Raw genomic sequence first — 461,373 nt, forward strand, 5'->3', positions numbered from 1 at the left:
GATCGTGCGCAACACCGGCTCGACGCCGCTGCCGCCGCCGGTGGTCACGCTGTCGCTGCCGGACGACGTCCGGGTGGTGGGCGCGGGCAACGGCCTGGTCGGCAGGCGGCTGGTCGCCCTGGACGGCGCCGACGGCCAGGTGCAGGTCCCCTGCCCCGCGGGCCGCGGCACCGTGACGTGCGAGGCCGAGGCCGGGCTGGCGCCCGGCGAGTCGGTGACGTTCCTCTTCCGGGTGCTGGCCGGGCCCAAGGCCACCGGCGGCGAGATCACCGGTTCGGTGTCGGCGGGCGCGGCGCCCGGGATGCCGGTGCGGGTGCCGGTGACCATCACGCCGAAGAAGTGACCTCGCGGGCAAGGACCGGGGACGCGGGCGCTGTTTGGTTCAACGACCCCGCGCCCCCGGCACCCGGTCCACCCGGAGGGCGCACCTATCCGTGCAGGGCACGCGCGCACGGGTGATGCTCTGTTACCCCGTGCGGCGACGGGTAAACGGTTCGGCCGAAGCGTCCCGCGCACTCCCCGAAGACGGGTCGCCGGAGGCCGCCTCGATGACCTCGTCGAGCACGTCGCGGGAGGTGGCCAGCTCGGTGATCATGCGGTCCAGGCGCGCCCGCTCCGCGGTCAGGTCGGCCACCAGCCGGGGCGTGGCGACCTCCGACGGTCCGCCGTCGGCGTCGCGCATGCACGGCAGCAGCCGCGCGATGGTCCGGCTGGTCAGCCCGGCGGCGAACAGCTCCTGGATGCGCACCACCCGGTCGACCGCCTGCTCCGGGTACTCGCGCAGGCCGCCGGGCGTGCGGGTGGCGCCCAGCAGGCCCTGCTGCTCGTAGTAGCGCAGCGAGCGCTCGCTCACCCCGGTGCGCCTGGCCAGTTCACCGATCCGCACGTCGCCCCCCGGACTTGCACCTGACACCGGTGTCAACTCCTACCTTGCGGCCATGGCGAACACAACCGGCACCCTCCCCTACGACTACCGCCCGATCACCGAACGCCCCCGCATCACCTGGCCCGGCGGCGCCCGGGTGGCCGTCTACGTGGGGCTCAACGTCGAGCACTTCCTCGTCGGCCGCCCGTCCACCAGCATCTGGCCGGGCACCGCGGACCTGGTCCCGGACGCGCTGAACCACGGCTGGCGCGACTACGGCACGCGGGTCGGCATCTGGCGCGTCGCGGAGAGCCTGGACCGGCACGGCCTCCGGGCGAGCGTGCTGCTGAACTCCGACGTGGTCCACCACTACCCCCAGGTCATCCGGGCCGGCGTGGCGCGGGACTGGGCGTGGCTCGCGCACGGGCGGACCAACTCCGTCCTGCACACCGGACTGGAGCCGGACGAGGAGCGGCGCGTGCTGGCCGACGTGGTCGACACCATCGCCGCGGCCACCGGGAAGCGCCCGCGCGGCTGGATGGGCCCCGGGCTGACCGAGACGTTCAACACCCCGGCGCTGCTGGCCGAGCTGGGCCTGGAGTACGTGCTGGACTGGACCAACGACGACCAGCCGTACCCGCTGACCGTGCCCGGGGTGCTCAGCGTGCCGTACACGGTGGAGCTGAACGACCTGCTGCTGTTCGGCCGGGGCACCACCGGGCCGGAGTTCCTGCGGATCGTGCAGGACCAGTACGAGCAGCTGCACGCCGACGCCACCGCCGGCGACAGCGGGCGCGTGCTGGCGCTGGCGCTGCACCCGTTCGTGATCGGCCAGCCGTTCCGGCACAAGTACCTCGACCTGGCGCTGGCCCACCTCGCCGCGCAGCCCGACGTGTGGCTGACCACCAGCGACGACATCGCCTCGCACTACCGCGGCACCGTGCCCGCCCAGGACCCCGTCAGTCCACAGTAGACGGCTGACGGTCCCGGCGCCCGCCCGTCCGGGCCCGGCGGGCCGCGCCGCGCAGCAGGGCCGAGCGCCCCCGGTTGGGCACCGTCCACAGGTCGTGCCCGCGCACGCCCCAGCGCGCCAGCAGCGTGTTCGCGGCGAGGAAACCCGTGGTGGCGGCGCGTTCCATGAGCGCGACCGGCAGGTCGACCCGGGTCAGGTCGCCGGCCAGCACCAGCGCCGGGTCGGGCGTGGTCACCGCCGGGCGGCCGGGGAAGGACCCCGGTGCGAACAGCGGGCAGTCGGCCGCCCGCACGTGCTCCGCCTGCACCACCCGCGCCCCGGTCAGCTCGGGGTAGACCGCCTCGGCCTCCTCGACCAGCCGGGCCACCACCGCCTCCTGGTCGGCGTCCTCCGGCAGGGCGTAGGCGTGCAGCTCGACCACGGACCCGCCGGTGCGCTCGCGGTAGGCGCGCGCCTCGTCCTCGAACAGGTCCAGCACGCTGATGTTGTCCAGGTACCCGAACCCGCTGGTGCCCAGGAACGGCGGCCGGTCGCGGCGGGCGGGCCGGTCCAGCCACAGCCTGCTGACCAGGAACGGCGGCGTGGTGCGCAGCCCGTCGACCCGGGCGCGCCACGCCGGGGTGCCCAGGTCCGAGCCGGCCACGACGGAGCGCAGGCCGCGGACGTCGGTCGCCAGCACGACCGCGTCCACGTCGTCCCCCAGCACGCGGAAACCGCCGGGGCGGCGCAGCACCCGGTCGACGGTGCTGCCGGTGCGCACCTCCACGCCCAGTGACTCCAGGTGGCGGTGCAGCGGCCGCCAGATCGTCGCCGGGTACGGGTCGCGCGGCACGTCGAACAGCAGGCCCTCGCTGGAGCCCAGGAAGTAGATGTGGAACATGGTCGCCAGCTCCGCGGCCGACAGCGCCGACGGGTGGGCGAAGAAGCTGCGGGAGAACACCTCGAACGCCAGGTGCCGCGCGGTGTCGGGGAAGCGGATGCCGCGCAGGAACGCATCGGCGTCCAGGCCGTCCAGCTCGGCGTAGGTGCGCGGCAGCGACACGTCGAACAGGGCCGTGGCCGCGCGGGTGTCCATCCGGGTCAGGTCGCGCAGGGTGAAGGTGTCGCTGCGCAGCACGAAGCCCGCCACGTTCCACGGGGGCGTCAGCGGGAGGCCGGCGAAGCTCTCCCGCGTGCCCGCCGCGTGGACCAGCGGGTAGTCGGGCACCGGGCGGAGCATGGCGAGGTCGGGGTCGACGCGGCGCAGCAGGGCGCGCAGGTTGTAGTACTGGCGGAAGAACGCGTGGAAGCCGCGCGTCATCGTCTCGCCGGTGGCGGTGGTCCAGCCCCGGACCCGCCCGCCGAGCTGGTCCTCGCGCTCGTGCAGCACCACGCGCACCCCGCGCTCGGCCAACCCGACCGCCGCCGCCACCCCCGCGATGCCGCCACCCACGACCGCCGCGCGCGGGGGTTCGCCGCCGGCGTCGGGGCTGCCCGGGGGTGCGGGCAGCAGGCGGGCGTGCCGGTCGCGCCCGGGCGCGGTGCGACCGGACCCGGTCGGCGGGGGGGTGGTGGCCATGGCAGCGATCCTGGCAGCGCGGTCGCGACTCCGCCCGATGAGTGGCCGGGCGCCGGAACGACGGGCTCGGCCGACCTCCGGCCACGAAGGCACGCGGCACGGCCCTGCCCACCCGCTCATCGGGCAGCACCGCCCGATCGCCGTTAGGTTCGTCGACATGTCGACCGGTGTGGCCTCCCGCGTGCCAGTGCGCGCCCTCCCGGCCGCCGCCTGGGCCTGCGGGGCGGGCGTGGTCCTCACCCAGATCGTCTACTCGGTGACCGCACCCGCCGACCGCCTGCCGACCACCGTCCTGTCGGTCGTCCTGTTCTGCGCCGCCTCCACCCTGGACGCCGCCGCGCGCGCCGGCCTGCGGGCCGCGGTCCTGCTGCTCGCGGTGGCGGGCGGCGGCGGGCTGGTGGCCGAGGCGGTGGGCGTGCGCACCGGCTTCCCGTTCGGCGGGTACGCCTACACCGGCACGCTCGGCGCCGAGGTCCTGTCCGTCCCCGTCCTGGTGCCGATGGCCTGGGTCATGATGGCGTGGCCCGCCCTGCTGGTGGGCCGCGCCCTCGGCACCGGCTGGGCGGTCGTGCCGCTCGCGGGCTGGGCGCTGGCCTCGTGGGACGTGTTCCTCGACCCGCAGATGGTCGACGCGGGCCACTGGGCGTGGACCCACCCGACCCCGGGCCTGCCCGGCGTGGACGGCATCCCGCTGACCAACTTCGCCGGCTGGCTGCTGGTCGCGACCCTGATCACCGGCGCCCTGCACGCCCGGGTCGGCGCCGGCAGCACCGACCTCCGCCTCGGCCCGGCCCCCGTGCTGTACCTCTGGACCTACGGGTCCTCGGTGTGGGCGCACGCGGCGTTCTTCGGCAGGCCGTGGGTCTCCCTGGTCGGCGGCGTGCTCATGGGCGCGGTCGCCGTGCCGTTCGCGGTCGCGCTGTGGCGGGCCCACCGGTGAGGCGCCTGCTGCGGGGCCTGGTCACCGCCGGGTCGGCGGTCGCCGCCCTGGGCACCCTCCACGCGGCGGTCAACGCGCGCCTGGTGCGCGCGCCGCGAGCCGACCCGCCGCCGTGCCGGGAACCGGTGTCCCTGCTGGTGCCCGCGCGCGACGAGGCCCACCGCATCGCCCCGGCGCTGCGGTCGTTCCTGGCCCAGCGGGACGTGCCGGACCTGGAGGTGCTGGTCCTGGACGACGGGTCCACCGACGGCACCGCCGACGTGGTGCGCGCGATCGCCGGCGACCGGGTCCGGGTGATCCCCGGCGACCCGCCGCCGCCCGGCCTGCCCGGCAAGCCGCACGCGTGCGCCCGGCTCGCCGCCGAGGCGCGGGGCCGGGTGCTGGTGTTCGTCGACGCGGACGTGGTGCTGGCACCGCACGCCGTGGCCGCCGCCGTGCACCTGCTGCGGTCGGCGGGCCTGGACGCGGTGTCCCCGTTCCCCCGGCAGCTCGCCGACGACGCCGCCACCCGCCTGGTGCAGCCGCTGCTGCAGTGGTCCTGGCTGGTCTTCCTGCCGCTGCGGCTGGCCGAGCGGTCGCGGCGCGAGTCGCTGTCCGCGGCCAACGGCCAGTTCTTCGTGGTCGACGCGACGGCCCTGCGCCGCTGCGGCGGGTTCGAGGGCGTCGCGGACGCCGTGCTGGACGACATCGCCCTGATGCGGGCGGTCAAGCGCGCGGGCGGGCGCGGCGCCGTGGCCGACGGCAGCGGGATCGCCGAGTGCCGGATGTACCGGGGCTGGGCGGAGGTCGCGGCCGGCTACGAGAAGTCCCTCTGGGCGGCCACCGGCAGCCCGGCAGCCGCCATCGCGCTCGCCACCGGCCTGGCGTCCGCGTTCGTGCTCCCCCCGCTGGCCGCCCTGACGGGATCACGCGCGGGCCTGGTCGGCTACGCGGCGGCCGTGGCCGGACGGGTGGTCACCGCCCGCCGCACCGGTGGGCGGCCGTGGCCGGACGCCCTGGCGCACCCGGTGTCGGTCGGCACGCTGCTCACCCTGCTGGCCCGCTCCTGGCGGGCACGCCGCGCGGGCACCCTCACCTGGAAGCACCGACCGCTGCACGGGAGCCGCTGATGGCACGGGTCGTCGTGGTGGGCGCGGGCATGGGCGGCCTGGCCGCCGCCGCACGGCTGGCTTCCGGAGGACACCAGGTCACCGTCCTCGAACAGGCGAACACGCACGGCGGCAAGCTGGGCGAGCTGCGCCGCGACGGCTTCGCCTTCGACACCGGCCCGTCCCTGCTGACCCTGCCCCACGTCTACCGCGACCTGTTCACCGACACCGGAGGCAGGCTCGACGACGCGGTCGACCTGGTCCCGGTGGACCCCACCTGCCACTACCGCTTCGCCGACGGCTCCGAAGTGGACCTGCCCCACGACGCCACCGCCGTGCCGTCGGCCCTGGACGCGTGGAGCCCGGGCACGGGCGAGCAGTGGGCGGCCCTCATGGCCGACGCGGCGAGGCTGTGGGACCTGGTGGGCGAGGCGGTGCTGCAAAGCCCGCTGGGCGGCGCCCGCGACCTGCTGCGGCGCTCGACGAGCGTCCGCGACCTGCTGGCACTGGCACCGTGGCGCACGCTGCGGACCGTGGGCAGGCAGCGCTTGTCCGACCCACGGGCCCGGGTGCTGCTGGACCGCTACGCCACCTACAGCGGCTCCGACCCACGCCGACTGCCGGGCCTGATGACCGTCGTCCCCTACATCGAACAACACCACGGCGGCTGGTACGTGCGCGGCGGCCTGCGGCGGCTGGGGGATGCCCTGTTCGACCACTGCGGCAAGCTGGGCGTGCGCTTCGAGTTCGACGCGCGCGTGACCGAGGTGGAGACGTCGGGCGACGGCGTGTCCGGCGTGCGCGTGGCAGGTCGGGAGGTGCCCGCCGACGTCGTGGTGTCCAACGCGGACGCCAGAGCCCTCTACGACGACCTGCTGACCGATCGGCGGTCCCAAGCCCCGCGCCGGGCGCTGACCCGCGCGGTGCCGTCACTGTCGGGTTTCGTGCTCCTGCTGGCCCTGCGCGGCCGTTCCGCCAGGCCCTACCACCACCGCGTGCTGTTCCCCGAGGACTACGACGCCGAGTTCGACGCCCTGTTCGGCCGAACCCCGCACCCGGTGGGGGACCCGGCGGTGTACGTGTGCTCCCCCGACGACCCGGCCGTGCGCCCGGACGGCCACGAGTCGTGGTTCGTGCTGGTCAACGCCCCCCGCCAGGGCCAGGTCGACTGGACTGCGCCAGGTCTGGCGAACCGCTACGCCGACCACGTGCTCGACGTCCTGGCCACCCGAGGCCACGACGTGCGCGACCGGGTGCTGTGGCGCGAGATCCGAACCCCCGCCGACTGGGAACGCGACACAGGAGCGGTAGGCGGCGCCCTGTACGGCTCGTCGTCCAACGGTCCCCGCGCGGCCCTGCTGCGCCCCGCCAACCGCGCCCCCGTACCCGGCCTGTACCTGGTAGGTGGGTCGGCACACCCGGGCGGCGGCCTGCCCCTGGTCGCCATGTCCGCACGCATCACCGCCGACCTCATCGGCCCGGCGTGAGGACTCTCCGGATCGCCGCGACGAGCTGAACCCCACCCACTGCGGCGAGCACCGCCCACAGCACAAGGCAGGTGGTCCCCCACTCCCAACCCAGCCACGGCGCGCCCGCAGGCCAGGTGCCGGCACTCAGGCACGCCACCGCGGCGACCACCACCCGGGTAGGCCGCTCCGCAACGGTCACCGCCCCCGCACCGGTCATCCCGACCCCTTGCGCACGGGCCCGCGCGTACTCGTGCAGGAAGACCGCCGCACCCACTGCAGCACCCAGCCACCCCGGACCGTCCAGCAGGACCAGGAGGGCCACCAGGCACACGTCACCAAGCCGATCGGCAACCGCGTCCACCACGGCCCCCAGCGGACGCGCCCGACCGGTGCGCAGGGCCACCGCCCCGTCCAGCCCGTCGAGCACCCCGGACACGACGACCAGCAGCGCGGCCACGAGAACCCAGCGCCCTCCCAGGACCGCCGCACCTACCGCGCTTGCCGCCGCGACCACACCGCAGGCCGACAGCACATCGGGGTTCGCCCCGGGAAGGCGCCGGGCGAGCAGGTGCACGAACCGGATCCACCCCACCGCCAACCGGCTGCCGGACACGTCCTCCCCGTGCAACCGCGACCAGCCCTCGACCGCGCCCCGTCCGTCCAGGTTGTCCACCGGGTCACGGTACGTGGGGAGCGAGGTGGGCACACGGTGACTCACCTGGGCGAGTTCAGGTGGTGGAAGCATCTGCTTCGAGGAGTTCGGTGAATACCTGGCAGGTTCAGACTGTCGCAGCATCTGATCGTGCTGTTCGGCGGGGAAGGATCGCTCACCGTGCGTTGAGTGCTGACATTGGCCGATCGGGAGGAGATCTCCCGAGGACTGGCCGAGTCGTCGAAGTACGGGAAGATCGCGGTTCGAATCGGTCGTGACGCCTCGGTGGTCTCCCGTGAGGTGGGCCGTCACGGCGGTCGCGAGGTTTATCGGGCCATAGTGGCCGAGCAGGCCGCGGGCGTGGCTCGGTCGAGGCCGTTGGCGGTGGACCGGGACCCGGCTGTTCGGGCACGGGTGGTCGGACTGTTGCGCGGGGCTGGTCGCCGGCGTCGATCACGAGCCGGTCGGCACGGGGCGAGGACGGCGAGGACACTGTGCGGGTGAGCCACGAGACCGTCTACCAGAGTGGGTCTACACCTAACCTGTCGCCACGCTGAACCGGGAGTTGATCGCGCTGCGCACCGGCCACATGGGCAGGTGCAGGCCACGTCCGGCGCAGGCACCGCGTATTCGTGAGCCCCGTTACCTCGGCGAACGTCCAGTCGAGGCCGACGACCGGGCCGTGCCCGGCCATGGGGAAGGCACCTCGTGATCGGCAAGGGCGGTCGCAGCGCAGTGGCCACGCTGGTCGAGCGCACCAACCGCTTCCCGGTCTTGGTCCCGCTGCGCGGGCACGACTCGCTGACGGTCACCGACGCGGCCATCGCCGCCGTCGGCGGCCTGCCGGCTTCGATCACACGCTCCCTGACCTGGGACTGCGGCTCGGGGATGACCCTGCACGAGCAGGTGACCGCCACCGAACTGCCGGTCTTCTTCGCCCGCCCACACTCACCGTGGGAACGCGGCGGCAACGAGAAGCTCAACCTGATCGTGCGCGAACTCCTGCCCAAGGGCGTCGACATCCCCTCCGACCCGAGCTACCTCGCGGAGATCAACGACCGACCTCGTAAGATCCACGACTGGAGAAAACCCAGCGAGGTGTTCGCCGAATTCCTCGAAGCGGATTCTTCCACCATCTGAATCTGTCGGGTTCACGCACGATGCTGCGCATCCACTGAACGACCGCAGAGCCTACGAATATCGGGCCGAATCGTCACCTCGAACATCGACCGGAAGAACCGGATGAATTCCTGGATTCCAAATCGAAGCGATGAATCTACATTCTTCAAGACTGCTCCGCAGTGGCGGAACAGTCAGGGAAGGCCATACGCACGAATCATCTACGACTTTCAAGGAGGGCACGGCGACACGAAGCGCCGCCAGAAGTTCTTCCTCGCCTCCCGAAGGAGGGAAACCCGCCCGATTCGCGCCATACCGCGAGCCCTTGCACTCAAGTGCACGCGTTGCACCAACGACGATCAATCGAAATTTACTCACAAAAGAAGAACCATCCAAGAGCAAGAATTTCACGTATGCTCGCCGAACCTGGCATGTGGCGTCATCCAAGACATCGCCCCAAGGGCCACCCCTCCGTCTCCCACCTGGGCCCAGCCAGCCGACAGTTCGACACTGCACCACGCGCCCGACTCATGGACCTCATGCACTGGATCATCGATGCCTGCTCACCCATCAAGGCCAAGAACACCCAGCACGGCCACGGCAACCGGATCCCCTACACCACCCCCTGGAAGTCCGGACGTAACCGAGGGGACTGGCCAGCGACCCGAAGCACTTCCACCCCAGCACCGATTTGATTTCACCCACAACATCGACCGATGCCGGAGGGGGAGCCGAAAGCGGTGGTCACCGAGTTGCAACTCGTGCGAACCGTTGATTTTGCACTCCCCCTCCGAAGGATTCATCCTGCGGAAATATCCAGGCAAGACCCCCCAGAGCGTCGCCCCCGATTCGAACAATCGCCACACTTGAAACACCTACACACTGCCGCCCAGTAGGACAACAATTTCGGACGACTCGCGCAAATTATCTCCATAAACTTTTACGGAGAATTCGGCTTCATCGATGGGGATGACAAGCGAGAACGACTCCCCGGGATCGTACACGTGAATGGAGAGCGAAGGAGACGTGAAAGATCCTTCATGCAGAAGGAATGCCTCCGAAGAGATTTCAGCACGGTCCGCCACGATTACCAGGACTGCACCGCCGGCCGCGTCACGCACACCGACGTACAACGAGTCCGGGCCGGCGTGCACAACCTCCGTCGCCGGATTCCAGTCATCGTGGGCGTCCGCACTGTCACGATCCGAGACAACCAGAAGACCGTAGGTGCACTTTCCGATTACGGCTCCCATGACAGATTCAAAGACGCCGATCCTACTCGTTATCGAATCTGTCATAAAATCCCCGGTTGACGCCATTTACCATACCTCCCTGCCGACGCGCACAAGCCATGCAATGCGGATAAATCGTCCACGGACCCTCGGGTGCCAACTTGTTCGGCGGGATATGATCGCCAGTCCAGTGGCCGTCAGCGTAGCCGGATTCACGAGCCGGACAACTCCAACACCCATGGGTATCACCGAATTCGTTGATCAACACTTGCTCGTGCGGCAGCACTCTATCACCACGTTCAGCCGCCACTCCTTGCACCTGTTGTTCCCGGTCAGGCCCCAAGGTCAAGTGGCAAACTTCAGCAGAGTTAGCGTTGTGACTGAGCAGTCCAACGCCTTCGGTTACCACGTAGAAAGTGTGGATGTCGTCGATGGTCAGGTTGTGGACTCGGGCGACTTCGAACCACCGCTCAACCGAGACAACCTCCGTCCAGGAGCCGTCAGGAGATTGCAGAAGGCTTCCGACTCGCAGTTCGTCTGCGTTCCGCCATCGCTTCTCGTCCGCCAACCAGAAGGGATGACCGCCGGTAGCGACTACAACTCCGGTCGCATCGCCTTCCGGTCCGTCGATATCGAGCGCAATCCGCACCAAGTGCTTGACACCTTCGCCGACCACTGTGCCCACGACCTGCCGACCGCCGGAAACGCCACTATCGGGGTCATACGCCATGACCTGGTCATCAAGTGACAACTCCTCGATGGGCTTGGTCGAGCCATCAGCCATCAGGACCAAAGTGCCTGGCGCAAAGCTATTGCAACCGCCACCTCGGGAGAGGAGCTTCTGGAACTGCTCGGTAGCGGCCTCGGTCACCTGCTCGGTGATGGCCTGGACTCGGCGCAGTACCCCCTGAGCTTTGCTGATGATCGAAGTCAGGCGGTCGACGGCTTTGATGGCGTTCCAGCCGGCTTCGAGGATCTTGCCGACCTTGCCCCAGGGCACCAGGCCCGCGACGAGTCCGGCGCAGCCCCAGATGTCGCCCTTGGTGAAGCAGTCGACGATGTCGTTCCAGCCCGAGATCTCCTTCAGGACGTCCCAGGCGACCTCCTTGATCACATCCCACTTGGTCTTGTGCGCGTCGGCCAGGGCCTTCTGGTAGTCCTCCCAGCTGATGCCCTGCTCGGACATCGCCTGCTCGGTCCTGGCCTTGACCTCCGCGGTGTACTGCTGAACCGCCCGCCGGTACGCCTGGACAGACCGCCTCTCCGACTCGTACTGAGCCCGCTGCTCCTTGTTGTCGCCGTTGAACATGCGCTTGTCGAAGCCGCACATCACGCCGTCGGGGCCGCAGTCGCGGATCAGGCCGGTGGGGTCGCTGTAGGTGACCGGGCTGTTGTTGGCGTAGGCGTAGCCGTTGAGCTGCTGCGGGTCGTTGTTGTCGATGATTGGGTCGGCGGAGAGGAAGCGGCCCGAAGCGTTGTCGTACAGGCGTGCGCCGACCTGGGTCAGGCCCGACTCGTCGTTGCGGCCACCGACGAAGCCCAGGCGATCGGGCCACGAACCGGGCGCTGGACCTCGTTGTGCGCCGTATGGGGTCTGGCGGCGTTGGGTGACGGTCAGGCTGGTGGTCTTGGCGACGCTGATCTGGCTGGTGCCCTGGTGGTCCGGGATCATCCACTTCACGCCTGTGACGCTGTTGCGCACCGCCACGGTCTGACCGCCGAAGGAGTACCAGCGGGTCCAGGACGGGGTGGTGGTGCCCTTCTCCAGGCGGATCTCCTGGCCGAACACGTACAGGGTGGTGGCCGAGGGCTCGCGGCTGATCAGACGTCGGCCGTCGGCGTCGTAGAGGTAGGTCGACTCCTTGCCGTCGGCGTTGACGATCTTTGAGACGTGGCCTTCGGCGTCGTACTCCAGGGTTTGGGTGTCGCCGCCGATGCGGCGGGTGGTGGTGCGGCCGGAGCTGTCGTAGTCGAAGGTGTCCAGCGACGTGCCGTTGGGGCCGGTGGTGGTCACCGACCGCGCCGTGTGGGGCTGGGCTGCTCCGGCTGCCGGGTAGGTGGTGGTGCGGGTGGTGTCGCCAGCCGCGGCGTGCTGGGTTTCGGTCAGGCGGTTGCCGGTCTTGTCGAAGGTCCAGGAGTGCCAGTACGGGGCCGGGCCGCCCAGGGCGGTGGCCGACCGGGTGGCGGTGCAGTCGCTTGACGCCGGGGTCCACGCCTCGGTCATGCGCTGCAGGTGGTCGTAGGTGAAGCACTGGGTGTCCGCCGCCCGGCCTTCGGGGGTGTCGGCGACCTTGGTGATGTTGCCGGCCGGGTCGTAGGTGTACTTGCGGTCGGCCAGGCGGTTGTCGGTCGTGGTCTCGCGGCTGACCAGACTGCGCTCCAGGCGACGGGTGCCGACTTCGTAGAAGTTGGTCACCTCGACGTTCTTGGCCGCGTTCGCTTCCGCGCTGTCGTACGTGAGCTGGAGGATCTCGCCGAAGCTGGAGTAGGTGGTGTCACCGACGTAGACGTCGAAGCCGATGAGCTTGTGGGGTGTGCCGTTGGGGCGGTACGTGGTGGCCACCCCGTCGGTGGGGTAGATCTGTCGGCCCGCCGAGCTGGCGCCCACGTAGAAGATCGTGTCGATCTTGCCGGTGTAGGTGTAGTACTGGTCCAGCTCGTAGCTGGTGCCGAGCACGCCCTCGACCGCGGGGATCGTCACCTTCTCGCCGGTGGGTCGACCTGCTTCGTCGTAGCCGCGGATGGAGCGCTCGTAGGCGTGACCGTCGACCAGGCGACGGGAGGAGGCCGGCATGCCGAGACCACCGTCGAGCGTGTCGTAGGTCCAGTCGGCCAGTTTGGTGCCGGTGAGGGAGTCCTTGTGCTTGGCGGTCAGGCGGCCGAGCTTGTCGTAGGCGTTGGCGATCGTGCGGCCCTGGGCGTCGGTGCTGGACAGCACCTGGCCGGCGGCGTCGTAGGTGACGGTGCTGTGGCCGGTGTCCGGGTCGTCGGTGGCCACGACGCGGCCGCGCAGGTCGTAGGTGTAGCGCCACTGGTTGCCCGCCGGGTCCGTCAGAGCTTTGAGGAGGCCGGCGGCGTTGTAGGTATAGGTGGTGGTGTCGTAGGGGCTGTCGACGCCCGCGGTGTGCTGGCGCTTCTCGACCGTGCGGCCCTGGGCGTCGTTGATCAGCGTGGTGGCGGTGCCGCCCTGGGGCGGGGTGGTCTTGACCCGGTCACCGCCGTAGGAGGTGGTGGTGCGCCACTGCTCGACGGCGAACTTGCGCTGGATCGCGGCGGTGGGACGGCCCATGCCGTCGTACTCGGTGATGGTCTGGGCCGGGACCTCGTTGTCGTAGACACCGGCCAGGGTGCCGCTGGGCTCCTGGGCGTTCCACCAGACGCCGTTGGTCTTGTAGGGCAGGCCGCGGGAGTCGTAGAAGGTATCGGTGACCAGTCGGCCGCCGCTGGCGCCAGGTGAGGGGGCCTGGGTCTGGCGTTCGCGCAGCAGGCCGTCGTAGAGCGTGTACGCGGTCAGGTAACGGTTGTTGTCCTGGAGCTGCTTGGTGACGACGACGCTGGGCTTGTCGTTGTTGTACTGGTACTCGAACGCCGCGTCGGCGGGCCTGGTCGCCTTGTTGTGGCCGGGGGTCCAGGCGGCGACGAGACGACCCAGTGGGTCGTAGGTCAGGTCGGCTCGGCGGTTGTTGGCGTCCACGGAGGCGGTCGACAGGCCCCATGCCGGGTCGAGGTATTCGCGGGTGACGTGGCCGAGCGGGTTGGTGCTGGAGATCTCGGTCAGTGGGCCGGTGTCGGGGGTGTAGTCGGTGGTGGTCTTCTCACCCCGCGCGTCCCACACGTCGAGAGGACGGCCGATCGCGTCGTAGGTGGCGCGGGAGGCGGTCACCCAGGTCTGGCCGGAGGCGTCCCACTTGTCGAGCACCTCTGCCTTGGTGATCAACCCTCGGGTGGGTGCGGCGCCGTGTACTTGGTCGTCGTAGTAGGAGCGGGCCAGGGACTGGATCGTGGTCGGCGACGCCGTCACCGCGCACGTGCCCACCACCGTCTCCACCTGCGAGGCCAACGTCAGCAGCCACGCCGTCTCGTTGCGGGCGAAGGTGGAGCGGGTGCAGGTCTCGTCCCCGGTCACGGCCAGGTCGCCGTGGTCCTCGGTGCGCCGGGCCACGCCCTCGGGCGTGAAGTCGCCCTTGTCCACCCGCGTGCGCCGCCACGCACCGCTCTCCAGCAACGTCCGGCCGCGCACCGAGGCGTTGCCGGTCACGTACGCCTTGTTACCCGCCGTATCGGTCGCGGTGGGGGTGTCGGGCAGGTACGGGTCGTTGACCGACGCCGACACCAACCGGCCGCCGTCGTACTGGCGGGTCTCGCGGACGAACCCGCGCAGCCGCTGCACGTCCCGGACCGGCTCACCCTCGGACGTGGTGATCCACGCCTCACGCGTGCCGGACGGGAGCCGGTCGCCGTCCATGCCGCGGCCGTAGACAGTCTCGGTGACCGACTGCGGACCGGACGGGTCGCCCTTGGTCGTGCGCACCGTGGCGTACCCGCGCCACTGGGACCAGGTACGACGGTCGGGCTCGGCGAACTCGGCCTCGTCGAAATGCCACGCCGGGTCGCCCAGATAGGTGTAGTTGGTCTTGACCAGGCTGGAGGCGCCGGTGCGGTCGTCGTCGACCACAGTCGTGACCACGTACTTGTGGAACCAGTGCAGCTCGGGCTCCCGACCACCGTCCGGAGTCCACCACGATGGATAGCACCGCAGCGTGTTCGACTCGGCCGCCGCGGGCATCCGCGAACCCGGCACGCAGTCCGCGCCGCTGTACTCGACCTGCGTGTGAGAACCCGCCTCACCGGTGATCCCCACGATGCGGTACCGGGTGATCGGCGGCCGGTTGTCGCTGCCGGTGTCCACCCGGTTGGGCAACGCCTTGTGCGAGAACACCGTCGCCGGCAACGCCACGCTGCCGCCGACCAGGCCGGTGTGCCGGACCGAGGTCAGGTTCATCGCCGGTGCCAACCCGTCGCCGGTGCCCAGGAACTGGTGCTCCAACGCCCATGAGTCCACGTCCCGGAACCCGCTGCCGCCGTCCGAGACCCGCGTGACCACCTTGGTCAGCTTCTTGCGGGTGAAGAACGACGGGGTCAGCCGGTTGGTGCACGACTCACCCGTGCCACAGATCTGGTCGAACGGCACGTCCGGCCACGACGCCGCCGTCGAAGCGTTGAGCTGCGACGGATCACACGTCACCGCACCGGAGGGCAGGCAGCGTTCGGCGGTCTCGAAACTGATTCGGGCACCGGGGTGGCCGAAGACGTTGTCACTGCGCAGGCCGTAGTCGATCCGGTCCAGCCACCCGCCGCGCACGTAGTCGGTGCCCTTGGCCGGGTCGGCGTTGCGGCCGTACCGGTTGAACTCCCGCTGGTAGTAGTAGGTCGTCACGTTGCCGTGCGGATCGACCGAGTAGTCCAGGTTCCACCGGTACGCCTGCTGGCACCACGACGCGTCGAACGCGGCCTGGTGGCACTCCTCACCGGCGTGGTTGCCGTACACCGGCACCGTCCACGTCGACTGCGTCTCTGGCCTGCCCTCCGACCACCCCGGCAACCGGTTCATGCCCAGGAAGTACTGCGTACCGTCCGGCGTGGTGACCTTCCAGTGCTCACCGTTGTTGTCACCGTTGGCGGCGTTGAACAACCGCTCGATCCGGGCACCGTCATCGGACTCGGTCCGCCACTGGTTGCTCGTACCGACGCGCACCAACTTGCCCGACACACCGACCAGGCTGATCGTCGCGTTGTCCGTCGCCCAACACTGGTCACCGGTCTTCGTCTGACCGTTGTTCCCGCCCAGGTCCAACGAACACGGCTTGTACTGCCGCTCGATAAACCCAGCCGGAGACAAATCCCAACCATCACCCGCCCACGACGCCTGATTGTTCGTCGACGACGTCCGCCCGTCCAAACTCTGCGCCGAATACCCCAACGACACCGACGGCGCCCCACCACCCACAGCAGGCGGCACCCGCATCGGATACCCGTAAGTGAAGTCACCCGACGAACCACCCGCGTTCCACGAGCCAGCCGGGGCCAGCGACGTCGCCGCGTAACTACCCGCCGGACCCGACGCCGCCGCCACCGCGGCAAACACCGCCGGCTCCGACCCCACCGTCACCGGAGCCGACAGCACACCCGAGGCCGTGTCGTTCTTCGCGCCCTCCACCGGAGTGGCGGCCTGGCACTCCGCCTTCTCCGGCGAGGACACCGCACACGACGGCAACCGCACCAACCTCAGCCGGGAGGCGTAGTCACCACCGAACGCCGACCCGAACGACGAGTAGTCGAACGTCAGATCCAACGGCTTGTCCTTGACACCCCCGGCGTCGGACACGCTGAACACCACCGCGTCGGACTTCCGCTCGTGCACCTGGACGCGCGCCTTGCCCGACTTCGCCTGGCCCTTCACCCCCACCGCAACGGGAGTCCCGGCAGCCCGCACCGGACGACCCGTCGCACGCGCCGCCGCCTGCGCGGGCGTACCACCGGTCGCCGCGAAGTCCACCTCCGCAGCCACCGCCCGAGGCCACACCACACCCGCCGCCGGTGCGGTGACCACGGCACCACTCGCCGGGTCCGCGGGCAGGGGTCTGGTCTCGCCGGGACGGGTCGGAACCGACTGCTCCTGTTGGAGTTCGGTGACGTTCCAGGCCGATGTACCGCCCGGAGCCGCGACGGCCTGACCGGTCGACGCGGTCAACACCACCACCACGCCGAACGCGATGGCCTTCCGGGCCAGTTCACGCGGGGATGCACGCATGGCAGACAGACACCTCTCGTGAAGCGGTCGGCAGGGATCAGCGGTGTGAGGTGGTCAAGTACAATTGCCTGATCGCATCGGCAGGCAGGATTCCCGTGCGGATCTGGACGTCGTCCAGATCCCCCAGCCAGGGCGCGGACGCCGAGGCCGCCGTGGTCGAGCGCCCCAACCACAGGTTTCCGCTCGTGGCACGTCCTGCGACACCGCTACCGTCCGGTGTGCCGGAGAACGCGCTCTGCTTCGTGCCGTTGACGTACAACGCGATGTGCCCGGTGGTCGCGTCGAAGGTCGCCACCAGGTGGACCCAGCGACCCGCCACCGGCTCGTCATCCGACAACGCGGACACCACGGTCTGGTCGGTAGCCGACCTGGATACCGAGAACTCCCAACGCGAACCGTTGTAGCCCAAGGTGAACGGCGAGTTCTGGCTGTCGTGCCCGCTCACCGCGACGCGACGCGTACCGGCTCCACCCGTGTGCCGCACCCACGCACTCACGATGAACGAACGGTCAGTGCGGAAGTTCGCCGGGCGCGGCACCGCGACCTGCCCGGTGCCGGCCGAGGTGAAGTTGAGCCACTTGTCCTCGCTCGCCGCCGACGCGTCGGGTTGACCACCCCACACGACCCCACCGGTCAGCGTCGCGCTCGCCCCGGAGTCCTGGTCGACTGTGGTGGTGCCGGACCGCTCGTCGAGCGCGTACCGGGCGCGTCGCACCGCCAGGTTGGCCTGCGCCGCGACCTCCTCGGCCGCCAGCACCCGGTCCCAGACCAGGGTGTGGTCGACCGCGCCGGGGAACCGGTTGACCCGAGCCCCGTCCCACTTCGCCGCGCCCACGACGAACGCACCCGTCGCGTTCCATGTCGCGACCGTGGTAGTGCTTTGGTACCTGCCGTCGACGTAGAGCTTCAGGCTGTCGCTGTCCGGGTCGTAGGTGCCCACCAGGTTGGTCCACACCCCCGTCTGCGGCGCACCCGTCGACGACGCCCGAGCGGTCCCGGCGGTGTTCGAGTCGGCCCCTGGCGCGGCCATGGTCCAGCGGTTGACGTCCTGGCTGTACCCCAGGAAGAACGAGCTGGCGCTGCCACCGTCCTGACTCACCGCAGTGAAGTAACCGTCCGCGCGGTCCAACTTCACCCACGTCGACACCGAGAACGCCCGAGAAGTGTCCACCACAGGGCCGGACGAGACCGCCGCGCCGTTGGTGAACAACAAGCTGTTACCCGAGTACCCCGCAGTGAACGAGCCGCCCGTCACCGTCAAGGGGCGGTTGCCCGCGCTGTCCTCCGCAACGGTGCCCCCCGTCTCGTCGAACAGCCACCCGGCCTTCAAGTCGGCCGGCTCGGCAACCTCGAACACGTACACCGCGTTGGCCGCAGGTCGGTTGCCCGCCCGGTCGAACGCCGTCACGTACAACACGTTCGTCCCGGTCTTCGTCGGCGTGATCGGCACCGTCACCGTGCCATCGGCCGACTGCACCGTCGCCGAATGGGTGATGGCCGTGTCGTCGTTGAGTGACCAGCCGTAACGACGCATGTCCATCGTCCCGCCCAACCCCGTCAGCACACCGGGGTTGAACGTGAAGTTCCCTGTCCGCCCCACACTGCCGTGCGGACCATCAACAGCCGGATAGTCGGTGGAGGACACCACCGGCGTGCCCGGCGCGACGCTGTCCACCTCGAACTCGCAATCCACCGTGCCGGTGAACAACCCGTGATCACTACCCCACACCCGCCACGTGAACAACCCGTCACGGGTGATCCGGCCCGACGGCACCGTCACCTCGGCGAACGAACCCGCCGGAATCCCGTTGGTGTAGTGGTCGGTGTAGCCGGCCGACAGGTTCGGCGCCACCCCGTCGAACACCCGGAACATCGCATCCATGATCCCACCGTCCGGATCGTTCATCCGCGCCCGCAACCGCGGCGTCCGCGTGAACACCGCCGACCGACCCACACCCGTCACACACGGCAGAGCATCCGACCCACCCGGACCCCACCCCTCCATGCCCAACGCCGTCGGCATGAACGGCCAACTGTTGTAGCCGACCTGCAGGTACGGGTTCAGGTCGAACAGCCGCCACGAGGTGTCCAACTCCCCCTCGTTCTTGGCCTGCAACAAAAACGTCGTCCAGTTCCAGCCCTCGTTCGACGCCTGCCGCACCGCCGCCGTCGCGTCGAAGTCCGCCTGGCTCGCACCGGGGCAGAACCGCGCGTTGTTGGCCACGTTGGTCTCGGACAGCTTGTAGAACCAGCCCGGCTGGTTGGACCACGTCGTGTTCGCGTCCACATACGGACTCACGTACAGCTCCGTCGCCGACGGCTTGCACGAGTACGTGTGCACCACGTTCGTCTTCAACGTCGCCCACGCGATGTACTTGCCCACGACCGGCGCCGTGTGCATCTGCAGGTACGACCGCGACCGACCGGCCCGACCGGCACCCAGCGACGTCGCGTTGAGGTACCCCGCCTTCAGATTGCCCAAATCACCGGAGGTCTTGTCGAAGTTGCGCTCGTCCGGCCACGGGTCCTGCACCACCACGTGGTGCACCTTCCAGCACTTCTCGCAGTAGTACTCCGGGTCGATCACCACCGGGTACGTCGTACCGGGATCGGCCAGGAACTCCCGGTCCGGTAGCACGGCTACGGTGTCCGCGCCGACCTCGACCCCCATCTCCGCCCGACGGTCCCCCTCCGCAGGCCCCTCGGTGTGGTTGTCCGCACTCCCGCCCGAGGAATCCCACATCGACGAGGCGTCACCGGAGAACACCCGCACACCCGCCTCGTCCCGCACCACCAGGTCACCACCCGGAGCCGGACCCTCCTGCACCCGCACCCCCCGCGCGTGCGTGCGGAACGCGATCCGCTCCAACCCCGCACCCTCCACGGCCCGCGCGGTCTTGACCACCAACACCTCGTTGAACCCGTTGATCGTCGCCTCGACCTTCAGGTCCACCCCCGGCAACACCTCCGGATACGTCAACGACGCCCCGTCCCCCACCCCCGGCGGCAGATCACGCCCCCAACCCAACCCGACCTCGTCGCCATCCCGCGCCAACCGCGCCACGACGTCATCGGCCGACCCCTCACCACCCGGCGAGAACACCACGTCCACCGGAGCCGCCTTCGGACCGAACGTCCCGTCCGCCCGACGCTCCAACTCCAGGTCCACCGGCACCCAGCCACCGTCACGCCGCACCCGCACCGGCAGGAGGTGCTGCGTGAACGTGAACGAACCGTCCGGATTGGCCTTCAGCTCATCGGTCTCCGTGGTCGCCGACTCCACCACCACCGACTCACCACGCGCCGCCGCATACCGCGACGCCGTCGCCTCGTCCGGCGCCGAATCGGGCACCGCCCGCGCGACCGCCGACTGCGGCGTCACCACCCCCGACGCCACGACAACGGCCAGTCCCGTCATGAAAGCGCGCAGGGGCCAACCCCGCGCATGCACGCGCGAACGCATGAACCGACTTCCCCCCGTACCGCGCCCCACCGCGCGGGTTGCCACAAGTCCCCCGACCCGCAGAAGATCATGGACGTTTCAACGACCCCGGCACAGCAGCCGAACGGGCGAAACATCCTCACAATCAGTGATCGCCGACGAACCGCCGCGCACGCCTGTCGCCCAAGTCGTCCGTCGAACCGCGGTACGCGGACCGCTGCGTGGGTATGTAGCGGCCATGTCCCTCATCCGCGCGGTGCTGCGTCACGCGTTGGGCGCGCTGCGCGGGCGCGACCTGGCGCTGTGGGCGGCGGGTGTCACGTTCTTCGCCGGGCTCGCGGTGGTGCCCGTGCTGTTGTTGGCGCTGCGCGGTGCGGCGGAGTTGTTCGGTGCGGACCTCGTGGTCGACGGGGCTCGGTTGCTCGCCGGCTCGCTGCCGGGCGCCCAGCGGGTCGGGCCGGCGGTGGAGGGGCTCGCTTCCGCCGCCGTGGGGGCGTCGTGGTGGGTCTTGCTCTCCGCGTTGCTGCCGGCCAGTTTGTACGGCGAGGGGTTGCGGCGGGGGATGGCGCAACTGGCCAACGAACCGGTCGGTGCCGGGACGGGCTGGTTGGGGCGGCTGGGGTTCGTGCCGGTGATCGTGGTGGCGCCGTTGTTGGTGGCGGCGCCTCTGGCCACTGCGCCTTGGGTGGCTCCTCGGTATTCGGGGGGCGGGTGGTCGGCGGCGCTGGGGGTGGTCGTGTCCTTCCACGTCGACTGGGTGGCGTTGTCGGTGGCCCTCGGCTTGATCTTCCTGGCCACCGGGCCCTCCGTGCTCTCCCGCCGGCAGGCGGTGGTGGGCGGGTTCGCGGTGGGCGCCGTGGTCACCGGGTTCCTGCACGGGTTCCTCCTGTTCCTGGCGATCCCGGTGGACTGGGCGTTCCCGTTCGCCGGGTTGCGGGGGGCCGGGGTGGTGGGTGCGCTGGGGCTGTGGACGTACCTGCTGCACGTGGTCCTGCTGTTCGGCTATCGGGTGTTGCTGAGCTTCCGCGCTGTACGGCACCGGGGTGACGTGGTCTCCTGATGGCGTGCCTGGTGACGAGTCGACCGCGGGAGCGCACAACGAGGTCACCGGCTCCGCCGACGCGATCGTCCAGGCCGGGAGCATCCGCGGTGGCGTCCACCTGACGGCTCGGGGGCCGCTGGTGCGGTCCGCCTACCTGGAGCAGGTGGCGCGCATCGCGCCGGAGGAGTTGCGGGACCGCGGTGCGGAGCTGGCCGAACTGGCTTCCTGGTGCTCCGGGGACGGGGAGCCGTACCGGTGGTTGCGGGCGCCGGCGTGGGCCGGGAAGTCGGCGCTGATGTCGTGGTTCGCGCTGCACCCGCCGGAGGGGGTGCGGGTGGTGTCGTTCTTCGTCACCGCGCGCCTGTCCGGGCAGAGCGACAAGACCGCGTTCGCCGAGGTCGTCATCGAGCAGTTGGCCGAGTTGCTGCGCGAGCCGCTGCCCCCGCTGCTCACCGACGCCACCCGGGACGCCCACCTGCTCGGCCTGCTGGGCCGGGCCGCGGCCGCGTGCCGGGAGCGGGGTGAGCGGCTGGTGCTCCTGGTCGACGGGCTGGACGAGGATCGGCGGCCGGGTGGGCACAGCATCGCCGCGCTGCTGCCGCGGGTCCCGGTCGCCGGGTCGCGGGTGCTCGTGTCCGGGCGGCCGGACCCGCCGGTGCCCGCCGACGTGCCCGCCCGCCACCCGTTGCGCGACCCGGGCGTGGTGCGGGAGCTGTCGCGGTCGACCCACGCGGCGGTGGCGCGGGCGGACGCCGAGCGGGAGCTGGCCCACCTGCTGCGCGGCGACGAGACCGGGCAGGAGCTGCTGGGGCTGGTCGCCGCGGCGGGCGGCGGGGTGACGGCGGCGGACCTGGCCGAGCTGTCCGGGCGGCCGGTGTGGGAGGTGGAGGAGCAGCTCGGGGCGGTGACCGGGCGGACGTTCAGCCGGCGCGGGCGGGTGTACCTGATGGCGCACGAGCAGTTGCAGCAGGACGCCGTGCGGATGCTCGGTGGCGCGCGGCTGGCCGGGTTCCGGCGGCGGCTGCACGAGTGGGCCGACGCCCACCGCGACCGCGGGTGGCCCGCGGGCACGCCCGAGTACCTGCTGGTGGGGTACTTCCGGCTGCTGCGCGAGACCGGCGAGGTGGCCCGGCTGACCCGGTGCGCGCTCGACCGGGCCCGGCACGCGCGGCTGGCCGACCTGACCGGCGGTGACAGCGCCGCGCTGACCGAGGTGGCCGCGGCGCAGGAGGTCCTGCACGGGCAGGCCGACCCGGACCTGCTCGCGGTGGTGCGGCTGGGCATCCACCGCGACGAGCTGGTCAACCGGAACGTCCTGGTGCCCGCCGGGCTGCCCGAGGCATGGGTGCGGCTCGGGCAGGTCGCGCGGGCGGAGGCGCTGGCCTGGTCGCTGCCCGACCCGGCGCAGCGGGCGCGGGCCCTGCTCGCGGTGTCGCGGGCGGTCGCCGCGACCGGGGACGCGGCACGGGCCGAGGCGATCGGACGGGTGGCCCACCCCTGGGAGAGGTCCGTCCGGCGGGTGTCGGAGGAGCCGTCGCCGGGTGGCAGGCGGACGTACAGCGGCGCCCGCCGCACGTCCCGGAGCCGCGTCGACGAGGTGCTGGAGGCACTGAAGCGGGGTGACGTCGAACTCGGGGCGCGCTTGGCGATGACCCTGCCGCGCGGTCGTCGGGAGTCGGTGGTCTGGGTGGCGCTGGTGCGGGCGTTGGCCCGGAAGGGTCGGCTCTCCCGGGCCGAGGTCGTGGCCCGGGGCATCAAGCGGTCGGTCTCGCGGGCCGAGGCGCTGACCGCGCTGGTGGTGCCGCTCGCCGACGCGGGCGACACCGCTCGGGCCGAGGCGCTGGCCACCGAGGCGGAGCGCGTGGTGCGCCTGGCCGACGTGCTCCCGGAGCCCGAGGTGGTGACCGGGGTGCTCGTCGCGGCGGCCTCGGCCGGGGACGTGGGCACCGCCGAGGCGCTGGCGCGGTCGCTCGCCGACTCGCGGCAGCGGGATCGCGCGTTGGCCGGGCTGGTCGGCGTGGTGGCGCGCGGTGGGGACGTCGGGCGGGCCGACGCGGTGGCGGCGACGGTGGAAGACCCGCACCTGCGCGCGTTGGCGGTGCTCGCGGTGGGGCGGGCGCGGGGTGACGTGGGGCGGTGCTCGGACGAGGTGCGCGCGTTGGTGGGTGCGGTGCGGCACGCGTACGAGCGCGACGAGGTTCGGGCCGCGCTGTCGGCCGCGCTGGCCGATGGCGGGGACTTCGACGGGGCGGAGCGGGTGGCGCGGGCGGTCGGCAACCCGGAGTGGCGGGGGCGTGCGCTGGTGCACCTGGCCGGTGCGGTCGCCGCGACGGGGGACCTGGACCGGGCCGACGCGGTGGCGACCGGCGATCAGGCGCTGGCGGTGGTCGCGCGGGTGGTCGGGGACCCGGTGCGGGCGCGGGCCGTGCCCGATCCGCGGTGGCGGGTGCACGCGTTGGCCGGGCTGGTCGGCGCGGTGTCCGTCGACGAGCTGGTCGCGGCCCTCGGGGAGGTCGGGTACACGGCGCAGCGGGTGCAGGCGTCGCGCGAGGTGGCGGTGGCGATCGCGGCCCGTGGCGAGGTCGAGCGGGCGGAGCGGTTCGCGCGGTCGATCGCCGTGCCGTCGTGGCGGGCGCGGGCGCTGGCCGACCTGGTGCCGGTGGTCGCCCGCACCGGGCTGGACCGGGCGCGGGCGCTGGCCGGGGCCATCGACGACCCGGGGGTGCGGGCGCGGGCCCTGGCGTCGCTCGTGCCGCTGTGCGCGGGGGTCGAGGCCGAGCGGCTGGTGGTGGCCGTGGTCGCGGAGCACGAGTGGCGGGCGGTGTTGCCGGTGCTGCCGGGGGTGCGGCCCGACATCGCGTCGGCGGTGGCCCGGGACCTCCTCGCCGTACTGCGCGAACGGGCGGTGTGAGCGAGGGCACAGCGTTTCCTGGACAGGGACTGGAACAACAAAGTTGAGCCGGTCGTTGTCAAGTTCGGAAGGCGGGGATGACCGCCAAGAGCGAGTTCCAGGAGGCGAGCGCCATGTTGATGCGCACTGACCCCTTCCGGCAGTGGGAGCGGCTGACCCAGCAGGTGTTCGGCCCCGAGGGCACGTCGTTCCGCCCTGCCGCCATGCCGATGGACGCCTACCGCGACGGTGACGAGTTCGTCGTCCGGTTCGACGTGCCGGGCGTGCGGGCCGAGGACATCGACCTCAAGGTGGAGCGCGACGTGCTCACCGTGCGGGCCGAGCGCGCGGTCGAGACCGGCGAGGGCGTCCAGTGGCAGGTCACCGAGCGGCCCCGGGGTGCGTTCTCCCGGCAGGTGTTCCTCGGTGACGCGGTGGACAGCGAGCGGATCGAGGCGGACTACGAGGCCGGCGTGCTGACGGTTCGCATCCCGGTCGCCCGGAAGGCCCAGCCCCGGAAGATCAGCGTCGCGGTGGGCCGGCGCGAGGTGGCGGAGCCGGTCGAGGCACCGCGCGAGGCGGTCGGGGCCTGAGCGGCGTGCGGGCGAGGCGGGGGCCGGACGGTCGTCGCCTCGCCGGCAGGACGAGGTCTGAGGGATAACCAGGTGTGCCCCGGTCGTGTGCGCGGCCGGGGCATCGCCGTGGGGACGGCCGGGTGTGCCCGCGCGCGAAACCCGGGTCGTCGCCGGGTGCGCCCGGTCAACCGGCCGGCCGCAGGTACGGCTCCGGGGTGCAGCTCAACCACGGACCACCCGGGTGTTGGCCGTACGTGGCCTGGAAACCGAGCGTCACCGACGCGCCGGGCGCCAGGCGGCGGTTCCACGGCTGGGCGCTCAACGCGGCCGCCGTGGCGTACTGGCCCCACGTGCTCTGCCACGAACCGGTGACGCGCTCGTCCCCGGCGAACCGCGCCACCACCGTCCAGTCGGTGATCTCCGACCGCCCGGTGTTGGTCACCGTCGCGGTGGTGACCAGACCTCCCGGCCACGCCTCGGTGCGCTGGGTGACCCGGCAGTCCTGGTTGACGTCGACGGGCAGCGGCAACGTGCTGGCGTAGGCGTGGATGACACCCGTCGTGACGTCGGGACCGGACACGGTGAAGTCCGCGGAGCCGAAGTTGGCGACCGAGATCAACCGCACCGGGCGGGGCACGTCCCAGTCGGCCGGGGTGAAGGTCAGGGTGTGCCGGTTGCTGACGAACACCACGCCGGGTGCCCGGTCCCCCAGCTCGACCACGGCGGTCACCTCCCGCGCCGGGGGCGCCGACAGGGCCACGGTCACCACCGCGCTGCCCGAGCCGGGCATGATCGTCCTCGCCGCTCCCCCACCGTGGTCGACCACCACCGCCGGCGGCTCGGCCGCCGCGGCGACCGCGGGTACTCCGGCCACCAGCCCGACCACCACCGGCACGATCCAACCCAGCACCACGCCTCCCGCGGTTCGCCGCCCCCACGGAGGATGCCCCGGTCACCGCCGGAAGACGACCGCCACCCGGAGTCACCGCCCGAGCCGGGCGGGGGCGTCCGCGTCGGTCACGAACGAGCGGGTCCCCCAGGGGGCACCCACCCGGTCGTCCCCGGCCCCGAGGGGAGGACAACCGGGTGGGTGACCGGCCGAGCGCGCCTGCCTCGGGGTGGGCAGTGCCCATGCAACCAGCGCCACCACCGCCCCCCCCCGATCCGGACGGTGCTGGACGAAGCCGGACGCCTCAGGCCGGCGCCTCGGCCACCCGCCCCTGGTCGGCCAGGCTCTCGCCGAGGTCGTTCAGCACCTCCGCCTGCAACCCGGTCTCGCCCCCAGGGGCCTCCTCGGCCTCCCCCAGCCGGCGGACCGCGTTGCCGAGGTTGTTGAGCGCGTGCGCCTCCCCGCCCCGGTCGCAGAACTCGCGGAACACCCGCCGCGCGTGCTCGTAGTTGGTCCTCGACCGCGCGAGGTCGCCGACGTCGTCCAGAGGGACTGCCGCACCACCCCGAGCCCGGTCCACACCGCGGCCAGGCCCCGCCGGTCGCCCAGCTCGGCGTCCAGCCACGCCCGCGCCGCGTCGCCGTCGGGCAGGGGCGGGGTGGCCGGGACCCCGGCGCGGGTGGTCACGACCACCCGGTTCCCCGGTGTGATCGACCACTTCCCCCTCCCGGTCGTGCGTGGACCGGGCCCCCGTTGTCCTCCCGTCGGGCGATCGACAGGGCCCGGTAGGGGTATGCCCCTGAAACGGACGCATCACCCCTATGGGGGGTGACAGGTCGCTACGATCTCCAGTCTGATGGTGTGTCCCCTAGCCGCACACGGGTGGAACACGGCCGCATGAGCACCACGATCAGCGCGTACTTCCGCCGTGCCCTGCTCGCGACGGGGCACGGGCTGCTGTTGATCGGCTTGGCCGCGCTGTCGCTGGCCTCCTTCATCCTGACCGTGCTCTCGATGGCCTTCCTGCCGCTGGGCGTCGGCTTCGTGCTGCTGCCGATCGCCATCGCGTTGCTGCGGTGGACGGCGAACCAGGGCCGCCGGCTGGCCGGCCAGGCCGATGTCGAGATCCCCGAGCCCTACCTGCCCCGGCACCAGCCGGCGAGCGGGCTGGTGCTGAAGGTGGCGCAGCGCACGCAGTGGATCCTCACCGACGCGGCCACCTGGCGCGACCTGCTGTGGGCGCTGGCGAACACGCTCGTCGGCTTCCTCGCGGGCCTGCTGCCGGTGACCATGGCGGGCTACGCCGTTCAAGGTGTGGTCGTGGAACCCCTGCTGGCGATCACGGGCTACGACACGTGGCTCTGGTTCGGCGGCTGGGAGGGGATGTCGCGCGGCGGCGAGACCGCGCTGGCCGTGCTGGCCGGCGTGGTCGTGGGCGCGGCGTGGTTGTGGGTCGCCTCCCTCCCCGTCTACGGGCACGCGGTGTTCAGCCGCCCGCTGTTGTCGCCCACCAAGCGCTCGCAGCTGAAGCACCGGGTGCAGGAGCTGGCCGACCTGCGCGCCGACGCCATCGACACCCAGCAGGCCGAGCTGCTGCGCATCGAGCGCGACCTGCACGACGGCGCCCAGGCCCGCCTGGTGGCCATCGGCATGAAGCTCGGCGCGGTCGACCGCTACCTGGAGACCGACGTCGACAGCGCCCGCACGCTGCTCACCGAGGCGCGGGAGGCGTCGGTGAAGGCGTTGGACGAGCTGCGGAACCTGGTGCGCGGCATCTACCCGCCCGTGCTCGCCGAACGCGGCCTCGGCCCGGCCATCGAGGCGCTGGCCGTGGACAGCCCGCTGGAGGTGGAGCTGCGCACGGAACTGCCGCGCCGCATCCAGGCGGCCCTGGAGTCCGCCGCCTACTTCGCGGTGAACGAGCTGCTGACCAACGCCGCCAAGCACGCCAACGCGCAGCACGTCAGCGTGGTGGCCACGCTGAAGAACGACCTGCTGCGCGTCACCGTGACCGACGACGGCCGCGGCGGCGCGGACCTCGACCACGGCACCGGGCTGCGGGGCATCGCGCGGAGGTGCGCGGTCTTCGACGGTAAGCTCAGGGTGCACAGTCCGGTCGGGGGACCGACTGCCATCACCCTGGAGCTGCCGTGCGCGTCGTCCTCGCCGAGGACCTCTACCTCCTGAGGCAAGGCTTGGTCCAGCTGCTGGAGTCACACGGCTTCGAGATCGTGGCCGCCGTGGACAACGGGCCCGAGCTGCTGTCGGTGCTGCTGAGCGAGCGCCCGGACGTGGCCGTGGTGGACGTGCGGCTGCCGCCGACGTTCACCGACGAGGGCATCCAGGCGGCCCTGGAGGCGCGGCGCCAGGTCAAGGGCCTGCCGGTGCTGGTGCTGTCCCAGCACGTGGAGAGCCTGTACGCGCGGGAGCTGCTGGCCGACGGCGCGGGCGGGATCGGCTACCTGCTCAAGGACCGGGTGTTCAACAGCGACCAGTTCGTCGACGCGGTCCGCCGGGTCGCCGACGGCGGCACGTCGATGGACCCGCAGGTGATCTCCCGGCTGCTGGCGGGCAACGCGCGGCGCGAGCCGCTGGCGACGCTGACCCAGCGGGAGCGGGAGGTGCTGGCGCTGATGGCGGAGGGCTGCTCCAACGCCGCGGTGGCGCAGCGCCTGGTGATCAGCCAGGGCGCGGTCGCGAAGTACACCACGAACATCTTCACCAAGCTGGACATCAACCAGTCCGACGACCACAACCGGCGGGTGCTGGCGGTGCTGGCCTACCTGAACGCGCCGTCCGGTCGCACCGCGGGCTGACCGCGCGGGCCGGAACCGCGCCCACCCGGACGGGCACGGGCCGCACCACCCGGACGAGCCGAAGCCGCGTCACCCCGGGCAAAAAGGGGCCGCGGTGCCGGGACGAGCCCGGCACCGCGGCGGGAAACCCCCCGCAAGGGTTGGGCCCCGGAGCCAGGGGGGGGAGGGACTCCGGGGCCCTTTCGGGGGGTTGGCCTGCGGTTACTCGACCGCCCGGGCGGCTTCCGCCGAGGGCAGCCTGAGGATCTTGCGGGCCGGCAGCAGGGTCGCCGCCAGGGTCAGCGCGAACGCGCCCGCCACCACCGCGAGGAAGATCCACACGGGTCCGGACGGCAGCGGCCGGTCCAGCACCACCAGGCTGAACGGCATCAGCGTGGCGATCGAGGCGAAGGTCCCGAGCACGACGCCGATCCCGGCGATCACCACCGCCTCCAGCGCGAGCATCTGCATCACCTGCCTCGGCGTGGAGCCGATCAGCCGCTGCATGCCCAGCTCCCGCTTGCGCGCCGCGGTCGCCATGATCAGCGTGTTGGCCACCGAGATGAGCGTGTAGCCGGTGATCACGCCGACCAGCAGGTAGTTGACCCAGGTCTGCGTCTTGGTGCCCTCGGCGAAGGTGATGATGGCCGACCGGTCGCCGACCACCGCGCCCGGCACCCCGGACACCTTCTCCCGCACCGCCGCCGTCAGCGCCTCCGCCGACGTGCCGGCCTCGGCCTTGACCAGGACCTGCCGCGCGAGCCCGGTGGTGCTGTGCTCGGCCAGCAGCCCGGCGGGCGCGAGGATCGTCTCGTAGCCCTCCTTGGCCTCGTAGGTCGCCACCAGCGTCACCTCGACCGGTTCCCGGTCGCCGAGCCGCAGCGTGACCTTGTCGCCGATGTCCACGCCCATCTCCGCGGCGGTCTCGACGGGCAGGCCGGCCGTGGAACCGGTCAGGTCGCCGAGGTCGCCCTTGACCGGGGTGATGCCGGTGATCAGCTTCGCGCTCTCGCCGTCGACGCCCTGCATCGGCCACGGGCTCTCCACGTGCGAGCCGTCGTAGGGCTTGTCGATCCAGCCCGCGCTCGTCACGTACCGGCTGGCGCCCTCGACGCCGTCGACCGACCGCAGGTCGCGCACCACGTCCTCGGTGAAGCCGCCGGTGGTCGAGGTGACCACCGCGTCGGCCTGGAGGTCGTCGGCGAACCAGCGGAACGCCGCGGCCTCCTGGGTGGTGGAGGTGTAGAAGTTCGCCAGCGCGATGCCGACCGCGAGCATGATCGGCGTGACCGCCGCGGCCATCCGCACCGCGCGCAGCCGCATGTTGTTGTTGGCCAGGTAGCCGACCACGCCGCCGGTGGCGCGCACCGGCACCGCGAACAGCCTGCCCAGCACCTTGGTCAGGCCGGGGCTGAGCAGCGCCAGCGAGATCGCCCACGCCATCACCGCCGGACCGGCCGTGGCCGAGGCCACCGGGCCGGACAGCGCCACGCCGGTGACGATGAACAGGCCGATGCCGATCAGGAAGAACAGCACCGCGAACAGCACCCGCGGGAAGGTCACCCAGTGGCGCTGCACCGACGCCTCGGCCAGCGCCTCGACCGGGCTGACCCGCGCCGCGCGGGAGCTGGTGATGCGGGCGGCGAGCAGCGTGGTCAGCAGCGCCACCGCCGGGCCGATCAGGTAGGCGATGAAGCTCTGGTGGTACTCCACGACCGGCGAGATGACCCCGGCGTCGGAGATGACCTCGAACAGCAGCGGCCCGGCCACGATCCCCGGTATGCAGCCCAGCAGCGCCGCCACGGCGGCCACGAAGAACGCCTCGCCGATGACCATCCGCCGCACCTGGCTGGGCGTGGCGCCGATGGCGCGCAGCGACGCGATCTCCTTCTGCCGCTGCTGGATCGACAGGCCCAGCGTGCTGGAGACGACGAACATCGAGATGAACACCGCCATGCCGCCGAACACCGCGGCGAGCGGGATCAGCTGCGCCCGGCCGCCGACGGCCTCCGGGTGCTCGGCCAGCCCGCGGTCGTCACCGGTCAGCACCGAGTACGGCTGCCCGGCGAGCTTGTCCTCCAACTCCTCCTGGAGGGTGTCGACGTCCACACCGGACCGGACGAACAGGCCGAACGCGGCGACCCGGTCACCGTGCTCGCCGAGGTCAGCGATCGCGGAGTCGGCGAAGAACAGCAGCGACTGCGGGTCCCGCTGCGGCGCCCGCACCAGGCCGGTGACGCGGAACGAGTCGGGCTCGCCGCGGGTCACCACGTCGACCTGGTCACCGACCCGCACACCGGCCAGGCCCGCGGTCGCCTCGTCGAGCACGACGTCCCGGTCACCGGTCGGCTCGGCGCCGTCGACCAGCTTCTCGTACGAGCCGAGCTGCGCCGAGGACCAGCCGTGGCCCAGCGACTGCGGCCCGGCCTGCACCGGCTGGCCGTCGCGCACCACGGTGGCGGCCACGCTGGTCTCGCCGACCACGCGCTCCACGCCGTCGACCGAGGCCAGCTCGTCGGCCAGCGCCGGGTCGAGCCACTGGCGCTCGGCCAGCGCCACGGTCTTCATGTCCTTGGTGTCGTTGGGGTCCTCCTTGGGCACCAGGTACGCCTGCTGCCCGCTGACCACGACCGGCACCGCGGCGAACCGCTCCGGCGGCACCGCGATCCGGATGCCCGTCTCCATGAGGCCCGCGCACGCGATCACCAGGCCGGAACCCAGCAGGACGCCGATGAACGTCGCGATGAACCCGGTCTTGCGGTAGCGCAGGGTGCGCAGGGCGAGGTTCCACATCAGTAGTCACTCCCCCGACCACGTCGGCCCGGGCCGCCGCCCTGGCCCTGGCTCAGGCTGAACGAGCGCTGCGGGCGCTCCACCATCGCGGTCAGGTGGGTCATCCGCTCGGCGACGGCCTCGGCGGTCGGGTGCTGGAGCTGCCCGATGATCTGGCCGTCGATGAGGAAGATGACGCTGTCCGCGTGCGAGGCCGCCACCGGGTCGTGCGTGACCATCACGATGGTCTGGCCGCTGACCAGGACGGACTCGCGCATCAGGTCCAGCACCTCCAGCGCGGTGCGGGTGTCCAGGGCGCCGGTCGGCTCGTCGGCGAAGACCACGGCCGGTTCGGACACCAGGGCGCGGGCGATCGCCACGCGCTGCTGCTGGCCACCCGACAGCTCGCCGGGCAGGTGCGTGCGGCGCTGCTCCAGGCCCACGCGGCCGATGACGTCGGCGACGCGGTTGCGGTCGATCCGGCGACCGGCCAGCTTCATGGGCAGCGTGACGTTCTGCTCCACGGTCAGCGCGGGGAGCAGGTTGAAGCTCTGGAAGATGAAGCCGACCCGCTCGCGGCGCAGCTCGGTCAGCTGGACCTCGCTCATGCCGGTCAGGTCGACGCCGTCGAGGATGACCGCGCCGGACGACGGCTGGTCCAGGCCCGCCGCGCACTGGAGGAACGTGCTCTTGCCCGAGCCGGACGGACCCATCACCGCGGTGAAGCTGCCGTAGTCGAGCGCGATGTCGACGCCGCGCAGCGCCTCCACGGCGCTGTCGCCCTTGCCGTAGGTCTTGCGGACCGAGTCCAGGCGCACGGCCGCGGGGGCGTTGTTGCCGCCCCGCCCGTGCTGGTCCCTCCGCCTACCGCCAAACATCGCCACTCACCCGCATTTCCTGTCGTACCGGTGTCTGTGCTTGCCGTTAACGCTATGGGGTGCGCGCCTGGCGCTCCATGGACCTAGGAACACACATGAGGTGGGTCCAAGCCCACCCCTGATCCCGGGTCGGGGTGCGGACCCGCCCGACGGGCGGAACCCCTACCCGGGAGCCCCTACCCGGGAGCCGCCGGCCCCCGCACGAGCCCTCGCACCACTGCCGCCGCACGAGTACTCGGGTGAGCACCCGTGCGGCGGCTTCGCACCGTAGCGCCGCACAGCAGTCCTCACGCACGAACGCGCCGACCGCCGGTCCGGGTTCACCCCGGTGCCGGCGGTCGGCGCGGTGGTCGTGCTCGGTGGGTCGTGCTCGGTGTTCGGGCTCAGCGCCGCACGGCACCGCCGGTGGCGGGGCGGGCGGCCTGGCGCGGGTCGCGCACCGGGCGGTGGACCGGTGCGTGGCCGGGTGTGGGCCCCGGTGTCGTGGTCGCCGGCGCCGGGAACGTCGGCGCCTCCGCCACCCACATGTCCAGCGCGCCCATCGGGAGCCCGGTCGGCAGGTCGGTGCGCCTGCGCACCTTCAGCTTCCGGTAGACCCGGGTCAGGTGCTGCTCCACCGTGCTGACCGTGATGTAGAGCTTGCGGCTGATCTCCCGGTTGGTGTGCCCCAGCGCGGCCAGCGCCGCGACCCGCCGCTCGGCGGTGCTCAGCGTGGCCAGGTCGTCGGGCTCGTGCGCGGTCGCGGCGGCGGTACCGCTGTCGACCTCCGGTTCCTCCTCGCCGTCGACCTCGTCCAGGACCAGGCCGCGCGGCAGGAACTGGCGGCACAGCGACTCGGCGAAGCACGCCTCGGCCATCCGCACCGCCCGCTTGGCCACCACCTTGGCCGCGCCGAACTCGCCCAGCGCGTGGTGCGCGCTGCTGAGCACGGCCAGCGCCACCGACAGCTCCACCTGGTCGCCGCAGCCCTGGAACAGCGCCGCGGCCTCGCGCAGCATGGGCAGCCGCTGCTTGAGCTCGATGGACGACGACAGCACCCGCAGCGACACGCCGCGCACCCGCGGGGTGTCCGCGGTGGGCCGCTCCAGCTGCGCCAGCACCAGCTCACCCGCCCGGTCGACCCGGTTCAGCCGCAGGTACGCCTGCGCCAGGTCGGAGCGCCACGGCAGCAGCGCCGGCAGGTCCAGCTCCCAGTGCACGGCCAGCTCGCCGCACGCCTCGAAGTCGGCCAGGGCGGCGTGCGGCCGGTTCGCGGCCAGGTGCGCGTGGCCCCGGGCCCGCAGGTACACCGCCCAGTGCCAGGTGTTCTGCGCGGCCACCGGCACGCTGCGCTTGAGCTGCGCCTCGACCTCGTCGTGGCGGCCCATCGCCGAGGTGGCCAGCACCAGCGCCGCGAGCGGCGAGGCGATGGCCGGGCCCCAGTTGTGGGACGACAGCGTGGTGAGCGCGAGGCGGGCCTGGCGCTCGGCGGTGCCCAGGTCGCCCTCCAGCAGCGCGATGTGCGCCCGGACGTCGGCCAGCACCGCCTTCCAGGTGGCCACGCCGCCGGTGCCCATGTCCTCGCGCAGGGTGTCGCACCAGCGCTTGGCCCGCCCCACCTCGCCGCAGACCGCGAGGGTCAGCAGCGCGTACGCGGCGGCCTCGGGCGCGCTGTCGGGCGCCCAGCAGTTGCGGAGCACGCGCTCGGCGGCGGCCACCAGGTCCTCCTGGTGGTCCCGGGCCAGGGCCGCGCGCCGGTCGCCGGTCGCGGACGGCACGGCCGCGGCCACGGTCGGGTGCAGCCAGCGCGCCCAGTCCCGCAGCGCCCGGTGCTCGGTGGCGGACGGCGAGTTGGGGCTCTCCGCCGCGGCCTCCTCCAACCGCCGCAGCGTCTCCCTGGCCTCGCCGGTCCGGCCGAACCACAGCTGGTAGCGCAGCAGCGCCCGGCTCTCCCGCACGCCCAGCAGGCCGCGCTCGGACGCGTCCCGCAGTTCGGGCAGGTGCCGCGACACCACCGAGGGGGTGGCCCGCCACTGCACGGCGGCGAGCGCCGCGACGAGCGCGGCGCGCCCGGCCGCGTCGTCCTCGGGGCACGCGGTGCGCGCCAGCTTCAGGTACTCCACCGCCCGCTCCGGCCGGTGCTCGGCCAGCGCGGTGTCGGCGGCGTCGCGCAGCACGCCCACCGCCCACGGCGCGGCGGCGGCGCCCGCCGCGCTGAGGTGACCGGCGATGTCGGCGCTGGGCAGGCCCTCGGCGTAGAGCAGCCCGGCGGCGCGCTGGTGGGTGGTCGCCAGGTCGTCGGCGCCCACGTCGCCCAGCACCGCCGCCCGCACGGCCGGGTGGCGGAACCGGCCGTCGTCGAGCAGGCCGGTGTGGTTGAGGGCGGTCAGCACCTCGACCACCGAGGACGTCTTGCGGCCCAGCAGACGGCCCAGCAGCTCGGGCGTGGCGTTCTCGCCGAGCACGGCCACGGCGCGCACCACGTCGAGCATGCCGGGTTCCCAGCGGTGCAGGCAGGCCAGCACGGACTGGCGGAACGCCTCGCCGGTGACCACGCCGTCGGCGCGGTGGTCGGCCTCGATGAACGCGGCCGCCCGGTGGTCCTGCACCAGCGCCTTGACCAGCAGCGGGTTCCCGCCGGTCATCGCGTGGTAGGCCGGCGCCAGCGCGGTGGCGGTGCGCTGGTCCAGCTCCTCGGCGACGACGGCGGCCACGCCGCGCGGCGACAGCGGCGCCAGCCGCACGCCGGTGAACCACGGCATGCGGGTCAGCTCCGCCCGGAACAGGGTGTTGAGGTGCCGCGAGTGGTCGGACTCGGTCAGCACCACCATGATCCGGGTGCCGCTGAGCCTGCGCTGCAGGTAGAGCAGCGCCTGGAGGGTGCAGGCGTCGGCGTACTCCACGTCGTCGGCCACCAGCACCACGGGCTGCTCCCGGGCGATGTCGAACAGCGCCTCGCACGCCTCTCGGATGGCGTGCGGTTGCTGTCGGGCCGCCTGGTGCGGGTCCGCGTCGTCCTCCAGGCGCTCGGCGTCGAGCAGCCGGCCGAGCCGGGCGGTGGCCTCGGCGGAGAGCCCTGCCGCGAACTGGGCCAGCACACCTCCGCCCACGCCGCGCTCCGCCCGCGAGCACGCCGCGGTCAGCAGGAGGGCCCCGCCGGACGTCACGCGCTCGCCGAAGGCCCGCACCAGCGCGGTCTTGCCGCTCGCGCCGGGACCGCCGATGTGCACGACGTGGCCATTGCCCCCGGCTGTCCGGGTCAAAACGGTTGTTAATTGGTCGAGCACATGTTCGCGTTCGACGAGACTCATTGTTGGTTCCCCCAGGTTCAGCTGTTGCGCAGGCAGGACAGACACAACGCTGTGCAGTCGAATGGCGACCGGATGCGACCCTAACTCTAGATATACAACTGTACAAGACGCATGTGTACCACATTCGGGCACATTAAACGAAAGTTCATCATGTTTGCCCGAACGGTCGTTAACGCGCCAGTAGATACCGCCCCCCGGGGGCCTAATGAGACGGTCTGCGCCCGCATGCTTTCCCTTCCGGTCACCTCCACGCAACAGAGAGGAGCCGGCTGGTCACCTGCCTGATACGACGACGTCGCCCCGGTCAACCGTCAACTTCGGTTTACCGGGGCGACGTGGGTTTCGGACCCGAAACGGTCAGTCGGACGCCTCCAACTCCTCGTCGAGCAGGTCGAACAGCTCGTCGGCGGTCACCGACTCCAACGCGCCGGCGTCCTCGGCGACCTCCGCGGCACCCGCCAGGCGGGCCACCAGGGCCCGCAGCCGGGCCTCGACCCGGGCGCGCTCCTCCTCGCCGGGCGCCGCCGAGTCGAACAAGAATTCGAGCCTGTTCAGTTCCATTTCCAGGGACGGTGTGACTTCCGGCTCACCACCCAGCTCCGCGTGGAGCAGGTCGGCCACCGCGGCCGGCGTCGGGTGGTCGTAGACCAGCGTCGCCGACAACCGCACGTCCGCCACCTCGCCGAGCCGGTTGCGCAGCTCGACCGCGGCCAGCGAGTCGAAGCCCAGCTCCAGGAAGCCCTTGTCCGGGTCCACCGCGTGCGGCCCGTCGTGCCCGAGCACCCCGGCCACCAGCCCGCGCACCACGTCCAGCAGGTGCTTGCGCCGCTCGGCCGCGGGCAGCGCCGCGAGCCGGTCGGTCAGCGACTCGGTCGGCACCGCCGCGCCCACCTGCGCGGCCCGCCGGGTCGCGCCGCGGACCAGGGCCCGGAACACCGGCGGCACGACCTCCGCCGACGACCGCACCGCGGCCAGGTCCAGCCGCGCGGGCACCAGGTCCGCCCGGCCCGCGGCCACCGCCGCGTCGAACAGCGCCAGCCCGTCCGCCGGGTCGAGCGCCACCACGCCGGAGGCGGCCATGCGCTTGAGGTCGCGCTCGTCGAGCGCACCGGTCATGGCGCTGCCCACGCCGGTCCACAGGCCCCAGGCCAGCGACGTGCCCGGCAGCCCGAGCGCCCGGCGGTGCCGGACCAGGGCGTCGAGGAAGCCGTTGGCCGCGGCGTAGGCCGACTGCCCCGCGCCGCCGGTGACCGAGGCCAGCGAGGAGAACAGCACGAACGCGGTCAGGTCGGCGTCGCGGGTCAGCTCGTGCAGGTGCCACGCGGCCACGGCCTTGGGCCGCCACACCGCGTCCACCTGCTCGCGGGTCAGGTTGGCCAGCAGCGCGTCGTCGACCGCGCCCGCCGCGTGCACCACGGCGGACAGCGCGACGCCGTCGAGCAGCCGCTCCAGCGCCCGGCGGTCGGCCACGTCGCACGCTGCCACGTCCACCGACGCGCCGAGCGCGGTCAGCTCGGCCACCAGCTCCGCCACGCCCGGCGCGGCCGGACCGCGCCTGCCGGCCAGCAGCAGCCGCCGCACGCCGTGGCCGGTCACCAGGTGCCGGGCCACCGCCGCGCCGATGCCGCTCGTGCCGCCGGTCACCAGGACCGTGCCCCGGTCGGTGAACGCCGGCGCGCCCGTCGACGCGCCCGCCCGCACCAGCCTCGGCACGAACGCCCGCCCGCCGCGCACGGCCAGCTGCGGCTCGCCCGCGGTGAGCACCGCCGCCAGCGCCAGGTCCGACGCCGGGTCGCCGTCGGTGTCCACGATCGTCACCAGGCCCGGGTGCTCCACCTGCGCGGAGCGCAGCAGGCCCCACAGCGGGGACTGCGCCAGGCCCGGCACCGCGTCGTCGACGTCCACCGCGACCGCGCCGGTGGTCACGACCACCAGCCTGGTCCGGCCCAGCCGCTCGTCCAGGGTCCAGTGCCGCACCACCGACAGCAGCCGGTCGATCACCTCGCGGCCCGCGCCGACCGGGTCGCCGGCCGGCGTCTCCACCGGCAGCAGCACCGCGTCGGGCGCCTGCGCCCCGAGCGCGGCGGTCAGCGCGGCCAGGTCCGGGTAGGTCGGGTGGCCGGCGAACCGCGCCGTCGGGGCCACCGCCCCGAGCACGGCCAGCCGCGCCGGGGTGTCCGCCGCGCCGAGCACCGGCGTCCAGTCGAGCTGGAACAGCGCGTCGCGCGGCCCGGCGGCGGCGGGCCGCCCGGTCGGCAGCGGCCGCACGGTCAGCGCGCCCACCTCGGCCACCGGCCCGCCGACGGCGTCGGCCAGCGCGAAGGCGTAGGTGTCCGGCGCGGTGCGGGTCAGCCGGACGCGCAGCACGGACGCGCCGGTCGCGTGCAGCGCCACGTCCCGCCACGCGAACGGCACGCTCGTCCCGCCGTCGCCGTCGTCGACCAGGTCCACGGTGTGCAGCGCCGCGTCCAGCAGCGCCGGGTGCAGGCCGAACCGGCCCGCGTCCGCGCCCGCCTCCTCGGGCAGCACGACCTCGGCGAACACCTCGTCCCCGCGCCGCCAGGCCGCGCGCAGGCCCCGGAACACCGGGCCGTAGCCGTAGCCCTGGTCGGCCAGGGACTCGTAGCGGCCCTCCAGGTCCACCTCGACCGCGTCCGCGGGCGGCCACTCCGCCCGGTCGGCCGCGGCCGGCGGCGCGCCCGCGGCGAGCACGCCGGTGGCGTGCCGGGTCCACGGCGCGTCCTCGGCCTCGGCCCGCGAGTGCACGCTCAGGCTGCGCCTGCCGCGGTCGTCGGCGTTGCCCACGACCACCTGGAGCACCACGCCGCCGCGCTCGGGCAGCGGCAGCGGCGCCTCCAGGGTCAGCTCCCGCACCAGGTCGCAGCCGACCTGGTCGCCGGCGCGCACGGCCAGCTCCACGAACGCCGTGCCGGGCAGGATGACCTGGCCGGAGACGGCGTGGTCGGTCAGCCACGGGTGGGTGTGCAGCGACAGCCGGCCGGTGAGCACCGCGCCGTCGCCGTCGGCCAGCCCGACCACCGCGCCCAGCAGCGGGTGCCCGGCGCCGACCTGGCCCAGGCCCGTGACGTCGCCCGAGCCGACCACCGCGTCGAGCCAGAAGCGGCGGCGCTGGAACGGGTAGGTGGGCAGGTCGACCCGACGCGCGCCGGTGCCCGCGAACACCGCGTCCCAGTCGGGGGACGCGCCGCGGACGAACAGCGCGCCCAGCGCGGCGGCCACCGACCCGGTCTCCGGGCGGTCGGCGCGCAGCGCCGGCACCAGCAGCGCCTCGGCCGGGGCCAGCAGGCAGTCCCGGCCCATCGCGGTCAGCACCGCGTCCGGGCCCACCTCCAGGAACGTGGTGGCGCCGCGCGCCTCCAGCTCCCGGACGCCGTCGTGGAAGCGCACCGCGCCGCGCACGTGCCGCACCCAGTAGCCGGGGTCGGTCAGCTCGCCCGGCTCGGCGACCCGGCCGGTCACGTTGGACACCACCGGCGTGGTCGGCTCGGCGTACGCGACGGTCGCGGCGACCGCGCGGAACTCGTCGAGCACCGCCTCGGTGTGCGGCGAGTGGAACGCGTGCGACACGCGCAGCCTCCTGGTCTTGCGACCCTCGGCCTGCCAGCGGGCGACCAGCTCGTCGAGCACGGCCGCGTCACCGGAGACGACCACCGACGACGGGCCGTTGACCGCGGCCACGTCCACCCGGTCCTCGCGGCCGGCCAGCCACCGGCGCACCTGGTCCTCGGTGGCGATCACCGACACCATCGCGCCGTCCGGGCGCATCGACTGCATGAGCCGGCCGCGGGCGGCGACCAGCCGGCAGGCGTCGGCCAGGGGGAACACGCCGGCCACGTGCGCGGCGGCCAGCTCGCCGATGGAGTGCCCGGCCACGAAGTCCGGCCGGACGCCCCACGAGGCCAGCAGCCGGAACAGCGCCACCTCGAAGGCGAACAGGGCGGGCTGGCTGAACCTGGTCTGGTCCAGCAGCTCCTGGTCCCCGCCGAAGACCACGTCGGCCAGGGACGTGCCCAGCTCGGCGTCCATCAGCGCGCAGACCTCGTCGAACGCCTCGCGGAACACCGGCGAGGTCTCCCGCAGTTCGCGGCCCATGCCGACGCGCTGCGCGCCCTGGCCGGTGAACGTCACGGCGAGCTTGCCGGTGGTCTGCCGACCCCGGACCACGCCGGGGCCGTCGCCGTCGCGGGCCAGCGCGTCCAGCGCCGCCAGCACGGCCTCCCGGTCGCCGGGCACCACGGCCGCGCGGTGCTCCAGCGCCGCCCGGGTGGTGGCCGCCGACCACACCACGCCGGCCAGGTCGGCGGAGCCGGCGAGCACGTCGCGCAGCGCGGCCGCCCGGTCCCGCAGGGCCGACTCGGCGCGGGCCGAGAGCACCAGCGGGACCAGCGGCGACGCCTCGGCGGGCGCGGGTTCCGCCGCGACCTCGGGCGCCTGCTCGACGATGACGTGCGCGTTGGTGCCGCTGATGCCGAACGACGACACGCCGGCCCGGCGCGGGCGGTCCGCCGCGGGCCACTCGCGGGACTCGGTCAGCAGCTCCACGTTGCCCTCGGACCAGTCGACCTGCGGGGTCGGCTCGCCCACGTGCAGCGTCGCGGGCAGCACGCCGTTGCGCATCGCCATGACCATCTTGATCACGCCGGCGACACCCGCGGCGGCCTGCGCGTGACCGATGTTGGACTTGATCGAGCCCAGCCACAGCGGCTCGTCCCGGTCCTGGCCGTAGGTCGCCAGGACCGCCTGCGCCTCGATCGGGTCGCCCAGGCGGGTGCCCGTGCCGTGCGCCTCGACCGCGTCCACGTCGGACGGGCGGAGGCCCGCGTTGGCCAGGGCCTGCCGGATCACCCGCTGCTGGGACGGCCCGTTCGGCGCGGTCAGGCCGTTGGACGCGCCGTCCTGGTTGACCGCCGAGCCCTTGACCAGCGCCAGCACCGGGTGCCCGTGGCGCTGCGCGTCGGACAGCCGCTCCAGCACCAGGATGCCCACGCCCTCGGCCATGCCGGTGCCGTCGGCGTCCGCGGAGAACGACTTGGACCGGCCGTCGAGCGCGAGGCCGCGCTGGAGGCTGAAGTCCAGGAAGGTCTCCGGGGTGGCCATCACGCTCACGCCGCCCGCCAGGGCCAGCGTGCACTCGCCGCTGCGCAGCGCCTGCGCCGCGAGGTGCAGGGCGACCAGCGACGACGAGCAGGCCGTGTCGACCGACACCGCCGGGCCTTCGAGCCCCAGCACGTAGGACACGCGGCCGGACGCCACGCTGCCCATGCTGCCGTTGCCGACGTAGCCGGCCAGCTCGTCGGGCACCGAGGTCAGGCGGGTCGCGTAGTCATTGTACATCACGCCCGCGAACACGCCGGTGCGGCTGCCGCGCAGCGAGGTCGGGTCGATGCCCGCCCGCTCCAGCGCCTCCCAGGAGGTCTCCAGCAGCAGGCGCTGCTGCGGGTCCATCGCCACGGCCTCGCGCGGGCTGATGCCGAAGAACTCCGCGTCGAAGTCGGCGGCGTCGTGCAGGAAGCCGCCCTCCAGCGAGCAGGTCTTGCCGACCTTGCCCGGCTCCGGGTCGTACAGGGCGTCGAGGTCCCAGCCGCGGTCGGTCGGGAACGAGGTGATCCCGTCACCGCCCTCGGCCAGCAGCCGCCACAGCTGCTCGGGGGTGCGGACCTCGCCGGGGTAGCGGCAGCTCATCGCGACGATCGCGATCGGGTCGCCCGCCACGGCCGCGGTGGTCGTGGCGGTGACGGCCGGCGCGTCGTCGCCCAGCAGCTCCGACTTCAGCAGCGCGGCCAGCACCACCGGGTTCGGGTGGTCGAACACCAGCGTCGCGGGCAGCCGCAGGCCGGTGGCCGCGTTGAGCCGGTTGCGCAGCTCGACCGAGGCCAGCGAGTCGAAGCCCAGGTCGCGGAACGCCCGCTTCGGCTCGACCCGCTCGCCGCTGTCGTGGCCGAGCACCGCGGCCACGTGCGAGCGCACCAGGTCCAGCAGCACGCGGTCGCGGTCGCCGTCGGCCAGCGCCGCCAGCTCGCGCGCCAAGCCGGACCCGCCGGCGTCGTCGACCGGGCCGGACACCCGGCGGGCCGGGGGCCGGACCAGGCCGCGGAACAGCGCCGGGACCTCGCCCCGCGCCCGCAGCGCGGCCGCGTCCAGGTGCATCGGCACCAGCAGCGGTTCGTCCGAGGCCAGTGCGGCGTCGAACAGCGCCAGCCCTTCCTCGCTGGTCAGGCCCTTGACGCCGGACCGCGCCATGCGGGCGATGTCGACGTCCGACAGGTGCTGCGTCATGCCGCTGCGCTGCTGCCACAGGCCCCACGCCAGCGACACGCCCGGCAGGCCCTCGGCCCGCCGCGCCTGCACCAGGGCGTCCACGTAGACGTTGGCCGCCGCGTAGTTGCCCTGACCGCCGCCGTCGACCACGCCGGCCGCCGACGAGAAGACCACGAACGCCTTGAGGTCGCCGGTCAGCTCGTGCAGGTGCCGCGCGCCGTCGGCCTTGGGCCGCCACGCGGTGTCCACGCGCTCCGGGGTCAGGCCGGACACCACGCCGTCGTCCAGCGCGGCGGCGGTGTGCACCACGGCGGTGAGGCCGTCGACGCCCGCCAGCAGCGCCTCGACCGCGTCGCGGTCGGCCACGTCGCAGGCCACCACGTCCGCCGAGGCGCCCAGCCCGACCAGCTCGTCGCGCAGCTCGACCGCGCCCGGCGCGCCCAGGCCGCGGCGGCTGGTCAGCACCAGCCTCCGCACGCCCCGGGCCACCAGGTGCCGGGCCAGCAGCGCGCCCAGGCCGCCGGTGCCGCCGGTGACCAGCACGGTGTCGTCGGCGTCCCAGGTGAACGCCGCGCCGGCGGCGGCCCGCTCCAGCCGCGGCGCGAACACCTCCTCGCCGCGCACCGCGACCTCCGGCTCACCCGAGCCGAGCGCGACCAGCAGTTCCTCCCACGACACCGGCCACGAGTCGGTGTCCACCAGCACGAACCGGTCGGGGTTCTCCGACGCGGCGGCGCGCACCAGGCCGTGGACCGCGGCCACCGCCGGGTCGACCACCACGTCGCCGACGGGCGCGCCCTTGCGGGTGAGCACCACCAGGCGCGAGGCGGCGAACCGCTCGTCGGCCAGCCACTCCTTGACCACCGCCAGCACCTCGTCGACCGCCGCGCGCGGCGTCTTCGAGGACTTCACCGGCAGCACGACCCACTCCGGCACCTCGTCCAGCGAGGCCAGGTCGTCGACCTTCGGCACGTACTTGCCCAGGGCGTTGCCCAGCACGACCACGCGCCCGGTCGTCGGTTCCGCGGTCAGCGCGGTCCAGTCGAGGCGGAACAGCGCGTCGGGCAGGCCCGCGCCGGTCACCACGACCTCGCGGGACAGCAGGTTGTCCACCGCCGCCACGGGCGTGCCCGCCGCGTCGGCGACCCGGATCACCAGGCCGTCCGCGCCGACCGGGGTCAGCTTGACCCGCAGCGCGGCGGCGCCGGTGGCGAACAGCGAGACCCCGGTCCAGGAGAACGGCAGCTGCGGCGGCCGGTCGCCGTCGGCCTCCTGCTCCAGCACCAGCACCGGGTGCAGCGCGGCGTCGAGCAGCGCGGGGTGCAGGCCGTAGTCGGCCGCGTCCGCGCGCAGGTCCTCGGGCAGGACCACGTCGGCGTACAGGTCGCCGCCCAGGCGCCAGGCCGCCCGCAGGCCCCGGAACGCCGGGCCGTACTCGTAGCCGCGCCCGGCCAGCGCCTCGTACGCGCCGGCGAGGTCGACCGGCTGCGCGCCGGCCGGCGGCCACGCGGCCAGGCTGAAGTCGGGCGCGGCCGCACCGGCGGTCAGGAAGCCGGTGGCGTGCCGGGTCCACGGCGCGTCGTCGGCCGCGTCCTCCGGGCGGGAGTGCACGGTGACCGGGCGGCGGCCCGAGCCGTCGGGCGCCTCCACGCGCAGCTGCACGCGGACACCGCCCCGCTCGGGCAGCAGCAGCGGCGCCTCCAGGGTCAGCTCCTCCACCCGGTCGCAGCCGACCTGGTCACCGGCGCGCACGGCCAGCTCCACGAACGCGGTGCCGGGCAGCAGCGGCGTGCCGGACAGCGCGTGGTGGGCCAGCCACGGGTGGGTGTCCAGGGCGAGGCGGCCGGTCAGCAGCACCTCGTCCGCGCCCGCCACGGCGATGGCCGCGCCGAGCAGCGGGTGGTCGGCCGAACCCAGGCCGGCCGAGGACACGTCGCCGGCGGGACCGGTGGCGTCGAGCCAGTAGCGGCGGCGCTGGAACGCGTAGGTCGGCAGCGGGACCCGCCTCGGCGCGGCGGGCGCGAGCAGGCCGGTCCAGTCGACCGGCACGCCGCGCACCCACGCCTCGCCCAGCGAGAGCAGCACCCGCGCCAGGTCGCCGTCGTCGCGGCGCAGCGAGCCCACGGCCGCCACGTCGTGCCCGGACTCCTCGGCGGTCTCCTGGATGCCCATGGTCAGCACCGGGTGCGGGCTGCACTCGACGAACACCGTGTGACCGGTGTCGAGCAGCCTGCGCGTGGCACCGGCGAAGTCGACCGTCTCGCGCAGGTTGGTGTACCAGTACCCGGCGTCGAGACCGGCCGTGTCCAGGACGTCGCCGGTCACCGTGGAGCAGAACGGCACCGCCGAGGTGCGCGGCTCGATGCCAGCCAGCACCTCCAGCAAACGCTCGCGGATCGACTCCACGTGCGCGGAGTGCGAGGCGTAGTCCACCGCGATCCGCTTGACCCGCACGCCCTCCGCGGCCAGCTCGGCACCGAGCGCGTCCAACGCGCCCGGGTCGCCGGAGACCACGACCGAGCGGGTGCCGTTGACGGTGGCCAGGGACACGCCCTCGCCCAGCCGCCCGCGCACCTCGTCGGCGGGCAGCAGGACCGACATCATGCCGCCCTTGCCCGCCAGGTCCTCCGCGATCGCCAGGCTGCGCAACGCCACCACGGCCGCACCGTCCTGCACGGACAACGCGCCCGCCACGACCGCCGCCGCGATCTCGCCCTGCGAGTGGCCGATCACCGCGTCCGGCCGCACGCCGGCGGCCCGCCACACCTCGGCCAGCGACACCATGACGGCCCACAGCACCGGCTGCACCACGTCGACCCGGTCCAGCGACGGCGCACCGTCGACACCCCGGACCACGTCCAGCAGCTTCCAGTCCACGTAGGACTCAAGGGCCGCCGCGCACTCGGTCATGCGCTCGGCGAAGACCGGCGAGGACTCCAACAGCTCCACCGCCATGCCCGCCCACTGCGAGCCCTGACCGGGGAAGACGAACACCACCCGCGACTCGCCCAGGGCCACGCCCTCGACCGCGTTGGCCGGGGTCTCGCCGGCGGCCAGCGCCGCCGCGCCGGCCCGCAGCCGGTCCGCGTCCCCGATGACGATCGCGCGGTGCTCCAGCGCGGCGCGCGTGGTGGCCAGGGAGTGCGCCACGTCCACCGGCCGCAGGCCGGGGTGCGCGTCCAGGTGCGCCACGAGGTGGCCCGCCTGCTCGCGCACGGCGTCGCGGCCCCGGCCGGACAGCGGCCACGGCACCACCACGGGCTCCACCCCGGTCTCCACGGCTCCGGGTTCCACGCCCTCGGGCTCCGCGGGAGGGGCCTGCTCCAGCACGACGTGCGCGTTGGTGCCGCTGATGCCGAACGAGGACACGCCGGCCCGGCGCGGGCGGCCGGTCTCCGGCCACTCGCGGGCGTCGGCCAGCAGCTCCACGCTGCCCTCGGTCCAGTCGACCTGCGGGGTCGGCTCGCCCAGGTGCAGGGTCTTGGGCACCTGCCCGGCGCGCATCGCCATGACCATCTTGATCACGCCCGCGACACCGGCCGCGGCCTGCGTGTGGCCGATGTTCGACTTGATCGAGCCCAGCAGCAGCGGGGTCTCGCGGTCCTGGCCGTAGGTGGCCAGCAGGGCCTGCGCCTCGATCGGGTCGCCCAGCGGGGTGCCCGTGCCGTGCGCCTCGACCACGTCCACGTCGGCGGGCGAGAGGCCGCCCGCGGCCAGCGCCTGGCGGATCACCCGCTGCTGTGACGGGCCGTTCGGCGCGGTCAGGCCGTTGGACGCGCCGTCCTGGTTCACCGCGGAGCCGCGCACCAGCGCCAGCACCTCGTGGCCGTTGCGGCGCGCGTCGGACAGCCGCTCCAGCAGCACCAGGCCGATGCCCTCGCCCCAGCTCGCGCCGTCGGCGTCCGCGGAGAACGACTTCGACCGGCCGTCGGGCGCCAGGCCGCGCTGGAGGCTGAAGTCGGTGAACGTGTCGGGCTGCGCCATCACCGTGACACCGCCCGCCAGGGCCAGCGTGCACTCGCCCGACCGCAACGCCTGCGCGGCCAGGTGGATCGACACCAGCGACGAGGAGCACGCGGTGTCCACCGACATCGCCGGGCCCTCCAGGCCCAGCACGTAGGACACGCGGCCGGACAGGACGCTGGCGATGCTGCCGTTGCTCAGGTACCCGGCCAGGTCCTCCGGGACCTCCTTCAGCCGGCTGGCGTAGTCGTGGTACATCACGCCCGCGAACACGCCGGTCGGGCTGCCCTTGAGCGAGGTCGGGTCGATGCCCGCCCGCTCCAGGACCTCCCAGGAGGTCTCCAGCAGCAGGCGCTGCTGCGGGTCCATCGCCACGGCCTCGCGCGGGCTGATGCCGAAGAACTCCGCGTCGAAGTCCAGCGCGTCGTAGAGGAAGCCGCCCTCCACCGCGTAGGTCTTGCCCGGCTTGCCCGGCTCCGGGTCGTAGATCGTGCCCACGTCCCAGCCGCGGTCGGCCGGGAACTCGCCGATGGCGTCCACGCCGTCGGCCACCAGCCGCCACAGCTGCTCCGGCGTCGCCGCGCCGCCGGGGAAGCGGCAGGCCATCGCGACGATCGCGATCGGGTCGTCGTCGTCCACCCGGGCCACCGGCGCGGTGGTCACGGTCGCCGCCGAACCGGTCAGCGTGGTGGCGATGTGGCCGACCAGGGCGAGCGGGGTCGGGTAGTCGAACACCAGCGTGGCGGGCAGCCGCAGGCCGGTCGCGGCGTTGAGCCGGTTGCGCAGCTCCACCGCGGCCAGCGAGTCGAAGCCCAGTTCGCTGAACGCGCGCTTCGGCTCGACCTCGTTGCCGCTCTCGTGCCCGAGCACCGCGGCCACGTGCGAGCGCACCACGTCCAGCAGCACGCGGTCGCGCTCGGCCTCGGCGAGCCCGGCCAGCCTGCGCTGCAACGCCGACTGGTCCGCGGGCGCGGCCGCGGCACCGGCGGTCCGGCGGGCGGGCCGGACCAGGCCGCGGAACAGCGCGGGCAGCTCGTCGCCGCGCGAGCGCAGCGCGGCCAGGTCGAGCTTCATCGGCACGAGCAGCGGCTCGTCCAGGGCCAGGGCGGCGTCGAACAGCGCCAGGCCCTCGGCGCTGGGCAGGCCGACGATGCCGGAGCGCGCCATGCGCGCGATGTCCACTTCGGACAGGTGACCGGTCATGCCGCTGCGCTGGTCCCAGAAGCCCCACGCCAGCGACACGCCCGGCAGGCCCTCGGCGCGCCGCGCCTGGACCAGGGCGTCCACGTAGACGTTGGCCGCCGCGTAGTTGCCCTGGCCGGTGCCGTCGACCACGCCGGCCGCCGAGGAGAACACCACGAACGCCTTGAGGTCGCGGGTCAGCTCGTGCAGGTGCCGGGCGCCGTCGGCCTTGGGCCGCCACACCGCGTCCACCTGGTCGGTGGTCAGCGAGGACACCAGGCCGTCGTCGAGCAGGCCGGCGGTGTGGACCACGGCGCCGAGGTGCGGGATGCCGCCCAGCACCTCGGCGACCGCGTCGCGGTCGGCCACGTCGCAGGCCACCACGTCCACCGACGCGCCCAGCCCGGTCAGCTCGTCGCGCAGCTCGACCGCGCCCGGCGCGCCCAGGCCCCGGCGGGAGGTCAGCACGAGGTCGCGCACCCCGTGCGCGGTCACCAGGTGCCGGGCCAGCAGCGCGCCCAGGCCGCCCGTGCCGCCGGTGACGAGGACGGTGCCCTCCCAGGTGACCGGGTCGCCCTGCGCGGTCACCCGGGCGAGCCTGGGCACCAGCAGCGCACCGCCGCGCACCGCGACCTCGGGCTCGCCGAGGCCGAGCGCGGGCCGCACGTCGGCCGCCGGGTCGTCGAGGTCGAGCAGCACGAACCGGTCGGGGTTCTCCGCCTGCGCGGCCCGCACCAGGCCCCACACCGGGGCCACGGCCGAGTCGACCGCGGCGTCGCCGGCGGGCACCGCGCCCGTGGTGGTGAGCACCAGGCGGGCGGCGGCGAACCGCTCGTCGGCCAGCCAGTCCCGCACCACGGCCAGCACCGCGTCCACCGCGGACCGGGCGTCGTCGCCCGCCCCCACCGGCAGCACGACCCACTCCGGGACCTCGGCCAGCGAGGCCAGGCCACCGGCATCGAGCACGGTCACGCCGCCGGTCGCGGCGCCCGCCGCGGCGGGCACCCAGTCCACCCGGTAGAGCGAGTCGGGACCGGTGCCGCCGGCCAGGGCCTTGGCCGAGATGGGGCGGGTGACCAGCGCGTCGACCGTGGCGACCGGCGCACCGGTCGGGTCGGCCAGCACGAGGGAGACCGCGTCGCCGCCGGCCGGGGCCAGCTTGACGCGGACCGCGGTCGCGCCGGCCGCGTGCAGCGTCACGCCCGTCCAGGCGAACGGCAGGTCGATCAGGCCCTCGTCGGCGCCGCCCTCGCGGGTGCCGGAGGCGTGCAGCGCGGCGTCCAGCAGCGCCGGGTGCAGGCCGAAGCCCTCGGCGTCGGTGCCCTCGGGCAGCGCCACCTCGGCGAAGACCTCCTCGCCCGAGCGCCACGCGGCGCGCACGCCGCGGAACACCGGCCCGTAGGCGTAGCCGCCCGCGGCCAGCTCGTCGTACAGCGCGTCCACGTCGACCGGGGTGGCGCCGGCGGGCGGCCACTCGGCCAGGCCGGAAACCTCGGCCCGGGGCGCCCGGTCGAGGAAGCCGGTGGCGTGCCGCGTCCACGGCACGTCGGCGTCCTCGGGCCGGGAGTACACGCTCACCGGGCGCCGCCCGGCGTCGTCCGGCGCGCCGACCGCGACCTGGAGCACGACGGCCGCGCGGTCGGCCAGCACCAGCGGCGCCTCCAGGGTCAGCTCCTCGACCCGGTCGCAGCCGACCTGGTCGCCGGCCCGGATCGCCAGCTCCACGAACGCGGTGCCGGGCAGCAGGGTGGTGCCGGACGCGGCGTGGTCGGCCAGCCAGCGGTGGGTGTCCAGCGCGAGGCGGCCGGTGAACAGCACGCCGTCCGCCTCGGCCGTGGTCAGGGCCGCGCCCAGCAGCGGGTGCCCGGCCGCGCCGAGACCGGCCGCGGTGACGTCGCCGGGGCCCGCGGTGGTGGCGTCGAGCCAGAAGCGGCGGCGCTGGAACGCGTAGGTGGGCAGGTCGACCCGGCGCGGCGCGGCCGGGGCCAGCAGCCCCGCCCAGTCGACCGGGACGCCGCGCGCCCACGCCTCGCCCAGCGACAGCAGGACCCGGGTGGGGCCGCCGTCGTCGCGGCGCAGCGACCCGATGGCCACCGCGTCGCGGCCGGCCTCCTCGGCGGTCTCCTGGATGCCCATGTTGAGCACCGGGTGCGGGCTGCACTCGACGAACACCGAGTGCCCGCCGGCCAGCAGCGCGCGGGTCGCGCCCGCGAAGTCCACGGTCTCGCGCAGGTTGGTGTACCAGTACTCGGCGTCCAGGCCCGCGGTGTCGAGCACACCGCCGGTGACGGTGGAGAAGAACGGCACGGCCGAGGTGCGCGGGCTGATGCCCGACAGCACCTCAAGCAGGCGCTCGCGGATCGACTCCACGTGCGCGGAGTGCGAGGCGTAGTCCACCGCGATCCGCTTGACCCGCACGCCCTCGGCCGACAGCTCCGCGCCCAGCGCGTCGAGCCCCTCCGGGTCGCCGGAGACGACGACCGAGCGGGTGCCGTTGATCGTGGCGATCGACACGCCGTCGACCAGCCTGCCGCGCACCTCGTCGGCGGGCAGCAGGACCGACATCATGCCGCCCTTGCCCGCCAGGTCCTCGGCAATGGCGAGACTGCGCAGCGCCACCACGGCCGCGCCGTCCTGGACCGACAGCGCACCGGCGACGACCGCCGCCGCGATCTCGCCCTGCGAGTGACCGATCACCGCGTCCGGGCGGACGCCGTGCGCCTGCCAGAGCGCGGCGAGCGAGACCATGACGGCCCACAGCACCGGCTGCACCACGTCGACGCGCTCCAGCGACGGCGCGCCCTCCGCACCGCGCACCACGTCCAGCAGCTTCCAGTCCACGTAGGACTCAAGGGCCGCCGCGCACTCGGTCATGCGCTCGGCGAAGACCGGCGAGGACTCCAACAGCTCCACCGCCATGCCCGCCCACTGCGAACCCTGACCGGGGAACACAAAGACGGTGCGCGCTGCCCCGCCGGCGGCGCCCAGCACCGCAGTGGCCGGGGTCTCGCCGGCGGCCAGCGCCTCCAGGGCGGCCCGCAGCCGGTCGCGGTCGTCGCCCACCACGACCGCGCGGTGCTCCAGCACGGCGCGGGTGGTGACCAGCGAGTGCGCCACGTCCACCGGGCGCAGGTCCGGTTCGGCGGCCAGCCGCGCGGCGAGCTGCCCGGCCTGGTCGCGGACGGCCCGCTCGGTGCGGCCGGACAGCGCGAACGGCACCACCGCGGGCACCTCGCCCCCGGCGGCCACCGGCTCCGCGGCTGGTCCCTGCTCGACGATCACGTGCGCGTTGGTGCCCGAGATGCCGAAGGAGGAGACGCCGGCGCGGCGGGGGCGGCCGTGGTCGGGCCAGACCACCTCGCCGGTCAGCAGCTCGACGTTGCCCTCGGACCAGTCGACCTGCGGGGTGCGCTCGGTGACGTGCAGCGTCCTGGGCAGCACGCCGTTGCGCATGGCCATGACCATCTTGATCACGCCCGCGACACCGGCGGCGGCCTGGGTGTGGCCGATGTTGGACTTGATCGAGCCGAGCCAGAGCGGTTCGTCGCGGTCCTGGCCGTAGGTGGCCAGCAGGGCCTGGGCCTCGATCGGGTCGCCGAGGCGGGTGCCGGTGCCGTGCGCCTCGACCGCGTCGACCTCGGTGTGCGACAGGCCGGCCATGGACAGCGCCTGCCGGATCACCCGCTGCTGCGACGGGCCGTTGGGCGCGGTCAGGCCGTTGGACGCGCCGTCCTGGTTGATCGCGGAGCCGCGGACCACGGCGAGCACGTGGTGGCCGTTGCGCTGCGCGTCGGACAGCCGCTCCAGCACCAGGATGCCGATGCCCTCCGACCACGCGGTGCCGTCGGCGTTCGCGGAGAAGGACTTCGAGCGGCCGTCGAGCGCGAGGCCGCGCTGGAGGCTGAAGTCCAGGAACGTGTCGGGGGTGGCCATGACGGTCACGCCGCCGGCCAGGGCCAGCGAGCACTCCCCCGTGCGCAGCGCCTGCGCCGCGAGGTGGATCGACACCAGCGACGACGAGCACGCCGTGTCGACCGACACCGCCGGGCCCTCCAGCCCGAGCACGTAGGACACGCGGCCCGACGCCACCGACGCCAGCGACCCGTTGCCCAGGTACCCGGCCAGGTCCTCGGGGATCGAGCTGAGCCGCAGCGCGTAGTCGTGGTACATCACGCCCGCGAACACGCCGGTCGGGCTGCCCTTGAGCGAGGTCGGGTCGATGCCCGCCCGCTCCAGCGCCTCCCACGACACCTCCAGCAGCAGGCGCTGCTGCGGGTCCATCGCCTGCGCCTCGCGCGGGCTGATGCCGAAGAACTCCGCGTCGAAGTCCAACGCGTCGTGCAGGAAGCCGCCCTCGACCGAGTAGGTCTTGCCCGGCTTGCCCGGCTCCGGGTCGAACAGCCCGGCCACGTCCCAACCCCGGTCCTCGGGGAACCGCGTGATGCCGTCCACGCCCTCCGCGACCAGCCGCCACAGCTCCTCGGGCGTGGTCACCCCGCCCGGGTAGCGGCAGGCCATGCCGACGATCGCGATCGGCTCGTGGTCGGCCACGGCGACCGGGGCCCGGCGGGCGGGCGCGGCGGCGGCGGGCGCGGCGCCCAGCGCCTTCTCCCGGACGTGCCCGACCAGCGCGGCCGGGGTCGGGTAGTCGAACACCAGCGTGGCGGGCAGCCGCAGGCCGGTCGCGGCGTTGAGCCGGTTGCGCAGCTCCACCGCGGCCAGCGAGTCGAACCCGATCTCGCTGAACGCCCGCTTCGGCTCGATCGCCTCCGGGCTGTCGTGGCCCAGCACCGCGGCCACGTGCGTGCGGACCAGGTCCAGCAGCAGCGCGTCGCGGTCGGCCTCGGACAGGTCGGCCAGCCGCGAGGCCAGGGTGGCGCCGCCGGACGCGGCGTTGGCCGTGCCCGCGGTGCGCCTGCCCGCGACCGGGACCAGGCCGCGCAGCAGCGCGGGCACGCCGTCCACGCGGGCGCGCAGCGCGCCCAGGTCGACCCGCACCGGGGCCACCACGGGCTCGTCGGTGGTCAGGGCGCCGTCGAACAGCGCCAGGTTCTCCCCGGGCGTGAGGCCCGGCATGCCGGAGCGCTCGATGCGCTGGAGCGCGGCGGCGTCGAGGACCGAGCCCATGCCGCCGTCCCCGAGCCACAGGCCCCAGGTCAGCGCGGTCGCGGGCAGGCCCTCGGCACGCCGGCGCTCGGCCAGCGCGTTGAGGAACAGGTTGGCCGCGGCGTAGTTGCCCTGGCCGGGGTTGTCCAGCAGCGCGGCCAGCGACGAGTACAGCACGAAGGCGGTCAGCTCGCGGTCCCGCGTCAGCTCGTGCAGGTGCCACGCGGCATCGGTCTTGGGCTTGAGCACCGCGTCCAGGTGCTCCTCGGTCAACGTGCCCACCGTGCCGTCCGCGACCACACCGGCGGTGTGCACCACACCGGTCAGGTCCTCGATGCCGTCCAGCAGCGCCGCCACCGCGTCGCGGTCGGCCACGTCGCAGGCCACCACCTCGACGGCGGCACCCAGCCCGGTCAGCTCGTCGCGCAGCTCCGCCGCGCCCGGCGCGCCCAGGCCCCGGCGGGAGGTCAGCACCAGGCCGCGCACCCCGTGCGCGGTCACCAGGTGCCGCGCCACCAGCGCGCCCAGCCCGCCCGTGCCACCGGTGACCAGGACCGTGCCCGCGCCGTCCCACGGCGACGCGGCGCCCTCGGTGACCGGGATGCGCGCCAGCCTCGGCACGCTCACCTGCCCGCCGCGCACGGCCAGCTCCGGCTCCCCGGTGGCCACCGCGTCCAGCAGCCGCGCCGCGGACTCGGGCGCGCCGTCCAGGTCGACCAGGGTGAACCGGTCGGGGTTCTCCGCCTGCGCGGCCCGCACCAGGCCCCACACCGGGGTCTGCGCCAGGTCCGCGGCGACCGCGCCCCGGGTCACCACGGCCAGCCGCGAGGAGGCGAACCGCTCGTCGGCCAGCCAGGCGCGCACCCGCGCCAGCACCGAGCCCAGCACCGCGCGCACCGCAGCGGGCACGTCGTCGCCGGTCGCGCCGGGCACGGAGAAGATCACGACGTCGGGCACGGTCGCGCCACCGGCCAGCGACGCGCCCAACGCGTCCAGGTCGGCGAACGCGGCCACGCCCGGCAGGGCCGGGTCCGCGTCGCCGAGCACCGCGGCGCGGCCGATCCGGGCCGGTGCCACCGACCGCGAGGTCCACTCCAGCCGGAACAGCGACTCGTGGTGCTCGCGCCGGGCGGCCTCCAGCTGCTCGGCGGTCACCGCGCGGGAGACGAACGACCCGACCGCGGCGACGGGCGCGCCCAGCGGGTCGGTGATGGTCAGCGACACCGCGTCGGCGCCGGCCGGGGCGATCCGGACCCGCACCGCCGACGCGCCCGAGGCGTGCAGCACCACGTCGTTCCAGGCGAACGGGATGCGCACCTCGCCGTCCGGTCCGGGCGCGGTGCCCGCGGCGTCGATGGCGTGCAGCGAGGCGTCCAGGATCGCCGGGTGCAGGCCGAAGGACGCGGCGGCGGACGCGGCGCCCTCGGGCAGCGCGACCTCGGCGTAGACCTCGGCCGACGGGCCGGTGCCGCGCCGCCACACCTTGCGCAGGCCCTGGAACACCGGGCCGTAGCCGTAGCCCTGGGCGTTCAGCTCCTCGTAGACGTTGGTGACGTCGACGGGGGTGGTGCCGGCCGGCGGCCACTCCTCCAGGGAGTCGCCGGCCGGTGCGGGCGCGGCGGACAGCACGCCGCCCGCGTGCCGGGTCCACACCGCGTCACCCGCGGCGTTCTCCGGGCGGGAGTAGATCGCGACGGTGCGGCGCTGCCCGTCGTCCGGCGCGTCGACGACGACCTGGAGCACCACGCCGCCGCGCTCGGGCAGCACCAGCGGCGCCTCCAGCGCCAGCTCCTCCAGCAGGCCGCAGCCGACCTGGTCGCCGGCGCGCACGGCCAGTTCGACGAACGCGGTGCCGGGCAGCAGGACCGTGCCGGAGATGGTGTGGTCGGCCAGCCACGGGTGGGTGCGCAGCGACACCCGGCCGGTGAGCACGACACCCTCACCGCCCGCCAGGCCCACTACCGCGCCGACCAGCGGGTGGTCGGCGGCGAGCTGGCCGAGGTCGGCGGCGTCGGCGTGCCCGGCGTCGCCGGCCAGCCAGTAGCGCTTGCGCTGGAACGCGTACGGCGGCAGGTCCACCCGCTTGCCGCTGCCGGCGGGCAGCAGCGAGGTCCACCGGGCCGTCCCGCCGCGCACGTGCGCCAGGGCCAGCGCCGAGCGCACCTCGGCCACCTCGTCGCGGTCGCGGCGCAGCAGGGCGGCGAACGCGAAGTCGCCCTCCTCCAGGCAGTCCTGGGCCATGGCGGTCAGCACCGCGTCCGGGCCCAGCTCCAGGAACGTGGTGACGCCGCGCGCGGCCAGCTCGCGCACGCCGTCGCGGAACCGCACGGCCTCGCGGACGTGCCGCACCCAGTACTCCGGGGAGCACAGCTGCTCGGTGGTGGCGGGCAGGCCGGTCACGTTCGAGATCACCGGCACCCGCGGCGGCGAGTAGGTCATCACCTCGGCGACCCGGCGGAACTCGGCCAGCATCGGCTCCATCAGCACCGAGTGGAACGCGTGCGACACGCGCAGCCGCTTGGTCTTGAAACCCTTGGCCGCCAACGCCTCGGCGACCTCCAGCACGGCGTCCTCGACGCCCGAGATCACCACGGCGGACGGCCCGTTGACCGCCGCGAGGCCGACCTCGGCCTCCCGGCCGGCCAGCAGCGGCAGCACGTCGTCCTCGCCCGCGCGCACGGACACCATCGCGCCGCCGGTCGGCAGCGCCTGCATCAGCCGGCCCCGGGCGCCGACCAGCAGGGCCGCGTCCTCCAGGGTCAGCACGCCCGCGACGTGCGCGGCGGTCAGCTCGCCCAGCGAGTGGCCGGCCAGGTGGTCGGGGCGCAGGCCCCAGGACTCCACCAGCCGGAACAGGGCGGTCTCCACGGCGAACAGCGCGCTCTGCGCGTAGGCGGTCTGGTCGAGCAGCGCGGCGAGCTCCGAACCGGGCTCGGCGAACAGCACGTCGCCGAGCGGGTGCGGCAGTTGCAGGTCCAGGTAGCCGCACGCGGCGTCGAGCGCCCGCGCGAACACCGGGTACGCCTCGTACAGCTCGCGGCCCATGGCCAGTCGCTGGCTGCCCTGGCCGGTGAAGAGGAACGCCAGCTCGCCCGAACCGGCGGCGCCGCGCACCAGGTTGGCCGCCTCGCCGCCCTCGGCCAGCGCGGCCAGGCCGCGCAGCGCCGCGTCGCGGTCCTCGGCGAACACCACCGCGCGGTGCTCCAGCGCGGCCCGGCGGCCGGCGAGCTCGTGCGCGGTGTCGACCAGGTCGGCGTCACCGGCCAGGAACTCCGCCAGGCGGGCGGCCTGCTCGCGCAGCGCGGCCTCGCTGCGGCCGGACACCACCAGCGGCAGCGCGCCCGGCACGGGCACCTCGTCCACGCCACCGCCGACCAGCGACGGCGCGGGCTCCTCGATGATCACGTGCGCGTTGGTGCCGCTCACGCCGAACGACGACACCGCGCCGCGGCGCGGGCGGTCGAACGCCTCCCACGGCCGGGCCTCGGTCAGCAGCTCGACCCGGCCCGAGGACCAGTTGACGTGCGGGGTGGGCGCGTCCACGTGCAGGGTGCGCGGCAGCACGCGGTCGCGCATGGCGTACATGAGCTTGATGACGCCCGCGACGCCCGCGGCGGCCTGGCTGTGGCCGATGTTGGACTTGATCGAGCCCAGCCACAGCGGCCGGTCCCCGGGGCGGTCCTGCCCGTAGGTGGCGAGGATGGCCTGGGCCTCGATCGGGTCGCCCAGGCGGGTGCCGGTGCCGTGCGCCTCGACCGTGTCGACCTCGTGCGGCTCCAGCCCGGCGTTGGCCAGGGCCTGCCGGATCACCCGCTGCTGCGAGGGGCCGCTGGGCGCGGTCAGGCCGTTGGAGGCGCCGTCCTGGTTGATCGCGGTGCCCTTGACCACGCCGAGCACCCGGTGACCCTGGCGGATCGCGTCGGAGAGCCGCTCCACCACCAGCACGCCGACGCCCTCGGCCCAGCCGGTGCCGTCGGCGGCGGCCGCGAACGGCTTGCACACGCCGTCCGGCGCCAGGCCGCGCTGGGTGCTGAACGCGGTGAACGCGCCCGGGTGCACCATCACCGCCACACCACCGGCCAGCGCCATCGAGCACTCGCCGTCGCGCAGCGCCTGCACCGCCAGGTGCAGCGCCACCAGCGAACCCGAGCACGCCGTGTCCACCGAGACCGTGGGGCCCTCGAACCCGAACGAGTAGGCCAGCCGGCCCGACACCACGCTGGGCGCGTTGCCGGTCAGCAGGTAGCCGTCCAGCCCCTCGGGCGCCTGGTGCAGCCGGGGGCCGTACTCCTGCGGCTCGACACCGATGTAGACACCGGTCTGGCTGCCGCGCAGCGCCAGCGGGTCCACGCCCGCGTGCTCCAGCGCCTCCCAGGCGGTCTCCAGCACCAGCCGCTGCTGCGGGTCCATCGCCAGCGCCTCGCGCGGGCTGATGCCGAAGAAGTCCGCGTCGAACTGGGCGGCCTCGGTGAGGAAGCCGCCCTTGCGGACGTAGGACTTGCCGGGCTTGCCCGGGTCCGGGTCGAACAGCGCGTCCAGGTCCCAGCCGCGGTCGGTCGGGAAGTCGGAGATGACGTGACGGCCCTCCGCCACGACGCCCCACAGCCGCTCGGCGGTGTCGCTGCCGCCGGGGTAGCGGCAGCCGACGCCGACGATCGCGATCGGCTCGTCGTACCGGCCGCCCGCGGGCTTGGCCACCGCGACGGCCCTGGTGGCGCGCTCGCCCAGCAGCTCGCCGCGCGCGAACCGCGCCACGGCCAGCGGCGTGGGGTGGTCGAACACCAGCGTCACCGGCAGGTCCAGCCCCGTGACCAGGGTCAGCCTGCGGTGCAGCTCGACCGCCGCCAGCGAGTCGAAGCCGACCTCGCGGAAGGGCCTGCCCGGCTCCACCCGGTCGGGCGCGTCGGGCAGGGCCGCCTTCAGCACGGCGACGACCTGCTCGTGCACGAGGCCGAGCAGCACGCGTTCCTGCTCGGCCACCGGCAGGTCGAGCAGCCGCGCGCGCAGCGCGCTCGGGTCGGCGGGCTGGGGCGTGACGTTCTCGGGCTCGCTCATCCGCGCTCCACTGGTCGGGCTGGTCGATCGCTGGTCGAACTTCGGACACGGCACGTCCCGCGACCGGCGCGGTCGCGGGACGGCAGGGGGGTCACTCCGGACGGGAGATGACGGGGGTCACCCCCGGCGGAAGACGGCCGGGGCCCGCGCCGACCGGGGAACGGCCGGGGCTCACGCCGTGCCGGGGGCCGGTCGGGACTGCCCCCGACCGGCTCACCCCGGCCGGTTCACTACTCCTCGGGTGCGAGCACGCGCCCGGTCGCCACGTCCGTGACGGTGATGGCGGCCATGGGGCACATCTCGGCGGCGTCGAGCAGGGCGTCGCTCGGGCCGACCTCCGGGCGCAGGGCGGCCGCCTTGCCGTCCCGGATCTCGATCTGCTCGGGCGCGGAGCCCGCACACACACCGGTGCCGATGCACGCCTGCCGGTCGACGGCGACCCGCCAGGTGGCCTCGGCGGTGCTCACCAGGTCACCTTCAGCAGCTTCGGGCCGCGCACCAGCAGGCCCTTCTTCCACTCCACGCCCGCGTCGCCCTCGGCCAGGTCCAGGTCCGGGAACCGCGACACGATCAGCTCCAGCGCGACCTGCAGCTCCATCCGGGCCAGCTGCGCGCCCAGGCAGTGGTGCGGGCCGTGGCCGAACGCCACGTGCGGGTTGTTCTCCCGCCGGAAGTCGATCTTCTCCGCCTCGGGGAAGATCTCCGGGTCGCGGTTGGCGCCGGGCAACGACACCAGCACCGGCTCGCCCGCCTTGATCACGACGTTGCTCAACTGCACGTCTTCAGTGGCGTAGCGGGGGAACATCGCCGCCGGGTTGAGCGGGATCAGCCGCAGGAACTCCTCCACCGCGTTCGGGATCAGCTCCGGCTGCGCCTTGAGCAGCTCGAAGTGCTCGCGGCTCTTGAGCAGCGCGTAGACGAAGTTCGGGATGTGCGTCGACACCGTCTCCGAACCGGTCAGCAGCAGGCCGACACCGGCGATCGACAGCAGCTCCTGCTCGGTGAGCACGTCGTCGTTGTCGCGGGCCTTGACCAGCGCGCCGAGCAGGTCGTCGGTGGGCTCCGCGCGGCGCTGCGCCACCAGGGCGCCCATGTAGCCGAACAGCTCCTCGGCCAGCGACATCAGCGGCTGGGCGGTGCTGGTCAGGCCCTCGGTCCAGACCCGGAACTTGGTGCGGTCCTCGAACGGCACGCCCAGCAGCTCGCAGATCACCGTGATCGGGAAGGGCAGCGCGAAGTGCTCGACCAGGTCGGCGGGCGAGCCCTTGGCGACCATGTCGTCCAGGAACTCGTTGGCGATGCGGACCGCGCCCTCGCGCATCTCGTTGACCCGGCGGGCGGTCAGCGCCTTGCCGGCCAGCTTGCGCAGCCGGGTGTGCTCCGGCGGGTCCAGCCCGATGATGCCCTCGTAGGTCATCTCCTCACGCGTGCGGGGCTGGTCCTTGCCCTGCGCCGCCGCCCGGCTGAACCGCGGGTCCGTCAGGACGGTCTTGACGTCCTCGTACCGGGTCGCCAGCCAGGCCAGTTCACCGTAGGGGAGCTGGACCCGGCTGACCGGCTCGTCCCGCCGCAGCGCACCGTAGAGCGGATCGATGTCGATCCCCGGCTCCTCGCTGAACGGGTAGGTGCGCACCTGCTGGGTTGCTGTCATTCGTTCTTCTCCTCCGGGTGCACCGGTCGGGTGGACCGGCGCGCTCCACGCCCATTGAGGTCTGCCCGGAAGCGGGTTCACGACCGCTCGGCTGAATGGTCGCGGGAAAAAGCCTGCCCCGGCACGATCGGGTGAAGCCTAATCACGCGCACCGAACCGACCACACCCCCGGAACGCCCCTACGTTCCCCCTATCGGGGGTCGGGGGCCCCACCTCGGTCACGAGGGGCGCCGATCGGCGTTCCGGCTCGTCGGGGGCCCCGGCCCCGGTCCTCCGGGCCGGTGGTCCGGGTGTGGTGAGGGGTGGCGCAGGGGCCCGACTAGGGGTTCGCCGGCGCTCTTCCGGACTAGGGTCGCACAGCAGGGCCACCGCTGACCTTCCCCAGCCATTCGACGCGTTCTCCCGGGCACCGCGGCCGACCCGGCGGCGGTGGCGGTCGAGTGCGCATTCCCGGCCTGCGAATCGAAACCAATCCCTGGGATGTCCGGAACGGAAGGTGTTTGCGCATGTCCCTGTCCGCACTGTCGTCCACCCCGCTGTCCGCCGCGGAGGCGCCCCGCTTCCGCTCGTTCGGCCCCCACCACGTGGACGAGGTCGCCGCCCGCTACGCGCTGCCGGCGCACCTGCTGGACAGCGTGCGGGTCATCGCCCAGGTGCTGCCGTTCCGCGTCAACGAGTACGTGCTCTCCCACCTGGTCGACTGGGGCCGCATCCCGGACGACCCGATCTTCCAGCTGGTGTTCCCGCAGCGCGGCATGCTCAGCGACGACGACGAGCGCGAGCTGTCCGGGCTGCTGCGCGACGGCCGGAAGAAGGAGCTGCGCGAGGCCGTCGGCCGCATCCGCGCCGGGCTCAACCCGCACCCGTCCGGGCAGATGCAGCTCAACGTGCCGAGCCTGGAGGGCACGCAACTGCCGGGCATGCAGCACAAGTACCGCGAGACGGTGCTGTACTTCCCGCAGCAGGGGCAGACGTGCCACGCCTACTGCACCTACTGCTTCCGCTGGGCGCAGTTCGTCGGGGACGCGGACCTGCGGTTCGCCGCGCCCGGCCCGGAGCAGCTCGTGCGCTACCTGCGCAACCACCCGGCCGTGACCGACGTGCTGGTCACCGGCGGCGACCCGATGATCATGAGCACCGAGCGGCTGCGCTCGCACCTGGAGCCCATCCTGTCGGTGGACACCGTGCGCACCATCCGCATCGGCACCAAGTCGGTGGCCTACTGGCCCTACCGGTTCACCACCGACACCGACGCCGACGACGTGCTGCGGCTGTTCGAGCAGGTGGTGGCGTCCGGGCGGGCGCTGGCGGTGATGGCGCACTTCAGCCACCCGCGCGAGCTGGAGACCGCGCAGGCGCGGCTGGCGCTCTCGCGCATCCGCTCGACCGGCGCGATCGTGTACTGCCAGGCGCCGCTGATCAAGCACGTCAACGACGACCCCAAGGTGTGGGCCGAGATGTGGCGCGGCCAGCTGGCCGCCGGCCTGGTGCCGTACTACATGTTCGTCGAGCGCGACACCGGCCCCCGCGAGTACTTCAAGGTGCCGCTGGCCCGCGCGGCGGAGATCTTCCAGGCGGCCTACCGCACGCTGCCCGGCCTGGCCCGGACCGTGCGCGGCCCGTCCATGTCGGCCACGCCCGGCAAGGTCCTGGTCGACGGCGTGGAGGAGGACCTGGACGGCCGGTGGTTCCGGCTGCGCATGGCCCAGGCCCGCAACCCCGAGCTGGTCGGCCGCCCGTTCCGCGCCCGGTTCTCGGCGGAGGCGTCCTGGCTCGACGAGCTGGAGATCGACCCCGCGACGCCCGCGGACATCCTGGCCGCGGTCACCGGCACCGCGCCGAAGACCCCGGTCCGGGGCTGACGAAAGGTTCGCGCTGTGGTCATCCGGAAGATCTCGCCCAACCTGGCGCTGGACCACCAGGTCTCGCTGCGCCAGGCCGCGGGCGAGCGGATCGTGCACCTCGGGTTCGGCGAGGCCCGCCTGCCCGTGTTCCCCGGCCTGGTGGAGCGGCTGGTCGCCGGTGCGTCCCGCAACTCCTACGGCCCCGTACCCGGCCACCCCGGCGTGCTGCGCGCGGTCGCGGGCTACTTCGGCCGCCGCGCCCTGCCCACCGACCCGGAGCAGGTGATCGTGGCGCCGGGCAGCAAGGCGCTGCTGATGGCGTTGCAGTTCGTGGTGCCCGGTGACGTCCTGCTGCCCGCGCCGTGCTGGGTCACCTACGCACCGCAGGCCCTGGAGGCGGGCAAGGAGGTGATCCCGGTCCCGATCCCGGCCGAGTGCGGCGGCGTGCCCGACCCCGACGCGCTGCGCGAGGCCGTCCGCGCGGCCCGCGCCCGCGGCGCGAACCCGAGGATCGTCATCCTGACGGCCCCGGACAACCCCACCGGCACCACGGCGACCCCCGACCTGGTCCGGCGCATCTGCGCGGTGGCCGAGGAGGAGGACCTGCTGCTGGTCTCCGACGAGATCTACCGCGACCTCGTCCACGACCCGGGCTTCGAGTACCTGAGCCCGGCCGAGGTCGCCCCGTCCCGCACGGTCGTGGTCACCGGCCTGAGCAAGAGCCTGGCCCTGGGCGGCTGGCGCATCGGCGCGGCGCGCTTCCCGGCGGTGCCGATGCGCCAGGACGTGGCGTCGGTGGCCAGCGAGGTGTGGTCCACCCTCGCCGGTCCCCTGCAGGAGGTCGCGGAGTACGCCTTCGACGAGCCCGCCGAGCTGGTGGCCCGCCGCGACGCCGACGCCCGGCTGCACGGCGCGCTGGCCCGGGCCGTGCAGGACATCGTGGTCAAGTCCGGTGCCCTGTCCCGCCCGCCCACCGGCGGCTTCTACGTCTACCCGGACTTCGAGCCGCTGCGCGCGCAACTGGCCCGCCACGGCGTCGTGGACGGCGCGTCCCTCCAGGACCACCTGCTGACCCGCGGCGTGGCCGTGCTGGCGGGCGAGCACTTCGGCGACGACCCGGGGGCGCTGCGCTTCCGCGCCGCCACCAGCGTCCTGTACGGCAACACCGCCGAGCTCCAGCAGGAGGCCATGGCGGCGGCCGACCCGACCACCGTGCCGCACGTGGCCGACGCGCTGGCCGTCATCGAGCGGGCGTTCACCGAACCCGGGAGCGGGCGATGAGCACCGCCGTCGCGTTCCCCGGCATGGGTCCCACGCGCTTCGCGGACGTGGCCAAGTTCATGCTGGTCAACCCGTTCGCCCGGGAGCTGCTGGCCACCGCCGACGACGTCCTGGGCTACGACCTGTTCGCCGCGCTGCGCGGCAGCTCCTCCGACTACGCCGAGGCCGCGCAGGTCGCGTTCCTGGTCAACAGCCTGGCGCTGGCCCGCTGGGCGGAGCACGAGTTCGACCTGGAACCGCGGTACTGCACGGGCGCGAGCTTCGGCGGCAAGGCCGCGGCCGTCCACTCCGGCGCGCTGAGCGCCGAGGACGGCATCCGGCTGACCGCCGACCTGGTCCGGGTGGAGACGGAGTACTTCGCGTCGCGGCACAGCGACGTGGTCACCCTGTCGTTCGCCCGCACCCCGGCCGCCGAGCTGTCGGCCGTGCTGGACGAGCTGGCCGACTGGCACGAGGTCTCCTGCTACGTCGACGAGGACTTCTACATGGTCTCGCTCAAGCGGGACAGGCTGGAGTGGATGCAGAAGCGCCTGAAGGCGGCGGGCGGCCTGCCGCTGTACGAGATGGACCCGCCCATGCACGTCAGCGCCTTCGCCGACCTGCGCGACCGGATCGAGCGGGAGCTGTTCGCCGGGCTGGCCTTCCGCGACCCCGTCACCCCGGTGGTCGCCGACCAGGACGGCACGGTCCGCACCACCGCGGCCGGCGTCCGGGCGATCCTGCTCGACGGCGTGGTCCGGCCCGTCCGCTGGCCGGAGGTCGTGCGCTCCCTGCGCGCCAACGGCGTCACCCGCCTGTGCGTGGCCGGCCAGGACGCCCTGTTCGGCCGGGTGCCGTGCACCACGAACAACTTCAAGGTCGTCGCGGCGACCCCGCGGCTGGCGATGCAGCCCTACAAGCGCCCCGCCCTCCGGAGAGCGTCATGACCTTCGACGAACCCGTCCTGCACTCCCGCTTCCTGCGCGGCCTGGCCCAGGCGCCCGGCGGCACCGCGCTGCACCTGGAGGACGGCCGCACCGTCGGCTACGAGGAGCTGCACGAGCTGGCCCTGGCCTGGGCGGGCACGCTGCTGACCGCCTCGGACGCGCCGCCCGGGGCGATCGGCGTGCTGGCGGACAAGACCCTGGAGTCCTACGCGGGCCTGCTCGCCGTGCTCTACACCGGCGCCACGGCCGTGCCGCTGCACCCCGAGTTCCCGGCCCAGCGCACCCGGCGGATGCTGGAGGCGTCCGGTGTGTCGGCGGTGCTGGCCGACGCCGCGGGCGTGGCCGCGCTGGCGCAGGTCGGCGTGGACGTGCCGGTGCTGGCCCCGTTGGCCGGTGAGCTCTTGACCGGTCGGCGCCTGACCGGTGGCAGGCCGTTGGACGCGCCGCTCCCGGTGTCGCCCAAGGACCTGGCCTACGTCCTGTTCACGTCGGGCTCGACGGGCAGGCCGAAGGGCGTGCCCATCACCCACGCCAACGCCGACCACTACTTCTCGATCCTGGAGCAGCGCTACGACTTCACCGGCGACGACCGCTTCTCCCAGTCGTTCGACCTGAACTTCGACTGCGCCATGTTCGACCTGTTCTGCGCCTGGGGCGCGGGCGCGCAGGCCCACCCGGTGCCGGGCGCGGCCTACCGCGACCTGCCCGCGTTCGTCGCGGACCGGGGCCTGACGGTGTGGTTCTCCACCCCGTCGGCGATCACCCTGGTCCGCCGCATGGGCGGCCTGTCGGCGAACTCGATGCCGGGCCTGAGGTGGAGCTTCTTCGCCGGCGAGGCCCTGCGCGCCGCCGACGCGCAGGACTGGCTGGCCGCCGCCCCGGCGTCCACCCTGGAGAACATCTACGGCCCGACCGAGCTGACCGTCACGATCACCGGCCACCGCTGGACCGAGGCGACCCCGTCGCTGTGCCTCAACGGCCTGGTCCCGATCGGGGAGGTCCACGAGGGCCACGACTACGTCCTGGTGGCCGAGGACGGCAGCCACGTGGACACCGAGGGCGAGCTGTGCATCACCGGCCCGCAGATGACCGCCGGCTACCTGGACCGGTCGGACGACGAGGGCAGGTTCCTGCTCTTCGACGACCGCCGCTGGTACCGGACGGGCGACCGGGTCCGCAAGCACCCCGACGGCACCCTGGTCTACCTGGGGCGGCTGGACTCCCAGGTCCAGCTGGCGGGGTGGCGGGTGGAGCTGGCCGAGGTCGAGCACGCGCTGCGCAACTGCGAGGAGGTGCGGGACGCGGTGGCCGTGACCCGGCCCACCGACACCGGCCTGGAGCTGGTCGTCTACTACACGGGCACCCCGACCCCGTCCCGGCTGCTGTCGAAGGAGCTGCGGGACGTGCTGCCCAAGGGCATGCTCCCCCGCGAGTACCGCCACGTCGACGACTTCCCGCTCAACTCGAACCGGAAGGTGGACCGGGGCGCGCTGACCCGGATGGCCGCCGAGCCGGCCTGAGTCCGCCGCGTTCGACATATTCGACGCGTTCGACGGGGGGAGCCCAACCGGGCTCCCCCCGTTTAGCGTTTGGCGGCAATTCACATTTATCCCGTCCCATGATCGAGCGAGCACATCTTCACCCCCGCACGTGTGCTACCTCACTCGTCCCACTGTTCGGAGCGCACAACCGACGAAGGTCGTCGAATCGGTGCATGTGACCGATTGCTCACGATCACTCCTGGGATCATCCTTCACATGGACCCCACCAGCGCTGATCAGAGTATCTGAACCGATGCAGCGAGGTGGGCCCACTCTGGTCTGGACCACCTTCCCGGCACGTGGAAGCCGACCGCAATAATCGGTACGACTTCGGTCGACCGCCTCCCCACCATCGGCCGGTTCTGGGCACCACCGCGACGCGACAGGCTCGAAGCACGGTGAACCCACCGAATTCCTCTCGCCGAAGGTGATTGAATGCGAATTCCACGCGCCCTGTCCCTGCTCGTCGGTGCCGCCGCGCTGTTCTCGACGGCAGCCCTGGCCACCCCGGCGTCCGCGGCGCCCGTCGCACCGCCCCCGGTCGGGACCGACATCATCGACGGCGGCCCGGCGTCGTACGCGCCGTTCGCCGTGCGCCTGTTCAACAACGGCACGCCGTGGTGCTCGGCGACCATCATCGCCCCGACCTGGGTGCTGACCGCGCAGCACTGCGTGTCCGACACCGCCGCCACCTACACCTTCCGGATCGGCAGCCTCCAGCAGAACTCCGGCGGCACCCTGGTGACCGGCGTCGAGGTCGTCACCCACCCGGCCGCCGACATCGCCCTGGTCCGCATCGACCAGGCCCAGCCGACCTGGTGGGAGTACGCGAGACTCGGCACGCCCTCGGCCGTGGCGGCGAACCAGCCCGTGCAGATCTGGGGTTGGGGCGCCACCTGCCTCGGCGACGAGGGCGCTTGCCAGTCCCCCGTGCTGAAGCTGGCCACCACCCTGGTCGAGTCGGTCTCCTCGTTCGACTGGCTGGGCGGCGTGGCGATCTCCTCCACCCGCGTCGACGGCATCTCGGCCGGCGGCGACTCGGGCGGCCCGATGATGGCCACCAGCCCGGTCGACGGCCGGTACTACCAGGTGGGCGTGTCCTCCACGAGCAACCGCTTCGACTGGTGCGCCTACACCAACATCACCGTCTACCGCGACTGGATCTTCTCCGTCGCGGGCGTCTGATCCCTGACGAAGGCCCCACCTCCCGAGGTGGGGCCTTCCCCATTATTCCCTATCGTTCTCTGTCGTGGGGTCGTATGGTGCGTTTATGACACCAAGCGCCATCTACCGCACGGAGGCCGGCGAGGCCGAGATCAAGCGCCGCTACCTCGACCTGCTCGACCGGTGGCCCGTCCCGCACGAGCGGGTGCGGGTGGCGACCGGGCAGGGTGAGACGTTCGTCGTGGTGTCCGGGCCGCCGGACGCGCCGCCCGTGGTGCTGCTGCACGGGTCGGGCGCCAACACGACCATGTGGATGGGCGATGTCACCGCGTGGTCGCGGCACTTCCGGGTCTGTGCGGTGGACCTGATCGGCGAACCGGGCCTGAGCGCCCCGTCCCGCCCGCCCCTGGGCACCGACGCGCACGCGCGCTGGCTGGACGAGGTGCTGGACGCGCTGGGCGTCGACCGGGCGGCCGTCGTCGGTGCCTCGCTGGGCGGCCTGCTCGCCGCGGACTACGCGACCAGGCGCCCCGAGCGCGTCGACCGACTGGTGCTGCTGTGCCCCGGCGGCATCGGCAGGCAGAAGGTGGGGGTGCTGGTCAAGGCCGTCCTGCTGCGCCCGTTCGGCGACCGGGGGTTGCGGCGGGGCGTGCGTTCGATCGCGGGCATCGGCGCCGACGCACCCTTCCTGGACCAGGTGGTGCTGCACTTCACCCACTTCCGCCCCCGACTGGAACGGCTGCCCCTGCTCACCGACGAGGTCCTGCGCCGGCTGGCGATGCCCACCCTGGTGATCGTCGGCGAGCGGGACGCCATGCTGGACTCGGCCGGCACCGCGCGGCGGGTGCGCCGGGCCGTGCCGCACGCCACCGTGGTGGTGCTGCCCGGGGTCGGGCACAGCATCACCGGGCAGACCGAGGAGGTGCTCGGTTTTCTGCGGGCGTGACGGAACCCCGCCCCGGGTGTGGGGGCGGGGTTCGTCCACAGTGGTTTCAGACCACGGCCGCCCTGGCCGGCGGGGTAGGCCGGACGTGGTCCGGCGACGCAGTCACTCATCCACAACAGGAATTCGGTAGGTCAGCCCGTAGCGGTCGCCCGGAACGACGATGTCGCACGTCTCGACCGGTAGGTCATCCGCGAGGAACGTCCGCTCGATGGTGAACACGTGCACGCCCGGCGGGATGTCCAGCGCCTCGACCTCCCGGGGCAGTGGGGCGCGGGTGGTGACCGACTCCACGACCTCGGTTACGCGGATGCCGATGCGATCCATGCGGTTGATGACCCCGCGACCGGCCAGCGGGCCTTCTTCGGGACGCTCCACGTCGGTGCCCTCTGTCAGCGCAAGCGGTTCGTACGACGTGGAGACCTGGACGGGGCGGCCGTTGGCGAGGAAGCGATACCCGGTCCTCATCACTGGGGCGTTCGGAGCGATCTTGAGTCGGGTTGCGATGTCGTAGGGGGCAGCGGCACGCGCGGAGCCGGCCTCGATGTCGGTCGTCGCGCCTGCGCGCCGCGCGTCGTCGGCGAACTCGCCCGTGGACTTGTGCCTTCGGTAGCGGTTGCGGGCCATCCGCTCGACCCGCTGTCGAGGGCGCACGAAACTGCCCTTGCCGCTGTGGCTGTCGACCAAGCCTTCGTTGCGCAAGACACCGATCGCTTGACGTGCGACGACCCGGGAGACGCCGTACCGGCTCATCAACTCGGACTCGGACGGCAGCTTGGCCCCGGCGGGCAACGTGCCGTCGATGATCTTCGTGCGGTAGTCGTTCGCGATCTGGGCGTAGGCAGGAGTTCCGGTCCAGCGGGTCACCTGGTCGGTCTCCTCTCAGCCGCAGCCTGTCATACCTATCAGGTTAGCTTCACCCGATCTGCTTACTGATCACCACAGCTGTCCTACCTATTATAATAGGTGGCTAGCGGCATGAAGCCGCTGGTGAAACGGCTTGGCAGGGACGACTACACACCGCGTGTACCGCGCGTAGTGCTTCGCACACAGTCGTCACGTAGATCCAAGCCTTGGGAGGACTGGACGTGCTCGACTTCGACAGCGCGGATGGCGACAGGGCGGAGCTAGTCGTCCCCTACGTGGCCATGTGGAGCGAGGAGGCGGTAGGGGAACCGCAACTGGTGGAGCGTCCGAGCGGGACAGGGGTCGCGTATGCGGACGAAACCCTCGGTGATCGGGACAGTCTGGGCGTCCTCTGGGACCGAGCGGCGGTTGCGCCTGGACGCGGCAAGCCGCAGTTCGCCAGGATCCACGTCTACCGCCAGCGCCGCGCCATGCGGAAGCTGCTGTGCCAGGGGTCGAGGGCTTCCGGTACCGCGCAGGACCACAGCGGCGGCCGGTTCCCGTTGAGCGCGAACTCGTCTCCTTCACCGATCCCGCCATCCTCTGGACCCTGGCCTCCAAGCCGGCGCGCGAACTCCTCGACTGCACGGTCCTGGAGGTCGAAGCGGGCAGGTCGCCGGGTAACGCGGGACAGGGCCTTCCCGCGCGCGAAGCCGACCCCCCGCCACCACGAGGTGACAGGGGGTCGGTCTCATGAACGCCTCAGACCCGGGCGGCCTTGGCCAGCAGGGCGGCCCGGTCCACCTTGCCGTTCGGGGTGGTCGGCAGCTCGTCCAGCACGCGGACCTCCTGCGGCACCATGTAGTCCGGCAGGGCCTCCATGCAGAACGCCTTCAGCTCCAGCTCGTCGAGCCCCTCGACGCCGGCGGCCAGCACCACGAACGCGGCCAGCGCCGGGTCGCGGTCGGGCACCGGCACCAGCAGCGCCGTGGCGGCCGCGACGCCGGGGAAGTCGGCCACCCGCCGCTCGACCTCGCCCAGCTCGACGCGGTTGCCGCGGATCTTGACCAGCGAGTCGGCCCGGCCGCTGAAGTACAGCTCGCCGCCCTCGCCCCGGCACGCCAGGTCGCCGGTGCGGAACACCACCTGGCCGGCCCGCGGGTTCAGCGGGTCGAGGACCAGGGCGCGCCCGGTGGCCTCCGGGTCGTCCCAGTAGCACGTGAACAGGGCGGCGCTGCGCAGGTGGATCTGGCCCACGCCGCCGACCTCGTCGACCGGCTGCCCGTCCTCGTCGATCAGCACCATCTCGGCGCCGGGGTGGGCGAAGCCGATCGACAGCTCCTCCACGTCCTCCGGCAGCGGGTTCGGCACGTCGGTGAACGACGACGCCACGGACTCCGTGCTGCCGAAGCAGTTCACGATCCGCACGCCCGGCAGCAGGTTCTGCAGCGCGCGCAGCTCGGGCATCGGGAACTTCTCGCCGGAGTACAGCACGCCCCGGATCGAGCCGCCCAGCTCGCCCAGCATCTCCGACTCGTGCCGCAGCACCGGCCGCCAGATCGACGGCACGCCGTTGACCTGGGTGACCTGCGCGTCGTGCAGGAACCGCACCAGCTTGCGCGGCCACCGCAGCAGGTCGCGCGGCACGGGCACCACGGCCGCGCCGCTGCCCAGCGCCAGGCCGATGTCCAGCAGGGAGAAGTCGAACTGGAGCGGCGAGGTGGTCGCCACCCGGTCCTCGGCGGAGACGATGCCGTGCGCGAGCATGCCGCGGAAGAACGCCAGGATCGCGCGGTGGCTCATCACCACGCCCTTGGGGCGGCCGGTGGTGCCCGAGGTGAAGATCATGTAGGCGGCGTCGGTCGGGGTGACCTCGCGCCGGTGGCGCACGCGCGGTGCGGGTGCCCGCTCGACCACCAGGCCGTCCGGCCCGAAGCGCGCCAGGCCGACGTTCTCGGCGACGCCCTCACGCCGACCGTTCGCCGCCTGCAGGTGCAGCGCCGGCTCGACGGCCTCGACGATGGCCTGCAACCGCTGCGCGGGGGTTTCGGGGCTGACCGGGATGTAGGTCAGGCCCAGCGACGAGCACGCCAGGAACGCGGTGATCGACCACGAGGTGGTGTCGGACTCCAGCACCACCCGGTCGCCGATGTCCAGGCCCAGCTCGTCCAGCTGCGCCGCCAGCGCCGCCACCCGGCGCTCCAGCTGCCGGAAGGAAATGGTGCCGAACTCGCCCTCGGCGTATTCGACGACCGCCGCCTTCTCCGGCGTCAGCCGCGCGCCGACGAGCAGGAATTCGTGCAGTGTCGCGACCTGGTCGTGCGCGCGCGCGAATACTTCTCGACCCATGCTCTCGTGCACCTCACTGGTTGACGCCGGACCGAACGCACGGACCCCGAAAGACTAGCAGCGCAGCTCAGAGGGCCAACCCGGCAAGCACCCCTAGCCCACCCCTAATCTCCTGAATTCACCCCTGCACGTTTTGCCGGCGATCCCCGTGGCTATTTTGCCACAGTTTTTCCGTGCTACCGTGACGACATCTCAGCGGCGAATTGTGGTCCGGGAAGGGGCACGGTCATCATGTGGGAAGAGCGGTTCGAGGAGACCCTGCGCAAGCACCTGCCGTTCCTCGACGCGGGCGAGGAGCTGACCGCAGACGTCGAACTGCGCGACGTCGGCCTGGACTCGCTGGCCATGGTCGACCTGCTCGCCGAGCTGGAGAAGGGCTACGGGGTGCGCTTCCGCGACGACGCGCTCAACGCCGAGACGTTCCGCACGCCCGAGACGCTGTGGAACACGCTGTCCGGGATGCTCGAACCGACCGCCTGAGGCGTGCGGCGGCGCAAGCGAAGCCATACAGGTACAGCACGAGAAGAGGGGGAAGGGCCTAGGAGCCCTTCCCCCTCTTTGTCGTCCGACCGCAATGTCAACATTCGACATTGCTGGCGGAAGTCCGAAAGCTTCCCGGAGGGTCTCGCAGGACCCGGAAGTCTTTCCGCAGGAGGGTCAGGGGGAGCCAAGGGGCAGGGAGAGCCAAGGGTCCGGAAGGGCCGGGGCGCCGGAAGGACCGAGGCCGGGGCTGAGGGCTGAAGCCGGAACTGGGACTGGGCCTGGGGGCTGGGACTGGGGGCTAGGGGCTAGGGGCCGGGGCTGAAGGCTGAGGCCGGGACTGAGGCCGGGACTGAGGGCTGGGGGCTGGGGCCGGGACTGAGGCCGGAGCGGACGGGGCCGGGGCTGAGGCCAAGGCTAGAGGTCGCGAATCCTCCGGAAAGGACCTACAAGGACCCGAAAGGTCTCTGCGCCAACCCTTCCGGGACCTCCAGTCGCCTTGCCGAGCCACCCCGCCGGGCCGAGCCGCCGAGCCGGGCCGGGCCAAGCCGAGCCAGGCCGAGCCGGGCCGGGCTGAGCCGAGCCGGGCCAAGGCGAGCCGAGCCGGGCCAGGCGAGGCCAGGCCAAGGCAAGCCGGGCTGAGCCGGACCGGGCCGAGCCGGACCGAGCCAGGCCGTCGAGTTGGGGGCTTTCGAGCACCCCGCCCCTCGCGGCCCACGCCGACGTGAAGTCTTCTGCAATGTCAACATTCGACATCGCCTGTGTGGCTCCTGACGAGTCCTGCACCGATGGTGATGTCGAATGTTGACATTGGGTGGAAAGGGGGTCTTACGCCAGGCCCTTCAGGAACTCCACCAGCACTGCGTCGAACCGGTCCGGGTTCTCCAGGTGCGGCAGGTGGCTGGCATCCGGCACTACCTCCAGCCGCGCGCCCGGGATCAGCTCGTGGAACGGCGCGGCCGCCGCCGGGGTGATCTCGTCGTGCTCGCCCCGCACCACCAGCGTCGGCACCCGCACCGACGCCAGCTCGTCAACCAGCGAGTAGTCCTTGAGCGTCCCCACCACGTGGAACTCGTTGGGGCCGTTCATCGCCCGGTACACCGTCGGATCCGTCGACAGCTCCATGAACGTCGCCGTCAAATCCCTCGGCAACGGCTGCACCCGGCACACGTGCCGCTGGTAGAACACCCCACTGGCCTCCAGGTACTCCCGGCTGTCCGTGGTCCCCGCCGCCTCGTGCCGACGCAGCAGCTCGTCCACCCCCGGCGGCAACGTCTTCCGCAGCTCCGCCAGCTCCTCGATCCACAACGGGTAGGACGCCGGCGAGTCGGCCACCACCAACCCCACCAACCCCTCCGGCTGCCGAACCGCGTGGGCGGCCGCCAGGACCCCACCCCACGAGTGCCCGAACAGCACGTACTCGTCGGCGACGTCCAACGCCTCCAGCAGGTTCTCCAGCTCGTCGAGGAACAGCTCCGGCGTCCAGAAGTCCGCCCCCCGGTCACGCAGGTGCGTCGACCCGCCGTTGCCCAGCTGGTCGTAGTGCACGACCGGCCACCCGTCCTCCGCCAGCTCCGCCAGCCTCAGCAGGTAGTCGTGCGTGCTGCCGGGACCGCCGTGCACGACCACCACCGGCGGGCGGCCCTCCCCCAGCTCCCCGGTGACCCGGTACCACGTCTTGTACGGCCCGAAGGGGACCGTCCCCTTGGCGGTCGGCGTCGGAGCCATCCGCACCACTTCCCATCCTCGAAAGAAGCGGGACCGGCACCACACCGGCCCCGCGATCGCCTACAGGCCGCGCAGCCACTCGCGCACGACCACCGAAGTGCTGTCGGCCATCGACTCCATCATCGTGAAGTGGTCGCCGGGCACCTCCACCAACCGGTGCGCGGTCTGCCACACCGCGCGCCACGAGCCGTCGCCCTCTTCGCCCTCGATCGACTCCTCCGGCCGCACGAACAGCACCGGGGCCGCCAACTGCTCGACCGGGCACTCGGTGAGCAGCTTGGAGTACCGGCCCATGGCCGCCAGGCGGGCACTGCTGAACTCCCCGAACGACGACTCGCGGGCCAGCAGCGCGTCGAGCATGTGGGTGAAGAACCGCGTCGTGGTCGCGCCCGTGGTCGGGTAGGTGTCCAGCAGCACGACACCGGCGGGCGCCAGGCCCCGGCTCTCCAGCAGCCCGGCCGCGGCGTGCGCGAACAGGCCGCCGGACGAGTAGCCGGCCACCGCGTACGGGCCCTGCTCGGCGATCGGGCGGATCGCCTCGGCGAAGTAGTCCACCGCGGCCGCCGCCGTGGCGGGCAGCAGCTCTCCGCCGTTGAAGCCGGGCGTGGGCAGCACGACCACGTCCAGCTCGTCGCGGAACCGGGCCGCGAAGCGGGCGTACTGCTGCGGCCCGCCCAGCGCCATCGGCGAGGCGAAGCACACCAGCGTCGGCGCGCCGGGCCCGCGGGTCAGCGCGGTCGGCGCGGGGATCTCCCCGGCACCGGCGGCGTCGTCGAACGCGTCCTGCACGTCCGCCGCCGCCGTGATCAGGGCCAGCGCCTGCGCCGGCCGCCCGGCGACCACGGCCTGGCGGAACAGCCCGCCGAGCGTGTCCACCGGCGACGCCTCGACGCGCGGCGCGCCCTCGGCGGGCACCGCGGCCAGCTCGGCGCGCAGGTGCGCGGCCAGCCGCTCCGACGTGTCGTGGTCGAACACCGCGGTGGTGGCCAGCCGCAGCCCGGTCGCCGCGGCCAGCGCGTTGCGCAGCTCCACCGCGGTCAGCGAGTCCAGCCCCAGCTCCAGGAACGCCCGGTCCGCCTCCACGGCCTCCGGCCCGTCGTAGCCGAGCACGGACGCGGCCGAGGTGCGCACCAGCAGCCGCAGCGCCTCGTCCTGGCCCGCGTCGTCCAGGCCGGCCAACCTGCGGCGCAGCGCGGCCGGGTCCTGGGCGGCACCCGCGCCGGCGACCCGCCTCGCGGCGGGCACCAGGCCGTTGAGCACCGGCGGCACCTGGCCGACGACCGCGCCCTTGAGGTCGAGCGCGACCGGGGCCACCACGGCGTCCGGCAGCGCGCACGCCGCGTCGAACAGGGCCAGGCCCTCGGCCTCGGCCAGCGGCCGCACGCCGCCGCGCGCCATGCGGCCCCGACCGGTCTCGCCGAGCCCGCCGGTCATCGCGCTGTCCGCGGCCCACAGGCCCCAGGCCAGCGACTGCGCGGGCAGGCCCGCCGCCCGGCGGTGCGCCGCGAGGGCGTCGAGGAACGCGTTGGCCGCCGCGTAGTTCGCCTGGCCCGCGCCGCCCAGCAGGCCGGCCGCGGAGGAGAACACCACGAACGCGGTCAGCTCCGACGTCAGCTCGTGCAGGTTGAGCACCGCGTCGACCTTGGGCCGCAGCACGGCGTCCACCCGCTCGGGCGTCAGCGAGGCCAGCACGCCGTCGTCCAGGACGCCCGCGGTGTGCACGACCGCGGTCACCGGGTGGGCGGCCAGCAGCGCGGCCACCGCGTCCCGGTCGGCCACGTCGCACGCGGCCACCTCGGCACGCGCGCCCAGCCCGGTCAGCTCGGCCACCAGCTCCGCCGCGCCGTCGGCCGCCGCGCCGCGCCTGCTGACCAGCAGCAGGTCGCGCACGCCGTGCCCGGTGACGAGGTGGCGGGCCACCAGGGTGCCGAGCGCGCCGGTGGCGCCGGTGACCAGCACCCGGCCGTCGGGGCCGAACGCGCTGCCCGGCCGCGCGCCGTCGACCGCGCCCACCCGGGCCAGCCGCGCCGCGCGCACCCGGCCCTCCCGCACGACCACCTGCGGTTCGCCGCTCGCCAGCACCGCCGCGAGCGCCTGCGCCGACTCGTCGTGCCCGTCCAGGTCCACCAGCACGACCCGGTCCGGGTTCTCCGACTGCGCCGACCGCACCAGGCCCCAGGCGACCGCCGAGGCCGGGTCGTCGCCGTCCTGCGCGCCGCGGGTCAGCACGACCAGCTTGGCCGTGCCGTAACGCTCCTCGGCCAGCCAGGTCCGCACCACGCCCAGCACCCGGTGCGCGATCGCGTGCACGGTGGCCGCGTCGAGCACCCCGGTGGGCGCGACCTGGACCAGCGCGACCTCCGGGGCCCCGTCGACCAGGGTCTGCCCGAGCGCGGTGAGGTCGGCGTGCGCCTCGACCGCGTACCCGGCGGTCTTGAGCACCGCGCCGATCCGCAGGTCGTCCGCGCCGACCAGGGCCCAGCGGCCGGTGACCGGCGCGGCGGGCGCGGCGACCGGCACCCACTCCGGGGTGTAGAGCGAGTCCGCGCGCCGCGAGGGCTGACCGGCGAACGGCCGCAGCGACAGCGACCGCACGGTCGCCACCGGCAGGCCGTTGAGGTCGGCCAGGTCGAGCGACGCCTCGTCGCGGCCGTCGCGCACCACCCGGACCCGCAGCCCGGGCGCGCCCGCGGCGTGCAGGGCGACCCCGCTCCAGGTGAACGGCACGGCCGGCGGCTCGTCGGCGCCCCGGTCCAGGCCGATGGCCTGCACGGCGGCGTCGAGCGCGGCCGGGTGCACCCCGAACCGGCGGGCGTCGGCCGCCGCGTCCTCGGGCAGCACGACCTCGGCGAACAGCTCGCCGTCGCGCCGCCAGGCCCGGCGCAGGCCCTGGAACACCGGCCCGTAGTGCAGGCCCGCGTCCGCCATCTGCTCGTACAGGTCGTCGAACTCCAGCTCCACCGCGCCGGCGGGCGGCCACTCGGTCAGCTCCACGCCGGCCGCCCCGTCACCCCGGGCGAGCACGCCCGCAGCGTGCCTGGTCCACGGCGCGTCGTCGTCGGCGTCCCGCTCCCGGCCGTAGACCGCGACCGCCCGGTTGCCCGCGCCGTCCGGCGCGGACACCGAGACCTGCACGCTCACGTCGTCGTCCTCGGGCAGCAGCAGCGGCGCGTGGATGGTCAGCTCCTCCAGCACGCCGCACCCGGCGCGCTCGCCGGCCCGCAGGGCCAGTTCCACCAGGCCGGAGCCGGGGAACACCACCACGCCGCCCAGGTCGTGGTCGAGCAGCCACGGGTGGGTGTGCCGGGACAGCGAACCGGTGAGCAGCAGGCCGTCGGTGTCGGGCAGCGTGGTCGCGGCGACCAGCAGCGGGTGCCCGTCCGCGCGCAGGCCCGCCGAGGACACGTCGCCCGCCTCGGTCGAGGCGTCCATCCAGTACCGCCGCCGCTGGAACGCGTAGGTCGGCAGGTCCACCCGCCCGGCGCCGCGGCCGGCGAAGAACGCGGCCCAGTCCACGGCCGCGCCGGCCACGTGCAGCTGCGCCACCGCGAGCACCGCGGTCGGCGCCTCGTCGCGGCCCTTGCGCTGCGCGGCCACCAGCGTGCCGTCCACCTGCGCCATGCCGGTGAGCACGCCGTCGGGGCCGACCTCCAGGAACCGCGTGGCACCGCGCCCGGCCAGCTCGCGCACGCCGTCGTGGAACCGCACCGCCTGCCGCACGTGCCGCACCCAGTAGTCCGCGGTCACCAGGTCCCCGCCCTCGGCGAGCACACCGGTCACCGTCGACACGACCGGCAGCCGCGGCACCCGGTACTCGATGCCCGCGGCGACCGCGCGGAACTCGTCGAGCATCGGCTCCATCAGCGGCGAGTGGAACGCGTGCGAGACCTGCAACCGCTTGGTGCGACGGCCTGCCAGCTTCGCCGCCACCTCGTCCACCGCGTCCGCCGCACCCGACACGACCACGGCCGTGGGCCCGTTCACCGCCGCCAGACCGACCCGGTCGTCCAGGAACGGCAGCACCTCGTCCTCGGTCGCCTCCACCGCGAGCATCGCGCCACCAGCCGGCAGCGCCTGCATCAACCGACCACGCGCGGCCACCAGCTTGCAACCGTCCTCCAACGAGAACACGCCCGCCACGTGAGCCGCCGCGATCTCACCAATCGAGTGACCCGCCAGGAAGTCCGGCTTCACACCCCAGGACTCCAGCAACCGGAACAACGCCACCTCGAAGGCGAACAACGCCGGCTGGCTGAACCCCGTCTGGTTCAACAACTCCTGGTCATCACCAAAAACGACCTCGCGCAACGGCAGGTCGAAGTACGAGCACGCCTCGTCGAACGCCTCCCGGAACACCGGGAACGCCGCCCGCAGCTCGCGGCCCATGCCGACCCGCTGCGAACCCTGCCCGGTGAACAGGAACGCCAGCTTGCCCGGCGTCGCCCTGCCCCGCACCGCGCCGTTGCGCACCACGTCGTCGGCGAGGTCGCGCAGCCCGGCCAGCAGCTCCTCGCGGGAGGACCCGACCACCGCCGCCCGGTGCTCCAGCGCGGACCGCCCGGTCGCGGCGACCCGCGCCACGCCCGCCGGGTCGTGCTCACCGGCGGCCAGGAACCCGGCCACCCGCGCGGCCTGCGCCCGCAGGCCGTCGGCGGACCGCGCGGACACCACCAGGGCCACCGGCCCGTCCGAGGACCCCGGGGGCACCGGGGCCGCCGGCGCGTCGGGCGCCTGCTCGATGATCGTGTGCGCGTTGGTGCCGCTGATGCCGAACGACGACACACCGGCCCGCCGGGGACGCCCGGTCTCCGGCCACGGCACCGACTCGGTCAGCAGCGAGACCCGCCCCGCGCTCCAGTCCACGTGCCGCGACGGCTCGTCCACGTGCAGCGTCCTGGGCAGGACGCCGTTGCGCATCGCCATGACCATCTTGATCACACCGGCGACACCGGCCGCGGCCTGCGTGTGGCCCATGTTGGACTTGATCGACCCGAGCCACAGCGGCTCGTCGCGGTCCTGCCCGTAGGTGGCCAGCAGCGCCTGCGCCTCGATCGGGTCGCCCAGCGTCGTGCCGGTGCCGTGCGCCTCGACCGCGTCCACGTCGGACGGGCGCAGGCCCGCGTTCGCCAGCGCCTGCCGGATCACCCGCTGCTGCGACGGGCCGTTCGGCGCGGTCAAACCGTTCGACGCGCCGTCCTGGTTCACCGCCGAGCCCCGCACCACGGCCAGCACCTCGTGCCCGTTGCGGCGCGCGTCGGACAGCCGCTCCAGCACCAGCACGCCCACGCCCTCGCCCCAGCCGGTGCCGTCGGCGCCCTCGGAGAACGACTTGCAGCGCCCGTCGGGCGACAGCCCGCCCTGGCGGCTGAACTCCACGAACGTCTCGGGCGTCGCCATCACCGTGACACCGCCGACCAGCGCCAGGCCGCACTCGCCGGAGCGCAGCGCCTGCGCCGCCAGGTGCAGCGCCACCAGCGACGACGAGCACGCCGTGTCGACGGTGACCGCCGGTCCCTCCAGGCCGAAGGTGTAGGCGACCCGGCCGGACACCACGCTGCCCGCGTTGTGGCTGGTGATGTAGTCGTGGTACATCGTGCCGGCGAACACGCCGGTCGAGCTGCCGCGCAGCGAGGCCGGGTCGATGCCCGCCCGCTCGAACGCCTCCCACACCGTCTCCAGCAGCACCCGCTGCTGCGGGTCGAGCAGCACCGCCTCGCGCGGCGAGACGCCGAAGAACTCCGCGTCGAACTCGGCCGCGTCGGGCAGGAAGCCGCCCCGGTCCACGTAGGTGGTGTCGGGCCGGGTGCGGGTGGGGTCGTAGAGGCGCCGGACGTCCCAGCCGCGGTCGGTCGGGAACCCGCCGATCGCGTCGCCGCCCTCGGCCACCAGCCGCCACAGGTCCTCCGGCGACCGCACGTCACCGGGGTAGCGGCAGGCCATGCCGACGATGACCACCGGGTCGTCGTCCACCGGGGCACCGGTCTTCGCGGCCACCACGACGTCGTCGCGGGAGCCGGTCAGCTCGCGGTGCACGTGCTCGGCCAGCGCCAGCGGCGTCGGGTGGTCGAACACCAGGGTCGCGGGCAGCCGCAGGCCGGTGGCGGTGCCCAGGGCGTTGCGGAACTCGACCGCGGTCAGCGAGTCGAAACCCAGGTCGGAGAACGCGCGGTTCGGGTCGACCGCGGCGGACGTGGCGTGGCCCAGCACGGCCGCGATGTGGCCGGTGACCAGCTCCAGCGCCGCCTCGCGCGCCTCGGCGTCGGGCAGCGCGGCCAGCCGGTCGCCGAGCCCGCCCGCGGCCACGGCCCTCGCCGCGGACCGGCGCACCGGGCCGACCAGCCCGCGCAGCAGCGGCGCCAGGGCGTCGCCCTGCTCGCGCAGCCCCGCCGGGTCGAGCCTGGCGGGCACGACCAGCGCCCGGTCCGCGGCCAGCGCCGCGTCGAACAGCGCCAGGCCGTCCCGCTCGGTCAGCGGCAGCACGCCGCCGCGCGACAGGCGGGCCAGGTCGTCCGCGCCCAGCGCGGCGGTCATCGCGCTGTCGTCCAGGCCCCACAGGCCCCACGCCATCGAGGTGGCGGGCAGGCCGGCGGCCCGGCGGTGCGCGGCGAGCGCGTCCAGGTAGGCGTTGGCGGCGGCGTAGTTGCCCTGGCCGGGCGCGCCCAGCACGCCGGACAGGGACGAGAACACCACGAACGCCGTCAGGTCGGACGTGAGCCGGTGCAGGTTCCACGCGGCGTCGACCTTGGGCCGCAGCACGGCGTCCACCCGCTCGGGGGTGAGCGCGGTGACCACGCCGTCGTCCAGCACGCCGGCCACGTGCACGACCGCGGACACGTCCACGCCCGCCAGCACCGCGGCCAACGCGTCGCGGTCGGCGGTGTCACACGCCACCAGCGACACCCGCGCCCCGGCCGACTCCAGCTCGGCCACCAGCTCGACAGCACCCTCGGCCGCCGGACCACGACGGCTGAGCAGCAGCAGGTCCCGCACACCCCGCTCCACCACCAGGTGCCGCGACACGACCCGGCCCAGCGCACCGGTCGCGCCGGTCACCACCACGGCGCCGTCGCCGAAGCCGGGGTCGACCGCGCCACCGCCGGCCATCCGCGCGGCGCGGGCCGCGTGCGCGACCCCGCCGCGGAAGGCCACCTGGGGCTCACCGGAGGCCAGCGCGCCCGCCAGCACCCGGTCCAGCTCGTCGTCGGGACCCAGGTCGACCAGCAGGAACAGGTCGGGGTTCTCGGCCTGCGCGGACCGCACCAGGCCCCACACGGCCGCGCCGACCAGGTCGGGCACGCCCTCGTCGCCCACCGGCACCGCGCCGCGGGTCACCACGACCAGGTGCGAGGCGGCGAAGCGGTCCTCGGCCAGCCAGGTCTGGAGCACGGCCAGCACCCGGTGCAGCTCGCCGTGCACCGCGGCCGGGTCCGTGCCCGCCTCCACCGGCAGCACGACCACCGCGGGCGCGTCGCCGTCGGCGAGCGAGTCCCAGTCCGCCCAGGCGACCGGGTCGGCCGCCGGGACCTCCAGCGCGGTCCAGTCCACCCGGTACAGCGGGTCGCGGCGCACCGCCGGCTGCCCGGTGCCCACCGGCCGCAGCACCAGCGACCCGGCGGTCAGCACCGGGGCACCGGCCGGGTCGGCCAGGTCCACCCGCACGCCACCGCCGGCGGGCGCGATCCGCACCCGCACCGCCGAGGCGCCCGTGGCGTGCACGCGCACCCCGCCCCACGCGAACGGCAGCGCGGCCTCCCGGCCGGCGCCGTCGCCCAGCGCGATGGCGTGCAGGGCCGCGTCGACCAGGGCCGGGTGCACCTCGAACCCGTCGACCTCCACCTCCTCGGGCAGCGCGACCTCGGCGAACACCTCGTCGCCGCGCCGCCAGGCCGCCTGGAGGCCCTGGAACGCCGGGCCGTAGCCCAGGCCCGCGCCGGCGAAGCCGTCGTAGACGCCGTCGAGGGCGATCGGCTCCGCCCCGGCGGGCGGCCACTCGGTGAGCGCCGCGCCCGCGACCGCGCCCGGCACCAGCACGCCGGTGGCGTGGCCGGTCCACGGCTCGCCGCCGGCCGCGTCGTCGCGCGAGTGCACCGCCACGGCCCGCCGGCCGCTCGCGTCCGGCGCGGCGACGGTCACCTGCACCTGCACCGCGCCCTGCTCCGGGAGCACCAGCGGCGCCGCCAGGGTCAGCTCCTCCACCACGTCGCAGCCGAGGTCCGCGCCGACCCGGGCGGCCAGCTCCACGAAGCCGGTGCCGGGGAACAGCACCGCGCCGCCGACGCGGTGGTCGGCCAGCCACGGGTGGGTGCGCAGCGACACCCGGCCGGTGAACACCGCGGCCTCGGAGTCGGCCGGCTTGAGCACCGCGCCCAGCAGCGGGTGGTCGGTGGCGTCCATGCCCGCGCCGACCGGCTCCCCGACCACGGCCGGGTCGTCCATCCAGAAGCGCTCGTGCTGGAACGCGTAGGTCGGCAGCTCCACCCGCCGCGCCCCGCGCCCGGCGAAGAACGCGGCCGGGTCGAGCGGGAGGCCGTGGGCGAACACCCGGCCGACCGCGGTGGCCAGCGCGGCGGTCTCGGTGCGGTCGCGGCGCTGCGCGGCGACGAGCACGGCCGAGTCGACCGACTCCTGCGCCATGCCGGTCAGCACGCCGTCCGGCCCGACCTCGACGAACCGCGACACCCCGCGCCCGGCCAGCTCGCGCACGGCGTCGGCGAACCGCACGGCCTGCCGCACGTGCCGCACCCAGTAGTCCGCGGTCACCAGGTCGCCGCCCTCGGCGAGCACGCCCGTGACGGTGGAGACGACCGACGCGGCCGGCACCCGGTACTCGATCTCCGCCGCGACCGCGCGGAACTCGTCGAGCATCGGCTCCATCAGCGGCGAGTGGAACGCGTGCGACACGCGCAAACGCTTGGTACGACGGCCTTCCAGCTTCGCCGCCACCTCGTCGACGGCCTCCGCGTCACCGGACAGCACCACGGACGTCGGCCCGTTGACCGCCGCGAGCCCGACCCGGTCGTTCAGGAAAGGCAGAACCTCTTCTTCCGTCGCCTGCACGGCCAGCATCGCGCCACCACTCGGCAGCGCCTGCATCAGCCGACCACGCGCCGCGACCAGCTTGCAGCCGTCCTCCAACGAGAACACGCCCGCCACGTGCGCGGCGGCGATCTCACCGATGGAGTGCCCGGCCAGGAAGTCCGGCTTGATCCCCCACGACTCCAGCAACCGGAACAACGCCACCTCAAAGGCGAACAGCGCCGGCTGGCTGAACCCGGTCTGGTTCAACAACTCCTGGTCGTCACCGAACACGACCTCGCGCAGCGGCCGGTCCAGCAGGGCGTCGAAGTGCGCGCACACCTCGTCGAACGCCGCCCGGAACACCGGGTAGGCGGCCGACAGCTCCCGCCCCATGCCGACCCGCTGCGAACCCTGACCGGTGAACAGGAACGCGACCTTGCCCTGCCCGGCCACCCCGCGCACCACCGCCGGCGAGGCGACCCCGTCGGCCAGCGCCCGCAGCCCGGCCACCAGCTCGTCGCGGGTGTCCCCGACCACGGCCGCGCGGTGCTCCAGCCCGGACCGCTGGGTCGCCAGCGACCAGGCCAGGTCACCCGCGTCCACCCCGCTCTCCACCAGCGGCAGCAGCTTGCGCGCCTGCGCCGGGAGGGCGCCCTCGGTGCGGGCGGAGAGCACCCACGGCGCGGTGGCGGTCACGGTGACCGGCTCGGCCCGCTCGACCCGCTCGGGCGCCTGCTCCAGCACCACGTGCGAGTTGGTGCCACTGATGCCGAACGAGGACACGCCCGCCCGCCGGGGACGCCCGGTGCCCGGCCACTCGCGGGCCTCGGTGGCCAGCTCGACGTGCCCGGCCTCCCAGTCCACGTGCGAGGAGGGCGCGTCGACGTGCAGCGTCCTGGGGATGACGCCGTGCCGCATCGCCATGACGACCTTGATCACGCCCGCGACGCCCGCGGCGGCCTGCGTGTGGCCCAGGTTCGACTTGATCGAGCCCAGCCACAGCGGCTCCTCGCGGTCCTGCCCGTAGGTGGCCAGCAGCGCCTGCGCCTCGATCGGGTCGCCCAGGCGGGTGCCCGTGCCGTGCGCCTCCACCAGGTCCACGTCGGACGGGCGCAGGCCCGCGTTGGCCAGGGCCTGCCGGATCACCCGCTGCTGCGACGGGCCGTTCGGCGCCGTCAAACCGTTCGACGCGCCGTCCTGGTTGACCGCCGAACCGCGCACCAGCGCCAGCACCGGGTGCCCGTTGCGGCGCGCGTCGGACAGGCGCTCCAGCACCAGCACGCCCACGCCCTCGCCCCAGCCGGTGCCGTCGGCGGCGTCCGCGAACGGCTTGCAGCGGCCGTCCGGGGCCAGCCCGCGCTGGCGGGAGAACTCCACGAACGTCTCGGGCGTGGCCATCACGGTCACGCCGCCGGCCAGCGCCAGCGAGCACTCCCCCGAGCGCAGCGCCTGCGCGGCCAGGTGGATCGCCACCAGGGAGGAGGAGCACGCGGTGTCCACCGACACCGCCGGGCCCTCGAAGCCGAACGTGTAGGACACCCGGCCGGACACCACGCCGCCGGAGCTGTGGCCGGTCACGTAGTCGTGGTACATCACGCCCGCGAACACGCCGGTCGGGCTGCCCTTCAGCGCGGCCGGGTCGATGCCGCCGCGCTCGAACGCCTCCCAGGACGCCTCCAGCAGCAGCCGCTGCTGCGGGTCCATGATCACCGCCTCGCGCGGCGAGATGCCGAAGAAACCGGGGTCGAACAGCGCGGCGTCGTCGAGGAAACCGCCCTCGGCCACGTAGGTGGTGTCGGGGCGCAGCGACTCGGGGTCGTGCAGCCTCGCCACGTTCCAGCCGCGGTCGACCGGGAACGCGCCGATGGCGTCGCCGCCGTCGGCCAGCAGCCGCCACAGGTCCTCCGGCGACCGCACCCCGCCGGGGTAGCGGCAGGCCATGGCCACGATCGCGATCGGGTCGTCGTCGGCGCGCTTGGCCGCCACGACCGCTTCGACCACGTCCGCGGCACCGGACAGCTCGGTCACCAGGTGCTCGACCAGCACCAGCGGTGTCGGGTAGTCGAACACCAGCGTCGCGGGCAGCCGCAGGCCGGTCGCGGCGTTGAGGCCGTTGCGCAGCTCCACCGCGGTCAGCGAGTCGAAGCCCAGGTCGGAGAACGCGCGGGCCGGGTCGACCGCGTCCGGCGAGCCGTGCCCGAGCACGGCCGCGACCCTGGCGCGCACCAGGGTGAGCACCTCGGCGTGCCGCTCCTCGGCGGACAGCCCGGCCAGCCGCCGGGCCAGCTCGGAGGTGTCGGCCACGGCCGCACCCGCCGCGGCGGCGCGCCTGGCCGGGCGGCGGACCAGGCCGTCGAACGCCAGGGGCGCGTGGTCGCCCAGCGCCCGCAGCGCGCGCAGGTCCAGCCGGGCCGCGACCACGGCGGGCGCGTCGGCGGACACCGCCGCGTCGAACAGGGCCATGCCCTCCTCGACCGACAGCGGCAGCACGCCGTTGCGGGACATGCGGGCCTTGTCGCCGGCGTCGAGCGTGCCGGTCATGGCGCTCTCGACGTCCCACAGGCCCCAGGCGACCGAGGTCGCGGGGAGCCCGGCGGCCCGGCGGTGCGCGGCCAGGGCGTCCAGGTAGGCGTTGGCGGCGGCGTAGTTGCCCTGGCCGGGCGCGCCCAGCACGCCGGACATCGAGGAGAACAGGACGAACGCCGACAAGTCCGAGGTCAGCTCGTGCAGGTTCCAGGCGGCGTCGACCTTGGGTCGCAGCACGGCGTCGACGCGGGCCGGGTCCAGCGCGGTGACCACGCCGTCGTCCACGACGCCCGCCACGTGCACCACCGCGGACACGTCCACGTCGTTGAGCACCGCGGCCAACGCGTCGCGGTCGGCCGCGTCGCACGCCACCAGCGACACCCGCGCCCCGGCCGACTCCAGCTCGGCCACCAGCTCCGCCGCACCCTCGGCCGCCGGACCACGACGGCTGAGCAGCAGCAGGTCCCGCACACCCCGCTCCACCACCAGGTGCCGCGACACGACCCGGCCCAGCGCACCGGTCGCGCCGGTCACCAGCACCGCGCCGTCGCCGAAGCCCACCGGCTCCGCGCCGTCGGCGGCGGTGGCCAGCCGGGCGGCGGTGACCGAGTCGCCGCGGCAGACCAGCTGCGGCTCGCCGGAGGCCAGCGCGACCGCCAGCGCCCGGGTCAGGTCGGTGCCCTCGACGTCGAGCAGGGTGACCAGGTCGGGGTTCTCGGCCTGCGCGGACCGCACCAGGCCCCAGACGGCCGCGCCCGCGAGGTCGCCGCCGCCGACCGCTCCCCCGGTGACCACGACCAGGCGCGAGGCCGCGAACCGCGACTCGGCCAGCCAGGTCTGGAGCACGCCCAGCACCCGGTGCACCTGCGCGCGCACCGACGCCGGGTCCTCGCCGCCCTCCACGGGCAGCACCACGACCGCGGGCACGTCGCCGTCGCCCAGGGAGTCCCACTCGGTCCAGGACACGTCGACCAGGTCGAGCGCCGCCACGTCGACCGGCTTCCAGCCGAGCACGCGCAGCGGGCTGCGGCCGGCGGTCGGGCGCTGGTCGGCGGTGGCCCGCAGGACCAGCGACGCCACCGTCGCCACCGGGGCGCCGGTCGGGTCGGCCACCTCGACCGCCACCCCGCCCGCGCCGGCCGGGGACAGCCGCACGCGCAGCGCGCCCGCGCCCGCCGCGTGCACGGTCACGCCGGTCCAGGCGAACGGCAGGCCGCGGTGCTCCTCCAGGCCGCTCAGGCCCAGCGCGTGCAGCGCGGCGTCCAGGGCGGCCGGGTGCAGGCCGAAGCGCTCGGCGTCGGCCGCGTCGGGCAGCGCCACCTCGGCGAACAGCTCGTCGCCCCGCCGCCACGCGGCGCGCAGGCCGCGGAAGGAGGGGCCGTAGTCCAGGCCGCCCTCGGCGAGCCGGTCGTACAACCCGTCCAGCTCCAGCGCCTCGGCGCCCGCGGGCGGCCACTGCGCCAGGTCGAACCCGGCGCGCGGGCGGCCGGCGGCGAGCCGGCCGGTGGCGTGCGGGGTCCACGGCGCGTCGGCGCCGCCGTCCTCCTCGCGGGAGTACACCTCGAACGGGCGCGTGCCCGTCGCGTCGGGCGTGCCGACCACCACCTGGAGCTGCACCGCGCCCTGCTCGGGCAGCACCAGCGGGGTGGCCAGGGTCAGCTCGTCGACCGAGCCGCAGCCGACGTCCTCACCGACCCGGGCGGCCAGCTCCACGAAGCCGGTGCCGGGGAAGAACACCGCGCCGCCGACCCGGTGGTCGCCCAGCCACGGGTGCGACCGCAGCGACAGCCGCCCGGTGAACACCGCGCCCTCGGAGTTCGCCAGGGTCATCGCCGCGCCCAGCAGCGGGTGGTCGGTGGCGTCCAGGCCGGCCGAGGACACGTCGCCGACCGCCGAGGTCGACTCGATCCAGAACCGCTCGCGCTGGAACGCGTAGGTCGGCAGCTCCACGCGGTCGGTGGCGCGGCCGGCGAACACCGCGGCCCAGTCCACCGGCACGCCCGCGACGTGCGCCCGCGCCAGCCCGGTGACCAGCGCGGCCACGTCGTCGCGGTCGCGGCGCTGGGTGGCCACGAGCACCGCGGACTCGACCGAGCCCTGCGCCATGCCGGTGAGCACGCCGTCCGGCCCGACCTCGACGAACCGCGTGACGCCCTGGGAGGCCAGGAACACCACGCCGTCGTGGAACCGCACGGCCTGCCGGACGTGCCGCACCCAGTAGTCGGCCGAGCCCAGCTCCGCGGCGGTCGCCAGGGCGCCGGTCACGGTGGACACCACGGCCAGCTCGGGCGCGGAGAAGGTGATCCCGGCGACGACCGCGCGGAACTCGTCGAGCATCGGCTCCATCAGCGGCGAGTGGAACGCGTGCGAGACCGCCAACCGCTTGGTGCGACGGCCCTCCAGCTTTGCCGCGATCTCGTCCACCGCGTCGGCGGCACCCGAGACCACCACGGACGTCGGCCCGTTGACCGCGGCGAGCCCGACCCGGTCGTTCAGGAACGGCAGGACCTCGTCCTCGGTCGCCTGCACGGCCAGCATCGCGCCACCGCTGGGCAGCGCCTGCATCAGCCGCCCACGCGCGGCCACCAGCTTGCAGCCGTCCTCCAGCGAGAACACCCCGGCCACGTGCGCGGCGGCGATCTCACCGATCGAGTGACCGGCCAGGAAGTCCGGCTTGACGCCCCACGACTCCAGCAGGCGGTAGAGCGAGACCTCGAACGCGAACAGCGCGGGCTGGCTGTACGCGGTCTGGTTCAGCAGCTCCTGGTCCTCGCCGAACACGATTCCCGCGAGCGACCGGCCCAGCAGCGCGTCGAAGTGCCCGCAGATCCCGTCGAACGCCTCCCGGAACACCGGGAACTCCGCGTGCAGCCGGCGGCCCATGCCGACCCGCTGCGAGCCCTGCCCGGTGAACAGGAACGCGGACCGGCCGCCGGCCGCCACGCCGCGCACCACGGCCGCGCCGTCCCCGCGCAGCTGCGCCAGCGCGTCGGCGGTGTCGGTGGCCAGCACGACGGCCCGGTGCTCCAGCGACGCCCGGGTGGTCGCCAGCGCGGCGGCCACGTCGACCGCCGACGCGCCCGCGTCGACCGCCGCGGCCAGCCGCTCCTCCTGGGCCGCCAGGCCCGCCGCGGTGCGGCCGGACACCAGCCACGGCACGGGCGCGCCCTCGGGCCAGCCGGTGCCTCCGGCGGGCGCGTCGGCGGGCGCGGCCTGCTCCAGGATGATGTGCCCGTTGGTGCCGCTCACGCCGAACGACGAGACCGCGGCGCGCCGGGGCCGGTCCAGCTCGGGCCACGGGCGGCCCTCGGTCAGCAGCTCGATGTGCCCGGCCGACCAGTCCACGTGCGACGAGGGCGTGCCCACGTGCAGCGACTTGGGCAGCACGCCGTGCCGGATCGCCATGACGGCCTTGATCACGCCGCTGACCGCCGCGGCGGCCTGGGCGTGGCCGATGTTGGACTTGATCGAGCCCAGCCACAGCGGGTGGTCGGCCGAGCGCTCGCGGCCGTAGGTGGCCAGCAGCGCCTGCGCCTCGATCGGGTCGCCCAGGGTGGTGCCGGTGCCGTGCGCCTCGACCAGGTCGACCTCGGTGGAGGCCAGCCCGGCGTTGGCCAGCGCCTGGAGGATCACCCGCTGCTGGGACGGGCCGTTGGGCGCGGTCAGGCCGTTGGACGCGCCGTCCTGGTTGAGCGCCGAGCCGCGCACCACGGCCAGCACCTCGTGCCCGTTGCGGCGGGCGTCGGACAGCCGCTCCAGCATGATCAGGCCGACGCCCTCGCCCCAGCCGGTGCCGTCGGCGTCGTCGGAGAACGGCTTGCAGCGGCCGTCCGGGGCCAGGCCCCGCTGCCGGGAGAACGCGACGAACGCGCCCGGCGTGGACATGACCGTGACGCCGCCAGCGATGGCCAGCGAGCACTCCCGCTTGCGCAGCGCCTGGGCGGCCAGGTGGATCGCCACCAGGGCCGAGGAGCACGCGGTGTTGACCGTGAGCGCGGGTCCCTCCAGGCCCAGGCTGTAGGACACCCGGCCGGAGATCACCGCCGCGGTGCTGCCGGTGCTCATGTACGCCTCGACGGCCTCGGGCAGGTCGGTCAGCCGGTCCCAGTAGTCCTGGCCACCGCAGCCGACGTAGACGCCGACGGGCTTGCCGCGCAGCGCGTCCGGGTTGATGCCCGCGCGCTCCACGGCCTCCCACGCGGTCTCCAGCACGATCCGCTGCTGCGGGTCCATGGCCAGCGCCTCGCGCGGGCTGATGCCGAAGAACGCGGCGTCGAAGTCGGCCACGTCGTGCACGAAGCCGCCCTGGTGCACGTAGCTCGACCCGGAGCGGTCCGGGTCGGGGTCGAACAGCGCGTCGGTGTCCCAGCCGCGGTCGGTCGGGAAGTCGCCGATCGCGTCACCGCCCTCCGCGACCAGCCGCCACAGGTCCTCGGGCGAGCGCACCCCGCCGGGGTAGCGGCACGCCATCGAGACGATCGCGATCGGCTCCTGCTCGCCGGACTCGGCCTCGCGCAGGCGCTGCCGCGTCTGGTGGAGGTCGGCCGTCACCTTCTTGAGGTAATCCAGGAGCTTCTCTTCGTTCGCCATTTCAGTGCCTCACCAAGTCTGCTGTGCCGAAAAGCCTGGCCGGGAAAAGCCGGTAGGGAGTGACGCGCCTGGCGAAGCTCAGGCCATGCCCAGTTCGCGGTCGATGAAGTCGAAGACGTCGTCGGCCGACGCGCTCTCCAGCTTCTCGGCCACGGCGACGGGCGCGTCACCCGTCACGGTCTGGTTGAGCCGGCTCAGCAGGTTCTGCAGCCGGGTGGTGATGTGGCTCGCCTCGATCTCCGCGGCACCCAGGTTCGCCGCGGCGACCTCCAGCCGGTCCAGCTCGGCCAGCAGGGAACCGCCGCCCGCGGGCGCGCCGCCGTCCCCGACCAGCTCGCCGTGCAGCAGGTCGACCAGGGCGGCCGGCGTCGGGTGGTCGAAGACCAGGGTCGCGGGCAGCCGCGCGCCGGTCGCGCCGGCCAGCGCGTTGCGCAGCTCCACCGCGGTCACCGAGTCGAAGCCCAGGTCCTTGAACGCCCGCCCCGGCTCGACCGCGGTCGCGTCGGCGTAGCCCAGCACGGAGGCCACGTGCGTGCGCACGATGTCGAGCAGCAGCGCGCGGCGCTCGCCGTCGGGCAGGCCCGCCAGCTTCGCGGCCAGCTCGTCCTGCCCGGCCCCGTCGTCCTCGGCGGCGGCGGGCTCCAGCGCGGCCCGCGCCTCGGGGATGGCGTCGATCAGCGGGCGGCGGCGCGACAGCGCGTAGGTGGGCGCGAACCGCGCCCAGTCCAGGTCCGCGACGACCACGTGGGCCTCGCCGCGGTCCAGCACGCCCTGGAGCGCCGACACGGCCAGCCGCGGCTCCATCACGCCCACGCCGAGCCGGGCCAGGTGCTCGCCCGCCTCGCCGGAGGCCATGCCGCCGCCACCCCAGGAGCCCCAGGCCACCGAGGTGCCGGCCAGGCCGCGGGCCCGGCGGGTCCGCACCACGCCGTCGACCGCGGCGTTGGCCGCCGCGTAGCCGGTCTGCCCGCCCGAGCCCCACACGGCCGCGCCGGAGGAGAACACCACGAACGCGTCCAGCTCGCGGGCGCCCAGCAGCTCGTCCAGGTTCAGCGCGCCGGCGACCTTGGCGTGCCCGACCTCGGCGAAGTCCGCGACGGACACGCCGTCCAAACCGGACTCGCGGTGCATGGTGCCCGCCGCGTGGAACACCGAGGTGAGGTCCGGCAGGGTTGCCAGCAGGTCGCGCAGGGCCTCGCGGTCGGTCACGTCGCACGCGACGACCTCGGCCCGGCCGCCCAGCTCGGCCACCAGCTCCGCCGCGCCCGGCGCGTCCGCGCCGCGCCGCGAGGTCAGCACCACGCGGTCGGCGCCACCGGCCACCAGCCAGCGGGCCAGGTGCGCGCCCACGCCACCGGTACCGCCGGTCACCAGCACGGTGCCGCGCGGCTGCCAGCGGCCCTCGGCCACGCCGGCGGGCGCGCGGACCAGGCGCCGCGCCAGCACCCCGGCGGGCCGCAGCGCGACCTGGTCCTCCTCCCCCGCGTCCAGCACGCCGACCAGGCGCTCCACCACCAGGTCGTCCACGTCGACCGGCAGGTCGACCAGGCCGCCCCAGGTGTTCGGCCGGTCCAGGCCCAGCACCGTGCCGATGCCCCACAGCGCGCCCTGGTACGGGTCCGCGACCTCCTCGAAGTCGTCCACCGCCACGCCCGCCGAGGTGCCGAACCACAGCGGCGCGGTCACGCCCGCGTCGGCCAGGCCCTGCACCAGCACCACCGAGGCCGCGACGCCGCGCGACAGCGACGGGAACAGCGGGTGCGGCCGGGCGTCCAGGCCCACCAGGGACAGCACGCCGTCCGGAGCGGTGTCGCCCAGGGTGGCGCGCACCCGCTCCGCGATCGCCGCGCGGTCCGGCTCCTCCACCTCGACCCGCAGCACGTCCGCGCCGCGCGCGGCGAAGCCGTCGGCGACGGCGGTCACCCGCTTGTCGTCGCGCATCGACTCGGGCACCACCAGCAGCCAGGAACCGGCGAACAGCACCGGCACGTCCGGCTCGACCGGCCGCCACTCGACCCGGTAGCGCCACGAGTCCACGACGGACTCCTCGCGCAGCCGCGCCCGCCACGTGGTCAGCGCGGGCAGCACCTGCCGCAACGCCTGCTCGTCCACTGCCAGGTCGCCGGCCAGCGACTCCAGGCCGCCGTTCTCCACCGCGGCCCAGAACGCCGCGTCGGCCGGGTCGGCGGCCGCCGCGGGCGGCTGCTCGACCAGCCAGAAGTGCTGGTGGCGGAACGCGTAGGTGGGCAGCGGCACCACCGCGCCGCCGGGCAGCAGCGCGGTGAGGTCGGCGGCACCGCCGCGCACGTGCAGCTCGGCCAGCGAGCGGGTGAAGCGGGCCAGGCCGCCCTCGTCGCGGCGCAGCGTGCCGACCACGGCCGTGGGCTGCTCGCGGTCGTCCAGCGTCTCCTGCACGCTCATGGTCAGCACCGGGTGCGGGCTGACCTCGACGAACGCCGCGTGCCCGCGCTCGGCCAGGGTGCGGATCGCCGGGTCGAACGCCACCGTGGTGCGCAGGTTGGTGTACCAGTAGCGGGCGTCCAGCGCGGCGTCGGCGACCCACTCGCCGGTCACCGTCGACAGCATCGGCACCGCGCCCGCGCGCGGCCCGACCGGCGCGAGGTCGTCGAGCAGCCGCTGCTCGATCGCGCCGACCTGCGCGGAGTGCGAGGCGTAGTCCACGTTCACCCGCTTGGCGCGCACGCCGCGCGCGACCAGGTCCGCCACCAGCCCGTCCAGCGCCCCCGGCTCGCCGGAGACCACGACGGAGGCGGCGCCGTTGACCGCGGCGACCGAGATGCGCTCGCCCCACGGCTCCAGGTGCGGCCGCACCGCGTCGGCGGACAGGCCGACCGACACCATGCCGCCGTGCCCGGCCAGGTGCTCGCGGATGGCGCGGCTGCGCAGCGCCACCACCCGGGCGCCGTCGAGCAGCGACAGGTGGCCGCCCACCACGGCCGCGGCGATCTCGCCCTGCGAGTGGCCCACGACCGCGTCCGGCACCACGCCGTGGTGGCGCCACAGCTCGGTCAGCGACACCATGACCGCCCACAGCACCGGCTGCACCACGTCGACCCGGTCCAGCGACGGCGCGCCCCCGGCGCCCCGCGCCACCTCGACCAGGTCCCAGTCCACGAACGCGGACAGCGCCTCGGCGCACTCGGCCATGCGCGCGGCGAACACCGGCGAGGTGTCCAGCAGCTCGGCGGCCATGCCCACCCACTGCGCGCCCTGGCCGGGGTAGACGAACACGGTCTTGCCCGCCACGTCGGCCACGCCGGTGACCAGCGCGCCCGACGGGTCGCCGGCGGCCAGCGCGGCCACCCCGGCGGCCAGCGCGTCGCGGTCGGCGCCCAGCGCCACGGCCCGGTGCTCGAAGCCCGCCCGGGTGGTGGCCAGCGACCAGCCCAGGTCGCGCGCGGAGTACCCGGGGTTGGCGGCGAGGTGGTCGACCAGCCGCGCGGCCTGCGCCCGCAGCGCGTCGGCGGTGCGGCCGGACAGCACCCACGGCACCACGCCGGCGGGCTCGGGCACCCGCTCCACGGGTTCCGCGGCCGGTGCCTGCTCCAGCACCACGTGCGCGTTGGTGCCGCTGATGCCGAACGACGACACGCCCGCGCGCCGCGGCCGGTCGGACTCGGGCCAGGGCACCTCGTCGGTCAGCAGCGCCACCTCGCCGCGGGCCCAGTCGACCTCGGGGGTCGGCGCGTCCACGTGCAGGGTGCGCGGCAGCACGCCGTGGCGCAGCGCCAGCACCATCTTGATCACGCCCGCGACGCCGGCGGCGGCCTGCGAGTGGCCGATGTTGGACTTGAGCGAGCCCAGCCACAGCGGCTGCTCGCGGTCCTGCCCGTAGGTGGCCAGCACGGCCTGCGCCTCGATCGGGTCGCCCAGCCGGGTGCCGGTGCCGTGCGCCTCGACCGCGTCCACGTCGGCGGGCCGCAGGCCGGCGTCGGTCAGCGCGGCGCGGATGACCCGGCGCTGCGACGGCCCGTTGGGCGCGGTGATGCCGTTGGACGCGCCGTCCTGGTTGACCGCCGAGCCGCGCACCACGGCCAGCACCTCGTGGCCGTTGCGCAGCGCGTCGGACAGCCGCTCCAGCACCACCACGCCGGCGCCCTCGGACCAGCCCGCGCCGTCTGCGGCGGCGGCGAAGGACTTGCACCGGCCGTCGGCGGCCAGCGCCCGCTGCCGGGAGAACTCCAGGAACGTGGCCGGCGTGGAGATCACCGTGGCGCCGCCCGCCAGGGCCAGCGACACCTGGCCCGAGCGCAGCGCCTGCGCGGCCAGGTGGATCGCCACCAGCGACGACGAGCAGCCGGTGTCGACGGTCAGCGCGGGGCCCTCCAGGCCCAGGTGGTAGGCCACCCGGCCGGACACCAGGCTGCCGGCGCCGAAGCTGTTGGGGTAGTCGTGGTAGACCACGCCCGCGTACACGCCGGTCTGGGTGCCCTTGAGGCCCTGCGGGTCGATGCCGGCGTGCTCCAGCGCCTCCCACGCGGTCTCCAGCAGCACCCGCTGCTGCGGGTCCATCTCGGCCGCCTCGCGCGGGCTGATGCCGAAGAACCCGGGGTCGAACAGCGGCGCGTCGTGCAGGAAGCCGCCGCGCCGCACGTAGGTGGTGCCGGGGTGCTCCGGGTCGGGGTGGTAGAGCGCGTCCACGTCCCAGCCGCGGTCGGTCGGCATGTCCGAGATCGCGTCGGTGCCGGAGCGCAGCAGCTCCCACAGGTCGTCCGGCGAGGCGACCCCGCCGGGGTAGCGGCAGCCCATGCCGACCACGGCGATGGGCTCGGCCGCCCGCTCCTGCACCTCGCGCAGCTTCCGGCTGGTCTCGTGCAGGTCGGCGGTCACCCGGCGCAGGTAGTCGCGGAGCTTGGCTTCGTTGGACATCGGATCCCCGTTCACGCGTTGCCGAGCCTGTCATCGATGAACCGGAAGAGGTCGTCGTCGCTGCCGCCCTCCAGCAGGTCGGCGACGCTGACCTCGCCGTCCTGGCGCGGACCGCCGTCGGCGGCCTGCGCCAGGAGGGCCTTGAGCCGGTCGGCCACCTCGGCGCGCACGTCCTCGTCGAGGCCGCCGGCGAGCGCCGCCTCCAGCCGGTCGAGGTCGTCGAGCACCGGCGAGCCGTCGGCGGGCGCGAGCTCCAGCCGCAGCTGCTCGGCCAGCACGACCGGGGTGGGGTGGTCGAAGACCAGGGTCGCGGGCAGCCGCAGCCCGGTCTCCGCGGCCAGCGCGTTGCGCAGCTCCACGGCCGTGAGCGAGTCGAAGCCGGACTCGTTGAACGCCCGCTCCGGGTCGACCGCGTCGGCACCGGCGTGCCCGAGCACGATCGCGACCTGCGTGCGCACCAGCTCCAGCAGCAGGGCGAGCTGGTCGGCCTCGTCCAGGCCCACCAGCCGCGCGGCCAGGCCGGTCGGGTCGGCGGTCTCGGCCGGCCCGGTGTCCTCGGTCAGCGCGGCCCGCGCCTCGGGCACGGTGTTGAGCAGCGGGCGCGGCCGGGCCAGGGCGTAGGCCGGGGCGAACTTCGCCCAGTCCACGTCCGCGACGACCGCGTGGGCCTCGCCCCGGTCGAGCACGCCCTGGAGCGCGGCGATCGCCAGCCTGGGGTCCATCAGGCCCAGGCCGAGGCGGGCGAGCTGGCCGGTGGCGTCGCCCGCGGCCATGCCGCCGCCGCCCCACGAGCCCCAGGCCACCGAGGTGCCCTCCAGGTCGCGGGCCCGGCGGTGCCGCACCAGCGCGTCGACCACCGTGTTCGCCCCGGCGTAGCCGAGCTGGCCGCCCGAGCCCCACACGGCCGCGCCGGAGGAGAACACCACGAACGCGTCCAGCTCCCGCTCGCCCAGCAGCTCGTCCAGGTACAGCGCGCCGGCGACCTTGGCGTGCCCGACCTCGGCGAAGTCCGCCAGCGACACGTCGTCGATCCCGGACTCGCGGTGCATGACACCGGCCGCGTGGAACACCGACCGCAGGTCGGGCAGCGAGCCCAGCAGCTCCGCGAGCGCGTCCCGGTCGGCCACGTCGCAGGCCACGACCTCGGCCCGGCCGCCCAGCTCGGCCACCAGCTCCGCCGCGCCCGGCGCGTCCGGGCCCCGCCGCGAGGTCAGCACCACGCGGTCGGCACCGCCCGCCACCAGCCAGCGGGCCAGGTGCGCGCCCACGCCACCGGTGCCACCGGTCACCAGCACGGTGCCGCGCGGCTGCCAGCCGGCGCCGGTCGGCGCCCCCGGCGCCCGCACCAGCCGGCGGCCGAAGACGCCGGACAGCCGGACCGCGAGCTGGTCCTCGTCACCGCCGCGCAGCACGCCGGCCAGCCGGTCGAGCACCCGCTCGTCGGCCATCAGGCCGGGCTGGTCGGGCAGGGTGGGCTCGGCGGGCAGGTCGACCACGCCGCCCCAGGTGTTCGGCCGGTCCAGGCCCAGCACCGTGCCGATGCCCCACAGCGCGGTCTGCCGCAGGTCGCCGGGCCGGTCGAACCGGTCCACGGCCACCGCGCCCACCGTGGCGAACCACAGCGGCGCGGTCACGCCCGCGTCGTCCAGGCCCTGCACCAGCGCGATGGAGGCGGCCACCCCGGTGGACATCGCCACCGACAGCGGGTGCGGCCGCTCGTCCAGGGCCAGCAGGGACAGCACCCCGTCCGGGGTGGTGCCGGCCAGCGCGTCGCGCACGGCACCGGCGACCGCGGCCCGGTCGGGCTCGGTGACCACCACGCGCACCACGTCCGCGCCGCGCGCGGCCAGGCCGGCGACGACCGGTTCGGCGCGGTCGTCCGCGGGCACCGCCACGAGCCAGGTGCCGGACAGCAGGCCGGGCGTCTCGGGCACCGACCGCCACTCGACGCGGTAGCGCCAGGAGTCCACGGTGGACTCCTCGTTCAGCCGGTTGCGCCACGACGACAGGGCGGGCAGCACCTCGCCCAGCGCGCCGGCGTCCACCGACAGGTCCTCGGCCAGCTCCTCCAGGCCGCCCTGCTCCACCGCGGCCCAGAACGCGGCGTCCGCGCCACTCGGGCCGGTCGCCGCGACCGCGGCCGGCTCCGGCAGGTCGATCCAGTAGCGCTCGTGCTGGAAGGCGTAGGTGGGCAGGTCGACCCGCCGCGCGCCGCGGCCGGCGAAGAACGCCGCCCAGTCCACCTCGACGCCGTGCGCGAACGCCCGCGCCACGGCCGTGGTCAGCGCCGTGACCTCGTCGCGGTCGCGCCGCTGGGTGGCCACCCGCACACCGTCCACGTCCGCCATGCCGGTGAGCACGCCGTCCGGGCCGACCTCCAGGAACCGGGTCACGCCCTGCCGCGCCAACGCCGTCACGCCGTCGTGGAACCGCACCGCCTGCCGCACGTGCCGCACCCAGTAGTCGGCGGCGGTCAGCTCGGTGGTGACCAGCCCGCCGGTCACGTTCGACACGACCGGGAGGGCGGGCGCGGAGAACGCCACCCCCTCGGCGACGCGGCGGAACTCGTCGAGCATCGGCTCCATCAGCGGCGAGTGGAACGCGTGCGACACGCGCAAACGCTTGGTACGACGGCCTTCCAGCTTCGCCGCCACCTCGTCGACCGCGTCCGCGTCACCGGAGACGACCACGGCCTTCGGCCCGTTGACCGCCGCGATGCCGACCCGGTCGTTCAGGAACGGCAGGACTTCTTCCTCGGTGGCCTCCACGGCGAGCATCGCGCCACCGGCCGGCAGCGCCTGCATCAACCGGCCCCGGGCCTCCACCAAACGGCACGCATCCGCCAGCGAGAACACCGCGGCCACGTGCGCCGCCGCGATCTCACCGATCGAGTGACCCGCCAGGAAGTCCGGCCGGACACCCCACGACTCCAGCAACCGGAACAACGCCACCTCGAACGCGAACAACGCCGGCTGACTGTTACCCGTCTGGTTCAACAACTCCTGGTCATCACCGAACACCACGTCCGCCAACGGCAGCTCGAAGTGCCCGCACACCTCGTCGAACACCTCGCGGAACACCGGGAACGCCACCCGCAACTCGCGCCCCATGCCCACCCGCTGCGAACCCTGACCGGTGAACAGGAACGCGGTCAGGCCACCGCCCGCGACCCCGGTCACCACGCCGGGCGCGGCCGTGCCCGCGGCGACCGCGCGCACGCCGGCCAGCAGCTCCTCGCGCGAGGACCCGACGACCACGGCCCGGTGCTCCAGCGCGGCCCGCGTGGTGCCCAGCGAGAGGCCCACGTCGACCGGCTCCGCGTCGGCGGCCCGCCCGACCAGGCGCGCGGCCTGCTCGCGCAGCGCCGCCGCGCCCCGCGCGGACACCGGCCACGCCACCACGTCGGTGGCCACCGCCACCGGTTCGACGTGCGGGGGTTCGTCGGCGGGCGCCTCCTCGATGATCGTGTGCGCGTTGGTGCCGCTCACGCCGAACGACGACACGCCGATGCGGCGGGGCGTCTCGCGCGCCGGCCACGGCCGCGCCTCGGTCAGCAGCTCGACCCGGCCCTCCGCCCAGTCCACGTGCGAGGAGGGCTCGGTGACGTGCAGCGTCCTGGGCAGCAGCCCGTGCCGCAGCGCGAGCACCGACTTGATCACGCCCGCGACGCCGGCGGCGGCCTGGGCGTGGCCGATGTTGGACTTGATCGAGCCCAGCAGCAGCGGGGTCTCGCGGTCCTGGCCGTAGGTCTTCAGCACCGCCTGCGCCTCGATCGGGTCGCCCAGCGAGGTGCCGGTGCCGTGCCCCTCGACCGCGTCCACGTCGGCGGGCCGCAGGCCCGCGCCGGCCAGCGCGGCGCGGATGACCCGCTGCTGCGACGGCCCGTTGGGCGCGGTCAGGCCGTTGGAGGCGCCGTCCTGGTTGACCGCGGTGCCCTTGACCACCGCGAGCACCGGGTGGCCGTGGCGGCGGGCGTCGGACAGCCGCTCCAGCAGCAGCACGCCCGCGCCCTCGGCCCAGCCGGTGCCGTCGGCGCTGTCGGAGAACGGCTTGCACCGGCCGTCGGGCGCCAGGCCGCGCTGCCGGGAGAAGGCGATGAACGGCGTCGGCGTGGCCATCACCAGCACGCCGCCGGCCAGCGCGAGCGAGCACTCGCCGCTGCGCAGCGCCTGCGCCGCCAGGTGCAGCGCGACCAGCGACGACGAGCAGGCCGTGTCCACCGACACCGCCGGGCCCTCGAAGCCGAAGGTGTAGGACACCCGGCCGGACAGCACCGCCGCGGACGTGGCCGTGGCCAGGTACGCCTCGACCTCCTCGGGCGCGTGGTCGAGCAGGTCCGCGTAGTCCTGCCCGCCGGTGCCCAGGAACACGCCGACCCGCTTGCCCTGCAACGCCTTCGGGTCGACGCCCGCGCGCTCCACGGCCTCCCAGGACAGCTCCAGCGCCAGCCGCTGCTGCGGGTCCATCGCGGTGGCCTCGCGCGGGCTGATGCCGAAGAACGCCGCGTCGAACGCGCCCGCGTCGTGGACGAAGCCGCCCTCGTGCACGTAGCTGGTGCCGGGCCGGTCGGGGTCGGCGTCGTAGAGCGCCGCGCCGTCCCAGCCGCGGTCGGTCGGGAAGTCGGAGATCGCGTCCACGCCGTTCGCGACCAGCTCCCACAGGTCCTCCGGGGAGCGCACGCCGCCCGGGTAGCGGCACGACATGGCCACGATCACGATCGGGTCGTCGTCCACCGGGGCGGCAACGACCTCGACCTCGGCGGGGGCCGCGGAGCCGATCAGCTCCTCGCGCAGGAACCTGGCCAGCGCCACCGGCGTCGGGTGGTCGAACACCAGGGTCGCGGGCAGCCGCACCCCGGTGGCCTCGCCGAGCCGGTTGCGCAGCTCCACGGCGGTCAGCGAGTCGAACCCGAGGTCCTTGAACGCGCGACCCGGTTCGACCCCGGCGGCGTCGGCGTAGGCGAGCACGGCGGCCACGTGGGTCCGGACGATGTCCAGCAGTGCGCGGTGCTGCTCGCTCTCGGGCAGCGTGGCCAGCCGGTCGGCCAGCGCCGACTCCGCCGGGGTCGGGCTCGCGGCCCCGCGGTCGAGGTCGAGCACGTCGCGGACCTCGGGCAGGGCGTGCAGCAGCGGCCGGGGCCGCGCCGCGGAGTAGGTGGGCGCGAACCGCGCCCAGTCGATGTCGGCCACCACCAGGTGGGACTCGTCGTGGTCCAGCGCCTGCTGGAGCGCGCCCACGGCCAGCTCCGGCGCCATGGGCGGGATGCCGTGCCGGCGCAGCTGCTCGCCGACCTCCTCCTCGTCGACCATGCCGCCGCCGCCCCAGGTGCCCCAGGCCACCGAGGTGACCGGGGCGCCGCGGTGCCTGCGCCGGTGGGCCAGGGCGTCGAGGTGGGCGTTGGCCGCGCCGTAGCCGGCCTGCCCGGCCGAGCCCCACACCGCCGCGCCGGAGGAGAACAGCACGAACGCGTCGACCTCGCGGTCGCCCAGCAGCTCGTCCAGGTGCTCCGCGCCCGCGACCTTGGCCCGGCCGGTCTCCACGAAGTCGGCCAGCGCGATGTCGCCCAGGTGCGCCTCGTCGGGCAGCACGCCCGCGGCGTGCACCACGGTCAGCGGCCCGTCGGGCAGCGACGCCAGCAGCGCGGCCACCGAGTCGCGGTCGGCCACGTCGCACGCGGCCAGCGTCACCTCGGTGCCGGCGGCCTCCAGCTCGGCCTTGAGGTCGGCCGCGCCGGGCGCGTCCGGGCCCCGCCGAGAGGTCAGCACGACGTGCCGGGCGCCCCGCTCGGCCAGCCAGCGCGCCACGTGCGCGCCGACGCCGCCGGTGCCGCCGGTGACCAGCGCGGTGCCGCGCGGCGCCCAGTCGCGGCGGGCGGCGCCGGTCAGCGGCGCGTGCACCAGCCGCCGGCCCAGCACGCCGGTCGGGCGCACCGCGACCTGGTCCTCCGCGCCGTCGGCGAGCACGTCGCACAGCCGCTCCAGCAGCGCGCCGTCCCAGTCCGCGGGCAGGTCGACCGCGCCGCCCCAGGTGAGCGGGTGGTCCAGGGCCAGCACGCCGGCCAGGCCCCACACCGACGCCTGGGCGGCGGACGCGGGCACCTCGAACGGGTCGACGGCCACCGCGCCGGCGGTGACCACCCAGGTGGGCGCGGACACGCCGGCGTCGCCGAGCGCCTGCACGAGGGTGACGGTGGCCGCCACGCCCGCGGTGGTGGTCGGGTGCAGCGGGTGCGGGCGCTCGTCCAGCGCGGTCAGCGCCAGCACGCCGGCCAGGTCCGGCACGGCCCGCTCGCGCAGCAGCGCGGCCAGCGCCTCGCGGCCGGACCCGGCGGGGTCGAGGGTGGTCACGGTGGCACCGCGGGCGGTCAGCCGCTCGGCGACCGCGGCGGCGCGCTCGTCGGCGGCGCCCACCAGCAGCCAGGTGCCGGTCAGCAGCGCCCCGGTGGGCCTGCCGGTCGGCCGCCACACCACGCGGTAGCGCCAGGCGTCCAGGGTGGCCCGCTCGCGGCCCCGGGCCCGCCACGACGCCAGCGCGGGCAGCACCCGGGCCACGTCCTCGCGGTCGACGCCGAGCAGGTCGGCCAGGTCCGCGTTCTCCACGGCGCGCCAGAACTCGGCGTCCTCGCCCTCGGCGGCGGGCGCGGCCGGGACGGACTCCAGCCAGTACCGCTGCTTGCGGAACGCGTGGGTGGGCAGCTCGACGCGCGTGCCGCCGGGGTGGACGGCCGCCCAGTCGGGCGCCAGGCCGTGCGCGTGCAGCCGGGCCACCGCGCAGGCGAACGCGGTGACCTCGTCGCGGTCCTTGCGGCGGGTGGCGGCCAGCACGGTGGTGTCGGGGTCGAGGAAGCCCTGGGCCATGCCGGTCAGCACGCCCTCGGGCCCGACCTCCAGGAACCGGGTCACGCCGCGCGACTGGAGGAACCGCACGCCGTCGTGGAACCGCACGGCCTGCCGCACGTGCCGCACCCAGTAGTCGGGCGAGCCGAGGTCGTCGGCGGTCTCGCCGGTCACGTTGGACACCACGGGGGTGTGCGGGGCGTGGTAGGCGATCCCGGCGGCGACCGCGTGGAACTCCGCCAGCATCGGCTCCATCAGCGGCGAGTGGAACGCGTGCGAGACCTGCAACCGCTTGGTACGACGGCCTTCCAGCTTCGCCGCCACCTCGTCCACGGCCGCCGCGTCACCGGACACGACCACCGACGTGGGCCCGTTCACCGCCGCGAGCCCGACCCGGTCGTTCAGGAACGGCAGCACTTCCTCTTCGGTCGCCTCCACCGCGAGCATCGCACCACCAGCGGGCAGCGCCTGCATCAACCGACCACGCGCGGCCACCAGCTTGCAACCGTCCTCCAACGAGAACACCCCGGCCACGTGAGCCGCCGCGATCTCACCGATCGAGTGACCGGCGACGAAGTCCGGCTTCACACCCCACGACTCCAGCAGCCGGAACAACGCCACCTCGAAGGCGAACAACGCCGGCTGGCTGAACCCCGTCTGGTTCAACAACTCCTGGTCATCACCGAAAACGACCTCGCGCAACGGCAGGTCGAAGTACGAGCACGCCTCGTCGAACGCCTCCCGGAACACCGGGAACGCCGCCCGCAGGTCGCGGCCCATGCCGACCCGCTGCGAACCCTGCCCGGTGAACAGGAACGCGGTCAGGCCGCTGCCCTCGACGCCGGTCTCCACGTTCGGCGCCGGCGTGCCCGCGGCGATCGCGCGCAGCCCGGCGACCAGGTCGTCCCCGGTGGCGCCGACGACCACGGCCCGGTGCTCCAGCGCGGCCCGCGTGGTGCCCAGCGAGTAGGCCAGGTCCAGGTCGCGGGCCGACGAGCCGGCCGCGAACGCCGCCAGCCGGGCCGCCTGCGCGGCCAGGTCGTCCGCGCCGCGCCCGGACACCGGCCACAGCCGAACCGGGAACTCCGCGACCGGCTCGGCGGCCTCAGCGGGCTCCTCGGCGGGTGCCTGCTCGATGATGGTGTGGACGTTGGTGCCGCTGATGCCGAACGACGACACACCGGCCCGCCGGGGACGCCCGGTCTCCGGCCACGGCACCGACTCGGTCAGCAGCGAGACCCGCCCGGCGTCCCAGTCGACCTGGTCGCTGGGCTCCTCGGCGTGCAGGGTCCGCGGCAGCACGCCGTTGCGCATGGCCATGACGACCTTGATCACGCCGGCCACGCCCGCGGCGGCCTGCGGGTGGCCGATGTTGGACTTGATGGAACCCAGCAGCAGCGGGGTCTCCCGGTCCTGGCCGTAGGTGGCCAGCAGCGCCTGCGCCTCGATCGGGTCGCCGAGCACGGTGCCGGTGCCGTGCGCCTCGACCGCGTCCACCTGCGCCGGGGACAGCCGCGCGTTGGCCAGCGCCTGCTGGATGACCCGCCGCTGCGACGGGCCGTTGGGCGCGGTCAGGCCGTTGGACGCGCCGTCCTGGTTCATGGCCGAGCCGCGCACGACCGCGAGCACCGGGTGCCCGTTGCGGCGGGCGTCGGACAGCCGCTCCAGCACCAGCACGCCGGCGCCCTCGGACCACGCGGCGCCGTTGGCGCCCTGCCCGAACGAGCGGCAGCGGCCGTCGGGCGACAGCGCGCGCTGCTTGCTGAACTCGACGAACAGCTGCGGGGTCGCCATCACGGCCACGCCGCCGGCCAGCGCCAGCGAGCACTCGCCGTTGCGCAGCGCCTGCGCGGCCAGGTGCAGCGCGACCGACGAGGACGAGCAGGCCGTGTCGACGGTGACCGCCGGGCCCTCCAGGCCGAAGGTGTAGGCGACCCGGCCGGACGCGATGCTGCCGGAGGTGGTGCTGTCGGCGTAGTCGTGGTGCATCACGCCGGTGAACACGCCGGTGGCCGTGCCCTTGAGCGCGGCGGGCGGGATGCCGGCGCGCTCGAATGCCTCCCAGGTGACCTCCAGCAGCAGCCGCTGCTGCGGGTCGGTCTCCAGCGCCTCGCGGGGGCTCATGCCGAAGAACACCGGGTCGAACTCGGCCACGTCGTGCAGGAAGCCGCCCTCGCGGGTGTAGCTCTTGCCCGGCTTGCCCGGCTCGGGGTCGTAGACGCCCTCCACGTCCCAGCCGCGGTCGACCGGGAAGCCGGAGATCGCGTCCACGCCGTTCGCGACCAGCTCCCACAGGTCCTCCGGCGAGCGCACCCCGCCGGGGTAGCGGCAGGCCATCGACACGATCGCGATGGGCTCGGACTCCCTGGCCTCCAGCTCGCGCACGCGCCGCTTGGCCTGCTGGAGGTCGGCGGTGGCCCGCCGGAGGTAGTCGCGGAGCTTGTCGTCGTTCGACATCGGTGTTCCACCCATTCTTCAGGGCCGTCCTCGGGGGCAGTCGGGACCGGTGACCCCGGTCAGATGCCGAGTTCGTTGTCGAGGACTTCGAAGAGTTCCTCGTCGGTGGCCGCGCCCAGGTCGCGGTCGTCGTCGTCATCGCGGCCGTGCACGTCGTGCCAGGTGCGCAGCAGCGCTTCCAGCCGCGCGGTGACCCGGGCGACGTCGTCGCCCGCCACGGTCTCCAGCGCCGCCTCCAGCCGGTCGACCTCGGCGAGCACGGCGCGCGCCTGGTCCTCCTCGCCCACCAGCTCCGCCAGCAGCGCCTTGGCCAGCACGTCCGGCGACGGGTGGTCGAACACGAGCGTGGCGGGCAGCCGCAGGCCGGTCGCGGTGCCGAGCAGGTTGCGCAGCTCCACGGCGGCCAGCGAGTCGAACCCGAGGTCCTTGAACGCCTTGGTGGGCGTGACCTCGTCCACGCCGCCGTGGCCGAGCACGGCCGCGGCGTGCGTGCGCACCAGGTCCAGCACGAGCTGTTCGCGCTCCACGGCGGGCAGCCCGGCGAGCCGGTCGGCCAGGGGCCGCGCGTCGGCGCCGGTCGCGGCCGCGGCGGCGCGCCGGGACGGGACCCGGACCAGGCCGCGCAGCACCGGGGGCAGCGCGTCGGTGCGGGCGCGCAGGGCCGCGGTGTCCACCCGCACGGGCACCAGCGCGGCCTCGTCGAGGGTGAGCGCGGCGTCGAACAGCGCCAGGCCCTCGGCGGGGCTCATCGCGGGCATCCCGAGCCGGTCCATCCGGCGCAGGTCGGCCTCGTCCAGGTGGCCGGCCATGCCGCTGCTCTCCGCCCACAGCCCGTAGGCCAGGGAGGTGGCGGGCAGGCCCGCGGCGCGCCGGTGCTCGGCGAGCGCGTCCAGGAAGGCGTTGGCGGTGGCGTAGTTCGCCTGCCCGGCCCCGGCGACCACGGCCGCCGAGGAGGAGAACAGCACGAACGCGGCCAGGTCGCCGGTGAGCCGGTGCAGGTGCCAGGCGGCGTCGACCTTGGCCCGCAGCACGGTGTCGACCTGCTCCGGGGTGAGGTCGGCCAGCAGGGCGTTGTCCGCCACGCCCGCGGCGTGCACCACGGCGGTCAGCGGGTGCGCGGCGGGCACGCCGGCCAGCAGCTTCTCCACCGCCTCGCCGTCGGCGGTGTCGCAGGCGACCACGGCCACGTCGGCGCCCGCGGCCTCCAGCTCGGCGGCCAGTTCGGCGGCGCCGGGCGCGTCCGGGCCGCGGCGGCTGGTGAGCAGCAGGTGCCGGACGCCGTGCGCGGTGACCAGGTGCCGGGCGAGCAGCCCGCCCAGGCCGCCGGTGCCGCCGGTGATCAGCACGGTGCCGTCGGGGCGCCACGGGGCGCCCTGGCCCTCGGCCACCACCACGCGGTGCAGCCGGGGCACGAGCACCCCGCCGCCGCGCAGGGCGACCTCGGGTTCGCCGGAGGCGATGGCGGCGGGCAGCAGGTCCTCGTTGCCCGGCTCGACGTCGACGACGGTGAACCGGTCGGGGTTCTCGGCCTGCGCGGCCCGCAGCAGGCCCCACAGGGGCGCGCGGGTCAGGTCGTGGCCGGCCCCGTCACCGGTGGGCACCGCGCCCCGGGTGACCAGGACCAGGCGGGAACCCGCCAGCCGCTCGTCGGCGAGCCAGCCGGTCAGCAGGCGCAGCGCGGCGTGCGTGGCCGACCGGACCTCGGCGGGCACGTCGACCGCGCCCGCGGTGACCGCGGCGGGGTCGTTGGGCGTGACCGGCGCCAGCACCACCCCGGGCGCGGCGACGCCCGCGTCCAGGGCCGCGCGCAGCGCCGCCAGGTCCGGGTACGGCGTCGCGGCGACCACGGCGTCCGGCCCGAGCACCGCCCAGCCGTCGCCGGTGGGCACCGGCGCGGCACCGGTCGCCGCGGGCGTCCAGCGCAGCCGGAACAGGGACTCGTGGTGGCCGCGGTTGGCCGCGCCGAGCTGCTCGGCGGTCACCGAGCGGGCGACCAGCTCGTCGATGGTGGCCACGGGCTCGCCGCGGCCGTCGGCGACCGCCACGGTGAGCTTGTCCTGGCCGGTGGGCCGGATGTGGATGCGCAGCTCGGTCGCGCCCGTCGCGTGCAGCCGCACGCCGTTCCAGGCGAAGGGCAGCGGGGTGCGCTCGGCCGAGCCGTCGGCCAGGTTGGCGTGCAGGGCGGCGTCGAGCAGCGCGGGGTGCAGGCCGAAGCGGGCCGCGTCGGCGTGCGCGGCCTCGGGCAGCGCGGCCGAGGCGAACAGCTCGCCCTCGCCGCGCTTCCACAGCGACCGCAGGCCGCGGAACACCTCGCCGTAGCCGTAGCCGGCGTCGGCCAGCCGCTCGTAGAACCCGTCGAGGTCCACGGCCTCCGCGCCCTCGGGCGGCCACGCGGCCAGGCGCTCGGGCTCGCCGTCGCCGGCCGTGCCGAGCAGGCCCGACGCGTGGCGGGTCCACTCCTCGTCGGGGTGCGCGCCCTCGGGGCGCGAGTGGATGGCCAGCGCGCGCCGCCCGGAGGCGTCCGGCCCCTCGGCGGTCACCCGCAGCGCCAGGGCGCCCTGCTCGGGCAGCAGCAGCGGCGCCTCCAGGGTCAGCTCCTCCAGCAGGTCGCAGCCGACCTGGTCGCCCGCGCGCACGGCCAGCTCCACCAGGCCGGTGCCGGGCACCAGCACGGTGCCGTGCACGGCGTGGTCGGCCAGCCAGCCGTGGGTGTTGTGCGCGAGCCGCCCGGTCAGCACGACGCCGCCGGTGGTCGGCGTCTCCACCACGGCGGACAGCATCGGGTGCCCACCCGGCAGCAGGCCGAACGACCCGGCGTCGCCCGCCGGGCCCGCGGACTCCAGCCAGTAGCGCCGGTGCTGGAAGGCGTAGGTGGGCAGGTCGACCCGCCGCGCGCCGCGGCCGGCGAAGAACGCGGCCCAGTCCACGGCCACGCCGTGCGCGAACGCCTGCGCGACCGCGGTCGTCAGCGTCACGACCTCGTCGCGGTCACGCCGCTGGGTGGCCACCCGCACACCGTCCACATCGGCCATGCCGGTGAGCACGCCGTCCGGGCCGACCTCCAGGAACCGGGTCACGCCCTGCTGCGCCAACGCCGTCACGCCGTCGTGGAACCGCACCGCCTGCCGCACGTGCCGCACCCAGTAGTCGGCGGCGGCGATCTCCTCGCCCGCGGGCCGACCGGTCACAGTGGACACCAGGGCCGTCTGCGGGGCCTGGAAGGCGATTCCCGAGACGACCGCCCGGAAGTCCTCCAGCATCGGCTCCATCAGCGGCGAGTGGAACGCGTGCGACACGCGCAAACGCTTGGTGCGCCGCCCCTCGAACTTCACCGCGATCTCGTCCACCGCGGCCGCGTCACCGGAGACCACCACGGCATTCGGGCCATTGACCGCCGCGAGCCCGACCCGGGCGTCCAGCAGCGGCAGGACTTCTTCCTCGGTGGCCTCCACCGCGAGCATCGCACCACCGGCCGGCAGCGCCTGCATCAACCGACCCCGGGCCTCCACCAAGCGGCACGCATCCGCCAGCGAGAACACCCCGGCCACGTGCGCCGCCGCGATCTCACCGATCGAGTGACCCGCGACGAAGTCCGGCTTGATCCCCCAGGACTCCAGCAGCCGGAACAACGCCACCTCGAACGCGAACAACGCCGGCTGACTGTTACCCGTCTGGTTCAACAACTCCTGGTCATCACCGAACACCACGTCCGCCAGCGGCAGCTCGAAGTGCCCGCACACCTCGTCGAACACCTCCCGGAACACCGGGAACGCCGCCCGCAACTCGCGGCCCATGCCCACCCGCTGCGAACCCTGACCGGTGAACAGGAACGCCGTGGCACCCGCCTTCACCTCGCCGCGCACCACGCCCGGCGCGCCGTCGGCCAGCCCGGCGGCCAGCTCGTCGGCGGTCCGGCCGACGACCGCGAGCCGGTGCTCGAAGTGGGCGCGGGAGGTCGCCAGCGAGTAGGCGACGTCGAGCGCGTTCTCCCCGGCCACCGCGCGCAGGCGCCGCACCTGGGCGGCCAGCGCCTCCGGGGTCTTGCCGGTGACCAGCCACGGCACCACGTCGGTCTCGACGACCGGCGCGGTCTCCCCGGTGGGCTCCCCGGCCTCCTCGGGCTCCTCCGCCGGCGCCTGCTCCAGCACCACGTGCGAGTTGGTGCCGCTGATGCCGAACGACGACACCGCCGCGCGGCGCGGGCGGCCGGTCTCCGGCCACGGCACGGCCTCGGTGGGCAGCACGACTGCGCCCGCGCTCCAGTCCACGTGCGAGGTGGGCGCGTCCACGTGCAGGGTCTTGGGCACGACCCCGTGCCGCATGGCCATGATCGCCTTGATCACGCCCGCGACGCCGGCCGCGGCCTGGGTGTGGCCGAAGTTGGACTTGATCGACCCCAGCAGCAGCGGGTGCTCCCGGTCCTGGCCGTAGGTGGCGATGACGGCCTGCGCCTCGATCGGGTCACCCAGCCGGGTGCCGGTGCCGTGCGCCTCGACCACGTCGACGTGCTCGGTGGACAGGCCCGCGTTGGCCAGCGCGGCGCGGATGACCCGCTGCTGCGACGGCCCGTTCGGGGCGGTCATGCCGCTGGAGGCGCCGTCCTGGTTGACCGCGGTGCCCTTGACCACGGCCAGCACGCGGTGGCCGTTGCGGCGCGCGTCGGACAGCCGCTCGACCACGATCACCGCGGCGCCCTCGGACCAGCCGGTGCCGTCGGCGGCCTCGGCGAACGGCTTGCAGCGGCCGTCCGGGGACAGGCCGCGCTGCCGGGAGAAGTCCACGAACGTCTCGGGCGAGGACATCACGGTCACGCCGCCGGCCAGCGCCAGCGAGCACTCGCCGCGGCGCAGCGCCTGCACGGCCAGGTGCAGGGCGACCAGCGACGAGGAGCAGGCGGTGTCGACGGTGACCGCCGGGCCCTCCAGCCCGAAGGCGTAGGCGACGCGGCCGGAGAACACGCTGCCCGCGTTGCCGTTGCCGATGAAGCCCTCCAGCTCCTCGGGCACGACGGGCACGCGCGACGAGTACTCGTGGTACATCAGGCCGGCGTAGACGCCCGTGCGGCTGCCCTTGAGCGAGGTGGGGTCGATGCCCGCGTGCTCGAACGCCTCCCAGGACACCTCCAGCAGCAGCCGCTGCTGCGGGTCCATGGCCACGGCCTCGCGCGGGCTGATGCCGAAGAACGCGGCGTCGAACTCGGCCGCGTCGTGCAGGAACCCGCCCTCGCGGGTGTAGCTGTGGCCGCGCCGGTCGGGGTCGGGGTCGTAGAGGGCGTCGAGGTCCCAGTCGCGGTCGGTGGGGAACGGCGTCACCGCGTCCACGCCACCGGCCACCAGCTCCCACAGCCCGTCGGGGTCGGTGACCCCGCCGGGGAAGCGGCAGCCGATGCCGACGACCGCGATCGGGTCGTTGTCCCGGCGCTCGGCCTCGCGCAACCTGCGGCGTGCTTCACGCAGGTCCGCGGTCGCCCGCTTCAGGTAAGCCAGGAGCTTTTCCTCGTTTCCCACGCACGCCTCCCGGGGCCGTTCCACTTCGCGGTCAAACCGATCAGGTGCCTGTGCCCGACCGGCGGGGCCACGCCCGCCGCGTCGTCCTCGACGATGGGGTTTGCGCACGTCCTGGGCTCGCGCGGGAACACCGGGGGCTCTTTTCCACCGGAATTCCCGCATCACCGCGGAAGCGCGCAACACCTCAGTCGGGAATTCCCGACCCGTTTTTCCCAGGATGACGCTACGGAGATCCGGACACCGCGGCCAACCCCTAGGGGGCCCTTACCCGGCCCCTAGCGGACGGGGTGCCCCGGGTTGCCCCGGAACACCCTCCGACCACGGAAAACCCCACCCGCCCCCTCTTTTCCCGCGAACGCCGGAGCCCGGCCGCACAGGGGTGTGCGACCGGGCTCCGGGTGGGGTTCGCGCGGGTGGCGTCAGGCCGTGCTCCCGGCCTTCTGCTGACCGCTGTTCTCCTCGCTGCGGACGGGGTCGGGGTCGGCCGCGTCGGCCGCCTCGTCCGGCGCGCCCTGCGGCGGCGGGGTCGGGCGGGGCACCCGGCGCAGCAGCGCGACCGCCACCACCGCGGTGAGCAGCAGCACGCCGGACACCGTGTACGCCGCCACGTGCAGCTCGTCGGTGAACGCGGTCTTCGCGGCCAGTCGCAGGGCGTTCCCGGCGCCCTCGGACAGCCCCTTGGCGGCCTCGATGGCCGCGCCGAGCGTCTCCCGCGCGGTGTCCAGCGCGGCGGCGGGCACCCCGGCGGGCGGGGTGTCGGTCAGCTGCGAGCGGTACACGAACGCGCCGACGCTGCCCAGCACGGCCACGCCCAGGGCGCTGCCGAACTGGCTGCCGGTCTCGGACAGGCCCGCGGCGGCGCCCGCCCGCTCCTGCGGCGCGGTGGTGACGACGAGCTCGGCGGTCAGCGTGAGCGCCATCGCCATGCCCATGGTGGCCAGCATCTGGCCCGCCACGACCTGGAACAGGCCGTTCTCGACGCCCACCTGCGACATCAGCAGGAAGCCGCAGGTGCCGATGACCAGGCCGACGGCGATCGCGCCGCCGTGGCGCAGCTTCGGGGTGAGCACCGGGGCCAGCACCGCCGCGCCGATCGCCGCGGTGAACGCCTGCGGCAGCGACCACAGGCCCGCCACGAACGGGTCGAGCCCCAGCACCAGCTGGAGGTACTGGGCGGTGAAGAACATGAAGCCGACCAGCGCGAAGTTCGCCAGCACGTTGGTGAACAGGGCGGCGGAGAACGCGGCCTTGCCGAACAGCCGCACGTCCACCATCGGGTCGTCCAGGCCGCGCTGGCGCACGATGAACAGCGGCAGGAACAGCAGCCCCACCACGACCGCGGCCAGCGGCTGCCAGCCGAAGCCCTGCTCGGCGAACTCCTTGATGCCCCACACCGCGGGCAGCACGCTCGCGAACAGCAGGATGGAGCTGACGATGTCGAACCTGCCCGCCTGCGGGTTGCGGTACTCCGGCAGCAGCAGCGGCGACGCCACCACCAGCACCAGCATGATCGGCACGTTGATCAGGAACACCACGCCCCAGTTGAACGTCTGGAGCAGCACGCCGCCGAGCAGCAGGCCGATGGCGCCACCCGCGGAGAAGCCGGCCGACCACAGGCCGATCGCGGCCCGCCGCTGCTGCTCGTCCTGGAACATGGTGCGGATCAACGACATGGTCGACGGCATCAGCGTCGCACCCGCCGCGCCCATGAGCGCGCGCGAGGCGATCAGCATCTCGGCGCTGCCGGCGTAGGCGCTGACGGCCGAGGCGATGCCGAAGGCCGCCGCACCGATGATCAGCAGCTTGCGGCGGCCGATGCGGTCCCCGAGCGTGCCCATCGGGATCAGCAGACCCGCGAGCACGAACGCGTAGATGTCGGTGATCCACAGCAGTTGGCTGCTGGACGGCTGCAGCGTTTCGCTGATGCGCGGCAGCGCGTAGGACAGCACGGTCATGTCCATGCTGATGATGAGCGTGACGAGGACGAGGACGGCCAGCCCCCACCACTCCCGCTTCCCGGCACGTTGGGCTGGAGTCATGTGCACGACGCTACACCCGATCTATACGCTTGTATATGACGACTGTATGAAAACACTGTCCCGATCCGGTAGGGTCACGACGTGGGCCATCGAGAACAGCTCCTCGCCGGAGCCAGGAAATGCCTGTACGAACGCGGGTACTCGAACACGACGGCGCGGGACATCGTCGCCGCGTCGAACACCAACCTGGCCTCGATCGGCTACCACTTCGGGTCCAAGGAGGCGCTGCTCAGCGCGGCGCTGCTGGAGGCGTTCCAGGAGTGGGGCGCCGAGCTGGACCGGGTCATGACCGCCGCGGGCGCCGACCAGACCGCGGCCGGGCGCCTGGAGACCATGTGGAGCGGGGTGCTGGAGTCCTTCAGCAGCCACCGGCCGCTGTGGGTGGCGGGCATCGAGGCGTTCTCCCTGGCCGAGCGCATGCCCGACCTGCGGGAGAAGCTGGCGACCGCCTACCAGCACGCGCGCCCGTCGCTGGGCGCGCTGGCCCTGCCCGACGAGGCGCCCGACCACCCGACGCGCCTGGCGGCGGGCTCGTTCCTGCTGGCCGTGATGACCGGCCTGACCGTGCAGAACCTGCTCGACCCCGACGCCGCGCCCACCGCGGGCGACCTGCTGTCGGCCGTGCGGGCGATCGCCGAGCGGGTCGGGCCGACGCCCGAGGACGGCACCCCGAGCGGGGACGGCACCCCGGCCGGGAACGGCGCCGCACCACGCGTGAACGGCGTCGCGACCACCGAGCCCGACCCCGAGCCCGACCCGGAGGCCGGCGCCGGGGCGCACCCCTGAGCCGGTAGTCGGTGGAGCGGTCGGTCCCGCGGGCACCGCACCCTCCTCCTGCTCGCTCCCGGTCCGGCGGGAATTCCCGCCGGGTGAACCCTCGTGCCCGCGCGCACGTCCCGTCCACCCCCTGCGGGGGTGGGCAGGGGGGCAACCGAGGAATGCCCAGGGGGGCACTAGGGGTTGTCGAGCGGTGCTCGGCACCGGCACTTTCGGTACACCGTCCCGCTCGCACAGCCGAGGAGAGCGCATGTCCGTCCTGGCCGCCGACGCGTCGGTCGAGTCGCCCGAACCGCTCGACCCGCGTGACCCGATGGTCCGGCTGGGGAACCTGCTCGACCCAGCGTCCCTGGTGCCCCTGCACGAGCAGGACGGCAGCGGGGTCCGCGCGGTGCGCGGTCGCGTCAACGGTTCTCCCGTGCTGGCCTACTGCACCGACGCCACCATGATGGGCGGCGCCATGGGCTGGTCCGGCGCCCAGCGCGTCGTGGAGGCCATCGAAGCCGCCGTGCGCGACCGGGTGCCGGTCGTCGGCCTGTGGCACTCCGGCGGCGCGAAGCTCGCCGACGGCGTGGAGTCCATGGACGGCGTCGGCCGGATGTTCGCCGCGATGACCCGCGCCTCCGGCCGGGTGCCGCAGATCTCGGTGATCCTCGGCCCGGCCGCGGGCGCCGCCGCGTACGGCCCCGCGCTGACCGACATCGTCGTGATGGCCGAGGGCGGCCGGGTATTCGTCACCGGTCCCGAGGTCGTCCGCAGCGTCACCGGCGAGCAGATCGACATGGAGGGCCTGGGCGGCATCGAGGCGCACGGCCGCAAGTCCGGCGTGGTGCACGTGACCACGGCGTCCGAGGACGAGGCGCTGCGCAAGGCCCGCAACCTGGTGGACTTCTTCACCCGCCCCGGCCTGCTCGACCTCGCGGCCGCCGACGACGACCGCGACCCGAGCAGCTGGCTGCCCCCGTCACCGCGGCGCGCCTACGACGTCAAGCCGCTCGTGCAGGACGTGCTCGACCCGGGCACGTTCGAGGAGCTGCAGGCCAAGTGGGCGCCCAACGTCGTGGTCGGCTTCGGCCGACTGGCCAGGCGCACGGTCGGCGTCATCGCGAACAACCCGCTGCGCAAGGGCGGCTGCCTGGACTCGCTGTCGGCGGAGAAGGCATCGCGGTTCGTGCGCATGTGCGACGCCTTCGGCGTGCCGCTGGTGGTGCTGGTGGACGTGCCCGGCTACCTGCCCGGCGTGGGCCAGGAGTGGGGCGGCGTGGTGCGGCGCGGCGCGAAGCTGCTGCACGCCTTCGCCGAGGCGGTCGTCCCGCGCGTCACCCTGATCACCCGCAAGTCCTACGGCGGCGCCTACATCGCGATGAACTCCCGGTCCCTCGGCGCCAGCGCGGTGTTCGCCTGGCCGGACGCCGAGGTGGCCGTGATGGGCGCCGAGGCCGCGGTGAAGATCCTGCACCGCAAGAAGCTCGCCGCCGTGCCCGAGGAGGAGCGGGCGGCGCTGCTGGCCGACCTGACCGCCGAGCAGCAGCGGATCGCGGGCGGCGTGGACCGGGCGATGGCGCTCGGTGTCGTGGACGAGGTCGTGGCGCCGCGCGGCACCCGCCGCCGGCTGGCCGAGGCGCTGGCCGCCGCGCAGCCGGGCCGCGGCCACCACGGGAACATCCCGCTGTGACCGCCCCGACCACCACCGGTCCCTGGCTGCGCCGGTTCCAGCCCACCGCGCAGGCCCCGGTCCGCCTGGTGTGCTTCCCGCACGCGGGCGGCTCGGCGTCCTACTTCGTGCCGCTGGCGAAGGCGCACGCGCCGGGGGTCGACGTGCTGGCCGTGCAGTACCCGGGGCGGCAGGACCGCCGCGGCGACCCGGCCGTGCCCTCGATCACGGAACTGGCCGAGCACCTGGTGCCGGAGCTGCTGCCGTGGACCGACCGGCCGTTCGCGTTCTTCGGGCACAGCATGGGCGCGACCCTGGCGTTCGAGGTCACCCGCAGGCTGGAGGCGCGGGGCGTGGCCCCGGTCCGGCTGTTCGCCTCGGCGCGGCGCGGGCCGACGACCTTCCGGGGCGACCGGCTGCACCTGCTGGGCGACCAGGCGCTGCTGGCGGAGCTGCAGGCGTTGGGCGGTACGGACTTCCGGTTGGTGGACCAGGACATCCTGAGCATGGTGCTGCCCGCGCTGCGGGCGGACTACCAGGCCGTCGAGACGTACGAGTTCGCGCCCGGTCCCCGGTTGCGGACGCCGATCACGGTGCTGATCGGGGACGCGGACCCCAAGGTGTCCCTGGAGGAGGCGCGGACCTGGGAGCAGCACACCGAGGGCGGGTTCGAGCTGGAGGTGTTCCCCGGCGGGCACTTCTACCTGACCGAGCACGCGGCGGCGGTGAACGCGCTGATCGCCGACCGCCTGTCCGGGGCTCGCTGACCCGGGGCTCACCGACCCGGGGTTTCGACCCCGGGACCCCTGCCCCGGACCGCGGGCCGGGTCGGCGCTGTGGTGGCCGACCCGCCCCGCGGTCCCGTCACCGCGCCTCCGACAGCCTTCCCGACGACCGCCTTCCCGACGACCGCCGTCCCAGCGACAGCCGTCCCAACGACCGCCGTCCCAACGACCGCCGTCCCAACGACCGCCTTCCCAACGACAGCCGTCCCAGCGATCGTCCCTTTCCGACGGCCGCCCTTCCCGACGGCCGCCCCTTGTGCGGCGGCCCCCAGCGGGAACCTCAGTCGAGGTGCGCGAGCCCGATGGCGCATAAGTGGGACACCCACCGCCCCAGGTCCTCGCGCACCGCGCTCAGCTCGACGTCCCACCGCCGCGCCAGCGCCCGCGAAGCCTCGTCCAGCCGCCCGCCGTGCCGCCGCAGCGCGATCCACATCCCGGTGTGCTCGGCCTCGAACCGGAACGACGCGCCGGTGCCCGGCACGATCAGCATCAGCCTGCCCTCGGCGTCCACCTCGGCGGTCAACGGCTGTTCGAGTCGGACGCGCACGGAAGCTCCCGGAAGGGCTCGACGACGCGATCGCACCACGAGGCGACCCTTTCGGACGACCGAACAGCGCACAGCACCCCACCCCCGGTAGCGGCGAATTCCCTCAACACCGCGCGGACGACCCCGAACGCCCACGCGTCGATCCCGGCGAACGGGTCGTCCAGCACCAGCACCCGCGGCTCGCCCACCAGCACCGCGCCCAGCCGCAGCAGGACGCGCTGACCGGCCGTGCACTCCCACACGGGCACGTCCGCCACGTCCACCAGCTCGCACACCGACAGCAGCGTCGTGGCGCGGCGCTCGGCGACCGACCGCGGCAGCCCGTGCCGCATCCCCGCGCACACCAGGACGTCCCGGCACGAGCGCCGGTCCGCCACGGGCTCCTCGTCGGGCACCAGGGCGACCCCGGCGCGCGCGAACCCGGGACCGTCCCACAGGTCCTCGCCGAACAGCCGCAGGACACCGTCGTCGGGCGGCAGCAGCCCGGCGGCGATCGCCATCAGCGTGGTCTTGCCCGTGCCGGGTCCCCCGACCACGCCGACCAGCTCACCGCCCGGCACCTCCAGGTCGACCCGGTCGAGCACGACCTCGTCCCCGAACTGCTTGCGCACGCCTTCCAGCCGGAGCAGCGGAGCCCCCGTGCACCCGACCTCGGGCAGCCGCCGCTCCCCCGAAACCCTTGACCGCATGAACCCCTCCTATGAGCTGACATCAACGCTAGGGAAGGGAACCGGCGCGGGGCATGGCACCAACCCCACAACCGAGGTGGTGCTACACCAACCCCCGATCGGGAAGTCAGGTCCCGTGCACGTGACGATGGGTCACGAACCCTGCCTCCGGGCACACCGCCGCGACCGGTCCGACGACGGGAATTCCACGTGACCCGATCTGCGCAACCCGCAGAAATCGGGTCAGCCCGGAATACCGCGGCCCGTCCGCGGAGGCGCCGAGGAGCTTCCCCTGAACGGGTGGGTGACGCCGGGCGAGCACCCCGCAGAACGCTTAAAAAATTCACAAAAACAGCGTTGTGACTTACCCCACCAAAGCCGCGCCCGCGCCCTCCCCGGCAACGAAACGTTGACCGGCCCACTACGTTCCGGCAACATTCCGTTCACGTGTGCGCCATCTGTTCATGCTCGTGAACAGTCAGCAGGGGCACCCGGGACGGGTACGTGTGGAGCCACCGGCGACAAGGTGTTCCCCGCGGGCGGTCGAGCGGACCCGGCGCGGCAGGTGGCCGTGAGGAGCAGATCGCCGGGAACCCCCTGCTCGCCGACCGACCTGTTGCGGGACGCGCCCCAACCCCGGCCGACGCGATCACCACCCCCTACCGCGGCAGGGGCGGCAGCGCGACCGGCGGGCAGTGGGTCGGGGCGGTGAACGTGCGGAGCAGTGAACGGGCAGCGGGCGCCTGGCCTAGCGGGTCACCCCGGTGCCCGCCGCAGGCCCCGCCCCGCCCGCAGGCCGCACCCGCTCCCCCGCCGTGCGCTCCAGCACCACCGCCGCCTTCTCCGGCGACAGGAAGCGCAACCCCATGAAGTTGTCGCCCGCGTTGAACCCGGGCAGCGCCCAGATCTCCTCGTACGGGATGTGGGTGAACCAGCACTCGCGCAGGCTGTAGACGTTGCTCCACAGGCACCTCCCCGGGTCCGGGCGCCACAGCCGGCGGGCGAAGGCGGGGTTGCGCAGGGCGTGCCCCACCTCGCCGATCGCCAGCACGTGCTTGCGCCCGGTGAGCAGCACGACGTCACCGGTGCTGACGGTGTCCATCCGCCGGTCGTGCTTGGCCGTGGCTCCCCAGAACCTGGCCCGCCCCGACGGGTGCAGCCCGGTCAACCGCTCCAGGTCGGCGGGGTCGAGCAGGTCGGCGTACCCGGCCTCCCGGAACGGCGCGGTGCGCTCCAGGGTCTCGGCCCAGTACCGCCGCACCCACGGGGGGCCGTAGGACGGTTGGATGAACACCTGGGGCACGGTCGGCCAGGCTACCCGGCGGGGTGACCGGACCGGGCCCGGCCACCCCGCCGCCGCCTCACAGGGTCCGCTGCAGGTGCTCGGCGAGCAGCCGGGAGAAGCGGGCCGGGTCGGCCAGCTCGCCGCCCTCGGCGAGCAGCGCGGTGCCGTGCAGCAGCTCCACCGTGCCGGCCAGCTCCGAGCGGTCCTCGCGCTCGGCGAACGCCTTGTGCAGGCCCTCGACCAGCGGGTGCGTGGGGTTCAGCTCCAGGATGCGCTTGACCGGCGGCAGCTCCTGCCCCATCGCCCGGTACATCTTCTCCAGGGTCGGGGTCAGGTCGTGGGCGTCGCCGACCACGCACGCGGGCGAGGTGGTCAGGCGGGTGGACAGCCGCACCTCCTTGACCTTCTCCGACAGCGCCTCGGTCATCCAGGCCAGCAGGTCGGCGAAGTCCTGGCGCCGCTGCTCGACCTCGGCCTTCTCCTCGTCGGTGCCGAGGTCGACCTGGCCCTTGGCGATCGACTGGAACTGCTTGCCCTCGAACCCGGGCACGGACTCGACCCACATCTCGTCGATCGGGTCGGTCAGCACCAGCACCTCGAAGCCCTTGGCGCGCAGCGCCTCCAGGTGCGGCGAGTTCTCCACGGTGGCCCGCGAGTCGCCGGTCATGTAGTAGATGTGCTCCTGGTCCTCCTTCATCCGCTCCACGTACTGCGCGAGCGTGGTCTTGCGCTCCGCGTCGTGGGTGGAGTCGAAGGAGGCGATGCCGAGGATGGCGTCCCGGTTCTCGAAGTCGCCGACCAGGCCCTCCTTGACCGCGGCGCCGAACTCCCGCCAGAACGTCTCGTAGTCCTCCGGCTTCTCGGTCATCATGGTCTTGACCGTCGACAGGACCTTCTTGACCAGGCGGCGGCGCATCAGCTGGATCTGGCGGTCCTGCTGGAGGATTTCCCGGGAGACGTTGAGCGAGAGGTCCTGCGCGTCCACCACGCCCTTGACGAACCGCAGGTACTCCGGCATCAGCTCTTCGCAGTCGTCCATGATGAAGACGCGCTTGACGTAGAGCTGCACGCCGCGCTTGCGCTCGCGCATGAACAGGTCCAGCGGCGCCTGCGACGGGATGAACAGCAGCGCCTGGTACTCGAACGTGCCCTCCGCCTGCATGCGGATGGTTTCCAGCGGCTTGTTCCAGTCGTGGCTGACGTGCCGGTAGAACTCGGCGTACTCGTCCTCGGTGACCTCGCTCGCCGGGCGCGCCCACAGCGCCTTGCGCGAGTTGACCACCTGGGGCTCGCCCTCGTCGCCCTCGGCCATCCGGATGGGCCAGGTGATGAAGTCCGCGTAGCGCTTGACGATCTCCCGCAGCTTCGCGGTCGAGGTGTAGTCCGGCAGGTGGTCCTCGGCGTCGGCGGGCTTGAGGTGCAGGGTGACCGCCGTGCCCTGCGGCGCGTCGGCGACGTCCTCGATCGTGTAGGTGCCCTCGCCGGTGGACTCCCACCGCACGCCCTCGGTCGAGCGCGGGTGCCTCGTCACCAGCGTGACCTTGTCGGCGACCATGAACGTCGAGTAGAAGCCGATGCCGAACTGGCCGATCAGGTCCTGCGAGGCGGCCGCGTCCTGGGTCTGCTTGAGCCGGTCCAGGAACTCGGCCGTGCCGGACTTGGCGATCGTGCCGATCAGGTTGACCACGTCGTCGTGGGTCATGCCGATGCCGTTGTCGCGGACGGTCAGCGTCCGCTGGTCGGCGTCCACCTCGATGGCGATGTGCAGGTCGGAGGTGTCCGCGACCAGGTCCTTGTCGCGGAACGTCTCCAGGCGCAGCTTGTCCAGCGCGTCCGAGGCGTTGGAGACCAGCTCGCGCAGGAACGTGTCCTTGTTCGAGTAGATCGAGTGGATCATCAGCTGGAGGAGCTGACGCGCCTCTGACTGGAACTCGCGCGTTTCCACGTCCATCCTCTCTATCGGGCCCTCGTCGACCCCACATCGTATCGAGACCGCGGCACCGGGCGTGCCACCTCGGGAGGGGCGCGCCCGCGGGTCGACGCCCGCCGTTCACCCACCTGGGCTACGGCCACCCGCACCAACTCCCGCGTCCCCCGTCGAGGCCATGCCCCGCCCCCGTCCAGGCGGGAGAATGGCCCATGGCCAACATCGGCTGGCGCACCCTCCGACTGCTCTCCCTCCTGCAGACCCACCGCTTCTGGCCGGGTTCGGAACTGGCCGCCGAGCTGGGCGTCAGCAGGCGGACGCTCCGGCGCGACGTCGAGCGGATCCGCGAGATGGGCTACGAGGTGACCGCGCACCCCGGCGTGGCGGGCGGCTACCAGCTGCGCGCGGGCGACCGCCTGCCCACCCTGCTCGTGCTCGACGACGACGAGGCGGTGGCGGTCGTCGCCGGCCTGCTCGCCGCGGCCAACGGCACCGTCCCCGGCGCGGAGGCGACCGCCCTGCGGGCGCTGGCCAAGCTGGTGCCGGTCATGCCGCCGCGCGTGCGCGACCGCGCCGGCGCGCTGTCCTCGGCCGGCGACACCCCCGTGGACGTCGGCACCCTCGCCACCACCGCCCTGGCCTGCCGCAACGGCGAGCGGCTGCGCTTCGACTACGTCGCGGGGAGCGGCGAGCACAGCTCCCGCCTGGTCGAACCGCTGCGCCTGCTGTCCCTGGACCACCGCTGGTACCTGCTGGCCTGGGACGTCCAGCGCGACGCCTGGCGCCAGTTCCGCCTCGACCGGATGACCGAACCCGCCCTGACCGGGCAACCCGCGACCCCGCGCGAGGTGCCGGGCGAGGACGTGCACGCGTTCGTCCGCACGCTGACCGAGCACTGACTCCCTCAACCCCGGTACAGCGCGCTCCAGGCGGCCAGGTCCCGCGCCGCCCGCCGCCGCACGTGCCCCGGCACGGCCTCGTCCCGCGCCACCGCCCGCACCGCCACCGCGGCGCCCTCGCGCAGGTCGTGCCCCGTGCGGACCACCGCTTCGGCACACCGCACCCGGACCACCGCGCCCAGCTCCGGGTCACGCGCCATCCGGAGCAGTCCGAGCCCGTCACCCAGGGCGCTCAGCACCTCGGCACGCCGCAGCGGGTCCCCCACCCTGAGCAACCCGCGCAACACCTTCACCACCGGACCACGACGGGCCGGCGCGACCTCCAGCAGGACCCGCCCCGCCGCCGTCCGGGCACCGACCGGCAACCCCTCGTCCACGGCCATCGCCCACAGCAGCTCCTCGGCCCGGTCACGACCCGGAACCCCCAGCTCGGCCAGGTCCCGCGCGGCCCGCCACCGCAACGCCGGCCGCACCCCCGGGTCAGCGGCAATGGAACCCAGCAACCGCGCCGCCGCCGCGCGGTCCTCCACGCCGTGGCTGACCAGCTTGACCGCCGCACGCCACCGGGTCGCCTGCGCCTCGCGCTCGTCGTCGCGGATCGCCCGCAAGGGGTCCAGTCCGTCGACGTGCCGCAGCCAGTACCGGGCGTCCACCCGGTCCCGATCGGAGGACGCCAGGTCGTGCAGGCACGCCACCACGTCCGCCGGCGGGTCGAACGCGACCTCCAGCACGACCCCGGCCGCCCGCAGGCGCACCCGCGCCGGTCGCGTTGGATCGAGCACGAGTTCCCGAGCCCGGGTCAGCACCTCCTCGCGGTACCGGGGCCCCAATCGCGCCAACGCCTTCGCCGCCGCCACGCTGCCCGGCCGCTCGTCCCAGGCCCGGCGCAACACCTCGGCCGCCTCTTCCACCAGCTCCAACGACAGGCCGGCCAGCTCCGACGCCGCGTTGATCCGTTCCCGCCAACGCGTGCCGGGCGCGGTGAGCACATGGCGCACCGCCTCCTCCGCCTCGGCGAACAGCGGCAGGTCGTCCCAGATGTCCCGGCGGGGCACCCGCTGCCCGATCGGGAGCGCGTGGTCGAGGAGCAGGGCGCGTTCTGCCTCGGTGCGCTCCTCCCGGGGCAGCCAGGCGACCACCCGGCGTCGCACGTTCGGCCACGTCGCGGGGTGCCGGGCCACCGACTCGAACAACTTCAGGTCCTCCCGCTCACCCGAAGGGCTGCTCCACGCCAGGTAGTACGCCGCAAGCCCTCTCTCCGCCGCGGTGGAGTAACGGCTCCGGGCGAACCGCCGGAGCAACCCGAGTGCCGTCTGACGGGAGGCCCGGTCGAAGTTGAAGAGCAGCGCCGCCGCCGCGCTCCGGCTGCCGACGTCCTGGCACTCGTCCTCCAGCACCGCGCGGTGGTAGGCGATGGCCGCATCCGCCGTGCCCGGATCGGTCTTCACCTGCTCCAGCAGGGCCGAACTGCGCGGTGTGACGCCCAAGTAGGGGTCGTGCGCCCGGAGTGGCACCTCGGTCTTGTCCAGCCGCCGCACCACGGCGGCAGCCTCCGAGGCGTGCTCCGGGGCGATCCGCGCCAACATCACCGCCGCTTGCCGGCGGTCCTCCGGCTTGACCGCGGTGTCGACGACGACGGTGCACAACGCGGCCACCACCTCGGGACCGGTGCCGAACCCGAGGCGGTCGAGCGCGCTCGAAACCCGCCACAGCCGGAACGCCGTCGCACGCGGGTCGGCCAGCAGCCCGCGCAGCGCCCCGGCCACCTCCCATCGGAGACCTGGGCCCACGTCGTCGAGGAACAGGGCGAGGTAGGGGAAGTCGAAATCCGGTGCGGCAACGGACCGGATGAGAACGACCACCTCGTCCACCGCGGCACGCCGGCCCCCGCTCCTGAAGTCGAGCAGGCCCCGGAGGGCCGACAACCTCGTCCGGAAGTTCCGACCGGTGTCCCCCAGCACGCGCAGCAGCGCCTGGGCCACCCGGAAGTGCTCTTCGTCGGACAACGCGAAAGCATGCGCGGCGCCGAACAGGTTGCCTTCCGCCCCCTGGTCCGCACGCGTCGCGTCGAGCAGGGCCGCCAACGCCTCGGCCCGGTGCTCCGACGCCAGTCCCAGCAGACCCGCCCAGGCGCGCAGCGCGACCTCGACGTCCGGTTCCCCGGCGGCGATTTCCAGGAAGCACGCGTGCGCCTCGGCGCACCACTGCGGGCCCGACCGGACCAGCCACTCGGCCCCGTCGCACCGGTCGGCGGGCGGCGCCGCGCGGTCGTTCACCCGTTCCTGCAACAGCCCGGCGGCCCGGGTCCGGTGGGGTTCGCCCAGTTTCAGCAGGTTACCGAGCACCATCGTCCGCAGCGGGCGGTCGCCGGGCACGTCGGACAGCAGCCGCCACAGTGCCCGCGCGGCCTCGCCGAAGAAGTCCGGCCCGAGGTTCGCCAGACTCCTGGCCGCCGTCAGGACGCTGTACCGCCCGGCCCCGCGATCGGCTTCCACCGAGCGCAGGTGCCCGATCGCAATCTCCCTCATCCTCGGCCCCAGGTCGGCCAACCTGGCCGCGCACTGGTGCCGTTCCTGGGTGGTGAGCCCTGGCTCGGCCATCACCCCCAGCAGCAACTCCCCCGCCGCGACGCGGTGCTGCGGCCCCAGCTCACCCAGTACCTGAGCAGCTTGTGCACGGTCGTCCCGGTCCCGTCCTCGATCCGCGACGAGCGCGGTGAGTGCGTCAACCGCCTCGGCCGTCCCCTCGGGCCCCAGGGAGGCCAGCCCCAGCGCCGCGTTCCGCCGCCCGGTCATGCTCTTGACCGGGTCGCGCAGGACGGCGCGGAACACGGACGCGGCCGTGGCGTGGAACTCGGCCCCGATCTCGATCAACCCGGTGGCCACCTCGACCAGGTCGTGCGCCGGGATCTCCTCGCTGCCCACCAGGCGTAACAGCACCTCGACGGCGAACTCCCGGGCACCGTCCCCGAATGCGGCGAGCAGCACGGCCGCGGTGCGGCAGCCGTCCCCGCACGCCAGCGGGTTGGCCAGCACCGCGCGCAACCCGCGTTCGGCCGGCTCCCGCGCGGCCTCCCCGCAGTCGGCCAACGCCTCGGCCGCCGCCAGCCGGTCGCCGACCGGGGTGCCGGGGTCGTCCACCAGGCCGGTCAGGAACGCGACCGCCTCCGCCGCGTGCCCGCCCCGGATGCGACCGGCCAGCGCCGCGGCGGCCTCGGTCCGCGACGACAGCGGTGCCGCGTCGGCGCGCATCAGATCGACCAGCCACCCCACCAGCCCCGGGTGGTGCGCGGCCCGGCTCGCCTGCGCCAGGATGTCGCCGCCGGGGTACTGGGTCGTCATCGCCCACCCGCGCACCGTGGTCAGGAACGCGTCCACGACCTCCTCCCCCGCCGGCACGCGCCTGGCCAGCAGCCGGGCGGCCAGCAGGTGGTGTTCCGGGTCGCCGGCGTGCAGGGCGCGCACCAGCGGGTCGGCCTCCGCCGGGCGCAGGCGGGTGTAGTGCAGCACCACGGCCCTGGCGTACCCGCCCCGCTCCTTCGGGCGGGCGGCGTGCAGCAGGCGCGCGAACTCCTCGTGCCCCGCGTCGAAGCGCTCGGGCAGCTCGCGGGCCCGCGCCGTGGCGGCCAGGTGCTCGGCGAAGCTGTGGTGCAGGAACCGCAGGTCGTCGCCGCGCATGACCAACGGGCCGACGGAGACCAGGAACGCGGTCAGGTCGGCCTGCCAGTCGACGCCCGGCGCGGCGGGCGGCACGTGCGCGCGCACCCAGTCGCGGGCCGCCGCCACCAGGGGCGTGTCGGTCTCCAGCCGGGTGCGGCCCAGGTGCTCCAGCAGCGGGCCGCGGTGGTCCTCGAAGCGGCCGGTCGACGTGCGGGCCGAGCGCAGCAGCTCCAGGTACTTCTCGTACAGCTCGTACTGGTTGTCCGGCAGCGGGCGGTCGTGGCGCTGCCCGAAGATGATCGCCGCGATGGTGGCCAGCAGCGGCACGCGGACCAGCTCGTCCAGGTGGGCCTCGCGGACCTGGCGGACGAACCGGTCGGCCGCGTCCGGGCCGTCCTCGGCGAACCAGTTCTCGGCGAAGCAGCGCACCGCCCGCTCGTCGAACGGCTGCAACTCGTACCGCGCCGCGCCCGCGCGCCGCAGCGGGGCCAGGGCCGCGCCCTCCACGGGCCGGGTGGTGACCACGACGCGGTAGGCGGGTTCCTCCGCCAGGGCGGCGAGGACCTGCACCAGCCGGTCGCGGTCGGCGCCGTCGGCGACCTCGTCGAGCGCGTCGACGAGCAGCAGCCAGCGGCAGCCGGCAACCCGGTCGGCGGCCAGGTCCGGGCCCAGCGGGGTGGTCAGCAGCGCGCCGTACTCGTCCCGGGCGCTGTCCGCGAGTGCCTGGGACGCGGGGAAGTTCAGCCGTTTGGCCAGCTCGCGGGCCGTGAGCCGGAGGGGGACGACGGGTTCGGCGATCGGTTCGCCGGCGCGTTCACCGCACCAGTGGGCCGCGATGTCCGCGGCCAGGCGCAGCGACAGCGTCGACTTGCCCTGACCCGCGCCGCCGGTGATCACCAGGTGCTCGTCGCCGTCCAGCACCTCCCGCAGGCCGCGGACCGGCGGTCGCACGGCCGCGCGCGGCGCGGGTGGGCGGGGCGCTTCGACCAGTTGGCCGTGGCCGTCCAGGATCGGGGTGGGCTGCGGCGCCTCCGGGCGCGGCTCGTCGGTGCCGGTGCTCAGGTCCTGGCGGACGTGCACGGCGGCCAGCGACGGGCGGCGCGCGCCGGGCAGCCGGTAGGGCAGCTCCCGGGCCGCCCGCACCTGGGCGCGCATCAGCGAGCGGACCTCCGCCGGGAGCCGTGCCTCCCAGCTCCCGCGCCCAGCCCGGTCACCCCGGCTCGCGGGGGCGGCTTGATCGTCCCGGCTCCCGCGCCCAGCCCGGTCATCCCGGCTCGCGGGGGCGAGGTGGAGGTGCACGCCGCCCTGGATCACCCCCGCCTGGACGCTCGGGCCGAAGACGTCACCGCCGACGTGGTTGGGCACCGCAGCGCGACCGTCCTGTTCCACCGCACCCCCTCGCGGACCTGGTCACCGCATGGTCCCACGCGGCAACAGGTCCGTTCAGGCGTCGGCGGACCGGGCGGCCACGACGAACTCGCGCATCAGCCCGTGGTCCTTGACCCCGCGGCTCGCCTCGATCCCGCTGGACACGTCGACCCCCCACGGCCGCGCGCGGGTGACGGCCTCGGCCACGTTGTGCACGCCCAGCCCGCCGGCCAGCAGCCAGCGGCCCTCCGGGCGGGCCGCGTCGAGGGCGGTGAGGTCCCAGCGCTCGCCGGAACCCGCCACGGGCGAGTCGAGCAGCAGCATGTCCTCGCCGTAGGCGCCCACGCGCACGTCCGTGCCCGGCGTGAGCGCGACCGCGCGCAGCAGCCGCACCCCGGCCGCCGCCACCTCGTCGAACGCCTCCCGGGGGTAGTCGCCGTGCAGCTGGACGGCGCCGATGCCGGACTCCTCGGCCAGCCGCCGCACCTCGGCCGCCCCGACGCCGCGGAACACGCCGACCGCCAGCACGTCCGGCGGCACCTCGCGCACCAGCCGGCGCGCGGTGTCGACGTCCACCCGCCGGGGGCTCTCGGTGAGCACGAACCCGACCGCGTCGGCCCCGGCACCGACCGCCACCTCGACGTCCGCCTCGGTGCGCAGGCCGCACAGCTTCACGTACATGGGACGACCCTAGGGCTTGTCATCGCGGCCGGCCGGGCAGGGTGGCCGGCCGGACCGCGGCGGGCGGGAGCGGACGGCGCGGCTGGAGCGCCCCTCCACGCCCGAACCGTCCGCCGTGGCGCGGTGGTCACCGGGCCGGTGCGGGTGGAATGGTGCTCGCCACGGGCTCGGGGGCGGCGTGGGGCGCGCCGGACAAGGTAGCTTCTGCGCTGGGTCCCGCGCCGCGGGTCCGGCGTCTTGAGCAGACAGGACGGGTTCCGCCATGCCCGATGAGGGTGATCAACCCCCTCCCGCGTCGCTGGTCGTCGCCCTGGCGGGGCCGCGGCCACCCGCGCTGGCCGAGGTGCGGCGGCAGGCGGTGGACTTCCTGCCACCGCTGTCCGACGACAAGGTCAACGACGTCCTGCTGGTGGTGACCGAGCTGGTGAGCAACGCCTACGACCACGGCGAGCGGGCGCTGGCGCTGCGCGTGACCTGCGGCAGGCAGGTGATCCGGGTCGAGGTGGACGACGTGTCGCCGAGGCTGCCCACGCTGGGGCGCTCGTCGATCGGCCGCTACCGGGGGCACGGCCTGCTCATGGTGGAGAACCTGTGCAAGGACTGGGGCGTGGCCCAGCGGGACGGCCACAAGACCGTGTGGGCGGTCCTGATCGGCGACTACTAGCCCAGCGCGGACCACGGGCACGCCCCGCTCCGGGTGAGCGCCTGCCCACTCGAAGTGCGTCAGCCGTCCCGGCTCGGCGTCAGCCCGGCTCAGCGGTCCCCGGTCCCCCCGCTCAGCGGTCCCCGATTCCCGCCTCAGCGGTCCCCGACCGCCTTCAGCACCGCGTGCCGGTCGGCGTAGTCCGTCTCCGGCAGCTCCCGCAACGCCTGGATTGCGGTGGCCTCGCCCTTGCGGATGGCCGCGTCCATCAGGTCGTCCTTGGTCGCCGGGAATTCCACCTCCTCCAGCGCGTGCTCGACGTGCTCACGGACGGTGGGTGCGGACATCGTCGTGCCACCTCTCCTCGACTGCGATCACCCGACCGGCGGGTACCGCTCCTGCTTGAGCAGCCGCGCGAGGTGCGCGGCGTTGGCCGCCAGCTTCTTGTTGGTCGACGCCACCGGGTCGGGCGTCCGCTCCAGCTCGATGTAGTCCTTGGGCGTCATGGCCTCGTTGTTCCAGTACGTCCCGCCGCTGGCCGGGATGGTGAACCCGACGTCGTCGAGCGCCTGGAAGCAGTCGGCGATGATCTTGTGCGCGCCGTCCTCGTTGCCGACCACCGCCACCACCGCGACCTTGCCGTAGGTGAGCAGGCGCCCCTGGTCGTCGGTCTCGGACAGCTCGGCGTCCAGCCGCTCCATCACCCGCTGCGCCACGCTGGACGGGTGCCCCACCCACGTCGGCGTGGCCAGCACCAGGATGTCGGCGGCCAGCACCCGCTCGCGGATCGCCGGCCACTCGTCCCCGCCGCCCATGTCCTTCTCGACACCGGGCCGCACGTCGTGGTCCACGACGCGGACCAGGTCGCCCCGGACGCCGTGCGCCGCGAGCTCGTCCAGCACCTGCCGGGCGAGCTTGTCGGTGCTCGACGGCTCCGGCGAGGGCTTGAGGGAACAGGTCAGCGCCAGCGCGGTCAACGGGGTCTCGGTCATGCACCTGGCCTACCCGCTGCCGGCCGCCTCAACCCGCACCGCCCTTTTCGGGGACGATCAGCGCCCGCGCGGGTACAGGAGCAGGATGCGGGAACAGTGAACCAGAGCGCCGCCCAACCGACGAGAGGTGGTCCCGTGGTCAACGGCACCGACGACCTGGCCGTCAGGCTCAGCGAAGTCGCCAGGGCGCTCCAGCAGCAGCACAGCGCGCAGGACACCCTGGACGAGATCGTGCGCGCCGCGGTCGGCACCATCCCGGGCGCGGAGCACGCCGGGATCATCATGGTCCTGGGCAAGCGCGAGGTCAGCACGGTCGCGATGACCGACGAGCTGCCGGGCAAGGTGGACCAGGTCCAGTACGACACCGGGCAGGGGCCGTGCCTGGCGGCGCTCTACCTGAACAAGACGGTCAGCGTGCCGGACCTGGGCAACGAGTCGCGCTGGCCGGCGTTCGCCGCCCGGGCCGCCGCGATGGACGTGGGCAGCATGCTGTCGTTCCAGCTCTTCGTGGAGAACGACGACCTCGGGGCGCTCAACCTCTACGCCCCTCGGCCGCACTCGTTCGACGAGGACTCCCTGCACGTGGGGCTGCTGTTCGCCAGCCACGCCGCGGTGGCGCTGGCGGAGGCGCAGCAGCGGGAGAGCCTGGTGCAGGCCATGCACACCCGCGACCTGATCGGGCAGGCCAAGGGCATCCTGATGGAGCGGCACAAGCTGACCGCCGACCAGGCGTTCTCCGTGCTGGTGCGGGTCAGCCAGCAGTCCAACACCAAGCTGCGCGACCTCGCCGAGCGGCTCGCGCTCACCGGTGAGCTGCCGGTCGCGCCGAGCGGCGGCTGACCGGCTCGACCGGCTCGACCGGCTCGACCGGATCGACCGGCTCCCGACGACGTGCCCCGACGGAGCGCTGACGGAGCGCTGCCCCTGCCCCCTACCCGTGCCCCTCGTCCTCCCGCTGCCGCCGCAACCGCTCCAACGCGGCCCCGTTCCCCTCCTGCTCCAGCGCCCGCCGCATGGTCTCCACCTTCTCCTCGGGCAGGTGGGGCGCGAGCAGCGGCACGGCGGGGTCCACGACCGCCTCGACCACCACCGGCCGGTCGGCGTGGAACGCCTCGCGCCACGCCTCGCCCACCCCGTCCGGCGAGTCGACCCGGATGCCGCGCAGCCCCAGCAGCTCGGCGTACGCGGCGTAGGGGAACTCCGGCACCCGCTGCGAGGTCGGGAAGCGCGGGTCGCCCTCCATCTCGCGCTGCTCCCAGCTGACCTCGTTCAGGTCGCGGTTGTGCAGCACCAGCACCACGAACCGGGGATCGGCCCAGGTGCGCCACCGGTCGGCCACGGTGATCAGCTCCAGCAGCCCGTTCATCTGCATCGCGCCGTCACCCGCCAGGGCCACCACGGGCCGGTCGGGCGCGTCCAGCTTCGCGGCCAGGCCGTAGGGCAGGGCGCAGCCCATCGACGCCAGGTAGCTGGACGTGTGCGCGGGCACGCCGCGCGGCAGGGCGAGGTGGCGGGCGTACCAGTAGGTGGTGGAGCCGACGTCCACCGCGACCCGCGCGTCCGGGGGCAGGTGGCCGGACAGCTCGTGCACGACCAGCTCGGGGTTGAGCGGGTCGGCGGGGGCCTGGGCGCGTTCCCCGGCGATGCGCCGCCACCGGGCCACGCCGTCGAACACGCGCCGCTCCCAGTCGCGGTCGGGGTTGCGCTCCAGCAGCGGCAGCAGCGCGCGCAGCGTCTCGGCGGTGTCACCCACCAGGGGTACTTCGACCGGGTACTTGCTGCCCACCACGCGGGCCTCGATGTCGATCTGCACGGCCCGCGCCTGCCCGGGCTCGGGGTAGAACTCGGTCCACGGGTCGTTGCTGCCGACGATGAGCAGCGTGTCGCAGCCGGCCATCAGCTCGGCCGAGGCGGTGGTGCCCAGGTGGCCCATGACCCCGGTGTGCCACGGGGCGTCCTCCGGCACGACCGGCTTGCCCACCAGCGACGCGGTCACGCCCGCGCCCAGCACGTCGACCACCTCGGCGACCTCGCGCTCCGCGCCCGCCGCGCCGCGCCCGACCAGCAGCGCGACCTTCCGACCGGCGCCCAGCACCTCGGCGGCGCGGCGCAGGTCGTCCTGGCGCGGCAGCACGCGGGGCCGGGCGGTGACCGCCGAGGAGGGCACGACACCGTGGGTGTGCGGCAGGTCCTCGACGGCGTCGGCGCGCTGCACGTCGTGCGGCACGATCAGGCACGTGGGGGTGCGCTCGGCGATGGCGGTGCGCATCGCGTTGTCCAGCAGCACCGGCAGCTGCTCGGGGGCGAAGACCGTCTGGAGGTACTGGCCGCACACGTCCTTGAACAGCGAGTGCAGGTCCACCTCCTGGAGGTAGCCGGTGCCCAGCGCGGTGGACACGACCTGGCCGACGACCGCCACCACGGGGCGGCGGTCCAGCTTGGCGTCGTAGAGCCCGTTGAGCAGGTGGATCGCCCCCGGCCCCTGCGTGGCCAGGCACACGCCGACCCGACCGGTGTACTTGGCGTGGCCGGAGGCCATGAACGCGGCCATCTCCTCGTGCCGGACGGGCACGAACTCCGGGTCGCCGTCGGCGCGGCGCAGCGCGGCGAGGATCGGGTCGATCCCGTCGCCGGCGTACCCGAACACCCGCGGCACGCCCCACGTCCGCAGTCGTCGGACGAGCGCGTCGGCCACCGTGCTGCCCATGCGACCTCCTCGCGAGAACTGCCCGTGAGGTTCCCGGCGGCCGGCGGCCGAAACGCTTGACCGCCGGCGGACCGGGTACCACCCGGACGTGGACGTGGAGCGGTGCCACGCGGTGGTGGACGCGGAACTGGAGGCCCTGGGCGACCGGCTGCGGGCGGTGGCCTCGGCCCTGCACGCCGACCCGGAGACGGCCTTCGCCGAGCACCGGGCGGCCGACCGGCTGTGCGCGGAGCTGGCGGCGGGCGGTTTCGAGGTCGAGCGCGGCGTGGCCGGGATGGGCACGGCGTTCGTGGGCCGGGCCGGGCGGGGCGGCGGGCCGAGGGTGGCGCTGCTGCTGGAGTACGACGCGCTGCCCGGCCTGGGTCACGCGTGCGGGCACAACCTGATCGCGGCCGCCGGGCTCGGCGCGGCGCTGGCCCTGCGGCCGGTGTCGGCGGATCTGCCCGGCACGGTGCTGGCCGTGGGCACGCCCGCCGAGGAGGGCGGCGGCGGCAAGGTCCGGCAGGTGGCGGCCGGGCTGTTCGACGGGGTGGACGCGGCGCTGATGTTCCACCCCGGCGCGCAGAGCTGGCGGTGGGCGCCGCTGACCGCTCAGGTGGAGCTGCGGGTGACCGTGCACGGGCGGGCCGCGCACCCCACCGGCAACCCCACCGAGGGCCTGGACGCGCTCGCCGCGCTGATCCAGGTGTTCAACAGCCTCGGCGCGCTGCGCCAGCGGCTGCCGACGGGGTCGCACGTCCAGGGCATCATCACGCGCGGCGGCGAGGCGACCAACATCGTGCCCGCCCTGGCCGAGGGCCGGTTCGGGCTGCGCGCGCTGACCACCGAGGAGCTGGCGCGGCTGGTCGACCAGGTCACCGACGTGGTGCGGGGCACCGGGCTGGCCACCGGGACGTCGGTCGAGGTCGAGCCCACTCGCGCGCCCTACGCGCACTTCCGCGACAACTCCGTGCTGTCGGGGCTGTTCGCGCGGCACCTGGCGGACGCGGGCATCGCGCTGACCGAGCCGACGCCCGGCGTGTTCCTCGGGTCCTCCGACATCGGCAACGTCAGCGTGGTGACCCCCGCGATCCACCCGTTCGTGGCCATCGTGGACGCCGGCACCTCCGACCACACCCCCGAGTTCGCCACCGCCGCCGGCAGCGCGCACGGCCAGGACGTGATGCTGGCCGCCGCCCGGGCCCTCGCCCACACCGCGGTCGACGTGCTGGGCCGCCCCGAGGTCACCGAGGAGGCGTGGGCCGAGTTCCGCCGGTGAACGCGCGGGCCGGACGCACCAGTTCGAGCGCACCGGCTCGCGCGCACCGGGCCGGACCACACCGGTCAGGTCACGCCCGGTCAGGCCAGCGGGTACTCCATCGACACGCCGGCCAGCACCGTGCCGTCGGGCAGCGGCACGTCCGCCCGCGCCACCTCGCGGAACCCGAACGCCCGGTACAGCGGCTCACCGGGCAGGGTCGCCATCAGCACCATCGACCGGAACCCCGCCGCCCGCGCCGCGCGCTCGCACGAGCCGAGCAGCGCGCGACCCAGGCCCCGGCGGGCCCGGTCGCCGCGCACGAACATCGCCCGCACCCGCGCGGGCTCGGTGGCGGGGTCGAGCAGCCGGTCCTCGCCGGGACGGGCGCCGGAGCCGGTGTAGAGCTTGTCGCGCCTGCTCCAGCCGCCGCAGGCGATGATGTCGCCGCCGTCCTCGTGCACGACGTAGTAGGTGCCGTCGTCGATGAGCACGACGTCGGGCACGGTCAGGTACTCGGCCGCCGCCGCGGTCTCGCGCTCGTCGTGGAAGCGCGGGAACAGCTCCAGCACCGACCGCCGCATCAGCTCGGCGATCCGCGGCACGTCCGCCCGGACCGCCTCCCGCAACACCGGCGCAGCCCCCATGGTCCTCCCCCGTCTCCCGGACGATCATCGCCCGGACCGCGGGGGCCGCGCCAGTGCCACCGGGCTAGGCGGCGGCGACCACGTCGGCCACCACGCACACCACGTTGTCCGGCGCGCCGCCGCCGGTGACCAGGTCGACCAGCCGCCCGGTCGCCTCGCCCGGGTCGGGCGCGCCGACCAGCGCGTCCCTGATGGCGTCCTCCGGCACCACGGCGTGCAGGCCGTCCGTGGCCAGCAGGTAGCGGTCGCCCGGCAGGGCGTCGTGCAGCGCCAGGTCGGGGTCGACGGCCCGGCCGTGCAGGGCCCGGACCAGCAGGGCCCGCTGCGGGTGGCTGCGCGCCTCCTCCTCGGTCAGCCGGCCCTCCGCGATCATCCCCTGCACGACCGTGTGGTCGTGGGTGATGCGGAACAGCGCGCCGCCGCGCAGCAGGTACACCCGCGCGTCGCCGACGTGGACCAGGCCCAGCCGCGACCCGGACAGCACCAGCGCGGTCAGCGTGGTGCCGGTGCACCCGTCGGCGGGGTGCGCGGCCAGGTCGTCGGCGACGACGGCCCCGGCCCGGTGGACCGCGTCGGCCAGCGCGTTGAGCAGCTCGCCCGCCGGCACCGGCGCGTCCAGGGCGGCGATCGCCCCCACCGCCGCCGAGCTGAGCGGCGCGCCGCGCGCCCCGAAGCCGTCGGCCACGGCCAGCAGCCGCTCGCCCGCGTAGCCGGTGCCTGGTTGGTGTCGCGGACCAGGCCGCGGTCGGTGCGCAGCGAGTAGCGCAGTGCCAAGCTCATGGTGTCGTCCTCTCCGGACAGCTGTGCCACGAGGAAGGAGGCGAGGTCGCGACGGGCCGCGGTCTCGGCCTCGACCCGCGCCCAGTAGGCGCGGACCTCACCCGCCGCACTCGCCGGCTCCAGCCCGCACACGTGCCGGATGCGGTCCAGCGGCATGCCGAGCCGACGCAGCCAGGCGACCAGCCGAGCCCGCTCCAACTGCGCCGGCGCGTACAACCGGTACCCCGAGTGCGGGTCCACCCGCGCCGGCGCGAGCAGACCCAACTCGTCGTAAAGCCGCAGCGCCTTGGGCGACAGGCCGGCGGCCCGCGCGAACGCCCCGATGGTCAGCAGCTCCACATCGCCCCCTCCCCCGGCCGGGCACCTCACCCGGCCGACACCACCGTGCGCCTTCCCCAAGGGTCAAGGTCAACACCTCCGACCAACCCCCGGTGCCGGACCGGAGGACACGCCATGCCGGACCGGAGGACACGCAGTGCCGGAGTGGAGGACACGCAGTGCCGGAGTGGAGGACACGCGCGGTGAGAGCGCTTCCACCCGGCGTGTCCTCCACTGGGACACCGCGTGTCCTCCACTGGGACACCGCGTGTCCTCCACTGGGACACCGCGTGTCCTCCAGTCGGACACCGCGTGTTCCTCGGTGGGGCGGCAGGTGTTCGGGGTCAGACGCGGGGCATGGCTTCCACCGGGGTCCAGTCCTGGTGCTTGCCCGGTTCGTCGTCGCCGGAGGAGATGCCGCGCAGGCGGCGGTTCACCCACGGCAGCACGTGCTCGCGGTAGTAGCGGGCCTCGGCCATCAGGCCGCGGGTCGCCGCGGGCCCCGGCTCGACCGCGTGCGCCGGCTGCGGGTGCCCCAGCGCGGTGAGCACGCGCGAGGCGACCCGCCGGTGCCCCGCGCTGTTGAGGTGCAGCCGGTCCGGCGCCCAGTACTCGGGCCGCCGGATCTCGGCGTCGCCGAACATGCCCACGTACAGCACGTCGTACCGCGCCGCCAGCCGCTCGATCGCCACCGTCAGCGCCGCGCCCCGCCGGTGGATCACCCGCCCGAGCGGCAGCCGCGCCGACGGGTCCGGCCCGCTGAGCAGCACCAGCCGGACGCCGGCGTCCAGGCAGCGCCGGACCGCCCGCTCGGTGAGCGCGACCAGCCGCGCCGGGTCGATGCCGGGGCGCATCATGTCGTTGCCGCCGCCGTTGAACGTGATCAGCGTGGGTTGCGGGTCCAGCGCCAGCGCGGCGTCGAGCTGCGTGGTGGCGATGGGCTCCAGCAGGCGGCCGCGCACGGCGAAGTTGGCGTAGTGCACGGTCTCGCCGCGCCCGGTGGCCAGCCCGGCCGCGACCAGGTCGGCCCAGCCGCGCGGCGAGCCGTCGGGCAGCTCGTCGCCGACGCCCTCGGTGAAGCTGTCGCCGAGCGCGGCGTAGCGCAGGGCGCTCACGGGCACCTCACCCGGCCGGCGGGGGCGGGGATCTCGGCCCAGACGACCTTGCCGTCCAGGGTGCTGCGGGTGCCCCAGCGCGCGGCGAGCGCGTTGACCAGGTGCAGGCCCCGCCGCCCCTCCCCCTCCGGGTGCGCCTCGAACAGCCTGGGCCGGTCGACGCCGCGGTCCACCACGTCGACGGTCAGCCGACCGCCGTCGTGGTGGAGCCGGAGCGTGCCCGGGTCCTCGGTGTGCTTGACGGCGTTGGTCACGAGTTCGCTGGTCACCGTCAGGGCGGCGTCGAGCACGTCGGTCAGCTCCCACTCCTCGAGTCGTTCGGCCACGAAGGCCCGGGCCAGTGCCGGGACGCCGGGGTGCGCCTCCAGCGGCATGGTGGCCACCCGCCGGTGCCCGGCGACGTGGCGGACGTGCAGCAGGGCCACGTCGTCGTCGTGGCGGCCCCCGGTGAGCCGGTGGATCAGCTCGTCGCAGGCGTCCTCCGGCGCGAGGTGGCCTGCCAGCGCGCGCAGGCCCTCGACCAGCGCGTCGATGCCCGTGGTCAGGTCCCGGTGGCGGTTCTCGACCAGGCCGTCGGTGTAGAGCGCCAGGCTCGCGCCCGGCGGGAACGGGGTGTGCTCCTGCCGGAACACCTCGCCCACGCCCAGCGGCATGCCCAGGCCCGCGCCGACCTGCCGCGCGGTGCCGTCGGGCAGGATCAGCACCGCGGGGAGGTGACCGGCGTTGGCGCAGGTCAGGGTGTTCTCCACCGGGTCGTGCACGGCGTAGAGGCAGGTGATGAAGGTGGCACCGGGCGTGCTGTCGGCGAGGTTGGACACGTGCGCGAGCACGTCGGCGGGCGGCAGGTCCAGCAGCGCGTAGGAGCGCACCGCGGTCCGGATCTGGCCCATGACCGCCGCCGCGGTGACGCCGCGGCCCACGACGTCGCCGATGACGAACGCGGTCCGCCCGCCGGGCAGCTCGACCACGTCGAACCAGTCGCCGCCGACCTCCGAGCCGGTGGCGGCGGGCAGGTAGCGGGAGGTGATCTCCAGGTCGGGCACCTCCGGCACGGTCGGCAGCATGCTGCGCGCCAGCTCGGTGGCCATGGTGCGCTGGCGGGCGAACAGCCGGGCGTTGTCCAGCGCGATGGCCGCGTACCCGGCGATGCCCTCGGCCAGCTGCTGGTGGCGCGCGGTGAACCGGCCCGGTTCGGCGTGGCCGAAGAAGAAGCCGCCCAGCACCTCCTGCGACGACGGCGAGATCACCGGCACGGCGAGGTAGCTGCGCACCGGCAGGTGCCCCGGCGGCATGCCGCGGTAGGGCTCGCTGAGGCCGTAGCGGGGGTCGGCGGTGATGTCGTCGGAGCGGACCGTGCCGACGCCCTTGAACGTCGGCTCGAACACCGCGGTGTTGCGCGGCATGGGGAACGCGGCGAACGCCTCCCGCGGCACGCCCGAGATCGTGTAGAGGGTGTAGGACTCGCCGTACTGGTCGACGAGGTTGTAGAAGAACGCGCCGAACGACGCCGCGGTGGCCTTGGTCGCCGCGTCCGTGGCGTCCTGGACCAGCGCGTCGAGGTCGAGCTGGGCGGTCAGCCGCTGCCCGACCACCTGGAGCACGTCGACCAGCTCGGCCTCGGCGCGGGTGTCCTGGAGGGCGCCCTCCAGTTCGGCGGCCTGGGTGCGGGCGACGTCCTCCAGGACCTCCAGGTGCTCGCGCAGCGCGTCGCGCTGGGCGGCCAGGCCGGCCTCGCCCGCCGCGCTCCACGGGTGGGCGAGCAGCCCGGCGCGGACGCTGACCGCGACGGCCCGGAACAGCTCGGCGGCCTCGGCGGGGATGGGCACGCGGGAGGACAGCACCACGCAGAACAGGTCGCCGTTGGGCAGCACCCCGCCGAACCCGAGGACCGAGGCGATGCCCTTCTCGGCGAGGAACGCCCGGTCGCCGCCCGCGGCCGCGGGCACGTGGAACACGCCGAACCGGCCCTGACCGCCGTCGACGCCCCCGGCCACCACGTCCTCGGGCCGCACGCCCAGCTCAGCGACCAGGGTGGAGATCATCGGCGCGACGGGCACCGCGTCGGCGGAGGGCAGCGGGACCACGCGGTGCCCGGGCGCGGGGTCGTCCCCGGCGGTGGCCTCCAGGGTCAGGCACCGCAGGTCGTCGCCCGGCGGCCCGGGCAGCGCCTCCAGCACGTCCCGGCGCGCGTCCTCGGCGAGGTCGGCGAAGCGGCGGGTGGCGAACAGCCGGACCAGCCGCAGGACCTGTTCGCCGCGCTCGTCGACGAAGTTCTCGCGCAGCAGGCGCACCACGGCCTCGGCGGCCGGGACGAAGCCGGGTGCCCGCTCGGCGGCCGCGCGCAGGGCGGCGGCCACCTCCACCATGTCGGCGAGCCCGAAGGTGGCGAAGTCGTGGCCGCGCCGGGTGGCCGGGTCGGCGGTCATGGCCGGGGGTGCCCGTCGGGCCCCGCCGGAACCTCGTCGACGATGGTCAGGAGCTGGTCCAGCGACGTCATGGTGATCGCCGCCCGGACCTGGGAGCGCAGCGCGGCCAGGCTGAGCGAGCCGCCGGCCACCCGGCTGGCCTTGTGCAGGCGGACGAGGGCGCTCAGCGCGCTGGAGTCGCAGAAGGTGAGGTCGGCGAGGTCCAGCACCAGCGCGCCGCCCCGGGCGGCGAGGGGTTCGGCGACGGCGAGGAGCTGCGGGGTGGTGCCGTAGTCCAGCTCGCCGGCCACCGACACCACGGTGTCCCGGTCGCGCTCCCGGACCCCCACCGACAGCGGCAGCGCTTCGTCCACCCTCGCCTCCTCAGACCCCGTTCATCCACCGGAGCCTAACGCGAGACGGTGACGCGTCCGCAGGACGGCGTGCAGCGTGACCGGGTGTTATGAGATCGCCCACCCATTACCTGGCCGAGTGTCACCCGACCGGTGCCCGTTCGGCCGGCACTGATCGACCCGGTTGCCCGGCGCGTCGCCGATCAGCGTGGTTGAGTAGTCCTGTGACAACCCCGGACGAGACGACACCCGCCGAGCAGGCGGGCACCACGACCGGCCCGTGGACGCGGGTCGAGCCGCTGGCCGACGGCCAGGCGGTGGTGGTGCGGGTCGGTGGCGACATCGACCAGAAGACGGCCGACGTGCTGGACAAGGGCCTGGACGAGGGCCTGGCCAAGGCGGTCGAGGCCGGGGCGCTGCTGGTCGTGGTGGACCTGCAGGAGGTGGGCTTCGTCGCCTCGACCGGCCTGTCGTCGCTGATCCGGGTGCACAACGCGACCAGGGACAAGGGCCTGGAGCTGGTCGTGGTGCTGCCGGACGAGCACCGGCTGTCCCGGCTGCTCTGGCTGACCGCGCTGAGCCGCATCCTCACCGTCACCACGTCCGTCGAGCAGGCCCTGGCGCAGGCTCCTCGCAACCCTGCGTGACCACTCGTCACACGAGCGCGCGGAACACCATCGGGCGCGTCGAGACCGGCTTGTACTGGTCCACCACGTTCTCGTTGGCGCCCCACCAGTAACCGGTCGGCACGCCGGCGGCGTCGGTGCCGATGAACAGCCAGCCCCGGCCCACGCCGCTGTACTCGGTCGCGCCCACCGCCCGCGTGTCCCGGAAGGACTGGTAGGGCGAGGACGCGCTGGTGCTCGCCACGCCGTGCGGGTTGCTGGTGCTGTCGATCACCGGCACGGCCCACTCGGCCGTCGCCGCGTCGCCGTCCCGGTCGTACGCCTGCGGCGCGCCCGCCACCACGGCCACGTGCCCGCTCGCGTCGCCGCTGCCGCCCGCGGTGTCGTTGTACTTGATGGCGATCACGTCACCGGCGACCAGGGAGGCGACGGTGGTCCGGGTGGCGAAGTGGTCGGCGCCCGCGGTGAGGCCGTCGTAGTACTTCGCCGCGTTCGGGCTGGTGCTGCCGAACTCCGCCTGGAGGTAGGAGTCGGTGGCCCAGGAGAAGGTGTGCTTGAGGGCCTGGGTGAACAGCGGGGCGCACTTGGCCTTGCTCTCGTACGTGGTGGGCTGGCCGGGCGTGCCCCACACCACGCTGGTCGCCACGTCGGCGTGGCCCTTGGCGCCGGGGTAGAAGTTGTAGGTGTCCTGCGCGGGCCAGGCCAGGGCGTTGAGGTTGTCGGCCAGCTCCGCCAGCTCGGCGTAGAGGGTGGCGGACGTGGCGTGGGCGGGCGTCACCGCGGTCAGGGTGACCGCCGCCGCGGTGGCGGCGGAGGCGATCAGGGCGCGGAGTGCGGGCATGGCGTTCCTCTCGAACCGTGCGGCGGGCGGGTCGTCGGCCGCCGCTTCCGGGGAGGAAGACCCGCCCGCCGGACCGCTGATACGCGGCGCCGGTGAGATCAACTTCACGGTAACGCCCGGAGCGCGGGCGGCGAACCGGGAGCGGTCCCGGGGAGACGCGGCCGCCCCACCTCCGAGCCGACCGACCACCCAACCGACCACCACCCAACCGACCACCACCCGCCCCGGCACATCACCCGGTCGCCGCAAAAAGCGGAAACCGCGATAGCCGGGCGATAACGGGCGGTAAGCGGCGCGGAGGAGGTTGGGCGGGGCAAGGTCGCCTACGGAGGGGAACAGGGGCATGGCAGCGGACCGGTCAGGGGGCGGCAGACAGCCCGGTGCCGCGGTCACCGCGGTGGGGGTGGAGCACGTCCGGTTGAGCTACGAGTACCTCGACCGCAGCGACATCGACGGGTACGGGTCGCTGTTCGACGCCGACGCCGTGCTGCACCGGCCCGGTGAGCAGGAGGTGCGGGGCCGCGCGGAGATCGAGGCGTACCAGGCCCGCCGGCACCAGGTCGATCGACACCACGTCGACGACGTGATCGCCGCCGAGGGCCGGGTGGCCGTCATCGGCAGGCTCGTCGGCACCGGGGGCGAAGTCGGTTTTGCCGACTTCTTCCTGTTGAGCGAACACGGGTTGCTTCGGTCCCAGCGGACCTTCTTCTTCGCCCCGGCCGACTGATCGGCTCAACGCCGCTGCTCCGAGGCGTGCCGGGTCCCCGACGGCGAACGGACGCTTTGACTTCGGTGACACGCACCCGCGGTACCGGATCCCGTGACTGCCGGTTACCGTCCAAAGGGGCTTAGCACTGGGAGTCGGCGTTGGAAGTCGGGACGGGTTTGACGCAGGTCATTCCGGTGTACCGGGTCTTGGGGCCCCTGTACGTCGCGGATGGACCCGAACGGATCGGCAAGGTCCCGCCGGGACGCCAGCAGATCGTCCTGGGCGCGCTGCTCCTGGAGGCGAACCGGGTGGTCAGCATCGACCACCTGATCGACGCCATCTGGGACGACTCGCCACCGGCCACCGCGCGCACCCAGGTCCAGATCTGCGTCTCGGCGCTGCGCAGCAACCTGGCGGCCGTCGACCGCGGGAACGCGATCACCACCCGGTCGCCGGGCTACCTGATGCGCGTGGCGGACGGCGAGCTGGACGCGCACGTGTTCGCCCGCCTGACCGCGGAGGCCGAGGCCCTGGTCCGGGCGGGTGACCCGCGCGCCGCCGCGGACCTGCTGCGGCAGGCGCTGGCGCTGTGGCGCGGTCCGGCGCTGAGCGGCACCACCAGCCGCGCGCTGCTGGCCCGCGCCGCCCGGCTGGACGAGGACCGGTTGGCGGTGCTGGAGACCTGGCTGGACCTGGAGCTGAACGCGGGCAGGCACCGCCAGGTGGTGGGCGAGATCGGCGCGCTGGTCGCCCAGCACCCGCTGCGGGAGCGGCTGCGCGGGCAGCTGATGCTGGCGCTGTACCGGTCGGGCAGGCAGGCCGAGGCGCTGGAGGTCTACCGCGCGGGCCGGGAGCTGCTGGTCGACGAGCTGGGCCTGGAACCCGGCGGCGAGCTGCGCCGGCTGGAGACGGCGATCCTCTCCGGCGACCCGGCGCTGACCGTGCGCGCCGAGGCACCGCCCGTCGTCGAACTCCCCCGGCCCGCGCCCGCACCCGCGCCCGAGGCGGTGGTGCCGCTCCAGCTGCCCGCCGACATCGGGGACTTCACCGGCCGCGCCGCGCTGGTCGCCCGCGCGCTGGAGCTGCTGGCGCCCGGCGGGCGCGCGACACGCGTCGTGGCGCTGGTCGGCAAGCCCGGCATCGGCAAGAGCGCGCTGGCCGTCCACATCGCGCACCAACTGGTGGAGGAGCACTTCCCGGACGGCCAGCTGTACTGCGACCTCGGCGGCACCCGCGCCCACCCGGCGACCGCGGCCGACGTGCTCGGCCGGTTCCTGCGCGCCATGGGCATCCCCGGCACCTCCATCCCCGACTCCGAGGACGAGCGCGCCGAGATGTACCGGCAGCTGGTGGCGCGCAAGCGGATGCTCGTCGTGCTCGACGACGCCGCGGCGGAGCGGCAGGTGCAGGCGCTGCTGCCGGGCAGCAGCACGTGCTCGGTGATCGTCACCAGCCGCGCCCGCCTGACCGGGCTGCCGGGCGCGCGGGTGCTGGAGGTCGAGGTGCTCGACCACGACGAGGCCACCGCCATGCTCGCCACGGTCATCGGCCCGGAGCGGGTCGCCGCCGAACCGGCCGCCGCCACCGCGCTGATCCGCCTGGTCGGCTGCCTGCCGCTGGCGCTGCGCATCGTGGCCGCGCGGCTGGCCGCCCGGTCGAGCTGGTCGCTGGCGTGGATGCTGGAGCGCCTGTCCGACGAGCGGCGGCGGCTCGACGAGCTGGCGCACGGCGAGATGATGGTGCGCGCCAGCCTGGCGCTGACCTACGACGGCCTGGACGTGGCGTCGCGCCGGCTGCTGCGGCTGCTGGGCGCGCTGGACGGGCTGAGCTTCCCCACCTGGGTGGCCGCGGCGCTGCTGGACGTGGACCTGATGGGCGCCGCGGACCTGCTGGAGCGGCTGGTCGACGCGCAGATGCTGGAGCTGGTGGCCATCGACGTCACCGGCACGCCGCGCTACAAGTTCCACGACCTGATCCGGTTGTTCGCCAAGGAGCAGCTCGAACAGGTGGAGGAGGCGGACGAGCGGCGCGCCGCGCTGCGCCGGGTCGCGGGCGGCTGGCTGGCCCTGGCCGGCGAGGCGCACGCGCGCGTCTACGGCGGCGACTTCACCTCGCTGCACGGCGACGCGCCGCGCTGGCGCCCATCACAGTCCTATGTGGACCGGCTGTTGGCCGATCCGCTGGTGTGGCTGGAGTCCGAGCACCCGAACCTGTGCTCGGTGGTCGAGCTGACCGCCGCGGAGGGCCTGGACGAGGCGTGCTGGGACCTCGCGGTCGCGCTGGTGACGCTGTTCGAGGCGCGCTGCTACTTCGACGACTGGGAGCGCACGCACCAGCAGGCGCTGGCCGCCGTGCGCGCGGCGGGCAACGCGCGGGGCGAGGCCGCGCTGCTGTGCTCGCTGGCGTCGCTCCAGCTGAGCTGGTCGCGGGCGCGGGTGGCGCGCGACCTGCTGGGCCCCGCGCTGCGCACGTTCGAGGAGCTGGACGACGTGCGCGGGCTGGCCCTGGCCCGGCGCAACCTGGCGCTGGCCCACCACCGACTCGGCGACAACGAGCAGGCCGCGCCGGTCTACCTGGCCGCGCTGGAGGGCTTCCGGTCGGCGGGCGACCCGGTCGGGCAGGCGTACGTGCTGGCCCAGGTGGCGCAGATCGACCTGGAGAACGGCGAGCAGGAGCTGGCCGCCGGGCGGCTGTACGAGGCGCTGGACATCTGCCGCGAGTTCGGCAACCAGCGGGTGGAGGTGCAGGTCCGGTACCGGTTGAGCGACCTGATGGCGCGCCAGGGGCGGCACCGGGAGGCCGAGGAGGCGTTGACCGAGCTGCTGGAGGTGGTCCGCGCCGGGCGCGACATCGTGGGCGAGGCGCGGGTGCTGCACCGGCTGGCGGTGGTGAAGGTGGCCCTGGGCGACCCGGCGGCCGCGGAGGCGCTGCTGCGGGCGGCCCTGGAGGTCCGGGAGCGGGCGATGGACCACGGCGGTGCCGCGGAGACCCGGGCGGAGCTGGCGGTGGTGCTGGCGGGGCTGGGTGACCGCGCTCAGGCGGTCGGCTTGCTGGGCCGGGCGATCACCACGTTCGCGGAGCGCAACATGAGCGCGGCGCGGTTGCGGGCGCAGCAGGCCCTGGAGCTGATCCGGACGGGCTGACCGGACCGGCCGTCACGCCTGCCTCGGGCCCCACGGGGTGTCGTCACCGGTCGGCCCCCAGGGGGTGTCGTCGCCGGTCGGCCCCCAGGGGGTGTCGTCGCCGGTCGGGCCCCACGGGGTGTCGTCGGTGGTCGGACCCCACGGCGTGTCGTCGCTCGTCGGGCCCCACGGGGTGTCATCGCCGGTCGGACCCCACGGGGTGTCGTCGGTGGCGACGACCGCGGTCGGGGCGGCCTCGGCGTGGGCGAGGGTGGCGCCGAGCACGGGGGCGAGCACGATGGCGGCGAACGCGGCGGTGGCGGCGGCGATCTTGTTGATGCGCATTTTCGGACCTCTTCCCTGGCCGGTCCCGGCGTTCCGGGCTTGCTGGAACCGACGCTAGGAATTGCGCCCATCCCCGGATTATCACGGCGCGAAGGACCCGTTATCGGGGTCGTTATCACGGCCCGCGCTGCCCCGCGATAACGCCGCGATAAGCGCGTGGAGATGCTGGACCAGGGCCTAACCGCACGACCGTTACGGCGCGTCGGAGCCGTGTGGTGGCCGGTACATCGGCAGCACCTCATCGCCACTGGAGCGGGCATGGACCGGAATTCATCGCAGCACCAATTCGGTGAACTGCTCAGGCAGCACCGGATGAAGCGGGGCGCCACGCAGCGGCAACTGGCGGACTTGTCCACCATCAGCGTGCGGGCGATCCGAGACCTGGAGGCCGGGCGGGCGAGCAGGCCGCGCCGCGACACCGTGCGGCTGATCGCGGAAGGGCTGCGGCTCAGCGGGCGCGAGCTGTCCTCGTTCGAGGCGGCGGCGCTGCGGGCGCGCGGCGGCGTCGAGATCGACCTGGTGCCCGACCTGGACGCCGGGCCGCCGCCGTCCGGGCTCGACGCCCTGGTCGGCCGGGACGCCGAGGTCGCCGCGCTGCTGGACCTGCTCGGCGAGGGCGGTTCGCGGCTGGTCGCGGTGACCGGGCTGCCCGGGGTCGGCAAGACCCGGCTGGTGGTGGAGGTCGCCGGGCGGCTGCACGAGTCCGGCTCGGTCCGCGTGCTGTGGGACGCCGCGACCGCGAACCCGGGCGGCGCGGCCGGGCGGTTGCGGCTGCTGGTGCACTCCGCGCTGGGCCGGGTCGGGGACGGCGAGGGCCTGGACCCGCTGGCCTCGCTCATCGGCGACCGGGAGCTGCTGCTGGTGCTCGACGGGCACGACGCGGGCTGGCCGGACCCGGAGCGGGTGCTGGCCCTGCTGCACCGCTGCCGGCGGCTGCGGCTGGTGCGCACCGTGCGCGCACCGCTGGACGTCCCGGGCGAGCGCGTGATCGCGCTGCCGCCCCTGGCCCCGCCCGACGCGGTGCGGCTGCTGGCCCGGCTGGCCGGGCAGGTCTGCCCCGGCACCACGACCGGCACCCGGCCCGGCACCGGCTCTGGCATCGGCACCGGCTCCGCGACCGGCCCCCGAACCCGCACCCGCACCGAGGCCGCGCTCGCGGAGCTGGCCGACCGGCTCGACGGCCTGCCGGGCGCGCTGGAGGCGGCCGCGTCCTGGCTGCTGGTCTACCGCCCCGAGGAGCTGCTGGAGCTGGTGCGCGCCGACCCGCTGGCGGTGACCGGCGACCGGCTGCCCGACCTGCGCGCCGCGCTGGCGGGCGCGATGTCCGGTGTGGACGGCGAGTGGGCGGCGCTCGCCGCGGCGGGCGGCGACTGGACCGTGCACGACGCCGCGCGGCTGACCGGCGTGCCCGCGGTCGCGTGCGCGCACCTGGTGCGGCGCCTGCGCTTGCTGGGCCTGGTGCGGCCGGTGGGCCGCGACCGGTTCCGCGTGCTGGCCCTGGCCGGCGCCGCAACTGCCGCACGGCTGCCGGTCGCGCTGCCGGTCGCCGGTACCCGGAACTCCTAGTTTCGTCGTTGAAAGACCATCCCGCTACGCAAGGGGTTGCCATGGACTTGGCGGAACCGACCAACGGCCACCGGGGCCTCGACGTCGTGGTGACGAGCCTCGCCTCCGACGCGCACACGTGGAACCTGGTGTACCTCCAACTGGTCCTGGAGGAACTGGGCCACCGCGTGGTCAACCTGGGCGCGTGCGTGCCCGACGACCTGCTGGTCACCGAGTGCGTCCGGCACCGGCCGGACCTGGTGGTGGTCAGCAGCGTCAACGGGCACGGCGCCCACGAGGCCAAGCGGGTCATCGGGCGGCTGCGCGCCCGCCCCGAGCTGGCCGCCACGCCGGTGGTCGTCGGCGGCAAGCTCGGCATCGACGGCCCGGGCGGGCAGCGCCGCGCCGCCGACCTCACCGCGGCCGGTTTCGACGCGGTGTTCGAGGACGCGGGCAGCCTGGCCGCGTTCCGGTCCTTCCTGGACCGGCTGCCCGTGGGCGTGCGGTCATGAGCGACGGGTCGTTCGGCGGCTTCGTGGCCGCCGCCGCGGCCCGCGGCGAGCTGGTGGTCCAGCCGCGGATGGGCATCGGCGACCCGGCGGGCATGCGCGCCGGGCTGCTGGCGGTGCGCGGGGCGGGGGTGCGCGCGGTCGGCACCATCACCCTGGACAGCTTCACCCGGGTCGGTGACCACGCGGCGGTGCGCGCCGCGCTGGCCGCGGGCGACGACCTCAACGGCTACCCGATCGTGGCCTACCCGCAGGCGATCACCCGGTCGGTGCTGGCCGGGGTGCACGACGCGGCGTTCCCGGTGCAGGTGCGGCACGGTTCGGCCCGGCCGCAGGACATCGTGGTGGCGCTGATGGCCGCCGGGCTGCACGCCACCGAGGGCGGCCCGCTGTCCTACTGCCTGCCCTACAGCCGGGTGCCGGTGGCCGAGTCGGTGCGCGCGTGGGCCGAGTCGTGCCTGCTGCTGGCGGGCCTGCGCGAGCGCGGCGGCCGGCCGCACCTGGAGTCCTTCGGCGGCTGCATGATGGGCCAGCTGTGCCCGCCGGGGCTGCTGGTGGCGATCAGCGTGCTGGAGGCGTTGTTCTTCCGCCAGCACGGCCTGGGCAGCGTGTCGCTGAGCTACGCCCAGCAGACCCACCCGGAGCAGGACGCCGAGGCGGTGCACGCGCTGCGCGCGCTGGCCGCCGAGCACCTGTCCGACGTGGACTGGCACGTGGTGCTCTACACCTACATGGGCGTGTTCCCCCGCACGCCGCGCGGCGCGACCGCGCTGCTGGAGCGCGCGGCGGAGCTGGCCGTGCGCACCGGCGCGGCGCGGCTGATCGTCAAGACCGTCGCCGAGGCGCACCGCATCCCCACGGTCGCGGAGAACGTCGCGGCGCTGCGGACCGCGAGCCGCGCGGCGGCCCGCACCCGGCCCGGCGCGGCACCGGCCGACACCGGGGTGCTGGCCGAGGCGCGGGCCATCGTCGAGGCCGTGCTCGACCTGTCCCCCGACGTGGGCACCGCCCTGGTCCGCGCGGTCGAGCGCGGCTACCTCGACGTGCCCTACTGCCTGCACCCGGACAACGCCGGGCGCACCAGGGCGGTGGTGGACGCGGGCGGGCGGCTGCGGTGGTCCCGGACCGGGGCGCTGCCGCTGGCCGGGCCGGTCGAGACCGTCCCGGTCGAGACCACCGCGGCCGAGCTGCTGCGCTCGCTGTCCCACGTGGAGCGCACCTTCGACGACGCGGCCCTGGACCACGACCTGGGCGCCGCGCACCCCGCCGGCATCGGCTGACCCGACCGAATTCCCCTCCCGGAGGAGCGAGATGGACACCACGACCGACACCGGCACGGCGACCCCGCTGCCGGCCAGTCCCCGCGAGCACCTGGCGTCGCCGACGACCCGCGCGGTGCTGCGCGTGCAGCACGCGGTGCTCGACGCGGCGCGGGAACACCTGCGCGAGCACGGCTTCACCGAGATGCTGCCGCCGATCATCGGACCGGTCACCGACCCGGGCGCCCGCGGCGCCAAGCAGGTCGACGTGGACTACTACGGCCACCGGTACAAGCTGATGACCAGCGCGATCCTCTACAAGCAGGCGTCGCTGACCGCGTTCGACAAGATCTTCTGCATCGCGCCCAACGTGCGCCTGGAGCCGCTGGAAACCAGCTCCACCAGCAGGCACCTGGCCGAGTTCCACCAGATCGACGTGGAGGTCGCGGGCGCCTCCCGCGAGGACGCCATGGCCGTGGCCGAGGGGCTGGTGGCGCACGTGGTGCGGCGCGTGGTGGAGCGGTCGGCCGCGGAGCTGGAGGTCCTGGGCCGCGACCCCGACGCGTTCGCCGACCTGCTGTCCGGCCGCCCGTTCGAGCGCCGCGCGCACGCCGCGGCGGTCGCCGACCTGCACGGCCTCGGCCACGACCAGAACCCCGACGCGGAGATCGACTGGACCGGCGAGGCGATGCTGTCGGCCAAGGCCAGCAGGCCGTTCTTCCTCACCGACTACCCCAAGGGCTCGCGCGGGTTCTACGACAAGGAGAGCCGCGATCAGCCCGGCCGGCTGCGCAACTTCGACCTGCTGGCCCCCGAGGGCTACGGCGAGCTGTGCAGCGGCAGCGAGCGGGAGCACGAGTACGGCGCGATCATCGCGCGGATGCGCGAGACCGGCGAGAACCCGGCCAAGTACGGCTGGTACCTGAAGATGGTCCGCGACGGCATCCCGGGCAGCGCGGGCTTCGGCATCGGCCTGGAGCGGCTGACCCGCTACATCGCGGGCCTGGAGTCGGTGTGGCAGGCCAGCGCCTACCCGAAGGTGCCGGGGGTGGTGTCGCCGTGACCGGGCTGCGCGCGGGGACCTTCCCCGAGGCCGCGGTGCGCGAACGGGCCCGCACGGGCACCGCCGCCGCGTTCCCCGACCTGGCCGACTACGGGCACGCGCTGTTCGGCGCGCCGGCCGCGGACCCCGCCGCCGACGAGCTGGACGCCGCCCGCCTGGTGCCGCCGGTGTTCGTGCCGGAGCGGCTGGAGAAGCTGATCGACCTGGCCCGCGAACCGCTGCCCACCGACGTGGACCTGACCACCGACATCGGCGGGTTCGCGTCGGCGCTGCCGGTGTACCTGTCGGCGTTCGGCTCGACCCAGGTCGCGAGCGCCGACCTCGGCCAGGCCGCGAGCGGGCAGGCGGGCGCGCTGGGCGTGCCGATGGTGGTGGGCGAGAACGTGGTGCCGGTCAACGGCTACGGCCGGCTCACCGGCGGCGCGGGGCGCTCGCTGCTGGGCCGCATCCGCGCCTACGCCGACGCCGCGCCCGACGGGCTGGGCGGCGTGGTGGTGCAGCAGAGCACCGAGGACGCCGACGCCGAGGTGTGGAACCTCGTCTACAGCGACCCGTCGGCCCGGCCGCTGCTGGACTCCGGGCGGCTGGGGTTCGAGCTGAAGGTGGGCCAGGGCGCCAAGCCCGGCCTGGGCGGCATGACCGTGGTCGACGCCGCCGAGGGCGGCCGGCTGTCCGAGCAGTTCGCCGTGGAGCCGGTGTTCGACCCGGCCTCCGGGCGGGTGCTGCGCTGCGCGAGCCCCGGCACGTTCACCGAGGAGATCCTGCGCCAGCAGGTCCGCCTGATGCGCAACAACTTCCCGCGCGCCCGGGTGTGGGTGAAGCTGCCGCCCGGCCGGGACGTGGCCGCCGCCGCCGCGGTCGCCTGGGAGGCGGGCGCGGACGCGGTGACCGTGGACGGCGCGGAGGGCGGCAGCGGGTGGGCGCCCACGGCGTTCCTGGCGGGCGTGGGCCTGCCGCTGGCCGAGTGCCTGCGCCGGATCGGCGCGCCCGCGGGCTGCCTGCTGGTGTCCGGCCGGGTGTGGGAGGGGCTGCGCGCGGTGAAGTGCCTCGCGCTCGGCGCCCGCGCCACCGGCCTGGGCCGGGCCGCGCTCATCGCGGTGGACGAGGACCCGCGCGCCGGGCTGGTGCGGCTGGTCGAGTGCCTGGCGCTGGAGCTGCGGATGCTGGTCAGCGCGCTGGGCAAGTACCGCGTGCCCGCGCTGTCCCCGGACGACGTGTGGTCGCCCCGCGGCTGGGCGGTGCCGGAACGGGCGCCGCTGGGGGCCGTGCGGTGACCGCCACCGCCGAGGTCCGCGGCGGTCCGCTGTCCGGGTCCTACCTGTCGTTCGTGGCTGCCACCGGCCTGTCCTCGCTGGGTGACGCGGCGTGGGTGCTGGCCCTGACCACCGCGCTGGTCGGCGCGACCAGCGCCACCGCGGCCGGCGCGGTGCTCGCCCTGGCGGGCGTGCCGCGCGTGGTCGCGCTGCTCGGCGGCGGCGTCGTGGCCGACCGGTACGGCCCGGTGCGCGTGATGGTGTGGGCCGACCTGCTGCGCGGCGCGGTCATGGCGGCGGCCGCGGTGGTGGTGCTGGCGGTCGGGCCGTCGGTGCCGGTGCTCGCGGTCGCGGCGGCGGCGCTGACGGTGCTGGGCGCGTTCTTCGTGCCCGCGTCCGGCGCGCTGCGGCCGTTGCTGCTGCCCGAGGAGCAGTTGGTGCGCGGCAACGCGCTCTACCTGGTCGGGTTGCGCACCGGGCAGGCGGCGGGTGGACCGGCGGGCGCGGGGCTGCTGGCCCTCGGCGGGGTGGTGGCGGTGGCCCTGGCCAACGCCGCGAGCTTCCTGGTGTCGGCGGTCGCGGTGGCGCGCGTGCGGCCGGGTGGCGCGCCGGGTGTCGGTGCGCCGGCAGGCGGTTCGCCGCCGCGACGTCGCTTCCTCGGAGGGCTGCGGCACGTGGCGCGCGGTGGCACGGCCGCACCGGCTCGCGGTCGGGACACCACGCCGTTCACCCGGCGCGTCGCCGAGGGCCTGCGGCACGTGGCGGGCGACCCCGGACTGCGGCTGCTGGTCGTGGTGGTCGGCCTGGTCGAGCTGGCCGCCGCGGGCCCGGTGAACATCGGCCTGGTCCTGCTCGCCGACGGGATCGGCGCGGGCACCACGGGCGCCGGCCTGCTGCTGTCCGCGTTCACCGCGGGCGCGACCCTCGCGTTCGTCGCCTCCCTGGTGCGGCCGGTCGGCCGCCGGGCGGGCGCGGCGCTCCTGGTCGGCGTCGGCGCGCAGGCCGCCGTGCTGGCCTGCCTCGGCCTGGTCGGCTCGCTGACCGGCGCGCTGGTCGGCTACGGCCTGCTCGGCCTGGTCACCGCGCAGACCGGCGTGGTGCTGACCTCGCTGGTCCAGCGCCGCACGCCCGCGGCGGTGCGCGGCCGGGTCATGTCGATCCTGTCGCTGGTGGTGTTCGGCGCGCCGCTGCTGGGCAACGCCGGCATCGGCGCGGCCGTCGACCTGCTCGGCCTGACCACCACGATGGTGCTGCACGGCCTGCTGGCCGTCGCGGCGGTGTGCGCGTACGCGTCCTCACCTGTCCTGAGGGGAGCCCGCCTTGATTGAGACGACCGCGGCCGCCGGGTGGCCGTCGCTGACCGAGCTGAGGGGACGCCTGCACCGCGGCGAGACGACCGCCGGTGAGCTCCTGTCGGCGTGCCTGGACCGGATCGGGGCGCTGGACCCGCTGGTGCGGGCCGTGCTGGCGGTGGACCCGACCGCGCGGGCCCAGGCCCGGGAGAGCGAGCGCCGCATCGCCGCGGGCACCGCCCGCCCGCTGGAGGGCGTGCCGGTGCTGGTGAAGGACAACATCGACACCGCGGGCCTGGCCACCACCGCGGGCTCGCGCCTGCTGGCCGGCTCGCCGCCGCGCCGCGACGCCGACGTGGTGACCCGCCTGCGCCGCACCGGCGCGGTGCTGCTGGGCAAGACCAACATGTCGGAGTGGGGCAACTTCCGCTCCACCGGCGCGACGGAGGGCTGGTCCGCGGTCGGCGGGCAGACCTGGAACCCGCACGTGCTCGACCGCAGCCCGGGCGGCTCGTCGTCCGGCTCGGCCGCCGCCGTGGCCGCGGGCATGGCGCCGCTGGCGCTGGGCACCGAGACCGACGGCTCGGTGGTGGTCCCGGCCGCCCTGACCGGGGTGGTGGGGGTCAAACCCGCGCTGGGCCTGCTGCCCGGCCGCGGCGTCGTGCCGGTGTCCCGGGTGCAGGACGTGGTGGGCGTGCTGGCCGGGACGGTCTCCGACGCGGCGGGCTGCCTGGCCGCGCTGACCGGCCTGCCCCCGCGGGCACCCGTGCCGGTCCGCGGGCTGCGCCTGGGCCTGTGGCGGGGCAGGCGGATGAACCAGGAGGTGCTGGCGCGGCTCGACCTGGTCGCCGACGAGCTGCGGCTCGCGGGCGTGGTCGTGGTGCCGGTGGAGCTGCCCTGGGAGGTGCCGCCGCTGGTCGACGGGATGGACGCGCTGCTGGCCGAGTTCCGGGTGGGGCTGGAGGGCTACCTCGCCGCGCGGCGGGCACCCGTGGGCAGCCTGGCCGACCTGCTGGCGGGCAACAGCCGCGACGCGCTGGAGCTGAGCCTGTTCGGGCAGGACGTGCTCGAACGCGCGGCGGGGGTGACCGCGGAGCAGGTGGCCGAGGCCGGGCCGAAGCGGGCGCGGGCGCGCCGGTGGGCCCGCGACGCGGTGGACCGCGTGCTGGCCGAGCACTCCCTGACCGCGGTCGTCGCACCCACCAGCGAACCGGCGTGGCGCGTCGACCACGGTGCCGGCGACCCGCCGGCGCGCAACACCTCCACCATCCCGGCGCTGGCCGGGCTGCCGAACCTGACGGTGCCCACCGGGTTCATCGGCGCGCTGCCGTTCGGGGTGTCGGTGTTCGGCCCGGCCGACACCTTCGCCGCGCTGGCCGTGGCCGAGGCGGTGGAGGCGGTGTGCGGGGAGCGCCGGGCACCGGCGTTCCTGCCCACGACGGGCTGAACGGGCTCTTCGCAGCGCGGCGGTGGTGACCACCCGGGTGGTCACCACCGCCGCGCTGCGTCGTGCGCCGGGAACGCCGCGTCCGGTCCGGTCGCGACAGGTGCCGCCGCGGTCAGTGCCGCCGCGGTCAGTGCCGCCGCCACCGCCGCACCTGCCGCCGAGCTGCCTCCCGCACTGCCGGAACCGCCCCCTCCCCCGTCCTAGCGTAAGCCTCGTCGCTGAACGCGAACCCCTTGTCCCCCAACCGAAGGAGCCAGCCATGACCAACCCCTTCGACGACCAGGACGCCCAGTTCCTGGTGCTGGTGAACGAGGAGCGGCAGCACTCGCTGTGGCCGGCCTCGATCGCGGTGCCCGCCGGCTGGGAGGTCGCGCACGGCCCGGACACCCGGGCGGCCTGCCTGGCCCACGTCGAGACCCACTGGACCGACCTGCGCCCGGCGAGCCTCGCCGCGCTGCGCGGCTGACCCGAGCCACGAGACGCGACGACTGGGGAGCTGGTTGCGGTGACCACGACACACGACACGGCGCACGAGCTGTTCGCCCGGCAGGCCGCGCGCACCCCCGGTGCGACCGCCCTGGTGAGCGGGCCGGAGCGGGTGACCTACGCCGAGCTGGACGCGCGGGCCAACCGGCTGGCCCACCACCTGGTCGACCTCGGCGCGCGGCCGGGCGACGTCGTCGGCGTGTGCCTGCCGCGCGGGGTGGAGCTGGTCGTCGCGGTGCTCGCGGTGCTCAAGGCCGGTGGCGCGTACACCGTGCTGGACCCGCGGTTCCCCGCCGCGCGGCTGGCGTCGGTGTGCGACCGCGCCGGGGTGCGGGTGGTGGTCCGCGAGGACGGCCCGGTGGACGGCCGGGTGACCGCCGACCCGACCGCCGCCGCCACCCGCTCCGACGAGGCGCCGGACGTGCCGGTGACCGCCGAGGACGTCGCGTGCGTCATGTTCACCTCCGGTTCCACCGGCGAGCCGAAGGGCGTGGTCGCACCGCACCGCGCCCTGGTCGGCACCCTGGTCGGCCAGACCTACGTCGACTTCTCCGCCGACGAGGTCTGGCTCCAGTGCTCCCCGGTCTCCTGGGACGCCTTCGCCCTCGAACTGTTCGGCCCGCTGCTGCACGGCGCCACCTGCGTCCTCCAGCCGGGCGAGACGCCTGAACCGGCCGTGATCGCCGACCTCCTCCGGGAACACCGGGTCACCACCGCGCACCTGTCGGCCAGCCTGCTGAACTTCATGGTCAACGAGCACCCCGGGGCCTTCCGGGGCCTGCGCCAGCTCATGACCGGCGGCGAAGCGGCCTCCACCGCCCACGTCGGGCGACTGCTCACGCGCCACCCCGGACTGCGCCTGGTCAACGGCTACTCGCCCGTGGAGAACATGATCTTCACGCTGTGCCACGACATCCGGCTTCCCGACACCGACCGGCCCATCCCGGTGGGCAGGCCGCTGGCGGGCAAGCGGGCCGTGGTGCTCGGCCCCGACCTGCGGCCGGCCACCGAGGGCGAGATCTACATGGGCGGCGTGGGCCTGGCCCACGGCTACCTCGACGCACCCGCCCTGACCGCGGAGCGCTTCGTCGCCGACCCCTTCGAGCCGGGTCGACGCCTGTACCGCACCGGCGACCTGGGCCGGGTCCGCGCGGACGGCGCGGTGGAGTTCCTGGGCCGCGCCGACGACCAGGTCAAGATCCGCGGCTTCCGGGTCGAGCCCGCCGAGGTGCAGGCCGCGCTGACCTCGCACCCGCGGGTGCGGCAGGCGGCGGTCGTGGTGCGCGAGGACCGGCCCGGCGACCAGCGCCTGGTCGGCTACGTGGTCGGCGACGTCGCCCCGGCGGAGGCCCGCGCGCACGTGGCCGGGCTGCTGCCGGAGCACCTGGTGCCCTCGGCCGTGGTCGTGCTGGCCGCGCTGCCGCTGACCGCCACCGGCAAGCTGGACCGCAAGGCCCTGCCCGCGCCCTCCTTCGACACCTCCGGCAGCGCGCCGCGCACCGCGCGGGAGGAGCTGCTGTGCGGGTTGTTCGCGCAGGTGCTCGGCCTGCCCGAGGTGGGCGCCGAGGACGACTTCCTCGACCTGGGCGGCCACTCGCTCCAGGTGGCGACGCTGGTCAGCCGGGTGCGCGCCGCGTTCGGCGTGGAGGTGCGCATCGCGGACGTCTTCACCGCGCGCACGCCGCGAGCGCTGGCCGCCGCGCTGGACGGCGGGCGGGCCGCCCGCACGCCGCTGACCGCGACGGCGCGCCCGGACGTGCTGCCGCTGTCGTTCGCGCAGTCCCGCCTGTGGTTCCTGGACCAGGTCGAGGGCGGCGCCACCTACACCATCCCGGTCACCGTGCGGCTGCGCGGCGACCTGGCCCCCGACGCCCTGCGCGCCGCCCTGGCCGACGTGATGGCCCGGCACGAGTCGCTGCGCACGGTGTTCCCGCTCGTGGCGGGCGAACCCGTGCAGCACGTGCTGGACGCCGCCACCCCGGCCTGGAGCACCCGCGACACCACCGGCGACGAGCTGGACGCGCTGGTGCGCGAGCTGGCCTCGGTCCCGTTCGACCTGGCCGGGGAACCGCCGCTGCGCGCCCACCTGCTCCGCCTGGCCGCCGACGACCACGTGCTGCTGCTGGTGCTGCACCACATCGCCGGCGACGGCTGGTCCACCGCCCCGCTGCTGCGCGACCTCGCCGCCGCCTACCGCGCCCGCCTGGCCGGCACCACCCCCGACCTGCCCGCGCTGCCCGTGCAGTACGCGGACTACGCGCTGTGGGAGCGCACGGCGCCGGCCGAGGCGCTCGACTCCCAACTCCGCTACTGGCGCGACGCGCTGGCGGGCCTGCCCGAGGAGTCCACCCCGCCCGCCGACCGCCCCCGGGCCGCGGTCCGCGGCGCGCACGGCGACACCGCGCCGCTGGTCCTGGGCGCCGCCCTGCACCGGTCGCTGCGCGAGCTGGCCGCGAGCACCGGCACCACGGTGTTCATGGTGCTGCACGCCGCCCTCGCCGCCCTGCTGACCCGCCTGGGCGCGGGCACCGACCTGGCGATCGGCTCCCCGGTGGCCGGGCGTGCCGACGAGGCCCTGGACGAGCTGGTCGGCTTCTTCGTCAACACCCTCGTCCTGCGCACCGACACCAGCGGCGACCCCACCTTCCGCGAACTGCTGGCCCGCGTCCGCGACACCGACCTCGCCGCCTACGACCACCAGGACGTGCCGTTCGAGCGCCTCGTCGAAGAACTCAACCCGGCCCGCTCGCTGTCCCGGCACCCGCTGTTCCAGGTCATGCTGGTGCTCCAGAACACCCCGCCCGCCGCACCGGACTTCGGCGGCCCGGCGGCCGAGCACCGGGTCGTGGACCTGGACGTGGCCAAGTTCGACCTCACCGTGGACGTGACCGAGACGGCCGACGGGATCACCGGCGCGGTCAAGTACGCCACCGACCTGTTCGACCGCGCCACCGCCGAGCGGTTCGCCACCGGCCTGGTGCGGCTGCTGACCGCGTTCGCCGCCGACCCGGACACCCCGGTCACCGCGGCGGACCTGCTGGGCGCGGCCGAGCGCGAGCGCGTCCTGGTGTCCTGGAACGGCGGCCCCGGCGGCCCCACCCGACCGGCCCACGAGCTGGTCGCCGAGCAGGCCCGGCGCACCCCGGGCGCCACCGCGCTGGTCTCCGGCACCACCACCGTCACCTACGCCGAGCTGGACGCCTCCGCCAACCGGCTGGCCCACCGCCTGATCGCCGGCGGCGTCACCCCGGGCGACGTGGTCGGCGTCCTGCTCGACCGCGACCCGTCACTGGTCACCGCCGTCCTGGCGATCCTCAAGGCGGGCGCCGCCTACACCGTGCTGGACCCGCGCTTCCCCGCCGGCCGGCTGGCCGCCGTGGCGACCCAGGCGGGACTGGGGCACGTGGTGTCCACACAGGACTGCCGACTCCCCGGCGTGACCGTGGTCGAACCCCACGCCGACGGCCCCGGCACCGCACCGACCGTCGCGGTCTCCCCCGACGACGTGGCGTGCGTGATGTTCACCTCCGGCTCCACCGGCACCCCCAAGGGCGTCCTGGCCACCCACCACGCCCTGGTCGGCACCCTGGTCGGCCAGACCTACGTCGACTTCTCCGCCGACGAGGTCTGGCTCCAGTGCTCCCCGGTCTCCTGGGACGCCTTCGCCCTCGAACTGTTCGGCCCGCTGCTGCACGGCGCCACCTGCGTCCTCCAGCCCGGTCACGTCACCGACCCCGCCGTCATCGCGGACCTGCTCGCACAACACCGCGTCACCACCGCGCACCTGTCCGCGAGCCTGCTCAACCACCTGCTCGACGAGCACCCCGGGGCCCTCCGGAACCTCCGCCAGCTCATGACCGGCGGCGAACCGGCCTCGGTCGCCCACGTCCGCGCGCTGCTCGCCGACCGACCGGACCTGCGCCTGGTCAACGGCTACTCGCCGGTCGAGAACATGATCTTCACCCTCTGCCACCGCATCACCGGGCAGGACACCGAACGCCCCACCATCCCGGTCGGCTCCCCCATCGCGGGCAAGCGGGTGTACGTGCTCGACCACCGGCTGAACCCGGTACCGGTCGGCGTCCCCGGCGAGGTCTACATGACCGGCGGCCTGGCCCACGGCTACCTCGACGCGCCCGCCCTGACCGCGGAACGGTTCGTCGCCAACCCCTTCGAGCCGGGCGAGCGCATGTACCGCACCGGCGACCTGGTGAAGTGGCGCCCCGACGGCACCCTGGACTTCCTCGGCCGAGCCGACGACCAGGTCAAGATCCGCGGCTTCCGCGTCGAGCCGGCGGAGGTGCGCACGGCCGTGGACCGGCACCCGGGCGTGCGGCAGAGCGCGGTCGTGGTGCGCGAGGACCGCCCCGGCGACAAGCGCCTGGTCGCCTACGTCGTGGGCAGCGCGACCGCGGCCCAGTTGCGCGCCCACGCGGCCGACGTCCTGCCGGAGCACCTGCGCCCCGGCGCCTACGTGCTGCTCGACGCCCTGCCGCTGACCCCCAACGGCAAGCTGGACCGCAAGGCCCTGCCCGCGCCGGAGCACACCGCGACCACCCGCCGGACCGCGCGCACCGCCCGCGAGGACATCCTGCGGACCCTGTTCGCCGACGTCCTGGACCTGCCCGCGGACCAGGTCGGCCCGGACGACGACTTCTTCGCCCTCGGCGGCCACTCCCTGCTCGCCGCCAAGCTCACCAGCCGCGTCCGCACCGCGCTCAACGCCGAGCTGGGCGTCCGCGACGTGTTCGCCGCGCCCACCCCCGCCGACCTGGCCGCCCGCCTGGGCGGCCCCTCGGCGCGGCCCGCGCTCGTGGCCGGGGACCGCCCCGCCGAACCGCCGCTGTCGCCCGCGCAGTTCCGGCTGTGGTTCCTCGACCGCGTCGAGGGCGGCGGCACGACCTACAACGTGCAGTTCGCGGCCCGGGTCACCGGCCCGGTGGACCGGACCGCCCTGGAGCGGGCCGTCACCGACGTGGTGGGCAGGCACGAGGCGCTGCGCACGGTCTACCCCGACACCGCCGGCACGCCGCACCAGCGCGTGCTGCCCGCCGACGCGGTCCCCCCGGTCTTCTCCGCCCGGGAGACCGACGACGTGGCCGCGGTCGTGCGCGCCGAGTCGGCGCACGTGTTCGACCTGGCGGCCGAGGCGCCGATCCGGGTGCACCTGCTCACCGGGTCCGCGGAGGACCACGTGCTGCTGGTGACGCTGCACCACATCGCCGGCGACGGCTGGTCGCTGCGCCCCCTGCTGACCGACCTCGCCACCGCCTACACCGCCCGCCTGGCCGGGGAAGCACCGTCGTGGGCACCGCTGCCCGTCCAGTACGTCGACTACACCCTCTGGCAGCACGACCTGCTGGCCGGCCTGGCCGACGGGCAGCTGGAGTTCTGGCGCACCGCCCTGGCCGGCCTGCCCGAGGCGCTGGACCTGCCCACCGACCGGCCGCGGCCGGCGCGCCCCACCCACCGGGGCGAGTCGCTGCCGCTGCGGGTTCCCGCCGACGTGCACCGGGCGCTGGTCGACCTGGCGCGGGCCAACGGCGTGACCCTGTTCATGGTCCTCCAGGCCGCCTTCGCGACCCTGCTGACCCGACTGGGCGCGGGCACGGACATCCCGCTGGGCACGGCCGTGGCCGGGCGCGCCGACGAGGCCCTGGACGACCTGGTCGGATTCTTCGTCAACACCCTCGTCCTGCGCACCGACACCTCCGGCGACCCCACCTTCCGCGAACTGCTCACCCGCGTCCGCGACACCGACCTCGCCGCCTACGACCACCAGGACCTCCCCTTCGACCGGCTGGTCGAAGAACTCAACCCGGTGCGCGACCCGGCCCGCCACCCGCTGTTCCAGGTCATGGTGGTGCTCCAGAACAACGCCACCGCGGCCGTGGACCTGGCGGGCACGGCGTGCGCGCCCGAGCCGGTGCCGAACACGGCGGCCAAGTTCGACCTCACCCTGGCCGCGCGGGAGACCGCCGACGGCCTGGGCGGGTACCTGGAGTACGCCACCGACCTGTTCGACCGCGACACCGCCGAGCTGCTGCTGGACCGCTTCACGTGGCTGCTGGCCGCGGTGGCGGCCGACCCGGACCGGGCGATCGGCGGGATCGACCTGCTCACCTCGGCCGAGCGGCACGACGTGCTGGTCAACTGGAGCGACGGCGGCCCCGCCGCCCCGGCCGCCACCGTGCCCGAACTCGTCGCCGCGCGGGCCGCCCGAACGCCCGGCGCCACCGCGCTGGTCAGCGGCCCGAACCGGGTGACCTACGCCGAGCTGGTGGGCCGCGCCAACCGGCTGGCGCACCGCCTGGTCGCGGCGGGCGTGCGGCCGGGCCACGTGGTCGCCGTGCTGCTGGAGCGCGGACCGGACCTGGCCGCGGCGGTGCTGGCCGTGCTCACCGCGGGCGCCGGCTACACCGTGCTGGACCCGAAGCACCCGGCCGCCCGGATCGCCGACCTGGTCGCGCGCACCGCGCCGCCGGTCGTCGTCACCGGCGGCGACCTCGCCGGGGTCGTCACCGGCGTGCCCGCCCTGCTGGTGGAGGAGGTCACCGACGGACCGACCACCCCGCCCGCGGTGGACGTCTCGCCCGAGGACGTGGCGTGCGTGATGTTCACCTCCGGCTCCACCGGCACCCCCAAGGGCGTCGTCGCGCCGCACCGGGCGCTGGTGGCCACCCTGACCGGCCAGCGGTACGCCGGGTTCGGGCCCGGCGAGGTGTGGTTGCAGATCGCGTCGGTGTCGTGGGACGCCTTCGCCACCCAGCTGCTCGGCCCGCTGCTGCACGGCGGCACGTCCGTGCTGCTGCCCGACCGGGACGTGGACCCGGCGGTGGTCGCGGAGCTGGTGGTGGCGCACGGGGTGACCGTGTTCGACGCCTCCGCGAGCCTGTTCAACCACGTGCTCGACGAGCACCCCGAGGTGTTCGCCACCGTCCGGCGCGCCCTGACCGGCGGCGAACCCGCCTCCCCCGCGCACGTGGCCCGCGCCCTGCGCGAGTTCCCGGGCGTGGCGCTGGTCAACGGCTACGGCCCGGCCGAGAGCATGGGCTTCACCACGGTGTACGACATCACCGGCCAAGACATCACCGACGCGGGCGGGACCTCGGTCCCGATCGGCTCGCCGATCGCGGGCAAGCACGCCCACGTGCTCGACGACCGCCTGCGGCCCGTGCCGCCGGGCGTGCCCGGCGAGCTGTACGTGGGCGGCGCGGGCCTGGCCCACGGCTACCTCGGCGCACCGGCGCCGACCGCGGAGCGCTTCGTCGCCCACCCCTTCCGGCCGGGCGAGCGCGTGTACCGGACCGGCGACCTGGCCCGCTGGCGCGCCGACGGCGCCCTGGAGTACCTGGGCCGCGTCGACGACCAGGTCAAGCTGCGCGGCTTCCGGGTCGAACCCGGCGAGGTGCGCGCCGCGGTGACGTCCTGCGCCGGCGTGGCCGACGCCGCCGTCGTGGTCCGCGAGGACCGCCCCGGCGACAAGCGCCTGGTGGCCTACGTGGTCGGTGACGCCACGCCCGCGCAGGTGCGGGCGCACGTGGCCGCGCTGCTGCCCGAGCACCTGCGGCCGGGTGCCTACGTGCCGCTGGACGCGCTGCCGCTGACCGCGAACGGCAAGCTCGACCGCAAGGCCCTGCCCGCGCCGGAGCTGGGCGCCGCCCACCGCGCGGCCCGCACCCCGCGCGAGCAGATCGTGGTGGGCCTGTTCGCCGACGTGCTGGGCCTGCCCGCGGACCGGGTGGGGCTCGACGACGGGTTCTTCGACCTGGGCGGGCACTCGCTGCTGGCCGCGAAGCTCGTGGGCCGGGTGCGCGGCGCGCTGGGCGTGGAGCTGGGCATCCGCGACCTGTTCGACGCGCCGACGCCCGCCGGCCTCGCGGCCCGCCTGGACTCGGCCGCCGCCGCCCGCACGCCGCTGCGACCGGTGGCGCGCCCGGAGTGGACGCCGCTGTCGCCCGCCCAGGCCCGGCTGTGGTTCCTGGACCAGCTGCGGGGTCCCGGCGCCACCTACAACGTGGCGCACGCGGTGCGGCTGCGCGGCGCGCTGGACGTGCCCGCGCTGCACGCCGCCCTGGCCGACGTGGTGGCCCGGCACGAGGCGCTGCGCACGGTGTTCCCGTCGGTCGACGGCGAGCCGCGGCAGGTGGTGCTGCCCGCCGGTGACGTGCCCCTGCCGGTGATCGCCGTACCGGAGTCCGAAGTGGACGACTCGGTGGCGGCCGGCGCCCGCGCGGTGTTCGACCTGACCGCCGAACCCCCGGTGCGCGCCACCCTGCTGCGGGTCGCCGAGGACCACCACGTGCTCCTGCTGGTGGTGCACCACATCGCGGCCGACGGCTGGTCGATGGGCCCGCTGCTGGGCGACCTCGCCACCGCCTACACCGCCCGCCTCACCGGAGAGGCACCCGACTGGGCACCGCTGCCCGTCCAGTACGCCGACTACACGCTCTGGCAGCGCGAGCTGCTCGACGACCTGGCCGGGGAGCAGCTGGAGTTCTGGCGCACCGCGCTGGCCGACCTGCCGCACGAGGTGACCCCGCCCACCGACCGGCCGCGCTCGGCGGGGGCCGGGCCCGGCGACAAGGTCGAGGTCGCGCTGGGCGCCGACCTGCACGCCGCGCTCCTGGACCTGGCGCGCGCCAACGGCGTCACCCTGTTCATGGTCCTCCAGGCCGCCTTCGCGACCCTGCTCACCCGGCTGGGCGCGGGCACCGACATCCCGCTGGGCAGCCCGGTCGCCGGGCGCACCGACGAGGCCCTGGACGAGCTGGTCGGCTTCTTCGTCAACACCCTCGTCCTGCGCACCGACACCAGCGGCGACCCCACCTTCCGCGAGCTGCTGGAGCGGGTCCGGGAGTTCGACCTGGCCGCCTACGACCGCCAGGACGTGCCGTTCGACCGCCTGGTCGAAGAACTCAACCCGGTGCGCGACCCGGCCCGCCACCCGCTGTTCCAGGTGGCGTTCGCGGTGCAGAACAACGCGGGCGCGCGGCCGGCGTTCCCCGGCCTGGAAGTGGGGGTCGAGCCGGTCGACACCGGCACCGCCAAGTTCGACCTGACGCTGAGCCTGGCCGAGGAGCACGGCGAGGGCGGCGCCCCCGCCGGCCTGACCGGCGGCCTGGAGTTCGCCACCGACCTGTTCGACCGGGCCACCGCGACCGCGCTGGTCGACCGGCTGGCCCTGGTGCTGGCCGCGGTCGCCGCCGACCCGGGCGCGCCGATCGGGCGACTGGACGTGCTCACCCCGGCCGAGCGGGCACGGCTGGCGGGCGGCTGCGCGAGCGCACCGGCCCGGCTGGTCGACGACCGCTGCGCCCACGAGGTGGTGGCCGCCCACGCCGCCGGCGCGCCCGGCGCGACCGCGCTGCTCTTCGCCGGCGCCCGGATGACCTACGCCGAGCTGGACGCCGCGGCCAACCGGCTGGCCCACCACCTCGTCGACGCGGGCGTGCGGCCGGGCGACCTGGTCGGCGTGCTGCTCGACCGCGGCTTCGACCTGGTGGTGTCGGTGCTCGCGGTGCTCAAGGCCGGTGGCGGGTTCACCCTGCTCGACCCCGGTTTCCCGGCCAACCGGATGACCGCGGTGCTGCGCGCCGCCGACGCGACCGCCGTGGTCACCGACGCCGCCGGCGCGCAACGCCTCGCCGCCGCGGGCCTCCCGCCGACCCTGCGGTTCGTCGACGTCGCCACCGACGTCTCCGGGCGGCCCGCCGACGCGCCCGCGGTCGCGGTCGACCCGGCCTCGCCCGCGTGCGTCATCTTCACCTCCGGCTCGACCGGCAGGCCGAAGGGCGTGCTCGCGCCGCACCGCGCGGTCGTGCGCACCCTGGTCGGCCAGGACTTCCTGGACCCCGCGCCCGACCAGGTGTGGTTGCAGTGCGCGCCGGTGCCGTGGGACGGGTTCGTGCTGGAGCTGTTCGGCGCGCTGCTGTCCGGCGCGGCCTGCGTGCTCCAGCCCGGCCCGGCGCCCGAACCCGCGCGGGTCGCCCGCCTGGTCGCCGAGCACGGCGTCACCACGGTGTTCCTGTCCGCGAGCCTGCTCAACTACATGCTCGACGAGCACCCGGCCGTGTTCGACGTGCTGCGGCTGGTGATGACCGGCGGCGAGGCGGCCTCGGCACCGCACCTGGCGCGGCTGCTGCGCGACCACCCGGGCGTGCGGGTGGTCAACGGCTACGGCCCGGCCGAGCACATGGTCTACACCAGCAGCCACGACGTGCGGCCGGGGGACACCGCCGGCCCGGCCGTGCCGATCGGCCTGCCGCTGGCCGACAAGCGCTCCTACGTGCTCGACGACCGGCTGGAACTGGTGCCGCCGGGCGTGCCGGGCGAGCTGTACGTCACCGGCGTCGGCTCGGCCCTGGGCTACGCGGGCGAACCGGGCCTGACCGCCGAGCGGTTCGTGGCCTGCCCGTTCGAGCCGGGCGGGCGCATGTACCGCACCGGCGACCTGGTGCGGTGGCGCGCCGACGGCGTGCTGGAGTTCGTCGGCCGCGCCGACGACCAGGTCAAGGTCCGCGGCTTCCGGATCGAGCCCGGCGAGGTGCAGGCCGCCCTGGACGCGCACCCGGACGTGCGGCGCAGCGCGGTCGTGGTGCGCGAGGACCGGCCCGGCGACAAGCGCCTGGTCGCCTACGTGGTGCCCGAGCCGGGCACCGACCCCGACCCGGCGGCGCTGGCCGCCCACGCCGCCGACCTGCTGCCCGCCCACCTGCGGCCCGGCGCGTACGTGCTGCTCGACCGCATCCCGCTCAACGCCAACGGCAAGCTCGACCGGGCGGCCCTGCCCGCGCCCCGGGTCGCCGCGGCCGGGCGCCGGGCACCGCGCACGGCCCGCGAGGAGATCCTGGTCGGCCTGTTCGCCGACGTGCTGGGCCTGCCCGCGGACCGGGTCGGCCTGGACGACGACTTCTTCGCCCTGGGCGGCCACTCGCTGCTGGCGGCCAAGCTGGTCGGCCGGGTGCGGTCGGCGCTGGACGCGGAGGTCGGCATCCGCGACCTGTTCGACGCGCCCACACCCGCCGCGCTGGGCGACCGGCTGGACCGCGTGGCCGAGGGGCGGCTCGCGCTGACCCCCGCGCCGCGCCCGGACGAGGTGCCGCTGTCCTACGCGCAGGCCCGGCTGTGGTTCATCGACCAGTTGGAGGGCGCGGGCACCGCCTACAACGTGCCGCACTCGGTGCGGTTGCGCGGCCGGCTCGACGAGGCCGCGCTGCGCGCCGCGCTGACCGACGTGGTCCGCAGGCACGAGGCCCTGCGCACGGTGTTCCCGTCGATCGACGGCGTGCCGCAGCAGGTGGTCCGGCCCGCCGAGGACGTGCTGGTCGGCCTGCCGCTGCGGGAGGTCGACGAGTCCGAGGTGGACGGCATCGCCCAGGCGGCGGCGCGGGAGGCGTTCGACCTGACCGCCGAGCTGCCGATCCGCGCCACCCTCCTGCGGGTCGCCGACGACGACCACGTGCTCCTGCTGGTCCTGCACCACATCGCGAGCGACGGCTGGTCGATGGGCCCGCTGCTGGGCGACCTCGCCACCGCCTACACCACCCGCCTCACCGGAGAGGCACCCGACTGGGCACCGCTGCCCGTCCAGTACGCCGACTACACGCTCTGGCAGCGCGAGCTGCTGGGCGACCCGGACGACCCGACCAGCCCGCTGGCCCGCCAGCTGGAGTTCTGGCGGCAGGCGCTGGCCAGCGTGCCCGACGAGCTGCCGCTGCCCGCCGACCGGGCCCGCCCGGCCACCGCGACCGGCCGGGGCGAGGCGGTGCCGCTGGCGCTGGACGCCCGGCTGCACCGGGGCCTGCTCGACCTGGCCCGCTCCAGCGGCGCCACGCTGTTCATGGTGCTCCAGGCCGGTTTCGCGGCCCTGCTGACCCGGCTGGGCGCGGGCACCGACGTGCCCGCCGGTTCGCCGGTGGCCGGGCGTGCCGACGAGGCCCTGGACGAGCTGGTCGGGTTCTTCGTCAACACCCTGGTGCTGCGCACCGACACCAGCGGCGACCCGACGTTCCGCGAGCTGCTGGCCCGCGTCCGCGACACCGACCTGGCCGCCTACGACCACCAGGACGTGCCGTTCGAGCGCCTGGTGGAGGAGCTGAACCCGGTCCGCTCGCTGTCCCGGCACCCGCTGTTCCAGGTCATGGTGGTGCTCCAGAACAACGCCGAGGCGCGGATCGACATGCCGGGGCTGGCCGTCGAGGTGCGCCCGGTGGACACCGGCGCGGCCAAGTTCGACCTCACCCTGGGCCTGCGCGAGGAGCACGACCCGGACGGCGCGCCCGCCGGCGTCACCGGCGCCCTGGAGTTCGCCACCGACCTGTTCGACCGGGCCACGGCCGCGGCCCTGGCCGACCGGCTCACCCGGATGTTCGCCGCGGTGGTGGCCGACCCGGACACCCGGATCAGCCGCCCGGACCTGCTCGACCCGCAGGAGCGGCGCACCCTGCTGGCCGCGTGGACCGACACCGCCGCCGACGCTCCGATCGACCGCTGCGCCCACGAGCTGGTGGCCGCGCAGGCCCGGCGCACCCCCGGCGCGGTGGCGCTGGTGCACGGCGACGCGCGGGTCACCTACGGCGAGCTGCTGGACCGGGTGAACCGGCTGGCGCACGAGCTGGTCGACCGGGGCGTGCGCACCGGCCAGGTGGTCGGCGTGCTGCTCGACCGCGACGTCGACCTGGTGGTGGCCGTGCTCGCCGCGCTCACCGCGGGCGCCGGCTACACCACGCTGGACGCGCGGTTCCCGGTGCGGCGGCTGGCCGAGCTGGTGGAGCGCACCGGCGCGCCGCTGGTGATCACCCGCGGGCACCTGGCCGACCGGGTCGCGGGCGCGCCGCTGCTGGTGCTCGACGACCCGCGCGACGCCGCGCTGGTCGCGGCCAGGCCCACCGCGGCGCCGGGCGTGCCGGTGGACCCCGCCGACGTGGCCTGCGTGATGTTCACCTCCGGCTCCACCGGCACGCCCAAGGGCGTGGTGGCACCGCACCGGGCCCTGGTCGGCACCCTGCTCAGCCAGGAGTACGTGGACTTCTCCCCCGACCAGGTGTGGCTGCAGTGCTCGCCGGTGTCGTGGGACGCGTTCGCCCTGGAGCTGTTCGGGCCGCTGCTGTCCGGCGCCACCTGCGTGCTCCAGCCCGGCCCGACGCCGGAGCCCGCGCTCGTCCGGGAGCTGGTGGCCCGCCACCGGATCACCACCGTGCACCTGTCCGCCAGCCTGCTCAACCACCTGCTCGACGAGTACCCGGACGCGCTGGTCGGCGTCGAGCAGATCATGACCGGCGGCGAGCCCGCCTCGGTGGCTCACCTGCGCAAGCTGCTGGACCGCCACCCGGGCGTGCGGCTGGTCAACGGCTACTCCCCGGTGGAGAACATGATCTTCACCGTCTGCCACCGGGTGCGGCTGGAGGACACCGAGCAGCCGTCGATCCCGGTGGGCAGGCCGATCAGCAACAAGGGCTTCTACGTGCTCGACGCCCACCTCAACCTGCTGCCGCCGGGCGTGGTCGGCGAGCTGTACATGACCGGCGTCGGCCTGGCCCGCGGCTACCTGCGGGCGCCCGCCCAGACCGCCGAGCGGTTCGTGGCCTGCCCGCACGGCGAGCCGGGCGAGCGCATGTACCGCACCGGCGACCTGGTGAAGTGGCGCGCCGACGGCGTGCTGGAGTTCCTGGGCCGCGCCGACGACCAGATCAAGATCCGCGGCTTCCGGGTCGAGCCCGGCGAGGTCGTCAACGCCCTGACCCGGCACCCGCGGGTGCGGCAGGCCGCGGTCGTGGTGCGCGAGGACCGGCCCGGCGACAAGCGCCTGGTCGCCTACGTGGTGCCCGAGCCGGGCACCGACCTCGACCCGGCGGCGCTGCGCGCCCACGCCGAGGAGCACCTGCCCGAGCACCTGCGGCCCAGCGCCCACGTGCGGCTCGACGCCCTGCCGCTGACGCCCAACGGCAAGCTCGACCGGGCCGCGCTGCCACCGCCGGACTACCTCGCCCGCCCGGCCGGGCGCAAGCCGGCCACCCCGCGCGAAGAGGTGATGTGCGGGTTGTTCGCCGAGGTCCTCGGCCTGGACGGCGACGTGGGCGCGGACGACGACTTCTTCGCCCTCGGCGGCCACTCGCTGCTGGTGACCAGGCTGATCAGCCGGGTGCGGTCGGCCTTCGGGGCCGAGCTGTCCATCAAGTCCGTGTTCGAGAACCGCACCGCGGCCGCGCTCGTGGCGCACCTCGGCCAGGCGGAACAGGCCCGTCCGGCGCTGCGGCGCAGGACCCGGTCGGAGGAGGTCCAGTGATCCCCCTGTCGTCCACCCAGCGGCGGCTGTGGTTCCTCAGCCGCGCCGAACCCGGCTCGACCTACAACATCCCGCTGGCGCTGCGGCTGCGCGGCGAGCTGGACGTGCCCGCGCTGCGCGCCGCCCTGGCCGACGTGGTGGACCGGCACGAGGTGCTGCGCACCGCCTACCCCGAGGCCGACGGCGGGCCGTACCAGGACGTCCGCGACGACGTGCCGGAGCTGCCGGTGGTCCCGGTGACCCCGGACGGGCTGCCCGCCGCGCTGGCGGAGGCCGCCGGGCACGTGTTCGACCTGACCGCGGCACCACCGGTCCTCACGCGACTGTACGAAGTGGACAACACAGACCACGTGCTGCTGGTGGTGCTGCACCACATCGCGGGCGACGGCGGGTCCACCGGCCCGCTCACCCGCGACCTGGCCGCCGCCTACGCCGCGCGGGCCGCCGGGCACGCGCCGGCGTTCGCCGAGCTGCCCGTGCAGTACGCCGACTACACCTACTGGCAGCAGGACGTGCTGGGCGACCCCGACGACCCGACCAGCCGGTTCGCCCGGCAGGTGGCGCACTGGGCGGGTGCCCTGGCCGACCTGCCCGCCGAGGTGGGCTTCCCGGCGGACCGGCCGCGCGCCGCGGTCGCCGGGCACCGGGGCGACTCGGTGCCGCTGGAGGTGCCCGCCGACGTGCACCGGGCGCTGCTCGCCCTGGCCGCCGACACCGGGAGCACGCTGTTCATGGTGGTGCAGGCCGCGGTCGCGGCGCTGCTGACCCGGTACGGCGGCGGCACCGACGTCCCGTTCGGCACGGCCGTCGCCGGGCGCACCGACGAGGCGCTGGAGGACCTGGTCGGGTTCTTCGTCAACACCCTCGTGCTGCGCACCGACACCAGCGGCGACCCCACGTTCACCGAGCTGCTGGAGCGGGTGCGGGAGACCGACCTGACCGCGTTCGCCAACCAGGACGTGCCGTTCGAGCGGGTGGTGGAGGAGCTGAACCCGCCGCGGTCGCTGTCGCGGCACCCGCTGTTCCAGATCATGCTGGTGCACAGCTCCGACGGCGACGGCGGCGTGGAGTTCCCCGGCCTGCGGGCCGAGGCCGTGCCGCTGGGCACGGGCGCGGTGAAGTTCGACATGACCATCGGCGTGCGGGAGCGGCCCGCCGCCGGCGGTCTGCGGGTGAACTGGGACTACGCCGCCGACCTGTTCGACCGCGGGACCGTGGCGGCGTTCGGGCGGTCCCTGGTGCGGCTGCTCGCGGCCGTGGCGGGGGAACCGGACACCCGGATCGGCGCGCTGCCGCTGCTCGACCCGGAGGAGGTGGCCGGGCTGACCGCGCCGGCGGCGGAGCCGGTGCCCGGGTGCGTGCACGAGCTGGTCGCCGCGCAGGCCGCCCGCACGCCCGACGCCACCGCCCTGGTCCACGACGGCGGTCGCCTCACCTACCGCGAGCTGGACCGGTGGGCCAACCGCGTCGCCCACCACCTGCTCGACTCGGGCGTGCGCCCCGGCGCGGTGGTCGGCGTGCACCTCGACCGCGGCCCCGCCCTGGTCGCCGCGCTGCTGGGCGTGCTCAAGGCCGGCGCCTGCTACACCCTGCTGGACACCGCGTTCCCGGCCGACCGCCTGCGCTCGGTGGTGCGGAAGGCGGGTGCGGCCGTGGTGGTCGGCACCCCGGTCGACGGCCTGGACGCGCGCCTGCTCGACCCCGCCGCCCCCGGCCACGACGCCGACCCCGGCATCGCGGTGGACCCGCGCGACCCGGCCGTGGTCATGTTCACCTCCGGCTCGACCGGCGAGCCCAAGGGCGTGCTCGCGCCGCACCGCGCCGTGGTCGCCACGCTCACCGGCCAGGACTACGCGGAGTTCGACGCCGGCTCGGTGTGGCTCCAGGCCGCGCCGGTGTCGTGGGACGCCTTCGCCACCGAGCTGTTCGGCCCGCTGCTGCACGGCGGCACGTGCGTCCTGCACCCGGCGGGCCCGCCGGACCCGGACGCCATCGCCCGCCTGGTCGCCGAGCACGGCGTCACCGTCTTCAAGGCTTCCGCGAGCCTGTTCAACCACGTGCTGGACGAGCACCCGTCGGTCTTCGCGGCCGTGCGGCGCGCCATGACCGGCGGCGAGCCCGCGTCCGCGGCGCACGCGGCCAGGGCGCTGGCCGGGTTCGGCCACGTGCGGCTGACCAACGGCTACGGCCCGGCCGAGAGCATGGGCTACAGCACCGCGCACGAGATCACCGCCGCGGACCTGGACCGCCGGTCGGTGCCGATCGGCCGCCCGGTCGCGGGCAAGCACGGCTACGTGCTCGACGAGCGGCTGGGCCTGGTGCCGCCGGGCGGCGTGGGCGAGCTGCACCTGGCGGGCGCGGGCCTGGCCCTGGGCTACCTGGGCGCGCCCGGCGCGACCGCCGAGCGGTTCGTGGCCGACCCGTTCCGGCCCGGCGGGCGCATGTACCGCACCGGCGACCTGGTGCGGCCGCGGCCCGACGGCGTGCTGGAGTACGTGGGCCGCGCCGACGAGCAGGTCAAGGTCCGCGGTTTCCGGGTCGAGCCCGGCGAGGTGCGCGCCGCCGCCGGCTCCTGCGCGGGCGTGACCGACGCGGCCGTGGTCGTCCGCGAGGACCAGCCCGGCGACCGGCGCCTGGTGGCCTACGTGGTCGGGGACGCGACGCCGGCGCGGGTGCGGGAGCACGTGGCCGCGCGGCTGCCCGAGCACCTGGTGCCCGCCGCGGTGGTCGTGCTCGACGAGCTGCCCCGCACCCCCAACGGCAAGCTGGACCGCCGGGCGCTGCCCGCGCCGGACTACGCGGCCCCCGGCAACGGCGCCGCGCCGCGCACCCCGCAGGAGGAGATCCTGTGCGGCCTGTTCGCGCAGGTGCTCGGCCTCGCGGCGGTCGGCGCCGAGGACGGGTTCTTCGACCTGGGCGGGCACTCGCTGCTGGCCACCCGCCTGATCGGCCGGGTCCGCACCGCCCTGGGCGTGGAGCTGGGCATCCGCGACCTGTTCACCGCGCCGACCCCGCGCGGCCTGGCCGCCCGGGTGGCCGCCGCCGGTCGGGCCCGGCCCGCGCTGCGCCCGCTGCCGCGCCCCGAACCGCTGCCGCTGTCCCACGCGCAGCAGCGGCTGTGGGTGCTCGACCAGGTCCACGCCGGCTCCACCGCCTACAACTCGCCGTGGGCGCTGCGGCTGCGCGGCGAGCTGGACGTGCCCGCCCTGCGCGCCGCCCTGGCCGACGTGGTGGACCGGCACGAGTCGCTGCGCACGGTCTTCCCCGAGGTCGACGGCACGCCCGCGCAGCGGGTGCTGGCCGCCGCGCCCGAGCTGGTCGTCACGGCCGTCGCGCCGGACGAGGTGGACGCCGCGGTCGCCGCCGCCTCCGCGCACGTGTTCGACCTGGCGGGCGAACCGCCGCTGCGCGCCCACCTGCTCGTGGTCTCGCCGGTGGAGCACGTGCTGGTGCTGGTGCTGCACCACATCGCCAGCGACGGCTGGTCCAAGGGCCCGCTGCTGCGCGACCTGACCGCCGCCTACACCGCCCGCCTCGCCGGCGAGGCACCCGACTGGGCGCCCCTGCCCGTCCAGTACGCCGACTACGCCCTGTGGCAGCGCGAAGTGCTCGGCGACGAGGACGACCCGGACAGCCTGGTGGCGACCCAGCTCCGGTTCTGGCGCGACGCCCTGGCGGGCGCGCCCGAGCAGTTGGACCTGCCCACCGACCGGCCGAGGCCCGCGGTGCCGTCCGGTCGCGGCGGGCTGGTGACCGCCGAGTTCGGCCCCGAGGTGGCCCGCGCGGTGCGCGAGCTGGCGGGCGCGACCGGCAGCACCGCGTTCATGGTGCTGCACGCCGCCCTGGCCGCCCTGCTGACCCGGCTGGGCGCGGGCACGGACCTGCCGATCGGCTCGCCGGTCGCCGGGCGCGTCGACGAGGCCCTGGACGACGCGGTCGGGTTCTTCATCAACACCCTGGTGCTGCGCACCGACACGAGTGGCGACCCGAGCTTCCGCGAGCTGCTGGAGCGGGTGCGGGAGACCGACCTCGCCGCCTACGCCAACCAGGACGTGCCGTTCGAGCGGGTGGTGGAGGAGCTGAACCCGGCCCGCTCGCTGTCCCGGCACCCGCTGTTCCAGGTCACCCTGGTGCTCCAGAACACCGGCGGCGGCGACGCGGCGGCGCTGCCCGGCCTCGACGTCGAGACCGCGTCGACGTGGACCGCGACGGCCAAGTTCGACCTCGCGCTGGCCCTGAGCGAGCACGGCGACGACGGGCTGACCGCCAACCTGGAGTACGCGGCCGACCTGTTCGACGAGGCCACCGCCCGGTCGGTGGTCGAGCGCCTGGCCCGCCTGCTCACCGCCGCCGCGGCCGACCCCGGGGCGCGGTTGGGCGCGCTGGACGTGCTCGCGCCCGGCGAGCGGCGGCACCTGCTGGAGGGCTGGAACGACACCGCCGTGCCGGCCGGCCCGTGGGTGTCCGTGCCCGACCTGGTGGCGCGGCGCGCGGCGGAGACCCCGGACGCGTTCGCCGTGGACGGGCTGACCTACGCCGGGCTGGGGGCCGCCGCCGACCGGGTCGCGCGGCGCCTGCTCGACCTGGGCGTGCGGCCGGGCGCGACGGTCGGCGTGTGCCTGCACCGGTCGCCGGTCGGGATCGCGGCGCTGCTGGGCGTGCTCAAGGCGGGCGCGGCCTACCTGCCGCTGGACCCCGACTACCCGGCCGAGCGGCTGGCGTACGTGCTCGCGGACGCGGACGCGCCGGTGGTGCTGACCGAGAACGCGCTGCGCGACCGCGTCAGCGGGCCCGAGGTGGTGTGCCTGGACGACCTGGGGAGTTGGCCGGTCGAGCCGGTGGCCGTGCCCGTGCACCCGGCCGACGCCGCCTACGTCATCTACACCTCCGGTTCCACCGGCAAGCCCAAGGGCGTGGTGGTGGACCACGGCGGGCTGGCCGACCTGTGCGCCTGGCACGTGCGGGAGTACGCCGTCACGCCCGCGGACCGCGCCGCGCAGGTCGCCGCCCAGGGCTTCGACGCCGCGGTGTGGGAGGTCTGGCCCTACCTGGTGGCGGGTGCGCGCCTGCACCTGCCCGACGCGGCCACCCTCGCCGACGGCGACGCGCTGGTGAGGTGGATCGCCGACCGGGGCCTGACCCTGTGCTTCCTGCCCACGCCGCGGCTGGAGCTGGTGCTCGACGACCTCGCGGCGGCCGGTACCGCGCTGCGCGTGGTGCTGACCGGCGGTGACGCGCTGCGCCGCCGCCCGCCGGCCGGCACGCCGTTCCGGCTGGTCAACCACTACGGGCCAACCGAGTTCTCGGTGGTGGCCACCGGCGCGACCGTGCCGCCGGACGATCGCGCGGACGTGCCGCCGCCCATCGGCGGTCCGGTGGACAACACCAGGGCCTACGTGCTCGACGCGCGGCTGGAGCCGGTGCCGGTGGGCGTGGTCGGCGAGCTGTACCTGGCGGGCGCGGGCCTGGCCCGGGGCTACGCCGGCCGGCCGGGGCTGACCGCCGAGCGGTTCCCCGCGTGCCCGTTCGGCGCGCCGGGCGAGCGGATGTACCGGACCGGCGACCTGGTCCGCAGGCGGCCCGACGGCGCGCTGGAGTTCGCCGGCCGCGCCGACCAGCAGGTCAAGCTGCGCGGGTTCCGCATCGAGCTAGGCGAGGTGGAGGCGGTGCTGGCCGGGCACCCGGCCGTGGCGCAGGCGGCGGTCGTGGTGCGCGAGGACCGGCCGGGGCTGAAGGCCCTGGTCGGGTACGTCGTGGCCCGCTCCGGGTCGGTGCCGGGGGACCTGCGGGCCCACCTGGCGACCGTGCTGCCCGAGCACATGGTGCCCGCCGCGGTGGTCGTGCTGGACGCGCTGCCGCTGACCGCCAACGGCAAGCTGGACCGCAAGGCGCTGCCCGCGCCCGAGCTGACCGTGACCGGCCGGGCACCGCGCACCCCGCGCGAGGAGATCCTGTGCGGGTTGTTCGCGGACCTGCTGGGCGTGCCCGAGGTGGGCCCGGACGACGACTTCTTCGACCTGGGCGGGCACTCGCTGCTGGCCACCCGCCTGGTCAGCCGGGTCCGCACCACCCTGGGCGCGGAGCTGGCCGTGGCCGACCTGTTCGCCCACCCCACCCCGGCCGGCCTGGACGCCCGCCTGGACCGGGGTGCGGCCGCGCGCCCCGCGCCCCGGCCGGTCGAGCGGCCCGAGCTGGTGCCGCTGTCGTTCGCCCAGCGCAGGCTGTGGTTCGTCAACCGGCTCGACGAGCACAACCCCGGTTACGCGGTGCCGGTGGCGCTGCGGCTGCGCGGCACGCTGGACGTGCCCGCCCTGCGCGCCGCCCTGGCCGACGTGGTGGACCGGCACGAGTCGCTGCGCACGGTCTTCCCCGAGGTCGACGGCACGCCCACCCAGCGGGTGCTGGCCGCCGCACCCCCGTTCGCGCTGGTCGACGGCGGGTCGGACGACCCGGTGGCCGCGCTGCGCGGGGTGATCGCCGAGCCGTTCGACCTGACCGCCGACGTGCCGCTGCGCGCCACCGTGCTGCGGGCCGCCGACGACGACCACGTGCTCCTGCTGGTGCTGCACCACATCGCCGGTGATGGCTGGTCGATGGGCCCGCTGCTGCGCGACCTGGCGTGCGCCTACACCGCCCGCCTGGCCGGGGAGGCGCCGTCGTGGGCACCCCTGCCCGTCCAGTACGCGGACTACGCCCTGTGGCAGCGCGAAGTGCTCGGCGACGAGGACGACCCGGGCAGCCCGCTGGCGCGGCAGCTCGCGTTCTGGACCGACGCGCTGGCCGGCGTGCCCGACGAGCTGGAGCTACCCGCCGACCGGCCGCGGCCCGCCACGTCCGCGCAGACCGCCGGGCACGTGCCGGTGCGGTTGGGCGCCGAGCTGCACCGCGGCGTGCTGGAGCTGGCCCGGCGCACCCGGACCACGCCGTTCATGGTGCTCCAGGCCGGTTTCGCGGCCCTGCTCACCCGGCTGGGCGCGGGCACCGACATCCCGCTCGGCACGCCGGTCGCGGGCCGTCCGGACGAGGCGCTGGACGAGCTGGTCGGGTTCTTCGTCAACACCCTGGTGCTGCGCACCGACACCAGCGGCGACCCCACGTTCACCGAGCTGCTGGAGCGGGTGCGGGAGTTCGACCTGGCCGCCTACGCCAACCAGGACGTGCCGTTCGAGCGGCTGGTGGAACGGCTCAACCCGCCGCGGTCGCTGGCCAGGCACCCGCTGTGCCAGGTGCTGCTGACCCTCCAGAACACCGGCGACGCCGGGCTGGAGCTGCCCGGCCTGGCCGTGGCGCCGGTGCCGGTGTCGTCCGGCACGAGCGCGTTCGACCTCAACCTGGGCCTGCGCGAGACGCGGGACGCCGACGGCGCGCCCGCCGGGTTCGACGGCGCGCTGGCCTACCGCGAGGACCTGTTCGACGAGGGCACCGCGCGGTCGCTGGCCGACCGGCTGGTGCGGGTGCTCACCGCCGCGGTGGCCGACCCGGGCGCGCGGCTGGGCGAGGTCGACCTGCTGGGCGCCGACGAGCGCTCGCGCGTGCTGACCGGCTGGAACGACACCGCGCGGGACGTGCCCGCCACCACGTTGCCGGAGCTGTTCGCCGCGCAGGTGCGGCGCACCCCCGACGCGGTCGCCCTGGTCGGCGAGGACGTGACGCTCACCTACGCCGAGCTGGACGCGCGGGTGGAGCGGCTGGCCCGGGCGCTGCGCTCGCGGGGCGCGGGCCCCGAGCGGGTGGTGGCCGTGCTGCTGCCCCGGTCGGTGGACCTGGTGGTGGCGCTGCACGCGGTGCAGCGGGCGGGCGCGGCGTACCTGCCGGTCGACCCGGACTACCCGGCCGACCGGGTGGCGTTCATGCTGGCCGACGCGGACCCGGTGCTGGTGCTCGACGCGGAGTCGTCGCGCGAGCTGGACGCCACCCCGGCGACCGGTCCCCTGCCGACCGTGCGGGGTGGGGACCCGGCCTACGTCATCTACACCTCCGGCTCCACCGGGCGGCCCAAGGGCGTGGTCGTCCCGCACGACGCGATCGTCAACCGGCTGCTGTGGATGCAGGACGAGTACCGGCTGGGCCCGGACGACCGGGTGCTGCAGAAGACGCCGTCGAGCTTCGACGTGTCGGTGTGGGAGTTCTTCTGGCCCTTCCAGGTCGGCGCCGCGCTCGTGGTCGCCCGGCCCGACGGGCATCGGGACCCCGCGTACCTGGCCGAGCTGGTGCGGCGCGAGCGGGTGACCACCGCGCACTTCGTGCCGTCGATGCTGGAGGCGTTCGTCGCGCACCTGGAGACCTCCGGCGAGCGCTGCCCGGGGCTGGCGCGGGTGGTGTGCAGCGGCGAGGCCCTGCCGACCGCGCTGGCCCGCCGGTTCGCCGCGGTGTGCGGCGCGGGGCTGCACAACCTCTACGGGCCCACGGAGGCCGCGGTGGACGTGACCGCGCACGCCGTGACCGGTGCGGAGGGAACCGCGACGATCCCGATCGGACGTCCGGTGTGGAACACCGGGGTGTACGTGCTCGACGACCGGCTGCGGCCCGTGCCGCCCGGGGTGCCCGGTGAGCTGTACCTGGCGGGCGTGCAGTTGGCGCGCGGCTACCACGCCCGGCCGGCGCTGACCGCGCAGCGGTTCGTGGCCTCGCCGTTCGGGGCGCCCGGGTCACGGGTGTACCGCACCGGGGACGTGGTGCGGTGGTGCGGGGAGGGCGTGCTGGAGTACCTGTCGCGCGCCGACGACCAGGTCAAGATCCGCGGTCAGCGGATCGAGCCGGACGAGATCGCCGCGGTGCTCCAGGACCACCCGGACGTGGTGCGGGCCGCTGTGGTGGCGCGGTCGTTCGGGCCGGGTGACCTGCGCCTGGTCGCCTACGTGGTCGGTGGGGCGGATCGGGCTGTGGACCCGGCAGCGGTGCGGGCGCACGCGGCGTCCCGGCTGCCCGCGCACATGGTGCCGTGGGCGGTGGTGGTGCTCGACGAGCTGCCGCTGACGCCCAGCGGCAAGCTCGACCGCAAGGCGCTGCCCGCGCCGGCCGCGGTCGCGCCCACGCCGGGCCGGGAGCCGTCGACGCCCGCGGAGCGCGTGCTGGCCGGGCTGTTCGCCGAGGTGCTGGGCGTGCCCGCGGTCGGCGTGGACGACGGGTTCTTCGACCTGGGCGGCCACTCGCTGCTGGCCACCAGGCTGGTCGCCCGCATCGGCGCGGAGCTGGGCGTGCGGCTGGGCGTGCGGGCGGTGTTCGAGGCGCCCACGGTCGCCGCGATGGCCGAGCGGGTCGGCGGTGGCGGTGGCGGCGACTCGCTGGCCGTGCTGCTGCCGCTGCGCGACTCCGGCACGCGCCCGCCGCTGTTCTGCGTGCACCCGGCGGCAGGCGTGGGCTGGGTCTACGCCGGGCTGCTGCGCCACCTGCCCGACCGGCCGGTGCACGCGCTCCAGGCCCGGGGCCTGTCCCGGCCCGACGCGCGGCCCGCGAACTTCGACGAGGTGGTCAAGGACTACCTGGAGCAGGTCCGCTCGGTGCAGCCGGCAGGCCCGTACCACCTGCTGGGCTGGTCGTTCGGCGCGAACGCGGCCCACGCCATGGCCGCCGCGCTGCGCGCCGAGGGCGAGGAGGTGGCCCTGCTGGCCCTGCTCGACGGCTACCCCACCCGGCAGGCGGAGCGGACCTTCGCCGCCGACGACCCCGAGGTCCTGGCAGCCCTGCTGCGCTCGCTGGGCCACCCGGCCGACCCCGCGCCGCGGAACAGGGCCGAGTTCCGCGACCGCCTGGCCGACGGCCCCCTGTCCGACACCGACCCCGACCGGTTGGCGGCGGTCTTCGCCGCCAACCTGACCCTGATGACCGAGGGCACCACCGCCCACTTCGACGGTGACGTGCTGTTCTTCGCCGCCACCGCCGACAAGACCGACGGTTCTCCCGCGCCCGCCGACTGGCTGGCGCACGTCACCGGCGAGGTCGAAACGCACGACATCGACTGCCGCCACGGCGAGATGACCCGCCCCGGCCCGCTGGCCGAGATCGCGGCCGTGCTCGCCGACCGCCTGAACGGCCCCCGCTGACCCACCCACCCTTCCCGAGGAGTTCCCATGACCACCGCCCTGGCCCGCGAAACCGCCCTGGTGCAGGACTTCTACCGCCACGTCGACTCCGGTGACGTGCCCGCCCTGGTCGCCATGTTCACCGAGGACACGGTCTACTACCGCCCCGGCTACGCGCCGGCCGTCGGCCAGGAGGGCGTGGCGCACTTCTACACCCACGTGCGGGTGATCAAGGAGGGCACGCACCGCGTCGAGTCGGTGGTGCGCGAGGGCGACCAGGTCGCGGTGCGCGGGTCGTTCGAGGGCGTGCTCCGCGACGGCACGCCGACCAGCCTGCGCTACGCCGACTTCTTCACCCTCGCCGACGACGACCGCTTCAGCAAGCGCGAGACGTTCTTCTTCGCCCCCCTGGCCTGATCCCCTGGCCTGACCCCCCGGCCTAACCCCCGGCCTGACCCCCGGTCTGACCCCCGGCCTGACCCCCGGCCTGACCCCCGGCCTGATCCCCTGGCCTGATCCCCTCTCGCCCGCTCCCTCTCGCCGCCTCCGACCTCGTCCCCTTCGCCGTCCCCCCGGCTCGATCTCCCCTCTGCCGCAAAGGAGCCCGTCATGACCTCCGTCCTGCCCAAGCCCGCCGCCGCACCCGTTGTCGCCCCCACCTCCCCCGGCCACGGGGACGCGTTCACCCGCCACATGTACAGCCTGCGCTACTCCCCCGACCTCGGCTGGCACGACGGCGGCCTCCAGCCGCTGGCGAACCTGTCGCTGCACCCGGCCACCCTCGGCCTGCACTACGGCCAGGTGATCTTCGAGGGCATGAAGGCGTTCCGCCGGCAGGACGGCTCGGTCGCGGTGTTCCGCCCCTTGGAGAACGCCCGCCGCTTCAACCGCTCGGCCGCGCGCCTGGCCATGCCCGAGCTGCCCGAGCACCTGTACGTGGCGGGCGTGGACGCGGTGGTCGCCGCCGACCAGGGCGAGCTGTCCGACGACCCCGACCACAGCCTCTACCTGCGCCCGCTGATGTTCGGCACGGACGCGAACCTGATGCTGCGCCCGTCGGAGGAGTACCTGTTCCTGGTGATGGCGTTCGTCGCGGGCGGTTTCTTCGGCGACGTGGTGCGCCCGGTGTCGGTGCTGGTGTCCCGCGACCAGGCCCGCGCCATGCCCGGCGGCACCGGCAACGTGAAGTGCGCCGCGAACTACGGGCCGTCGTTCGTGGCGCAGCGCAAGGCGCAGCAGGCGGGGTGCCAGCAGGTGGTGTGGCTCGACTCGGCGGAGCGCCGCTGGATCGAGGAGATGGGCGGCATGAACCTGTTCTTCGTGCGCGGCAGCGGTCAGGGTGCGGAGGTCTTCACCACCCCGCTGACCGGCACCCTGCTGCCCGGCGTGACCCGCGACTCGCTGCTGCGCATGGCCTCCCGCCTGGGCTACCGGGTGGCGGAGCAGCCGCTGTCGGTCGACCAGTGGCGGGCCGAGTGCGAGGCCGGGACGATCACCGAGGTCTTCGCCTGCGGCACGGCGGCGGTGGTGACCCCGGTCGGGCAGGTGAAGGACGAGGAGGGCGACTTCACCGTGGGCAACGGCGAGATGGGCCCGGTGACCCGCACCCTGCGCACCGCCCTGGTCGACCTCCAGCACGGCCGAGTCCCCGACGTGGACGGCTGGCTGCACCGGGTGTGCTGAGGCTTCGGGCGCAGTGGGCCGGGGTTCGTCCCCGGCCCGCCCTCCCACAACCGGTCCCCCACAACCGATGTGTCCCCGCAGGCGCCATTGGGTATTCAAGGCGTGCCAGAGGACACCTACCAGGTGGGGAGCAGACATGCCCTGGGTCAGCAGGCACCGCAGGCGGGTGCCCTACAGCTTCTTCCGCACCACCACCGTGCAGAGCCACTACCGCCGGCGCCCCGGCAGCGTGCCGATCGTCCCGATCGCCATCGTCGCCGGGATCATGCTGCTGCTCATCCTCATCTTCTGAGCCCCGCCGACCACCGCGGTGTCCCGCCACCCCCGTGGCGGACACCGCGGTCGAGCGGCTCACTTGCCGGTGATGCGGGAGAAGAACTCCAGGGCCTGGCCGAACAACGTCCGCCCGGTCCGGAGTTCGCCCAGTGCGCCGAGCAACGCGACCAGGAACCAGATCCAGGCGAACGTCCGCACGGGCCCCGCGATGCCGTCGGGCACGGTGGCGCCGAACAGGCCGAGCGCGGAGAGGGCGCCGAGCGGCACCGCGCCGATGACGATCCTCCGCACGAACCCCGCCAGCAGGGCGAACCTGCTCTGCAGGTCGATGGCGCCGCGCAGGGGCTCGACCGGGAGTTCGTCCAGCCTGCCGGACAGCAGGGTCTCGACCAGGCCGCACACCTTGTCCAGGAAGTCGCCCCGGGTCGTCTTCGCGGGCAGCACCACCCACACGCACATCATCTCGGCGACCTGCGCGGCCAGTTCGCACCGGTGCCGCAGCACCGAGCGGGCCAGCGCGTTCGGCGGTCGCACCACCCGCCACAGCCCCCGCCGGAGGACCAGGGCCACCACGCCCATCCGGTCGACGATCCGGCGTCGCGTGCCCACCTTCAGGAAGTCCTCGTCGGAACTCGCCAGGGCGATGGACGCGAACAACGCGCGCAACCCGTTGCCGACGGGATCGGTCAACCACAGGCGGCGACGCACGTACCAGGCCACGGGTGCCCCGAAGAGGAAGGCGGCGCAAAGGGAGGCGGTCGTGAGGCTGCCGTGGACCAGCAGGTAGAACAGGAAGCCGTCCCCGACCGTGTTCCCGACCAGCGGGCGGACCGGGCCGGTGCCCGTCACCTCGCCGTAGACGATCAGCCCGGCCGTGGCCAGCACGGCCACCAGGTGCAGCGACCCGATCGACGTGGCGAGCCGGGGCAGGCGCGTCAGGATGACGAGGACCAGCAGCAGCGGCGAGTTCACCAGCACGTAGCCCATCAGGCCCGCCAGGATCGCGGCTCCCGCGCCGCGCGCGTCACCGAAGTGCGCTGCGATGCCGACCCACAGCAGGCACAGCACCGCCAAGCCCGTGAAGCCCAGGAGGACGCCGAGCCGGGCGTGCGCCACCGCCCGCCGCGCCAGCCTCCGGTACACGGCCCGGTGCCGGGCAGCGACCAGGTCCGCCCCCAGCCCACGTGGGGTCAGGGCCGCCACGACCGCGTCCCGGTTGCGGACCTGTTCGCTGATGATCGACCTCGTGGCGCCGGCGACGAAGCCGAGGCCCAGCGACCTCCACCGCTGTCGCAGCGTGGCACCCGACGCCCTCGCGCCGCCGTGGAAACCGGTCAACTAAAAGCCCTTTCGGCCAACCGGTCGAAAACCGCTCACGAACCCTGGCGCCGCGATCCTAGCCGGCTCCGGCGGGAGTCCGAGCAGGATTGGCGGGAGCCCGGGCGAAGTCGGCGAGAGCCCAGGCAAGGTCAGCGAGTGCCCGGGCCGGATCAGGGGCGAACCTGATCCGGCCCGGGCCCGGTCCCCGGTCTCTCCCCCACCACCGGAGTTCCGAGCCCGAGCCGGACGGTCCGCGGGTCGGTGCCCCGCGGACGTCACCGCTTCCAGAAAGGCTTGCGGCGACGCGGTTCGGTCAGCTCCGCCAAGATCTCGACCGCCCGCTGGAAGCGCTGTTCGACCGTTGCCGGACCGGCCAGTTCGGCGGCCAGCTCGGTGAGTCGGCGGACGGTCTCCGCCGGTGCGCCGGCCGCCTCCCACGCCGACAGGTGCCGGGTGATCGCCTCGTGCAGGTGGACCAGCAAGGGCACCTGCGCCTCAGGGGTGCGGGTGGCGCGCAGGCCGGCGAGTTCGGTGGACAGGAACGCGGCCAGGTCCGGGGTCGGCGGTGCGACGTCCGGCTTGGGTGCTTGAGGTCGTCCGACCACACCGGGGACCTGCGGCAGTCCGACGCTCGGGGCAGGCGCGTTCGGCACCTGACCCCCTCGCCCTCCGCCACCGCCGGCCGGAGCGGGTGCGTTCGGGGCTTGGCCGCCCCGGCGTCCGACACCGTCGCCGAGGCGTTGCGGCATGCCGGTGCGGCCCAGTTCGGGCGACCGCGCGGCGCTCAGCTTCCTCATCCGGGGCGCCGGGGCGGGCGCACCTGCCGGGGGAGCCGCGAAGGGCATGGCCGCGGCGGGCATCGCGCCGGCGAAACCGGCGGCCGCGGGTGCGGGGGCGTAGGACCCGCCGAACGCCGTGTCGGGTGCCTGGTGCACCCATCCGTCCGGTAGCTCCACCGGTTGCGTCACCCGGCGCACGGTGCCGGACTCGTTGACCACCCGCTCGTCCACCGCCACGAACGCGGTGAACCTGGAGAGCACGCCGAATCGCAGGGACGTGTCCACGATCCGCCGTTCCAGGTCGGTCGGGTTGCCCGCGCCCACGACGTACCGGTCCTCCAGGTCCCGCACTCGGGCCCGGGCCCAGAGGGCGGCCAGGCCCACGTTGTCGCTGGGGGTGGCGGGCAGGCGGTGGCGCCAGCCGTTGTCGCCGGTGATCTCGACTTCGCCGGTCGGCTCGCCCGCATAGCGGCCGGTGATGAGCACCGGGGCGCCGGTGAACAGGTCCGGCAGCGGGGTGGGTGCCAGTGTCTGCTCGGTGATGGCCAGGCCGGCCGCGTGCACTGCCAGGCCGGTCAGCACGGGTGCGCCGATGCGGTGGTGGATGTGCCGCATGGCCTCGTCCAGGCGGTCCTCCGACTCGACCAGCTCGCAGCGGCCGGTGGAGCCGGCCAGGCGCTGCAGGAACGCGGCGTTGACGGCTCGGTCGATGCCGACGGTGTGCACGCGCACGCCGGCCAGGCCGGTGGCGACCTCGCGCAGCAACCGGTCCTCGTCGCCGACCTGGCCGTCCGTCACGAGCACCAGCACGCGCTCCCGCTCGCCGTTCGCGCCGAGCAGTTCGGCCGCGCGCCGCAGCGGGGCCAGCATCTCGGTGCTGCCGCGTGCGCCCAGGCCGGCCAGGAACTCCACCGCGCGGTAGCGGTTGCGGTCGGTCGCCTCGACCAGGCCGGCGGGCAGGGTGTCCGGGCTGTCGAGCCGGTCGTCGAACGCCAGCACGGCGAAGCGGTCGCCGGTGGTGAGCGAGTCGACCACGCGGCTCGCCGCGCGCCGGGCGGCGACGACCTTCCAGCCGCCCATGGAACCCGATCTGTCCAGCACGAGCACCACGTCCCGGCCGCGCACCGGACCGGTGGGCTCCGGCGGCAGCACGGTCAGCGCGAACGTGCCGCCGGTGCCCTCCTCGTCCGGGCGGACGGCCAGCGACGTGCGCACCGCGCCCGCGTCGGCGAACCGCAGGCGCAGCAGGAAGTCCCGGTCCACGCGCGCCCCCGGCTCGACCCGGACCCGGAACCCGGTGGCGGTCTCCTCGGTGACGGTGGCGTGCAGGCTCGACGCCGGTCGCGCGACCGGCAGCCCGGCCGGCTCCACGTCCACCACCACGGACAGCCGCACCGGGTCGGGGAAGCCGGGCAGCAGCACCGGCGGGCTGATCCGGGAGGCGTCGGGCACCGCGTCGGTGTCCTGGGCGACGCCGTCGCCGACCTGGCCGCCCGCCAGCGGGGTGCCGGGGATGTAGCGGGGCGCCACGACCAGCGGGAGGCGGTACTCGGCGGCGTCGTCCTCGTAGGCGAGGACACCGACCAGGGTCAGCCGCACGGTGACCTGCTCGCCGGGCACGAGGTTGCCGACCCGGGTGGTGAACACGCCGGGCCGCTCCTCCTCGGCGATGGCGGCGCGCTTGCCGCCCGAGATGGCCTGGTCGTAGTCGGCCCTGGCCTCGCCGCGCTCCTTGAGGACGCCCTCCACCACGCGCCCGTCGGCCTCGACGCGCAACCCGGTCACGGCGGCGCGGGCCGGCAGCGGGAAGACGTAGGTCGCTTCGAGCGGTTCGGCGTGCGGGTTGCGGAACACCTGGGTGAGGGTGGTGCGCGAGGCCAGCCCGGTGATGGTGGCGTGCACGTCGACCGCTTCGAGCGGCAGGTTGCCGCGCTCGGTGCGCAGGCAGCCGAGCCCGGCGTCTTCGGCCGGTTCGGCGGGCAGGGTCGTGGCCCCGGGGGTCTCGATGACGTCGATGGTGGTGCTCATCCGTTGTCCTCTCCAGTGGTCGGGGCCAGACCCGTGCGGGCGAGCAGGTCGAGCAGCGGTGCCGCGGCGGCGGCGATGGCGGTCAGGTCGGCGGGGTCGGGGGTGCGGGTGGCGTCGTGGAGCAGGAGGGTGACGCCGGGGGCGAGGCGCAGGCCCGGGACGACCACCGGTGCGGGAGCAGGGGGTGCGGGGGCAGGAGGTGCGGGGGCAGGAGGTGCGGAGGCGGCAGGTGCGGAGGCGGCGGCAGGCGAGGCGGGTGCGGGGGCGGGGGCGGGGGCGGCGGCGGGCGAGGCGGGTGCGGATGCGGTAGGCGCGGCATCAGTACCGGCGTCAGCAGCCGCACCTGCGTCACCAGCAGCGTCACCAGCAGCGCCGGCGTCAACGGCGGGCCGGTCGCGCCAGAAGCCCGCACTCCGCGGTGGAGCAGGCGGCACGGCAGAGGGCACAACGGGCGGCACAGCAGGTGCCGCCGCGGCCACACCGCCTTCCGCACCGACCCCGGCACCGACCCCGGCACCACCCCCGGTCCCGATCTCCAGCGCCAACCCGCGCCCGTTCCCCACCTCCAGCTCGGCCAGCTCGGCCAGCCGCGCGTCGGACGCCCCGACCACCAACCCCTGGATCTCGGCCAACGTCCGCCCGGCCGCCTGCAGCTTCTTCACCGCCACGACCTGCAGCAGGTGCCGCCACCCGTACAGCGCGGTCCGCCCCCGGTGCGCCGCCGGCCGGTCCACCAGCCCGATGGTCGTGTACCAGCGGATCGCACGGCCGTTGGGCAGCTCCCGCACCCGGCCGCTCCGCTGCCCGCCATACCCCTCGGCCAACAGTGCCGCGACCCGATCCGGGAGCTGGTCGATCGTCCACAGCTCCTCGTCGCTCACAGGGCAATGCTGCACCCGGGATCTGACAGTGTCAACGTGACAGTGTCAGATTCACCCGGTCTCGCGAACCACCAGCACCGACGGGAACAGCTCGACCGGCCGCCGCGCCCGCCCCTCCAGCACCGCCGAGACCGCGCCGGCGGCGATCTCCTCCACCGGGTTCGTGCTGGTGGTCAACGCGCCCAACGACGCCACCGGCAGGTCGTCGAACCCCGCCACCGCCACGTCACCGGGCACGTCCACCCCCGCCCGCCGCAGCGCGCCCAACACCCCCAGCGCGCTCAGGTCACCCAGCGCGTAAACGGCGTCGGTGTCCGGCCAACGACGCATGATCTCGACCGCCGCCTCCTCGCCCCGCACCGCCGAGAAATCCCCCGGCACCACCCGAACCGGGCACCCCGCCTCCTCCACCACGCGCGCATAAGCCCCCACCGCCCGCTGCACGCACGGCAACCACCCCACCCCCGACACCATCGCCACCCGCCGCCGGCCACCACCGAGCAGGTGCTCCACCACCCGCGCCGTGCCCCCCGCGTTGTCGACGTCGAACGCGGCCACCTCGCGCGTCCCCACCCCGATCGCCGCCACGCGACCGCGCAACGACCGGGGCGCCGCGGCCAGCAGCTCCTGCGTCGGGTTGACCACCAGGACCGCCCCGATCGCCCGGTTCTCCCCCAACCGGGCCAGCGCACCGGGGTCGTCCAGCGGCAGCCAGTGCAGCGACACCCCCGCCTCGTGCGCGCCCGCCACCCCGGCCGCCGCCGCGACCACGCGCCCCACGTACTGGTCCGCCAGCACGTCCGCGGTCACCCCGCCGACGGCCACCGCCACCCGCGGCCCTCCCCGGGTGGCCAGGGCGCGGGCCGCCGCGTTGGGCACGTAGCCCAGGTCCCGCGCCGCCGAGCCGACCCGCGAGCGCGTGGCGGGCGAGGCGGGACCCCGTCCGCTCAGCGCCCGGGACGCCGTCGCCGCCGAAACACCGGCCGCCCGCGCCACGTCCTCCAGCGTCACCCTGTGCACCACGCCGCCAGTCTGCTCTTGCGGTGGAAGCGCTTCCAGGCTTGAGGTCGGGACATCCGAGACCCGAGGAGCACGGATGACCACCCGGACCCACCGGACCGCACCCGCCGTCGGCGTGGGCGTCGTCTTCGGCCTCAACGGCCTGGCGCTCGCCACCTGGTTCGCCCGCGTGCCCGCCGCCCAGGGCGCCCTGGGCCTCGGCGCGGGCGCGCTCGGCCTGGTCCTGCTCGCCGGGTCGGCGGGCTCCACCCTGGCCATGCTGACCGCCGGCGAGGTCACCCACCGGCTCGGTCCGCGCCGGACGGCGCGCCTGGCCACCTGCTTGGTCGCCGCCGGCCTCGCCGTCGCGGGCACTGCCGTCGGCGCGCTGCCCTCGGTGGTCGGCACCGCGGTCGGCCTGTTCGCCATGGGCCTGGGGTCGGGCACCTGCAACGTGGCGATGAACGTGGAGGCGGCCGACGTCGAGCGGGCGCTGGGCCGGGCGGTCATGCCCCGCTTCCACGGCGCGTGGAGCCTGGGCACGGTCGTCGCGGCGGCGCTGGCCGCGCTCGTGACCTGGGCCGGGCTGCCGGTCACCGCGCACCTGGTGGCCGTGGCCGCGGCGGTGCTGGTCGGCACGCTGGCGGCGACCCGGCGGTTCCGGGACCGCGACGCGGAGGCCGCCCGGACCGGCAGCGGTGTCACCGCGGCCTGGCGGGAGCCGCGCACGCTGCTGATCGGGCTGCTGGTGCTGGTGCTGGCGTTCACCGAGGGCACCGCCAACGACTGGCTGGCCGTGGCGTTCGTCGACGGGCACGGGTTCGACCCGGCCGGTGGCGCGGCGGTGTTCGCGGTCTTCGTGACCACCATGACGCTCGGCCGCGTGGTCGGCACGACCGCCCTGGACCGCTGGGGCCGGGTGCCGGTCGTGCTGGCCTGCATGCTGCTCGCGATCACCGGGGTGGCGCTCGCGGTGCTCGCCGGGTCGCCCGCGGTGGCCGCGGCCGGGGTGGCGCTGTGGGGCCTGGGCACGTCGCTGGGCTTCCCGGTGGGCATGAGCGCCGCCGCGGACGACCCGGCCCGCGCCGCGGCCCGGCTGAGCGTGGTGGCGCTCATCGGGTACACCGCGTTCCTGACCGGCCCGCCGCTGGTCGGCCTGCTGGGCGACCGGGTCGGCGTGCTGCGCGCCCTGCTGGTCGTGCCGGTGCTGCTGGTTCCCGCGCTCGCCCTGGTGCCGGTGCTCTCCCGAAGTGCGGACCGCGCACCCCGGTGACAGCATGGGGCGCATGGGACCGAGGCGGTGGCTGTCCTCGTGGTCGGTGTTCCGGCAGCTCACCGGGTCCGACCCGCTGGGCCGTGGCGAGGCCGCCCGGTCGCGCCGCTCGGCCGAGCTGGCCGCCCGCACCGCCGGGGCCGACCGCGTCGCCAAGTCCGTCTGCCCGTTCTGCGCGGTGGGCTGCGGGCAGCGCGTCTACGTCGCCGACGACCGGGTGCTCCACGTCGAGGGCGACCCGGACAGCCCGATCTCCCGCGGCCGGCTGTGCCCCAAGGGCTCGGCCAGCACCCAGCTCGTCACCGGTCCCCAGCGCGCCCAAAAGGTGCTCTACCGGCCGCCCTACGGCACCGAGTGGCAGGAGCTGGAGCTCGACCGGGCCCTGGACATGGTGGTGGACCGGGTCCTGGACGCCCGCGACAAGGGCTGGCAGGACGTCGACGAGCACGGCCGGCGCGTGCGCCGCACGCTCGGGTTCGCCAGCCTCGGCGGCGCCACCCTGGACAACGAAGAGAACTACCTGATCAAGAAGCTGTTCACCGCGCTGGGCGCCCTCCAGATCGAGAACCAGGCGCGCATTTGACACTCCGCCACGGTTCCCGGTCTGGGAGCCTCCTTCGGTCGCGGCGGCGCGACGGACTACCAGCAGGACCTGATCAACTCCGACGTCATCGTCATCATGGGCTCCAACATGGCCGAGGCCCACCCGGTGGGCTTCCAGTGGGTCATGGAGGCCAAGGAGCGCGGTGCGAAGGTCCTGCACGTCGACCCGCGGTTCACCCGCACCAGCGCGCACGCCGACGTGCACGTGCCGCTGCGCGCGGGCAGCGACATCGCGTTCCTCGGCGGCGTGGTCAACCACATCCTGGCCAACGACCTGGACTTCCGCGAGTACGTGGTCGCCTACACGAACGCGTCCTTCCTCGTCAGCGAGGACTACCGGGACACCGAGGACCTCGACGGGCTGTTCAGCGGCTACGACCCGGAGACCGCGTCCTACGACCCGTCGTCGTGGCAGTACGAGACCGTGGACAAGGAGCAGTCGGCCGAGCAGCACGACGGCCCGTCGGGCGCCAAGGAGCGCTCCACGCCCTACCAGCACGGCAGCGGCGGGCCGAAGGTCGAGGGCGGCAGCGGGCGGATCGCCGCCGACCCGACCTTGCAGCACCCGCGCTGCGTCTACCAGGTCCTCAAGCGGCACTTCAGCCGCTACACGCCCGAGGTCGTGGCCCGGGTCTGCGGCGTGTCCGAGGAGCTGTTCCGGGCGGTGTGCGAGGCGTGGACGGCGAACTCCGGCCGCGAGCGCACCGGCGCGCTGGTCTACAGCGTCGGCTGGACCCAGCACACCACGGGCGCCCAGTGCATCCGCGCGGGCTCGATCATCCAGCTGCTGCTGGGCAACATCGGCCGCCCCGGCGGCGGCGTGTTCGCGCTGCGCGGGCACGCCAGCATCCAGGGCTCGACCGACATCCCGACGCTGTTCAACCTGCTGCCCGGCTACCTGCCGATGCCCACGCCCGAGCACACCGACCTGGCGACCTACGTGGACGACGTGCGCGCGGACAAGCAGAAGGGCTTCTGGCGCAACGCCGACACCTACATGGTCTCGCTGCTCAAGGAGTACTGGGGCGACAAGGCCACCGCGGACAACGACTACTGCTTCGACCACCTGCCCCGCATCACCGGCGACCACGGCACGTACCGCACGGTCATGGACATGGTGGACGGCAAGGTGTCCGGCTACTTCCTGCTGGGCCAGAACCCGGCGGTGGGCTCCGCGCACGGCCGGTTGCAGCGGCTGGGCATGGCCAACCTCGACTGGCTCGTGGTGCGCGACCTGACCATGATCGAGTCGGCGAGCTTCTGGAAGGACTCCCCCGAGGTCGAGACCGGCGAGATCGCGCCCGAGCGGTGCCGCACCGAGGTGTTCTTCCTCCCCGCCGCCTCGCACGTGGAGAAGGAGGGCACGTTCACCCAGACCCAGCGGATGCTCCAGTGGCGGGAGAAGGCCGTGGAGCCGCAGGGCGACCAGCGCTCCGAGCTGTGGTTCTTCTACCACCTGGGCCGCCTGCTCAAAGAGCGGTTGGCGGGCTCCACCGCCGAGCGCGACCGGCCCGTGCAGGACCTGTGGTGGGACTACGCGGTCGTCGGCGACGAGCCGCAGGCCGACGACGTGCTGCGCCGGATCAACGGCGTCGACCTGACCACCGGCCGCGCGGTGAACGGCTACCCCGAACTGAAGGCCGACGGCACCACGGCCGCGGGCTGCTGGATCTACAGCGGCGTCTACGCCGACGACGTCAACCAGGCCGCCCGCCGCAAGCCCGGGCAGGAGCAGAACCTGTACGCCACCGAGTGGGGCTGGGCGTGGCCGATGAACCGCCGGGTGCTCTACAACCGCGCCTCCGCCGACCCGGAGGGGCGCCCGTGGAGCGAGCGCAAGGCCCTGGTGTGGTGGGACGCCGAGCGCGGCGAGTGGACCGGCCACGACGTGCCGGACTTCGAGCGCACCAAGCCGCCGGACCACGTGCCGCCGCCGGGCGCGGTCGGCCCGGCCGCGCTGCACGGCGACGACCCGTTCATCATGCAGGCCGACGGCAAGGGCTGGCTGTTCGCGCCCAGCGGCCTGGCCGACGGGCCGCTGCCGGCGCACTACGAGCCGCACGAGTCGCCGGTGCGCAACCCGGTGTACGGGCAGCAGGGCAACCCGACCCGCAAGGTCTACGGCCGGTCGGACAACCCGTCGAACCCGGCGCCGCCCGAGCCGCACGTCGAGGTGTTCCCGTACGTGCTCACCACGGCGCGGCTCACCGAGCACCACACCGCGGGCGGCATGAGCCGGACCGTGCCGCACCTGGCCGAGCTCCAGCCGGAGCTGTTCGTGGAGGTCTCGCCGGAGCTGGCGCGCGAGCGCGGCCTGGAGCACCTGGGCTGGGCGCACGTGGTCACCAGCCGCGCGGCGGTGGAGGCGCGCGTGGTGGTCACCGACCGGATGCGGTCCCTGCCGGTGGACGACCGCCGGGTGCACCAGGTGTGGCTGCCCTACCACTGGGGCGCCACCGGCCTGGTCACCGGCGACTCGCCCAACGACCTGTTCGGCGTGGTGGTCGACCCGAACGTGTTCATCCAGGAGTCCAAGGTGGCCACCTGCGACGTGCGGCCGGGCCGCCGACCGCGCGGGCCGGCGCTGCTGGAGTACCTGGAGGGCTACCGGCGGCGGGCCGGGATCACCACCGAGACCGGCACGCACGTCCGCACCGCGGGCCGCGCGCACACCGAGGAGGAGCAGTGAACAGGCTCTCCGGGCCCCTGCACGACGTGGCGGGCGAGGCCGGGCACACCGACCACCCGCCGCGCGTGGGGTTCTTCACCGACACCTCCGTGTGCATCGGCTGCAAGGCGTGCGAGGTGGCGTGCAAGGAGTGGAACTCCGTGCCCGCCTCCGACTTCGACCTGCTGGGCATGTCCTTCGACAACACCGGGCACCTCGGCGCCAACGCCTGGCGGCACGTGGCGTTCGTCGAGCAGCAGCGACCCGCGCCGCAGGACCTGGGGATGCCCTCGTTCGACCGGCCGGGCACGCGGACCGACCCGGCCGCGCGCACCGACTTCCGCTGGCTGATGGCCTCGGACGTGTGCAAGCACTGCACGCACGCGGGCTGCCTGGACGTGTGCCCGACCGGCGCGCTGTTCCGCACCGAGTTCGGCACGGTCGTGGTGCAGCAGGACATCTGCAACGGCTGCGGCTACTGCGTGTCCGGCTGCCCGTACGGGGTGATCCAGCGCCGCGAGGGCGACGGGCGGGCGCAGAAGTGCACCCTGTGCTACGACCGGCTGAAGGTCGGCGAGGAACCCGCGTGCGCCAAGGCGTGCCCGACCGACTCCATCCAGTTCGGCGAGCTGGACGAGCTGCGCGAGCGCGCCGCCCGGCGGGTCGAGCAGCTGCGGGAGCGCGGCGAGACCGGCGCACGCCTGTACGGGGCCGACCCGGAGGACGGGGTCGGCGGCAACGGCGCGTTCTTCCTGCTGCTGGACGAGCCCGAGGTGTACGGGCTGCCGCCGGACCCGGTGGTGCCGACCCGCGACCTGCCCGCGATGTGGAAGCGGGCCGGGGTGGCGGCGCTGGCGTTCGCCGCGGCCGCGGTGGCGGCGTTCGCGGGAGGGCGTTGATGGCGCGGCGTGACGGCTCGGTGGTGCCCGACGCGGACTTCCGCTCCTACTACGACCGGCCGGTCCTCCAGCGCCCCGCCTGGGAGTGGCCGGTGCCCGCGTACCTGTTCGCGGGCGGGGTGTCGGCGGGCTCGACCCTGCTGGCGGTGGGCGCGGACCTCACCGACCGGCCGGCGCTGCGGCGGGCCGGCCGGCTGGGCGCGCTGGTGTCGCTGGGCGCGGGCCTGGGGTTCCTGGTCGCCGACCTGGGGCGGCCGGAGCGGTTCCTGCACATGCTCCGGGTGGCCAAGCCGACCTCGCCGATGAGCGTGGGCACCTGGTTCCTGGTCGCCTACGGCCCCGGCGTGGGTGCCGCCGCGGCCGCCGAGGTGCTGCCCGCGCGCTGGTGGGCGGGCCGGCTGCTGCGCCGGGTCGCGCGGCCGGCCGGGCTGTCGGCGGCGGTGTTCGCGCCCGCCGTGGCGTCCTACACCGCCGTGCTGCTGTCGCAGACGGCCGTGCCCGCGTGGCACGAGGCGCACCCGCACCTGCCGTTCGTGTTCACCGGTTCGGCGGCGGCCGCGTCCGGCGGGCTGGGGATGGTGTGCGCGCCGGTGGCGCAGGCCGGCCCGGCGCGGGCGTTCGCCGTGCTGGGCGGGGTGGCGGAGCTGGCCGCGTCGCGGGTCATGGAGTCCCGGCTGGGCCTGGTGCGCGAGGCGTACGCGACGGGGCGGGCGCACCGGTTGCGGCGGTGGTCGGAGCTGCTGACCGCGGGCGGGGTGCTGGGTGCGGCGCTGGGCGGGCGGAGCCGGGCGGTGGCCGTGCTGTCCGGGGTGGCGCTGCTGGTGGGCAGCGCGTTGCAGCGGTTCGGCGTGTTCGAGGCGGGCGTGGCCTCCACCGAGGACCCGAAGTACGTGGTGGTGCCGCAGCGGGAGCGCGCGTCGCGGGACGACGCGCGGGTGGTCCGGGAGGCGACGGGAACGGCGGTGGACCCGGCAAGGGGGTGAACCCCGGAGCCGGCCCTGGTGATCACTTTCCGTCACCAATACAGTGCCGTGCGTGGCGACTGCCGAGAGCACCCCGGACCCCGCCGACCGGCCCGCGGAAGCCGACCCCCGCTTCGCCCTCATGGACCTCGCGATGAGCTACCTGTTCCCGGCCGCCCTGCGCGCCGCCGCGGCGCTGGGCGTGGCCGACCACCTGGCCGCGGGACCGCGCCCGGTCGCCGAACTGGCCGGGGCGGTCGGCGCCGACCCGCTCAACCTGCACCGGGCGCTGCGGCTGCTGGCCACTCGCGGGATCTTCGCCGAGGACGACGCCGGCCGGTTCGCCCTCACCCCGGCGGCGGAGCTGCTGCGCACCGACGTGCCGTCGTCGTTCCGCGCGGCGGTCCTGATGCTCACCGACCAGAGCTTCTGGCGGCCCGCGGGCGAGCTGGACGAGACCGTGCGCACCGGGACCTCGCAGTTCGACCGGCTGTTCGGGGTGCCGTTCTTCGAGCACTTCGCCCGCGACCCGGCCACCGCGGCGGTCTTCCACGACGGCATGGCGTCGCTGTCCGATCCGGAGAACCCCCTCGTCGCCCGCGCCCTCGACCTCCCGCCGGACGCCACGGTGGTCGACGTCGGCGGCGGCCACGGCGGCCTGCTGCTCGACGTGCTGCGCACGCACCCCGGCGTGCGCGGCGTGCTGTTCGACCAACCGCACGTGCTGCGCGGGCACCGGCTCGGCGAACTCGGCGCGGACCACCGCTGGGAGGTCGTCGGGGGCGACTTCTTCACCGCGGCACCGCCCGGCGACGTCGTCCTGCTCAAGCGCGTCCTGCACGACTGGGACGACGAGCACTGCCTGCGGATCCTGCGCCACTGCCGGCGGGCCGTCCCCGACTCCGGCCGCGTCCTGGTCGTCGAGGCGGTGGTCCCGCCCGGCAACGACCCCGACCCCGGCAAGGTCATCGACCTGCTCATGATGAGCTCGTTCACCGGCCGGGAGCGCACCCGCGCCGAGTTCGGCGCCCTGTTCGCCCGGGCGGACCTGCGCCTGACCCGGGTCCTGCCGACCGGCACCCGGATGTCGGTCGTCGAGGGCGTCCCCGCCGGGTGACCCTCAGGCCACGACGCGCGTGTCGTCCGGCAACCGGCGGGTCAGGCCGAGCGAGTCCAGCAGCTCCAGCAGCGGCACCGCGACCCGGCGGGTCGTGCCCAGGGCCTGCTTGGCGCGGGCGGCGGTGAACGGCCCGGGCAGCCCGGCCAGCACGGCCACCGCGCGCTCGGGCGCGTCCGGCCCGAGCACCACCCCGTCGGCCACCCGCACCAGCCGGCCCAGCCGCACCGCCGCCGCCAGCTCCCGGTGACCCAGCCCCAGCTCCGCGAGCCGCGCCGCGTCGGGCGCCCGGAACGGCTCGCGCGCCAGGTCGGCCTCCACCGCCGCGACGGCCCGCTCCACGGCGGGCGGCAGCTCACCGCCCGCCGCCCGACCGCCCACCCCCAGCCGCCGCACCACCTCCACCGGCACGTCCAGCCGCCGGGCCAGCACGTCCAGCGGCACGGCGGGTGCCAGCGGGTGCTCGCGCCGCCACCGCTCCACGACCTCGGGCACGCGCCCCGCCACCCGCCTGAGGTGGTCCGGGTCGACCCGCCAGCGGCCCACCGGCTCGCCCACGTCGCCGAAGCCCAGCACGCGCAGCTCGGCCGCGTCGACCACGCCCCGCGCCCGCAGGTGCGCCGCCGCCACGTCACCGGCCAGGTCCGCACCCCGTTGCCGCGCCGCGCCCCGGCGGGTCAGCGCGGGCGGGCGCACGTCGAGCACCACCACCCCGGCGGCGATCCGGTGCCGGCCCGGGTCGCGCAGCAGGCCCCGGTCACCGGCCCGCAGCGGCAGGGGGCGCGCCGGCACGAGCCGGGCGGTGTCGGGTCCCAGCGGGCGGACGTGCACGGGGACCGCCGCCGACCCGACGTGCAGGACCAGCCGCGCGGGCACCCCCTCGGGACCGCCGACCGCGGTCAGCCGCACGTCGAACTCGCGGGTCGTCACCCACGCGCCGGGCGTGAGCAGCACGTCGCCGCGGGCCACGCGGTCCCGGTCCACGCCCCGCGCGTTCACCGCGACCCGCGCCACCCCGCGCACCACCTCGACCGGCTCGCCCAGCGCCTGCAACCCCCGCACGGGCACGCGCACGCCGGCCAGCTCCAGCTCGTCGCCCACCCGGATGGTCCCCGCGCCGAGGGTCCCGGTGACCACCGTCCCCGCACCGCGCACGGTGAACGCCCGGTCCACCCACAGCCGCACGTCGGCGCCCGGGTCCGGTTCGGGCAGCGAGCGCGCCACCGCGTCCAGCTCGTCCCGCAGCTCCGCCATGCCCAGCCCGGTGCGCGCGCTGACCGCCAGCGCCCGCACGCCGGCCAGCGGCGTCGCCGCCAGGTGCTCCCGCGCCAGGGCCAGCGCGGGCCCCGGGTCGGCCAGGTCCGCGCGGGTCACCACGAGCAGCCCGTGGCGGACGCCCAGCCCGCGCAGCGCGGCCAGGTGCTCGGTCGACTGCGGCATCCACCCCTCGTCCGCCGCGACCGCGAACAGCACCGCGGGCACCGGTCCCACGCCCGCCAGCATGTTGGTGGTGAACCGCTCGTGCCCCGGCACGTCCACGAACGCCACCGGCCCGGACGGCAGCCGCGCCCAGGCGAAGCCCAGGTCGATGGTCAGCCCGCGCCTGCGCTCCTCGGCCCACCGGTCGGGCTCCATCCCGGTCAGCTCGCGGACCAGCGTGGACTTGCCGTGGTCCACGTGCCCCGCCGTGGCGATCACCCGCACCGCAGCACGGCCTCCCGCAGCCGGTCGTCGTCGGCCGGGTCCACGGTGCGCAGGTCGAGCAGGCACCGCCCGCGCTCGACCCGCCCCACCACCGGCGGCCGACCGCCGCGCAGCGCCGCCGCGTACCGCTCGGGCAGGCCGACCGCCGCGCTGGGCAGCTCGACGCCCGGCGCGCCGCCGCCGCCGACGGCCGCGCCACCGGGCACGGCCTCGGCGTCCACGCCCCGCGCGACCAGGTCCCGCGCCAGGGCCGAGGCACGGGCCCGCAGGTCCGCCACGTCGGCGCCGAGCGCCCGCGCCACCGGCGTCGGCGGCCCGGCGAGCGTGGCCTCCAGCGCCGCCAGGGTCAGCTTGTCCACGCGCAGCGCCCGCGCCGCCGGGTGCCGGCGCAACCGGTGCACCACGTCGGCGTCGCCCAGCAGCAGCCCGGCCTGCGGACCGCCCAGGAGCTTGTCGCCGCTGGCGGTCACCACGGCGGCGCCGGCGCGCAACGCGCTCGCCGCGTCCGGCTCGTCGGGCAGCAGCGGGTGGGGCGCGAGCAGGCCGGAGCCGATGTCCACCACCAGCGGCACGCCGAGGCCCGCCAGCTCGGCCGCGCCCGGCGCGCCGGTGAAGCCGGTGACGCGGAAGTTGGAGGGGTGCACCCGCAGCACGAAGCCGGTGTCGGGCCCGATCGCGTCGGCGTAGTCGCGCAGGTGGGTGCGGTTGGTGGTGCCGACCTCGCGCAGCCGGGCGCCGGTGGAGGCCAGCAGCTCCGGGATGCGGAACCCGTCGCCGATCTCCACCAGCTCGCCGCGGCTGATCACGATCTCCCGCCCCGGCGCGAGCACCATCGCGCACAGCAGCAGCGCGGCCGCGTTGTTGTTCACCACGTGCACGTCGCCCGCGTCCGGCACGGCCGCCGCCAACGCGGCCAGCACACCCCGCCCCCGCCGCGCCCGCTTGCCCGTGGCCAGGTCGAACTCGACGTCCGTGCAGCCGGCCGCGTCGACCACCGCGGCGACGGCGGCGGCCGACAGCGGCGCCCGGCCGAGGTTGGTGTGCACGACGACGCCGGTGGCGTTGAGCACCGGTTGCAGCGAGGAGGCGCCGGCCGGCAGCGCGGCGAGCACGGCGTCGACCACCCCGGTCGGGGCGATCAGGCCCTCGCGCGCCCGCTGCTGCGCCGCCACCACGGCGGACTTGACCAGGTCGCGGCCCAGCGCCTCGACGGCGGGGGCCAGCCTCGGGTCGGCCAGCACGAGGTCGGTGCGCGGGATGGCGCGCCGGAAGTCCGCGCCGGCGCCACCCGCGCCGGCGCCACCCGCTCCGGCGCCACCCGCTCCGGCGCCACCCGCTCCGGCACGGCCCTCCGCCACGCGGCCCGTCACCGGTCGCCGCCGTGGCGGAGGCGGACGGGAATCGAACCCGCCAGCGACAGGTCCTGCCGCTCAACGGTTTTGAAGACCGCGCCGGCCACCAGGCCGGGTACGCCTCCTCGTGCCATCGCCCAATCCTGCCGGCGGCGTTCCCGGGGCGCGACGCGGCCCACCCGGTGGGCGGGCTCGCGGCCCGCCCGGCAAGCTGATCACGTGACCCGACCCCGGCTGACCCAGTACGCCCACGGCGGCGGCTGCGCGTGCAAGATCCCTCCCGGCGAGCTGGAGGAGGTGGTGCGCGGCCTGACCGGCGCCACCCCGCGCGACCCGCTGGGCGACCTGGTCGTCGGCCTGGACCACGGCGACGACGCGGCCGTGGTCGCGACCGGCGACGGCACCGCCCTGATCGCCACCACCGACTTCTTCACGCCCGTGGTGGACGACCCGTTCGACTGGGGCCGCATCGCCGCCGCGAACGCGCTGTCCGACGTCTACGCCATGGGCGGCCGCCCGGTGCTCGCGGTGAACCTGCTGGCGTGGCCGCGCGAGGTGCTGCCGTTCGAGCTGGCGACCGAGGTGCTGCGCGGCGGGCTGGCGGTGTGCGCGGAGGCGGGCACGCACCTCGCGGGCGGGCACAGCGTCGACGACCCGGAACCGAAGTACGGCCTCGCGGTGACCGGGATCGGCGACCCGAACCGCCTGCTGCGCAACGACGCCGGCAGGCCGGGCGTGCCGCTGTCGCTGACCAAGCCGCTGGGCACCGGGGTGCTCAACAGCAGGCACAAGGCGACCGGCGAGGTGTTCCCCGAGGCGGTGGCGACCATGGCGCGGCTCAACCGCGACGCCTCGCGGGCCGCCCTGGCGGCGGGCGCGGTGTGCGCCACGGACGTCACCGGCTTCGGCCTGCTCGGCCACCTGCACAAGCTGGCCCGGGCCAGCGGCGTGACCGCCGTCGTCGACGCCGCCGCCGTGCCCTACCTCGACGGCGCGCGGGAGGCGTTGCGCGACGGCTTCGTCAGCGGCGGCACGCGCCGCAACCTGGAGTGGGTGCGCCCGCACGCCGACCTGGCCGCCGTGACCGGGGACGAGGCCCTGCTGCTGGCCGACGCCCAGACCTCCGGCGGCCTGCTGGTGGCGGGCGAGGTCCCCGGCGCCCCGGTCATCGGCGAGCTGGTGCCGCGCGGGGAGCACACGATCGTGGTGCGCTAGACCGCCGACCGCGCCCGGTCGGCGGTCTAGCGCACCAGCGTGCAGACCCCGCCGGCGCTGCCGACGGCCACGCAGTCCGGTTACCCCGCGAACGCACCCGATCTGTCCGGTTGCCGACAGGAATCGCTCACGCTCTGGGTTCACCTCACCACGCTGGGTACGGTCCGGGGACATGCGAACAAGCGTCCTGGCCGCCGCGGCGGCCACCCTGCTGGCGCTCGGCGCGGTACCGGCCACAGCGCACCCCGACGCGGCGGTCGTCCCCGACCCCGCCGCCCACGTCGACCCGCTGATCGGCACGAGCAACCTGGGGAACACCTTCCCCGGCGCGGTCGTGCCGTTCGGCATGGCGTCCTTCAGCCCCGAGGGCACCCGCGGCAACACCCTGCGCGTCGCGGCGCCCGGCGGCTACCGGTACGACGCCACCCGCCTGCGCGGCTTCAGCCTGACCCACATGTCCGGCACCGGCTGCGCGGGCGGGTCCGGCGACGTCCCGCTCTTCCCGCACGTCGGCACGGTCACCACCAGCCCCGACACCGACCCCGAGGACGAGGTCTACGCGAGCGACTTCGGCCACGCCGACGAGCACGCCGCGCCCGGCCGCTACGACGTGAAGCTCAAGTCCGGCGCCGAGGTCGAGCTCTCCGCGACCACCCGCACCGGCGCCAGCCGCTTCACCTTCCCGGCCGACCAACCCGCCACCGTCCTGGTGCGCACGTCCAAGTCGCAGGTGGGCAGCAGCGCCGCGCGCACCGCCGTCGACCCGGCCACGCGCACCGTCACCGGCTCGGTGACCAGCGGCAACTTCTGCGGCTACATCAACCAGGCAGGCCGCCGCAGCTACTACACGCTGCACTTCGCGATGGAGTTCGACCAGCCGTTCACCGAGGTCGGCACGTGGCGCGACAACGTTGTCACCCCGGGTTCGACGGCGTCGGAAGGCGGCACCACCTACGGCACCAACGGCTGGCCGGTCCTGGGCAGGGGCTCCGGCGCCTACCTCGGGTTCGCCCCCGGCTCCACGGTGAACGTGCGCGTCGGCATCTCCTACGTCGGCGTCGACAACGCCAGGCGCAACCTGCGCGCGGAGAACGACGGCCTGCCCATCGAGGACGTGCGCGACAACGCCTACCGCGCGTGGCAGGAGCAGTTGCGGCGCATCGAGGTCGGCGGCGGCTCGGACGCCGACCGCACGAAGTTCTACACCGCGCTGTACCACTCCCTGTTGCACCCCAACGTGTTCAGCGACGTCAATGGCGAGTACGCGGGCATGGACGGCAAGGCGCACCGCGTCCGGCACCCGCAGAGGGCCCAGTACGGCACGTTCTCCGGCTGGGACGTGTACCGCTCGCAGCTCCCGCTGCTGACCCTGCTGGAACCCGGCGTCGGCTCGGACGTCGCCCAGTCGCTGCTCAACCAGGCCGAGCAGAACGGCGGCGTGTGGGACCGCTGGACGCACGCCAGTGGCGGCACGCACGTGATGAACGGCGACCCGTCCCCGCAGGCGCTGGCGGGCATCCTCGCCTTCGGCGGCGACCGGTTCGACGTGCGGCGGTCGCTGGCGTCGCTGGTGCGCGCGGCGACCGTGCCGACCCCGCTGGACCTGAGCAAGGACGGCTGGGCGGTGATGTCGGTGGGCCAGCGGCCGTCGCTGGACAAGTACCTGCGGCTGCACTACATGCCCTCGGTGTCCAACGCGTGGGGCGGCGCGGCGGAGACGCTGGAGGTGTCCGGCGCGGACTTCGCCATCGGCCAACTGGCCGCGCGGGTCGGCGACCGCCGCACGCAGCGCGAGTTCGCCGCCCGCGCCCAGTGGTGGCGGAACAACTACGACCCGGTCGCCGACGAGACCGGCGGCTACCCGCGCAACCGCGCCGAGGACGGCACCTGGGCGCCGAACTTCACCCCCGGCACCGCGCACGGCTTCGTCGAGGGCACCAGCGCCCAGTACACGTGGATGGTGCCGCACAACGTGGCCGGCCTGGTCGACGCGCTCGGCGGCCGGGAGCGGGCCAACCGGCGGCTCGACGACTTCTTCCACCACGCCGACGGCGGTTGGGCGCTGTCCAAGGCGGGCGGCACCAAGTCCGCGCTCGACAACGAGCCCTCGCTGAACGTGCCGTGGCTCTACAACTACACCGGACAGCCTCACAAGACGCAGCAGACCGTGCGCGAGGTGGTGAACGCGCTGTGGACCACCGGGCCCGGCGGCATCCCCGGCAACGACGACCTGGGCGCGATGTCGTCGTGGTTCGTGTTCGCCGCGATCGGGCTCTACCCGCAGGTGCCGTCGCGGGCCGAACTGGTGGTCGGCAGCCCGCTGTTCACCTCGGTGAAGGTCAACCGGGACGGTCGGGACATCACCATCACCGCGCCCGGCGCGTCGTCGGAGGCGATGTACGTGCGCGGTTTGCGGGTCAACGGCCGGGACACCACCAGGCCGTGGCTGCCGGAGTCCTTCGTGGCCCGCGGTGGCCGGCTGGACTTCACCCTCGGCACCGCGCCGGACACCGCGTGGGGTTCGGCACCGGCGGACGCACCGCCGTCGTTCCGCGAGGGCGAGCAGCCGGTCCCGCACGACCAGCCGTACCACCTGCGGGTCGTGCCGGGTGACCCGGTCGTCGCACCGGGGGCGACCCTGGCCGCGCGCATCGTCGCCACCAAGCTCTACGAGGGCGACCCCGCGGCCACCTACACCCTCACCGGCCCGCCGTCGCTGGTGTTCGACCCGCCGTCCGGCGCGGTGCCCGGCGCGTTCACCGTCACCGCCGCGCCGGACGCGCCGCAGGGCTTCCACGCGGCGACCGCGACGGTCCGGGTGGCCGGCGCGGACCCGGTGGTGCTGCCGCTGGTGGTGAAGGTCGCCCCGGAGGGCAGCATGCTCGCCGCGGTGAACAACACCGGCACCTCCGAGGACGAGACCGGCGACGGCGACTTCGACGGCGGCGGGTACAGCTACTCCCGGCGGGCGCTCGCCGCCGCGGGCCTCGTGCCCGGCGGGACGGGCGAGGTGGGTGGCCTGGCGTTCCGCTGGCCCGACTCACCCGCCGGGCGGCCGGACAACGCCGTGGCCGCGGGGCAGCGCCTCGACGTCACCGGCACGCGCCTGGCGTTCGTCGGCTCGGCCACCAACGGCGCGCGGGCCCGCACCGCCGAGGTGACGTTCACCGACGGCACCACCGCGGCGGTGGAGCTGGGCTTCAGCGACTGGACGCTGGGCGGCGGCAGCGCCGGCCCGTCCTACGGCAACGCGGTCGTGGCGACCACGCCGTACCGCAACCAGAGCGGCGGCGGCAGCGAGCAGGTGGCCACGCACATCTTCGCCACGAAGGTGTTCGCCGCGCCGGAGGGCAGGCGACTGCGGTCGGTCACCCTGCCCGCCGACGAGGACCTGCACGTGTTCGCGGTGGCCTCGGGCTGAGCCGGGCGGGTGGCCGGACGCGGGGCCCGGCCACCCGTGGCCCGGTTACGGCCAGGGGCCGTTGCTGCACGTGAAGACGTCGGTGGCCGACGCCGAACCGCTGCCGTCGGCGACCTTCGCGGTGAGGGTCAGGACCTGACCGGGGGTGCACCGCTCGGAGACCGCCCAGCGGTTGTTCCACTGGGACACCGGGACCCCGTTGCGGGTCCACGTGATGGTCATCGGCGGCACGGCGCCGCTGATCTGCGGGGCGCATCCGTAGTAACCACCGCCGGTCTCGCAGTCCATCGAGACGGTGGGGACGGCCGAGGCGGGTGCCGCCGCGGACAGCAGGGCCGTGACGGCACTCGCCGCGAGTAAGGCGGCGCGGGTGGCGGATCTCAAGGGTTTCCTCCGCTGGTGGTGGGCAGTCGGCCCACGGTAGCCGGCCGCGGGCCCGCCCGGAACGCCCCGACCATGATCCCGATCGGGTCACCGCAATGCGTGAACCCGACCACCACCGGGTAAGGCAGGGAGGTGACCGAACGAGAACCGCTCGACCTGGGCGCCACCGAGTTCTCCGCCGAGGAGGAGGCCCGCGTCCGGCGCGAGCACGACCTGGACCGGCCCGAGGTGTTCGACCGGCGCAACGGCATCGACGAGCGCGCGGGAACGCGGGCCAGCCTCCTGCCGGAGGAGGCGGGCACCGGCAGCGCCGACCCCGAGGCGCAGGCCCGCGAGGTGCTGCGCGACTCCGACGTGCGCACGGAGATCCCCGGGTCCGCGCCGGACACCATGATCGAGCGACGCGCTTCCGACGAGCACGGCTGAGGCCGGGCGCTCACCCGGACGGCACCCCGGTCCGGCGGCCGTCCGGGTGAACCACCCACGACCTCGCACCCGTCACCCGCCCGGGGCGCTATTGCTGTCCCCGTGCCCCGGCGGAGTGCGAGGGGATCGGCATGGCGGTGGAGATCCGGCTCCTGGGCGAGGTGACCGCGCACGTCGGCGGCCGCCCGGTGGACCTCGGTCCGGCGCGGCAGCGGTGCGTGCTGGCGGCGCTGGCGGTGGACGCGGGCCGGGTGGTCCCGGTGGAACGGCTGGTCGAGCGGGTCTGGGGCGCGGCGGGGCCGCGGCGCGGGTCGACGGCGCTGCACAGCCACGTCTCGCGGCTGCGCCGGGCCCTGGCCGGCGCCGCGGACGTGGTCCGGCGCTCCGGCGGCTACGCGCTGCTGGTGGACCGGCCGGACGCGGTGGACGTGCACCGGTTCCGCGCCCTGGCCGCCCGCACCGGCGACGTCGACGCGCTGACCGGGGCGCTGGCGCTGTGGCGGGGCGAACCGCTGGCCGGGCTGACCGGGCCGTGGGTCGAGGCCGAGCGCGACCGGCTGCGCCAGGAGCGGCTGGCCGCCGAGCACGACCTGGTCGACGCCAGGCTCGCCGCGGGCCAGGGCGCGGAGCTGGTCGCGGAGCTGGCCGCGCGGGCCGCCGAGCACCCCCTGGACGAGCGGGTCGCCGGGCAGTACCTGCTGGCCCTGCACCGCGCCGGGCGCACCGCCGACGCCCTGGCCCACTACCGGCGGCACAGCGCCCGGCTGGCCGACCGGCTGGGCATCGACCCGGGCGCCCCGCTGCGGGAGCTGCACCAGCGCCTGCTGGCGGCCGACCCGGCGCTGGCCGGGGCACCCGCCCGGCCCGCCCGGCGGGTGCCCCGGCAACTGCCCGCCGCACCGGTCCACTTCACCGGCCGCGACGCCGAGCTGGCCGCGCTCACCGCCGCCGTGGACCGGGGTGGCGCGGTGGTCATCTCGGCCATCGCCGGCGCCGGGGGCATCGGCAAGACCTGGCTCGCCCTGCACTGGGCGCACCGCAACCTGCACCGCTTCCCCGACGGCCAGCTCTTCGTCGACCTGCGCGGCTTCAGCCCCGACAGCGAACCGATGGACCCCGCCGTGGCCGTGCGCGGCTTCCTCGACACCCTGGGCGTCGAGCCCGGCCGCGTCCCCGTGGGCCTGCGGGACCGGGTCGACCTGTTCCGCCGCCTGCTGGCCGGTCGCCGGGTGCTCGTGGTGCTCGACAACGCCGCCGACGCCGCCCAGGTCGCGCCGCTGCTGCCCGCCGACGACTCCTGCACGGTGGTGACGACCAGCCGCAACCGGCTGTCCGACCTGGTCACCGGGCACGGCGCCCGGCACCTGCCGCTGGACGTGCTGTCCGAGGACGAGGCCGCCACCCTGCTCACCGCCCGCCTGGGCGACGCGCGGGTGCGCGCCGAACCGGGCGCGGTGGCCGAGCTGGTCCGGCTGTGCGGCGGGTTCCCGCTGGCGCTGGGCATCGTCGCCGCCCGCGGCCGCACCGAGCCCCACCTGCCGCTGGCGGCGCTGGCGGCCGAGCTGCGCGAGCTGGGCCTCGACGCGCTCGACGACGACCCGACCGCCGGCCTGCCGACCGTCCTGTCCTGGTCCCGCCGCGCCCTGGACGCCGCGCACGCCCGCGCGTTCGCCCTGCTCGGCATCGCACCCGGCCCCGACGTCGGCCTGCCCACCGCCGCCAACCTCCTCGGCCTGCCCGCCGAGCGGACCGGGGCGCTGCTGCGCGGCCTGGAGGACGCCTCCCTGCTCACCCGGGACGCCCGCGGCCGGTACCGGATGCACGACCTGGTGCGCCGGTACGCCGCCGACACCGCCCGGCACGGGCTGACCGGGGCCGAGCGGGACGCGGCGCTGCGCCGCGCGGTCGACTTCCTGGTGCGCACCGCGGTCACCGCCGACCGGCTGCTGGCCCCCTACCGCACGCCGATCCACCTCGACGACCTCGTCCCGGGCACCCGCCCCGAGCCCCTGGCCGACCAGGGCGCGGCACTGGCGTGGCTGACCGCCGAGCACCCGTCCCTGCTCGCCGCCCAGCGCCTGGCCGCCGAGCGCGGGTGGCACCGGCGGGTCTGGCAGGTGGCCTGGGCCCTGCAGACCTTCCACATCCGGCGGGCCCACCTCCAGGACGGGGTGGCGACGTGGCGGGCCGCGCTCACCGCCGCCGAGCACCTGGACGACCCGGGTGCCCGCATCGGGGCCCACCGGTCCCTGGGCGTGTTCTGCGCCAACACCGGGGCGCACGACGAGGCCGTCGGGCACCTCCGGGAGGCGGTGGCCCTGGCCGAGCGGACCGGTGACCGCGCCGCGCTCTCGCACGCCCACCACGCCCTGGCGCGGGCGTGGGAGACGCGCGGGGACGACCGGCGGGCGCTGGAGCACGCGGAGCTGGCGCTCGGGCTGTTCCGGGAGCTGGGCAACCGGGACTTCGAGGTCGACGCGCTCAACTCGGTGGGCTGGTTCGAGGCCAGGCTGGGCGAGTTCGAGCGGGCCCGCGCCCACTGCGGGGCGGCGCTGGAGCTGGCCCGCGAGGACGGCGACGAGGGGATGCAGGCCGCCTCGTCGGACAGCCTCGGCTACATCGCCCACCACAGCGGGCGGCACGCCGAGGCGCTGGAGCACTACGGGCGGGCCACCGCCCTGTTCCGCGCCAACGGCGACACCCACTACCTCGCCGACTGCCTGGACCGCCTCGGCCGGCCGCACGTCGTGCTGGGGCAGCGCGAGCGGGCGCGGGCGGTGTGGCGCGAGGCGCTGGAGCTGTACCTGGCGCAGCACCGCGAGGAGGACGCGGAGCGCGTCCGGCGGCAGTTGGCGGAGCTGGGCGGGTGACCGCCCGTGCTCCTCAGCGCGCCCGCATCACGATGAAGTCGCCGTGGCCGCCGTAGCCCAGGACGGGTTCGGCGTACTGCGTGCCGTCGAAGGTGAGCAGCCACCACTCGCGGCCCACGGGCAGCAGCACCGGGTGCGGGATGTTGGTGCCGTAGGGCGCGTCCAGGGTGCCCAGCTTGCGCATGGACAGGTCGTAGACGGGGTAGTGGCGGGCGTCGCCGTCGCTGGCGAAGACGTACCAGTCGCGGCCCACGCGCTGGATGATCGTGCCCTCCGTCTGGTCGACCGAGCGGTCCGCCCCGATCAGGCGCAGCGACTCGGCGTAGTCCGCGCCGCGCGGCCCGACGGCCAGCGCCGGGTGGAACACGAACGCGGGCTGCTGCGCCTCGCTCTCCACGAACGCGAGGTGCCACCGGCCGTCGATCCGGGTCAGCGCCGGGTCCCACGAGCTGACCGCGGTGGGCAGCGGCACCCGCTCGGTGCGCAGGACGTGCACCCCGCTCAGGACGTTGGCGGTGGTGGCGACGTGGCGGACGTGCACGCCCCGGAAGGCGAAGTCGCCCCACGAGCTCATCAGCAGGATGAACCGGCCGGTGCGGTCGTCGTAGACGATCTGCCCGGCGTGGTCGCCCAGCACCACGCCGTCGCGCTCGAAGAACAGCACGGCGACCTGCTCCAGCCGGGTGGGGTCGGCCAGGTCGAGGGTCCACACCGCCCAGTGCGCCTGCTGGAAGAAGCCCAGGCCGGCGTTGGTCAGGGTCAGGTAGAGCTTGCCGTCGCGGATGAACGGCCGCCCGTCGGCGTGCTGCACCACGTGCGGGTCGCGCACGCCCGCCTGCCCGAAGTACCCGGCCCGCACCCGGCCCAGCCGCACCGACCCCCCGCCGCGCCCGCCGTAGGCGTACTCCAGCGCGCCCAGCACTGCGGGGACCCGCAGGTCCACCAGGGCCCGCACGGCGTCGCGCGCGGTCACCACCGGCTGCCAGCCGGTGCCGGTGCCGGTGGGGTCGACCAGCACGGTGACGGCGTTCTCGTTGACCACCACGGCGACCCGGAACGCGCCCCGCACCTGCACGGGGGCCGACGCGACCACGGTGGTGGCCCCGCCCGCGGTGACCTCGATGGCGGCCAGCCCGGCGGCCGGGTCGACGGTGCCGAGCACCGACGTGGCGCCGCCCGCCAGCCCGGCGACCACGACGCCCGCGCCGTCCACGCCCGCGACCTCCACCAGCACCGACGCGAACGGCGCCCGGGGCCGCACGCCGGTGCCGACGAGGGTGTCCGCCGCCCGGTGGACCGCGCTGTCGTACTGCGCGAACCGGGGCGCGACCAGGTCGAACGGGCGGAACTTGTGCGTGATGGCGAAGTGCAGGTCGAACGGCGTCGGCGCGGGGCTGCCCGCGGCCGGTGGGCCGCCGAACACCGTCGACGCCGCCCCGAGGGCACCCGCCGTGCCCAGGTGGCGCAGCAACGCGCGTCGCTCCATGCCGTCCTCCTCGAAATCCCGCCGCCGGAACCCGTTGTCATCGAGCAACCACGTGTTACCCGTTCCGGTGAGAAAACTCCAGGGGTCGAGGGGGTTCGACCGCGTTCGGTCACGAGGAGTGTCAACGGGTAACACCGGCGGGCGAGCGTTGCCCCCTGCCGCCCGGGTACCCCCGGCGGGGAGGACGGCCTATGAGCACGACCGCGGACCGAGTCAAGGGCGACAAGGGGTTCTTCGGCCACCCACAGGGCCTGGCCACCCTCTTCGGCGTGGAGATGTGGGAGCGGTTCTCGTTCTACGGGATGCAGGGCATCCTGACCATCTACCTGTACTACTCGGCGACCCAGGGCGGCCTCGGCCTGCCCGAGGCCACGGCGACGAGCATCGTCGGCGCGTACGGCGGCCTGGTGTACCTGTCCACGATCGTCGGCGCCTGGGTGGCCGACCGCCTCCTGGGCTCGGAGCGCGTGCTGTTCGGCAGCGCGGTCCTCATCATGTTCGGCCACGTCGCGCTGGCCCTGCTGCCCGGCTTCCTCGGCGTCGGCGTCGGCCTGTGCGCGGTCGCGCTGGGCAGCGGCGGGCTCAAGGCCAACGCCACCGCCCTGGTCGGCTCGATGTACGCGGCCGACGACGAGCGCCGGGACGCCGGTTTCTCGCTGTTCTACCTGGGCGTCAACCTCGGCGCGTTCATCGGCCCGCTGCTCACCGGCCTGGCGCAGACGGAGCTGGGCTTCCACTACGGCTTCGGCCTGGCCGCGATCGGCATGGCCGCGGGCCTGACCCAGTACTGGTTCGGCCGCAGGCGCTTCCCGGCGGAGGTCAACGCGGTGCCCAACCCGCTGCCGCCCGGCAGGCGGCCGCTGGTGGCGGTCGCGGCGCTGGTGGCCGTCGCCGCCGTGGTGGCGCTGGTGCTGACCGGCGTGGTGCGGCCGGACAACCTGTCCGACGTCACCGTCGTGGTCATCCTGGTGGCGGCGGTGGCCTACTTCGCGGTCATCCTGTCCAGCCGCGAGGTCACCGGCGTCGAGCGCAGGCGCGTGCTGGGCTTCATCCCGATGTTCCTCGCCAGCTTCGTGTTCTTCGCCCTGTTCCAGCAGCAGTTCACCGTCGTGGCGATCTACGTGGACCAGCGCCTGGACCGCAGCCTGTTCGGCTGGGAGATGCCCGTGTCGTGGGCCAACTCCATCAACCCGGTCTTCATCATCCTGCTCGCCGGCGCGTTCGCGGCGCTGTGGACCAAGCTCGGGTCGCGCCAGCCGTCCACACCGGCCAAGTTCGCCCTGGGCACCGTCTTCATGGGCGTGGCCTTCCTGCTGTTCCTGCCGGTCTCCGGCGGCACGGGCAACAGCACGCCGCTGCTCGCGCTGGTGCTGATCCTGCTGGTGTTCAGCGTCGCGGAGCTGCTGCTCTCACCGGTCGGCCTGTCGCTGTCGACCAAGCTGGCGCCCAGGGCGTTCCACACCCAGATGGTGGCGTTGAACTTCCTGTCCATCGCCCTGGGCACGGCGACCGCCGGTTCCCTGGCCGAGTACTACAGCGTGGACGACGAGGCGCCCTACTTCGCGGTCGTGGGCGGCGCGGCCGTCGCGTTCGGCGTGCTGCTGGCCCTGGTGAGCCCGTTCATCCGGAGGCTGATGAGCGGCGTGCACTGAGACCGCGCCGAGAGGGGGCCCGGCGACACTGAGACGGAGGACACCCCCGGCGGGTGAAACACCGGAGGGGGTACCGCCGTTATAAGGAGTGGTCGGTGCGGTCCGTGTCCCCGGGCCTCACCTAGCGCCTTCGCGGAATACCGTTCGGCTGGAGCCGCGTCGTGCCACTCGCCGAGAGGCGACCGCCGCGCCGACCCCCGTACCCGCCCCCGGCCGCAACCTCCCCCCTCGTGCGGCCGGGGGCTGCTCACCCTCGGCCGCACCTCCCCCCGTGCGGTCGAGGGTGCCCCACCCGCGCCGGCGGTGTTGTCCACTGTGGACTCCCCCGGCAGTGCCCGCCGCGCTGCCCGACCCGCCGGGCACCGTGCCCGGCCCCACCACGCCCGCGCCGGCTTCCGCTGCGGGCGCAAGGATTTCCGCCGCAGGTGTGACGGCTCCCGCTGTGGGTGTGCCGGCTTCCGCCGCGAGCACCGCCGGGCACGGCGCCAACCGCACGTCGCACGGGTTCCGCCGTCCCGCCCGCCACCGGGCCGAGCAGGTCGATGCGGCAGGCGCTGCCGCCCGATCGGCCCGATACCCTCTCCCGGTGGACGCCCTGCCGCTGCACCCCTCCGCCGCGTCGCTCGTCGGGACCGGTGACGTCGTGCCGTTCGACGCCCTCGCCGGGGACGGGATCGTCGCGGCGCTGGCGGCCCGGCTGGACCTCGGCGGGGCGGTGGCGCGCGCCGACCTGGTGGCCGCGGCGTCCCTGGAGGCCGACCGGTTCGGCGACGTGGCGGTGCGGCCGGAGCACCTGGCGCTGGGGTGGGCGCGCGCGACCGGCGCGGACCTGGCCCGGGCGCGCGAGGAAGTCCACCTGCTGCTGGCCGAACGCGCGCAGGAGCAGTACGCGTCGCTGCGACCGGTCCCGCGCCCCGACGCCGCGCGGCCGCCGGTGGCGGTGCTGCTGGCCGGCGTGCCCGGCACCGGCAAGAGCACCCTGGCCGAGGGGTTGGCGTGGCGGTTGCGGGCGCCGGTGTTCTCGGTGGACTGGCAGTTGGGCGCGCTGGTCCCGTTCGGTGCGCTGCGGCTGGAGAACACGGCGCCGCTGACCGAGACGAACTTGACCGCGTCGCTGGCCCGCCAGGTGCAGCTCGGGCTGGACGTGGTGGTGGACGCGACCGGTCACCGCCGGGAGACGAGGCGGCGGTGGCGCGAGGTCGCCGAGCGGCTGGGCGGGGTGTTCGTCGGCGTGGAGTGCGTGTGCTCGGACGAGGCGGTGCAGCGCGACCGGGTCGAGGGCCGGTCGCGCGGCATCCCCGGCTGGCACGCGACGGTGCCGTGGGAGCACGTGCTGCGCATGAAGGCGCTCTGGGAGAGCTGGGACGAGCCGCACCTGGTCGTCGACTCGGCCGTGGAGTCGCCCGGGAGCGCGCTGGAGGAGGTGCTCGCGGAGATCAGCCGGCGATCTTGAGGTAGCGGATCGGCGTGTAGCCGGCGGCGGTCTCGGGCGACCAGGAGCGCTCGACCACCGGGGCGCCGTCCGGGCCGGTGTGCTCGCGCACGACCGGTCTGGTCCGAGCCCCGTCCTCCCAGCGGACGAACAGCGCGACGTGGCCGGGGCTGTTGAGCGCGTCGCCCGGCATCAGCTCCTCGCGCGGGATCTCGCGGGACACCTCCGCCAGGTCGGTGGTGGCGCGCGAGTGGTCCAGGCCCCACGCCATCGAGACGTAGCCGGAGCAGTCGGTGCGGTACCTGCCGTACGAGTTCTCGTGGCAGGACTGCTGGCTGTAGGTGACCTGGTCGTCCAGCCAGGTCTGCGCCCGGTCCAGCGCCTCCTGGCGGGAGGTGGTGCGGTCCTCCGGGTAGGTGCCGCACGCCATCAGCGACGACGGGTCGTCGGCCGGCGCGGACAGCGCGGACGGCGCGGGCAGGAGCAGCGCGGCCGCGACGGCGGCCAGGGTGGTGCGGGTGTTCATCGTTCCCCTCCGGGTGGGCGGTCTTGCCACCAGGAGGGCTTTCCCGACACACGTTCGGGTTTGCCTCAAACCACCTGCACGGGTACTTGTTCGCCGCCCCCGTGATCAGTTCGTGAGCGGCGGCGCGCCGACGTCCCCGAAGTCCGTCAGCGGCCAGATGCGCCGCCACACCACCCCGGCGACGTCCGCCTCGGCCACGAAGCCGTACTCGCGGGAGTCGGTGGACATGGTCGGGTTGTCGCCGAGCACGAAGAAGGTGCCGGGCGGCACCACCACGACCGCGTCCGTGCCGCCCCGGCCGTCGGGGGCGCAGCAGACGCCGGGGTCCCCGGAACCGACGGCCACCGACAGCCACTCGCCGGCGGGTGGGCGCACCCGGACTTCGGAGTTGGTGATGCGGACCTCGTCGCCGGGGACGCCGATGACCCGGCGCACCACGGTGGTGTTGGCGGGTGTGCGGAGAGTGACGACCTCGAACCGGTCCGGAGTGCCGCCCAGGGCGAGCACCCGATCACCGGACCGCAGGTTCGGGTTCATCCCGTCGCCGGACACGGGGGCCGACAGGAGGACCGCCATGAGGACTGTGACCAGCAGTAGTGATACGCCTCCGCCCAGCAACGCGGTGACGAGCCGTCCGCGCAACCCGCTGCTCCTCCCACCCGGCCCCGACCGCCGCAGGGCACCCGTTGCGGGGACCCGAAGTTCACGCAGAGTAACTCACGGTGGGGCGGAAAGCACTAATGGGGGATGAATGGGGATGGATGGAGATGCATGGAGATGGATGGGGTGAATGGCGGCAAGCGATGGATAACGCGGGCGGGGCGAGCCGGGGCAGGGCGCGGTGCGGTGCGGCGGAGCGGGACGCGGCGGCGCGGCGGGGTGGGGCGGGCGGCGGCGGGGTGAGAGGCGGCGGCAGCGTGGGCGGCGGCGGGGTGAGGCAGGGCGTTGCGAGGCGTGGCGTGGCAAGGCGTGGCGTGGCGTGGCGAGAGGCGGGCGGCTGCGAGGTGGGGCGCGGCAGGCGGCAGCGAGGCGCGGCGGGCGGCGGCAGTGCGGGCGGCGGAGCGAGGCGCGGCGGAGCGGCCAGGCCCGGCGGGGCTGGGCGGGGCTGGGCGGGCGGCGAGGCGGGGCGTAAGAGGGCGGGGCGGGAATGGCTGGAGCGGGTAAAGGGCCTGCCGGGCAAGAGCCGGCCCTCGCGTCTGCGTCGAACCTCGCCCTCGCCCCCGCCCCCGCCCCCGCCCTCGCCCCCCAACCCCAACCCCAACCCGACAAGACAACCAGTGGTGCGGAGTCCGCGGCGCGGCGGACCCCGCACCACCGCTCAGCGGCCGACCTCCTCAAGCGCCCAGGCCGCCACCGCCGAGTAGTAGTCCCCGGCACCGGGCGCGAGGTTGATCGAGTGCCCGTACCCCGGCAGCACGAACGTCCGCAGCGGCCCGGCGAAGTAAGGCACCTCGGCCGCCCACAACGCGCCCGCCGAGGAGCAGTCCGTCGCCAGCGCACCGCACACGGCCGCGTCCCGCTCCCCCACCGCCGTCATCACCGGCACGTTGATCAACGAGCTGTAGGGCAGCAGCACCCCCACCCCGAGCCCGTCGGCCGCCTCGGTGGGCGAGAACACGTCCTTCAGCGACTCCTCCACCGCCATCACGTCGGGCGCGTACGCCCCGGGCGCGTGGAAGCTCTCGTACCGGGTCCCCGGCGCCGTGGTCAGGTACCCCGCCGGGTACAGCAGGCCGAACTTGGGGTCCAGCGACGCGGGCCGGAAGTTGGTGAACGCCGCGATCACGCCGGTCGGGTTGATCCGGTGCGTCATGCCGGTCACCAGCACCCCGTCGACGTCCTGGTAGGTCCCCGCCTCCACGACCCCGATGGCCGCGCCCAGCGAGTGGCCGCCGATGATCACCTTCGCGAAGCGCGGCCCGTACGCCCCGCTCCGCAGCCCCCGCACGACCTGGTGCATCGCGTCGGCCTGGACGAACGCGGTCAGGGCCACCGCCAACGGCCTGGAGCTGCCGCCGGTGCCGAGCCGGTCGGCGGTGAACGTGGCGAACCCCGCCTGGTTCTGCACCGCCCGGAAGGAGTGCCTGCCGTCGGGGAAGTCCCAGTAGGAGCTGTTGTAGGTGGCGCCCGGGACGAGCAGCTGGACCGTCGTCGCGCCGGACGGGGGCGTGCACAGGGTGCCGTGGACGACGTGGCGGCCGCCGAGGACGGTCACCGGCGCGTCGACGTCACGGCAGGCGAGGGTCGCGGCCGAGGCGGACGTCAGCGACGTCGCCACCAGCAGGGTCACCAGGCCGACGGCGAGTGAGTGGCGCAAGAGGGGGCTCCAAGTTCAACGGGATCGGGCGGTCATGGGCAGGCGGTTGGGGTAGAGCAGCCCGACGACCCTGGGCCGGACGGGTTTGCCCGGTACCGGCACGAGCCGCCAGCGGGCGGCGACGGTGGCGGCCACGATGGCCATCTCGGTGTGCGCGAAGGCGTGGCCGGGGCAGTGGTGCAGGCCGCCGGCGAACGGCACGTAGGCCCCCGCGGGCACGGCGGCGGCGCGGTCGGGCAGCCAGCGGTCGGGGTCGAACAGCTCCGGCCGCTCGTGGTAGCGCGGGTCGTGGTGCAGGGCGTGCGGGCTGAAGCCGACCTCGGTGCCCGCGGGCAGTTCCACGCCGCCCAGCCGGACGGCGGTGTTGGTGCGCCGCAGCGTCAGCCACAGCGGGTACGCGCGCAGCACCTCGTCGACCACGCGCCGGGTGTAGGGCAGCGCGCGCAGGTCCGCCGCGGTCGCGGGTCGGCCGCCCAGCACCCGGTCCACCTCGGCGTGCAGCCGGCCGGCGACGCCGGGGTTGCGGGCCAGCTCGTGGAACAGCCAGGACAGCGCGATGCCGGTGGTCTCGGTGCCCGCGGTGAGCAGGGTGACCACGTGGTCGCGCACCTGCTGCCTGCCCATCGGCTCGCCGGTGTCCTCGTCGCGGGCGCCCAGCAGCACCGACAGCAGGTCCTCGCGGCCGGCGCGGGGCGAGTCGACCACGCGGTCGACCACCCGGTGCACGCGGGCGACCGCCTCGTCGAACCTGCGGTTGGCCGGGACGGGCAGCTTCTCCAGCACCGCCGGGGACAGGGCGCGCACCACGCCGAGGCGGATCAGCACGGGGGTGTTGGCCCGCACCTCCGCGCTCACGCCCGCGTCGAAATCGGTCGAGAACAACGACCGGCCGACCACGGAGATCGCCAGGTCCTGCATCAGCCGGTCGACTTGCAGCACCTGTCCATCCCGCCAGGAATTCGCGAGTTCCGCCGCGGCGGCGGTCATGGTTTCCGAATAGCGGGCGAGGGCGTGCCGGTGGAAGGCGGGCTGGATCATCCGGCGCTGCCGCCGGTAGCGGTCCCCGTTCAGGCTCACCAGGCCGTCACCGAAGGCGCGGCGGAGTTTGTCGACGAAGATCCCCTTGTCGAATGCCTCGTCCACCAGCACCCGGTGCGCGAGTTCGGCCGTGGTCACCACGTGCAGGGGAAGTCCGCCCAGGTAGACCCGCACGACCGGGCCGTGGCCCCGCAGACCGGCGGTGAATGCGAGACGCTTTCGCAAGAGTGCCGCGGTATGCCCCAGCACGGGTAATCGACCGGGAACCGTGGACACCTCGCATTTTCCGGAACCGCTGGTATTCGGGTTGGCGGTCATCGCCGCTCCTTGCTCCAGCCGGGATTGACGGCGTGCACTCTATGCGCCGTTCGGACCCCCTGGGGATCGCGCATTAGAGTTAAGTTGTTGGGTCCCCTGGTGCCAGGAGCCCACAGGCGGTTGGATGTCATGGATCGATCCCACCCGAAGTGCGGAAGTCCCGGAGTGCCCCATGAGCGACCTCGACTGGGTGCCCGAGGGCATCGACACCACCGTGCCCAGCGTCGCCCGGTCCTACGACTACCTGCTCGGCGGCGCGCACAACCTCGCCGTCGACCGGGCCATGGCGGAGAAGGTCGTCGCGGCGCTGCCGGGCACCCGCGACCTGGTGCGGCTGAACCGGGCGTTCCTGCGGCGCGCGGTGACCCACCTGGTCGGGTGCGGCGTCCGGCAGTTCCTCGACATCGGCTCGGGCATCCCGACCGTGGGCAACGTGCACGAGGTCGCCCAGGCCGCGGACCCGAGGTGCCGGGTGGTCTACGTCGACAAGGACCCGGTCGCCGTCGCGCACGGCCGCCTGCTGCTGGCCGACGACCCGAACTCCACCGCCGTGCAGGCCGACCTGCGCGACCCCGACGACCTGCTGGGCAGGCCCGAGGTGACCGGGATGCTGGACCTCGACGAGCCGGTCGCCTTGCTGCTGCTGCTCGTCGTGCACTTCCTGACGCCCGAGGAGCGGCCCGGCGAGCTGCTGGCGCGCTACCGCGACCGGCTGGCGCCCGGCAGCTTCATGGTCGTCTCGCACGGCACGGCCGACGGCCGGCCCGAGATCATGCGCCAGGCCGCCGACCAGGTCCGGCGCAGCAGGTCGCGGGACAACCTGGTCTACCGCAGCCGCGCCGAGGTGCACGCCCTGTTCGACGGCTACGAGCTGGTCGAGCCGGGCGTGGTCGGCTGCGCGCTGTGGCGGCCCGCCGGCGCGGGCGACATCGCGAACAGGGCCGAGGACAACACCCAGGTCTGGGTGGGCGTGGGACGCACGCCCACCACCGGAGGCAGTTGAGATGACCGCGCCGCTGCCCCAGGACGCCCTGCGGGCCCGCACCAGGCTGGCCAAGAAGTGGGCGTACCTGCTCAGCTCGAAGACGTTCATCCCGATGTCGAGCACCGAGCTGGAGGGACGCCTGGGCGAGCTGGTCGACCGGCTGTGCGCCGGGGTGGTGGCCGAGCCGCTGGCCCAGGCCGCGGGCCGGGAGGTCGGCGCGGCGCTGGTGGACCTGAACTGCACCACGCCCGAGGGGTTGCAGGTGTCGGTGGAGGTGGTCAGCCGCGGCCTGCTCGACATGCCCTCGCTCGCGCCGCCGGACCGGCTGCGCAACCGCGTGGTGGACGTGGTCGCGGCGCTGTCGGCGTCGTTCGCCGAACGCATCCGGCTGTCCACCATGGAGCAGCAGGAGCGGTTGGGCCGCTCGCTCTACAAGGCGATGCGCGAGGCGCAGGTCGAGCTGCGGCTGAGCCGGGCGCGGGTGGAGCTGCTGGAGGCGCACTCGTCCACCGGCATCGCCACCGCCGGTCCCGACGGCGTGCTGGTGCGCTCGAACGCCGCGCTGGCCCGCGTGCTGGACCGGCCGGTCGCCGAGCTGGCCGGCACGTCCCTGTTCGACCTGGTGCACCCCGACGAGCGGGTCGGGGTGCGCGCCGACTTCGCCGGGCTCGGCGAGGGCGGCACCGACGTGCTGACCCAGCCGTGCCGGCTGCTGCGCGGTGACGGCGAGCTGGCGTGGGTGATGCTCACGCTCTCGCCGCTGCACCGGGTGGACGGCCGCCCGCAGGTCGTCGTGCTGGTCGAGGACGCCACCGACGTCAACCTGCTCCAGGGCCAGCTCAACCACCAGGCCCTGCACGACGTGCTGACCAGGCTGCCGAACCGGCAGTACTTCACCAGCCGCCTGGAGCAGGCGCTGCGCACCGCCGACCCGCGCACCGGCATCAGCCTGTTCCACCTGGACCTGGACGGCTTCTCCCGGGTCACCGGCGGGCTGGGCCGCGAGGTCGGCGACCACGTGCTCAGGGTCGTGGCCGGTCGGCTGGAGGCGCTGGTGGTCGGCGAGAGCGCGATGGTCGCCCGGTTCGGCCACGACGAGTTCGCGATCCTGGTGGAGAACGGGCCGGGCACGCCGGACGTGGTGACCACGGTGCGGCGGATCAACGACCTGCTGTCCGCGCCGTTCACCTCGCACGGCCACCGGGTCGCGGTGTCGGCGACCATCGGCGTGGTGCACCGGCCGCCGCCCGACTCCTCGCCGCTGGACCTGCTCGACTCGGCGGACCTGACGCTGCGGCGGGCCCGCGCGGGCGGCCGCGGGCAGTGGGAGCTGGCCGACCCGGCGCAGGACGGCCGCGACCGGCGCAGGTTCAGCCTGGCCGCGACCATGCCCGGCGCGTGGGAGCACGACGAGCTGCGGGTGCTCTACCGGCCGGTGGTGCGGCTGGCCGACGAGGGCGTCGCCTCGGCCGAGGCGCTGCTGCGGTGGGACCACCCCAGGCTGGGCGCGCTGCCGCACGAGCAGTGCCTGGCGCTGGCCGAGGACACCGGCCTGGTCGTGCGGCTGGGCGCGTGGGCGCTGCGGGCGGCGTGCGCGCGGGCCGCGGCGTGGCGGGACGAGCTGGGCCGGGACGTGCCGGTGCACTGGGCGCTGGCGCCGAGCCAGGCGGCCGACCCGGACCTGGTCGGCGTGGTGCGCGAGCTGCTGGCCGACACCGGCCTGGCGCCGGCGTCGCTGCGCCTGGGCGTGCCCGGGGACGTGCTGTTCGCCGGGCGCGGCGAGGCGGCGGAGAACGTGGAGGTGCTGGCCGAGGGCGGGGTGGGCGTGGAGCTGGAGGGCTTCACCGGCGCGCCGGAGGACCTGCTGCGCGTGGTGGAGGGCTCGCCGGTGCGGCCGGTCGCGGTCCGGGTGCCGCAGTCGGCGGCGGCGGAGCCGGGCACCGCGGTGGCCCGCGCCCTGGCGGGCGTGCTGGAGGTGGTGCGCGACGCCGGCATCGGCCTGACCGCGACCGGCGTCGCGACACCCGGTCAAGCCCGGTGGTGGCGGGAGTCGGGTGCGGACACCGCGTCCGGTCCCCTGTTCGGACCCGCCGGACCACCGGACGTGATCACCCGATAGCGCAAGTCGGCGCAGGCGCTGTCGGGGAGTCCTCGGTGGGGGTTCCCTCGGCGAGGAAGCCGAAGGTGGTGCTGCCACCGGGCTGGATGGCCGCGTTCCAGGAGGTGTTGACCGCGGTGGCGGTCGAGCCGCTGGTGGTGATCCGGGTGGCCCAGTGGCTGCCGATCCGCTGGCCGGCGCCGAGCTGCCAGCTCACCCGCCAGCTGCTCGTCGGCGAGTTCTCCGGGTGGCGGACGGTGACCTCGGCGTGGAAGCCGGTGCCCCACCTGGCCACCACGCGCGTGGTCGCGGTGCACGTGCCGGCGGTGCTCTTGAAGTCGGGCAGCTCGTCGAGGGTGACGACGTCGTCGTGGTGGTAGACGCGCCGGACGAAGTCGAGCGGGTTGGTCACGCCGTCCTGGACGAACGAGCCGGACCAGGTGACGAACCAGCCCCACCGGGCCTGGTAGGCGCGCACCAGGTCGGGGTCGGGGATGGAGCCGACCTCGCCCAGCGCGACGAGCTTGCGGTCACCGCCCAGCGCGACCAGCCGCTCGTAGGGGCCGATCACCGGGCCGTGGTCGCCCACCGGCGGGTACGAGTCCGTGCTGACCACGTCGACCACGTCGTCGCCCGGGTACCACTCGGGCGCCACGGAGTTCCACACCCAGATCAGGTTGTGCAGGCCGTGGTGGCCGACCAGGCGGTCGTGCAGCAGCCGGTAGAGCTGCTTGGCGGGCCCGGGGCCCTTGGCGCCCCACCAGAACCAGCCGCCCTCGGCCTCGTGCAGCGGTCGCCACAGCACCGGCACCTTCGCGTCGGCCAGCCGCTTGAGCTGCACGGCGATGGCGTCCACGTCGCGGATCAAGAGCTTGTAGTCGGTCGAGGTCGGATCGGCCAGCGCGGCGGCGAGGTCGAACGTGGTCGCGTCGGTGTAGAAGCCGCGCCACCACTCCTTGCCGGGCTGGTCGACCAGGCCGCTGGGCGCGTTCCAGTGCCAGGCGAGCGTGACGACGCCGCCGCGCGCGTCCCACGCCAGGGCGTGGTCGACGTCGCGGCCGACGGTGCCCCGCTCCACGCGGCTGGGCGAGTAGTCCATCAGGTCGTAGCCGCCGACCGCGGGCGCCTTCCCCGCGTTCTGCTCGACCCAGTCGATGCTCGCCTGGTCCTGCTGGCCGGAGAGGGTCTTCACGCCGTGGTTCCGCGCGAGGTAGCGCATGAGGCCCTTGGCCTCGCGGGTGGCGGCGGGGTCGGTGAGCGCGCCGGTCACCTGGTGCGGGCCGCGGGGCGCGCTCGGGGTGACCCCGATCGCGTCGATCAGGTACCAGCCCCAGTTGTTGGTGACGGTGACGGTGTTGTCCCCCGGCCGCAGCAGCACCTTGCCCGCGCCGATCGCGGTGAAGGTCGGGTGCTCGGGGAACCGGACGTCGCCCAGGCCCGCGCCGTTGAGCGACAGCGAGGCGGTCTTGGCGCCGTACGGGGTGGCGTAGCGGATGGTCAGGTCGTGCAGGCCGCCGGGGCTGTCCGGGATGGTGACGGTCAGGGCGTCGGTGGGCTCGTCGAACCCGGCGACGTAGCCGGTGCCGGAGAAGCCCTCGACCGCCTCCTCGACGACCGTGCCGGACAGCGCGCCGTCCTCGGCCTCCAACCAGGTCACCGGCTCCGCGACGGCCGCGGGTGCTGTTCCGGGCGCCGTCGCGGGTGCCACCAGGGCGGCCGCCATCAGCGAGACGAGCAGCGACAACCTCACGTCGTCCGGTCCCTTCACCGCCGTTGGCAGGGGCGCCAGCCTTGCCCCCTATGCTTCTGGGAGCGCTCCCAGAAGCATAGGGGGCAAAGTGCGCGCGGCAAAGGAGCAGTTCGCGCCCCCGCCTCACCACCCCGCCGGCCCCCTCCCCCCTCACCCCGCCCGGCGCCGCGCCTCCGCGAGCCCGCACAGCTCGTCGGCCACGGCCCACAGCTCCTCCTCGCGCCGCTCGTCGTACGACTCGGCCGAGGACGGCACCACTCGCCCCTTGCTGACGTACGACCCGCTGTCGCCGGGCCGCGGGCCGGCCGCCGCCTCCGCCAGCAGCCGCCCGGCCTCGGCCGGGCGGGTGGCGGCCGGGGTGGCGCTCAGGACCCGGCCGACGGCCTGGAACACCGCCCGCCCCACCGGTCCCGCGTCGCGAGCCAGGGACGTGCCGGGCACCAGGCCGGGGTTGTAGGTGTAGGCGTCCACCCCGGCGGGCAGGCGGCGCGCGAGGGCGTGCACGAGGTAGAGCACGCCGAGCTTGCTGGTGGCGTACGCGCGCCGACCGTCCCGGGCCGTGCCCTCGCGCGGCCGGGCCAGCTCGCGCGGGTCGGTCCAGCGCGGCGGCGGGACCAGGCCCAGGGAGTTGGTCCGGGGGTCGTGCACGTCGCTGCCGACCACCAGGATCCGCGCGGGCGCGGTGAAGCGGGGCAGCAGCAGGTTGAGCAGCAGGTGGTAGGCCAGCACGTTGACGCCGAAGGTCATCTCCACGCCGTCGGCGGTGCGCGCGCGGGTGGACTGCACCTGGAGCCCCGCGTTGCCCACGAACCCGGTCAGCGGCCGGTCGACCTCGGCGGCGGCGCGGCGGATGTCGGCGAACGACGCCAGGTCGCAGGTGATCTCCGAGACGTTGCGGTTGCCGGTGCGCGCGGCCAGCTCGGCGGCCAGGCCGGGGGCGCGGTTGAGCACGAGCAGGTGGCGGTCGGGGTGGTGGCGGAGCAGGTGTTCGGCGGCGTGGCGGCCCAGGCCCCGGCTCGCGCCGGTCATCAGGATGGTGGACACGGTTCCTCCAGGCATCGAGTATCAACTGGTACTCAGTACCGTACTGAACGGCGTGCCGGAACGCTATGCTGCCCCCGTGCCCGAACCGACGTCCCTGCGCCACCGCAAGCAGCAGCGCGCCCGCGAGCAGATCGTGGCGGCGGCGTTCGAGCTGTTCGCCGAGCGCGGGTTCGCCGAGGTGACCGTGGCCGACATCGCCGAGCGCGCCGAGGTCGGGCGCACCACGTTCTTCCGCTACTTCGGCGACAAGCAGGAGGTCGTGTTCTCGCACGAGGAGGAACTGATCTCGGGCCTGCTGGACCGGCACCGCGACCTGCCCCCGCCGACCGACCTGGCCGACGCGGTCGCCCAGCTGCACCCCGTCGTGGTGGCCATCTGCGAGGAGATGACCGCCGACCCCGCCCACTACCGGCAGCACGAGGCGCTGCTGCGGGACAACCCCGAGCTGCGCGACCGGGCGGCCCGCAAGTCCGACCGGGTGGTGGAGGCCCTGCGCACCGACCTCCTGACCCGGGGCACCCCACCCCCGGTGGCCGAACTGGCCTCCCAGATCGCCCTGGCGTGCTACCGGGCCGGCCACCGAGCGGCAGGCGACGACCCGTCAGCCCTCCCCGCCGCCGTCCACACCGCCTTCACCCACCTGCGCGCCCTGACCCACCCACCCCACCCCTGACCCCGCGCGAGTCGAACCTCCAGCACCCCCGAGTTCAACGTTCGGAAACGGCGAACTCCACGTTCAGGCACACGGCAGCGTGCGTGAACGTGGAGTTCGGGGGTGCTGAACGTAGAACTCGGGGGTGCTGAGCGTTCGACTCGCGGGGTCTGGAGGTTCGACTCGCGGGGTTAGATGCGGCAGGTGTCCAGGGAGCTGACCAGGATGGCGCGGGCGCCCACGCGCCACAGCTCGTCCATGATGAACGGGGCGTCGTCGCGCGGCACGAGGGAGCGCACCGCGACCCAGCCCTCGCGGGCCAGCGGCGAGACGGTGGGCGACTCGATGCCGGGGACCAGCTTGAACGCCTCCTCCTGCGCCTCGACCGGGCAGTCGAAGTCGAGGATCACGTAGCGGCGGGCGATCAGCACGCCCTGGAGCCGCCGGTGCAGGATCTCCACCGCGCGCACCGCGTTCGGCGTGTCGGCGACGGTGTCGCCCTGGATCAGCACGGCCTCGGACTTCAGGATCGGCTTGCCGAACGTCTCCAGGCCCGAGGTCTTCAGCGTGATGCCGGTCTCCACCACGTCGGCGATCGCGTCGGCCACGCCCAGCTCGACGGCCGTCTCCACCGCGCCGTCCAGCCGCACCAGGTGCGCCTTGATGTCCAGGTCGTTCAGGTGCTGCTCGACCAGGTTCGGGTAGCTGGTGGCGATCCGCTTGCCCGCCAGCCCGGTCGCGTCGGAGATGGTGCCGGGCCGGGACGCGAAGTAGAACTTCGCCCGCCCGAACCCCAGCGGCAGGATCTCCTTCGCCGACACCGTCGAATCCAGCAGCAAGTCGCGGCCGGTGATGCCGACGTCCAACGAACCCTCGCCCACGTACACCGCGATGTCGCGGGGCCGCAGGAAAAAGAACTGCACATCATTTGCCGGGTCCGCCACGATCAGCTCACGGCCGGACCTGTTCACCCGGTAGCCCGCTTCGGCCAGCATTTGGGCCGCGGGAGCACTCAACGAACCCTTGTTGGGCAGGGCGAAGCGAAGAGGAGCCATGGCCCGCAGTCTCCCACACCGGCTGCCGCCTCCCCGTTCCGGGTATGCCCTGGTGTCCCACGGTGTGGAAACCGGGCGACCCGCCCACCAGGTGAGCGCTCCGCGACTTTCCGAGCCGATTCACGAAAAAGCGTGAAATATCCTCCGGACATTTCACCGGTAGGTCAGAAGAACTTCGCCGCACGCGTCCGCGAGGTGAGCAACCAGCCCGCCGCGAACGACACCGCGATCGCCGCCGCGGCGACCAGGAACGCCTTCACCTCCGCCGGGAGCGGCAGCGGCCTGGCCGCGACCGCGAGCAGCACCAGCACCGGTCCCTGGACGACGAACGCCGCGAACGCACCGCGCGCCAGCCCCGTCGCCAGCGGCCCGTCCCGCGTGAGCCGCCGCTGCGCCCAGCCCAGCAGCCACACCGACCCGCCGACCACCAGCACCGCCTCCACCGCGGCGAACAGCAGCGCCTGCCACCGCCACCCGCCCAGGAACGGCCCGGCCTGCCCGGCGGGGTCCGACACGCCCAGGGCCACCGCGAGCACCGGCACGCCCAGCGCGGTCAGCAGCGCCACCACGCGGCTGCCGCGCCACACCCGTTCCGGCACCCGCTCGGCCAGCCCGGCCCGCGCGCCCGCGATGCCCAGCCCGAACATCGCCACGAGCTGCGGCCACCACCACACGTGCAGGTCGCCCACCTGCCCGCTGCGCGCGGGCACCCACAGCCGCACCGCGAACGTGCTCACCACGACCCCCGCGGTGACCGCCGCGAGGTGCCCGCCGGTGATCGCCAGCGGCTCCGGGCGCGGCCGGCCGACCACCGCGTAGACCAGCGAGAACAGCAGCAGGACCGCCACGAACCACAGCGAGCCGGAGTCCAGCGGCGGGTCGCGGTGGGTGAACACCCACCAGGGCGACACGCGGTGCCCGGCCGCGCGGTAGGCCACCCACAGCGCCAGCGGCCACACCAGCAGCGCCGAGGCCGCGAACGGCACGCCTAACCGCACCAGGCGTTCCCGGGCGAACCGGGCGGCGCCCTTGCGCGCCAGCGACGACGGGGTGAACAGCCCCGACAGCAGGTAGAAGGTGCCCATCAGGAACAGCCCTGAGGGGCCGACGACCGCGGCCAGCACGGCCTCGGAAAGGGGCCGGAAGGTGACCTCGTTGACCTCGTCGTACGGCCACCCGCCCACCGCCGAGTAGCCCAGCAGGGCGTGGCCGCCGATCACCCACGCGACCAGCAGCACCTTCAGGTTGTCCACCGCGGCCAGCCGGGACCGCTCCCCCACCTCTGCGGTCATGTGCCCACGGTAGTACCGGGGGCGCCGCCGGGGACCGGGTCAGCCGCCGTTGGACCACCAGGTGGCCTCGGTGACGACGGAGAAGCCGAGCGAGTCGTACAGCGGCCGGCCGGGCCGGGCGGCGGTCAGCGTCATCGGCACCGGGAACTGGTTGAGCACGGCGTGCATCAGCGCACGTCCAACGCCGCGCGAGCGGTGCTCGGGCAGGGTGGTCACCCAGTACACCCCGCCCACGCCGTCGGCGACGATGGTCAGGCACGCGCCCGCGGGCCGGCCGTCCCGCCACGCCAGGTGCGCGTGGCACCACCCGGTGTCGAGCAGCGCGGCGGGCAGGGCACCGCCGACGGGGAAGCCGGGCACCGGGAAGCCGTCGACCACGACCCGCTCGACGACGGCCAGTTCCGCCGCGGTGCGCGCGGGCGTGACCTCCAGCGCCGGCTCGGGCAGCGGTCCGGGCTCGCGGACCATGACGGGCATGTGGCGGGCGGTGAGGTCGAGCGCCGCGCCGTCGACGGTGCCGTAGGAGTCCTCGACCAGCACGCGGGCCTCGGCGCGCTTGACCAGCAGGTTCAGCTCGGCGAGGTCGTCGGCGTCGAGGTCGGGCCGCCGCACCAGCACGCGGAGCAGCGTGGGGCCCCGCATGGCGAGGAAACCGGGGCGCTCGACCAGCTCGTGCCCGCGGGCGCGGGCCAGGGTGGTGGTCAGGACGGCGGCGTTGCTCACGGCCAGGTGCAAGGCGGACATGATCGGCACCCTATGCACGACCGGGGCGGGCGGTCAGGTCAATTCCCCGACCGCCCGCCCCGGTACCCGGCGCTAGGACCGAGCCCGGGACGCCAGGAGCTGGTCGAACGGCACGAAGTCCTCGGTCGGCCGGGCCGCCGGCGGGCGTCCCGCCAGCAGGTCGGCCAGCTCGCCGCCGGCGCGCTCGATCCGCGCCGGCAGCCCCTCGGCGCCCCAGTCCGACGAGGCCGCGTACACCCCGGTCGGCACGACGACCGCCCGCAGGTAGGCGAACAGCGGCCGCACGGCGTGGTCGAGCACCAGGGAGTGCCGCTCGGTGCCGCCGGTGGCCCCGATCAGCACCGGCTTCCCGACCAGGGAGTCCGGGTCCAGCACGTCCACGAACGACTTGAACAGCCCGCTGTAGGACGCGTTGAACGTCGGCGTCACCGCGATCAGCGCGTCGGCGCCGACCACGTCCTGCACCGCCGCGCGCAGCCGCGCGCCGGGGAACCCGGTGACCAGGTTGTCGGCCACGTCCCGGGCCAGGTCGCGCAGCTGCACGGTGCGCACCTCCAGCCCGGGCACGCGGGCCGACACCGCGCCGGCCAGCCGGGTCGCCAGCAGCTCGCTGGACGAGGGCGAGCCCAGGCCCGCGTGCACCACCGCGAGCGAGGTCATCGCACGTCCGCCTTCCTCGCCGCGAGCAGCGAGCCGTGGGTGGGGGCGTCCGGCACGTCGGCCGGGCGGCCGGCGGCGAACTCGCGCCGCAGGGTGGGCAGGATTTCGCCGAGCTGGTCGAGCTGCTCCAGCACGGTCTTCAGCGGCAGGCCGGCGTGGTCGATCAGGAACAGCTGCCGCTGGTAGTCGCCGAAGTGCTCGCGGAAGGACAGCGTCTTGTCGATGACCTGCTGCGGGCTGCCGACGGTCAGCGGCGTCTGCTCGGTGAACTCCTCCAGCGACGGCCCGTGCCCGTAGACCGGGGCGTTGTCGAAGTAGGGCCGGAACTCGCGCACCGCGTCCTGGGAGTTGGGGCGCATGAAGAACTGGCCGCCGAGGCCGACGATGGCCTGGTGCGCGGCGCCGTGCCCGTGGTGCTCGTAGCGCTCGCGGTAGAAGTTGATCAGCCGCTGGAAGTGCTCCTTGGGCCAGAAGATGTGGTTGGCGAAGAAGCCGTCGCCGTAGTAGGCGGCCTGCTCGGCGATCTGCGGGCTGCGGATCGACCCGTGCCACACGAACGGCGGCACGTCGTCGAGCGGGCGCGGCGTGGAGGTGAACGACTGGAGCGGCGTGCGGTGCTTGCCCTGCCAGTCCACGACGTCCTCGCGCCACAGCTTGTGCAGCAGGGCGTAGTTCTCGATGGCGAGGTCGATGCCGTCGCGGATGTCCTTGCCGAACCAGGGATAGACGGGGGCGGTGTTGCCCCGGCCCATCATCAGGTCCACCCGGCCGTCGGCCAGGTGCTGGAGCATCGCGAAGTCCTCGGCGATCTTCACCGGGTCGTTCGTGGTGATCAGGGTGGTGGAGGTGGACAGGATCAGCCGCTCGGTCCGGGCGGCGATCCAGCCGAGCATGGTGGTGGGCGAGGACGGCACGAACGGGCGGTTGTGGTGCTCGCCGGTCGCGAACACGTCCAGGCCGACCTCCTCGGCCTTCAACGCGATCGTGACCATGGCCTTGATGCGCTCGGCCTCGGTCGGCGTCCGGCCCGTGGTGGGGTCGGGCGTCACGTCGCCCACGGTGAAGACACCGAACTGCATGACCGCTCCTCAAGTAGTTGCATTCTCAACTATCCGTCTCAACCGTACCCGGTGAGTGGCTATTCCGTGCTTGCCGGGTGGCGTGGCCCACGCCAAGGTTGGGGATCGACACCGAGCTGGGGGAGGGTGCGGTGGACGAGCTCGTCCGGCGGGCCACCGCGATCGTCCCGGTGCTGCGCGCCCACGCCGCGTGGGGCGACCAGCACCGCCGCCTGCACGAAGAGGTCCTGGAGGCCATGGCCGACGCCGGCGTGCTGCGCCTGCGCGTGCCCACCGCGCACGGCGGCCACGGCGCCGACCTGTGCGCGGTCGTGCGCGTGGTCGCCGAGCTGGCCCGCGGCGACGGCTCGGCCGCCTGGACGGCCGCGGTGTGGGCCATCTCCACGTGGGTCGCGGGTCGGTTTCCCGAACAGGTCCGCCAGGAGGTCTTCGCCAAGCCGGACGTGCGGGTCACCGGCATCCTCAGCCCGACCGCGACCGCCGAACCCGTGCCCGGCGGCGTCGTGGTCAACGGCCGGTGGGCGTTCACCACGGGTGCCCCGCAGTGCGACTGGACCACCAACGCCGCCCTGCTCGCACCCCACCGCGAACCGGTCGTGCTGGCCCTGCCCGTGGCCGACCTGGAGGTCGTCGACGACTGGCACACCACCGGCCTGCGCGCCACCGGCAGCGTGACCACGCTGGCCAGGGACGTGTTCGTGCCGGCCGACCGCGTCCTGCCGCTGACGCCGCTGCTGGAGGGCGACCCCGCCGCGCCGCTGCCGCTGTTCCGCGCCCCCTACCCGGTGGCCGCCTGCGCCACGGTCAGCGCCCCCGCGGTCGGCTTGGTCCGCGAAGCGCTGCGCCTGGCACCCGACAGCCCGCGCGCCCGCGAGGCCGCCGTGCTGGCCGACGACGCCCAGCACCACGCCGAGCGGGCCGCCGCCGTGGTCGACGCGAAGGCGGTCCGGGGTGAGGCGTGGACGCCCAAGGAGCGGGCGTGGGTGCGGGAGGACCTGATCGAGGCGTGCCTGAGGGCCAAGGACGCGGTCGACGTGCTGGACGGCAACGACCCCGTGCTGCACCGGGTGCAGCGGGACGTGCACGCCCTGCACCTGCACGCGGTCCTGCACCCGAACGCGAACCTGGAGCGGTACGAGCAGGTGTTCCGCCGCCGGTAGCGGGGTCGGACGTCAGCGGGTCGAACGTCAGCGGGGTCAGACGTCCAGCGCGGTCCACTGGGCGGTCGCCGTGGCCAGCAGGGCGCCGTCCTCGGCGTAGAGGGCGGCCAGGGTCGTCGCCTGCGGGCCGACGCGCTGGACCTGCCGGGCCACCACGACGCACCGCTCACCCGGCCGCGGGGGCGTTCGCGGGTCGGCGGCCATCCTGGTCAGGGCCATCGGTTCGTCGGTGGCCCAGCTCGCCGCGCAGTCGAGCACGGCCCAGGTGATCTCGGGCGCGGTGTCCAGCGGCACCCAGGGGCACGCCACCAGGCCCGGTTCGAGGGGGCCCGGGGTCAGCAAGAGGCCGTCGACGCTGTCCGGGCCGCACACGAAGCAGGTGGGGAACGGGTGGTCGTCGCGGCCGAGGAAGTTCTCGGCGGCCCGGTCGGCGTCGAGGGCGGTGACCGGGGGGACGGCCGGGATGGGCTCGGGGCTGACGACCATGGTGGCGATCAGCTCCTCGCCGAACACGAGGACCGCCTGGTCGGGGCTGGTCTCCAGGCGCATCGGCTGCTCCAGCGGGGCGGGCAGCACCAGCGAGACGACCGCGGTGCCGCCGGTGGGCGGTGCGGCCGTGGCCAGCAGGCCGCACGTGTACCCGCCGTGCGCGGTGTCCGGTGCGCCGGTGAACCGGGCGGGCACCTGCACTTCGCTCTCGCTGATCACCTGCCCACTGTGCCCCGGGAGGCGGTCGTCCACACCTCGAACCCGAGTCGGCGACCGGGGTCCCCGCCGGCGGCGGGGCCCGGTCGCCCCCGGCTCAGTTGCGCTCGACCAGGTGACCCACCACGTCCGGCCCCGGGTGGGCGTGCCCCGACCCGTCCCGGCGCTCGTCCACCTCCGGCAGCTCCACCGGCGCCCCGTTCTCCGCCGCACCCACCGGGCGCGGGCCGACCCAGGCCAGGACCAGCGCGTTCTCGCCCTTCAGGAACCGCTGCGCCCGCACACCACCGGTCGCCCGCCCCTTCGCCGGGTACGCCGAGAACGGCGTCACCTTCACGCTCTGCCCGGTCGAGGTGACCACCATCGGCTCACCGTGCTCGTCGTCGTCCGTGCGCACCGCCCCGAAGAACACCACCCGCGCACCCGACGCCAGGTTGATCCCGGCCATGCCACCGCCCCTGAGGCCCTGCGGCCGCACCAGCGAGGCCGGGTAGCGCAGCAGCGACGCGTCCGACGACAGGAACACCAGCGCCTCCTCGGCACCGCGCAGCCAGGTCGCGCCGACCACCTCGTCACCCTCCTTGAGGGTGATCACCTCGAACTCGTCGGACCGCACCGGCCACTCCGGCGCGCACACCTTCACCGTCCCCAGCCGCGTGCCCAGGGCCAGCCCCGGCGACTCCCCGGCGTTCAGCGGCGCGATGCCCACGACCCGCTCCCCCGCCTGGAGGTCCACCAGCTCACCGGCCGACATGCCGCCGCTCAGCGACACCGTGCCGCTCTGCTCCGGCAGCACCGGCAGCGGCAGCACGTCCGTCTTGAACGCGCGGCCCCGGTTGGTCACCAGCAGCACCTGCCCGCGCGCGGTCGTGTGCACCACCGCCGCCACCGCGTCGTGCTTGACCCGGCCGTTGCGCCGACGCGCCTCCGACGCCTCCTCCGACTCCGCCGCCGTGCGCGCCACCAGCCCGGTCGCCGACAGCACCACCTGGCACGGGTCGTCCGCGACCTCCAGCGGACCGGCCGGCCGCGACGCCGCCAGCACCTCCTTCAGGTCACCGTCGAGCAGCACCGTCCGCCGCTCCTGGCCCAGGTCCTTGGCGACCTTGCCCAGCTCGGAGGACACCACCCGGCGCAGCACCCGCTCGTCGTCCAGGATCTTGCTCAGCTCCGCGATCTCGCCGCGCAGCCGCTCCTGCTCCGCCTCCAGCTCCAGCGAGTCGTAGCGGGTCAGCCTGCGCAGCGGCGTGTCCAGGATGTAGGCCGCCTGCACCTCGGAGAGCTTGAACCGCTTCACCAGGCCCTCCTTGGCCGCGGCCGCGTTCTCGCTGCCCCGGATCAGCCTGATCACCTTGTCGATGTCCAGCAGCGCCTTCAGCAGGCCCTCGACCAGGTGCAACCGCTCCTCGCGCCGCCGCCGCCGGTACCGGGTCCGGCGCGTCACCACGTCGAACCGGTGCTGGAGGAACACCTCCAGCAGCGCCTTGAGCCCCAGCGTCCGCGGCTGCCCGTCCACCAGCACCAGGTTGTTGATGCCGAACGACTGCTCCATCGGCGTGAGCCGGTACAGGTCCGCCAGCAGCGCCTGCGGGTTCACCCCGACCTTGCACTCGATGACCACCCGGGTGCCGTTCTCCCGGTCGGTCAGGTCCTTGACGTCGGCGATGCCGGAGAGCCGCTTCGACTTGGTCACCTCGTCGGTGATCTTCTCGATGATCTTCTCCGGCCCCACCCCGTACGGCAGCTCGGTGACCGTGATCGCCTGCCGCCCCCGGCTGCCCTCCAGCGGCCCGGTGGTCACCCTGGCCCGCATCCGCACCACGCCGCGCCCGGTCTCGTACGCCTTGCGCACCTCGTCCAGGCCGAGCAGCACGCCGCCCGTGGGCAGGTCCGGCCCCGGCACGAACTCCATCAGCTTGTCCAGCGAGGCGTCCGGGTGCGACACCAGGTACCGCGCGGCCGCCACGACCTCGCCCAGGTTGTGCGGGATCATGTTGGTCGCCATCCCGACCGCGATCCCGGACGTGCCGTTGACCAGCAGGTTCGGGAAGGCAGCCGGCAGCACCGACGGTTCCTGCAGCGAACCGTCGTAGTTGGGCCGGAAGTCGACCGTCTCCTCGTCCAGCTCCCCGACCAGCAACATCGCGGCGGGCGACATGCGGGCCTCGGTGTTGTGGTTGACGAACCCGCCCGCCAGGAACGAGTGGTCCTCCGAGCGCACGCGGACCGAGTACACCTCGGCGGGCTCGGCGGCCGCCACGGCGGTGACCTGCTCGAACCGGTAGCCGGAGTCCATGATCGGCAGGATCGTGGCGAGGACCTCGGTGTCCTTGACCCGGTCGATGATCCGCAGCCGCTCGGTCTCCCAGCGCTCGACGCGATCGAAGTTGTGCTGCGTCAGCCACTTCCGCCCGCTGCCGCGCCGGTCGAAGTCCAGCGCGCCGCGCACGTAGTCCGCCACGAAGGGCACGTGGTCCGCGCTCAGCCGGTGGGCCGACAGCGGGGAGTGCCGGAGCAGGTCCTGGAGCTTCGCCTGCTTGGTCCTCAGGAAGCCGATGCGCTCCGCGAACGCGCGGGCGTTCCGCAGCCCCGACACCACCAGGCGGTGCTCCACCGAGCCGTTCGGCCTGGTGTAGTGGCGGTGCACGGCGATGACCCCGAACTCGGCCATCAACTCCTGCATTTCGGCCGCCAGTCGGGGGCTGTACGTCGAGTACTGGACGGTGAAGCCGTTGTCCGCCACCCGACAGCCGCCGTCGCCTTCGAAAGCGGCCATGAGGAATGCCCGCTTGACACCCCAACCGCCGTTCCAGACGAATTCCGGGATGAACTTGTCCCGCGCCTGGTGCCCGATGAACTCGGCCAGTGGGCTGGCCCGGAACGCGTCCATTCCGCCCGCGTACTCCTGGACGTCGATTTCCCGGATCAGCTTGCGATCACGTCGGGTGTGCCGCTCGGACACGTACCGCTTCCCACCGACGACCTGGTCGTAGGCGTGCAGGACCTCCGAGAAGAAATGTTCGTCCGTGTTGTTGAACCCGGCGCGGTGCTCGCTCGCGAAGCCCTCCGACACCCAGGCGCCGGCGAGCACGCCCAACACGTACTCCTGCGCCGTGGGCACCACCTGCGACCAGGCGTTCCGGGCGACGGCGACCACCGCGCCCGGCTTGAGCTCGTCCAACCGCCGCCACTGGAACAGCGGCACGCCCATCGGCGCTTCCAGGCAGAGCACCAAGTGGTTCTCACTGCCCCGGATCGAGAACCCGGACTTCGTGGTCATCCGGATCGTCGGGTGCACACCGGAGTTGAACACCTTGTCGACCTGAACGGCCTTGCCGTCCTTGTCCAGGACTTCGAAGTCGGCGTCCGCCTCGGAGTCCGCGGGCAGGTTCACCACATCGGCGATGCGCGGGCTGGAACCGTCCGCCAGGCGAATTCGGGTGTCACCGACGACGCAGTAGCGAGAAGCGGCCGGGCCATCGTCCGGGCTGCCAAAATTTCCGTGCCCGTCGATGAGCGGCGTGTTCAGCGAGAAGTCCTGCGCCAACCGCACCATGGCGTCGTAAATAGCGGTGTCGCCGTGGGGGTGGTACTTGCCCATGCAGTCGCCCACCACGCGCGACGACTTCACGTAGGGGCTGGTCGGCCGGTGCCCCTGCTCGCTCATCGAGAACAGGATCCGCCGGTGCACCGGCTTCAGCCCGTCGCGGGCGTCGGGCAGCGCGCGGGAGTGGATGACCGAGTACGCGTACTCCAGGTAGGAGTCCTCGATCTCGGTGGTCAGCGAGTTGTCGAAGACCTGGGCGCCCGCGCGGTCGAAGGCGGACGGGTCGACCCGGGTCGCGGGGGTCTTGCGGCGTGCCATGGCTGGGCGTTCCCTCGTGTTCAGACGTCGATCGCGGACTGGTCGACCCGGGCGGCCGACTCGACGAGCCACGCCCGGCGCGGCTCGACCTTCTCACCCATCAGCAGCTCCAACGCGGCCTCCGCGGCCTCCGCGTCGTGCAGCGTGATGCGGCGCACCGAGCGGGTGGCCGGGTTCATCGTGGTCTCCCACAGCTCGTCGGCGTCCATCTCGCCGAGGCCCTTGAACCGGGGCACGGGCTTGACCACCGTCTTGCCCGCCTTCTCCAGCTGGGCGACCCGCTGCTCCATCTCGCGCTGGGTGAAGGTGAAGTGGGTCTCCGCGTTACGGCCCTTGGTCATCACCTTGTGCAGCGGCGGCATGGCGGCGTAGAGGCGGCCGTCCTCGATCACCGGGCGCATGTACTTGGCGAACAGGGTGATCAGCAGGGTGCGGATGTGGGAGCCGTCGACGTCGGCGTCGGCCATCAGGATGACCCGGCCGTAGCGCATGGCGCCGAGGTCGAACGTGCGGCCGGTGCCCGCGCCGAGGACCTGGACGATGGAGGCGATCTCGGCGTTGCGCAGGGTGTCGGCGAGGCTGGCCTTCTGCACGTTGAGGATCTTGCCGCGCAGCGGGAGCAGGGCCTGGTACTCGGAGACGCGGGCCATGCGCGCCGAGCCGAGGGCGCTGTCGCCCTCCACCAGGAACAGCTCGCTGCGCGAGACACCGGTGGTGCGGCAGTCGACCAGCTTGGGCGGCATGGCGGCGCCCTCCAGCGCCGTCTTGCGGCGGGCCGCGTCCTTCTGCTGCTTCTGGGTCAGCCGGACGCGGGCGGCGTCGACGACCTTCTGCAGGACGATCTTGGCCTCGCCCTTGGTGCGGCGGTCCTCGGTCCAGGCCCTGACGTGCTTCTCGACGATGCCCTGGGCGACCTTGGTGATGCCGGCGGTGGACAGCTCGTCCTTGGTCTGGGAGGTGAACTGGGGTTCGGGGATGCGCACGTGGACGACGGCGGTCATGCCCTCGAGCACGTCGTCAAGGGTGGGCGGGTCCTCCTTGGGCTTGAGCAGGCCCCTGGTGCGGCCGATGGCCTCCTGCACGGCCTTGAGCACGGCCCGCTCGAAGCCGCGGCGGTGGGTGCCGCCGTGGACGTTGCGGATGGTGTTGGTGAAGCACTCGACGGTGCGCTCGTAGCCGGTGCCCCAGCGCAGGGCGATCTCGACCTCGGCGTGGCGCTCGACCTTGGAGCGCATGACGCCGTTCTCGTCGGCGGCGTTCTCGTGGTAGACGCCGGTGCCGTTGATCAGCAGGGTGCCGGAGACGGGCTTGTCGTTGGCGGGCGCGAGGAAGTCGACCATGTCGGTCAGGCCGCCGGGGTAGTGGAAGGTCTCCTCGGCGGGGGAGCCGCCGGTGATGTCGCGCAGGACGTAGGTGACGCCGGGCACGAGGAAGGCGGTGTTGCGGAGCTTGGCGCGGACGCCCTCGACGTCGAGGGCGGCGCCGTTCTCGAAGTAGCGGGCGTCGTGCCAGTAGCGGATGGAGGTGCCGGTCTTGCGGGTGCGGCCGGTGATGCGCAGGCCGGACTGGCGGGTGAAGTCCGCGTCGGGCCCGGGGCCGTCGAAGACGCCGGGCACGCCGTGGGCGAAGGACATCTCGTGGGTCTTGCCCTCGCGGCGGACGACCACGTCGAAGCGGTGGGACAGGGCGTTGACGGCGGAGGCGCCGACGCCGTGCAGGCCGCCGGAAGTCTTGTAGCCGGAGCCGCCGAACTTGCCGCCGGCGTGGAGCCTGGTCAGGACCAGTTCGACGCCGGAGAGGCCGGACTTGGCGTGGGTGCCGGTGGGGATGCCGCGGCCGTCGTCGTCGACCTGGACGCTGCCGTCGGCGTGCAGGGTGACGACGATCCTGGTGGCGTGGCCCGCGACGCCCTCGTCGGTGGAGTTGTCGACGATCTCGGTGAAGAGGTGGTTGACGCCCCTGCTGTCGGTGGACCCGATGTACATGCCGGGGCGCTTGCGAACCGCTTCCAGACCTTCGAGGTGGGTCAGGTCGTCGGCACCGTACAGGATCTCAGCGGTCACCGGGTCGTTCTCCCCAGGTCGTCACGTGCGTCGAGCGGTTCACGGTAGTGGAGGGTAACCACTGGGTCCGACAATTCCGCGTGCCAGGCGACGTGGAACCGGAGTGGTGCGGCACACGTCCCGAGCCCTCGGACCTGCGTTGATCCACTGTGGACGGGCTGTGAGCACGGGCGGAAGGCGCGCTGCGGCCCGTCGGCCCGGGTCCGCGTAGAGTGCGGGCGGTCCCGCGCAGTCGTGCCTGGAGGGCGTCTTGATGTTCCGACGTGCCGCGCCGAAGGAGGCCGCTCCGCCGGTGGAGCCCCTGGTCGAGCACGAGCCCGTGCCGCCGCCACCCCCGCCGCCGCCACCGGCGGCCGAGCGGTTCTCGGCGTCGTTCGCCGGGGCGACGCTGGTGGTGGGCCCGCCCGGCGGGGCGGGTCAGCAGGCGGTGGCGGTGGCCCGGGGCCTGCCGGTGGACCGGGGGCGGACGGTGGTCGTGGTGGACCCGCCGCACGGTGACGAGGCGGGGTTCTGGCCGGCGGTGGCCGCGGCGCTGCAGGGCCGGGGCCCGGTGCGGTTGATGACGTCGTACTCGGGGTCGATGCGGCCGACGGCGCCGGCGCAGTGGCTGGCCGAGCAGCTCCAGGCGGAGGTGGTGGCGCCGGACGGCGCGGTGACCTCGGTGCCGGGTGCGTCGTTCGTGGTGGGCAGCGGCGGGTACGGGTGCTGGCTGCGGTTCCTGCCGGGGTCCTCGCCGGTGCCGATGGGGCGGCGGTTCCCGGTGCCGCAGTGGGAGGCGGTGGACCCGAACGCGCCGTGGCCGACCGGTGAGGTGGGGATCTCGGAGCCGATCCCGGCGGGGTTGTGGCTGCGGGCGCAGCGGGCGCCGTTCGACCCGCAGGTGCCCGAGGTGCGGGCGGTGGTGGGGCTGCCGTGCCGGGACAACGTGCTGACCGTGGTGGTCGGCGGGCCGGGTCAGCCGCCGATCCCGGTGGAGGAGGTGTGCCGGCTGCTGGGCGGGCTGCCGTCGGCGGCGCGGTCGCGGGTGCGGCTGGTGTGGTACGGCGGCGAGCACCAGGCGCAGGCGGTGGCCGACCAGCTCGGCGAGCCGATCTCGCTCTACACGGGCCTGCCGGTGGGGTCGCTGCGCAGCGGCGCGGCCGTGGTGGCGGTGAACCCGCGGGGTCAGCAGACGTGGCGGCCGTACGTGACGGAGGTGCGGCACTCGCCGGGCGGCGCGCCGGTGGTGTCGGGGTACCGGGTGCCGGTGCCGGGGCTGGTGGAGCGTGGTCCGGGGGTGTTCGACCTCGGTGGCGGGGTGTACCTGGAGGTGGTGCCGTCCGGGTTGTGGGTGCGCGACGCGGAGGACATCAGCGCGGAGGTGCGGGCGCTGCCGGTGGACCCGGAGTGGGCGCGGCTGACCGTGGGCACGCCCGGGCGCACGACGGCGGGCGCGGTGGCGGTGGCCGGCGCGTCGCTGGTGGAGCGGCTGGAGCCGGAGGTGCGCCGGTTGCTGAAGGTGGTGTTCTGCGACCCGACGCCGCCGCCGCGGCCGCCCGTGGCCGAGGAGGAGCAGCCGCCGGCCGCCGTCGCGGAGGACGTGGAGGAGGTCGTGGAGGACGCGCCGGTGCCGCTGAGCGTGGACGGGCCGCTGGCCGTGCCGCCGGCGCCGGTGTGGGGCGAGCGGGTGGGCGACGAGGTGGTGCCGCCGGAGCACGTCAGCACCGAGCAGGAGCGGGACGCGCTGCGCCGGATGCTGGGCGAGCGGTACGGGGAGCACGCGGCGGTGGCGTGCCGGCACATCGTGTCGCGGCCGGAGGACCCGGAGGCGTTCGAGGCGGTGGTGACGGACCTGGCGGCGGTGTCGGCGTGCCTCCAGCAGGACGAGGAGGTCCTGGTCGAGGCGCTGCGGCTGGGCAAGCTGGGCCGGTTGTGGCCGTACGCGGCGGCGGTGGTGTCGGGCCTGCGGCGGCTGCCGGTGCACCAGGGCGTGACGGTGTGCTGGGGCGAGGCGCACCGGTACCGGACCGGTGACGTGCTGGTCGAGCACGGGCTGCTGAACACGGTGGCCGGGCCGGTGGTGCCGGTCGACGGGCGGGTGGAGTTCCTGCTGTGGTCGGTGACCGGGCGGCGGGTGTCGGTGGTGGACCCGTTCGGCACGGCGGTGCAGGAGCGGGTGGTGTTCGCGCCGGGGTCGGCGTTCAAGGTGCTGGCGGTGGTCGAGGCCGAGGAGTCGGCGCCGATGCAGGTGATGGCGCAGGAGGTGGTCGGGCGGCACCACGAGCTGCCGCCGGGGGTGCTGGGGACGTTGGAGCGGGCCGCGGTGGCGCTGCGCAACCAGGCGCGGGCGACCACGGCGTAGCCGCGCGCCGCCCGGTCAGTCCTCCGCCGGGGATCGCGGATCGAGCCCCGGTAGATCCCACTGCCCTCGGCGGAGGAGCCGATCACGACGGGCGCGGTACGCGTCGGCCGAGAGCTTGCCGCGCGCGAGCAGCTCGTCGAGCTGACTCAGTTGCTCTCGCCGGCTCTCCAGGCGCGGCGTCCCCGGGCGCGGGACCGGTTGGGGCGCCGCGACCGGCCCGTCCAGGGCGACGGGGACCAGGACCTCCCCGGTCGACGGTAACCGCTCCAGCCGCGCCAGGAGGTCCGGCCGCTCGACGCGCAGGGCGTCGAGGTCCAGGCGGTCCACCAACCCGGCGAGGTCCGGGTAGTCGTGGTCGTCGAGGAGCCGGTACCCGGCCTCGTGCAACCGCAGCCACGCGTCCAGCACGCTCGCCCGCGCGTCGAGCATCACCCCTGTCAGGTCCTCCCAGCACTCGCCGACGACGGCGAGCAGTTCCCCGTCGGGCCCGCCCTTGCCGAGGCGGTCGTAGAGCTGCGCCCAGAACGCCGCCCGGACGCCCAGGGCGGTGTCCGCGAGCGCGCGCAGCACCCCCGCGGGCACCAGCGGATCGCCGGCGACCTGGTCGAGCACCACGTCCGGGGCGAAGTCGGCCGCCGCCAGGTACCACCCGTCGCGGGCGGGGCGGTCCGCCACGGGCGCGAACCCGAGGTCGACCATCATCCGCGCGAACGACAGGGGCGTACCGGCGGCCAGCACCGGCTCCACCGCGTAGCGCAGGTGGTTGAGCACCGGGTCGGCGGTGAGGTGCGCGTCGGCCGCGATGCCCGTCAGGTCGGGCGGCGGGTCCACCTTGCGCAGGTCGACCGGGGGAACGTCCTGGTCGGCGCCGAACCGCAGCTCGACCTGGCCGTCCCCCAGCCACCGCACGCCGAACGACTGCCGGACCGCCAGCCACTCCCCCGCGGACAGCTGGGACTTCCAGAACGCCGCGAGCCGCGACCAGTCCGGGATGCCGAACGCGCCCGAGTGCACCCGTCCCGCCAGCACCGCGCCCAGCAGCACCAGGTTCAGGCTGTAAACGGCCTGCCGGGCGGACGCGGCGCGGTAGACCGGCCGGTAGGCGGTCTCCGGCCGGGGCGCGCCGCGCAGGGACACCACGAACAGCCTGCGCACCAGCGCGGCGAGCGCGTCGACGTCCTCGGCGGCACCGGCGAAGTCCCGCAGGAACAGCAGCACCGGCCGCCGTGCGCTCAGCGGCGCGAACGACAGCAGCGAGAACAGCTCCTCGTCGTCCAGCGGTGCGCCGGCCAGGCGGCGGGGCCGGGTGCCGTCCACCGCGTGCAGGTCGGTGAGCACCCGCCAGGTGAACCGGGCCACCAGGTACTCGCCGAACGTCGCGTGCAGGAACTCGTAGGTGCGCAACGTGTGCTCGCCGCGCACCGCCTGGGACCGCTGCACGAAGAAGAACCGGCCGAGGACCGCCTCGCCGGGGGTCAGCGGCGAGCGCGTGCCCGACCTCCGGTCGACCCGCTCCGCCCCGAGCAGGCCCGCCAGGTCGTCGCCCAGGTCGGCCTCGCCCACCCACTGCGCGCCGCGGTTGAACATCGCGAACGCCACCACCGCGAGGCGTTCCAGCTCGGTCTCGACGTCCTCGGCCAGGTCCGCCTCGGTGCGGTCCTCGTCGTCCTTGGTCACCTCGCGCCGCGCGAACACGGTCAGCAGCCGCTCGTACAGGTCGGCCTCGTCGATCCGGCCCTCCGCGCGTTGCAGCGCGTTCCCGGCCGCGTCGTAGAGGGCGAGCATCAGCAGCAGCAGCGGCTGGGTCGCGAGGTCGGGGTAGCGCAGCACCACCTCCGGGGTGAGCGGGGCGCGCCCGGCCTGCCGGAAGTAGTCGTCGTTCGCGGTGTTCCAGCCGTCGAGCCACGCCCGGACCTGCGGCTCCGTGAACGGCACCAGGCGGAGCACGTCGCCCCCCTCGGGGATGTGCACGCCGCCGCACACGCTCATCCTGCTCGTCACGACGACGGCGACGGGCCGGCCGGCCTCGGCCCGGTCGCGCTGGAACTGCCCGACCTTGACCAGGTAGCGGGTCTGGCCCACCCCGGTGGCCTGGAGCAGTTCGTCGAAGCCGTCCAGCAGCACCACCGGCAGGGCGTCGCCCGCGGACCTGGCGAACTCGGCCCACCCGACGTCCTCCTTGAGCGCCGCGCGCAACCCGTGCTGGACCTGGTCGACCAGGTCGGCGTCGGTGGGGGTGCCGCGCAGCTCCACCCGGACGGCGAGGAAGTCGCTCGGCGGCAGCCGGGCGGCCAGCACCTTGGTGAACACCGACTTGCCCGCGCCGGGGTCGGCGAGCACCAGCAGGGGCGTGCGCACCGCCTGCGACGAGCCGAGGTAGCCGGTCAGGTAGTGGTACAGGTCGTCCCGCACCGGCTGGTCCGCCCACCACGACAGCACCGACGGCTGGTGGCCGGGTTCGTGCGGCACCACCTGGAAGTCGGGGTCGACGTAGGCGCGGCCCACCGTCGGCACGCGCAGCCCGGGCAGCCCCACCCCCTGCTCGATGAGCGGCCGGTCCAGCAGCGCCCGGTACTTGCGCGCCAGCTCCGCCCGGCGCGCGTCCGGCGACCGGCCGACGAGCAGGCCGGCCAGCGACCGCTCCAGCCCGGCCAGCGCCGTCCTGGTCGCCGCCCCGTCCCGCACCTGCAACCAGAACCGCAGTTCCGGGTAGGCGCCGGCCAGCTCGCGGAGCAGTTCCTCGTACCGGCGCACGGCCGCCTCGCCGACGGACCCCAGCGCCTCCTCGACCCGGGACCGCCGGGTCTCGTCCAGCCGGTCCCACACCGCCGAGGCGCGCACCAGCTCGGCGAACTCCGCACCCGCGCCGCGGTAGCGCGACCGCAGGTCCCGCAGGACGCCCTCGTACGGCCGGGACGCCGACGGCAGCGGCAGCTCGCCGGCGAACAGGCCGGTCAGCCCGACGACGCCGAGCTGCCGCACCCGGTCCAGGTCCACCTCGCGCCAGGTGACCGGCAGGCTCAGCGCCTCGACCGCGTCGAAGAACGCGACGACCACCACGACCGCGTGCGCGGCCTCCGCCCGCTCGGTCGAGTCGTACCGGCTCAGCCCGGAGCGCCGCTCCCCCGCCTTGACGAGCAGTTCGTGGCTCAGGCGCACGAAGTCGACCTTGGCGTCGAACCAGCCCATCAGGTCCGACAGGCCCATCGCCACCCCGGAGAGCAGGGCGCCGCCGACGATCCGGTCCAGCGCCGCGACGACGCGGCTCTCCGACTTCCCCAGCAGCCTGACCGCATCGGCGTAGCTGTGCGTCCGCGTCACCCGGCCCATTCTGGCGCAGGGCCGCCGCGGTGCGGCGGGGTCGCGCCGCGGACAGCCGGATCGGTGCAACCCGTGGCGGTGGGCGTCCCGTCCCCCTGGTGACCACATACCGGGCAGGGGGCGATGGCGGTGGGTTGGCGGTTGTCGTTGGTGTGCGCGTCGGCACTGGTCGCGGTGTCGGCGTGCGGCGGTGGGCAGGACGCGGGCGGGTCCGGCGAGGGGGCGGTGCGCACTCTGGTGGTCACCCCCGCGCCGACGACCGGGACCGGGCCGGAGGCCGAGGTCGGGCGGCCGGGCGAGCCGCGGACCGGGCCCGGGCGGGCCGAGGTGGGCGTGGCCTACCCGTTCGACCTGTACGCCCACTGCGGGGTGCGCCACGCGCTCTTCGGCGGCCGGGCGTGGGAGGTCGAGCAGCCGGTCGTCGACCCGCCCGGCGAGCCGTTGGCGCGGGGCTCGGTCAACTACCTGCCGGGCACCGCGGAACTGGTCGGGCCGGACCGGCTGAGGTTCACCGCCGACGCGGACGCCCCGGTGCTGCCGGGCGCGGTGGTGCTGTTCCGGCCGACCGCGGACAGCCCGCCGCCGTGCATGTGAGGCGCCGGCTGGGCACCCCCGCGGCCGGGGACCGCGCGCGGCGCGGCGTTTTCCCGGCGACCTCCCCGGGCGCTCACACCGGCTTCACCACATCGCCCGTCCCGCCCGCGGGGGCTTTCCGCCCGCGGAACGGGCGAACTGCGCGAAAACAACCGACCACTTCGGCCGACATGTGCCTTCCCGCCTCCCTGGGTCCGGCTCAGTAGGCCGTGACGCGGTCGGCGAACGCCGGCGCGGCCACCCCGCCCCGCGCCGCCGGGTGGGAGATCCGCTCCGGCACCCCGTCGGAGGTGTAGCGGCCGGCCGGGTCGGCGGCCAGCTTGTCCAGCCACGCCGACGAGCCGAAGGCGGCCTCCTGGCCGGTCGCGTCCTGGGACCGGATGCGGGGCACGGCCAGCGGGTCGAAGTCGGCGGAGTAGGGCGAGGGCGCCGGGCCCGCGCCGACCAGCAGCACGCACGCGTGCTCGTAGGCGATGCCGTCGGCCGCGCCCCGGCGCGCCAGCTCCGCGTTGGCCGGCACCGCGCCGAAGGGCAGCGCCAGGCTGGTCACCGGCTGGTCCGGCAGCGCCCGCTGGATCTCGCGCTGCCCCCGGGCGATGGCCTCCTGCACGCCCGCGTCGCCAGCGGCGGCCAGGTTGGTGTGGTCGAGGGTGTGGTTGCCGACCTCGAAGCCGTGCTCGCGCAGCCACGGCAGCACCACCGAGCCGTCGGCCGAGCCGAACGGCGCGGCGTTGACGTACAGGCTCGCCACCGGGCGGAAGCCGGGGTGGCGGGCGGCGACCTCCAGCAGGATCGCCACCGCGGTGCCCGGCGCGGGCACGCCGTCGGGGCCGAGCGCGAACTGGGTGGGGTCGCCGTCGTCGAAGGTCAGCACCACCGGGTGCCTGCCCGCCGGCACGTCCATCCGGCCGGTGGCGTACTCGGTGGCCGTCACCGGCACGTAGTTCTCGGCGGCCAGCCGCTCCAGCTCGGCCCGGAACGCGGCCGGGGTCCGGTCGTAGACGGACACGGGCCGCTCGACCAGCCGGTGGTACATCAGCACCGGCACCAGGCCCAGCTCGTTCGCGCCGACCTCGGCCGGGTCGGGCGGCTCGACCGAGGACGCGGCGGCGGGCCGCGCGGAGCTGACCGGTGCGGCGACCTGGTCCACCGGGGCGCGCCCGGAGGAGCAGGCCGCGCAGGCGGCCGCGACGAGCGCGAGCACCAGGGCGGCGGGACGGGACGGGGTTGGTGCGCTGTTCACCCCTCGATCGTGGCGCGGTCCGGGCGCCCGGACGCCCCGGTGCACACCATCGGATGACCTCTGGTTTGACCGCCCCGGGAGGGGTTAGTCGCTGGTTGTCCGTGCCGCGCCCAGATCGGAGCCGCCCAGATGCCCGATTCACCCCGGAAGATGAAGCGCGTCCTGATACCGGTGGTCGGTGTCGTGGTGCTGCTGCTGGTGGCGGGGGTGGTCGTCACGATCGTGCACACCCGCGGTGTCGGCCTGGCGGTCACCGACCTGGATGACGGGTCCGTGATCACTCCTTCGGGTGTAGAGCGCGTGTCCATCACCACCGCGGACCCCGACGAGCTGCACCGTGTCAGCGTGCAGTTGGACGGGCAGCCGGTCGAGGCGCGGCGCGAGGGCGGGCGGATCACGCTGGCCGGGCTGCGCCCGGCCGAGGGGGCGCACACCCTGTCGGTGCGCGCGGCCAACCCGATGCCGTGGCTGCCGGACGCCTCGGTGGAGCGCGCGTTCTCCGTCGACGGCACGCCCCCGTCGCTGAGCGTCGACGCGGTCGAGGCCGACTCGCCGCGCGGCCCGCTCAAGGTCACCGGCGCCGCCGAGGGCGCGGACAACGTCACCGTCGGCGACCAGCGGGTCCCGGTGCGGGACGGCCGGTTCGAGGTGTCCCTCGACGCCGTGCCCGACCGGGTGCGGGTCGCGGCCAACGACGCCGCGGGCAACACGCAGCAGCAGGACGTGCCGGTGCGGGTCACCCACCCGGGCATGCGGGCGGTGCACATGAGCGCGACCGCCTGGGCCACGCCGGAGCTGCGCGACCCGGTCCTGGCGCTGGCGCGCGAGGGCCGCATCGACACCGTCCAGCTCGACATCAAGGACGAGAGCGGCGAGATCGGCTACGACTCGCAGGTGCCGCTGGCCCGCCAGATCGGCGCCACCCGGAACTACTACGACCCGCGCGCCGTGCTCGAAGAGCTGCACGGCCTGGGCCTGCGCGTGGTCGGCAGGCTGGTGGCCTTCCGCGACCCGGTGCTGGGCAAGGCGTCCTGGGAGTCCGGCGCGCGCGACCGCCTCGCCCAGAACACCTCCGGCGCGCCCTGGTCGGCGCACTACGGCGAGTACGCCTTCACCAACTTCGCCAACCAGGAGGTCCGCGACTACAACACCGCGATCGCCGAGGAGGCCGCGGAGCTGGGCTTCGACGACGTCCTCTACGACTACGTGCGCCGCCCCGACGGCCCGATCGGGCAGATGTCGTTCCCCGGCCTGACCGGCACCCCCGAGCAGTCCATAGCGGACTTCCTGCGCGACAACCGGGCCGTGCTGCGGCCGCTGGGCACCTACCTGGGCGCCTCGGTGTTCGGCATCGCCGCGCACAGCGGCACCGACATCGCCCAGGACATCCCCGTGCTGGCCAAGCACGTCGACTACGTCGCGCCGATGGTCTACCCGTCGCACTGGGGCCCCGGCGAGTACGGCGTGGGCAACCCCGACGCGCAGCCCTACGACATCGTCAAAGCCTCCGTCGCGGACTTCGTGCGCCTCACCGAGGGCACCGGCGCGACGGTCATCCCGTGGCTCCAGGCGTTCTCGCTGGGCCACCACTACGGACCCGGCGAGGTCCAGGCGCAGGTCGCGGCCTCGCGGGACGTGGGCGTGCCCTCGTTCCTGCTGTGGAACGCGGCGTGCGACTACGGCTCGGCCGGGCTGGAGCCCGCGTGAGGCTGACGCCGTTCGTGCCCTACCTCGCCGGGGTGTGCCTGGCCGCGACCGCGGTGGTGGCGCTGGAGCTGCGCCAGGAGGGGCGCCCCGCGATCGTGGAGCACCCCTCCTCCGCGGCGCCCGGCACGTCGGGCACGTCGGTGTCGAGGACGCCGGGCACGCCGCCCGGCGCGCCACCGGCCGACCGCCTCCGGCGCGACGCCGACCTGCCGCCGGGCCCACCGGTGCCCCGGCGCGGCGCGGGCACCTGGCGGGTGGTGCCCGGCGGGTTCGGCACGACCGGGACGCCCTACTCGGTGGAGGTCGAGGACGGGGTGGTGCCGCCGCGCGGCGACGCCGCGTTCGCCGCGGTCGTCGACCACGCCCTGGCCCACCCGCGCGGGTGGCGGGCGAGCGGGCACGCGTTCCGCCGGGTCGACCGCGACGGCGCGCCCGAGCTGCGCATCCGGCTCACCTCGCAGCAGACCGCGCGGGCGCTGTGCGGGTTCGAGCTGCCCTACGACACCTCCTGCCGGGTCGGGTCCAGCGTCTACCTCAGCGCGGCCCGGTGGCTGCGCGGCGCGCACGCGTTCGGCCGGGACCTGCGCGGCTACCGCGCCTACGCGGTCAACCACGAGGTCGGGCACTTCCTCGGCCACGGCCACGAGGTGTGCCCGGTGGACGGCGCGCCCGCGCCGGTGATGATGCAGCAGACGCTGAGCACCGACAACGACGAGCTGGCCGCCATCACCTCCGGCACCGACCAGGGCGTGGCCGTCACCCCGGACGGCCGGTCCTGCACCGCGAACCCGTGGCCGTCGCCGTGAGCCGCCCGGCCACCACCGGCGCGGTCGGGTCCACCCGCAGCGACAGCCGGTAGGACTCGACCGCCTCCGCGCGCCGGCCCAGCCGCTCCAGCACCCACCCGCGCAGGAACGCCGCGCGGGCCACCGGCAGCCCGCCCAGGGCCACCGCCCGGTCGCACGCCCCGACCGCCTCCTCCAGCCGCCCCGCCGCGACCAGCGCGTCCGCCCGCACCGCCCACGTGCGGTGGTCGTTCGGGCACAGCGCCACCAGCTCGTCGGTGGCGGCCACCGCGCGGTCCGGCGCACCGGCCCGCAGGTGCGTCTTGGCGGTGGTCTCGTGCAGCGGGAACGCGTGGTCGACCCACGCCAGCCGCTCCAGCGCGGTGACCGGCCGCACCGAGTCCTGGTCGGCCGCCGCCAGGTCCAGCAGCCGGAAGGTGCCCGCCAGGTCGCCCCGCAGGAACGGCACGAACGCCGCGGCCCGGCGGGCGGTCTGCCGGACCAGGCCGTCGTCGGGCAGCCGGTCGGTCACCACGGCGGCGGCCTCGTGCAGCGCGGCCGTGTCCGCGCCCCGGCGGCCGTTGCGGACCACGACGAACAGCGCCAGCGCCCGCCGCGCCTCCAGCGGCAGCCGCTCGTCCCGCGCGCCCCGCAGCGCCGCCGCCTCCAGCTCCGCGGGCACGTGCGGGTGCCAGAACAGCACCGACAGCTCCTTGGCCGCCAGGCGCGGGTGGAACACGTGGGTGCGCGGGTCGGTGGAGGTCATGCCCAGCACCCGCGCGGCGCGGCCCTGGTAGCCCAGGCGCAGCAGCAGGTCGGCGGCCGTGGCCCGGTCGTCGGGGTCGGCCAGGCGGTCCAGGACCCGCCACCACAGGTCGGCGGCGAGGTCGGCGGGGAAGGCGGCCGGGTCGCCGCCCATCGCGTCCGGCCGCCCGGCCGCGGCCGCGTCGAACACCCGCTGGAGCGCGGAGGGGTTGGTGGTGAAGCGCGGCAGGGATGCGGAGTCGTCGGCCGCGAGGTGGCGGGCGACGGCGTGGGTGACCAGGGCGTGGGCGGTGGAGGTGGGCACCGGGTCGCGCAGGCCGGTGTAGACGCCGCACGCCACCGGCACCCCGGCCCGGGCCAGCGCGGCCAGCCGGATCGCCAGGGCGCGCGGGCCGGAGGCGGGGCGGTAGGGCGGTGGCGCGACCTCAGCCGTCGCGCCGCTCCTGGTCGGTCTGCTCGGGCTGGTCGGCTCGGTCGGTCTGCTCGACATCGCCACCGGACTCGACGTCACCGCCCGACTCGACATCGCCACCCGACTCGACGTCACCGCCCGACTCGACATCGCCACCGGAATCGTGGTGGTACCCGCCTTCGCGCATCGCCGGCCTCCCGTGCCCGTCCGTCGCGGCTCCGACGGCTCGCACCCACGCTACGACCGCCACCGCCCCCGGTCCACCGATCGCGACGAGCCGGACGCCGTCGCCGCGCGGGACGCGCCTCCCGCGCGACGACGGCCCGCGGGGTCACCGCGCGACGCGCCCCGAACGGGTGCGCTGCCCGGCGACCAGGTCCCGGTACCAGTGGAAGCTCGCCCGCGGCGTGCGGACCAGCGTCTCGTAGTCCACGTGCACCAGCCCGAACCGGGGCTTGTACCCGTGCGCCCACTCGAAGTTGTCCAGGAACGACCACACGAAGTACCCCCGCAGGTCGACCCCGGCCTCCATCGCGTCCCGCGCCGCCGCCAGGTGCCGGCTCACGAACTCGACCCGCTCGTGGTCGTCGAACCCGGGCCGGTCGGGGTAGACGCACCCGTTCTCGGTCACGTACACCGGCGGCAGGTCCGGGTAGCGCTCCTTGAGCCCCACCAGCGTCTCGGTCAGCCCCTCCGGCTCGACCGGCCACCCCATCGCCGTGCGCGGCACGTCGGGCAGGCGGCTGGTGTCGATGCCGATGTCGATCGACGTGCGGGTCGCCGGGTCCGGGTCGCGGTGCGGCGCGTCGGCCACGTGCTGGCGGTAGTAGTAGTTGATGCCCACGTAGTCCAGCGGCTGCGAGATCACCCCCAGGTCGCCCTCCAGCCGGAACGAGGCGTCGGTGACCCCGGCGAAGGTCTCCGCGTAGTCCTCCGGGTAGCGGGTGGCGAACAGCGGGTCGGTGAACTGGCGCCGCAGCAGCAGGTCGTGCCTGCGGGCCGCCGCCACGTCCGCGGGCGACGAGGTCACCGGCACCGACGGCGACTGGTTGAGCACGATGCCGAACTGGTGGTCCGGCCGCCGGGACCGCATCTCCCGCACGGCCAGGCCGTGCGCCACCAGCAGGTGGTGCGCGGCGGCCAGCGAGCCGTGGCCCTCGCGCGCGCCGGGCGCGTGCCTGCCCTCGCCGTAGCCGACGATCGAGGACACGTACGGCTCGTTGAACGTGGTCCACTTCGACACCAGGTCGCCCAGCGCCTCCTGCACCACCAGGGCGTAGTCGACGAACCGCAGCGCGGTGTCGCGCACCCGCCACCCGCCGCGCTCCTCCAGGGCCTGCGGCAGGTCCCAGTGGTACAGGGTGAGGAACGGCTCGATGCCGCGCCCCAGCAGCTCCTCGCACAGCCTGCGGTAGAAGTCCAGGCCGCGCTGCTCCACCCGGCCCTCGCCGGTGGGCAGCACCCGCGGCCAGGCCACCGAGAACCGGTAGGCGTCCACGCCCAGCTCGCCGAGCAGCGCGACGTCCTCGGGCATCCGGTGGTAGTGGTCGCACGCCACCGCGCCGGTGTCGCCGCCCGCGACCGCGCCGGGCACCGCGCCGAACGCGTCCCAGATGGACGGTCCTCTCCCGTCGGCGTCGACGGCGCCCTCGATCTGGTACGACGACGTGGCGACGCCCCAGCGGAACCCTTCGGGGAAGTCGGTCATCTGAAAACTCCTATTGCGGATGTGACGGGCGTTCGGACGGCAGCGGACCGGCGGTGCGCCGGGCACGGGGAGGCGGGCGGTCACCCGCGGGGGGACGGGGACCGGGCGCGGACCCGGCTCCGACCCCGGCCCGCGGGCCGGGGTCGGAGCCGGGCGGGGCGCTCACCCCTTCAACGCCCCCTGCATGATCCCGCCGACGATCTGGCGGCCGAACAGGATGAACACCGCGAGCACCGGCAGGGTGCCGATCGTCGCCGCGGTGAGCACGAGGGTGTAGTCGGTGGTGTAGCCGCTGGCCAGGGTCGACAGCGCGGTCTGCACGGTCGGGTTCTCCGGGGTCAGCACCACCAGGGGCCAGAAGAAGTCGTTCCACGCCTGCATGAACGTGAACAGGCCCAGCACGGCGGCGGCCGGGCGCGCCGCGGGCAGCACGACGTGCCAGTACAGCCGGATCGAGCTGCACCCGTCCACGCGCCCGGCCTCCAGCAGCTCGTCGGGCACGGCCCGCTCGAAGTACTGGCGCATGAAGAACACGCCGAACGCGGTGACCAGGCCGGGCACGATGACCGCGTGGATCTCGCCCGCCCAGCCGAAGTCGCTCATCATCATGTAGAGCGGGATGACGCCCAGCTCCGTCGGCACGGCCTGGGTGGCCACGACCAGGAGCATGAGCGCGGACCGGCCGCGGAAGCGCAGCTTGGCGAAGGCGAACCCGGCGAGGGTGGAGAAGAACACCACCGACACCGTGATCGTCCCCGACACCACCACCGAGTTCCACATGGCCAGGGCGAAGTCCGACTCGTCGAACACCCGCGCCAGGTTGTCGAACAGGTGGCCGCCGGGCACCAGCACCGGCGGCACGCTGTCGACCTTGTCCGGTGTCTGCGAGGACACCACGAGGGACCAGTACACCGGGAACGCCGACCCGGCGAGCACCGCGATCAGCGCCGCGTAGGTCCACGGTCCGGGCAGCCGCACCGCCCGCTTGCGCCGCCCGCGGGGCGGGGTGGCGGCGGGCGCCGGCCGTTCGAGCACGCTGGTCATGGTCGGGCAGCCCTCTCAGTCGGTCCGGATGCGGCGCGCGGCCAGGTAGCTCAGGCCCGTGATCAGCACGGTCGCGATCAGCAGCAGCCAGGCGATGGCCGAGGCGTAGCCGAAGTCGAACTTGCCGAAGCCCTGCTCGTACAGGTACAGCGCGGCGGTCTGGAACTGGCGGTCCGAACCACCGGTCGACGCGGCCGTGCCGGGGTTGAACAGCAGCGGCTCGGCCAGCAGCCGCATGTTGCCCGCGGTGGCGATCACCGTGGAGAAGATGATCTGCGGGCGCAGCATCGGCACGGTGATGCGCCAGAACTGCTGCCAGGAGTTGGCGCCGTCGAGCCGCGCCGCCTCGTACACGCTGCTCGGGATGGCCTGCATCGAGGCCAGGAAGATCAGCGCGTGGTAGCCGGTCCAGCGCCACACCACCATCGCGGCGATGGCGGTGTGCGAGCTGGCGGTGCCCGCCTGCCAGTCGACCCGGCCCGCGTCGAACAGCTCCAGCACCCAGTTGACCAGGCCGAAGTCCCGGCCGAACAGCTGGGCGAAGATGATCGTCACCGCCGCCACCGAGGTGATGTTCGGCAGCAGCACGCCCATCCGGAAGAACGTCCGGCCGCGCAGCCGCCGGTTGAGCAGCTGCGCGATGCCGAGCGCGAACAGGATCTGCGGGACCGTGGTGAGCAGCCACAGGCTGAGCGTGTTGCCCATCGCGTTCCAGAAGTACGGGTCCGCGGTGAGCAGGCGGACGTAGTTGTCCACCCCGATGAACGTCGCCGCGTCACCGTCGAGCAGGTTCCGGTCCTGCAGCGACACCCACGCGGTGTAGAGCAGGGGGAACAGGCCGAACACGGAGAACAGCAGGAAGTACGGCGCGATGTAGGCGTACGGCGCGTACCGGGTGTCCCACCGGTGGCGGAGGTCCCGCCAGGTCGGCTTGGCCCGCGCCGCACGCTCCACCACCAGCCCGGTCGGCTCCATCAGCCTTCGAGCTTCTTCACGTCGGCGACGAACTGGTCCCAGGACTCCTGCGCGCCCTGCTTGCCCTGCTCGACGCGCTGCATGGCGTTGCCCAGCTCGGTCTGCACGTCACCGGCCTTCGGGCCCTGGTACTGCGGCTTGAGGGCGCGTGCCGCGGCGGTGAACACCGCGCCGACCGGGGCGTTGTTGAAGAACGGGTCCTGGTAGCGGCCCACGGACTCCTCGCTGAGCGCCTTCTTGGTCGAGGGCAGCAGGTTGTTCGAGGCGAACACCCTGGCCTGCTGCTCGGGCGCGGTCAGCCAGGCGGCCAGCTCGACGGCCTTGTCGGTGTTCTTGCCCTGCTTGGGCACGGTCAGGTACGAGCCGCCCCAGTTGCCGCCGCCGCCGGGCACGGCCGCGAGGTCCCACTTGCCCGCGGTCTCCGGCGCCTGGTCCTTGATCTTGGCCATCTGCCAGGCGGGGCAGATCACGGTGGCGAACTGGCCCTGCTTGAAGCCGGTGTTCCACGGCGGCGTGCTGTAGAGCAGGCCCGCGGACAGGCCGTCGGCCACGCCCTGCGCGACCAGGTCCCAGCCCTTCTTGATGTCCGGGTTGTCCCCGACGACGATCTTGTCCTCGCGGTTGTAGTACCCGGTGGGCGCCTGGCCGACGATCGCGTTGAGCAGCGACGGGCCGCCGTCGAACCACTTGGTGCCCGCGGGCGCCTTGGCCTGGAACTCCCGGCCCTTGGCCATGAAGGACTCCCAGTCCGGCCACAGCGCGGAGACGGCGTCGCGGTCGGCGGGCAGGCCGGCGGCCTCCAGCAGGTCGCGGCGGTAGCAGATGGCCAGGCCGCCGATGTCGGTGCCGTAGCCGATCTGCTTGCCGTCCTTGGACAGCGACGCCTCCCACTTCCACTCCAGCCAGCGGTCCTTCAGGCTGTCGCCCAGCTCGACGAACCGGTCCGGGGTGGCCTTGAACTGGTTGATGTAGCCGGAGTCGACGGCCTCGATGTCCGCGGCGCCGTTGTTGGTGGCCAGGTGGGCGGCGAGGTTCTTGTGGTGGTCGGAGTAGGAGGCGGTCCGGTCGGTGATGTCGATGTCCGGGTGGGCCTTCTCGTACTCCTCGAACAGCTGCTGGTAGCCGAAGTTGCCGAACAGGCCGACGGCGATCCTGGTCTTGCCGTCGCCCGCGCCACCGCCGCAGGCCGTGAGCAGGGAGGCGGCGAGCAGGCCGACACCGATGGCGGTCCCGGTTCGTCTCATGTGGCGGTTCCCTTTCCATTTTCGGGCACGCCGGAGCCGCGTAGGGTCGGCCCGTGGGTTTCCGGCGAATAGCGACCCGGGTCCTCGACCCCGGTCGATGTGGTCTACATGACAGCCCCGGACGACGACACCGTCAAGTAACGAACCGATAACCTCATCGTTTCAGGCATCCGACGTTTGTGCAGGTGATACGGTGTCCAAGCTGGTCAGGGACCGCTCTCGAAACCTCTGTAACCGGTTACAAAGAAGGGGCTGGAGATGACCACGATCCGTGAGATCGCCCAGCTGTGCGGAGTGTCCGTCGCCACCGTTTCGCGCGTTTTCAACCAACCGCTCACGGTGAGCAGGGAAAAGCGCGAGGTGGTCGAGCGGGTGGCCCGCGAGCTGGACTACCGGCCCAACGAGTCGGCGCGTGCCCTGGCCACCAAGCGCTCCGGCCTGATCGGCCTGGTGTGGGACACCGACCACCGGCGGCCCGGCTGGCGGCACCCCTACCTCCAGGAGCTGCTGATCGGGCTGAAGTCGGCGCTCAGCGCGCACGGCTACCACCTGCTGATGCTGGCCACCAGCGGCTCGGCCGCGCTGCGGGCGGTCGGCGCGTCCCTGGCCGACCCGGTGGCCTACGTCAACATGACCCGCCGGCACCACCTGGGCGGGCTGGTGCTCATCGACAGCGGCTCCGACGCGCCCGCGTTCACCGCGTTCGCCCAGTCCGGCCTGCCCTGCGTGGCCGTGGACGTGGCCGTCGACGGGCCGCGCGCCACCTACGTGACCTCGGACAACGCCCAGGGCGCGCAGCAGGCCGTGCGGCACCTGGTGGCCGCCGGGCACCGCCGCATCGCCACCATCACCGGGCCCCGGCAGAACCTGCCCGCGGTGGACCGGCTGACCGGGTTCCGCGCCGCCATGGCCGAGGCGGGGCTGCCGGTGCCGGACGAGTACGTCGTGGAGGGTGACTTCTACCGGCCCAGCGGGCAGGCCGCCATGCGGTCGCTGATCGCCCTGCCCGAGCCGCCGACGGCGGTGTTCTGCGCCGGTGACGAGATGGCGGTGGGCGCGCTGCTGGCCGCCCGCCACGCCGGGTTGCGGGTGCCGGAGGAGGTGGCCGTGGTGGGGTTCGACGACATCGAGCTGGCCGCGCTGGTCGACCCGCCGCTGACGACGTTGGCGCAGGACAAGGCGGGGATCGGGGTGGCGGCGGCGCGCGCGGTGCTGACCATGGTGCACGGGGGCGCCACGCCGGCGCCGGCGTTCCTGCCGACCAGGCTGGTGGTGCGCTCGTCCAGCCGCTGACCCGGGCCGCCGTGCCCACCCCGCCGCACGACGAGGCCGCGCCGTTCCGCCACGGGTGGTGGCGGAACGGCGCGGCCCGGGACCCCGGTCGTCAGGACCGGCGGCTCGCGGCCGGTCAGGGCCGGTTGTTGTCCGGCATCCGCCCTTCCGGGTCGTCGAGCAGCCGCTCGTCGGCACCGCCGAAGTGCGGCGGCCCCGCCTCGTCGGCGGCCTGGCCGCGGCGCTCGGCCTCCGCCAGCGCCTCGTCGGCGCCACCGGGCGTCAGGTCGGTCACGTCGTCCAGGCCGACCACGCCCTCCTCCCGGGCGATCGAGTCCTCCTCCAGCGGGTCGGGCTCGCGGGTCTCCGCGGTGACGTCGGGCGCCTCCTCGCCCAGCCGCTCGTCCAGGGGCCGCGGGGTGCGCAGCTCGCGCGGGGTGGTCCCGTACTTGTCCGCGCCGCTCCAGTGCTCCGGCGGGTCCATCCCCGCCTCCAGGGGGTCCTGCCTGAGCCGGTCCTCGTCGAGGTCCTCGGCGCTGTTCAAGGCCGCCGGGTCCGTCTCCACCGAGTCGGGCGAGCCGGTGTCGTGCGGCGGCGTGTACGAGTCCTGCGTGTACTCGTCCTGCTCGTTCGAGGTCATGGGCCCGTGTACCCGTTCCGCCCGGTCCAATCACCTGGGTCACCCGTCGTGCTCGGTGTCCCGGTCCGTTGGCGCGAGCACCTTGTCGGTGATCTTGTCCACACCGGTGTCGTCCTGGTCGCGGTTGCGCATCGAGTAGTGCGACTCGGCCCGCATGCGCTCGACCATGTGCGGGTAGTGCAGCTCGAACGCGGGTCGCTCGGAGCGGATGCGGGGCAGCTCGGTGAAGTTGTGCCGCGGCGGCGGGCAGGAGGTCGCCCATTCGAGCGAGTTGCCGTAGCCCCACGGGTCGTCCGCGCCGGCCGGGTCGCCGAAGCGGTAGCTGCGGAAGACGTTCCACACGAACGGCAGCACCGACGCGCCCAGCACGAACGCCCCGATCGTGGAGATGGTGTTGAGGGTGGTGAACTGGTCCGAGGGCAGGTAGTCGGCGTAGCGGCGCGGGAAGCCCTGGTTGCCCAGCCAGTGCTGCACCAGGAACGTGCCGTGGAAGCCCAGGAACGTGGCCCAGAAGTGCAGCTTGCCCAGCGGCTCGTTCATCATCCGGCCGGTCCACTTGGGAAACCAGAAGTAGATGCCCGCGTAGGTGGCGAACACGATGGTGCCGAACAGGACGTAGTGGAAGTGGGCCACCACGAAGTAGGTGTCGTGCACGTGGAAGTCCAGCGGCGGCGAGGCCAGGATGATGCCGGTCAGGCCGCCGAGCAGGAACGTCACCAGGAACCCGATGGCGAACAGCATCGGCGTCTCGAAGGTGAGCCTGCCCTTCCACATCGTGCCGATCCAGTTGAAGAACTTGATGCCGGTGGGCACGGCGATCAGGAACGTGGTCAGCGAGAAGAACGGCAGCAGCACCGCGCCGGTGGCGAACATGTGGTGCGCCCACACGACCACCGACAGCGCGGCGATCGCGATGGTGGCGAAGATCAGCCCCTTGAAGCCGAACAGGGGTTTTCGGCTGAACACCGGGAAGATCTCGCTGACGATGCCGAAGAACGGCAGGGCCACGATGTAGACCTCGGGGTGGCCGAAGAACCAGAACAGGTGCTGGTAGAGGATCGTCCCGCCGTTGGCCGGGTCGAACACGTGCGCGCCCAGGTGCCGGTCGGCCAGCAGGCCGAGCAGCGCGGCGGTCAGGATCGGGAACGCGATGATCACCAGCAGCGAGGTGATGAAGATGTTCCAGGTGAAGATGGGCATCCGGAACATCGTCATGCCGGGCGCCCGCAGGCACATCACCGTGGTGATCATGTTGACCGCGCCCAGGATCGTGCCCAGGCCGCTGACCACCAGGCCGGAGATCCACAGGTCGGCGCCCGCGCCCGGGCTGTGCGGCGCGGAGGACAGCGGCGTGTAGGCGGTCCACCCGAAGTCCGCCGCGCCCGCCGGGGTGAGCAGGGCGCCCAGCACGGTCAGGCCGCCGAACAGGAACAGCCAGTAGGAGAAGGCGTTCAGGCGCGGGAACGCCACGTCCGGCGAGCCGATCTGGAGCGGCAGGATGAAGTTGGCGAACCCGAACACCACCGGGGTGGCGTAGAGCAGCAGCATGATCGTGCCGTGCATGGTGAACAGCTGGTTGTACTGCTCGTTGGACAGGAACTGCAGGCCGGGGCGCGCCAGCTCGCCCCGGATGAGCAGCGCCATCAGCCCGCCGGCCAGGAAGAAGCCGAACGCCGTCGTCAGGTACATCAGGCCGATCAGCTTGTGGTCGGTGGTGCGGAACAGCCGCAGCAGCGCCGACCCCAGCGAGGCCCGGCGGGCGGCCGTGATCGGCAGGACCGGCGTGCGCTCGGGCGTCTCGGGCTTGAGCGTCGTCATGGTGGGACACCCGTTCCTCGGGGCGGTGCGGTCGGGGGGCGGTGCGGTCAGACCGGTCGGGGGTCGTCCGAGCCGTCGTCGGGGCCGTTCTCGGGGGTGTCGCTGGGTGCGCGCCGGGACAGCTCGCGCTCGGTGTCGGTCAGCGGCGCGTCGGCGCCCTCCTCGGCCGCACCGCGCTCGACGTCCTCGTTGTCGCGCTGGGGTTCGGTCATGGCGCTCCTCCTCGTCCGGCAGTGGGCCGTGAGTTGCCGCTCCGGGGGCGGTCAAACTCACTGGTTCGGGTGAGGCTCACCCGACGAACAACAGCCCGGCGCCGGTCGCGGCCAGCAGGCAGCTCGCCGCGAGCAGCCAGGGACCCGCCCGCAGCCAGGCCGCGATCCGCCGGGCGTCGCGCACCCGGTGCGGCTCGGTCGCGGACAGCCGGCAGGCCAGGGCGAACAGGCCGAAGCCCGCCAGCCACAGCAGCCCGGTGCACGCGAGCACGGCACCCAGCACCGCCCCGGTCACCGGGCACCGCCGCTCGGTCGACACCCGACCCGGCCGCCAGCCACCCCCACAGCGTGCGCCCCCTCGGGCCGGACCACCACTCGAACCGCCGGCACCACCCGGACCACCACCGCCCTCACCGCTTCTCCAGCAGCGGGCGCACCAGCCGGTGGATCTCCGGCGACGGCTCCAGGCCCAGCTCGCTGCGCAACCGCACCCGGTAGGCGGTGTACTGCCGCAGGGCCTGCGCCGGGTTCCCCTCGGCCAGGTGCAGCTCCACCAGCGTCCGGTGGGCGCTCTCCCGCAGCGGGTCGCTCCGCACCGCCGCCTGCGCCGCCTGGTGCGCGCGGTGCCGGTCCCCCGCGCACCGGAACCGCTCGCCGAGCACCTCCAGCGCCCGCAGCCGCGCCTCGCGCCACCACTCCTGCTCGGCCGACAGCCACGGGTGGTCCCACCCCGGCAGCAGGTCGGCGTTGAGCAGCGCCACCGCCCGCGCGTCGGGCACCCGCCCGGCCACCGCGACGGAGTCCGCGAGCCGGCAGGCGTGCCGGAAGTCCACCTCCACCCCGGCCCCGAGGCGCAGGGTGTCGTCGGCCGTCTCGACCAGGGGCGCGCCGGGCACGGCCAGCCGCCACAGGGTGGATCTCAGGCACGCCGCCGCCCGGCGCGCGGTCGCCTCCGGCCACAGCACCGCGGCCACCACGGCGCGGCTGACCGGGGTCTCGCGCAGCGCCAGCAGCGCCAGCAGCTTGCGGGCGCCGGGCAGGACGTGCACGCGCGTCCGGTCGTGGTCGAGGCCGAAGCCGTCGAGCAGGTGGATGGTGGTCCGGGGTTCCACGCGGGGCTCGCTCATCGGGCAGGACCCATCTGCTTCGGATGTGGTGTGGAGCCGTGGGTGCCCGCGAATCGCGGTGGCACACCACCCGCAACGATTTTTTCGCCCTCCTGACCAGGAGCGGTGCCGCGGCGGTGACGCGCCGGTGTCGCGGCGGGGCGTTCGCCGTCACACCCCGTGCCTAGCGTGCCGGGCATTGACCCGATCGAGGAGGCGGGATGTTCCTGCACACCAGCAAGCTTCAGTTCGAGGCCAAGCCCTCCAAGCCGGACGCGCTCTACGCCCGCAAGCTCCAGGAGCTGATCGGCGGCGCGTACGGCGAGATGACCGTGACCATGCAGTACCTGTTCCAGGGCTGGAACTGCCGGATCGAGGGCAAGTACAAGGACCTGATCATGGACGTGGCCACCGAGGAGATCGGCCACGTCGAGATGTTGGCGACGATGGTGGCCCGCCTGCTGGAGGGCGCGCCGTCGGAGGTCACCGCCGAGGCCGTGGCGGACCCGGTGGTGGCGGCCGTGGTCGGCGGCATGGACGTCCAGCAGGCCATCGTGAGCGGCGGCGGGCCCACGCTGTCCGACAGCAACGGCGTGCCGTGGAACGGCCGCTTCATCGTCGCCAGCGGCAACCTCATGGCCGACTTCCGCGCCAACGTCGCCGCCGAGGCCCAGGGCAGGCTCCAGACCGCGCGCCTGTACAACATGACCGACGACCCGGGCGTGCGGGACATGCTGAAGTTCAACCTGGCCCGCGACACCGCGCACCAGAACATGTGGCTCGCCGCCATCGAGGAGCTGCAGGAGGACGGCCTGGAGGGGCCGGTCAGCCCGAGCGCGCTGTTCGACGAGGAGCACCAGGAGCACGCGGGCACCATCTGGCACAACTCCGACGGCACGGCCGGGCCCGAGGGCCGCTGGGCGTCCGGGCCCACGCCCGACGGCGCGCACGAGTTCTCCTACCTGATGGACCCGGCGCCGCTGGGCGGCAAGGCGTCCGCGCCCGCGCCCGACCCGCTGCTGTACGCGACCAGCCCGGCCAACCTCGGGCTGATCGAGAAGGCGATCCGCAAGCTCACCTGAGCGGTTCCCCTTGACCCGCGGTCACCCGATCGGGTGACCGCGGGCCCGTGCCCGAGGACTTACCGCGGGCCCGTGCCCGACGACTTCACGCGGGCCCGTGCCCGACGACTTCACGTGCCGAGAGGGAGTGGGAATGGTCAGCACCTCGTTGCGGGCGCCGGTGGCGCGACTGCGCTCGACGGCCGCGGGGATGGGCCCGGCGTTCGTGGTGGCGGTGGCCTACGTCGACCCGGGCAACTTCGCCACCAACATGGCCGGCGGCGCCGCGCACGGCTACCTGCTGCTGTGGGTGATCGTCGGCGCGAGCGCGATGGCGATGTTCATCCAGTACCAGTCGGCCAAGCTCGGCGTGGTCACCGGGCGCAACCTGCCCGAGCTGTGCCGGGAGCACTACCCGCGGCCGGTGACCGGGCTGCTGTGGGTGCAGGCGGAGCTGGTGGCGATGGCCACCGACCTGGCCGAGTTCGTGGGCGCCGCGGTGGCGCTGAACCTGCTGTTCGGCGTGCCGCTGCTGCCCGCCGCGCTGATCACCGCGGTGGTGTCGGCGGGCATCCTGGCGCTGGCGCCGCTGCGCAGGCGGCGGTTCGAGTCGGTCATCGCCGGGCTGCTGGCCGTGGTGCTCGGCGGGTTCCTCTACCAGGCGCTGCGGCTCGGCCCGCCGACCGGCGCGGTGGCCGGCCTGGTGCCGGGCTTCGCCGGGGAGGACAGCGTGCTGCTGGCCACCGGGATGCTCGGCGCGACCGTCATGCCGCACGTCATCTACCTGCACTCCGCGCTCACCCAGCACCACCGCGCCACCGACCCGGCGGTGCGCGGGCAGCGGCTGCGGTCCACCCGCGCGGACATCCTCGTCGCGCTCGGCGTGGCCGGGGTGGTCAACGCGAGCATGCTGGTGGTGGCCGCGGGCGCGTTCCACGGCACCGGCTCGGCGCACGAGTCGCTGGAGGAGGTGCACCACGGCCTGGGCGCCCTGCTGGGCCCCGGCGCGGCGCTGGCGTTCGCGCTGGCGCTGCTGGCCTCGGGCCTGGCCGCGTCCAGCGTGGGCACCTACTCCGGGCAGGTCGTCATGGAGGGCTTCCTGCGCCGCCGCATCCCGCTGGCGCTGCGCAGGCTGCTCACCATGGCGCCCGCCCTGGCGGTGCTCGCCCTGGGCGTGGACCCCACGCGGGCGCTCGTGCTCAGCCAGGTGGTGCTGTCGTTCGGCATCCCGTTCGCCCTGGTGCCCCTGGTGCTGCTGGGCAGGCGGGCCGACGTGATGGGCACCGCGGTCAACCGGCGCGCCGCCACGGCCTTCGGCGCGGCGGGCGCGGTGGTCATCTCGGCCCTGAACCTGTTCCTGCTGGTCCGCGTCCTCGGCTGAGCGGTCGTTTATCGGGTGATCCGGTCGTCGGGATCGGTCATGATCAGCCCATGGGGGAAGCACCGTTCGCACCGCTGCGCGAGAAGCCGTTCCGGATCTACTTCACCGGGCGCCTGGTCTCCACGCTCGGCACCGCCGTCGCGCCCGTCGCGCTGGCGTTCGCCGTGCTGGACACCTCCGGTTCGGCCACCGCGCTCGGCCTGGTGCTCGCCGCGGGCGTGGTGCCGCAACTGCTGTTCCTGCTGGTCGGCGGCGTGGTGGCGGACCGGCTGCCGCGCGGGCGGGTGCTGGTGCTCGGCAACGCGGTGTCCGGGCTGGCGCAGGCCGGCACGGCGGTCGCGCTGCTCACCGGCCACGCGCCGCTGTGGGTCCTGGTCGCGCTGCACGCCGTGGTCGGCACGGCGAGCGCGTTCCTGGGGCCGGCGGCCCAGGGGATCGTGCCGCAGGTCGTGGCGGCCGAGCACCTGCACGGGGCCAACGCGCTGCTGCGCGTCTCGGCCAGCACGGTGCACGTGCTCGGCCCCGCCGCCGGCGGGTTCGCCGTGGCGCTGGTCGGCCCGGCGTGGGCCATCGCCTGGGACGCGCTGACCTACCTCGCCGCGGCGGCCGTGCTCGCCGCGCTGCGGGTGCCGATGCCGCCGAAGCGGCTGGCGAACCTCCTCGCCGACCTGCGCGAGGGCTGGTCGGAGTTCTTCTCGCGCACCTGGCTGTGGGCGATCGTGGTGCAGTACTCGCTGGTCAACGCGGTCTGGGTGGGCGGGTTCACCCTGCTCGGGCCGGTCGTGGCCGACCGCGAGCTGGGCGGCGCGGTGAGCTGGGGCCTGATCGGCGCGGGCCTGGCGGTCGGGCTGGTCGCGGGCGGCCTGCTGGCCGTGTGGTGGCGCCCCCGCCGCCCGCTGCTGGCGGCGACGCTCGTCACGCTGCTGGAGGTGGTGCCGCTGCTCGCCCTGGCCGGGACGGACTCGGTCGCCCTGCTCGCCGCCGCGGCGGCGGTCGCCGGGGTGGGCACCGAGGTGTTCACGGTGTGCTGGAGCACCGCGCTGCAACGGCACGTGCCCAGCGACCGGCTCAGCCGCGTGACCTCCTACGACATGCTGTTCAGCTACGTGTTCATGCCGCTGGGCTACCTGCTGGCCGGTCCGGTGGCCGAACGCGCCGGCACCGCGCCGACGCTGCTCGCGGGCGCCGCCGTCACCGCGACCGCGACGCTGGCCGTGCTGCTCTCCCGCGACGTCCGCACGATGCGCGACACCCCGGTCGCCGTCACCGGCTGAGCTGCCGGGACAGGGCGACCGTGCCACCGCGCTCGACCCGGGTCACGGTGACGGGCGGCCGCCGCCGGTCGACCTCGCCCAGGAAGTCCGACAGCGGCGACTTCATCACCGTGTAGTCGTCGTAGTGCACCGGCACCACCTGCCGCGGTCGCAGCAGTTCGAGCAGGTCGACGCCCTGGGCGCCGTCCATGGTCAGCAGCACGCCGAGGGCCCTCGTGCCACCCAGGTGCACCACGGCCACGTCGATCGACGGGTAGCGCTCGCGGACCTCGCGCAGGTCGTCGTGCACCAGCGTGTCACCGCTGAGGTAGATCCGCAGCGGCTCGGCGCCCGGCTCGGAGCGGTACTCGACCATGCTGCCCATCACCGGCGGCAGCAGCCGGGCCAGCGGGCCGGGGGCGTGGGTGCCGGGCAGCGAGGTGACGGTGACGCTCGCCCCGCCCTTGGTCAGGGTCAGGTCGGTCCACGTGGGCAGGGCCACGGTCTCCCGGAACCCGCGCCGCCCCAGGTGCCGGGCCGCCTGCGTGGTGGTCAGGACCGGCAGGTCGCGGTTCAGCTCGCGGACCGCGACCCGGTCGAAGTGGTCGCCGTGCATGTGCGACAGCAGGACCGCGTCCAGCGGCGGCAGCTCGTCGATGCGCAGCGCGGGGTCCTTCAGGCGGCGGGACACCAGGCCGTTGCCCAGGTAGGTCCACTGGCCGCGGCGGATGAAGTTGGGGTCCGTCAGCAGGGTGAACGGGCCCAGCTTCAGGATGGTCGTGGCGTTGCCGACGAACCGGAGGGAGTTCTGCTCGTCCATTGCGGCGGGGTAACCGGGCGGGGCGGGTTCAACCGCCCGCCGGCGCCCCGCCGTCGATCCGGGATTCCCCGGGCGTGTCACCGTCCGCCGGGCCCGCAGGCGGCGCGGTGGTCGTCCGTCCCGCCACCGGACGCCGGGGTGGCGTCCGGCGGCGGCTCGGCGCCCCGGTGCCGGGGGGCGCGAGGCGGGATCAGCGGTCGCCCTCCCGGGCGGTGCCGCCCTCAAACGTTCCCGACCGGACCTGGTCGTCCGACCGCGGGTCCGCCGGGTCGACCGGGGGCGGCACCGGCATGCTCACGCACTCCGGCGCGCTCCCCGTGATCAACGCGGCGCCCAGGGAGAGGTTGGTGGGCGACTGCTCCGCCGCCAGCAGCAGCGTGTCGCCCTCGGGGATGTCGTCGGCGTCGAACGTCATCGAGCCGGCGGGGAGGCCCTCGTCGTTCCGCACCGACGAGCTGATCCCGGTGCCCTGGCCGGCGGTGTCGACCGGCAGGTCGGCCAGGCTGACGCACCCGTCGCGCACCGGGACCGCGACCGCTCGCACCCCCAGCCGGCGCAGTTCCTCGTTCGCGCCGGTCACGCCGGTGATGTCGGTGATCGACACCGTCACCGCGCCGTCGGCGCCCCTGGTGACCGCGTAGGCGGCGGGTGCCCCGCCGGTGAGCAGCGCACCGGTCACCGCGGTCACCCCCACCACGCCCAGCGCGGCGCCGCCGACGCCCAGCGCGCGGCCGACCCCGCGCCGCCCGGTCGCCGCGCGGTCCGGCACGGCGTCCAACGCGGCCCCGTGGCTGCGCATCAGGTCGTCGAAGAGCTGGTCCTCGAACTTCGCCATCATCGTTCCACCCCTGTCGTCTTCCGCAGTTTCGCCCGGGCCCGGAACAGTCGGACGCGCACGGCGCCCGCCGAGGCACCCAGGGCCTCGGCGGCTTCCTTCGGGCTGAGGCCGGCGAGATCCACCAGCTCCACGACCTCGCGGTCGAGCCGGGGCAGTTCGGCCAGCCTGGCGAGCAGCGCGCCCCCCGCCCGCTCCGCGTCGATCCGATCGACCAGGTCCTCCACCGCGTCGGCGTCGAGCACCCGCTGCCCGGCGACGCGCCGCGCGCTGTCACTGCGCTGGCTGTGCGCCTCGCAGTACCCGGCGAACACCCGCCGCGCGATGCCGATCAACCAGGGCCGGGCGCTGCCCCGGACCGGGTCGAAGCCGGCGAACGAGGTGATCGCCCGGACGAAGGTGTCCGCGGTCAGGTCGGCCACGGCCTGCGGGTCCGAGCTGCGCCGCGCGAAGTAGGCGGTGACCATGCCGACGTGCGCCCGGTAGACCTTCTCGAACTCGGCCGCGGCGCCCGTTCGCTCTCGCGGCGGGGGGTGCTGGAGTGGCTCCACGTGGTGTGCCACCGCGTCTGCCATTGTCTCGCTCACACCACATGGTTGCCGGGATCCCGCCATCCCGTTACGCGGCGTCGGCCGCGCACCCGGCGGCGGGCACAGCGGCACCGGCCACCGGTCGGGCGCTCAGCTTGTCTTTTCAGGTCCCGGGTGGTGACGCGCCGGCCGGGTTGCCGCTGCCCCGCGCCGCGGACGGTCGTCCGGTGCTCGCGGTGGACGTCTCGCCGTGGTCGCGCCCGGACGGCGCGACCGATCCGGAGATCCTGGTGGTGCTCGACGCCGGCTACGACGCGCCCCGCACCGCCTACGGCGGGGTGAACAAACCGGTCCGGCCGTGGTGCTCCGATCCCGAGGCCGCCGACCTGCGCCACCCCTGGGAACGACCCGCCGAACAGGTTGGAGGACGAGCTCAGACGTTGCGCCGGTACTGCCCACCCACCTCGAAGAACGCCTCGGTGATCTGCCCCAGCGTGCACACCCGGGCCGCGTCCACCAGCACCTCGAACACGTTCTCCCCCGCCGCGGCCGCCTCCTTCAGCCGGCGCAGCGCCGGTTCGGCCTCCGCGGCGTGCGCGAGGGCGAACGCGCGGGTCCGCTCGACCTGCGACCGCTTCTCCTCCTCGGTGGCGCGGGCCAGCTCGATGGTCACCGGCTCGCGCGAGCCGTGCTCGGGCAGGAACGTGTTCACCCCGACGATCGGCAGCGACCCATCGTGCTTGCGCTGCTCGTAGAGCATCGACTCGTCCTGGATTCGGCCGCGCTGGTAGCCGGTCTCCATCGCGCCCAGCACGCCGCCGCGCTCGGACAGGCGGTCGAACTCGGCGAGCACGGCCTCCTCGACCAGGTCGGTCAGCTCGTCGATGACGAACGAACCCTGCAGCGGGTTCTCGTTCATCGACAGGCCCCACTCCTTGTTGATGATGAGCTGGATGGCCATGGCGCGGCGCACCGACGACTCCGTGGGCGTGGTGATCGCCTCGTCGTAGGCGTTGGTGTGCAACGAGTTCGTGTTGTCGTACAGCGCGCACAGCGCCTGGAGCGTGGTCCGGATGTCGTTGAAGTCCATCTCCTGCGCGTGCAGCGACCGCCCGGACGTCTGCACGTGGTACTTGAACTTCTGCGACCGCTCGTTCGCGCCGTAGCGCTCGCGCATGGCGACGGCCCAGATGCGCCGCGCCACCCGGCCGATCACGCTGTACTCCGCGTCCATCCCGTTGGAGAAGAAGAACGACAGGTTGGGCGCGAAGTCGTCCACGTCCATGCCGCGCGCCAGGTACGACTCGACGTAGGTGAAGCCGTTGGCCAGGGTGAAGGCGAGCTGGCTGATGGGGTTCGCCCCGGCCTCGGCGATGTGGTAGCCGGAGATGGACACCGAGTAGAAGTTGCGCACCCGGTTGCGGATGAACCACTCCTGGATGTCGGCCATCATCCGCAGCGAGAACTCGGTGGAGAAGATGCAGGTGTTCTGCCCCTGGTCCTCCTTGAGGATGTCGGCCTGCACGGTGCCGCGCACGGTGGCCAGCGCCCACGCCCGCAGCTCCCGCGCCTCCTCCTCCGACGGCTCGCGGCCGTGCTCGGCGCGGAACCTGTCCACCTGCTGGTCGACCACGGTGTTGAGGAAGAACGCCAGGATCGTCGGCGCGGGCCCGTTGATGGTCATCGACACCGACGTGGTCGGCGCGGTCAGGTCGAACCCGTCGTAGAGGGCCTTCATGTCGTCCAGCGTCGCGATGGACACGCCGGACGTGCCGACCTTGCCGTAGACGTCCGGCGGGGTGTCGGGGTCGCGGCCGTAGAGGGTGACCGAGTCGAACGCGGTGGACAGCCGGGTCGCGGGCTGGCCCTGCGAGAGGTACTTGAACCGGCGGTTGGTGCGGAACGCGTCGCCCTCGCCGGCGAACATCCGCGCCGGGTCCTCGCCCTCGCGCTTGAACGGGAACACGCCCGCGGTGTACGGGAAGCGGCCGGGCAGGTTCTCCTTGCGCAGGAACCGCAGGAGCGTGCCCTCGTCCTCGTAGCGGGGCAGCGAGACGCGGCGGACCTGGTTGCCCGACAACGTCTCCCGGGTCAGCCTGGTGCGGATCTCCTTGTCCCGCACCCGGACCACCAGCTCGTCGCCGCTGTAGTCCTCGACCACGGCCGGCCACTCGTCCAGCAGCGCCCGCGCGCCCGCGTCCACCCGCGCCCGCGCGGCCTCCAGCAGCGAGGTGATCGCGGTGACGTCGTGGCCGGCGTCCGCCAGCTCGGCCCGCGCCGCGCGCAGGTGCGCGACCCGGCGCACCGCGTCCACCTGCGTCTCGGTCGCGCGGTGGTAGCCGCGCACGGTCTCGGCGATCTCGGCCAGGTAGCGGGCCCGGGAGGCGGGCACCACGGTCGCCGCCGAGGTCGACACCTTCCCGCCGACCGCGGGCAGCACGCCCTCGGCCACGGGCAGCCCCCGCTGCGCCAGCTCGTCGCGCAGGTGCTGGTAGAGCGCGGTGACGCCGTCGTCGTTGAACGTCGCCGCGGACGTGCCGAACACCGGCATGTCCTCCCACGAGGCGCCGAACGCCTCCCGGTTGCGCACGAGCTGGCGGGCCACGTCCCGGCGGGCGTCCTCGGCGCCGCGGCGCTCGAACTTGTTGATCGCCACCGCGTCGGCGAAGTCCAGCATGTCGATCTTCTCCAGCTGCGACGCGGCGCCGAACTCCGGCGTCATCACGTACAGCGAGAGGTCCACGAACGGCACGATCGCCGCGTCGCCCTGGCCGATGCCCGGCGTCTCCACCACGACCAGGTCGAAGCCCGCCGCGCGGCAGGCCAGGATCGCGTCGGCCAGGCCGTCGGGCACCTCGGAGCCCGCGCGGCGGGTGGCCAGGGACCGGAAGAACACCCGGCCGCCGTCGAGGCAGTTCATCCGGATGCGGTCGCCCAGCAGCGCGCCGCCGCCCTTGCGGCGGGTCGGGTCCACGGCCAGCACCGCCACCCGCAGCTTGTCCTGCTGGTCGAGCCGGAAGCGGCGGACCAGCTCGTCGGTCAGCGACGACTTGCCCGAGCCGCCGGTGCCGGTGATGCCGAGCACGGGCACGGTCCGCGAGGCCGCGGCGTCGACCATGCGCCCGCGCACCTCGTCGGGCAGGGCGCCGGCCTCGATCAGGGTGATGGCGCGGGCCAGCACGTCGTCGGCGCCGGTGAACAGGCCGTCCCAGGACGCCGGCGGGCGCTCGGCCAGCGGGGCGTCGCACGCCTCCACCATGGTGTTGATCATCCGGGCGAGGCCCAGCTCCTGACCGTCGGCCGGGGAGAAGATGCGCGCCACGCCCCGCGAGTGCAGCAGCTCGATCTCCTCGGGCACGATGACGCCGCCACCGCCGCCGAAGACCTTGACGTGCCCGGCACCGCGCTCGTTGAGCAGTTCGACGAGGTAGGTGAAGTACTCGACGTGCCCGCCCTGGTAGGCGCTGACCGCGATGCCCTGCACGTCCTCCTGGACGGCCGCGTCGACCACCTCGCGCACCGACCGGTTGTGGCCCAGGTGCACGACCTCCACGCCCTGCGACTGCAGGATGCGCCGCATGATGTTGATCGCCGCGTCGTGGCCGTCGAACAGGCTGGCCGCGGTGATGAAGCGGACCGGGTGCTCCGGGACGTGCAGCGGGCTGGCGGTGGTCACGACGGCTCCTCCGGCATCGGCGACTGGTACCAGATTACTAGGACATCCGTCTATCGGAAGTACTAGCGAACTGTGCCCCACGTCACCGGCGGGGCGGGCCGGTCGACCCGCCCCGGCCCGGGGCCTACTTCCGGCGGTGGTAGACCGCCCGGTCGGCGACGCGCTCCGGCTCGCCCGGCGGCACGAACCTGATCTCGACGACCACCCGGTCCGGTGACTCGAAGGTGAACACCGTGCGCATCGCGATCCGCTTGCCGACGTAGGACTCGCCCAGCACGCCCGGGTCGGTGAACTCGCCGCCGAGGGAGATGACCTCGTCGCCGGCCGACTGCGGGGCGCCCTTGTAGGTCATCATCGTGCTCACCACGTTGTCGAGGGTGTTCCACTCGTAGCGGCCGTCCATCGTGGAGTACCCCATGACGCCCAGCCGGTAGTAGGGGCCGCCGCCCATGTCGCCGGTCAGGTCCTCGCGCAGGAACCGGCCGCCGGTCTCGTCGAGCCACCGCCACCGCGACTCGCCGACCCAGACCTTCGGGTTGTCCGGCGTGCCCAGGGCGATGTAGGTCCGCTTGTCCACGGTCCACTCGCCCACCAGCGCGTCGAGCCTGCGGTGGAAGTTGTCGGGCAACCCGCGGGCGAGCATCGCTTCGAGGTCCACCCCGGCGGGCGCCGCCGTCGACGTCTGACCGTCCACCACACCATCTCCGATCGTCGTCGCCCCCCGGCGGGGGGCCGCGTCAAGGGTCTTGCCGCACCGGTCACCGGGTCAAAGGCCCGACCGGCACTGCGTGCACTTCAGCCGCCCGCGCCCGCCTCGACGAAGACCCGCACGGCCTCGCGCTCGTCGCCGGTGCGCCACACCACGGCCAGGCTGCCCGGCGACAGCTCCGGCACCGGCCGGTAGACCACGTCGTCGCGCCGGTGCTCCTCGGCGTTGCCCGCCGACAGCAGCACCACGCCCAGGCCCGAGGCCACCGCCTCGAACGCCTCGTCGGCCGTCGACACCTCCGCCGCCACCCTGGCCGGCTCGCCGCGGTGGTCGTCGGCCAGCCAGAAGGCGCGCAGCGGCCCCGCGCCCGCGGGCAGCGCGATGAACGGCTCGTCGACCAGTTCGGCGAAGGGCACCCGCTCGAACGCGGCCAGCCGGTGCCCGCGCGGCAGCGCCACCCACCGGTCCTCGGTGGCGACCACCCGCCAGGACAGCTCGCCGGAGTCGGGCACGGGCAGCCACGCCACCGCGACGTCCACCCCGCCGTCGCGCAGGCCCACCGCGGGGTCGTGCCAGGGCACCTGGCGGAACCGCAGCCGCAGGCCGGGCAGGCGCCGGGCCACCCTGGCCGTCACCGCCGGGATCAGGCCGCGGCCGATGCGGGTGTGGAAACCCACGGTCAGCGTCGGGCCCGACGCGGCCTCGACCACCGCGCGCCGGGCGGCGTCCCACTCGGCCACCAGGGCGCGGGCGCGCGGCAGCAGCTCGCGGCCCGCCGCGGTGAGCGCCACCGAGCGCCGGTCCCGCTCGAACAGCGCCACCCGCAACGTCGACTCCAGCAGGCGGATCTGCTTGCTCAGCGCCGGCTGGGAGATGAACAGCCGCTCCCGGGCGGCCCTGGTGAAGCTCAGCTCCTCGGCCACGGCCAGGAAGTACCGCAGGTCGCGGACGTGGACGTCCATAGCCATCGGTTCTCACCGCGGCTCTTGGACAGGGGCGGGCGCGTCGGCCACGATGGGTGCGGCCCCCTCCACCGTTCCCGGTGCGTCACCGGGCCCGCGTCCCCAGCCGCGGGTCCGCCACACCTCAGGCACGGGCCGCGGCACCGCGCCGCGCGGGCCTCGCGGCCCCCTCCAGCAACGCCTCCACCAGGTCCCGCGCCTGCCGGGCCGGGCCGTCCACGCCGAGCGCCTGCACGGACGCGTACACCCCCTCCAGCACCAGCGCGAGCTGGTCGGCGAGCGCGTCCGGGTCGGCGGCCCCCAGTTCGGCGGCGAGCTCGCCGAACCGGGCACGCACCCACCGCTTCGTGGCCACCGCCCCGCGGTGCGCGGCCAGCTCCGGGTCGGGGTACTCGGCCAGGGCCATCAGGAACGGGCAGCCGCGGTACCGGTCCGGCTCGACCACGGCCACCAGCTCGTCGAACACGGCCAGGACGCGGTCGCGCGCGCTGCGCCCGTCGGCCTTGGCGGCCTGCCCGAACCAGCCCCGGTAGTTCTCGTCCGCCCGCTCCACGTAGGCCGCGACCAGGTCGTCCTTGGAGCGGAACAGCCGGTAGAGCGTCGTGGGCGCCACCCCGGCCTCGGCGGCGACGCGGTCGACGCCGACGGCGTGGATGCCGTTCCAGTAGAACAGGTCGTGGGTGACGGCCAGCACGTGCTCACGGGTCTCGGCCGCTGATCGGCGCACGACGACCTCCTCGGGTACGTTGATAGGGACCTATCCCTAACAATGCACCCAACCCACCCCCGAGCGCCACCGGGCAGTGGAGCGACTCCGGTCCACCACCCCGGGCGGTGTCATGCGCGCGGGCGCAGCAACCGCCCCTCGTCGTACCCGCGGGTGGCCAGTTCGCGCAGCAGCTCGTAGCCGTGGGCCGCGGACACCAGCGTCACGTGGTGGTGCCACCCCTGGAACGAGCGCCCCTCGAAGTGCCGCAGCCCGAACTCCTCGGCCAGCCGCGGCCCCTCCACCTCGACCCGGCTCGCGGCCCGCAGCAGCCGCACCGGCTCCCGGATGTCGGTGACGCCCAGGTTGGTCGTCCAGACCGCCCGCGGGCGGTGCTGCCCGATCGGCCACTCCGCCAGCACGTGGCGCACCCACGGCAGCCGACCCGGGCGGTTGTCCGCCGCGGTCGGCCCCGGCAGGGTCGCCGCCACGAAGTCCGACGTGGTGACCGCGCCGGTGTCCTCGTCGCGCCAGGACAGCGTGGTCCGCCCGCGCCCGGCGGCCGCGGTGATCAGCTGACCGACGGTCCGGGGCCGGTGCGGCGCGCCCGCGGGTGCCACCGGGGTGGCGGTGGAGACCTGCGCCAGGTACCGCATGCCGCGCTCCTCCAGGCCGCCGAGCAGCGGCAGCATGCCCGGGTCGCCGCTCAGGTCGACGACCACGGGCGCGGCGGGCGTGCCCCAGGTGCCCGTCATCTCGTCGAAGCAGTCCAGCAGGTACTCCCACGTGCGCCTGGACCGCTCCTCGTCGGGCACCCGGGCCTTGGCGCGCCGCGCCAGGTCGGTGTCCCACGCCTTGGGCAGCAGCAGCCGCCAGTTCACCGGCGTCGCCCCGTGCTCGCCGGCCATGAACACGCCGACGGCGCGCTGGCAGTTGAGCATCCGGCCGGCCGACGGCGAGTACTGCCTGGCCACCGCCACCGAGTTGGCCCCGTTCTTGGGGAACACCACCTCCCGCACCACCCACGCGCTCGGCCGGAGCGCCCGGTCCACCCGCTCGGCCAGGCGCTGCCGCACCGGCGCCCACGCCCACGGGCTCTGGTTGACGAACTGCTGCAACGACTGGTCGGCGTCCCGCCCGACGACCAGCTCCGAGATGCGCCGGATCGACTTCCGCCCCGGTACCACGAGCAGACCCCGGACGTAGGTCTCGGCCCACCGGCGCTGGTCGGACCTCCCCAGGGTCACGAACAGCTCGTCGCAGAACTCCGGCAAGTCCGCTAAATCGGACGGTTCAGCCCCGGTCGACGCCATTTCACGCATGTGCACGGTCCCCTCCAGCAATCGGATAACCACGGGGCCGACCCCACCGCAGGGCCCACCCGCACTTGGTTGAGCAAGGCACAGCACATTCCGAAGGAGATCCCCACGGCATCACATATGCACCGTCGCGCCCGCGGCCGACAACGCCGCACCCGGATGACCCCAGCGCCACCGGGCCCGGCACCGCACGCCGACGGCAGCCCCCCATCATGATCGCCCCAGTTCCCCCAAGTCCCGGCCGCACGGGCCGGGTGACCGCGGCCCGGGTCACCGGGCGCGGGTCGAGCACAGATTTCCAAGCGGCCACCGGGAATGTCCAGACCCGACTCGCACTGGTATTCCCGGTCGCAGTGACCACCCCCGGGCGGAAGCGCCCCCGGCTGGTCCGTTCGGAGTGGTCGACCACGTCGAACGGGTCACCCCGGGCGCACGGTTCCCCCGCACCGCAGATTACCCGGATCGAGTGGACGGCGAACGAATACTTCCGCGAGTGGGCGCCGGCACCGACTCGAATAACATTCGTATTCTTTTCGGATCAATGCGGGCCACGTGCCCCGCGGACCGCATCGGCGCGGAGGACGCACGCGAAGTGAGACGTGCGCGAGTCGCGCGGAACAGCGCCACACCCGCCCGGTGCTGTTGTTACAACGTTATCGAACACCGGCTCCGGCGGCGGTTGCGCGACGTTGGCCGGAAACGGCACAGGGGTACCAAATCCGGTGGCCGATCACACTGCCGTGATGGCGGGCATCGGAATTCCCGATGGCCGACACCGGGCGGCACGCACTACGTCAAGTCGACGAACCCTCACGTCGGCGGGTGCGAGACCGCGCCCGGCGCGACCAACGCGGCAGAGCCCCCACGCGGTTCCGCGGGTTCCGGAACGCGTGAGGGCTCCACCAGCGCACTCGGCGCCTCAGCTGCTGTGGCCGTACCGGTAGGACGGGTCGGCCGCGTGGTCGCCGGCGAACTCCGTCACGACCTTGTCGGTCGCGTGGATGTTGACCATCCGCGCGTGGCCCGGCCCCAGGTTGGTGAACGCGTGCGGCACACCGGTCCGCACGATCACCACCTCGTCCGGCCCGGCCTCGCGGACCTCGCCGCCCGCCTCCACGCTGACCCGCCCCTCCACGATGATGAACACCTCGTCGTAGGGGTGCAGGTGCCGGCGCGGCCCCCTGCCGACGGCCACGTCGACGATGAACGCCGACGACGTGGTGCCGTGCGCGCCACCGTCGAAGATGTGCGCGGCCACCTCGCCGTCGATCACCACGGTGGGCAGGCTGCCCTTCTCCACGACCTCCATCGGGTCGCTCCTTCCTGGGTTCAGAGCCGGAACAGGCCGGGGTCGGAGACCACGACGTCGAGCAGCACGGGACCGTCGGCGGCCAGCGCCCGGCGCAGCGACACCTGGAGCTGCTCGGGCGTCTCCACCCGCTCGCCGGCGATGCCGAAGCCCCGGGCCAGTTGCGCCATGTCGACGCCGCCGAGGTCCCACCCCTCCCGCCACGCCTTCTGGCCGGTGTCGTCGAGGTAGTACTTCAGCGACAGGTAGCCGGAGTTGTCGGGGATGACGAAGGTGACCGGCAGGTTGTACTTCCCGGCCGTCCACAGCGCCTGGATCGTGTACTGCGCCGAGCCCTCGCCGACCACGACCACGGTGCGCAGGTCGGGGCGCGCGACCGCGTGCCCCACCGCGCCCGCGAACGGGAAGCCGAGCGCGCCGGAGGCGGTGGCGTAGTAGCCGTTGTCCGGGCCGAGCGGGACCTGCTCGTGGAACGGGGCGCGGCCGATCGGCAGCTCCTCGAACACCTGGGCGTCGGCGGGCAGCTCCCGCGCCAGCAGGTGGAACAGGTACGGCTCGGTGATCGGGGTGGACGCCTCGGGCGTGGGCGCGGCCTCGCGCAGGGCGGGCAGCGGCAGCCGTTGGCGCTGCGGCAGCAGCGGCACCAGCCCGCGCACGAACGCCGCGGGCGGGGTGACGAAGCTCGACCCGGCCATCGACCAGGCCGCGGCTTCCGGGTCGTCGGTGACGTGGAGGAACCTGGTGCCCTCGGGCAGCCTCGGCGGGTCGGCCCGGTCCAGCGGCGCGGGCGCGGTGGAGAACAGGTCGGCCGTGGTGAACAGGGTGAACGCCGGGCTGCCCAGCACGATCACCACGTCGTGCTCGCCGAGCCGGGCGTTGATCAGCTCCGGCAGCGGTGCCAGCACGCCGCCGAACAGCGGGTGGTTCTCCGGGAACGCGCCGCGCGGCCACACCGGGCTGCCGTAGACGCGGGCGTTGAGCCGCTCGGCCATCTTGATCAGGTCGCGGCGCGCACCGCCCGCCTCCACGCCGGGGCCGGCCACGATGGCGGGGTTGGCGGCGGAGTTGAGCGCGTCGGCGACGTCGGCGAGCACCCGCGGGTCGGGCACCACCGCGGACCGCACCGAGCGCACCCGGTGGGGCTCGGCGTTGGCCGGGCGCACCCAGTCGTCCTCGGGCACGCCCACGTAGACCGGGCCCTGCGGCGCCTGCTTGGCGATGTGGTACGCCTTCTCGACCAGCGCGGGCACGTCCTGGGGCCGGGCCGCCTCGGCGGCCCACTTGATGTAGGGCCGGGGCAGCTGGGTGGCGTCGGGCGCGTTGAGGAACGGCGCGCCCTGCTGGAGCCGGCGGGCCTGCAGGCCGCCGATGATCACCATCGGGGTGTGCGCGCTGGCCGCGGTGTAGATCGAGCCCATCGCGTTGCCGGTGCCCGGACCGCCGTTGATGACCACCAGGGACGGCTCGCCGGTGGCCTGGGCGTAGCCGTCGGCCATGCCGACCACGGCGGCCTCCTGGAGGCCCATGACGAACCGGAAGTCGTCGGGCCACTGCTCGAACAACTTCATCTCGGTGTGGCTGGGATTGCTGAAAACGGTCGTGAGACCGAGTTGCCGGAATACCTCCAGCGCATCTTCCCGAACTGTTCGGGAATTGGTGCCATCCGCGGTCACGGTCAACACACTCCTGTCGCGGTATCGACGGGGATTGGGGCCGGCTTCCGATCGCTACTGTGCGACCGCCGCGCAGCGGCCGACAAGGCGATTGCCGTGGTCAGGGGGCACTTCGTCAGTTGTGCGACGACCTCACGCAGTCCGGCCAGGTGCGTCCGGGCGCCTTGTCGGCACCCCCGGCCCGTGAACTACTGAATGCGCGCCCGACACCTCGTCAGTCGGGTTCTCCGATTTCCCCGACAACGCGGCGCGGAAGGAAACACGAGCGAGTGTGGAGGCACGATGAGCAGTGAGCGGACCCGCCGAGTGGTGGAGGGCTACTTCACCGACCTGGAGCGGGGGGACGTGGACTCGGCGCTGTCGGCGCTGTCCCGGTCGATCGACTTCGAGCTGCCGGTCGACCGGTGGAACGAGGTCGTCCCGTACCTGGGCCGCCACGTGGGGCTGCCCGCCGTGCGCCGGGCGTTCGCGGTGCGCGCCGAGACCACCGAGGTGCTGGACTACGAGCTGCGCGACCTGCGCGCCGAGGGCGACACGGCCTACGCGGTGGTCTACACCCGCGCCGTGCACACCCGCACCCGCCAGGAGTTCGAGATCGAGGACGTGCACCGGCTCGTCGTCGACGACGGCGGCCGGATCGTGGCGTGGAAGGTCTACTTCGACCCCAACAGCGAGGTCGCGGCGTTCAACGCCGACCGCGACGAGCGCCTGGTGGCCGCGTGCTGGAGCGGTGACCTCGACGCCGTGGCCGAGCTGCTGCGCTTCGGCGCGCACGTCGACCACCGCGACCCCGACAGCGGCCTGACGCCGCTGCTGATCGCGGCGGGCCGGGGCGACGCCGAGCTGACCCGCCGGCTGGTCGCGGCGGGCGCCGACGTGCACGCGGTGGACAGCGCCGGCGGTGCGACGGCCCTGCACAAGGCGTGCCAGGGCGGTGCCCTGGCCGTGGTGGACGCGCTGGTGAACGCGGGCGCGTTCATCGACGCGGTGACGCCGACCACCGGGCACACGCCGGTGATGGACGCGGTGTGGTTCAAGAACCCCGAGATCGCCAAGTACCTGCTCGACCGGGGCGCGGGCCTGAACACGACCACCCACTACGGCTTCTCGCTGCGGCAGCACTTCGAGTACGAGCTGAACGTCAACACCACCGGCAAGGAGAAGATCCTGCGGGCGCACCAGTACGTCCAGGAGCGCCAGGCGTGCGACGAGCGCCGCGCCGCCGACCAGCTGCTGATGGCCGCGGTGACCCAGGGCGACGTGGCGGGCACGCGCAAGCTGCTCGGCGACGGCGCGCCGGTCGACGAGCGGTTCCCGGTGGTCAACGGCTTCAACGACGCGCACACCCCGCTGCTGGTGGCCGCCCGCGACGGGCACACCGAGATCGCCCGGCTGCTGCTGGAGGCGGGCGCGGACGTCAACGCCACCGAGCCGACGTTCGGCGCGGTGCCGCTGCACAAGGCCGTCTACAACGGGCACGTCGAGCTGACCCGGCTGATCGCCAACTGGCCGCGCGTGGACCTGGACTTCCAGGGCGCCACCAACGGCTACACGCCGCTGCACGACGCCCTGTGGCACGGCTACGAGGAGTGCGCCCGGATCGTGGTCGACGCCGGGGCGCGGCTGGACCTGGTGGGCCACGACGGCCGGACGCCGCTGGCGCTGGCGACCGCGGAGTTCGGCGCCGACCACCCCCTGACCGAGCTGATCCGCACCGCGGTCGGCTGAACCACCGAGGAGCAGGCGACATGCTGTTCTACGTCCAGATGAAGTGGAACCACGAGGGCCGCATCACGCTCGACGAGCTGTGGGAGATCGAGCAGGAGGAGGCGGTGCACGCCCAGGAGACGCTGGACTCCGGGTTCGCCGTGGGCCTGTGGAAGGTGGCCGCGCAGAAGCGGGTCATCGGCATCATCGACGCGCCCAGCGCCGAGGAGCTGGACCGCACCGCGCTGGGCCGGCTGCCGATGCGCGAGTACCTGGAGTTCGAAGAGGTCTGGCCGCTGCGCGACTACCTCGGGTTCGCCGAGGACGTCCTCAAGCGCTACCAGGTCTGAAGCCGAGGGAGGAAACCGTGATCCACCAGCTGATCTTCGCCTCGCCCAGGCCCGGCATGACCGTCCGGGAGTTCCAGGACTACTGGGTCGACGTGCACGCCGTGCGGTACGCGAGCAAGATCCCGCAGATCCGCAAGTACCTGATCGACACCACCTTCGACGCCGGCGTCGACCTCGGCAACGGCGACCCGAAGTGGCGGGGCGTGGCCGAGATCTGGTTGCGCCCGGAGGAGCAGGTCGCCTCGCTGCAGAGCGAGGAGTTCCTCCAGGGCGCCCGCCCGGACGAGCCCAACTGGGCGGCGTTCTGGCAGACCCTCGTGCTCGACACCGAGGCGCACGAGCTCAAGGCCGGGCCCGCGCTGTTCAAGGGGCAGCAGTGGGTCAAGCTGATGGTCCTGGTCAAGCGCAAGGAGGGCGTGTCGCTGGAGGACTTCCGCGCCTACAGCCTGCACCAGCACGGCGAGCTGGGCCTGAAGCTGCCGGGCCTGCGCCGCTACCTCCAGTGCCACACCGTGGACGGCTGGTACGGCATCGGCGAGCCGACCCTGGACGCCGCCTACCAGCTGTGGTTCGACGACGTGGAGGCGCTGCGCGACGCCCTGGAGTCCCCCGAGCACAAGCTGATGACCGAGGACTACGAGGCGTTCGTCAACCCGCGGTACGTGCACCGGCTGGTCACCCGCGAGCACTGGGTCATCGGGCCCGAGGCCAGGTCGTGAGTCCACTGTGGAGGAAACCGTGACCGGCGGGGGCCCGAGCCGGAACGTGCGGACCGTGCACACGTTCCTCCGGCTGCTGGAGGAGAAGGACATCGACGCGTGGATAGAGCTGTGGGCCGAGGGCGCCGACCACTACTACCCCTTCGGCACCCGGATGTTCCCGCGCCACATCGTCGGCAAGACCGCCGTGTACTCGCGGTGGAAGGACACCCCGGAGATGTTCGAGAGCTGGTCGTTCCCGATCACCGAGACGTGGGAGGACGGGAACACCGTCATCGCCCGGTTCGAGGGCGACTGCCTGCTGCGCAGCGGCGAGCGGTACCGCAACACGTACGTGTCGATCTTCAAGTTCACCGAGACCGGGCACATCCACGAGTACCACGAGTTCTTCGACCCGATCGTGGCGGCCGAGCAGTTCGGGCTGGCGCGGGTCGACTACCGCTGAGCGGGCGTTGAGGAGCAACGATGACGACATCGACGGCACCCGTCGCGGCCGAGCTGCGCGGCCGGGTGGCCGGTGACGTGCTGGTGGCCGGCGACGCCGGCTACGACAGCGCGCGCCGGGTGTGGAACGGCGCGGTCGACCGCTCGCCCGCGGTCGTGGTGCGCGCCGCGGGCGAGGGCGACGTCGTGCACGCGGTGCGCGCCGCCCGGGAGCGGGGCCTGCCGCTGTCGGTGCGCGGCGGCGGGCACGACTGGGCGGGCCGCGCCGTGCGCGACGGCGGCCTGGTGGTCGACCTGACCCGGCTGCGCGAGGTGACCGCGGACCGGTACGCCTCCACCCTGGGCGCGCAGGGCGGCGCGACCGCGGGCGGGGTGGCCGCGGTCGCCGACCGGCACGGCCTCGCGGCGGTGCTCGGCACCGTCAAGGCGGTCGGCGCGGCGGGCCTGACCCTGGGCGGCGGCTACGGCCTGCTGCTCGGCAAGCACGGCCTGGCCCTGGACAACCTGGTCGACGCGCGCGTCGTGCTCGCCGACGGCCGGGTCGCCGTGGCGGGCGAGGACGAGGACCTGCTGTGGGCGTTGCGCGGCGGCGGCGGCAACTTCGGCGTGGTCACCCGGGCCACCTACCGGGCGCACCCGCTGCGGGCGATGACCTCGGGCATGGTGCTGTTCGACCTGCCCCAGGCGCGCTCGGTGCTGCGCGGCTACCGCGAGCTGACCGCGGCGGCGCCGGACGAGCTGACCGTGATGACCGGGTTCTTCGCCGGCCCGGACGGCCGGGCGCTGCTGTACCTGCTGCCCGCCTGGAGCGGCAACCCGAGCCGGGGCGAGCAGTGGGCCCGGCGGCTGACCTCGCTGGGCAGGCCGGTCTCCGCGCGGGTGGGGCAGATGTCCCCGCTGGAGGTGCTGGGCCTGCTGGACGCGGTCGTGGTGGACGGCAGGCACACGGTCGCGGCGAACCGGCAGCTGCCGGAGGTCGGCGAGGAGGCGGCGGAGGTCCTGGTCGACGCGGCCGCGCGGATCCCGTCGCCGCACTCGGGGGTGTTCGTGCACCACTTCCACGGCGCGGCGGCGCGGGTGCCCGTCGCGTCGACCGCGTTCGCGCTGCGCCGACCGCACAACCTGGTCGAGGTGGTCGGCACGTGGGAGGCGGGCGAGGACGGGGCGGCGCACCGGGCGTGGGTCGAGCGGCTGTCGGCGGACCTGGCGCCGCTGTCCCTGGCCGGTGGGTACCAGAACCTGTTGGCGCCGGAGGAGACCGAGCGGGTGCGGGTCGCTTACGGGGCCAACGCGTCCAGGCTGTTCGCGCTCAAGCGGCGGTACGACCCGGAGAACGCGTTCAGCGCGGTGCCGACGTTGTTCTGAGGGAGGGCGCCGGGAGGGCCACCCGCGGGGGCGGCCCTCCCGGCTTGCGGGGTTCACCGGCTCGCGCAGCCCTCCCGCAGGTCACATCGGCCGCGTGACACGGCCCGCGAACTCCCCTTGCCGACCCGCCCCCGCTGTACTACCGTTGGCCACAGCTTGATAGGGATCGTTCCCTAACATCCGGAAGACCCCGTCACGCACGGGCCGCGGGCGACGTCCGGCACGGACGGGTCGCGAACCCGGTGCCGGACCCGAAGAACCGAGGAAGGTGCACATGTCCGCAGACCTGCGACCCGGTTTCAGCCGGGCGCGAAGCAACCTGGCCCTGGCCGCCCTGTTCCTCGGCGCGTTCGTCATGGGCAGCGCCGAGCTGATCGTGGTCGGCATCCTGAACCTGATCGCCGACGACATGGGCGTCTCGATCAGCGCGGCGGGCAGCCTGGTCACCACCTACGCGCTGGGCATCTCGATCGGCGGCCCGCTGCTGACCGCCGTCACCATCAAGTTCGCCCGCAAGCAACTGCTCCAGATCTCCCTGGCCGCCTACGTCCTCGGCAACGTCCTCGCGGTCGTGGCCGGCGCCTTCGGCCTGCTGCTCGCGGCACGCGTGCTCACCGGCTCGCTGCACGGCCTGTTCATCGGCGTCGCGTTCGCGGTCGGCACCGGCATGATGCCGCCGGAGAAGATGGGCAAGGCCATCTCGTTCGTCTTCGGCGGCGTCGCGGTGTCCACCGCGCTGGGCGTCCCGCTGGGCACCCTGGTCGGCCAGGTCTGGGGCTGGCAGGCGTCGTTCGTCGCGATCATCGTCACCGGCGTGCTGGCGCTCGTGCTGGCCATCGCCGTCATCCCGCCGGTGCCGAACTCGGGCCTGGGCGGCTTCGGCGCGCAGGCCCGGCACGCCCTGGCGCCGAAGGTGCTGGCCATGCTCGGCCTGGGCTTCCTGCTCATGGGCGGCCAGTTCGCCGGCCTGACCTACCTCCAGCCGTTCCTGTCCGACGTCACCGGCGTCTCCGGCGGCACGATCTCGATCTTCCTGCTGGTGTACGGGATCGCCAACGCCGTGGGCACGTTCCTCGGCGGCGCGGCGGCCGACCGCAACGCCTCCGGCACCATCGTGGTCGGCGGGCTGCTCGTGGTCGCGGCGCTGGTGGCGCTGTACGTGGCCGGCTCCAACCCGGTGGTGGCCGCGGTCGCGCTGGGCGTGTGGGGCGTGGTCGGCTTCGGCATCGTGCCGTCGATCCAGTACCGCGTGGTCGGCCTCGCCGGACCGGGCCGCGACTTCGCCGCCACCCTGCCGGCGTCCGCGATCACCGCGGGCATCGCGGTGGGCGCCCTGATCGGCGCGGCGGCCGTGGCGGCGGGCGGCGCGCGGGGTGCCGTGCTGACGTCGCTGGTGATCTGCTCGGTCGGCGTGGTCGTGGCCTACGCGACCAGCTTCCTCAAGCCCACGCCGGAAGCCGGCCCGGACGTGGCGCGGGCGGTGGCGGGGGAACCGGCGCCGACGGCCTGACCCCCGACGCCACCGCGGGGCGCGGCAGCGGCCACCCCCACCGCTGCCGCGCCCCTCCTCACGACTGGAGCGACACCATGCGCATCGGCGCGATCTTCCCGCAGCTGGAGATCGGCGACGACCCGGCCGACATCCGCGACTGGGCCCTGGCGGTCGAGGAGATGGGCTACGCCCACGTCCTCGCCTTCGACCACGTGCTCGGCGCGGGCCGGGGCAGCCGTCCCGACTGGCGCCTCTACGACAACGAGAGCACGTTCCACGAGGTGTTCGTGCTCTTCGGCTACCTCGCCGCGGTGACCACCTCGCTGGAGCTGGTGACCGGCGTGCTGGTGCTGCCGCAGCGGCAGACCGCGCTGGTGGCCAAGCAGGCGGCCGAGGTCGACGTGCTCAGCGGCGGGCGGCTGCGCCTGGGCGTCGGCGTCGGCTGGAACCCGGTCGAGTACCGGGCCCTGGGCGAGTCGTTCACCGACCGGGGTGCGCGCAGCGCCGAGCAGGTCGAGCTGATGAGGCGGCTGTGGGCCGAACCGTCGGTGACCTTCGAGGGCCGGTGGCACCACGTCGACGACGCGGGCATCAAGCCGCGCCCGGCGGCCGGCCGCATCCCGGTCTGGTTCGGCGGCAACGCGGAGGCGGTGCTGCGCCGGGCGGGCCGCCTGGGCGACGGCTGGCTGCCGCAGCGGCAGCCGGACGCGACCGCGGCGGCGATGGTGGCCCGGGTCCGCGCCCACGCCGAGGAGGCCGGCCGGGACCCCGCCGCGATCGGCTTCGAGCCGCGGCTCGTGCTCGCCGACGTGCCGCGGGGGCGGTGGGCCCCGTTCGCCGACGGGTGGCGCGAGCTGGGCGCCACGCACCTGTGCGTGAGCACCATGGGGCTGGGCCTGAAGTCGGTCGACGAGCACCTGGGCGTGCTGCGGGACGTGCTCGACCTCCTGAGGTGACCCCGTGCCGAGGCGGTCCCGCTCGACGCGCGAGCGGGACCGCCTCGGCGCGCGGGTCAGTGCTCGACGAGCGCGTAGCTGCCCGACCGCACCGTCGACAGGTCGACGGCGGCCAGGAAGTCCTGCGTCTCGGGGGCGCCGTAGAAGGCGGAGATGACCGCCTGGGCGGCGTCCCGGCTCGCCCACGTCACCACGACCAGCCACTCCCCGTCCTCGCTGACGGCGGACTGGCGGGACACGAAGCCGGGCTTGGGCTCCATGTACTCGCGCTGCATCCTGATGTCGACCTCGCGGAACTTCGCCTCGTCGAACCCGTCGACCAACCGGAACCTGATGGTCTCGACAACAGCCATTCGGAATTCCACCCCACTCGCGCCGAAGTAATGAAAAACCCACTCTGGACATTACCGCGAGAACTCCGCCAACACATCCCTCCACCAGGCACTACGTCAATTCACCGGCACTGCACGAAGCCTGTCCGAAAATGGTTCCGAAAGCCGATCCCGGAATTATTCTCAATTACGCGCGGCACGCCGCGCACCGGAACGAGCCAAGGGAGAGAAGGCATGGATCTGCACCTTTCGGGCCGGGTCGCGGTGGTGACCGGCGCGAGCCGCGGCATCGGCCTGGCCGTCACGCGGGCGCTGGCCGAGGAGGGCGCGCGCGTCGTCGCCGGCGCCCGCACCCTCACCCCCGACCTCCGCGCCCTGGTCGCCGCCTCGGGTGGCGCGGTGCGCGCGCTGAGCGTCGACCTGTCGACCCAGGAGGCCGCCGACCGGCTCGTCGGCGAGGCCGTGTCCGCGTTCGGCGGGGTCGACGTCCTGGTCAACAACGTCGGCGGCGTGCGGCCCAGGATGGGCGGGTTCCTGTCCATCACCGACGAACAGTGGACCTGGGGCCTGGACGTCAACCTGCTCGTCGCGGTCCGGGCCACGCGCGCCGCGCTGCCGCACCTGAAGGCCGGGAGCAACATCGTCAACGTCAGCACGGTGATGTCCTTCCTCGCCGACCCGGACGTGTACGACTACACCGCGGGCAAGGCCGCGCTGAGCAACTTCTCCAAGGCGCTGTCCAAGGAGGTCGGCCCGAAGGGCGTCCGGGTCAACACCGTCTCGCCCGGCCCGGTGGAGACCGAGCTGTGGACCCGCGAGGACGGCATCGCGCCGACGGTCGTGCGGGCGGTCGGCGTCGACCAGGAGGCGTTCCTCAAGGAGATGGCGAGCCGCATGGTCACCGGCCGCTTCACCAAGGCCGAGGAGGTGGCCGACGTGGTGCTGTTCCTGGCCAGCGACCGCGCCGCCAACGTCCACGGCTCCGACTTCTCCATCGACGGCGGCATGATCACCACCATGTGACCCCGCCACGCCGGAGGGGGCCCCGCCCGGGGCCCCCTTTTCACTGCCCGCCAACGGTTCCCCACCAGGTTTTCCGCGCCCCTTCCCGGGGTACCTCAGGAACGGCGCGCGACGCCGGCGCGGTGCTTGGGCACCCGCCCGGACCCGCCGACCTCCCAAGGTTGCAGTGGAACCCTCCCTAACATGGGGGCGGCGTCAACCCGGTGCAGCCCGAGCATGGTGATGTCGTCGAACTGGACCGCGCCGTCCACGTGCCGGCGCAGCGCGCCGTCGACCGACTCCAGCAGCTGCTCCGCCGACCGCCGCGGCCGCACGGCCCCGAGCATCGCGTCCGCGCCGAACTGCCTGCCCCGCGCGTCCCGGGCCTCCACCACCCCGTCCGTGTAGGCGAACAGCGAGTCGCCGGGGTTGAGGTGGACGTGGCCCAGGCGGTACTCGCCGTCGGCGAGCATGCCCAGCGCGGGCCCGGTGGGCGGCAGCGTGGTGCGGGTGCCGTCGGCGCGGACGACCACGGGCGGGTTGTGGCCGCAGTTGATGTAGACCAGGCCGCCGGACAGGGGGTCCAGCACGCCGAAGAACACCGTGGCGAAGTAGCCCTGCTTCAGGTGGTTGCGGGCCAGGTAGCGGTTGGTGTCCACGACCGCCTGCACCAGCGGGCCGGACCCGAAGGCCAGCCGCGGCGACAGGGCGGGACCGCCGTCGGCCACCCGGGTCGCGGGCGTGTGCTCGGCGTTGTGCCGCAGCAGGGTCCGGATCAGGGCCATGAACAGCGCGGCGCCGATGCCCTTGTCGCACACGTCGGCCACGACGAACCCGAGCCGGCGCCCGTCGAGCAGCTCGAAGCCGTCGTAGAAGTCCCCGGAGACCAGGCGGGCCGGCCGGAAGCGGGCGGCGAACTCCCAGCCGGGCGCCTCGGGCAGCGCCTCCGGCAGGAACCCGGCCTGCACGTCGTGCGCCACGACCAGGTCGTGCTCGTAGTCGCGCACCGTCTCCTCGACCGCCACCCGCTCCGCCGCCACCGGCCCGCCGCCGCGCTCCCACGCCGACAGCAGCCGCCCGCGCAGCAGGGTCGGGGAGAACGGCCGCGCCACGTAGTCGAACCCGGCCCGCACGCACGCCTCCAGCGCCGCCAGGTCGCCGTCGTCGAACACCAGCGCCACGTGCCCCGCCCCGACCTCGGCCAACCGCCTGCTCACCACCAGCGCCCGCGCCAACCCCATCGACGCCGCCAGCAGCACCACCCCGGGCCGCACCTCACCCTCCCCCACCTCACCCACACCGATGCGCCCGACGCCGAACCCGGCCTCCCGCACCGCCTCGACCACCTCCCCCACCCCGGCCCCCGCCCCGACCACCAGCACCTCGGGCACCCCGGTCCTCAACGCCTCCACCTCCCAGCGCCCCACCGCAACCACCACCAACCCCTCCCCCGCGAGTCGAACCCCCAGCACCCCCGTGTCGAACCCCCAGCACCCGCGAGTTCAACACTCAGCCCCCGCGAGTCCGTCACTCAGGCAGGTCCCCCGCCGTGCTCGACCGACCGCCGGCACACCACCATCGTGTTCCGGTTCCGCCCGTCCACGTGCTCGTAGTGGAACTCGTCCAGCCCCGCCATGGCCACGTGCAGCCCGAACCCGCCCAGCGGCCGCTCCGCCGGGTCCGTCGCCAGCAGCGCGGTCACGTCGTGCCCGCGCGGGTCGAACGGCGGCGCGCAGTCCTCCGTCCGCACCCACACCCGGTCGCCGTCCACCCCGCCGCACACCTCGACCCGCCCGACCCCGCCGTACCCGTGCACGATGATGTTCGTGGCGATCTCGTCCGCCGCCAACCGCAGCCGGTACGCCTGCCCGCGGCTCAGCGCGGCCCGCTCGGCCAGCCCGCGCACGAGGTCCGCGACCCGCGGGCCGATCGCGTCCGGTGTGCCCACGTCGTCGGTCATGCGCCGGTCGGCTCCTGCATCACCACGCTCCGGTCGAACCCGGTCAACCGGATCGTCTCGGCCACCTCCGGCCGCGTGCCCACCAGCACGATCTCCACCCCGCGCCCCAGCCGCTGGTGCGCGTACACCAGGCTGCGCAGGCCCGCCGACGACAGGTAGCTCAACTGGTCCATCAGCAGCACCATCCGGTGCAGCGGGTGCGCCGACACGTCCTCGATCACCCGGTTGAGCCGCCCGGCGGCCTTGGCCTCCAGCTCACCGCGCAGCCGGATCGTGGCAATCCCGTCCCACACGTGGCTCTTCGCTTCGAAGCTCATTCCCTCACCCCTCACCGAGCGCGGTCAGCACCACCACCGACCGCGGTCCCACCCACCGCCGCGACCGGTCGGTCAGCGGCGCCTCCCGCCCGGGTTCGCGCACCACGCCGGCCCAGGTGTCGGCGAACAGCGCCCACGGCAGGTCGGGCAGCGCCACCTCCACGCCCTCCCAGTGCGCGTTGGCCGCCACGTACACGTGGTCGTCACCGCACCGCACCGCCGCGGCCAGCAGCCTGCCGCCCGCCGACCAGTCGGGCTCGCCCACCCGCACCCCGTGCCACGTCACGTCGCGCCCGCCGACCAGGTGGCCGCGCCGCCGCAGCGCCGGGTGCGCCGCCCGGAACGCGATCACCCTGCGGGTGAACTCCAGCAGCTCCTCGTTGCGCTTGACCAGGTCCCAGTCGAACCAGGACAGCTCGCTGTCGTGGCAGTAGGCGTTGTTGTTGCCGTGCTGGGTGCGGCCGACCTCGTCGCCCGCCGGCAGCATCGGCACGCCCTGGCTGGTGAACAGCAGCAACAACGCGTTGCGCACCTGCCGCTCCCGCAGCGCCAGCACCGCGGGGTCGTCGGTCGGCCCCTCCACCCCGCCGTTCCACGAGTGGTTGCCGTCGTCGCCGTCCCGGTTGCCCTCGCCGTTGGCCTCGTTGTGCTTGTCGTTGTACGCCACGAGGTCGGCGAGGGTGAACCCGTCGTGCGCGGTGGCGAAGTTGACCGACGCGGCGGGCTCCCGGTCGCCGTAGAGGTCGGGCGAGCCGACGAACCGGGTGGCCAGCTCGCCCGCCACGCCCTCGTCGCCCTTGAGGAACCGGCGCAGCGCGTCCCGGTAGCGGCCGTTCCACTCGGCGAAGCGCCGGTGCCCGGGGAAGCTGCCCACCTGGTACAGGCCGGCGGCGTCCCACGCCTCGGCGACCAGCTTGCAGTCGCGCAGCACCGGGTCGCGGGCCAGCGCCTCCACCAGCGGCGGGTTGGCCAGCACCGCGCCGTCCGGCCCGCGCGAGAGGATCGCGGCCAGGTCGAACCGGAACCCGTCGACCCGGTACTCCGCCGCCCAGTACCGCAGGCAGTCCAGCACGAAGCCGCGCACCACCGGGTCGTTGCAGTTGACCGTGTTGCCGGTGCCGCTGAAGTTGTGGTACCCGCCGTCGGGGGTGAGCATGTAGTACGCGCGGTTGTCCAGGCCGCGGAACGAGATCGTCGGCCCGTGCTCGTCGCCCTCGGCGGTGTGGTTGAACACCACGTCCAGCACGACCTCGATGCCGGCCGCGTGCAGCTGCCGGACCAGGGACTTCAACTCGTCCACAGGGGACGGTCCGGCGGCGTAGGAAGCCTTGGGGGCGAAGAAGCCCACGGTGCTGTACCCCCAGTAGTTGTACCACCAGGTGTCGCTGCCGGGGTCGTGCCGGGAGCCGGTGAACTCGTCGAACTCGAACACCGGCATCAGCTCGACGCAGTTGACCCCCAGCTCCACCAGGTAGGGGATCTTCTCCGCCAGCCCGGCGTACGTGCCGGGGTGCGCGACGCCGGAGTTCGGGTGCCGGGTGAACCCGCGCACGTGCGCCTCGTAGACCACCAGGTCCTCGGGTGCGATGCCGGGCCGCCGGTCGTCACCCCAGTCGAACCCGTCGCGCACCACCCGCGACCGCCACGCGGTCGGCTCGTACCGCACCGGCCGCACGCCCCACTCCTCGGCGCCGGCCAGCAGCTTCGCGTACGGGTCGACCAGCACCGCGGCCGGGTCGAACCGGTGCCCGGCGCGCGGGTCGAACGGCCCGTCGACGCGGTAGCCGTAGTCGACCTCGTCCGGGTCGACGCCCAGCACGGTCATCGCCCACGCCCCGCCGACCCGGAAGTCCCCCGGGAACGGCAGCTCGGCCAGCACCTCCGGCTCCCCGCGCCGGAACAGCACCAGGGTCACCGCGGTGGCGTCGTTGGACGGCACCGAGAAGTTCACCCCGCCCGGCACCGGGGTCGAGCCGAACGGCAGCGGCCGGCCGGCGCGCACCTCGAACCCCGTCACGACGGCTCCTCGACCGGCGCCAGGTGCGCCCGCACGGTCAGGTCGTGCGCGGAGTCGGGCAGCCGCACCGACATCGCGACCGGGTCGAAGTCGGCGTAGGGGCGCCCGTCGACCTCCACCCACTCCAGCCGGGCGGCACCCGCGGGCAGCGCGTCCGGCGCGACCCGCAGCACGCGGTCCCCGAACCCGTCCGCGCGGGGCTTGAACCACAGCGACAGCGGGCCGCCGCCCAGCAGCAGCCGGCCGTACACGGTGGCCAGGTACGCCAGCTCGGCCGCGTGGTACATCGACATCGAGTGGCTGCCCTTGAGCCGTTCGGTGCCCAGCAGGTACGGGTGGCCGTCGGCGAGCACGTTGAAGTACACGCCGCCCTCGTCGTGGTCGAGGAAGAACGCGTTGTAGAACGACTGCGCCTCGCGGCCGTGCCGCAGGAACTCGGGGTCGCCGGTGGTGCCGGCCAGGACGAGGTACGCCAGCACGGCCTGCTCCTGCTGCCACCACGCCTTGCGGTCGTGCCACACCAGCCGGTGGGTGTCCCGGCCGACGCCCGGGGTCCGCTGCACCACGTCGTACCAGCCGCCGCGCTGCCGGTCGCGGCCGAACGCGGGCAGGGAGCGGGCGATGCGGTCGGCCAGCTCGGCGTAGGCGGCCTTGGGCCTGATCGCGTTCATCCGGGTCAGGTTCCAGGCGATCTTGAGGTTGTGGCCGACCACCGCGCGGTCCTGCTGCCAGCCGTGGCCCCGGTCGGGCGACCAGTCGCCGTGGAAGCGCTCCTGCACGAACGGGCTGGTCGCGTCGGGGAAGTGGGCGACGATCAGGTCGAAGGTCTCCTCCAGCATCCGCGCGTGCCGCTCGTCGCCGGTGGCGAGGTAGAGGTTGATCAGGTACGCGGGCGCGTGGTCGCCGATGGAGTTCCAGTTCTTGCGCGACCGGTTCTGGCCCAGCGACTCGTGGTGCGGGCTGAGCAGGATGGGGTCGACGTGCGAGTAGTAGCCGCCGCGCACCGGGTCCCGGAAGAAGCGGTCGAACAGCCGCAGGGTGCCGTCGACGTCGGCGGCGATGCGGGGGTCGCCGGTGATCCGGTAGGTCTGGGTGGGGCCGGCCAGGGCGTAGATCTGCTCGTAGGCGGGGATGGCCTGGGCGTCGTCGGTGAACTCCGAGGCGAAGCAGCGGGACTGGACGCCGTCGCGCACGTCGATGCCGTGGTACCAGTAGACGACGTCCTCGTCGCGGTCGACGAACCGCATGTTCTCGCGCAGGTACTCGGTGCCGCGCTCGGCCACGCCGAGGAAGTCCTCGTCGCCGGTGAGCAGGTACGCCGAGGCCATGCCGTAGACCAGCCGGGAGATGGTGTCGGTCTCCTGGACGTGGTCGTCGGCCTTGTCGCCGCCCAGGCGCAGGATCGTGCGGTAGTCGGCGAAGTCGACGGGGTTGGCCGCGCCGAACTGGGCGTGGCGGTAGAACCGGGCCAGCTCGCGCAGCTGGCGCTGCCACCAGTCGGGTTCCTCGAACCGGTAGGCGTGGCCGGGGCCGACGAGCACGACCCGCTTGGCGTCGAACGCGGTGCCGCCCCGTTCCGGGTAGAACACGCCGTGCACGAACACGTGCCGGCCGGGCAGCAGCAGGTCGGACATCGGTTCGGGCACGCCCACCGGCGGCTCGCCGAGGTTGTGGACCATCTCCGCGCGGGTCTCGCGCGTGATCCCGGCCCGCACCCGGCGGTCGTCGCTGGTGCGCAGGTCGAGCGCGCCGCGGGTCGGGTCGTACCCGACCACGTAGCCGGCGACCAGGTCGGAGAACACGAAGTCCAGGCGGTTGTCAGCGACCATCGGTCGTCCAATCGGTGCGGTGTCGGAGTGGCGGACTCGCGGTGTCTGAGTGGAGGACACGCGGTGTCTGAGTGGAGGACACGCGGTGTCTGAGTGGAGGACACGCGGTGTCCGAGTGGAGGACACGCGGGGGTTGAGTGTGGAATTCGGGGGGGCTGGAGGTTCGACACGAGGGGGCTGGGGGTTCGACTCGCGCGGGTCAGGGGGCGGCGTGGCGCGGGGGTGGGGCGGTGCCGAAGCCGCGCAGCATGCGTTGGCGGGAGCGCAGGGTGCCCACCGGGGCGCGGGCGGCGATGAGGTCGATCAGGGTGCGGGCGAACAGGTGGGCGGCGTCGGCGCTGCGGCCGGTGACCAGGTCGCCGTCGACCACGACGTCCTGGTCCGTGTAGGCGGCGCCCATGTTGCGCACGTCGCCGATCAGGTTGTTGTGGCAGGTGACGCGGCGGCCGGCGACGACCTCGGGGATGGGGGCCACCAGCCACATGCCGTGGCAGATCAGGCCCTTGAGGACGCCGGGGGTGGCGAAGGCGCGTTCGAGGAGTCGGACGGCGGGTGCCTTGGTGTTGACGTCCTCGGTGTAGCGCAGGCGGTCGGACACCATGCCCGAGGGCACGATGATCGCGTCGTAGCCGCGCAGCGCGGCGTCGTCCACGGCCTCCAGGTCGCCGGTGACGGTCAGCGGCACCTGGTGCTCGTGGCCGGTGAAGGTGATCGATTCCCGCCCCCACAGCCGGGTCAGGTAGTCGATCGCGGCGCCCTCCTCGGCGAACCGGCGCTCGTAGTAGGCGATCTCCGGCTCGACGTAGTCGGTCTCCATCAGGATCGCGACGGTGCGGCCGGACAGCCGGCCGTCCTCGCGCCGCGGCAGGTTCGGCATGACAGGTTCCCCCCGCTACTTCGTGACCAGGTCGACCAGGAACGGACCGGTGGCGGTGAGCATCCGCCGCACCGCGCCCGCCACCTGGCCGGGCTTCTCCACGCGCATGCCGTCCACGCCCAGGGCGCGCGCCAGCTCGACGAACCCGATCTCGGGCCGGCCCAGGTCGAACCCGGTGGGGTACTCGTGCCGGTCGATGCCGCGCTCGCGCCAGTACTCCTCGATGTTGCGGTCGAGCAGTTCGTAGCGGTGGTTGTTGCAGATGACGAACTTGGCGGCCACGCCCTCGCGGGCCGCGGTCCACAGCGCCTGGATGGTGTACATGGAGCCGCCGTCGCCGGTGAAGCCGATGACGTCGGCGTCGGGCCGGGCCAGCTTGGCGCCGATGGCGCCGGGGATGCCGACGCCCAGCGACCCGCCGCGGGTGAGGAAGTAGTTGCCCTTCACCCGCGGTGGCAGGTACTTGGTCAGGGCGGGCGACGCGGTCAGCGCCTCGTCGAAGATCACCAGGTCGCTGCCGCCCTGCTCGGCCAGCTCGGCGGCGAACAGCTCCGCGATCGGCGCGTCCTGCTCGGGCCTGGGCCGCCGCCACACGGCCGAGGAGCGCGCGGTGGGCCGGCGGCCGGCGGCGTGCAGCCGTTCGCCCAGCGCCGCCAGGGTGGGCTTCGGGTCGGCGGCCAGGGCCACGTCCACCGGGTGGTTCTTGGCGATCTCGTGGGTGTCCAGGTCGACGTGGACGACCTGCGCGTCGGCCCGGAAGGGGTTGTGCAGCACCGGGAACACCTCGGGGAAGGCGTAGGTGCCCACGATGAGCACGGCGTCGGCGTCGGCGACCTGCCGCTCGCTGTGCGCGCCGAACATGTGGCCGAGCTGGCCCCGCCACAGCGGGTGGGTGTTGTCCATGTTCAGCTCGGAGGAGTCCAGGCCCCACACGGGCGCGTCGAGCAGCTCGGCGACGCGGGTCAGCTCGTCCTGGGCGCCGGAGACCGACACGCCGTCGCCGACCAGGACCACCGGGTGGTAGGCGCCGGTCAGCGCGGCGACCGCCCGGTCCAGCTCCGCCGGCACCGGCACGACCGCCTGGCTGGGCACGGTGCTGGGGCGGGCCGGCTCGGTGTTCTCCGCGTCCAGCACGTCCATCGGCAGCGCGACGAACACCGGGCCGCGCGGCGCGGTCATGGCGGTCTTCACCGCCCGGCGCAGCGTGCGCAGCAGCGACGCCGGGTGGGTCACCCGGGTGGCCCACTTGGTCACCGGCCGCGCCATGGCGACCAGGTCGGTGGCCATCTGCGCGTCCATCGCGTCGTAGCGCACCCCGGCCTCGCCGGCGACGACCACCAGCGGCGAGTGGCCGCGCAGCGCCTGGTACAGCATGCCGACGCCGTTGCCGAGCCCCACGCCGGTGTGCAGCTGGACCAGCGCGGGCCCGCCGGTGGCCCGGGCGTAGCCGTCGGCCACCGCGATGGCGACGGTCTCCTGCAGCGCCAGCACGTACTCGAAGCCCGGCACGCCGTCCAGGATGTCCAGGAAGCCCTCCTCGACGGTGCCCGGGTTGCCGAACATCCGGGTGAAGCCGTCCGCGGCGAACTGCTCGAAGACGGCCACCTTCCCCGGCCTCGCGGTCATGACCGCTCCCCTCCCGATCCGTTGTGGCGGGTCACCAGCCGAACCGGCGCAGGCCCGATTCCAGGACCTCGACCAGCTTCTCCCCGGCCGGGAACGAGTCCGGCGTGGAGCGGGCGGTGATGAACGGGTAGTCGACGATCACCGACACCTCCTTGCCGACGTTGCCGTGGTAGCGACCATCGGGGCCGGTGGCGTCGCGCAGGACGTACTCCAGCGGGAACGGCGGCGGGCCCATGTTGAAGTCGACGCCGACGAAGCCGGTGCCGTCCTTGTAGTCGTACTCCTTGCAGTGGCCCGTGACGTGCTTGCCCCAGATGATCGACCGCCGGTCCTCCCAGTCGCGGGCGAACGCCAGCGGCGTGACGCCGTAGCACTCGCCGACGATCGGCTTGTCCGCCCGCAGGAACGCCAGGACCAGCTCGTGCAGCCGCTCGTTGTTGCCCAGGTCCACGATCGGGCCCGAGCCGCCGACGACGACCAGGGCGTCGAACTGCCGGATGTCGTCGTCGAGGTTGGCCAGCTCCCGGTGGTACGCCTCCAGCCGGCGCAGGTGGTCGGGCTCGCTGAAGTAGGGGCGCTCCGGGATCCACTCGGCCAGGCTGATCGGGTTGTCCAGGCGGGACGACTCGTCCAGCTCCTTGGCCGCGACCGCGACCTCCGGCGTGGTCACCGAGCGACCCAGCGGCGGGTCGACGTAGCCGGGGTCGAGGCTGGGCGGCAGCGCGCGGGCCCGGGCGCCGGTGGGCGTGGCGAACACCGACTGGTAGCCCTGCTCGTCGAACGTGGCGACCGGGCCGAGCAGTTCCTCGCCCCAGTAGCCGTATTCCGACAGGACGATCAGGATCTTCTTCGTCATCATTTCTCCGTGGCCGTTGTCGACAGGTGGGTCGAATTCGCCCGCCGGAGCAAGTGCACCAGTGCGGACCGCACCCGACAAGACGACCGGGCGGCCACGCCGGCACTCCGTTCAATAAAGCCCGGGAGTTAACGCGGAACACCGGCTGAACTGCGCTGACGCACTCCGTCAGCTCCTGCGGAAACCGCAGGCAGGACGGTTTCGGAACCGATCGAGCACGCGTTATCGGCATTCCCGCGCTCCGGCATGATTCGAGTGATCCACCGAGAAAGGACGGCAGCGATGTCCGGCCGAATCTATGTCGATGATGTGATGCCGGTGGTCGCCGCGGGGCGTTATCCGGCGAAGGCGGTCGTGGGCGAGCACGTGCCGGTGACCGCCGTCGTGTGGCGCGAGGGGCACGACGCGGCGGGCGCGACCGTGGTGTGGCGGGGGCCGGCGGACCGCGCGCCCCGGCACACCCGGATGACCCCGGTCGACCCGGGCGCGGACCGCTGGTCGGCGGCGGTGGTCCCCGACCGGCCCGGCACCTGGACCTTCCGCGTGGACGCCTGGTCGGACCCGTGGACGACGTGGGCGCACGCGGTGCGGGCCAAGCTCGACGCGGGCCAGGGCGCCGCCGAGCTGGCCAACGACCTGGCCGCGGGCGTGGCGCTGCTGCGGCGGGCCGCGGCGGTGAAGCGGCCGCGCGAGCAGCGGGCCGCGCTGCTGGACGCGGCGCGCGCGCTGGCCGACACCTCGCGGTCGCCCGGCGGGCGGGTGGCGCCCGCGCTGGCGGCGCCGGTGGCGCGGGCGATGCGCGAGCACCCGGTGCGCGACCTGGTCAGCCGCGGTGCCACGCACCGGCTGCGGGTGGACCGGCCCCGCGCGCTTTACGGTTCCTGGTACGAGTTCTTCCCCCGCTCCACCGGCGGGTGGGACGAGCACGGCGACCCGGTGCACGGCACGTTCGCCACCGCCGCCGCGGAGCTGGAGCGCGTCGCGCGGATGAAGTTCGACGTGGTCTACCTGCCGCCGATCCACCCCATCGGCGAGGTCAACCGCAAGGGCCGCAACAACACCATCACTGCGGGCCCCGACGACGTCGGCTCGCCGTGGGCCATCGGCTCGAAGGACGGCGGCCACGACGCGGTGCACCCGCTGCTGGGCACGCCGGTCGACTTCAAGTCCTTCGTGGACCGCGCGCACGAGCTGGGCCTGGAGGTGGCGCTGGACCTGGCGCTCCAGTGCGCGCCGGACCACCCGTGGGTGACCGGGCACCCCGAGTGGTTCACCACCCTGGCCGACGGGACGATCGCGCACGCGGAGAACCCGCCGAAGAAGTACCAGGACATCTACCCGCTCAACTTCGACAACGACCCGCGCGGCCTGCACCAGGAGGTGCTGCGGGTGGTGCGGCACTGGATCGGCCAGGGCGTGCGGATCTTCCGGGTCGACAACCCGCACACCAAGCCGCCGGACTTCTGGCACCGGCTGATCGCGCAGGTCAAGCACGAGCACCCGGACGTGCTGTTCCTGGCCGAGGCGTTCACCCGACCGGCGCGGCTCTACGGGCTGGCCAGGCTGGGCTTCGACCAGAGCTACACCTACTTCACCTGGCGCGACACCAAGGCCGAGCTGACCGCGTTCGGCACCGAACTCGCCGCCCACGCCCACGAGGCCCGCCCCAACCTGTTCGTCACCACCCCGGACATCCTGCCGAAGGGGCTCCAGGCCGGCCTGCCCGCGATGTCCGCGCTGCGCGCCGCGCTGGCCGCGACGCTCGCGCCGACGTGGGGCGTCTACTCCGGCTTCGAGCTGCACGAGCACGAGGTGCTGCGGGAGGGCGGCGAGGAGTTCCTGAACTCGGAGAAGTACCAGCTGCGGCCCCGCGACTTCGAGCGGGCCCGGCGCGAGGGCCGGTCGCTGGAACCCTGGCTGACCAGGCTCAACGAGCTGCGCCGCGCCCACCCGGCGCTGCGCCGGCTGCGCGGGCTGCGGTTCCACGACGTGGACAACGACCGGCTCATCGCCTACTCCCGCACCGACCCGGCCACCGGCGACGCGGTGGTCTGCGTCGTCACCCTCGACCCGCACGCGCCCCAGGAGGGCACGGTGCGCCTGGACCTCGACGCCCTGGGCCTGCCCGAGCACTTCCCCGCGCACGACGGGGTGAGCGGGCAGACCTGGCGCTGGGGCCGGGAGAACTACGTCCGGCTCGACCCCGCCACCGCGGTCGCCCACGTCGTCGACGTCGGCCGGCCCGCCCGTCTTGGTGAAGGAGCGTGACACCGTGTCGCCACTGAACCGGTACGACGACCCCGAGTGGTTCAAGCGCGCCGTCTTCTACGAGGTGCTGGTCGGCGCGTTCGCCGACGCGAACGGCGACGGCATCGGCGACCTGCGCGGGCTGGAGTCCAAGCTGGACTACCTCCAGTGGCTGGGCGTCGACTGCCTGTGGCTGCCGCCGTTCTACGCCTCGCCGATGAACGACGGCGGCTACGACATCAGCGACTTCCGCAAGGTGCGGCCCGAGTTCGGCGAGCTGTCGGACTTCGTGCGGCTGCTGTGCTCGGCGCACCGGCGCGGCATGAAGGTGATCACCGACCTGGTGGTGAACCACACCTCCGAGGCGCACCCCTGGTTCCAGGAGTCGCGCCGCGACCCGGACGGCCCGTTCGGCGACTTCTACGTGTGGAGCGACACCGACCGGCGCTACGACGGCACCCGGGTCATCTTCGTCGACACCGAGGACTCCAACTGGACCCTCGACCCGGTGCGCGGCCAGTTCTACTGGCACCGGTTCTTCTCCCACCAGCCCGACCTCAACTACGACAACCCGGCCGTGCGCGGCGCCATGCTCGACGTGCTGCGCTTCTGGCTCGACCTGGGCGTCGACGGGTTCCGCCTGGACGCGGTGCCCTACCTGTTCGAGCGCGACGGCACCAACAACGAGAACCTGCCCGAGACGCACGAGTTCCTGAAGCTGGTGCGCGAGGTCGTCGACGACGAGTACCCGGGCCGCCTGCTGCTGGCCGAGGCCAACCAGTGGCCCGCGGACGTGGCGCACTACTTCGGCGACCCGGAGACCGGCGGCGACGAGTGCCACATGGCCTTCCACTTCCCGCTGATGCCGCGGCTGTTCATGGCGCTGCGCAAGGAGTCCGGCCTGCCCGTGTCGGAGATCCTGGCGCAGACCCCCGACCTCCCCTCCGGCGCCCAGTGGGGCATCTTCCTGCGCAACCACGACGAGCTGACCCTGGAGATGGTCACCGACGAGGAGCGCGACTACATGTACGCCGAGTACGCGCCCGAGCCCCGGATGAAGGCCAACGTCGGCATCCGCCGCCGGCTGGCGCCGCTGGTGGGCAACTCCCGCCCGCAGCTGGAGCTGCTGACCGCGATCCTGCTGTCGATGCCCGGTTCGCCGGTGCTCTACTACGGCGACGAGATCGGCATGGGCGACAACATCTGGCTGCCCGACCGCGACGGCGTGCGCACCCCGATGCAGTGGACCCCCGACCGCAACGCCGGCTTCTCCTCCGCCGAACCCGGCAAGCTCTGCCTGCCCGTGGTCGACGACACCGTCTTCGGCTACCGGTCGGTCAACGTCGAGTCGCAGCTGGGCTACGAGTCGTCGCTGCTGAACTGGACGCGGCGGATGCTGGCCGTGCGGCGCGGGCACCCGGCGTTCGGCCTGGGCTCCTTCGCCGAGCTGGACGTGTCCAACACCGCCGTGCTCGCCTACCTGCGCCGCCACGGCGACGAGGCGCTGCTGTGCGTGTTCAACTTCTCCGGCCGGTCCCAGCCGGTCGAGGTCAAGCTGCCCGGCCTGGACGGCGCGGTGCCCGTGGAGCTGACCGGCGGGGTGCGGTTCCCGGCCGTGGGCGGCGAGCGCTACCAGCTCACCCTGCCCGGCCACGGCTTCTGCTGGTTCCGCCTGGAGGGCGCGACCGACGGGGGTGGCCGGCCGTGACGACCGCGGTGGACACCCTGGCCGGCGCGCTGGCGCGCTGGCTGCCCGCGCAGCGCTGGTACGCGGCCAAGGACCGCGAGCCCCGAGAAGTGCTGGTCGAGCGCGTGACACCGCTGCTCGACGGCGACCCGGCCCTGCGGCACGTGCTGCTGCTGGTGGACGGCGAGCGCTACCAGGTGCTGCTGGGCAGGCGGGCCGCCCTGCCCGCGGCGCTGGCCGGCGCGGCGATCGCGGACACGCCCGCCGGCGTGGTCTACGCGGCCACCCGCGACGGCGAGCTGATGACCCGCCTGCTGGGCCGCCTGCGCGCCGCGCCGCGCGGTCCGGTGTTCGAACCCGAGCCGGGCGCCCGGGTGGCGCTCGACCTGCCGGCCCGCGTGCTGCCGGTGGAGCAGAGCAACACCTCGCTGGTGCTGGGCGACCGCTACATCCTCAAGCTGTTCCGGCGCGTGCTGCCCGGCCCGCACCCGGACGTCGAGCTGCACCGGGCCCTGCGCGCCGCGGGCACCCCGCACGTGGCGCGCCTGCTCGGCGCGCTGACCGTCGAGGTCGACGGCGGGCGGGCCGCGCTGGGCGTCCTCCAGGAGTTCCTGCCCGACGCCCGGGACGGCTGGGCGCTGGCCACCGCCGACCGGACCGCGTTCGCGCCCGAGGCCGCCGCGCTGGGCCGGGCCGTCGCGACCGTGCACGGCGCGCTGGCCGACGCCTTCGGGCCGCGCAACCCCGCCGTCCCGGACCTGTCCGACACCGCCGACCGGCTGCACCGGCGGTTCTCCGCGCTGGCGGGCGGCATCCCGGAGCTGGCGCCGTTCGAACCCGCGCTGCGCGCGGCGTTCGACCGGGTGCGCACCGCGCCCGGCCCGTTCACCCTGCAACGCGTGCACGGCGACCTGCACCTGGGCCAGGCGCTGCGGTCGGGCGGCGGCTGGACGATCATCGACTTCGAGGGCGAACCCGGGCAGCCGCTGGCCGAGCGCAACGCGCCACGCCACCCGCTCCAGGACGTGGCCACCATGCTGCGGTCCTTCGACTACGCCGCCCACCACGGCACCGCCGACCCCGACTGGGCGCGGCGCGTGCGCGACGCGTTCTGCGACGGCTACGCCGGGGTGCTGGCCGACCCGCGCGACCAGCCGGCCCTGCTGCACGCCCTGGAGCTGGACAAAGCCGTCTACGAGGTGGCCTACGAGCGGGCCAACCGGCCCGACTGGACCGCCATCCCCCTCGGCGCGGTCAGCCGGCTCCTGGGAGCGGGCTCGTGACCGCCGCACCCGCCCTGGACGAGGTGGACCGGCTGCTGCTCGGCGACCACCGCGACCCGCACGCCCTGCTCGGCCCGCACCCGGCGGGCCCCGACACCGTGGTGCGCACCGCGCAGCCCGGCGCGGGCTCGGTCGCCGCGCTGGTGGGCGGCGCCCGGTACCCGCTGACCGAGATCGCCCACGGCCTGTTCGCCGGGTTCGTGCCCGGCCGGGTCACCGACCACCGGTTCCTGGTCGACGGCACGCGCGTGGTGGACGACCCCTACGCCCACCCGCCCACCGTCGCCCCCGAGGACCTGGCGCTCATCGCCCGCGGCGAGCACCCCCGGCCGTGGGACGTGCTGGGCGCCCACCCGCGTGCCGGCGGCGTCGCCTTCGCGGTGTGGGCGCCCCACGCCCGCGGCGTGCGGGTGGCCGGCGACTTCGACGCCTGGGACGGCCGCGGCACCCCGCTGCGGCACCTCGGCGCGGGCGTGTGGGAGCTGTTCGTGCCCGGCGTGCGCCCCGGCTGCCGGTACAAGTTCCGCGTGCTCGGCGCGGACGGCCGGTGGCAGGAGCACGCCGACCCGCTGGCGTTCGCCACCGAGGTGCCGCCCGCCACCGCCTCCGTGGTCACCGCGCCCGGCCACGCCTGGCGCGACGAGGGGTGGCTGGCCCGCCGCCGCGCCACCGACTGGACCCGCGCGCCGGTCAGCGTCTACGAGGTGCACCTCGGGTCGTGGCGACCGGGCCGCGGCTACCGGGAGCTGGCCCACGAGCTGGGCGAGTACCTGGTCGGCACCGGCTTCACCCACGTGGAGCTGATGCCGGTCACCGAGCACCCGTTCGGCGGCTCGTGGGGCTACCAGGTCGGCTCCTACTACGCGCCGACCGCGCGCTTCGGCACGCCCGACGACCTGCGGTTCTTCGTCGACCACCTGCACTCGCTCGGCATCGGCGTGATCCTCGACTGGGTGCCCGCGCACTTCCCGCGCGACGCGTGGGCGCTGGCCCGCTTCGACGGCACCCCGCTCTACGAGCACCCGGACCCGCGGCGCGGCGAGCACCCCGACTGGGGGACGCTGGTGTTCGACCTGGGCAAGCCGCAGGTGCGCGGCTTCCTGCTGGGCTCGGCGCTGTACTGGCTCACCGAGTTCCACTTCGACGGGCTGCGGGTCGACGCGGTCGCCTCCATGCTCTACCTCGACTACTCCCGCCCCGACGGCGCGTGGCTGCCCAACGAGCACGGCGGCCGGGAGGACCTGGAGGCCGTGGCGTTCCTGCGGGCGCTCACCGGGGCCGTGGCGCGGCGCTGCCCGGGCGCGCTGGTGCTCGCCGAGGAGTCCACCAGCTGGCCCGGCGTGACCAGCCCGGACGGCCTGGGGTTCGACTTCAAGTGGAACATGGGCTGGATGCACGACGCGCTGGGCTACCTGCGCCACGACCCCGTGCACCGGGCCGCGCACCACGGCGCGATCACCCACTCCACCAGCTACGCGTGGAGCGAGCGCTACGTCCTGCCGCTGTCCCACGACGAGGTGGTCCACGGCAAGGGCTCGCTGTGGGGGCGGATGCCCGGCGACGACCACGCCCGCGCGGCCGGCGTGCGCGCCCTGCTGGCCTACCAGTGGGCCCACCCCGGCAAGAAGCTGCTGTTCATGGGCTGCGAGTTCGGCCAGCCCGGCGAGTGGGACGCCGACGGCTCCCTGGCGTGGTGGCTGCTCTCGCCCGAGGGCGACGGCGCGCACCACCACCGCGGCATCCAGCGGCTGGTCACCCACCTCAACGCGCTCTACCGCGGCGAACCCGCGCTGCACTCGCTCGACGCGTCACCGGACGGGTTCTCCTGGGTCCGCGCCGACGACGCGGCGAACAACGTGCTGGTCTTCCAACGGCACGGCGACGACGGCTCGGTGCTGGTGTGCGCGGTCAACTTCGCCGGCGTGCCCCACCCCGGCCACCGGGTGGGCCTGCCCGGCGCGGGGCGGTGGCGGGAGGTGCTGAACACCGACCGGGCCGAGTACGGCGGCGCGGGCGTGGTCAACGGCGAGGTGGGGGCCGTCGCGCGGCCCTGGGACGGCCTGCCCGCCTCGGCGGTGCTGGACCTGCCCGCGAGCGGGGTCGTGTGGTTGACCCGGGGGTAGGCCGGAGGGGCCCGGTGGCGCCGGGCCCCTCCCCCGGACCTTTGGCGACCCTGCCCGCGACCGTGTCGGACGACGCGTGTAACTTCCGTCCAAACGGGGTAGAGGGACGTCCATGAGCAGCACACCGATCTACGACGAGCTGGCCGCCATCCTGCTCGTCGACCAGCCGGCGACCACCGAGGCCACCGGCCAGCACCAGGCCGCGCCCGCGGTGGAGGAGCCCGCCAAGCAGGCCCGGACCGGTGGCCGGCGGCGCAAGCCCGAGCCGGAGGTCTGACCTCCTCGCGGCCATCGGGGTCGAACACGCGTTCGACCCCCGCGTTATGCTGGCACCCATGCAGGTGTCGTTGTTCGACGACGCCGCGGCCCCCGCGCTGCGGCCCCTGACCGGCCTCCGCCGCACCGCCCTGGGCGACGGCGCCTGGGTCGACGTCCTGCCCGCCTGGCTCACCGGGGCCGACGAGGTGTTCCGCCACCTGGCCGCCGAGGTGCCGTGGCGCGCCGAGCGCAGGCGGATGTACGAGCGCGTGGTCGACGTGCCGCGCCTGCTCTGCTTCTACGACGAGGACGCCCCGCTGCCGCACCCGGTGCTGGCGCGGGCGCGTGCCGCGCTGAGCGAGCGTTACCGCGACGAGCTGGGCGAGCCCTTCCGCACGGCGGGCCTGTGCTACTACCGCGACGGCCGGGACAGCGTGGCGTGGCACGGCGACACCATCGGCAGAGGGGCCACGCACGACACCATGGTGGCGATCCTGTCCGTCGGCGCGCCCCGCACCCTGGCCCTGCGCCCGCGCGGCGGCGGCGCGGCGGTGAAGTACGCGCTGGGGCACGGCGACCTCATCGTCATGGGCGGCTCGTGCCAGCGGACGTGGGAGCACGCGGTGCCCAAGGCGGCCGGCGCGGTCGGCCCGCGCGTCAGCGTCCAGTTCCGGCCGCGCGGGGTGCGCTGATCCGTCCACTGTGGTCGGTTTCGGGCGTCGAATTCCGGGTGACGCCGCCGACTGTTGAACCCATCAGGCGTTCGGCCGCTGTCGGCGGTGGTCGGCGGGTTCCTAGCATCGGGGACGTCCCACGTGCGACGGGAGGACGGCCATGGCCACCAGGGGTGCCCCGAAGAACAACGCGGTCGTGACGACCCGGGTGGACGAGGAGCGGACGGGCCCCGGCGTCGCGCCGTCGCAGGTGCTGTACTTCGCGGGGTTGGGGCTGCTGGCGCTCTTCGAGCTGGTCGAGTGGCCGGTGGCGCTGGCGATCGGCGCGGGCACGCTGGTGGCGGGGCGCGCGGCCCGCCGGGGCGCGGTGCGCCGGGACGAACCGGTCCCCGAGTGAGGGCGGTGCTGCGCGGCGCGATCGAGGCCGGCGTGGCGGCGGGCGGTTTCGCCTGGGCGGCCACGACCACCCTGCTGCCCGTGCCGCGCGCGTTGGGGTCGGCGGCCGATGTGCTGTCCTTTGTGGAGGGTTCGCCCCGGTTGCGCGCGGTGGTCGAGGACCGGATCGGGGCGGACCGCGCGCGGTACCTGTTCACCACCGGGGGTGCCGTGGCCCAGGCGCTCGCGCAGCGGCCGCTGGGGTTGCTGGCCGACACGTGTCGCGCGGTGAGCGCGGTGGCCGAGGCGAACGCCCAGCGGCGGGTGGCCGAACCCCCGTCGCGCACGCCCCGCCCGGCTCCCCTGCCACCCAGCCCGGTCGAACGCACCGCCGACCGCGTCAGCGCCCTGGTCACGGCCTGGGCGAGCGGAACCCTGCTCCTGTCGGGCAACCCCCGCCGGGCGTCGGCGGTGCTGGGCGCGTGCGCACCCAAGCCGGCCAGGGCGGGCCGCGACGTGTTCGTCACCGAGCTGAGCAGGCACCTGGCCCGGCGCGGGATCCACGTCCGCGACCTGGGTGCCCTGGCCCGGCTGGACCGCGTGGACGCGACGCTCGTCGACCCGGCGCTGTGCCGCGGCGACGGGTTGCGCCCGCACCCGCTGGCCGAGGCGCTGGCCGCGCGCGGGACGGTTGCCGATGATGCCGGTGCGCTGGTGGACGCGGTGCGCTCGATGCAGGCGGCAGGCCACGTGGTCGCGGTGGTCACGGCCGACGACCACGCCGCGCTCGCGGCGGCCGACCTCGGCATCGGCGTGGCGACGGGCGACGGCGCCCCGCCCAACAGCCCAATCTCGCCCGGCAACCCGGCCCCGTACGGCATCCCAGCCCCACCCCACGCCCCCTTCCCGCCCGACGCCCCTGCCCCGTCCGACACCCTCTTGCCGCCCAACGCCCCCTTCCCGCCCAACGCCCCCTTCCCGCCCAACGCCCTCTTCCCGCCCGACACCCCCGCCCCGCCCGACAGCCCAACCTCACCCAGTACTCCCTTCCCACCCGAGGCCCACGTGCTGTGCCCGCGGCTCACCGACGCGTGCGTCCTGCTGGACGCGGCACCGGTCGCGCGCCGCCTGGCCGACCGGGTCGCGCGGCTCGCCGTGGCGGGTGCGGCGTCGGCGGCCCTGCTCACCGCCACCACCCCGTCCCGCCGGCTGGGCCGCGCCCCCGTACCGGTCGGCGTCGCCACGCTGCTGGCCGTCGGCACCGGGGCCTGGCTCGCCCGCGCCGCCGCGCACGCGCCCGAACCGGTGCCCGTCGACCTCACCCCCTGGCACGCCATGCCCGCCGACTCGGTGGTGCGCCGGCTGGCCTCCTCCCCCGAGGGCGTGACCGACGACGAGGCGGCCCGGCGCCTGGCCGCGCTCACCCCGCGCCACGCCGAACCCCGTGAAGACCTCCTGCGCGCCTCGGTCGCGGAGCTGGACAACCCGATGACCCCGGCCCTGGCCGTCAGCGCGGGGCTGTCCGCCGTGGTCGGGTCGGCGGTGGACGCGGTGCTGATCCTGGGCGTGATCGGCATCAGCGCCCTGCTGGGCGGTGCCCAGCGGGTGCGCGCCGCCGACGCGGTGCGGGCGCTGGCCGATTCCACCGCGGTCCGGGCGCGCGTGGTGCGCGCGGGCCACGTGACCGGGGTGACCGCCGACCGGCTGGTGCCCGGCGACGTGGTGGACCTGGAGCCCGGTGACGTGGTACCCGCGGACTGCCGGCTGCTGACCGCCGACGGGTTCGAGCTGGACGAGTCCGGCCTCACCGGCGAGTCGGGGCTGGTGCGCAAGCAGGCCGGCCCCTCGCCCGCGGCGGCGGTGGCGGACCGCCGCTGCATGGCCTACCAGGGCACGTGGGTCGGTGCGGGCAAGGCGCGGGGCGTCGTCGTGGCCACCGGTGACGACACCGAGCTGAACCGCACCGGCCGGCCCCGTCCCGGTGGGCGCCGCGCGGGTGGTGTCGCCGGACGGGTGCGCGCGCTGACCGAGGTGACCATCCCGCTGTCGGTCGGCGCCGGGGTGCTGCTGGCCGCCGTCGACGTGCTGCGCGGCCGCCCGCTGGGGCCCGCGGTGGTGCGCGGTGTCGGGCTGGCGGTCGCGGCGGTGCCCGAGGGGTTGCCGTTCGTGGCGACGGCGGCCGAGCTGGCGTCGGCCAGGCGGCTGTCCCGGCGCGGCGCGCTGGTGCGCGACTCGTCGACCGTCGAGGCGCTGGGGCGGGTGGACGTGCTGTGCTTCGACAAGACCGGCACGCTGACGTTGGGGCGCATCGCGCTGCGCCGCGTGTCCGACGGCCTGGCCGACGCGCGGGTCGACGCCCTGCCCGACCGGATGCGCCCGGTGGTGGCCACCGCGCTGCGCGCGACACCCCGGCGGCGCGGGCAGCTGACCGACGACGCCGTGCACGGGGGCGCCGCGCTGCTCGGCGTCGACCGGGGCGACTGGCACCCGGTGGCCGCGCTGCCGTTCGAGTCCGCGCGCGGCTACCACGCGGTGCTGGGGCGGGGTTCCGGCGGCTGGTCACTGGCGGTGAAGGGGGCGCCGGAGGCGCTGCTGCCCCGGTGCGCGACGTGGCGGCGCGACGACGGGGTGGTGCCGCTCGACACCGCCGCCCGCGCCGCGCTGGACGCCGAGGTGCACCGGCTGGCGACCCGCGGCTACCGGCTGCTCGCCGTTGCCGAGCGCGCCACCGAACCAACCCCCACCAGCCACCCCACCGAACTGCCCCCCACCCTCGTCAACGGCTTGTGCCTGGTGGGCCTGCTGGCGCTGGCCGACCCCGTGCGCCCCAAGGCCCGCGAAGCGGTCCGCACCCTGCGGGGCGCGGGCATCGACGTCGTCATGGTCACCGGCGACCACCCGGGCACCGCCACCGCCATCGCCGAGGAGGTCGACGCCCTGGGCGACCGCGGCACCCTGACCGGCCCCGAGCTGGACGACCTCGACGACGACGCGCTGGACCGGCGGCTGCCGGGCGTCGCGGTGTTCGCCCGGGTCACCCCGGCGCAGAAGGCCAGGGTGGTGGCCGCGTTCCAGCGGTGCGGCCGGGTCGTCGCGGTCACCGGGGACGGCGCGAACGACGCACCCGCGATCCGCGCCGCCGAGGTCGGCGTGGCGCTGGGCGAGCACGCCACCACCGCCGCGCGGGAGGCGGCGGACGTCGTCATCACCGACGACCGCGTCGAAACCCTCACCGACGCGGTGGTCGAGGGGCGCGCCATGTGGGCGTCGGTGCGGGACGGCCTGTCGATCCTGCTCGGCGGCAACCTCGGCGAGATCGCCTTCACCGTGGCCGGTGGCGTGGTCGACGCGCGGGAGGCGCTGAACGTGCGCCAACTGCTGCTGGTCAACCTGCTCACCGACGCGGTGCCCGCCATGGCCGTGGCGACCCGGCCGCCCGCCCACCGCGACGCCGCGACCCTGCTCGCCGAGGGCCCCGACGCCTCGCTGGGCGAAGCGCTCGACCGGCAGATCCGCGTCCGCGCCGTCACCACGGCCGGCGCGGGCCTGGTCGCGTGGCGCCTGGCCCGCCGCACCGGACCGGTGGGGCAGGCGTCGACCGCGGCGCTGGTGGCCCTGGTCGGCGCGCAGCTCGGGCAGACCCTCGCGGTGCGGGGTCGCACGCCCCTGGTGCTGGGTGCGGCGGTGGGGTCGCTGGCGGTGCTGGCGGTGGCGGTCCAGGTGCCCGGCCTGAGCCACTTCCTCGGGTGCCGGCCGCTGCTGCCCCACCTGTGGCTGATCGCCCTGGGCGCGGCGGCGGTCGCGACGCTGGCCGCCTCGGCGCGCACGTGAAGTCCACCGGACCGACCGACCCGGGCCGACCGCGCACGTGAGTTCACCCAACCGACATCGCGTGGAAACGCGGGGGCCCGCCGGTGGTCAACCGCGTCCGCTTACCGTGGCGGGACGGAAGTTCCTCGGTTCGGCCGGAGGTGGTTCACGTGGGTGACTTCTTGGCCGCGGTGGTGGCGAACGTGGTCGTGATCCTGCTGCAGAAGCTCGTCGTGGCGGTCGGCCGGGCCCTGAGGCCGACGCGCGCCTGACCCGTTCGGCGCGGGGACCCGCCGCTCACTGCGCGGGTCCCAGCGCCACCTTCGCCGCGGGCACGGGCCCGTCGCAGGTGTCGCAGGTCAGGCCCACGCCCACACCCCCGCCGCAGCCCACGTGCACCGCGGTCCTGGGCACCTCGGTCCCGTCCGGCGCGTGGCGGTCGCCCCACTCCATCAGCGCCAGCACCACGGGCGCCAGCTCCCGCCCCTTGGCGGTCAGCAGGTACTCGTAGCGCGGCGGCCGGTCCTGGTACTGGACGCGCTCCAGCACCTTGTTGGCCACCAGGCCGTTGAGGCGGTCGCTCAGCACGTTCCGGGCGATCGGCAGGCAGCGCAGGAAACCGTCGAACCGGGTGACGCCGAGCAGGGCGTCCCGCACGATCAGCAACGTCCACCGCTCGCCGACGATTTCGAGCGCGCGGGCGATGGAGCAGACCTGGCCGTCGTACGTGCGTCGGAGCATCTGCGCATGATAACCACGGGTTTCACCAAAAAACCCACTCGCTCGGACGCACCGGTCACGCCCCGTGATGACCAGACCGGCGCAGGTGCGCGCACCGTAGCGACGAACGCCCGTGGGGCCGTTCCGGCCAGCGGCCCGGGGACCGTTCGGAGGCGTCGGCCGGCGTCGGTCCCGGCCGATACCATCGCGCGGTGGACCAGGCCGACGACCTGCTGGCGTGGGCGCCCCAGCCCTCCGGGGACGCGCCCCCCGTGATCGCCCTGCCCGGCTACAGCGACTTCCGCCTCGTCGCGCACGGCGGCGAGGGCACGGTGTACCGGGCCCGCCAGGACGGGCTGGGGCGCGACGTCGCGGTGAAGGTGCTCGACGTGACCGACCCGGCGACGGTCAGCCGGTTCCGCCGGGAGCTGGAGATCACCGTCCGGCTGGGCCGCCAGCACCCGCACGTGGTGACCGTGCTGGACACCGGCGTGATCGCCGGGCGGCCGTGCATCGTGATGGAGTACTACGACCTGGGTTCGCTGCACGACCGGCTCGCGCGGCACGGGCCGCTGCCGGTGCACGAGGTGGTCGCGGCCGGGGTCGCGGTGGCCGACGCGCTGGCGTTCGCGCACGGGCAGGGCATCCTGCACCGGGACGTGAAGCCGCAGAACATCCTGGTGCTGCCGACCTCGTACGTGCTGGCGGACTTCGGCATCGCGCGCGGCGCGGACGCGGCGCACACCGGTTCGCTGCACATGGTCAGCTACCGGCACGCCGCGCCGCAGATGGTGTCCGGCCAGGCGCCCGACCCCACCGACGACCTGTGGTCGCTCGGCTCGACCCTGTTCACCCTGCTCGACGGCCGGCCGCCGTTCGCGTCGGACTCGCCGGGCGACGACACGATGATCGGCTACCTCGGGCGGGTGCGCGAGGCCCCGCCGCGCCCGCTGCTGCGGCGGGACGTGCCGGTCGAGCTGATCTCGATCATCCTGCGGTGCCTGCGCAAGTCGCGCGGGGAGCGGTTCCCCGACGCGGCGGCGCTGCGCGCGGCGCTGGCGGCGGTGCCGGTCCGGAGTCCGCAGTCCGAAGTGGACCCGGACCACACCGCGGCCGTGCGGCGGGAGGTGCGGGAGCGGTACCCGGAGGGGCCGACGGCGTTGCCGGACTTCGGGCCCCGGCCGGTGGCCGAGCCCAAGGACGTCGCGGTGGAGGAACCCCCCGAGCCCGCGCGGACGTGGACCGGGGACCTGGCCGACCTGACCGTCCGCCACCACGACCGGGGACGCCCGGTCGTGCCCCCGCCGCCGCGACCGGTGGTGGAACTGCCCGAACCGCCGCCGGCCGTCCGGCGGTCGCGCACACCGTGGGTGCTGGCGGGGGTCGGTGCGCTCGTGGTGGGCGCGGCGGTCGGCGTGGCGCTGAGCCTGCCCGACCGGACCGGCGGTGAGGCGCTGACCACCACCACCGCGCCGAGCACCACGTCCTCCGCCGCGCCGACCACTACCACCACCGCCGGTGTGCCGGCGGGCGGTGACCCGAGGTTCACGCCGGTGCTCAAGCGCCTGGAGGACCGAGGGGACCGCATCGAGCTGTTCTGGACCGACCCGAGCGGGGGCACCGCGCAGTTCGTCGTGGTCGACGTGACGGGCACCGAGCCCAAGGCGTTGGTGACGGTGGTCGCCGGTGAGACGTCGCACCTGGTGGAGGACCTGGACCCGGACGCCCGCGAGTACTGCTTCCAGGTGCTCGCGTTCGGCTTGGAGGACCCCACCGCGCAACGCGGCGCCTCGGCCAGGACCTGCGCCGTCCGCAACGGCTGAACGGCCGCGGTCGGAGCCGGTCGCCGGGAACCGGTCACGTCCGCCGCGCGGTCACGCCCCTTCGAGCGGGCGGCGCTCGTCCTTGGCGACGAGTCGCCCCGTCCGGTCGTCGAACCGCAGTTCCTGTTGGATCCGCCTGAGGTCCTGCGGCTCCGCCCGGTCGATCTCGACCTGCACGACACGCGCACCCCGTGCCCGCTCGCACTCGCCCTCGACGACTTCGACCTCGCCTTCGACGAAATTCTCCGCAGGCACCGCTATAGACGAGATACGGCCAAGCTCGTCACACACGACAAATGCCCGCATGTGCGCACCCCTCACTTCCTATGGATCCACCCAGGACATGATGACGCTGTAGTTCAAGGTCTGACCTGATTCGTTCTTCACCCACGCCCGCACCTTCCGCGCGAAGACGGGCGTCTTGGTCTGACCGGTACCCTCGAACCCTATCCGCTCCTCCTCCAGTCGCCACCTGACGGTCGCCCACGCCAGCGCGGTGCTGCCGTACGCGTCCACCAGGCAGGAAGGCACAACCGTGAGGTTGCGCACCCGACCGGTATGGGTGAAATTCCAGGTGAAATAAATTTCCGCACCACCCGACAGCTGCCCGCTCAGAACTGGGCCATGTCCGACCGAAGTCATCTTTCGCCCCGTATTCCAATTGACAGAGCCTGAATTCCCGAAAAGTGGAGCGCACGCCAGCGTAGCAGGACGGAAAAATAGCGCAACGGGCCTGGGCAATGATCTGCCCGGCAGCAGGCCGCCACTCGCTCACCAATTCGGCGGAATGAGTGGCACTCACATTTCACCCGAGGTGCGTGCATCGACGTCGGCTTACTCCGGGAACGTCCTAAAAATGCGCCTCCGCCGGAGAGGGGGCGCACGTGGTCCTCGCTCACCGTGACGGCGAGGACCACCGACACCGCACGGTGCCGGTCCGCGGCTCGCGGGGGGACCCCGCCGCCCGCAACGGCTAGCGACGCCAGAGGGCGCGCGGGTCGACCGCCCAGAACACCTTGCGGTGCCAATGAACCCGGCCGCGCACGGTGCGGCGGACTTCACGCGCCAACCGCCACGCCCGCGCCGCCGGAGCAGCCTCACCGGCGCCCGAACCGACCGAACCGACCGAACCGGCGGCCCGCACAGGCCCATCCGCCCCGGCCCCCACCAACTCCCGGTCCCCCCGAGGCGCGAAAGCCGCCCGCTCGGCCAACTCCGCCAACTCCACCGCCGCCGCACCCAACCCCGCGGCGACGTCCGGCGCGGTCCGGTGCGGCGGCGGCGTCAGCCCGGCCAGCAGCAACCCGTCCAGCACGTACCCCCAGGCACCGACCACCCCGGCCCGCCGCAACCGCCGCCGCCGCACGAGCCGCGCCAGCCCCAGCACCAGCAGCACCACCAGCGGCACCGCCGCGAGCACCGCGTACCCGACCCAGCGCCGCGACCCGACGACCGCGTCACCGGCCACCACCGGGCTCGACGGGACCACCAGCGGCGGCGGGGCGGACAGCGGCGTGCTGCTCGGGCTCGCCGTGATGGACGCCAGGCGGTCCAGCACCTCGCGCTTCTGCGCCGCGCTCGACCCGCCCGACGACACGCCGGCCACCGGGTCGAACGGCACCCAGCCCCACCCCTCGAAGTACACCTCGGGCCACGCCGTGGCGTCGCCGCCGCGCACCACCCCGGCCACGGGCTGGAAGCCGACCACCACCCGGGTCGGCAGCCCGACCGCCCGCCCCAGCACCGCGAACGCCGACGCGAACTGCTCGGCCGTCCCCGCGTTCGCCCCCGGCTCACCGGGCGCGCCGAACAGGAACCGCTCCAGCCGCGCGTACGAGGACCCGACCGGCGCCTGCGCGTCGGGCGTGCGCCCCTGCTTGACCACCTGCTCGATCGCCACGGCCTGCTCGTAGGGCGTGCGCGCGTGCCGCACCACCTGCCGCGCGTACTCGGCCAGCGAGTACGGCAGGCCGGGCAGCTCCAGGTAGCGCCGCGCCCGCCCGTCGGTCGGCACGCGGGCGTCGAGCAGGTCGTCGTCGTCCGGCACGTCCAGCACGCCGCGCACCCGGTACCGCAGCCCCGGACGCAGCTCGCCGGGCAGCACCAGCGACCCCGAGTCCGGGTCGACCACCGCGCCGTCCAGGGTGACCGCCGTCGGCCGGCCCACCGCGGGCAGCCAGTTGCCGCGCAGCTCGCCGATGGTGACCTCGAACTCCTCCTCGACCACGCGCGAGCCCGGCGGCAGGTCGGGTGCCGCGACCGCGCCGATCGGCCCGTACAGCGACGCCGCCCGCCACGCCGCGCCGGAGTAGTCGGCCAGCGCCACCAGCCGCACCGCGCGTTCCGGCCCGCTCACCCGGAACAGCTCGGTGTCGCCGAGCCCGGCCCACGACGCGAGCTGCGGCAGCGGGCTGGTCACCCCGAGGACGCCCACGGGCGGCTCCACCAGCTCGCGCGGCTCGAACGCCTGCCCCGACGGCAGCGCGAGGGCCACCGCCGCCACCACGGCCACCGGCACGGCGGGCAGCCCGAGCAGCGCCCGGCCGCCGACCTCCAGGCGGTCGACCACCAGCCAGCCGGCCGCGACCAGCGCCACCAGCGCGACCGCGACCAGCCCGGTGCGGTCCGCGCGCCCGGCGGTCAGCAGCGCCGTGCACGTGTAGAGCACGGCCGCGCCGGCGACCGGCGCGAGCAGCGACCGGCCGCCGCGCAGCAGGGACAGCACCACCGCCAGGGACACCCCGAACACCAGCAGCGCGCCGGGCGCCAGCAGCTCCGGCGTGGCGGGCGCGGGCCGGGCGGCGGTGAGCAGGCGCGGCACCAGGTCCAGCAGCACCGGCAGCGGGTCGGTCGAGTCGATCGCCGAGCCGCGCGCCACCAGGTACGCGGCCACCGCCGCCAGCACCAGCAGCGAGAACACCACCAGCCCGGTCGGCACCCGCCGCCACCGCAGCAGCGGCAGGGACGCGAACGCCGCCAGCGCCGCACCCGCGAACACCAGCGGCGGCAGCGGGCCCTGCCACCCGGCGCCCAGGTGCAGCGCCGCCACCACGAGCAGCAGCGCCGACCAGCCCAGCCGCGCGATCACCGCGACACCACCGCGCCGCACGCCACCCCAGCGGGCGCCGGCCCGACACGCGCCCCGCGAACGCGCACCACCCCGGCACACCCCGCCCGGCCCGTCACCGCGACACCACCGCGTTCCACGCGTCCAACAGCCCCTCGGCCGTCGCCGCGCGCAGCACCAGCACCGAGCCGACCGCGGCGACCGGGTGGTCCGGCGCGGGGTCGACCACCAGCACCACCCCCACCGACGCCCGCCCCGCCTCCAGCGCGAGCACCGACAGGTCCGCCGCGGCCCCGCACACCACGGCCACCACGTCCAGGTCGCGCACGGGCACCGAGCGCACCCCGCCCACCGCCGCGACCCCCAGGTCCGCCAGGGCCGCCAGCACCACCGACGCGTCCGCCTCCACCGCCCCCGCCGGCAGCTCCACGTCCACCGCCCCGGAGGACGTCAGCAGCCGCACCGGGTGCCCCTCCGCGATCGCCGCGGTCACCAGCGACGCGGCCACCTCGACGGCGTCCTCGAAGCGCGCGGCGTCCGGGTACCCCTCGGCGTGGTCGTCGAGCACCACCGCCAGGTGCGGCCGCGCCGGGTCGGCGTCCTCCCGCACCATCAGCGTGCCGGTGCGCGCGGACGTCGCCCAGTGCAGCCGGCGCAGGTCGTCGCCCGGCACGTACTCGCGCAGCCCGACCAGGTCGGTGCCGCCGCGCTCCACCCGCTCGTCCGCGCCGACGTGCCCGCGCCGCACCCCGCCGGGCAGGCCGCGCACGGGCAGCACGCGCGGCACCACGCGCACCTCGACCACGTCGCCGACGACCGCGCGGGCGCGGGCCAGCCCGGCCAGGCCGCGGCGGCCGAGCAGCAGCGGGCCGACGCGCAGCAGGCCGCGCGCGTGCGTGGGGATCGGGTACTCGACCTCGACCCGCCGCCCCGGCGGCAGCAGCGGCACGTCGACGGCGACGGGCTCGCCCGCCACCTGCTCGGTGGCGTCGAGCACCACCGGGAACCGCCTGCTGGTGCCGGTCAGCTCCAGCACGCCGCGGCAGGAACCCAGGCGCTGCACGGTGCGCGGGCGCACGGTCCGCTCGGGCGCGACCCGCGACCGGGGCAGCACCGACACCAGCCCCGCGACGACGAGCAGCACGAGCGCGACGCCCATGCCCGTCACGCCCGGGTAGCGCCACCACAGCCCGACGACCACCAGCAGCACGCCCAGCAGCGCCGCGCCGACCCCGCGTGCGGTCGGCCGCACGCGGGTCATCGCGCGTCCGGTCTCGGCACCGCCACGCCCGCCAGGACGTCGGCCAGGACCTCCTCGGTGGTGGTGCCCGCCAACCGCGCCTCGCGGGTGAGCACCAGCCGGTGCGCGAGGACGGGCACGGCCAGCGCCTGCACGTCGCCCGGCACCGCGAAGTGCCTGCCCCGCGACGCGGCGTACACCTGCACGCACCGCACCAGCGCCCGCAGGCCGCGCGTGCTGGCGCCCAGGCGCAGCCGGTCGTCCGCGCGGGAGGCCGTGCCGATGTCGCCGATGTAGCGCAGCAGCGGGTCGGCGACGTGCAGCGCGCCCAGCCGGCGGCCGTACTCGGCGACCACGTGCGGGTTGCTCACCGTCGGCACCGCGCCGACCTGGCCCGCGCCGCTGCCGGGCCGCAGCACGTCCACCTCGTGCTCCGGTGCCGGGTAGCCGATGGAGGTGCGCAGCATGAACCGGTCGAGCTGCGCCTCGGGCAGCCGGTAGGTGCCGTCGAGGTCGATCGGGTTCTGCGTGGCGACCACGAGGAACGGCGCGGGCACCGCGTGCGCCACGCCGTCGACGGTGACGGTCCGCTCCTCCATGACCTCCAGCAGCGCCGACTGGGTCTTGGCCGCGGCGCGGTTGATCTCGTCGGCGAGCACGACGTTGGCGAACACCGGGCCCGGCCGGAACCGCACCTCGCCGGTCTGCGGGTCGTACACCGAGGTGCCGGTGACGTCGGAGGGCAGCAGGTCGGGGGTGAACTGCACGCGCCGCGACAGCCCGCCCAGCGCACTGGCCACCGCCCGGGCCAGGGTCGTCTTGCCCGTGCCCGGCACGTCCTCCAGCAGCACGTGGCCGCCCGCGAACAGCGAGACCAGCACGAGGTCGACCACCTCGCGCTTGCCGCGCACCGCCGTCTCGACCGCGTCGCCCAGGCGCCCGTGCAGGGCGCGGAAGGCCGCGATCTCGTCCTCGCCGATCGCCGGCACCGCTGTGGTGGTCACCCCTGGTCCTCGCTCACTCGTCCTCGGTGCGCCCGCGGCGGTTGCGCAGGCGCAGCAGCCACGCGGTCGCCAGCAGGCCGATGCCGCCGCCGATCATCCGGTTGCCCTCCGGCGCGCTCTGGATGTTGCAGATCCGACCGCCGCAGCCCGGGTCCCGCTCGATCATGGTCACGCGCCTCACGGCCGACTCGACCGCCCCCGAGCCGCCGTTGGCCGCGTACGCGCGCACCACGATTTCATTGACGTCGAGGTCGACCGCGATCGTGGCCGAGCCGCCGGAGCACGGGATCGAGGCGGTGTAGCCGTAGGTGAGGTTCACGACCTCGCACCGGCCGGTGTGGCTCGCCCAGTCCGCGGGCGGCGCGGTGGTCACGGTCCGCCGGTTGCTGGCCATGTTGCCGGTGACCTGGGTGATCACGGTGGCACCCGCCGACGGCAGCGGGGGCGGTGGCGGTGTGGTCGTGGTGGTCGTCGGCGGCGGCTGGGTCGTCGTGGTCGTGGTGGTGGTGACCACCGGCGGCTGGGTCGTCGTGGTGACGGGCGGCTGCGTCGTCCTGGGCGGCTGGGTGGTGGTCGGCTGCGTCGTGGTCGACCGGACCGTCCAGGAGGCGGTGCCCGCCTCGCCCGCGCCGAACTTGTTGTAGGCGGCCACGGCGATGTCGACTTTGCCGGTGGTGCAAAAAGCGGTGCCCGCGCACGACAGGGTCAGCTCGGTCGACGTGCCGGAGACCTGGGTGGTACTGGTGCCGCCGGCGAACCCGCCGGTCGCGGTCACCGAGTAGCCGGACAGCGGCTCGGCGCCGCCGGTCACCGCGCTCCAGCTCACCGCGAGCACGACGGACGTGCCGTTGTTGGCGCGCTGCGCCACGGTCACCCCGGCGGGCCGGCCGGGCGCCACGTCCCGCGGTGCGGCGCTCGGCGTCGTCACGGGCGCGGTGGTCGTCGTCTCGGTGCCGCCCTGCTGCCGCGGGCCGCCGCGCGGGTCCTGGTCGCGCCCCGGCGGGTCCGGGCGCGGCGGCGGCGGGCTGGGCACGCTGGGCATCGGCGAGCGGTCCGGGTCGGTCACCGGCAGGTCCGGGCTGCGCACCACCACGCTGCGGGTGCGCCCGTCGGCGTCGACGATGACGCCCGAGTCCGAACCGGGCGCGTTGATGAACAGCCGGCCGTCGTCGAAGACCAGGGCCGGGTCGCCGGAACCGCCGGTGCGCACGTCGTCCGCGCCGCGCCGCCCGTCCCGGTCGAGCACGACGACCTTGCCCGAACCCCGGCACGGCACGTACACGCGCTCGCGGAACACGGCGGGCCGGCCGGGCTTGGCGCAGGTGAACTGCCCCATGTCGACCCGGACCACGCGGTCGCCGCTGAGCAGCACCACCGCACCCGCGTCCGGCACCGACGCGGGCACCAGGCCGGGCGGGCTCGTCTGCGCGGCCAGCACCTCGCCGGTCAGCGAGGCGGTGCCGGCGGTCAGGTCGCGGCCGGTGCCGTCGCGCACCACCACGCCGCCCTCCAGCCCGAGCAGCGTCACGCCCCGCGCGTGCGGGACCAGGGCGGTGCGCGGCCCGGCACCGGGCACCGCGCGGTTGGACCGCTCCACGAACCGCCGGTCCTCGTCGGACCAGAGCAGGGCCCGCAGGTTGCCGCCGTGGTCGACGGCCCAGATCACGCCCTGGTCGTCCGCCACCACGTCGGCCAGCGGCTGCCCGGCCAGCCAGGGCGGACCCGCGTCGGCGAGCGTCACCGGGTCGGCGCGGTGGATCGACCCGGCGGCCCGGTCGACCACGACCACGGCGTCCCCGACGATCAGCACCTTGGCCGACGGCCCGGGCGGCGCCTGGCGGCGGCCGGACGCGAGGAGCGTGGCCAGGTCGACCACGGTGATCTGCCCGGTGCGGCGGTCCAGGACGATGAGCTTGTCGTCGGACTGGGCGATCTCCAGCTGGGCGTCCGCGCCGCTGACCTGGAGCCGCGTCTGCGGCTTCCCGGAGCTGGGGTTGACCTGGACGACCTCGCCGCGCTCGTCGTCACCGAGCCAGGTCAGACCGTCGGACACCTCGACGGCGGTGCGGGAGATGCCGTCGCCGAGGGCGGCGCCGACCAGGAGCAGCAGACCCAAGGCCGCCGCGCCGGCACTGGCCGACTCACGTCGGCCGGCGGCCAGCAGGCGGCGGGCGATCGTCCCGGGAGTGGGCAGCACCCGGCGCATGCTAACGGCAGGGTGTGACGTTTTCCGCCCGACCACCAGACCTGCTCCGCTCGGCCCACGGCGGCTGGGCCGGATGCGTCCACAGTGGAAGTCGGGGGTCCTCCGCGCGTGGGATGGGGGTGTGGGGACGCGGCGGAGGTGGGGTGGGGCTGGGTCCGGCACGGCGGGTCGGGGCGGAGGGGCAGGGCGGAGGGGCAGGGCGAGACGGCCCGGTCCGGCTCGGCTTGCCCCGGCTCCGCCCGGCTCCGCCCGGCGCGGCGCGGCGCGGCCCAGCTCGGCGCGGAACAGCCCGGCCCGGCGCGGCGCGGAACAGCCCGGCCCGGCCCGACGCGAAGGCGGCGGGCGAGGCGGCCGGCAGGGCAGCCCGGTCCGGCTCGGCGCGGCCTGGCCCGGCGCGGCTTGGCTCGGCGCGGCCTGGCTCGGCCTGGCCTGGCTCGGCCCGGCGCGGCCTGGCGCGGCCTGGCGCGGCGCGAGGCGGCGGGCGAGGGCGGCGGGCAGGCCGGGGGTCGAGCGGGGCAGGGCGGCGGGCAGCGCGCGGCGGGGCAGGCCGGGGGGTCGAGCGAGGCAGCGCCGGCACCCGCCCTACAGCTCGGCCAACTCCTCCCGAGCCTTGGCGCACTCCACCGTCAACCCCGAGTCGATCGCCCGGCTGATCTCCGCCAACACCCGCAACTGCTCCCCGCTCAACACGTCGAACAAGTGCTCCCGCACCGCCGTCACGTGCCCGGGCGCCGCCGCCTCCAGCACGGCGAACCCCTCCTCCGTCAACTCCGCGATCGACCCCCGCCGGTCCGACGGGCAGGCGCGCCGCGCCACCCACCCCTCCTTCTCCAACCGCGCCACCGCGTGCGACAGCCGCGACCGCGAGGAGTGGCACACCGCCGCCAGCTCGCTCATCCGCATCGCCCGCCCCTCGGCCTCGGACAGGGCGACCAGGATCTCGTAGTACGCCATGGGCATCCCGGAGTCCCGCTGCAACTGCCGGTCCAGGTGCTCGCTGAACTTCGTCACGGCGGTCATGAAGGCGCGCCACACCCGCTGCTCCTCGGCGTTCAACCACCGCACTCCGCTCATGCCGTCCATCATACGTCCGTTGTTGAACACTCAACCAGGATGCGCTATGTTCTGTTGAGAGTTCAACCAGACCAAGCGAGAAGGACTGACATGACCACGCAGACGGTTGAGATCCCCGGCTACCTCACCGGCACCTGGGCGATCGACCCGGTTCACTCCGACGTCTCCTTCGTGGTCCGCCACCTGGGCGTGTCCAAGGTTCGCGGCCACTTCGGCACGTTCGAGGGCACGATCACCACCGCCGAGAACCCGCTGGAGTCCTCGGTCACCGCCAAGATCGACGCGGCGTCCATCGACACCCGCAACGGCCAGCGTGACGCCCACGTCAAGGGCGAGGACTTCCTCGACGTCGAGAAGCACCCCGAGCTGACCTTCACCTCCACCGGCGTGCGCGCCCACAACGGGGGCTTCCTCGTCGACGGCGACCTGTCGCTGCACGGCGTCACCAAGCCGGTGACCCTGGAGCTGGAGATCAACGGCTTCGGCGACGGCTTCGAGGGCGCCAAGGTCGTCGGCTTCTCCGCCTCCACCGAGATCAACCGCCGCGACTTCGGCGTGACCGGCGGCGCGGCGGGCGCCGTGGTGGGCGACAAGATCACCATCCTGCTGGAGGTCGAGGCCGTCAAGCAGGGCTGAGAACTCCACGCCAGGTGAGGCCCGTCGGGACGTTCCGGCGGGCCTCACGCTCATCCGCCCGGGGTCACTCGACTCGGTAGTTCCACCCGGACTGGCACTACGGTACGTTCCGCTCGCCGCCGCAACCGCGCGTGAACCGAGTCCGAAGTGCACCCGTAGTAGGTCTTGAAGCCAGATCGGACACAGTCCGCTCACAGTCGTAGACCGCGTGGGTGACAACGGACGCCGTCATGGCACCATCTGGCGCAGCACGCGCCGGAAGCAGGCGAGGAGGACCCGCGTGAACGCCCAGACCGAACAGGTCGACGACCTTCGGCTCGTCGCGCTGCCCACCGCGGTGAACGTCGCGGACATGTTCGTCCGCTTCTCGCTCGGCGAGTGGCGGCTGCGGGCCATGCAGGACGAGGCCGCCCAGACCGTGCGCCGCCTCGTCGGCGCGGCGGTCGAGGTGGCCGACCGGCGGGCACCCGGCTTCCTGCTGGTCCGGCTCCGGCTGACGGGCACGTTCCTGGTCGTGGAGGTCGAGGGCAACCGCGTCGCGCTGCCGCCGGAGCTGGCGGGCGGGCGCGCGGGCCTGGTCGACCTGACCGCGGGCGGCCACCTGGCGTGGTGCGAGCTGCCGCTGCCGTCGGGCATGAACGCCTCGGCCGTGCCGCTGCCGCGCCGCGAACCGCGCCGCTCCCCCGCCGCCGAGCAGATGGGCGACGAGCCGAACGTGGACCCCGAGGTCATCCAGCGCATCCTCTACGGCCTCGGCGGCGGTCGGACCGACTGAACCCCGTGCCGGGGGCACCGGCACGGGGGACTCGTCAGGCGGGGCGGGACAGGGCGGCCAGGGCGACGGCCAGGACCGCCATGCCCAGCCAGGACGCGAGCGGCAGGCGCTCGTGCAGCACCACCACGCCCAGCACCGCCGCGACGGCGGGTTCGGCCAGGGTGAGGGTGGTGGCCGTGGCCGCGTCGGTGTGCCGCAGACCGAGGCCGAACAGCAGGTAGGCCAGGAACGTGGTGAACAGCGCCAGGTGCGCGACCACGCCCAGGCCCGCCGGGGTGGCCAGCCAGCCCGTGCCCAGCACCACCAGCACCGGCGCGGTCAGCGCCGACGCACCGCCGAACACCGCGCCCACCACCGCCCGGGACGGGTGGCCGAGGCCGATCAGGTGGGCGCACACCACCGAGTACGCCGCGTACGACAGGCCCGCCACCAGCGCCAGCGCGACGCCGACCAGGTCGACGTGCGCCTCACCGCCGCCCAGCACGAGCACCGCGCAGCCGGCCACGGCGACCAGCGTGAGCAGGGGCCGGGCGCGCACGCCCAGCACGATCGGCGCGGTCGCCAGCGCCACGGTGGTGGCCACCGCCACCCCGGTGCGCGCCACCGCCGGGTAGAACGCCAGCGCGTAGCCCGCCACGGTCACCGCCCCGAGCAGCAGCAGCCGGGGGTCGGCGGCGCGCAGCACGTCACGCGCGCCGCGCCCGGTGAGCAACAGCAGCAGCCCGCCGAGCACCAGGCCCGCCGCGCCCACGGCGGCGGGCGGCGCCGAGTCGGGCGCGAAGGAACTCGCGGTACCGGTGGTGCCCCACAGCAGGCAGGCCGCCAGGATCGGCAGCGGACCGGCGGTGGGGCGAGGGCGTGCGCGCAGTACAGGGGTCGACACGAGGTCTCCGTTCGCGGGAGGGCCGGACGAGGGCGCGAACGGGCACACCGCCGAGCAGGTGCGTGAAGAGGAACGTCAGCCGGTGCGCCCGATCAGGCGCACGGCGGCGGCAGGACCACGTGCCGGTGGGTGTTCACGTCCCGGATCGTACCCGACCCGACCGGCGCTATCCTGGGATCATGGACGTCGGTGTGGCGGACGACCTGCTCCGGCGGTCTCTCGTGGTGCACAAGTTCGCCGTGGACGAGCTGATGACCAAGCTCCGCATCCTCGGCGAGGAGTTCGACCTCGTCCACCGCCACGACCCCATCGAGCACGTCACCCACCGGGTCAAGCGGCCCGACGCGATCCTGGACAAGCTCCGGCGCAAGGGCCTGCCCGCCGACCTGTCGCTGGCCGCCGACCACCTCGACGACGTGGCGGGCGTGCGGGTGGTCTGCCCCTTCGTCTCCGACGTCTACCGGGTGCGGGACATGCTGGCGCGGCAGAGCGACGTGGAGATCCTGAAGACCAAGGACTACATCGCGCGGCCCAAGCCCAACGGCTACCGCAGCCTGCACCTGATCGTGCGCATCCCGGTGTTCCTGTCCGACCGGGTCGAGCACGTCAAGGTCGAGGTCCAGCTCCGGACCATCGCGATGGACTTCTGGGCCACGCTGGAGCACAAGCTCTACTACAAGTACGACGACCAGGTGCCGGCCGGCTTCGTCGACGAGCTGACCACCACCGCCGCCATGGCGGCCGAGCTGGACGCCCGCATGGAGGCGCTGCACCTGGCGGTCCAGCGCGACGACTGACCGCCCCGCCCGCCCGGCGAGCCCGACAACCCGCTCCCGAAGCTACGGAGCGGTAGGCGCAAACGACGCGTCGCGGCGGGGGTTACGGTCGGCGGGACAATTTTTTTCGCGGGCCTTACCGGCCGGTTGAAATGAAGTTCACGTCTCTTGGAAGAGCAGCCTACGCCCGCCCGCAAGCGTTGCCACGCGACTGCGAATAACCCTCGCGTACTGCGCTTCTTTACGAGACTCCAGAGTCCAAACCTGCCGATCGAGTGAACCGGGTAACAGCTCCGACGAACACGCCGTTACAGATCACCAAAATAACCGAGCACATTCCTGAAATGCTCCGTTCGGCGGTCGCGACGATCTGTGAACAACAGTCAACGTAGGGGCCGCAGCCGCCTTGGCTCATTCTCAGAGGATCAGGATGGACACCCAGAGGATCTCGTCTCGATTAGCCGCGCTCGCCCGTGCCCACCACGTGCCGGGCCTGCAGTTCGCCGTGCACCACGACGGCCGGACCTGGGCCCACGAGGTCGGCCTCCCGGCCGACGCCGCGGTCCCCGTCGGCTCCATCACCAAGACGTTCACCGCGACCGTCGCGATGGCCCTGGTCTCCGACGGGGACCTCGACCTCGACGCGCCGCTGTCGGACCACCTGCCCGCGGTGGCGGACGAGCTGACCCTGCGGCACCTGCTCAGCCACACCGGCGGCCTGCCGTCGAATCCCGAGGACGTGCGCACCACGTCGCTGCGCCGCCACGTGGAGCAGGCGGTCCGCGACCTGGACCCGCTGCACCGGCCCGGTGAGAACTTCTCCTACTCCAACATCGGCTACTCCCTGGTCGGCCACCTGATCGAGGTGGCGACCGGGATGTCCTGGTGGGAGGCGGTGGAGGCGGTCCTGCTGCGCCCGCTGGGCATCCGACCGCGGTTCACCGCGGGCCCCGGCGCGAACGACGACGTCGTCCCCGGCCACGCCGTGAGCCGCGGCCGGGCGGTGCCGCTGCGGCAGTCGCTGAACCCGGTCGACGCGCCCGCGGGCGCGCTCGCGGCCAGCGCGACCGACCTGGTGGCCCTGGGCCGCGTGCTCGGCGGCGCCCCGCCGCACCTGGTCGCGCCCCACGACCTGGACCTGATGCGCACCCCGGTGCACGCCGAGCCGTTCGGCATGGCCGACGGCTGGGGCCTGGGCCTGGCGCTGTTCCAGCGGGACGGGGTGCGCTGGGTCGGCCACGACGGCACCGCCGACGGCACCTCCTGCCACCTGCGGATCAACCCCGGCGACGGCACCGCGGTGGCGCTGACCACCAACGCGAGCACCGGCTTCGCGCTGTGGCGCGACCTCGTCCCGGAACTCGCCGAGGCCGGCCTCCCGGTGGCCGATTACGACGGAATGCGCAACCTGAACCACCGCATCCCGCCGCCCCGGGACTGCACCGGCCGCTTCCGCAACGGGGACGTCGAATACGCGGTGCAGGCCGTGGACCGGGAGCGGCTGGCGCTCACGGTGGACGGCGAGCCGTTCGCGGACCTGTCGCTGTTCGACGGCCTGGTGTTCGCGATGCGGGATTCCGAGACCGGCGACACCAACCAGACCGGGCGATTCCTTCGGGATCCCGGAGACGGCAGCATCCGGTGGATCCAGATCGGCGGCCGGCTCGCGCTCAAGCACGTCCCGGAAATGGCCTGAAAATCACGTTTGAACCCCCACTCGGCCGGGTAAGGCGCGCCCGGTGAGCCAGAAAGGCACTTCTCGCGATGACGCACGCCCAAAACCTGCCGGCCATGATCGCCGCGCAGGCGGCCCGCACCCCGGACGCGGCGGCCGTCGTGTCGGCCGAGGGGGTGGTGGGCTACCGGGAGCTCGAAGAGCGGGCCAACCGGCTCGCGCACCTGCTGATCGCCAAGGGCGCGCGGCGCGAGCGGGTGGTGGCACTGGCCATGCCGCGGTCGGTGGACATCGTGGTGGCGCGGCTGGCCGTGCTCAAGGCGGGTGCGGCCTACCTGCCCGTCGACCCGGCCTACCCGGCCGAGCGGATCGCGTTCATGCTCGCCGACGCCAAGCCGCTGCTGGTGCTCGACGGGCCGCTGGACGCCTCCGACCAGCCCGCCACCGCGCCGGAGGTGGACATCCACCCCGACGACCCGGCGTACGTCATCTACACCTCGGGCTCGACCGGTCGCCCCAAGGGCGTGGTGGTGCCCCACCGCGGCCTGCCCGCCTTCGCCACCGCCGAGGTCGAGCACTTCGACGTGCGGCCGGGCGACCGCGTGCTCCAGTTCTCCTCCCCCAGCTTCGACGCCTCGGTGCTGGAGCTGTGCATGGCCCTGCCCGCGGGCGCGGCGCTGGTCGTGCCGCCGCCCGGCCCGCTGCTGGGCGAGCAGCTGGCCGAGGTGATCAACGAGTTCGGCGTGACCCACGCGCTCATCCCGCCGGTCGCCATGGCGACCGTGCCCGACGTCGCGCTGCCCACCTTCCACACCCTGGTCGTCGGCGGTGACGCCTGCACGCCCGACCTGGTGGAGAAGTGGGCCCCGGGCCGCCGGATGATCAACGCCTACGGGCCGACCGAGTCCACCGTGGTCACCTCCTGGAGCGGACCGCTGGTGCCCGGCGGCACGCCCCCGATCGGCCGGCCCATCCCGGGCACCGAGGTGCGCGTGCTGGACGACGACCTCAACCCCGCCGACGAGGGCGAGCTGTACGTCACCGGCGTCGGCCTGGCCCGCGGCTACCTGGGCCGGCCGGGCCTGACCGCGCAGCGCTTCGTGGCCGACCCGTTCGGCGCGCCCGGCGCGCGCATGTACCGCACCGGCGACGTGGTGCGCCGGGACGCGCGGGGCGAGCTGGAGTTCGTCGGCCGCGCCGACCACCAGGTCAAGATCCGCGGCTTCCGGGTCGAGCCCGGCGAGGTCGAGGCGCTGCTGCGCGGGCACCCGGCGGTCGAGCAGGTCGTGGTGGTGGCCCGCGACGAGCCCAAGCGGCTGGTGGCCTACGTCGTCGGGGACACGGCCGGGCTGCGCGAGCACGTGGCCGCCACCCTGCCCGACTACATGGTCCCTTCGGCGTTCGTGGCGCTGGAAGCGCTCCCGCTGAGCCCCAACGGCAAGCTGGACCGCGCCGCGCTGCCCGCGCCGGTCGTCGGGGAGGTGCCCGCCGACCACGTCGAGCCGCGCACCCCGGCCGAGCGGCGGGTCGCCGAGGTCTGGTCGGACGTGCTGGGCGTGCCGGTGGTGGGCGCGCACGACGACTTCTTCGCCCTGGGCGGCGACTCGATCCTGGCCGTGCGGGCGCTGGCCCGGCTCGGCGGGCTGCCCGTGCGGGCGGTGTTCGACCACCCGACCGTCGCCGGGCTGGCCGGGGTGCTGCCCGAGCGCGACGGCGCCCCGGCCCCCGCCCGGGCGATCCCCGCGGTACCGCGGGACGAGCCGCTGCCGCTGTCGCCCACCCAGCGGCGGCTGTTCTCCCTCGACGGCACCGCCGAGCAGAACACCGCGGTGGGCGTGCGGCTCACCGGGCCGCTGGACGTGCCGCGCCTGGCCGCCGCCCTGGACGCGCTGGCCGCGCGGCACGACGCGCTGCGCACCACCTTCGACGTGGTGGCCGGCGAGCCGGTGCAGGTGGTCGCGGGCAGCGGCGGCATCCCGCTGCGCGTGCTGCCCGCGACCGGCGAACCCACCGCCGACGACCTGGGCCTGGCCGAGCCGTTCGACCTGCGCACCGGGCCGCTGACCCGGGCCGTGCTCGTCCCGCTGGGCCCCGACGAGCACCTGCTGGTCCTGGTGCAGCACCACATCGTCACCGACGGCTGGTCGGTGCAGGTGCTGCTGGCCGAGCTGGCGGAGCTGTACGCGGGCGGCACGCCCGCGGACCCGCCCGTGCAGTACCCGGACTTCGCGGTGTGGGACCGCGGCAACCCCGAGGGCGACGTGGCCTGGTGGCGCGAGCGGCTGGCCGGCGTGGAGGCGCTGGACCTGCCCACCGACCGGCCCCGGCCGCCGCTGCGCACGTCCGCGGGCGCGGTGCTGCGCCGGCCGCTGGACCGCGAGCTGGTGCGCCGGCTGGCGGGCGTCGGCCGCGCCCACGACGCCACCCTGTTCATGACGCTCACCGCCGCGGTGCAGGTGCTGCTGTCCGCGCGCTGCCGGCAGCGCGACATCGCCCTGGGCACGGTCGGCTCCGGCCGCGGCCACGCCGACCTGGAGCGGACCGTCGGGTTCTTCGTGCGCACCCTGGTGCTGCGCTCGTGGGTGGACCCGGACCTGCCGTTCACCGCCTTCCTGGACCAGGTGCGCGGCACGGCGCTGGAGGCGTTCGCGCACGACGACGTGCCGTTCGACCGGGTCGTGGAGGAGCTGCGCCCCGACCCCGACCCCAGCCGCACGCCCCTGGTGCAGGCCGTGGTGGCGCTGCACCAGCCGCTGCTGCGCGACGGCCGGTTCGGCGGGCTGACCGCGGTCGAGCACGACCTGCCGCGCCCGGTGGCCCGGTTCGACCTGGTGGTGGAGTTCTGGCCGCGCGGCGACGAGCTGGTGCTGACCCTGGAGCACAACACCGACCTGTTCGACGCGGCCACCGTCGAGGCCCTGGGCGCCGACCTGGAGGCCCTGCTGCGCCTGGTCGTCGAGGACCCGGACCGCCCGCTGCGCGGCCTGGCCGAACTCGACTTCCCCCAGGACGACTCGGTCCGCGTGCGCGGCCTGCGCGTCGACCCGGCCGAGGTCGAGCGGGCGCTGAGGCAGCACGACGACGTGGTCGACGCGGCCGTCGCCCTGGTCGACCGGCGGCTGGTCGCCTACACCGCGCCCGCCGTCAGCCCGGCCGCGCTGCGCGGGTTCCTGGAGCAGGTGCTGCCCGCGCACGCCGTGCCCGCGGCGTTCGTCGGCCTGCCCCGCATCGACCGCGACCACCTGCCCCCGCCGCCCGCGGAGCGCGCCGAGGCCCGCTACGTGGCGCCGCGCACGCCCGTCGAGGCGGTGCTGGCCGACGTGTTCGCCGAGGTGCTGGGCGCCGCGCGGGTCGGCGTGCGGGACAACTTCTTCGCCCTGGGCGGCGACTCCATCCTGGGCATCCAGGTGGTCACCCGGGCCCGCCGCGCCGGCCTGGTGCTGACCTCGCGGGACATCTTCGCCCACCAGACCATCGCCGCGATCGCGCCGCACGTCACCCGCGACCTGCCGCCGACCGCCGACCAGGGCCCGGTCACCGGCGACGCGCCGCTCACCCCGATCCAGCGCTGGTTCCTGCACCACCACACCGTGCGGCCCGAGCACTTCGACCAGTCCGTCGTGGTCGACCTGGACGACCTGGACGCGGCCGCGCTGCGCACCGCGCTCAAGGCGCTGGTGACCCACCACGACGCGCTGCGCACCCGGTTCTCGGGCGACCGCCAGGTCGTCGGCCCGGTCACCGACGCCGACCCGCTCGACCTCGACCGCTTCGACCTCACCGCGGGCCCGCTGCTGCGCGCCGAGGTGCTGGACGACCGGTCGGTCCGGCTGACCGCGCACCACCTGGTGGTCGACGGCGTGTCCTGGCGCGTGCTGGTGGAGGACCTGGTCACCGCGCACCGGCAGGCGCGCACCGGCCAACCCGTCCACCTCGGGCGCAAGACGACGTCCTTCCGGGACTGGGCGGTCCGGCTCGCCGAGCTCGCCACGAGCGGCTTCGACGACGAGCTGGCGCACTGGCGGGAGGTGGCGGCGACCCCGACCACCGTCCCGTGCGACCGGCACGGCCCCAACACCGTCGGCTCGCAGCGCGGCGTCACCGTGCGGTTCGGCGCCGAGGAGACCCGGGCGCTGCTGCGCGACGTGCCGCCGGTGTACCGGACGCAGGTCAACGACGTGCTGCTGACCGCGCTGGGCCGGGCGCTGGCCGACTGGACCGGCCGCGACCGGGTGCTGGTCGACCTGGAGGGCCACGGCCGCGAGGAGCTGTTCGCCGACGTGGACCTGTCCCGCACGGTCGGCTGGTTCACCACCGTCTTCCCGGTGGCCCTCGACATCCCGGCCGGGCCGGACTGGGGCACGGCGCTGAAGTCGGTCAAGGAGCAGCTGCGCGCGGTGCCCCGGCGCGGCATCGGCTACGGCGCGCTGCGCCACCTGGCCCGCACTGCGCCGGCGTGCGACCCGCGGGTGAGCTTCAACTACCTGGGCCGGTTCGCCGACGACCAGCGGGACCTGGAGCTGTCCGCCGACCCGGCCGCGCCGCGCCCGCACCTGCTCGACGTGGTCGGCCAGGTCCGCGGCGACGAGCTGGAGTTCACCTTCCACTACAGCGACCAGGTCCACGACGAGGCGACCGTGCGCGGCCTGGCCGACGGGTTCGCCGCCGCGCTGCGCGGCATCGCGGCGCACTGCGCGCTGCCCGGCGCGGGCGGCCGCACGCCCAGCGACTTCCCGCTGGCGCGGCTCACCCAGGCCCAGGTGGACCTGATCGACGGCGAGGACGCCTACCCGCTGACCCCGATGCAGGCCGGCATGGTGTTCCACGGCCTGGGCGAGAAGGGCGTCTACTTCCAGCAGACCACGTTCGTGGTGGACGGGGTGACCGACCCGGCGGAGTTCGCCCGCGCCTGGCAGCGGGTGGTCGACCGGACCCCGGTGCTGCGGTCGAGCGTGCTGTGGGAGGGCGTGGCCGAGCCGCTGCAGGTCGTGCACGAGCACGTCGAGCTGCCGATCACCCTGCTGGACTGGCGCGGGCTCGGCGAGGCCGACCGCGCCGAGCGGCTGCGCGCGCTGCTGGCCGACGACCGCGAGCGCGGCTTCGACCTGGCCGTGCCGCCGCTGATGCGGCTGGCCGTGGCCCGGCTGACCGACACCAGCGCGCAGGTGCTGTGGACGTTCCACCACGTGCTGCTGGACGGCTGGAGCGTCTTCCACGTGCTCTCCGACGTGCTCAACCGGGGCGAGCTGCCCGAGCGGCGACCGTTCCGCGACTACGCGGCCTGGCTGGCCGGGCAGGACGACGCGGCGGCCGAGGCGCACTGGCGGCGGGTGCTGGGCGACTTCGACTCGCCCACGCCGCTGCCCGCGGACCGCCCGGCCGGGCACGGCACCTCGTCGCAGCGGCTGCGCGTGGAGCTGTCGGTGGAGGAGTCCGAGCGGCTGTACGGGTTCGCCCGCCGGCACCGCGTCACGCCGAGCGCGGTCGTGCAGGCCGCGTGGGCGCTGCTGCTGGCCCGGTCCAGCGGTCGGCGGGACGTGTGCTTCGGCGCCACGGTGTCCGGCCGCCCCGCCGACCTGCCCGACGTCGACGACATCACCGGCATCTTCATCAACACCCTGCCCGTCCGGGTCCGGGTGGACGGCGCCGCGCCGGTCGCCGACTGGCTGCGCGACCTCCAGGAGGCCCAGGTCGAGTCGCGCCGGTTCGAGCACGTGCCGCTGACCAGGCTCCAGGCGTGGAGCGGCGTCGAGCCGGGCGCGAACCTGTTCGACAGCGTCGTGGTGTTCGAGAACTACCCGGCCGACCTGGCCGAGGGCATGGGCCTGCGCGAGCTGTCCGCGGTGGAGACCACCAGCTTCCCCCTCAGCGCCACGGTCTACCCGGAGGAGCGACTGGGCGTCCTGCTGGGCTACGAGCCGGCCATGTTCGACGCCGCGACCGTCGAGCGGCTCGGGCGGCGGCTGCGCACCCTGCTGGTCGGGCTGGTCGCGGACCCGGACCGGCCGGTGGCCGAGGTGCCGTGGCTGTCCGAGGACGAGGTGCGCCAGGTGCTCGTCGACTGGAACGGCACCGAGGACGGCGCCGTGGACGACACCATCCCGTCGCTGTTCGCCGCGCAGGCCGCGCGCACGCCCGACGCCGTCGCGGTGACCTGCCGGGGCGAGTCGCTGACCTACCGGGAACTCGACGAGCGCGCCAACCGCCTCGCCCACCACCTCACGCGAGCAGGCGCCGGACCGGAAACCCTGGTGGCGCTGAAGTTCCCGCGCTCGCTCGACCTCGTCGTCGCGGTGCTGGGCGTGCTCAAGTCCGGCGCCGCCTACCTGCCGATCGACCCCGACTACCCGGCCGACCGCGTCGCCTACGTGATCGACGACGCCCGACCGGTGCTCACCCTGGACGCGCTGCCGGACCTGACCGGGCTGCCGACCACCGCGCCGGACGTGCCGGTGCGGCCGGACAACGCGGCCTACGTGATCTACACCTCCGGTTCGACCGGAAAGCCCAAGGGCGTGGTCGTCCCGCACGCCAACGTGGTGCGCCTGTTCACCCGGACGGACCACTGGTTCGGCTTCGGCCCGGACGACGTGTGGACGCTGTTCCACAGCTACGCCTTCGACTTCTCCGTCTGGGAGCTGTGGGGACCGCTGCTGCACGGCGGGCGGCTGGTCGTCGTGCCGTTCGAGGTCTCCCGGTCCCCGAAGGACTTCGCCCGCCTGCTGCACGACGAGCGGGTCACCGTGCTCAACCAGACCCCGTCGGCGTTCTACCAGCTCATCGCGGAGGAACCCGACCTGCCGGTGCGGTACGTGATCTTCGGCGGCGAGGCGCTGGACGTGCGCAAGCTCGACGCGTGGCGCGGCCGGGGCGCGTTGATCAACATGTACGGGATCACCGAGACCACCGTGCACGTCACCTGGACCCACGCCGACGGCACGATCGGCGTGCCGATCCCCGACCTGCGCGTCTACGTCCTCGACGAGGACCTGAAACCGGTGCCGCCCGGCGTGGTCGGCGAGATGCACGTGGCGGGTGCGGGCCTGGCGCGCGGTTACCTCAACCGGCCAGGGTTGACCGCGTCCCGCTTCGTCGCCGACCCGTTCGGCGCACCCGGCTCCCGCATGTACCGCAGCGGCGACCTGGCCCGTTGGGTGGACGGGAAGCTGGATTACCTGGGCCGAGCGGACCAGCAGGTCAAGATCCGCGGGTTCCGGGTCGAACTGGGCGAGGTGGAAGCTGCCCTGAGGGCGCATCCCAACGTCTCCCAGGTCGTTGTAGTGGCGAACGAGCACCGCTTGGTGGCGTACTACGTGCCGGACAAGCCGACTGCGGCATCGGAGTTGCGCGACCACACGGCCAGGGTCCTGCCCGACCACATGGTCCCGGCGGCGTTCGTCGCACTGGATGGCCTGCCGTTGACCGCGAACGGCAAGCTGGACCGCGTCGCGCTCCCCGCGCCCGAGCGCGACGCGGTCACCTCCACCGAGTACGTCGCGCCGCGCACCGAGACCGAGGCGGCCATCGCCGACATCTGGGCCGACGTGCTCGGGGTCGAGCGGGTCGGCGTGGCCGACAGCTTCTTCGCCCTCGGCGGCGACTCCATCCTCAGCCTGCGCATCACGTCCCGGACCAAGGCGACGTTCGACGTCGACCTCTCGCCGCGTGACGTCCTCACCGCCCGCACCGTCGCCGCCCTCGCCGAACTGGTCGAGGAGCTGGTGCTGGCGGACCTCGAAGCCCTCGCGGACACGGAGGCGTGACCCCCAAGATGACCACGTCCAAGGACGACCGGATCTCCGCGCTGCCCGCGCACCTGCGGGAGAAGCTGCGCCAGCGGCTCGCGGGCAAGGTCGCGCCCGCGCCGCGCGCCGACACCATCCCGCCCGCGCCGCGCGACCGGCCGCTGCCGCTGTCCGCGGGCCAGCAGCGCCTGTGGTTCCTGGCGCAGTTCCAGCCCGACAGCACCGAGTACACCAGCGCGCTGGCGCTGCGGCTCACCGGCGCGCTCGACGTGGACCGGCTCACCGCCGCGCTGCGCGGCCTGGTGCGCAGGCACGAGTCGCTGCGCACCACGTTCGACGAGGTCGACGGCCGCCCCGTGCAAATCGTGCACGACGACGCGGCCCTGGACCTGGTGCCCGTGGACGACCTGCGCGCCGAGCTGGACCGGCCGTTCGACCTGCGGCGCGGCCCGCTGTTCCGGGCCGCGCTGCGCCAGGAGGCCCGGGACGAGCACGTGCTCCTGCTGACCACGCACCACATCGTGGTGGACGGCTGGTCCACCGGGCTGCTGGCCGAGGAGCTGGGCGCGCTGTACCGGGGCGAGGAGCTGCCGCCCCCGCCGTTGCAGTACGCCGACTACGCCGTCTGGCAGCAGGACCGGCCGGTGGACACCGCCTACTGGCGGGACCGGCTCGCCGGCGTGGTGCCGCTGGAGCTGCCCACCGACCGGCCGCGCCCGGCCGAGCGCACCACGGCGGGCGCCATGCACGAGTTCACCGTGCACCGCGACCTGGCCGCGCGGCTGGCGGACCTGGCCCGGGACAACGAGACCACGCTGTTCACCACCCTCATGGCGGCTTGCCAGCTGCTGCTGGCCCGCTACACCGGGCAGGACGACATCGCGGTCGGCACGGTCACCAGCGGCCGCAACCGGCCCGAGCTGGCCGGCGTGGTCGGCTTCCTGGTCGGCACCGTGGTCGTCCGGTCCACTGTGGACCACTCTCGGTCGTTCACCGAGCTGCTGGCCGAGGTCAACCGCACCGCGCTGGACGCGTTCGCGCACGACGAGGTGCCGTTCGACCGGGTGGTGGAGGCCGTGGGCGCGACCCGCGACCCGAGCCGCAACCCGCTGTTCGACGTGATGGTGGCGCTGCAGAACGCCGGGCGCGCCCTGCCGGAGCTGCCGGGCCTGCGGGTCGAGGAGTACCCGCTGACCCGCGACCAGGCCATCCTCGACCTGAGCATCGACTTCACCGCGACCGACGACGGCCTGCACGTCTCGGTCGAGTACAGCACCGACCTGTTCGACGCGGGCACCGTCGACCGGCTGGGCAGGCACCTGGTGGCCCTGCTCGACGGCGTCACCGCCGACCCGCACCGGCCGGTGGGCGAGGTGCCGCTGCTGCTCGGCGACGAGCCCGACGGGCGCGGCCGCGTGGTGGAGGTGCCCGCGACCACGTTCCCCGGGCTGTTCGAGGCCCAGGTCCGGCGCACCCCCGACGCGACCGCGCTGGTGTGCGGGCCGGAGCGGCTCACCTTCGCCGAACTGGACGCGCGGGCCAACCGGCTGGCCCACCACCTGGTGGCGCGCGGCGTGCGGCCCGAGCAGGTGGTGGCGCTGTCGCTGCCGCGCGGCGCGGAGTCCGTCGTCGCCGTCCTGGGCATCATGAAGGCGGGCGCGGTCTACCTGCCCGTCGACCCCGGCCTGCCCGAGGCGCGCCGCGCGCACCTGCTCGGCGACTCCGGCGCGGTGCTGGTCATCGACGAGCCGGTCGACACCTCGGCGTGCGCCGACACGAGACCCGAGGTGGCGTTCGGGCCGGGCAACGCGGCCTACGTGATCTACACCTCCGGTTCCACCGGCCTGCCCAAGGGCGTCGTGGTCGAGCACCGGCAACTGGTGAACCTCTTCCGCAACCACGTCACCGACTTCGTCCGCGGCCGCATGAGGGTCGCGCTGACCGCGGTGTTCTCCTTCGACACCTCGTGGGAGGGCCCGCTGCTGATGGCGGACGGGCACGAGCTGCACGTCATCACCGACGAGGTGCGGCTGGAGCCGGACGCCCTGGTGGCCTACGTCCGGGAGCACCGGATCGACTTCATGGACCTCACCCCGTCCTACGCGCAGCAGCTGCTGCCGGCGGGGCTGCTGTCCGGCGACCACGTGCCGGAGGTGCTGTCCCTGGGCGGCGAGGCGCTGGGCGCGGCGCTGTGGCGGGAGCTGGCGGGCCGGACCGACGTGCGCGCCTACAACTTCTACGGCCCCACCGAGGCCACCGTCGACGCGGTGACCACGCCCGTGTCCGGCGACCGGCCGGTGATCGGCCGCCCGGTGGCCAACCTGACCGCCCGGGTGCTGGACGAGGGGCTGCGGCCGGTGCCGGTGGGCGTGCCCGGCGAGCTGTTCATCGCCGGCCCCCAGGTCGCGCGCGGCTACCTCAACCGACCCGGCCTGACCGCGTCCCGCTTCCTGGCCGACCCGCACGGCGAGCCCGGCACGCGGATGTACCGCACCGGCGACCGGGTGCGCTGGCTGGCCGACGGGACCCTGGAGTACCTGGGTCGCGCCGACGACCAGGTGAAGATCCGCGGCTACCGCATCGAGCCCGGCGAGGTGGAGGCCGCGATCCTGGCGCACCCGGCCGCGCGCGAGGCGGCCGTGGTCGCCCGCACCGACCAGGGCCACACCCGGCTGGTCGCCTACGTGGTCGCCGACGGGCCGGTGGACCTGCGCGCCCACCTGCGCCGCTCGCTGCCCGAGTACCAGGTGCCGTCGGCGTTCGTGGCGCTGGACCGCATCCCCCTCACGCCCAACGGCAAGCTGGACAAGGCCGCGCTGCCCGCGCCGGAGGTCGTCGGCGACGGCGAGTTCGTCGCGCCGCGCACCCCGGTCGAGGCCGAGCTGGCCCGGATCTGGGCCGAGGTGCTGGGCGCGGAGCGGATCGGCGTGGAGGACAACTTCTTCGCGGTGGGCGGCGACTCGATCCTGTCCATCCAGCTCGTGTCCCGGGCCAGGCAGGCCGGGCTGCGGCTGACCTCGCGCGACGTGTTCCGCCACCAGACGATCGCCGAGCTGGCGCTGGTGGTGACCACCGCGGCCGACACCGGACCGGAGCGGGTGTTCACCGGGCCCGCGCCGCTGACCCCGATCCAGCGCTGGTTCTTCGCCGGGCACGGCCCCCTGCCGCACTACACCATGACGCTGCTGCTGGAGCTGGAGCCGGGCGTGGACGCCGAGGCGCTGGGCGCCGCCGTGCGCACCGCGGTCGGGCACCACGAGGCGTTGCGCCTGCGGTTCCGCGAGGTCGACGGCCGGTGGGTCCAGGAGGTCTCGCCCGAACCCGGCGAGGTGTTCCGCGTCGAGCACGACGCCGACGCCGAGGCCGTCGCGCACGACGTGCAGCGGAGCCTGGACGTCACCACCGGGCCGCTGCTGCGCGCGGTGTTCCTCCCGGGCGAGCGGCCCGAGCTGCTGCTGGTCGCGCACCACCTGGTCGTGGACGGCGTGTCGTGGCGGGTGCTGCTCGCCGACCTGGAGCGGGCCTACCGCGGCCTGCCGCTGGAGCCGGTGGGCACGCAGTTCCCGCAGTGGGCGCACCGGCTCGACGAGCACGTCCGCTCCGGCGCGCTCGACGACGCGCGGGCGCACTGGGACGCGCTGCCCGAACCGGCGCCGCTGCCGGTGGACCGGGACGGCGCGAACACGGCCGGCTCGACCCGCGCGGTGTCGGTGCGGCTGGACCGCGAGACCACCGGGGCGCTGCTGACCGCCGTGCCCCCGGTGTACCGGACGCAGGTCAACGACGTGCTGCTCAGCGCGCTGGGCCGGGCGCTGGCCGAGTGGACCGGGCGGGACGCGGTGGGCGTGGCGCTGGAGGGCCACGGCCGCGAGGAGCTGCTGGACGGCGTGGACCTCTCGCGCGCGGTCGGCTGGTTCACCACCCAGTTCCCGGTGGTGCTGCGACCGCGCGGCGACTGGGGCGACACGCTGAAGTCGGTCAAGGAGACCCTGCGCGCGGTACCGCACAGGGGCCTGAGCTTCGAGGCTTTGGGCGGCGGTCGCCTGCCCGGGATCTCGTTCAACTACCACGGCCGGTTCGACGTGGCCGACGGCGGCTTCTACCGGGCCCGGCGCGAGGTCGGCTCGGACGTCGACCCCGGAGCGACCCGCGACCACCTGCTGGAGGTCACCGGCCTGGTCGAGCGCGGCGAGCTGGAGCTGACCTGGCACTACTCGGCGGACCTGCACGACGAGGCGACCGTGCGGCGGCTCGCGGACCGGGTGCTCGACGGCCTGCGCGAGATCGTGGCGCACTGCGCGCAGCCGGGCGTCGGCGGGCACACGCCCAGCGACTTCCCGCTGGCGCGGCTGACCCAGGAGCAGGTCGACCGGATCGCCGGGCCGGACGTGGAGGACGTCTACCCGCTCACCCCGCTCCAGGCGGGCATGGTGTTCCACAGCCTGGTCGAGCCCGGCGCGTACGTGGACCGGACGCGGATCGTGCTCGACGGCGTGACCGACCCGGCCGCGCTGGCCGCGGCGTGGCAGCGGGTCGTGGACCGCACGCCCGTGCTGCGCACCGCCGTGGTCTGGGAGGGCGTGGACGAGCCCGTGCAGGTGGTGCGCCGGCGCGTCGAGCTGCCGGTGACCCGCGCCGACGAGGTGCCCGACCGGTTCGACCTGGCGACGGCGCCGCTGATGCGGGTGGGCGTCACCCCGCTGGGCGGCGACCGGGTCGAGGTCGTGTGGACCTCGCACCACGTGCTGCTGGACGGCTGGAGCACCGCCCAGGTCTTCGCCGAGGTGCTGGAGGTCTACCGCGCGACCACCGCCGGTGACGCGCCCGAGCTGCCCGCCCGCCGGCCGTTCCGCGACTACCTGGGCTGGCTCGCCGGGCAGGACCCGGCCGAGGCGGAGGCGCACTGGCGGTCGGTGCTGGCCGGCGTGGCGGGCCCGACGCCGCTGCCGTTCGACCGGCTGCCCACCGGGGAGCACCGGGCACGGCGCACCGGCGTGGTCCGGCTGGCGCTGACCGCCGAGGAGTCGGCGGCGCTGCGCGACACCGCGCGCCGCCACGGCCTGACGGTGAACACCGTGGTGCAGGGCCTGTGGGCGCTGCTGCTGTCCCGCCACTCGGGTGAGCGGGACGTGGTGTTCGGCAGCACGGTGTCCGGCCGCCCGGCCGAGCTGCCCGGCGTCGAGTCGATGATCGGCATGCTCATCAACACCGTGCCCACCAGGGTGCTGGTGGACGGCGACGCACCCGCGGCCGAGTGGCTGCGGGCGCTCCAGGCCGACCAGAGCGAGTCCCGGCGGTTCGACTTCGTGTCGCTGGCGCAGGTGCGGCAGTGGGCGGGCACGCGGCTGTTCGACAGCGCGGTGGTGTTCGAGAACTACCCGCTGAGCGAGGTCACCGAGACCACCGGCGTGCGCGTGGCCGAGGTGGACGCCGAGGAGGGCACCAACTTCGCCCTCACCCTCGTCGCGCACCTCACCGACCGCCTCGGCGCCCGGCTGCTGCACGACCCCGACCTGGTCGACGAGGCCACCGCGCGGCGGCTGGCCACCCACCTGGCGGTGCTGCTGCGCGGCGTCGCCGAGGACGCCGACCGGCCGGTGCGCGCCCTGCCGATGGCCACCGACGAGGAGCTGCGCGCGGTCCTGGTCGACTGGAACGACACCGGCGCGGGCGGCCCGGCCACCGGCATCGCCGCCGCGTTCGCCGCGCGGGTCCGCAACGCGCCGCACGCCCCGGCCGTGGTGTGCGGGGACACCGGGCTGACCTACGCCGAGCTGGACGCGCGGGCCAACCGGCTGGCACGCGCCCTGGTGCGGCTGGGCGTCCGCCCGGACGACCGGGTCGGCCTGCTGGCCGGCAGGTCGGCCGACCTGGTGGTGGCCGTGCTCGCGGTGGCCAAGGCGGGCGGCGCCTACGTGCCGCTGGACGTCCGGGCGCCGCGCGAGCGGCTGCGCCTGCTGCTGGCCGACACCGCCGCCGCGGTGCTGCTGGCCGACGCCGGGTGGGCGGACGTGGCCCGCGAGGTCCACGACGGGCCGGTGGTGCTGCTCGGGGCCGAGCCCGACGAGCCGGCCGGCGACCCCGGGGTCGTGGTGCACCCGGACAACCTGGCCTACGTCATGCACACCTCCGGCTCGACCGGTGTGCCCAAGGGCGTGGCGGTGCGGCAGCGCGACGTGGTCGGCCTGGCGTTCGACCGCGCCTTCGACCGCGGCCACGAGCGGGTCCTGCTGCACTCGCCGACCGCGTTCGACGCCTCCACCTACGAGCTGTGGGTGCCGCTGCTGCGCGGTGGCGCGGTGGTGGTCGCCCCGCCCGACGACCTGGACGCGGCGGGGCTGCGCCGGGTCGTGGCCGACGGCGGCGTGACCGCCCTGTGGCTGACCGCGGGCCTGTTCCGCGCCGTGGCGCAGGACGACCCGGCCTGCCTGGCGGGCGTGCGCGAGGTGTGGACCGGCGGTGACGTGGTGCCCGCCGCGGCGGTGCGCCGGGTGCTGGCCGCCTGCCCCGGGATCGTGGTCGTGGACGGCTACGGCCCCACCGAGACCACCACGTTCGCCTCCCGGCGGGTGCTCACCGCGGACGCGCCGGTGCCCGACCCGGTGCCGATCGGCACCCCGCTGGACGGGATGCGCGCCTACGTGCTCGACGGCGACCTGCGGCCGGTGCCGCCGGGCGTGGTCGGCGAGCTGTTCGTCGCGGGCACCGGCCTGGCCCGCGGCTACGCCGACCGGCCCGGCCTGACCGCGTCCCGCTTCGTGGCGAACCCGTTCGGCGAGCCGGGCGGGCGCATGTACCGCACCGGCGACCTGGTGCGCTGGACCGCGGGCGGCGAGCTGGCGTTCGTCGGCCGCGCCGACGACCAGGTCAAGATCCGCGGCTTCCGGGTCGAGCTGGGCGAGGTCGAGGCCGTGCTCGCCGGGCACCCGGCGGTGGCCGAGGCCGTGGTGGTGCCCCGCCAGGACGAGCGGGGCGCCAAGCGGCTGGTCGCCTACGTGGTGCCCGGCTCGGTCGACGTGGCGGAGCTGCGCGGGCTGGCCGGGCGCGAGCTGCCCGACTACATGGTCCCGGCCGCGTTCGTGGCGCTCGACGAGCTGCCGCTGAGCCGCAACGGCAAGGTGGACCGCCGGGCGCTGCCCGACCCCGGGCCGACCCGCGAGCACGAGTACGTCGCACCGCGCACCGCCGCCGAACGCGCCGTCGCCGCCATCTGGGCCGACGTGCTGGGCGTGGACCGGGTCGGCGCGCACGACGACTTCTTCACCCTCGGCGGCGACTCGATCATCAGCATCCGCGTCACCTCGCGCCTGCGCGAGGAGTTCGGCGTGCAGCTGTCGCCGCGCGCGCTGTTCGAGAACCCCACGGTGTCCGGGCTCGCCACCGCGATCTCCGGCGAGGAGGTGGTGGACGCCATCCCGGTGATCCCGCGCGATGGCGTCCACCCGCAGTCGCCCGCCCAGCGGCGGCTGTGGTTCCTGGACCGCTTCGAGCCGGGCGGCACGGAGTACGTGACGCTGGCGGCGTGGCGGCTGCGCGGGCCGCTGGACGTGCCGGCGCTGCGCCGGGCGCTGGACGGGCTGGTCGCGCGGCACGAGTCGCTGCGCACCACCTTCGCCGAGGGCGTGCAGGTCGTGCACGAGCCGTTCGCGGTACCGCTGGCGGTGGAGGACACCCCGTGGGGCGCGGTGCTGCGCGAGGAGGCGGGCACGCCGTTCGACCTGGAGCGCGGGCCGCTGCTGCGGGCGCGGCTGGTGCGCGACGGCGAGGACGAGCACGTGTTCGCCCTGGCGGTGCACCACATCGTCACCGACGGCTGGTCCTCGGGCGTGCTGCTGCGCGACCTGGCGGCGCTGTACGCGGGCGAGGAGCTGCCGCCGCCGGCCGTGCAGTACGTGGACTACGCGGCGTGGCGGCAGGACCCGCCGGTCGACTACTGGGCCGGGAAGCTGGCCGGGGTGCCGCCGCTGGAGCTGCCCACCGACCGGCCGCGGGCCGCGGTGCGCGGCACGGCGGGCGCGGTGCGCGAGTTCACCGTGCCCGGGGACGTCGCGACCGCGCTGGGCGAGCTGGTGCGCGAGCGCGGCGACACCCTGTTCACCGCGCTGGTGGCGGCCTGCCAGGCGCTGCTGGCGCGCTACAGCGGCCAGGACGACGTCGCGGTGGGCACGGCGGTGTCCGGTCGCGGCCGGGCCGAGCTGGACGACGTGGTCGGCCTGTTCGTCAACACCGTGGTGCTGCGGTCCACTGTGGACCTGGACCGGTCGTTCGACGAGCTGCTGGCGGCGGTCCGGGAGACCACCCGGGAGGCGTTCGCCCACCAGGACGTGCCGTTCGAGCGCGTGGTGGACGCGGTGCGCCCCGAGCGCGACCCGAGCCGCAACCCGCTGTTCGACGCGATGGTGCTGCTCCAGAACGCGGGCGGCGAGCCGCCCCGGCTGCCGGGCCTGGAGATGACGCCGGTCGAGCTGCCGCAGCTCACCTCGACCTGCGACGTGACCTTCGAGTTCGACGCCTCCGACGGCGTGCTGCGCGGCGCGGTCGAGTACAGCACCGACCTGTTCGACGCGTCCACTGTGGACCGCATGGTGGGCCACCTGCTGGCGTTGCTGGCCGGCGTCACCGCGGACCCGGCCCGGCCGCTGTCCGCCGTGCCGCTGCTGCTGGGCGACGAGCCGGACGGCCGCGGCCGGGTGCTGGACGTGCCGGACACCACGTTCCCCGCCCTGTTCGCCGCGCAGGCGGCGCGCACCCCCGACGCGACCGCGCTGGTCTGCGGCGAAACCCGGCTCACCTACGCCGAGCTGGACGCGCGGGCCAACCGGCTGGCGCACTGGCTGGTCGGGCGCGGCGCGGGGCCGGAGCGGGTGGTGGCCGTGGTGCTGCCCCGGTCGGCCGACGCGGTGGTGGCGATCCTGGCCGTGCACAAGGCCGGCGCGGTGTACCTGCCGGTCGACCGGGGCCTGCCGCGGGAGCGGGTGGACTTCCTGCTCCGCGACGCCGACCCCGCGCTGGTGCTGGACTCCTGGCCCGACCTGGCCGGCTGCCCGGACACCGACCCCGGCGTGCCGGTGCGGCCGGACTCCGCCGCCTACACCATCTACACCTCGGGTTCCACCGGCACGCCCAAGGGCGTGGTCGTGGAGCACCGGCAGTTGGTGAACCTGCTGCACAACCACATCACCGACTTCGCCCGCGAGCACCTGCGGGTCGCGCTGTCCGCGGTGTTCTCCTTCGACACCTCGTGGGAGGGCCCGCTGCTCATGGCCGCCGGCCACGAGCTGCACCTGCTCACCGACGACGTGCGCCTGGAGCCCGCCGCGCTGGTCGACTACGTGCGGCGCCACCGGGTCGACTTCCTGGACCTGACCCCGTCCTACGTCCAGCAGCTCCTGCCCGCCGGCCTGCTCGACGGCGAGCACCGGCCGAGGGTGCTGATGCTCGGCGGCGAGGCGCTGCCCGGACCGCTGTGGCGGGAGCTGGCCGCGGCCGACACCGCCGCGTACAACTTCTACGGCCCCACCGAGACGACCGTGGACGCGGTGTCCTGCCTCGTCGCGGGCGACCGGCCGGTCATCGGCGAACCGCTGGCCAACCTGGTCGCGCGGGTGCTGGACGACGACCTCCGGCCGGTGCCCACCGGCGTGCCCGGTGAGCTGTACGTCGCCGGCGCGCAGGTGGCCCGCGGCTACCTCAACCGGCCCGGCCTGACCGCGTCCCGCTTCCTGGCCGACCCGCACGGCGCGCCCGGCTCCCGGATGTACCGCACCGGCGACCGGGTGCGGTGGACGCCCGACGGGTTGGAGTACCTCGGTCGGACCGACGACCAGGTCAAGATCCGCGGGTTCCGCATCGAGCTGGGCGAGGTGGAGTCGGCGCTGCTGGCCCACCCCGGCGTGCGGCACGCCGCCGCGGCGGTCCGCGAGCACAACGGCCACGCCCGCCTGGTCGCCTACACCGTCGGTACGGCAACGGACCTCGGCTCCTGGCTGAAGGACCGGCTGCCCGAGCACATGGTCCCGTCGGCGTTCGTCGCGCTCGACGAGCTGCCGATGACGCCCAGCGGCAAGGTGGACCGCCGCGCGCTGCCCGCGCCGGAGTTCACCGACCGCGCCGACTACGTGGCGCCCAGCCCCGGCATCGCGGCGCGGCTGGCCGAGGTGTGGGCCGAGGTGCTGGGCGTGGCGCGGGTCGGCGCGCACGACAACTTCTTCGCGCTGGGCGGCGACTCGATCCTGTCCATGCAGGTGGTCTCCCGCGCCCGGCGGGCCGGGCTCGCGCTGACCTCCAAGGACGTCTTCCTGCGGCAGACGGTCGAGGACCTGGCGCTCGCGGTCACCGAGGACGCCGGTCAGGTGCACGAGGTCGTCACCGGGCCCGTCCCGCTCACCCCGATCCAGCGCTGGTTCTTCACCGAGCACGGCCCCCTGCCGCACTTCACCATGTCGGTGGTCGTGGAGCTGGGCGAGGTCGACCCGGACGCGGTGCGCGACGCCGTGCACGCCGTCGTCGCCCACCACGACGCGCTGCGCACCCGGTTCAGCCGGGTGGACGGCGCGTGGCGGCAGGAGGTCGCCGAGGTCGGGACCGCCGAGGTGTTCCGGGTCGCCACCGACGACCTGCGCACCGAGGCCGAACGGGCCCGCGCCGCCCTGGACCTGGAGCGCGGCCCGCTGCTGCGCGCCGTGCTGTGCCCCGGCGGGCGGCTGTTCCTGACCGCGCACCACCTCGTGGTGGACGCGGTGTCGTGGCGGATCGTCGTCTCCGACCTGGAGACCCTGCTGGCCGGCGGCTCGCTCGGCCCGAAGACCACGGCGTTCGCCGACTGGGCGCGGCGGCTGGACCGGCACGTCCGCGCCGGCGGGTTCGACGCGGCCCTGCCGCACTGGGCGGCGGTGCCGGTCGAGGAGCGCGTGCCGACCCGGGCGGGCGCGGCGCGCAACGTCACCGTGCGGCTGAGCCGCGCCGAGACCGACGCGCTGCTGCGCGAGGTGCCCGAGGCGTACCGGACGCAGGTCAACGACGTGCTGCTGACCGCGCTGGCGTCGGCGTTCGGCGGGCGGGCGCTGGTGGCGCTGGAGGGCCACGGCCGCGAGGAGCTGTTCGACGGCGTGGACCTCTCGCGCACGGTCGGCTGGTTCACCGCCCAGTTCCCGGTGGCGCTGGAGGTCCCCGCCGGCGGGTGGGACACCGCGTTGAAGGCGGTGAAGGAGCAGTTGCGCGCCGTGCCCGACAAGGGCCTGAGCTACGAGGCCCTGCGGTACGACGACCGCGGCCTGACCGGGCCGCTGCCCCGGGTGTGCTTCAACTACCTGGGCCAGTGGGACGGCGGGGTCACCGAGGCCGGGGACCACGGCCGGGAGGTGCCGGACGACTTCACCCGACCGCACCTGCTCGACATCACCGCCGCGGTGTCCGCCGGCGAGCTGGTGGTGGAGTGGGACTACGCCACCGAGACCCACGACGAGGCCGCGGTGCGGGCGCTGGCCGAGGGGATGCTCGACGCGCTGCGCGGCATCGCGGAGCACTGCGCCCGGCCGGGCGCCTGGGGCCGCACCCCGTCGGACTTCCCGCTGGCCCGGCTCACCCGGGAGCAGGTCGACCGGATCGCGGACCCCGACGTGGAGGACGTCTACCCGCTCACCCCGCTCCAGGCCGGGATGCTGTTCCACGACCTGGTCGACGACGGCACCGCCTACCTCAACCAGATGCGGGTGCGGCTGTCCGGCGTGACCGACCCGCACCGGCTGGGCGAGGCGTGGCAGCGGGTGGTGGACCGCACGCCGGTCCTGCGCACCGGCGTGGCCTGGGAGGGCCTGGACGAGCCGGTGCAGGTCGTGCGGCGCGGCGTGCGGGTGCCCGTCACCTACGCGGACGTGACCGACGAGCTGGTCGCCGCCGACGCGGCGGCCGGGCTGGACCTGGCCGGGCCGACGCTGATGCGGCTGGTGATCGGGCGCGTGTCCGACACCGAGGTCGACCTGCTGTGGACCTCGCACCACCTGGTCCTGGACGGCTGGAGCACCCCGCAGGTCTTCGGCGACGTGCTGGCCGAGTACGCGGGCGCCGCGCCGACCCCGCGCCGGCCGTTCCGCGACTACCTGGCGTGGCTGGCCGACCAGGACCCGGCCGCGGCCGAGGCGCACTGGCGGGGCGTGCTGGCCGGCGTCGAGTCGCCCACGCCGCTGCCGTTCGACCGGCAGCCGGCGCAGGCGCACCGCGCCGAGTCGTCCGCGCAGGTCGTGCTGGACCTGCCGGTCGACCGGCTCGACGCGGTGGCCCGCGCCTGCGGCCTGACGGTGAACACCCTGGTCCAGGGCGCGTGGGCGCTGCTGCTGGCCCGCACCTCGGGCCGCTGGGACGTGGTGTTCGGCAGCACGGTGTCCGGCCGCCCGGCCGAGCTGCCCGGTGTCGAGTCGATCGCCGGCATGTTCATCAACACCGTGCCCTCGCGCGTGGTGGTGGACCCGGACGCGGTCGCGGTGGACTGGCTGCGCCGGCTCCAGGCCGAGCAGACCGAGGCGCGGCGGTTCGACTTCGCGTCGCTGGCGCAGGTGCAGCAGTGGGCGGGCACGCGGCTGTTCGACAGCCTGCTGGCGTTCGAGAACTACCCGGAGGGCGGGGACGGGCCGGACGGCGCGCCCGTCATCGGGGAGATCGACAGCCTGGACACGACCACGTACCCGCTGACCGTGCGCGCGTACGCCGAACAGGCGCTGCACGTCGAGCTGACCTACGACCCGAGGCTGTTCGACGAGCGCACGATCACCGCGCTGGGCGACCGGCTGGCCCGGCTGCTCGACGCGCTCGGCACCGACCCGCACCGCCGGGTGGCGGAGCTGCCGTGGGTGTCCGAGGCCGAGGCGCGCCAGGTACTCGTGGACTGGAACGGCACCGCGCCCGCCGAACCGGTCTCCGACACCATCGCGTCGCTGTTCGCCGCGCAGGCGGCGCGCACGCCCGACGCGGTGGCCGTGACGTGCCGGGGCGAGTCGCTGACCTACCGGGAGCTGGACGAGCGCGCCAACCGCCTCGCCCACCACCTGATCCGGTCCGGCGCCGGACCGGAAACCCTGGTGGCGTTGAAGTTCCCGCGCTCGCTCGACCTCGTGGTGGCCGTCCTGGGCGTGCTCAAGTCCGGCGCGGCGTACCTGCCGATCGACCCCGACTACCCGGCCGACCGGGTGGCGTACATGGTCGCGGACGCCTGGCCGGTGCTGACGCTGCACCAGGTGCCGGACCTGGCGGCGCTGCCCGCGACCGCGCCGGACGTGCCGGTGCGACCGGACAACGCCGCCTACGTGATCTACACGTCCGGTTCGACCGGCAAGCCCAAGGGCGTGGTGATCCCGCACGCCAACGTGGTGCGGCTGATGACGCAAACCGATCACTGGTTCGGCTTCGGCCCCGACGACGTGTGGACGCTGTTCCACAGCTACGCCTTCGACTTCTCGGTCTGGGAGCTGTGGGGACCGCTGCTCCACGGCGGTCGGCTCGTGGTCGTGCCGTTCGAGGTCTCCCGGTCGCCCCGGGACTTCGCGCGGCTGGTGGCCGACGAGGGCGTGACCGTGCTCAACCAGACGCCCTCGGCGTTCTACCAGCTGCTGGCCGAGGCGCCCGAGCTGCCGTCGGTGCGGTACGTCATCTTCGGCGGCGAGGCGCTGGACCTGCGCAAGGTGACCGCGTGGCGCGGCCCCGGCCGGTTGGTCAACATGTACGGGATCACCGAGACCACCGTGCACGTCACCTGGACCGAGGCCGACGGCACGATCGGCGTGCCGATCCCCGACCTGCGCGTCTACGTGCTGGACGAGGACCTGCGGCCGGTCGCGCCGGGCGTGGTGGGCGAGATGTACGTCGCCGGGCCGGGCCTGGCGCGCGGCTACCTCAAGCGACCGGGCCTGACCGCGTCGCGGTTCGTCGCCAACCCGTTCGGCGAACCCGGCGAGCGCATGTACCGCAGCGGTGACCTGGCGCGGTGGGTCGACGGGCGGCTGGAGTACTTCGGCCGCGCCGACCAGCAGGTCAAGGTCCGCGGGTTCCGGATCGAGCTGGGCGAGGTCGAGGCGGTGCTCGCGCGGCACGCCGCCGTGGCGCAGGTCGCCGTGATCGTGCGCGAGGACCGGCTGGTCGCCTACTACGTGCCCGCCGCCGAGGCGGGCGCCGCCGACCTGCGGGCGCACGCGGCCCGCTCGCTGCCCGACTACATGGTGCCCACGGCCTACGTGGCGCTGGAGCGGTTGCCGCTCAACGCCAACGGCAAGCTCGACCGGGCCGCGCTGCCCGCGCCCGAGCGGGACGCGTCGGCGGCGGGCGGGTTCGTCGCGCCGCGCACCGGGGCGGAGCGCCGGGTGGCCGACGTGTGGGCCGAGGTGCTGGGCCTGGACGCGGTCGGCGCGACGGACAACTTCTTCGCGCTGGGCGGCGACTCGATCTCCAGCATCCGCGTGGTCTCCAGGCTGCGCGCGGAGTTCGACCTGTCGCCGCGCGACGTGTTCGACCACCCGACCGTCGCCGCGCTGGCGGCCCGCCTGACCGGGGCGTCCGGGTCGGCGATCCCGCGCGTCGAGGGGCGCCCGCCGCTGTCGTTCGCGCAGCAGCGGCTGTGGTTCCTCGACCAGTTCCAGCCCGGCGGCACCGAGTACGTGACGCCGCTGGCGGTGCGGCTGCGCGGCGAGTTGGACGTGCCGCGGCTGGAGCGGGCGCTGACCGCGCTGGTGGCGCGGCACGAGCAGTTGCGCACCGCGTTCCCCGCCGTGGACGGGCTGCCGGTCGCCGAGGTGCGCCCGCCGGCCGACGTGGTGCTGCCGGTGCTCGACGCGATGCCGGCGGTGGAGCCGTTCGACCTGGCCACCGGCCCGCTGTTCCGGCCGGTGCTGGTGCGGCACGCCGACGACGACCACGTGCTGGCGCTGACCATGCACCACATCGTCACCGACGGCTGGTCCGCCGGGGTGCTGATGTCCGACCTCGCCGCCCTCTACGGCGGTGACGACCTGCCGCCGCTGCCCATCCGCTACGGCGACTTCGCGGCCTGGCAGCGGGAGCAGCCGCTGGACGCCCAGCTCGGGTACTGGCGGGAGCAACTGGCGGGCGTGCCCGCGCTGGAGCTGCCCACCGACCGGCCGCGGCCCGCGGTGCAGACCACGGCGGGCGCGCGGACCGGGTTCGCGGTGCCCGCGCCCGTGGTGGCGCGGCTGCGCGAGCTGGCCCGCGCCGCGGACGGCACGCTGTTCACCGCGCTGGTCGCGGCCTGCCAGGTGCTGTTCCACCGGTGGTCCGGGCAGGACGACTTCGCGGTCGGCACGGTGGCCTCCGGGCGCGAGCGGCCCGAGACGCAGGACCTGGTCGGGTTCTTCGTCAACACGCTGGCGCTGCGGGCGCGGATCGACCCGGCCGAGGACTTCCCGGCGTTCCTCGCCCGCACCCGGCGCACCGCGCTCGACGCGTTCGCCCACCAGGACGTGCCGTTCGAGCGGGTCGTGGACGCGGTGCAGCCCGACCGCGACACCAGCCGCACGCCGCTGTTCCAGGCGGTGGTGGCGCTGCAGAACGCGCCGCAGGCCCAGGGCTTCCCCGGCCTGGTCGCCGAGGACGTGGCCCAGGAGGTGGTGAGCACGGCGTTCGACGTGACCGTCGAGTTCACCGAGACCGGCGACGGGCTGGACGGTGCCCTGGAGTACAACACCGACCTGTTCGACGCGGCCACCGCGCAACGCCTGGTGGCGCACCTGCTGGTGCTGCTGGAGGGCATCGCCGCGGACGCCGACCGGCCGCTGTGGGCGCTGCCGGTGCTGCCCGCGGCCGAGCGGGAGCGGTTGGAGACCTGGGGCTCGGGCGGGCCCGGCTCGTGGGGCCCCACCCTGGTCGGGCTGGTCGAGGCGCAGGTGGCGCGCACGCCCGACGCGCTCGCGGTCACCGGTGCGGCGGAGCTGACCTTCGCCGAGCTGAACGCGCGGGCCAACCGGCTGGCGCACCACCTGATCGGCCTGGGCGCGGGCCCGGAGCGGGTCGTGGCGCTGCGGCTGCCGCGGTCGGCGGACCTGCTGGTGGCCGAGCTGGCGGTGCTCAAGGCCGGCGCGGCGTTCCTGCCGGTCGACCCGGCGTACCCGGCGGAGCGCATCGCGTTCATGCTGGCCGACGCCAAGCCGCTGGTCGTGCTGGACGGGCCGGTGGACACCTCGGGGCAGCCCGGGACCGACCCCGTGGTGGCGGTGCGGTCCGAGCACCCCGCGTACGTGATCTACACGTCCGGCTCGACCGGGCGGCCGAAGGGCGTGGTGGTGACCCACGCCGGCCTGGCGACCTTCGCCGCGGCCGAGGCGGCGCACCTCGACGTGCGGCCGGGCGACCGGGTGCTGGAGTTCTCCTCCCCCAGCTTCGACGCCTCGGTGCTGGAGCTGTGCCTGGCGTGGCCGGCAGGCGCGGCGCTGGTCGTGCCGCCGCCGGGGCCGCTGCTGGGCGACCAGCTGGCCGAGGTGGTCGACGGGTTCGGCGTGACGCACGCGCTGATCCCGCCGGTGGCGCTGGCGACCGTGCCCGACGGGGTGGAGCTGCCGTCGTTCCGCACGCTCGTGGTCGGCGGCGACGCCTGCTCGGCGGACCTGGTGCGGCGGTGGTCCCCCGGTCGGCGGATGGTCAACGCCTACGGGCCGACCGAGTCGACCGTGGTCACCTCCTGGAGCGGGCCGCTGGCGCCCGGTGCCGGCGCGCCGCCGATCGGGCGGCCGATCCCCGGCACCACCGTGCACGTGCTGGACGCGGCGCTCCAGCCGGTGCCGGTGGGCGTGCCGGGCGAGCTGTACGTCTCCGGCGTCGGCCTGGCCCGCGGCTACCTGGACCGGCCGGGGCTGACCGCGTCCCGGTTCCTCGCGAACCCGTTCGGCGCGCCGGGCTCGCGGATGTACCGGACCGGCGACGTGGTGCGCTGGAACGCGCGGGGCGAGCTGGAGTTCGTGGGCCGCGCCGACGAGCAGGTCAAGATCCGCGGCTTCCGGGTGGAGCTGGGCGAGATCGAGACGGCGCTGCTGGAGCACCCGGACGTGCGCGAGGTGGTCGTGGTGGCGCGGGCGGACGCGCGCGGGCACAAGCGGCTGGTCGCCTACGTCGTGGGCGAGGTCGCCAAGCTGCGCGGGTTCCTGGGCGAGGCGCTGCCCGACTACCTGGTGCCGTCGGCGTTCGTGCCGCTGGACGCGCTGCCGGTGAGCCCGAACGGGAAGGTGGACCGGGCGAGGCTGCCCGAGCCGGACTTCTCCGGTGCGGGCGGGGCCGAGTACGTGCCGCCGACCGGGACGGTGCAGGAGGCGCTGGCCGAGGTGTGGGCCGATGTGCTGGGCGTGCCGCGGGTCGGGGCGGAGGACAACTTCTTCTCCCTGGGCGGCGACTCGATCCTGAGCATGCAGGTGGTGGCCCGGTGCCGGCAGGCCGGCTACCGGTTCACCACGCGGGAGTTGTTCGTCAACCAGACGGTGGCGTCGCTGGCGCCGCACGTGACCGTGGAGGTCTCGTCGGCCGACGACCGGGCCCCGGTGGTGGGCGAGGTGCCGCTGACCCCGATCCAGCACTGGTTCCTGCACTCCGGGCGCAACCTGAACCACTTCAACCAGTCCCACCTGGTGGAACTCGACCCGGAGGTGGACGTGGCGGCGCTGCGGCGGGCGCTGAACGCGCTGGTCGCGCACCACGACGCGCTGCGACTGCGGTTCACCGATGAAGACGGGGTGTGGCGACAGCGCAACGAGGGCATATTGCACGACGTGGACGTGCTCACCGTGGCCGACGCGGAGGCCGACTTAGAGGCCGTCGCGGACGAGGTGCACGCCTCGTTCGACATCACCACCGGACCGCTGTTCCGGGCGGTGCTGTTCCCGCGCGAGCGGCCGGCGCTGCTGCTGGTGGCGCACCACCTGGTGGTCGACGGGGTGTCGTGGCGGGTGCTGACCGACGACCTGGAGACGCTGTACCGCGGCGGCGACCTCGGTGCGAAGACCACGTCCTTCCGGGACTGGGCGCGGGCCCTGGAGGCCCACGTGCTCGGCGGCGGGCTGGACCGCGAGGTCGGGCACTGGACGATGTCGTTCCCGGAGTTCCCGCCGCCGCGCGGCGAGGCGGCCGCGGTGACCGTGGAGCTGTCGGAGGCCGACACCGACGCGTTGCTGCGCGGCGCGCCGGTGGCGTACCGGACGCGGGTCAACGACGTGCTGCTGGCCGCGCTGGCGTGGGCGCTGTCGCGGTGGACCGGGTCGTCGCGGGTCGCGGTCGACCTGGAGGGCCACGGCCGCGAGGACGTGCTGGACGCGGACCTGTCGCGCACGGTCGGCTGGTTCACCACGGTGTTCCCGGTGTCGCTGGAGGTCGCCGACGGGAGTTGGCGGGACCGGGTGAAGGCGGTGCGGCGGCAACTGCGGGCCGTGCCGGGCAACGGGTTCGGCTACGGCGCGCTGCGCCAGCACGGCCTGGTGCCCGACGGCGGGCGGCCCGCGGTGTCGTTCAACTACCTGGGCCGGTTCGACGAGGGCTCCGGCGAGGCCGACGGCCTGTTCCGGGCGGTGCTGCCGGCGGTGGGTCAGTCGCACGACCCGGCGGACGCGGGCGACCACCTGGTCGACGTGGTCGGCGAGGCCGGCCGGACCCTCGGGTTCACCTGGTACCACTACCCGGCGGTGCACCCGACGGCCGAGGTGGAGGCGGTCGCCGCCGACTTCGCCGCCGCGCTGCGGGCCATCGCCGAGGACTGCCGGGGTGCGCTGTGACGGCGTCGCTGGCGCGCAACCGCAACTACACGCTGCTGTGGAGCGGTCAGGCGCTGGGCGAGGTGGGCTTCAGCGCCACCATGATCGCCTTCCCGCTGCTGGTGCTGGCGGTGACCGGCTCGCCGGTGGCGTCCGGCCTGGTGCTGGCCGCCGACGCGGCCGCGCAGCTGGCCGTCGGGCTGCCCGCCGGGGCGCTGGTCGACCGGTGGGACCGGCGCCGGGTGATGCTGTGGTGCGAGGCGGCCCGGGCGGTGGCGCTGGCCGGCCTGGTGGTGGCCATCTGGACCGGCGTGGTGGCGGTGGCGCACATGGTGGCGGTGGCGGTGGTGCTCGGCGTGACCCGGGCGCTGTTCGAACCGGCCGAGGACGCCTGCCTGCCGCAACTGGTGCCCGAGGCGCAGTTGGCGACGGCGGTGGCGATGAACGGGGCCAGGTCGTCGCTGGGTCAGATGGCCGGCACCGCGCTGGGCGGCGTGCTGTTCGCGGTGACGCGGTGGCTGCCGTTCCTGGTCGACCTGGTGACGCACGTGCTGGGCTTCGTGGCGCTGCTGTTCCTGCGGGTGCCGCCGACCGAGCGGGTGGTGGAGCGCAGGCACATCGCCCGCGAGATCGGCGAGGGCCTGCGGTGGGTGTGGCAGCGGGCCGAGATCCGGGTGACGGCGCTGTGCGCGGTGGTGCTCAACCTGTTCTTCACGGCGTTCTACCTGGTGGTCATCGTGCTGGCGCAGGGCCGCGGCGCGTCGTCGGCCGAGATCGGCGTGATGGCCGCGATGCTCGGGGTGGGCGGCGTGCTGGGCGCGCTGGCGGCGCCGAGGCTGCACCGGGCGCTCGGGCCGTTCCGGTCGATCGCGTCGGTGTTCTGGGCGCTGGCCCTGCTCACCCCGCTGGCGCTGGTGCTGGAGTCGGCGTACCTGCTGGGCGCGCTGTTCGCCCTGATGACGTTCCTGGCGCCGACCGCCAACACCACCATCGGCACCCACCAGCTGCTGCTGACCCCCGACGGCATGCGGGGCCGGCTGAGCGGCGTGATGGCGGTGGTGGTCGGGGTGGCGGGCACGCTCGGGCCGCTGGTCGGCGGTGCGCTGACCGAAGTGCTGACCGCGCGCACGGCGGTGCTGGTGTGCGCGGTGGGGATTCTCGTGATCACGGTGATCGTCACGGTCAACCCGACTTTGCGCGGGTACGGGGTACAACCAGTTCAGGAGGAAGAGGCATGAGGGACGACATCACCTACCAGGTGCTCGTGAACGACGAGGGCCAGTACTCGCTGTGGCCCGCGCATCACGACGTGCCGGCCGGGTGGCGGTTCGAGGGGACGCGCGGCACGAAGGACGAGTGCTCGGCCCACGTGGACGAGGTGTGGACCGACATGCGCCCGGCCTCGCTGCGGGCGGCGATGGGCTGAGGTCTTCCGGGGACCGGTCCTGCCGACCGGTCCCCGGACCCGTCCCGTTCACCCCCCGAAGGACCCGTCCCGTTCACCCCCCGAACGCCCGCAGGAACGTGTCCACCGCGTTCACCGCCACCACCCGCAGCTCCGCCGCCCCCACCTCGCGCGTCCCCGCCCGGGAGCGCGCCTCCACCGGCCAGCTGATCAGCGCCAGCAACTGCTCCGCCGCCTCCCCCGGCTCGCACGACCGCAGCCGCCCGGCCAGCACCAGCCGCGCCACCCGGTCGGCCAGCGCGTCCGCCACCCGCAGCGAGGTGCGCTCGTGCACCGACGCGGCCAGCTCCGGGAACCGGTCGGCCTGCGCGTGCACCAACCGCCGCAAGGCGCGGGAACGCGGGTCCGCGCACGTCAGCGCCAGCCGGAGCGCCACGTCCTCCAGCGCCGCCCGCAGGTCGTCCCCCGGCTCGCGCAGCCCCTCCACCACCTCCAGCAGGTCGCCCAGGACCGCCTCGGCGGCCGCGTCGACGGCGTGGTGGAACAGCGTCTCCTTGTCGTTGAGGTGGTTGTAGACGGTCGGCTTGGCCACGCCCGCCACCTCGGCGATCTCCTTCACGCACGCCTCGGCGTACCCGCGCCGGCCGAACACCTCGAACGCCGCCGCCAGGATCGCCCGCCGCTTCTCCACGCGCCCGCGTGACCGCGTCTCCACGATCAAAAGCCTAGCTATTGAACCTACGAGACCAGTAAGTTGAACCCAAGGGTTCAAAACGAGGAGCGAGCATGATCGTCAACCTGCTGCGGTTCCGGTTCCGCGAGGGCACCACGCCCGACCAGGAGGCCGAGGTGCTGGCCGCGATGAGGCGCACGGCGTCGCTGGACTCGGCGGCGTTCGGCGTGGTCGGCCACGACATCGGCGACCCGGCCGAGGGGTTCACCCACACCTACCTGGTGGGCATCCCCGACCTCGACGCGCTGGAGCGCTACATGCACGACCCGGTGCACATCGCGGGCGACGAGGTGATCCTGCCGCACCTCGCGCGGCTCGCCGCGGTCCGCATGAGCGACGACGACCCGGACGTGGCCGCGAAGGTGGCGGAGCTGCACCTGGCGAAGGTGGCGAAGTACCCGGAGTGGGGTCGCGCCGTGGACGAGCTGATGGCCGCCCGCTGAGTCGCGCCCGCCGTGTTGTTCGAGGTTGAACTTGCGGGCGGGAAACGCAGCCGGCGGGCCTCGGAGGTGAACCCGGGCAGTGCCTGGGCCACCGCCAGGGTGACCGGTTCGGCGTCGGTGAGCTTGGGCGGTCCGCCGATGCGGGGCCTGCTGGCGAGGTGGTCGTCGATCTTGGCGTGGAGCGCGGGAGGGAAGGGTGTTCGGGTCGGTCGTCACGAACTGGTCTTGAACACCCCTCGCCCGTGCGCATCACTCGTCTAGGTCACCGGCACGATCCGGGCGTCCAACAGCACCCCGTCCTCGACGTCGAGCAGCCCCACGGTGCCGTGGGGCTGCCGCCGCCGGTCGGTCGGCGACCCCGGGTTGAACACCCGCACGCCGTCGCCCGTCACGTCCATCGGGATGTGCGAGTGCCCGAACACCACCAGGTCGGCCTCGGGGAAGCGACGCCGCATGCGCGCGGTCCGGCCCTTGGCCTGCCCGCTGTCGTGGATCATCGCGACCCGCAGGCCCGCCAGCTCCAGCGACGCGGTCTCGGGCGCGCCCCACGCGACCACGTCCGGACCGTCGTTGTTGCCGCACACGGCGGTCACCGGCGCGTACTGCGCCAGCTCGTCCAGCACCTCCGCCACGCAGACGTCCCCGGCGTGCAGGATGACGTCCGCGTGGCGCAGGTGCCCGGCCACGGCCGGCGGGCAGGACTTCCACCGCCGGGGCGCGTGGGTGTCGGACAGGACGACGACCCTCATCGGCGGTCAGGACAGGGCGGGGCCCGACTCGCTGCTGCCCGACAGCTCCTTGAGGAACTCGTGGCACTGCTTGGCGCGCGCCGAGTCCTCCTCCATCACGCGGCGGAAGAAGTCCGCGATGTCCTGGCGGCCCGCGTTCTCGGCGTCGCGGACGTACTGGCCGTAGTCGTGCCCGGCCTTGAGCGAGTGGTACTGGACCGAGATCAGGTCGAAGCTGACGTCGTCGAAGCCGGTCTCGCCGGTGGCCATGGAATTCCTCCTCGGGTGGTGATCCGAACGCCTGTCCCATACCCGGCAGCGGCGCGCCCAACCCCGCACGCCCGGGTGACCGCCGCGTTGAGTGGCGGGCCCCCGGGGTTGCTTGTACGGTCCAACGTGGGTTGAAACCACAGCCTGCCGTGCGCGACCAGGTCCCTGCCCGGTCACGCTGTCGGAGGAAACCCGGATGAAGATTGCCGTCGTTTCAGTCCACGCGAGCCCCTTGCCGGTGCTCACCGACGAGGAGGAAGGCGGCCAGGACGTCCACGTGGCCGAGCTGGCCGCCGCGCTGGCGGCGCAGGGCCACGACGTGGTGGTGCACACCCGTCGCGACTCGGTGCGACCGCCCGAGGTGGTGCGCGCCAAGCCCGGCTACGAGGTGGTCCACGGGCCGGCCGGCCCGCCCGGGCCCCTCCCGGCGGACGAGCTGCCGCCGCACCTCGACGAGTTCATCCGCGCCCTGCACGACCGGTGGCGCGTCGACCGGCCGGACGTCGTGCACGCCCACTCCTGGACCTCGGGCCTCGCCGCCGTGCTGGCCGCGAGCGGCCTCGGCGTGCCGGTGGTGCAGACGTTCCACGCGCTGGGCGCGCTGGAGCGCAGGCTGCGCGGCACGGCCGTCCCGTCGGCGCGGGTGTCCACCGAGCGGCTGATCGCCCGCGAGGCGACCCGGGTGGTGGCCACCTCGTCGGACGAGCTGAACGAGCTGGTGCGCATGGGCGTGCCGCGCAAGCGGGTCGCCGTGGTGCCGCCCGCGGTCGACGTGTCCCGGTTCAGCCCCGAGGGGCCGCGGCTCAACCGGCCGATGCCGCACCGCCTGGTCACCCCCGAGGACGGCGCGGAAGAGGTGATCGTCGCGCTGCGCGGCGTGCGGGACACCGAGCTGGTGGTCGTCGGCGGCGGCCCGGACGAGGTGCGCGCGCTGCGCGAGCTGGCCCGCGAGCACGAGGTGGCCGAGCGGGTGCGGCTGCTCGGCCCGGTGCCCCGGGTGGCGCGGCCCGCGCTGCTGCGCTCCGCCGACGCCGTGGTGTGCACGACGTGGGGCGAGAACACCGCCGCGGCGCCGCTGGAGGCGATGGCCTGCGGGGTGCCCGTGGTGGCCAGCGCGGTGGCCGGCCTGGCCGAGACGGTCGTGGACGGCGTGACCGGGATGCTGGTGCCCCCGAACGAGCCCGGTGCGCTGGCCCGCGCCCTGCGCCCCCTGCTGGCCGACGAGGCCCGCCGGGACGCCTACGGCACCGCGGCGGCCGACCGCGTGGAGGCGCGCTACCGCATCGACCGCATCGCGTGCGAGATCGCGCGGGTCTACCGGCAGGCGTCCGGGCTGGAGGACGCCGTGGAGGCGGCGCCGGACGCGGCCCAGGAAGCGTCACCGCAAGAGGTGTGACCGCGAGAGGCCGGGGCCGCCGTGCGAAGAGGCGCGGCGGCCCCGGCCCGTGGCAACGGCTCAGGCGGAACAGCGGCTCAGGAGGCGTACCGGCCCAGGCGGTCCACGAGCCCGTCGACGTCGCCGACCGCGCGCAGGCGGACCGGTCGCGGGTCGCCGGGCCGCTCCTCGCGCAGCAGCGCCCTGGCGAACGCCGCCACCTCGCCCACCGGGGGCAGCACCTCGTCACCGAGGTAGCTCAGCACGACCGGCCCGCCCGCCCACCCCGCGTCCAGCGCCGCCGCCCACCCGTACTCCTCGTCCCACAGCAGCAGCAGGCCGTAGTCCGGGAACAGCGACAGGTGCCCGGTCACCACCAGGTGGGCGCAGGCGGGCGGCCCGGTCCGGGCGCACGCGCACCCCTCCACCACCCCCAGCTCCGCGGCGAGCGCGTCGACGTAGCGGCGGAGCCCGCCGATCGGCACCTCGTGCCCGCTCACCACCGCGCGCGTCCGCTCATGAGCCCTCGCCCCTCCCGGAGACGACGTGGCCGGGACCGCGGTGCGCGGTCCCGGCCACGGTGGGTGTCCCTTCGCCGTCGGGTCAGACCCGGCGCGGCAGCGACGAGCGGCCCAGGAGCAGGCCCAGGCCGACCATGCCGATGGCGAGCACCAGGTGCAGCCAGTTGTCGGCGGCGTTGAACGGCACGAAGTTGGCCGAGCTGTCGTGGTCGATGATCAGGCCGTAGAGCCAGAGCAGCAGGTAGACCACGCCACCGCCGACCAGGAACAGGTAGGCGCCGCGCACCGTCCTGGCCAGCGCCACGCCGGCGGCGCCGAACGCGAGGTGCACGATGTTGTGCAGGATCGAAACGTTGAACACGCCGAGCAGCAGGGCTTCGGAGTGGTGGCCCGCGAAGGTCATCGTGTCGTAGTTGGTCGTGAGACCGGGGATGAAACCCGCGATGCCGACCAGCAGGAACACCGCGCCCACGACCGTCGAGGCGAGCTGGACCGGCGTGCGCGTGGCAGCGCTGGCTGCGGGGTTGGCTGCGGACATGTCGACTCCCGTCGATGTGCGGAACACGCTTCGTGCCGACCGACTACCCCCGCCCCCGGAGCACAAACGGGGGGATCGCGGCCATTTCGCCCGGCCGTGGCGTTTCGCGACGTCCTGCCAGGCAATCCGGCGCGTCGGAGGTGTCCTCGTGCGCTTGAGCCGGCCCGGGCAGGTCGACGTCGGTGCCGTGCTGCGCGGTCTGCGCGGGCGGGGCCTCAACTACTCGCGATCGGAGGTGGCACCGCCGGCGTGGACGTTCGACGTGCACCGCCGGTCGCTCGGCCGGGAGGCCGCCGGCCCGCCGGAGGAGGGCGGGCTGTGGTGGCGGGCGCGGGCGGTGGTCGCGGACTACGGGTTCACGCCGCCGGAGCTGGTGCGGGCGTACTACGAGCGCGGCTCGGACCTGCTGGGCCGCGACATCCTGCTGGAGGCGCGGCTGCCGGGGCTGCGGTTCCTGATGGGCGTGCGGGTCACGGCGGTGCGGGACGAGTCGGACGCGGACCGGACGCTGTGGGGCTGGGGCTACGAGACGCTGGAGGGCCACCTGGAGCGCGGCCGGGTGGACTACGAGCTGGTCAAGGACCACCGGTCCGGCGAGGTGGAGTTCGTCGCGCGCAGCTACTCGCAGCTGCACCCGCGCGCGCCGTGGTGGATGAGGTTCGGCTGGCGGCTGGTGGGCCGCCGCGCGCAGCTGCGGTTCTACCGGCGGGCCGGTCAGCGGTTGGCGCACCGGCAGTCGGTGGTCGAGGTGCCGTCCGGCGGCAGCCGCCGGTTCGGGATGGCCTTGCTCGATCCGGTGATCGGGTGACCAGGAGAACGGAGCGCACGTCGTGAAGGTTGTGATCACCGGGGCCACCGGGAACGTGGGCACCGGGGTGCTCCGCGCCCTGGCCGCCGACCGCGAGGGCCACGAGGTGGTGGGTGTCTGCCGCAGGCCGCCGGACCACGTGCCGCCGTACGACGGGGCCGCGTGGGTGCCGTGCGACCTCGGCGACACGTCCGCGCCCGAGGTGCTGGCCGGGGCGTTCGCGGGCGCCGACGCCGTGGTGCACCTGGCGTGGATGTTCCAGCCGCTGCGGCGCGGCGAGCAGGTGCACCGCACCAACTACACGGGCACGCTCGCGGTGCTGGAGGCGGCGAAGCGGGCGGGGGTGCCGCACGTGGTGCAGGCGTCGTCCATCGCCGCGTACGCGCCCGCCGCCCGCGGCGTGGACCCGGTCGACGAGGACTGGCCGACCACCGGCGTGCCCGGTTCGGTGTACGGGCAGGGCAAGGCCGAGGTGGAGGCGCTGCTGCGCCGGTTCGCCGAGGACAACCCGGACACGGTGGTCAGCGTCGTGCGGCCGACGCTGGTGGCGCAGCGGGAGGCGTCGGCGAGCTTCCTGGCGCTGTTCTTCGACCCGATCACGCCCCGCTGGCTGCTCCGGCTGGTGGCGGGCGGCGGGCTGCCCGTGCTGCCGCTGCCCGCCGACCTGCGGGTGCAGCTCGTGCACGCCGACGACGTCGGGGACGCGGTGGTGCGCATCCTGCGGCACCGGGCGCCGGGCGCGTTCAACCTGGCCGCCGACACGATCACCGCGAAGGACCTGGCCCACCTGGCGGGCGCCCGGCTGCTGCCCATCCCGGGGCGGTTGGTGCGGGCGGCCGTGGGCGTGCTGTGGCGGTTGCACGCCGTGCGCATGTCGCCGGGCTGGTTCGACGTCGGCACGCGGTCGCCCCTGGTGGACACCGGGCGGGCGCGGGCGGAGCTGTCCTGGGTCGCCCGGGTGTCCAGCCTGGACGCGGCGCGCGAGCAACTGGCCGGGTTGGCCGACGGGGTGGAGGGCGGCAGCCCCGCCCTGCACCGGGACCGGCTCCGCGGTGCGACCACCCCCGCGCTGACCTGAGCCGGTTCACCGGCGTCCGATACCCGTCCGCCCGTCGATCAGCTCGCGCACGACGTCGAGGTGACCGGCGTGGCGGGCGGTCTCCTCGATCATGTGCAGGATGATCCAGCGCAGGTCGGCGACCTCGTCCCCGCGGTCCTCGGCGGGGTGGCTCCCGAGCGGCGGCGCGGACAGCGGCACGTCGGCGACCAGCGCGTCGGCCCGCTCGCACTGCGCCCGGTAGAAGGCGAACACCTCGTCCGGCGACCGGGGCGTGTTCAGCGGCGCGTGGTCGTCGTCGGGCCAGTCCAGCGGTTCGGCCGCACCGGTCAGCACCTCCTGGAACCAGTGGCGCTCGGCGTACCCGAGGTGTTCCACCAGCCCCAGCGGGGTCCAGTCGGACGGCAGGACCGAGGTGGTCAGGGCCCGCTCGTCCATGCCCTCCAGGATCTCCAGCACGGCGGCGCGCTGCGAGGCCAGGAACGCCAGCAGGGTCTGCTTCTCGTGATCCACGCACCGGGACGTTAGCGGTGGGGCCCGACAGGCGTGTCCGAGTGCGACGACAGGGCCGGCGAGCAGGCCGCGACCGGTCTCCCGTCCGGGTCCCCGAGGCCGCTCACGCGGTCAGCGCGCGTACCGCGCCACCACCACCGCCAGCACCGTGATCACCCCGAACACCGCGGCCGCCCCGGGGAACCCGGCCAGCCCCAGCCCGACCCCGCCCAGCGCCGCGCCGGCGAACGTGCCGACGCTCATCGCCGCGGCGTGCACGCCGAGCGCCGCACCGCGCGCGTCCCCGGCCCGCCGGACCAGCAGCGTCACCAGGCACGCCGCCGCGGTGGCGTGGCAGGCGCCCAGCACGGCGGTCAGCACGAGCGCCGACCACAGCGCGTGCGTGAAGAAGATCCCCACCACCGCGACCGAGGCCACCACCAGCGCGACCACCAGCAACCGCTCGGCGGGCACGCGCCCCGCACCGGCGAACCGCCCGGCGAGCAGGTTGCCGAGGAAGAACGACGTGCCGCTCAGCGACCACACCAGCGCGAACGGCCCCGGCGCCAGGTCGAACCGCGCGTCGTAGAACGCGGCCAGGTAGGACAGGTACCCCATGAACGCGGCCGTGCGCAGCAAGGCCACCACCACCAGCGGCCGCACCCCGGACAACGCGCGGAACGCCGCCAGGTAGCCGACCCGCTCCCCGGCCTCGACCGGTGGGCCGGGTCGACGCGCCAGCACGACGGCCAGCAGGACGGACACCGCGGCGATCGCCACGAGGTCACCGCGCCACCCCCACAGCAGGGCGGGCAGGGCGACCACGGGCGCGGCGAGCACGGCGGTCAGCGACTGGGTGGCGGTGACGAGCGTCGCGGCACGCCCGGCGGCCGGCCCGTGCCCGAACCGATCAGCGGCGGCAGCGGCGAGCGCCGGGCCCAGCACCGCCATCGCGATGCCGACGAGCAGGCAGAACACCACCAGCGCGGCGAACTCGGCGACCGCGCCGACCAGCGAGGCCACGCCGAGCAGCACCAGCCCGCCCGCCGCGGTCCGGGTGCGGGGCACCCGGTCCAGCAGCGGTGCCAGCGCCACCCCGACGACCAGGGCGGCCAACCCGCCGAGCCCGCGCAGCCCACCGACCAGCGCGACCCCGCCGCCGATGGCCGCGGCGATCGGCACCAGGAAGGTGCTGAACACGGTGAACGGCAGGAGGTTGACCGCCGACGCGACCAGCACCGGGCCGAGGGAACGGGCCATCCGCAGGTCACCGGGCACCACTGGCTGGTCCGCACTCACCCGGTCCGCACTCACCCGGTCCGCGCCCGCCGGACCTGCGCCCACCCGATCCGCTTCCACCCGGTCCGCGCCCGCCTGCCCGGCACCCACCCGATCCGCTTCGGCCCGGCCGGCGTCCGCCTGCCCAGCAGCCACCCGATCCGCTTCCGCCCGGTCCGCGCCCGCCCGCCCAGCCCCCACCTGATCAGCGCTCACCCGATCAGTCCCTACCCGATCAACGCCCGCCTGACCAGCCTCCCCCCTCGTGCGGCGGCTCGAACCGGGCGAGCCAGGCGGTCAGGATGCCCTCCAACCGCGCCGCGTCCTCCGCCCCCAGCGCGTCCAGCAACTGCCGCTCGTTGGCCATGTGCTCGGTGAACGCCTGGTCGATCACCCGCAACCCGGCCTCGGTCAGCGCGACGACCCGCCGCCGCCCGTCCCCCCGCCCGACCCGCCTCGTCACCAGCCCGTCGCGCTCCAACCGGTCGATGCGCTTGGTGATCGCCCCCGTCGTCACCATCGTGTGCTGCGCCAGCTCCCCCGGCGCCCGCTCGTACGGCGCCCCCGCCCGCCGCAGGGCCGCGAGCACGTCGAACTCACCCTCCCCCAACCCGTGCCGCCGGTAGACGACGTTCAACTGCTCGGTCAGCACGGCCGCGAGGCGGTGCAGCCGACCGATCACCCCCTGCGGCGAGACGTCGACATCCGGGCGCTCCCGCGCCCACTCCGCCTGGATCCGCGCCACCCGGTCCGCACTCATGCCACCAATCTACCTTCCACGGAAGCTATATTGTCTTCCGTGGAAACTATCCGGTGGGCCCTGATCACCGCCATCGCCCCGGTCGCCTGGGGCGCCACCTACTACGTCACCCACCACTTCCTGCCCGCCGACCACCCGCTGTGGGGCGCGGTCCTGCGCGCCCTGCCCGCCGGGCTCCTGCTGCTCCTGCTGCGCCGCGAACTCCCGCGCGGCCCCTGGTGGTGGCGGTCGGCGGTGCTCGGCACGCTGAACACGGGCGCGTTCTTCGCCCTCGTCTACCTGGCCGCGCAACTGCTGCCGACCAGCCTGGCCTCGACGATCATGGCCACCTCGCCCGTGGTGATGATCGCCCTCGCCTGGCCCCTGCTCGGCGAACGCCCCCGCGCCCGAGCCGTGCTGGGCGCGGCGGCGGGCGTGTTCGGCGTGGTGCTCGTGTTCGCCTCGGGCGTCGGCCCGGCGAACCCGGTCGGGGTGCTCGCGTCGGTTGCCGCGATGGCGATGTCAACATTCGGACATGTGCTGACCAAGCGGTGGGGCGCGGGATCGGACGTCCTGTCGGTGACCTCGTGGCAGCTCGTCGCGGGCGGCCTGGTGCTCGTCGTGCCCGCGATCGCCGTGGAGGGCGCACCCCCTGCGCTGACGTGGCGCGCGCTGCTCGGGTTCGCGTTCGTGTCGGTGGTGGGCACCGCGCTCGCGTTCGCCGCGTGGTTCGCCGGCCTGCGACACCTCGAAGCGGGCGCCGTGGGCCTGATCGGGCTGCTCAACCCGGTGACCGGCGTCCTGCTCGGCGTCGCGCTGGCCGGCGAGCGGCTGACCGGCCACCAACTCCTCGGCCTGGCCCTGGTGCTGTCCGGCGTGGTCCTGGGTCAACGCCGGACCGGCGCCCGGCCGAGCGCCCGCCTCAGCACCAGCCCCGGCACCAGCCCCAGCGCCCGTCTCAGGGCACGCCTCAGCGCCGGACCCGGCATCCACCCCACGCCCAGCCCCAACCCCCGCCTCAGTGCACGACCAGCGGCACCTGGTCGAACGCCACGGCCAGATCGGCCTCGATCAGCCCCACCGTCCGCCGCAACGCCGGCAGCACCCGTTCCACCGTCTCCCCCGGCGTGACACCACCGACGTGCAACGCGGTGTTGACCGCCGCGACGACCCGCCCCGCCCGGTCCCGCACCCCGACCGCCAGCGACCGCAGCCCCTCGTGCAGCTCCTCCTCCACCAACGCCCAACCGAGCCGCGCGACCTCGTCCAACGTCGTCTGCAGCGCCGGTTCACCGACCACGGTGTGCCGGGTCAACCGCTCGGCCCGGCGCAGCAGCGGCGCCCGGTCCGCCGCCGGCAGGTCGGCCAGCAGGACGCGCCCCATCGAGGTGGCGTGCGCCGGGAACCGGGTGCCGACGGTGATGTCCACCCGCATGACCCGGGTCGCGGCGGCCCGCGCCACGTACCGGACGTCGTCCCCGTCGAGCACGGCCATCGACACCGACTCGCCCAGCGAGGCCGCCAGCCCGGCCAGGTGCGGCTGCGCCAGCTCGGCCAGGGTGAGCCGGGACAGCCGGGCGTACCCCAGGTCCAGCACCGCCGGCAGCAGCGCGAACCGACCGCCGTCGTTGACCGCGTACCCGGTGTCGCACAGCACCTGGAGCGCGCGGCGGGCGGTGGCGCGGGGCAGGCCGGTCAGCTCGGCGGCGGCGCTCGCGCTCAGCCCGCCGGGCGCGTGGCGGAACGCCTCGACCACGGCCAGCCCGCGCGCCAGGGTCTCCAGGAAGTCCATGCCGACCTCGTCCTTGACGGACCTGGCCAACATGGCGGACCCCGCGGAACCCCCATCGTCCGACGACGACGGGGCACCGCTCACCGCCGCACCCAGCACCGCCTCCGCCTCGGCGACCGCCGCCCGCAGCCGGGGCAGCACCACCCCGGTCACGTCGAGGTCCCGGCTGGTGTGGCTGAGCACGCTGATCGCCGCGACGGCGCGCCCGCCCCGGTCGCACACCGGCGCGGCCACGACGAGCAGCCCGGGTTCGACCCACTGGTCGTCCAGCGCCCACCCCCGCGCACGGGCCGCCGCGACGCGGTCGCGGAACACCGCCTCCCGGTCCGCCACCGGCGCGGCGAGCGCGGGCACGGCCGGGAAGCCCGCGTCGAGCGGGTCGGCGGTGCGGCGGTGCCGCCACGTGACGAACCGGTCCTCGTCCCAGTACCCGGCCAGCACCACCCCCGCGGCCGTCCGGTCGCTGGGCAGCACGTCGCCGACGTGGAACGCCAGGTAGACCGCGCGCCGCCGGGTCGACTGGGCGACCAGCCGGGCGCCGTCGGCGTCGGGCACGGCCAGCGTCACCGTCTCGTCCAGCTCGTCGGCCAGCCGGGCCAGCACGGGCCCGACCGTCCCGACCAGGCCGCACGAGGCGAGGTAGGCGTTGCCCAGCGCCATCGAGCGCAGCCCGAGCAGCACGTCCGCGCCCTCGGCGCGCAGGTGGCCCAGGCGCAGCAGGGTCGCGGTGACCCGGTCCGCGGTCGCCCGCGGCAGCCCGGTCGCCTTGGCCAGGTCGCCGCGCCGCAGCCGCGGGCCGGGGGCGGAGGCCACGGCGTGCAGGACCGCCAGACCGCGCTCGAACGTGCCCCCCTCGGTGGTGCCCTCGGTCAAGGTCGGTTCCCGTCTGGATGATCACGCGGTCCTCGACATCGTAGGGGTCCGGGTGGTACACCCTGACTCCCCCTGCCCACTCAGCGAACTGAATTTCGCTGAGCGAACAGATTGGCCAACGATGACCATCCAGCGCGAACTCCACGTCGGCGGACGCGAAGTACCAGCTCAGAGCGGGCGGACCACGGACGACGTCAACCCCTTCACCGGGGAGGTGCACGCCACCGTGGCGGCCGGGGGCCCGGAGGACATCACCCGGGCGGTGGAGGCCGCCGACGAGGCGTTCCCGGCGTGGGCGGCGCTGCCGCCGTCCCGGCGCCGCCAGGTCCTGGCGAGGGCCGCCGACGTGCTGGAGGCCCGCGCGGACGAGGCCGCCACCACCATGACCGCCGAGACCGGCGCGGTGCTCGGGTGGGGGCACTTCAACGCGGGGCTGGCCGCGCGCGTGTTCCGCGAGGCGGCCGCGGCGGCCACCCTGCCGGTCGGCGACGTGCTGACCACCGACGTCGCCGGGCAGCTCTCGCTGGCCGTGCGCGAGCCGGTCGGCGTGGTGGCGGCGTTCGCGCCGTGGAACGCGCCGCTGATCCTGGGCGCCCGCGCCATCGCCACCCCGCTGGTGGTGGGCAACACCGCCGTGCTCAAGCCCAGCGAGGAGGCGCCGATCGCCGGCGGCCTGTTCCTGTCCGACGTGCTGCGCGAGGCCGGCCTGCCCGACGGGGTGCTCAACGTGGTCACCAACGACCGGGCGGACGCGCCGCAGGTCGCCGAGGCGCTGGTCTGCGACCCCAGGGTGCGGGTGGTCAACTTCACCGGCTCGACCGGCGTGGGTCGGATCATCGGCGGCCTGGCCGCGCGCGAGCTCAAGCCCGCCGTGCTGGAGCTGGGCGGCAAGAACGCCGTGCTGGTGCTGTCCGACGCCGACCTGGACCACGCCGTGGACGCGGTGGCGTTCGGCTCGTTCGCCAACGCGGGCCAGATCTGCATGTCGACGGACCGCGTCCTGGTGCACCGGTCGATCGCCGAGGAGTTCACCGAGCGGCTGGCCAAGAAGGTCGCCGCCCTGCCGCACGGCGACCCCGCCGACCCCGGCACGGTGATCGGCCCGCTCGTCGACGCGCGCGCCGCGCGCCGGGTGGCGGACCTGGTGGCCGAGGCGGTCGCGGGCGGCGCGCGGGTGCGCGCGGGCGGCGGCGAGCCCGAGGGCGCGCACCACCCGGCCACCGTGCTCGACCGCGTCACGCCGGACATGCGCATCCACCACGAGGAGGTGTTCGGCCCGGTGGTCGCGGTGATCGAGGTGGCCGACGACGACGAGGCCGTGGCCATCGCCAACGACACCCCGTACGGGCTGACCGCCGGCGTGCTGACCGAGGACACCCGGCGCGGCCTGGCCGTCGCGCGCCGGCTGCGCACCGGCATCGTGCACGTCGGCAACCAGACCGTGGACGACGAGCCGCAGGCGCCGTTCGGCGGGGTCGGCGCGAGCGGCTACGGCCGGTTCGGCGGGCGCTGGGGCGTGGAGGCGTTCACCACGACGCGCTGGGTGACGGTGGCGGGCGAGCGCGGCGCGTTCCCGTTCTAGGCGGGAGTACCGAACAGTCCGAGTGGGCGCGGGCGGGGACGGAGGCGATCAGGTCCCGACCACCTCAAGTCGCCGTCCCTGCCGGCAACCCACCCGGACGCGAAGCCTGCCGAACTTCCCGTTCGAAGGTTCATGCCCACCGAACCTTTCGTGATTTAATCCCGAAAAACTGGAGGAGAACTCGACCTGAGTCAAGCCTCCCTATGACACGGCTCCGGTGGATCCGCCACCGCCGGGTCTACCGAGTGCGTCGAGCTGTCGTTGCATTCGCTCGGCGTCATTGTCACGACCTTGCTCTTGGTACAGCCGCAAGGCTTTGCGCCACACCGCGCGAGCCTGGTCGTAGTGACCAAGAGCGGCATGAGGGTGCCCGAGCCGGTCGAGGGTGTCGGCGACCCCGTAGATGTCGCCCAATTCGCGCCGTACGGCCAATGCCTGCCGGTAGTGACCGACAGCTCGTGCGTGATGACCAGTGTGGTGGTCGATCCAGCCCAGGCTGTCCAGAGAGGCTCCCTCACCACCGCTTTGATGACGACGGTGCAGGTTCAAGGATTCCTGGCAATAGGTGCGGGCGATTTCGTAGTCCCCCAGGTGAGCGGTGTACCAGCCCACCAGGTTGAGCGTGCTGGCTTCGCCTACTGGCCGACCGAGGGCCCGGTACAGGGCCAGCGCGCGCGTGGCGTGTTCCAATGCCCGCTGGTCCTCTTTCCGCTGCCCCCAAGCCGAGGCGAGCAGGCGGTGGGTGTGCGCTTGTTCGACGAGATCGTCCTGCTGTTCCGCCAGGATGAGAGCTTCGTGCAGGTGTCGGGTCGCTTCCTCGTTACGCCTCAGCCGAGCGTGAGCGTTGCCGAGGAGTCGCTGGGCGCGGATCCGAGCGGTGGGGTCGGGTAGGTGCGCAGCGGCGTCCACGGCGGCCTCCGACATGGCGAGCCTGTCGTGGAGGTGGCCTCGTCGCAGGTGGAACACCTCCGACGCCCAGGCGAACTGCCACACAATCCGGTGCCATTGGCGGGTTGCAGCGGCGCGCTGGGCGGTCAGCAGGTTGACGCGCTCGCCGTCGAACCACGCCAATGCCTCCGACACGTCGGGCACCGGGTGCGGGCGGGTGCCGGGCGTGGGCGGATCCGGCTGCACGAGTGCCACGTGGGAAGTCAGTACGCGGTGAGCGGCGTGGGCCGTGTGCAGGTAGAAGTCCACTACGCGTCGCAGCGCCATCTCACACACGCCTGTAGGCAGGTCCCGGTGGGCCACGGTGGTGGCGTAGGCACGGATCAGGTCGTGCATGGTGTACCGGCCGCGCCCGTCCTGCGTCAGCAGCGACGCTTCTTGCAGGGTTCGCAGCACGCGTTGGGCCCTCACCGGCGGCAGGCCGGTGAGACTGGCCGCGGCGAGCAGTCCGATGTCCGGCCCGGGTGCAACGCCGACCAGGCTGAACACCTGCTGCTGGGCGGCTGTCAGCGCCCGGTAGGAGGCGGCGAGCACGGCAGGGAGGCTGACTGCGGGATCGTCGTCGTTGTCCAGCGCTTCCACGCCCAGCTCTCGCAGTTCACCGGTGAGCGCGACGAGCGGGAGGGCCGGGTGGGCGTGGGCGCGTCCGGCCAGGATCCCCAGGGCCAGGGGGAATCCTCGGCACCACTTGAGCAGTTCGGCCACCGCCTGCGGTTCGGAGGCCAGACGCGCGGCGCCCAGCCTGCTCTCCAGGAGTTCGCGCGCCTCCCCGTCGGTGAGCATTCCCAAGCTGACGTGCCTGGCGCCATGCCGGGTGATCAGGCCGTTCAAGGTCTTGCGACTGGTGACCAGTACCGTGCACGACGCCCCTCCGGGCAGCAGCGGGGTCACCTGCTCGACGGATGCCGCGTTGTCCAGGACGATCAACATCCGCTTGTTCACCACCAGGCTGCGATAGAGCGCGGCTTGGCCTTCCAGATCGGGCGGAATTCGAGAGGGATCGACCCCCAGGGCATCGAGGAAGCCACGCACCGCCGCCTCCGGCGTCGTGGGAGGGCTCGTCGGGCTGAAGCCGTGCAGGTCCACGAACAGCTGTCCGTCGGGAAACCTGTCCAACCGCTGGTTGGCCCAGCGCAGGGCCAACCAGGTCTTGCCGGCCCCACCCGCGCCCCCGATGGCTGAGATCACCACGGTCGCCCCGCGCGAATCTTCTGCCGATACCACAGGAGGAATTCCATGCATCAGTCCGGAAGATGCGTGTCGACCTCCATCCGACGCATCGTCGATTCCAACGGAGGCGGACCCTTCGACTATTCGGTCCAGTGCCGCGAGCACATCTGCACGCCCGGTGAACCACGGTGCCGTCGCAGGCAACTGGCGTGGCACGATTTCGTCCCATACCGGTTGGTGCAGGTGCACGCCACCATGCACGGCTGCGGCTTGCACCACGCCTCCGTAGATCGAAGTGGCGTTCGCCCCGTTGCGCACCGATAAGACTTCCTCCGGCCTGAGGGAGTCACCAGCCGCAGCGGGTTCATCCGCGGCGTCCGCCTTGGGCTCGGGTTGGGGCTCGCGCACAGCCACCTCGGGCACACATCCGCAGCATGCGCACCTTCAGCAGGTGCCGCTGCAAGCATGCACCTGACGCGGTTGCAATTCAGCCCGGTGGACGCAGGTTCGTCCGGACATACGCATCGCAACCGCCCATCTGCGCCATAGCCCGAATACTGAGGTTTTCTCAATAGAACGGTCCGGGGTTCCGACTCGGCGCAAAAGGGCTCGCACCCGGACGTGGCATTTCACGACCACAGACCACCACCCGCGTCTCCACCCGGCGGCACGACTCGGCGCACGCCATCCCGACCTCGACCGCGTCGGCGGCACCGCCTGGGCAACGCGCGGGTACTTCAGGGCTGACGAGGGTCGATCAGCCCGCTCACACCCTCCCCGGGCCGGGCCGCCAGCGACCACAGGTAGCTCAACGCCTCGCCGTCCGGCTCGTCGCGCCCGGCGAACTCCGTCAACAGCGCGTCCAACCGGTCCTTCAACTCCGCCTGGGATGCCGCACCCAGGCGGAGCACGCCGCGCATGGTCTCGCGCTGGGCGCCCGGCCCAGCCTCCAGCACCTCGGCGCGGTGCGCGGCGAGCACCGCCAAGTCGACCCGCCTGCCCAACTCCCCGCCCTCGTCGACCAGGCCGAGCCCCCACGTGCGCCCGGTCGCCCGATAAGGCCGTTCCAACGCGCCGCGCGCACCGCTGCGCACCGGTTCGGCCACCAGGAAGTCCGTTTTGACCAACGCGCGCACGTGCCGCAGGACGGTCGCCGGCGCCACGCCCAGCCGCTCGGACAACTCCTTGTTGGTCCACGCCCGGTCCAGGCACAGCCGCAGGATGCGCCAGCGCAGCGGGTGGGCGAGGGCCTTCAGCTCTTCGACAGTGGCGTCGCGCCCCGGTTGGTCGGGCGGGACGACGGGCAGGACCGGCACCTGCCGAGGCTAGCTCCAACGGCCGCTTGCCGCCCTGGCAAGTGATTTGCTTCACTGCAACCGATTGCAGCAACTGAAATCGCTGGGGGGCGCCGTGGACGACGTGGCCGGGTGGGTGCGGGCCCACGATGCGGAACTGCTGGCCGAACTCGCCGCCTGGGTGGCGCAGCCCAGCGTCAGCAGCACCGGCGAGGGCATGGCCGGGGCCGCCGCCCACGGGGCGGAGCTGTTGCGCCGCAGCGGCCTGGCACCCGAGGTGGTGCCCACGGGCGGGTGGCCCACCCTGATCGGCACCGCCCCCGGCCCGCCGGGCGCGCCGCACGTGCTGGTCTACGGCCACTACGACGTGCAGCCGCCGGGCCCGCTGCACGAGTGGGCCAGCCCGCCGTTCACCCCGGACTTCCGCGACGGCCGCGTCTACGGTCGCGGCACGGGCGACAACAAGGGCCAGCACCTTGCGCAGCTGCTGGCCCTGCGGGCGTTGCGCGAGCTGACCGGCCGCCTGCCGTGCCGGGTGACGGTGCTGCTCGACGGCGAGGAGGAGGTCGGCAGCCCGCACCTGCCGGCGGTGGTGCGGCAGCGCGTCGCGGCCGACCCGCCCGACCTGGTGCTGTGGAGCGACGGCCCGGTGCACGAGTCCGGGCGGCCCTCGGTGGTGCTCGGGGTGCGCGGCGTGCTGGCGTTCGAGCTGCGCGCCCGCGGCGCGTCCGCCGTGCTGCACTCCGGCAACTGGGGCGGCATCGCCCCGAACCCGGCGTGGCGGCTGGTGCACGCGCTGGCCACCATGCGCGCCCCCGACGGCCGGGTGCTGGTCGAGGGCTTCGCCGACGGCGTCGAGCCGCCGAGCCCCGGTGAGCGGGCGGCGCTGGACCGGCTGCCGGTGGAGCTGTCCGCCGTGCTCGCCGACATCGGCGCGAGCGCGCCGGAACCACCCGTCGACCGCGGTTTCGCCGACCGGCTGGTCGCGCCCACGTTCACCATCAACTCCCTGAGCTGCGAGGACACCCCCGAGCACCGGACGGTGATCCCGAACGTGGCGGTGGCGCGGTGCGACGTGCGGCTGGTGGGCGGGCAGCGCGGCGACCGGGTGCTGGCGGCGCTGCGGGCGCACCTGGCCGTGCACGCGCCCGACGTGGAGCTGGTCGCGGGTGCGACCGTGGAGCCGTCCCGGACGCTGCCGGAGAGCCGGTGGACCGAGGCGGTGCTGGCGGGCGCGGCGGCCGGGTTGGGCGAGCCGCCGGTGCTCGTGCCCGCGCTGGGCGGCAGCCTGCCGATCGCCGCGTTCACCGACGGGCTGGGCGTGCCGTGCTACGGCCTGCCGCTGGCCAACGTCGACGAGCGCAACCACGCGCCGAACGAGAACCTGGAGCTGCGGTGGTTCCGGCGCGGCGTGGTCGCGGCCGCGGCGGTGCACCGGGCGATCGCGGCGGCCGGCCTGGAGGAGGCCCGGCGGGAGGCGGCCCGGGAGGAGGCGGCCCGGCGCGAGACGCCCCAGAGGAAAGCGTCCCAGCAGGGAGCGTCCCAACGCGACACACCCCAACACGACACACCCCAACACGAGACACCCCCGCGCGAGGCCGCCCAGTGAGCTGGACCGACTTCGAGCTGCTGACCGGCGCGGAACCCGAACCGGGCGGCACGCGCGTGGCGTACGTGAGCGACCTGACCGGCCGACCGCAGCCGTGGGTGCTCGACGACGGCGTGGCCCGCCCGCTGGAGGTGCCCGGCTCGGTCGGCCGCTGCACGTGGCGGCCGGACGGCGCGCGGCTGCTGGTGCTCACCGACCCCGACGGCGGCGAGGACCACCGGCTGGCCGAGGTGGACCCGGGCACCGGCGCGGTGACGTGGCTGGTCGCCCGGGAGGGCGTGCGGTGCGAGATCGGCACGCCGTACGGCACCACCGGGCAGCCCTACAGCCCGGACGGCACCCTGCTCGCCTACGCGGACAACGCCCGCGACCGCACGGTCTTCGACGTGCTGGTGCGCGACCTGCGGACCGGCGAGGAGCGGATCGCCCTGCGCGGCGACGACCGGTACCTGCCGATGGGCTTCTCCCCCGACGGCCGGCTGCTGCTGGTGCTGCGGCTGCACCAGCAGTCCGACCAGGACCTGTTCACCGTCGACCTCGGCGGTGGCGCGGTGCGGCGGCTGACCCCCGCCACCGGTCCGGCGAAGTACCACCCGGTGGCCTGGCTGCCCGACTCGTCCGGCGTCTACGCGTGCGCCACCGCGGACCGGGACTTCCTCGGCCTGGCGGTCATCCCCCTCGACGGCACCCCCACCTGGCTCGACACCCCCGACCACGACGTCGAGGGCGCCGCGCTCTCCCCGGACGGCAAGCGCTTGGCGTGGGGCGTGAACGAGGGCGGTTTCACGCGGCTGCGCTGGGCCGGGGTGGGCGGCCCGCCGGCGGACGTGACGTGCCTGCCGCGCGGGGTGGCGGTGACCGAGTTCGGCATGGGCGGGTTCGCGCCCCGGTTCACCGCCGCCGGCGAACTGCTGGTGCAGCTCGGCCGCCCGGACGGGGCGACGGACCTGTTCCTGGTGGACCTGCCGCGCGACGAGGCGCGGCAGCTCACCGACTGCGGCGCGCGGCTGCCCGGCCCGGTGGTGCCGCCGGAGGTCGTGCACGCGGACGGCCGGGGCGCGTCCCCGGCGTTCGCGGACGACCACCGCGTCCCCTGCCTGCTCTACCGCCCGCCGGCGGCCGACGCGACCGCACCCGCACCCGTGGTGGTGACCGTCCACGGTGGCCCGGAGGCGCAGGCGCTGCCGGTGTTCGACCCGCTGGTGCAGTCGCTGCTGGCCGCGGGCATCGGCGTGCTGGCGCCGAACATCCGCGGCTCGTCCGGGTACGGCATGCGCTACCAGCGCGCGATCTACCGGGACTGGGGCGGCGGCGACCTGGCCGACCTGGAGGCCGCGGTCCGGCTGCTGGACGAGGTGCCGTGGGCGGACACCGCGCGGCTGGGCGTGCACGGCGCGTCGTACGGCGGGTTCGCCGCGCTGTCCTGCCTGACCAGGCTGCCGCACCTGTGGCGGGCCGGGGTGAGCGAGTGCGGCCCGTCCGACCTCGTCGGCGACATCCGGTCGTTCCCGCCGACCTGGCGGCGGCGGGCGGTCGAGTGGATCGGCGACCCCGACGACCCGGCCGAGGCGGCAGTGCTCACCGGGCGCAGCCCGCTGGCCCACGCCCACCGGCTGACCGCCCCGGTGCTGATCATGCACGGGCTCAACGACACGCGGGTGGACCCGGCCGAGTCCGAGCGGATGTACCGCAGGCTGCGCGAGCTGGGCAGACCAGCGGAACTGGTGCTGCACCCCGGCGTCGGGCACGACGTGGACCGGGAAGGGCTCGCCCGGACCGCGGAGCTGGTCGTCACCTGGTTCGCGGAGCGGTTGGCGGGCGCATAGGGGATGCACAGCCCGCGCACAGGCCGCGCGGTCAGGGTGGGTGCCATGACCCCGATCCACGACCGCGGACTCGCCTTCGACCTCGCCACGCTGACCCGCAGGCGGGCCCTGACGCTGCTCGGCGGCGCGGGCCTGGCCTCGCTGACCGCGTGCGGCACCGGCGGCACGCTCAGCACCACGGGCAACACCACCACGACGACCGCCGCCGCCGAGTGCGGTGACGTGGTCCCGGAGGAGACCGCGGGCCCCTACCCCGGCGACGGCTCCAACGGCCCGAACGTGCTCACCCGGTCCGGCATCGTGCGCGGTGACATCCGCACCAGCTTCGGCACCGGGTCCCGCACCGCCGAGGGCGTGCCGCTGCGCATCGAGCTGACCGTGCTGGACACCGGCTCCGGCTGCGCGCCGTACGCGGGCGCGGCGGTGTACCTGTGGCACTGCGACATCGACGGCAGGTACTCGCTGTACTCCGACGGGCTGACCGGCGAGAACTACCTGCGCGGCGTGCAGGAGGCCGACTCCGCCGGCAACCTCGCCTTCACCAGCATCTTCCCCGCCGCCTACTCCGGGCGGTGGCCGCACGTCCACTTCGAGGTCTACCCGAGCCTGGCCGAGGCGACCAGGGCCGGCACGAAGATCACCACCACCCAGCTCGCCCTGCCCGAGCAGGTGTGCAGGACCGTCTACGGCACCACCGGGTACGTGCAGAGCGTGCGCAACCTGGCGCAGACGTCGCTGGACCGCGACATGGTGTTCCGCGACGGGCACGACGAGCAGCTGGCCGACGTGACCGGCGACGTGACGAGCGGGTACACCGCCGCGCTCACCGTCCGCGTCTGACCCGGTCCGGCGCCGGGTCAGGTCAGGGCCAGCACGAGGTGCCCTGCCACCAGCAGGCCGCAGGTCACCACGTGCGCGACCGGGTTCTGCGCCAGCAGTGCGACGAACTCGCGCAGGAAGGCGCTGGGCAGGAAGTACCACGCCGTGGGCGCGCCGATGATCTGCATGCGCAACCGCAGCCCCCGCGCGAGGACGGCGGCGCGGAACACGTGGAAGTTGTTGGTCACCGCCACCGCGCGCCCCGACCGGCCGCGCTCGGCCAGCAGCTCGGCGCTGTAGCCGAGGTTCTGCCGCGTGGTGGTGGCCCGGTCCTCCAGCACCACCGCCTCCTCGGGCACCCCGCGCCGCACCAGGTAGTCGCGCATGGCCACGGCCTCCGGCACGGCCTCGTCGGACCCCTGGCCGCCGGAGACCACGACCAGCGGCTCGCGCCCCGCGCCGACCTCCCGCCGGTACAGGCGCAGCGCCCGGTCGAGCCGGTTCGCCAGCAGCGGCGGCACGCGGTCCCCGATCAGCCCGGCCCCGAGCACCACGATCGCGTCGAACCCGCTCCGCCTGCCGACGCTGCCGTAGACCACCGAGTACAGCAGGAGGCTGACGAACAGGAACGCCACGTAGGCCGCGACGACCAGCAGCGCGCCGATCACCGCGTCGACCAGCGGTCCGGTGCGGGCGGTGGCGAACGCGAAGGCGAAGCCCACGCCGAAGATCGCGAGCCCGGCGAGCAGCGAGAGGAGGTTCGCGAGCTTGAAGCCCTCGCGCTTGAGCATCAGCACGCCGTTGGCGATGAGGGCGACCGGCAGCACGAGCCCGAGCCCGACCAGCACGACCGCGAACGCGTACCCGGCCGCCACCTCCGCCCTCCCCTCCAGCGCGGCGGCGCGGAAGAGCAGCCAGAGCAGCAGGAGCACCAGGGTCACGCCGAGCCACACGGCGTTGGCCAGGCGCCTGCGGTCGCGGAGCACCCCGACCACGAAGAACAGGGCCGGGATGACGGCGGCGATGCCGAAGATCATGCCGCGAATCTAGTCGGTGGACGGGCGGGTTTGGGATCGCGGCGACGCGGGTACCAGGCTCGCAGCGCCTTGAGCAGACAGGGCGTTGAGGGTGGTGCTTGCGATGAACACGACGAGACCGGCGGGCGGCGGTCTCGTCGGTGACGGCTTCGGCGGTGCCGGCTCCGACCCGGTGGTCGACGACGTCCTGTCGCCCGCCGAGGTCGATCGGTGGGTGCGGGCGGCAGGCGCCGACCTGGCCGAACGCCACACGACCGACTTCGGCCTGATCACGGCGGAGCTGATCGAGAACGCGCACCGGCACGCCGAGGGACCCTACCTGGTCAGCCTGCGGCGTCGGGGGCGCACGCTGCGCGTGGAGGTGCGGGACCACAGCCCGAGCCTGCTGCCGGTGCTGGGCAGGGCGGACACGCCGACTTCGGGCGGCGGCCTGGTGCTGGTCAACCGCCTGTCCTCGCACTGGGGCTTCGAGTGCCGGTACGAGCACAAGGTGGTCTGGGCGGAACTCCGGGCCGCTTGACGCCAGGGCCGGGCGGCGAGACCCCGAGGCAGGCGGCGCGAGGCGGGGCAAGCCGGAGCGAGGCGAGCGCGGGCCGATCAAGCGCGACCCCGAGGCGGGCCCGGCCCTCCCCCTCAGGCAGTGGGCCGGGGCGCCGGCGCGGGGCTGTCCGCGCGCGGCGCGGGCGCGCCGCCGATCAACCGCCTCGCCTCGTCGGCCAAGTGCGCCGACACCAGCACCTCGTAACTCTCGGCCCGCATCCCCGCGACCGACGAGAAGTCCCGCCGCCCACCGGTCATCGCGTGCCCGGCCGCCCCCAGCACCGCCCCCAGCACCGCGCCGAACAACGCCCCGTAGAGCGCCAGCAACAAGCCGGACACCAGCGGGTTGATCCAGTTGAAAGCACCGAACAGCCACCCGAACAGGGCACCGATGATCGCACCCGACAGGGCCGACTGCCCGGCCGCGCGCAGCGTGGTCATCCGCCCGGTGACCTGCTCGACGCTGCTGAGCCCCCGCCCGACGATCGCGGTGTGCTCGACCGGGAACCCGGCGTCGGACAGCCGGTCGACCACGCGCTCGGCGTCCGCGTACTCCCGGAAGCCGCCGATCACCACGCGTCCCTCGCCGCCGGCCTGGTCGTGCGGTCGGGTCATGGGAACCCACCTCCCTGTCGTCCCGGGGTGACTACCCACGACCCGACCGCACAAGCCCCACTTACGAGGGATTACTCCAACACGAACGTGGCATCCGCCCGGCCGGCGGCGTCACTGACCGCTTCCAGGTTGACCACCGTGCCGTTGTGCCGGAGGTAGCGACCGGGGAAGTTCGAGGACTCGAACGACACCGCCGAGGCGTCGGCCAGCCCGGCGCGGCGGGTGAAGCTCGCGTCGGCCCGGAACACCGCCGAGCCGTCGTTGCGCTCCACCCACAGCTCGTAGTTGCGGTGCCGCAGGTAGTAGCCGGGGAAGTTGGTCGACTCCAGCGACACCGCGCCCGCGCCCGCGAGCCCCGCCACCACCCGGAACTGCGAGTCGGCCAGCGGGTTCACGTTCGCCTCCACCCGCGCCCGGTACTCCCAGTGCCGGACGAACCGGTCGGGTTGGCTGTAGGACTTGAGCCGCACGGGCGTGGCGCCGTCGGCGACGGGGATGCCGAAGTTCGGCGTGCCGTCGGCGTTCCAGTAGACCTTCTGCACGCGGGTCCGGCGGTTGGGGTCGTTGAGCGGGTCGCCGGAGATGTCCCGGTAGTTGCGGTCGTGGTAGACCAGGATCTCGCTGCGCCCGTCCTCGGACGCGGTGAACGAGTTGTGGCCCGGCCCGTACTGGCCGGTCGCCGCGTTGCTCGCGAACACCGGCGTCGCCGACTTGGTCCACGACGCGGGGTTGAGCAGGTCCGCCGACGCGGACGCCGACAGCATCCCGAGGCAGTAGTTCGCGTCCGTGGCGCTGGCCGAGTAGGTCAGGAACACCCGGCCGTCGCGCTGGATCACCGCCGGGCCCTCGGCGACCTTGTAGCCGCGCGTCTCCCACGCCAGCGTCGGCACCACCAGCCGCGCGACCGCGCCGGTGACCTGCCACGGGTTGGCGCCCATCCGGGCCAGGTAGACGTTGGAGTTGGTGGAGATGCCCGGCTCGGCCTGCGCCCAGGTCAGGTACCGCACCCCGTTGACCGCGAAGGTGGACATGTCGAGCGAGAAGGTGTCCCACGGCACGTTGACCCTGCCGCGCTCGGTCCACGTGCCGGTCAGCGGGTTGGCGCTGGAGTTCTCCAGCACGTAGGGCCGGATGCGCCACACGTCGTCGGCGCGCCCGGCGGCGAAGTAGACGTACCAGCGGCCGTTGATGAAGTGGATCTCCGGCGCCCAGATGTGCGCGCCCATCTCGCCGCTGGTGTGCCGCCGCCAGATCACCGACTCCGCCGCGGTGGCCAGGCCCTGGATCGTGGTGGCCCGGCGCAGCACGATCCGGTCGTACTCCGGCGCGGTCGCGGTGAAGTAGTAGTAGCCGTCGGTGTGCTTGAAGATGTGCGGGTCGGCCCGCTGGTCGGCGATCGGGTTGGTGTACTGCACGGCGGGCGCGGCCTGCGCGGGCGCCACCACCAGGCCCGCCAACGCGGTCAGGAACGCGACGGCCAGTAGGACCAGCCGCCGTGGTGCGGTGCGGTTCATGTCGCTCCTGTTCAGGCGAGGGGTGTGGTGACGGTGAAGGAGGCGTCGCCCGCGAACGCGCCGTCGCCGGTCCTGAGGTCGAGCCGGACCTCGTAGTTGTAGTGGCGCAGGTAGCGGCCCGGGAAGTTGTACGACTCGAACGACGTGGTGCCGCCGCCCGCGAGCCCGGCCCGCCCGCAGAACGTGGCGTCGCCGCGGAACAGCGCCGACCCGTCGTCGGCGGCCAGCGTCAGGCGCATGTTGTTGTGCCGCAGGTAGGAGCCCGGGAAGTTGACCGACTGGAACGAGTAGCAGTTCGAGTTGGCCAGCCCCGCGACGATGGTGAACGTGGCGTCCGCGCGGTCGGTCGCGGTGCTGACCGGTTCGACGTAGGCGAGGTTGTTGCGGTGCCGCAGGTACCGGTCGGTGGCGTTGGCCGACCGCAGGGAGCGCTTCCCGGTGGCGACGGCGGTGCTGTCGCCGGCGTTCTCCCGCAGCACGGTGAAGTGCCGCGCGGTGCCGGACAGGCCAGGCAGCTCCACCTTGGCCCCGAAGGAGTTCAGGTTCGAGCTGTCGGCGTAGTAGTAGCGGCCCGCGCCGTACTGGTCGAAGTAGACGCGCCACCGGCCGTCGGGCAGCTGCACCACGGCCGGGCCCTCCAGGCCCGAGCCCCACCCGGCCCAGTTGCCGGTGCCGACGAACTGCCACGGGCCGTTGAGCGAGGTGGCGGTGGCGTGCTCGACGTACTTGGTGGTCTCGTTCTTGAGGAAGTTGTGGTAGGTCGAGCCGACCTTGACCAGGAAGCTGTCGATGTAGTTGGCCGGGATGCCCAGCGCGACCGGCGACGTCCACGCCGACAGGTCGGCGCTGGTGGCGGTGATCCGGTAGGGCCGGAACTGGCCGGCGGTGCCGGTGGTGGAGGCCGAGAAGACCACGTGCACGCTGCCGTCGGAGTCGCGGAACCACTCCGGCGCCCACGTGCTGCCGGTCGAGCCGTTGAGGCCCACGGTGACGTTGCGCAGGAACGTCCAGGTCGTGTAGTCCGCGCTGCGGGCGAACCCGATCGTGTCACCGGTCCACCCGGTGGTGTAAACGATGTAGTAGTAGCCGTCGGTGTGCCGGATGACGCTGGGGTCCCGGATCAGCCCCGACGGCGGCCGGTAGGCGTTGCCGCGCACCAGGGTGAAGTTCGTCGCGTTCGGCGAGTCGTAGACGTACATGTTCGACTCGCTGCTGTTGGTGAACGCGGTCATCACGTAGTGCGGTGCGGGACCGGCGGCGTGCGCCGGTGGGGTGGCCAGCAGGGCGACGAGGAGGGCCGCGACCAGGGCGGCGAGGGGTTTGCGCATGTCAGTGGCCAATCCGGGAGGTGGCGTCCGCGCGGTCGGTGGCCGTGCCGACGGGGTCGGTGCGGCCGGCGGCGGTGAGGGCGACGGCGGACAGCCCGCCGGCCGGGAACGTGCGTCGTTGCAGCATCGTCGGACAGCTCCTGAGGGCCGCAGGGGGTGGTGGCCGGCGGTTGGGAGAGGGAACCGCCGGCCACCGGCAAGGGGGTCGGTCAGGACGCGGGCTCGCCGGACGGCGCGGGCAGCGCCACGCCGAGCGGGACGGGGGTGCCGAAGTTCGGCGTGCCGTCGGCGTTCCAGGTGAACTTCTGGGCGCGGGTGGAGCGGTTCATGTCGCAGCCGCCGCCGGCGGAGTCGTTGGCGTGGTAGACGATCCAGTCCTCGGTGCCGTCGGGTGACTTGAAGAACCCGTTGTGGCCCGGGGCGAACACGCCGTGCGCGTCGTTGCGCTGGAAGACCGGGTCGGGCGACTTGGTCCAGTGGGCGCGGTTGAGCGGGTCGGAGCCGGTCAGGGTGAGCAGGCCCAGCTTGTAGTCCGGGCCCCAGCAGGCGCTGGCCGAGTAGACGATCATGGTGCGGCCGTTGCGGTAGAGCGGTTCGGCACCCTCGTTGACCGCCCCGGTCTGCCGCTCCCAGGACAGGGTGGGCTGGGAGATGGTGCGGCGGGGCCCGCTGATCGTGTAGGGGTTGGACAGCGGGGTGATGGTGAGCGACTGGGTGCCGTCCATGGCGCTGCCCATCAGGTAGAGCTTGCCGTTGTGCTGGAGGATGCTCGGGTCCAGCTCCCAGGTGCTGCCCAGGTCGGCCTTGAAGGTGTAGGGGCCCATCGGGTCGGCACCGGCGGACTCCAGGACGTGCAGGCGCTGGGTCGGGTTGTAGTCGGGCACGTTCTGCCCGGCCACGTAGTAGAGGTACCAGCGGCCGCCCAGGAGGTGGAACTCCGGGGCCCACATGTTGCAGCAGCCGTTCGGGCGGCCGGTCAGGGTGAAGACCACCTGGTCGGGCGCGCTCGCCAGGCCCGCCAGGGTGCGGGAGCGGCGCATGGTGATCGTGGAGTTCCACGTCGTGGTGGCCAGGTGGTAGTAGCCGTTGTGGTACTGGAGCCACGGGTCCGGGCCGTTGCGCTTGATCGGGTTGGTGAAGGTCCGGGCCCCGAGCTTGACGAGCTGCCACTGCTGGTTGGTGCCGCCGGTGTCGGGCCACTGGATGACCTGCGCGCCGTCGGCGGTGGAGAAGTCGAGCACGTCGACGGCCTTGCCGCTGGCCCGGTTGACCAGCCGGACGTGGCCGTCCGGCGAGTCGGCCAGGCGGAACTGCTGGCCGGTGCGGTTGGCGTCGGTGGTCTGCACCAGGCGGGTGCGGTCGGCGGTGTCGGCGAAGTCCAGGACCTTGCCGCTGTGCCGGGACCTCAGGCGGTAGTAGCCGCTGCCGGAGTCGACGAACTGCCACTGCTGCCAGGCACCGTCGTTGCGCGTCCACTGGGCGATCGGCGCGTTCTCGGCGGTGGAGAGGTCGTAGACGTCGAGCGCCTTGCCGCTGTTGCGGTTGACCAGGACGTAGGAGGCGTTCGTGTCGACCACGGCCGCGGTGGCCACCGGGGCGGCCACGAGGCCGGCACCGAGCAGGACCGCCGTCGTGGCGAGGACGAGCGTGGATCTCATGTCTGCACTCCCTGCGACGCTGCACGGAAGAGGGCTGAGGTACCCGGCGGAGGTGTGTTAACGCTAACAGCCAAGTGATGTGCAGCTCAACACCGAATTTATGCGCCTCAAACAGCCTCATATGACAACCTTGTCAGAGGGGGGCTAGCTGCGCGTTTGGGTTTTGTTAGCGATAACAGAACGAGGGGCGCCTGGTACGGCCCGGTTCACGGGAGGCACGTCGGGCCGCGCCCGGGTTGGGCGCGTTGAGCCGGAGCAGGTCGAGCCACACCGGGCAGGGTCGAATCGGGTCAGGCAGGGCCGAGCCACGCCGGGCAGGACCGAGCCGGGGCAGGCAGCGCCGAGCCGGGCCAAGCAGCGCCGAGCCGGGTCGCGATCCGAGCCGGTGCGCGGAACAGCCGAGCGGTCAAGCGCGGGCGGGTTGCCGCACGACAACCCGCCCGCGCCACGCACCCGTCGACCGCCCCCCAGCGGCACGGGCACCCCGGCGAGCACCCGTCGGCAAGACGGGCACCCCGGCAGGACGCCTACCAACGCCCCACCGCCCCCCTCCCGCACCGTCCCCCCACTCGAACCCGGTCGACCGCGGGAAGGGCACCGGCACCGGGAACACCACCGTGCCCGACGAACCTGAACCCCTCCTGCACCAACCTGAAGAACCCTTCAGCCGCCGCCTCGAACGCCGAAAAAAAGCGCCCTGCCCACGAAAGTGGGAATCCTCGGCGTGTTCACTCACAGGGAGGGCATTTTGCACACGTGATGTGATAACAGCAGTTCACCGCACTTAACGCCGTTCAAACACGCACCACTCGATGGGTCTACCTCGGCGATATGTGGGCCGACCAGGGGTAACGATCGTTTCGCATGGTGATCACAACACCTAGGAGGTCTCCCCATGCGCAACTTGACTCGCCTCATCGCCATCAGCGCGCTGTCGCTCCCGCTGCTCGTGGGCGCGGCCGGCCTGGCCTCGGCCGATCCGGACGTGTCGTACGAGAGCTCGACCAGCGTGGCCGGCCCGGACGGCGCCGGCACGGACGGCGTCTACTCCGGCGTGGGCGAGGACTACGCCTACTTCTTCGAGTTCACGAGCTGGGCGGGCGACAACGGCGCCTACAACCACGAGCAGGGGTCCTTCACCTCCGATTGGGGCAGCTACTACGGGCAGGACGAGGAGTACGCCGGCGACGACGGCTCCTACTCGGACCACGAGGAGAGCAGCGCCTCCGACGACGACGCCGACTACGACGTCGACGCCAGCTCCGACGACGGTGTCGACTACGACATCGACACCAACCACGACGACTACAACGACGAGGGCTGACCCGACCCGGGCACGCTGAGTACCGATCCGCCGCGCATCGCGGGATGCGCGGCGGATCCCTTTTTCCAGCCCACCCGCGAACTCGACCGCGGCCGGGCCGATCCCGCTCGGGCCCGACCGCGCTCGGGCTCAACCACGATCAGACCCGACCAGGATCAGACCCGACCACGATCAGGGCTCAACCGCGATCGGGGTCGTCGGCGGCCGAGTAGTCGGAGATGCCGATGTTGCCGGTAGGGTTCGCCTCCGGGTGCGCGGAACCGGTGTCGCTGCGCCCGGCCGGGTTGCCGATGCCGTCGAGCGGACCGGAGGCCCCCTCGTCCAGCGAGGCGCGGCTGGCGTCGTCGTACTCCTGCTCGGGGTCGTTGCGGGGCTCGTGGTCCATGACCGGCGACTACCCCGACCACCCCGGGGCAAACGCCCGCGATGTGACCCGGATCACCGCACGTCCGTTCAACGCCGGGCGCCGGCAGCGGGGTTTCCCGACCGCAACCGACACGACGGCAGAAGGGGGCGACGTGCAGGACGACTTCGACCGGTTCGTCACCGAGCGCCTTGACCGGCTCTTGCGCTACGCCACGGCACTGACCTGCGACCGGCACCTGGCGCAGGACATCGTCCAGGAGGTGCTGCTGCGGGCCGGGCGGCGGTGGGACCGGATCGGGGTGATGGACGCGCCCCACCTCTACGTCAAGCGCATGGTCACCAACGACTACCTGTCGTGGCGCCGCCGCCGGGCCGCGCGCGAGGTGTCCGCCACGCACGCGGCGCTGGTCGAGGTCGGCCCGGTGACCGACGACCCGGCCGTGCGGCACGCCGAGCGGGACGCGATGCGCGCCCGGATCGCGGTGCTGCCGCGCAAGCAGCGGGCCGCGGTGGTGCTGCGCTACTACGAGGACAGCACCGACGCCGAGATCGCCCGGATCCTCGGCTGCACGGAGGGCACCGTGCGCAGCCACATCTCACGCGCGCTGCAGAAGCTGCGCGTCGACCGGAACACCCCGACGGAGGTGCTGCGATGACCGAGCAGGAAGCCCTGATCCGCGCCGCCGTCGAGGCCGAGGCCGACCAGGCCGTCGACCCCCGCGAGGTGCTGGCCGCGCTGCGGACCCGCCGCCGCCGGCGCCGGCCGGTCGCGCTGTTCGCGGCGACCGCGCTGACCGCCGCGGCCGCCGCCGTCGCGGTGGCCGTCCCGCTGGTCGTGGACCGCGACCGGGGCGCCGCGCCGGCCACCGCCGGGCAGCAGCCGGCGCCGACCGCGCGGACCGTGCTGCTGCTGGGGCTGGACGACGGGGCGCGGCCGGACGCCGTGGTGCTGGCCCGGGTCGGCGCGAACGGCTCGGTCGGCTTCCTCTCGCTGCCCCGCGACACCCGGGTCGACGTCCCCGGCGTGGGCGCCGGCAGGCTCAACCAGGTCTACTACGCGGCGCACCAGGCCGCGGCGGCCGCGGGCCAGGACGCCGACCGGGCGGGTGCGGAGTCGGCGGTGCGCGTGGTCGCGGAGCTGACCGGCGTGCCGGTCGACCACTACGCGACCGTGCCGATGGCGGTGTTCGGCGAGCTGGTCGACGCGGTCGGCGGGGTCGAGGTGTGCCTGCGGGAGGCGGCGCGCGACCCGTTCTCGGGCCTCGACCTGCCCGCGGGGACCAGCACGCTGGGCGGTGCGGACGCGCTGGCGTTCCTGCGCCAGCGGCACGGCCTGCCCAACGGCGACCTGGACCGCGTGGTGCGGCACCAGGCGTTCCTGCGGGCCCTGGCCGGGAAGGTGGCGGGCGACGACCCGGCACGACTGGCCGCCCTGGGTGCCGTGGTGCGGCGCACCGTGCGCACCGACCCGGGTTGGGACCCGCTGGAACTCGCCGGGCTCCTCGCCGGCGGCGGCGCGGTGCGCGGTGCGACCATCCCGACCACGGAGGCGGTCGAGACCGGGCAGGGCATGGCCCTGGCCGTGGACCCGGCGGCCGTGCGGGAGTTCACCAGGGGTTTCCTCGCCGACCCGGGCACGTCGGCCCCGGCACCGCCCCCGGCGGAGGGGCCGGCCTGCGTGGGCTGAACGGGAGGTGGTCGCCACCGCGGCGGTGGCGACCACCGCTCACCGCGCGGGCGCCGGCGCGGCCGCGCCCCGGCGCTCGACCAGGGACAGCAGCGGGCCGGTCATCGCGGTGGTGACCAGCGCCATCACCACCAGCGCCAGGAACAGCCGCACGGACAGCAGCCCGGCGCTGTACCCGGCCTGGAGCACCACGATCTCGGTCAGGCCGCGGGTGTTGACCAGCACGCCGACGGTCAGCGCGGTGCGCCGGTCCTGGCGGGCCAGCCGGGCGCCGAGGTACCCGCCGCCGACCTTGCCGAGGACGGCCAGGGCGAGCGCGACCAGGATCGCGGCCCACGGCACCGCGCCGCGCGGCGCGTTCGCCACGCCCATGCCGGCCACCACGAAGGACACCGGCACCAGCAGCCGCCCGAGCGCCGCCACCGGCCGCACGACCGCCGCCCACGGCCCGCCCGGCAGGGCCAGCCCCACGACGAAGGCGCCGGACACGGCGGTCAGCCCCCAGTGCTCGAACTGGAACGCCGCCAGCAGGGCCGCCCCGGACACCGCGACGGCCGCGGCGCGGGGGTGGCGCGCGGCCAGCGCCGTCGGCCCGCCGGCGCGCAGCGCGACCCGTCCGACGGCCAGCAGCACCAGCCCCGCGACCAGCAGCGCCACCGAGCCCAGCAGCCCGCCGGACACGCCGACCGCCACCACCAGCAGCACCCACGCCGCCGAGTCGGTGACCACGGCGGCGGCCATGGCCAACCGGCCCGCCGGGCTGTCGGTCAGGCCGCGGTCCTCCAGCACGCGGGCGAGCACGGGCACCGCGGTGACGCTCAGCGCGATCGCCACCATCAGCACCAGCGCCGGGGCCGGCGCGTCGCCGCGCACCCCGTCGTCGGCCACCCACAGCACCCAGGCGGCCATGAGCAGCCCGCACAGCAGGGCGGGCACGAACGAGCCCGCGGTGACCCAGCCGACCGCGCGGGCGCCCAGGACGGCCGTGCCGCCGTGGCGCAGCTCGTGGGCGACGCCGACCAGGAACAGCACCAGGCCGACCTGCCCCGCGGTCCGCAGCGGGCCCGCCACGTCGGCGGGCAGCACGGTGGCCAGGCCGTCGGCGCCGGCGACCAGCAGCACCGCGGGCACGACCAGGATGCCCGCGAGGATCTCGCCGACGACCTCGGGCTGGCGGGCGGCCCGCGCGGCGCGGCGGCCCAGCAGCGCGGCGAGCAGCACGGCGGCGAGCACCGCCAGGACGTGCCCGGTGCGCGACAGCGGCTCGATCACGGCCGGCCTCCCGCGCGACCGGGCGGCACCGGCACGACGGGCACGGCCGCCGGCCCGATCACCGGTTCGGCCGCCGGCCCGATCACCGGCCTGGCGGTCGGCAGCACGGCGCTGCCGGGGGTTGGCGTGCGAGTTGCCACGGAACGGCCCCTTCCACCGGCCCGCCGGGTGCCCGGCGGGGTTGGCGAACGCGGTGCGGGGACGGCGCCCCCGCACCCGCCGAATTCATACGGCGGACCGGGACCGGCCGGGCGCCCCGCGACGGCGGTGCGCCCGACTCCGTCGCTTCCGGGCGGTCGGGCCCGCGACTCCGTGCACAACACCTCCGCGCACCACACCTCCGCGCGCAGCGCCTCCGTCCCCGGCCCGCGCCCACCGCACTTCCCCCGGTCGAACCATCCACAGTGGACGGCGGACCTCAGGGACGGGGCAGCTCCACCCACCCGCCGGCGGCGTTCGCCTCGACCAGCGCCCGCCCGACCCGCGCGGTCCGGGCGGAGTGGGCGAGCGGGACCAGCGGCTCCTCCCCCGTCCGGATCGCCTCGACGAACGCCGCCACCTGCAACTCGTAGGCGTCCGCGGCGGGCACGACCTCCTCGCGCGCGCCGTCGAGCGTCACCACCGTGATCACGCCGTCCTCGTGCGGCGTGGTCCACGCGTTGCGCACCGAGACCGACCCGCGCGTGCCCTGGAACTCGTACCAGGCGCGCGGCCCGTACTCCAGGCCGTAGTCCAGCACCGCCGACCGGCCGTCGCCGAAGTCGAGGGCGGCCACCGCGCCCAGGTCGACCACGTCGCCGTGGAAGCGCGCCCAGACGCGCCGGGGTTCCGCCCCGAACGCCCACAGCGGCACGTCGAACGCGTAGCAGCCCACGTCCCACGTGGCACCGCCGCCGAGCGCGGGGTCGAACCTGATGTTGCCCTCCACCGGGGTCGGGTGGGCGAACGCCGCCCGCACCACCCTCAGCTCGCCGATCTCACCGGACGCGAGCAGCGCCGCGGCCCTCGCCTGCTGCGGGTGGAAGCGGTACATGTACGCCTCCATCACCACCAGGCCGGCCGCGGCGCGCCCGATCCGGGCGCAGTCCTCTTCGGACATCGCCATCGGCTTCTCGACCAGCACGTGCTTGCCGGCCCCCAGCGCCCGCAACGTCCACGGCACGTGCCCGGAGTTGGGCAGCGCGACGTAGACCGCGTCCACCCCCGGGTCGGCGAGCAGCGCCTCGTACCCGTCGTGCACCCGCGCCCCGAACCGCCGCGCCACCTCGGTGGCCGCCTCGACCCGGCCGGTGCGGGCGGCCACGGCCGCCACCACGCACCCGGGCACCCGCGCCACGGCGGGCAGCACCCGCCCGGCGATGTGCGAAGTCGCGCCCAACACACCCCACCGGACCGTCGCCACGCGCTCACCTTAACCGCTTAACCACGGTCGTCCGCACCGGTCCGCCGTCACCCTCCCGCGCACCGCGCACCCCTCGCCGAGCGCTTCCGGGGCGATCAGCGAAACTTGACCACATGAGTGACGAGCCCGACGACCGGACCAGCTTCGCCGACCTCGGGTTGCGCCCCGAACTGCTCCGCGCCCTCGCCGGCCTGGGTTACGAGGAGCCGACCCCCATCCAGCGCGAGGCCATCGCCCCGCTCACCGAGGGCCGCGACCTGCTCGGCCAGGCCGCCACCGGCACCGGCAAGACCGCCGCGTTCGCGCTGCCCGTGCTGGAGCGGATGGGCGACGGCGGGCGGACCGAGCGGGCGCCGTTCGCCCTCGTCCTGGTGCCGACGCGCGAACTGGCGGTGCAGGTCTCCGAGGCCGTGCACCGGTACGGGCGCGAGCTGGGCGCGCGGGTGCTGCCGATCTACGGCGGTCAGCCGATCGGGCGACAGCTGCGGGTGCTGGAGCAGGGCGTGGACGTCGTGGTGGCCACGCCGGGCCGCGCCGTCGACCACCTCAACCGGGGCACGCTGAAGCTGGAGAAGCTGGAAGTCGTCGTGCTCGACGAGGCCGACGAGATGCTCGACATGGGCTTCGCCGAGGACCTGGACTCGATCCTGTCCGAGGCGCCGGCCGACCGGCAGACCGTGCTGTTCTCCGCCACCATGCCGCCGCACATCGACCGGCTGGCCCGGCGGCACCTCAAGGACCCGGTGCGCATCACCATCGGCCGCGAGCAGACCGAGCCCGGCGAGGCACCGCGGGTGCGGCAGAGCGCGTACGTCGTGCCGCGCGCCCACAAGCCGGCCGCGCTGGGCCGCATCCTGGACGTGGAGGCGCCGACCGCCGCGATCGTGTTCTGCCGCACCCGCGACGAGGTCGACCAGCTCACCGAGACCCTCAACGGCCGCGGTTACCGGGCGGAGTCGCTGCACGGCGGCATCAGCCAGGAGCAGCGCGACCGCGTGATGGCGCGGTTGCGCAACGGCACGGCGGACCTGCTGGTCGCCACCGACGTCGCCGCCCGCGGCCTGGACGTCGAGCAGCTGACCCACGTGGTCAACTACAACGTGCCGTCCGCGCCGGAGTCCTACGTGCACCGCATCGGCCGGGTCGGGCGGGCGGGCCGCGAGGGCGTGGCGATCACCCTCGCCGAGCCGCGCGAGCACGGCATGCTCAAGACCATCGAGCGGGTGACCAAGCAGCGCATCCAGGTCGAGAAGGTGCCCACCATCGCCGACCTGCGGGCCCGCCGGCTGGAGCTGACCCGCGCCGCGCTGCACGAGAGCCTGCTGGAGGACGACCTGGAGGGCTTCCGGGTCGTGGTGGAGACGCTGGCCGACGAGTTCGACGTGATGATGGTCGCGCTGGCCGCGGTCAAGCTCGCGCACGAGGCCACCGGCGCGGCGGCGGACGAGGAGGAGATCCCCGAGTACGTGCCGAGGTCCGGCGACCGCCGCGGCCGGGACGCCGCCGGCGGCGAGCGCCGGGAGCGCCGTTCCCGCCGGCCGACCGCCGGCATGACCCGCCTGTTCGTGGGCGCGGGCCGCAGCGCCGGCATCCGCCCCCAGGACCTGGTGGGCGCGATCGCCGGCGAGGCCAGGCTCAACGGCCGCGACATCGGCGCGATCGAGATCGCCGACCGCTTCTCCCTGGTCGAGGTCCCCGAGGGCGCCGCCCAGCAGGTGATCGCTTCCCTACGCGGCGCCACCATTAAGGGCCGCAAGGTGACCGTCCGCCGCGAACGCGAAGACCAGCGCTGACCCCCACCCCCACGTGTAATCCCGCGCGTGTCCTCCACTCAGACACCGCGTGTCCTCCGCTCAGGCACCGCGAGTTCCGCGTTCAGGCACCGCGAGTTCTGCACCGGGGCACGCGCGGGTCGGGTGGGGTGACGGGGGGATCCAGGAGCGGGGGGAGGGGGACGCCTCGCCACGGGGTGCGGCGCGGGGTGGTCGGGGGCCCCCAGTGGTGGGTGCCGGTCCAGCCCGGGTCGCCGGTGGCGCAGAAGTCGACCCACGAGCGGAGCACGCGACGGGACAGGGCGTGGGCCTCGGCGTCGGGTGGGCCGCCGATGAGGAAGTCGGCGCCGCGGAGGTTGCCGAAGCAGAACGGCAGGTCGGCGTTGTGCCGGGCCGGCGGGCGGGTGAAGCGGGCCAGTCGGGCGCGGGGGTGGGCTTCGAACAGCCGGGTGGTGGGCTCGCCGTAGACGAAGTCGCCTGCCAGGAGCACGTGGGCGTCGGGCGGGGGCGTGTCGGCGCCGGGGAGCGGGCCGGGTAGCGCGAGGTAGGCGGTCACCACGTGGTCCGGGATGCGCCAGTCGCGGGCGAAGCGGCGCAGGGCGGCTTCGGTGCGGGCGGGGCGGAAGGAGCCCACCGCCTCGAACAGGCCGTACTCGTGGTCGGTGTGGCACAGCAGCAGGTCGACCTCGGGCGGCGGCACGGGCAGGCGGTCGGCCACCGGGCCGAACAGCACCCGGTCGTGGCCGAGCGGTCCGGTGCGCTGCGCGTCGGCCAGCCGGGCGGCGGAGGTCACGGCCGACTCGGGCGTGGAGGCGTCGACCCACCGCGCGACCCGCCGGGCGAACGACGGCGCGTACACCCGGTTGGGCGGGCTGTGCGCGACGACCCGCCGCACGAGGCCGGGTTCGGCGGCGAGGAACAGCGCCGACGCGGCGCCCGAGGAGTGCCCGGCCACGGTCACGTTGCCCGGGTCCCCGCCGAGCACCTCGACGTTGTCCCGCACCCACCGCAGCGCGGCCCGCTGGTCGAGCAGCCCGCGGTTGTCCGGCCGACCCGGCACGTGCCCGAAGCCCTCGAACCCCAGCCGGTAGTTGCACGTCACCACCACCAGCCCCGCGCGGGCCAGGGCGGTGCCGTCGAAGTCGGGCTGCGCGGACGACCCGAACGTGTAGGCCCCGCCGTGGACGAAGAACAGCACCGGCAGCCCGTCGCCCCGCTTCGGCACCCACGCGTTGAGGCTGAGCACGTCCTCGTCGCCCGGCCGCCACACCGGCGCGCCGGGCAGCCGCGCGGCCTGCGGCGCGATGGGGCCGAACTCCAGGCAGTCGACGGTGTGCCCGCCGGACACGGGCACGGGCACGGGCTCGGCGAAGCGCCGCGGCCCGAACGGCGGCTCGGCGTACCGGATGCCCAGGAACGCGTCCACCCCGGGGTCCACCGCCCGCCCCCGGAACCGCCCGCGTCGCGCCATCACCGTCTACACCGCCACCACGCCGCCCACGTACAGCAGCAGCACCCCGGGAACCGCCCGCGTCGCGCCACCGCCGTCTACCCTGCCACGAATGGGTGATCCGCTGAATGACCGGGTGAACGCGGCCGAGGCGCTGGGGCTGGTCGCCCGGGCCGCGGGCCCCTACCTGGACGCGCTGCCCGACCTGCCGGTCCGCGACGCCGCGCACGCGCACCTGCTCGACGACCTCGACGGCCCGCTGCCGGAGTCCGGGGACGGCGCGGTGGCCGCGGTGGCGGAGCTGCTGCGGGTGGGCGTGCCGGCCGCGACGCACTCGTCCGGCCCGCGGTTCTTCCACCTCGTGGTCGGCGGCGCGACCCCGGCCGCGCAGGCCGCGGACTGGGTGGTGTCCCTGCTCGACCAGGCCGGCGGCGTGTGGTTGAGCTCGCCGCTGGCCGCCCGGGCGGAGGCGGTGGTGCTGCGGTGGCTCAAGGAGCTGTTCGGCCTGCCCGGCGGGTACGGCGGGGTGCTCACGTCCGGCGCGACGCTCGCCAACCTCGTCGGCCTGGCGTGCGCCCGTTCGTGGTGGGCGCGGCAGCACGGGGTGGACGTGGTCGCAGATGGCCTGGCCGGCCTGCCTCGAATGCCGGTGTTCGCCAGCGGCTACCTGCACTCCAGCACCCGCAAGTCGCTCCAGGTGCTCGGCCTGGGCCGCGACCACGTGCGCACGCCCACCCGGGACGACGCGGGCCGGCTGGACGTCGCGGCGCTGGACCGGGAGCTGGCCGACGCGGGCCCGGCCGTGCTGGTCGGCACCGCGGGCGAGGTCAACGCGGGCGACTACGACCCGCTCGACGAGATGGCCGACGTGGCGCGGCGGCACGGCGCGTGGCTGCACGTGGACGGCGCGTTCGGCCTGTTCGCCGCGCTGTCCCCGCGCACGGCCCACCTGGTGCGCGGGGTCGGGCGGGCCGACTCGGTGGCCGCCGACGGCCACAAGTGGCTCAACGCGCCCTACGACAGCGGCTTCGCGTTCGTGCGCGACCGGGACCTGCTCGCGCGGACCTTCGGCAACGGGCTCGCCCCGTACCTGCCCGAGCCGGACGGGGAGTCGGTCAACTCCAACACGCTGAGCCCGGAGTCGGCGCGCCGCGCGCGGGCGCTGCCGATCTGGGCGGCGCTGCGCGCGTACGGCCGGGAGGGCCACCGCGCGATGGTGGAGCGGCACCTGGACCTGGTGCTGCGCCTGGGCCGCCGGATCGCCGAGTCGCCGGACCTGGAGCTGCTGGCCCCGATCACGCTGTTCGTGGTCTGCTTCCGCTACCGGCCGCCCGGCGTGCCCGACGACGAGCTGGACGGGCTCAACCGCCGGCTGGGCGAGGCGCTGGTCGAGGACGCGCGGGTGTACGCGGGCACCACGGTGTACCGGGGCGTGGTGGCCCTGCGGCCCGCGATCGTGAACTGGCGGACCACCGAACCCGACGTGGACCTGCTGGTCACCGTGGTGCGCGAGCTGGGCGCGCGGCTGGCCCGGCGACGAAGCGGTGGCGCCTCCGGTTAGGATCGGTCCGTGCGCAACGCGATCACCGACGTGCCGGGTGTGCTGGTCGGGCACGCCACGCGGATCGGCGGCGGCGCGCTGACCGGGGTCACCGCGGTGCTGTTCCCGCCGGGCACGCGGGCCGCGGTGGACGTGCGCGGCGGCGGCCCGGCGACGCGGGACACGGCCGCGCTCGACGCCCGCCACGGCGGCCGCGAGGTGCGCGGGGTCGTGCTGACCGGCGGCAGCGCCTACGGGCTGGCGGCGGCGGGGGGCGCCGCCGACGAGCTGGGCGGCTTCGTGCCCGCCGCGGCCCTGTTCGACCTCGGCCGCGGCGGCGACTTCTCCGCCCGGCCCGGTGCCGCGGAGGGCGCCGAGGCGGTGCGCGCCGCGGGCCCGGAGGTGGCGTCGGGCAACGTCGGCGCGGGCACGGGCGCGCTCAACGCCACCCTGAAGGGCGGTCTGGGCACGGCGAGCGCGCGGCTGCCCGGCGGGGTGGTCGTGGGCGCCGTCGCCGCGCTCAACGCGGTGGGCCCGTCGGTGGACGCGGGCACCGGGCTGCCGTTCGCCGCGCACCTGGGCCTGCCGGGCGAGTTCCCCGGAGCGCGGGGCGACGACCTCGACGCGGCCCGCGCCGTGCCGGGTCACGCCCAGCCGTTCAACACCGTCATCGGCGTGGTGGCCACGAACGCCCGCCTGCCGCACCCGTACCCGCTGGCCGCCGCCGCCCAGGACGGCCTCGCGCTGGCCGTCCGCCCCGCGCACGGCCTCACCGACGGCGACACCGCGTTCGCCGCCGCCACCGGCACCCGCGACGCCGACCCGCGGGCCGTGGCCGACGCGGCCAGGGCGGTCTTCGCCCGCGCGCTCGTGCACGCCCTGCTCGGCGCCGCGTCGGTGACCACGCCGTGGGGCCACCTGCCCGCCTACCGGGAGCTCTACCCGCGCACCGCCGCCGCCTACAGGGGGAACTGATGCACCTCATGCAGTACGAGATCACGCTGCCCGCCGACTACGACATGGCGGTCATCCACCGCCGCGTCGCCACCAGGGGCTCGGCCACCGACGACTTCCCGGGCCTGGGCTTCAAGGCTTATTGCGCGCGGGAGCGCGGCGTCGACGGCTCGCCGGTCAACCAGTACGCGCCGTTCTACGCGTGGCGCGCGGTGGAGGGCATGAACGCGTTCCTGTGGGGCCCGTACTTCCGGGGCCTGAGCAACGACTTCGGCCGCCCGGTGGTGCGGCACTGGGTCGGCGCGGGCTTCGAGCGCGGCCCGGCGGGCACCGCGACCGCCGCGACCCGCCGGGTGGAGCGCGTGCCGGCCGACGCCGACGCCGGCGAGGTCGTGGAGCGGGCGCTCGCGGAGCTGCGCGACCACGCCCGCGACCCCGGCGTGCACGCCACCGCGCTGGCGGTCGACCCGAGCCGGTGGGAGCTGGTGCGCTTCACGCTGTGGCGGGACGAGACCCCCGACGAGGAGGTGCGCTACCGGGTGCTGCACCTGTCCCGGCCGGAGGCGGACGACCTCAGCCCCGGCCGCCACTGGTAGGCCGGACGCGCTCGGCGTGGGGCACGGACACGTAGGCGACCATGTCGAGCACGCCGCCGGTGCCGCGGTCCAGCTCGCGGGCGAGCCCGAGGACGCCCCGGTCGACCCGGTCCATCAGCCACGCCAGCAGCACCACCACGACGTCGGCGAGCATGCCCACCTGGACGGGCATCTCCTCGCGCCGGCCCGCGGTGACCGCGCTGGCGAAGTCGGTCATGCCGCGCTGGGTGAGCTGCCGCGGCCCGGTCTCGATGGCCCGCTTCATCGAGTCGACGACCAGCGGCACCAGCGACGCCCACACCCGGCGCGGGGCGACCTCGCAGATCAGGCCGCCGCACAGGGCCGCGGTCCACAGGGCCTCGGGGTCGCCCGCGCGCACCGCGCCGACGGCCAGGTGCGGCAGCAGCTCGGCGCCGCGCTCCCAGGCGCCGGTGGCGACCAGCTTCTCCACCGCGTGCCGGTAGTGCTCCAGGGCCTCGGCGTGCTCGCCCTGGGCGGTGAGCACGCCGCCGAGGTCGTCGTGGAACGAGGCGACCTCGGCGGCCGCGCCCAGCCGCTCGGCGAGGGCCAGGCCGACCGCGGCGCAGTGCCGCGCGGTCTCCGGCTCGCCGCGCTCGCGGTGGCACGCGCCGAGCAGGCGCAGCGCGGCCAGCTCGCCGGGCCCGTCGTCGGAGTCGCGGAACAGCTCGACGGCGGCCGCGCCGGCCTCGACCGCGCCGTCCAGGTCGCCGGCGGCGCGGCGGCGTCCGCACTCGTCGAGCTTGAACGCCGCCTGCCGGGCCCGGTCGCCCAGCTCCTCGGCCAGGTCGTGGCCCTCGGCGGCGCGGCGCAGGGCTGTGTCGGGGTCGTCGTCGCCGATGTCGGTGAGCACGGTGACCGATTCCAGCAGACCGGCGCGGTCCCCGGTCGCGCGGTACTCGTCGTGCGCGTCCAGCGCCGCCCGCCTGGCCTCGTCGGTCCGGTCCTCGCCCATCAGCAACCCCGCCATCCGCAGCAGCACGTCGGCGCGGTCGGGGCACGCCTCGCCCCGGCCCGCGCTCCGTTCGTAGTCGGCCAGGGCGGCGGCGCGGTCGCCGCGCCGCTCGGCCCGGGCCCCGGTCAGCGCGTACCGGACCGCCCACCGCCGGTCGGCGTCCTCCAGGTCGGGCAGCAGCGCGTCGATGCGCTCGACCAGCGCCGCGGCGCGCGCGTCGTCGTCCTCCAGCGCCAGCTCGGCCAGCAGCACGTCGGCGTAGGCGGGGGTGTCGGTGGCGCGGCCCGCCTCGGCGACCGCGCGCAACGCGCGCAGCTCCCGGTGCAGCACGCGGCCCAGCGGCCCGTCGGCGTGGGCGCGGGCGGCGGCGGCCAGCAGCCCGCAGGCGGTCAGCGCGGCCTCGGCGTCGGTGGTGGACCGGTCGCGCCACTCGTCGAGCCGGCCGTTGACCGTGCCCGCGTACAGGTAGGACCGCTCGATGCCGCCGGGGGTGCCGGTGTTGACCACGGCGTGCGCGGCGGGCACCTCCTCGGCGGTCAGCCGGCGGACCGCGGTGCGGGCGAACCCGGCGGCGAGGTTGGGCGGGATGGCCCACAGCGTGCCGATGTAGCCGCGGGCGCCGGCCCGCACGAACTCGCGCCCCAGGTCGGTCCACGGCCGGCACGAGTTGTTGAACACGATCGGGCGGTGTCGCAGGGTCAGCGGCAGGTCCTCCCCGTCCAGCCGCTCGCCGCCCAGCACGACGGCGTGGTCGGCGTCGTGGCTGTTGAAGAACACCAGCTCGACCGGCAGGTCGACGACCAGGGCGCGCAGCGCGGCGACCGACGCGTCCGCTTCGGACAACACGATCGAGTGGGTGTGGTGGCCGAGCGAGGCGGTGGTCTCGGGCAGCTCGCGGAACGCGCCGGAGTCGAACACCAGGCTGAACGCGCCGGGCTCGCGCGCCACGCCCGCCCGGTGCAGCTCGGTGAGCACCACCAGCAGCGGGTCGGCCACGACGTGCCCGATGGGCTTGCGCGCCCAGTTCGCCCCCTCGGTGCGCACGAACGGGTAGGGCAGGCCGGTGGTGAACGCGGTGAGCCTGCGGTCGCCGACCGCGTCGACGGCCTCGGCGGGCACCTGCGCGGTCACCACGGCCTCCACCGCCGCGTACGGGTCGTGGCCGCCGGTGGACAGGTAGCGCCACAGCGCCTCGACGAACCCGATGCCCTTGACCGCGTCGCCGATCGCGCCGGCCGCGGCGGTGACCCGGTCCTGCTCCTCGGCCACCACGCGCGCGACCTCGGCCAGGTCGGGGCGCGGGGTGACGACCAGGCGGGCGCCGCGGTGGTGGGCGTAGAGGGCGGCGACCAGGTCGTCGGCGTCGCCGGTGCGCTCGACCAGCACGGCCTCGTCGGACTCGGGCTGGTCGGGGGTCGGGGGCGGCGCGCCGTCGGCCACGCGCAGCGCCGCGCCGGTGCGCAGGGCGGTGAACAGGGCTGCCACCGGGTCGGTGTCGGGCGGGACCTCCAGCACGCGGTCGGGTTCGCCGCCGCGCAGCAGCCCCCACGCGCGTTCGGTCAGCCCGGTGGGGTCGGCGGCCAGGCGCAGGTGTTCGGGCAGGTCGGCGAGGCGCACCTGTTCGGGCGGGGCGGCGGGGGCGCCGCCGGGGGTGTCGCCGGAGGTGTCGTCGGTGAGCAGCACCGCCCGGCGCACGCCGGTCGCGGCCAGCAGCTCGGCGACCAGCGCGTCGCGCCGGTGCCCGGAGCCGTCGGCCGGCCGGAGCACGAGCACGGGCGCGAACCGGTCCCCGGGCAGGCAGGAGAGCACGACGGCGGCCGCGAGGGCCTGGTCCGGGCGGCACACCACGACCGCGTCGCCGACGTCGAACACCGGTTCGCTGGTGACCTCCACGGTCAGCTCGGACCGGCCCGCGGGCAGCTCGGCGCACGCCCCGCCGTCCTCCGGCGCGCACGCCGCCGAACCGGACACCAGCAGCCGCACCGAGCCGGGCAGGTCGAACACCACGCCGTCGCCGGTCGCGGTGCCGGGCGCGCCGACCGCGAGCCGCCAGCGGGCGGGCGCGGGCAGGTCGAAGCGCTGCCGCAGCACCGCGCGCACGTGCCCGTCGCGGGTCTCGTCGACCAGCAGGTCGCGGGTGCCGCCGTGCGGGCCGGTCAGCTGCTCGGTCGCCGGGATCGGCGGTTTGCGGTGCACGTCGAGCAGGACGGCGCGCAACAGCCCCGCCTCGAAGCGGAACCGGATTCCGTGCGGGGCACCGAGGTCCACAGGCTCACCACCCTTGCGGAACGGACGACGAGGTCCACCGGGCAACAGCAGGTGGCGGGCAGAAACTACGCCACGGACGCGCCGGGGCGTAGGGGAAACCGCCGGTTGACCGCCGTTGTCACACCCGACGCGGCTGTTCGGCCGACGCCGGCCACGGCACGCACCCGGTCGACCACGGCACGCGACCCGCGCCCCGGGACCGAACAGTTTCGCGGCCCGGTCCCGTCACATGTTCGTACGACGTGCGCCCGGCACGTCGCGGCGGGACCGGAGGGGTGGCGATGGGCGAGGTGGACTTCGAGCGCGAGGCCGAGGAGCACCGGCACGGGTTGCGGGTGCACTGCTACCGGATGCTCGGCTCGTTCGACGAGGCCGAGGACCTGGTGCAGGAGACGCTGCTCAGGGCGTGGCGGTCGCGGGGCACGTTCCGGGGGCGCTCGTCGTTCCGGGCGTGGCTCTACCGGATCGCGACCAACGCGTGCCTGGACGTGATCGACCGCCGACCGGCGCGCACCCCGGTCGCGGAGATGCCGTCGGCCGAGCTGCCGTGGCTGCAGCCGTTCCCGGACTCGCTGCTCGACCAGGTCGAGCCGGAGGTGGTGGCCCGGGAGACGATCGAGCTGGCGTTCCTGGCCGCGGTGCAGCACCTGCCGGGCAGGCAGCGGGCGGTGCTGGTGCTGCGGGACGTGCTGGGGTGGCCCGCGAGCGAGACCGCGGCGCTGCTGGACGAGACGGTGCCCGCGGTGAACAGCGCGCTGCACCGGGCCCGCACGACCCTGCGCAGGCACCTGCCGAGGCGGCGGGCCGAGTGGTCCGGCGAGCCGAACCCGCGGGAGCGGGCGGTGGTGCGCGAGTTCGTCGAGGCCACCGAGAGCTGCGACATGGCGAGGTTGGCGGCCGCGCTGCGCGAGGACGCCACGTGGACCATGCCGCCGCTGCCCGAGTGGTACCGGGGGCGGGACCTGCTGGTGGGCATGTGGGCGCCGGTGATGGCGGGCCCGGACGCGGTCGGCGAGTGGAGGGCGCTGGAGACGCGGGCGAACCGGCAGCCGGCCGTGGCCAACTACGTGCGCAAGCCCGGTCACGAGCGGTTCGAGCCGATGTCGCTGGACGTGCTGCGGGTCGAGGGGGACGCGATCAGCGAGGTGATCACGTTCGGGTCGGACCGGTTCGCGCTGTTCGACCTGCCGGCCGCGTTGTGACGGCAGGCGGGTCGCAGGCGGTCCGGTCGGCGCGGTCGGGCGCGGCGGGGTCCGCGCGGACCCCGCCGCGCCCCGGTCAGCGCCGCCGCATCAGGTGGCGGCCCCGCTCCACCAGCGCGGGCGGGGCCGTCTCGGGCGACCCGGCCCGGTGGGGCGGCCGGGGGTCGTACTCCAGCAGGAGCTGGGTGAACCGGGCCCGGTCGTCGCCCCACAGCAGCCCGACCAGGGTGAGCGCCATGTCGATGCCGGCGGACACCCCGGCGGCGGTGATCACGGACCCGTCGACGACGACCCGGTCGGTGCGGACCTCGGCGCCCAGCGCGGCCAGCTCGTCGCGCACCGCCCAGTGCGTGGTGGCCGGGCGGCCGTCGAGGATGCCGGCGCTCGCCAGCAGCGTCGAGCCGCTGCACACCGAGGTCGTCCAGGTCGCGGTCGGGTGCACGCGCCGCAGCCACGGCGCGACCACGTCCGCGTCCAGCACCTCGCCCCACCGGCCGCTGCCGGGCACCACGAGCACGTCGGCGCGGTCGACCTCGTCGAAGGTGGTGGTGGGCGCGAGCACCAGGCCGGCGTCGCAGCGCACCGGGTCGGGCGTGGCGGCCGCGAAGCGCGCGGTCACCTCGGGTTGCGGGGCCAGCACCTCGTAGGGCCCGACCAGGTCCAGGGCTGTCATGCCCGGGTAGAGCACGAAGACGACGTCCACTTCACCCCTCCTGTGCCGCACCGGTGGTGCGGAACCTGTCGCGGTACGCGCCCGGCGGCACGCCGAGCACCCGCAGGAACGCCCGGCGCATGGTCTCCGCCGAGCCGAAACCGCTCCTCTTCGCCACCACGTCCAGCCCCTCGTCGCCCCGCTCCAGCGCACCGGCGGCCGCCTCGACCCGCGCCCGCTCCACGTAGCGGGCCGGCGAGGTGCCGACGCGCAGCGGGAACACGCGGGCGAGGTGCCGGGGGCTCAGGGCGGCGCGGCGGGCCATCGCGGTGACGGTCCAGTCGGCCGCCGGGTCGTCGGCGACGGCGTCGAGCACGGCGCGCAGCCCCGGCTCGCGCACCGGCGGCACCCGGGCCCGCACGCTGAACTGCGACTGGCCGCCGGGCCGCTGGAGGAACACCACCATCCAGCGGGCCACCAGCCGGGCCAGGGCGGCGCCGTGGTCGTGCTCCACCAGGGCCAGCGCCAGGTCGATGCCCGCGGTGACCCCGGCGGAGGTGGCCACCCGCCCGTGCCGCACGTAGATCGCGTCGGGCACCACCTCCACGGCGGGGTGCTCGGCGGCCAGCCGGTCGCAGTAGGCCCAGTGCGTGGTGGCGCGGGCACCGTCGAGCAGGCCGGCGGCGGCGAGCACGAACGCGCCGGTGCACACCCCCGCGACCCGCCCGGCGCCCGCCGCCAGCCGCCGCAGGTGCGCCAGCAGCTCGGCGTCGCGCGCGGCGGCGGCGTAGCCGAAACCGCCGACCACCAGGAGCGTGTCCACCCCTCCGGACACCTCCCGCAGGTCCTCGGCCTCCAGCCGCGGCCCCCCGTCGACGGCGAACCCGCCGCCGACCGCCGCCAGTCGCACCCGGTAGCCGCCGCACACCCGGCCGGCGCCGGTGAACACGTCCAGCGGGCCGGCGATGTCGGTCAGCGTCGCCCCCTCGTACCCGACGACCAGCACCTCGCGCTCCACACCGCCCACCTTCCCCGCGGCGGGCGGCCGGCGGCAACGACGCGCGACCCTCGGATCCGGCCGCGCTACCGTCTGCGCCGTGCTGAACGTCGAGATCGACGGCGGGCCCGCCACCCCCGAGCTGCTCGCGCGCGGCCTGCTGGCCAACTACGGGCACTTCACCGCCATGCAGGTGCGCGACCGGCGGGTCAAGGGCCTGGACCTGCACCTGCGGCGGCTCGACGCGGCCCACCGCGAGCTGTACGGCGCGGGCCTGCCCGGCGGGCGGGTGCGCGAGCTGGTGCGCCGGGCGCTGGGCGGGGTGCGCGACGCGGCGGTGCGCGTGACGGTGTTCGGCCTGGACGAGCCGTCGGTGCTGGTGGCGGTGCGCCCGCCCACCGCGCCGCCCGGGACGCCCCGGCGGCTGCGGTCGGTGGACTACACCCGCCCGCTGCCGCACGTGAAGCACGTCGGCGGGTTCGGGCAGCTCCACCACGCGCGGCTGGCCCGGGACGCCGGGTTCGACGACGCCCTGCTCACCACCCGGGACGGCGTGGTGGTGGAGGGCGCCACCGCCAACATCGGGTTCCTGGACGACGACGGGGTGGTGTGGCCGGAGGCCGACTGGCTGCACGGCACCGCCATGCGGTTGCTGGAACGCGCGCTGCCGTCCCGGCGCGAGGTGGTGCGCCTGGCCGACGTGGGCCGCTACCGCGGCGCGTTCCTGGCCAGCTCGATCGGCGTGGTGGCCGTGTCCGGGATCGACGGCGCGCGGTTCGCCGCGGACTGCGCGGAGGTGCGGCGCGCCTACGACGCCGTGCCCGGCGATCCGCTGTAGGCGCCCCGTTGTACGGGTCTACCGCCCGTTTTGCGGACCTGCCAGCCCGTTGTGCGGAGGCTCCCACCCGTCGCGCGGCTCACCGCCCGTCGCGGAGGCTCCCGCCGCACGGCCTCACACCGCCGGCGGCCGGTCCTCGTACGGCGTGGACAGCACCACCGTGGTGCGGGTCGAGACGTGCGCGGCCTCGCGGATCTGCCGCAGCAGCTCCTCCAGCCCCGTCGGCGACGCGACCCGCACCCGCAGCAGGTAGGACGCGTCGCCCGCGACCGAGTAGCACGCCTCGATCTGCGGCAGGTGCTCCAGCCGCTTGGGGTAGTCGTCCGGAGCCGCCGGGTCGATCGGGGTCAGCGAGATGAACGCGGTCAGCGGCAGGCCGATCTCGTCGCCGTCGAGCCGCGCGGCGTACCCGCGCACGACCCCCCGCTGCTCCAGCCGCCGCACCCGCTGGTGCACGGCCGACACGCTCAGCCCGACCCGCTCGGCGAGGTCGGTGAAGCTGCACCGGCCGTCGGCGGCCAGCTCGCGCAGGATCGCCCGGTCCGTCGGCTCCAGGTTCGTCACGCCGGCAGCACCACCAGCTCGTGCGGCCGGTTGTTGACGCTCTCCGCGCCGTCGGCGGTGGCGATCACGATGTCCTCGATCCGCGCGCCCCACCGCCCCGGCAGGTAGATGCCGGGTTCGACGCTGAACGCCATGCCCGGCTCCAGCGGCAGGTCGTTGCCGTCGACGATGTAGGGCTCCTCGTGCACGTCCAGGCCGATGCCGTGGCCCGTGCGGTGGACGAAGCGGTCGCCGAACCCGGCGGCGGCGATGACCTCGCGCGCCGCGGCGTCGACGGCGGCGCAGGTGACCCCGGGCCGCACGGCCTCGACGGCGGCCCGCTGCGCGGCCTGGAGCACGGCGTAGGTCTCCCACACGTCGGGCTCCCGGGGTTCCCCGACCGCGTAGGTGCGGGTGGAGTCGGAGTTGTAGCCCTCCGCGACGGGACCGCCGATGTCGACCACCACCACGTCGCCGTGCTCGATGACGCGGTCGGAGACGTCGTGGTGCGGCGAAGCGCCGTTCGGCCCGGAGCCGACGATGACGAACTCGGCGAGCACGTGCCCCTCGGCCACGATCGCCGCGGCGATGTCGGCGCCCACCTCGCGCTCGGTGCGGCCGGGGCGCAGCCACTCGGCCATGCGGGCGTGGACCCGGTCGATCGCCGCGCCGGCCTTGCGCAGCGCCGCGACCTCGGCGGCGTCCTTGCGCATGCGCAGCTCGCGCAGCACCGGCCCGGCGAGCACCTGCTCGCCGCCGACGACGTCCTTGAGCCGGAGGTTGTGCAGGGCGGGCATCATGTCGGACACGGCGTGGCGGGTGCCCTTGAGCGCCTTCTTGACCAGGGCGTACGGGTCCTCGCCGTCCACCCAGGTCGCGACGTCCACGCCGAGCGCGTCGGTGGGGACGTCGGCGTAGCCGGGGTGCTCCAGCTTCGGGACGACCAGCAGCGGGGTGCCGCCGACCGGCAGCACGAGGCACGTCAACCGCTCGAACGACGCGCCGCCCGCGCCGATGAGGTAGCGCAGGTCCGAGCCGGGGGCGATGAGCAGGGCGTCCAGGCCCGCGGTGGAGGCGGCGGCGGTGGCCCGGTCGAGTCGGGCGCGGAGGGCGTCCACGTCGACGGGCCCAGCAGTGGTCGACATGTTCGGCAGCCTAGTCGGATCAAGGGCGGCGGAGCCCCCCGACCAGCCGCACGTCCTGCCACCGGACGACTGAGCGGGTGGGTGGGCGGGTGGTGGTTCGAGTGGTCGTTGTCGGGGTTCGGGGATACCTTGTCGGCGGGTGGGGTTCGCGGTGCGCTGTCGGCTTCGCGCGGTGTTCCGCTGATCCTGCGGTCGCCGCCGGTTCACCGCGCTTTTCCTGCTCCGGGGGTTCCGAGGCGGCAGGCGGGACACTCGATCGGGTGATCATCGCCCGAAAATGTACGGAAACGGCGTTACCGATCATCGGTTGAGCATGAGGAGCGCGACCAACCCCCCGAGCCGGGCCAACACCCACCCACCGCACACCCGCACCGCACACCCACCCTTCGCCCGCGATCCCCTGCTTCCCCACCCGCCCGGCAGCCCCACACGCCGACACCCCCACCCGCCAACAGCCACCGCAGCCGATCGCCACCGGCCGGCCACCGCCAGCCAGCACCGGCCACCACCAGCCCCCAGCCACCGGTCACCGCCCCAGCCACCGGTCACCGCCCCCAGCCACCGGTCACCACCAGCCAGCCCAGAGCAGTTGTCCACAGCCGCCCCCCGGGACCCCCCACCTGTCGGTGGTCTCTGGCAAGCTCACGACCGTGAGCACCCCGCTGGTCCTGATGGACGCCGCCAGCCTGTACTTCCGGGCGTTCTACGCGCTGCCGGAGTCGATGACAGCCCCCGACGGCACCCCGGTGAACGCGGTGCGCGGCTTCGTCGACACGATCGCCAAGGTCATCACCGACCGCAAGGCGAGCCGCCTGGTGGCGTGCCTGGACGCGGACTGGCGCCCGGAGTTCCGAGTGGCCGCCCTGCCCTCGTACAAGGCGCACCGAGTGGCCCAGGACGCCCCCGACGGCGAGGAAGAAGTACCCGACACCCTCACCCCGCAGATCCCGATCATCCTCGACGTGCTGGACGCCCTGGGCATCGCCACCGCCGAGGCCGAGGGCTACGAGGCGGACGACGTCATCGGCACCCTGGCGGCCCGCGAGACCGAAGACCCGGTGGAGGTCATCACCGGCGACCGCGACCTGTTCCAGGTGGTCCGCGACGAGCCGACCCCGGTACGCGTGCTCTACCTGGGCCGGGGCTGGGCCAAGGCCGAGCTGATCGGCCCGGAGGAGCTGGCCGCGAAGTACGCGCTGCCCGTCACCGACGCCGGCCGGGCCTACGCCGGGATGGCCGTCCTGCGCGGCGACCCGTCGGACGGCCTGCCGGGCGTCGCGGGCATCGGCGAGAAGACGGCCGCGAAGCTGATCAGCGAGTTCGGCTCCCTGGAAGCCGTCCTGACCGCCGTCCACGACGGCCGCGACCGCAAGCTCACCACCCGAGCCCGCACCGCGCTGCTCAACGCCCAGGACTACCTGGCCGCCGCCCCGACGGTGGTCAACGTGGCCACCGACGCCGAGGTCGTGCTCGACCGTTCGGACGAGGTCCCCGCGGCGCCGGTCGACCCCGATCGCGTGGCCGAGTTGACCAGGCGGTGGGGCCTGGGCAGTTCCGTGCCCAGGCTGGTGGCCGCGCTGGAGCGCCGCTGACCCGAACCCCGAGCAGCCGACGCCCGCTCAGCCGCGCCCTATCCGGCCAGGGGCCGCGATCACGCTTGGGCCCACCCGGTCACACCGCACCTGGCCTGCGCGCCAGAGCGCGCGTGACCCGCCCACCGGACCAAGCCCGACTTGCTCCTGCCGGATCGCCCCGCCAGCCCGGCCGTCAAGCCGCGGGCCCGGCACCAGCCCCGGAACCGGCCGCCGGCCCTCGCACCGCCCAACGGCCCCGAGACCGGCCGTCGGTCCTCGTCACGGCCGTCAGAAGTAGCTGCCGCACCAAGGGATCTCGGTCACCGCGAACAGCGCGTCCGCCCGCGCCAACGCCCCCGCCTCCACCACGTCCAGCCGCCGGGTGGTGGCCAGGGTGGAGAACGACACGTCGCCGAGGTAGGCGGCTGCCAGGACGTCCACGTCCAGCACCAGCTCGGGCGCGTCCGGCACCCTGCTCACCCCGTCGGCGGACACGCGGTACGAGGCCGTGTTCTCCGGCAGGTACGCGTCGCGCACGCCGAGCACCACGGGGGCGCCCTCGCGGTAGGTGCGGGCGCCCAGGGCGGCCGGCACGTCCACCAGGCGCAGCCAGGTCTCGTCCTCCTCGGCGGTGACCTCGCACGCCCGGGGATCGCCCAGCAGCCACGGCAGGGGCTCGTCCAGCGGACGGCCGAGGGCGGTGATGCGGCCCACCAGGTCCACGCCCAGCGCGAACAGCCACAGGTCGGCCCACGCCTCGGGGGTGCGCGCCCACAGGTCGAGCACTTCCAGCGTGGTCGGCTTGTCCTCCGACGAGCCGTGCGCGCCCGGTGTCACCTTGTACATCAGGTAGCCGTCGTCGGGGGCGCCGGCTCCCGGGGAGCGCACCGCGACCTTGAAGTTCTCCTCGGCCGCCCGCCTGCGGATGTTCACGTCCCACCACCCGGGCCACCGCGCGATGGTGCCCGCGCGGCCCGGCGACAGCTCCTCGAACAGCGCCCGCGCGACCTGCTCGCCCGCCTCGCCGTCGACCAACCGCACCCGGCCGGCGATCCGCGACCTCGGCGCGGCCCGCCGGCGGTCGACCTTCCAGAACCGGTAGCGGGTCGCCGTCCCGTAGCCGTAGCGGCCGTAGATCGCCGACTCCGACGCGCGCAGGGACGCGACCACGTCACCGGACTCGGCGAACGACCGCAGTTGCGCCCGCTGGAGCGCGCTGAGCACGCCGCGGCGCGTCCAGTCCGCGCGCACACCGACCCGGGACACCGCGGCGTGCGGCACGACCGCACCACCCGGCACGGCCATCCGCGACGGGAACGCCTGCACGGTGCCGACCATCTCGTCGTCGACGAACGCGCCCAGCGTCCGGCCCGGTTCGTAGGAGCCCCGCACGAACTTCCACATCTCGTCGGGTGCGGGAGGGTGGTGCAGGGTGCCCCGGAACAGGGTGTGCGCGGCGCGGTACTGCGAGTCGTCCAGCACGCGGATGTCGTGGTCGGTCACGGTCGCATCCTCTCCCGGGATCGCAAGCACGGCTAACGACTTTCAGCGTCGGAGGATGTGAGATTTGCCGGGTGGGGAGAGGTGCCGGATGTGCCGGCAAGCGAAGAGCCACCCCCTCGGCCAGGCGAAGGGGTGGCTCCGGCGACGAAGTGAACCAGCGAAACCGGCGGAGGAACGACACCGGCGGAGGAGCAAAATCGGCGGCGAGCGAACGAGCGAGCGACCGAACCGAAGAACGAGCGAACCGGCGAAGTGACCAACCGGCGAGCGGCCGGACCCGGCGAACCGACAACAGAGACCGACGAACAGCCGATCAGCCAGCGGGCTGGCCCACCTCGTACTCACCGTCGTCGGTCTTCACCGTGATCTTCACCTTCTTGTCCTCGCCACCGATCTTCACGGTGCACTCGAACGTGGTGCCGGTCTTCACCTCGCGGTCGGCCGGGCACGTCGCGCCCTCGACGTCGGAGATCTTGTAGTCGTTCTTCAGGATGTCCACGACACCCTGCTGCACGGCCGTGTTGTCGAAGACCTTCTTCTTGAAGAACCCCGGCGTCACGAACCCGGTGATGCCGACGGCCGCGACCACCAGCACGACCAGCCCGACGACCACCCACACCACCGCGCCGGACTTCTTCTTCGGCGCCGGCCCGGGCTGCCCGTACTGCCCCGGCTGCCCCCACTGCTGCTGCGGGTACTGCCCACCGAACTGACCCGGCTGACCCGGCTGACCAGGCTGCCCGAACTGCCCCGGCTGACCAGGCTGACCGGGCTGCCCCGGCTGCCCGTACGGGTTCGACTGCGGGTTCGGGTCGTACCCGCCCGGGTACTGCTGCGGGTAAGGCTGCTGCTGCCCCCACTGCTGCTGCTGACCCGGGTCCGGCTGCCCGTAGGGGTTGGGCTGCTGAGCGGGGAAACCACCCGACGGCGTGCCGGGGTACCCACCGCCGTAGGGCTGCTGCCCCCACTGCGGCTGCGGGTCGTTCCCTCCGGACGGTCCGTACGGACTGGTCATGCTCGGCCTCCGACGGTCGTGAAGGAAATCAAGGCTTGCGGGCGCGATCAAACCACAGGTGCGGGGACGTCACCCACCCACCCCGCAAAGCTATGTCAAACGGTGGCCATCGCCACCACCCCGCGGCGCAACGCCTCGACCGCCTTCCGGGCGGCCGCACCCACCGGGTCGCCACCGCCGACCACGTCCCGGATCTGGTCCAGGAAGTCGATCACCTGCCGGCACCAGCGCACGAAGTCGCCCGCGCCCAGCTCGTTGCCGTTCTCCTCGGCCGACGACAGCACCTTCTCCAGCGACTCGCCCCGCGCCCACCGGTACACCGGCCACGCGAACCCCGGGTCGGGCTGCCGCGTCCGGTCCAACCGGTGCCTGCGCTCGTCGTCCTCCAGCTCCGCCCACAACCGCGCCGTCGCCATCATCGCGTCCGACACCCGCCCCGGCGGCAACCGCGTCTCCAGCGGACCGTCCCGCCGCGCCTCGTACACCAGCGCCGACACCACCGCCGCCAGCTCCGCCGGCTCCAGCCCGCGCCACACCCCGTGCCGCAGGCACTCCGCCGCCAGCAGGTCCGACTCGCTGTAGATCCGGGTCAACCGCCTGCCGTGCTCGGTGACCTCCTCGCCCGGCCCGCCCTCCTCCGCGTGCAGGTAACCCCGCTCCCGCAGCAACCCCCGGATCCGGTCGAACTCGCGCGCCAACGAGTGCGTCGTCGCCGCGACCTTGCGCTCCAACTGCTCCGTCTCGGCCAGCAACCGGTAGTACCGCTCACCCCACCGCGCGTGGTCCTCCCGCTTCTCGCACCCGTGGCACGGGTGCGCCCGCAACGCCCGCCGCAACGTCGCCAGCTCCGCGTCGTCGTCCGCCGTCGACCGCCGCCTGCGCACCGCCGGCGCCACGATCCCGGTGTTGCGCAACGTCGAGGCCAGGTCCCGCCGCGACCGCGGCGACCGCGTGTCCACCTGCCGCGGCAGCTTCAACCGGCCCAGCACCTCCACCGGCACCGGGAAGTCCGCCGACGACAACCGGCCCGCCCACCGGTCCTCGGTCACCACCAGCGGCCGCGCCTCGCCCAGCGGCTCCAGCCCCGGGTCGATCACCACCGCCAACCCCGACCGCCGACCCGACGGCACCGCGATCACGTCGCCCTTGCGCAACCGCTCCAGCGACGCCGCCGCCTCCGCCCGCTTCGCCGACGTGTTCTGCCTGGCCAGCGCCTTCTCCCGGTCCGCGACCCGGCGCCGCAGCGACGCGTACTCCGAGAAATCACCCAGGTGGCAGCTCATCGCCTCCGCGTAACCGCCCAGCGCCTCCCGGTTCCGCTCGATCCGCCGCGCCGACCCCACCACCGACCGGTCCGCCTGGAACTGCGCGAACGACTGCTCCAGCAGCTCCCGCGCCGCCGCCGCACCCACCTGGTGCACCAGGTTCACCGCCATGTTGTAACCCGGCCGGAACGACGACCGCAGCGGGTACGTGCGCGTCGACGCCAGGCCCGCCACCGCCTTCGGGTCCACCCCCGGCTGCCACACCACCACCGCGTGGCCCTCGACGTCGATGCCGCGCCGCCCCGCCCGACCCGTGAGCTGCGTGTACTCACCCGGCGTCAGGTCGACGTGCGCCTCGCCGTTGTACTTGACCAGCTTCTCCAGCAGCACCGTCCGCGCCGGCATGTTGATGCCCAGCGCCAACGTCTCCGTCGCGAACACGACCTTCACCAGGCCGCGGACGAACAGCTCCTCCACGGTCTCCTTGAACGCCGGCAGCAACCCCGCGTGGTGGCTGGCGATGCCCCGCTCCAACGCCTCCCGCCACTCCCAGTAACCCAGCACCATCAGGTCACCCTGCGGCAGGTCCCGCGTCTTCTCCTCGATGACGTCGCGGATCTCCCCCACCTCGTCGTTCGAGTTCAACCGCAACCCCGCGCGCACGCACTGCTGCACCGCCGCGTCGCACCCCGCCCGGCTGAACACGAAGTCGATCGCCGGCAGCAACCCCGCCGCGTCCAACCGCTGCACCACGTCCACCCGCGACGGCGGCTTGAACCCCGTCGACCGCGGCGCGCCGCCCCGACCCCGGTCCTTGTTCGACCGGCCCCGGCTCCACGGCAGGTGGTAGCGCGCCAGGTCCTCCGCGTGCCGCAGCAGCTGCGGGTTGATCCGGTTGTGCCCGTCCGGCCCCTCACCCGCGAACAGGTCCATCAGCCGGTTGCCCACCAGCATGTGCTGCCACAGCGGCACCGGCCGGTGCTCGTCCACCACCACCGTGGTGTCGCCCCGCACCTCCACCAGCCACTCGCCGAACTCCTCGGCGTTGCTCACCGTCGCCGACAGGCCCACCAGCCGCACCGACTCCGGCAGGTGCAGGATCACCTCCTCCCACACCGGGCCGCGGAACCGGTCCGCCAGGTAGTGGATCTCGTCCATCACCACGTAGCCCAGGCCGTTCAGCGTCGACGACCCCGAGTACAGCATGTTGCGCAGCACCTCGGTCGTCATCACCACCACCGGGGCGTCGCCGTTGACCGACGTGTCACCGGTCAGCAGGCCCACCCGCTCCGGGCCGTACCGGTCCACCAGGTCCGCGTACTTCTGGTTCGACAACGCCTTGATCGGCGTCGTGTAGAAGCACTTGCGGCCCTCGGACAGCGCCAGGTGCACGGCGAACTCGCCGACGACGGTCTTGCCCGCGCCCGTCGGGGCGCAGACCAGCACGCCGTGCCCGCCCTCCAGCGCCTCGCACGCGCGCCGCTGGAACGGGTCGAGCTCGAAGGAGATCACCGAGAGGAAGTCGGTCAGCTTGGGCCGGGCGGAGCGGCGTCGGGATTCCGCGTACTGTTCGGCCGGTGACCGGGAGGAGCTTGACACCTCTCCAGGCTGTCACATGGGACCGACAAAATCCTTCCAGATCCGCGTGGCGCCCCCTGGTGTCATTTTGATCCACACTGAAGTTGTAGTGACAAGCAACTGGATCTTGCGGCACACTCGGGTCGTGGCGCCGATTCCGCTGCGGGACGGCGACCTCCACTGGGTGTTCCCCCACCTCGTCGAGGTCGCGCCGGTCCTGGACCTGCTGAGCACCGCGGCCGACCTGGTCGAACGGCTGGCCGCCCACCTGGGTGGCCACGACGACGGCCTCGCGTTCGACCACCTGCCCGGCGCGCCCTACGCGGGCCTCACGGGCGGCGCCCACACCGAGGAGCTGATCTTCGAGGTGCGCCTGTCGCTGCCGCGCCACCCCCGCGACCTGGTCGTCTCACCCCCGCCGCCGTGGCTGGTCGACGGCGAGGTGTCGGTCCGCTGCGACGCGATCCGCGACTGCGGGCGGCACGAGATCGAGACCCTGGAGTCGGCCCACGGCACGCCGGTCGAGGCCGCCGAGGGCGTGCTGGCGGTCTCGGCGTGGCTGCTGGCCCGCGGCACCACCGTGCCGCCGACCGCCTGGCGGGAGCGCGACGTGCTCAGCAGGCACCGCTGACGGCGGTCAACGCGCCCGGCACGCACGTCGCGCCCAGCGGCACCCCGCCCACCCGTTCGCCGTCGGCGTAAGCCACCCAGGACGGCCCGGACAGCCGCACCGAGCGGGCCCGGAAGGTCCGCACCGCCGGGTGCCCGACGTGCCGCCCGGTGCGCAGCGTGGGCAGCATCCGCAGCAGGGTCCGCCGGGGCGCGGCGGCCACCACGGTCAGGTCGAACAGCCCGTCCGCGGTCGAGGCGCCCGGGCACACCGGGATGCCGCCGCCGTAGCTGGTGGTGTTGCCGACCGCGACCAGCAGCGCGTCCAGCTCCACCACCCGGTCCTCGGTCTCCACCACCAGCGGCCGGGGCCGCAGCGCGGCCAGCTCGCGCAGGATGGCCAGGTCGTAGCGCCGGGGCCCGGCGGGCCACCGCATCGCGTTCGCCCGCTCGTTGACCGCCGAGTCGAAGCCCGCGCACAGCACGGTGGCGAACCACGGCCCGCCGTCCACGCGCCCCAGGTCCAGCGGGCGGCGGGCGCCGTCGCGCAGCGCGGCCGCCACGTCGGCCACCGAGCGGGTGCCCAGCGCGCCGGCCAGGTCGTTCCCGGTGCCCGCGGGCACCACCGCCAGCGCCGTGGGCGTGCCCGCGCACGCCTGCACGCCCAGGTGGGCGCCACCGTCGCCGCCGAGCACGACCAGCACGTCGACACCGTCGTCGACGGCCCGGCGCGCCAGCGCCGCGGTACCGCCGGCCGAGTCGGCGACGTGCAGGTCCAGGCGGTCGACCACCTCGCGCAGCCGGGCCGCCACGGTGCCCGCCACGCGCGCGGCCCTGCCCTTGCCCGAGGCCGGGCACACCAGCAGGGCGGCCCGCGTCGACGTCGTCACGGCGGCCAAGCCTACGGGCGGGTCGGGCCCGCGGGAACAGCCCGCGGGCCGGTCCCGCGAAGATCAGGTCGCGTCGTCGTACCGCACCCGCTGCGGCTCCGCGGTCGGCGCGGGCACCGGCTCGACCTCGTCGACCTGGCTGGGCGTGTAGTCGAACGGCGCCGCCTCGTCGTCGGGCACGTCGTCCCAGCCCAGCTCGCCGCGCTTGCGGGCGGCCCGCTTGTCGTGCACCCGGGCGAGCTGGATGGCCAGCTCGAACAGCAGCGTCAGCGCGACCGCCAGCGCCACCATCGAGATGGGGTCGGTGCCCGGCGTCGCGACCGCGGCGAAGATGAACAGGGCGAAGATGATCCCGCGCCGCCACTTGTTCAGCTTCTCGTAGCTGATCACGCCGACCCGGTTGAGCATCACCACGATCAGGGGCAGCTCGAAGCTGACCCCGAAGATCAGCAGCAGGGCCAGCAGGAAGCTGACGTAGTCGCCCGCGGTGAGCGCGGTGATGAACTGGCCGTCACCGAAGCCGACCAGCACGGTCAGGCCCTGCGGCACCACGTAGAACGCCAGCGTGGCGCCCAGCGCGAACAGCACCGACGCGCACGCCACGAAGGTCAGCGCGAAGCGCCGCTCCTTGGCGTACAGGCCCGGCGAGATGAACCGCCACACCTGGTAGAGCCACAGCGGCGCGGTCAGCGCCATGCCCACGCCCGTGCCGACCTTCAGCCGGATCATGAACACCTCGAACGGCTGGGTCTGCAGCAGCTGGCAGCCCTGGCCCTCCTGGGTGAGGCGCTGGGTCTCCGGGATCGCGCAGTACGGGGTGGTGACGATCTCGCCGAGGGTGGGCAGGCCGAAGATGCTCCAGCCCCACCAGACGAAGCCGAAGATCGCGCCGAGGGCGATGAAGACCAGCGCCCAGCCCAGCCTGTTGCGCAGTTCGTACAGGTGGTCTTTCAGCGACATGGTGCCGTCGGGGTTGCCCCGACGGCTCGTCAGCTTGCGGCGCTCCCGGCGCTGGGACCACCACCGGACCGGACTTGCCCCCACCGTGCGGACCGTCCTTCGGCTCTAGTTCGTGCTGCTGTTCGTCAGTTGGCGTTCTGCTTGTCCGGCGCGACCGGCTGCACGGGCTGGGCCGGCTGCTGGACGGGCTGCTGCTGGACGGGCTGCGCGACCGGCTGGGCCGCGGGCTGCTGGGGCACCGGGTCCTGGACGACCGGCTGCTGCACCACCGGCTGGGCCGGCTGCTGCACCACGGGCTGCTGCACGACCGGCTGGGCGGCCGGGAGTTGCTGGACCGGCTGCGCGGCGGGCGGCTGGGCGGCCGGGTCGTCGTCGGTGCGCAGGCCCTTGGTCTCCGCCTTGAGGATCTTCGCCGAGCGGCCGATGGAGCGCGCCATGTCGGGCAGCTTCTTCGCGCCGAACAGCAGGATGATCACCACGGCGATGATGATCAGCTCAGTAGGTCCGAGGTTGGGCACTGGGTTCCTCCTGTCTCCCCCGGTCCACCGATGGTACGCGGGGCTCGCCCTGGCGGGCTCGGTCCGGACGCCGCTCGACGAGGGCCACCCCGAGCGCGGCGAACCGCGCCCGCAGCAGACCGACGCCGTCGCCGACCCTGTTCCCCACCAGGGTGCTTGCGGCGCGGAAGCGGCGCAAGGATCGGATGACCCGGACCGCGACCGCGACGAGCGCGACGAGACCCACGGCGATCAGGACCAGGGTCGGCAAGTACGGCACGGCTCCACCGTATAGGGCCTAGGTTGCCGGGAGGTGATCCGCCCGGCGCAACGCTGCGTCCGCTTGGCGGGCGACTTCGGCCACGAGGTCGGCCGGCTCCTCGACGTGCACCTCGCCGCCGAGGCCGAGCAGCAGCCGCACCATGCGGGCGGTGTCGGCGTAGCGCATCAGCACCCGCGCCCGGCCGCCGTCCAGCTCGACCAGGCCGTCCGTCGGGTAGTACTCGGCCACCCAGCGGGCGTCCGGCTCCAGCACCAGCACGGCCGTGCGCTGCGACGGGTCCGGCCGGAACAGGCCCTCGGAGGTGTCGGTGGGCGTGGCGTGCGGCGGCGGCGCCGCCGGCTCGTCGAGCACGTCGACCGCGTCGATCCGGTCCAGCCGGAACAGGCGCACGCCGTCGGCCGCGCGGCACCACGCCTCCAGGTAGTTGCGGCCCTCCACCAGCAGCACCCGCATCGGGTCGACCACCCGTTCGGTGATCTCGTCGCGCGACGGCGTGTAGTAGCGCAGGTGCAGCGCACGCCTGCTCAGCACGCCCTCGGACACCGCGTCGCGCACGCGCGCGGTCTCCGGCGCCTCCCGCATGGCCAGGCCCACGGCCACGCCGGCGGGCTGCGCCTGGCCCACCGCGGCCTCGATCTTGGCCGCGGCCCGCTGCACCGCGTCCTGGTCGGCCACGCCGGGGGTGTCGGCCAGCGCCCGCAGCGCCACCAGCAGCGAGGTCGCCTCGGCCGCGGTGAGCCGCAGCGGGCGGCTCATGCCCGCGTCGAAGGTCACGGTGACCGTGTCGCCCTCGAACGACAGGTCGATCAGGTCACCGGGGCCGTAGCCGGGCAGGCCGCACATCCACAGCAGCTCCAGGTCCTTGCGGATCTGCTTGGGCGTGACCTCGAAGTCCTCGGCGACCTCGTCGATCGGCACGCCGGGGCGGGCCAGCAGGTACGGCACCAGGGCGAGCAGCCGGGGCAGCCGGTCGGTGGAGGCGGTCACCGGCGCACCCCCGCACCGCGCAGCGCGCCCAGCAGCTTCTCCCGCACGGTCTTGGCCAGCACGTCCGGTTCCAGCACCACCACGTCCGGGCCGAACCCGGCGATCCAGGTGGCGGCCGAGTCGGGGTAGCGCAACTGCACCTCCAGCAGGTCGCCCGGTTCGCCGTCGAACTCCTGCTCGCCGACCAGGCGGGCCCGCCGGCGCAGGCCGTGGCCGCGGCCCTTGGCCACCCACAGCCGGGCCGTGGCGGGCGCCACGTCGGGCGCGGGCGTGCTGCGGGCCACGAACGACAGCAGGTCGACCTGCTCGGGCGGGCGCACCGCCCCGGCCTTGCCGGTGGTGCGCACCTCGCCCACGATCCGGGACAGCCGGAAGCAGCGGGGCGCGTCGCGGTCCCGGTCCTGGCCCACGAGGTACCAGCGGCCGCGCCAGGCCACCACGCCCCACGGCTCGACGGTGCGCCGCTGGGCGTCGACCGAGGCGGACTTGCGGTAGTCGAACTCCGCCACCCGCCCCTCGCGCACCGCGGCCAGCAGCGGCGGGAACGCCGGCTCGCTGGTGCGGACCTTCGGCTCGACCGGGACGGTCACGTCCTGGTCGACGTCCACGCCCGCCGCGCGGAGCTTGATCAGCGCGCCGTGCGCGGCGCCGGTGAACTGCGGCGAGTCCCACAGCCGGGCGGCCAGCGCCACGGCGGCCGCCTCGTCGGGCTCCAGGTCGATGTCGCCGAGCTCGTAGTCGCGGCGGGCGATGCGGTACCCGTCGACCGCGTCGAAGGCCGTGCTGCGGCCGGTCTCCAGGGGCACGCCCAGGTCGCGGAGCTCGGTCTTGTCGCGTTCGAACATGCGGAAGAACGCCTCGTCCGTCGCGGCGTCGGCATAGCCGGGGACGATGGCGCGGATGCGCTCGGCGGTGAGGTACTGCCGGGTGGAGAGCAGGCACAGCACCAGGTTGACGAGCCGTTCGGCACGTGCGATGGCCACCAGAGCACCCTAACCCCGTCGCGGCACCCCGTGGCGCCATCCCCTCACCCCGTCGCGGGTGAATGGTCCATTCACCCGCGACGAGGGGGCGTCACGCCCGGCTGACCAGCATGTCCTCGGGCAGCCCGGGCACCTCCGGCGGCAGCCACAGCGGCCGCCAGCCGGCCAGCTCGTGGTAGCGGCGCAGCTCGGCCACGCCGGACAGCCAGCCCGCCCACGCCCCGTACGGCGGCCGGCCCTCGTCGAAGCCGCTCTGCACGAACGTCAGCCGCGTGCCGCCGCCGGACCCGGCCAGCTCCCAGGTCGACACCATGCCGCCCCAGTCGACCTCCATCCGCCTGCCCGGCTCGTAGGCCAGCACCTTCGCCGGGTGCGGGTTGGCGTCGAGGCCGCCCATGGCGACCCGGCCGCCCTCCCACGCCTCGATGTCGATGCGCGCGCCGAACCAGGTGGAGTACTCGTCGGCGTCGACCAGCGACCGCGCCACGGCCTCGACCGGGGCGCCGATGACCACCTCGCCGCGCATCTCCGCCGCGGTGAAGTCCACCAGCTGGGTGATCGGGCGGCCCTCGACGTGGTCGACGAGGTTGGCCAGCGACAGCGTCCAGTAGGTGTAGAGCCAGCCGAGCACGCCGGTCTCCGCGACGGCCGCCTCCCAGCCCGGGAAGTGGCTCTGCGTGACGGTCACCACGGTGCCGCCGTCCCCGGCGGCCCACTCCACGCCGACCTCGGTGTCCTCGCCGCCGACGTGCCAGGTGAAGCGCAGCGAGTCGTCGTCCGCGTGCCGCAGCACCTGGCGCGGCTCGTCGCCCTCGGGGGTGAAGCGCCCCCAGAACTGCCAGCGGTCGGGCAGCTCGACGGCGGCGTGCTCGGCCAGCCAGGCGGTCAGCTCCGCCGGGTCGGTCAGGGCGCGGCGCACGCGCTCCGGCGGCACGCCGGCGCGGGCGCGGAGGACCACGGTCTCACTCATCGCTGTTCCCCTCTTGGTGGTTCGGGTCCTGGTGGTTCGGGTAGCAGGCCACGGCCAGCCGGAAGGCGTCGCCCTCCGCGCCGCCGTAGCGGCTGAACAGGTCCTGCAAAGTCGTCCTGAGCTCGTCGAAGAACTGCTGCCGCTGCTCGGGCCGCAGCCGGATCTCGCCCGACACGCCCAGCGAGGGCAGCTCGGGGCGGGTGCGGTCCAGGTCCGCGATGTCCGCCTGGACCCGTTCGACCAGGTCGAGCAGGTGGCCCAGGCTCAGCTCGTCCCGGGCGCGGCGCAGCCCGAGCCGGCCGACCAGGCCGGGCGAGAGCCAGTAGGAGCGGGCGCCCGCCTGGTAGACGCCCTCGGTGATGCCGCGCACCCGCCGCTGGTCGACCTGGACCACCAGACCGGCCTCGACCAGGCGTTTCACGTGGTAGTAGACCCGCTGCGGGGTCTGGTCGAGCGCGGCCGCCACCTCGGTGCACGAACGCGGCTCGGCCAACTGCCGCAGCACGTCGATGCGCTGCGGCTTGAGCAGGGCCTCGGCCTGCTCGATCTGCTCCAGGTACAGGACGTCTCTCATCGCAAAAATCATCTTGTACGTAAAAATTGGTTTTGTCAATGGGGCCGACGAGAGCCCCGGACCGAGTGGCCCGGGGCTCTCGTCGGATGGCCTAACCCTTGCTCAGGACCCCCACGCGGCCCTTCTCGCCGGCAGCCCAGCAGGTGCCCGTGCAGTCCACGGTGTCGAAGCTGCCGTCGTCGAACCGCTGCCAGCGCCGGCCGCCGTCCCGGCTCACGTCGCTGCCCGTCGGCCCGACCGCCAGCACCGCCGACCCCCACCACGCCGCGCCCGAGCGGTAACCCGCCGGTGCCCGCTCCGGCGCGCCCCACGTGCGGCCGGCGTCCCTGGTCAGCGCCACGTTGGCCGCCGCGCCGCCGGGCTCCAGGTAGTCGCCGCCGACCGCGACGCCCTGCCGGGGCGTGCGGAACGCCACCGCGAACACCCCGGCCGAGGCGGAGCTGAACAGCGGCGTGTCGCTCACCGACCAGTGCCGGCCGCCGTCGCCGGAGTGCAGCACGCGGGCCCGCTCGCCGCCGCCGGTGGCGATCCAGGCGTCCCGCGGCCCGGCCGTGGTCAGGCACTGCCCGCTGGCCGCGAAGCCGAATTCACCGGGCAGCGCGGGCGGCAGGTCATCGTCGGGCACCCGCTGCCAGGAGCGGCCGCCGTCGCGGGTGGTCAGCACGCGGAACCGGCCGTCGACCGGGTCGCCCACGGCCAGCCCGCGGAAGCGGTCGAAGAACGCCACGCAGTCGTAGAACGCGGCCGGCTCGGGGTTGCGGAAGGTCAACGCCCAGGTCCGGCCGCCGTCGGTGGTGCGGTAGAGGCGGGAGCTCTCCCCCGGCCCGATGGACAGCACCACGGCGGTGCGCGCGTCGAACGCCTCGACGTCGCGGAAGTCGAGGTCGGCGGTGCCCGGCGGGGCGACCGGGTCCCACGTGCGGCCGCCGTCGGTGGTGCGCAGCACGGTGCCCCGGCTGCCGCTGACCCACGCCACCCGCGGGCTCACCGCCGACAGGCCGCGCAGCCGGGCCTCGACGCCGGTGGGCTTGAGCTGCCAGGCCGGGTCGTGCGCCGCCGGGTCGTGCGCCGCCGCGTCCTGCGCCACCGCGTCCTGCGCCACCGCGGCAGGTGGGGCCACGAGCAGGGCCGCGAGCGCGGCCCCGACGAGGAGAAGGCTCTTCATGAGGTGTGAGCCTCGTGAAGAGCCTTCTCCGCCGACACCGCTAGAGGGACGAGATCAACCGCTCCACGCGCTCGTCCACCGCGCGGAACGGGTCCTTGCACAGCACGGTGCGCTGCGCCTGGTCGTTCAGCTTCAGGTGCACCCAGTCCACGGTGAAGTCGCGGCCCGCGGCCTGGGCGGCGGCGATGAAGTCGCCGCGCAGCTTGGCCCGCGTGGTCTGCGGCGGGGTGTCCTTGGCGGCCTCGATCTCGCCGTCGTCGGTCACCCGGTCCACCTGCCCCTTGCGCTGGAGCAGGTCGAAGATGCCGCGACCGCGCCGGATGTCGTGGTAGGCGAGGTCGAGCTGGGCGATGCGCGGGTTGGACAGGTCCATGTCGTGCTTGGCCTGGTAGCGCTCCATCAGCCGGTGCTTGATGGCCCAGTCGATCTCGCGGTCGATCTTGGACAGGTCCTGCGCCTCGACCGCGTCCAGCGTGCGGCCCCACAGCTCCAGCACCCGCTCGGCCATCGGGTCCGGTGCCCGCTTGGCCACGTGCTCCACCGCGCGCTCGTAGTACTCGCGCTGGATGTCGAGCGCCGACGCCTCCTTGCCGCCCGCCAGGCGCACGGTGCGGCGGCCGGTCAGATCGTGGCTGATCTCGCGGATCGCCCGGATCGAGTTGTCCAGGCTGAAGTCGCGGAACTGGACGCCCTGCTCGATCATCTCCAGCACCAGGTTCGTGCTGCCCACCTTGAGCAGCGTGGTGACCTCGGACATGTTCGAGTCGCCCACGATCACGTGGAGCCTGCGGTAGCGCTCGGCGTCGGCGTGCGGCTCGTCGCGGGTGTTGATGATCGGCCTGGACCGGGTGGTGGCGCTGGACACGCCCTCCCAGATGTGCTCGGCCCGCTGCGACAGGCAGTAGACCGCGCCGCGCGGCGTCTGGAGCACCTTGCCCGCGCCGCAGATCAGCTGCCTGGTCACCAGGAACGGCAGCAGGACGTCGGCGATGCGGGAGAACTCCCCCGCCCGCGCGACCAGGTAGTTCTCGTGGCAGCCGTACGAGTTGCCCGCGGAGTCGGTGTTGTTCTTGAACAGGAAGATGTCCCCCCCGATGCCCTCGTCGGCGAGCCTGCGCTCGGCGTCGACGAGCAGGTCTTCGAGGATCCGCTCACCTGCCTTGTCGTGCGTCACCAGCTGGGCGAGGTCGTCGCACTCCGCGGTCGCGTACTCGGGGTGCGAACCCACGTCCAGGTAGAGCCGAGAGCCGTTCCGCAGGAAGACGTTCGACGAACGCCCCCACGAGACCACCCGGCGGAACAGATACCGCGCGACCTCATCCGGGGACAGCCTGCGCTGCCCGTGGAAGGTGCAGGTCACCCCGAACTCAGTCTCAATGCCGAAGATCCGCCGCTGCATCCTTCAACAGTAGGCGCATTCGACGCTTTCCTCAGTGATCCAATCGGGCGGCACGCCTTTTTCTGGATAACGTTCTCGTGTGCTACGACGAGTGAACGGCCTCGACCTGGCCCTGATGGGGCGCTCGGCCCGGCTGCGGGGTTCGTCGGTCGACTCCGGTTTCAAGCGGCTGTCGCGGGCGGCCAACCACAGCGTGTTGTGGCTGGTCATCGCGGGTGTGCTGGCCATCAGGAAGGGTGTGCCGAGGCGGGCGGCGCTGCGCGGGGTGGCCGCGATCGGCGGGGCCAGCTTCAGCGCGAGCCTGGTGGCCAAGCGGCTGTTCCCGCGCCGGCGGCCCGCCGCGGACCTGCTGCACCCCACCCGCCGGCTGACCAAGCGGCCCACGTCGTCGTCGTTCCCGTCCGGGCACGCGGCGTCGGCGGCGGCGTTCACCACGGCGCTGGCCATGGAGTCGCCCGCGCTGGCCGCCGCGGTCGCGCCGGTCGCCGCGGCGGTGGCGTACTCGCGGGTGCACACGGGCGTGCACTGGCCCTCCGACGTGGCCGCGGGCGCGGCGATCGGGGTGGCCGCGGGCCTGGTCACCCAGCGCTGGTGGCCCCGGCACCGGGCGGACCCGGCGTCGGCGCGCGAGCACGCGGCGCTGGAACCGCTGGTCGACGGCGAGGGCCTGGTGGTCGTGGTCAACCCGAACGCGGGCCTCGGCGGGGTCGACCAGACCGGGGCGATCGTGCGCGAGTGGCCCAAGGCGACCGTGGTCGACATCGAGGACCTGGACGCGGTGGTGGCCGAGCACGAGCCGCGCGCGCTGGCCGTCGCGGGCGGCGACGGTTCGGTGGCCGCGGTCGCGGCGGTGGCGGCGGCCAACCGGCTGCCCCTGGTGCTGGTGCCGGCCGGGACGCTGAACCACTTCGCGCGCGACGTCGGCGTGACGGGCCTGGCCGACAGCGCCCGGGCGGTGGCCGACGGCGACGGCGCGCTGGTCGACCTGGCCGCGGTGACCGTCGACGGCGAGGGGCCGCGGTGGTTCGTCAACACGGCGAGCCTGGGCGGCTACCCCGACATGGTGCGGCTGCGGGAGGCGTTGCAGGACCGGTGGGGCAAGTGGCCCGCGGCGGCGATCGCGCTGTTCCGGGTGCTGCGCACGTCCCGCCCGCTGCACGTCGAGCTGAACGGCGAGCGGCACCTGATCTGGATGCTGTTCGTCGGCAACGGCCCGTACCGGCCCAAGGGCTTCGCCCCGACCATGCGCCCCGCGCTGGACGCCGGCCTGCTCGACGTCCGCTACATCCGCGCCGACCGGCGGCTGTCCCGGACCAGGTTCTTCATCGGCGCGCTGCTGGGCTCGCTGCACCGCAGCCGGACCTACCGGCACATGGAGACGCGGTGGCTGGACGCGCGGGTGCTCGACGGCGCGGTCGCCATCGCCACGGACGGCGAGGTCGGCCCGACCGGCTCGGTGTTCGAGTTCCGGTCCAGGCCGGCCGCGTTGGGGATCTACCGACCCCAGGGCTAATGTTGACTCCGTCAACAGTTTAGTTGAGGGAGTCAACAGTGACGGTCGCGGACGTGCGCGCGTTCAACCGCTTCTACACCCGCGTCATCGGCGTGCTCGACCGCGGCTACCTGTCGTCGCCGTACTCGCTGACCGAGGTCAGAGTGCTGTTCGAGCTGGCGGCCGGCGCCCGCGAGGTGCCGGCGCTGCGCACGGCCCTGGACCTGGACGCCGGGTACCTCAGCCGCATCCTGGCCCGGTTCGACCGCGACGGCCTGGTGGTCCGGTCGGCGTCGGCGGCCGACGCGCGGCGCCAGGTGGTCGAGCTGACCGAGGCGGGGCGCTCGGCGTTCGCGGAGCTGAACGCGCGGTCCGACGCCGAGATCGGGACCCTGCTCGGCGGGCTGGCGCCCGCGGACCGGGCGGAGCTGGTCGCGGCCATGCGCAAGGTCGAGCGGCTGCTCACCGGCGTGCCGCGCGCCTACCTGCTGCGGCCGTTGCGACCCGGTGACCTGGGGTGGGTCGTGCAGCGGCACGGGGTGCGGTACGCGGAGGAGTGCGGGTTCGACCAGACCTTCGAGGCGCTGGTGGCGCGGGTGGTGGGCGAGTACGGGGGTGCGCCCGGGCGGGAGGCGGCGTGGATCGCCGAGGTCGACGGGGAACCGGTGGGGTCGGTCTTCTGCGTGCGGGAGGACGACCGCACCGCCCGGCTGCGGCTGCTGCTGGTGGAGCCGGCGGCCCGGGGGCTGGGCATCGGCGCCCGCCTGGTCGACGAGTGCCTGCGGTTCGCCCGGCGGGTCGGGTACGAGCGGGTGGTGCTGTGGACCGTGGCGGGGTTGGCGGCTTCGCGGCACGTCTACGAGAAGGTGGGGTTCGAGGTGGTGGAGCGCGTGCCGCAGCGGTTGTTCGGGCGGGAGGTGGAGGGGCAGACCTGGGAGCTGGACCTCCGGTCGGCCACTTCCTGACGGCCCCCACCCACAGCCCTCACCCACAGCCCTCACCCACAGCCCCCACCCCAAGCCCCCACCCCAAGCCCCCACCCCAAGCCCCCAGCCCCAGCCCCAAGCCCACAGCCCACAGCCCCAAGCCCACAGCCTCAGCCCCAAGCCCCAGCCCCCGCAGCCCTCCTCCCCCAGCCCCCGCAGCCCCCAGCCCCCCAGCCCCCTTCGTGACAGCCCCTCGTAACACCGGCGCCCCGCGCCCCTAGCCAGCTCTCCCCCACCGCGGCCGAACACGCCGAAGGCCCCCGGCGCCACAGCACCGGGGGCCTCCACGAGCGGACCTACGCCTTGTCGTCGTTCGGCGGCAGGTTCACGTCGGTGATCGGCTTGTCCTTCGTCTCGTCGGCGGGCGCCTCGGGCTCCGCGGCCTCACCCGGCAGCAGCGCGGCCAGCGCCGCCCCGGTGATGCGGCGGAACGCCCGCCGCGGCCGGTCGCGCTCCAGGACCGCCACCTCCAGCTTGGCGTTGTCCAGGAGCTCCTTGCCGTTGCCGGTGCTGGTCGAGCCGGCGCTCAGCGCCCGCACGGCGCCCCGCACCGCGCCGGCCAGGTCCTGGCCCTCGACGTAGGCGTCCTTGAGCGCGGTGCCGGTGGCCTCGGCCTGGCCGCCCATCACCACGTACTGCGGCTCCTCGACGATCGAACCGTCGTAGGTGAGGCGGTACAGGGTGTCCTGCTCGGGCGTGGTGCCGACCTCGGCCACGCAGATCTCGACCTCCAGGGGCTTGATCTGCTCGGTGAAGATCGAGCCCAGGGTCTGGGCGTACACGTTCGCCAGCGACCGGCCGGTCACGTCGCGCGGGTCGTTCTGGTACCCGCGGATGTCGGCGAACCGGATGCCCGCCTGCCGCAGGTTCTCGAACTCGCTGTACCGGCCGACCGCGGCGAACCCGATGCGGTCGTAGATCTCGGACACCTTGTGCAGCGTGCTGGAGGGGTTCTCGGCCACGAACAGCACGCCGTCGGCGTACCGGAGCACGACGACGCTCCGACCGCGGGCGATGCCCTTGCGGGCGTACTCCGAGCGGTCCCGCAGGATCTGCTCGGGCGAGGCGTACAACGGCATCGTCACTGGTGCGGCTCCCGGGATCGGCGGCGGGTGGTGGTAGGGGTTGGCACGGCCGGTCAGCCCGTCGGGCTCGTGCGGCGGCCCTCGACGACGGCCTCGGCCAGGGCCGCGGCCCGCTCCTCGGGCAGGTGCGCGGCACCCTCGGCGGTGATCGTCACCACGACGGGGTAGATCCGCCGGACCACGTCCGGGCCACCGGTGCCCGAGTCGTCGTCCGCCGCGTCGTACAGGGCCTCGATGGCGACCCGCGCGGCACCCTCGGCGTCCGCGTCCGGGTCGTACAGCTTCTTCATCGCCGACTTCGCGAACAGCGAACCCGAGCCGACCGCCTGGTAGCCCTGCGCGTCCTCGAACCGGCCACCGGTCACGTCGTAGGAGATGATGCGCCCGGCCCGCTCCGGGTCGGGCGCCTCGGTGTCGTAGCCCGCGAGCAGCGGCACGACCGCCAGGCCCGCCAGCGCCGCGTCCAGGTTGCCCTTGATCATCGCCGCGAGCCGGTTGGCCTTGCCGTCCAGCGACAGCGAGACGCCCTCGATCTTCTCGTAGTGCCGCAGCTCGACCGCGTAGAGCCGGACGATCTCCACCGCGATGCCCGCCGTGCCGGCGATGCCCACGGCCGAGTAGTCGTCGGTGATGAACACCTTCTTCATGTTCCGCTGCGAGATGACGTTGCCCATGGTGGCGCGCCGGTCGCCCGCGATCACCACGCCGCCCTTGAAGGTCAGCGCCACGATCGTGGTGCCGTGCGGTGCCTCGACCACGGAGCCCTCGGGCAGCCGCCGGGCCGACGGCAGGAGGTCGGGCGCCTGCGCGCGGAGGAAGTCGGTGAACGACGAAGACCCCGGCCTGAGGTAGGCCGGGGGCAGCGACGCGGCCGGGTAGTGCCCGGTCGAGCTGTTGTCCATGTGTGCGTTCTTCTCCTGTCCCGCCTGCGGCTTATTCGCCGCCCTTTTGCACGTACGCGCGGACGAAGTCCTCGGCGTTCTCTTCCAGCACGTCGTCGATCTCGTCCAGGATGGCGTCGACGTCCTCGCCGAGCTTCTCGCGGCGCTCCTGACCGGCGGCGGCCGCGCCGTCGCCGTTCTCGTCGCCGCCACCGCCACCTTGCCGCTGGACCTGTTCCTGGGACATGTCGACCCTCCCGACTGTTCGGTCCTGGGTGTTCAACATTACCCAGTGGGACCGACGTTTTGCGCCGCCACTCGGGTTTCGATGATCAGCCGCGGGTCAGCGCCTCCACCAGTTGCTCGGCCGTCTCCGATGCCTCCAACAGGGCTCCGACGTGCGCTTTCGTCCCGCGCAGCGGCTCCAGGGTGGGGATGCGGACCAGCGATTCGCGACCCAGGTCGAAGATCACGGAGTCCCACGAGGCGGCGGCCACCGCGTTCGGGTAGCGCTCCAGGCAGCGACCGCGGAAGTAGGCGCGGGTGTCCTCCGGCGGCGCGAGCACGGCCGCCCGCACCTCCTCCTCGCTGACCAGGCGCTTCATCGAGCCGCGGGCCACCAGCCGGTTGTAGAGGCCCTTGTCCAGCCGCACGTCGGAGTACTGGAGGTCGACCAGCGACAGCCGCGGCGAGCCCCAGGCCAGGCCGTCGCGGGACCGGTAGCCCTCCAGCAGCCGCAGCTTGGCCACCCAGTCGAGCCGGTCCGCGCACTCCTGCGGGTCGCGGGCCAGCGCGTCGAGCACCTCGCCCCACACCCGCAGCACGTCGCGGTCGCCCCGGCCCTCCTTGTCCACGAACTCCGAGGCCCGCTCGTAGTAGGCGAACTGCAGGTCCAGGCCGGTGAACTTGCGGCCGCCGACCAGCTCGACGCGGGTCTTGAGGGTCGGGTCGTGGCTGATCTGGTGCACCGCCCGGACCGGGTCCTGCAGCCGCAGGTCGTCGAACCGGCGCCCCGCCTCGATCATGTCGAGCACCAGCGAGGTGGTGCCGACCTTGAGGTAGGTCGAGTACTCGGCCAGGTTCGCGTCGCCGATGATGACGTGCAGCCTGCGGTACTTGTCGGCGTCGGCGTGCGGCTCGTCGCGGGTGTTGATGATGCCCCGCTTGAGCGTGGTCTCCAGGCCGACCTCGACCTCGATGTAGTCCGAGCGCTGGGACAGCTGGTAGCCGGCCTCCTCGCCCGCCGGGCCGACGCCGACCCGGCCCGAGCCGACCACGACCTGGCGGGAGACGAAGAACGGCGTGAGGCCCGCGATGACCGCCGTGAACGGCGTGCTGCGCTGCATCAGGTAGTTCTCGTGGGTGCCGTAGCTGGCGCCCTTGCCGTCCACGTTGTTCTTGTAGAGCTGCAGGCGCGGCTGGCCCGGCACGGTGGCCGCGCGCATCGCCGCCTCCTCCATCACCCGCTCGCCCGCCTTGTCCCAGATCACCGCGTCGCGCGCGTTGGTGACCTCGGGCGCGGAGTACTCGGGGTGCGCGTGGTCGACGTAGAGGCGCGCGCCGTTGGTGAGGATGACGTTGGCCGCACCCAGGTCCTCGACGTCGCCGTCGCCGCCGGGGTGGCCGCCGGGCGCGCCGAGGTCGAAGCCGCGCGCGTCGCGCAGCGGCGACTCGACCTCGTAGTCCCAGCGCGCCCGGCGGGCCCGCGGCACGTCGGCGGCGGCCGCGTAGGCCAGCACCACCTGTGTGGAGGTGAGCACCGGGTTCGCCGTCGCGTCACCCGGCACCGCGATGCCGTACTCGACCTCGGTTCCCATGATCCGCCGCATGAGTCGAAGCGTACGACCTCCGCCGGGCTCGGCGCTGGTGCCCGGGTCACGTTTCAGCCGGCGGCCAGTCCGGCGGCGGGCCGGATGCGGGCCGCGCCGCGGGCCGGGCCCAGGGCCGCGAGCACCGCCAGCACCACCACCCCGGCACCCCCGACCAGCAGTGGCCGCAGGGCCGCGGTGGGCCAGGCGAACAGGCCCAGGGAGGCCATCGTCAGCTCCGCGTAGACGAGGCCGAACACACCCCCGCCCAGCACGCCCACCAGCGCCAACAGCACCGCCTCGGCCAGCACGCCGCCCTGGATGCCGCCCTTGGTGACGCCCAGCGCGCGGCGCAGCGCCAGCTCCTTGCGGCGCTCCTGGACCGAGATCGTCAGCGCGGTGCCGATGCCGGTCACCGCGACCGCCACGGACAGCCCGAGCAGCACCACCATCATCGTGATCCCGAGGTCGAGGTAGCGCTGGTTCTGCGCGTTCACCGCGACCCTGGTGTTCACCAGGACGGTGGGCGAGTCGGCCAGCGCGCCCTCCACCGCCGCCTGGTAGGCGGCCGGGTCGGCCCCCGGCGCGAACGCCACCAGCACCTTCGTCGGCGGCGCCAGCCCCGGGTCGGCCACCAGCACGTCGGCGCCGTCGAGCAGGTCGTCGCCGACCGTGCCGGCGACCCGGCCCGTGCGCGCGCCGCCGGGCAGGCCCTCGACGGTGAACGCCTCGCCGGTCCGCGCCCCGAACCGCTCGGCGTACCGGTCCGACAGCAGCAGCTCGCCCGCGCCGAGGTCCACCTGGACCTGCCGTTGTGCCAGGTAGGCCCGTGTGCGGGCCGGGTCGGCGCCCACCACCTGCGTCGGGAACCCGTGGCCTTCCGCGTCGCGCTGCTCGACCCGCACGCCGTGCAGCACGACGCTGCCCGCCACCTCGGGCCGGTCGGCCGCCGCGCCCACGTCCCCGCCGAGGGCCCGGCCGCCGGAGTCGACGACCACCGCGTCGGGCGCGGGTTCGGTGCTCAGCTCCTCCTCCAGGCGCTGCGCCGACCCGACCGTGACCGCGAAGAACGTCACCATCGCGGCGGCCAGCAGCAGGGGCATGGCCACCGACGCCGACCGCTGCGGCACCCGCCGCACCTCGGCCGCGGCCAGCTTCCACTGCGCACCCCCGAAGCGGGCGGCCACCGAGCCGAAGACCCGGCTCAGCCCCGGCACCACGACCGGCCCCAGCACGCCGAACAGGCCGAACACCGCGGTGATGCCGGAGAACAGGACCAGGAAGATCGCCGCCAGCGAGCCCTGGGCGAGCAGCCCGAGCCCGGCCATCAGCGCCGCGAGGACCACCAGCACGAGGCCGAGCACGCGGCGGCGGCGCACCACGGACCGGTCGGGGGTCTGGCCTTCGGAGGTCCGCAGCGCGGCCAGCGGCGAGACCAGCGAGGCGGCCAGCGACGGGCGGACCGCGGCGAACCCGCTCAGCGCGACCGCGGTGCCCACGCCGACCACCAGCTGCCAGGGCGCGGGCAGCAGCGCCGGGCTCAGCTCCACCGCGCCCAGCACCGCCGACAGGCCCGTGGCGTCGAACAGCCGGGCCAGCAGCCACGCCACCGAACCGCCGAGCACCGACCCGACCGCGCCCGCCACCGCGCCGGTCACCAACGCCTCCACCAAGTTCGCCCGGACGAGTGAACCCCGGTGGGCGCCGAGGCAGCGCAGCAGCGCGGTGTGCCGCTGCCGCTGGAGGTAGACCGCCCGGTAGGTGGCCGAGGCGACGAACACCGACGTGGCCAGGGCCAGGATGCTGAACGGCAGCAGCACGACGGCCAGCTCCCGGTTCGGCCGCTCGGCCGACACCGCCGCGGCGGTGTCCACCCGGAAGCCCTCGCCCGCGGCCTGCCGCACGGCCGCCGCGTCACCCCCGGTGACGTGCAGGGACAGGATTCGCGGCGGGCCGCCGAGCCGGGCCGCCAGGCCCTCGCCGACCACGATCAGGGGATCTTCGCCGACCGAGCCGCGCTTGGTGACGCCGCGGACCACCACGTCCACCGGCCGGCCCGCCGCGTCGGCGACCCGCGCCGCCGAACCGGGTTCGAGGCCGTGCACGTGGGCGGTGACCCGGTCGACGGCGATCTCGCCGTCCGGCCCGGGCGAGCGGCCCGCCAGCACCGGCACCCGCTCCGCGCCCGCGACCTCCACGTCGGCCTGGGCGCGCCGGTCGCTCGCCCGGCCGTCGAGCAGCAGGTCGGCGCCGACCACCCGGACCTGCCGCACCCGCGTCACCCCCGGCACGGCCGCCACCCGGTCGGCGGTCGCCTGGTCGGGTTCGACGTCCGAGTAGGGCTCGGCGCGGACGACCAGGTCGACCCCCGGCGGCACGACCGGCGCGCCGTCGGAGGCGGCGCGGACCATGGCGTCGCTCAGCATCAGCCCCGCCAGCAGGCAGGCGACACCGACGACCAGGGCGACACCGGGCAGCACGGCGCGACCGGGCCGGTCGCGGAACTCGGCGACCGCGAGCCGCAGGGATGTGGGCACAGCTCCTCCTCGTGACGCGAACGGCACGACGGTAGGGAGGGGCCGCGTCGGCGGGCGTCGGCCCGCGGTAGCACCCGCCGGTACGACCGGGGGAGGATCCCCGCGTGGAACAGGTGCTCATCGTGGACCCCGAGGGCAACCCCGTGGGCGCGGCGCCGCGGGCGCGGGTGCGCGCGGAGGGGCTGTGGCACGCCTGCGCGGCCATCGTGGTCCGGTCGGTGGACGGCGGCCGGCTCTACGTCCACCGGCGCACCGACGACAAGGACGTCTACCCCGGCCTGTACGACCCCACGTGCGGCGGCGTCGTCGCGGCGGGCGAGACGCCGGACGGGTGCGCCGCGCGCGAGCTGGCCGAGGAGCTGGGCGTCACCGCGGTGCCGGAGTTCCGGTTCCGCACCCCGTTCGTGGACGGGACCATCCGCTACGTCGCGCACGTTTACGAGGCGCGCACCGACGGCCCGTTCACCCACCAGCCCGAAGAGGTCGCGTGGGGCGGGTGGATGGGGGTGGAGGAGGTGCGGCGCCTGGCGGCGGACCCGGACTGGCCGGTGGTGCCGGACGGCCGGGCCCTGATCGGGGAGTGGTTCCGGTGGTGGGTTTAGCGTTCGCCCTGTCGATCCCCGGCCTCGCCGTGCTCCTGGTCGCCCCGGCGACCGCCGAGCGGGTGCTGCGGTGGGCGCGCCGCCGCGCGGGCGGGCACCCGGTGCTCAGCGCCACCGCGTTCGACGAGTTCACCACCGCCCTCCACGGCGGCAAGCGGATCGAGCCGGACCAGCGGCAGACCGCGCCCGTGCTCGGCGAGGACGGGGAGTCCGGCGCCCCGCCGCGCGGGCCGGTCGACCTGGACTCCGGCGTGGTGCGGCTCAGTCCCAGGCCAGCGCGGCCCGGGTGGCCCAGTACCGGTCGGGCGGCTCGGCCAGGCCGGCCAGCTCGTCCGGGTCGAGCTCCACCGGCGCCAGGTTCGCGCGCAACTGCTCCACGCTCGCCGCGCCCGACAGCACGACGTCCGCCCACGGCCGGGCGCGCACGGCGGCCAGCGCGACCGCGTCCGGCCCCACCCCGTGCCGCTCGGCCAGCTCCCGCACCCGCGCCGGCGGGTCCACCGCGAGGCGCCCGTTGGCCAGGCCCTCCTTGACGAACACCTCGACGCCCGCCTCGTGGGCCCGCGCCAGGGCGGGTTCCACCGAGGTCTCCAGGACGTTCCAGGTGGACTGCACGGCCTCGAACAGGCGGCGGCCCTCGACCTCCAGCTCCAGCGCGCGGCCCACCGTCCCGGCCTGGTCCGGGCCGGAGGTGGAGAAGCCGAGCCGGACGCCCGAGTCGCGCAGCCCGCCCAGCGCCAGGAGCAGGTCCAGGTCGCCGAACAGCGGGCTGTCGGTGGTCAGCGAGTGCACGAAGTACAGGCCGACGTGCTCGCCGAGCAGGTCGTGCGTCTCACCCCACTGCCGCGCGAACCGCTCCGCCGAGTGCTCCTTCACCTCGTGGACGTCGGCGTCCACGCGCCAGTCCCCCACGTAGGCGTAGCCCCACTTGCTGGACACGCGCACGTCCCGGTGCCCGCGCGAGTCCAGCCACCCCGCCAGGAACTCCTCCGCCCGCCCGTAGGAGCGGGCCACGTCCACGCGCCGCACACCGGCCGCGTAGGCCGCGTCCAGCACGGCGTGGCACTGCTCGCGCATGGCCTCGACGTCCCGGTGCGCGGGCAGCGCGCCGGTGCGGCCGAGGTTGATGTAGGCGGGACGGCCGAGGGCGGCCAGTCCCAGGGCGAAGTCGGGCGCGGTCGGCACGCCTGACACGGTAACCGGCGATCTTGGGGTCCGCCGGGCGCGGGTTCACGCGGTGGTGGGCTCGGTGGTGGGCTCGGTGGTGGACTCGGCGGTCACCTCCAGGGCGGCCACCATCTGCCGCAGGCGGAGGCGGCGGCGGGGGGCGGTGGCCGGATCGGCGATCAGCGCCCGCATCCGCCCGGCGGCCCACTCCCCCACGCCCGCGCACTGGAGGTCGACGATCAACCCCAGGTCGTCGGAGAACGAGTACTCCTGGATGGTCAGCAACCGGCTCCACGCCTGCATCGCGAAGTCGAGTTCACCGCTCGCGGCCAGCGCGCGGGCCAGGACGCGGCTGTCGGTGATGGACAACTGAGGCGACAGGATGGCATCGACCAGCGCGGCGGCGCTGTCGCCGTGGGTGAACCGCACCAGAAGCGCCTTCTGGAGTTCGGCTCCCGACACCTCAGGGTGATCGGCCAGCAGGGCGGCGACACCGGTCGCCGCGGCGGGGTGGTCCGGGTCGAGGGCGTCCAGCACCCCCACCAGCAACTCCTTGGGAGGGTGCGGGCGCCCGGCAGCCACGTCGGTCAGCGCCACGGCCGCGGTTTCCGGATCGATCTTCAACAGGAGTCGCGCCGCATCCCGGTATCCGTCGAGGGAGAAGATCTCCGGAGAGCGGAGCACACCCTCGGCCCAGGTCCACGCCTCGTCCCGCCCTCCCGCGTCGTTCAAGTACTCGGCGATGGCGTTCCGGTAGAAGGAATAGAACTTTCTGCCGTCCCCGAACAGTTCCACCACCTTCTGAGCGGTTCCGTCGCGCGTGGCCAGCCACCCGCCGATCAGATCGGCCATGCCGTGCACGGCCGGGTTCGACCTTTCGATGTGCTTGCGAACCGATTCGACCAAGGCGGGATGCGGCGTCACCTCGACCGCGTTCTTGAGCAGGACCCCCGCGTGGAGTTCGAAGATCGGTTGCGGCTCGGCCGACCACCTCTCCACCTGGTCGGTGATCGCCCGCACCTCGCTGTCGCCGTGGAGCCTGAGCAGGAGGACGAGGGCGTTCCGCACGTGCCACGGTCTGGCGTCCGGATCGCCGGCGACGGCCCGCGCCAAGGCGGTGGCCGCGGCCCGGTCACCCGCGCGCAGCAGGAACCCGGCGAGTTCCAGGCGGCCCGAGTGGTCGTCCCCAGGACGGGCCGCGGCTCGCGCCGCGATCTCGGCGACCGCCTCGATCCCTGCGGCATCGTGCCAGGCAGTGGCCACTTTCCTCAGGTGCCAGGATTTGGCGGACCTGTCCGCGAACACCGTTTCCGCCATCGCCTTCACATCCGGCACCAGGCCGAGGTCGGCGAGCACCTCGGTCGCCTCCACGCGGAGCCAGATGCCGACGTCCGGTTCGAGGACCATGGCCAACGCCCGCTGCCGGACCTGTGCCACGACCCCCGCTCCCAGCCGCAGGGCCATGGGCGCCGCACGTCGCAGGGGCGCGCCGTAGCAAGAGGGCAGGAGTTCCGCCAGCAGCGGTTCGACCTTCTCGCCTCCGGTCAGGCGCTCCAGTGCCACCACGGCCGCCATTCGGCGTTCCACCGCCAGCACCGGGTGCGCCGCCATTGATCCGAGGTGTTCCGCGGCCCGGGGATGGTCGAACAGGCCACCGAGGATTTCGATCGCCTCAACCGCGGTGTCGAAATCGTCCGCGTTGCACGCCAGGGCCACCAGCCGGTTGACGACTTCTTCGGCGGTGTCGGTGGGGGTGGTGACGCCTTCGGCTATCAGGTGACCGGCCAGGAGGACCCGGCGGGAATCGTAGGAATCCAGCACCCGGGTTATCACGGCGGCGATGTCGTGGTTCGGTTCGGCCGCCCAGAGGGCGAAGGTGAACAGCGCGAAGGTGCGTTCGGCGTCTTTCAGCCCCCGGCGGATCCAGGTGTCGAGGTCGGTGAAGTCGTCGCCGATGGAGTCGGCGTGCGACCGGGCGGCCAGGAACTCGGCGAAGGACTGGTGCAGGAAGCGGAGCTCGCGTTCGGCGGCCACCAACAGGCCGGTGCCGATCAGCTCCTCCCACAGGTGCTCCTCCCAGCCCTCCACCAGGGTGCCCCCGGCCTGGTCGCGCACCCAGTCCCGGGCGACCGGCCAGAGCGGGTCCTGGGTCTCCAGGCGTTCCCTGGCGAGCGCGGCCAGCAGGCGGAAGCGGTGCTCGTGCAGCCACCCGATGCAGGCCAGTCGGGCCGGGTCGTCGTGGTGGCGGCGGCGGAGGTGGGCCACGACCTCGCGGCGGGCGCCCCGGTCGCCGGCCAGGTAGCCGCAGAAGCGCTCGTAGAGGCTGATCCTGCTGGTGGGCAGGGAGCGCCCGGGGTCCTTGACCGCCGCCACCGCCGCGATGGTGGCCAGCAGGGGGTTGCGGACCAGCTCGCGCAGCCGGCCGTCCGAGGTCTCGCGGAGGAAGCGCTCGGCCTCCCGGGTGGCGGTGGCCGGGTTCTGCGCGGTGAACCAGCGGTGGGCGAACTGCTCCAGCTCCGGGCGGGCGAAGGGCTGGATGGCGTAGTCGCCCACGTTCGCCGCGCGCAGCGGGGACAGCTCGGACTCGGGCAGGGCGCGGGTGGTGACGACGAAGCGGTAGTCCGAACCGGGGCGGGCGTGCTGGGCCACCGCCCGGATCACCTCGCCGCGCACGCGGGGGTCGGGGATCTCGTCCAGGCCGTCGACCAGGATCAGCCAGCGCGCACCCTGGGCGCGGCCCGCGAACATGCCGGCGTCGGGGTCCTGGACCAGCGTCCGCCCGAGCGTGCGGCTGACGGCGGCGGCCAGGACGTTGCTCCACGAGCCGGTGTGGTCGAGCGAGCGGGCGGACACGCGGACCGGGACCACCGGCTCGCCCACCGGGGCCGCGGTGGCGCTGTCCTCGCGCAGCCAGACGCGGGACAGGGCCCGGGCGAGGTGGTGGCCGAGGGTGGACTTGCCGGCCCCCGGCTCACCGGTGACCAGGAGGTGGTCGTGGCGCTCCAGGGCCTCCGACACCGGCAGGGCGGCCTGCGACGCGGTCGTGGCCGGGCGTTGTTCCGCCGGCGCCTCGCGCTGCGCGCCGGGGTCCTCGCGCTCGGCGGTGGTGCGCAGGCGGACCTGCTGGCGGACGTAGATCGTGGACAGCGAGGGCTCGTCCACCCCCAGCAGCGAGTAGGGCAGGCGCTCCACCGCGGTGCTCTGGGCCTCCAGCAGGTTGCGCAGCGCCAGCGACGGCAGGGGGCAGTCGGTCCAGGACGCGAGCCGCGGCCGGTCGTCCCGCTGCTGGGCCAGCGCGTCCCGGTCACGGGCCTCCTTGGCCCGCATCCAGACGTCCACGACCTGCGCCGGGTCGCGCTTGAGGCCGGCCGCGAGGGCCTGGGTGGACTCCAGGGTGAGCAGGCGGGCGGCGTTGAAGACGCCGTAGACGGCGTTCTTCTCGAACAGGCCCGTCGAGATGAACTCGTGGACGCTGCCGAACCCGGCGTCGACGAGGGCGCCGTGGAACCACGCCGCCAGTTCCTCCAGTTCCGGGTAGCGCTGCTGCTTGCCCTGCGATGGACGCCCACCCGGCATGGCCCTCCCGTCCCAGGATCGGGTTTCCCACGAGTTTCCCCACTGTAGAGGGAAATGCGCGGTGCGCCGCATGCTCGATCCCGTCATCGCACGGATGGACGGAGGGGTCGTGGACCAGTTGACGGGGCTCGTGGCCGGGAACCCGGCGCTGTACGTGGTGTTGGCGCTGGTGGGCGGCCTGCTCAGGCAGTGGATCGCGCACCGGACCGCGGTGCGGCGGGAGGAGGAGGTGACGCGGCGGTTGGAGGTGGCGGTCCGGGACACGAAATCGGCGGAAAGGGCTGCCGTGGTGCGCGCGGCGCGGTGAGGAGTCGTGCTGGGTGCGGAAGGAATGGAGTGGAACCATTTGTGGTGGATTTTATTCACGCCGCAGGGCGGACCGGCACTTCACGCCGGTTGAGGGAACAGGTGCGTGGTGTCGGGCAGGCCGGGGGCTGCCCGGGGAACCACCCGCCTGAAGAACTGGGAGGTTCCGGCCACCGCCACTCGCACCGGCACCGGCACCGGCACCGGCACTGACACCGCCACCGGCACCGGGAGCGGCACCGGCACCGGGAGTGGGAGTGGGAGCGTTATTCAGGACCTCTGAGCTGGGCTGACAGTGCAACAGCCCTGCCTGGGCAGGGTCGGTTTCCTCTCACAGAAGCGACCACCACAGGGCAGGGCTGTTGCGCTACCGCTCTACGACCGGCCTGGACCATGACCAGATCCGGGAGTTGGTCCGTCGGATCGACCAACTCCGGTCACACCCGACTTCGCAGGTCGGACGGCCGCCGGCGCTGAGCTCGCACCGCTCGGTGCTGCCGACCCTGGTCCTGCTGCGCCACAACCTGCCCCAAGCCCTGGCCGCCGACCTGTTCGGCGTCTCCCAGCCCACCGTGTCGAGGGTCTTCCGCCGTTACGCGCCGCTGCTGGGCCAGGTCACCTGCCCACACACCCCGCCGATGCCCGAGCCGCTGCGGGGCCGGGTGGTCATCGTCGACGGCACCCTGGTCCCGACCGGCCGGCTCACCGCCGACTACGACGGCAAGCGCCGCCGCCACGCCTTCACCACCGTCGGCTACGACACCCTGCTCGACCACAGCGTCTTCCTCGGCGATCTGGGCCACCAGGGCACCGCCGCACACGACCAGGTCACACCGACCACCCCCCGGAGAACAAGGTCTGGAACCGCGGGGTCAACCAGATCCGCTGGGCCGTCAAACAGGCCATCGCCCACCTGAAGAACTGGAAGATCCTCGCGACCGGCTACCGCGCCCGCCTCGCCGAACTGTCCACGATCATCCGCATCGTCACCAGCCTGGAGTACTACCGACTCGGCTGGTGGGTTCTGAATAACGCACCGCCGCCGCCACCGGCACCGGTCAGCGAAGCGGCTTGGTGGGCTGGCCGGCGTGGCCCGCGTCAGCAGCGCCCGGGGTGCCACTGCCTTGGTCAGTGGGGTGCCGGGCGGCGTTCAGGCGTCGCGGCGGGTGAAGGCGATGCCGCCGGCGCCCAGGGCGATGACCAGGTAGGCGATCATCACCAGGCCCGCGCCCGGGGGTGACAGCGTCGCGTTCGGATCATCGCTGGTCAGCAGGTGTGGCAGGACCGGGAGCATCACCGCGTACATCCGCTCGCCCCAGGGCGCCGGGAGCAGCATGGCGACCACCGGCAGGACGAAGAGCAGGCCGCACAGGGTGACCAGGGTGCCTGCCGTGGAGCGGATCAGCAGGCCCAGCCCCAGGCCCACCAGGGCGACCACGACCATGGACGCGGTGTTCGCCAGGAGGGTCGGCACCGCGTCGCCGAACGAGGCGTACACCGAGATCGGTTCCGGGCGGTCCCCGGTGATCAGCTCGCCCGACGCGTAGGCGATCAGGCCGGCCACGGTGGCGACGACCAGTGACACGCCGGTCACGACGGTGGTCTTGGCCAGCAGCAGCGCCCGGCGGCGCGGTACGCCGATCAGGACCGGGCGGATCATGCCGCTGCCGTGCTCGGCGGTGATCGCCAGGGCACCCAGGACGCCCAGGCAGAACTGGCCGAACGGCAGGAGCACGACCGTCGGGTCGGCGCTGTCGAACTGCTGCTGCCGCTCCGGTGTCGCGGTGTCCCAGTCGGCGGTCATCAGGTAGGAGACGAGGGAACCCACGACCAGCGTGAGCGCGATGGCCAGCAGCAGGTAGGTGGTGGAGCGGACCGAGCGGAGCTTGAGCAGTTCCGAGTCCAGCACGGGGGTCATCGGGCGGTCTCCTTCGCGCGGTACTCGACGCTGTCCTCGGTGAGCCGGAGGTAGGCGTCCTCCAGGGACGCGCTGCGCGGTGTCAGCTCGTGCACCGGCAGCTGCCGCCGCGCGGCCAGGTCGGCGATCTCGGCGGGCTCCAGGCCGCGCACGAGCAGCGCGCCGTCCTCGGTGGTGACGGAGGCGCCCGCCGCGCCCAGGACCGCGGCCAGCTCGGCGCGCTCGGGCGAGCGGACCAGGACGTCCTCGCGGAACCTGGCCCGCAGCTCCCGGACCGACGCCTCCAGGACCAGCCTGCCCCGCCCGATGACGATCACCCGGTCGGCGGTCAGCGCCATCTCGCTCATCAGGTGGCTCGACACCAGCACCGTGCGCCCCTCGCCCGCCAGGTCGCGCATGAGGTGGCGGATCCACCTGATGCCCTCCGGGTCCAGGCCGTTCACCGGCTCGTCGAACAGCAGGACGCCCGGGTCGCCCAGCAGCGCCGCCGCGACGCCCAGGCGCTGCCTCATGCCCAGCGACAGCACGCCGACGCGCCGCCGCGCCGCGCCCGCGAGGCCGACCAGCTCCAGCACCTCGTCGACCCGCCGGTCGCCGATGCCGTTGCTCCGGGCCAGCACCCGCAGGTGGTCCCGGGCGCGCCGGCCGCCGTGCGCGGCGCCCGCGTCCAGCAGCGCGCCCACCTCGTGCAGCGGGCGGCGGTACCCGGCGTAGCGGCGGCCGTTGACCAGCGCCTCGCCGCTGGTGGGGCGGTCCAGGCCGAGGATGGCCCGCATGGTGGTCGACTTGCCCGCGCCGTTGGGGCCCAGGAAGCCCGTCACGTGGCCGGGGGTGACCTGGATGGTCAGGTCGTCCACCGCGCGGTGCGCCCCGTAGCGCTTGGTCAGGTGCCTGGTCTCGATCATGGGACCAGCTTGGCCGGTCCGCGGGGTGGGCGGATCGGACCAGGGTCCGGACTTTCAGGTCGGACCCTGGTCCGATGTCACCGGCCGGACGACCGGCTAGCGTCCCGAGCGTGATGCCCCGGCTCCTGCGCCTGCTGCCCACCGCCTACCTCTACGCCCTCGACATGATCGCGGGGGCGGCGGTCGTCCTGACCTACGTCGGTTTCGCGGAGCAGCGGGACGTGCCGATGTGGTTCGGCTACCCCCTCGCGATGCTGGTGGGCACACCACTGGCGGGGCGGCGCAAGAAGCCGCTGCTGACCCTCGCCATCGTGGCGACCGCGCAGGTCGTGGCCACGCTCACGCACATCACGCTGGAGCCGTTCTTCCCCACGGCGTTCGCGATGTACTCGGTGGCCTCGCTGTGCTCGCGGCGGGTCGCGGCCTGGGCGCTGGTGGCGACGCTGGTCTGCGCCCCGGCGTCGGTGCTGGTCAGCGAGCCGTGGCCGGACGGCCCGGGGCTGGGGTCGTTCGTGGTGGTGCTGGTGGGCGCGGCCTGGGCGCTGGGCCGGACCACGCGGGTCAGCCGGGAGTACGAGGCGCGCCAGGCCGTCGCGGAGGCCGAGCGGGCGGTCACCGAGGAGCGGATGCGGATCGCCCGCGAGCTGCACGACGTGGTGGCGCACAGCCTGAGCCTGATCGCGGTCAAGGCGGGCATCGCCGCCCACGTCGGGGCGGCGCGGCCGGAGGTGGGGCAGGAGGCGTTGAGGGTGATCGAGGCCGCGTCCAGGGACACGCTGGTGGAGATGCGGCGGTTGCTGGGCGTGCTGCGGTCCGAGGACGCCGCGGTCGAGCTGGCGCCCATGCCGGGCATGGGCGACCTGCCGGCGCTGGTGTCGCGGGCGTCGGCGGCGGGGGTGCGGGTGGACCTGTCGGTCCGCGGCGAGGTGCCCGACGCGCTGGGGCTGACCGTGTACCGGGTGGTGCAGGAATCGGTGACCAACGTGGTCAAGCACGCCGCGCCGGCGTCCTGCTCGGTGGAGGTGGAGGTGGCCGAGAAGGCGGTGGTGATCTCGGTGGTCGACGACGGGCCCGGCGAGCGGGTGCCTGCCGGCGCGACCGCCGGGCACGGGCTGGTCGGGATGCGGGAGCGGGTCGCGGTGTACGGGGGGACGTTCTCGGCCGGGCCGCGGGCCGGGCGCGGGTTCGCGGTGCGGGCGGAGGTGCCGCTGTCGTGACCGACGTGGTGATCGTGGACGACCAGGCGCTGCTGCGCGGCAGCTTCCGGGTGCTGGTGGACTCGGCGCCGGACCTCAGGGTGGTCGGCGAGGCCGGTGACGGGGCCGAGGCGGTGGCGGTGGTGCGGGCGACCTCGCCCGACGTGGTGCTGATGGACGTGCGGATGCCGGGGGTGGACGGCATCTCGGCCACGCGGGAGATCAGCGCCTCCTGCGCGGCCCGGGTGCTGATGCTGACCACGTTCGACCTGGACGAGTACGTGTACTCGGCGCTGCGGGCCGGCGCGAGCGGTTTCCTGCTCAAGGACACACCGCCGGCCGACCTGCTGGCCGCGATCCGGGTCGTGGCGGCCGGTGACGCGCTGTTGTCACCCTCGGTGACGCGGCGGTTGATCGCCGAGTTCGCCCGTGGGGGGCGGGAGCGGCCGGTGCGCTTGGAGGGGGTTACGGAGCGTGAGCAGGAGGTGTTGGTGCTGATTGCCCGGGGGCTGTCCAACCCGGAGATCCAGCAGGAGTTGGGGCTGTCGCACGGCACGGTCAAGACGCACATCGGGCGCTTGCTGCACAAGCTCCAGGCCCGTGACCGGGCCCAGCTCGTCATCGCGGCTTACGAGTCGGGGCTGGTGGGTGCCAGGGCTCGGTGAGCGGGGTGGGGCGCTTGAGGGCCGGGGTTGGTGGGGCGCGCCGGGGCCGGCACCGGAGACGCCTGGCGCCGGTACGCCTGGCACCGGGTCCGGGCTCGACCCCCCTGGAGCCGGCCGGGACGCCCGGGACCGGGACCGGGTCCGGGCTCGGCACCCCACGGCACCCCACGGCGCCGCCACCGCGGCCGGCTGCCGCATCCGACTGCCGTGCCCGATCACCGGGCGAGACCCGCCCGTCACCGTCCGATCACCTCACCGCCAGGGCCCCGCCCCTACCCCCACACCCCGTCCCGACATCGCAAGTCCCCCACCCCGACACCACCGGTTGACCCCCTGGGCACCCACCCCGGGCAAGCTCGACGTGGTGACCCGCCCCCGGACGTGCGGAGGCCCGCCCGGCGCTGCCGGACGGGCCTCCTGGCGAGTTGCTCCTCACCCGACCTGTCGCCCGCACCGCGGGCGGCGTTGCGGGCTACAGGTACTGGCCGGTGTTGGTAGCCGTGTCGATGGCTCGACCCGACTCCTGGTTCTTGCCGGTCACCAGGGTGCGGATGTAGACGATCCGCTCCCCCTTCTTGCCCGAGATCCGCGCCCAGTCGTCCGGGTTGGTCGTGTTGGGCAGGTCCTCGTTCTCGGCGAACTCGTCGACGATCGCGTCGAGCAGGTGGCGCACCGACAGACCCGGCTGCTTGGTGTCCAGCAGGCTCTTGATGGCCGCCTTCTTGGCGCGGTCGACGATGTTCTGGATCATGGCGCCGGAGTTGAAGTCCCGGAAGTACAGGACCTCCTTGTCACCGTTGGCGTAGGTGACCTCCAGGAACCGGTTCTCGTCGGACTCCTCGTACATCCGCTCGACCGTGTGCTGCACCATGCCCTGGATGCAGGCCACCGGGTCGCCGCCGAACTCGGCGAGGTCGTCGGCGTGGATGGGCAGGTCGGGCGTGAGGTACTTGTTGAAGATGTCCTTCGCGCCCTCGGCGTCCGGGCGCTCGATCTTGATCTTCACGTCGAGCCGGCCGGGGCGCAGGATGGCCGGGTCGATCATGTCCTCGCGGTTGGAGGCGCCGATCACGATCACGTTCTCCAGGCCCTCGACGCCGTCGATCTCGCTGAGGAGCTGGGGCACGATCGTGGTCTCCACGTCGGAGGACACGCCGCTGCCGCGGGTGCGGAAGATCGAGTCCATCTCGTCGAAGAACACGATCACGGGGGTGCCCTCGGATGCCTTCTCGCGGGCTCGCTGGAAGATCAGGCGGATGTGCCGCTCGGTCTCGCCGACGAACTTGTTGAGCAGCTCGGGGCCCTTGATGTTGAGGAAGTAGCTCTTGGCCTCCCGGTGGTCCTCGCCGCGCGCGGCGCTGACCTGCTTGGCCAGGGAGTTCGCCACCGCCTTGGCGATGAGCGTCTTGCCGCAGCCGGGAGGGCCGTAGAGCAGCACGCCCTTCGGCGGGCGCAGCTTGTACTCGCGGAACAGGTCGGCGTGCAGGAACGGCAGCTCCACGGCGTCGCGGATCTGCTCGATCTGCCGGAACAGGCCGCCGATGTCCTCGTACTTGACGTCGGGCACCTCCTCCAGCACCAGGTCCTCGACCTCGGCCTTGGGCACCCGCTCGTAGGCGAAGCCGGCCTTGGAGTCGACCAGCAGCGAGTCACCCGCCTTGAGGGGGGAGTCCATCAGCGGCTGGGCGAGCCACACGACCCGCTCCTCGTCGGCGTGCCCGACGACCAGGGCCCGGCCGATCGAGGCGTCCTCCTCGGCCTCCAGGACCTCGCGGAGCGTGCACACCTCGCCGGTCCGCTCGAAGCCGCCGCCCTCGACCACGGTCAACGCCTCGTTCAGGCGCACCGACTGGCCCAGGACCAGCGACGACGTCTCGACCGCCGGCGACACCGAGACCCGCATGCGACGACCGGAGGTGAACACGTCCACCGTGCCGTCGTCGAACCGCGCCAGGAACACGCCGTAGCCGCTGGGCGGCTGGGCGAGGCGGTCCACTTCCTCGCGCAGGGCGAGCAGTTGGCTCCGTGCTTCTCGAAGGGTGTCGATGAGCTTCGTGTTGCGCTCGGTCAGTTGGCTGACGCGCTCGGTCGCCTCTGCCAACCGCTGCTCCAGCAGGCGGACGTGTCGTGGGGATTCCGTCAACTTGCGGCGCAGCAACGCGATCTCGTCCTCGAGGAACCTGATCTGCGCAGTCAGCTCACCAGAGTTGTTGCCCTTGTTCAGCTCGCCGCCCTCATCGGGCTGGCTGCCGGGATGACCGTGCTGCATGTCGGCACCCTCCTCCCGTGTTCGTACGACAACGGTACCGGCGATCACCGACAAAAGCCGCTACCCAGCGCGTGGCCGGGTGTTGTGCGATCACACATCCGCCCGCTCGGCCGGTCCAACTGCTCCATACCGGTGTCTGCCGGAACCTCTTACCCGCTACCGTGCGTCCCAACACGAAATATCCACTGACGTGGTCCGGGCAGTGTCCACTGCCACCAGCGGAAAGTTCTAGGAGATAGTGATGTCCGTCCCGCCGCAGCAGCCGGGTCCGTACGGCCAGCAGCCGGGTCAATTTGGCCAGCAACCAGGTCAATTCGGCCAGCAGCCGCCCCAGGGCCAGCAGCCCGGCGGGTACCCCCCGCCGCCCCAGGGCTTCCCACAGGGTGGGCAGCAGCCCGGCTACGGCACCCCGCCGGCCGGCTGGGGCCAGCCCGGCCAGCCGGGCCCGGGGCAGCCGGGACAGCCCGGCCAGCCCGGTTACGGCCAGCAGCCGTACGGCCAGCCCGGCCAGTTCAACCAGCCCGGTTACGGCCAACCGGGTGGTTTCGGCGACCCCTACGGGGCGCCGCGCAAGAAGAGCCCGCTGCCGTGGATCCTGGCGGGCGGCGGCGTGCTGGTGATCGGCGTCGTGGTCCTGCTGATCTTCACCCTCGGCGGCGGCGGCAAGGGCAGCCCGCAGGACACCGCGAACGGCTTCGTGGCGGCCTTCAACGCCAAGGACTGGGAGAAGATGCGCTCCCTGACCTGCGCCGAGAAGCAGGGCGACCTCAAGGACCTGGAGAAGCTGTCCAACCCCGGCGAGGCGATGACCGAGGAGCTGGAGAAGCAGCTGCAGGACCTGCCGCCGGAGGCCCGGGAGCAGATCGAGAAGATGCAGGAGGCGGCGAAGGAGATCAAGATCACCGCCGCCGTGGACAAGGTCGAGACCAAGAGCGACACCGAGGCCGAGGCCACCATCACCCTGAAGGTCGAGAACGTGCCGACCGAGATGAAGGACTTCGTCAAGGACCAGACCGACACGATCTCCCTCAAGAAGACCGACGACGGCTGGGTCGCCTGCGAGTGACCCGCGACGGCCCCGCCCGGCGGGCGGGGCCGTTCTCGCTGGTCAGCCCTTCGACGGGCGGCGCTGCGGCCGGGGCGGGGTGACGCCGTCGGCGAGCCTGCGGGTGGTCAGCAGGAACGCGGTGTGCGCGATCATCCGGTGCTCGGGCCGCACCGCCAGGCCGACCACGTGCCACGGCCGGACGAGGGTCTCCCACGCCTGCGGCTCGGTCCAGTGCTGCTGCTCCCGGATCGCCTCGGTGACCTTCGACAGCTGGGTCGTGGTCGCCACGTACACCACGAGCACCCCGCCGGGGATGAGGCTGCGGGCCACGGTCGGCAGCACGTCCCACGGCGCGAGCATGTCGAGGACCACGCGGTCGACCTCGCCGGTGTGCTCGACCACGTCGCCCACGGTGAGCGACCAGTTGCCGGGCCGCTCGCCGAAGAACTGCTCGACGTTGCGGATCGCGTGGTCGGCGTGGTCCTGGCGCACCTCGTAGGAGGTCACGCTGCCCTTCTCCCCCACCGCGCGCAGCAACGAGCAGGTCAGGGCCCCGGACCCGGCGCCGGCCTCCAGCACCCGGGCGCCGGGGAACACGTCGCCGTACATCACGATCTGGGCGGCGTCCTTGGGGTAGATCACCTGGGCGCCGCGCGGCATCGACAGCACGTAGTCGGCCAGCAGGGGCCGCAGGGCCAGGAACGAGGTGCCGCCCACCGACGTGACCACCGAGCCCTCGGGCTGCCCGATCAGCTTGTCGTGCGGCAACGCGCCGCGGTGGGTGTGGTACTCCTTGCCCGGTTCGAGCACGATCGTGTAGTGCCGTCCCTTCGGGTCGGTCAACTGCACCCGGTCTCCCGGCTGGAACGGACCACTGGCGGTGCTCACCGCGGCGAACCTCCTGCTAAACGCGCGTCGACAGCGCACGATGGTCGCACGCCGGCGGCCGCGGGCTACCGGCGGGACTTGCCCGCCGCCCCCTCCTTGACCGTGTGGTAGACCGGCCACCCGAGCAGCCAGACCACGCCGACCACGGTCATCGTCCGCAGCTGCCCCCACAGGACCCCGGTGCGCTCGGGCGTGGACACCACGAAGGCCAGCAGCAGCACCACGGCCCCGGTGATCGCCCAGGCCAGCGCGAACTTCCCCCACTCGCGCCACTCGTAGCGGACCTTCTCCGGCCCGGACCGCGGGGGCTTCACCGGCGGCGGACCACCGGCGAAGCGGTGGGCGAACCGCTGGTCGGCCCAGCGCAGCATGCTGTGCCCGAACGCGACGCTGACCCCCAGGTAGATCGCGGCCAGCCCGTGCACCCCCCTCGCCTCGCCCCCCGCGCGCAGGTCCAGCACGGCCGCCACGAGCAGCACCACGTCCACCACCGGGGTGCAGGCCAGCAGGACCGCACCCAGCGTCCGCCTGCGCAGCGCGTACCGGGCCAGCAGCCCCGCGCCCAGCACGACCCAGAACCCGACCTCGCACGCCACGATCAACACGACCAGCGGTTCACCCACGACACCGACGATGCCGGTCAGCGGGGTTCGGCCGCGTCGTCGGGCCGATCGACCGGCGGTCATCACTTAGTAGGACGACCGGTGTGCGCCGCTGTGCTGTGATGACCGGGTGTGGCTGTTCCGCAGGTACCACGACCCGCTCGTCGCGGTGGCCTTCTTCGCCCTCGGGGTGCTGGTCCACCGGTTGGGCGCGGACCTGGTCATGGGCGGTCGGGACGACACCACGCCGCTCGGCGTGCGGCTCGCGGTCCTCGGGGTGGCGTGCGCGGGGCAGGCGTTCCGGCACTCCGCGCCGGCGGCGGCGCTGCTGGTGGTCACCGGGGCCGCGGTGGTGGACGCGCGCCTGGGCCTGAGCATGCCGGTGCTCATGGTCCTGGTCGACGTGCTGTTCGCGGCCGCCCTGCGCGGCTCGCGCCGGCTGCACCAGGGGCTCGTGGGCGTGGTGGCGGTGCTGACCGTCGGCGGCGCCGCGGTGGTGGCCGTGATCGGCGACTGGCGGATGTCCTTCTACGCCGGGTTGCAGGCGTTCTCGCTGTTCGTGGTGCCCGTGTGGTGGGCGACGAACGTGCGGCAACACCGGGAGGGCGCCGAGCAGATGGCCCGGATCGTGGAGCTGGACCGGCGGGCCGCGGTCGCCGCCGAGCGCACCCGGATGGCCCGCGACCTGCACGACGTGGTGGCCGGGCACCTGTCGGCGATCGCGATCCAGTCCGAGGCGGTGCTGTCGCTGCGCGACGGCGACCCGGAGACCTCGCGCACCGTGCTCAAGGCGGTGCGGGAGAACAGCGTGCGGGCGTTGGCGGAGATGCGGATGATGATCGACGTGCTGCGGGCCGACGACCCCGTGGACGAGCCGGCGACCGTGCGGCTGGCCGACGTGGGGCTGCTGGTGGACTCGGCCCGCGCGGGCGGCCTGGACGTCGGGTTCCGGGGCGCGGACGTGGCGGACCTGCCGGTCGCGGTGGACGTGGCCGCGTACCGGATCGTGCAGGAGGCGCTGACCAACGCGGTCAAGCACGCGCCCGGCGCGCGGGCGTCGGTGGCGCTGGAGCGGCAGGTCAGGCGGTTGGTGGTGGTCGTGCGCAACGAGCTGCGCGGTACCGGCGGGGACGGATCGGGGACGGGGTTGGTGAGCATGGCGGAACGCGCGCACGCGGTCGGCGGCCGGTGCGCGGCGGGTGCCGACGGCCCCGAGTGGGTCGTGCGGGCGGAGCTGCCGCTGTGATCCGGGTGCTGGTGGCCGACGACCACGCGGCGATCCGGGCGGGCCTGGTGATGATCCTGGGCGGCGCCGGGGACGTCGAGGTGGTCGGCGAGGCCGGTGACGGCGCGGCGGCGGTGCGGCAGGCGCTGGCCCTGCGGCCGGACGTGGTGCTGATGGACGTGCGGATGCCCGGGGTGGACGGCATCGAGGCGACCCGGCGGCTGGCCGGCGTGTGCGAGGTGCTGGTGCTGACCACCTTCGACCTCGACGAGTACGTGCACGGCGCGCTGCGCGCGGGCGCGGCGGGGTTCCTGCTCAAGTCGGTGGAGGCGCCCGCGCTGGTCGAGGCGGTGCGGCGGGTCGCGGCCGGTGACGGGGTGCTCGCGCCGGGCGTGACGCGGCGGGTGATGCGGGAGTTCGCCGCCACCGCGCCCCGGTCGCGGCCGCCGGGGCTGGACTCGCTGACCGAGCGGGAGGTCGAGGTGCTGCGGTGCCTCGGCGAGGGCCTGTCGAACCACCAGATCGGGCGACGGCTGCACATCGGCGAGACCACGGTGAAGACGCACGTGTCGCGCGTGCTGACGAAGCTGGACCTGCGGTCGCGGGTGCAGGCGGCGATCCTGGCGCAGGACGCCGGCCTGCTCAGCGGCGGTTCAGGGCAGCCCTGAGGTCCTCGCGGCGCAGCACGCCCGCGGGGCGGCCCTCCAGGTCGACCACCAGGTACTCCCAGGCGGCGGTGCCGTGCACGCGCTCGACCACCTCGTCGCCGCTCTCGTTCTCCAGCAGCACCGTCTCCGGCCGGATGGGCACGGCGGCCTGCTCGGCCGGCGCGTGCGGCGAGGTGGACGCCAGCCGCCGGGCCATCTCCCGGTCCAGCAGGCCCGCGGCCACGCCGTCGGCGCGGACCAGCACCACGCCCCGGCCCGCGGACGCGGTGAGCGCCCCCGACACGGGGCTCTCGGCGGGCAGCTGGAGGACCGGGCGGACCAGCTCGGTGAGGGTGAGGCCGTCGGGCCAGGTGCGCCGGTGCTCCGCGGTCAGCTCGCCGCGGGCGCCGGCCAGCACGAACCAGGCGGTCAGCAGGCACACGCCGAACCTGACCCAGCGGTCCTCGCTGCCCGCCAGCACGCCCCACACCGCCCACCCGACCAGCAGCGCCGCCACCACGCCGCCGCCGACGACCGCGGCCCTGGTGCCCGAGGCGCGGCGGCCGGTGCAGGCCCAGACGCCGGCGCGCAGGATGCGCCCGCCGTCCAGCGGCAGGCCGGGCAGCAGGTTGAACACGGCCACGGCGGCGTTGGCGAACGCCGTCTGGGCGACCAGCAGCCACACCGCGTCCGGCTCGGGCATCGCCGCGGCGGCGAGGGCGAACACGCCGGCCAGGAAGACCGACACGAGCGGGCCGGCCGCGGCGATGGCGCCCTCGTGGCCGGGTCTGGTCGGGGTGCGCATGACCTCGGACACGCCGCCGAGCAGGAACAGGCGCAGCCGGCGGACCGGCAGGCCGAGGCGGAGCGCGACCAGGGTGTGGCCCAGCTCGTGGGCCAGCACGGACAGGCCGAGGAAGACCGCGAACGTGGCCGCCAGCAGCACCCCGGTCACGCCGTCCGCGCCGGGGACCAGGCGGCCGACCATCGGCGCGTAGAGCACGACGACGGCCGCCGAGCCGAGCCACCAGGAGGGTGCCAGCAGCACCGGCACCCCGGCCGCGCGGAACAGCGGCAGGCCGCCGTCCCGGCCGACCTGCCGTCGCCAACCGCCTGTTGTGGCCACGTCGCAGAGCCTAGGGCCCGGGGTGTATCACCGCTGTGATTCGGCCGGTCGCCCGCTCGCCGCGCGAACGATCTTGTCGGTGCCTTGGCCTATCGTTTGGCCCATGGCAGTGCCGACGACCACCGACCGACCCGTCCGCAGGCCGGCGTTGTCGCCCTCCCGCGCGGGCGACTTCAAGCAGTGCCCGCTGCTCTACCGGTTCCGGGCCGTCGACCGGCTGCCGGAGAGGCCGACCAGGGCCCAGGTGCGCGGCACGGTGGTGCACGCGGTGCTGGAGGAGCTGTTCGACCTGCCCGCCGACCAGCGGGTGCCGGCGCGGGCGCGCGAGCTGGTCGGGCCCGCGTGGGAGCGGGTGCGGGCGGAGCGGCCGGAGTTCGCCGACCTGTTCGCCGAGGACGACCCGGAGCAGCAGGAGTGGCTGGCGTCGGCGGCGGGGCTGCTCGACGGCTACTTCGGCCTGGAGGACCCGCGCCGGTTCGACCCGGACGCCCGCGAGCTGCTGGTGGAGTGGGAGCTGCCGTCGGGGGTGCTGCTGCGCGGGTACGTCGACCGGGTGGACGTGGCGCCGACCGGCGAGGTCCGGGTGGTCGACTACAAGACGGGCGCCGCGCCGCGCGAGGTGGGCGAGGCCAAGGCGCTGTTCCAGATGAAGTTCTACGCGCTGGTGCTGTGGCGGTTGCGCGGCGTGGTGCCCCGCCAGCTGCGGCTGATGTACCTGGCGGACCGGCAGGCGCTGGCCTACCAGCCGGACGAGGCGGAGCTGGCGCGGTTCGAGCGGACGCTGGAGGCGATCTGGGACGCCATCCTGCGGGCGGCCCGGTCCGGGGACTTCCGGCCCAACCCCAGCCGGATGTGCGACTACTGCGACCACAAGGCGCTGTGCCCGGCGTTCGACGGCACGCCGCCGCCCTACCCGGGGTGGCCGGAGCCGGACGCCGGCGTGGAGACGCCGCTCGACCGGGTGGACTGAAGCCGTGGGCGCGTTCTACGAGCCGCTGGCCGGGGACCGGTTCGCCTCGACCGGGCACACCGCCGGCCCCTGGAGCGACGACAGCCAGCACCTGGGCCCGCCGTCCGCGCTGCTGGTGCGGGCCCTGGAGCGGTGCGCGCCGCGCCCGGGCACCCTGCTGTCCCGGGTGACCCTGGAGGTGCTGGGCCCGGTGCCGGTGGCCGAGCTGTCCGTCGAGGCGGCGGTGGAGCGGCCGGGCCGCTCGGTGGAGCTGCTGTCCGCGTCCCTGTGCCACGGCGGACGGCCGGTGCTGCGGGCCCGCGCGTGGCGGATCGTGACCGGTGACACGGCGGTCGTGGCCACCGGCGACGGCCCGTCGCCGCCACCCGCCGAGGGGTGCGCGCCGATGCCGGTGCCCGCCGGCTGGCGGCGCGGGTACCTGGCCGCGATGGAGTGGCGGTCGGTGACCGGCGGCGTCTTCGAGCCCGGTGACGCGGTGGTGTGGGCGCGGCCGGCCGTGGCGGTGGTGGCGGGCGAGGAGCCGACGCCGCTCCAGCGGCTGTTCACCGTCGCCGACTCGGCCAGCGGCGTGTCCGGGCGGCTGGACATCACCCGGTGGTACGCGATCAACACCGACCTGACCGTCCACCTGCACCGCGAACCGGTCGGCGGGTGGTTCGCCCTCGACGCGACCACGGTCCTCGGGCCGACCGGCGTCGGCGTGGCGACGAGCGTGCTGCACGACGGGCGCGGCCCGGTGGGGCGCAGCGCCCAGTCGCTGTTCGTGCGGCAGCGCTGAGTTAGCGGAGCAGCAGCACCACGACCGACAGCGTGGCCATCGACAGCACCGTGGACACCAGCACCGCGTCCCGCTGGAAGCGCGGGTCCGACCGGTACCGGCGGGCCAGCACGTAGACGTTCTGGGCGGTCGGCAGGGCCGCGCACACCACGGCGGCCAGGCGCGGCGGGCCGGTCACGTCCAGCGCCAGGCACGCCAGGAACGCCACCAGCGGGTGCAGCAGGAGCTTCAGCGCGACCGCGGTGGCCAGCTCGGCCCGGACCCCCGGTTCGGGGGCGCGTGCCGCGTCGAGCGACATGCCGAGCACCACCAGCGCGGTCGGCACGCCCGCGGCCCCCAGTGCCCGCACCGGCTCCAGCACCAGCTCGGGGACCCGCACGCCCAGCAGCCCGCACACCAGGCCCAGCAGCGAGGCCAGGATGAGCGGGTTGCGCACCGGCAGCAGGGCCAGCGTGCGCAGCGCCGACCCGCGCCGCCCGGACCCGACCTCCACGGCCGCGAGCACCACCGGCATCACCACCACCGGCTGGAACAGCAGCACCGCCACCACGAACGACGAGTCGCCCAGCACGCCCACCGCGACCGGGATGCCCAGGTTGCCCGCGTTGGCGTAGCAGCCGGCCATCGCGCCGAGCGCCCGGTCCGGCGGGGAGCGCCGGAACACCCGCCACTGCACCGCGTAGCCGACCAGGCCGACGACGAACGTGCTGATCACGAACGCCAGGACGCCGCGGTTGGCCAGGTCGGCGGGCGAGCCGCCCAGCAGGGTGGTGAACAGCACCGCGGGCATGGCCAGGTAGAAGGCGAAGCGCCCGAGCACGGTCTCCGCGCGGTCGCCGAGCACGTCGGTGCGGGCGGCGGCGAACCCCACGGCGGTCAGCACCCAGATGGGCGCGAAGCCGCCGAGCACCCCGCCCATCAGGTGGCGCGGTAGTGCTCGACGGTCGGGAAGGGGTCGTAGAAGTGGTGCAGCAGGGCCTTCCACCGCGGGTACAGCGGCCCCTGCCGGAAGCCGACCACGTGGTCCTCCAGCCGCTCCCAGCGCACCAGCAGCAGGTAGCGGGAGGGGTGCTCGACCGACCGCCGGAGCTCCAGCGAGACGAACCCGGGCGAGCCGGCGATCACCTCGCGGGCCTGCGCGAAGGCCGACTCGAAGTCGGCCTCCAGGCCCGGCCGGACGTCCAGCCGCGCGGCCTCCAGGATCACAGGTGCTTGTAGACGTCTTCGAGGGTCAGGCCGCGGCCGAGCATGAGCACCTGGACGCGGTAGAGCAGCTGCGAGACCTCCTCGGCCAGGCGCTCGTCCGACTCGTGCTCCGCGGCGATCCAGACCTCGCCCGCCTCCTCCAGCACCTTCTTGCCCTGGGCGTGCACCCCGGCCTCCAGCGCGGCGGCCGTGGCGGACCCCTCGGGGCGGGTGCGTGCGCGTTCGCTCAGCTCGGCGAACAGCTCGTCGAAGGTCTTCACGGGGTCTGATCCTCGCATCCCCCGGCCCGGCGGGCGGGCGCACCCCTGGTCGGGCCACCGGCCGCCGGTCCGGCTCGGCGTCGCCGCAGCGGCACCGGGGCGGCCGGGCGGACCGCGGCGACCGTCGCGATCAGATCCCGTAGCGCGGGCTGGTGAACGGCCACACCTCCGCGATCCACTTGGGCACGAACTCGTCGAGCGCGCGCTCCAGGTCCGTGCCGACGTGCTCGTCGACCACCCACCAGGAGATCAGCGCGTCGTCGCCCCGGTCCTCCAGCGGGTCGATGTAGACGCACCCGAGCAGGGCGGTCTCGTCGGCGTTGAACAGCGCGTAGTTGAACGACTCGTGCGCCTCCTGCTCCCGCTCGTGGCGGGCCAGGTCCTCGCGGTCCTGCTCGGGGGTCATCGTCGCGGGCGGCCACCCCCACGCCTCGCCGTAGAGCGACCACAGCCGCTCGCGCGAGCCCATCACGGCCGGGTAGTCGACGTCCACATCGGATTCCCGGATGGGGCGCAGGTGGTGGTCGGCGTCGAGGTCGACGCGGGTCGGGTGGGCGAAGTCGGCGGGGAGCCAGGTCATGCGCGGCATGGTGCCCCACGGCGGGCCGCCCGCGCCGGCGAAAATCGCGTGACGCCGCGGGCGGCCCGCCGGACACTGCTCAGGTGACCCTGAGCGACGGCCTCGTGCTGCGCACCGCGCGCCCCGCGGACCTGGAGCAGGTCGGCGCGCTGCTGGCCGAGCGCGGCGAGCCCGAGGACGCCGTCGACCACCGCCTGGTGGTGGAGGACCCGGACGCGGGCTGGGAGGCGTGCGCGGTCGTCGTGGACGGCGACCGCGTCGTGTCCACCGCGACCCTGCTCGACGAGACCCTGGTGCTGGGCGGGCTGGAGATCCCGGCGAGCCAGGTCGAGCTGGTGGCGACCGACCGCGCCTACGAGGGCCGGGGCCTGGTGCGCGCGTTGATGGGCTGGGCCCACGACCGCGCCGCCGCCCGCGGCCACCTGGTGAACATCATGATCGGCATCCCCTACTTCTACCGGCGGTTCGGCTACACCTACGCGGTGCCGATCGCCCCCACCCGCGAGGTGCTGGGCACCCCGGTGGCCGGTGACCACGTGCTGCGCGAGGCGACCGCCGACGACATCCCGGTCATGGCCCGGCTCCAGGACGCCGAGCAGGCCCGCGCCGACCTGCGGATGCCGCACTCGGCCCCGCTGTGGCGGTGGCTGGTGGCCCGCGACGGCAGCGCGCAGGTGCTCGTCGAGCGCGGCGGCGTGCCGGTCGCGACCGGGCGCCTCACACCACCGGGTGAAGAAGACGTGCGGCTGGCGGAGGTCGCGGCGGTGGACGAGGCCGCCGCGCACGCGCTGCTCGCGCTGACCGCGCCGACCGAGGTGACCGAGCGCCCCGGCACGGTCGCGGGCGCGGCGCTGGAGCCGTTCCTGGCGCCGCCCAAGCCCGACGCGGAGTCCTACTACGTGCGCATTCCGGACCCGGTCGCGCTGCTGGGGCACCTGCGGCCGGTCTTCGGCGCGCGGCTCGCCGCGTCCGAGCGGTTCGCCGCCGCGGCGGGCGAGGCCGTGGTGTCGTTCTACCGCTCGCACGTGCGGCTGCCGTTCGAGGCGGGCCGGGTCGGGCCGGTCGTGGCGGGCGGCACGATGCAGGCCCCCGGCGCGGCGGGCGGCGCGGGCGTGGCGCCGGACCTGCTGGCGTCGCTGCTGTTCGGGCCGCACGGGATCGACGGGCTGACCGCGCGGCAGCCGGATGTCTACCCCGGGCCGAACGCCGAGCTGATGCGGGTGCTGTTCCCGCCGGTGCGGGCCGACGTGCTGACGTTCTACCTGCCGTAGCGACCGGGACCGCGGTGCGGGTCGGCGGTCGCGGTGCGGTGCTCAGGCGCCGCGGCCGGCCAGTTCGACGCCGAGGGCGACACCCGTGAGCACGAGCAGCGCGCCGGAGGCGGCCAACGCGCGCCGGTAGCCGGTGTCGCCCAGGTGCCGGGGACCGGTGTGGTCGGGCTCGGGCACCGCGCAGGTCAGGCGGCGCAGGTCAGGCGGCGCAGGTCAGGCAGCACGGCCGGGCGGCGCGAGGCAGTGCGAGCCGCGCGACGTGGGCCGGGCGGTGCGCGCGGTGCGGCGCCGGGCGGGTGGCGCCCCGGGTCAGGCGGCGGGTGCGGCGGGGGCGACGATGTCCGCCGACAGCGGGGCCACCACGCCGATGATCTCCCCCACCGTCTCCGCGGGCACCCCCGCCGCCGCCAGCGCCTCGGCCAGGTGGCCCGCCACGAGGTCGAAGTGCGCCTGCCCGATGTTCATGCCGCGGTGCACCTCCTTCATCGAGCGCCCGGTGTACTCCTGCGGCCCGCCGAGCGCGGCGGTGAAGAACTCGACCTGCCTGCCCTTGAGCCGGGACATGTTCGTCCCGCTGAAGAACGGGGCCAGCCCCGGGTCGCCCAGCACGCGCCCGTAGAAGTCGTCGACCACGCTGACCAGGGCTTCCTGGCCACCGATCCGGTCGTAGGTGCTCGTCATCCGCGCCCCCCGGGGTGAGTGGGAGCCACCAGTGCACCGCGGCGGCGTTGCCGCGCCGTCAACCCCGCGTCGCCATCGTGAAAACCCCGGGGCGGCAGACTGGGCCGCGTGTCCGAGTTCGCCGATGTCCTGGCCACCCTGCGGCAGGTCCGCGGCCTGAGCCCGTTCTTCGCCCTCGACGTCGGCCGTCCCGACCCGGGCTGGCACGACGGCGCCGCGCTGCTGGGAGGCCCCGCGCTGCCCGACGTCCTCGGGCGGATCGCCGACCGCTACCGCACCGGCGAACCGCGGGTCGCCGCCTCGCTGTTCTTCCTGGGCTACTCCGCGCGGCTGCTGTGCCCGGTGGTCGCCGCCCGCGTGGTCGGTGGCGCGGTGCCGGACGTGCGGCCGGCGAACCTCTGGTGGCGTTACGACGAGGACGGCCTGCGGGTCCGGTTGAAGGAGCCCGTGGCGGGGGTGGGCGTCGCCGAGCCGCTGGCGCCGGTGGTGGGGGCCCTGCGCGCGGTCACGCCGGTGGCGGCCGGGTTGCTGTGGGGGAACGCGGCGTCGTCCGCGGCCGGGGCGCTGCGGACCGCGGCGCGTGCCGGGGTGGCGACCGCGGAGCAGTGCGTGGCGCTGGGCGAGGAGCTGTTCGCGGAGCCGCCGCTGCGGGGGACCGGGGTGTTCGTCCCCTTTCCGGGCGAGGTGGTGTTCCGGCGGCGCAGCTGCTGCCTGTACTACCGGCTCGACGGCGGCGGGAAGTGCGGTGACTGCGCGTTGACGTGAGGCGCACGACAACTCTTCCGGCCGGTTGTGCCGCCGGGCGATCGACATCTACGGTTCGCAGGCCGCAGTGGACGGGAAGCCGGTGGGAATCCGGCGCGGTCCTCGCCACTGTGACCGGGGAGCCAACCCGCCGAGCACGTCACTGGTCGCACGCGCGGCTGGGAAGACGCGGGGACGGTGTCGATCCGGGAGTCAGGAGACCGGCTGCGGCACGAGTTGTTGTTGACCTTCCACGAGGTATGGAGGAGGCCGTCATGACGAGCCCCGCGCAGTCCGTCCCCGTCCACGTCCCCAGGTGGGCCTACGCCGTCGCGCTGGTCGCGCTGCTGGTGACCTGGCTGGTGCTCCAGGAGAACGGCATCGCGCTCGGCCACGCCGCCGAGACCGTCCACGAGTTCTTCCACGACGGGCGCCACGCGCTCGGCGTGCCCTGCCACTAGGCGCGCCGGGTGTCCGCTTACCGGAGTCTGCTGCTGCGCGGGATCGGTTCGGGCGGGTTGTCCGGGCTGCTCGCGGGTCTGGTCGGGGTGCTCGTGGTGGAGGCCCCGATCCGGGCGGCGCTGGCCGTCGAGGAGGCGCGGCCGGCCGAACCGGGTGCCCACGACCACGGTGAGGTGTTCAGCCGCGGCACCCAGGTGGTGGGTGGCGCGCTGGCGGCGGTCGTGGTCGGGCTCGCCGTCGGGGCGCTGTTCGCCACCGCCTACGCCGGGGCGCGGCACTGGTTCCCGACCAGGGCGCCGTTCACCCGGGCGGTGTGGCTGTCGGCCGCGGCGTTCGGCGTCGCGGTGCTGCTGCCCGCGGTGAAGTACCCGGCGAACCCGCCGGGGGTCGGCGAGAGCACGACGGTGGAGTACCGGACGGTGCTCTACCTGGGGTTGATCGCGGCCGGGCTGCTGGTCGTGCACGGCGCGGGCGTGCTGGTCCGGCGGTTGGCGCACCTGCCGGCGCCGGTCCGGGCGGCCGTCACCGCGGTGGCCGTGGTGGCCGCGCTGGCGGTGCTGCTGGTGGTGTTCCCGGCGACGCCGGACGACGTGCCCGCGGACGTGCCGGCGGGCCTGCTGTGGGAGTTCCGGCTGGCTTCGCTGGCCGAGCAGGCCACGCTGTGGCTGGGCCTCGGCGTGGTGTTCGGCCTGCTGGTCGACCCGGCGGTGCGGGTGCGGAGGCGGGTGTCGGCTCTTTAGCCGGGGACACCGGGGTTCGGCGGGTCCCAGCGGTCCGCCGAACCCCGGTGGGCCCGGTGAACCGGCGGGGCTTCAGCGGTCCCCCGGCCCCTCAGCCGTCCAGCAGCGGGGCGAGCGTCGTCAGGTCGACGCCCACCAGGGAGTCGCGGAACACGCGGCGCTCGCCACCCGGCACCTCCACGTCGCACGGCACCACCAGCACCGTGCAGCCTGCCGCCACGGCGGAGGCCACGCCGGTGGGCGAGTCCTCGACCGCCACGCACCGGGTCGGGTCGACGCCGAGCAGGCGGGCGGCCCTCAGGTACGGCTCGGGCAGCGGCTTGTTCAGCCCGTCCACCTCGTCACCGCAGACGGTCACGTCGAACAGGTCGCGACCGATGGTGTCCAGCGCGACCTCGGTCAGGCCCCGCTCGGTCGAGGTCACCAGCGCCATCGGCACGCCGGACGCCCGCACCGCGCGCAGCGCCTCCCGCGCGCCCGGCCGCCACGGCAGGCCGGCCCGGAAGACCTCCTCGGTGCGCCGCATGATCCACGCCGCGCCGTCCTCCAGCTCCTCCTCGGTGGGCGCGTCGACGCCGACCTCGGCGAACAGCATCGCCATGGTCCGGGGGACGCTGGAGCCGACCATGGCGTGACGGGTCTCCAGCGACAGCTCACCGCCCAGCTTCTCGACGAACTCGAACAGCGGGACGTCCCACAGCTTCTCCGAGTCCAGCAGCGTGCCGTCCATGTCCCACAGCACAGCCTCGACCGTCATCCACACCCTTCCCGCGAAGTCCGCGAACCGGCGCGCCCCGAAGCGTCGGGGTGACACGACCCGGCGTGGGCCAGCCTACGGCGTCGGGCGGGCGCCGGGGGTCGTAGTCTGACCAGGTGACCGATCCGGACCAGGCCGCCCAGACCCCCTTCGACCCCCGCAAACCGCTCACCAACCCGATCATGGTGGCGGCCTTCGAGGGGTGGAACGACGCTGGCGACGCCGCCAGCACGGCGATCGAGCACCTGCAACTCACGTGGGACGCGACGCCGCTGGCCGAGATCGATCCGGACGACTACTACGACTTCCAGGTGACCCGCCCCACAGTCCGCATGGTGGACGGCGTCACCCGGAGGGTGGAATTCCCGACGACCCGGCTCTCGGTGTGCCGACCGCCGGGGTCGGCCACCGACGTGGTGCTCGTGCACGGGATCGAGCCGAACATGCGCTGGCGGAAGTTCGCCGGCGAGCTGCTGCGCCACATCGAGGACCTGGGCGTGACCACGGTGGTCACGCTGGGCGCGCTGCTGATGGACACCCCGCACACCCGGCCGGTCCCGGTGACCGGCACCGCCTACGACGCCGCCGCGGCCACCAAGTACGGGCTGGAGCGGTCCCGGTACGAGGGGCCGACCGGGATCGTGGGCGTGTTCCAGGACCTGTGCGTGCAGGCCGGGGTGCCGGCGATCTCATTCTGGGCGGCCGTGCCGCACTACGTGTCCCAGCCGCCCTCGCCCAAGGCGACGCTCGCGCTGCTCCACCGGGTGGAGGAGGTGCTGGACGTCGAGGTCCCGCTCGGGGCGCTGCCGGAGCAGGCCGAGGAGTGGGAGCGCACGGTCAGCGAGATGGCCGACGAGGACGAGGACGTGCGCAACTACGTGCGGGCGCTGGAGGAGCGCGGGGACGCGGAGATCCAGATCACCGAGGCCAGCGGTGACGCGATCGCGGCCGAGTTCGAGCGCTACCTCCGGCGGCGCGGCCGGGGGCCGGGGCGCGGACCGACAGGCATGTAGAAGTTCACTCGAAAGTGTCATAAGCCGACACGATTGGGCCATTTGGCTCAGACTGGGCCGGGTGACTGACGAAGCCTGGGACGCCGAGGTCAACCGGGTCGCCGCGCTGAAGGCGCTCCGGTTGCTCGACACGCCGAGTGAGGAGCGGTTCGACCGCATCACCCGTCTGGCGAGGGACGTGCTGGACGCGCCGATCGCGCTGGTGTCGCTGGTCGACCTGGAGCGTCAGTGGTTCAAGTCGTGCGTCGGGCTCGCCGACCACCAGACCTCGCGCGGGGTGTCGATCTGCTCGTACGCCATCCGCGGCGACGACCTGTTCGAGGTGCCGGACCTGCTCGCCGACGAGCGGTTCGCGCACTTCCCGATCGTCACCGACGAGGGCGCCCGGTCCTACGCCGGGCAGCCGGTGCGGGCGCCGTCCGGGCACCGGGTCGGCACGCTGTGCGTGATCGACCGGCGGGCCAGGCGGCTGTCCGGGGTGGAGCGGCAGCGGCTGCGCGACCTGGCGGCGTGGGTGGAGCTGGAGTGCGCGGTCGTGCAGTCGGCGCTGGCCGCGCAGGACGCCGAGCAGGCCAAGCGGGACTTCACCGCGCTGGTCGGCCACGAGCTGCGCACCCCGCTGACCTCGGTGCACGGGTCGCTGGAGCTGCTGGCGTCCGGCCGGTTCGGGGACCTGCCCGAGCGGGCGCGGCAGCTGCTGGGGATCGCGGTGGACAACACCGACCGGCTGGTGCGGCTGGCCGACGACGTGCTCGACCTGTCCCGCGTGCGCGACGGCCGGCTGCACCTGCGGCCGACGGCCGTGGAGCTGGCCGACGTGGTGCGGCAGGCGGTGCACGCGGTGGAGGGCGCGGCCGGGCGCCGGGGCGTGCCGGTGGTGGTGGACGCCGAACCCGTGCTGGTGCGCGGTGACGCGGACCGGCTCGTGCAGGTGGTGACGAACCTGCTGGCCAACGCGGTGGCGGTGAGCCCGCCCGGCGAGCCGGTGCGGGTGGCGTGCGGGGCGGCCGGCGAGGTGACCGCGCGGGTGTGCGTGAGCGACCGCGGCGGCGGCGTGCCCGCCGACCAGCTCGACCGGATCTTCGAGCCGTTCGTGCAGCTGCGCCCCGGCGGCGCCGGCCTGGGCCTGGCGATCACCCGCGGCATCGTGGAGGCGCACGGCGGCTCGGTCGGGGTCCGCTCGGTGCCCGGCGGGGGCAGCACCTTCACCGCGACCCTGCCCGTGGCCGGGCCGGAGGTGGACCGGCCGTGGTGGTGACCCGGGTCAGGCGAGGTCGGGGTTGACCCGGTAGCCGACGCCGCGCACGGTCGCGATCACGCCCCGCGCCCCGGCCGCGGCGAGCTTGCGGCGCAGGTTCGACAGGTGCACGTCGACGGCGTGGTCGTCGGCCAGCCAGTCCTCGCCCCAGGCGCGGCGGCGCAGCTGCTCGCGGGTGCGCACCTGGCGCGGGTGCTCGACGATCGCGGCCAGCAGCTCGAACTCGGTCCGCGTGGTGGCCACGCGGTCGCCGTTGACGCGGACCTCGCGGGCGTCGAGGTCGACCTCCAGCGGGCCCACCACCCGCCGGTCGGCGGGTGGCGCGGCCGGGGCGCCGGCGCGCGGCCGCCGCAGCACGGCGTGCACCCGGGCGACCAGCTCGCGCGGCGAGAACGGCTTGGTCAGGTAGTCGTCGGCGCCGCTGGCCAGCCCGACGAGCTTGTCCACCTCGTCGGCGCGGGCGGTCAGCATCAGCACGTAGGCGGTGGAGAACCCGCGCAGCCGGCGGCACACCTCCAGCCCGTCGGGACCGGGGATGTTGAGGTCGAGCACCACCACGTCCGGGTCCCACGCCCGGACCAGCTCCAGCGCCCGGTCGCCGTCCCCGGCGGTCTCGACGTCGAAGTGCGCGTCGCGCAGCGCCAGCTCGACCACCAGCCGGATCTCGGGGGTGTCCTCGACGACGAGGACCTTGGCGGTGCCCACCGGGTCCAGTGTGGTCGCCGCTCCGGCTCCCGGCATCACCGCGCGGGCCGCAGCAGGGCCCGCTTGGCCGCCACCAGCACGGCCAGTCCGATCAGGACGATGAGCGCGACCCGCACCCACGCGTGCTGCCCGAGCAGCGCGGCCCGGCCGACGGCCGGCAGGTCACCCACCGCGACGGGGACGGTGTCGGACACGATCCGCAGCGCCTGCGGGTCCTCGGCGGGGTTCGCGTCGCCCTTGGTGCGCACCACGACCTCGCCCCCGGACGCGTCCCGGGAAATCACCCGGTGGGCGTACCTCTCGCCGGGGGCGTCGGGGCGCGGCAGCACGACCACGTCGCCGACCGCCACGTCCGCGGTCGGGACGGACCTGGTGACCAGGAGGTCGCCCGCCTCGAAGGACGGCGACATGCTCGGCGACAGCACGGGCGCGAACCCCACGTGCAGGACGACGACGAGGACCGCCGCGCCGACCGCGCCCAGCGCGGCGGTGACGAGCAGCAGACCGGACAGCACGCGCACGGCGGGCCCTTTCAGGAGTTGGTGGTGGTCGCGGCGCGGACGTGGGCGCGCGAGGTGGAGGCGGACACCGAGACCGACACCCCGACCCCGGCCGGCAGCGACAGCCGCAGGCCGACCGACGCGCCCGGTGCCACCGGCAGCGCCGCGGTGGCACCGCTGCGCACCGGCACGACCTGGCCCGGGCACGAGCCGTTCTGCCACGGCCCGGTGGTGCACGCGTCCAGGGCGACGCCCGACAGGGCGAACCCGTACCCGCTGATCGAGTAGACCTGGCCGGTCAGGGCGGTCGTGCCGGTGTTGCGGGCGGACAGGTAGACCGCGAAGGGCAGCAGGGCGGTGTAGTCGGCGGTGTACGGCCGGCCGGTCAGCACCGCGCCGTCGGAGCGCACCAGGGTGGCCGACCAGGTGGCCGTGCCCGCCGCGGTCCGGGCGGTGGCGACCGCGCCGGTGGCCGCGTCGGCCACCCCGGTGGCGAGCAGCGCCGAGAGGACGACGCCGCCGAGCGCCGCCGTCGTCGTCCTCATCTCGGCGTCCTCGCGGTGGTGGGTGGTCGGGGTCAGGAGTTGGTGGTGGTGGCGGAGCGCTGGGTCTCGCCGAAGGTGTAGGTGAGGTTCACCGACTGGCCCTGGACGGTGCCCTGGGGCAGCACCCCGTTGACCGTGGTCTCGTTCTGGTCGGGCAGCTGGACCGACACCTGGAGGTTCTGCACGTCGCCCGCCGCCATCGCGCCGGCCGGGAGGGCCACCGCCGAGGCCAGGCCGCTCAGCGGCGTGGCGGCCATCAGCACGGCCTTGGTGCCGCCGCACGCGCCGGTGTCGGGCGCCCACGCGCCGTTCACGCACTCGGTGACGGTCACGCGCAGCGCCTTGCTCGTGGCGCCGTCGGTGATCAGGGCGTTCGCCCCGGTGGCGGCGACCTGGAGGGTGAGCGCCTGGGCGTCGAGCGTGCCGCCGTTGGTCAGCGCGACGTACCGGTTCACGGTGTCGCCGGGGGCGAGGTTGGTGATGCTCTGGCCGAAGCCCGCGCCGTTGTCGGCCAGGGTCAGCTTCAGCGTGCCGTTGGCGACCTGCTCGGGCGCGACGTTCGCGGCCGTCGCGGTGAGCGTCGCCCACACGCCGACCCCCATCGCGACGAGCACGGAGCCGCCGATGGCGGCCAGTGCGGCGGGGCGCCAGGCGGAACGGCGGCGGTTGTGCTGCATTTCGGACTCCTCTTGGTTCGTTGCTGGGACCAAGAGTGGGGTCCGGACCTCAGCGCACCCTCAGCGCTTCCTCAAGCTCACCTCAAGGTTCGCCGGCGCCCCCGCCACCACGCCCGCAGGCCGACGTGGACGGGCAGCGCGCCCTCGTGCACCGGGCACCGGGTAGGGCCGCAGCGGGTCGTCGACGGCGCCGAGCAGGGGCGGTCACCTGGGTCGCGTTGAGCGGGCAGCGCGTCCTGCTGCACGCGCACCGCCGGGGCCGTTCCCGGCCGTCGCCCGCGTCGGCGCACTCGCCGGCCGACCGGGACCGGGTGGTCGAGCAACGCCACCCGCAGCGCTTCCACGTCGGTGCCCCGTCGGTGCCCCGCCAGGGCCCGTGGGAGTTCCACGGGCCCCGACGGCAGACCTGGAAGCCCTCTTTCCGATCTCAGCCGACATCCCGCCGGCGGAACCCGGCGAACCCGACCGCGACCAGGCCCGCGGCGACCAGCGCCAGCCACAGCAGCGGCGCCGCGGTCACCTCCGCGCCCGGCACCTTCGGCACGTGCGTGAACGGCGAGAGGTCCATCGCCCACGGGTCCAGCTCCAGCAGCGGCCCGAGCTGGCCGAGCACCAGGAACGCCACCAGCACCGCCCAGCTCGCCGTCGCCAGCCTCGGCACCAGCCCGAACAGCGCCAGCGCCAGGCCCGCGACCACCCACACGGCCGGCACGTGCGCCAGCGACGCCCCCACCAGCCGGGCGACCTGGCCGCCGACGTCGCCCACGCGCAGCCCGTGCACCAGGCCCGCGCCCAGCCCCGCCGCGGCGAGCACCGCGGCCGAGCCGACGACCGCGAGCAGCACGTGCCCGCCGACCCAGGCGGACCGGCGCACCGCCGTGGCCAGCACCGGTTCGGCGCGCGACGCCGACTCCTCGGCCCGCAGCCGCAGCACCGCCTGCACCGCGAAGCCCGAGCCGAACAGGGCGACGATGCCCAGGATCGAGGCCAGGTAGACGTCCACGATCCCGCCGGACCCGCCCAGCCGGCCGATGACCTGCCGCATCGCCGGGTTGTCCGCCAGCATCTCCTCCACGCCCCGGGCCACCGCCCCGTACACCGCGCCCAGCACGAACAGGCCGAGCGCCCAGCCCAGCAGCACGCCCCGCTGCAACCGCCAGGCCAGGCCGAACGCACTGCTCAGCGACCGGGGCGCGTGCGCCGGGCCCAGCCGCGCGGGCACCAGGCCGCCGCCGGTGTCGCGGCGGGTCACCAGCACCGCCGCGGTCGCCACCAGCAGCGCGGTCACACCCAGCGGCACCGCCAGCACCCACCACCGGTCCCCGGCGAACGGCCTGGTGTGCTCGAACCAGCCCAGCGGCGAGCACCAGGTCAGCCAGGTCGGCCCCCGGTCACCGGCCGCGTCGCCGACCGCCCGCAGCAGGTAGGACAGGCCCAGCACGGCGCCGGCCGCCGAGTTCGCGGCGCGGGCGCTCTCCGGCAGCTGCGCGGCCACCGCGCCGACCCCGGCGAACACCAGGCCGACCGCGGCGAAGCCCGCGCCGAACGCGAACGACCCCGCCGCGCGCTCGCCCAGGCCGACCAGCCCCACCGCGATGAGGCCGCCGACCAGGGCGTTGACCAGCACCGCCGTGACCACGGCCGCCGCCAGCGGCGCGTGCCGCCCGACCACCGCCGAGCCGACCAGCTCCAGCCGGCCGGCCTCCTCCTCGGCGCGCGTGTGCCGGGTGACCAGGAACGCGCTCATCAGGGCCACCAGCAGGGCCCCGAACACGCCCCACCGCCAGGCCAGCACCCCGCCGGCGGTGGACGCGTCGTGCAGGGGCCCGAGCAGTGCCAGGAACGCCGGGTTCACGCCCGCGGTCGCGCCGAGCCGCACCCGCGACTCGGCCGTCCCGTACAGCTCGCCCACGGCGGAGGTGGTGGCCAGCGTGATGCCGACCAGGGCGACCACCCACGCCGCCAGCAGCAGCCGGTCGCGCCGCAGCGCCAGGCGGACCAGCGGGCCGAGGCCGGTCACGACGACACCGCCGCGCCCGGCCGTTCCCGGTCGTAGTGGCGCAGGAACAGCTCCTCCAGCGTGGGCGGGCGGCTGGTCAGCGTGCGCACGCCCGCGCCGACCAGGCAGCGCAGCGCGCCGTCGAGGTGGTCGGCGTCCACCTCGAACCGCACCTGCCGGCCCCGCACCACCAGCCCGTGCACGCCGGGCAGCCCGGCCAGGCCGTCCGGGTCGCCCGCCAGCTCGGCCGACACGCCGGTGCGGGTCAGGTGGCGCAGCTCGGCCAGCGTGCCGGTCTCCACGGTGCGGCCGTCGCGGATGATGCTGACCCGGTCGCACAGCGCCTCGACCTCGGCCAGGACGTGGCTGGACAGCAGCACGGTGCGCTCGCCGCGCAGCTCGTCGACGCACTGCTGGAACACGGCCTCCATCAGCGGGTCCAGGCCCGAGGTCGGCTCGTCGAGGACCAGCAGCTCCACGTCGGAGGCCAGCGCCGCGACCAGCGCCACCTTCTGCCGGTTGCCCTTGGAGTAGGCGCGGCCCTTCTTGCGCGGGTCCAGCTCGAAGCGCTCCATGAGCTCGTCGCGGCGCTTGGCGTTCAGGCCGCCGCGCAGCCGGCCCAGCAGGTCGACGACCTCGCCGCCGGTCAGGTTCGGCCACAGGCTCACGTCGCCGGGCACGTAGGCCAGCCTGCGGTGCAGCGCGCTCGCGTCGCGCCACGGGTCGCCGCCCAGCAGCGACACCTCGCCGGCGTCGGCGCGCAGCAGGCCCAGCAGGACCCTGATGGTGGTCGACTTGCCGGCCCCGTTCGGGCCGAGGAAGCCGTGCACCTCCCCCTGCCGGACGGACAGGTCCAGACCGTCCAGCGCACGCGTCGGGCCGAAGGTCTTGACCAGGCCCGACACGGATATCGCAGATGTCATGGCCAGCAAGCTACAGTCGCTTCACAAACTCGTGAAGTTAAGGAATCGTATAAAATGCCACTCTTCCGGGCGATGGGAGATGATGCCCCGGTGACCCAGGCGGACGACCGTGACGACCAGGCCGTGTTGCGCTTCATCGAGCGCTTCTCCTCGGTGTTCACCGAGTCCGGGATGCCCCGGATGCCGTCCCGGGTGTTCGTCGCCCTGCTGGCCACCGAGACCGGCCGGCTGACCGCCGCCGAGCTGGCGGACCTGCTGCGCGTCTCCCCCGCCGCGATCTCCGGCGCGGTCCGCTACCTGACCCAGGTGCAGCTGGTCAGCCGCGAGCGCGAGACCGGCACCCGGCGCGACGTGTACCGGCTGTTCGACGACGTCTGGTACGAGGCGCTGTTCCGGCGCGAGGAGATGTTCCGCCGCTGGGAGGTGCCGCTCAAGGAGGGCATCGGGGTGCTGGGCGAGGAGTCGGCCGCCGGGCGGCGCATCGCCGAGACCCTGGCGTTCTTCCAGTTCATCCACACCGAGCTGCCCACGCTGCTGGAGCACTGGCGCAGCTACCGGGAGCGGCAGTTCGGCGTGCAGCGGCGCGACGAGGGCGCCTAGCCGTTCCGCCGGCCCGCCCCCGACGCGCCGTCGGGGGCGGGCCGGCGCACTACAGCTCCACGCCCAGCAGCGAGTCCACCGCCGCGCGGAACAGCGTCGGCCCGGTGGCGTCCGACCCGCCCGCGGACAGCGCCTCGTCCGCCCACGCGTCCAGCGCCGCCAGCGCCCTGGGCGTGTCCAGGTCGTCGCCCAGGTGGTCGCGCAGCCGGGCCACGGCCGCGGCGGCGCCCGGCCCCGACGGCAGCGCCGCCGCCCGCCGCCACCGCGCCAGCCGCTCCCGCGCCTGCTCCAGCAGCTCGGCGGTCCACGGCCGGTCCGCGCGGTAGTGGCCCGACAGCAGCGCCAGGCGCACGGCGTTCGGGTCCACCTTCTCCGCGCGCAGCTTCGACACGAACACCAGGTTGCCTCGCGACTTGGACATCTTCTCGCCGTCCAGGCCGATCATGCCCGCGTGCACGTAGTGCCGCGCGAACGGGTGCTGCCCGGTCAGCGCCTCGGCGTGCGCGGCCGAGAACTCGTGGTGCGGGAAGATCAGGTCCGAACCGCCGCCCTGCACGTCGAACGAGGTGCCCAGGCGGTTGAGCGCGATGGCGCTGCACTCGATGTGCCACCCCGGCCGCCCCTGCCCCAGCTCGGAAGGCCACGACGGCTCGCCCTCCCGGGCCGCCCGCCACAGCAGGGCGTCCAGCGGGTGCCGCTTGCCGGGCCGGTCGGGGTCGCCGCCCCGCTCGGCGAAGAAGCGGGCCATCGTGTCGGCGTCGTAGTTCGACTCGTAGCCGAAGCGGCCGGTCGCGCCGTGGTCGAAGTACACGTCCGGGTGCTCGGGGTCGTCCACCCGGTAGGCGGCGCCGGAGGCCAGGAGCTTCCCGATGGCCTCGACGATCTCCGGGATGGACTCGACCGCGCCGACGTACTCGCGCGGCGGCAGGACGCGCAGCGCCTCCATGTCCTCGCGGAACAGCGCGGTCTCCCGCATGGCCAGCACGACCCAGTCGTCCTTGTCGCGCGCGGCCCGCTCCAGCAGCGGGTCGTCGACGTCGGTGACGTTCTGCACGTAGTGCACGTCGTGCCCGTTGTCCAGCCACACCCGGTGGACCAGGTCGAACGCCAGGTAGGTCGCCGCGTGCCCCAGGTGCGTGGCGTCGTACGGGGTGATGCCGCAGACGTACAGCCGGGCGGTGGGGCCCGGGGCGGTCGGGCGCACCTCGCCGGTGGCGGTGTCGAACAGCCGCAGGGGGCGCGGCTCGCCCGCTACCCGCGGGACTGGGGTGGAGGACCAGGTCTGCATGGTTCCGACCCTAACTCGCGCGGGCCGCGGTTCCCGCGCGTCCGAACCCTGGGACGGTGCGGGGGCGGGGGTGGGACGGCGCGGAACGAGGCGGGTGGTGGCGGAGCGTGACGGGGTGGGGGCGGTGGAGGGGCCGGGCGGCAGCGAGCGGCGCCGGCAGCTCCGACAGCACCGGCCCGGCGGTTGCCCACCACCGGGTGACCCGAGGAACATGTGGCCCGGCTCACGTCGTCGGGACGAGGGAGGCGGTCATGACCGCGCTCAAGCCGGAACCCGTGGTCATCCGCCCGGGCGCCGCCCGCCGACGCCCCAAGGGCGCCGTCCTGCTGGGCCTGCTGCGCACCACCGACCCGAAGCAGATCGGCCTGCTCTACCTGTGCACGTCCTTCGGCTTCTTCATGGTCGGCGGCGTGATGGCGCTGCTCATCCGGGCCGAGCTGGCGCGCCCCGGCCTCCAGTTCCTGTCCAACGAGCAGTACAACCAGCTGTTCACCATGCACGGCACGATCATGCTGCTGCTCTACGCCACCCCGATCCTGTTCGGCTTCGCCAACTTCATCCTGCCGCTCCAGATCGGCTCGCCGGACGTGGCGTTCCCGCGCCTGAACGCCTTCTCCTACTGGCTGTTCCTGTTCGGCGGCCTGACCGTGCTGACCGGGTTCGTCACCCCCAACGGCGCGGCGGACTTCGGGTGGACCGCCTACACGCCGCTGTCCAGCGCGATCCACAGCCCCGGCATCGGCGTCGACCTGTGGATCATGGGCCTGGCGGTGTCCGGCCTGGGCACGATCCTCGGCGGCGTCAACATGGTCACCACCGTGGTGTGCCTGCGCGGGCCCGGCATGACGATGTTCCGGATGCCGGTGTTCACCTGGAACATCTTCGTCACCTCGATCCTGATCCTGCTGGCGTTCCCGATCCTGACCGCGGCCCTGATGGGCCTGGCCGCCGACCGGCACCTGGGCGCGCACGTGTACGACCCGGCCAACGGCGGCGTGATCCTGTGGCAGCACCTGTTCTGGTTCTTCGGCCACCCCGAGGTCTACATCGTGGCCCTGCCGTTCTTCGGCATCGTCACCGAGATCTTCCCGGTGTTTTCCCGCAAGCCGCTGTTCGGCTACAAGGGACTGGTCTTCGCCACGTTCGCCATCGCGGCCCTGTCCGTCGCGGTCTGGGCGCACCACATGTTCGCCACCGGCGCGGTGCTGCTGCCGTTCTTCTCGCTGATGACGTTCCTGATCGCGGTGCCCACCGGCATCAAGTTCTTCAACTGGATCGGCACGATGTGGCGGGGGCAGCTGACGTTCGAGACGCCGATGCTGTTCGCCGTCGGCTTCCTGGTGACCTTCCTGCTCGGCGGCCTGACCGGCATCATCCTGGCCTCGCCGCCGCTGGACTTCCACGTCACCGACACCTACTTCGTGGTGGCCCACTTCCACTACGTCCTGTTCGGCACCATCGTGTTCGCCACCTACGCCGGCATCTACTTCTGGTTCCCCAAGATGACCGGCCGGATGCTCGACGAACCGCTGGGCAAGCTCCACTTCTGGACCACGTTCCTCGGCTTCCACGGCACGTTCCTGATCCAGCACTGGCTGGGCAACATCGGATTCCCCCGCCGCTACGCCGACTACCTGGCCGGCGACGGCTTCACCCTGATGAACACCATCTCCACGATCGGGGCGTTCCTGCTGGGCGCGTCGGTGCTGCCGTTCGTGTGGAACGTCTTCCGCAGCTACCGCTTCGGCGACCCGGCCGGCGCGGACGACCCGTGGGGCTACGGCAACTCGCTCGAATGGGCCACCTCCTGCCCGCCACCCCGGCACAACTTCACCGAGCTGCCCCGCATCCGCTCCGAGCGACCCGCGTTCGAGCTGCACTACCCGCACATGGTCGAGCGCATGCGCACCGAGGCGCACTTCTCGCTGCTGACCGGGTCGCCCGGCCGCCACCGCGCCGCATCGGACCCGGCCACGGACAAGGCCCTGGCACCCACCGACCGCGAGGTCGACCACGACGGGGACGGCTGAGGCCGGCGGGGTGTCCGCATCAGGTCGCGGTCGCGCCGGCCCCGTTCCCGGAGCCCCGGCGCCGGCTCACCACCGACGACCACGCCGTGGTGCGGCCGGCCCTCGCCTGACCGCACCCGCGCCACCCGGGCAACCGCGCACCCGCCGGCCTCACCGCCGCCGGCGGGACCTCAGGTAGTCGCTCACCACCGCCGCGCCCAGGCCGTCCTCGTCCGGGGCCACCACCCGGCCGCCGGAGCGGCGGGCCAGGGTGTCGACGAACCTGGTCAGCCGCGGGTCGTCGCCGAGGCGGAACACGGTGATGGAGGCGCCCAGCCGGGCCAGGTTGTCGACCTCCACCAGCGTCTTGCCGACGGTGCGCTCCAGCGGCGGGTAGTGGAACTCCGCCTCGCCGGTCGGCTCCAGGTGCGCGGTCGGCTCGCCGTCGGTGACCACCAGCACCACCGGCTGCGCGTCGGGGTGCCGTCGCACGTGCCTGCCCGCCAGCAGCAGCGCGTGGTGCAGGTTCGTGCCCTGCTCCCACACGCCCTCCAGGGCGGTCAGCTGCCCGATGTCGACAGTCTCGGCGTGCCTGCCGAACGTGATCAGCTCCAGCGCGTCGGTCCGGAACCGGGTGCGCACCAGGTGGTGCAGGGCCAGCGCGGTGCGCTTCATCGGCACCCACCGGCCGTCCTGCACCATCGACCACGAGGTGTCCACGCACAGCGCGACCGCCGCGCGCGAGCGCTGCTCGGTCTCGCTGACCTCGACGTCCACCACGTCCAGCCGCACCGGCCCGCCTGCCGAGCGCAGCACCGCGTTGGTGACCGTGCGCGGCACGTGCCAGGGCTCGGTGTCGCCGAACCGCCAGGGCCTGGTGGAGCCGATCAGCTCACCGGCCGCGCCCGCCGACGTGCTGTCCCGCTGCCCCTGCGCCCGCACGCCGTCGATCACGCCGCGCAGCGCGGTCTCCCCGAGCCGCCGCAACGCCTTGGGCGTGAGCCGCAGGGAGCCGTCGGGGGCGCGTTCGAGCAGGTTCTGCGACCGCAGCTCCCGCTCCAGCTCGGCCAGCCGCCGGGCGTCCACGCCCGCCTCCGCGCCGAGCTGGCGGACCAGCGCCTCCAGGTCGATGTCCTCCAGCCGGGCACCCGGGTAGGACTGGGACAGCTGCTCGGCCAGCGCGTCCATCTCGGCCAGGTCGGCCATGGCCTGCGCGCCCTCGCCCAGGCCCATCGGGTTGTTGCCGCGGAACCGCGCCGACCCGGTCCAGTCCTCGCCGGGCCGCAGGTTCTGCAGCAGCGAGTCCAGCTGCGAGAGCTGGGAGCCCACGCCGGAGTTGCCGAACGCCTGCTGCGACAGCGCGGACAGCTCCTGGCGCTGCTGCTCGCTCATCGAGTTCATCATCCGCTGGGCGGCGGCGGACCGGGCGGCCAGCGCGTCGATCAGCTCCTCGACGGTGCGGGGGTTCTCCGGGAAGAACTCGCCGTGCTTGCGCATGAACTCGTCGAACCGCTCGCCCGTGTCCTGCCCCTGGGCGTGCGCGGCGAGCAGCGCGTTGAGGTCGGCGAGCATGTCCTGGATGCGCTGGACGTCCTCGGGCCGCACGCTCTCCATGGCCTGCTTCATGCCCTGGAACCGCTGGTCCATCAGCTCCCGGCCGAGCAGGTTCTGGATCTGCTCGTAGGACTCGCGGGCCTGCGGCGAGCGCCAGTCGTACTCGGCGAGGTCGCGCACGGCCGCCGCGGTGGACTGGGGCAGCGCGTCGAGCTGCGCCTCGCGGAACCGCGCGTCGTCGTCCGGGTCGGGGAACAGCGCCGCCCGCTCGGCGTCCAGCGCCTGCTTGAGCAGGCGCTGGACCTCCTGGAGCGTGCCGTCCAACCGGTTGCGGCGGGTCAGCGCGGCGCGCTGCCGCCACAGCCGGGCGGTCAGGTCGTCCAGGCCGCGGGTGCCCGGCAGGCCGCGGCGCAGCAGCTCGCGCAGCGCCGACTCGGGCGAGGCGCCCTCCATGACCTCCCGGCCCAGCTCGTCCATTGCCGCGCGCAGGTCCGCCGGCGGGGCCAGCGGGTCCGGCCCGTCGACGTACCGGCCGTACCGGTAGGTGCTCATCCGTACACCGTTCGGTCGTCGTCGCTGTCCTTGGCCAGCTGCCGGGTCAGGTAGAGCGACTCCAGCGCCAGCTCCACGCCGGACGCGATGCGCCCGGCCGGGTCCTTCGGGCCCGCGCCCACCCGCTGCGCCACCTCGTGCAGCACGGGCAGCTCGGGCAGCGCGGCCAGCAGGTCGCCCGCCGGCACGCGCTCGCCGGTGGCCACCGGGTGGTCGTCGGCGACCAGCTCGGCCAGCGGCCGCAGGTTCAGGCCCGCGAACGTCGACCGCGCCGTGTCCGCGACGGCCCGCCGCAGCAGGTGGGTCAGCACCTCCTGCTCGCGGCCCTCCTCGCCCGCCTCGAACTCCAGCTTGCCGCGCAGCACGGCGGGCACGGAGTCCAGGTCGACCGGCCGGGCCACCGGCGGCTGCTCGCCGGTCAGGGCGCTGCGCCGCAGGGCGCTGGCGGCGACCGTCTCGGCCGCGGCGACCGCGAACCGGGCCGACACGCCCGAGCGCTGGTCGATCGACGACGACTCGCGCAGGTGCCGCACGAACCGGGCGATCACCTCCAGCAGGTGGTCGCCGACCTCGGCGACCAGGTCGGCCTCCTGGCGCACCAGGTCGACCTCGGCGGCCACCTCCAGCGGGTAGTGGGTGCGGATCTCCGCGCCGAAGCGGTCCTTGAGCGGGGTGATGATCCGGCCGCGGTTGGTGTAGTCCTCGGGGTTGGCGGTGGCCACCAGCAGCACGTCCAGCGGGAGCCGCAGCGTGTAGCCGCGGATCTGGATGTCGCGCTCCTCCATCACGTTGAGCAGCGCCACCTGGATGCGCTCGGCCAGGTCGGGCAGCTCGTTGACGGCGATGACGCCGCGGTGCGAGCGGGGCAGCAGGCCGTAGTGGATGGTCTCGGGGTCGCCGAGGCTGCGGCCCTGGGCGACCTTGACCGGGTCGACGTCGCCCACCAGGTCGCCGACGCTGGTGTCGGGCGTGGCCAGCTTCTCGGCGAACCGCTCGTCGCGGTGCTTCCAGGTCACGGGCAGGTCGTCGCCCAGCTCGGCGGCGCGCCGCTTGGACTCGGGGGTGATGGGGGCCAGCGGGTGCTCGTTCAGCTCGGCGCCCGCGATGACCGGGGTCCACTCGTCGAGCAGGCCGACGATGGTGCGCAGCAGCCGGGTCTTGCCCTGGCCGCGCTCGCCGAGCAGCACGACGTCGTGGCCCGCGAGGAGGGCGCGTTCCAGCTGGGGCAGGACGGTGCGGTCGAACCCCACGATGCCGGGCCACGGGTCGCGGCCCTCGCGCAGGGCGGCCAGCAGGTTGTCCCGGATCTCGGCCTTCACCCCGCGCGGCAGGTGCCCTGCCGCGCGGAGTTCGCCGGCGGTGGTGGGAAGCACAGAGGTCACCCCACGAAGTTACGCACCTCTCGGCGATCGGTCGACATGGAGCAACTCCACCCTTCGGGCCGGTTAACGGGCGGGTAACGAAGGTTCTGCTCTCGACGAACAACGGTGCTCAGACGGGATGCGCGGCGTAGGGCGGGTGGGTTTTGCCGGTGCCTTGCGGGAGGACGAGAACAGGGGACCCCGGGCGGGCGGGCTTCCGGCGACGTCGTTCGGCCTGGGCGGAAGCCGGCTGCGGGACGGGCACGGCGCCCTGGTCGATCAGGTCATCCGTCGACCCCGGTCCTGCTGCTCGCGGCGGCGACCGTGGTGGCGGGGGCGCGGTCGTTCACCGCGATCGGGGACGGGCCGCCCTGGGCCCGCGACGTCACCTGCGGCGAGGACGCCTCCCGGACACGCACCGGCGCGACCGCTGGACGGTGCCTCCGCACCGCACACGACCGGCCGAACAGCGCCCCGCACGGCACGCGACCGACCCGGAATTGTCGGACCCCTCGCCTACCCTCGCAAGCGACGGCCCCCGAAGGCCGATCGAAGTGCGAGGTTGCCATGACGGCGCATGCCCTCTACCTGCCGGAGGACCGCGAACTGGACCTGTCGAGCCTGTCCGCGGCCGACCACCTGCTGATCAGCTCGCTGGTCGGCCGGATCGGCCCGGGCGACCGGGTGCTGGTCTGCCTGGAGCCCGACGACGCCGAGCAGGACGAGATGTACGTCGAGGAGCGGTTCGGCAGGTACTACGCGGTCCACTTCGAGGGCGGGCAGCACGTGGTCGCCCTGGAGAGCGACGAGCACAAGCTGCAGAAGGAGTACTGGCACCGCGCCGCCGAGGACGCGGGCTTCCGGTCGGACACCGGCCTGGGCACGGGCACCGGCACCGTCCTGGACGTGGCCATCCACGGCCCGACCAGGACCGGCGTCGAGCTGCGGCGCGCCGACGTCACCGCGCGGGCCGCGGCGCTGAGCACCACCGGCGCGCACCGCGCGGGCTGGCTGCCGCTGTGGTTCTCCGACTCCGACCGGACGCCCAAGTGGTTCCACCGCATCCCCTCGGTCGGCTGCAACCGCATCTCCTGGGACGACCTGCCGCCCCGCCGCTCCGCCACCGCCACCGGCCTGCGCCTGGTGCACGCGGCCAAGTGCACCGCGGAGAACTTCCCCCGGTGCTTCGACCGCCGCCGGCGACCCTGCGGCGACTACCACCCGCTGCTGCGGCCGTGGCGGGGCGTGACCGTGGACGACGTGGCGGAGATGGTCCCCGCCGGCGAGGCCGTGCCGCTCCAGACGCCCGAGCGCTGGGTCTACGTCGTGCCCCGGCTGGGGTTGGCGCACTACCAGCAGTTGACCGAGGGGCTGGGCGCCTACCAGCCGGAGAAGGTCGCCCCGGTGGAGCGCCGGGACCCGCCGCGGGCCCGGGCGGGGGCCTGGCCGACCTGCCGGCGGTGCGGGCGGCAGATGTTCCTGGTGCGGGAGGGACGCGAGCTGTGCGAGAACTGCAAGCCGATGATGCGGGACCCGGTGTAGGCCACGGCTCAGCCGGCAGATCACAGGAGCGGAGCCTTTCGTCGGGTATGGGAAACCGGGTGGAGCGGAACGCCGGATCTGTCGGTCACTGCTCCTACCACCGGAAGCGACCTGGTCGGCCAACCGAAGTGCGAGGCTGCCATGACGACACGTGTGCGATACCAGCCAGATGACCGGGAATTGGACCTGGCAAGTTTATCGGCATCGGACTACCTGTTGATCAGCTCGCCGCACGGGCGGATCCGCCGAGGGTCACATAGAATTCGACACGGGTTCGGGGACGGTCCTGGACGTAGCCGTGCACGGCTCGACGCGGACCGGTATCGAGGTGCAGCGCTCCCACATCACCGTTCGGGCCGCCACACGACGTACCACCAAGTCACATCTCGCGGGACGGCTGCCGCTGTGGTTCTCCGACTCCGACCAGCCGCCCAAGTGGTTCCACCGCATCCCCTCGGTCGGCTGCAACCGCATCTCCTGGGACGATCCACCGCCCCGCCGCTCGGCCACCGCCACCGGCCTGCGCAGGGTCCATGCGACCAAGTGCACGGTACACACCTTCCCTTAAGCGCTTCGGCCGAAAACGTCGCCCATGCGGTAAATACCACCCCAAATTGGAACCCTGGCACGGTATCACCGTCGACGACGTGGCCGAATTGGTGCCTTCCGGGGCGGCCGCACCACTCCTGCACCTGAAGCAGCAGGTCTTCATCGTCCCGCAGCGGGAGCTTGTCCGTTATCAGGAAATCACCGGTGGACCGGGAGCCTACTTACCCGTCGGGACGTCTTCTCACCGCAACCCACCCCCCGCCTCGACGGCTTGCCATTACCCGTCACACACCTCGGCAACACCGTTGCCTGCGAAGTCCGGAAACTGGCCGAAGTGCAGGAAATGTCCTGCGGACATCTATTTGATCCGGGAGGGGCGCGAGCTGTGCGAGAACCGCAAGCCGATGATGCGGGACCCGGTGTAGCCCCGCAGGTCAGCGGGCCAGGGCGAGCAGTTCGGTCAGCACCGGCTCGTCGTCCGGGTACGACATCGCGTTGACCGGCGCCAGCACCCGGCACCACTCCGCCAACCGCTCCGGGTCCAGCCCGCACGCCGCGGCCAGCCGGGGGGCGCGCCGCGCCACGCCCTCGCGCCCGGCGGCGTCCAGCGCGAAGTCCACCACGTCGAAGCACGGGTCGCCCACGCACGGCCTCGGGTCGATCGCCACCAGCCCCGCCGGGCCGGTCAGCACGTTGCCCGGGTGCAGGTCGCCGTGCAGCAGCACGCGCGGCTGGTCGTCCAGCAGCGCGTGGCAGCGGGTTCGCGCCTCCTCCCACATCCCGGGGGTCACGGGTGTGCCCGGGGTCACGCGGCGGCCGATGCGGGTGAAGAACTCCTCGCAGCGGTCGCGCAGGTCGCGCAGGCCCGGCCGCGGCCGGAGCGCGTGCAGGGGGCCGACCAGGTCCGCCCACTCCCCCGGTGCCGGGGCGACGGGCAGGTCGGCCACCTCGGTGCCGGGCAGCACCGCGGTCATCAGCAGCGCGCCGGGCGCCTCGGCGAGCACCGCGGGCACCTTCCCGGAGGGCCCGAACAGGCGGAGCACCGCCGTCTGCTCGGCCAGGAACGGCTCGTCGGGGCTCAGCTTGAGCACCACCGGGACACCCGCGCGGACCGCCGGGACCACCACCGACGACGCGCCCTGCGGCAGCGACCCGCCGGGCACCAGCCCCCACTCGCGGGCGAGGTCGGCCACCCGGTCGGGCACGCGCGCGGCCCAGTCGGCGACCTCCGGTCCGAAGCGGAGCGACAGGCGACCGCTGATCCCTTCCACGTCCACGCCGCGACGCTATGCGCCGCGTCAACCGGAAAACGCCCGCGGGCGGTGTCCGGAGAGGACACCGCCCGCGGGGTCGTTCGACTACCCGTTCAGCTCAGCGGGGGGTACGCGTTCTGCATGAGCTGCTGGAACTGGGCCGAGAACCAGTGGCCCGACAGCGGCGCGTCCGCGAGGGCACCCGAGGGGTTGTTGCCGTTGCGCACGTTGCCACCGTAGGTCGGGTCGCACATGCGGTCGAAGCCCTTGCCCTCGTCGTTCGGGATCTCCTTGCTCGCACCGTCGGACTCACCCGGCGGCTTCACCCAGACGTAGGCGTCGATGTACGGCTTCGGCGCGGCCTTCGGGCGCTCGCCGAGACCGGCACCGGCCTGGTTGCACCAGTTGCCCTTCTGGTAGCGGCGGTCGATGCGCGACTGGTTGACGTAGTCGTCGGCGTTCGTCGCGGTCGACTTGCCGGTGGGCCGGTTGGCACCGCCCCAGCCGTTGCGCGAGGTGTCGATCAGCATGCCGATGCTGCTGTCGAAGCCCTGCTTGACCAGCTCGGCCCGCAGGCCGGTGGCGAAGCCCAGCTCACCGTTGAAGTCGTTCCAGTCGACCCACTTCGCCTGCTCCTTGACCGGGCGGCCACCGACGACGTCGTCGACCGTCCAGTACGGCTCCTCCAGCGCGGAGTAGTTCGCGGTGTTGGTGATGAAGCCCGCGACCTTGTCCTTGGTGGCGCCGTTCTTGCCCAGGATCGCGGCGATCTGCTTCGCCGAGGCGTAGAAGTTGTCGTACTCGGGCACCGTGTCGCCCCACCCGATCCAGCCGTGGTGGCCGGCGTCGAGGTAGTTGTAGACGTTGGAGATGGCGCCGAGCTGGCCAACGGCGTAGGAGATGCCCTCCTGGTAGTTGCCGTTGCTCTTCATCACGTCGCAGTTCGCGGTGGCCGTGTTCCGCGGCGAGACGTTGGTGACCAGGTTCGGCAGCGAGTCGATCTCGATGATCGGGACGATGCGCAGCTTCGAGTACTCCGGCCGCGAGACGATGCTCACGATCTTGTCGATGTACTCGGTCTTGTAGCGGCCGATCTCCGTCGGGCCGAGCTCGCCGTTGGACGCCAGCGCGGCGCAGTCGCGGCCGGGCAGGTTGTAGACGACGAACTGGAAGACCAGGTTGCCGTCCGACCGGGCGGCGCGCTGCTTCTCCGCCTCGTTGAGGTGGTCGGCGAGGCCCCAGGAGCCGGTGGTCGGCGAGCCGTTGCCCGCGATCGCGCTGATCCGGTCCAGCCACACGGCCGTGGGCTGGTTCGCGACCCGCGAGCCACCGGGCTCGGCGGCGGCGCGAGCCGACCACTGCGGGTTGACGTACACGCCGGCGCCCACGTACGGGTTGTCCACGCGCTGACCCGGGTTTCCACCGCCAGTGGTGGTGGTCGTGGTCGTCGTCGTGGTGCTCGTCGTCGTGGTGGTGGTCGTGGTCGTCGTGGTGGTGTCGACCGAACCCGTGCACACCGTCCCGTTCAGGCGGAACGTGGTGGGCGCGGGGTTCGAGCCGGTCCACGACCCGTTGAAGCCCGGGATCACGGTCTGGCCCGTGCCGAGGCCGGGGCTCCACGACGCGTTGCGGACCGTCACGCGGGCACCCGACTGCGAGAACTGGCCGTTCCAGCCGGACTGCACCCGCTGCCCCGCGGCGAAGTCCCACTCCAGGGTCCAGCCGTTGGTGATCGCGTCACCGAGGTTGGTGACCGTGACGTTGGCGCCGAATCCGCCGGGCCACTGGTTCGTGATCGAGTACGCGACCCGGCAGCCGGGTGCGGCGTTGGCGGTGGCGGTGCTCGCCACCACCCCGGCCGCGGACAGCGCCGCCACCGAGGTTACCGCCAACGCCCCCGCCACCTTGCGGGAGCGCACGAACGTACGCAGACTCATGCATCGCCTCCTTGCGAGCAACTCGCCATCTGGGAGCGCTCCCAGTGGAATCGACAACACCGGGGATTCGACGCGAGACCGGTGAGTTGTGACTGGGAGCGCTCCCAGACGAACGGTAACGCATGACACGTCGTGTTGACGAGGGGTTGACCTGGAGATAATCCGGCCCTATACCCGTGCGCGTAGCGAGACCCGAGGCCCTGACCAGCGCTTATTCCGGGTCGATTGGACCCGGAAGTTCCTTGCGCAAACATTGCGGAACCGATTCTGAACGCGAACGGACGCCCCCGTTGCCGTCCGTTCAGGTGAATACGTTCGTTGTTCCGCGAACACGCGACCCGATATGCCCCGACTTGCCGGGGACCCGGTGCGTCGAACTACTTCGTCGAATTACGAAAGATCTTGTCGAACATTCGACGGCGCCCACCGACTAATGGCGCTCGGCACCCTGGTCCGAAAGCACCCGCACGGCTTCGTCCACGGCCGCGAGCCGCGCCCGGCGCACCGCCTCGCCCAGCGGTCTGAGCGCCTCGTCGCGGGCCCTCGTCGCGGACGCCGACACCGCGCCGCCCGGCGCGTCGGAGGCGGCGACCGCCAGGATCGCGGCGACCTCGGCGGCCCGCTGGAGCACCCGCAGCGCGCGCGGCGGCGTCCCCGGCGGCCAGGCCAGCTTCTGGTGCTCGGCGGCCAGCGCGGCGATCTCGGCGCGCACGTTGGGCCGGTGCCGGGCCACGTCCAGGGTCACCAGCGCGGCCGCGGCCTCGCGCATCGCCGCGCCCAGGCCGTGCTCGGCCTCGCCGATGGGCACGTGCTCGAACCCGGAGGCCGACGGCAGGTCGAACACCGTCCACCGCAGCACGCCGTCGGCCACCAGGCGGGGCACCAGGCCCACGCCGACCTCGGGCAGCAC

General features: G+C 74.4%; 303 protein-coding genes, 1 tRNA gene, 5 pseudogenes and 1 riboswitch (2 of these 310 only partly in view). Of the genes and pseudogenes, 133 read left to right on the forward strand and 176 right to left on the reverse strand.

The window, feature by feature from the left end:
• A protein-coding gene (locus tag EKG83_RS32955) for a sigma-70 family RNA polymerase sigma factor (protein ID WP_051766779.1) crosses the window boundary here: on the forward strand, nucleotides 1–343 show its final stretch. Its footprint begins 1,478 nt before the window's first position; the window shows 343 of its 1,821 coding nt (coding positions 1,479–1,821); the start codon falls outside the window, past its left edge; its stop codon occupies nucleotides 341–343.
• Nucleotides 344–466: 123 nt separating this feature from the next.
• Here the strand turns inward: EKG83_RS32955 and EKG83_RS32960 are convergent, their stop codons facing one another.
• Nucleotides 467–886 (reverse strand): MerR family transcriptional regulator, encoded by a 420-nt coding sequence (locus tag EKG83_RS32960; protein WP_051766780.1) that lies wholly within the window; start codon nucleotides 884–886, stop codon nucleotides 467–469.
• Nucleotides 887–938: 52 nt separating this feature from the next.
• Here EKG83_RS32960 and EKG83_RS32965 point away from each other — a divergent pair, with 52 nt between their 5' ends.
• On the forward strand, nucleotides 939–1,838 hold the full coding sequence (locus EKG83_RS32965) for a polysaccharide deacetylase family protein (protein WP_033434640.1): 900 nt from the start codon (nucleotides 939–941) through the stop codon (nucleotides 1,836–1,838).
• Here EKG83_RS32965 and EKG83_RS32970 read toward each other — a convergent pair.
• The gene (locus EKG83_RS32970) at nucleotides 1,825–3,396 is read right to left on the reverse strand and encodes an FAD-dependent oxidoreductase (protein ID WP_051766781.1); all 1,572 of its coding nucleotides are present in this window, start codon (nucleotides 3,394–3,396) and stop codon (nucleotides 1,825–1,827) included. The genes EKG83_RS32965 and EKG83_RS32970 overlap by 14 nt on opposite strands.
• Nucleotides 3,397–3,553: 157 nt before the next feature.
• Between EKG83_RS32970 and EKG83_RS32975 the strand changes: the two genes are divergently transcribed.
• The 3 genes from EKG83_RS32975 to EKG83_RS32985 are packed head-to-tail and all read left to right on the forward strand — an operon-like array spanning nucleotide 3,554 to nucleotide 6,911.
• Nucleotides 3,554–4,336, forward strand: a complete 783-nt coding sequence (locus tag EKG83_RS32975) for a carotenoid biosynthesis protein (RefSeq protein WP_033434641.1) — start codon at nucleotides 3,554–3,556, stop codon at nucleotides 4,334–4,336.
• A complete protein-coding gene (locus EKG83_RS32980) occupies nucleotides 4,333–5,445 on the forward strand; it encodes a glycosyltransferase (protein WP_033434702.1) in 1,113 nt (370 codons plus the stop codon). The genes EKG83_RS32975 and EKG83_RS32980 overlap by 4 nt, the downstream gene beginning before the upstream one ends.
• Nucleotides 5,445–6,911, forward strand: a complete 1,467-nt coding sequence (locus EKG83_RS32985) for a phytoene desaturase family protein (RefSeq protein WP_033434642.1) — start codon at nucleotides 5,445–5,447, stop codon at nucleotides 6,909–6,911. Before EKG83_RS32980 ends, EKG83_RS32985 begins: the two co-directional genes overlap by 1 nt.
• Here the strand turns inward: EKG83_RS32985 and EKG83_RS32990 are convergent.
• Entirely contained in the window at nucleotides 6,895–7,566 is a 672-nt protein-coding gene (locus tag EKG83_RS32990) for a CDP-alcohol phosphatidyltransferase family protein (protein ID WP_170191940.1), read from the reverse strand. The two genes, EKG83_RS32985 and EKG83_RS32990, sit on opposite strands and share 17 nt — an antisense overlap.
• Before the next feature lie 168 nt (nucleotides 7,567–7,734).
• Here EKG83_RS32990 and EKG83_RS50050 point away from each other — a divergent pair.
• Nucleotides 7,735–8,685: pseudogene (locus tag EKG83_RS50050) on the forward strand (IS30 family transposase).
• 854 nt (nucleotides 8,686–9,539) lie between these two features.
• On the opposite strand, the gene EKG83_RS33005 reads toward EKG83_RS50050, so the two are convergent.
• The 3 genes from EKG83_RS33005 to EKG83_RS33015 are packed head-to-tail and all read right to left on the reverse strand — an operon-like array spanning nucleotide 9,540 to nucleotide 19,246.
• Nucleotides 9,540–9,983 (reverse strand): hypothetical protein, encoded by a 444-nt coding sequence (locus tag EKG83_RS33005; protein ID WP_153278612.1) that lies wholly within the window; start codon nucleotides 9,981–9,983, stop codon nucleotides 9,540–9,542.
• A complete protein-coding gene (locus EKG83_RS49245) occupies nucleotides 9,940–16,707 on the reverse strand; it encodes an RHS repeat-associated core domain-containing protein (RefSeq protein WP_153278613.1) in 6,768 nt (2,255 codons plus the stop codon). The genes EKG83_RS33005 and EKG83_RS49245 overlap by 44 nt, the downstream gene beginning before the upstream one ends.
• Before the next feature lie 37 nt (nucleotides 16,708–16,744).
• A complete protein-coding gene (locus tag EKG83_RS33015) occupies nucleotides 16,745–19,246 on the reverse strand; it encodes a LamG-like jellyroll fold domain-containing protein (RefSeq protein WP_194282956.1) in 2,502 nt (833 codons plus the stop codon).
• A gap of 1,141 nt (nucleotides 19,247–20,387) precedes the next feature.
• Between EKG83_RS33015 and EKG83_RS33020 the strand changes: the two genes are divergently transcribed.
• The 3 genes from EKG83_RS33020 (at nucleotide 20,388) to EKG83_RS33030 (ending at nucleotide 24,674) form a co-directional block, all read left to right on the forward strand.
• On the forward strand, nucleotides 20,388–21,209 hold the full coding sequence (locus EKG83_RS33020; RefSeq protein WP_051766786.1) for a YhjD/YihY/BrkB family envelope integrity protein: 822 nt from the start codon (nucleotides 20,388–20,390) through the stop codon (nucleotides 21,207–21,209).
• 4 nt (nucleotides 21,210–21,213) lie between these two features.
• Nucleotides 21,214–24,102: a P-loop domain-containing protein gene (locus EKG83_RS33025; RefSeq protein WP_033434644.1), complete on the forward strand. Its 2,889-nt coding sequence runs from the start codon at nucleotides 21,214–21,216 to the stop codon at nucleotides 24,100–24,102.
• Between the two features lie 113 nt (nucleotides 24,103–24,215).
• Nucleotides 24,216–24,674 carry an Hsp20/alpha crystallin family protein gene (locus EKG83_RS33030; protein ID WP_033434707.1) on the forward strand — a complete coding sequence of 153 codons (459 nt, stop codon included), beginning with the start codon at nucleotides 24,216–24,218 and terminating at the stop codon, nucleotides 24,672–24,674.
• Between the two features lie 166 nt (nucleotides 24,675–24,840).
• Here EKG83_RS33030 and EKG83_RS33035 read toward each other — a convergent pair whose 3' ends face one another.
• Both EKG83_RS33035 and EKG83_RS33040 read right to left on the reverse strand, forming a co-directional pair.
• A complete protein-coding gene (locus tag EKG83_RS33035; protein ID WP_153278615.1) occupies nucleotides 24,841–25,566 on the reverse strand; it encodes a cellulose binding domain-containing protein in 726 nt (241 codons plus the stop codon).
• Between the two features lie 283 nt (nucleotides 25,567–25,849).
• On the reverse strand, nucleotides 25,850–26,125 hold the full coding sequence (locus EKG83_RS33040; RefSeq protein ID WP_033434646.1) for a hypothetical protein: 276 nt from the start codon (nucleotides 26,123–26,125) through the stop codon (nucleotides 25,850–25,852).
• A 317-nt stretch (nucleotides 26,126–26,442) separates the two neighbouring features.
• On the opposite strand from EKG83_RS33040, the gene EKG83_RS33045 reads away from it, so the two are divergent.
• A complete protein-coding gene (locus tag EKG83_RS33045) occupies nucleotides 26,443–27,732 on the forward strand; it encodes a sensor histidine kinase (RefSeq protein ID WP_033434647.1) in 1,290 nt (429 codons plus the stop codon).
• Complete coding sequence (locus EKG83_RS33050; RefSeq protein ID WP_033434648.1) at nucleotides 27,696–28,361, forward strand: response regulator transcription factor; 666 nt, start codon at nucleotides 27,696–27,698, stop codon at nucleotides 28,359–28,361. Before EKG83_RS33045 ends, EKG83_RS33050 begins: the two co-directional genes overlap by 37 nt.
• A 201-nt stretch (nucleotides 28,362–28,562) precedes the next feature.
• On the opposite strand, the gene EKG83_RS33055 is transcribed toward EKG83_RS33050, so the two are convergent.
• The 6 genes from EKG83_RS33055 to EKG83_RS33080 form a co-directional block, all read right to left on the reverse strand.
• A complete protein-coding gene (locus tag EKG83_RS33055; RefSeq protein ID WP_033434649.1) occupies nucleotides 28,563–31,133 on the reverse strand; it encodes an FtsX-like permease family protein in 2,571 nt (856 codons plus the stop codon).
• Nucleotides 31,133–31,990 carry an ABC transporter ATP-binding protein gene (locus tag EKG83_RS33060; RefSeq protein ID WP_051766805.1) on the reverse strand — a complete coding sequence of 286 codons (858 nt, stop codon included), beginning with the start codon at nucleotides 31,988–31,990 and terminating at the stop codon, nucleotides 31,133–31,135. The genes EKG83_RS33055 and EKG83_RS33060 overlap by 1 nt, the downstream gene beginning before the upstream one ends.
• A gap of 383 nt (nucleotides 31,991–32,373) precedes the next feature.
• Nucleotides 32,374–35,280, reverse strand: coding sequence for a helix-turn-helix transcriptional regulator (locus EKG83_RS33065; RefSeq protein WP_084717022.1), 2,907 nt, complete (start codon nucleotides 35,278–35,280; stop codon nucleotides 32,374–32,376).
• A gap of 357 nt (nucleotides 35,281–35,637) precedes the next feature.
• Nucleotides 35,638–56,865: a type I polyketide synthase gene (locus EKG83_RS33070; protein ID WP_153278616.1), complete on the reverse strand. Its 21,228-nt coding sequence runs from the start codon at nucleotides 56,863–56,865 to the stop codon at nucleotides 35,638–35,640.
• 230 nt (nucleotides 56,866–57,095) lie between these two features.
• Nucleotides 57,096–57,332 carry a ferredoxin gene (locus EKG83_RS33075; RefSeq protein WP_033434650.1) on the reverse strand — a complete coding sequence of 79 codons (237 nt, stop codon included), beginning with the start codon at nucleotides 57,330–57,332 and terminating at the stop codon, nucleotides 57,096–57,098.
• Nucleotides 57,329–58,516, reverse strand: a complete 1,188-nt coding sequence (locus tag EKG83_RS33080) for a cytochrome P450 (protein ID WP_033434651.1) — start codon at nucleotides 58,514–58,516, stop codon at nucleotides 57,329–57,331. The genes EKG83_RS33075 and EKG83_RS33080 overlap by 4 nt, the downstream gene beginning before the upstream one ends.
• Before the next feature lie 506 nt (nucleotides 58,517–59,022).
• On the opposite strand from EKG83_RS33080, the gene EKG83_RS33085 reads away from it, so the two are divergent.
• The 6 genes from EKG83_RS33085 to EKG83_RS33110 all read left to right on the forward strand — a co-directional run bounded on the left by EKG83_RS33085 (nucleotide 59,023) and on the right by EKG83_RS33110 (nucleotide 66,218).
• Nucleotides 59,023–60,378 carry a KamA family radical SAM protein gene (locus EKG83_RS33085; RefSeq protein WP_153278617.1) on the forward strand — a complete coding sequence of 452 codons (1,356 nt, stop codon included), beginning with the start codon at nucleotides 59,023–59,025 and terminating at the stop codon, nucleotides 60,376–60,378.
• Between the two features lie 15 nt (nucleotides 60,379–60,393).
• Nucleotides 60,394–61,641 carry a pyridoxal phosphate-dependent aminotransferase gene (locus EKG83_RS33090; protein ID WP_033434652.1) on the forward strand — a complete coding sequence of 416 codons (1,248 nt, stop codon included), beginning with the start codon at nucleotides 60,394–60,396 and terminating at the stop codon, nucleotides 61,639–61,641.
• The gene (locus EKG83_RS33095; protein WP_033434653.1) at nucleotides 61,638–62,567 is read left to right on the forward strand and encodes an ACP S-malonyltransferase; all 930 of its coding nucleotides are present in this window, start codon (nucleotides 61,638–61,640) and stop codon (nucleotides 62,565–62,567) included. The genes EKG83_RS33090 and EKG83_RS33095 overlap by 4 nt, the downstream gene beginning before the upstream one ends.
• Nucleotides 62,564–64,087 carry an AMP-binding protein gene (locus tag EKG83_RS33100; RefSeq protein WP_033434654.1) on the forward strand — a complete coding sequence of 508 codons (1,524 nt, stop codon included), beginning with the start codon at nucleotides 62,564–62,566 and terminating at the stop codon, nucleotides 64,085–64,087. The genes EKG83_RS33095 and EKG83_RS33100 overlap by 4 nt, the downstream gene beginning before the upstream one ends.
• Nucleotides 64,088–64,543: 456 nt before the next feature.
• Complete coding sequence (locus EKG83_RS33105; protein ID WP_033434655.1) at nucleotides 64,544–65,293, forward strand: S1 family peptidase; 750 nt, start codon at nucleotides 64,544–64,546, stop codon at nucleotides 65,291–65,293.
• Nucleotides 65,294–65,378: 85 nt separating this feature from the next.
• Nucleotides 65,379–66,218, forward strand: coding sequence for an alpha/beta fold hydrolase (locus EKG83_RS33110; protein WP_033434656.1), 840 nt, complete (start codon nucleotides 65,379–65,381; stop codon nucleotides 66,216–66,218).
• Nucleotides 66,219–66,320: 102 nt separating this feature from the next.
• Here the strand turns inward: EKG83_RS33110 and EKG83_RS33115 are convergent, their stop codons facing one another.
• The gene (locus tag EKG83_RS33115) at nucleotides 66,321–67,082 is read right to left on the reverse strand and encodes a GntR family transcriptional regulator (RefSeq protein ID WP_033434657.1); all 762 of its coding nucleotides are present in this window, start codon (nucleotides 67,080–67,082) and stop codon (nucleotides 66,321–66,323) included.
• Between the two features lie 741 nt (nucleotides 67,083–67,823).
• A complete protein-coding gene (locus tag EKG83_RS33120; RefSeq protein WP_033434658.1) occupies nucleotides 67,824–69,410 on the reverse strand; it encodes an AMP-binding protein in 1,587 nt (528 codons plus the stop codon).
• 231 nt (nucleotides 69,411–69,641) lie between these two features.
• On the opposite strand from EKG83_RS33120, the gene EKG83_RS33125 reads away from it, so the two are divergent.
• The gene (locus EKG83_RS33125; RefSeq protein ID WP_033434659.1) at nucleotides 69,642–69,890 is read left to right on the forward strand and encodes an acyl carrier protein; all 249 of its coding nucleotides are present in this window, start codon (nucleotides 69,642–69,644) and stop codon (nucleotides 69,888–69,890) included.
• Nucleotides 69,891–70,718: 828 nt separating this feature from the next.
• Here the strand turns inward: EKG83_RS33125 and EKG83_RS33130 are convergent.
• The 6 genes and pseudogenes from EKG83_RS33130 to EKG83_RS33155 form a co-directional block, all read right to left on the reverse strand.
• Nucleotides 70,719–71,618, reverse strand: a complete 900-nt coding sequence (locus EKG83_RS33130) for a proline iminopeptidase-family hydrolase (RefSeq protein WP_033434711.1) — start codon at nucleotides 71,616–71,618, stop codon at nucleotides 70,719–70,721.
• Between the two features lie 60 nt (nucleotides 71,619–71,678).
• Nucleotides 71,679–87,752 (reverse strand): type I polyketide synthase, encoded by a 16,074-nt coding sequence (locus EKG83_RS33135; RefSeq protein WP_153278618.1) that lies wholly within the window; start codon nucleotides 87,750–87,752, stop codon nucleotides 71,679–71,681.
• Nucleotides 87,753–87,830: 78 nt separating this feature from the next.
• Nucleotides 87,831–92,657 (reverse strand): type I polyketide synthase, encoded by a 4,827-nt coding sequence (locus EKG83_RS49460; protein WP_407690739.1) that lies wholly within the window; start codon nucleotides 92,655–92,657, stop codon nucleotides 87,831–87,833.
• The gene (locus EKG83_RS33145; protein ID WP_153278619.1) at nucleotides 92,654–101,935 is read right to left on the reverse strand and encodes a type I polyketide synthase; all 9,282 of its coding nucleotides are present in this window, start codon (nucleotides 101,933–101,935) and stop codon (nucleotides 92,654–92,656) included. The genes EKG83_RS49460 and EKG83_RS33145 overlap by 4 nt, the downstream gene beginning before the upstream one ends.
• Nucleotides 101,936–101,994: 59 nt before the next feature.
• Nucleotides 101,995–107,442 (reverse strand): annotated as a pseudogene (locus EKG83_RS33150) (SDR family NAD(P)-dependent oxidoreductase); the annotation flags it as partial.
• Nucleotides 107,443–107,861: 419 nt separating this feature from the next.
• Nucleotides 107,862–109,481, reverse strand: coding sequence for an MFS transporter (locus EKG83_RS33155; RefSeq protein ID WP_063741470.1), 1,620 nt, complete (start codon nucleotides 109,479–109,481; stop codon nucleotides 107,862–107,864).
• An 81-nt stretch (nucleotides 109,482–109,562) separates the two neighbouring features.
• On the opposite strand from EKG83_RS33155, the gene EKG83_RS33160 reads away from it, so the two are divergent.
• From EKG83_RS33160 to EKG83_RS33170, 3 genes are all read left to right on the forward strand, one after another.
• On the forward strand, nucleotides 109,563–110,267 hold the full coding sequence (locus EKG83_RS33160; RefSeq protein ID WP_084717023.1) for a TetR/AcrR family transcriptional regulator: 705 nt from the start codon (nucleotides 109,563–109,565) through the stop codon (nucleotides 110,265–110,267).
• A 241-nt stretch (nucleotides 110,268–110,508) separates the two neighbouring features.
• Complete coding sequence (locus EKG83_RS33165; RefSeq protein ID WP_033434662.1) at nucleotides 110,509–111,933, forward strand: acyl-CoA carboxylase subunit beta; 1,425 nt, start codon at nucleotides 110,509–110,511, stop codon at nucleotides 111,931–111,933.
• Nucleotides 111,930–112,679 (forward strand): thioesterase II family protein, encoded by a 750-nt coding sequence (locus EKG83_RS33170; RefSeq protein WP_033434663.1) that lies wholly within the window; start codon nucleotides 111,930–111,932, stop codon nucleotides 112,677–112,679. The genes EKG83_RS33165 and EKG83_RS33170 overlap by 4 nt, the downstream gene beginning before the upstream one ends.
• 298 nt (nucleotides 112,680–112,977) lie before the next feature.
• Here the strand turns inward: EKG83_RS33170 and EKG83_RS33175 are convergent, their stop codons facing one another.
• The 4 genes from EKG83_RS33175 to htpG form a co-directional block, all read right to left on the reverse strand.
• Nucleotides 112,978–113,244 (reverse strand): hypothetical protein, encoded by a 267-nt coding sequence (locus EKG83_RS33175; protein ID WP_153278620.1) that lies wholly within the window; start codon nucleotides 113,242–113,244, stop codon nucleotides 112,978–112,980.
• Nucleotides 113,217–113,933 (reverse strand): ATP-binding cassette domain-containing protein, encoded by a 717-nt coding sequence (locus EKG83_RS33180; protein ID WP_084717024.1) that lies wholly within the window; start codon nucleotides 113,931–113,933, stop codon nucleotides 113,217–113,219. The genes EKG83_RS33175 and EKG83_RS33180 overlap by 28 nt, the downstream gene beginning before the upstream one ends.
• 727 nt (nucleotides 113,934–114,660) lie before the next feature.
• Nucleotides 114,661–115,206 (reverse strand): hypothetical protein, encoded by a 546-nt coding sequence (locus EKG83_RS33185; protein WP_228122309.1) that lies wholly within the window; start codon nucleotides 115,204–115,206, stop codon nucleotides 114,661–114,663.
• A 67-nt stretch (nucleotides 115,207–115,273) separates the two neighbouring features.
• A complete protein-coding gene (htpG, locus tag EKG83_RS33190; RefSeq protein WP_033434665.1) occupies nucleotides 115,274–117,148 on the reverse strand; it encodes a molecular chaperone HtpG in 1,875 nt (624 codons plus the stop codon).
• Between the two features lie 188 nt (nucleotides 117,149–117,336).
• On the opposite strand from htpG, the gene EKG83_RS33195 reads away from it, so the two are divergent.
• Nucleotides 117,337–118,023 carry a helix-turn-helix transcriptional regulator gene (locus EKG83_RS33195; RefSeq protein WP_051766796.1) on the forward strand — a complete coding sequence of 229 codons (687 nt, stop codon included), beginning with the start codon at nucleotides 117,337–117,339 and terminating at the stop codon, nucleotides 118,021–118,023.
• 5 nt (nucleotides 118,024–118,028) lie between these two features.
• Here the strand turns inward: EKG83_RS33195 and EKG83_RS49250 are convergent, their stop codons facing one another.
• Together EKG83_RS49250 and EKG83_RS33205 are read right to left on the reverse strand one after the other, a co-directional pair.
• On the reverse strand, nucleotides 118,029–123,071 hold the full coding sequence (locus EKG83_RS49250) for an NACHT domain-containing protein (protein WP_153278621.1): 5,043 nt from the start codon (nucleotides 123,069–123,071) through the stop codon (nucleotides 118,029–118,031).
• A gap of 54 nt (nucleotides 123,072–123,125) precedes the next feature.
• Complete coding sequence (locus EKG83_RS33205; protein ID WP_033434667.1) at nucleotides 123,126–123,731, reverse strand: phosphoribosylanthranilate isomerase; 606 nt, start codon at nucleotides 123,729–123,731, stop codon at nucleotides 123,126–123,128.
• Between the two features lie 262 nt (nucleotides 123,732–123,993).
• Here EKG83_RS33205 and EKG83_RS33210 point away from each other — a divergent pair, with 262 nt between their 5' ends.
• Entirely contained in the window at nucleotides 123,994–124,395 is a 402-nt protein-coding gene (locus tag EKG83_RS33210) for an ATP-binding protein (protein ID WP_033434668.1), read from the forward strand.
• Nucleotides 124,396–124,529: 134 nt separating this feature from the next.
• On the opposite strand, the gene EKG83_RS33215 is transcribed toward EKG83_RS33210, so the two are convergent.
• Together EKG83_RS33215 and EKG83_RS33220 are read right to left on the reverse strand one after the other, a co-directional pair.
• On the reverse strand, nucleotides 124,530–124,721 hold the full coding sequence (locus EKG83_RS33215) for a DUF2795 domain-containing protein (RefSeq protein WP_033434669.1): 192 nt from the start codon (nucleotides 124,719–124,721) through the stop codon (nucleotides 124,530–124,532).
• A 27-nt stretch (nucleotides 124,722–124,748) separates the two neighbouring features.
• Entirely contained in the window at nucleotides 124,749–125,366 is a 618-nt protein-coding gene (locus EKG83_RS33220) for a flavodoxin family protein (protein ID WP_033434670.1), read from the reverse strand.
• Nucleotides 125,367–125,501: 135 nt separating this feature from the next.
• On the opposite strand from EKG83_RS33220, the gene EKG83_RS33225 reads away from it, so the two are divergent.
• Nucleotides 125,502–126,206 (forward strand): GAF and ANTAR domain-containing protein, encoded by a 705-nt coding sequence (locus EKG83_RS33225; protein ID WP_033434671.1) that lies wholly within the window; start codon nucleotides 125,502–125,504, stop codon nucleotides 126,204–126,206.
• A 91-nt stretch (nucleotides 126,207–126,297) separates the two neighbouring features.
• On the opposite strand, the gene EKG83_RS33230 is transcribed toward EKG83_RS33225, so the two are convergent.
• Nucleotides 126,298–128,073 (reverse strand): thiamine pyrophosphate-requiring protein, encoded by a 1,776-nt coding sequence (locus EKG83_RS33230; RefSeq protein WP_033434672.1) that lies wholly within the window; start codon nucleotides 128,071–128,073, stop codon nucleotides 126,298–126,300.
• An 88-nt stretch (nucleotides 128,074–128,161) separates the two neighbouring features.
• On the opposite strand from EKG83_RS33230, the gene EKG83_RS33235 reads away from it, so the two are divergent.
• Complete coding sequence (locus EKG83_RS33235; RefSeq protein ID WP_084717025.1) at nucleotides 128,162–129,331, forward strand: amidohydrolase; 1,170 nt, start codon at nucleotides 128,162–128,164, stop codon at nucleotides 129,329–129,331.
• Nucleotides 129,332–129,411: 80 nt separating this feature from the next.
• Here the strand turns inward: EKG83_RS33235 and EKG83_RS33240 are convergent, their stop codons facing one another.
• The 6 genes and pseudogenes from EKG83_RS33240 to EKG83_RS33260 form a co-directional block, all read right to left on the reverse strand.
• On the reverse strand, nucleotides 129,412–129,957 hold the full coding sequence (locus EKG83_RS33240) for a GNAT family N-acetyltransferase (protein WP_033434673.1): 546 nt from the start codon (nucleotides 129,955–129,957) through the stop codon (nucleotides 129,412–129,414).
• Between the two features lie 64 nt (nucleotides 129,958–130,021).
• On the reverse strand, nucleotides 130,022–130,642 hold the full coding sequence (locus EKG83_RS48595) for a PP2C family protein-serine/threonine phosphatase (protein ID WP_228122310.1): 621 nt from the start codon (nucleotides 130,640–130,642) through the stop codon (nucleotides 130,022–130,024).
• Between the two features lie 281 nt (nucleotides 130,643–130,923).
• Nucleotides 130,924–131,106: pseudogene (locus EKG83_RS48600) on the reverse strand (MerR family DNA-binding transcriptional regulator); the annotation flags it as partial.
• 293 nt (nucleotides 131,107–131,399) lie between these two features.
• Entirely contained in the window at nucleotides 131,400–132,170 is a 771-nt protein-coding gene (locus tag EKG83_RS33250; RefSeq protein WP_228122311.1) for an SGNH/GDSL hydrolase family protein, read from the reverse strand.
• Nucleotides 132,167–134,596 (reverse strand): ATP-binding SpoIIE family protein phosphatase, encoded by a 2,430-nt coding sequence (locus EKG83_RS33255; RefSeq protein ID WP_033434674.1) that lies wholly within the window; start codon nucleotides 134,594–134,596, stop codon nucleotides 132,167–132,169. The genes EKG83_RS33250 and EKG83_RS33255 overlap by 4 nt, the downstream gene beginning before the upstream one ends.
• Nucleotides 134,593–134,949, reverse strand: coding sequence for an STAS domain-containing protein (locus EKG83_RS33260; protein WP_051766797.1), 357 nt, complete (start codon nucleotides 134,947–134,949; stop codon nucleotides 134,593–134,595). The genes EKG83_RS33255 and EKG83_RS33260 overlap by 4 nt, the downstream gene beginning before the upstream one ends.
• A gap of 203 nt (nucleotides 134,950–135,152) precedes the next feature.
• Between EKG83_RS33260 and EKG83_RS33265 the strand changes: the two genes are divergently transcribed.
• Entirely contained in the window at nucleotides 135,153–135,575 is a 423-nt protein-coding gene (locus EKG83_RS33265; protein ID WP_051766798.1) for an STAS domain-containing protein, read from the forward strand.
• Between the two features lie 7 nt (nucleotides 135,576–135,582).
• Here EKG83_RS33265 and EKG83_RS33270 read toward each other — a convergent pair whose 3' ends face one another.
• The gene (locus EKG83_RS33270) at nucleotides 135,583–136,395 is read right to left on the reverse strand and encodes a hypothetical protein (RefSeq protein WP_033434675.1); all 813 of its coding nucleotides are present in this window, start codon (nucleotides 136,393–136,395) and stop codon (nucleotides 135,583–135,585) included.
• A 343-nt stretch (nucleotides 136,396–136,738) separates the two neighbouring features.
• Here EKG83_RS33270 and EKG83_RS33275 point away from each other — a divergent pair, with 343 nt between their 5' ends.
• Together EKG83_RS33275 and EKG83_RS33280 are read left to right on the forward strand one after the other, a co-directional pair.
• On the forward strand, nucleotides 136,739–137,122 hold the full coding sequence (locus EKG83_RS33275) for a nuclear transport factor 2 family protein (protein WP_063741472.1): 384 nt from the start codon (nucleotides 136,739–136,741) through the stop codon (nucleotides 137,120–137,122).
• Between the two features lie 176 nt (nucleotides 137,123–137,298).
• Complete coding sequence (locus tag EKG83_RS33280) at nucleotides 137,299–140,247, forward strand: AfsR/SARP family transcriptional regulator (protein ID WP_228122312.1); 2,949 nt, start codon at nucleotides 137,299–137,301, stop codon at nucleotides 140,245–140,247.
• A 12-nt stretch (nucleotides 140,248–140,259) separates the two neighbouring features.
• Here EKG83_RS33280 and EKG83_RS33285 read toward each other — a convergent pair whose 3' ends face one another.
• Nucleotides 140,260–140,571 (reverse strand): hypothetical protein, encoded by a 312-nt coding sequence (locus tag EKG83_RS33285; protein WP_033434678.1) that lies wholly within the window; start codon nucleotides 140,569–140,571, stop codon nucleotides 140,260–140,262.
• A gap of 258 nt (nucleotides 140,572–140,829) precedes the next feature.
• Between EKG83_RS33285 and EKG83_RS33290 the strand changes: the two genes are divergently transcribed.
• From EKG83_RS33290 to EKG83_RS47200, 13 genes are all read left to right on the forward strand, one after another.
• The gene (locus EKG83_RS33290; RefSeq protein WP_084717027.1) at nucleotides 140,830–142,137 is read left to right on the forward strand and encodes a helix-turn-helix domain-containing protein; all 1,308 of its coding nucleotides are present in this window, start codon (nucleotides 140,830–140,832) and stop codon (nucleotides 142,135–142,137) included.
• A 41-nt stretch (nucleotides 142,138–142,178) separates the two neighbouring features.
• Nucleotides 142,179–142,628: a cobalamin B12-binding domain-containing protein gene (locus EKG83_RS33295; RefSeq protein WP_033434679.1), complete on the forward strand. Its 450-nt coding sequence runs from the start codon at nucleotides 142,179–142,181 to the stop codon at nucleotides 142,626–142,628.
• Entirely contained in the window at nucleotides 142,625–143,905 is a 1,281-nt protein-coding gene (locus tag EKG83_RS33300) for a methylaspartate mutase (protein WP_033434680.1), read from the forward strand. The genes EKG83_RS33295 and EKG83_RS33300 overlap by 4 nt, the downstream gene beginning before the upstream one ends.
• Nucleotides 143,906–143,936: 31 nt before the next feature.
• Nucleotides 143,937–144,947 (forward strand): asparagine synthetase A, encoded by a 1,011-nt coding sequence (locus EKG83_RS33305; RefSeq protein WP_033434681.1) that lies wholly within the window; start codon nucleotides 143,937–143,939, stop codon nucleotides 144,945–144,947.
• Complete coding sequence (locus EKG83_RS33310) at nucleotides 144,944–146,221, forward strand: glutamate synthase-related protein (RefSeq protein ID WP_033434682.1); 1,278 nt, start codon at nucleotides 144,944–144,946, stop codon at nucleotides 146,219–146,221. Before EKG83_RS33305 ends, EKG83_RS33310 begins: the two co-directional genes overlap by 4 nt.
• Complete coding sequence (locus tag EKG83_RS33315; RefSeq protein ID WP_033434722.1) at nucleotides 146,218–147,528, forward strand: MFS transporter; 1,311 nt, start codon at nucleotides 146,218–146,220, stop codon at nucleotides 147,526–147,528. Before EKG83_RS33310 ends, EKG83_RS33315 begins: the two co-directional genes overlap by 4 nt.
• Entirely contained in the window at nucleotides 147,521–148,939 is a 1,419-nt protein-coding gene (locus EKG83_RS33320) for an amidase family protein (protein ID WP_033434683.1), read from the forward strand. The genes EKG83_RS33315 and EKG83_RS33320 overlap by 8 nt, the downstream gene beginning before the upstream one ends.
• Nucleotides 148,940–149,198: 259 nt before the next feature.
• Complete coding sequence (locus EKG83_RS33325; RefSeq protein WP_033434684.1) at nucleotides 149,199–149,405, forward strand: MbtH family protein; 207 nt, start codon at nucleotides 149,199–149,201, stop codon at nucleotides 149,403–149,405.
• A 39-nt stretch (nucleotides 149,406–149,444) separates the two neighbouring features.
• Nucleotides 149,445–163,712, forward strand: a complete 14,268-nt coding sequence (locus tag EKG83_RS33330; RefSeq protein ID WP_153278622.1) for a non-ribosomal peptide synthetase — start codon at nucleotides 149,445–149,447, stop codon at nucleotides 163,710–163,712.
• The gene (locus EKG83_RS33335) at nucleotides 163,709–173,755 is read left to right on the forward strand and encodes a non-ribosomal peptide synthetase (RefSeq protein ID WP_063741481.1); all 10,047 of its coding nucleotides are present in this window, start codon (nucleotides 163,709–163,711) and stop codon (nucleotides 173,753–173,755) included. The genes EKG83_RS33330 and EKG83_RS33335 overlap by 4 nt, the downstream gene beginning before the upstream one ends.
• A 27-nt stretch (nucleotides 173,756–173,782) precedes the next feature.
• Nucleotides 173,783–174,151, forward strand: a complete 369-nt coding sequence (locus EKG83_RS33340) for a nuclear transport factor 2 family protein (protein ID WP_033434685.1) — start codon at nucleotides 173,783–173,785, stop codon at nucleotides 174,149–174,151.
• Between the two features lie 192 nt (nucleotides 174,152–174,343).
• Entirely contained in the window at nucleotides 174,344–175,417 is a 1,074-nt protein-coding gene (locus tag EKG83_RS33345) for a branched-chain amino acid aminotransferase (RefSeq protein ID WP_033434686.1), read from the forward strand.
• A 136-nt stretch (nucleotides 175,418–175,553) separates the two neighbouring features.
• Complete coding sequence (locus EKG83_RS47200) at nucleotides 175,554–175,709, forward strand: hypothetical protein (RefSeq protein ID WP_170191943.1); 156 nt, start codon at nucleotides 175,554–175,556, stop codon at nucleotides 175,707–175,709.
• A gap of 59 nt (nucleotides 175,710–175,768) precedes the next feature.
• Here the strand turns inward: EKG83_RS47200 and EKG83_RS33350 are convergent, their stop codons facing one another.
• From EKG83_RS33350 to EKG83_RS33365, 4 genes are all read right to left on the reverse strand, one after another.
• Nucleotides 175,769–177,031, reverse strand: coding sequence for a hypothetical protein (locus EKG83_RS33350; protein WP_033434687.1), 1,263 nt, complete (start codon nucleotides 177,029–177,031; stop codon nucleotides 175,769–175,771).
• A gap of 257 nt (nucleotides 177,032–177,288) precedes the next feature.
• Nucleotides 177,289–179,820: a VIT domain-containing protein gene (locus EKG83_RS33355; RefSeq protein WP_051766800.1), complete on the reverse strand. Its 2,532-nt coding sequence runs from the start codon at nucleotides 179,818–179,820 to the stop codon at nucleotides 177,289–177,291.
• Nucleotides 179,817–180,701: a MerR family transcriptional regulator gene (locus tag EKG83_RS49255; RefSeq protein WP_265590296.1), complete on the reverse strand. Its 885-nt coding sequence runs from the start codon at nucleotides 180,699–180,701 to the stop codon at nucleotides 179,817–179,819. The genes EKG83_RS33355 and EKG83_RS49255 overlap by 4 nt, the downstream gene beginning before the upstream one ends.
• A gap of 51 nt (nucleotides 180,702–180,752) precedes the next feature.
• On the reverse strand, nucleotides 180,753–181,724 hold the full coding sequence (locus EKG83_RS33365; protein ID WP_051766802.1) for a LacI family DNA-binding transcriptional regulator: 972 nt from the start codon (nucleotides 181,722–181,724) through the stop codon (nucleotides 180,753–180,755).
• Between the two features lie 73 nt (nucleotides 181,725–181,797).
• Between EKG83_RS33365 and EKG83_RS33370 the strand changes: the two genes are divergently transcribed.
• From EKG83_RS33370 to EKG83_RS33395, 5 genes are read left to right on the forward strand one after another with little or no spacing between them, the layout of a single operon-like run.
• Nucleotides 181,798–182,973, forward strand: coding sequence for an MFS transporter (locus tag EKG83_RS33370; protein ID WP_033434688.1), 1,176 nt, complete (start codon nucleotides 181,798–181,800; stop codon nucleotides 182,971–182,973).
• Nucleotides 182,974–182,986: 13 nt separating this feature from the next.
• Entirely contained in the window at nucleotides 182,987–186,265 is a 3,279-nt protein-coding gene (gene fdh / locus EKG83_RS33380) for a formate dehydrogenase (protein WP_228122313.1), read from the forward strand.
• Complete coding sequence (locus EKG83_RS33385) at nucleotides 186,262–187,143, forward strand: 4Fe-4S dicluster domain-containing protein (RefSeq protein ID WP_033434690.1); 882 nt, start codon at nucleotides 186,262–186,264, stop codon at nucleotides 187,141–187,143. Before fdh ends, EKG83_RS33385 begins: the two co-directional genes overlap by 4 nt.
• Nucleotides 187,143–188,126 (forward strand): NrfD/PsrC family molybdoenzyme membrane anchor subunit, encoded by a 984-nt coding sequence (gene nrfD, locus EKG83_RS33390; RefSeq protein ID WP_051766803.1) that lies wholly within the window; start codon nucleotides 187,143–187,145, stop codon nucleotides 188,124–188,126. Before EKG83_RS33385 ends, nrfD begins: the two co-directional genes overlap by 1 nt.
• Before the next feature lie 52 nt (nucleotides 188,127–188,178).
• On the forward strand, nucleotides 188,179–189,222 hold the full coding sequence (locus tag EKG83_RS33395; protein ID WP_033434729.1) for a methyltransferase: 1,044 nt from the start codon (nucleotides 188,179–188,181) through the stop codon (nucleotides 189,220–189,222).
• Nucleotides 189,223–189,225: 3 nt separating this feature from the next.
• On the opposite strand, the gene EKG83_RS33400 is transcribed toward EKG83_RS33395, so the two are convergent.
• The 3 genes from EKG83_RS33400 to EKG83_RS33410 form a co-directional block, all read right to left on the reverse strand.
• Entirely contained in the window at nucleotides 189,226–190,926 is a 1,701-nt protein-coding gene (locus EKG83_RS33400; protein WP_033434691.1) for a SelB domain-containing protein, read from the reverse strand.
• On the reverse strand, nucleotides 190,917–192,185 hold the full coding sequence (gene selA, locus EKG83_RS33405; protein ID WP_033434730.1) for an L-seryl-tRNA(Sec) selenium transferase: 1,269 nt from the start codon (nucleotides 192,183–192,185) through the stop codon (nucleotides 190,917–190,919). Before selA ends, EKG83_RS33400 begins: the two co-directional genes overlap by 10 nt.
• Before the next feature lie 123 nt (nucleotides 192,186–192,308).
• Nucleotides 192,309–192,403, reverse strand: a tRNA-Sec gene (locus tag EKG83_RS33410).
• Nucleotides 192,404–192,497: 94 nt separating this feature from the next.
• Here EKG83_RS33410 and selD point away from each other — a divergent pair.
• Both selD and EKG83_RS33420 read left to right on the forward strand, forming a co-directional pair.
• Nucleotides 192,498–193,493 carry a selenide, water dikinase SelD gene (selD, locus tag EKG83_RS33415; RefSeq protein ID WP_033434692.1) on the forward strand — a complete coding sequence of 332 codons (996 nt, stop codon included), beginning with the start codon at nucleotides 192,498–192,500 and terminating at the stop codon, nucleotides 193,491–193,493.
• 172 nt (nucleotides 193,494–193,665) lie between these two features.
• The gene (locus EKG83_RS33420) at nucleotides 193,666–196,914 is read left to right on the forward strand and encodes a GH92 family glycosyl hydrolase (RefSeq protein WP_033434693.1); all 3,249 of its coding nucleotides are present in this window, start codon (nucleotides 193,666–193,668) and stop codon (nucleotides 196,912–196,914) included.
• A gap of 45 nt (nucleotides 196,915–196,959) precedes the next feature.
• On the opposite strand, the gene EKG83_RS33425 is transcribed toward EKG83_RS33420, so the two are convergent.
• Nucleotides 196,960–197,298 (reverse strand): hypothetical protein, encoded by a 339-nt coding sequence (locus tag EKG83_RS33425; RefSeq protein WP_033434694.1) that lies wholly within the window; start codon nucleotides 197,296–197,298, stop codon nucleotides 196,960–196,962.
• Nucleotides 197,299–197,430: 132 nt separating this feature from the next.
• On the opposite strand from EKG83_RS33425, the gene EKG83_RS33430 reads away from it, so the two are divergent.
• Both EKG83_RS33430 and EKG83_RS33435 read left to right on the forward strand, forming a co-directional pair.
• The gene (locus EKG83_RS33430; RefSeq protein ID WP_033434695.1) at nucleotides 197,431–197,724 is read left to right on the forward strand and encodes a hypothetical protein; all 294 of its coding nucleotides are present in this window, start codon (nucleotides 197,431–197,433) and stop codon (nucleotides 197,722–197,724) included.
• A 131-nt stretch (nucleotides 197,725–197,855) separates the two neighbouring features.
• Nucleotides 197,856–200,594, forward strand: a complete 2,739-nt coding sequence (locus EKG83_RS33435) for an AfsR/SARP family transcriptional regulator (protein ID WP_153278623.1) — start codon at nucleotides 197,856–197,858, stop codon at nucleotides 200,592–200,594.
• Between the two features lie 13 nt (nucleotides 200,595–200,607).
• Here EKG83_RS33435 and EKG83_RS33440 read toward each other — a convergent pair whose 3' ends face one another.
• Nucleotides 200,608–202,080 carry a hypothetical protein gene (locus tag EKG83_RS33440; protein ID WP_033433004.1) on the reverse strand — a complete coding sequence of 491 codons (1,473 nt, stop codon included), beginning with the start codon at nucleotides 202,078–202,080 and terminating at the stop codon, nucleotides 200,608–200,610.
• 191 nt (nucleotides 202,081–202,271) lie between these two features.
• Here EKG83_RS33440 and EKG83_RS33445 point away from each other — a divergent pair, with 191 nt between their 5' ends.
• Both EKG83_RS33445 and EKG83_RS47205 read left to right on the forward strand, forming a co-directional pair.
• A complete protein-coding gene (locus tag EKG83_RS33445) occupies nucleotides 202,272–203,732 on the forward strand; it encodes a peptide MFS transporter (protein ID WP_033432903.1) in 1,461 nt (486 codons plus the stop codon).
• A gap of 586 nt (nucleotides 203,733–204,318) precedes the next feature.
• Nucleotides 204,319–205,185, forward strand: coding sequence for an AAA family ATPase (locus EKG83_RS47205; RefSeq protein WP_051766339.1), 867 nt, complete (start codon nucleotides 204,319–204,321; stop codon nucleotides 205,183–205,185).
• On the opposite strand, the gene EKG83_RS33455 is transcribed toward EKG83_RS47205, so the two are convergent.
• The 4 genes from EKG83_RS33455 to EKG83_RS33470 all read right to left on the reverse strand — a co-directional run bounded on the left by EKG83_RS33455 (nucleotide 205,169) and on the right by EKG83_RS33470 (nucleotide 209,363).
• Nucleotides 205,169–205,690, reverse strand: coding sequence for an NlpC/P60 family protein (locus EKG83_RS33455; protein ID WP_051766340.1), 522 nt, complete (start codon nucleotides 205,688–205,690; stop codon nucleotides 205,169–205,171). The two genes, EKG83_RS47205 and EKG83_RS33455, sit on opposite strands and share 17 nt — an antisense overlap.
• Before the next feature lie 105 nt (nucleotides 205,691–205,795).
• Entirely contained in the window at nucleotides 205,796–206,332 is a 537-nt protein-coding gene (gene lepB / locus EKG83_RS33460; RefSeq protein WP_063741390.1) for a signal peptidase I, read from the reverse strand.
• A gap of 676 nt (nucleotides 206,333–207,008) precedes the next feature.
• Nucleotides 207,009–208,007: an alpha/beta hydrolase gene (locus tag EKG83_RS33465; RefSeq protein ID WP_051766342.1), complete on the reverse strand. Its 999-nt coding sequence runs from the start codon at nucleotides 208,005–208,007 to the stop codon at nucleotides 207,009–207,011.
• Between the two features lie 15 nt (nucleotides 208,008–208,022).
• Complete coding sequence (locus EKG83_RS33470; RefSeq protein WP_051766343.1) at nucleotides 208,023–209,363, reverse strand: cytochrome P450; 1,341 nt, start codon at nucleotides 209,361–209,363, stop codon at nucleotides 208,023–208,025.
• Nucleotides 209,364–209,535: 172 nt separating this feature from the next.
• Between EKG83_RS33470 and EKG83_RS33475 the strand changes: the two genes are divergently transcribed.
• Both EKG83_RS33475 and EKG83_RS33480 read left to right on the forward strand, forming a co-directional pair.
• A complete protein-coding gene (locus tag EKG83_RS33475; RefSeq protein WP_033432905.1) occupies nucleotides 209,536–210,366 on the forward strand; it encodes an SAM-dependent methyltransferase in 831 nt (276 codons plus the stop codon).
• Between the two features lies 1 nt (nucleotide 210,367).
• On the forward strand, nucleotides 210,368–212,467 hold the full coding sequence (locus EKG83_RS33480; RefSeq protein WP_033432906.1) for a putative bifunctional diguanylate cyclase/phosphodiesterase: 2,100 nt from the start codon (nucleotides 210,368–210,370) through the stop codon (nucleotides 212,465–212,467).
• Here EKG83_RS33480 and EKG83_RS33485 read toward each other — a convergent pair.
• Nucleotides 212,457–214,196, reverse strand: coding sequence for a glycosyl hydrolase (locus tag EKG83_RS33485; RefSeq protein WP_153278625.1), 1,740 nt, complete (start codon nucleotides 214,194–214,196; stop codon nucleotides 212,457–212,459). The genes EKG83_RS33480 and EKG83_RS33485 overlap by 11 nt on opposite strands.
• 150 nt (nucleotides 214,197–214,346) lie before the next feature.
• Complete coding sequence (locus tag EKG83_RS49260) at nucleotides 214,347–215,240, reverse strand: SDR family NAD(P)-dependent oxidoreductase (protein WP_051766344.1); 894 nt, start codon at nucleotides 215,238–215,240, stop codon at nucleotides 214,347–214,349.
• Nucleotides 215,241–215,316: 76 nt separating this feature from the next.
• Here EKG83_RS49260 and EKG83_RS33495 point away from each other — a divergent pair, with 76 nt between their 5' ends.
• A complete protein-coding gene (locus EKG83_RS33495) occupies nucleotides 215,317–215,913 on the forward strand; it encodes a TetR/AcrR family transcriptional regulator (RefSeq protein ID WP_033432908.1) in 597 nt (198 codons plus the stop codon).
• 170 nt (nucleotides 215,914–216,083) lie between these two features.
• Here the strand turns inward: EKG83_RS33495 and hisG are convergent, their stop codons facing one another.
• The 5 genes from hisG to EKG83_RS33520 all read right to left on the reverse strand — a co-directional run bounded on the left by hisG (nucleotide 216,084) and on the right by EKG83_RS33520 (nucleotide 220,722).
• Entirely contained in the window at nucleotides 216,084–216,947 is an 864-nt protein-coding gene (hisG, locus tag EKG83_RS33500) for an ATP phosphoribosyltransferase (protein WP_033432909.1), read from the reverse strand.
• A gap of 164 nt (nucleotides 216,948–217,111) precedes the next feature.
• On the reverse strand, nucleotides 217,112–218,239 hold the full coding sequence (locus EKG83_RS33505; protein WP_084716750.1) for an acyltransferase family protein: 1,128 nt from the start codon (nucleotides 218,237–218,239) through the stop codon (nucleotides 217,112–217,114).
• 39 nt (nucleotides 218,240–218,278) lie between these two features.
• A complete protein-coding gene (locus EKG83_RS33510) occupies nucleotides 218,279–218,983 on the reverse strand; it encodes a GNAT family N-acetyltransferase (RefSeq protein WP_033433010.1) in 705 nt (234 codons plus the stop codon).
• A 72-nt stretch (nucleotides 218,984–219,055) separates the two neighbouring features.
• Nucleotides 219,056–219,643, reverse strand: coding sequence for an FMN reductase (locus EKG83_RS33515; RefSeq protein WP_033432911.1), 588 nt, complete (start codon nucleotides 219,641–219,643; stop codon nucleotides 219,056–219,058).
• Entirely contained in the window at nucleotides 219,640–220,722 is a 1,083-nt protein-coding gene (locus EKG83_RS33520) for an LLM class flavin-dependent oxidoreductase (RefSeq protein WP_033432912.1), read from the reverse strand. Before EKG83_RS33520 ends, EKG83_RS33515 begins: the two co-directional genes overlap by 4 nt.
• Before the next feature lie 131 nt (nucleotides 220,723–220,853).
• On the opposite strand from EKG83_RS33520, the gene EKG83_RS33525 reads away from it, so the two are divergent.
• Nucleotides 220,854–221,882: an acyl-CoA dehydrogenase family protein gene (locus tag EKG83_RS33525; RefSeq protein ID WP_228122314.1), complete on the forward strand. Its 1,029-nt coding sequence runs from the start codon at nucleotides 220,854–220,856 to the stop codon at nucleotides 221,880–221,882.
• Nucleotides 221,883–221,918: 36 nt separating this feature from the next.
• On the opposite strand, the gene EKG83_RS33530 is transcribed toward EKG83_RS33525, so the two are convergent.
• The 3 genes from EKG83_RS33530 to EKG83_RS33540 form a co-directional block, all read right to left on the reverse strand.
• Complete coding sequence (locus EKG83_RS33530) at nucleotides 221,919–222,590, reverse strand: hypothetical protein (RefSeq protein ID WP_051766347.1); 672 nt, start codon at nucleotides 222,588–222,590, stop codon at nucleotides 221,919–221,921.
• A gap of 94 nt (nucleotides 222,591–222,684) precedes the next feature.
• Entirely contained in the window at nucleotides 222,685–226,452 is a 3,768-nt protein-coding gene (locus EKG83_RS33535; RefSeq protein ID WP_033432913.1) for a DNA gyrase subunit A, read from the reverse strand.
• Between the two features lie 20 nt (nucleotides 226,453–226,472).
• Nucleotides 226,473–228,515 carry a DNA gyrase/topoisomerase IV subunit B gene (locus tag EKG83_RS33540; protein ID WP_033432914.1) on the reverse strand — a complete coding sequence of 681 codons (2,043 nt, stop codon included), beginning with the start codon at nucleotides 228,513–228,515 and terminating at the stop codon, nucleotides 226,473–226,475.
• Between the two features lie 253 nt (nucleotides 228,516–228,768).
• Here EKG83_RS33540 and EKG83_RS33545 point away from each other — a divergent pair, with 253 nt between their 5' ends.
• Nucleotides 228,769–230,856, forward strand: coding sequence for a hypothetical protein (locus tag EKG83_RS33545; protein WP_033433013.1), 2,088 nt, complete (start codon nucleotides 228,769–228,771; stop codon nucleotides 230,854–230,856).
• Nucleotides 230,857–230,871: 15 nt separating this feature from the next.
• Here EKG83_RS33545 and EKG83_RS33550 read toward each other — a convergent pair whose 3' ends face one another.
• Nucleotides 230,872–234,177: an NACHT domain-containing protein gene (locus EKG83_RS33550; protein ID WP_153278626.1), complete on the reverse strand. Its 3,306-nt coding sequence runs from the start codon at nucleotides 234,175–234,177 to the stop codon at nucleotides 230,872–230,874.
• Nucleotides 234,178–234,300: 123 nt separating this feature from the next.
• Here EKG83_RS33550 and EKG83_RS33555 point away from each other — a divergent pair, with 123 nt between their 5' ends.
• Entirely contained in the window at nucleotides 234,301–234,771 is a 471-nt protein-coding gene (locus EKG83_RS33555; protein ID WP_033432915.1) for a hypothetical protein, read from the forward strand.
• A gap of 199 nt (nucleotides 234,772–234,970) precedes the next feature.
• On the opposite strand, the gene EKG83_RS33560 is transcribed toward EKG83_RS33555, so the two are convergent.
• Nucleotides 234,971–236,014, reverse strand: a complete 1,044-nt coding sequence (locus EKG83_RS33560; protein WP_051766349.1) for a polysaccharide deacetylase family protein — start codon at nucleotides 236,012–236,014, stop codon at nucleotides 234,971–234,973.
• 150 nt (nucleotides 236,015–236,164) lie between these two features.
• Between EKG83_RS33560 and EKG83_RS33565 the strand changes: the two genes are divergently transcribed.
• Complete coding sequence (locus EKG83_RS33565; RefSeq protein ID WP_228122315.1) at nucleotides 236,165–237,721, forward strand: putative glycoside hydrolase; 1,557 nt, start codon at nucleotides 236,165–236,167, stop codon at nucleotides 237,719–237,721.
• Nucleotides 237,718–238,527, forward strand: a complete 810-nt coding sequence (locus tag EKG83_RS33570) for a DUF3152 domain-containing protein (RefSeq protein ID WP_033432917.1) — start codon at nucleotides 237,718–237,720, stop codon at nucleotides 238,525–238,527. The genes EKG83_RS33565 and EKG83_RS33570 overlap by 4 nt, the downstream gene beginning before the upstream one ends.
• On the opposite strand, the gene EKG83_RS33575 is transcribed toward EKG83_RS33570, so the two are convergent.
• From EKG83_RS33575 to EKG83_RS33595, 6 genes are all read right to left on the reverse strand, one after another.
• Complete coding sequence (locus EKG83_RS33575; protein WP_153278627.1) at nucleotides 238,478–239,761, reverse strand: tetratricopeptide repeat protein; 1,284 nt, start codon at nucleotides 239,759–239,761, stop codon at nucleotides 238,478–238,480. The genes EKG83_RS33570 and EKG83_RS33575 overlap by 50 nt on opposite strands.
• The gene (locus EKG83_RS47210; protein ID WP_170191887.1) at nucleotides 239,697–239,870 is read right to left on the reverse strand and encodes a hypothetical protein; all 174 of its coding nucleotides are present in this window, start codon (nucleotides 239,868–239,870) and stop codon (nucleotides 239,697–239,699) included. Before EKG83_RS47210 ends, EKG83_RS33575 begins: the two co-directional genes overlap by 65 nt.
• A gap of 144 nt (nucleotides 239,871–240,014) precedes the next feature.
• Nucleotides 240,015–241,391 (reverse strand): GH1 family beta-glucosidase, encoded by a 1,377-nt coding sequence (locus EKG83_RS33580; RefSeq protein WP_033432920.1) that lies wholly within the window; start codon nucleotides 241,389–241,391, stop codon nucleotides 240,015–240,017.
• Nucleotides 241,392–241,553: 162 nt separating this feature from the next.
• Nucleotides 241,554–242,435, reverse strand: coding sequence for a carbohydrate ABC transporter permease (locus EKG83_RS33585; protein ID WP_033432921.1), 882 nt, complete (start codon nucleotides 242,433–242,435; stop codon nucleotides 241,554–241,556).
• 15 nt (nucleotides 242,436–242,450) lie between these two features.
• Nucleotides 242,451–243,410, reverse strand: a complete 960-nt coding sequence (locus tag EKG83_RS33590; RefSeq protein ID WP_051766350.1) for a carbohydrate ABC transporter permease — start codon at nucleotides 243,408–243,410, stop codon at nucleotides 242,451–242,453.
• Complete coding sequence (locus EKG83_RS33595) at nucleotides 243,410–244,654, reverse strand: ABC transporter substrate-binding protein (RefSeq protein WP_033432922.1); 1,245 nt, start codon at nucleotides 244,652–244,654, stop codon at nucleotides 243,410–243,412. The genes EKG83_RS33590 and EKG83_RS33595 overlap by 1 nt, the downstream gene beginning before the upstream one ends.
• Before the next feature lie 258 nt (nucleotides 244,655–244,912).
• Here EKG83_RS33595 and EKG83_RS33600 point away from each other — a divergent pair, with 258 nt between their 5' ends.
• On the forward strand, nucleotides 244,913–245,947 hold the full coding sequence (locus EKG83_RS33600; protein ID WP_033432923.1) for a LacI family DNA-binding transcriptional regulator: 1,035 nt from the start codon (nucleotides 244,913–244,915) through the stop codon (nucleotides 245,945–245,947).
• 115 nt (nucleotides 245,948–246,062) lie between these two features.
• On the opposite strand, the gene EKG83_RS48620 is transcribed toward EKG83_RS33600, so the two are convergent.
• The 5 genes from EKG83_RS48620 to EKG83_RS33625 all read right to left on the reverse strand — a co-directional run bounded on the left by EKG83_RS48620 (nucleotide 246,063) and on the right by EKG83_RS33625 (nucleotide 249,723).
• Nucleotides 246,063–246,566, reverse strand: a complete 504-nt coding sequence (locus EKG83_RS48620) for a hypothetical protein (RefSeq protein ID WP_051766351.1) — start codon at nucleotides 246,564–246,566, stop codon at nucleotides 246,063–246,065.
• Nucleotides 246,567–246,605: 39 nt separating this feature from the next.
• Entirely contained in the window at nucleotides 246,606–248,384 is a 1,779-nt protein-coding gene (ctaD, locus tag EKG83_RS33610) for an aa3-type cytochrome oxidase subunit I (protein WP_153278628.1), read from the reverse strand.
• A gap of 47 nt (nucleotides 248,385–248,431) precedes the next feature.
• Nucleotides 248,432–248,596 (reverse strand): hypothetical protein, encoded by a 165-nt coding sequence (locus EKG83_RS33615; protein ID WP_153278629.1) that lies wholly within the window; start codon nucleotides 248,594–248,596, stop codon nucleotides 248,432–248,434.
• A 76-nt stretch (nucleotides 248,597–248,672) separates the two neighbouring features.
• On the reverse strand, nucleotides 248,673–248,891 hold the full coding sequence (locus EKG83_RS33620; protein ID WP_153278630.1) for a hypothetical protein: 219 nt from the start codon (nucleotides 248,889–248,891) through the stop codon (nucleotides 248,673–248,675).
• 115 nt (nucleotides 248,892–249,006) lie between these two features.
• Nucleotides 249,007–249,723, reverse strand: a complete 717-nt coding sequence (locus EKG83_RS33625; RefSeq protein ID WP_033432925.1) for an AfsR/SARP family transcriptional regulator — start codon at nucleotides 249,721–249,723, stop codon at nucleotides 249,007–249,009.
• A gap of 200 nt (nucleotides 249,724–249,923) precedes the next feature.
• Between EKG83_RS33625 and EKG83_RS33630 the strand changes: the two genes are divergently transcribed.
• The 3 genes from EKG83_RS33630 to EKG83_RS33640 all read left to right on the forward strand — a co-directional run bounded on the left by EKG83_RS33630 (nucleotide 249,924) and on the right by EKG83_RS33640 (nucleotide 253,418).
• Entirely contained in the window at nucleotides 249,924–250,784 is an 861-nt protein-coding gene (locus tag EKG83_RS33630; protein WP_033432926.1) for a manganese catalase family protein, read from the forward strand.
• A gap of 133 nt (nucleotides 250,785–250,917) precedes the next feature.
• Nucleotides 250,918–252,144: an Nramp family divalent metal transporter gene (locus EKG83_RS33635; RefSeq protein WP_033432927.1), complete on the forward strand. Its 1,227-nt coding sequence runs from the start codon at nucleotides 250,918–250,920 to the stop codon at nucleotides 252,142–252,144.
• Nucleotides 252,145–252,194: 50 nt separating this feature from the next.
• Nucleotides 252,195–253,418, forward strand: coding sequence for an MFS transporter (locus EKG83_RS33640; protein WP_051766353.1), 1,224 nt, complete (start codon nucleotides 252,195–252,197; stop codon nucleotides 253,416–253,418).
• On the opposite strand, the gene EKG83_RS33645 is transcribed toward EKG83_RS33640, so the two are convergent.
• From EKG83_RS33645 to mdlC, 10 genes are all read right to left on the reverse strand, one after another.
• Nucleotides 253,408–254,217, reverse strand: a complete 810-nt coding sequence (locus EKG83_RS33645; protein ID WP_033432928.1) for an MBL fold metallo-hydrolase — start codon at nucleotides 254,215–254,217, stop codon at nucleotides 253,408–253,410. The genes EKG83_RS33640 and EKG83_RS33645 overlap by 11 nt on opposite strands.
• A 190-nt stretch (nucleotides 254,218–254,407) precedes the next feature.
• Entirely contained in the window at nucleotides 254,408–255,055 is a 648-nt protein-coding gene (locus tag EKG83_RS33650; protein WP_153278631.1) for a hypothetical protein, read from the reverse strand.
• Entirely contained in the window at nucleotides 255,052–255,603 is a 552-nt protein-coding gene (locus EKG83_RS33655; protein WP_170191888.1) for an RNA polymerase sigma factor, read from the reverse strand. The genes EKG83_RS33650 and EKG83_RS33655 overlap by 4 nt, the downstream gene beginning before the upstream one ends.
• Nucleotides 255,604–256,015: 412 nt before the next feature.
• Nucleotides 256,016–259,258 carry a fused isobutyryl-CoA mutase/GTPase IcmF gene (gene icmF, locus EKG83_RS33660; protein WP_033432930.1) on the reverse strand — a complete coding sequence of 1,081 codons (3,243 nt, stop codon included), beginning with the start codon at nucleotides 259,256–259,258 and terminating at the stop codon, nucleotides 256,016–256,018.
• A gap of 124 nt (nucleotides 259,259–259,382) precedes the next feature.
• On the reverse strand, nucleotides 259,383–259,952 hold the full coding sequence (locus EKG83_RS33665) for a DUF1579 family protein (RefSeq protein WP_153278632.1): 570 nt from the start codon (nucleotides 259,950–259,952) through the stop codon (nucleotides 259,383–259,385).
• Between the two features lie 101 nt (nucleotides 259,953–260,053).
• Nucleotides 260,054–260,935 (reverse strand): LysR family transcriptional regulator, encoded by an 882-nt coding sequence (locus EKG83_RS33670; RefSeq protein ID WP_228122316.1) that lies wholly within the window; start codon nucleotides 260,933–260,935, stop codon nucleotides 260,054–260,056.
• A gap of 118 nt (nucleotides 260,936–261,053) precedes the next feature.
• On the reverse strand, nucleotides 261,054–261,656 hold the full coding sequence (locus tag EKG83_RS33675; RefSeq protein ID WP_051766356.1) for a TetR/AcrR family transcriptional regulator: 603 nt from the start codon (nucleotides 261,654–261,656) through the stop codon (nucleotides 261,054–261,056).
• A 110-nt stretch (nucleotides 261,657–261,766) separates the two neighbouring features.
• The gene (locus EKG83_RS33680) at nucleotides 261,767–262,957 is read right to left on the reverse strand and encodes an IS701 family transposase (RefSeq protein ID WP_428829928.1); all 1,191 of its coding nucleotides are present in this window, start codon (nucleotides 262,955–262,957) and stop codon (nucleotides 261,767–261,769) included.
• A 916-nt stretch (nucleotides 262,958–263,873) separates the two neighbouring features.
• Nucleotides 263,874–264,263: a cupin domain-containing protein gene (locus EKG83_RS33685; protein WP_051766357.1), complete on the reverse strand. Its 390-nt coding sequence runs from the start codon at nucleotides 264,261–264,263 to the stop codon at nucleotides 263,874–263,876.
• A 20-nt stretch (nucleotides 264,264–264,283) separates the two neighbouring features.
• Nucleotides 264,284–265,945 (reverse strand): benzoylformate decarboxylase, encoded by a 1,662-nt coding sequence (gene mdlC, locus EKG83_RS33690; protein WP_084716754.1) that lies wholly within the window; start codon nucleotides 265,943–265,945, stop codon nucleotides 264,284–264,286.
• A gap of 273 nt (nucleotides 265,946–266,218) precedes the next feature.
• On the opposite strand from mdlC, the gene EKG83_RS33695 reads away from it, so the two are divergent.
• The 7 genes from EKG83_RS33695 to EKG83_RS33725 all read left to right on the forward strand — a co-directional run bounded on the left by EKG83_RS33695 (nucleotide 266,219) and on the right by EKG83_RS33725 (nucleotide 272,969).
• Nucleotides 266,219–267,664, forward strand: a complete 1,446-nt coding sequence (locus tag EKG83_RS33695) for an ankyrin repeat domain-containing protein (protein WP_033432934.1) — start codon at nucleotides 266,219–266,221, stop codon at nucleotides 267,662–267,664.
• A gap of 20 nt (nucleotides 267,665–267,684) precedes the next feature.
• Nucleotides 267,685–267,993 (forward strand): muconolactone Delta-isomerase, encoded by a 309-nt coding sequence (locus tag EKG83_RS33700; RefSeq protein WP_153278633.1) that lies wholly within the window; start codon nucleotides 267,685–267,687, stop codon nucleotides 267,991–267,993.
• A gap of 17 nt (nucleotides 267,994–268,010) precedes the next feature.
• Nucleotides 268,011–268,712 (forward strand): EthD domain-containing protein, encoded by a 702-nt coding sequence (locus tag EKG83_RS33705; protein WP_153278634.1) that lies wholly within the window; start codon nucleotides 268,011–268,013, stop codon nucleotides 268,710–268,712.
• A 55-nt stretch (nucleotides 268,713–268,767) separates the two neighbouring features.
• Complete coding sequence (locus tag EKG83_RS33710) at nucleotides 268,768–269,157, forward strand: nuclear transport factor 2 family protein (RefSeq protein ID WP_170191889.1); 390 nt, start codon at nucleotides 268,768–268,770, stop codon at nucleotides 269,155–269,157.
• 20 nt (nucleotides 269,158–269,177) lie between these two features.
• Nucleotides 269,178–270,521: an FAD-binding oxidoreductase gene (locus tag EKG83_RS33715; RefSeq protein WP_033432936.1), complete on the forward strand. Its 1,344-nt coding sequence runs from the start codon at nucleotides 269,178–269,180 to the stop codon at nucleotides 270,519–270,521.
• Between the two features lie 274 nt (nucleotides 270,522–270,795).
• The gene (locus tag EKG83_RS33720) at nucleotides 270,796–272,031 is read left to right on the forward strand and encodes an MFS transporter (RefSeq protein WP_033432937.1); all 1,236 of its coding nucleotides are present in this window, start codon (nucleotides 270,796–270,798) and stop codon (nucleotides 272,029–272,031) included.
• A 77-nt stretch (nucleotides 272,032–272,108) separates the two neighbouring features.
• A complete protein-coding gene (locus EKG83_RS33725; protein WP_033432938.1) occupies nucleotides 272,109–272,969 on the forward strand; it encodes an LLM class F420-dependent oxidoreductase in 861 nt (286 codons plus the stop codon).
• A 56-nt stretch (nucleotides 272,970–273,025) separates the two neighbouring features.
• Here the strand turns inward: EKG83_RS33725 and EKG83_RS33730 are convergent, their stop codons facing one another.
• The gene (locus EKG83_RS33730; RefSeq protein ID WP_051766361.1) at nucleotides 273,026–273,322 is read right to left on the reverse strand and encodes a hypothetical protein; all 297 of its coding nucleotides are present in this window, start codon (nucleotides 273,320–273,322) and stop codon (nucleotides 273,026–273,028) included.
• Between the two features lie 213 nt (nucleotides 273,323–273,535).
• Here EKG83_RS33730 and EKG83_RS33735 point away from each other — a divergent pair, with 213 nt between their 5' ends.
• A complete protein-coding gene (locus EKG83_RS33735; RefSeq protein WP_033432939.1) occupies nucleotides 273,536–274,324 on the forward strand; it encodes an SDR family NAD(P)-dependent oxidoreductase in 789 nt (262 codons plus the stop codon).
• Between the two features lie 95 nt (nucleotides 274,325–274,419).
• On the opposite strand, the gene EKG83_RS33740 is transcribed toward EKG83_RS33735, so the two are convergent.
• The 8 genes from EKG83_RS33740 to EKG83_RS33775 all read right to left on the reverse strand — a co-directional run bounded on the left by EKG83_RS33740 (nucleotide 274,420) and on the right by EKG83_RS33775 (nucleotide 283,785).
• On the reverse strand, nucleotides 274,420–275,742 hold the full coding sequence (locus EKG83_RS33740; RefSeq protein ID WP_051766362.1) for a PP2C family protein-serine/threonine phosphatase: 1,323 nt from the start codon (nucleotides 275,740–275,742) through the stop codon (nucleotides 274,420–274,422).
• 92 nt (nucleotides 275,743–275,834) lie between these two features.
• Nucleotides 275,835–276,263: an ATP-binding protein gene (locus EKG83_RS33745; protein ID WP_033432940.1), complete on the reverse strand. Its 429-nt coding sequence runs from the start codon at nucleotides 276,261–276,263 to the stop codon at nucleotides 275,835–275,837.
• The gene (locus EKG83_RS33750) at nucleotides 276,260–276,580 is read right to left on the reverse strand and encodes an STAS domain-containing protein (protein ID WP_033432941.1); all 321 of its coding nucleotides are present in this window, start codon (nucleotides 276,578–276,580) and stop codon (nucleotides 276,260–276,262) included. The genes EKG83_RS33745 and EKG83_RS33750 overlap by 4 nt, the downstream gene beginning before the upstream one ends.
• Nucleotides 276,581–276,584: 4 nt before the next feature.
• Nucleotides 276,585–278,597 carry a glycogen debranching protein GlgX gene (glgX, locus tag EKG83_RS33755; protein WP_033432942.1) on the reverse strand — a complete coding sequence of 671 codons (2,013 nt, stop codon included), beginning with the start codon at nucleotides 278,595–278,597 and terminating at the stop codon, nucleotides 276,585–276,587.
• Nucleotides 278,594–280,426, reverse strand: coding sequence for an AGE family epimerase/isomerase (locus EKG83_RS33760; RefSeq protein WP_033432943.1), 1,833 nt, complete (start codon nucleotides 280,424–280,426; stop codon nucleotides 278,594–278,596). The genes glgX and EKG83_RS33760 overlap by 4 nt, the downstream gene beginning before the upstream one ends.
• A 199-nt stretch (nucleotides 280,427–280,625) precedes the next feature.
• Nucleotides 280,626–281,303 carry a DJ-1/PfpI family protein gene (locus EKG83_RS33765; protein WP_084716756.1) on the reverse strand — a complete coding sequence of 226 codons (678 nt, stop codon included), beginning with the start codon at nucleotides 281,301–281,303 and terminating at the stop codon, nucleotides 280,626–280,628.
• Nucleotides 281,304–281,318: 15 nt separating this feature from the next.
• Nucleotides 281,319–282,929, reverse strand: coding sequence for a thiamine pyrophosphate-binding protein (locus EKG83_RS33770; RefSeq protein ID WP_033432944.1), 1,611 nt, complete (start codon nucleotides 282,927–282,929; stop codon nucleotides 281,319–281,321).
• Nucleotides 282,930–282,960: 31 nt separating this feature from the next.
• Entirely contained in the window at nucleotides 282,961–283,785 is an 825-nt protein-coding gene (locus EKG83_RS33775) for a type 1 glutamine amidotransferase domain-containing protein (RefSeq protein ID WP_033433029.1), read from the reverse strand.
• A 282-nt stretch (nucleotides 283,786–284,067) separates the two neighbouring features.
• On the opposite strand from EKG83_RS33775, the gene EKG83_RS33780 reads away from it, so the two are divergent.
• The 8 genes from EKG83_RS33780 (at nucleotide 284,068) to EKG83_RS49265 (ending at nucleotide 296,263) form a co-directional block, all read left to right on the forward strand.
• Nucleotides 284,068–286,053: a maltotransferase domain-containing protein gene (locus tag EKG83_RS33780; RefSeq protein ID WP_033432945.1), complete on the forward strand. Its 1,986-nt coding sequence runs from the start codon at nucleotides 284,068–284,070 to the stop codon at nucleotides 286,051–286,053.
• Between the two features lie 4 nt (nucleotides 286,054–286,057).
• Nucleotides 286,058–287,740: a maltose alpha-D-glucosyltransferase gene (gene treS, locus EKG83_RS33785; protein ID WP_228122317.1), complete on the forward strand. Its 1,683-nt coding sequence runs from the start codon at nucleotides 286,058–286,060 to the stop codon at nucleotides 287,738–287,740.
• Nucleotides 287,737–289,002: a maltokinase N-terminal cap-like domain-containing protein gene (locus EKG83_RS33790; protein ID WP_051766363.1), complete on the forward strand. Its 1,266-nt coding sequence runs from the start codon at nucleotides 287,737–287,739 to the stop codon at nucleotides 289,000–289,002. The genes treS and EKG83_RS33790 overlap by 4 nt, the downstream gene beginning before the upstream one ends.
• Nucleotides 288,999–291,125 carry a 1,4-alpha-glucan branching protein GlgB gene (gene glgB, locus EKG83_RS33795; RefSeq protein ID WP_033432946.1) on the forward strand — a complete coding sequence of 709 codons (2,127 nt, stop codon included), beginning with the start codon at nucleotides 288,999–289,001 and terminating at the stop codon, nucleotides 291,123–291,125. Before EKG83_RS33790 ends, glgB begins: the two co-directional genes overlap by 4 nt.
• 112 nt (nucleotides 291,126–291,237) lie before the next feature.
• Nucleotides 291,238–291,402: a hypothetical protein gene (locus EKG83_RS33800; protein ID WP_153278635.1), complete on the forward strand. Its 165-nt coding sequence runs from the start codon at nucleotides 291,238–291,240 to the stop codon at nucleotides 291,400–291,402.
• 46 nt (nucleotides 291,403–291,448) lie between these two features.
• The gene (locus tag EKG83_RS33805) at nucleotides 291,449–292,075 is read left to right on the forward strand and encodes an alpha-ketoglutarate-dependent dioxygenase AlkB (RefSeq protein ID WP_033432947.1); all 627 of its coding nucleotides are present in this window, start codon (nucleotides 291,449–291,451) and stop codon (nucleotides 292,073–292,075) included.
• A gap of 142 nt (nucleotides 292,076–292,217) precedes the next feature.
• Nucleotides 292,218–292,454: a hypothetical protein gene (locus EKG83_RS33810; protein ID WP_033432948.1), complete on the forward strand. Its 237-nt coding sequence runs from the start codon at nucleotides 292,218–292,220 to the stop codon at nucleotides 292,452–292,454.
• Nucleotides 292,451–296,263: a cation-translocating P-type ATPase gene (locus EKG83_RS49265; protein WP_051766364.1), complete on the forward strand. Its 3,813-nt coding sequence runs from the start codon at nucleotides 292,451–292,453 to the stop codon at nucleotides 296,261–296,263. Before EKG83_RS33810 ends, EKG83_RS49265 begins: the two co-directional genes overlap by 4 nt.
• 276 nt (nucleotides 296,264–296,539) lie before the next feature.
• Here EKG83_RS49265 and EKG83_RS33820 read toward each other — a convergent pair whose 3' ends face one another.
• Complete coding sequence (locus EKG83_RS33820; protein WP_033432949.1) at nucleotides 296,540–296,983, reverse strand: winged helix-turn-helix transcriptional regulator; 444 nt, start codon at nucleotides 296,981–296,983, stop codon at nucleotides 296,540–296,542.
• Nucleotides 296,984–297,174: 191 nt separating this feature from the next.
• Here EKG83_RS33820 and EKG83_RS33825 point away from each other — a divergent pair, with 191 nt between their 5' ends.
• A complete protein-coding gene (locus EKG83_RS33825; RefSeq protein WP_051766365.1) occupies nucleotides 297,175–298,785 on the forward strand; it encodes a serine/threonine-protein kinase in 1,611 nt (536 codons plus the stop codon).
• Between the two features lie 51 nt (nucleotides 298,786–298,836).
• On the opposite strand, the gene EKG83_RS33830 is transcribed toward EKG83_RS33825, so the two are convergent.
• The 7 genes from EKG83_RS33830 to EKG83_RS33860 all read right to left on the reverse strand — a co-directional run bounded on the left by EKG83_RS33830 (nucleotide 298,837) and on the right by EKG83_RS33860 (nucleotide 307,376).
• Nucleotides 298,837–299,091 (reverse strand): hypothetical protein, encoded by a 255-nt coding sequence (locus EKG83_RS33830; protein WP_153278636.1) that lies wholly within the window; start codon nucleotides 299,089–299,091, stop codon nucleotides 298,837–298,839.
• Between the two features lie 18 nt (nucleotides 299,092–299,109).
• A complete protein-coding gene (locus EKG83_RS33835; protein WP_153278637.1) occupies nucleotides 299,110–299,427 on the reverse strand; it encodes a hypothetical protein in 318 nt (105 codons plus the stop codon).
• 331 nt (nucleotides 299,428–299,758) lie between these two features.
• Complete coding sequence (locus tag EKG83_RS33840; protein WP_033432952.1) at nucleotides 299,759–301,873, reverse strand: transglutaminase domain-containing protein; 2,115 nt, start codon at nucleotides 301,871–301,873, stop codon at nucleotides 299,759–299,761.
• Nucleotides 301,874–301,967: 94 nt separating this feature from the next.
• Nucleotides 301,968–303,113, reverse strand: coding sequence for a DUF58 domain-containing protein (locus EKG83_RS33845; protein WP_033432953.1), 1,146 nt, complete (start codon nucleotides 303,111–303,113; stop codon nucleotides 301,968–301,970).
• The gene (locus tag EKG83_RS33850; RefSeq protein WP_033432954.1) at nucleotides 303,110–304,096 is read right to left on the reverse strand and encodes an AAA family ATPase; all 987 of its coding nucleotides are present in this window, start codon (nucleotides 304,094–304,096) and stop codon (nucleotides 303,110–303,112) included. Before EKG83_RS33850 ends, EKG83_RS33845 begins: the two co-directional genes overlap by 4 nt.
• Before the next feature lie 13 nt (nucleotides 304,097–304,109).
• A complete protein-coding gene (locus tag EKG83_RS33855) occupies nucleotides 304,110–306,293 on the reverse strand; it encodes an NHL repeat-containing protein (protein WP_153278638.1) in 2,184 nt (727 codons plus the stop codon).
• Nucleotides 306,294–306,884: 591 nt separating this feature from the next.
• Entirely contained in the window at nucleotides 306,885–307,376 is a 492-nt protein-coding gene (locus tag EKG83_RS33860) for a MarR family winged helix-turn-helix transcriptional regulator (protein ID WP_033433034.1), read from the reverse strand.
• Nucleotides 307,377–307,466: 90 nt separating this feature from the next.
• Between EKG83_RS33860 and EKG83_RS33865 the strand changes: the two genes are divergently transcribed.
• Together EKG83_RS33865 and EKG83_RS33870 are read left to right on the forward strand one after the other, a co-directional pair.
• Nucleotides 307,467–308,012, forward strand: coding sequence for a YceI family protein (locus EKG83_RS33865; protein ID WP_033432956.1), 546 nt, complete (start codon nucleotides 307,467–307,469; stop codon nucleotides 308,010–308,012).
• A 280-nt stretch (nucleotides 308,013–308,292) separates the two neighbouring features.
• Nucleotides 308,293–308,787 carry a hypothetical protein gene (locus tag EKG83_RS33870; RefSeq protein WP_033432957.1) on the forward strand — a complete coding sequence of 165 codons (495 nt, stop codon included), beginning with the start codon at nucleotides 308,293–308,295 and terminating at the stop codon, nucleotides 308,785–308,787.
• A gap of 34 nt (nucleotides 308,788–308,821) precedes the next feature.
• Here EKG83_RS33870 and EKG83_RS33875 read toward each other — a convergent pair whose 3' ends face one another.
• The gene (locus EKG83_RS33875) at nucleotides 308,822–309,670 is read right to left on the reverse strand and encodes an EamA family transporter (protein WP_033432958.1); all 849 of its coding nucleotides are present in this window, start codon (nucleotides 309,668–309,670) and stop codon (nucleotides 308,822–308,824) included.
• Between the two features lie 179 nt (nucleotides 309,671–309,849).
• On the opposite strand from EKG83_RS33875, the gene EKG83_RS33880 reads away from it, so the two are divergent.
• The 6 genes from EKG83_RS33880 to EKG83_RS33905 all read left to right on the forward strand — a co-directional run bounded on the left by EKG83_RS33880 (nucleotide 309,850) and on the right by EKG83_RS33905 (nucleotide 340,020).
• The gene (locus tag EKG83_RS33880) at nucleotides 309,850–310,467 is read left to right on the forward strand and encodes a GTP pyrophosphokinase (RefSeq protein ID WP_033432959.1); all 618 of its coding nucleotides are present in this window, start codon (nucleotides 309,850–309,852) and stop codon (nucleotides 310,465–310,467) included.
• Nucleotides 310,468–310,876: 409 nt separating this feature from the next.
• Nucleotides 310,877–312,142: a serine hydrolase domain-containing protein gene (locus EKG83_RS33885; RefSeq protein ID WP_063741392.1), complete on the forward strand. Its 1,266-nt coding sequence runs from the start codon at nucleotides 310,877–310,879 to the stop codon at nucleotides 312,140–312,142.
• Nucleotides 312,143–312,240: 98 nt separating this feature from the next.
• The gene (locus tag EKG83_RS33890; protein ID WP_407690800.1) at nucleotides 312,241–319,884 is read left to right on the forward strand and encodes an amino acid adenylation domain-containing protein; all 7,644 of its coding nucleotides are present in this window, start codon (nucleotides 312,241–312,243) and stop codon (nucleotides 319,882–319,884) included.
• 8 nt (nucleotides 319,885–319,892) lie between these two features.
• Nucleotides 319,893–338,615, forward strand: a complete 18,723-nt coding sequence (locus tag EKG83_RS33895) for a non-ribosomal peptide synthase/polyketide synthase (protein ID WP_033433035.1) — start codon at nucleotides 319,893–319,895, stop codon at nucleotides 338,613–338,615.
• Nucleotides 338,612–339,832 carry an MFS transporter gene (locus EKG83_RS33900; RefSeq protein WP_033432962.1) on the forward strand — a complete coding sequence of 407 codons (1,221 nt, stop codon included), beginning with the start codon at nucleotides 338,612–338,614 and terminating at the stop codon, nucleotides 339,830–339,832. The genes EKG83_RS33895 and EKG83_RS33900 overlap by 4 nt, the downstream gene beginning before the upstream one ends.
• A complete protein-coding gene (locus tag EKG83_RS33905) occupies nucleotides 339,829–340,020 on the forward strand; it encodes an MbtH family protein (protein ID WP_033432963.1) in 192 nt (63 codons plus the stop codon). The genes EKG83_RS33900 and EKG83_RS33905 overlap by 4 nt, the downstream gene beginning before the upstream one ends.
• A gap of 73 nt (nucleotides 340,021–340,093) precedes the next feature.
• Here the strand turns inward: EKG83_RS33905 and EKG83_RS33910 are convergent, their stop codons facing one another.
• A complete protein-coding gene (locus EKG83_RS33910; RefSeq protein ID WP_228122319.1) occupies nucleotides 340,094–340,714 on the reverse strand; it encodes a TetR/AcrR family transcriptional regulator in 621 nt (206 codons plus the stop codon).
• Nucleotides 340,715–340,785: 71 nt separating this feature from the next.
• On the opposite strand from EKG83_RS33910, the gene EKG83_RS33915 reads away from it, so the two are divergent.
• Nucleotides 340,786–341,175, forward strand: coding sequence for a Dabb family protein (locus EKG83_RS33915; RefSeq protein WP_033432964.1), 390 nt, complete (start codon nucleotides 340,786–340,788; stop codon nucleotides 341,173–341,175).
• Nucleotides 341,176–341,210: 35 nt separating this feature from the next.
• Here the strand turns inward: EKG83_RS33915 and EKG83_RS50055 are convergent.
• The 3 genes and pseudogenes from EKG83_RS50055 to EKG83_RS33925 form a co-directional block, all read right to left on the reverse strand.
• Nucleotides 341,211–341,391: pseudogene (locus EKG83_RS50055) on the reverse strand (IS982 family transposase); the annotation flags it as partial.
• Nucleotides 341,392–341,432: 41 nt separating this feature from the next.
• Nucleotides 341,433–341,924: a metallophosphoesterase family protein gene (locus tag EKG83_RS33920; RefSeq protein WP_033432965.1), complete on the reverse strand. Its 492-nt coding sequence runs from the start codon at nucleotides 341,922–341,924 to the stop codon at nucleotides 341,433–341,435.
• A 6-nt stretch (nucleotides 341,925–341,930) separates the two neighbouring features.
• Nucleotides 341,931–342,173, reverse strand: a complete 243-nt coding sequence (locus EKG83_RS33925; RefSeq protein ID WP_033432966.1) for a hypothetical protein — start codon at nucleotides 342,171–342,173, stop codon at nucleotides 341,931–341,933.
• Nucleotides 342,174–342,369: 196 nt separating this feature from the next.
• Here EKG83_RS33925 and EKG83_RS33930 point away from each other — a divergent pair, with 196 nt between their 5' ends.
• Nucleotides 342,370–343,569: a glycosyltransferase gene (locus tag EKG83_RS33930; RefSeq protein WP_051766367.1), complete on the forward strand. Its 1,200-nt coding sequence runs from the start codon at nucleotides 342,370–342,372 to the stop codon at nucleotides 343,567–343,569.
• Between the two features lie 77 nt (nucleotides 343,570–343,646).
• On the opposite strand, the gene EKG83_RS33935 is transcribed toward EKG83_RS33930, so the two are convergent.
• On the reverse strand, nucleotides 343,647–344,048 hold the full coding sequence (locus tag EKG83_RS33935) for a DUF6292 family protein (RefSeq protein WP_153278640.1): 402 nt from the start codon (nucleotides 344,046–344,048) through the stop codon (nucleotides 343,647–343,649).
• A gap of 103 nt (nucleotides 344,049–344,151) precedes the next feature.
• Nucleotides 344,152–344,607, reverse strand: a complete 456-nt coding sequence (locus tag EKG83_RS33940; RefSeq protein ID WP_033432968.1) for a DUF4383 domain-containing protein — start codon at nucleotides 344,605–344,607, stop codon at nucleotides 344,152–344,154.
• A 148-nt stretch (nucleotides 344,608–344,755) separates the two neighbouring features.
• Between EKG83_RS33940 and EKG83_RS33945 the strand changes: the two genes are divergently transcribed.
• Both EKG83_RS33945 and EKG83_RS33950 read left to right on the forward strand, forming a co-directional pair.
• A complete protein-coding gene (locus EKG83_RS33945; RefSeq protein WP_051766368.1) occupies nucleotides 344,756–345,415 on the forward strand; it encodes a DUF1990 family protein in 660 nt (219 codons plus the stop codon).
• A gap of 22 nt (nucleotides 345,416–345,437) precedes the next feature.
• Nucleotides 345,438–346,493 (forward strand): NAD-dependent epimerase/dehydratase family protein, encoded by a 1,056-nt coding sequence (locus tag EKG83_RS33950; RefSeq protein WP_063741393.1) that lies wholly within the window; start codon nucleotides 345,438–345,440, stop codon nucleotides 346,491–346,493.
• 6 nt (nucleotides 346,494–346,499) lie between these two features.
• On the opposite strand, the gene EKG83_RS33955 is transcribed toward EKG83_RS33950, so the two are convergent.
• The 3 genes from EKG83_RS33955 to EKG83_RS33965 form a co-directional block, all read right to left on the reverse strand.
• On the reverse strand, nucleotides 346,500–346,985 hold the full coding sequence (locus EKG83_RS33955; protein WP_033433039.1) for a DinB family protein: 486 nt from the start codon (nucleotides 346,983–346,985) through the stop codon (nucleotides 346,500–346,502).
• Nucleotides 346,986–347,096: 111 nt separating this feature from the next.
• The gene (locus tag EKG83_RS33960) at nucleotides 347,097–348,224 is read right to left on the reverse strand and encodes an MFS transporter (RefSeq protein WP_084716774.1); all 1,128 of its coding nucleotides are present in this window, start codon (nucleotides 348,222–348,224) and stop codon (nucleotides 347,097–347,099) included.
• Nucleotides 348,225–348,477: 253 nt separating this feature from the next.
• Nucleotides 348,478–349,002 carry a MarR family winged helix-turn-helix transcriptional regulator gene (locus tag EKG83_RS33965; RefSeq protein ID WP_033432969.1) on the reverse strand — a complete coding sequence of 175 codons (525 nt, stop codon included), beginning with the start codon at nucleotides 349,000–349,002 and terminating at the stop codon, nucleotides 348,478–348,480.
• 39 nt (nucleotides 349,003–349,041) lie between these two features.
• Here EKG83_RS33965 and EKG83_RS33970 point away from each other — a divergent pair, with 39 nt between their 5' ends.
• Nucleotides 349,042–350,112: a DMT family transporter gene (locus EKG83_RS33970; protein WP_033432970.1), complete on the forward strand. Its 1,071-nt coding sequence runs from the start codon at nucleotides 349,042–349,044 to the stop codon at nucleotides 350,110–350,112.
• On the opposite strand, the gene EKG83_RS33975 is transcribed toward EKG83_RS33970, so the two are convergent.
• Nucleotides 350,000–351,646 (reverse strand): IclR family transcriptional regulator domain-containing protein, encoded by a 1,647-nt coding sequence (locus tag EKG83_RS33975; RefSeq protein ID WP_051766370.1) that lies wholly within the window; start codon nucleotides 351,644–351,646, stop codon nucleotides 350,000–350,002. The genes EKG83_RS33970 and EKG83_RS33975 overlap by 113 nt on opposite strands.
• A gap of 121 nt (nucleotides 351,647–351,767) precedes the next feature.
• Here EKG83_RS33975 and EKG83_RS33980 point away from each other — a divergent pair, with 121 nt between their 5' ends.
• On the forward strand, nucleotides 351,768–353,228 hold the full coding sequence (locus tag EKG83_RS33980) for an aldehyde dehydrogenase family protein (protein WP_033432971.1): 1,461 nt from the start codon (nucleotides 351,768–351,770) through the stop codon (nucleotides 353,226–353,228).
• A gap of 201 nt (nucleotides 353,229–353,429) precedes the next feature.
• On the opposite strand, the gene EKG83_RS33985 is transcribed toward EKG83_RS33980, so the two are convergent.
• Together EKG83_RS33985 and EKG83_RS33990 are read right to left on the reverse strand one after the other, a co-directional pair.
• On the reverse strand, nucleotides 353,430–355,664 hold the full coding sequence (locus tag EKG83_RS33985) for an ATP-binding protein (RefSeq protein WP_228122320.1): 2,235 nt from the start codon (nucleotides 355,662–355,664) through the stop codon (nucleotides 353,430–353,432).
• Nucleotides 355,665–356,083: 419 nt separating this feature from the next.
• Entirely contained in the window at nucleotides 356,084–356,662 is a 579-nt protein-coding gene (locus EKG83_RS33990; RefSeq protein ID WP_228122321.1) for an ArsR/SmtB family transcription factor, read from the reverse strand.
• A 64-nt stretch (nucleotides 356,663–356,726) separates the two neighbouring features.
• On the opposite strand from EKG83_RS33990, the gene EKG83_RS33995 reads away from it, so the two are divergent.
• Genes EKG83_RS33995 through EKG83_RS34005 form a run of 3 tightly spaced genes read left to right on the forward strand, consistent with a single transcriptional unit; the run spans nucleotide 356,727 to nucleotide 360,916 of the window.
• On the forward strand, nucleotides 356,727–358,250 hold the full coding sequence (locus EKG83_RS33995; protein ID WP_228122322.1) for a M20/M25/M40 family metallo-hydrolase: 1,524 nt from the start codon (nucleotides 356,727–356,729) through the stop codon (nucleotides 358,248–358,250).
• Entirely contained in the window at nucleotides 358,247–360,076 is a 1,830-nt protein-coding gene (locus EKG83_RS34000; protein WP_033432972.1) for a S9 family peptidase, read from the forward strand. Before EKG83_RS33995 ends, EKG83_RS34000 begins: the two co-directional genes overlap by 4 nt.
• A gap of 45 nt (nucleotides 360,077–360,121) precedes the next feature.
• Nucleotides 360,122–360,916: a dioxygenase family protein gene (locus tag EKG83_RS34005; RefSeq protein ID WP_033432973.1), complete on the forward strand. Its 795-nt coding sequence runs from the start codon at nucleotides 360,122–360,124 to the stop codon at nucleotides 360,914–360,916.
• 17 nt (nucleotides 360,917–360,933) lie between these two features.
• Here the strand turns inward: EKG83_RS34005 and EKG83_RS34010 are convergent, their stop codons facing one another.
• A complete protein-coding gene (locus tag EKG83_RS34010; RefSeq protein ID WP_033432974.1) occupies nucleotides 360,934–361,932 on the reverse strand; it encodes a YdcF family protein in 999 nt (332 codons plus the stop codon).
• Between the two features lie 103 nt (nucleotides 361,933–362,035).
• On the opposite strand from EKG83_RS34010, the gene EKG83_RS34015 reads away from it, so the two are divergent.
• Nucleotides 362,036–362,452, forward strand: coding sequence for an ATP-binding protein (locus EKG83_RS34015; protein ID WP_051766372.1), 417 nt, complete (start codon nucleotides 362,036–362,038; stop codon nucleotides 362,450–362,452).
• Between the two features lie 113 nt (nucleotides 362,453–362,565).
• Here the strand turns inward: EKG83_RS34015 and EKG83_RS34020 are convergent, their stop codons facing one another.
• The 5 genes from EKG83_RS34020 to EKG83_RS34035 form a co-directional block, all read right to left on the reverse strand.
• Nucleotides 362,566–363,087 carry a general stress protein gene (locus EKG83_RS34020; RefSeq protein ID WP_051766373.1) on the reverse strand — a complete coding sequence of 174 codons (522 nt, stop codon included), beginning with the start codon at nucleotides 363,085–363,087 and terminating at the stop codon, nucleotides 362,566–362,568.
• Between the two features lie 71 nt (nucleotides 363,088–363,158).
• Nucleotides 363,159–364,601, reverse strand: coding sequence for a family 43 glycosylhydrolase (locus EKG83_RS34025; protein ID WP_033432975.1), 1,443 nt, complete (start codon nucleotides 364,599–364,601; stop codon nucleotides 363,159–363,161).
• An 11-nt stretch (nucleotides 364,602–364,612) separates the two neighbouring features.
• On the reverse strand, nucleotides 364,613–365,929 hold the full coding sequence (locus tag EKG83_RS34030) for a glycoside hydrolase family 43 protein (RefSeq protein ID WP_033432976.1): 1,317 nt from the start codon (nucleotides 365,927–365,929) through the stop codon (nucleotides 364,613–364,615).
• 1 nt (nucleotide 365,930) lies between these two features.
• Nucleotides 365,931–366,056, reverse strand: a complete 126-nt coding sequence (locus tag EKG83_RS49270; protein ID WP_265590299.1) for a hypothetical protein — start codon at nucleotides 366,054–366,056, stop codon at nucleotides 365,931–365,933.
• Between the two features lie 82 nt (nucleotides 366,057–366,138).
• Nucleotides 366,139–367,587, reverse strand: coding sequence for a family 43 glycosylhydrolase (locus EKG83_RS34035; protein WP_033432977.1), 1,449 nt, complete (start codon nucleotides 367,585–367,587; stop codon nucleotides 366,139–366,141).
• Nucleotides 367,588–368,482: 895 nt separating this feature from the next.
• Between EKG83_RS34035 and EKG83_RS34040 the strand changes: the two genes are divergently transcribed.
• Nucleotides 368,483–368,911 (forward strand): hypothetical protein, encoded by a 429-nt coding sequence (locus EKG83_RS34040; protein ID WP_033432978.1) that lies wholly within the window; start codon nucleotides 368,483–368,485, stop codon nucleotides 368,909–368,911.
• A 178-nt stretch (nucleotides 368,912–369,089) separates the two neighbouring features.
• Here the strand turns inward: EKG83_RS34040 and EKG83_RS34045 are convergent, their stop codons facing one another.
• Nucleotides 369,090–369,296 (reverse strand): hypothetical protein, encoded by a 207-nt coding sequence (locus EKG83_RS34045; protein ID WP_033432979.1) that lies wholly within the window; start codon nucleotides 369,294–369,296, stop codon nucleotides 369,090–369,092.
• 133 nt (nucleotides 369,297–369,429) lie between these two features.
• Here EKG83_RS34045 and EKG83_RS34050 point away from each other — a divergent pair, with 133 nt between their 5' ends.
• Both EKG83_RS34050 and EKG83_RS34055 read left to right on the forward strand, forming a co-directional pair.
• Nucleotides 369,430–369,933, forward strand: a complete 504-nt coding sequence (locus EKG83_RS34050) for a SigE family RNA polymerase sigma factor (RefSeq protein ID WP_033433047.1) — start codon at nucleotides 369,430–369,432, stop codon at nucleotides 369,931–369,933.
• Nucleotides 369,930–370,964 (forward strand): LCP family protein, encoded by a 1,035-nt coding sequence (locus EKG83_RS34055; protein WP_051766374.1) that lies wholly within the window; start codon nucleotides 369,930–369,932, stop codon nucleotides 370,962–370,964. Before EKG83_RS34050 ends, EKG83_RS34055 begins: the two co-directional genes overlap by 4 nt.
• A gap of 39 nt (nucleotides 370,965–371,003) precedes the next feature.
• On the opposite strand, the gene EKG83_RS34060 is transcribed toward EKG83_RS34055, so the two are convergent.
• The 3 genes from EKG83_RS34060 to EKG83_RS34070 form a co-directional block, all read right to left on the reverse strand.
• Nucleotides 371,004–372,236 (reverse strand): cation:proton antiporter, encoded by a 1,233-nt coding sequence (locus tag EKG83_RS34060; RefSeq protein WP_084716763.1) that lies wholly within the window; start codon nucleotides 372,234–372,236, stop codon nucleotides 371,004–371,006.
• Nucleotides 372,233–372,376 carry a hypothetical protein gene (locus EKG83_RS34065; protein ID WP_153278641.1) on the reverse strand — a complete coding sequence of 48 codons (144 nt, stop codon included), beginning with the start codon at nucleotides 372,374–372,376 and terminating at the stop codon, nucleotides 372,233–372,235. The genes EKG83_RS34060 and EKG83_RS34065 overlap by 4 nt, the downstream gene beginning before the upstream one ends.
• Before the next feature lie 278 nt (nucleotides 372,377–372,654).
• A complete protein-coding gene (locus tag EKG83_RS34070; protein ID WP_033432980.1) occupies nucleotides 372,655–373,638 on the reverse strand; it encodes a Gfo/Idh/MocA family protein in 984 nt (327 codons plus the stop codon).
• Between the two features lie 113 nt (nucleotides 373,639–373,751).
• On the opposite strand from EKG83_RS34070, the gene EKG83_RS34075 reads away from it, so the two are divergent.
• Entirely contained in the window at nucleotides 373,752–375,431 is a 1,680-nt protein-coding gene (locus tag EKG83_RS34075; protein WP_033432981.1) for a DEAD/DEAH box helicase, read from the forward strand.
• Nucleotides 375,432–375,513: 82 nt separating this feature from the next.
• Here the strand turns inward: EKG83_RS34075 and EKG83_RS34080 are convergent, their stop codons facing one another.
• A complete protein-coding gene (locus EKG83_RS34080) occupies nucleotides 375,514–376,881 on the reverse strand; it encodes a carboxylesterase family protein (RefSeq protein ID WP_084716764.1) in 1,368 nt (455 codons plus the stop codon).
• A 91-nt stretch (nucleotides 376,882–376,972) separates the two neighbouring features.
• On the opposite strand from EKG83_RS34080, the gene EKG83_RS34085 reads away from it, so the two are divergent.
• Genes EKG83_RS34085 through EKG83_RS34095 form a run of 3 tightly spaced genes read left to right on the forward strand, consistent with a single transcriptional unit; the run spans nucleotide 376,973 to nucleotide 379,950 of the window.
• Nucleotides 376,973–378,421 (forward strand): pyridoxal phosphate-dependent decarboxylase family protein, encoded by a 1,449-nt coding sequence (locus tag EKG83_RS34085; RefSeq protein ID WP_033433051.1) that lies wholly within the window; start codon nucleotides 376,973–376,975, stop codon nucleotides 378,419–378,421.
• Between the two features lie 9 nt (nucleotides 378,422–378,430).
• On the forward strand, nucleotides 378,431–379,375 hold the full coding sequence (locus EKG83_RS34090; RefSeq protein WP_033432982.1) for a P1 family peptidase: 945 nt from the start codon (nucleotides 378,431–378,433) through the stop codon (nucleotides 379,373–379,375).
• Nucleotides 379,375–379,950 carry a DUF4865 family protein gene (locus EKG83_RS34095; protein ID WP_033432983.1) on the forward strand — a complete coding sequence of 192 codons (576 nt, stop codon included), beginning with the start codon at nucleotides 379,375–379,377 and terminating at the stop codon, nucleotides 379,948–379,950. Before EKG83_RS34090 ends, EKG83_RS34095 begins: the two co-directional genes overlap by 1 nt.
• Here EKG83_RS34095 and EKG83_RS34100 read toward each other — a convergent pair.
• Nucleotides 379,928–383,191: a tetratricopeptide repeat protein gene (locus EKG83_RS34100; protein WP_033432984.1), complete on the reverse strand. Its 3,264-nt coding sequence runs from the start codon at nucleotides 383,189–383,191 to the stop codon at nucleotides 379,928–379,930. The two genes, EKG83_RS34095 and EKG83_RS34100, sit on opposite strands and share 23 nt — an antisense overlap.
• A 281-nt stretch (nucleotides 383,192–383,472) precedes the next feature.
• Here EKG83_RS34100 and EKG83_RS34105 point away from each other — a divergent pair, with 281 nt between their 5' ends.
• Nucleotides 383,473–384,393 (forward strand): RNA polymerase subunit sigma-70, encoded by a 921-nt coding sequence (locus EKG83_RS34105; protein ID WP_033433052.1) that lies wholly within the window; start codon nucleotides 383,473–383,475, stop codon nucleotides 384,391–384,393.
• A gap of 76 nt (nucleotides 384,394–384,469) precedes the next feature.
• On the opposite strand, the gene EKG83_RS34110 is transcribed toward EKG83_RS34105, so the two are convergent.
• Both EKG83_RS34110 and EKG83_RS34115 read right to left on the reverse strand, forming a co-directional pair.
• Nucleotides 384,470–385,096: a DJ-1/PfpI family protein gene (locus EKG83_RS34110; RefSeq protein WP_033432985.1), complete on the reverse strand. Its 627-nt coding sequence runs from the start codon at nucleotides 385,094–385,096 to the stop codon at nucleotides 384,470–384,472.
• Nucleotide 385,097: 1 nt separating this feature from the next.
• On the reverse strand, nucleotides 385,098–386,063 hold the full coding sequence (locus EKG83_RS34115) for a GlxA family transcriptional regulator (RefSeq protein WP_033432986.1): 966 nt from the start codon (nucleotides 386,061–386,063) through the stop codon (nucleotides 385,098–385,100).
• Nucleotides 386,064–386,142: 79 nt separating this feature from the next.
• Here EKG83_RS34115 and EKG83_RS34120 point away from each other — a divergent pair, with 79 nt between their 5' ends.
• Nucleotides 386,143–386,880, forward strand: coding sequence for an aminotransferase class IV (locus tag EKG83_RS34120; RefSeq protein WP_033432987.1), 738 nt, complete (start codon nucleotides 386,143–386,145; stop codon nucleotides 386,878–386,880).
• 114 nt (nucleotides 386,881–386,994) lie between these two features.
• Here EKG83_RS34120 and EKG83_RS34125 read toward each other — a convergent pair whose 3' ends face one another.
• Together EKG83_RS34125 and EKG83_RS34130 are read right to left on the reverse strand one after the other, a co-directional pair.
• Nucleotides 386,995–387,444 (reverse strand): Lrp/AsnC family transcriptional regulator, encoded by a 450-nt coding sequence (locus EKG83_RS34125; RefSeq protein WP_194282957.1) that lies wholly within the window; start codon nucleotides 387,442–387,444, stop codon nucleotides 386,995–386,997.
• Complete coding sequence (locus tag EKG83_RS34130) at nucleotides 387,441–388,568, reverse strand: M24 family metallopeptidase (RefSeq protein ID WP_033432988.1); 1,128 nt, start codon at nucleotides 388,566–388,568, stop codon at nucleotides 387,441–387,443. Before EKG83_RS34130 ends, EKG83_RS34125 begins: the two co-directional genes overlap by 4 nt.
• A gap of 650 nt (nucleotides 388,569–389,218) precedes the next feature.
• Here EKG83_RS34130 and EKG83_RS34135 point away from each other — a divergent pair.
• The gene (locus EKG83_RS34135) at nucleotides 389,219–390,160 is read left to right on the forward strand and encodes a 5'-3' exonuclease (RefSeq protein ID WP_033432989.1); all 942 of its coding nucleotides are present in this window, start codon (nucleotides 389,219–389,221) and stop codon (nucleotides 390,158–390,160) included.
• A gap of 270 nt (nucleotides 390,161–390,430) precedes the next feature.
• Here EKG83_RS34135 and EKG83_RS34140 read toward each other — a convergent pair whose 3' ends face one another.
• The 3 genes from EKG83_RS34140 to EKG83_RS34150 form a co-directional block, all read right to left on the reverse strand.
• Nucleotides 390,431–391,645, reverse strand: coding sequence for a GNAT family N-acetyltransferase (locus EKG83_RS34140; protein WP_033432990.1), 1,215 nt, complete (start codon nucleotides 391,643–391,645; stop codon nucleotides 390,431–390,433).
• A 313-nt stretch (nucleotides 391,646–391,958) separates the two neighbouring features.
• Nucleotides 391,959–392,660, reverse strand: coding sequence for a DUF4333 domain-containing protein (locus tag EKG83_RS34145; protein WP_033432991.1), 702 nt, complete (start codon nucleotides 392,658–392,660; stop codon nucleotides 391,959–391,961).
• A 95-nt stretch (nucleotides 392,661–392,755) separates the two neighbouring features.
• Entirely contained in the window at nucleotides 392,756–395,524 is a 2,769-nt protein-coding gene (locus tag EKG83_RS34150; RefSeq protein ID WP_033432992.1) for a DEAD/DEAH box helicase, read from the reverse strand.
• A 124-nt stretch (nucleotides 395,525–395,648) separates the two neighbouring features.
• Here EKG83_RS34150 and EKG83_RS34155 point away from each other — a divergent pair, with 124 nt between their 5' ends.
• On the forward strand, nucleotides 395,649–396,134 hold the full coding sequence (locus EKG83_RS34155; RefSeq protein WP_033432993.1) for a hypothetical protein: 486 nt from the start codon (nucleotides 395,649–395,651) through the stop codon (nucleotides 396,132–396,134).
• On the opposite strand, the gene EKG83_RS34160 is transcribed toward EKG83_RS34155, so the two are convergent.
• The 10 genes from EKG83_RS34160 to pafA form a co-directional block, all read right to left on the reverse strand.
• Nucleotides 396,118–397,002 (reverse strand): diacylglycerol/lipid kinase family protein, encoded by an 885-nt coding sequence (locus EKG83_RS34160; RefSeq protein WP_033433054.1) that lies wholly within the window; start codon nucleotides 397,000–397,002, stop codon nucleotides 396,118–396,120. The genes EKG83_RS34155 and EKG83_RS34160 overlap by 17 nt on opposite strands.
• Nucleotides 397,003–397,065: 63 nt before the next feature.
• Complete coding sequence (tatC, locus tag EKG83_RS34165; protein ID WP_033432994.1) at nucleotides 397,066–398,046, reverse strand: twin-arginine translocase subunit TatC; 981 nt, start codon at nucleotides 398,044–398,046, stop codon at nucleotides 397,066–397,068.
• A 41-nt stretch (nucleotides 398,047–398,087) separates the two neighbouring features.
• Nucleotides 398,088–398,480: a Sec-independent protein translocase subunit TatA gene (tatA, locus tag EKG83_RS34170; protein ID WP_033432995.1), complete on the reverse strand. Its 393-nt coding sequence runs from the start codon at nucleotides 398,478–398,480 to the stop codon at nucleotides 398,088–398,090.
• Nucleotides 398,458–398,739, reverse strand: coding sequence for a bacteriophage holin (locus EKG83_RS34175; RefSeq protein WP_063741394.1), 282 nt, complete (start codon nucleotides 398,737–398,739; stop codon nucleotides 398,458–398,460). Before EKG83_RS34175 ends, tatA begins: the two co-directional genes overlap by 23 nt.
• Before the next feature lie 18 nt (nucleotides 398,740–398,757).
• The gene (locus EKG83_RS34180) at nucleotides 398,758–399,729 is read right to left on the reverse strand and encodes a helix-turn-helix transcriptional regulator (RefSeq protein ID WP_033432996.1); all 972 of its coding nucleotides are present in this window, start codon (nucleotides 399,727–399,729) and stop codon (nucleotides 398,758–398,760) included.
• Nucleotides 399,726–400,712, reverse strand: coding sequence for a helix-turn-helix transcriptional regulator (locus tag EKG83_RS34185; protein ID WP_033432997.1), 987 nt, complete (start codon nucleotides 400,710–400,712; stop codon nucleotides 399,726–399,728). Before EKG83_RS34185 ends, EKG83_RS34180 begins: the two co-directional genes overlap by 4 nt.
• Nucleotides 400,713–400,803: 91 nt before the next feature.
• Nucleotides 400,804–401,682 carry an SRPBCC family protein gene (locus tag EKG83_RS34190; protein WP_033432998.1) on the reverse strand — a complete coding sequence of 293 codons (879 nt, stop codon included), beginning with the start codon at nucleotides 401,680–401,682 and terminating at the stop codon, nucleotides 400,804–400,806.
• Complete coding sequence (locus EKG83_RS34195) at nucleotides 401,675–402,256, reverse strand: ArsR/SmtB family transcription factor (protein ID WP_033432999.1); 582 nt, start codon at nucleotides 402,254–402,256, stop codon at nucleotides 401,675–401,677. The genes EKG83_RS34190 and EKG83_RS34195 overlap by 8 nt, the downstream gene beginning before the upstream one ends.
• Nucleotides 402,257–402,347: 91 nt before the next feature.
• Complete coding sequence (locus tag EKG83_RS34200; protein ID WP_033433000.1) at nucleotides 402,348–403,421, reverse strand: WD40/YVTN/BNR-like repeat-containing protein; 1,074 nt, start codon at nucleotides 403,419–403,421, stop codon at nucleotides 402,348–402,350.
• Nucleotides 403,422–403,461: 40 nt separating this feature from the next.
• On the reverse strand, nucleotides 403,462–404,820 hold the full coding sequence (gene pafA, locus EKG83_RS34205; protein ID WP_033433001.1) for a Pup--protein ligase: 1,359 nt from the start codon (nucleotides 404,818–404,820) through the stop codon (nucleotides 403,462–403,464).
• Between the two features lie 79 nt (nucleotides 404,821–404,899).
• On the opposite strand from pafA, the gene EKG83_RS34210 reads away from it, so the two are divergent.
• Both EKG83_RS34210 and EKG83_RS34215 read left to right on the forward strand, forming a co-directional pair.
• Nucleotides 404,900–406,333: a bifunctional phosphatase PAP2/diacylglycerol kinase family protein gene (locus EKG83_RS34210; protein WP_033433002.1), complete on the forward strand. Its 1,434-nt coding sequence runs from the start codon at nucleotides 404,900–404,902 to the stop codon at nucleotides 406,331–406,333.
• 38 nt (nucleotides 406,334–406,371) lie between these two features.
• Complete coding sequence (locus EKG83_RS34215; RefSeq protein ID WP_084716768.1) at nucleotides 406,372–407,277, forward strand: bifunctional helix-turn-helix transcriptional regulator/GNAT family N-acetyltransferase; 906 nt, start codon at nucleotides 406,372–406,374, stop codon at nucleotides 407,275–407,277.
• Nucleotides 407,278–407,594: 317 nt separating this feature from the next.
• Here the strand turns inward: EKG83_RS34215 and prcA are convergent, their stop codons facing one another.
• From prcA to EKG83_RS34240, 5 genes are all read right to left on the reverse strand, one after another.
• Entirely contained in the window at nucleotides 407,595–408,383 is a 789-nt protein-coding gene (gene prcA / locus EKG83_RS34220; protein WP_033435022.1) for a proteasome subunit alpha, read from the reverse strand.
• 53 nt (nucleotides 408,384–408,436) lie between these two features.
• Nucleotides 408,437–409,285: a proteasome subunit beta gene (gene prcB, locus EKG83_RS34225; protein WP_033435021.1), complete on the reverse strand. Its 849-nt coding sequence runs from the start codon at nucleotides 409,283–409,285 to the stop codon at nucleotides 408,437–408,439.
• 31 nt (nucleotides 409,286–409,316) lie between these two features.
• Entirely contained in the window at nucleotides 409,317–409,511 is a 195-nt protein-coding gene (locus EKG83_RS34230; protein ID WP_033435020.1) for a ubiquitin-like protein Pup, read from the reverse strand.
• 85 nt (nucleotides 409,512–409,596) lie between these two features.
• Entirely contained in the window at nucleotides 409,597–411,093 is a 1,497-nt protein-coding gene (gene dop, locus EKG83_RS34235; protein ID WP_033435019.1) for a depupylase/deamidase Dop, read from the reverse strand.
• Nucleotides 411,094–411,146: 53 nt separating this feature from the next.
• Complete coding sequence (locus tag EKG83_RS34240) at nucleotides 411,147–413,609, reverse strand: FtsX-like permease family protein (RefSeq protein WP_033435018.1); 2,463 nt, start codon at nucleotides 413,607–413,609, stop codon at nucleotides 411,147–411,149.
• 104 nt (nucleotides 413,610–413,713) lie between these two features.
• Between EKG83_RS34240 and EKG83_RS34245 the strand changes: the two genes are divergently transcribed.
• Nucleotides 413,714–414,211: an NUDIX hydrolase gene (locus EKG83_RS34245; protein ID WP_033435017.1), complete on the forward strand. Its 498-nt coding sequence runs from the start codon at nucleotides 413,714–413,716 to the stop codon at nucleotides 414,209–414,211.
• 101 nt (nucleotides 414,212–414,312) lie between these two features.
• A pseudogene (locus EKG83_RS49885) lies at nucleotides 414,313–414,462 on the forward strand (DUF6191 domain-containing protein); the annotation flags it as partial.
• Between the two features lie 10 nt (nucleotides 414,463–414,472).
• Here the strand turns inward: EKG83_RS49885 and EKG83_RS34250 are convergent.
• Both EKG83_RS34250 and EKG83_RS34255 read right to left on the reverse strand, forming a co-directional pair.
• Nucleotides 414,473–415,405 carry an aldo/keto reductase gene (locus tag EKG83_RS34250; RefSeq protein ID WP_033435016.1) on the reverse strand — a complete coding sequence of 311 codons (933 nt, stop codon included), beginning with the start codon at nucleotides 415,403–415,405 and terminating at the stop codon, nucleotides 414,473–414,475.
• A gap of 36 nt (nucleotides 415,406–415,441) precedes the next feature.
• Nucleotides 415,442–418,954: an NACHT domain-containing protein gene (locus EKG83_RS34255; RefSeq protein WP_033435015.1), complete on the reverse strand. Its 3,513-nt coding sequence runs from the start codon at nucleotides 418,952–418,954 to the stop codon at nucleotides 415,442–415,444.
• A gap of 109 nt (nucleotides 418,955–419,063) precedes the next feature.
• Between EKG83_RS34255 and EKG83_RS34260 the strand changes: the two genes are divergently transcribed.
• Nucleotides 419,064–419,261 (forward strand): hypothetical protein, encoded by a 198-nt coding sequence (locus EKG83_RS34260; protein WP_153278644.1) that lies wholly within the window; start codon nucleotides 419,064–419,066, stop codon nucleotides 419,259–419,261.
• Between the two features lie 409 nt (nucleotides 419,262–419,670).
• Nucleotides 419,671–420,177, forward strand: a complete 507-nt coding sequence (locus EKG83_RS34265) for a helix-turn-helix domain-containing protein (RefSeq protein WP_228122966.1) — start codon at nucleotides 419,671–419,673, stop codon at nucleotides 420,175–420,177.
• A gap of 233 nt (nucleotides 420,178–420,410) precedes the next feature.
• Here the strand turns inward: EKG83_RS34265 and EKG83_RS34270 are convergent, their stop codons facing one another.
• Both EKG83_RS34270 and EKG83_RS34275 read right to left on the reverse strand, forming a co-directional pair.
• Complete coding sequence (locus tag EKG83_RS34270) at nucleotides 420,411–421,178, reverse strand: ABC transporter permease (protein ID WP_033435012.1); 768 nt, start codon at nucleotides 421,176–421,178, stop codon at nucleotides 420,411–420,413.
• The gene (locus tag EKG83_RS34275; RefSeq protein ID WP_033435011.1) at nucleotides 421,175–422,083 is read right to left on the reverse strand and encodes an ABC transporter ATP-binding protein; all 909 of its coding nucleotides are present in this window, start codon (nucleotides 422,081–422,083) and stop codon (nucleotides 421,175–421,177) included. The genes EKG83_RS34270 and EKG83_RS34275 overlap by 4 nt, the downstream gene beginning before the upstream one ends.
• Nucleotides 422,084–422,196: 113 nt before the next feature.
• Here EKG83_RS34275 and EKG83_RS34280 point away from each other — a divergent pair, with 113 nt between their 5' ends.
• Nucleotides 422,197–423,300 carry a histidine kinase gene (locus EKG83_RS34280; RefSeq protein WP_033435010.1) on the forward strand — a complete coding sequence of 368 codons (1,104 nt, stop codon included), beginning with the start codon at nucleotides 422,197–422,199 and terminating at the stop codon, nucleotides 423,298–423,300.
• A complete protein-coding gene (locus EKG83_RS34285; RefSeq protein WP_033435009.1) occupies nucleotides 423,297–423,944 on the forward strand; it encodes a response regulator in 648 nt (215 codons plus the stop codon). Before EKG83_RS34280 ends, EKG83_RS34285 begins: the two co-directional genes overlap by 4 nt.
• A 472-nt stretch (nucleotides 423,945–424,416) precedes the next feature.
• On the opposite strand, the gene arc is transcribed toward EKG83_RS34285, so the two are convergent.
• The gene (gene arc, locus EKG83_RS34290; protein WP_033435008.1) at nucleotides 424,417–426,213 is read right to left on the reverse strand and encodes a proteasome ATPase; all 1,797 of its coding nucleotides are present in this window, start codon (nucleotides 426,211–426,213) and stop codon (nucleotides 424,417–424,419) included.
• Between the two features lie 241 nt (nucleotides 426,214–426,454).
• Here arc and EKG83_RS47215 point away from each other — a divergent pair, with 241 nt between their 5' ends.
• The gene (locus EKG83_RS47215) at nucleotides 426,455–427,279 is read left to right on the forward strand and encodes a hypothetical protein (RefSeq protein ID WP_194282958.1); all 825 of its coding nucleotides are present in this window, start codon (nucleotides 426,455–426,457) and stop codon (nucleotides 427,277–427,279) included.
• 42 nt (nucleotides 427,280–427,321) lie between these two features.
• Here EKG83_RS47215 and EKG83_RS34300 read toward each other — a convergent pair whose 3' ends face one another.
• The gene (locus tag EKG83_RS34300) at nucleotides 427,322–428,149 is read right to left on the reverse strand and encodes a tRNA (adenine-N1)-methyltransferase (protein ID WP_033435006.1); all 828 of its coding nucleotides are present in this window, start codon (nucleotides 428,147–428,149) and stop codon (nucleotides 427,322–427,324) included.
• Nucleotides 428,150–428,214: 65 nt separating this feature from the next.
• On the reverse strand, nucleotides 428,215–428,772 hold the full coding sequence (locus EKG83_RS34305; protein WP_084717083.1) for a hypothetical protein: 558 nt from the start codon (nucleotides 428,770–428,772) through the stop codon (nucleotides 428,215–428,217).
• Nucleotides 428,773–428,881: 109 nt separating this feature from the next.
• Between EKG83_RS34305 and EKG83_RS34310 the strand changes: the two genes are divergently transcribed.
• Nucleotides 428,882–429,997 carry a sensor histidine kinase gene (locus EKG83_RS34310; protein ID WP_033435005.1) on the forward strand — a complete coding sequence of 372 codons (1,116 nt, stop codon included), beginning with the start codon at nucleotides 428,882–428,884 and terminating at the stop codon, nucleotides 429,995–429,997.
• Nucleotides 429,994–430,644, forward strand: a complete 651-nt coding sequence (locus EKG83_RS34315; RefSeq protein WP_033435004.1) for a response regulator — start codon at nucleotides 429,994–429,996, stop codon at nucleotides 430,642–430,644. The genes EKG83_RS34310 and EKG83_RS34315 overlap by 4 nt, the downstream gene beginning before the upstream one ends.
• On the opposite strand, the gene EKG83_RS34320 is transcribed toward EKG83_RS34315, so the two are convergent.
• The gene (locus EKG83_RS34320) at nucleotides 430,619–431,749 is read right to left on the reverse strand and encodes a M50 family metallopeptidase (protein ID WP_051766864.1); all 1,131 of its coding nucleotides are present in this window, start codon (nucleotides 431,747–431,749) and stop codon (nucleotides 430,619–430,621) included. The two genes, EKG83_RS34315 and EKG83_RS34320, sit on opposite strands and share 26 nt — an antisense overlap.
• 103 nt (nucleotides 431,750–431,852) lie before the next feature.
• Here EKG83_RS34320 and EKG83_RS34325 point away from each other — a divergent pair, with 103 nt between their 5' ends.
• Complete coding sequence (locus tag EKG83_RS34325) at nucleotides 431,853–432,719, forward strand: RecB family exonuclease (protein WP_033435003.1); 867 nt, start codon at nucleotides 431,853–431,855, stop codon at nucleotides 432,717–432,719.
• 4 nt (nucleotides 432,720–432,723) lie between these two features.
• Nucleotides 432,724–433,497 carry a thioesterase family protein gene (locus tag EKG83_RS34330; protein WP_033435002.1) on the forward strand — a complete coding sequence of 258 codons (774 nt, stop codon included), beginning with the start codon at nucleotides 432,724–432,726 and terminating at the stop codon, nucleotides 433,495–433,497.
• Between the two features lies 1 nt (nucleotide 433,498).
• On the opposite strand, the gene EKG83_RS34335 is transcribed toward EKG83_RS34330, so the two are convergent.
• The 4 genes from EKG83_RS34335 to EKG83_RS34350 form a co-directional block, all read right to left on the reverse strand.
• A complete protein-coding gene (locus EKG83_RS34335; protein ID WP_033435001.1) occupies nucleotides 433,499–434,416 on the reverse strand; it encodes an AEC family transporter in 918 nt (305 codons plus the stop codon).
• Nucleotides 434,416–434,703 (reverse strand): antibiotic biosynthesis monooxygenase family protein, encoded by a 288-nt coding sequence (locus tag EKG83_RS34340; protein WP_033435000.1) that lies wholly within the window; start codon nucleotides 434,701–434,703, stop codon nucleotides 434,416–434,418. Before EKG83_RS34340 ends, EKG83_RS34335 begins: the two co-directional genes overlap by 1 nt.
• On the reverse strand, nucleotides 434,700–434,963 hold the full coding sequence (locus EKG83_RS34345; protein WP_033434999.1) for a phosphoribosyl-ATP diphosphatase: 264 nt from the start codon (nucleotides 434,961–434,963) through the stop codon (nucleotides 434,700–434,702). Before EKG83_RS34345 ends, EKG83_RS34340 begins: the two co-directional genes overlap by 4 nt.
• Before the next feature lie 130 nt (nucleotides 434,964–435,093).
• Nucleotides 435,094–435,543, reverse strand: coding sequence for a GNAT family N-acetyltransferase (locus EKG83_RS34350; protein WP_033434998.1), 450 nt, complete (start codon nucleotides 435,541–435,543; stop codon nucleotides 435,094–435,096).
• 83 nt (nucleotides 435,544–435,626) lie between these two features.
• On the opposite strand from EKG83_RS34350, the gene EKG83_RS34355 reads away from it, so the two are divergent.
• Nucleotides 435,627–436,814 carry a GNAT family N-acetyltransferase gene (locus EKG83_RS34355; RefSeq protein WP_033434997.1) on the forward strand — a complete coding sequence of 396 codons (1,188 nt, stop codon included), beginning with the start codon at nucleotides 435,627–435,629 and terminating at the stop codon, nucleotides 436,812–436,814.
• A gap of 42 nt (nucleotides 436,815–436,856) precedes the next feature.
• On the opposite strand, the gene EKG83_RS49275 is transcribed toward EKG83_RS34355, so the two are convergent.
• Nucleotides 436,857–436,991, reverse strand: coding sequence for a hypothetical protein (locus tag EKG83_RS49275; RefSeq protein ID WP_265590300.1), 135 nt, complete (start codon nucleotides 436,989–436,991; stop codon nucleotides 436,857–436,859).
• 132 nt (nucleotides 436,992–437,123) lie between these two features.
• Nucleotides 437,124–437,495 carry a group I truncated hemoglobin gene (locus tag EKG83_RS34360; protein ID WP_033434996.1) on the reverse strand — a complete coding sequence of 124 codons (372 nt, stop codon included), beginning with the start codon at nucleotides 437,493–437,495 and terminating at the stop codon, nucleotides 437,124–437,126.
• 108 nt (nucleotides 437,496–437,603) lie between these two features.
• Here EKG83_RS34360 and EKG83_RS34365 point away from each other — a divergent pair, with 108 nt between their 5' ends.
• From EKG83_RS34365 to EKG83_RS34375, 3 genes are all read left to right on the forward strand, one after another.
• Complete coding sequence (locus tag EKG83_RS34365; RefSeq protein ID WP_033434995.1) at nucleotides 437,604–438,260, forward strand: (2Fe-2S)-binding protein; 657 nt, start codon at nucleotides 437,604–437,606, stop codon at nucleotides 438,258–438,260.
• A 48-nt stretch (nucleotides 438,261–438,308) separates the two neighbouring features.
• Nucleotides 438,309–438,483: riboswitch (cobalamin riboswitch) on the forward strand.
• Between the two features lie 31 nt (nucleotides 438,484–438,514).
• Nucleotides 438,515–438,700, forward strand: a complete 186-nt coding sequence (locus EKG83_RS34370; protein ID WP_051766867.1) for a CbtB-domain containing protein — start codon at nucleotides 438,515–438,517, stop codon at nucleotides 438,698–438,700.
• 9 nt (nucleotides 438,701–438,709) lie between these two features.
• Nucleotides 438,710–439,441 carry a CbtA family protein gene (locus EKG83_RS34375; RefSeq protein ID WP_051766863.1) on the forward strand — a complete coding sequence of 244 codons (732 nt, stop codon included), beginning with the start codon at nucleotides 438,710–438,712 and terminating at the stop codon, nucleotides 439,439–439,441.
• Between the two features lie 91 nt (nucleotides 439,442–439,532).
• Here EKG83_RS34375 and EKG83_RS34380 read toward each other — a convergent pair whose 3' ends face one another.
• Nucleotides 439,533–440,198, reverse strand: coding sequence for an HAD family hydrolase (locus tag EKG83_RS34380; protein ID WP_033434993.1), 666 nt, complete (start codon nucleotides 440,196–440,198; stop codon nucleotides 439,533–439,535).
• A gap of 116 nt (nucleotides 440,199–440,314) precedes the next feature.
• On the opposite strand from EKG83_RS34380, the gene EKG83_RS34385 reads away from it, so the two are divergent.
• Together EKG83_RS34385 and EKG83_RS34390 are read left to right on the forward strand one after the other, a co-directional pair.
• On the forward strand, nucleotides 440,315–441,211 hold the full coding sequence (locus EKG83_RS34385; protein ID WP_033434992.1) for a PAC2 family protein: 897 nt from the start codon (nucleotides 440,315–440,317) through the stop codon (nucleotides 441,209–441,211).
• Nucleotides 441,212–441,272: 61 nt separating this feature from the next.
• Nucleotides 441,273–442,469, forward strand: coding sequence for a GAF domain-containing sensor histidine kinase (locus EKG83_RS34390; RefSeq protein WP_033434991.1), 1,197 nt, complete (start codon nucleotides 441,273–441,275; stop codon nucleotides 442,467–442,469).
• A gap of 6 nt (nucleotides 442,470–442,475) precedes the next feature.
• On the opposite strand, the gene EKG83_RS34395 is transcribed toward EKG83_RS34390, so the two are convergent.
• From EKG83_RS34395 to EKG83_RS34415, 6 genes are all read right to left on the reverse strand, one after another.
• Nucleotides 442,476–443,174: a response regulator transcription factor gene (locus EKG83_RS34395; RefSeq protein ID WP_228122323.1), complete on the reverse strand. Its 699-nt coding sequence runs from the start codon at nucleotides 443,172–443,174 to the stop codon at nucleotides 442,476–442,478.
• A 35-nt stretch (nucleotides 443,175–443,209) separates the two neighbouring features.
• Nucleotides 443,210–443,695, reverse strand: coding sequence for a signal peptidase I (locus tag EKG83_RS47220; RefSeq protein WP_051766862.1), 486 nt, complete (start codon nucleotides 443,693–443,695; stop codon nucleotides 443,210–443,212).
• Nucleotides 443,696–443,706: 11 nt separating this feature from the next.
• A complete protein-coding gene (locus EKG83_RS47225; protein ID WP_033434990.1) occupies nucleotides 443,707–444,219 on the reverse strand; it encodes a hypothetical protein in 513 nt (170 codons plus the stop codon).
• 32 nt (nucleotides 444,220–444,251) lie between these two features.
• Nucleotides 444,252–444,896 carry a TasA family protein gene (locus tag EKG83_RS34405; RefSeq protein WP_033434989.1) on the reverse strand — a complete coding sequence of 215 codons (645 nt, stop codon included), beginning with the start codon at nucleotides 444,894–444,896 and terminating at the stop codon, nucleotides 444,252–444,254.
• Between the two features lie 427 nt (nucleotides 444,897–445,323).
• Complete coding sequence (locus EKG83_RS34410) at nucleotides 445,324–446,916, reverse strand: ABC transporter permease (RefSeq protein WP_033434988.1); 1,593 nt, start codon at nucleotides 446,914–446,916, stop codon at nucleotides 445,324–445,326.
• Nucleotides 446,913–447,818 carry an ABC transporter ATP-binding protein gene (locus EKG83_RS34415; RefSeq protein WP_033434987.1) on the reverse strand — a complete coding sequence of 302 codons (906 nt, stop codon included), beginning with the start codon at nucleotides 447,816–447,818 and terminating at the stop codon, nucleotides 446,913–446,915. Before EKG83_RS34415 ends, EKG83_RS34410 begins: the two co-directional genes overlap by 4 nt.
• Before the next feature lie 90 nt (nucleotides 447,819–447,908).
• On the opposite strand from EKG83_RS34415, the gene EKG83_RS34420 reads away from it, so the two are divergent.
• Entirely contained in the window at nucleotides 447,909–448,418 is a 510-nt protein-coding gene (locus tag EKG83_RS34420) for a GbsR/MarR family transcriptional regulator (protein ID WP_084717081.1), read from the forward strand.
• A 49-nt stretch (nucleotides 448,419–448,467) separates the two neighbouring features.
• Here EKG83_RS34420 and mshC read toward each other — a convergent pair whose 3' ends face one another.
• Nucleotides 448,468–449,706 (reverse strand): cysteine--1-D-myo-inosityl 2-amino-2-deoxy-alpha-D-glucopyranoside ligase, encoded by a 1,239-nt coding sequence (gene mshC, locus EKG83_RS34425; protein ID WP_033434985.1) that lies wholly within the window; start codon nucleotides 449,704–449,706, stop codon nucleotides 448,468–448,470.
• 251 nt (nucleotides 449,707–449,957) lie between these two features.
• Here mshC and ctaD (EKG83_RS34430) point away from each other — a divergent pair, with 251 nt between their 5' ends.
• The gene (gene ctaD / locus EKG83_RS34430; protein WP_153278646.1) at nucleotides 449,958–451,736 is read left to right on the forward strand and encodes an aa3-type cytochrome oxidase subunit I; all 1,779 of its coding nucleotides are present in this window, start codon (nucleotides 449,958–449,960) and stop codon (nucleotides 451,734–451,736) included.
• Nucleotides 451,737–451,886: 150 nt separating this feature from the next.
• On the opposite strand, the gene EKG83_RS34435 is transcribed toward ctaD (EKG83_RS34430), so the two are convergent.
• Nucleotides 451,887–453,821: a vWA domain-containing protein gene (locus tag EKG83_RS34435; protein ID WP_033434984.1), complete on the reverse strand. Its 1,935-nt coding sequence runs from the start codon at nucleotides 453,819–453,821 to the stop codon at nucleotides 451,887–451,889.
• Entirely contained in the window at nucleotides 453,818–455,203 is a 1,386-nt protein-coding gene (locus EKG83_RS34440) for a sigma 54-interacting transcriptional regulator (protein ID WP_033434983.1), read from the reverse strand. The genes EKG83_RS34435 and EKG83_RS34440 overlap by 4 nt, the downstream gene beginning before the upstream one ends.
• A gap of 546 nt (nucleotides 455,204–455,749) precedes the next feature.
• Here EKG83_RS34440 and EKG83_RS34445 point away from each other — a divergent pair.
• The gene (locus EKG83_RS34445) at nucleotides 455,750–456,724 is read left to right on the forward strand and encodes a hypothetical protein (protein ID WP_033434982.1); all 975 of its coding nucleotides are present in this window, start codon (nucleotides 455,750–455,752) and stop codon (nucleotides 456,722–456,724) included.
• Nucleotides 456,725–457,371: 647 nt separating this feature from the next.
• Nucleotides 457,372–457,698, forward strand: coding sequence for a hypothetical protein (locus tag EKG83_RS34450; protein ID WP_153278647.1), 327 nt, complete (start codon nucleotides 457,372–457,374; stop codon nucleotides 457,696–457,698).
• Between the two features lie 9 nt (nucleotides 457,699–457,707).
• Here EKG83_RS34450 and EKG83_RS34455 read toward each other — a convergent pair whose 3' ends face one another.
• The 3 genes from EKG83_RS34455 to EKG83_RS34465 form a co-directional block, all read right to left on the reverse strand.
• Entirely contained in the window at nucleotides 457,708–458,550 is an 843-nt protein-coding gene (locus EKG83_RS34455; protein ID WP_211269283.1) for an aminoglycoside phosphotransferase family protein, read from the reverse strand.
• An 89-nt stretch (nucleotides 458,551–458,639) separates the two neighbouring features.
• The gene (locus EKG83_RS34460) at nucleotides 458,640–460,463 is read right to left on the reverse strand and encodes a glycoside hydrolase family 6 protein (protein WP_033434981.1); all 1,824 of its coding nucleotides are present in this window, start codon (nucleotides 460,461–460,463) and stop codon (nucleotides 458,640–458,642) included.
• Between the two features lie 430 nt (nucleotides 460,464–460,893).
• Nucleotides 460,894–461,373: the 3' portion of a hypothetical protein gene (locus EKG83_RS34465; RefSeq protein ID WP_033434980.1), read on the reverse strand. It continues 318 nt past the right edge of the window; the window shows 480 of its 798 coding nt (coding positions 319–798); its start codon lies beyond the right edge, outside the window — the gene reads right to left on this strand; its stop codon occupies nucleotides 460,894–460,896.

It is taken from the genome of Saccharothrix syringae (assembly GCF_009498035.1).
Lineage (GTDB): Bacteria > Actinomycetota > Actinomycetes > Mycobacteriales > Pseudonocardiaceae > Actinosynnema > Actinosynnema syringae.

Coding starts and splice junctions, on each gene's coding strand:
- EKG83_RS32965 (WP_033434640.1), top strand. CDS start 939: ATGGCGAACACAACCGGCACCCTCCCCTACGACTACCGCCCGATCACC.
- EKG83_RS32970 (WP_051766781.1), bottom strand. CDS start 3,396: ATGGCCACCACCCCCCCGCCGACCGGGTCCGGTCGCACCGCGCCCGGG.
- EKG83_RS32975 (WP_033434641.1), top strand. CDS start 3,554: ATGTCGACCGGTGTGGCCTCCCGCGTGCCAGTGCGCGCCCTCCCGGCC.
- EKG83_RS32985 (WP_033434642.1), top strand. CDS start 5,445: ATGGCACGGGTCGTCGTGGTGGGCGCGGGCATGGGCGGCCTGGCCGCC.
- EKG83_RS33005 (WP_153278612.1), bottom strand. CDS start 9,983: ATGGCGTCAACCGGGGATTTTATGACAGATTCGATAACGAGTAGGATC.
- EKG83_RS49245 (WP_153278613.1), bottom strand. CDS start 16,707: ATGCGTGCATCCCCGCGTGAACTGGCCCGGAAGGCCATCGCGTTCGGC.
- EKG83_RS33020 (WP_051766786.1), top strand. CDS start 20,388: ATGTCCCTCATCCGCGCGGTGCTGCGTCACGCGTTGGGCGCGCTGCGC.
- EKG83_RS33030 (WP_033434707.1), top strand. CDS start 24,216: ATGTTGATGCGCACTGACCCCTTCCGGCAGTGGGAGCGGCTGACCCAG.
- EKG83_RS33045 (WP_033434647.1), top strand. CDS start 26,443: ATGAGCACCACGATCAGCGCGTACTTCCGCCGTGCCCTGCTCGCGACG.
- EKG83_RS33055 (WP_033434649.1), bottom strand. CDS start 31,133: ATGTGGAACCTCGCCCTGCGCACCCTGCGCTACCGCAAGACCGGGTTC.
- EKG83_RS33060 (WP_051766805.1), bottom strand. CDS start 31,990: ATGTTTGGCGGTAGGCGGAGGGACCAGCACGGGCGGGGCGGCAACAAC.
- EKG83_RS33065 (WP_084717022.1), bottom strand. CDS start 35,280: ATGAGTCTCGTCGAACGCGAACATGTGCTCGACCAATTAACAACCGTT.
- EKG83_RS33070 (WP_153278616.1), bottom strand. CDS start 56,865: ATGAGCGAGCCCGAGAACGTCACGCCCCAGCCCGCCGACCCGAGCGCG.
- EKG83_RS33080 (WP_033434651.1), bottom strand. CDS start 58,516: ATGACAGCAACCCAGCAGGTGCGCACCTACCCGTTCAGCGAGGAGCCG.
- EKG83_RS33085 (WP_153278617.1), top strand. CDS start 59,023: ATGTCCCTGTCCGCACTGTCGTCCACCCCGCTGTCCGCCGCGGAGGCG.
- EKG83_RS33095 (WP_033434653.1), top strand. CDS start 61,638: ATGAGCACCGCCGTCGCGTTCCCCGGCATGGGTCCCACGCGCTTCGCG.
- EKG83_RS33100 (WP_033434654.1), top strand. CDS start 62,564: ATGACCTTCGACGAACCCGTCCTGCACTCCCGCTTCCTGCGCGGCCTG.
- EKG83_RS33105 (WP_033434655.1), top strand. CDS start 64,544: ATGCGAATTCCACGCGCCCTGTCCCTGCTCGTCGGTGCCGCCGCGCTG.
- EKG83_RS33110 (WP_033434656.1), top strand. CDS start 65,379: ATGACACCAAGCGCCATCTACCGCACGGAGGCCGGCGAGGCCGAGATC.
- EKG83_RS33120 (WP_033434658.1), bottom strand. CDS start 69,410: ATGGGTCGAGAAGTATTCGCGCGCGCGCACGACCAGGTCGCGACACTG.
- EKG83_RS33125 (WP_033434659.1), top strand. CDS start 69,642: ATGTGGGAAGAGCGGTTCGAGGAGACCCTGCGCAAGCACCTGCCGTTC.
- EKG83_RS33130 (WP_033434711.1), bottom strand. CDS start 71,618: ATGGCTCCGACGCCGACCGCCAAGGGGACGGTCCCCTTCGGGCCGTAC.
- EKG83_RS33135 (WP_153278618.1), bottom strand. CDS start 87,752: ATGGCGAACGAAGAGAAGCTCCTGGATTACCTCAAGAAGGTGACGGCC.
- EKG83_RS33145 (WP_153278619.1), bottom strand. CDS start 101,935: ATGTCGAACGACGACAAGCTCCGCGACTACCTCCGGCGGGCCACCGCC.
- EKG83_RS33155 (WP_063741470.1), bottom strand. CDS start 109,481: ATGACTCCAGCCCAACGTGCCGGGAAGCGGGAGTGGTGGGGGCTGGCC.
- EKG83_RS33165 (WP_033434662.1), top strand. CDS start 110,509: ATGTCCGTCCTGGCCGCCGACGCGTCGGTCGAGTCGCCCGAACCGCTC.
- EKG83_RS33180 (WP_084717024.1), bottom strand. CDS start 113,933: ATGCGGTCAAGGGTTTCGGGGGAGCGGCGGCTGCCCGAGGTCGGGTGC.
- htpG (WP_033434665.1), bottom strand. CDS start 117,148: ATGGACGTGGAAACGCGCGAGTTCCAGTCAGAGGCGCGTCAGCTCCTC.
- EKG83_RS33195 (WP_051766796.1), top strand. CDS start 117,337: ATGGCCAACATCGGCTGGCGCACCCTCCGACTGCTCTCCCTCCTGCAG.
- EKG83_RS33205 (WP_033434667.1), bottom strand. CDS start 123,731: ATGTACGTGAAGCTGTGCGGCCTGCGCACCGAGGCGGACGTCGAGGTG.
- EKG83_RS33210 (WP_033434668.1), top strand. CDS start 123,994: ATGCCCGATGAGGGTGATCAACCCCCTCCCGCGTCGCTGGTCGTCGCC.
- EKG83_RS33215 (WP_033434669.1), bottom strand. CDS start 124,721: ATGTCCGCACCCACCGTCCGTGAGCACGTCGAGCACGCGCTGGAGGAG.
- EKG83_RS33220 (WP_033434670.1), bottom strand. CDS start 125,366: ATGACCGAGACCCCGTTGACCGCGCTGGCGCTGACCTGTTCCCTCAAG.
- EKG83_RS33230 (WP_033434672.1), bottom strand. CDS start 128,073: ATGGGCAGCACGGTGGCCGACGCGCTCGTCCGACGACTGCGGACGTGG.
- EKG83_RS33240 (WP_033434673.1), bottom strand. CDS start 129,957: ATGGGGGCTGCGCCGGTGTTGCGGGAGGCGGTCCGGGCGGACGTGCCG.
- EKG83_RS33255 (WP_033434674.1), bottom strand. CDS start 134,596: ATGACCGCCGACCCGGCCACCCGGCGCGGCCACGACTTCGCCACCTTC.
- EKG83_RS33270 (WP_033434675.1), bottom strand. CDS start 136,395: ATGCCCGCACTCCGCGCCCTGATCGCCTCCGCCGCCACCGCGGCGGCG.
- EKG83_RS33275 (WP_063741472.1), top strand. CDS start 136,739: ATGGCAGCGGACCGGTCAGGGGGCGGCAGACAGCCCGGTGCCGCGGTC.
- EKG83_RS33285 (WP_033434678.1), bottom strand. CDS start 140,571: ATGCGCATCAACAAGATCGCCGCCGCCACCGCCGCGTTCGCCGCCATC.
- EKG83_RS33290 (WP_084717027.1), top strand. CDS start 140,830: ATGGACCGGAATTCATCGCAGCACCAATTCGGTGAACTGCTCAGGCAG.
- EKG83_RS33295 (WP_033434679.1), top strand. CDS start 142,179: ATGGACTTGGCGGAACCGACCAACGGCCACCGGGGCCTCGACGTCGTG.
- EKG83_RS33300 (WP_033434680.1), top strand. CDS start 142,625: ATGAGCGACGGGTCGTTCGGCGGCTTCGTGGCCGCCGCCGCGGCCCGC.
- EKG83_RS33305 (WP_033434681.1), top strand. CDS start 143,937: ATGGACACCACGACCGACACCGGCACGGCGACCCCGCTGCCGGCCAGT.
- EKG83_RS33325 (WP_033434684.1), top strand. CDS start 149,199: ATGACCAACCCCTTCGACGACCAGGACGCCCAGTTCCTGGTGCTGGTG.
- EKG83_RS33340 (WP_033434685.1), top strand. CDS start 173,783: ATGACCACCGCCCTGGCCCGCGAAACCGCCCTGGTGCAGGACTTCTAC.
- EKG83_RS33345 (WP_033434686.1), top strand. CDS start 174,344: ATGACCTCCGTCCTGCCCAAGCCCGCCGCCGCACCCGTTGTCGCCCCC.
- EKG83_RS47200 (WP_170191943.1), top strand. CDS start 175,554: ATGCCCTGGGTCAGCAGGCACCGCAGGCGGGTGCCCTACAGCTTCTTC.
- EKG83_RS33355 (WP_051766800.1), bottom strand. CDS start 179,820: ATGAGCACCACCATCGACGTCATCGAGACCCCCGGGGCCACGACCCTG.
- EKG83_RS33370 (WP_033434688.1), top strand. CDS start 181,798: ATGACCACCCGGACCCACCGGACCGCACCCGCCGTCGGCGTGGGCGTC.
- nrfD (WP_051766803.1), top strand. CDS start 187,143: ATGGCGCGGCGTGACGGCTCGGTGGTGCCCGACGCGGACTTCCGCTCC.
- EKG83_RS33420 (WP_033434693.1), top strand. CDS start 193,666: ATGCGAACAAGCGTCCTGGCCGCCGCGGCGGCCACCCTGCTGGCGCTC.
- EKG83_RS33435 (WP_153278623.1), top strand. CDS start 197,856: ATGGCGGTGGAGATCCGGCTCCTGGGCGAGGTGACCGCGCACGTCGGC.
- EKG83_RS33440 (WP_033433004.1), bottom strand. CDS start 202,080: ATGGAGCGACGCGCGTTGCTGCGCCACCTGGGCACGGCGGGTGCCCTC.
- EKG83_RS33445 (WP_033432903.1), top strand. CDS start 202,272: ATGAGCACGACCGCGGACCGAGTCAAGGGCGACAAGGGGTTCTTCGGC.
- EKG83_RS33455 (WP_051766340.1), bottom strand. CDS start 205,690: ATGAACACCCGCACCACCCTGGCCGCCGTCGCGGCCGCGCTGCTCCTG.
- EKG83_RS33470 (WP_051766343.1), bottom strand. CDS start 209,363: ATGACCGCCAACCCGAATACCAGCGGTTCCGGAAAATGCGAGGTGTCC.
- EKG83_RS33475 (WP_033432905.1), top strand. CDS start 209,536: ATGAGCGACCTCGACTGGGTGCCCGAGGGCATCGACACCACCGTGCCC.
- EKG83_RS33480 (WP_033432906.1), top strand. CDS start 210,368: ATGACCGCGCCGCTGCCCCAGGACGCCCTGCGGGCCCGCACCAGGCTG.
- hisG (WP_033432909.1), bottom strand. CDS start 216,947: ATGGCTCCTCTTCGCTTCGCCCTGCCCAACAAGGGTTCGTTGAGTGCT.
- EKG83_RS33505 (WP_084716750.1), bottom strand. CDS start 218,239: ATGACCGCAGAGGTGGGGGAGCGGTCCCGGCTGGCCGCGGTGGACAAC.
- EKG83_RS33510 (WP_033433010.1), bottom strand. CDS start 218,983: ATGTCCGCCTTGCACCTGGCCGTGAGCAACGCCGCCGTCCTGACCACC.
- EKG83_RS33515 (WP_033432911.1), bottom strand. CDS start 219,643: ATGACCTCGCTCGCGGTGGTGCACGCGGGCCTGGGCTCGCCCTCGTCC.
- EKG83_RS33520 (WP_033432912.1), bottom strand. CDS start 220,722: ATGCAGTTCGGTGTCTTCACCGTGGGCGACGTGACGCCCGACCCCACC.
- EKG83_RS33535 (WP_033432913.1), bottom strand. CDS start 226,452: ATGGCACGCCGCAAGACCCCCGCGACCCGGGTCGACCCGTCCGCCTTC.
- EKG83_RS33545 (WP_033433013.1), top strand. CDS start 228,769: ATGTTCCGACGTGCCGCGCCGAAGGAGGCCGCTCCGCCGGTGGAGCCC.
- EKG83_RS33555 (WP_033432915.1), top strand. CDS start 234,301: ATGGCGGTGGGTTGGCGGTTGTCGTTGGTGTGCGCGTCGGCACTGGTC.
- EKG83_RS33565 (WP_228122315.1), top strand. CDS start 236,165: ATGAAGCGCGTCCTGATACCGGTGGTCGGTGTCGTGGTGCTGCTGCTG.
- EKG83_RS33575 (WP_153278627.1), bottom strand. CDS start 239,761: ATGTCGAGCAGACCGACCGAGCCGACCAGCCCGAGCAGACCGACCAGG.
- EKG83_RS47210 (WP_170191887.1), bottom strand. CDS start 239,870: ATGCGCGAAGGCGGGTACCACCACGATTCCGGTGGCGATGTCGAGTCG.
- EKG83_RS33580 (WP_033432920.1), bottom strand. CDS start 241,391: ATGACCGACTTCCCCGAAGGGTTCCGCTGGGGCGTCGCCACGTCGTCG.
- EKG83_RS33585 (WP_033432921.1), bottom strand. CDS start 242,435: ATGACCAGCGTGCTCGAACGGCCGGCGCCCGCCGCCACCCCGCCCCGC.
- EKG83_RS33590 (WP_051766350.1), bottom strand. CDS start 243,410: ATGGAGCCGACCGGGCTGGTGGTGGAGCGTGCGGCGCGGGCCAAGCCG.
- EKG83_RS33595 (WP_033432922.1), bottom strand. CDS start 244,654: ATGAGACGAACCGGGACCGCCATCGGTGTCGGCCTGCTCGCCGCCTCC.
- EKG83_RS33600 (WP_033432923.1), top strand. CDS start 244,913: ATGACCACGATCCGTGAGATCGCCCAGCTGTGCGGAGTGTCCGTCGCC.
- EKG83_RS48620 (WP_051766351.1), bottom strand. CDS start 246,566: ATGACCTCGAACGAGCAGGACGAGTACACGCAGGACTCGTACACGCCG.
- ctaD (WP_153278628.1), bottom strand. CDS start 248,384: ATGACGACGCTCAAGCCCGAGACGCCCGAGCGCACGCCGGTCCTGCCG.
- EKG83_RS33615 (WP_153278629.1), bottom strand. CDS start 248,596: ATGACCGAACCCCAGCGCGACAACGAGGACGTCGAGCGCGGTGCGGCC.
- EKG83_RS33625 (WP_033432925.1), bottom strand. CDS start 249,723: ATGAGCGAGCCCCGCGTGGAACCCCGGACCACCATCCACCTGCTCGAC.
- EKG83_RS33630 (WP_033432926.1), top strand. CDS start 249,924: ATGTTCCTGCACACCAGCAAGCTTCAGTTCGAGGCCAAGCCCTCCAAG.
- EKG83_RS33635 (WP_033432927.1), top strand. CDS start 250,918: ATGGTCAGCACCTCGTTGCGGGCGCCGGTGGCGCGACTGCGCTCGACG.
- EKG83_RS33640 (WP_051766353.1), top strand. CDS start 252,195: ATGGGGGAAGCACCGTTCGCACCGCTGCGCGAGAAGCCGTTCCGGATC.
- EKG83_RS33645 (WP_033432928.1), bottom strand. CDS start 254,217: ATGGACGAGCAGAACTCCCTCCGGTTCGTCGGCAACGCCACGACCATC.
- EKG83_RS33650 (WP_153278631.1), bottom strand. CDS start 255,055: ATGATGGCGAAGTTCGAGGACCAGCTCTTCGACGACCTGATGCGCAGC.
- EKG83_RS33670 (WP_228122316.1), bottom strand. CDS start 260,935: ATGGCTATGGACGTCCACGTCCGCGACCTGCGGTACTTCCTGGCCGTG.
- EKG83_RS33680 (WP_428829928.1), bottom strand. CDS start 262,957: ATGCGTGAAATGGCGTCGACCGGGGCTGAACCGTCCGATTTAGCGGAC.
- EKG83_RS33685 (WP_051766357.1), bottom strand. CDS start 264,263: ATGGAGGTCGTGGAGAAGGGCAGCCTGCCCACCGTGGTGATCGACGGC.
- EKG83_RS33695 (WP_033432934.1), top strand. CDS start 266,219: ATGAGCAGTGAGCGGACCCGCCGAGTGGTGGAGGGCTACTTCACCGAC.
- EKG83_RS33700 (WP_153278633.1), top strand. CDS start 267,685: ATGCTGTTCTACGTCCAGATGAAGTGGAACCACGAGGGCCGCATCACG.
- EKG83_RS33715 (WP_033432936.1), top strand. CDS start 269,178: ATGACGACATCGACGGCACCCGTCGCGGCCGAGCTGCGCGGCCGGGTG.
- EKG83_RS33720 (WP_033432937.1), top strand. CDS start 270,796: ATGTCCGCAGACCTGCGACCCGGTTTCAGCCGGGCGCGAAGCAACCTG.
- EKG83_RS33725 (WP_033432938.1), top strand. CDS start 272,109: ATGCGCATCGGCGCGATCTTCCCGCAGCTGGAGATCGGCGACGACCCG.
- EKG83_RS33730 (WP_051766361.1), bottom strand. CDS start 273,322: ATGGCTGTTGTCGAGACCATCAGGTTCCGGTTGGTCGACGGGTTCGAC.
- EKG83_RS33735 (WP_033432939.1), top strand. CDS start 273,536: ATGGATCTGCACCTTTCGGGCCGGGTCGCGGTGGTGACCGGCGCGAGC.
- EKG83_RS33745 (WP_033432940.1), bottom strand. CDS start 276,263: ATGACCGACGACGTGGGCACACCGGACGCGATCGGCCCGCGGGTCGCG.
- EKG83_RS33750 (WP_033432941.1), bottom strand. CDS start 276,580: ATGAGCTTCGAAGCGAAGAGCCACGTGTGGGACGGGATTGCCACGATC.
- EKG83_RS33760 (WP_033432943.1), bottom strand. CDS start 280,426: ATGGTCGCTGACAACCGCCTGGACTTCGTGTTCTCCGACCTGGTCGCC.
- EKG83_RS33765 (WP_084716756.1), bottom strand. CDS start 281,303: ATGCCGAACCTGCCGCGGCGCGAGGACGGCCGGCTGTCCGGCCGCACC.
- EKG83_RS33770 (WP_033432944.1), bottom strand. CDS start 282,929: ATGACCGCGAGGCCGGGGAAGGTGGCCGTCTTCGAGCAGTTCGCCGCG.
- EKG83_RS33775 (WP_033433029.1), bottom strand. CDS start 283,785: ATGACGAAGAAGATCCTGATCGTCCTGTCGGAATACGGCTACTGGGGC.
- EKG83_RS33780 (WP_033432945.1), top strand. CDS start 284,068: ATGTCCGGCCGAATCTATGTCGATGATGTGATGCCGGTGGTCGCCGCG.
- EKG83_RS33800 (WP_153278635.1), top strand. CDS start 291,238: ATGAGCAGCACACCGATCTACGACGAGCTGGCCGCCATCCTGCTCGTC.
- EKG83_RS33805 (WP_033432947.1), top strand. CDS start 291,449: ATGCTGGCACCCATGCAGGTGTCGTTGTTCGACGACGCCGCGGCCCCC.
- EKG83_RS33810 (WP_033432948.1), top strand. CDS start 292,218: ATGGCCACCAGGGGTGCCCCGAAGAACAACGCGGTCGTGACGACCCGG.
- EKG83_RS33820 (WP_033432949.1), bottom strand. CDS start 296,983: ATGCTCCGACGCACGTACGACGGCCAGGTCTGCTCCATCGCCCGCGCG.
- EKG83_RS33830 (WP_153278636.1), bottom strand. CDS start 299,091: ATGCGGGCATTTGTCGTGTGTGACGAGCTTGGCCGTATCTCGTCTATA.
- EKG83_RS33835 (WP_153278637.1), bottom strand. CDS start 299,427: ATGACTTCGGTCGGACATGGCCCAGTTCTGAGCGGGCAGCTGTCGGGT.
- EKG83_RS33845 (WP_033432953.1), bottom strand. CDS start 303,113: ATGACCCGCGTGCGGCCGACCGCACGCGGGGTCGGCGCGGCGCTGCTG.
- EKG83_RS33860 (WP_033433034.1), bottom strand. CDS start 307,376: ATGAGCGGAGTGCGGTGGTTGAACGCCGAGGAGCAGCGGGTGTGGCGC.
- EKG83_RS33865 (WP_033432956.1), top strand. CDS start 307,467: ATGACCACGCAGACGGTTGAGATCCCCGGCTACCTCACCGGCACCTGG.
- EKG83_RS33880 (WP_033432959.1), top strand. CDS start 309,850: ATGGACGTCGGTGTGGCGGACGACCTGCTCCGGCGGTCTCTCGTGGTG.
- EKG83_RS33885 (WP_063741392.1), top strand. CDS start 310,877: ATGGACACCCAGAGGATCTCGTCTCGATTAGCCGCGCTCGCCCGTGCC.
- EKG83_RS33895 (WP_033433035.1), top strand. CDS start 319,893: ATGACCACGTCCAAGGACGACCGGATCTCCGCGCTGCCCGCGCACCTG.
- EKG83_RS33905 (WP_033432963.1), top strand. CDS start 339,829: ATGAGGGACGACATCACCTACCAGGTGCTCGTGAACGACGAGGGCCAG.
- EKG83_RS33915 (WP_033432964.1), top strand. CDS start 340,786: ATGATCGTCAACCTGCTGCGGTTCCGGTTCCGCGAGGGCACCACGCCC.
- EKG83_RS33920 (WP_033432965.1), bottom strand. CDS start 341,924: ATGAGGGTCGTCGTCCTGTCCGACACCCACGCGCCCCGGCGGTGGAAG.
- EKG83_RS33925 (WP_033432966.1), bottom strand. CDS start 342,173: ATGGCCACCGGCGAGACCGGCTTCGACGACGTCAGCTTCGACCTGATC.
- EKG83_RS33930 (WP_051766367.1), top strand. CDS start 342,370: ATGAAGATTGCCGTCGTTTCAGTCCACGCGAGCCCCTTGCCGGTGCTC.
- EKG83_RS33940 (WP_033432968.1), bottom strand. CDS start 344,607: ATGTCCGCAGCCAACCCCGCAGCCAGCGCTGCCACGCGCACGCCGGTC.
- EKG83_RS33960 (WP_084716774.1), bottom strand. CDS start 348,224: ATGGCCCGTTCCCTCGGCCCGGTGCTGGTCGCGTCGGCGGTCAACCTC.
- EKG83_RS33965 (WP_033432969.1), bottom strand. CDS start 349,002: ATGAGTGCGGACCGGGTGGCGCGGATCCAGGCGGAGTGGGCGCGGGAG.
- EKG83_RS33980 (WP_033432971.1), top strand. CDS start 351,768: ATGACCATCCAGCGCGAACTCCACGTCGGCGGACGCGAAGTACCAGCT.
- EKG83_RS34005 (WP_033432973.1), top strand. CDS start 360,122: ATGACCCCGATCCACGACCGCGGACTCGCCTTCGACCTCGCCACGCTG.
- EKG83_RS34010 (WP_033432974.1), bottom strand. CDS start 361,932: ATGATCTTCGGCATCGCCGCCGTCATCCCGGCCCTGTTCTTCGTGGTC.
- EKG83_RS34015 (WP_051766372.1), top strand. CDS start 362,036: ATGAACACGACGAGACCGGCGGGCGGCGGTCTCGTCGGTGACGGCTTC.
- EKG83_RS34020 (WP_051766373.1), bottom strand. CDS start 363,087: ATGACCCGACCGCACGACCAGGCCGGCGGCGAGGGACGCGTGGTGATC.
- EKG83_RS34025 (WP_033432975.1), bottom strand. CDS start 364,601: ATGAACCGCACCGCACCACGGCGGCTGGTCCTACTGGCCGTCGCGTTC.
- EKG83_RS34030 (WP_033432976.1), bottom strand. CDS start 365,929: ATGCGCAAACCCCTCGCCGCCCTGGTCGCGGCCCTCCTCGTCGCCCTG.
- EKG83_RS49270 (WP_265590299.1), bottom strand. CDS start 366,056: ATGCTGCAACGACGCACGTTCCCGGCCGGCGGGCTGTCCGCCGTCGCC.
- EKG83_RS34035 (WP_033432977.1), bottom strand. CDS start 367,587: ATGAGATCCACGCTCGTCCTCGCCACGACGGCGGTCCTGCTCGGTGCC.
- EKG83_RS34040 (WP_033432978.1), top strand. CDS start 368,483: ATGCGCAACTTGACTCGCCTCATCGCCATCAGCGCGCTGTCGCTCCCG.
- EKG83_RS34045 (WP_033432979.1), bottom strand. CDS start 369,296: ATGGACCACGAGCCCCGCAACGACCCCGAGCAGGAGTACGACGACGCC.
- EKG83_RS34055 (WP_051766374.1), top strand. CDS start 369,930: ATGACCGAGCAGGAAGCCCTGATCCGCGCCGCCGTCGAGGCCGAGGCC.
- EKG83_RS34075 (WP_033432981.1), top strand. CDS start 373,752: ATGAGTGACGAGCCCGACGACCGGACCAGCTTCGCCGACCTCGGGTTG.
- EKG83_RS34080 (WP_084716764.1), bottom strand. CDS start 376,881: ATGGCGCGACGCGGGCGGTTCCGGGGGCGGGCGGTGGACCCCGGGGTG.
- EKG83_RS34085 (WP_033433051.1), top strand. CDS start 376,973: ATGGGTGATCCGCTGAATGACCGGGTGAACGCGGCCGAGGCGCTGGGG.
- EKG83_RS34095 (WP_033432983.1), top strand. CDS start 379,375: ATGCACCTCATGCAGTACGAGATCACGCTGCCCGCCGACTACGACATG.
- EKG83_RS34105 (WP_033433052.1), top strand. CDS start 383,473: ATGGGCGAGGTGGACTTCGAGCGCGAGGCCGAGGAGCACCGGCACGGG.
- EKG83_RS34130 (WP_033432988.1), bottom strand. CDS start 388,568: ATGTCGACCACTGCTGGGCCCGTCGACGTGGACGCCCTCCGCGCCCGA.
- EKG83_RS34145 (WP_033432991.1), bottom strand. CDS start 392,660: ATGACCAGTCCGTACGGACCGTCCGGAGGGAACGACCCGCAGCCGCAG.
- EKG83_RS34190 (WP_033432998.1), bottom strand. CDS start 401,682: ATGAGTGAGACCGTGGTCCTCCGCGCCCGCGCCGGCGTGCCGCCGGAG.
- EKG83_RS34195 (WP_033432999.1), bottom strand. CDS start 402,256: ATGAGAGACGTCCTGTACCTGGAGCAGATCGAGCAGGCCGAGGCCCTG.
- EKG83_RS34200 (WP_033433000.1), bottom strand. CDS start 403,421: ATGAAGAGCCTTCTCCTCGTCGGGGCCGCGCTCGCGGCCCTGCTCGTG.
- pafA (WP_033433001.1), bottom strand. CDS start 404,820: ATGCAGCGGCGGATCTTCGGCATTGAGACTGAGTTCGGGGTGACCTGC.
- prcB (WP_033435021.1), bottom strand. CDS start 409,285: ATGGACAACAGCTCGACCGGGCACTACCCGGCCGCGTCGCTGCCCCCG.
- EKG83_RS34230 (WP_033435020.1), bottom strand. CDS start 409,511: ATGTCCCAGGAACAGGTCCAGCGGCAAGGTGGCGGTGGCGGCGACGAG.
- dop (WP_033435019.1), bottom strand. CDS start 411,093: ATGCGGCGGATCATGGGAACCGAGGTCGAGTACGGCATCGCGGTGCCG.
- EKG83_RS34255 (WP_033435015.1), bottom strand. CDS start 418,954: ATGCCGGGTGGGCGTCCATCGCAGGGCAAGCAGCAGCGCTACCCGGAA.
- EKG83_RS34270 (WP_033435012.1), bottom strand. CDS start 421,178: ATGACCCCCGTGCTGGACTCGGAACTGCTCAAGCTCCGCTCGGTCCGC.
- EKG83_RS34275 (WP_033435011.1), bottom strand. CDS start 422,083: ATGATCGAGACCAGGCACCTGACCAAGCGCTACGGGGCGCACCGCGCG.
- EKG83_RS34280 (WP_033435010.1), top strand. CDS start 422,197: ATGCCCCGGCTCCTGCGCCTGCTGCCCACCGCCTACCTCTACGCCCTC.
- arc (WP_033435008.1), bottom strand. CDS start 426,213: ATGCAGCACGGTCATCCCGGCAGCCAGCCCGATGAGGGCGGCGAGCTG.
- EKG83_RS47215 (WP_194282958.1), top strand. CDS start 426,455: ATGTCCGTCCCGCCGCAGCAGCCGGGTCCGTACGGCCAGCAGCCGGGT.
- EKG83_RS34325 (WP_033435003.1), top strand. CDS start 431,853: ATGGCAGTGCCGACGACCACCGACCGACCCGTCCGCAGGCCGGCGTTG.
- EKG83_RS34335 (WP_033435001.1), bottom strand. CDS start 434,416: ATGGGCGGGGTGCTCGGCGGCTTCGCGCCCATCTGGGTGCTGACCGCC.
- EKG83_RS34350 (WP_033434998.1), bottom strand. CDS start 435,543: ATGACCTGGCTCCCCGCCGACTTCGCCCACCCGACCCGCGTCGACCTC.
- EKG83_RS34360 (WP_033434996.1), bottom strand. CDS start 437,495: ATGACGAGCACCTACGACCGGATCGGTGGCCAGGAAGCCCTGGTCAGC.
- EKG83_RS34370 (WP_051766867.1), top strand. CDS start 438,515: ATGACGAGCCCCGCGCAGTCCGTCCCCGTCCACGTCCCCAGGTGGGCC.
- EKG83_RS34380 (WP_033434993.1), bottom strand. CDS start 440,198: ATGACGGTCGAGGCTGTGCTGTGGGACATGGACGGCACGCTGCTGGAC.
- EKG83_RS47225 (WP_033434990.1), bottom strand. CDS start 444,219: ATGAGGACGACGACGGCGGCGCTCGGCGGCGTCGTCCTCTCGGCGCTG.
- EKG83_RS34405 (WP_033434989.1), bottom strand. CDS start 444,896: ATGCAGCACAACCGCCGCCGTTCCGCCTGGCGCCCCGCCGCACTGGCC.
- EKG83_RS34415 (WP_033434987.1), bottom strand. CDS start 447,818: ATGACATCTGCGATATCCGTGTCGGGCCTGGTCAAGACCTTCGGCCCG.
- mshC (WP_033434985.1), bottom strand. CDS start 449,706: ATGCAGACCTGGTCCTCCACCCCAGTCCCGCGGGTAGCGGGCGAGCCG.
- ctaD (WP_153278646.1), top strand. CDS start 449,958: ATGACCGCGCTCAAGCCGGAACCCGTGGTCATCCGCCCGGGCGCCGCC.
- EKG83_RS34435 (WP_033434984.1), bottom strand. CDS start 453,821: ATGAGCACCTACCGGTACGGCCGGTACGTCGACGGGCCGGACCCGCTG.
- EKG83_RS34445 (WP_033434982.1), top strand. CDS start 455,750: ATGACGGCGCATGCCCTCTACCTGCCGGAGGACCGCGAACTGGACCTG.
- EKG83_RS34460 (WP_033434981.1), bottom strand. CDS start 460,463: ATGAGTCTGCGTACGTTCGTGCGCTCCCGCAAGGTGGCGGGGGCGTTG.